Here is a 461,373-nt window from a genome sequence, read left to right on the forward strand (position 1 = left end):
GAGTTCAACAGCCTAACGAAAAAAAAGGCCTCGCATTGCGAGGCCTTGCTTACTTCACCAACCAAAGCTGTCAGTTGAACGTGATCTCGTCGTTCTCCACGACGCCGGTCGCGGTCTCGCCCGGCAGGAAGCGTCCCGACAGGATCAACTGCGCCAACGGGTTCTCGATCCAGCGCTGGATCGCCCGTTTCAGCGGCCGTGCACCGTAGACCGGGTCGTAACCGACGGCAATCAGCTTGTCCATCGCCTCCGGGCTCAGTTCCAGCTTCAGCTCGCGCTCGGCCAGACGACTGCGCAGACGACCCAGCTGGATCTCGGTAATGCCCGCGATCTGATCCCGCGCCAGAGGCTCGAAGATCACCACTTCGTCGACCCGGTTGATGAACTCCGGACGGAAGTGGGTGGAAATCGCATCCATCACCGCTGCCCGTTGTGCTTCGCGATCACCCACCAGTTCCTGGATCTGCATCGAACCCAGGTTGGAGGTCATGACGATCACGGTATTGCGGAAATCCACCGTACGACCGTGGCTGTCGGTCAGGCGACCATCCTCCAGCACTTGCAGCAGAATGTTGAACACATCCGGGTGCGCCTTCTCGACTTCGTCCAGCAGGATCACCGAGTAAGGCTTGCGCCGTACCGCTTCGGTCAGGTAACCGCCCTCTTCGTAACCGACGTAGCCTGGTGGTGCACCGATCAGCCGTGCCACGGAATGTTTCTCCATGAACTCGGACATGTCGATCCGCACCATCGCCTCTTCAGTATCAAAGAGGAATTCGGCCAGTGCCTTGCACAGCTCGGTTTTACCGACACCGGTCGGGCCGAGGAACATGAACGAGCCGCTCGGACGGTTCGGGTCGGACAACCCGGCACGGGATCGCCGCACCGCGTTGGCCACTGCAACCACCGCTTCGTCCTGGCCGATCACGCGCTGGTGCAACAGGCTTTCCATTTTCATCAGTTTGTCGCGCTCGCCTTCGAGCATTTTCGACACGGGAATACCGGTCCACTTCGAAACGACTTCGGCGATTTCCTCTTCGGTCACCTTGCTGCGCAGCAACTGGTTCTCGCTCTTGCCGTGCTGGTCGACCATTTGCAGGCTGCGTTCCAGATCCGGGATCACCCCGTACTGCAACTCGGCCATGCGGTTCAGGTCGCCTTTGCGGCGCGCGGCTTCCAGTTCCTGACGGGACTGTTCGATCTTCTGCTGAATCTGCGCAGAACCCTGTACCTCGGCTTTTTCCGAGTTCCAGATTTCTTCCAGATCCGAGTACTCACGCTCGTGACGGTCGATTTCTTCCTGGAGTTTCTCCAGGCGTTTCTTCGCCGCGTCGTCGCTTTCTTTCTTCAGTGCCTGGGATTCCACCTTCAACTGAATCAGGCGACGCTCCAGACGATCCAGCACCTCCGGCTTGGAATCGATCTCCATACGGATGCGGCTGGCGGCTTCGTCGATCAGGTCGATCGCCTTGTCCGGCAACTGCCGGTCAGTGATGTAGCGATGGCTGAGCTTGGCTGCCGCAATGATCGCACCGTCGGTGATCGCCACTTTGTGGTGAACCTCGTAACGCTCCTTGAGGCCACGCAGGATCGCGATGGTGTCTTCTTCGCTCGGCTCGTCCACCAGCACTTTCTGGAAGCGCCGCTCGAGGGCCGCATCCTTCTCTATATATTGGCGGTACTCGTTGAGCGTGGTCGCACCGACGCAATGCAGCTCGCCACGGGCCAGGGCCGGCTTGAGCATGTTGCCGGCGTCCATCGAGCCTTCGCCCTTGCCGGCGCCGACCATGGTGTGCAGTTCGTCGATGAACAGAATGATCTGCCCTTCCTGCTTCGACAGCTCGTTGAGCAGCGCTTTCAGGCGCTCTTCGAACTCGCCGCGATACTTGGCACCGGCAATCAGCGCCCCCATATCGAGGGACAGCAGACGCTTGCCGCGCAGGCCATCCGGCACTTCGCCGTTGATGATGCGCTGGGCCAGACCTTCGGCAATCGCGGTTTTACCCACGCCAGGCTCGCCGATCAGCACCGGGTTGTTCTTGGTCCGGCGCTGCAGGACCTGAATGGTGCGACGGATTTCATCGTCACGGCCGATCACCGGGTCGAGCTTGCCGTCTTCGGCGCGCTTGGTCAGGTCGACGGTGTATTTATCCAGCGCCTGACGCGACTCTTCGTGGTTGGCGTCGTTGACCGCCTCGCCACCGCGCAGGTTGTTGATGGCGTTTTCCAGCGCCTTTTTGCTCACGCCCTGGCCGAGCAGCAACTTGCCGAGCTTGCTGTTCTCGTCCATCGCCGCGAGCAGTACCAGCTCGCTGGAAATGAACTGGTCGCCCTTCTGCTGGGCCAGACGGTCGGCCTGGTTGAGCAGGCGCGCCAGATCCTGCGACATGTTCACGTCGCCGGTCGGGTTCTGGATTTTCGGTAATTGATCGAGCTCTTTGGTCAGCTCTTTACGCAGGCTGTTGACGTCGAAGCCCACCTGCATCAACAGGGGTTTGATCGAACCACCCTGCTGTTCAAGCATGGCTTGCATCAAATGCGCCGGCTCGATGGCCGGATGATCGTGGCCGACAGCCAGGGATTGGGCATCGGACAACGCCAACTGTAATTTGCTGGTTAAACGGTCTATACGCATGGGTCACCTTCCTTTTGAGCAGGCCGGACCTAAAAAACCATCCTGAATAAAGAAACCTGCCAGATACCGCTATAGATGCGGTCGATTCTGGAAGATTCAAGCGTGGGACAGTTGATGCAGATCAGACAGTTTAGCGGGTGAGCCAAACCAGGGAGGCGAAGCGACCGGTGCGCGATGCACGGCGATAAGAGAAGAAGCGCGGATCGGTCACGGTGCAGAAACCGCCACCATAAACAGCCGTGACACCGCGAACCGCCAGACGCAGGCGCGCCAGCTTATAGATGTCGGCCATGAACTTGCCGGCATTGTGGCTCGGGACAAAGGCTGTCGCGACTTCGGGCAATTGATTGATGAAGACTTCCCGGACTTCCGGGCCGACTTCGAAGGCTTGCGGACCGATGGCCGGGCCGAGCCAGACCAGGATGTCTTCGGTAGGTACATCCAGACTGTCGAGGGTCGCTTCCAGCACGCCTGCCGCCAGCCCACGCCAACCGGCATGCGCCGCTGCCACGCGCGTACCGGCACGGTCGCAGAACAGCGCCGGCAGGCAATCGGCGGTCATTGCCGCACAAGCGATACCCGGTGTTGCCGTCCAGCTGGCATCCGCCGTGGCTACAACCGACGGATCAGCATGCGCCACGGCAATCCCGTGCACTTGCTGCAACCAGGCAGGCCTTATAGAGAAGTGATCAGTCAATCGCCGACGGTTTTCGGCGACGGCCTCAGGACGATCATCGACATGATCGCCCAGATTGAGGCTGTCGAACGGCGCCTCGCTGACGCCGCCCTCGCGGGTGGTGACACAGGCCTTGACGCTGGCCGGCGCGGGCCAGTCCGGCGTCAGCCAGTTCATCCGACGAATGCCTCGCGATCCTGCTTGAGCAGGGTCAGCAGCCAGACCAGATCTTCCGGTAACGGCGATTCCCAGCTCATGCGCTCACCGGTGGTCGGGTGATCCAGCTCGAGGAACCGTGCGTGCAGGGCCTGACGCGGGAAGTGTTTCAGCGATTCGACCATGGTCTGGCTCGCCGCCGGCGGAATGCGGAAACGACCGCCGTACGCCGGATCGCCGACCAACGGGAAGTTGATGTGCGCCATGTGTACGCGGATCTGGTGGGTACGACCGGTTTCCAGCTTCACTCGTACGTGAGTGTGGGAACGGAAACGCTCCAGCACGCGATAGTGGCTGACCGCAGGCTTGCCGCCTTCCATCACCGCCATGCGCTGGCGCTGCTGGCCGTGACGACCGATCGGGGCGTTGATCTTACCACCGGCCGTCACCACGCCGATCACGATGCACTCGTAGATCCGGCTGACACTGCGGCTTTGCAGCTGCGCGACCAGTTTGGTCTGCGCCTGGATGGTCTTGGCCACCACCATCAGACCGGTGGTGTCCTTGTCCAGACGATGCACGATGCCGGCACGCGGGACATTGATGATGTCCGGCACGTGGTGCAGCAAGGCATTGAGCAAGGTGCCATCGGCGTGGCCGGCAGCCGGGTGCACCACCAGGCCCGCAGGCTTGTTGATCACCAGGATGTCGTCGTCTTCATAGACGATGTCGAGCTCGATGTCCTGGGCGACCCATTCACCCTGGGCCTCCTGCTCGGCGGTCAGCTCAAGGACGGCACCGCCATGAACGATGTCGCGCGGGCGGATGACCGCCCCGTCCACAGTCAGGCGACCTTCTTTGATCCAGGCGGAAAGGCGCGAGCGGGAGTGCTCTGCGAAGAGTTGGGCGGCGACTTGATCGAGGCGTTGGCCGCCCAATTCGGACGGCACCTCTGCGCGAAGTTCAATTTTATCGGACATGCTCGGACTGGGCGTCGGCTACAGCCTTTGGTTTCGGCTGCGCGCTTGTGGTTAAATACGGCGTCTTTTGCCCCGGGGCTTTTCAACGGGGCGCTCATCATAACAGGACGGCCCCGCCCAAGACAGCGGCCGTCATAGGGACGCAAGCCGCCATGCAAGTGAAACACCTGCTGCTGATCGCCATCCTCGCATTGACCGCTGCTTGCTCATCGAAGGAAGTCGTAGACGAAAACCTGAGCGAAACCGAGCTGTACCAGCAGGCTCAAAAGGACCTGGACAACAACAGTTACACCAGTGCCACCGCCAAGCTGAAGGCTCTGGAGTCGCGCTATCCGTTCGGTCGCTACGCAGATCAGGCACAACTTGAACTGATTTATGCGAACTACAAGAACTCGGAGCCGGAAGCTGCAAAATCCGCCGCCGAGCGCTTCATTCGTCTGCACCCACAGCACCCGAACGTCGATTACGCCTACTACCTGAAGGGCCTGACTTCGTTCGACCAGGACGTCGGCCTGCTGGCGCGCTTCCTGCCGCTGGACATGACCAAGCGTGACCCGGGTGCTGCCCGCGACTCCTACAACGAGTTCGCCCAGCTGACCAGCCGCTACCCGAACAGCCGCTACGCGCCGGACGCCAAGCAGCGCATGATCTACCTGCGCAACCTGCTGGCGGCCTACGAAATCCACGTGGCCGACTACTACCTGACCCGTCAGGCCTACGTCGCCGCCGCCAACCGTGGCCGTTATGTAGTGGAAAACTTCCAGGAAACCCCATCGGTCGGTGACGGCCTGGCGGTGATGACCGAAGCCTACCAGCGTCTGCACCTCGACGAGCTGGCGGCCACCAGCCTGGAAACCCTGAAGCTCAACTACCCGAACCACCCGAGCCTGAAAGACGGTCAGTTCGTACCGTCGGTCGCCGAAGCCGACAACCGTTCGTGGCTGAGCAAGGCCACTCTGGGTCTGATCGAATCCCGTCCGCCGCTGCCGCCGGGAGAGACCCGCGCCAACCAGGACGTGCAGAAGCAGTTCCAGGACGCGAAAGACGCGATCCCGAACGAGCTCAAGCCTAAAGACGAAAACGGCGAAGTGATCGAAGCGCCGGAGCCGGAGTCCAGCAACAGCGACCGCTCCATTTTCAGCTACCTGACCTTCGGTCTGTTCGACTGATCACTTCGGTGATGCAAAAAAGGGAGATCTTCGGATCTCCCTTTTTTATTGCCGCGTTTTATTGCGCTGTGCGCCTGTCGAGTCCTTGGCTAAACTGCCGGATCATCAGCCAAAAAGCCGCCCATCATGCTTCGTCTACTCTTCTGGATCGCCCTGATCGCTGCCGCCGTCTGGCTCTGGCGCAAATTCAAGGCGCCTGTAGCACCCACGCAATCCCCCCGCGAACAGGATGCCGCACCGATGGTGCGTTGCGCCCATTGCGGTGTGCACCTGCCACGCGACCGCGCGCTGAGCCTTCGTCAACAGTGGTATTGCAGCCAGGCTCATCTCGAGCAAGGCCCCGGTTCCAGTGATCGCTGAGGCGACCGACGCCACTCGCAAACAGGCCCAGCGACTGCTGCGCCTCTATCACCTCTACCGTCTGAGCGTCGGCATCACCCTGGTGCTGCTGATCTCCAGCAACATGGACAACCGCCTGCTGACATCGGCCGACGACGAGCTGCTGCGCAATGGCAGCTGGTTGTACCTGGTGCTGAATATCCTGCTGGTGGTGTTCCTGGAGAACATCCGCCGTCCGGCCCAGTTGTTCGGGCTGGCCCTGGTCGACATCCTGCTGCTGTGCGGCTTGTTCTACGCCGCCGGCGGCGTGGCCAGTCCGGTCGGCAATCTGCTGATCGTCTCGGTAGCCATCAGCAACACGCTGTTGAAACGGCGTATCGGCGTGCTGATCGCGGCCATCGGTGCACTCGGCATTGTCGGTCTCAGCTTCCTGCTGAGCTTCAGCCATCCCCTGAGCGCCAACGAATACCTGCAAGCGGGAACTCTCGGCGCCCTGTGTTTTGCCGGAGCGCTGCTGGTGCAAGGCTTGATCCGTCGCCTCGAAGTCAGCGAGACCCTCGCCGAACAACGGGCCAGCGAGGTGGTCAGCCTCGAAGCTCTCAACGCCTTGATCCTGCAACGCATGCGCACCGGCATCCTGGTCCTCGACGAACAACGCCGGGTGCAACTGGCCAACCACAGCGCCCGGACGCTGCTGGCGCAGTCGCCCCTTGAGGGGCATTTGATCGATGACTATTCGATCGCACTGGTCGAGCGCCTGAACCTTTGGCTGAACAATCCGACCCTGCGCCCGCAGAGCCTGAAAATCGCCGCCAACGGCCTGGAACTGCAACCGAGCTTCATCGCCCTGGAGCAGAGCCCGAACCGTCAGACCCTGGTGTTTCTCGAAGACCTCGCGCAAATCGCCCAGCAGGCCCAGCAACTGAAGCTCGCCGCGCTCGGGCGCCTGACCGCCGGCATCGCCCACGAGATCCGCAACCCGTTGGGCGCCATCAGTCATGCCGCACAGTTGCTGCGGGAATCCGAGGAACTCGATGGCGCGGACCGGCGTCTGACGCAGATCATCCAGGATCACTCCCAGCGCATGAACCGAGTCATTGAAAACGTCCTGCAACTGTCCCGCCGCCAGCAGAGCGCGCCGCAACGGCTGGATCTCGAGCCCTGGCTCGAGCACTTCGTCGAGGAAAGCCGCGAACAGGCCAGCGAGCACCAACGGATTCATCTGAACATCGAAACCGGGGATTTCCGCACCCTGATGGACCCGGGGCAACTGACGCAAATTCTCGACAATCTGTTGCGCAATGGCTGGCGACACAGCGCCCTGCTGCACGATCCGGCGCAGGTCTGGCTGCGGCTGTTCATCGACCCCGAGAGCCAGCTGGCCGTGCTCGAAGTCCAGGACAACGGCCCCGGCGTGGCGCTGGATCAGCAGGCGCATCTGTTCGAACCTTTCTTCACCACCAGCAGCCAGGGCACCGGCCTTGGGCTTTATCTGTCCCGTGAGCTGTGCGAAAGCAACCAGGCCCGCCTAGACTTCAAACCACGCCAAGGCGGCGGCTGCTTTCGCATCACCTTTGCTCACGGACGGAAACAAAGTTGAACACGAGCCCACGGCAAAAAATCCTCATCGTCGACGACGAACCGGATATCCGCGAACTCCTGGAAATCACCCTGGGACGGATGAAACTCGACACCTTCAGCGCACGCAACCTCGGCGAAGCCCAGGCGCTGCTGAACCGCGACACCTTCGACCTGTGCCTGACCGACATGCGCCTGCCGGACGGCACCGGGCTGGACCTGGTGCAGCACATCCAGCAACGCTACCCTCAATTGCCGGTGGCGATGATCACCGCCTATGGCAGCCTGGAAACGGCGATCAACGCCCTGAAAGCCGGGGCTTTCGACTTCCTGACCAAACCGGTGGATCTCACTCGACTGCGCGAGCTGGTTGCCACCGCATTGCGGATGCCGGCAACCGGCGGTGTCTGTACCTCGATTGACCGGCGCCTGCTCGGTGACTCGTTGCCGATGCGCAACCTGCGCAAGCAGATCGACAAGCTGGCCCGCAGTCAGGCGCCGGTCTATATCAGTGGCGAGTCCGGCAGCGGCAAGGAACTGGTCGCCCGCCTGATTCACGAGCAAGGCCCGCGCGCCAGCCAATCGTTCGTGCCGGTGAATTGCGGGGCGATTCCTTCGGAATTGATGGAGAGCGAGTTCTTCGGGCACCGCAAAGGCAGTTTCACGGGGGCGGTGGACGATAAGCCGGGCCTGTTCCAGGCCGCCCATGGCGGGACGCTGTTTCTCGATGAAGTAGCGGACTTGCCGCTGTCGATGCAGGTCAAGCTGCTGCGGGCGATACAGGAAAAAGCCGTGCGCAGCGTCGGCGGCCAGCAGGAAACCGTGGTCGATGTGCGCATTTTGTGTGCCACCCACAAGGATCTGGACGCCGAAGTCGCCGCCGAACGCTTTCGGCAGGATCTGTATTACCGGCTGAACGTGATTGAACTGCGGGTGCCTTCTCTGCGCGAACGTCGTGACGATATCGAGGCATTGGCCAGCCATATGCTCAAGCGTCTGGCCCACGGCACTGGCCAGCCGGCGGCACGCCTGCATCCTCAAGCGCTGGAGGCCTTGAAGAACTACCGTTTTCCGGGGAATGTCCGGGAGTTGGAGAACGTCCTTGAGCGTGCGCACACCCTGTGCGAAAACCGCACGATCGAGGCCGACGACCTGCGCCTGAGCGAAGGCAATTGCACAGCCGAAGGCGGCATTGCCGATCTCACGCAGATCGACAACCTGGAAGACTATCTGGAAAACGTCGAGCGCAAACTGATCCTGCAGGCGCTGGAAGAAACCCGCTGGAACCGTACTGCAGCGGCCCAGCGGTTGAATCTGTCATTCCGTTCGATGCGCTACAGGCTCAAGAAGCTCGGCCTGGATTAAATGCGCCCGGTCGGGGCATACGGCGCCGGATCGATGATCGGCGCTCGCCCCAGCATCACATCGGCAAACAGCTGACAGGAAGCAGGCGCCAGCACCAGTCCGTTACGGTAATGCCCGCAGTTGAGCCACAAGCCATCAACACCGGGCACCCGCCCGATATAGGGAATGCCTTCCGGCGAGCCGGGGCGCAACCCGGCCCAGTGCCCCACCACTTCGGCATCCGCCAGCGCCGGCAGCAACTCCACGGCCGACGCTTTCAGGCTTTCCAGAGCGTTTTCGGTAGGGGTCTTGTCGAAACCTTCGTGCTCCAGCGTACTGCCGATCAGGATGTGCCCGTCGCGGCGCGGAATCGCATAACGCCCCTTGGCCAGTACCATGCTCGGCAGGAAGTCCGCCGCGCACTTGTAGAGAATCATCTGGCCTTTGACCGGTTCCACCGGCAGCGACAGATTCAGCGTCTTGAGCAGTTCGCCGCTCCACGCCCCCGCCGCCAGCACCACCTGATCGCCGTTGATAACGCCTTTCGACGTTTGCACACCGACAACCTTCTCGTCCTCACGGACAAACCCGCTGACCTCACATTGTTCGTGAATCGTCACGTTCGGCAATGCCTGCAACGCGGCTTTCAGCGACTTCACCAGCCGTGGGTTGCGTACGTTGGCCACGTCGGCCATGTAGATCGCCCGGGAAAAACCGCAGCCAAGTACCGGCACCGCATCATGGGCCGCCGAGATATCCACAGCCCGCAGCGGACGGTTTTCCCGCTCGGCCCAGGCCAGCGCTTCGGCTTCGTCGTCCAGGTCCAGCCAGTACAGTCCGGTGGTGTGGACTTCAGGATCGACACCGGTGTCGGCAAACAATCGCTCGCCCAGCTGTGGATAAAAGTCCTGCGACCAGTGCGCCAGCGCCGTGACCGCCGGGCTATAGCGCCATGGATACAGCGGAGAAACGATGCCGCCTCCGGCCCAGGACGATTCCTGGCCGACGTTCGAGCGATCCAGCAGCACCACGCTGCGCACTTCGGAGGCGAGGTTGTACGCGGTCAGCAGGCCAATCACCCCGCCACCGACAATCACCACTTGCTGTTGCCTGGTCATGTTTGTTCCAACCGTAAAAAAGACAGTGGGCGCAAAAGGCGCCCGAATGAAAGCGGCTCAGCGGCCCCAGCAATCCTTGGTGGCAAGCCCGGCAGTCGCGTTGATCATACTGCGCACACCGGTGTTGGTGAGGGTGAAGTCCCCGCACTTGTCGCCGGCCATGGTCGTGCCGGCCTTGCGGGTCGCGGTCAGCAGGTAGGTCTGGTCAGCGATGGTCGGGGTGATGGTGTAGAAATCATTGCCCGTGCTGAGCCCGGTGACACCGGTGTAAACATTGTTGCGGGTGTAGAAGCGTTCGAGGGTCTGCGCCTGCTCGTTCAGCAGCGAGGCCACTTCGGCGCGGCGGCCCTTTTTCAGGTATTCGGTATAGCTCGGTGCGGCAATGGTGATGATGATCCCGATGATCGCAATCACGATCATGATTTCGATCAGGGTGAACCCGCGGATGGATCTGCGCATGCCTCAACTCTCGCTTACTGTATTTGTCGCCACATGATACGACGGCTGCCGCCGCCGGATTTTTCCACCAGGGTGGTGATCCCGCCACTGGAATCGTTCACGATCTTGCGCGATGCGCCGTTGACGATGGCATTCAGGGTAGGAATGCCGCCACTGAACACCACACCGCTGGAAATCGTGTCATTGGTGTCGACCACGCCGTCGGCGTTGGTGTCGAGCACCGCATAGTTGAGCATCTTACCGCTGAACGCATCGAGTTCGACCAGTTTGCCGGTACCGAAACTGGAGCACGGGTCGGTGGTATCGACACTGGCCGTGGTGAACACGATACGCCCCAGCACCAGACTCGCCTGATTGATCACCCGCTCGCCGGTCAATACGTTGTTGTAAACCAGCGGCAGATACCAGCCCTTCTCCGCCGGATACGTGGTGTCGTTCTGGGTCGTGGTAATGAACTGCCCTGAACTGCCCGAGAACACACCGGTGATGGCCTGGGCCTGCAAACTGCTGACCGTCAGTTGCCCCGAACCGCCATCGGCATCCCACACCGAATAGAACGCTTGCAGATCCTTGTTGGTCTTGTCGGCGGTCTCGTTGAATTTGCCAGTACCGACGAAAATCTGTTTGCCCCCCAATGAGTTGTCCGCCAGCAAAGGCTGCGCCGTGATCGGTTGCGTCGTGCCGCCCGCCGTGGTGAACAGCGGCTTGCCGGAAAATGCCACGCCCCAGCTGTCGGTGGTGGTCGCGCTCAGGTCGAACTTCCACAGGCGCCCCTTCAGATCACCGCCGTACGCGGCCTGCACCACATTCTGCGAGTTGACCTTGAGCTTCACCGACGACAGTCCGTTGGTGGTTTCGGTACTGTCGATGACGATTTTCTTGATCAGCGAACCGTCGCGTACATCCAGCACATACAACGCCGCCACCCCCGAGTTGCTGCCGTAGCCATTGGCGATGAAAGCCGCCCAGCGACCATCGGCCAAGCGTGCCACTTCCGGCCGGGCGTAGGCATAACCCAGATCATTGAAAGTGTTCGCGGTGTTGGCGGTGGCCGGTGCACTCACTTCCCACAACGCATTGAGAATGTTCCCTGCCGAGGCGTCGAACAACTGCAAGGCATAGAACGTCTTGCCGCCGGCCCCGGTGCCGCCGATGGCGAGGGTTTTCCAGGCTGTGCCGAACTGCGCGTCATAGACACCGACCTGCCCGTCCACCAGAAACTTGTGGCTGACGCCGTTGATGTAGTTGGGGTCGGCGATCAATCGCAACGACGGCAGCACGCTCGACGGCATGTAGGCGTAACGCCGGGTGCCGTTGGCCGGGTTGATGACGCTGACGAAACCGTCGTTGCCGTTCACCACCAGGTTGGCATTCATGTTCGCGGCCTTGGTGGTCAGGTAACTGGTGTAGGTGGTGTCGCCCGACAGGTCGGAGGCGGTCTTGTCCGTGGGCGCGGCCAGCACCAGCGGCGAGTTGATGATGTCGCCCAGCAATACGCTGCGCACCTTGAGCCCGGTCTTGTTGGTGCCCTTGCTCCACTCCACCAGGTCGCTGCCACTGATGCCGCTGGGCAGGCTCTGGCCGAGCGTTGTCTGCTGCGCCGCAGAGAAGTTGCCGTAAGCCAGTGTCACTGCCGCGTTGCTCAAGGTATTCCACGATTGATAGGTCGGTGCCGTGGCGCCGGGAACGATGGCGGTGTCGGTCGTCCACAGCACCGCCGAGGTGTTGACCGTCCCGCTCGAGGTGAAGCCGAAGGACTTGATGGTGCCGCGCCAGTCCCGGGGATCGTAACTGGTCTGGAAATAGCTGCTGCCGCTCACCAGTGTCGTAGCGCTGGTCACACCACTGCCTCCGGAACCGGCCTTGGAGGTGATGTCGCTCAATGCCGATGACAACGCCGTGTTCAGGCCGGCACTGTCGGTGGCCTGGTAATACTTGCCCTGGCCATAGTTCGCCGCGTCCGACAACATATCGTTGTCGGCGGTGAAGCCAACGGTGTAAGTGTTCATGTTCTGTTTGGGAAAGTCTGGCGAGCTCCAGCTCTTGCCAGCCGCATCGACACCGGTCGAACGCATGTCGATGTCGAAGGCGAACTTGGCGATGTCGTCCAGATACAGCGTGTCGCCCTCGTTATCGCCGCTGAGATTGTTGCCGTCATTGTTGATGCCATCCCAGTTCGGCAATCGGCTGCCGCCCAGCGGGTCATTGGTGGGGAACGTGCGGTCGTAGGTCGGCAGGCCGTCGGTAATCACCACCCCGTAATTTTTCTGGCAACGGTACTGGATCGGACTGGTGTAGGTGCTCGGCGTGGTGTTGTAGTACGGCGTCATGCCGCGCATGTAGCGGGTGATTTCGTAATAGGTTTCCGCCAAGGGCGTATTGGCCACGGCGCTCAGGCCGCTGATCGCCGAGATCAGCGCGTTGTAGTTACTGTCGGCCTGGGCCTGGGTCACGCTGCCGCTGACCGGCGCCAGGTCGCTGACGGACCGGGCGATGTAGCCGCCGTTGCCCGGGTTGCTGCTGGTGGCCGGGTTGAATGTCGACAGGCCGAAACGCAGGTTTCGGTTGCTGGTCACCAGTGCGGTGGAAACGTTGCGGGCGACGTTGATCCGGTAGTCGTTGGGAATCGCCCCGGTGGTGAAGTCACGGGTGCCGTTGCTGATGGCGAGGCCGACCACGTAGGCGATGTAATCCCCGTAGTACCGGGTATTGCCGCCGCCGACCGGGTCCGGCAGTTTAAGGCACAGCGGTGCCAGGCTGTTGTTGTAGAACGCATAGGCACCGCCGGAGCAGCCGGAGGTCGGCAGGCTCGACAGAAATACCGGATCACCAGTGATGGCCGTCGAACTCAGACACAACCCGAGCACCGCGTTGCACTGCCGGGCCGGTGTGCGAGTGACCGCAGGATCAAAACCCGCAGCGTAAATGATGCTGTTCATGCTGCCCGAGTCGTCGATCAGCAAGATGACATTCGGCGGCACGGCGGCGGCACTGAGCAATGGCGAATCAGACGGCGTGAACGCATACGCCGGCGCGGCCAGATACAACCCCGCAAGAAACCCCGCCAGCCACGGCCGCCAGCCAGAGCGTCGTTCAGTACTTCGCATAGACACTCTCCACCACACTGCGTGAACTGCCGACGATCCCGACGGCCGTGACCCGGTACAGCGTCGCGGAGGTGTTGCTCGGAACGTTCACCGCGGTGAGCGTGGTGCCGATGTTCTGTACCCCGTAGAAACCGTTGCCGGCAGCGATCCAGGTCACCCCGGAGGTCGAATTGAACCCCGCCGCACTGACTACCGACGATTCTGCCGGCGGCGCACATTGGGTGGTATTGGCACACACCGCCAACGAATACGTGCTCAGTTGCACCGCACTCTCGCCAATACGCAGCGCAGCCTCGGCGGTCTGGAACGACTGATTGCGCAGGCTCACGCTGCCGGCCATCTTTTCCTGCAGGTTGGCGCTCTGCATCGATGACAGGCCGATCACCGTCAGGAGTAACAGAAACACCAGGCTGACCAGCAGCACCATGCCACGCTGGGCTCTTCGTTGATGGAGAGAAACCTTCATCGGCCGCCCCTCACTGCAAGCGGTTGCGCAGAGCGGCAACCACGTTGAAGGTCTGGTTGGCGACCCGGTTGTTCGGGTCGGTGAGGGTCAGGGTCAGGCGTACGCTGCGGATGCGCGCCGGATCGCCGGGGTTGCTGCTGTAGGTCGAGGCAGAGACATCCGTCGCCGACGTGGCGAGTCCGAACATCACCGTAAACGCACTGACGTTGTTCACCAGTACCTGCTGGGTCGGCGTTCCGCCACCGGTGCCCATCAGAATCTGGTTGTTGCTGAAGCTGTAGACCAGACGGCGGATGGGGAAGGCGATTTGCCCGGCCGCTGGCGTCTGCAGGTTGCTGTAGGCCGTTGCACTGTTGCGGCAATCGGAAACCACCGTCCAGGTCGATGTTCCGCCGCCACTGCCGACATCGGCAGTGACCAGCGTCAACTTGAGGTTGGTGTTGTCCCAGCTTATAGGCGTGATCTGCGCGGCGTTGAAATCGCCGCTGGTGCTGGCGTCGGTAATGGTCCCGAGGCAGCCGAACATCCCGACCATGCGAATTTCCTGGATCATCTTGCTCAGCACGAACCGCGCATCTTCCTGCATGGCCGCCGAGGTATTCTGGCTGACATAAGTATTCTTGGCCGCGAGAAAAGTCTGCACGACGCCCAGTACGATGATCAGCCCCAGCGCCAGGGCGATGAGCATTTCGATCAGACCGAAACCCTGGTTATGCCGCTTCATGGCGATGCCACCGGATCGACCGTGGCGCGACTGGTCAGGACAAAACTGCGCGGGGCGCTCGCAGTGTTGGCGGCCCGTGAGTCGCTCCAGTTGATGGTGATGGTGTACACCCGCTGGTTGAGGGTGATGCTGCCGGTGGCGGTCGGCCCGCCGAAATTGACGATGTTGGTGGTGAAGTCGTAGAGGTCCTGATCCCGCGTAACGCTCAGGTTGCCCGAGGTCGGCGGCGTGACGGTGTAGTCGGCCCCGGAGTTGGCACGGATGCGGTCCATCATGTCGTAGGCGATGAAACTCGCCTGACTGGTCATGCGCGAGCTGTCGGTGTATTTCAGCGCATTGAGCTGAACCGCCGCCGCCCCCAGCAATCCGACCGTCAGCACCAGCAACGCCACGAGGATTTCGATCAGCGACATGCCTTCCTGTGCAACTCTGCTCCCTGCCCTCATCCGCAGCTTCCACCCGATTGAATTCGTCCGTTCAGACACACGTTCAGCGTCCTGCTTTGGGTTCCCAACGTATAACTGAACACCACCGCCGTGGACGGTGCCGCCAGACCACCCAGATTATTGAAATCCAGTGTGGTCACTCCTGAGGTTAGCGTCAGAGTCGCGCCACTGCTCATCGCTGGAACAACCCGCAATACATTGGCCGAAGTGCCAGTACTGTCGTAGACCGACAACTCCCCCGTCCAGACGCTGCCCCCGGCAGTCGGCCTCAACCGGATGGTGGTACCGCGATCGATGGCTTCCAGTCGCGCATAGTTGAGCGCCCGCTGCAGGTCGCCGACTTCGGTGTCGGCCTTGCTGCCCTGGATCGATCGGGTAAACGCCGGGACGGCCATCGTGATCAGGATCACAACCAATGCGACCGCCACCAGCACCTCGATCAGCGTGAAACCTTTTGTACGATGATCCATCGATGCCCTCCGTTGCCGTCGGCTATACCTGCCCTGTAAACCTAGAACATTCGACCGGATTGCGTCGGTTGATTTGCCCTGCCCGGCGCACGGATCGCGTCGAAAACCTGCTTCAAGGAGGAAATGCTCATGCCGCAACAGGGATTCAGTCTGGTCGAACTGCTCATGGGACTGGCGATCGGCGCAATTGTTCTGTCACTGGTCAGTCCGGCGCTCGCCACACTGAAGGAGTCGAACCAGCGGCAACAGGCTGCGGAATCGCTGATCAGCGGAATCCGCAATGCCCGCAGCCAGGCGATTACGCGCAATCAGAGCGTAGTGATTCACGGCATCGACGGAGACTGGAGCCGGGGCTGGCGGATCATTCTGGATGTCAGTGGCAAGGGCGCGGAGGACAGCAGCAATCCGCTGCTGGTCGAGCACGCCAGTGATGGGCAAGTGCCCATTGTCGGCAACTGGTTTGTCAGTCGGTACATACGGTTCAGCAGTCTGGGGCAACCGCTGATGCCCGGGCGGGCGTTTCAGGCAGGAAAATTACACATCTGTTCGACCCGCGAACCGGTCAGCCAGCTTCAACTGGTGCTGGCGGCAACCGGTCGCGTGCGCCTGGTCAGCGAAAAAGCTGAACAGGCGCTGTGTCGAAAGGATAAAGCGGTCAGATCGAGCGTACGCGCAGCTCTTTAGGCATCGAGAAGGTGATGTTCTCTTCACGCCCGGCCAGCTCGTCGGCACCGGTGGCGCCCCAGGCCTGCAGCTGCTGAATCACGCCACGCACCAGCACTTCCGGCGCAGAAGCACCGGCAGTGATGCCGATACGCTCGACGCCATCGAACCAGCTCTTCTGCAGGTCTTCGGCACCGTCGATCAGGTACGCCGGCGTGGCCATACGCTCGGCCAGCTCGCGCAGGCGATTGGAGTTGGAGCTGTTAGGGCTGCCGACCACCAGGACCACGTCGCATTCATCGGCCAGTTGCTTGACCGCGTCCTGGCGGTTTTGCGTGGCGTAGCAGATGTCGTCCTTGCGCGGCCCGCCGATAGCAGGGAAACGTGTGCGCAAAGCGTCGATGACCCGGCTGGTGTCGTCCATGGACAAGGTGGTCTGGGTGACGAAGGCCAGTTTTTCAGGGTTGTGCACCTGCAGTTCGGCGACATCTTTCTCGTCCTCGACGAGGTAGATCGCGCCACCGTTGCTGGCGTCGTACTGACCCATGGTGCCTTCGACTTCCGGGTGACCGGCGTGGCCGATCAGGATGCATTCACGGCCGTCGCGGCTGTACTTGGCGACTTCGATGTGCACCTTGGTCACCAGCGGGCAAGTGGCGTCGAACACTTTCAGGCCACGACCGGCGGCTTCGGTGCGCACGGCTTGCGAGACGCCATGGGCACTGAAGATCACGATGACGTCGTCCGGCACCTGATCCAGCTCTTCGACGAAGACCGCGCCACGACTGCGCAGGTCCTCGACGACAAACTTGTTGTGCACCACTTCATGACGCACGTAGATCGGCGGCCCGAAGACTTCCAGGGCGCGGTTGACGATTTCGATCGCCCGGTCCACGCCGGCGCAGAAGCCACGGGGGTTGGCGAGTTTGATTTGCATGCTGTGCCTCGTGTCTTGCGCGCGAAAAATTCAGATCAATGCGGGGGCCGGTCCGGCCCCCGCAGAACAGCGTTTACAGCGCTTTGACGGAGAAGATTTCCACGTCAAAGGTCAGCGTCTTGCCGGCCAGCGGGTGGTTGAAATCGACGGTCACTTGCGCGTCGTCGAACTCTTTCACCACACCCGGCAGCTCAGTATTGGCCGCATCGTTGAAGATCACCAGCAAACCTGGCGACAGCTCCATGTCCGCAAACTGCGAACGTGGAATGACCTGCACGTTCTGCGGGTTCGGCTGGCCGAATGCGTTTTCCGGTTCGATGGTCAGGGTGCGCTTGTCACCCGCCTTGAAGCCGAACAGCGCCGCTTCGAAACCCGGCAGCAGGTTGCCGTCGCCGACCTTGAAGGTCGCCGGGGCCTTGTCGAAGGTGCTGTCGACCGTGTCGCCGTTCTCCAGGCGCAATGCAAAATGCAAAGTGACTTCCGTGTTCTGGCCGATGCGTTGCTCAGCCAATACCTGTTCAGTCATGAACGGCTTCTCCGGTTTTTTTACTTTTGAACATGTCCAGTGCCAGCATCACCGCGCCAACGGTGATGGCGCTGTCGGCGAAGTTGAACGCCGGGAAGTACCAGCGGTTCTGCCAGTGCACCAGAATGAAGTCGATCACATGGCCCAGGGCAATGCGGTCATACAGATTGCCCAGCGCGCCGCCCAGCACCAGCGCCAGCGCGATGGCCAGCCAGGTTTCGTTGCGGCCCAGGCGCTTGAGCCAGACCACCAGCACCGCACTGACCACCACCGCGATCAGGGCGAACAGCCAGCGCTGCCAGCCGGAGCTATCAGCCAGGAAGCTGAAAGCAGCGCCGGTGTTGTAGGCCAGGGTCCAGCTGAAGTAATCGGGAATGATCACGATCTGCTGGTACATCTCGAGCTTGCCTTCGAAGTAAAACTTGCTGGCCTGGTCAATGACCAGGACCAGCAAGCTCAACCAGAGCCAGCTCAGCCGTCCGAAACGGCCAACGGCGTTAGGCATAGTGACGAACCTCGCCGGTGCCATCGATGTTGTCCACGCAACGGCCGCAGATTTCCGGATGCTCCGGGTTCACGCCGACGTCTTCACGGCAGTGCCAGCAACGGGCGCATTTCGGGAAGGCCGACTTGACGATTTTCAGCTTCAGGCCGCTGACTTCGGTGGCCACCGCTTCGGCCGGAGCCTGCACGAACGGCGCAACGCTGGCCGTCGAGGTGATCAGTACAAAGCGCAGCTCGTTGCTCAGCTTGGCCAGGTCAGCGCTCAGGGCGTCTTCGGCGTACAGCGTCACTTCGGCTTGCAGGTTGCCACCGACGGCCTTGGCCGCGCGCTGGATTTCCATCTCTTTGTTGACCGCGACCTTCACTTCCATGATGCGATCCCAGTACTCGCGACCCAGTTCGAAGCCTTCCGGCAACTCGGTCAGGCCTTCGTACCAGGTGTTGAGCATCACCGATTCGTTGCGCTCGCCCGGCAGGTACTGCCACAGCTCGTCGGCGGTGAAGGCCAGGATCGGTGCGATCCAGCGCACCAGCGCTTCGGAGATGTGGAACAGCGCGGTCTGGCACGAACGACGGGCCTTGCTGTCGGCGCCGGTGGTGTACTGGCGATCCTTGATGATGTCGAGGTAGAAACCACCCAGCTCCTGCACGCAGAAGTTGTGGATCTTCGAGTAGACGTTCCAGAAACGGTATTCACCGTAGTGCTCTTGCAGCTCGCGCTGCAGCAGCAGGGTACGGTCCACCGCCCAGCGATCCAGCGCCAGCATGTCTTCAGCCGGCAGCAGGTCGGTGGCCGGGTTGAAACCGGTCAGGTTGGAAAGCAGGAAGCGCGCGGTGTTACGGATACGACGATAGGCATCCGCGCTGCGCTGCAGGATCTGCTCGGACACGGCCATTTCGCCGGAGTAGTCGGTCGACGCGACCCACAGACGCATGATGTCGGCGCCCAGGGTGTCGTTGACTTTCTGCGGCGCGATCACGTTGCCCAGGGACTTGGACATCTTGCGGCCGGACTCGTCCACGGTGAAACCGTGGGTCAGCAGCTCGCGGTACGGCGCGTGGTTGTCGATGGCGCAACCGGTCAGCAGGGACGAGTGGAACCAGCCACGGTGCTGGTCCGAGCCTTCCAGGTACAGGTCGGCACGCGGGCCGGTCTCGTGGCCCATCGGGTGCGAACCACGCAGGACGTGCCAGTGCGTGGTGCCCGAGTCGAACCAGACGTCGAGGGTGTCGCTGATCTTGTCGTACTGCGGCGCTTCATCGCCCAGCAGTTCGGCAGCGTCGAGTTTGAACCAGGCTTCGATGCCCTCGACTTCGACGCGCTTGGCGACTTCTTCCATCAGCTCGACGGTGCGTGGGTGCAGCTCGCCGCTTTCCTTGTTCAGGAAGAACGGGATCGGCACGCCCCAGTTACGCTGACGGGAGATGCACCAGTCCGGACGGTTGGCGATCATCGAGTGCAGGCGCGCCTGGCCCCAGGCCGGAACGAACTTGGTGTCTTCGATGGCTTTGAGCGAGCGTACGCGCAGGGTGTCGCCGCTGACTGGCTCTTTGTCCATGCCGATGAACCACTGCGCGGTAGCGCGGTAGATCAGCGGGGTCTTGTGACGCCAGCAGTGCATGTAGCTGTGTTCGATGACGGTGGTGTGCATCAACGCACCGACTTCGGTCAGTTTGTCGACGATGGCCGGGTTGGCCTTCCAGATGAACTGGCCGCCGAAGAATTCCAGCGACGGCACGTAAACGCCGTTGCTCTGTACCGGGTTGAGGATGTCGTCGTTGACCATGCCGTATTTCTTGCAGGTCACGAAGTCGTCCACACCGTAGGCCGGGGCGGAGTGAACCACGCCGGTGCCAGCGCCCAGTTCCACGTAGTCGGCCAGGTACACCGGCGACAGACGGTCATAGAACGGGTGACGGAAATTGATCAGTTCCAGCGCCGAACCCGGTGCGGTGGCCAGAACGGTGCCTTCAACGCCGTAACGGGTCAGGCAGGATTCGACCAGTTCTTCGGCCAGAACCAGCAGTTTGTCGCCGATATCGACCAGCGCGTAGTTGAATTCCGGGTGGACGTTCAACGCCTGGTTGGCCGGGATGGTCCACGGGGTGGTGGTCCAGATCACGATCGAGGCAGGCTTGCCCAGCGACGGCAGACCGAACGCGGCAGCCAGTTTGGCTTCGTCAGCGATCGGGAACGCCACGTCGATGGTCGAGGACTTCTTGTTCTCGTACTCGACTTCCGCTTCGGCCAGGGCCGAACCGCAGTCGAAGCACCAGTTCACAGGCTTCAGGCCCTTGAACACGAAACCGCCCTTGACGATTTCGGCGAGGGCGCGGATTTCACCGGCCTCGTTCTTGAAGTCCATGGTCTTGTACGGGTTGGCGAAGTCGCCCAGCACGCCGAGACGGATGAATTCGGTCTTCTGCCCTTCGATCTGCTCGGTGGCGTAGGCACGGCACAGTTCGCGGGTCTTGTCCGCGCCCAGGTTCTTGCCGTGGGTCACTTCAACCTTGTGCTCGATCGGCAGGCCGTGGCAGTCCCAACCTGGAACATACGGCGCGTCGAAGCCCGACAGGGTCTTCGAGCGGATGATCATGTCCTTGAGAATCTTGTTCAGTGCGTGACCGATGTGGATCGTACCGTTGGCGTACGGAGGGCCGTCGTGCAGGACGAACTTCGGACGATCCTTGCCAATCTCGCGCAACTTTCCGTACAGGCCAATACTGTCCCAGCGCTGCAGGATCTGCGGTTCGCGCTGTGGCAGGCCGGCCTTCATTGGGAAGGCGGTGTCCGGAAGGTTTAGCGTGGCTTTATAGTCGGTCATTTAAGGCTCTTCATTAGCGATGGGCGCTAGGTGCGGCTAGTGCACGGGCGGCGGCGACATCCGCGCTGATCGCCGTTTTCAATGCCTCCAGGGAGGCGAAACGCTGCTCTTCACGCAGCTTCTGGTGGAAAACCACCGTCAAACGCCGGTCATACAGATCGCCGGCAAAATCCAAAAGATGTACTTCAAGGTGGGCCTTGCCATCACCTTGCACCGTGGGCCGTACGCCGATGTTGGCGACGCCGGGCCAGGTCTTGCCGTCGATGTCGACGTCGACCAGGTAAACCCCGGTGAACGGCACGCGACGGCGCTTGAGTTGAATGTTCGCCGTGGGCGTACCCAATTGGCGGGCCAGTTTCTGGCCATGCAGCACGCGACCGGCAATCCGGTACGGGCGGCCAAGCAAGCGTTCAGCCAGGGCAAAGTCGGCGGCGGCCAACGCGTTGCGCACCTGGGTGCTGCTGACACGAATGCCGTCCAGCTCGACGGTTTGCGCGGCTTCCACGGTAAAACCGTGAACCTGCCCGGCCTGCAACAGAAAATCGAAATCGCCGAGGCGGTCGCAACCGAAGCGGAAATCGTCGCCGACTTCCAGATGCTGCACACCCAGGCCATCCACCAGAATCGTATCGACGAATTCACTGGCGCTGAGTTTGCTCAAGCGCTGGTTGAAGGCCAGGCACAAGACCCGGTCGACGCCTTCGGCGGCCAGCAGTTGCAGCTTGTCGCGCAACCGGGCCAGACGCGCGGGAGCGGTCTCCGGCGCAAAGAATTCCCGTGGCTGCGGCTCGAAAATCACCACGCAGCTGGGTACGCCCAACTCGAGCGCACGCTCACGCAGTCGGGCCAGGATGGCCTGGTGACCACGGTGAACACCGTCAAAGTTGCCAATAGTGGCGACGCAGCCCCGATGCTGGGGGCGCAAGTTGTGAAGGCCTCGAACCAGCTGCATAACGCGCTTCTTGCTCATAAAGTGGCCGATTATAACCACACCCGACGGCAGACGACAGGCAACACCGTAACCCAAAGTGAACGAGCCGACAAAACTGCCGGCCCGCGCCCGTCTTTCAAGGGTGAAACCTCAGCTCAACGCCTTGCGGTTGAAGTCGCGCAGACGGAAACCGAGCAACAGCAACATACCGAAATAAGCGACCACACCGGCAACCACCAGCACGCCCAGGCGCAGGAAGCGCTCCAGCATGTGGCCCTGATCCCACGGCGGCATGAAATGCATGCCGATCAACAGGACAGCCGACATCACCGCCACCGCGAGCAGCAGCTTCAAACCGAATTTCAGCCAGCCCGGCTGCGGTTGGTACATCTGCTGTTTGCGCAGTTGATAGAACAGCAGCCCGGCGTTCAGGCAGGCACCGGCGCTGATCGCCAACGCCAGCCCGGCATGGGCCAGTGGCCCGATCAACACCAGGTTGAACAACTGCGTGACTACCAGGGTGAAGATTGCGATTTTCACCGGCGTACGGATGTTCTGTTGCGCATAAAAGCCTGGGGCCAACACCTTGATCACGATAATGCCGAGCAGACCGACAGAATAAGCAATCAGTGCCCGCTGGGTCATGGAGGCATCAAAGCCGCTGAACTGGCCGTACTGGAACAGCGAAACCGTCAACGGCTCGGCCAGGATCCCCAGCGCCAGCGCACAAGGCAACACCAGCACAAAACACAAGCGCAGGCCCCAGTCGAGAATCCGCGAGTACTCGTGACGATCCTTGCTGGCGTAGGTCTTGGCCAGGGTCGGCAGCAGGATCGTGCCCAGCGCCACACCCAGCACGCCGGATGGCAGTTCCATCAATCGGTCGGCGTAGTACATCCACGACACCGAGCCCGCCACCAGAAACGAGGCGAAGATGGTGTTGATGATCAGGGAAATCTGACTGACCGACACACCGATGATCGCCGGCAGCATCTGCTTCATTACCCGCCAGACACCGGTGTCGCGAAGGTTCAGGCGTGGCAGCACCAGCATGCCGATCTTTTTCAGGTGCGGCAGTTGATAGAGCAACTGCGCCAGACCACCGACCAGCACCGCCCAGCCGAGCGCCATGACCGGTGGATTGAAGTACGGCGTCAGGAACAGCGCGAACACGATCATGCTGACGTTCAGCAGGGTCGGCACGAACGCCGGCACCGAGAAACGGTTCCAGGTATTGAGGATCGCCCCCGCCAGCGATGACAGGGAGATCAGCAATATATAGGGGAAGGTCACTCGCAGCAGATCGGAGGTCAGCTGGAATTTTTCCGGCGTATCGGTGAAACCCGGCGCCGTCGCCCAGATCACCCAGGGCGCGGCGATCATGCCCAGCGCAGTGACCAGCGCCAGAACCAGCGTCAGCAAACCGGAAACGTAGGCAATAAAGGTGCGGGTCGCCTCTTCGCCCTTCTGACTTTTATATTCGGCAAGAATCGGCACGAATGCCTGTGAAAACGCGCCCTCGGCAAAGATTCGCCGCAGCAGATTGGGCAGTTTGAAGGCGATGAAGAAGGCGTCGGTCGCCATTCCGGCGCCGAATGTGCGCGCAATGAGCGTGTCGCGGACAAACCCGAGAATCCGGGAAAGCATCGTGATAGAGCTGACGGCGGCCAACGATTTGAGCAGATTCATTGAAGGAATTTGTGCCTGTCGATAAACAGCAGGCGAACAATGCGCCTACTTGTGCGATACTCCGCGCCGCAACAGCACAGAGCCAAAGCTCGCGAGTTTACAGGTCAAGCGCCGGAAATAAATATCCCGCCTCTTTATACCTACCACTTAGCGGAACGTCTCAAGCGCCCTTGACAAGACATCTCTTCATCGGCATGATTCGCGGCCTATTTTGTTTGCTATTTCCTAAAAAGTCTTTCGAGGAGCTCGACGGTGGCCAACTCACCTTCCGCCAAAAAACGTGCAAAACAGGCTGAGAAGCGTCGCAGCCACAACGCCAGCCTGCGTTCCATGGTTCGTACCTACATCAAGAATGTAGTTAAAGCCATCGACGCAAAAGACGCTGAAAAAGCTCAAGCTGCATACGTTCTGGCTGTGCCAGTTATCGACCGCATGGCCGATAAAGGCATCATCCACAAGAACAAGGCTGCTCGCCATAAGAGCCGCCTGAATGGTCACGTCAAGGCACTGAAAGCTGCTGCCTAAGCGACGTAATCATTAAAAAACCGACCTCAGGGTCGGTTTTTTATTGCCTGCGATTTGACGAGTTCGATAAAAGCCCCCCCCGCAGTGCAGGTACGCACCCCATCAGGAATACGCACCCGCCCTAGCAAACCTACTCACCAAAATTGAACACGACCGGTTTCGGCGGCGGACAACCTTCCGGCGGCGGAAAGTTCTGCACACCCGACTCATCGTAACCGGTGTAGCAGCCAATCAATTTGCCATCCTTGAAGTTGATTCGACGCTCAACCACTCCGGTGGAGTAATGACAGACCATTTCACCGTCACGCTTCGCGTAGGAATAATCTTTGTACTCACGCCCCTCAACGGTGATCAAACGATAGCCCTGCATCGGCTCGGAACACTTCAGCTGCCCATTGGGGTAGTAATCGTTGTGCAACACGCGATCATCCGCCAGCAGCAACACCTCTTCGATCTTTCGACCTTCGTAAGACTCGTGCCGCAAACTCTGCCTGACCCCGAACAGGTAGTCCGCCTCGTAGTAGACGACTCCATCACCGCGCAAATAACGCTGCAGGCCGCACGGCTGGATGCGCGTGTATTTTCCATCCACTACATGGCAGTAATTCTTGTCTTCGACCAACACTCCCGCCTCATTGAAGCCCTGAAGATGACCAATGGGCTCGTCTTTTTCGTAAACCGCCACCTTGTCCGGCTGGCCATTGGCGTGAAAAGTAAGGAACGGCCCCTCCCTATTTCCATAGAGCCAGGAAATATCAGACAGCAGCACCGCACCATCATCGGAATACCTCAGCGCACGCCCCTTGATCTGCCCCGCCACGTAAGTTGCCGAATAGGTCAGCTTGCCGTTCGCAGCATAGGTTTCCCTCAAACCATCAAGCGCACCCGCCTTGTAGTGCTCCAATAACCGCAACACACCCGCACCGTCGACTTCGCGCAGTTCACCCTCCTTTTTACCGGCAACGAATGACAAGGTTTGAACGCGGTCGTCGCCGACGCTCATGACCCAAACGCCCTCCCTGACACCCGAGACATAACCGCCCTCGCCCTCACCACTGACCCAATGACCGTGTGGCTGACCATCCAGGTACTCGCCGCGCGCGACCACTTCACTCCCCCTGACCCGCTCTGTCGGACCATCCAGCACATCGTGTTTATAGGTGTCGAATCCTGACAGATCTTCATCTTGATCGTACGCAGTGATCGCCCAACGCCCCTCACGCAAACCATCGACGAACACCCCCTCGGAAACACCATGTCGCTCATCGATCACCCAGGCGCCCTGCCTTAAACCGTTAGCGTAAGCCCCTCTCGACTCGGCGACCGCGCCGTCAAACTCGATCCAGTCTCCGGCTTTCTTGCCTTGAACCATCAAGCCTCGCTCAAGCACACGATCACCCCATAACTGCACCAGCAACCCATCCTCAGAGCCCGCATAACGCTTTGGATCAGACTCCCAGGTGATTCGCGTTACGCGAAAGCCCGGCGCCAACTCGCCCTCCGCCATCGGTGTGCGCTCATAGGTCAGCGTCAGCCAACGCCCCTCGCGCTGCAGAAACGTTTTCTTGTAGGCGGGATAGACCCCATCCTCTGACGGCTCACCACCCTCCGAGGCCGCTACGCCGTCAGCACTGAACTCCCCCACCAGCGCGCCTGCAGTAGGATCAACCGCATCGAACTCGGGAATCCCGGTGGTCGCCTTCTCGTAACCATAATCGTAGGGTTGCAATTTGTTCAGCTCGCGCACCACCAGCGCAGCATTGAGCTTTTTCTGATTGTTCGCGATGCGATCCAGAACCGGCTGCAGCGAGCCCAGCTTGCGATACCGCCTCGATTGCTCACTGTATCGATAACCGCTCAGCGCATAGCGCCCACCAGCCTTGGACAACACGATCAGCGTCTGAATATCGCTATCAAGACTGGCGTAGAACACTGACTCGATACTCGCATCCGCAAAGTTGTCGAGCGCCTGCGGCACAGCGTCCGGCGCCTCACACATACACGCATAACCCACAACGCCCGCCGCCTCGCGGACAAATGCCAGCGTCGCGCCACTTTCCTGAGACACAATCACCGGGTGCACCAATGGCTTGCCGGCATAAAACGGCTCAGCCTGCACGCGCACAGAAACCAGGCCACAGAACATCAACACCCATAAAAACGTACGCATACGAATCCCTTCGCGCCTCGAGCACATCAATCAACAGAGAGAAACAAAAAAGGGCGAGCCGAATGGCCCGCCCTCGATCAGACAACGCTTAGCGCCACGGCAGAATCGGAATCGCTGTCACCGCATTCTGCGGACTGCCCTCGATCAGGCGATCGCTATAGACCAGATACACCAGGGTATTGCGCTTCTTGTCGAGGAAACGCACAACCTGCATGGTCTTGAACACCAGCGAAGTGCGCTCCTTGAACACCTCTTCGCCATCCTTCAACTCACCCTTGAAGTTGATGGGACCGACCTGACGACAAGCAATGGACGCCTCGGCACGATCCTCGGCCAGACCCAAGCCACCCTTCACGCCACCCGTTTTGGCGCGCGACAGATAGCAGGTTACACCCTCAACCTTTGGATCATCGAAGGCCTCGACCACAATCCGGTCATTCGGCCCGACAAACTTGAACACCGTCGACACCTGGCCGATTTCCTCGGCCGAGGCCAGCAATGGCAACGCCATCACCAAGCCCAACAATCCTTTTGCCATGCGCATTGCGCTTTTCCTCAGACCAGAATCAGGTTGTCACGGTGAACCAGTTCCGGCTCAGCCATGTAACCCAGCAAACCGACAATCGCATCCGACGACTGACCGATGATTTTTTGTGCTTCCAGCGCGCTGTAGTTGGCCAGGCCACGGGCGATTTCACGACCGTCCGGCGCCACGCAAACCACCATTTCACCGCGACGGAAGCTGCCCTGGACCAGTTTGACGCCGACCGGCAGCAGACTCTTGTGGCCTTCCGACAACGCAGAAACCGCGCCGTCATCCAGCACCAGCGTGCCACGGGTTTGAAGATGCCCGGCCAGCCACTGCTTGCGCGCCGCCAGCATGCCGCGCTCAGGCGACAGCAGCGTACCGATGCGCTCGCCCGCCTTCAGACGATCCAGCACCCGCTCCAGACGCCCACCGACAATAATGGTGTGCGCACCGGAACGCGCCGCCAGACGCGCCGCGCGCAACTTGGTCTGCATGCCGCCACGACCCAGCGCACCACCGGTACCACCCGCCACCGCATCCAGAGTCGGATCATCGGCACGCGCTTCGTAAATCAGCTGCGCGTCGGGGTTGTTGCGCGGATCAGCATCGAACATGCCGTCGCGATCCGTCAGGATCACCAGCAGATCAGCCTCGACCAGGTTGGCCACCAACGCAGCGAGCGTGTCGTTGTCGCCGAAACGGATCTCGTCGGTAACCACGGTGTCGTTTTCGTTGATCACCGGAATGACTTTCAGCTCGACCAGCGCACGCAGGGTGCTGCGGGCATTCAGGTAGCGCTTGCGGTCGGACAGGTCGTCGTGAGTCAGAAGAATCTGCGCCGTGTGCCGGCCGTGCTCGGCAAAGCTCGACTCCCAGGCCTGCACCAGCCCCATCTGACCGATTGCAGCAGCGGCCTGGAGCTCGTGCATCGCACTGGGTCGTGCGGTCCAGCCCAAACGGCTCATGCCGGCCGCTACCGCCCCGGAGGACACCAGCACCAACTCGACGCCAGCCTCATGCAAAGCCACCATCTGCTCGACCCAGACGCCCATCGCCTGGCGATCGAGACCCTTGCCATCCGCTGTCAGCAAAGCGCTGCCGATCTTCACGACCCAACGCTGCGCACCTGTCACCTTGCTCCGCATCATCTTCAACCTTAGCTTGAGGACAGCGCGACCCAGCGCTGCCCGTGACGTTATTCGTGGTTACTCGCGACCAACAATCGATTTCCAGATACCAAAACGCCGCTCGATTGAGCGGCGCTTAAGTTTACTTCAACGAATCAGTCACGCACGTAAATGATTTCCGGACCGTCTTCGTCATCCACATCTTCTTCGTCCCAGTCATCGTCGCCGATGTCGTGGACCGACTTCACGCCGCTGCGACGCAGGGCACGCTTGTCGTCCAAAGCCTGCAACTGGGCACGGGCCTCGTCTTCGATGCGCTGATCGAGATCCGCCAGCTCTTCCTTGTAGGCCGGGTCGTTGGCCAGGCGATCGGCACGATCCTCCAGGTAACGCATGATGTCGCGCGTCAGGCGCTCGGTGCCTTCTTTGGCAATGGCCGAGATCACGTAGACCGGACCTTCCCACTGCAGACGCTCAACGATTTCCTTGACGCGCTCTTCGTGCTCTTCCTCAAGGATCTGGTCGCACTTGTTCAGCACCAGCCAGCGATCACGCTCCGCCAGGGACGGGCTGAACTTGATCAGCTCGTTGACGATCACTTCAGCGGCGTCAGGCGCACTGCTTTCGTCCAGTGGCGCCATGTCCACGAGGTGCAGCAGCAGACGGGTACGCGCCAGGTGCTTGAGGAAACGAATACCGAGACCGGCGCCGTCGGAAGCACCTTCGATCAGACCCGGAATGTCGGCAATGACGAAGCTTTTCCAGCGGTCGACACTGACCACACCCAGGTTTGGCACCAGAGTAGTGAACGGGTAATCGGCGACTTTCGGCTTGGCGGCCGAAACGGAACGGATAAAGGTACTTTTACCGGCGTTCGGCAGACCCAGCAGACCGACGTCAGCCAGAACCTTCATTTCCAGTTTCAGGTCGCGCTGCTCGCCCGGCTTGCCCGGCGTCGTCTGACGCGGCGCACGGTTGGTACTGGATTTGAAACGGGTGTTGCCCAGACCGTGCCAGCCGCCCTGCACCACCATCAACTTCTGACCGGACTTGGTCAGGTCGCCGATGACTTCCTGGGTTGCAGAGTCAATGATCGTGGTGCCGACCGGCACGCGCAGAACCAGATCTTCACCCTTCTTGCCGGTGCAGTCGGTACTGCCACCGTTGGAGCCACGCTCGGCATCGAAGTGCCGGGTGTAACGGTAGTCCACCAGGGTGTTCAGGTTTTCGTCGGCCATCATGAAGATGGACCCGCCGTCGCCGCCGTCACCACCGTTCGGACCGCCGTTTTCAATGAATTTTTCCCGACGGAAACTCATGCAGCCATTGCCGCCGTCACCAGCCTTTACGCGGATCGATACTTCATCAACAAACTTCATAACCAACGCCTCTCGCCGTACGGACGAGCCGAAAAACAATCAAGACATAAGACTCTTGCAAAAATGAGCGCAGCGACCCCAATCCACGACCTGCATCGCACGCCGGCAGCCCATACAAACAGCTTTGCAAGAGACTCACCCCACAAACGAAAAAGCCCCGTCGCAAGACAGGGCTTCTCCAGCACTCTCGCAGTTAGGCTGCGACAACGCTCACGTAACGACGACCGAAGGCGCCTTTTACTTCAAACTTGATCACGCCTTCGATTTTCGCGAAGAGGGTGTGATCTTTACCCATGCCAACGCCGTAGCCAGCGTGGAATTGGGTGCCGCGCTGACGCACGATGATGTTGCCGGCCTTGATGACCTGGCCGCCATACATCTTCACGCCAAGGCGTTTGGCTTCTGAGTCGCGACCGTTACGGGTACTACCACCAGCTTTTTTGTGTGCCATGAGTTCAATTCTCCTAGTGAGGAATTAGGCTGTAATTAAGCCTGAATACCGGTGATTTTGATCTCGGTGAACCACTGGCGGTGGCCCATACGCTTCATGTGGTGCTTACGGCGACGGAACTTGATGATGCGGACTTTATCGTGACGACCTTGGGAGATCACTTCAGCCTTGACGGTTGCGCCAGCAACAACAGGTGCGCCGATGTTCACGTCGTCGCCATTGGCGACCAACAGAACGCGGTCAAAAGTCACGGATTCGCCAGTAGCGACTTCCAGTTTTTCGATCTTCAGGTATTCACCTTCAGCGACCTTGTATTGCTTACCGCCGGTAACGATTACTGCGTACATGGTATTTCTCCGATAATCCTGCTCACCCAGCTCTTTATAAGAAGAGGTATTGGCTGGCATGGCTGCATGGGGCTGGAACGGCCCAAGTGCAATTGCGTAAGGCAGGTGCTGCCCAGGAAGTTCAGGGTGCGCGATTGTACGCAAGCTACAAGACTCATGCAAGGGGCCGTCCATCGCGCCTTGACAGGCCCGGACGTGGGTCCTAGCATGCCGCGCAACCCTTCTGGAGCACCTGTCGCTGATGCAACCCCAAGCTTTCTACCGCGCGGTGGCGGACGATTTTAGCGCCGTCGACGGCATCATCAAGAAGCAGCTGACTTCCCGAGTGCCGCTGGTATCGAAAATCGGCGATTACATCACGTCGGCCGGCGGTAAACGCCTGCGTCCTTTATTAGTGCTGCTGTGCGGCAAGGCCCTCGGTCGCGAAGGCGACGACTTGCGTCTGCTGGCCGCCACCATCGAATTTCTGCACACCGCCACCCTGCTGCATGACGACGTGGTCGACATGTCCGGCATGCGCCGTGGCCGCTCGACCGCCAACGCCATGTGGGGCAACGCCCCGAGCGTGCTGGTCGGCGATTTCCTGTACTCGCGCTCGTTCGAAATGATGGTCGAACTGGGTTCGATGCCGGTGATGAAGATCCTGTCCCAGGCCACGCGCATCATCGCTGAAGGCGAAGTGCTGCAGCTGTCCAAGGTCCGTGACGCCAGCACCACCGAAGAAACCTACATGGAAGTCATCCGCGGCAAGACCGCGATGCTCTTCGAAGCCTCGACCCACAGCGCCGCAGCGCTGGCCGGTGCCACCGCCGAGCAGAGCGAAGCCCTGCGCACCTTCGGCGATCACCTGGGCGTGGCGTTCCAGCTGGTCGATGACTTGCTCGACTACAAAGGCGACGCCGAAACCCTGGGCAAGAACGTCGGTGACGATCTGGCCGAAGGCAAGCCGACCCTGCCGCTGATCTACACCATGCGCGAAGGCACGCCAGAGCAGGCCGCACTGGTACGCCAGGCGATCCAGAAAGGCGGGATCGAAGACCTGGAAAGCATCCGCATTGCCGTGGAAGCATCCGGTTCGCTGGAATACACCGCGCAACTGGCTCGCGATTATGTGGCCCGTGCGATCAAGTGCCTCGAAGCGCTGCCTGCCAGCGAATACCGCGATGCACTGGTTGAACTGAGCGAGTTCGCGGTCGCCCGCACGCACTGATCAACGCCGCACCATCAAGAAACCGCAGCCTCCGCCGGAGCCTGCGGTTTTTTGTTGCCTGCCATCCGCGGTTAAAACCCTATACAATGTGCGACTTTTAGCGATCCCTCTCCAAGGAGCCTTAGTGAGCACGTTGCCACCCTGCCCGAAATGCAATTCCGAATACACCTACGAAGACGGCACCCAACTGGTGTGCCCGGAGTGTGCCCACGAGTGGTCTGCCGGCGGCGAAGCCGAAGTGGCGTCCGATGATGCCGTGAAGAAAGATTCGGTCGGTAACATCCTGCAGGACGGCGACACCATCACCGTGATCAAGGACCTGAAGGTCAAGGGCACCTCGCTGGTGGTCAAGGTCGGTACCAAGGTGAAAAACATCCGCCTGTGCGATGGCGATCACGACATCGACTGCAAGATCGACGGCATCGGCCCGATGAAACTCAAATCCGAGTTTGTCAGAAAAGTCTGAGTCTGCTGTCCTCCATCCCGCGCCCGCCGTGGGATGGAGCTTCGCCCTCCCCCGCTATCCCCAGCAAAACCACGCAATAGCCAAACGCCAGCCGTTTTGACCTTACGCAATCTTTACCCATAAAAAATCGCGAACCGCCAATAGGCGCTTGCTATTTGACGAATAAGAATTATTCTCATTGAAACCCTTTCAATGGAGATGAGAACCATGACTTATTTGATCGACGCCTGGCTGGATCGCCCGCACCCGTACCTCAGGATCCTGCATCGGGAAACCGGTGAAGTCTGCGCGGTACTGGAAGAAGAAGCCCTGCATGAATTGCAGGATCAAGGCGATCTGGACGTCAGCGGCCTGAGTTCCAGCGAACCGATGGTGCTCAAGGAGCTGGTGCGCAATCTGTTCCTGTTCTGCTATGCCCGGGCGTTGCGCCCGACCAGTGAGCTACATCACAAGATCGAAGTATGAGAACGGTGGAGAAACCCTGCACAAGCCACGCTTGTGCAGGGTAACGGGATTACAGAACGTCGAGCAGCTCGACGTCGAACACCAGAACGCTGTGCGGCGGGATGCTGCCAACGCCTTGAGCGCCGTAAGCCAGTTCGCTCGGCACGTACAGACGCCATTTGCTGCCGGCATTCATCAGCTGCAGGGCTTCGGTCCAGCCAGCGATCACGCCGCCAACCGGGAATTCAGCAGGCTGGCCACGCTCGTAGGAGCTGTCGAACACGGTGCCGTCGATCAGCGTGCCGTGGTAGTGAGTGCGCACGGTGTCTTCACGGGATGGCTTGGCGCCTTCGCCCTGAGTCAGCACTTCGAATTGCAGACCGGAAGCCAGGGTGGTGATGCCGTCTTTCTTGGCGTTTTCAGCCAGGAACGCACGACCTTCGCCAGCGGCGGCTTCAGCCTTGGCAGCGGCTTCGGCTTGCATGATTTCGCGGATCACTTTGAAGCTGGCGGACAATTCGTCCTGACCCACACGGCTTGGCTTGCCGGCGAATGCGTCGGTCAGACCGGCCAGAATGGCGTCCAGGCTGACACCCGGTGGCGGGTTGTCGCGCAGCTGGTCACCCAGCTGACGGCCGATACCGTAGCTGACGCGGGTTTCGTCGGTGGACAGATTTACTTCGGACATGACACTGCTCCGCTGTGCGGACGGCCTCAGGACATGCCGTGCGTGCACAGCGCGTCCCGGCGCGCCCGGAACCAAAAGGGCGAGCAGACTAGCACAGATGTTCCGCCATTGATCAGGCCCACGGCCCTACAGTGCCGAGCGCCAGGCCAGCGGGACTTTCAGGCTTTCTTCCGCACTGGCACCAAGTCCGCACATTTCGTCGTGTACCGAGGTGTGGACGAGGTTGAACGGCAGCACCGGAAAGTTGTGCAGGACATCCCGGGCATGCTCCACCGAACGCAGCATCAGCATCTTGCCCTGGGGATCGCTCAACGGGTACGCCGCGCCGTGCATCCGCGCCTCGAGCAAGTAGATTCCGCCCTCCATGGAGATCAGGTTCAGCTCATCGACCTTCCTGGCGATGGCAAACGCATTCAACTCTTGCAGGTTCATGAACGCACCTCACGCTGTGGCGAGCCGGGACGCCTACAGGGATATGCCTCGGCGAGTCAAAGCACAAGCCACAAACGACACCGCCCGTCTGTTTCGCAACAGACGGGCGGTTTTGTTACAGCTTTCGACAACTCATCAGTGCTTGGTGAGCTTGTCCAGGTAACCCATGGCAAACGCCGAGACCACGAAGGTCATGTGGATGATCACGTACCACATCAGATGCTGGGGATCGACGTTCTTGGCGTCCATGAAGATCCGCAGCAGGTGGATCGAAGAAATCGCCACGATCGACGCCGCCACTTTCATCTTCAGCGACGAGGAGTCCATGGTGCCCAGCCAGCTGAGTTTCTCTTTGCCTTCGTCGATGTTCAGCTCGGACACGAAGTTCTCGTAGCCGGAAATCATCACCATCACCAGCAAGCCGCCGACCAGCGCCATGTCGATCAGCGACAGCAGCACCAGAATCAGCTCGGACTCGGCCATGGAGAACACGTTGGGAATGACATGAAACACTTCCTGGAAGAATTTCAATGCCAGCGCCAGCAGCCCGAGGGACAGCCCGATGTAGATCGGCGCCAGCAGCCAGCGCGTGGCGTACATTGCATTTTCGATAAAGCGTTCCATTGACTCTCACACAAGGGGGGTTGTAATCGGCGGCGAGTATACCAGCCCCCCATGACAGCCAGAAACCGCCCGAAAATCCGCCACCTGCGTGTGTGTGTCAAAGTTTTTCTGCTAGTGTCCAAACCATTGACAGCCCAGCGACAGTGGACAGGACGACTGGAAATGGATGTGCGATTGCCGTTAATGACTGCCGGAATTTGCTTCGCCTTATCGGTCGGAGGCTGCTCACCCGGTGAAGAAAAAAAACACCCGCTCAGCCTCGAACAGAAGACCGCGCAGTTCGAACAGTCGCTGGACGCCATCACCGACCCGAAACTCAAGGATGCCGTGACCGAACTCGGCGGCTCGCTGCTGCTGCTGGAGCGCGCACAGCAACGTCTCGACAACAAACCTCCCAGAACCGAATACGGCGAAGACGCCCTCGGCGTGCTCAAGCATTACCCGACGCCTCAAGCGCTGGTCGATACCTTCATCAACGGCCTGTTCGTGCTGCACAAGGACGCCAGCTCCGATTACCTGACCGACCTGCAGCCGGTATTCCCTTTCAATCTCAACATTCCGGGCGGGTTCCTCTTCCCCCATGGCGTGGAATGGCAATCGGTAACCCTGAGCAACAAACGGGTGATCGCCTACCAGCCCGAATGGTCGGAAACCGATCCGGGCATCCAGCTGAGCCCGTCCAGTTCCAACGTCACCAACCCCGATGACCTGACCGTGACCTACCCGTTCATCGAGGGTCTGGACGTCGACAAGAAAACCCGGCCGCGTCCCGTAAGCCTGCAAGGGCAGGTAGAAGTCATCGCCCCAAAACGCCTGCACAGTTTCGATCTGGGCAAAAAAGACGTCGGCCAGACACGGACCGATGCCAACCTCAGCGTGAAACTGCTGAAGCTGGAAAAGAACTACGCCGAAGTCGAATTCAGCAACAGCCTGCCGCTTGCCCAGGAAGTCGCCAGCACGCCGCTTAATCCGCTGATTGTCCAGGCCCGCGACACGACCGGGCAATATCTGGTGCGTGCCGGCGCCATCAACGAGAGCCCCGAACAGATCACCTTCTATCAAAAACAACTGGCGCACCTGCAACAGCAAAAGGCCTGGAGCGAAGATCTCGAGAAACAGCTGAACGACGACCAGCGAACCTTCGAACAGCAGCATACGCGCCGCTACAACAAGGTTTACTTCAACGGCCCGATCGACACCCTTGAAGTCAGCGTGCTGGACTTTTCCGAGGCGACCGTCACCCGCAAGCCACTGGACCTGCCGATCCGCGAATTCGATTCGCACACCACAGCGAAAGCCGTGCAGCCGCTGGATCTGGCGATCACCGTCTACGACGACCAGGCCCCCAACTGGCTCAAGGGTGCTTCACTGACCGAGGACGACCTGAAGAAAAGCATCCATATCCGCCAGTCAGTGGAAGAACCCAGCGCCGCGCGCATCGAGTTCGATCACCGCAAGACCTTCAATGACGAACTGCTGGGCGACGACCTGGCGCCCGGCGAAAGCCCGGTGACGTTCTTCACCGAAAAACACAACGGCAAACTCGACGAGCCGATCGAATTGCCGGCCGAGGCGTATCAGGTGGATCCGCTGCAAGCGACCATCACGTATGACTTGAACCTGTTTCCGGAAACCCCGGCAGTGGCCGTTGGTTCGATGCCCCTGTTCCTCGCCACCGTGGCGAAACAGTCCCACGAAGCCAAGGCATTGCCAAAAGGCCTGGAAATCAGGAACAACGAACTGGTGGTGGACCTGAAACTGTTTCCGGCCAACGAATGGCGTTTCTTCGTCAAGGACGACAGCGGCAACTACCTGAAACAGATCCTTTCGGTCAGCCACGACGCGAGCACAGAAGGCCCGGCGCTGTTCGGCGTGCATTATTTCTACGGCCGCCCGACGCAGGTGGAAACCTATCAGCGAACCGACCTCGCCACCGTACAGTACGGCTTTGAGGTCAAGCTCGAGAAGGCGCAGACCCAGGGCGCTGCGCCTTGATCGGTACTAATGATCGAAAACGCCGAGATTGCGTCCGCGCCCGCCGTTGATCTGCCGCAACTGGGCTTGCAGGTGCAAGGACCAGATCTGCGGATCATTGGCCAGTTCGTAGCCGTGCATCGTCAGGCTTTCGACGATGGTATCGAGGATCGATTCGGCGGCGACCGGCCCGTGGAACGGGCCCTGGGCCTTGATGGCGGAAGGTTGTTCACCGGCCATGCCGGCGGCGAAGAGTAAAGTCCACATGCCGGTATCGCCGGCCAACGGCTTGATGGCGCATTCGATTCGGGTCACGAGACCCAGGCACTGACGGGTGAGGCAGAGGTTGCGCGACATGGCGGCGACCCTCGGTAAAGCCGGTGTTCAGCCCTTGCTGAAGGACTGTTTCGATCCCGTGATACTGTCGATGTCCTTGAGCTGAGAATAGAAGAAAAGTCCGCCGCGCCAACCGCGCAGAACCAGAAGGCGCCGAATGGTCATTGTGTGAATATTGACGCCAGAGTGATGGCACATTTGCCGACGTTCGCGACAAAACAAAATGGGAGCACAAGCTCCCATTTTTCTGACTGCAGCCTGGCTTACGCCGGTTTGGCCTCGGCCAGTGCCTCCTGCGCCAGTTCCTTCTCGGCTTCTTTCAGGTCTTCTTCGCTGATCATTTCGGCAATCACTCGCAGACGTTCCACCACTCGCGCGTTGACGCTGCCTTCCGGGAACTCGCCCTCCTCGTTCGGCTCACCGGCAGGCTCGCCCACCAGCAGACTCAGCGCTTCATCCGCCTGACGCACCGCGTAAACGTGGAACTGCCCGGCGCGTACCGCCGCCAGCACTTTCTCGTCGAGCATCAGCGTGGCGACGTTGGCGTGCGGAATGATCGCGCCTTGCTCGCCGGTCAGCCCGCGCGCTTCGCAGAGGCGGAAGAAGCCTTCGATCTTCTCGTTGACCCCGCCCACCGCCTGCACTTCGCCGAACTGGTTGATCGAGCCGGTGATCGCGAAGCACTGCTTGAGCGGGGTTTTCGACAAGGCCGAAATCAACGTGCAGGCCTCGCCCAGCGATGCGCTGTCGCCATCGACATAACCGTAGGATTGCTCAAGAGCGATGCTTGCGGAAATCGCCAGCGGGAATTCCTGGGCGTAACGGCTGCCCAGATACCCGGTGAGAATCATCACGCCCTTGGAGTGAATCGGCTGGCCAAGGTTGACCTCGCGCTCGATGTCGACGATACCGCTGCCACCCGGGTACACCGTGGCGGAAATCCGCGCCGGCACACCGAACGCCGAGTCGCCCACTTCCAGCACCGTCAAACCGTTGCACTTGCCGACCGCCGCGCCGTCGGTGTCGATCAGGATGATCCCCGCCAGCATGTCGTCGAGAATCCGCGCCGACACACGTCCGGTGCGGGTAGCCTTGGCTTTCAGGGCGCGCTCGATGTGGCCGGCGTCGGTCATTTCATCGTTGGCCAGGTGACGAATGAAATCCGCCTCGCTGACCAACTGGAACAGATCACCGATCCGCGCCGACAAGCGCCCCTGGTGTTCGGCCAGACGTGCGCTGTAAGTCGCCAGACGCGCCACCGCGTCGGCGGTCAACGGCGCCATGCCTTCTTCCGAAGTACGGGTTTTCAGCAACTGGGCGAACTGTTCCAGGCTTTCGTCGACCATCGGGATGTCTTCGTCGAAATCCACCAGGACGCGGAACATCTCCTGGAAGTCCGGATCCAGGTCCTGCAGCGTGTAATACAGCTGACGCGCACCGATGATGATGACTTTGACATTCAACGGAATGAACTGCGGGTTGAGCGTCACGGTCGCGAAACGGCCCATCTCGCCCAGTGGCGATTCCATTTTCAGCTTGCGCGATTGCAGGGCGCGCTTGAGCGCATCCCACACGAAGGGCTCGCCGAGCATCTTTTCCGCTTCAAGGATCAGAAAACCACCGTTGGCGCGGTGCAACGCCCCCGGACGCAACTGGCGATACGTGGTGTAGAGCGCGCCCTGATCGGTGGTGTATTCGATGCGGCCGAACAGGTTTTCGTAGGTCGGATGCGGCTCGAACACCACCGGCGCACCGCCGCTGGCCGGATGGCCGACCACCAGGCTCGGCGCGTATTGTTCTTCCAGCAGCTTGCGTGCAACGGCGTCGGTCTTGCTGTCGTCCACCAGTTGCTCGACCACGGTTTTCAGCAGATAGACCTGAACCGCTTGCAGGTAACCGCAGACCGCGGCGTTTTCCGCGTACTTCTCCGACAGCGGTGCGAGCAAAGGCTGCAACGCCAGAGTAATGGTTTCTTCGTTGAGCTGACGCAGTTGGTTGCTCGACTCGCGCTTCCACTGCGGCAGGCTGGCGAGTTCTTCGTTCAGGCGTTCTTCAAGGCCGGAAATGTCCTCGTGGAAACGTTCGCGCTCGGACTCCGGCAACTGGGCGAATTCGGCTTCGTCCAGCGCCTTGCCTTCGAGCATCGGGGTGAAGGCGATGTTGCTGCTGTCGCGGTACAGGGCGACGTCTTTTTCCAGGGCCAGACGCTCGATGACGTCCAGTGCCTTGTCATAGCGCTGGTTGAAGGCGCGGTCGATAGCGCTCTTCTTCTGCTGGTAGGACGGGTGTTCGAACACCGCAGGAAAAGTCGACAGCAGATTGTCGATCAAGCCGTTGATATCGCCGATGAACGCCGCGGCGCTGCCCGATGGCAGTTCCAGGGCGCGGGGTTCGCGCGGCTCGTCGAAATTGTTGACGTAGACCCAGTCCGCCGGGGTCTGCAGGCGTTTGCCTTCGGCCTTCAGGTAGCGTTTGACGAACGAGAAGCGGCCGGTGCCGGGCTCGCCCATGACGAATACGTTGTAACCGGGGCGTGGCATGGCCACACCGAACTGCAAGGCTTCGACCGCACGTTCCTGGCCAAGCACACCGCGAAAGGGCTCCAGATCATTGGTGGTAGTGAAGCTGAACTGTTCAGCGGAAAACGGACGGGTCAGCGCTTCGGGCGCTAGACGCAAGCTGGCAGCAACAGGATCAGGCATCGGGCTTCCTTAACAATCAGGCGGGGCAGATAGCGGCATTCTGGCGCTGCCCGTGCCCCACTGGCAAGGCGCGCCACACGACAAAGCATAGACAACCGGCCAACCCCGCGGCAGCCCCCGCAAAACCGGTCTGGATCACGAATATGCTGCAAAAAATCACGGAACCACGGGAACCTGCCTAAACTCCAAACTGCGCGGCTGGAACTAATACCGGCCCACTGGCGCCAGAAGGTCTGTACGAAAACTCGCCAAGTGGCGTTTTGATGTAGAGAGCGGGGCCAGAACCCTGTCCATTGGTACGCACATAAAAGAGAACAAAGCTATGAAACGGATTCTTCTCGGTACTCTCTTCACCGCTGTATCCATCAACGCCATGGCTCAGGCGCCAGGCGGTCCGGATTGCGGTTGGGGCAACATGCTGTTCGAAGGTCAGCGTGGCACCCCGGCTCACTTCCTGGCATCCACCACCAACGGCACCTCGGGCAACGCCACGTTCGGCATGACGTCCGGCACCAACGGTTGCTCCACCAACGCCTCGCTGACCTACGGCGGCAAATCCTGGTTTGCCATGAATGGCATGATGAACGAGCTGTCCGAAGACATGGCAAAAGGCAACGGCGAAGCGCTGACGACCTATGCCGTGGTACTGGGCGTGGCGCCGGAAGACCGTGCGCACTTCGCCGCCGTCACTCACGAGCACTTCCAGCAGATCTTCAGCAAGGCTGACGTGACCGCCGAAGACGTGCATACCAACACCCTGGCCGTGCTGAAAGCAGACCCTCGTCTGGCCAAGTACGCGACTCAGGCTTAAGCTCGACTGCACCCGCTTCTTTCGGGAAGCGGGTTTTGTTTTTTCGGCCCGCCCTCCTTGGGTCTTTTGTTTCTTTCGACTTAAGTTGCCACCTATGCTCAAACGCCTTGCCTGGCTGGCGCTGTGTGTCTGCGCCCCGCTGTCCGCCGCGCCCCACATCGACCCTCAACGTTTGCAGCAACTGGCCAACGACCGCTTCTGGATTTCCCTCGGCCATTACGAAACCGCCAAACTCGGCGGCTGGCGCAGCTACGTCAGCGACAAAAAGTTCTTCCTCGCCGCCGACGGCAACGAACACCCCGACCACGAACTGGCCGCCACGGTCCAGGCGCTGTACGCCCCGGCCAGTCTCGGTGAGCAACACGCCCAGTGCGTCTACCCGGCCCGCACCCGCTGGCTGAAAGATCAGCTCAACCTGACCGACCTGCCGACGCCGGACTGCGCCGAATTCAAGAAATGGTTCAAGGACGTCTCGCCCCACAGCGCGGTGATGATTTTCCCGGCGGCCTACCTCAACAGCCCGTCGTCGATGTTCGGCCACACCCTGCTGCGCATCGATCAGGCCGATGTGCAGAGCGACAAGACTTCGCTGCTCAGCTACGCGATCAACTTCGGCGCCTACATCGAAGGCTCGGACAACAGCATCCTGTATGCCTGGAAAGGCCTGATGGGCGGCTATCCGGGACTGTTCGCGCTGGTGCCGTATCAGGAGAAACTCTCGGAATACCGCAGCCTGGAAAACCGCGACCTTTGGGAGTACCGGCTCAACCTGACACAAGCCGAAACCGCACGCATGGTCGAGCATGTGTGGGAGCTGAAGCAGATTCAGTTCGACTATTTCTTCTTCGATGAAAACTGCTCCTATCGCCTGCTCGAACTGTTGCAGGTCGCCCGTCCGAGCCTGCGCCTGACCGAACAATTCCCGCTGACCGCGATTCCCACCGACACCGTCAAAGCGGTGAAAGAAGCCGGACTGGTCGAGCACATCGAATACCGCCCGTCCCGCGAGCGTGAATTGCTCAGCCGCGCCGAGCCCCTGACCGGCGAAGAACAGGACTGGGTGCTGAAAGTCAGCGCCGACCAGCAGCAATTGCAGGACCCGGCCTTCAAGGCCCTGCCCCGTGACCGGCAGGCGCTCATCGTCGACGCTGCGTATCGGCTGGAACGCTACCGTGCCAACGGCCAGGAACGTGATCCGCAACGGGCACAGCGCAGTTTTGAACTGCTGCGGGCGATCAACAAGAACCCGGCGCCGGAGCTGCAAATTCCACAACCGGGCCTGCCCGAAAATGGCCATGAATCGCGTACCTGGCAGGCCGGCCTCGGCACCCGTGGCGACCGTGCGTTCGGCGAGTACGGCCTGCGCATGGCCTACCACGACCTCAACGACAACGCCGAAAGTTTCCCCCTCGGCGCGCAGATCGAAATCCTGCAAATGAAGCTGCGCCAGTACGAAGGCAATCACTGGCAGTTCCAGCAACTGGATCTGGCGACCATCCGCTCGCTGACGCCGCGCAATGCGCTGCTGCAGCCGTTGTCGTGGCAAGTCACCGGAGGTCTGGAGCGGGTGCCGGGCAAGCATGACGACGAAACGCTGGTCAGCCATGTCAACGGTGGCGGCGGTGGAACCTGGGCGCTGGGTGACGATGTACTGGGATTTGCCCTCGGCACCGTGAGGCTTGAGCACAACAATGATTTCGCCGAATTCGTTTCCCCCGCAGGCGGTTTCAATACCGGCGTGCTGTGGAAAAACCCGTTGGGCAATCTCAGTGTGGAGGCCAAGGGCGATTACTTCTTCAACGGCGAAGTGCGCCGCAGCCTCAGTCTGAATCAACAGTGGGAGTTGTCTCGCAACCTGGGCCTGCGCCTGAGTGCGCAGCGTGAATTCAGCCATCTGGCAACGCCGGAGACGGAAGTGATGCTGGAAGTGAAGTGGTATCACTACTGAGGTTTTGATCTTCCTTTCACACCCCGTCGACGAATCCGCTTCTAGACTTTCCCTGTCAGCCGGAGAACGGCGCGGGAGAGTCAGATGTGGCGGTGTGCGGGTTTTGTGGGTGTATTGCTGTTGCTGGGTGGCTGTCAGAGCACCCACGAAGATCTGATCGCCAAGGGTTATCCACCGGCGTTCGCCGACGGTTTCGATGACGGTTGCATCAGCGGTCGTCAGGCGGCGGGTTCGATCAGCGGCGAGTTTCGCAAGAACGTGCCGCGCTATCTCAAGGATCCGCAATACGCCGAGGGCTGGAGCGACGGTTTCCGCCAGTGTCAGGCGATGCTGGAAAACAAGGATCGCGAGGAGTATCGCAACGAACACTGGGACGAGCGCGAGCGGGCCTGGCAGCAACAGAAGGATCAGGACGCCGCGCGGGCTTATCGCTCGCAGTAGGTCGTTTCCAGACATCCAGCGAAACCTTCAGCCTGCGACCATGGCCCAACGGTTGTCACAGGAGGTCACCATGAGCCGTGCTTTCGTCAACGAAGACAATGCCGCTGCGCAAGCCGATCAGCCGGTCGAACGGCAGGTCAGCACGCAGCCCAATTACGTCACGCCACAGGGGCTTGCCCAGTTGCAGGCGAAAGTCGCCGAGCTGCAGGCGCTGCACGCCGAACAGACGGCCATGGGCGAACAGGCCGACAAACAGCGACTGGCCGATCTCGAACGGGATTTGCGTTATTTCAATCAGCGGGTCGGCAGCGCTCAGGTCGCGCCAGCCCCGACGTCCAACGAAAAGGTGCAGATCGGCAGTTGGGTCACCTACGCCGACGAACATAACACCGAGCGCCGGGTGCAACTGGTCGGCGAAGATCAGGCCGATGCCGCCAACGGCCTGATCAACTGGGCTTCGCCGCTGGGGCGCGCGCTGCTTGGCGCGCGACTCAACGACGAAGTGCTGTGGCAGCGTCCGGCCGGCAATCAACTGATCGAAGTGATCCGTATCGATCGCTCTTGAACCACAGTGCTTAAACCACGCCCTGCGCCAGCATCGCGTCGGCGACTTTGACGAAGCCGGCGATGTTCGCGCCTTTGACGTAGTTGATCCGGCCGTTTTCCTCACCGTAATGCACACAGGCGTGGTGGATCGACTGCATGATCCCGTGCAGCTTGCTGTCCACCTCGCCCGCCGTCCACAGCAGGCGCATGGCGTTCTGCGACATCTCCAGACCGCTGACCGCCACGCCGCCGGCATTCGAGGCCTTGCCCGGCGCGAACAGAATGCCCGCTTCGATAAAGATATCCACAGCCTCAAGGGTGGTCGGCATGTTCGCACCTTCGGCCACACAGATGCAGCCGTTACGCAGCAAGGTGCGGGCAGCTTCGGCGTCGAGTTCGTTCTGGGTGGCACACGGCAGCGCGATATCGCACGGCAACGACCATGGCAGTTGACCGGCGCGGAATTCCAGACCGAATGCGGCCGCCAACTCGCTGATCCTCCCACGCTTGACGTTTTTCAGCTCCAGCAACGCCAGCCACTGCTCTTCGCTCAGACCGGCCTCGCAATACAGCGTGCCTTCGGAATCGGACAGGGAAATCACCTTGCCGCCTAGATCCATCACTTTGCGGGCCGCGTATTGCGCGACGTTGCCGGAACCGGAGATCGCCACGCGCTTGCCTTCGACAGTCTGCTCACGGCGCTTGAGCATTTCCTCGGCGAAATACACGCAACCGAAACCGGTGGCTTCCGGGCGGATCAGGCTGCCGCCGTAGGTCATACCCTTGCCGGTCAGTACGCTGGTGAACTGGTTGCTCAGGCGTTTGTACTGACCGAACAGGAAACCGATTTCCCGTGCGCCGACACCGATATCACCTGCCGGCACGTCCACGTCGGCGCCGATGTGGCGGTACAGCTCACTCATGAACGCCTGGCAGAAACGCATGACTTCGGCGTCGCTCTTGCCCTTGGGATCGAAGTCCGAACCGCCCTTGCCGCCGCCCATGGGCAACGAGGTCAGGGAGTTCTTGAAGGTCTGCTCGAAGGCGAGGAATTTCAGCACGCCCATATTCACCGAGGGATGGAAGCGCAACCCGCCCTTGTACGGGCCGATGGCGCTGTTCATCTGGATGCGAAAACCACGATTGACCTGCACCTTGCCCTGATCGTCGACCCACGACACCCGGAACACCACCGCCCGCTCCGGCTCGCAGATGCGCTCCAGAATCCCCGAGGTCAGATAGTGCGGATTGGCTTCGAGAAACGGCCACAGGCTGCGCAGGACTTCTTCGACGGCCTGGTGGAATTCGGGTTGATCCGGATCGCGTTTTTTCAGACGGGCGAGGAAGGATTCGACGGATTCGATCATGGGAAAAGTCTCGGCAAATTTGTTGTCGTTGGAAGAGATTGAGCCGGACTGTAACAAACGACATGTACACAGCAACAGACAAAAATGTCGCATTTATGAAAACAAATAGTACACACGCTATAAATCACGGCGGATTGCAGGAAAAAAAAGCGGAGCCCGAAGGCTCCGCTTTTTCATGCAACCAACCTGAAATCAGGCCAGTTTCTTGTGGCGTACCCGGTGTGGCTGGGCCGCTGCTTCGCCGAGGCGCTTTTTGCGATCGGCTTCGTACTCGGTGTAGTTGCCTTCGAAGAACACGGCCTGCGAGTCGTCTTCGTACGCCAGGATGTGTGTCGCGACGCGGTCAAGGAACCACCGGTCGTGAGAGATCACAATGGCGGCGCCCGGGAAGTCCAGCAGGGCTTCTTCCAGGGAGCGCAGGGTTTCAACGTCGAGGTCGTTGGACGGTTCGTCGAGCAGCAGGACGTTGCCGCCCTCCTTCAGGGTCAGCGCCAGGTGCAGACGACCGCGCTCACCGCCGGACAGGTCCTTGACGAACTTCTGCTGATCGCCGCCCTTGAAGTTGAAGCGACCGACGTAGGTACGCGACGGGATCTCGTAGTTGCCGATGCGGATCTGATCCGAACCGTCGGAGATCTGCTGGAACACGGTCTTGCTGCCGTCCAGGTCTTCGCGGCTCTGGTCAACGCAGGCCAGTTGCACGGTTTCGCCGATCTCGATGCTGCCGGAGTCCGGGGTTTCCTTGCCCATCAGCATGCGGAACAGGGTCGACTTACCGGCACCGTTACCGCCGATCACGCCGACGATGGCGCCTTTCGGCATGGAGAACGACAGGTTGTCGATCAACACGCGATCGCCGTAGCCCTTGGTGACGTTCTTGAATTCGATGACCTTGTCGCCCAGGCGCGGACCGGCCGGGATGTAGATCTCGTTGGTTTCCGAACGCTTCTGGAATTCCTGCGACTGCATTTCTTCGAAGCGCTGCAGACGTGCCTTGGATTTCGACTGGCGGGCCTTGGCGCCTTTGCGCACCCACTCCAGTTCTTCCTTCATGGCTTTTTCGTGGGCCGATTGCTGCTTGGATTCCTGGGCCAGACGATCGGACTTGGCTTCCAGCCAACCCGAGTAGTTGCCCTCGTAAGGAATGCCCGCACCGCGGTCGAGTTCCAGAATCCAGCCAGCGACGTTGTCCAGGAAGTAACGGTCGTGCGTGATCGCTACCACGGTACCCGGGAAGTCGTGCAGGAAGTGTTCGAGCCACGCAACGGAGTCGGCATCCAGGTGGTTGGTCGGTTCGTCGAGCAGCAGCATGTCCGGGGCGGACAGCAGCAGACGGCACAGGGCCACACGACGTTTTTCACCACCGGACAGGTGTTCCACTTTCGCGTCCCAGGCCGGCAGACGCAGCGCATCGGCGGCGACTTCCAGTTGACGCTCCAGGTTGTGACCGTCGCTGGCCTGCAGGATCGCTTCGAGCTTGGCCTGTTCGGCGGCCAGCTTGTCGAAGTCGGCGTCCGGGTCGGCGTAGGCGGCGTAAACCTCGTCCAGACGCGCTTGCGCATCCTTGATCACGCTGACCGCTTCCTCGACCACTTCACGCACGGTCTTGGTCGGATCAAGTTGCGGCTCTTGCGGCAGATAACCGATGTTCAGTTCCGGCATCGGGCGCGCTTCGCCTTCGAATTCGGTGTCGACGCCGGCCATGATTTTCAGCAGCGTGGACTTACCCGAACCGTTGAGGCCGAGTACGCCGATCTTGGCGCCCGGGAAGAAGGACAGAGAAATGTTTTTCAGGATTTCCCGCTTCGGCGGAACAACTTTGCCCAGCCGATGCATGGTGAAGACGTATTGAGCCATGGAGAACCTTGGGTCAGTGACAGATGAATGATTGGAGCGCAGGCGATGCCCGGCCAGACCGATGCGCGTCGTTCACTTGACCACTTGATGGCCATCAATGCGTGCGCGCTGAAAAAGTCTGAGTCTAGGAGCTGGAACGCTCCCGCGTAACCGGCAAAGCTACCTTAATGACAGAAGGCAGTCCAGCCGAGCGGGGCTGGCACTTCGCCACAACTCAAGGCATGCTAGCCGCCCTTTGGGCGTCCGGCTTATAGTGCACGTCGCGCCAGTCCAGCCAAACCGCAGGATTACAGCTTGTCCAATGTCACTCCGCCAGCCTCTGTGAGCAGCACCCAACCGGCGCCCGGCTCGTCCCTGCGCGGAACATTGAAAGGCGCGCTGGCGACGCTGGTGCTGATGCTGCTGGCGTTGCTGTTCTGGCAACTGCTCGATCAACTGCGCGAAACCCAGAAAAACCAGCGTCAGTACACCATCGATTACACCGCCGATCTCGCCTCGCAAGTCAGCCTCAACATGTCGCTGAACGCGCAGATCGCGCTCAATCTGCTACCGATCGTCGAACAGCCGCAGTCTGCCGACGAACAGCAGGCGCTGCTGCGCAAGCTGCAGAAATCCCTGCCTGACCTGCAGAGCATGGCCTTGCTCAGCCCTTCTGGAAAAATCCTCAGCGACAGCGCCACCGACAGCAAGGACGCCGACTACCTCAGCGATCTGGTGCGCCGCAGTCACGCCCAGGCACATTATTTCAGCAACGCCGATGACGGCTCGGTGGTGCATCTGTTGCTGCATCAGGCCAGCGGCAGTACCCGCGGCTACTGGGCGCTGCGCCTGACCCCGACGTTCTTTGCCTCGCTGACCAAACAGGGCGAGACCGGGATCCGCCCGCTGTGGCTGGTGGAAAACCGCATCAATCACCAGATCATCAGCCGTGACGAAGGCCTGCCTTCCACCAAGGCCAGCACCCTGACAGCCGAAGATCTGGCCAACAGCGTGCTGACCGTGCCCCTGAGCAGCAGCGACTGGCAACTGCGCGGACTGTTCGACCGGCAACATGTGCTCGAAGAGCTTCTGCCGGCGTTCATCGGCAAATGCCTGCTGGGCCTGGCGCTGTCCCTGCTGCCGTTCATTGCCTTACTGAACATGCGCCGCCGTCAGCGCCAGGTGCATGAAGGACGCCGCCGTTATCAGGACATTTTCGAAGGCACCGGTGTGGCCCTGTGCGTGCTGGATCTTTCTGGACTGAAACAGGTTTTCGAAAAGGCCCAGATCCAGACCAGCGACCAGCTCAAGGCCTGGCTCGACCAGCCGCAGCAACGCCAGCAATTGCTGCAGGAGCTGCGAGTCACCGAGGTCAATCAGGTGGCGTTGCAACTGCTCAACGTCAACTCCTGCGACCACGCCTGGCAGCTGCTGATCGACGGTCATCCGCACAGCCAGTGCGCGATCGGCAATCAAGTGCTCGATGCCGTGCTCCAGCAGCAAAAGCAGCTGGAACTGGAAATCAAACTGCCGGACATCAACGGCCGCGACCAGCACCTGTGGCTGGTGCTGCGCCTGCCTCATGAGCAGCACGACTACAAGGCCGTGATCCTGAGCATCAACGACATCACCAGCCGCAAGCTGATCGAACTGTCGCTGCTGGAGCGCGAAGGCTTCTGGTCGGACGTAGTGCGTACCGTGCCGGATCATCTGTACGTGCAGGATGTGATCAGCCAGCGGATGATCTTCAGCAACCACCACCTGGGCCAGACCCTCGGTTACAACCGCAGCGAACTGCACCAGATGGGCGAGTACTTCTGGGAAATCCTCCTGCACCCGGAAGACGCCGACTATTACCACCGCTCGCGGCAGATGCAGCGTCATGCCGGCTACAGCCAGTTACTGCAATGCCAGTTGCGCTTCCGTCATCGCGACGGCAAGTGGCGGCGTTTCGATATCCGCGAACAGGCGCTGGCCCGGGACAAACACGATCAGGTCACGCGAATCATCGGCGTGGCCAAGGACATCACCGAGCAGATCGAAGCCAGCGAATCCCTGCGCGACAGCGAGCAGCGCTACCGGATGCTCGCCGAAAGCATCAGTGACGTGATCTTCTCCACCGACAGCAAGCTGTCGCTCAATTACGTCAGCCCGTCGGTGCAAGCGGTGCTGGGCTACGACGCCGAGTGGATTTTCCAGAACGGCTGGCAGTCGACCATCGCCAACCCGCAGCAACTGAACGGCATCTATCACCTGATGGACCGGGTCAGCAAAGCCCTGGACAAGCCCGAGCAACTGGCAATCCTGCGCAGTCAGGTGCAGACCCAGATGTTCCTGTTCGACTGCCTGCGCGCCGATGGCCGCAAGATCCCGATCGAATTGCGCCTGGTGCTGGTGTGGGACGAACACGGCGCCTTCGAAGGCGTGCTCGGGGTCGGTCGCGACATCAGCCAGCAGCGCCGCGCCGAAAAAGACCTGCGCATGGCGGCCACGGTATTCGAGCATTCGACTTCGGCGATCCTGATCACCGACCCGGCCGGCTACATCGTCCAGGCCAACGAAGCGTTCAGTCGTGTCAGCGGCTACGCAGTGAGCGAAGTGCTCGACCAGCTACCGAACATGCTCACCGTCGACGAACAACAGGACGCGCACCTGCGTTACGTGCTCAAGCAATTGCATCAGCACAGCACCTGGGAAGGCGAAGTCTGGCTCAAGCGCCGCAACGGCGAGCATTACCCGGCGTGGGTCGGCATTACTGCGGTGCTCGATGACGAAGGCGATCTGGCCAGTTACGTGTGTTTTTTCAGCGACATCAGCGAGCGCAAGGCCAGCGAGCAGCGCATTCACCGCCTCGCCTACTACGACGCCCTGACCCACCTGCCGAACCGCACGCTGTTCCAGGATCGCCTGCACACCGCGCTGCAATCGGCCGACCGGCAGAAGTCGTGGGTGGTGCTGATGTTCCTCGACCTCGATCGTTTCAAACCGATCAACGACTCCCTCGGCCACGCCGCCGGCGACCGCATGCTCAAGGACATGGCCACCCGGCTGCTGGCCTGCGTCGACGATGACGACACCGTGGCGCGGATGGGCGGCGACGAATTCACGTTACTCCTGCAGCACCGCTCCAGCCGCGAGATGGCGCTGAACCGTGCGATCCATGTGGCCGAGCAGATTCTTGGCAGCCTGGTGCGACCATTCGTGCTGGAGGGTCGCGAGTTCTTCGTCACCGCCAGTATCGGCATCGCCCTGAGTCCGCAGGACGGCAACGAACTCAGTCAGCTGATGAAGAACGCCGACACCGCGATGTACCACGCCAAGGAGCGCGGCAAGAACAACTTCCAGTTCTATCAGGCCGACATGAACGCCAGTGCGCTTGAGCGCCTGGAACTGGAAAGCGATCTGCGCCACGCTCTCGAGCAGAACGAATTCGTGCTGTATTACCAGCCGCAATTCAGCGGCGACGGCAAACGCCTGACCGGCGCCGAAGCCCTGCTGCGCTGGCGTCATCCACGTCGCGGACTGGTGCCGCCGGGGGATTTCATTCCGGTGCTCGAAGAACTCGGGCTGGTGGTGGACGTCGGCGACTGGGTGATCAGCGAAGCCTGCCGTCAGCTCAAGACCTGGCACCAAAGCCGCGTGCGCGTGCCGAAGGTATCGGTGAACATTTCCGCCCGGCAGTTCTCCGACGGCCAGCTCGGCACGCGGATCGCCACCATTCTCAAGGAAACCGGCCTTCCGCCGGCGTGCCTGGAATTGGAACTGACCGAAAGTATCCTGATGCGCGAAGTCAGCGAAGCGATGCAGATTCTTGCCGGCCTGAAGAACCTCGGCCTGAGCATCGCGGTCGACGACTTCGGCACCGGTTACTCGTCGCTGAACTATCTCAAGCAATTCCCGATCGACGTACTGAAGATCGACCGCACCTTCGTCGACGGCCTGCCGTCCGGCGAGCAGGACGCGCAAATCGCCCGGGCGATCATCGCCATGGCCCACAGCCTCAACCTGGCGGTGATCGCCGAGGGCGTGGAAACCCATGAACAGCTGGACTTCCTGCGCGAGCACGGTTGCGACGAGGTTCAGGGTTATCTGTTCGGACGACCGATGCCGGCCACCCGCTTCGAAGCGCAGTTCAGCAATGACGCGCTGTTCATGTTCGACTGAAGTTCTGCGGGGCGGCCTTCACGAGCAGGGATTGATGTCGATCACGGAATCCTGCCGCCAACCCGGCTATTGTGCGAACCGGCTGGCCAGGAAAAGGCCGGCACGGACGCCACATATCTGGTCATGAACGCCACTTGTCTGCGACATGATGTCGTTTCATATGCCATCCAAAACCCGTTGGGTTAGAATGCCCCCCTTTTCTGCCCCCGATCCTTGAGGACCGCCATGTTCAGCCGTGATTTGACTATTGCCAAGTACGACGCCGATCTTTTTGCCGCCATGGAGCAAGAAGCCCAGCGCCAGGAAGAACACATCGAGCTGATCGCTTCGGAGAACTACACCAGCCCAGCGGTGATGGAAGCTCAAGGCTCGGTACTGACCAACAAGTACGCCGAAGGCTACCCGGGCAAGCGCTACTACGGTGGTTGCGAGTACGTCGACGTTGTCGAGCAACTGGCCATCGACCGCGCCAAGGAGCTGTTCGGCGCCGACTACGCCAACGTTCAGCCGCACGCTGGCTCCCAAGCCAACGCCGCTGTTTACCTGGCCCTGCTGTCGGCCGGTGACACCATCCTGGGCATGAGCCTGGCTCACGGCGGTCACCTGACCCACGGCGCCAGCGTTTCCTCCTCCGGCAAGCTGTACAACGCCATCCAGTACGGCATCGACGCCAACGGCCTGATCGACTACGACGAAGTCGAGCGTCTGGCTGTTGAGCACAAGCCGAAAATGATCGTGGCCGGTTTCTCTGCCTACTCGCAGATCCTCGACTTCCCACGCTTCCGTGCCATCGCCGACAAGGTTGGCGCCTACCTGTTCGTCGACATGGCTCACGTGGCCGGTCTGGTCGCCGCTGGCGTCTACCCGAACCCGGTTCCGTTCGCTGACGTCGTGACCACCACCACCCACAAGACCCTGCGCGGTCCACGTGGTGGCCTGATCCTGGCCAAGGCCAACGCCGACATCGAGAAGAAGCTGAACTCCGCCGTATTCCCGGGCGCCCAGGGTGGCCCGCTGGAGCACGTGATCGCCGCCAAAGCGATCTGCTTCAAGGAAGCACTGCAGCCTGAGTTCAAGGCTTACCAGCAACAAGTGGTGAAAAACGCCCAGGCCATGGCCGGCGTGTTCATCGAGCGCGGTTTCGACGTGGTTTCCGGCGGTACTGAAAACCACCTGTTCCTGCTGTCGCTGATCAAGCAGGAAATCTCCGGTAAAGACGCCGACGCCGCTCTGGGCAAAGCGTTCATCACCGTGAACAAGAACTCCGTGCCAAACGATCCACGCTCCCCGTTCGTCACTTCCGGCCTGCGCTTCGGTACTCCGGCGGTGACCACTCGCGGCTTCAAGGAAGCAGAGTGCAAAGAGCTGGCCGGCTGGATCTGCGACATCCTGGCTGACCTGAACAACGAAGCGGTGATCGACGCCGTTCGTGAGAAAGTCAAAGCCATCTGCAAGAAACTGCCGGTATACGGCGCTTAATTGCGACGTTAAAACCGCAGCATGAAAAACCGGCCAGTGATGGCCGGTTTTTTTTCGCCCGTAAAAAAGTTTCGGACTGCGAATGGCTCAAGGTCGGGGCATTGCGCCCAACTGGTCAGACCGGTCATGCCAATTCGTCATTTTTCACTTGCGATCCGTAAAAAACAGCGCCTAGACTGCACCCGCACTGGACATACCGGTAAGACCACAATAATTAAGTCCTGAATCTGATGCGCCCCGCGCACGGCAGCCAGGACACCGACCAGGATTCCTCCCATGCTCAGATGGTGCTCGCGTTCAATCTTCCTCCAAGTGGTTCTCGGACTGGTGCTCGGCATCGTCTGCGGGCTGACCCTTCCTGAATACTCGGCCCAGCTCAAACCGCTCGGCGACGGTTTCATCAAACTGATCAAGATGCTCATCGGCCTGATCGTGTTCTGCGTGGTGGTCAGCGGCATCAGCGGCGCCGGCGACCTGAAGAAGGTCGGGCGCATCGGCCTCAAGTCGGTGATCTACTTCGAAGTGCTGACCACCATTGCCCTGGTGATCGGTCTGGTGTTCGCCTTCAGCACCGGGATCGGCAGTGGCGCCAACATCCATCTGGAGCAGCTGTCCGCCGCCGACATGGGCGACATCGCCGAACGCGGCCAGCACATGCACACCACCACCCAGTTCCTGATGGACCTGATCCCGACCTCGGTGCTCGGCGCCTTTGCAGACAACAACATCCTGCAAGTGCTGTTGTTTTCGGTGCTGTTCGGCAGCGCGTTGAATCTGGTGGGCGAAGCGGCTTCCGGGATCTCGCGGCTGATCAACGAACTGAGCCACGTGATCTTCCGCATCATGGGCATGATCGTACGTCTGGCACCGATCGGCGTGTTCGGCGCCATCGCCTTCACCACCAGCAAATACGGCCTCGATTCGCTGCAACACCTTGGCAGTCTGGTCGGCCTGTTTTATCTGACATGCATCGCTTTCGTCAGCGTGATTCTGGGTCTGGTGATGCGTGCCTCCGGCCTGCGCATGTGGCCGCTGCTCAAGTACCTGCGCGAAGAACTGCTGATCGTCATGGGCACCGCCTCCTCCGACGCAGTACTGCCGCAGATCATGCGCAAACTGGAACACCTGGGCATCGGCAGCTCGACCGTCGGGCTGGTGATTCCCACCGGTTACTCGTTCAACCTCGACGGTTTTTCGATCTACCTGACCCTGGCCATCGTGTTCATCGCCAACGCCACCGGCACGCCGCTGGCCATGACCGATCTGCTGACGATTCTGCTGGTGTCGCTGATTACCTCGAAAGGCGCCCACGGCATTCCGGGGTCGGCGCTGGTGATTCTCGCGGCCACGCTGACTGCGATTCCGGCAATTCCGGTGGTCGGTCTGGTGCTGGTGCTGGCGGTGGACTGGTTCATGGGCATCGGCCGGGCGCTGACCAACCTGATCGGCAACTGCGTCGCCACCGTGGCCATCGCCCGCTGGGAAAAGGACATCGACGTGCAACGGGCGAACAAGGTGCTCAACGGCGAGCAGGGCTATAACTTTCAGCCGAGAAAAACGGCCGCTCAAGCGGCGGCCAAAGAATTCTGAATGACTGCCGTGCCTGCGCACATGCAGGCACGGCTCATGGAGCGAACACGTGATTACTACTTCAACCGTCGTCAACTCAGTGGTAGAAAAACTCCGGGCCGCCCTCGCCCGTGGCCAGTGGCGCTCCGGCGAGATGCTGCCGGGCCAGCGCGAACTGGCCGAACAACTGGGCATCAGCCGCCCGAGCCTGCGCGAAGCGGTGATCGTGCTGGAAACCCTCGGTCTGGTGCGTTCGATGCCGGGCAAAGGCGTGGTGGTGCTCGACGCCCAGGCCAGCGACAGCCAAAGCCACGACAGCGCCGTGGCCGGTGCCAGCCTCGAAGACGTGCTGCAACTGCGCTACACCCTCGAACCGTTCATCGTCGGTCTGGTGGCGCAGTCGATCAGCAGCAAGGAAGTCGGGCAACTGCGCCTGACCTTGATGGACATGCGCGAAGCCCTCGAAGCCGGTGACAGCGAGGCCGGAGTCAGCGCCTACATCGCGTTCCACGAAGAACTGTTCACTCTGACCTCGAACCCGATTTTCCAGAGCGTGGTGCAACAGACCAGCAACGCCCTCAAGCAAAGCGCCGAAGTGCTGCGCAATTCGCCGGAGCATCTGGCCGAACGCCTTGAGGAAAACGAAGCCGTGGTGCGCGCGATCCGCAGCAAGAACAGCGCTCAGGCCAGCGCCGAAATGCGCCGGCATATCCTGCGTGAAGGCCAGCGCATGGGCATCGAGCTGAACATTCCGGATGACAACCTGAACACCTGAAACACCTCACACTGGAGACCGGCCATGAACAGTCTTGCCACGCCGTCGCAACCTCGCCAGACCTCGGCGACCCTGCCCTTCTCCCGCTTGCAAGCGCCGGTGGAGGATCTGTATCCGCGACTGTTCGACGCGATCCTCGAACAGCGCCTCGATGCCGCCAGCCGCTTCACCGAAGAGAGCCTGAAGCAGACGTTCGGTGTCAGCCGCGCCGATGTGCGTCGGGTGCTGACCCAGTTGTCCCACGAACAGATCATCGTGCTGCGGGCCAACCATCGGCCGCGGGTGGCCGCGCCGGACGTCGAACAGACGCGTCAGGCCCTGCACGCCCGGCGTCTGGCCGAGAACACGCTGGTGCGACTGGCTTGTCAGCATGCGCAGGCTGAAGATCTGAAGCGCCTGCGAACGCTGATCGAACGCGAGCGCCAGGCTGTGGATAAAGATCGACGCGGTGCAGCGATTCGCCTGTCCGGGGAGTTTCATTTGCAGTTGGCGAAAATGGCGAGGAATGCACCGTTGGCGCATTTTCTCGGCACGTTGGTGCCGCTGACCTCACTGGCGATTGCGCGATGTGGCGAGCAGACGCACAGCTGTTGCGCATGGGAGGAACATCTGGCGTTGGTTGAGGCGGTGGAGCGGAGAGATATTTCAAAAGCCGGCATGCTGATGAATCGGCATCTGGAAAATCTTGAGCAGACGTTGCTGGCTTCAGCCCGTGAGCAATGCGTTGTCGGTTAGATCGCTATCGCTGGCAAGCCAGCTCCCACAGGGTTCGAGGCAATCAACAATAGAGTGCCCGCTGCTTGACCTGTGGGAGCGGGCTTGCCCGCGATGACTTCATCACGGGCACCGAACAACCCTCAACCTGCCGCGACCCGAGCAAACCCCGCCCGGATCTTCTCTTCCGGCAAATCATCGGCGATAAACACGATCACGCTTTCCCGCGCCTCGCCCTCGGCCCACTCGGTGTCCCAGTCGAAACCGTAAAGCTTCAGCACGCCCTGAAACACCAGCCGCCGATCCTCGCCCGCAATGTTCAGCACGCCTTTGTAGCGCAGCAATTGCTTGCCGTGCTCCTCCAGCAACTCGTTCATGAACTCGCTGAGCTGATCGATATCCAGCGGCTGATCGGTACGCAGCACCAGACTGGAAATCCGGTCGATGGACGGCGCCTTGCTGACCGGTCGCAGACTCACCCCGCCGCCCAGATCGGCATTCAGGTTGAAGCCGCGCACATCGAGCAATTCGGCCAGATCGATGTTGCCGTGCTCGACCACGCGGATCGGTGCACGGCGATTGATGCGGGTCAGGCGTTCGCTGAGCGCGGTGAATGCGGCTTCGTCCACCAGATCGGTCTTGCTCACCAGCAAGCGGTCGGCGAAACCGATCTGCGCCTGGGCGATGGTCTGGGTCAGGTGCAGCTCGGCGTGAGCGGCGTCCACCAGGGTGATGATGCCGTCGAGCAGGTAACGCTCGCGCAGTTCTTCGTCGATGAAAAAGGTCTGCGCCACCGGGGCCGGATCGGCCAGGCCGGTGCATTCGATGACCAGCCGATCGAAGGCGATTTCACCGCTGTCCAGCCGTTCGAGCAACAGGTACAGGGCCTTGGTCAGGTCGGTGTGGATGGTGCAGCAGACGCAGCCGTTGGCCAGGGTCATGACTTGCACCGGCTCGTCGCCCAGTAGTTGGGTGTCGATGCCGGCGTCGCTGAATTCGTTTTCGATCACGGCGATTTTCAGGCCGTGCTCGGCTTTCAACAGATGGCGCAGCAAGGTGGTCTTGCCGGCGCCGAGGAAACCGCTGAGCACCGTGACCGGGATGGGAGAAGACAAACTCGATCTCCTTCAATTGCACAAATAAAAATGGGAGCAGGCCGAAAGACCTGCTCCCACCTCACTTCTGGTGAACCGCGATCAGCGGCTCAACAGCACTTCGGCCCACCCTTGCCACCGTAACGGGCTTCCTGACGTTCGCGAAAGAACATCTCGTAGCTCATCACCGGTTTGTCCGGGTGTTTGGTTTGCATATGCTCGACGTACGTGTCGTAGTCGGGCATGCCGACCATCAGGCGCGCGGCCTGACCGAGGTATTTACCGAGGCGACTCAGGTCATTGAACATGGTGCAATCCTCTGGTTACGCGTCCGGCAGGGCCTGGAATGGCGATTCTTTATCCGTACGCTCTTTTTTGCCCCAGGCGGCGATGCCGACCTTGAGCGCATAGAACAGGATGCTGAATACCACGAACAGGAACAGCGCGGTCAGCGTTGCGTTGGTGTAAGCGTTGAATATCACGTGCTGCATCTGCTCGACGCTCTTGGCCGGTGCGATCACCTGGCCTGCGGCCAGTGCATCGCTGTACTTCTTGGCCAGTGAAAGGAAGCCGACAGCCGGGTTGGCATCGAACAGTTTGATGAAGCCTGCGGTCGTGGTGCAGATCAGCAGCCAGGCCGCCGGCAGCAGGGTGACCCAGATGTAGCGCTGGCGCTTCATCTTGATCAGGACCACGGTGCCGAGCATCAGCGCGATACCGGCCAGCATCTGGTTGGATATACCGAACAGCGGCCACAGGGTGTTGATGCCGCCCAACGGATCGATCACGCCCTGGTACAGCAACCAGCCCCACATCGCCACACAACCGGCGGTGGCGATCAGGTTGGCGGTCCAGGATTCGGTACGCTGCAACGCCGGCACGAAGGAGCCGAGCAGATCCTGCAGCATGAAGCGCCCGGCACGGGTGCCGGCGTCCACAGCGGTCAGGATGAACAGCGCTTCGAACAGGATCGCGAAGTGGTACCAGAACGCCATGGTGTTTTCACCCGGCAGGACACTGTGCAGGATCTGCGCGATACCGACCGCCAGGGTCGGGGCACCACCGGCACGGGCCAGGATGGTGGTTTCGCCGATGTCATGGGCCACGGCTTGCAGCGCATCCGGGGTAATTGCAAAGCCCCAGTTGCTGACTGCAGTTGCAACGGCCACCACATCGCCACCGACCACGGCAGCCGGGCTGTTCATGGCGAAGTACACGCCAGGCTCGATCACCGAAGCGGCAACCATGGCCATGATGGCCACGAACGATTCCATCAGCATGCCGCCGTAACCGATGTAGCGCGCGTTGGTTTCGTTATCGAGCAGCTTCGGCGTGGTGCCGGACGAGATCAGCGCGTGGAAGCCCGATACCGCACCGCACGCGATGGTGATGAACAGGAACGGGAACAGACCGCCCTTCCATACCGGGCCGGTGCCGTCGACGAACTGGGTCAGCGCCGGCATTTTCAGCTCGGGCATGGTGACCAGGATGCCGATCGCCAGGGCGATGATGGTACCGATCTTGAGGAAGGTGGACAGATAGTCACGCGGGGCGAGGATCAGCCAGACCGGCAACACAGCGGCAACGAAGCCGTAACCGATCAGCATCCAGGTGATTTGCACGCCAGTGAAGCTGAAGGCCTTGGCCCACACCGGGTCAGCGGCAATCTGGCCACCGAGCCAGATCGAACCGAGCAACAGAATCACGCCGATCACCGAGATCTCGCCGATGCGGCCCGGACGGATGTAGCGCATGTAGATGCCCATGAACATCGCGATCGGGATGGTCGCCATCACGGTGAAGATGCCCCACGGACTCTCGGCCAGGGCTTTGACGACGATCAGCGCCAGCACCGCGAGGATGATGATCATGATCAGGAAGCAGCCGAACAGGGCAATGGTGCCGGGGATGCGGCCCATTTCTTCACGCACCATGTCGCCCAGGGAACGGCCGTTGCGACGGGTGGACATGAACAGGACCATGAAGTCCTGCACCGCACCCGCCAGCACCACGCCGGCGATCAGCCACAGCGTGCCGGGCAGGTAGCCCATCTGCGCCGCCAGTACCGGGCCGACCAGTGGTCCCGCGCCGGCGATGGCCGCGATGTGGTGTCCGAAGAGAATGTGTTTGTTGGTCGGAACGTAGTCCAGACCGTCGTTGTTGAGCACGGCGGGGGTGGCCCGGCGTGGATCGAGTTGCATCACATTGTTTGCGATGAACAGGCTGTAGTAACGGTACGCAACCAGATAAATGGCCACGGCGGCGACCACGATCCACAAGGCGTTGATCGCCTCGCCTCGGCGCAATGCCACTACGCCCAGGGCGCACGCTCCTACGATTGCCAGCACTAGCCAGGGTAAGTGGCGCAGCGGGCTATTATTATTTTTCATTTTATTATTCCAGCCAGGGTGGACAAGAAAGACAGCCACCTCGAGTTTAGCGCTACTGGCGGCAAAGACCATACCCGACATTGGTCTGACGCCCTGCCCGACTGGCAGCGTTTGACGTGGCGGGTCTATAGTCAGCGTACCGTCAAGAGGATCGCGCCATGAGCGAGCACCCGTCCGAGCGTCGCCGCTTCAAACGTATCGCGTTCGATGCCAGAACCGAATTGAGCCAGGGCGAGTACATCTGGCCGGTGAAGCTGATCGACCTGTCGCTCAAGGGGCTGCTGATCGAACGGCCGGAGCCGTGGCTGGGGGATGAAACGCAGGACTTCAACGTCGACATTCACCTGAGCGACGACACCGACATCCAGATGGACGTGCAACTGGCGCACGACGATCACGGGCAATTGGGCTTCCAGTGCCGGCACATCAGCCTGGAGTCGATCCAGCGCCTGCGCCGCCTGATCGAGCTCAACCTCGGGGATGAGGCCGAGCTCGAACGGGAGCTTGGGGCATTGATGGAACTCTGATTACTCGAAGAGTGAATCCAGCGCCTGCTCCAGACGCGTCACCGCAATGATCTGCAACCCTGCCGGTGCTTCTTTTGGCGCGTTACCCTTGGGCACGATCGCGCGCTTGAAGCCGTGCTTGGCGGCTTCCTTCAAACGCTCCTGACCGCTCGGCACCGGGCGTACTTCGCCGGACAGGCCGACTTCGCCGAACACCAGCAAGTCATGAGGCAACGGCCGGTTGCGCAGGCTCGACATGACGGCAGCCATCAGCGCCAGGTCGGACGCGGTCTCCAGCACTTTCACCCCGCCAACCACGTTGAGGAACACGTCCTGATCGTGGGTCGGAATGCCGCCATGCCGGTGCAGCACCGCCAGCAACATCGCCAGACGGTTCTGATCCAGACCCAGCGTGACCCGACGCGGGTTGGCCAGGTGACTGTCATCCACCAGCGCCTGGACTTCCACCAGCATCGGCCGGGTGCCTTCCCACGTTGCCATCACCACGCTGCCCGGGACTTCTTCCTGAGCGCGTGTGAGAAAAATCGCCGAAGGGTTGGAGACTTCTTTCAGGCCCTTGTCGGTCATGCCGAACACGCCCAACTCGTTGACGGCGCCGAAACGGTTTTTCACCGCCCGCAGCAGACGCAAACGGCCATCGGACTCGCCTTCGAAATACAGCACGGTGTCGACCATGTGTTCCAGAACGCGCGGGCCGGCCAATGCGCCTTCCTTGGTCACGTGGCCAACGAGGAAAATCGCCGTGCCACTTTGCTTGGCGTAACGCACCAGCAACGCCGCACTTTCGCGCACCTGGGACACGCCGCCCGGTGCCGATTGCAGTTGTTCGGTGAAGATCGTCTGGATCGAGTCGATCACCATCACCTTGGGTTTTTCCTGGCGGGCGGTGGCGATGATGGTTTCGATGCAGGTTTCGGTCATGACCCGCAGTTGATCCTGCGGCAGCCCAAGTCGACGTGCGCGCATGGCGACTTGCTGCTGGGATTCCTCACCGGTGACGTACAGCGCCGGCATGCTCTTGGCGAGGTTGCACAGGGTCTGCAGCAGAATCGTCGACTTGCCGATGCCGGGATCGCCGCCGATCAGCACCACCGAGCCGTCCACCAGACCGCCGCCAAGTACTCGGTCCAGTTCGCCGGAGGCTGTGGAAAAACGCGGAATCTCTTCAATGCTGACTTCGGCCAGGGTCTTGATCTGGGCTTGCTGCCCTGCCCAACCGGTGCGCCCGCTCGGGGCGGCGGCACCGCCGCTCTCGACCATGGTTTCGGTCAGGGTGTTCCAGGCGCCGCACTCGCCGCACTGCCCGGCCCACTTGGGAAAGGTTGCGCCGCACTCGGTGCAGCCGTACATGCGCTTGGCCTTGGCCATCTGAACCCCCGGCAAAAACCGCGATGATAACGCAGCCTTCACCGATCAGCGCGGCGCGCCGGTGCGGATTTCCCCGCTGGCCAGACGCGCGGCGCTGTTGTCGATCAAACCCCGGCGATTGCCGGGGATTGAAAGGACGGGAATCAGTCGGCCAGTTTGGCCGCCAGCGCCTTGACCCGATCCAGATTGCCCTTGGCCACTTTGGTTACGCCGGCGCCGTACTCCGGATCGGCCTTGTAGAGGAAGGACAGCATGATGTGCTTGCTCTCGTCATCGGTGCTCGCCAATGACCCACCGAAGCTCTCGATCAGATCCTGGCGTTCCTTCTTGCTGAACGAACGGTACAGATCACCAGCCTGCCTGAAGTTCTGTTCGCGCTGGATCTTCGCCTGTTGCGTGCTGCCCTGCAGAGCGGTCTGGCTATAACGTGCGCTTTGCGTTTCTTCACGCGGTTGCAGGCGGCTTGGCTGGTAGTTGACACCCGAATGGCTTGCGCCGGCATTCATCGCGCCGTCCTGATTGCCATTGTTGACCGCCACTTTCGCAGCATTGATCGGCAATTGCAGAGCATTGGCGCCAAGGCGATACATCTGGGTGTCGGCATAGGCAAATATCCGGCCTTGCAACAAACGATCTTCAGATGGCTCGATTCCCGGCACAACATTCGAGGGCGCCATGGCCACTTGTTCAGTTTCCTGGAAGACATTCGAAGGGTTACGGTTCAAGACCATTTGTCCAACTCTTCGCTCCGCAATACCGGGCCAGATCTTGGTTGCATCAAGAGGATCGAAATCAAACTTAGACAAGTCTTGCGGTTTCAGAACCTGAATGTACAAGTCCCACTTCGGAAAGTTACCTTTTTCGATATTCGCCACCAGGTCATTTGTCATATGACTGTAGTCGCGCCCCTGAACTTTCACGACTTGTTCAGGATCGAGATTTTTGATCCCCTGCAAACTTTTCCAGTGAAACTTGACGTAATGCACTTCCCCCTTGTCGTTGATCAACTTGTAGGCATGCACACTGTTGCCGTCCATTTCACGATAACTGGCCGGCGTCCCTGAGTTGGAATACAACTCGGTCAATGTACGAGTGGCTTCAGGTACATGGGAGAAGAAGTCGAAGCGGCGGGAATCATCATCCAGATTGGTGCGTGGATCCGGTTTGAAGGCATGCACCATGTCCGGAAACTTGATCGCATCGCGGATGAAGAATGTCGGGAAGTTGTTACCGACCAGATCCCAGTTGCCGTCAGCGGTGTAGAACTTGGTCGCGAAGCCCCGTGGGTCACGCAACGTTTCCGGAGAGTGGTTGCCGTGCACCACGGCCGAGAAACGCACAAACACCGGTGTGACCTGGCCGGCGGTAAACACCTTGGCCTTGCTCAGGTCGCTCAAGTCGTTGGTCGCCGTGAACGTGCCATGAGCACCGGTGCCCCGGGCATGCACCACACGCTCGGGAATACGCTCGCGATCGAAGCGCTGCAGCTTCTGGATCAGTTGCACATCCTGTAACAGCACCGGGCCGCTGGCACCGGCGGTTTGCGAGTTCTGGTTGTCGCCCACCGCTGCACCGTTGTCCCGGGTCAGGGGTGCGGCGCTTACGGAAAAGGACAGCAGGCTGGCGGCCAATACGCCGACGGTACGGCGGAGGGGAAATCCCCCTGAGGCAAGCATGGAATTCATTTCAGGTTCCTCTGTTGTTTGAGGCGCATCCAGGTGCGCCAACCAGAGGCTAGAGAGTCACGACGGCGAACATAAATAGAAAATCCACACTCCCGTGATTGAGAAAAATAGCTTCTCGATCAGGGCCTTACGGAGTAATTCGCGCGCGATTAGTGGCACTTTGCAAACTAATCGCGAATTGATGTGTCGATAAAAGCGAGCATTGTAAGAAGGTGTTTCGCGCAGGACGCGTTTTGCTGATTTACACTGCGTACACCAAACTCATCTGTAACAAGGAAATAACTATGGGCGTGCTCAGCGAGTTCAAGGCCTTCGCGGTCAAAGGCAATGTGGTCGACATGGCCGTCGGTATCATCATCGGTGCGGCCTTCGGCAAAATCGTTTCGTCGTTTGTCGGTGATGTGATCATGCCGCCAATCGGCCTGCTGATCGGTGGGGTGGACTTCAGTGACCTGGCGATAACCCTGAAAGCCGCCGAGGGCAGCGCCCCTGCGGTCGTGATGGCCTACGGCAAGTTCATCCAGAGCATCCTGGACTTCATCATCGTCGCCTTCGCGATTTTCATGGGCGTCAAAGCCATCAACCGCCTGAAACGTGAAGAAGCCGTCGCTCCGACCTTGCCGCCGGTGCCGACCAAGGAAGAAGAACTGCTGGGTGAGATCCGCGATCTGCTCAAGGCCCAGAACAACCGGCCTTGAAGACTGAAACGGCGCCTGAGGGCGCCGTTTCCTTACCAGTAGTTTTCCACCGCCACCTGCCCTGGCCGCCGCGTCAGGCTGAGGCTCATGCCCCGCTGCTTGAGCAGGGCCCGGGTGTCATCGATCATCTGCGGATTGCCGCAGAGCATGACCCGCGAATGGGCTGGATCCAGCGCCACACCTGCCGCCTGCTCCAGCTCGCCGCTTTCGATGAGGGTAGTAATGCGCCCGTTCAGGGCACCGGCATGCGGCTCGCGCGTCACCACGGGGATGAACTGAAACTTGTGAGCGTACTCGGCCAGGTAGTCGCGCTGCATAAGTTCGGCGATCAGCTGTTGATAAGCCAGTTCCCGCGCCTCCCGCACGCTATAGACGAGGATGATCCGTTCGAATTTCTCCCACACCTCAAAGTCCTGCAGGATCGACAGAAACGGCGCCACCCCGGTGCCTGTGGATAACAGCCAGAGGTCCCGGCCATCAACGAACCGGTCCAGCGTCAGATAGCCGAAGGCCTGGCGATCCACCAGCAATGTATTGCCCGCCTTGAGCCGGCTCAGCTCACTGGTGAACTCCCCGCCGGGCACCACAATGGAAAAGAACTCGAGGAACTCATCGAACGGTGAAGAGACCATGGAATAAGCCCGCCATACCGTAGTGCCGTCATCCTTGGTCACTCCGAGCCTGGCAAACTGTCCGGCGCGAAAACGGAAACCTGCGTCTCGGCTCGTACGCAACGTGAACAGGCTCGGGGTCAGCGGTTTTACATCAAGCAAGGTCTGGCGACTGAATTTTTCTGCGCTGGCGGTCATCGGTAACTCCCTCGGCTATGGCCATAGTGTCACGCACAGGCGCTCAATAAAAAACCTACGGTTTGTAGTGATTTAATAGATATTTCATGTTTTGATGAGAAAGTTACGCAAATAGGTACTAGCGAATTGACACCTCGTAAATATCAAATGACGGAGTCAACCTAATAAACAAATGCGGCTAATCACAAACGACTAATTTCCTCCTATCTAAGAGCAAAAAATTCCAAACACTTGTGTAGGAAACATCCTACACTCCTTTCCGTGCACGACTCTTGGATCCAAGATCGCACCCCTGCGAAAAAGTCTCGGAGAAACTTCGAATGGAAATTTGGAAGGAGTCGCAGATAAAGCAGCTGACTTTCGCCACGAGAGTCGACACTGCTTACCCGATTCTGCTGACATTTGCCAATAACATAGGCTTCCAGTTTTGTGGAGTTTCAGTCAGCTCGCCTGATCGAAACACACTGCCAAAGCCCTTGCGTATCAATAACTACCCGCCCGCCTGGAATAAACAATATGAAGAGGAAAATCACTGGGAGTTTGACCCGGTAGTAGCACACTGCAATCGTTCAATGCTGCCCATTACATGGAGCAAAGAACTATTCTCAAAAACACCAAAGTTGTGGGAGTCGTTAAAAGAACAGGGACTGGAGCACGGCTGGTCGCAATCCTTTCATCACGAGGAAAGCGGCCTGTGCAGCATTCTCAGCCTGGCCCGGACTCACAGCCCGATCACGTCGATCGAATTGTACGAACATTTTGGCTACATGTTTTACGTCACCAGCCATCTGAGCGAATTGTTCGCCCGTACGCTGCCTTCACGAACCGAGAAGGCCCGGCCGCCTCGACTGTCTACACGGGAGGTGGAAGTGCTCAAGCTCTGTGCTTCCGGCAAGACGGCCTATGAAACCGCGAGGATCCTGAGCCTGAGTGAGCGCACCGTGAACTATCACGTGCAAAACGTGATCGTGAAAATGAACGTCTGCAACAAGATCTCTGCAGTCATCGCTGCCGCGAAGGCAGGGATCATCTAGTCGACAGCACCGAAAACAAGCAAGTAAAGCAGCCGAAAAAAAAGTACCATTTGCGACCTTCCTGAGTGATGACGCGTATCTTCGCGCCGCTGTCCACTCGGACGGTTCCGCCGCACGATACCCTGGGCCGCGGGACACCCGTCGATTACCCAGAGTCCCCGCCCCATGCCCTTGCTCGATACGCCTTTCGCCCAGCTTGATCTGATCCGCCAGCCCGAACAGCAGAACGAACCGCTGCAAGCCTTCGATGCAGCCGACGAATACCTGCTCAATCATCTGGCTGAACAGAATCTGCCGGTCGAGACACGGGTTCTGGTGCTCAACGACAGTTTCGGCGCACTGGCCATCAGCCTCTTGGGCAAAGTGCAGATCAGCACCAGCGGTGATTCGTTCCTGGCGTTTCAGGGCCTGGAAAAGAACCTGTTGCGCAATGGGCAGGCGTTCGATGCTCTGCACGGCATTCCCGCCAGTGAGCCGTTGATCGGACCATTCGACCGCGTACTGATACGTGTACCGAAAACCCTCGCGCTGCTGGAAGAACAACTGATTCGCCTGCAAGGTCAACTGGCGCCCGGTGCACAAGTTGTGGCGGCAGCGATGGTCAAGCATTTGCCCCGCGCCGCCGGTGATCTGCTGGAACGCTACATCGGCCCGGTCCAGGCGTCACTGGCGGTGAAGAAGGCACGCTTGCTGATCGCCACGCCTGAGGCAAAGGCTCCGACCGCCTCGCCTTATCCGACCCGCTATCGCCTCGACGAACCGGCCATCGAACTGCTCAACCACGCCAACGTGTTTTGCCGTGAAGGGCTGGATATCGGGACTCGCGCCTTTCTCCCGCACCTGCCCAAAAACCTCGGCTCGGCGCGAGTCGCCGACCTTGGCTGCGGTAACGGCGTACTGGCCATCGCCAGCGCCCTGCAAAACCCCGATGCGCATTACACGCTGGTGGACGAATCGTTCATGGCCGTGCAATCCGCCGCCGAAAACTGGCGCGCGGCGTTGGGTGAACGTGAGGTAATCGTGCGCGCAGGCGACGGTCTGGCCGGGCAGGAAGCGCAGTCGCTGGACGTAGTGTTGTGCAACCCGCCGTTCCACCAGCAACAGGTGGTCGGCGACTTCCTCGCCTGGCGCATGTTCCAGCAAGCGCGTGAAGCGTTGGTGGTTGGCGGTGCGTTGTACATCGTCGGCAACCGTCATCTGGGTTATCACAGCAAACTGGCGCGGCTGTTCCGGGGTGTCGAACAAGTGGCAGCGACACCGAAGTTCGTGATTCTCAAAGCGCGCAAATAATCCGGGCAAAAAAAACCCTCCGGCCGGAGGGTCAAAAATCCGTGCCGCAAGGCGACGGGATGGGAAATTTCAGTGCGTGGTCAGGCCTGCGGCGTTCATGAACATGCGCATCAGGCTGGCGACGATGAACAGGGCACCGACGCTGCCGACCCAGATCATGGCCAACCAGCCGAGCCGCTGCCACAGCGGCTTTTTTTCGGCTTCTTCAATGTCGTGCAGGGAATGTTTGCCGCTCATGCTCTCATCCTCCGGTTAAGGGAAATGGCGCCGCTGTCGGCGCCATCGTGATCAGCCCTAGTGATAACCGTCTTCATGGGTGACCTTGCCGCGGAACACGTAGTAGCTCCAGAAGGTGTAACCCAGGATGAACGGGATGATGAACAGCGTACCCACCAGCATGAAGCCCTGACTCTGCGGCGGTGCGGCGGCATCCCAGATCGAGATCGACGGCGGCACGATGTTCGGCCACAGGCTGATGCCCAGACCGCTGTAGCCGAGGAAGATCAGCACCAGGGTCAGCAGGAACGGCATGTAGTTGGCATTGCGTGCCACCGCGCGAATCAGTCCGTACATCGTCACCAGCACCAGGATCGGCACCGGCATGAACCAGAACAGGTTCGGCATGCTGAACCAGCGCGTCGCGATTTCCGGATGGGCCAGCGGCGTCCACAGGCTGACGATGCCGATCACTGCCAGCAACACGAAGGCCAGCGGACGCGCCAGGTCATGCATCTGCTCCTGCAGCTTACCTTCGGTCTTCATGATCAGCCAGGTGCAGCCGAGCAAGGCATACGCCACCACCAATGCAGCGCCGCAGAACAGCGTGAACGGCGTCAGCCAGTCCAGTGATCCGCCGGCATATTGCCGGTTGACCACGGGCAAGCCGTCGATGAACGCGCCAAGCGCCACGCCCTGGAAGAACGTCGCCGCCACCGAACCACCGATGAAGGCCTTGTCCCACAGGTGACGCTTGGCGTCCTTGGCCTTGAAGCGGAACTCGAACGCCACGCCACGGAAAATCAGCCCGATCAGCATGAAAATCAGCGGCAGGTACAGCGCCGACAGCACTACCGAGTAGGCCAGCGGAAAGGCGCCGAACAACGCCGCACCGCCCAGTACCAGCCAGGTTTCATTGCCGTCCCATACCGGTGCGACGGTGTTCATCATCACGTCGCGGTCGGTCTTGCCGGGGATGAACGGGAAGAGAATCCCGATCCCCAGGTCGAAGCCGTCCATGACCACGTACATCATGATCCCGAAGATGATGATCACGGCCCAGATCAGCGGAAGATCAATACCCATGATTCAAATCTCCTTGGTCAGGCTGCGGTCGTGTTCGGCGCCATCGTCGTCGGCAGCGGACAACGGACGGGCCGGCGTGCGTTTCTGGCCAGGACCACCGTCGTTGGTTTCCTTGCCTTCGTCGGTCTTCGGCCCTTTGCGCACCAGGCGCATCATGTAGCCCAGACCCGCACCGAACAGCGCGAAGTACACCACCACAAACATGATCAGCGTGATGCTCATCTGCATGAAGCTGTGATTGGAGGACGCATCCGCCGTGCGCATCAAGCCGTAGACCACCCACGGCTGACGACCGATTTCAGTGGTGAACCAGCCCGCCAGAATCGCGATCAGGCCGGACGGCCCCATCCACAACGCCAGGTACAGGAACGGCCGCGAGGTGTAGAGCGTGTCGCGCTTGCGCAGCCACAAGCTCCAGAGGCCGGTGAAGATCATCAGGAAGCCGAGGCCGACCATGATCCGGAACGACCAGAACACGATGGTCGAGTTAGGCCGGTCTTCAGGCGGAAATTCCTTGAGCGCCGGGACTTGTTTGTCCAGCGAGTGGGTCAGGATCAGGCTGCCGAGGTACGGGATCTCGACGGCATATTTGGTTTTCTCTTCCTTCATGTCCGGCCAGCCGAACAGGATCAGCGGCGTGGCTTCGTTACCGACGTTTTCCCAGTGACCTTCGATTGCGGCGATTTTCGCCGGTTGATGCTTGAGGGTATTGAGGCCGTGGAAGTCGCCGATGACCGCCTGGATCGGCGCAACGATCAATGCCATCCACATCGCCATCGACAGCATGGTGCGGATCGCCGGGTTATCCTTGCCGCGCAGCAGATGCCAGGCCGCCGACGAGCCGACGAAGAATGCCGTTGCGACGAACGCCGCAGTCGCCATGTGCATCAGGCGATAGGGGAACGAAGGGTTGAACACGATTGCCAGCCAGTCGGTCGGGATCACCTGACCGTTGACGATCTCGAAGCCCTGCGGCGTCTGCATCCAGCTGTTGGACGCGAGAATCCAGAAGGTCGAAATCAACGTACCGATGGCCACCATCACCGTGGCGAAGAAGTGCAGTTTGCGTCCGACCTTGTTCCAGCCGAACAGCATCACTCCGAGGAAACCGGCTTCGAGGAAGAACGCCGTGAGCACCTCGTAGGTCAGCAAAGGTCCGGTGACGGAACCGGCGAAGTCCGAGAAACGGCTCCAGTTGGTGCCGAACTGGTAGGCCATGACCAGCCCCGAGACCACGCCCATGCCGAAGTTGACGGCAAAGATCTTCGACCAGAAATGGTAGAGATCGCGGTAGGTGTCGTTGCCGGTTCTCAGCCACAGGCCTTCCAGCACCGCGAGATAGCTCGCAAGACCGATGGTGATTGCCGGGAACAGGATGTGGAACGAGATGGTGAACGCGAACTGGATTCGGGCGAGATCTAGTGCCTCTAAACCGAACATAAGCTTTCCTCTATCAGATAACGGTTCCAAGGCTGGCGGCCTTGAACCACTGCCCCCACGGGTATGGAGTGCGGCGAACTCGGATTCGTTCTTCTTTTTACAGGCATCGCGACGCAGGGAGTCTGCCGACGGGTCCGGGATCGGTTCCGCGAAGGGTCTTGATCTGGATCAATCAACGTAGAAAGAGTAGTCCCATTTCCGACGGGGAACCGCGTGGTCTTTTGCCGCGTGACAAGTTGCCTCACAGATCTGGCAACGCTCTGAAATACATCCCTGGCCGTGATCGCTGTACGGACGCGGAAAATCGATGTCTGGCTAACTAAATTTTTCGTCATGGCAACTTCCTGTTACAGACTGGTGATAATCTCGCGATTCCCCTCGATCAAGACCGGCCCGCAGATGCCCAGCCAAGAGCCCTTGCTGTTACGCCACCACCGTCCGTTTCTTGCGTTCTGGTTTGCCCGGATCTTCACCGCCAGCGGCTTCCAGATGCTCACCGTGGCCATCGGCTGGAACCTCTATCAACTGACCGGCAACGTGCTCGATCTTGGCCTGGTCGGTTTGGTGGAATTCGCCCCACGGGTGATGTTCATGCTGCACACCGGCCACGTTGCCGATCGTTACGACCGGCGCAAGGTCGCGGCCATCTGTCAATCGTTGCAGGCGTTGATCGCCCTGGCACTGGCCATCGGCAGCGCTACCGACCATGTCACCCGGGAAATGATCTTTATCCTGGCGTTCCTTCTGGGTGCTGCGCGCTCCTTCGAAATGCCGACCACCCAGGCGCTGCTGCCGAGCATCGTGCCCAGTGCGCTGTTCCCCCGAGCGGTCGCCGCGGCGCAGTCGGCGCAGCAATCGGCAACCATCGTCGCCCCGGCCCTTGGCGGTCTGCTTTATGCCTTCGGCAGCGTCTGGGTGTATGGCCCGACCGTCGTTCTGTACGTGATTGCCTGCACGTTGATGCTCAACCTGCCCGCACGACAGACCCCGTTGAACAAGGGCAAGGCGACGCTGGACTCGTTGCTGGCGGGGATTCGCTTTATCCGCAGCCGCCCGGACATCCTCGGCGCGATCTCGCTGGATCTGTTCGCCGTGCTGCTCGGCGGCGCCACGGCCTTGTTGCCGGTGTTCGCCAAGGACATCCTGCTGACCGGGCCGTGGGGGCTGGGTTTGCTGCGTTCGGCGCCGGCGGTAGGGGCGTTGATGATGTCGCTGTTCCTGGCGCGCTTCGCCGTCGAACGCAACGTCGGCCGGGTGATGTTCACTGCGGTCGGCGTATTCGGTGTGGCCACCATCGCCTTCGGACTGTCGACCTCGTTCTGGTTCTCGCTGGCGGTGCTGGTGGTACTCGGCGCGGCGGACATGATCAGCATGGTAATCCGCGCCTCCTTCGTACAACTGGAAACCCCGGACGAAATGCGCGGCCGGGTCAGCGCGGTGAACGGCCTGTTCATCGGCGCCTCGAACCAGCTGGGCGAATTCGAATCCGGCCTCACCGCCCACTGGTTCGGCACCGTGCCAGCGGTGGTGATGGGCGGCATCGGTACGTTGGTGGTGACCGGGACCTGGATCAAACTGTTCCCGACCCTGGCCAACCGCGACCGGATGCATGTGCCGGTGGAAGAGGTGAAGGCTTAGCTACACGGGTTTCACCAGCGGAGCCCCCCCAAGCACAAATAGCTCGAAAAGATGCGGTACATAGATATCGCATTGAGTGTAATGTATCGCCTTACACTCGCCCCATGATCAAATCCTTTCAGCACAAAGGCCTTCGCGGCTTCTATGAAACCGGTTCGACTCGTGGGATTCGTGCCGATCACGCTAAACGGCTGTCGCGCATGCTGCAGTTCATGGATCGGGCCGCCGTTCCGGGGGATCTGGATCTTCCCGGTTGGCGTCTGCATCCACTGAAAGGGGAGCTTTGCGAATACTGGTCACTCAGTGTGTCCGGGAACTGGCGGGTTATCTTTCGATTTGCAGGGTCGGATATCGAACTGGTTGATTATCTGGATTACCACTGACAGGAGGCAGGCTCATGCCCATGCACAACCCGCCACACCCCGGTGAAACACTGCTGATGGATGTATTGCCGGAGCTTGGGATCAGCGTTACCGAATTGGCTCGGCATCTTGGATTCGCTCGTCCCCACCTTTCTCGTGTCCTGCACGGGCATGCGCCGATCAGCCCGGATCTGGCCGTCCGTCTGGAACGCGCGGGGATTGGCAAGGCTCGTATGTGGCTAGGCGTTCAAACCGATTACGACCTTTGGCAAGCCGAGCACCGTGAGCAGCCAGCCATTCAGCGAATCGCCGCTCACGCCTGACCCTCTCAGGCCAGCAACTCTCCCGCTACCTTCGATCTGGCGGCCTTGCCCGCCAGTTGCTCGACCAGCGTCAGCGCAAATGCCAGCGCGGCGCCGGAACCCTGGGCGGTGATGCAATTGCCGTCGACCACCACCGGTTGATCGACGAAGGTGCAACCGGACAATTGATGGCTGGTTGTGGGCAGGCAGGTCATGCGGCGTTGGCGTAATACACCGAAGCTTTGCAGGGCGATTGCCGGGGCTTCGGCGATGGCGGCGAACAGTCGTCCGGCGCTGGCCTGGTCCTTTAGTAATTGTTGCAGGGGCTGATGGGCCGACAGATGTTGTGCGCCGACAGCGCCACCGGGCAGGACGATCAGGTCGAAGGTCTGGGCCAGCACATCAATGAGCATGCCGTCGGCGGTCAGTCGTGTGCCTCGGGCGCAGGTCAGCATGCGCCGTCCCTCGATGCTGGCCGCCATCACTTCGATACCGGCCCGGCGCAGCACGTCGATCAGGGTCACGCTTTGCAGATCATCGATGCCCTCGGCGAGGGTAATCAGGGCTCTAAAGGTCATGGGCGCCATCCGCTGGGTGATCTTTAAAGCGTAGTCAGCTTTGCCCTGCCCTGTTCGCGGCAGCCGTTACTTGATGTAAAGCTGGCTCGACATCGTGTTGCGTGGAGCGTTGATCGAGGTGTTGCTGAACGTGAAAGTGCCCTCCTGCCGACCGGCCAGATCGAAGGTATAGAGAGAGCCGACGGTTTTACTGCCGGGTGTGCACTCGGTCAGATTGCCGTTATCAAAGGCGCACACAGGGCTTCGCGTGCCGTTTACTTCAAAGCCGTCCATTGCCGCCTGGGGCTGGCTCTGGCCGTAGCCGATTTCCAGCACATAGACCTTGATGCCCGGGCCGCTATGATCGCAACGGGTCTGCACCTGACCGTCGGTAATGTCTTCGAGCCCGCAAGACGGCGACTGCACCTTGATGACCTTCACCTCGCTCAGCGGCGCCGCCGACGCCGCGTGCGCTACGGGAGCCCCGGCCAGCAACAGTGCGATCAATCCGCCAGCCTTCATCCAATGCTTGTTCATGCGATCCATTCCCCAGAAATCAGCGCGCAGTATGGCCGGTTTGGCGGCGACACAAAACTTCGCCGACGATCGATACCAACATCCGCCATATTCCTCACGCTGCTGGTATGATGCGCGGCTTTTTCCGGCCCACCACAATTTTCCAGGCGCTTGCGACGGTCTGTGCTTTGCTGTTGAGGTCGATACATTCACGGCGCCACGCGCGCCACGGGGAGCAGACATGCTGGAAAGGCTGTTTCAACTCAAGGCACACAACACCAACGTGCGGACCGAGATTCTGGCGGGCGTCACGACCTTCCTGGCCATGGCCTACATTCTGTTCGTCAACCCGAGCATCCTCGGCGAGACCGGCATGGACAAGGGCGCGGTGTTCGTCGCCACGTGTCTGGCAGCCGCCATCGGCTCCACGGTCATGGGCCTGATCGCCAACTACCCGATTGCCCTCGCACCTGGCATGGGCCTGAACGCCTTCTTCACCTACACCGTCGTGCTGCACATGGGCCACACCTGGCAAGTGGCGCTGGGCGCGGTGTTCATCTCGGCCGTGTGCTTCTTCCTGCTGTCGATCTTCCGTATCCGTGAATGGATCATCAACAGCATCCCGCTGCCGCTGCGTTCGGCGATTGCCGCCGGTATCGGCCTGTTCCTGGCGCTGATCGCCCTGCACAACGCCGGCATCGTGGTCAGCAACCCGGCGACCATGGTCGGCCTCGGTGACCTGAAACAACCGGCTCCGATCCTCGCCACTCTCGGTTTCGCCCTGATCGTAGCCCTTGAAGCCTTGAAAGTGCGCGGCGCGGTGCTGATCGGCATTCTCGCGGTGACCATCGTCTCGATCGTGATGGGTTTCACCCCGTTCGGTGGCGTGACGTCGATGCCACCTTCGCTGGCCCCGACCTTCCTGCAACTGGACATCAAGGGCGCACTGGACATCGGTCTGGTCAGCGTGATCTTCGCCTTCCTGTTCGTCGACCTGTTCGACAACTCCGGCACTTTGATCGGCGTCGCCAAGCGCGCCGGCCTGATGGGCAAGGACGGGCACATGCCGAAAATGGGCCGTGCGCTGATCGCCGACAGCACGGCGGCAATGGCCGGCTCGCTGCTGGGCACCTCGACCACCACCAGCTACATCGAATCTGCTGCAGGCGTGAGCGCCGGCGGCCGCACCGGCCTGACCGCCATCGTCGTCGCGATCCTGTTCCTGCTGGCGCTGTTCTTCTCGCCACTGGCCGCCAGCGTGCCGGCCTTTGCCACCGCGCCAGCGCTGCTGTTCGTCGCCGTGCTGATGACTTCGGGCCTGGCAGAAATAGAATGGGACGACATCACAGTCGCCGCGCCGGTCGTGGTCACCGCCCTGGCGATGCCTTTCACCTATTCCATCGCCAACGGCATCGCCTTCGGCTTCATCGCCTGGACCGCGATCAAACTGCTGTCCGGCCGCGCCCGCGAGCTGAACCCGGCGCTGGTGATCCTGTCGATTCTGTTCGTGATCAAGCTGGGTTGGTTCAACGCATGACTTTCGATTCCCAGGCCTACGCCGCACAACTCGAAGACAAGGTCACGCGCCTGCGTGACCTGCTGGCCCCGTTCGATGCGCCGGAACCAACGGTGTTCGACTCGCCGCTGCAGAACTTCCGCCTGCGCGCCGAATTCCGCCTGTGGCGCGAGGGCGGTGAGCGGCATTACGCGATGTTTTCCCAGGACGACAAGCGCACGCCGATCCTGATCGAGGAATTCCCGATCGCCAGCCTGCGCATCAACCAGCTGATGCCGCAATTGAAAGCGGCCTGGCAGGCCAGCGCGGCGCTGAGCCACAAGCTGTTCCAGGTGGAGTTTCTGACCACCCTGGCTGGCGATGCGATGATCACCCTGTGCTATCACCGTCCACTGGACGAGCACTGGCACGCGGCGGCCACCAAACTGTCGGCAGACCTGGGCGTCAGCATCATCGGTCGCTCCAAGGGAAAGCGCGAAGTGCTCGGCCTCGATTACGTGGTCGAGAAACTGGAAGTCGGCGGTCGCACCTTCAGCTATCGCCAACCGGAAGGCGCGTTCACTCAGCCCAACGGCACCGTGAACCAGAAGATGCTCAACTGGGCATACGAGGCACTGGGCGATCGCAGCGATGATCTGCTGGAGCTGTACTGCGGCAACGGCAACTTCACCCTGCCGCTGGCGACTCGCGTGCGCAAAGTGCTGGCCACGGAAATCAGCAAGACATCAGTCAACGCTGCTTTGAGCAACCTGGCCGAAAACGCTGTGGATAACGTTACGCTGGTGCGCCTGTCCGCCGAAGAGCTGACCGAAGCCCTGAACGAAGTCCGGCCGTTCCGCCGGCTGCAAGGCATCGACCTGAAAAGCTACGAGTTCGGCAGCGTGTTCGTTGATCCGCCACGGGCCGGCATGGATCCGGACACCTGCGAACTGACCCGTCGCTTCGACAACATCCTGTACATCTCCTGCAACCCGGAGACCCTGGCGGCCAACATCGCCCAACTGCACGACACGCACCGCATCACCCGCTGCGCGTTGTTCGACCAGTTCCCGTGGACTCACCACATGGAATCCGGCGTGCTGTTGACCCGGCGTTGATCGCCGGTGCCAGATACAAGAAAGCCGTCCTGACCGACGGCTTTTTTGTGCCCGCTCATGACACAGGATCGACTTTGCGCGGGCGCCCGCCCTTCCTGCCGTTGGCCCGTGCGGCTTCAGCCTTCGCGGTGCTGCTCTGGCGGCCATTGCGGGAAGCGATCACCGAGGCAGCCATGGCCATCAATGGCTGACTGGCCGAGATCATGCCGGCGATGGAAACCTGCAGATCCTTGCCATCGTGGCACAGCGCGGTGCCGGCAAATCCGACGTTCAATCCGGTGAAGTCTTCCGGTTCGAAATCATCGAATTCACGGTAAAGATTCACCGGCAGCAGCACGCCGCTGTCGTCTTCAAAGTGGATCACCAGACACGGTTTCTGAAAGGCCACCGACACGGCTTGCAGGCTGCTGCGACGACGCACGCCGCCACGGTCGACTGCCTCGTCCAGACGTTTTTCCGTGACGGGGCGATCCGCGTGCAGCGTGGCTTTGACTGTTTTCATAATTCTATTTCCACTCCTTCGTGGGCGCCGACCAGGGCCAACAGGGTTTTGTTGACCTCCGGCTCGTAATACGCCGATCCAATCCTGAAGCTTGTGCTGGCGACCTCCCGCAGAACCGCCACCTGGTTCGACTGCCCGTCCCACCATTGATTATCGAGACAGGCCGTACGCAATCGAGTCCACCAGATCCAGCGAGCCCGCCTCAGATGATCGGTTTCACGCAGCGACTGGCGCAGCCCTTCAAGCAGGCTAACCGGCGGTCGATGCGACAGCGGCACCACATCCCACAGTTCAACGCCGTTGTGCCAGAAACTGAATTTGAAGCGGGCGCTCCAGGCGCCTGCATCCACATGTGCGTGGGGCGGACAATGTTCGTCATGCAACATGATCACCACTGACAGTCCTTTGTAACTGCATACCTTCATGCTACCCATCCGTTAGGTTTAAAGTTTCAACACTTGCCATTCCCTGGCAAATCCGACCACCGGCGCCAACGCCCACTGTGGCCGTTACCTTTCGAGCCTAGTGCGGCAGCCGCAAAAGCCCCGCGCAAAATGGTAAGCAGTTCTTTCGCAGCGTCCGCGCATTTGCTACATACGAAGACTCATTCCCCGGTGTAATCAATCATGCAGCGACACTTCGACGACCTTCAGCTGGGCAGCATCGAGTTGTTTTGTCTGGCGGCCGAGTACGGCAGTTTCACCGGTGCGGCGCAGGCGGCGTCGGTGACTCCGGCAGCGGTGAGTCGCTCGGTTTCGCGCATGGAGGAACGCCTGGGTGTGCAACTGTTTGCGCGCACTACCCGCAGCGTGAAACTGACCGACAGCGGCCGGCGCTATTACGAAGAATGCCGTCAGGCACTGGCGCAACTGGTGGAGGCGCAACGGGAAGTCATGGGCCAGCAGCAGGAACCGTCCGGCACCTTGCGCATCAGTATTCCTACAACCTACGCCCACCACCGGATCTTGCCGCTGCTGCCGGCCTTTCGTGCGCGCTTCCCGCAAGTGAAGGTCGAGATGCACATCAGCAATCGCAACATCGACTTCGTCGGCGAGGGTTACGACATGGCGATCCGCGTGCGGGCGATCCCCGATTCGGGCCTGATCGCCCGACACCTGGAAGATGCGGCGCTCGTGATGGTCGCCAGCCCCGATTACCTGAAGCGCGCCGGCACGCCACAGACCCTCGGAGACCTCGAACAGCACGAGTGCATCCAGTACGAATTGCCCAGCAGCGGGCGGCGGATTACCTGGCTGTTTTACGAAGAGGACGCGCCACGGGAAATCCTCGCCGATGGCAATTTCTGTTGCTCCGATGACGTGCTCGGTGGCGTGACCCTGGCCAGACACGGCGCCGGGTTGTTCCAGACGTATCGCTTCATCGTCGAAAAAGAACTGGCCGACGGCTCGCTGGTGGAAGTACTCAAACCCTACAGCGGGCGCTCGCGACCGTTCACCTTGCTGTACCCGCAGAATCGCCATATGCCGCTGCGCGTCAGGGCCTTCATCGATTTTCTGGTCGAGCAATTGCCGCATTAATGTCCGATTACCGAACACAAAACGGCGCAGCGACCGTTGATCAATTGATTAAAGTAACCAGCTAGTACAATTTAACTCCACAGGTCGAAACCCTCGGCCCAAGCCAAAAACAATAAGTGGAGTTTGCCCCCATGCCCCCAATCGTTCTGGTGCTCAACGGCCCGAACCTGAACCTGCTCGGCACCCGTGAACCGGCGACCTACGGTCACGAAACCCTGGCCGACATCTCCGCCCTGTGCGGGCGCGCCGCCGAAGAATTCGGCCTGGCCGTGGAGTTTCGCCAGACCAACCACGAAGGCGAATTGCTCGACTGGATTCACGGCGCCCGCCAGCGCTGCGCCGGCATCGTCATCAACCCGGCCGCCTGGACTCACACTTCGGTAGCGATCCGCGACGCCCTGGTCGCCAGCGAATTGCCGGTGATCGAAGTCCACCTGTCCAACGTCCACGCCCGCGAGCCGTTCCGTCATCACTCATTCGTCTCGGCCATCGCCACCGCCGTCATGTGCGGCTTCGGCAGCCACGGCTATCGGCTGGCCCTGGAACATTTCAGCCAGCGGTTGAAGGGGTGAACCGCATGAACCGCAACAACGTGATACTCGCCGGGCTGATCGGCGCCGGCATCCAGGCCTCCCGCACCCCGGCGCTGCATGAACATGAAGGTGATGAACAGGGCCTGCGTTACCTCTATCGACTGATCGATCTCGATCAACTGCAACTGGACAGCAACGCCCTGCCCGACCTGCTGCTGGCCGCCGAGCGAATGAACTACACCGGGCTGAACATCACTTTCCCGTGCAAGCAGGCAATCATCCCGTTGCTCGATGAGTTGTCTCCCGAAGCGCGGGGCATCGGCGCCGTGAACACCGTTGTGCTGAAGGACGGCAAACGCGTCGGCCACAACACCGATTGCCTGGGTTTCGCCGAGGGTTTTCGTCGTGGCCTGCCAGACGTCGCCCGCGAGCGTGTCGTCCAGATGGGCGCCGGTGGCGCAGGCGCGGCAGTGGCCCACGCCTTGCTGAGTGAAGGCGTACGTCAGTTGAGCATTTTTGATGTGGATGTCGAGCGGGCCGAAAGCCTGGCCAACAACCTCAACCAGCATTTCGGCGCTGGCCGGGCCATGGCCGGGCACGATCTGTCGAGCGCGTTGAGTCAGGCCGATGGTCTGGTAAACACCACGCCGATGGGCATGGCCAAACTGCCGGGCATGCCCGTGCCGGCAGCATTGCTGCGGCCAGAGTTGTGGGTAGCGGAGATCGTGTATTTCCCGCTGGAAACCGAACTGCTGCGCAACGCCCGCGCCCTGGGTTGCCGAACCCTGGATGGTGGCAACATGGCGGTGTTTCAGGCAGTGAAGGCGTTTGAACTGTTCAGCGGCGTGGCGCCGGATGCGCAACGAATGCTGGCGCACTTTCAAAGCATGAAGGGATAAAACCGTGAGGGGGCGACGCCCCCTCGACGCCGGTCAGGCCTGCAGGTAGCGCAGCACCGACTCGCAAATCATCTCGCGATGACGCTGTTTGATGGTTTCGTCCGGCAGGTCGATCTGAAAGATCTCACCAAAGGTATGGCGGTTCGACACGCGATAGAAGCAGAACGAACTGATCAGCAGATGCACGTCCAGCGCGTCGAGCCCGGCCCGGAACAGGCCTTCAGCAGCACCCCGAGCCAGGATCTCCCCTAGCGAATCAAGAATCGTGTTGTTCATCGCCTTGATCGCATCGGAACGCTTCACGTACTCGGCGTTGTGGATGTTTTCGATGCAGACGATGCGCACGAAATCGACGTTGCGGTCATGGTGATCAAAGGTGAACTCCACCAGACGCCGGATCGCTTCCACCGGTGGCAGCTCGGCCAGGTGCAGACGGTTTTCGGTGCTGCGGATATCGCCGTAGAGCTTTTCCAGTACCTCGACGTACAGCTGCTCCTTGCTGCCGAAGTAGTAATAGATCATGCGCTTGGAGGTGTGGATACGCTCGGCGATCGCATCGACGCGGGCGCCGGACAGGCCCTGCTGGACGAACTCGACGATCGCTTCCTGCAGGATGTTCTCGCGGGTTTTTTCCGGGTTGTTCTTGCGACTCTTGCGCGGCTCTACCGCTGATGAAACGGGGGCTGCGGAAAGTTCTGAAGTCATTGTCATTGCGGGCTCACGGCCATCACTGCACAGGCTGGCGATTATGGGCCGCGCGGCACAGTGAAGGAAGCCGCGCGGCCCGTGTTTAATCCCGCGTTTACGAATTTCCTACAACTTCGCCTGGCGAACGGCGCCACTGCGTGCTTTGGCCATCGCCGCCAGTCGCACCGCGACGTTGGCCGCGCCGTAACCGGCGTAACCGTTCTTGCGCTGAATGATCTCGAAGAAGAACCGCCCTTCGAACGGCTCGGTGTAGACGTGGAACAGCTCGCCGCCCTGAGCATCGCGGTCATACAGCACGTTGTAGTAGGCCAGCTCGCTGAGGAACTCGTCATCGAAATCGAAACGCGCCGCGAGGTCATCGTAATAGTTGAGCGGAATATCCAGCAGCGGCACGCCCGCCTCTTTCGCCCGGCGAACCTGAGCAAAGATGTCGTCGCAATCGAAGGCGATGTGATGCACCCCGGAGCCGCGATAACTCGACAGCGCGTGTGAGATCGCGGTGTTGCGGTTCTCGGAAATGTTCAGCGGCAGACGGATCGAACTGTCGCGACTGCGCAGGGCTCGGCTCTTCACCAGACCGTACGGATCGGGCAGCACCACTTCGTCGTCGGCCTCGAAATCCAGCAGGCTCTTGTAGAAGAGCACCCAGCTGTCGAGGCTGTCTGCCGGCAACGCCATGGCCATGTGATCGATGCGTTTGAGCCCGCCACTTGTCACCGCGCCCGGCAGCAGATTGAAGTCGGTGCCGTAGACATCCGCTTCCTCATCCACCAGATAAATCAGGCTGCCATCCGGCGCACGCACCGCTGCCAATTCCAGCTCGTTGGGGCCGACCAGCCCGCGATACGGCTGACCTTTATAGGCAACGGCCCGCGCCAGCGCACTGGCGCTGTCCTTGACCCGCACGGCGGTGGCGCACAGCGACGGGCCGTGGGCCTCGAAGAAACTGTGGCCGAACGAATAAGGCTCGGAGTTGAGGATCAGGTTGATATCGCCCTGGCGCAGCAGGCTGACACTTTTCGAACGATGCTGCCCGGCCTTGACGAACCCCAACCGCTCCAGCCAGTTCGACAGCTTGGCGCCGAGGGCTTCGTCGACGGCGAACTCCAGAAACTCGATGCCGTTGTACTCGCTGGCCTTCGGCGTCGCGAAGAGGATTTCGCGGTTATCCACAGGGCGGATTTCCTGCTCGAGACGCTGGCGGGTCTTCTCTTCCAGATACAACAGCGAACGCAAACCGTCGGCGGCATTGGCCCGAGGCGGCGCGGCACGGAAGCCGTCGTTGAAGATTTCCAGCGACAACGGCCCGGTGTAGCCGCTCTGGATGATTGGCGCTAGGAAACCCGGCAGATCGAATTCGCCCTGTCCCGGGAAGCAGCGGAAATGCCGGCTCCACTCCAGCACATCCATCGCCAGGATCGGCGCGTCGGCCATCTGCACGAAGAAAATCTTGTCGCCGGGAATCTCGGCAATCGCCCGTGGATCGCCCTTGAGCGACAGGGTGTGGAAGCTGTCGAGCAACACGCCAAGGCTTGGGTGATCGGCCTGACGCACGATGTCCCAGACCTGTTGATAAGTATTGACGTGACGGCCCCAGGCCAACGCCTCGTAACCGATGCGCAAGCCACGAGCAACGGCGCGCTCGGCCAGCAGGCGCAAGTCGTCGATGAGGATCTGCTGATCGCCGACGCTGTCGGGAGAAGCATTGCTGCAGACCAGCACCAGGTCGGTGCCCAGTTCCTGCATCAGGTCGAACTTGCGTTCGGCCCGCTCCAGGTTGCGCTCCAGCCGATCGCGGCGGCAGCCTTCAAAATCGCGGAATGGCTGGAACAGCGTGATGGCAATTCCGAGGTCGGCACACATCTGCCTGATTTCCCGGGGACTGCCGTCGTAATACAGAAGGTCGTTCTCGAAGATCTCCACCCCGTCGAACCCGGCGGCGGCAATGGCTTCGAGTTTTTCCGGCAGGGTTCCGCTCAAGGAAACGGTGGCAATGGATCGCTGCATGTTTCAACTCCCGGTGGAGACGTCGGCTACGGTGATTGCGCCGCTTTTATAAGGTGAGCGAATTATTGGTCCCGGTTTTTCTTTGAGCAATTTAAACTGTACTACCCGGTTAGTTTTGCGTGCGATTATCGAACACAATGCCGGTTTGGCGAATTGACGATTTTTCGCCCACTGCCCAACATCCCTTTCACCTTGAGTCCGGATCTGAACCACCGGTCGCAGCGTGCACAAGAAAGCACACCAAATAACAAATCCAAAAACGGGTGGAACACATGATTCCTTCACAGACTTCCCGCATGGCTCCGGCCATGAGCACTGCCACGGGTGGCATCGGCGACAAGATCCGCGGCGCCATGGCCGTCGGCAAGACCCGTTGGGGCATGCTGGCGCTGGTTTTTTTCGCCACCACCCTGAACTACATCGACCGCGCCGCCCTCGGCGTCATGCAGCCGATCCTCGCCAAGGAAATGAGCTGGACGGCGATGGACTACGCCAACATCAACTTCTGGTTTCAAGTCGGCTACGCCATCGGCTTCGTGCTGCAAGGGCGGCTGATCGACCGGGTCGGCGTGAAACGCGTGTTCTTCTGCGCGGTGCTGCTCTGGAGCCTGGCCACCGGCGCCCATGGCCTGGCGACCTCAGCAGTGGGCTTCATGGTCTGCCGCTTCATCCTCGGCCTGACCGAAGCGGCCAACTACCCGGCCTGTGTGAAAACCACGCGCCTGTGGTTCCCGGCCGGCGAGCGAGCAGTGGCCACCGGCATCTTCAACGCCGGCACCAACGTCGGTGCGATGTTCACCCCGATGCTGCTGCCGTTGATTCTGCATGTGTGGGGCTGGCAGGCCGCGTTCCTGTGCATGTCGGCACTGGGCGGGATCTGGCTGCTGTTCTGGGGCCTGAAGTATTTCAACCCGGAAGATCACCCGAGCGTGAAACAGTCGGAGCTGGACTACATCCAGAAAGAAGTCGAACCGGAACAGGCCCGCGTACCGTTCTCGCGAATCCTGCGCATGCGCGGCACCTGGGCCTTCGCCCTCGCCTACTCGCTGACCGCGCCGGTGTTCTGGTTCTACCTGTACTGGCTGCCGCCGTTTCTCAATCAGCAATACAACCTGGGCATCAACGTCACCCAGATGGGCATTCCGCTGATCATCATCTACGTCACCGCCGACTTCGGCAGCGTAGGCGGCGGGATTCTGTCTTCGTTCCTGATCGGTCGCGGCATGAACTCGATCAAGGCGCGGCTGTTGTCGATGTTCCTGTTCGCCTGCTGCATCATCGGCGTGGTCATGGCCGCCGGTTCCGCCAACCTGTGGATCGCAGTGGCCGCCATCTCCCTGGCCATCGGCGCGCACCAGGCCTGGACCGCCAACATCTGGAGTCTGGTGATGGACTACACGCCCAAGCACATGATGAGCACGGTGTTCGGTTTCGGCGGCATGTGCGCGGCAATCGGCGGGATGTTCATGACTCAGATCGTCGGCCACATCCTCACCGTCACCAACAACAACTACACCGTGCTGTTCACCCTGATCCCGGCGATGTACTTCATTGCGCTGGCCTGGATGTACTTCATGGCACCGCGCAAGATTCCTACGGTTACCGAATAACCTTCCTGCACTGACCGGCCTGTTTTCAGGCCGGTTGTCCTTTCAGCGCCGGCTCTGCTGCCACGCTGCCGCCAGCCCGCTGCAACAGATCACCGCAATCCCAATGACCGTCATCAGGGTCGGCGTGTGCGCGAACAGCAACCACCCCAGCAACCCCGCAAATACGATCTGGCAATAGCCGAACGGCGCCAGCAGTGCCGGCGCGGCGTGCCGGAATGCCTGGGTCAGAAACAGGTGTGCCGTCATCCCGCACGTGCCCAGCGCCAGCATCAACATCGCATGGCCGAGACTCGGCACCTGCCAGAAGAACGGCACCAGCGCACTCATCACCAGCGTGTTGCACAACCCGGCGAAAAAGTTGCTGGTAGTTGGGCTGTCAACTTCGCTGAGCTTGCGGGTGAGCAACTGATAGAAGCAGAAAAACAGCGCCGAACAGAACGGCAACAGAATCGCCGGGGTGAACAATTCACCACCGGGGTGGACGATGATCAGCACGCCGATAAACCCGCAGATCACTGCGATCCACTGCCCCCGCGTCACCCGCTCCTTGAGCAACGGCACCGACAGCGCCGTCACAAGCACCGGCGCGAGAAAGTTGACCGAAGTGGCTTCGGCCAACGGGATGTACAGCAGCGCCGTAGTGAAAAACAGACTGGTGCCCAGCAGGCACAACGCCCGCGCCAATTGCCATAACGGGCGTTTGGTGCGCAGCACACGCAACCCGGACTGCGGCAGGAAAATCCCCGCCATCAACAGCGTGTGCACCAGATACCGCGCCCACACCACCATGACGATCGGATAAAAACCCGAGAGGTATTTCGACAGCGCATCGTGGCTGGAGAACAGAAACGTCGCCACGACAATCAGCAAGATCCCCTTGAAGGGTTGGTTGACGCCGGAAAGCGGTGTGCTGACAGTCATTGGCGATCTCTGGAATTCAAAATGAGGAAAGAGCCTCCAGCGATAATTTAGAACCCGGTTCCAAATTCTCACACCCTTCAAGCCAAATTCTGTGCGATCAACGCACAGCTTTACAGACAACCCGAACTCGCCTGCCGTTTCGCGGCTAGACGAACAGCTCCGAAGCCAGGCTCGCCGCCGACAACTCCTCGGTAAACTTCAACAACAGCGGCGCCAGCTCATGCAACCTCGCCCCCGGCAGCCGCGCACTCGGCCCGGCAATGCTCAACACGCCGATAACCCGGCCATCGGCCGGATGCCGCACCACGGCAGCGATAGCCGATGTGCCCACCGCCGAGCTTTCCTCGACACAGGCGTAACCCTGTTCCCGCGCCACGCGCAGATGTTCGAGCAGTTCAATGTTGGTTCGTGGTGCATTCGGCCCGATATCCGCCGGTATTTCGGCGGCCTGACGCTCAACCAGCGACAAGGCCTCGGCATCACTCATGCTCGCCAGCCACGCATGGCCGGACGCGGTGTAGAACAGCGGCGCATCGCGCCCCATGTCTGGGTCGTAACGCAAACCGCTGCGCGCGCCCTGTGATTTGGCGATCCAGGTCTGGCGCTCACCGTCGGTGACGCCCAGCCGCACCAGTTCGCCGGTTTCCTGCGCCAGCCGATCAAGCACCGGCTGCACGATGTCGGCGCCGCTGCTCGACAGGTAGCGAAAGCCCATCGCCACCAATTTGGTCGACAAGTGATAACGCAGGGTTTCCGGGTTCTGCCGCACATAACCCAGCCGGGACAACTCGGCGAGCAAGCGGTGGGTCGCACTTTTCGGAATGTCGATTTGTTCCGCGAGGGTTTGCAGCGGCAGTCCGCGCGGCTCGTGGGTAAGGCTTTCGAGCACGCTGAAAACCCGTTCGATCTGACTGCCGGCCATGGTGCGATCCCAGTGAAATTTTGCCGATTCTAAAATACATATCACTGATTGCAAAATCTGGAACTTTTCGCTCGATAATCGCCCCCTTTCTCGGCTGACGAGTTGCTGATGTTGGCCGGCGTTGTTTAGTTTTCAGAATCCCATTCTGAAACCCATCAATGCAGGAAGCGCCGACCATGCAGCACATCGTCAACCAACACGGACTGAACCTGCCCAAACTCGGCCTTGGCACGTGGCCGATGCTCGGCGACGAATGCACCCGCGCCGTGGAGCAGGCGCTGGAACTCGGTTACCGGCACATCGACACGGCAGCGGCCTACAACAATGAAGACGCCGTCGGACAGGCACTGGCGAATACACCGATACCCCGCGAGCAGATCCACGTCACCACCAAGGTCTGGTGGGACCAGTTGCAACCCGATGCCATGCGTCACTCGCTGGAGCGCAGCCTCAAGGCCTTGCGCAGCGAGTACGTCGATCTGTTCATGATCCATTGGCCGACCACCGACTGGGACTTGCCGCGCACTCTCGAGACCCTCGCCTCGTTCAAGGAGCAAGGTCTGGCTCGCAACATCGGTGTGGCGAATTTTCCGCTGCCGTTGCTGCGCAAAGTCGTCGAGGAATACGGCATTCCTCTGTCAGCGATTCAGGTCGAGTACCACGTCCTGCTCGGACAAAACGCTCTGCTCGACTACGCCCGCCAACACGACCTGGCGCTGACGGCCTACACGCCGCTGGCACGCAACAAGGTCTCGGAGATTGCGCAGATTCAACAAATCGCCGAAAAACACGGCGTGCTGCCGACTCAGGTCGCGTTGAAGTGGTTGCTGGATCAGGACAATGTCGCGGCGATTCCCAAGGCCAGCAGCAAGACCAATCAACTGGCCAACCTCGCTTCACTGAATGTGGAACTGGACGATGACGACCGCGCACTGATTGCCGCGTTGTCCAAACGCGAACGTCAGGTCAGCCCGGACTTCGCTCCGGTGTGGGACGCCTTCGACCGCTGACCCGGCGAAAGAAATCCGCCGGTGGATTGAATTCCCGGCGCTCATGCTCGTCAATAACAGGCCCGACCTCGTCCCCCGAGGTCGGGCCTGTTTGCCTGTGTACGAATGGACGGACGACCGGACTGGCGCCACACTCACACACCAGCAACACTCATCACCACGATCAGACAGAGGATTCCCACATGCTATGGAGAAAAGGTCGACGCAGTGACAACGTCGTCGATGCCCGTGGCGATGACATGGGCGGTGGTGGCGGCATGCGTTTCGGTGGCGGCAAGGGCCTGAGCCTCGGGGCGATTCTGCTGATCGTCGGCATTGGCTGGATCACCGGGCAGGACCCGTTGCAGATCCTCGGCCAACTCACCGGGCAGATGACCGAGCAATCGGCCCCTACTTCGCAAACCCGTCAGGCACCGCCGGCCAACGATGAACAGGCCGAATTCGTGCGCTCGATCCTCGGCGACACCGAAGACACCTGGGGCGCGATCTTCCAGCAGGCCGGCCGCCAATATAAGGATCCGACCCTGGTGCTGTTCAGCAACCGGGTCAACTCCGCCTGCGGCATGGCCACCTCGGCCACCGGCCCGTTCTATTGCCCGGCAGACCAGAAGGTCTATCTGGACATGGCGTTCTTCCAGGAAATGGCCCAACGCTTCAAGGCCGCCGGCGACTTCGCCCAGGCCTACGTGATCGCTCACGAAGTCGGACACCATGTGCAGACGCTTCTCGGCGTCTCGGCGAAAATTCAGGCCGCCCGCCAGCAAGGCCGGCAGATGCAAGGTGATGGTGGTCTGCTGGTGCGTCAGGAACTGCAAGCCGACTGCCTGGCTGGCGTCTGGGCCTACCATGCGCAGAAACGCCTGAACTGGCTGGAGCCGGGCGATATCGAAGAAGCCTTGAACGCGGCGAACGCCATCGGTGATGATCGCTTGCAACAACAGGGTCAGGGCCGTGTGGTGCCGGACTCGTTCACCCACGGTACGTCGGCGCAAAGGGTGCGCTGGTTCAAAACCGGATTCGCCCAGGGCCAGGTCGGCCAGTGCGATACCTTTGCGGCGAAAAACCTGTAAATGCATAAATGGCTGTTGGCTTTACTGTTCATCGGCGGCACCGCACAAGCGGCCGGCGTCGACGCGATCAGCCCCGGACGCCTGCAGTTGCAGGCTGGCGAAATGGCGGTGGGCATCGGCCCGGCGCCAGCGAAAATCGAGCGGGTGCTGATCGTCATTCATGGCAAGCTGCGCAACGCCGAGACCTATCGCAAGAGTGGCGAGAGCGCCGCCGAACTGGCCGGGCAAACCGCCAACACCCTGGTGATCGCACCGCAGTTTCTCAACGAAAGCGATGTCGCCCTCTATTCGTTGCCCCCCAGCGTGCTGCGCTGGAAGGGCAATGAATGGATGGGCGGCGGGTTATCCACAGGGCCGAACGCGCTCAGTTCCTATGCCGCCCTCGACGAAATCATTGGCCGACTGAGCGACCGCAAGCAGTTTCCGGACGTGAAGCAGATCGTGATCTTCGGCCACTCCGGCGGCGGTCAGGTAGTGCAGCGCTATGCCCTGCTCGCACGCGAGCAACCGGCGCTCAAGGCTGAAGGCATTCGCTTGCGGTATGTGGTGGCCAACCCGTCGTCCTACGCCTACTTCAACGAGCAACGGCCGGTGGCGTTCGATCATGCGCAGTGCCCGGGCTTCAACCGCTGGAAGTACGGTCTGGTGGATCCGCCGATTTACTCCGGTGGGCAAACGCCCGCGCAGCTTGAAGGCAGTTACGTCAAACGCGAGGTGATTTATCTGCTGGGGCAGCAGGACACTGACCCCCATCACCCGGCGCTGGACAAGAGCTGTGCTGCCGAGGCCCAAGGTACTTATCGACTGGAACGCGGAAAGCTGTTTTTCAGCTATCTGCTGCGTCGGCATCCGGAAGGGGTGAATCAACGGCTGGTTGAAGTGCCCGGTGTCGGGCATAACGGCGATGGCATGCTGACCTCGCCGGAAGGTCAGAAAGCAATCTTCGACCAATAAAAAACGGGGGCCAAAGCCCCCGTTTTTTTTCAAGCGAACAACACCCGCCGCAACTCCACACAATCCTTCGCATGCCAGTCGGTCAGCTCCGGCCAGGGATTGTCCGGCAGGTTCACCAGCACCGTGTGCGCCCCGGCGGCCCGGCCGCAATCGAGGTCGAAGCGGTAATCGCCGACCATCACCATCTCGCTCGCCGGCACTTGCCATGCATCGGCCAATTTCAGCAGGCCACCCGGATGCGGTTTCGGCGGCGCTTCATCGCGGCCCAGCACGTCCTCCACCGCAAAGCAGTCCGCCAGGCCGATAGCCTCCAGCGTCACATGGGCCAATTCCCGCGCATTGCGGGTCAGGATGCCGAGGCGATAACCCCGCGCGTGCAGCTCACGCACCAGCTCCACCGCTCCGACTGCCGGGGTCGAGCCGAGCGCCAGATCCCGCTCATGCTCCAGCAGCCACGCATGTTTCGCCGCCGCTTCTTCGGCGGGCAACGCCGCGAGGTGCGTGAGGATGTCGTCCTCCGGGGGGATCGCCAGCGCCACGCGAATCGCCGCGAAATCATGCACGGCGACGGTCAGGGTGCCGTCCATGTCGAACACCCAGTGCCGCACCTCCGCCAGACTCATGCCCAGTCCTTGCGATGACGGATCAGGCCTTCCTGAGTCACCGACGCTACGAGTTGCCCGGCGCGGTTGAACACGCTGCCACGGGAGAACCCGCGAGAGTTGCCGGCCCACGGGCTGTCCATGGCGTAGAGCAACCAGTCATCGGCGCGCAGATCGTTGTGGAACCACAAGGCGTGATCGAGGCTGGCGACCTGCATGTCTTTCTGCCAGACCGATTTGCCGTGGGGCAGCATCGACGTGGTCAGCAGACCGAAGTCCGAGGCGTAGGCCAGCAGGTATTTGTGCAATGCGGGAATGTCGGCCAACGCACCGTCAGCGCGAAACCACACGTACTTGATCGGGTCCGCCGGTTGCGGGTTGTACGGGTCTTTTTCAGTGACCGGGCGCACTTCGATCGGTTTCGGGCACAACAGCTTTTCACGCATGTGTTCCGGGATCAGGTGCGCGCGTTGCTGGGTCAGTTCCAGCTCCGACGGCAGGTTTTCCGGGCCGACCACTTGCGGCATCTGGCTCTGGTGTTCGAAGCCTTCTTCGTCGTACTGGAACGAAGCGCTGCAGGTGAAAATCGGGTGACCCTTCTGGATCGCGGTCACGCGGCGGGTGCTGAAGCTGCCGCCGTCACGCACGCGGTCAACCGAGTAGACCACCGGCAACTTGGCATCGCCCGGACGCAAGAAGTAGCCGTGCATCGAATGCACATGACGCGTCTCTTCAACGGTCTGACTGGCCGCCGACAGCGACTGGCCAAGCACCTGGCCGCCGAACAACTGGCGAAAGCCCAGATCCTGACTGCGACCACGGAACAGGTTTTCCTCGATCGGTTCGAGGGTCAGCAGATCCACCAGATCTTCCAACACTTGGCTCATTCAGACTCTCCTCACACAACGCTATGCCGCGCAGTCTTGGCTGCGGCGGCCAATTCAGGTTCTGGCGCGAGCCATGATCGCGCCATTGTAAACGTCCGTGTCGGCTTAGCCATGCAGGGTCTGCAGCCATTGCTCCCTGGTGATTCGGTACAACAGATGTCGACGCAACGGGTGATCGACAGCCAGTTTCGGGTGATCGAAATCATGGGCCGGGTCGTGATGCATGCCGATGGCCTGCATGACTTTTTCCGACGGCAGATTGCTCTGCGCGGTGAAGGACACGATCTCTTTCAAGGCCAACCGATCAAAGCCGCAACGCAGCGCAGTCCACGCCGCCTCGCTGGCATATCCCAGGCCCCAGTGTTCCTTCGCCAGACGCCAGCCGATTTCCACCGCCGGGGTGAACGGCGCCTCGAAACCGACCACGCCGAGCCCGGTAAAACCGATGAATTCGCCGGTGTCCTTGCGCTCCAGCGCCCACAGGCCGAAGCCGTGTTCGGCGAAGTGGCCGCGCACACGGCCGATCATTGCGGCACTTTCCAGCCGGCTCAACAGCGCGGGAAAATAGCGCATCACCTGCGGATCGGCGCACATCGCCGCAAATGCCGGCAAATCCGCGTCCTGCCACTGACGCATCAGCAGTCGCGCGCTTTCCAGCTGCAGTATCGGCTCCATCGTGCCCCTCCGTTTCCATGCCGCCAGTCTACATCGCTGGTAGGCTTTGCACTCTTTCCTACAGCCTTTATGAATAGTCCGCCATGCCATTGCCGTTGATCTACCACGAAGACTACAGCCCCGAGTTTCCGGCGGATCACCGCTTTCCCATGGACAAGTTCCGTCTGCTGCGCGATCACCTGGTGGACAGCGGCCTGACCCGCGACGAAGACCTGCTGCGCCCGGAGCTGTGCCCTGCCGACATCCTCGCCCTGGCCCATGACCGCAACTACATCGAACGTTACATGAGTGGCGAGCTGTCCCGCGAAGACCAGCGGCGCCTCGGTCTGCCATGGAACGAAGCGCTGGCCCGGCGCACGGTGCGGGCTGTCGGCGGTTCGATTCTGGCAGCGGAAAAAGCGCTGGAACATGGTCTGGCCTGTCACCTCGCCGGTGGCACTCATCACGCCCACTACGACTATCCCGCCGGGTTCTGCATCTTCAATGACCTGGCGATCATCAGTCACTACCTGCTGCAAAGCGGCCGGGTGAACCGGGTGCTGATCTTCGATTGCGACGTGCATCAGGGCGACGGCACTGCGCGGATTCTGCACAACACCCCGGAAGCGATCACCGTTTCCCTGCACTGCGAAAAGAACTTTCCTGCACACAAGGCCGAAAGCGACTGGGACATACCGCTGCCCAACGGCATGGGCGATGCCGATTACCTGAAAGTCGTCGACGATGCGCTTAACTACCTGCTGCCGCTGTATCAGCCGGATCTGGTGCTGTACGACGCCGGCGTCGATGTGCACAAGGACGACGCCCTCGGTTATCTGCAACTGACCGACGAAGGCGTTGCGGCCCGCGACGAAAGCGTCATGCGCCATTGCCTGGGCCGCGATATCCCGGTGGTCGGCGTGATCGGCGGTGGCTACAGCAAGGATCGCCAGGCCCTCGCCCGCCGCCACGGCATCCTGCATCACAGTGCGCAGCGCGTCTGGCAGTCATCCGGTTGTCATTGAGTTGTGCTGCGTTACCCACAATGGCTGTGGAACGGCCTGTGGATAACCTGAGCGAAAGGGACTACAGCCCACGCTGAACATGGCCTGCAGCGCACTGGTTGTTTTTTGATCAGGCCTGACGCCGGCCGCTGCTGCTAGAATGCGCGGCTTATTCCGCCACGCTATTGCCGCTGCCATGACTCAGACTTCCGCCGCCCTTCCCGCTCACGTCGCCATCATCGGCGGTGGCCCCGCCGGCCTGATGGCCGCCGAAGTACTGAGCCAGGCCGGAGTCCGCGTCGATCTGTACGACGGCATGCCCTCGGTGGGCCGCAAGTTCCTGCTGGCCGGGGTTGGCGGCATGAACATCACCCATTCCGAAGCCTGGCCGGCGTTCCTCTCGCGCTACGCCGAACGCGCCCCGAACATCGCCCCGCTGCTGCGCGCATTCGACGCCGATGCTCTGTGCCGGTGGATTCACGAGTTGGGCATCGAAACCTTCATCGGCAGCTCCGGCCGGGTGTTCCCTACCGACATGAAAGCCGCGCCGCTGCTGCGCGCCTGGCTCAAACGCCTGCGCGACAGCGGCGTGGTTATCCACACCCGCCACCGCTGGCTCGGCTGGGATGAAAACGGCGCGCTGCGCATCGACAGCCCGGAAGGCGAGAAAACCCTCAGCCCCGACGCCACCCTGCTGGCCCTCGGCGGCGGCAGCTGGTCGCGGCTGGGTTCCGACGGCGCGTGGATGTTGCCGCTGGAGCAACGCGGTGTAGGACTGGCGCCGTTGCAGCCGAGCAATTGCGGCTTCGAGGTGCAGGCCTGGAGCGAAGTGATGGTCAGCAAATTCGCCGGCGCGCCGCTGAAAAATATCGCCATTGGTTTGAACGACGATGTTCCGCGTCTGGGTGAATGCGTGATTACCGCGACCGGGATCGAGGGCAGTCTGATCTACGCCCTGTCGGCGCCGATTCGTGAGGCAATCAATGTGCACGGTGCCGCGACCATTCACATCGACCTGCTGCCCGGCCGGCCTGTGGATAAATTGCAGGCGGCGTTGAGCAAACCCCGGGGTTCACGCTCGATGGCCAAGCATCTGCACAGTCAGGTCGGGATAGATGGGGTAAAGGCGGCGTTGCTGCGTGAACTCACTGACGCCGCAACGTTTGCCGACCCAGCACTGCTGGCCCGGGCGATCAAGACCTTGCCGCTGACACTGGTGAAAACCCGACCGCTGGATGAAGCGATCAGCAGTGCCGGTGGGGTGACGTTCGAGGCGATGGATGAGCGGATGATGCTCAAGGCGTTGCCGGGGGTGTTCTGTGCGGGGGAAATGCTGGATTGGGAGGCGCCGACTGGCGGGTATTTGCTGACGGCGTGTTTTGCCAGTGGCCGGGCGGCGGGGTTGGGGATGCTGGACTGGTTACGACGTAAAAGCTGAGTCGCCCTCACCCCTCACCCCAGCCCTCTCCCCAAGGAGAGGGAGCCGACCGAGGTGTCTGGCGCTAAACATCGACCTGAGAGACCGAGTCGATTATGGATTTATCGATCAAGTGCTTTTCATAACCTGAGTTCGACTCGGTATTGCAGGTCGGCGTAACTCGCCAAAACAACCCCGTCAGTCCCCTCTCCCTCTGGGAGAGGGTTAGGGTGAGGGGGCTTTTGATCTTTAAGGCAATCTTTAAGGCTTACGCTTGCGCGGCCCGGTATTGAACACCGGCACCTTGCGCACAGGCTTGATCGCCACTTCCGGCGCCGGGGTATCCCCGCTGTCCACCCACTTGCCCAGATTGCGCTTGCCACCGCCGCCACCGGAAACTTTCGGCTTCTTCGGTTTTTTCGGTTTCTTGATCACCTGGCCACTGGCATCGGTATCCGGCACGCGGTGCTCCGGTACGAAGTCCGGCTCAACCTCGCGCTTCAAGGTGCTACGGGTCAGCATTTCAATCGCCGACAACATGTTCACTTCATCCGCGCACACCAGCGAAATCGCCTGACCGGTCGAACCCGCGCGGCCAGTCCGGCCGATACGGTGAATGTAATCCTCGGCGACGATCGGCAGATCGAAGTTGACCACCAATGGCAGGTCTTCGATATCCAGACCACGGGCAGCAACATCGGTCGCCACCAGAATCTGCACTTCGCTCAGTTTGAAACGGTCCAGCGCGCGCTGACGGGTCGCCTGCGGCTTGTCGCCGTGGATGCCATCAGCGTTTACGCCCAGGCCCTGAAGTTTCTCGACCAGCGCGTCCACACCATTACGGGTCTTGGCGAACACCAGCACCTGCTTCCACTTGTTCTTGCGCATCAAGTGCACGAACAGTTCCGGCTTGCGCTTCTTGTCCACCGTCACCACCCACTGCTTGACGGTGTTGGCGGCGACGTTGCGCGGGCTGACTTCGATGCTCTGCGGATCGTTGAGCATCTGCCCGGCCAGCAGGCGGATGTCATCGGAGAAGGTCGCGGAGAACAGCAGCGTCTGACGTCTCGATGGCAGCGCGCGGTAAATGTTCGCCAGCTCCTCGGAAAAGCCCAGGTCGAGCATGCGGTCGGCTTCGTCCAGCACCAGGGTTTGCAGCTGATTGAACTTCAGCGCGTTCTGGCGGAACAGGTCGAGCAGACGGCCCGGGGTCGCGACCAGCAGATCGACACCGCCGCGCAGCTTCATCATCTGCGGATTGATGCTGACGCCGCCGTACACCGCGTAAGTGCGCAGTGGCAGGTTTTCAGCGTACTGGCGCACGGCTTCGTGGACTTGTTCGGCCAGTTCGCGGGTCGGCACCAGAATCAGCGCACGCACCGAGTTGGCGGTAACTTTCGGCCCTTCCATCGCCAGCAGTTGCAGCAGCGGCAAGGCAAAACCGGCGGTCTTGCCGGTGCCGGTCTGGGCCGCCGCCATCAGGTCACGACCGGCCAGCACGGCCGGAATGGCCTGCGCCTGCACCGGCGTCGGGGTCTGGTAGCCGAGCTTCTCGAGGGAGCGCAGCAAGGGTTCGATCAGGCCAAGGGTGGCGAAAGTCATGGGAGTACCGTAGGAAAAAATCAGAGCACGTGTGCGATGGCGCGCAGTTTACCCTAATTCGCACGCTGCTCCGTCGCTATGGCAGCCGGCTCGCTGACCACCGGCGGCTGCCGAGGGCGGCGCCACTGCGGCAGACCGATCAGCACCACCGCGCCAATGATCACCAGCATTGCCAGCGCCTCTTCGATACCGATGGTCTCGCCGACAAACACAATCCCCAGCAACACCGCCACCGCCGGGTTCACATAGGCATAACTGGTAGCCGCCGCCGGGCGAACGTTTTTCAACAGATACATGTAAGCGTTGAAGGCGATGATCGAGCCGAAGAAGATCAGGTAAGCCAGCGCCAGCCAGCCTTCCAGTGGCGGCATGGCTTGCAAGTGTTCGCCGCTGGCCGCGCTGCCGATCAGCAGCACTACGCCGCCCACCAGCATTTCCACGGCACTGGCCATTGCGCCTTGAGGCAGCGGCAAGTGTTTGCTCCACACCGAACCAAACGCCCAGCTCGCCGCCGCGAAAATCAGCAGCGCCGCGCCCAGCGGGCTCGATTGCAGGTTGGAACCCATGTTGAGCATCGCGATACCGATAATCCCCATCGCCACCCCGGCCCATTCCAGGCGGGTGTTGCGCGCGCCCCAGAAATAACCGCAGAGCAAAGTGAACAGCGGCACCGTCGCCACCGCCAGCGCCGCGACTCCCGACGCCACGCCGCTGTGCTCGGCCAGGGTCACCGCGCCGTTACCGAAACTGAGCAACAGAATCCCGATGATCCCCGCCGCTTTCCACTGCGCCCAGGTCGGCGCCGGTGCCCCGCGCCAGCGCAGGAACGCGTACATCAGGCTGCCGGCAATCACGAAGCGCACACCGCCGAGCATCAGCGGCGGCCAGTATTCGACGCCGATGCGGATCACCAGATAGGTCGATCCCCAAATCACGTACAACGCAAAAAACGCAGCGATCAACGGCAAGGAAAAACGGCGCAAGGCAGACATGGGCAACTCGAAAGTCAGACACAGGGGATTGGTTATTCTAGAAAGGCCAACCGCTAAAAATAAGTTACAAAACCTGTTTATAGCGCCGGTACACTTTTGAAAGCACGGAGATCGACGGCTGAAACCGTGATTTCGAAAGTCTGGCATTTTCAGGAGTCCGACCTTGGACAAATACGACCGCATGCTGCTTAGCGCCCTGCTCGAAAACGGTCGCGCGTCCTACGCCGACCTCGCCCGCAAAGTGAACCTCTCCGCCCCCGCCGTCGCCGAGCGCGTGGCAAAACTCGAGGCGGCCGGAGTCATCACCGGGTATCAGGCGAACATCGACCTGTCGAAAATCGGCTTGCCGATCCAGTGCGTGATCGAATTGCGCCTCCACCAGAACGGCAGTCAAAAGGTCTACGACGAACTGGTGAAAATTCCGCAATTGACCGAGTGCTTTCGAGTGACGGGCGATCCGTGCGTGATCATGAAGGCCGCGGTGGGTTCGATGCCGGAGCTGGAGGATTTGATCAACCAGGTGGCGAAATTCGGGTTCAGCAAGACGTCGATCGTGTTGTCGAGTGCGATAGAGAAGCGGGTGCCGCTTGGTCATATCGAAGGTAACGGCAAACCCTGAGGCGATGGTGATCCCTGTGGGAGCGGGCTTGCCCGCGATGAGGCCATCAGATCCAACAATTTGGGTGACAGACAATACGCCATCGCGGGCAAGCCCGCTCCCACAGGGAAATGTGTTTGCCTGAGAATCAGCGATAGCGTTGCAGGTGCTCGCCCACTTTAGCGGCCGGGACTTTCTGCAATTTGCACAGCAGGTCGTGCGATAGATCCCGCACCCCATGCTTGTGCCGCAACTCATCCGCCAGATGCGCCAGCAAATTCGCCGCCATCTCCGCATCCGCCATCGCCCTGTGCGCCTGGCCGGTGTGTGGCAACTGGGCAAACGTGGTGAGCGTGCCGAGCTTGTGATTCGGCGCAGCAGGCATCAAGCGCCGGGCCAACAACAGCGAGCAGGCGAAGTTCTGCAAACGGGTGCGTTTGATCCGGCCCAGTTCGAAGTCCCAGAACTTCTGGTCGAAGGCGGCGTTGTGCGCCAGCAAGGGTGTGCAGCCGACGAATTCGTTGACTTCGTTCATTACCTGTTCGGCCGAAGGCGCGGTGCGCAGCATGGCGTTGCTGATGCCGGTGAGTTGTTCGATGAAGGCCGGGACGCGGACGCCGGCGTTCATCAGGCTCTGGTAACGCTCGACGATGCGGCCGTTTTCCAGCATGACCACGGCGATTTCCGTGGCCCGGCAGCTGCTGCTCGGCGAAATGCCGGTGGTTTCAAAGTCGATGACTGCAATGCGTTCCAAACCGGGTTGTACTCCGTCCAAATCAAGTCTGAGCTTGCGCTCAATTTTTCAACAGCAGTGCGCCTTCGATCGGCACGTAACGGCTGGCGGCGCGGATCAGCGAGTTGGCGGTCAGGCCGGGAACGCCGTAGGCCACCGCTTGCACGCCGTGTTTGTTGATGATGCGTTCGAGCAGCATGTCGAAATCGCCGTCACCGGAGGCCAGGACGATTTCGTCGACGTGGTCGGCGGCGTCCATGATGTCGAGGGTGATGCCCACGTCCCAGTCACCCTTGGCCGAGCCGTCGCTGCGCTGGATGTAGGGTTTGAGTTTTACGGTGAAACCGAGGTTGCGCAGGATCTGCTGGAACTGCTGCTGTTTGCTGTCACCCCGGTCGATCGCGTAGGCGTAGGCCTCGACAATCTGCCCGTGCTGGCTGACATCCGCCCACAGCGCCGCGTAGTTGAAGTGGCAACCGTAGGCCTGGCGGACGGTGTAGTAGAGGTTCTGCACATCGGCGAACACTGCGATTTTTTTCACCGGAGTTCCTGTGAGCGCTGACGCGCATGAGCCGGATCAGGCACCAGGCCCGAAAAAGGCGCCCAGTATGCCAGCCCGAAGGAAGGTTCCGCGAATAATCGGCCCGGGGCGCTCAGGCGCCCCGGACGAATGGTGAATCAGACGAAGGAATCGTCGTCATCGAAGAACGATGAGTTGTCATCGCTGTAGTCGGTGTCGCTGAAGCCACCCTGGTTGTTGCCCCAGGAGTCGTTGTTGGCCATGCGCTGGTCATCGCCCCAACCGTTGTTGCCCTGGTCGTTGACCTGGGCCGGCTCTTCCTTGATCACCTCAACGATTTCTTGCGGCTGCTGGTTTTGATGGAACAGGCTGCTGATGCCTTGTGCCAGCATCACGCCACCGGCCACACCGGCGGCGGTTTTCAGGGCACCGCCGAGGAAACTGCTGCCGGCCGCCGGGGCCGCTTGCTGCTGGCCATAACCCGGTGGTGGCGCGCCGAAGTTCTGTTGTGGCGCGGGGGCACCGAAGTTCTGCTGCGGAGCCGGTTCACGCCAGCCGCCAGTGGAGGCCGGGGCGCTCTGGGTCGGGGCCGGGCGCGGGCTGCTGCCACCGAAGATGCTCGACAGGAAACCGCCGCCGCTCGACGCCGGGGCTGCGCTTTGCGCCTTGGCCGATTGCAGTTCGGCCTGCAGTTGCTGGACCTGTTGAGTCAGTTGTTTGTTCTGTTCGTCGAGGCTCTTGATCGCGGCCTCCTGCACCAGAATCGCCTGGGTCATGAAATAGCCTGCGGCCGGCTGGCGCGTCAGGTGTTCCTTGATCCGCGCTTCAGCCAGGGCGTCACGCGGGGCTGCCTCCGTTTCGGCCTGTTGCAGCCGGGAAAACAGTCCATCGATCAGGGTTTGCTCTTCGCTGTTCATGGCGACCTCGTAGATTGCCGGGGATAACGTTGCCCTCGTCCACAGTGGAGGAGGCGCACCTACGTAATGGAGGCAGCGACAGAATGTTTCAATGGTCTTTACCGAACGTTTACGTTTGCGCCCCGCAGCACATCATCGGTTAAAGTGAGCCACTGTTTTTGACCTGCGATACCGACTGATGAATGCCTTCGATGTGCTGCGTGACTCGCTGTATTTCTTTAAACGCAATCTGGCGCGGATCGTCCAGCTGTGCCTGCCGCTGGTGATCTTCGAAGCCGCGTTGCAACAGGTGGTCGATCACACAAGCGACCCGGACGGTTATTCGGCCATCAGTGTGATCGTCGGCCTGCTGGTCTACCCGCTGTACACCGCCGCGCTGATCCTGTTTCTCGACGCCCGCACCCGTGGCGAATCCCCGCAAACCCTCGATCTGCTGGCGATGGCGGCGCGCCTGTGGCCGCGTTTTGCCGTGCTCACTGCGCTGAACACGTTGTTGATTCTGCTCGGTCTGTCCCTGTATTTCCTGCCAGGCTTGTGGCTGATGGTCACCCTGGCCTTCGGTGAATACCTGCTGGTGCTGCGCGGCTACGGCCCGTTGCAGGCCATGAAGGAAAGCCTGCGCCTGAGCCGTGGGCATTTCCTGCGAATTCTGGTGTGCATCCTCTGTGTGATGGGGCCGTTGTGGCTGCTCAAGGGCCTGACCCTGCAGGTCTACCCCGATCCGCAGAATCCGTTGATCGCCATATTGATCGACAGTGGCCACAGCTTCCTGCAGCTGTTCACCAGCGTGGTGCTGTTCCGCCTGTTCATGTTGATCAGCGAATTGCCCGACAAACGTGACGGAAGGGTCTGACCGCTCTGCGCTTGGGTGATGCGGGGGTCTCGTATATGCTCGGGACCACTCCCGTATCGCTATAAGCCGAGCCATGACCCGTCTACTGCGCTACATCCTGCTCTGCGTGCTGCTGGCCGTCGCCCTGATCGGCGTGATGATTTTCAGCCTGACCTGGCGCCCCGACGCCCGGGAAACCCTGCCGGTCAGTTGCACCGGACAATCGCCGACGCTGGTGCCCGGCCAGGCGCTGAAGGTCATGACCTGGAACGTGCAATACCTGGCCGGCAAGCGTTATGTGTTCTGGAATGACCTGGCGCAAGGCGACGACGAAGCCCCGACCCCGGAGGACATGGCCTTCAGCCTCGACGAAGTGGCCCGGGTGATCCGCGACGAGCAGCCCGATGTGGTGCTGATCCAGGAACTGGATGACGGCGCCAAGGCCAGCGACTATCAGAACCAGCTCAAGCTGTTGCAGGAGCGCCTCACCGACCTCTACCCGTGCAGCGCCCACGCCTTCGACTGGAAGGCCGATTTCGTCCCGGATCCGCATATCTTCGGCAGCGTCGGCCGACAACTCGCGACCCTCAGCCGCTTCCGTATCGAACACGCTGAACGCCTGCAATTGCCGGTGCAGCCGCTGAATATCATCAGCCGCCAGTTCCGGCCGAAAAACGCCCTGCTCGCCACCACCCTGCCGTTCAGCGATGGCGGGCAACTGGTGGTGTTCAACACCCATCTGGATCGCGCCATGCAGCCGGACGAAACCTTGCAGGCGCAGGTGGCGGCGGTGGCCAAGGTGCTCGACAAACACGAAAGCCACGGCACGCCGTGGCTGATCGGGGGTGACTTCAACCTGTTGCCGCTCGGCCAGTACCGGCGCCTGCCGGTCGAACAGCGCACGCCCTACTCCGTGGACAGTGCGCTGCACCTGTTGTGGGACAAGTACCCGATGATCCCGACCAACAACGAAGCCAGCGGCATCGACCGTGCCAAATGGCTGACCCATTATCCCAACGACCCCGGCCTCAACGGCCCGGACCGCACGGTCGATTACCTGTTCTACAGCCCGAAGATCAAACGGGTCGAAGCCACGGTGCGGCAGGACGATACGTTGCGCATCTCCGATCATCTGCCGGTGATTGCGAAGTTCCTTCTGCCACCCAACTGATCTCAGTGAGCCTCTTCAAGATCGTCGTGCAACAGCCCGAAGATCTGTCGCTTCATGTCGATGAACGAGCGCTCCATGACCATGTCCAGCGTGCGCGGGCGCTCGATCGGCACATCGAGAATCTGCTTGATACGCCCAGGCCGCGCGCCCATTACGTACACACGGTCGCCGAGCAGGATCGCCTCGTCGATATCGTGAGTGACGAACAGTACGGTCTTCTTGCTGTTGCCCCACACCCGCAGCAACAGCTGCTGCATTTGCAGGCGGGTCTGGCTGTCGAGGGCGCCGAAGGGTTCGTCCATCAGCAGGATCTGCGGATCGTTGGCCAGGGCCCGGGCAATCGCCACCCGCTGCATCATGCCGCCGGACAACTGCTTGGCGTAGTTATCGGCAAATCCTGACAAGCCGACTTCGTGCACGTAGTGATCAACGATTTCCTTGCGCTTGGCCGCCGGCATGCCCCGGCGCTTGAGGCCGAACTCGACGTTCTGCCGCACTGTCAGCCACGGGAACAGCGTGTAGCTCTGGAACACCATCCCGCGATCCGCGCCGGGGCCCTGCACTTGCTGGCCGCCGACGTAGATCTCGCCGGACGTCGGCTCGGCCAGGCCGGCGGTGAGGTACAGCAGGCTCGACTTGCCGCAGCCCGACGGCCCGACCAGCACCGCGAATTGCTGATCCGGCACTTCGAACGACACTTCTTCCAGCGCGGTGAAGGTTCCGCCGCCGGGCTTGGTGTAACGCAGGCTGACCTTGTCCACCTGCAACCTTGGCGCGGCGAGTGCCGGTGCGGCGACCGGCTCGATGAAACGACGGTTGGCAGCGGTTACTGAGCCCATGCGGCAATCCTCAAACGCAAGAAGCGGAACAGTTGATCGGTGACCAGGCCCAGCAGGCCGATGATCGCGATGGCGAGAAAAATCACGTCGACCTGAAAGCCGCGCATGGCCTTGAGGCTCAAGTAACCGAGACCACTGGAAGCGGCGACCAGTTCGGCGACCACCAGATAGGTCCAGGCCCAGCCCATGGTCACCCGCAGAGTGTCGAGCACGCCGGGCAACGATGCCGGGGCGATCACGTGCAGCACCGCGTCACGCCGGTTGGAGCCGAGGGTGTAGGAAGCGTTGATCAAGTCCTTGGAAATGCCTTTGGATACGTCCGCGACCATCACCAGTTGCTGGAAGAACACGCCGAAAATGATCACCGACACCCGCTGCTCCAGACCGATGCCGATCCACAGGATGAACAGCGGCACGAACGAGGTCACCGGCAAGTAACGGATGAAATTGACCATCGGCTCGAGGAACGCCTGGACGATGCGGAAGCTGCCCATCAGCAAGCCCAGCGGCACCGCCACCAGCGACGACACGATGAAACCAACCATCACCACTTCGACACTGGCCCAGACATGCTGCCCTAGGGTGCCGTCGCGGCTCAGGCGCACGGCGGCTTCAACCACCGCGCCGGGCGTCGGCAGGAACATCCCCGGCACAATGCCGCCGTAGGACAACCCGGCCCACAGGCCGACCAGCAACACCCAGGCCAGACCGCTGGCGCTCCACACCACCGGCACCGGCAACCCGGTCTTCGGCGTGATGCAGCGGCTCAGCCATGAATTGCGCTTGAACATGACCAGTCTCCTAGAGCGGGCTGACGAAACGGTTATCCACCAGATCGTCGTTGCTGACGTTGTAGGGCTTGCCCTGCAATTCGCTGGCGGTTTCGTTGGCCAGTTTGATCAGCGGCTCGCTGTCACCCGGCGCGCCCGGCTTGCCCAGCAGTTTTTCGCTCATGGCCTGATCGTAGAAACGCACGCCCTGTGCGGCGGCGGCCAGTTCCTTCGGATCGGACAGGTAACCGCCGACGCCCTTGGCCATGATTTCGTAGGCTTTCTGTGGATGATCCTTGGTGTACTGCACCGCTTTGTAGAGACCGGCGACCAGCGCCTTGACGTCTTCCGGCTGCTTCTCGATCACCGTGCAGTTGAGCGCCACCACATCGACGATCACCCCCGGCGTACTGCTGCTGTCGATCAGCACTTTGCCTTGCTGCTTGTCGCGCACCATCGACAGATGCGGCTCCCAGGTCACGGCGGCCGGCACGCGACCGGCGATGAACGCGGTGGCGGCATCGTCGGCGGTCATGTTCTGCACGGTGATGTCGCTCATGCTCATGCCGTTCTTTTTCAGCAGGTACGACAGCCAGAACTGCGAGGTCGAACCTTCATTGACGGCCACGGCCTGGCCCTTGAGTTCTTGCAGGCTCTTCACGTTTTTACCGACCAGCACGCCGTCGCCGCCATGGCTGTCATCCAGTGCAGCCACGGCCTTGAAGCAGAACTGCGGGCGGTACTTGAGCACTTCGTCGATGGTCGAGGCCGAGCCGGACAATTGCCCGGACGCCTGGGCGGCCATGTACATCGACGCTTCTTCGACCACCGGCAATTCGACGGTCAGGCCGTTTTCCTTGAAGTAGCCCAGATCCTGGGCCAGGTACAGGGTGCCGTAACCGACCCACGTGGTGTGGCCGATCGACAAGGTGCCGGCCTGGGCGGCGGTGACTGAAAGGGCGGAAATCGCCAGAGGACAAGCAAGACGGGTAAACAAGGACTTGTTCATGGAGCACTCCCAACGCTGTTGATTTAGTTGTCATGGGCAGTACGGCCAGCCGGGGTCTCGCGATTGCACACTGCGGTCTCTGTCGGACTCTGGCGGGCAATGCCTTGGCTGGCGAAATCGATGTTGACCCAGGCCCGGCGTCAGGAAAACGAGGAAATAGTTAGACGCGAACGATGAAAAAACTGGGTAGTGCGCACCGCGAAAGGGCGCTGCGGGCGGGGGTGCACGGAGGGGGTGCAAGACAGCTAAAACGATGTTGAATCGACTGACGCAATCGCGGGCAAGCCCGCTCCCACAGTTATCGAGACGGATCACAATTTTGTGAACGACTGATAAACCTGTGGGAGCGGGCTTGCCCGCGAAGGGGCCCTTGAGCCTTACAAATACCTCAGAGCCGACCGTATTCCTGCGCCGTACGATCAACCGCTTTCAAGGTCTTGCCCACCAGTTCGTCGATCTCTTCACGGCTGGCAATCAACGCCGGCGCCATGATCATCCGCCCAAGTGTCGAGCGAATGATCACCCCCTCCTCGAAACCGATCGTGCGGCAGCGCCAGGCCATGTCGTTCTCATTGGCAAAGCGCTTGCGGGTGGCCTTGTCTTCGGCCAGTTGCAACGCCGCCACCATGCCCGTGCCCTGGATGTCGCCCACCAACGGGTGATTGCCGAACACCTCGCGCAGGCACTGTTGCAGGTACGGCCCGATGTCATCCTTGACCCGCGTCACCACGCCTTCATCGCGCAATGCCTTGAGGTTGGCAATCGCCACCGCCGCCGCCACCGGGTGACCGGAATAGGTCAGGCCGTGAGCGAACACACCGCCCTGCTCCACCAGCACGTCGGCCATTTTCTTCGACAGGATCAGGCCGCCCATCGGGATGTAACCGGAGGTCAGCCCCTTGGCAATGGACAGGGTGTCCGGCTCGAAACCGAAGTATTCGTGAGCGAACCATTCACCGGTGCGACCGAAGCCGCCGATCACTTCATCGGCGCACAACAGCACATCGTATTTACGGCAGATGCGCTGGATTTCCGGCCAGTAGCTTTCCGGCGGGAAGATCATCCCGCCCGCGCCCTGGAACGGTTCGGCGATAAACCCGGCGACTTTGTCGGCGCCCAGCTCGAGGATCTTCGCTTCCAGTTGCTGCGCGGCTCGCAAGCCAAATTCAGCTGGCGTCAGGTTGCCTTCGTGGGCGAAGAAGTACGGCTCGTCGATGTGCGCGATGTCGGGAATCATCCCGCCCATTTCGTGCATGAACTTCATGCCGCCGAGGGCCGTCGCCGCGAGAGTCGAACCGTGGTAGCCGTTCCAGCGGCCGATCATGATTTTCTTCTCGGGCTTGCCCAGCACCTGCCAGTAACGGCGCACGGTACGGATCAGCACCTCGTTGGCTTCGGAGCCGGAGTTGGTGTAGATCGCGTGGCTATAGTGCCCCGGCAGCAGGCTGAACAGCAGCTCGGAGAGCTCGATCACCTGCGGGTGGGTGGTGTGGAAAAACATGTTGTAGTACGGCAACTGCTCCAGTTGCCGGCTCGCCGCCGCGTTCAGATCCTTGCGCCCGTAACCGAGGTTGGTGCACCACAGCCCGGACATGCCGTCGAGGTAGCGCCGACCGTCGTTGTCCCACAAGTGCAGGCGGTCACCGCGCACCATCACCCGTGGGCCTTCGTCGTTGAGGGCCTTCTGGTCGACGAACGCATGAATGTGGTGCGCTGCATCGGCGGCCTGGTAGTCGCGGGTTTCACGTGAGGTGGTCATCGCCGGATCTCCTTTCTTGTTGTGAGCGGCTGTCATGAGCGCAGTTGAAACCAGGTGGTTTTCAACTGGGTGTATTTGTCGAACGAGTGCAGCGACAGATCGCGGCCGAAACCGGATTGCTTGCCGCCGCCGAACGGTACGGTCACGTCCAGCGCATCGACGCTGTTGACCGACACCGTACCGGCTCGCAATTGCCGCGCCACCCGGTGCGCGCGGTGCAGATCATCGGTCCACAGCGACGCTGCCAGACCGTAGACGCTGTCGTTGGCCAGTTGCAAGGCGTGGGCCTCGTCATCGAACGGAATCACCGCCAGCACCGGGCCGAACACTTCTTCGCGAAACAGGGTCATGTGCGGCTGCACGTCGGTGAAAATCGTCGGCTGAACGAAGTTACCCGAACCGTTGAAACTCAATTGCTGACCGCCGCAGACGCGGGTCGCGCCTTCGCGTTCGGCCTGATCGATGAAGCGCAGAATGCTTTCGGTCTGACGGGTGTCGACGATCGCCCCGGCCGCACTCGCCGGATCCAGCGGATCGCCCGGCTTCCAGCGTTCGGCTTGGGCCTTCAGTCGCTCGACGAACTCGTCATGAATCGAGCGCTCCACCAGCAATCGCGAATTAGCCGAGCAGACTTCGCCCTGATTGAAGAAGATCCCGAACGCGGCTTTCTGCGCCGCCAGGTCCAGATCCTTGCAGTCGGCGAACACCAGATTGGCGCTCTTGCCGCCGCACTCCAGCCACACCTGTTTGAGGTTCGACTGCGCGGAGTACTGCATGAAATATTTGCCGACCTGGGTCGAGCCGGTGAACACCAGACAATCGACATCCGGATGCAGGCCCAAGGCTTTGCCGGTCTGCTCGCCGAGACCCGGCAGCAGGTTCAAGACGCCGGCCGGCAACCCCGCCTCCAGCGCCAGTTCGGCCAGACGCAATGCGGAGAACGGTGATTGCTCAGCGGGTTTGAGGATTACCGAGTTGCCCGCCGCCAGCGCCGGCGCGAGTTTCCACGCGGCCATGTCCAGCGGGAAATTCCATGGCACCACGGCTGCGACCACGCCCAGCGCTTCGCGGGTGATGGTCGCCAGCACATTCGAGGCGCTCGGCGCGACCTGATCGTAGAGTTTGTCGAGGCTTTCGGCGTACCAGCGAAACACCCCGGCGGCGCCCGGCACGTCGATGTTGTAGGCGTCCGTCACCGGTTTGCCCATGTTCAGCGAATCGAGCAATGCCAGTTCTTCGCGATTGGCCAGAATCAAATCCGCCAGACGCAGCAAGACTTGCTTGCGCTCGGTGGGCGAACGCCCGGCCCAGGTGCCGGCCTCGAACACCTGCCTTGCATTGCGCACCGCCGTATCGACATCTTCTTCACCGCACGCGGCGACGTTTGCCAGCAACTGGCCGGTGGCCGGGTTGATCGCGGCAAAGGTCTGCCCCGACTGCGCGGCACACAGCTTGCCGTCGATCACGGCCTGGTACGGATAGCTCAATTCAGCGGCCTTGCGCTGCCAGTCTGCAAGTTCGAACACGGTGGATGCTCCTTGGACTTTTATTCTTTTATAAACGGCTGCCGTCGATAGTCGCTCAGGCCGGCGCGAGCCAAAACCAGTAAAAATGTCTTCGCAGACAATAAAAAAGGTAACCAGCCAATGGCCCCCTCGCGCGCGTATGGGGCTATTGTTCAGGGACAAAAAAACCGCCGACAGAACGGAGGCCGGCGGCGTACAAATTGCTTGGATGTGAAATCCGTTCGCTTTGAGGTTCACCGTGGCCGCTTACAACCTGCGTCAGTTGAAATACTTCATCACCACCGTCGAATGCGGCAGCGTCGCCGAAGCCTCGCGCAAGCTGTACATCGCGCAACCGGCGATCTCCACGGCGATCAAGGGGCTGGAAGACAGCTTCGGCGTGCAACTGCTGATCCGCCATCACGCCCAGGGCGTGTCCCTGACACCGAGCGGTGCGCGGTTCTTCCGCAAGGCCCAGGAACTGCTGCGCATGGCCAAGGAGTTCGAACAGAACGCCCTCGCCGACAACGACGTGGTGGCCGGGCAGATCGATATCGGCTGTTTTGAAACGGTGGCGCCGCTGTACTTGCCGCAACTGATTGCCGGCTTCTCGGCGCTGTATCCGGGGGTAAAGATCCGCATCCGCGACGGCGAACAACAGGAACTGGTGCAAGGCCTGACCTCGGGCACCTTCGATCTGGCAATCCTCTACAAGCATGACCTCGACGCCACCATCGAAACCGAACCCTTGATGCCGGCCCAACGGCCTTACGCCTTGCTGCCGGCAGATCACCGCTTCGCCCAACTCAAGCAAGTGTCGCTGCGGGACTTGTGCCTGGAACCGATGATCCTGCTCGACGTGCAACCGAGCCGCACCTACTTCGTCAGCCTGTTCGAAGAACTCGGCCTGTCGCCGCGCATCGAGTTCAGCTCGCCGTCGATCGAAATGGTGCGCGGCATGGTCGGTCAGGGCTTCGGCTTCTCGATCCTGGTCACCCGCCCGCATTCGGAATGCACCTACGACGGCAAGAAAGTCGTGTGCGTGGACATCGTCGAAGACGTCACCGGCTCAGGCCTGGTGGCGGCGTGGCTCAAACGCGGACAACTGACCAAACCGGCGCAGTTGTTTGCCGATTATTGCCGGGAGCAGTTGACGGCGAAGGCCGGCCGCTGACCCTTACGTACCGCGTGGTTTGGCCCGCGCAGTGGCTTCAGCCACCAGCGGGTCATCCGGCCAGTAATGTTTCGGATACCGCCCCTTCAGATCCTTTTTCACCTCGGCATAGGTGCTGCGCCAGAAGTTGGCCAGATCCTGCGTCACCTGCACCGGCCGCCGCGCGGGCGACAGCAGGTGCAGTTTGACCACTTGCCGGCCGCCGGCGATTCGCGGGGTGTCGGCGAGGCCGAACAACTCCTGCAAACGCACGGCGAGAATCGGTGGTTGTTCGCTGTAGTCGAGGCGAATCGACGAGCCTGACGGCACGCTCAAGTGATGCGGCGCTTGCTCATCGAGCTGCTGCGGCAGTGGCCACGGCAGCAGATTACGCACGATGCTCGACAGGTCGAGGTTGGCGAAATGGCTGAGTCGCGAGACCTTGCCCAGATAAGGCAACAACCAGTCTTCGAGGGCTTTCAGCAGCGTCGCGTCGCTGACATCCGGCCATTGGCTTTCACCCTTGGCATCCAGATCGAGCTGGCGCAACAAGGCGACTCGCGCCTGCCACTGGCGCAGCTCCGGGGTCCACGGCAGCAGCTCAAGTCCCTTGCGTCGCACCAGATTGACCAGTGCCTGGCTGCGGGCGTTTTCGTCGAGACCGGTCAGTGGTTCACGACTGAGGATCAGTTCGCCGACCTTGCGCTGACGTTCGGCGCGCAGCACACCTTCGCGCTCGTCCCAGTCCAGTTGATCGACGGTGTGCACCTGTTCGGCCAGCACCGAATCGAACAGCGCCGGATCGAAATCCGCCGCCAGATAAATCCGCTCTTCGCGCTGACCTTGGCGGCTGCCGAGGTCGGCGATGACGATCCATGGTTCTTTCATCAGGCTGTCGGCTTCGGCGAACAGCGCCGCTCGGCCGTTGGCCAGACGATATTCGGCACCACCGGCACGCCGCTGCTGGGCGACGCGATCCGGGTAGGCCAGTGCCAGCAGAGCGCCGAGCCAGCGCGGGTGATCGGGATCGCTGACCGGCTCGCTCGCCTTGCCGCGCAGGTAGCCGCGATATTGCCGAGCCAGTTGCCGGGCGCGCTGCACGCCGCCCTGAGCACCGCGCGCCGCGCGCTCTTCGCCGGACAGCAGCACCAGACGACTGTGCAGATCCGCCCCCGCACCACGCAAAATATCCCGTTCGCCGAGCAGTGCGGCGACATCGCACGCCATGTTCGCCAGCCCCAGTGCCTGACCGCGCAACAGCAGATGAGCGATGCGCGGATGCGCCGGCAATTCAGCCATGGCCTGACCGTGGCGATTCAGGGTTTCACCGTCCAGCGCACCGAGGCGCTGCAACAGATCCTGAGCCTGTGCATAAGCGGCGGCTGGCGGCACGTCGAGCCAGATCAGATCACTTGGCGCCACGCCCCAGCGTCCGAGTTGCAGGGCAAGTCCCGCAAGATCCGCCGAAAGGATTTCCGCACTGCCATAAGCCGCCAATTGCTCATGCTGATCCTGCGACCACAGGCGATAACACACGCCCGGTTCGAGACGCCCGGCACGGCCCGCGCGCTGGGTGGCGCTGGCTTTGGAGATCCGTTGAGTGTCGAGGCGGGTCATGCCGCTGCCCGGATCGAAACGCGGCACCCGCGCCAGCCCGGCGTCGATCACCACGCGCACGCCGTTGATGGTCAGGCTGGTTTCGGCGATGTTGGTGGCCAGCACCACTTTGCGCTGGCCTGCCGGCGCCGGGTCGATGGCAGCGCGTTGGGCATTCAGGTCGAGTTCGCCGTGCAACGGGCAGAGCAACACGTCGCTGCGCTCACCGATGGCGTCCGACAGTTGCTGATGCACACGGCGGATTTCCGCTTGCCCCGGCAGGAACACCAACAGGCTGCCGGTTTCATCGTGCAGGGCTTCGAGCACCGTTTGCGTGACGCGTTGATCGATGTATTCGCCGGGCTGGAACGGCCGGCCCCAGCGCATCGTCACCGGGAACATCCGGCCTTCGCTGCGCAGGATCGGTGCATCGTCGAGCAAACCGGCCAGACGTTCGCCTTCGAGGGTGGCGGACATCAGCAGAATCTTCAGCGGTTGTTCAGCTCGAAACAGTTCGCGACCGTTCAGACTGAGGGCCAGCGCCAAATCGGCGTCGAGGCTGCGTTCGTGGAATTCGTCGAAGATCAGCAGGCCCACGCCTTCCAGCGCCGGATCGTCCTGCAAGCGCCGGGTGAGAATGCCTTCGGTGACGACTTCGATGCGCGTATTGGGGCCGACCTTGCTGTCGAGGCGAATGCGATAACCGACGGTTTCACCGACCTTCTCGCCCAGCTCGCTGGCCAGCCGTTCCGCCGCTGCGCGCGCGGCCAGCCGACGGGGTTCGAGCATGAGAATGGTCTGCCCGTTCAACCATGCTTCATTGAGCAGGGCCAAAGGCACGCGGGTGGTTTTACCGGCACCGGGCGGTGCTTCGAGCACGGCTTCATGGCGTGTCGCCAACGCTTCACGCAGGGCGGGTAAAACTTCATCGATCGGCAAAGAAATCATGCTGGCTCCAAAACAGAGCCGCGAGTATAACGGCGAACTGCCAGGCGTTCGTCAGGGTCTTAACTTCACACGATGACGCTTCGTTAACAGATGACTCAGGAGATTCCCATGCGCTTACCTTTTCGCCTGATCGGCGGTGTACTGGTTGCCACCCTGCTCACTCAGATCACTGCGTGCGGTTCGATTTTCTATCCCGACCGGCGCGGTCAGATCGACGGCAAGATCGACCCCGCGATTGCCGTGCTCGATGCCGTGGGCCTGTTGTTCTATATCCTTCCCGGCGTGATCGCGTTTGCCGTGGACTTCACCACCGGCGCGATCTATTTCGAACCGGGCCGCACGGCGCAGGTCGATCCGGCCAAGCTCAAGCAAGCCATCGGCCCGGACGGTCAGGTCGATAACCTCAAGTTGCAGGCTATTCTCGAAACAGAACTGGGCCGCAACCTGCCGCTGGACGACCCACGGCTGATCCAGCACAAGGGCAGCACCCAGCAACTGGCGATGTTCGGCCTGCAACCTGCCGCATAAGGAATCAACTCACCCATGACCACAAGCCCCGAACACGCCCGCCTGCTGCGGCTGGCGACCCGCGCCTCGGTGGCGGTGGCCTGTACGCTGATCATCGCCAAAGCCATCGCCTGGTGGCTGAGCGGTTCGGTGAGCATGCTCGCCGGCCTCACCGACTCGGCCCTCGATGGCGTCACTTCGTTGCTCAATCTGCTGGCGGTGCACTACGCGCTGCGCCCGGCGGATGACGATCACCGTTATGGCCACGGCAAGGCCGAATCCCTGGCGGGCATGGCGCAGGCGCTGTTCATTGGCGGCAGTGCGGTGCTGATTGCGTTTCAGGCTTATGAACGCATTCAGCAACCGGAACCGCTCGGCGCGCCCTGGATCAGCATCGGCGTGATCGTGTTTTCGCTGGTACTGACAGCGGCGCTGTTGATGTTGCAGCACCGGGTGATCAAGCAGACCGGCTCCAACGCCGTGCGCGCGGATTCGTTGCATTACCGTTCGGACATGTTGCTCAACGGCAGCATCCTGATCGCCCTGATCCTGGCGGGTCTGGGCTTTCATCAACTGGATGCGTGGTTCGGTCTGGGGATTGCCGTGTACATCCTCTGGAGCGCGATCCAGATCGCCCGGGAAAGTTTTTCGGTGTTGATGGATGAAGAGCTGCCGGTGGATGTCAGTCAGCACATGCTTGAACTGGCCTGCGGTGTGCCGGGTGTGCTCGGCGCACATGATCTGCGCACGCGAATTTCCGGCAATCACTGGTTCGTGCAGTTGCACCTGGAATTGCCGGGGGAGCTGACGCTGTCAGTCGCTCACGGCATCAGCGATCAGGCCGCCGATGCGATCCACGCTGCCTACCCGCGGGCCGAAGTGCTGGTGCACGCCGACCCGCAGGAAGTGGTGAAAGCCGCCCGGGCTCAGTAGTTGACCTGATAACCGCGACTGCTCAGGCAATTGCCCTGGGCCTGGCGGTAGGCCTGCACCACTTCGGGTGCGGGCTGGTAGGTCGCGGTACGCGGATCGAAGCCGCTTTGCTGCACCGCATATTGATAGCACTGGTAGCCGTCCTGCTGGACCTGCTCCGGCGACTGGCCGTTGGCGGGATAGGCTTCCACGTCATAACCGTTGCTGGTCGGTTGCGGCGGTTGCTGCACCGGCGGCTCGACCACTACGTAATCCTGGGTCGCTTCCTGATAGGCGTAGTACGAGCCTGCCGCCAGGAACAACAGCGAACCGCCGATCCACACTTCTCGTGCGTAATCCGGCAGGTACTGGATGCGGATCCCCCGTGGCGGCTGAACCACGACATATCGCGGACCTTGCGGGCGATACCAGTAGCCGCCGGAGAAGAAATAATCCTGGCCACGATACGGAACGCGGAAGTCACGATCCGGGAAGCGGTCGATCACATGACCCGGCCGGTATTGCGGGCCGGGGCCCCAACCGTTGCCATGCCCGTCGGGGCGACCCGGCCAGCGATGGTCATCGGGTCGGTTGCCGGTCTGCCAGTTCTGGTGGTAGCCATTCTGCGGGCGCTCGTCGCGGTAGTAGCCCTGACGCGGCTCCTGGGTCTGGCGCACAGTGTCGGGGCGCGGCTGGATCGGCAGATTGTTGACCGGTGGCGGCGGCTGATGAACCGGCGCAGGTTGAACAGGTGGGCGATTCTGGTTCTGCCACTGCCCATTGTTGTGCTGCTGACCGTTGTGCTCGAACTGGCGGCTATTGTCGCCGCGAATGATCTCGTTGTTCTGCGGCCGCGGCTGATTCTGCTGCGGCTGGTTTTGTGGACGTGGCTGGTTGTTGCCTTCACGGCCTTCGTTGTGGCCCTGATGTTCCCGCTCGCGACCGCCACCCTCGGGGCCGCGATTCTGCGGCTCATCGGCCAGCACCTGCGCACAGACACTTACACACAGCAAACCTACACTGGCCAGACGCCAGATACGCGACTTCATGAAATTCCTCACTGCGGGCCGGACCCTGTAATTAAGTAGGGCTTGTAGCTAAGACCGGGAAGGGGCACACCGGGTTCTGCAACAGGTTATCAGTCACGCCATTTATTTATTGAGCGAGAGAGGTCAAATCGCGGGCAAGAAAAAAGGGAGACCCGTCGGCCTCCCTTCTAGAGAACTTCGTCCTGGCTCGACGCTTTTGACGTCGGCTCACCTCACGCCGTCTTCTGGACAGTGTGCAGCTCGGGGGCCGGCACGTCCCCGGTGGGGGCGGCGGCCGCGGCGGGCCTGATTGGGCGGGCCGCAGTGGACTGTGTTACCGAGCAGTGATTCTGGTGATAAGAATAGGCCTGAGGCCGCGACAGATGATTGCGAAGATTGCTCAATTAAACATCACTTGCGCAATTTTTAACCCTGGATAGATAATCCGCCGCAATAGTTAGGACAAAGGACCGATTGATGAGCAAACTCGACCGTTACGACCTGAGCATTTTGGCGGAATTGCAGCGCGACGCCCGCATCTCCAACCAGGAACTGGCCGAGCGCATCGGTCTGTCGCCCTCCCCGTGCTCGCGCCGGGTCAAGCAACTGGAGGACGACGGCTACATCTCGCGCCAGGTGGCCCTGCTGGACCGCAAGATGCTCGGCCTGAGCCTGACCGCTTACGTGCTGATCGGCATGGACCGGCACACGCCGGAACGTTTCGAGAACTTCGAAGCGGCGATCCGCACCTTGCCGCAGGTGCTTGAATGCAGCCTGGTGACCGGGGTCGATGCCGACTATCAACTGAAGGTCGCGGTACCGGACATGGATCACTATCAGAAGCTGCTGCTGGGGCACCTGACCCGCATCGAAGGCGTGACCAGCGTGCGCTCGAGTTTTGTGTTGAATCAGGTGCTCAATAGCACCGAGCTGCCGCTGACTCATCTGCGTAGCTGAAATCGACGAATGACTGCGGCACACCGACGCAGGTCAATGCTGCGTCGCTCGCCGCTGGCGTATACTCCCGGCCGCCCTTTCAGCCGCACAGCGCCGGAGATGCCCGATGGATCCAGCAGTATTTGAAGAGTGGATGATGACTGGCCTGGTCAGCATCCTGATCATTTTCATGGGTTTCATCGTCTGGGATCTGGCGAAGAAGTCCAAGGCCGGGCGCTTCGGCTCGTTCATTCTGTTCTTCGTACTGGGCCTGGGCGTGGCCGCGTTCATCATCAAGAGTGTGGTGATCGGCCTGATCGAATCCGGCGCCTTATAAGCGTGCCGGCACTTCTTTCCACTGGCCCTGATCGAGTCCTTCGATCGTCCAGTCACCAATCCTGACCCGCACCAGCCGCAACGTCGGCAACCCTACCGCCGCCGTCATTCGCCGCACCTGGCGGTTGCGCCCTTCGCGAATCACCAGTTCCAGCCAGGTTGTCGGAATGGTCGCGCGAAAGCGTACCGGCGGATTGCGCGGCCACAGTTCAGGCTCATCCAGTTGCCGCGCTTCGGCGGGCAGGGTCATGCCATCATTCAATTCGACACCGTCACGCAGGCGCTGCAACTGCTCGGCCGTCGGCACGCCCTCGACCTGCACCCAATACGTCTTCGCCAGCTTGTGCTTGGGGTCGGCGATCCGTGCCTGCAACTGACCGTCGTTGGTCAGCAGCAGCAAACCTTCGCTGTCGCGGTCCAGCCGTCCGGCCGGGTAGATGCCCGGAACGTCGATGTAATCCTTGAGCGTCGCCCGCCCCTCGCCGTCGCTGAATTGCGTCAGGACATCGAACGGTTTGTTGAACAGGATCAGCTTCGGCTCAGCCGGTGGTGCCTTGGCGACACGGCGCGGGGCTGAAGAGGACGGCTTCGCGCCGGGGCGGCGGGAAGGTGGACGTTGAGGACGGGACATGGGCAAAACAACATCTAACGGTCGGGGCTGCTAATGCTAGTAGCCCGACCGTTAAATGACCATCGACAAATCAGCGGAACGGCGGTTCGTCGAAGCTGCGCAGTTTGCGCGAGTGCAGCGAGTTGAGTTCGGTGCGCAACAGGTCCACCGCTTCAATGCCGATCTTCAAGTGCTGGCTGACCGCGCGCTCGTAGAACGCGTTGGCCGAACCCGGCAGCTTGATTTCGCTGTGCAGCGGTTTGTCCGAAACGCACAACAACGTGCCGTACGGCACCCGCAGGCGATAGCCCTGAGCGGCGATGGTGCCGCTTTCCATGTCCACCGCCACGGCGCGGGACAGGTTGATCAGCGGTCGCTCCTGGGCCCAGCGCAATTCCCAGTTGCGGTCGTCGTAGGTCAGCACGGTGCCGGTGCGCAGGCGCTTCTTCAGCTCTTCGCCCTTCTCGCCGGTGATGTTGGCCGCCGCTTGCTGCAGCGCCAGTTGTACTTCCGCCAGAGCCGGGATCGGAATATTCGGCGGTACCACCCGGTCGAGAATCCCGTCGCGACGCATGTAAGCGTGAGCCAGCACGTAGTCGCCGATGGTCTGCGACTGACGCAGACCGCCGCAGTGACCGATCATCAGCCAGCAATGCGGACGCAGCACCGCGAGGTGATCGGTGATGTTCTTGGCGTTGGACGGGCCGACGCCGATGTTCACCAGGGTCACGCCGTGGCCGTCGCTGGCGATCAGGTGATAGGCCGGCATCTGGTAGCGGTGCCAGACCACGCCGGCCGCAATGGCCGAGGCTTCGCCGTGATCCATGCCCTTTTCGATGATCACGTTGCCCGGCAACACCATGCGCACGAAGCGCGGGTCGCGGCGCAATTGCTCCAGACCGTGGACGATGAACTGGTCGACATAACGGTGGTAGTTGGTCAGCAGGATCCAAGGTTGCACATGGCGCCAGTCGCTGCCGGTGTAGTGCACCAGACGACGCAGAGAGAAGTCGACGCGGGCCGCATCGAACAGCGCCAGCGGCAGCGGATCGGTGTTTTCCCAGTCATAGAGACCGTCGGCGATGCCATCGGTGGCGGCGGACAGGTCGGTACTCGGGAACACCCGCGCCAGCACGGCGGCGGTGACGCCGGAGCCGGCCAGTTCATCGCCCTGCTCGACCACGTACGGGTACGGAATGTTCTGCTCGCTGACCCCGACTTCCACTGTCACTGTGAAGTCATGCATCAGCGGCGTGAGCTGCTCCAGCAGGTATTTGCGAAACGCCGCCGGGTGGGTGACGGTCACGCTGTAGGTGCCCGGCAACTGCACCTTGGCGTAAGCGCGGGTGGTCTGCGGGACTTCGCCCTGGCAGTGGTAGGTCAGACGCAGTTCGGGATAACGGAACAGGGCACGTTGCTCGGCGTCGGGCTCGACGCGATCCTTGAGATAACGCTTGAGCGCCGAGTTCAGCGCCGTGGTGGCCCGCTCATGCAGCTCGGCCAGACGATCCACGGCTTGTTCGGCGGTTTGAACGACAATAAACGCTTCGGTCACGATCAGCTTCCTGTGTTCTGACTTGCAGAGCTTCATCTTGCCTGCATCGTGGCGTCACGGAAACAGTGGCATGTTGGCTGTTCAGCAATCCGTCAGCGGCGGGAGCCCGCCTGCCGGCTCCCACAGTCCACTTGCATGAAGTCAGAAACCTTGCGGCGTCGAGCGGGCAACGATGGCTTCGACATCCAGCCCACGGGGCAACGCGCCGTAGACCCGGCCTCCCCCGCTCAGGCGACTGGCGATAAAGGCATCGCTGACCGCCGAATTCCCGGCCTCCAGCAACAGCTTCGCTTGCAGCCCCAGAGCGATGTCTTCGGTCAGTTGCCGCGCACGGTATTGAATGTCGCCGGTGTCCTTGAACGACGCCTGCAACTGCTGGATATGCGCGGCCAGCCGTTTGTCGCCATGGCCGTCGCCCAGTTCGTTGAACAGCACATCCAGCACGCCCGGCTCTTTCGACAAGGCACGCAACACATCGAGGCATTGCACGTTGCCGGAGCCTTCCCAGGTCGAGTTCACCGGCGCTTCGCGGTACAGGCGCGGCAGGATGCTCTCCTCGACATACCCCGCGCCGCCCATGCATTCGGCGGCTTCGTTGATCATCGCGGGCGCGCGTTTGCAGATCCAGTACTTGCCCACCGCCGTCACCAGCCGGGCGAATTGCGCTTCATGGCGATCATTCAGATGATCCAGCGCCTTGCCCATGCGCAGGCTCAACGCCAGCGCGGCTTCGCTTTCCAGCGCCAGGTCGGCCAGCACGTTCTGCATCAGCGGTTGTTCGCTGAGCAATTTGCCGCCGACCTTGCGGTGGGCGCAGTGATGGCTGGCCTGGGTCAGGGCCTGACGCATCAGCGAGCTGGAACCGACCATGCAATCGAAGCGGGTCATGGCCACCATCTCGATGATGGTCGGCACGCCGCGCCCTTCTTCGCCGACCATCCACGCCAGCGCGCCACGGAACTCGACTTCGCTGGAGGCGTTGGACTGGTTGCCGAGTTTGTTTTTCAGACGCTGGATGTAGAACTGATTGCGCGTGTCGTCCGGGCGATGGCGCGGCAGCAGGAAACAGGTCAGGCCCTTGTCGGTCTGCGCCAGCGTGAGGAAGGCATCGCACATCGGCGCCGAGCAGAACCACTTGTGGCCCACCAGCTCATAAGCCTGGCCCGGGCCGCTGGCGCCGACCGGATAAGCCTTGGTGGTGTTGGCGCGCACGTCGGTGCCGCCCTGTTTCTCGGTCATCGCCATGCCAATGGTCACGCCCGCCTTGTGAGCCATGCCGACATTACGCGGGTCGTATTCGGTGGCGAGGATTTTCGGCAACCACTGCTCGGCCAGATCAGGTTGCAAACGCATCGCAGGGACACTGGCAAAGGTCATGGTCAACGGGCAACCGCTGCCAGCCTCGGCCTGGCTGTGCAGATAGCTCATGGAGGCGCGGGCAACATGGGCGCCGTCCTGTGGATGAGCCCAAGGCAACGACGTCAGGCCATGTTCGATGGCCGTGCGCATCAACTCGTGATACGCCGGGTGAAATTCCACCAGATCAATGCGATGACCGTAGCGGTCATGGCTGGCGAACACCGGTTTGTTCTGGTTGGCGAGGAACCCGGCCTCCATCAGCGGCCCGCCGGCCAGTGCGCCGTAGGCATCGATCCGCGACTCGGCCCAGCCGGCGCCGAACCGCCGCGACCACTCCTGCAGCGGCAGGTCGATGCGGTACAGGTTGGTGCCGTCCAGCGACGGTGGCTGGTTGGTCACTTCGTGGGTTTCGGCGAACTGATGCAGGTTCATGACGGGGCTCCTTGATCGGCCAGAGCTTCAGTTAAGCACCGCCCCCGAACCGATCAAAGTGTCATATCGGCCTAAATACCGGCGCTTTCACCCCATCAGCAACTCAATACCCGACGCTGCATCGCGACCTGCAAGTCTTCGAATTTCACCGGTTTGCTCAGATAATCGATCGAGCCGGCGGAAGCGCAATGCTCTCGATCCGCCCCCAATGCGATCACGAACACCGGCAGGCTGGCACAGCCCGGCAGGTCGTGGATCTGGCAACACAGCGACGCACCATCGAGCGGCGGCAACTGGCAATCGATCAGCACCGCATCGAACGGCTCGCGCTGCAGGCATTCGAGGGCTGCGGCACCGTGGTCGGCGGTGCGCACGCGGAAACCGAGCTTGAGCAACATGCCGCGCATCACCAATTGATTGACGCTGTTGTCGTCCACCAGCAACACGGTGCAGTCCTGCGGTGCGCGTATGGCATCGCGAACAGGCGTCGGCGCGGCTTCGACGGCCGGCAATTCAAACTCGACATCCAGTTGAAAACGGCTGCCGCGTCCTGGCTCGGAACGGTGCGTGAGTTTGCCGCCGAGCAGTTCCACCAGTTGTCGGCAGATCGCCAGACCGACGCCCAGGCCGCCGTACTCACGGGTCATCGAACCGTCGAGCTGGAAGAAGCGCTGATACAGCGTGGCTTCGCCCAGATCGGTAAAACCGATGCCGGTGTCGATCACCGCAAAGGACAGCGCCAGACGATTGTCCGTCGACGGTTTACCGGTGACCCGCAGGGCGAGACCGCCGACGCGGGTGAACTTGATCGCGTTGTCCAGCAGGCATTCCAGGCATTGCGCGAGTTTGGCGCTGTCGCCGTGCAGGCGATCCGGCAGGGTCGGCAGCACGTCGACCTTGAAGTCCAGCGACTTGCTCGACGCATTGCCGTCGAACTGCACGCGCAGCGCCTCGACCACCGCGCGCAGACTGAAACTGCCCGGCGTGGCCTTGAGCTTGCCGGCCTGCAATTCGGTCAGGGTCAGGATGCCGTTGACCATGCGCATCATGTCCCGGGCCGAACCGGCGGCGGTCTGCTGGTATTGCTCCAGTTCCGGGTCCAGTTCGACGGTCTGCATCAGTTCCAGCGAACCAATCACCCCGTTCATCGGCGTGCGCAGTTCGTGGGTCAGGGTCGCGAGGAATTCGTCCTTGAGCTTGTTGCTGTGGGCCAGTTGCTGGTTGAGCACTTCGAGCTTCTGGCCGGCGTCGAACAGGGTCTGCGCCTGTTGTTCACGCATGGCGTTGATGCGGTCGGCCAGCGCCAATGACAGCAGCGCCACCTCGATGGCCGAGCCGATCTGGCTGGCGTACATGGTCAGGAACACGTTCGGCAGCAACCCCAGCACCATCATCGTGTTGACGATCCCGCCAAGCAGAAACGCCGACCAGGCGATGATGAAATAGCGCGCCACGCGCAGGCCGCGCCACCAGGCGAGGATCCCGGCGGCGAAGATCACCACGGTAAAGGTGAGTGCCAGGGTCGTCGCCAGGCGCAAGGCCAGGGCGTAACTGGTCATCAGTGACAGACCGATCACCAGCGCACCGAACACGATCAGGGCGATCAACAGCCGGTCGAGCCAGCGGCTGTGGTTTTTGGTCTGCAGGAAGCTGCGGGCGAACTGGCTGCCGAACAGCCCCGCGCAACCAATGAAGAACGGCGTGGCGGCGTTGGCCCACCATGGATTGTCCGGCCAGAAATACTCGACCGCCGCGCCATTCACCGACAACTGATAAAGGCCGAAGGAACCGATATAGAAAATGTAATAGAGGTAACTGGTGTCGCGCACGCTGAGGTAGATGAACAGGTTGTAGACCAGCATCCCCAGCAGCACGCCATAAATCAGGCCCAACACGTACAGGCGCACCGGCTGGTCTTCTAGGTACGCGGTACTCGACCACAACGTCACCGGCGCCTGGATCGAGCCTTCACTGGACAACCGCAAGTAGACGGTCTGTTGCTGGTCAGGCTTGAACGTGAGGTTGAACAGGTAGTTGTTCTGCCGGATCTCGCGACTGGCGAACGGCAGCGCGTCCCCGGTCTGGCGCACCAGGCGATAGTCGCCGGCGGCATCGGGCAGATACAGGTCGAGGTGATCGAGCGGCGGATAGGCCAGCTCCAGCAGCCAGGTACGCTGCGCCACCGGATTGCTCGGACGGTAATGCAGGTCGATCTTCAGCCAGAACGCCGAGCGCGAGTAACCGGCATTGAGCGTGGCTTTATCGTGTTTTTTGAATTGTCCGGCAGCGGCCTGCGCGCGGACGTCGGCAATGCTCGCCTGACCGCTCGGGTCTTCGAACACTTGCAGGGATCGACCCAGCGGGAGGCTCTGGGTGAACTCGTCGAATTCGACGGCGTTTGCCAGGAGGGGCAAACAGAACAGCAACATCAACAAATAGCGCATTGAAGCCCCAGCGTGGCTTGTCCGGTCGTGTCAGGAAGCCCCCCATTCCCTTTGAGATGACGTAAAACCGGTATTACCTGTTATTGGTTTGGATCCACTCTAGCATAGCCGTTGATGGCCATTGAGCACCATGGAAATTTTTCTGACAAAGGCTCTAGAACGGGCGTTTCAGAGCAAAACACCGAGCTAGAGCTGTTGGCTTGGTCAGATTGTTACAACCCTTGCGGATCCGGTTATCGAGGTTATCGGCCAAGCGCTGCGCCACAACACCCGAAAAACAGGTTTGGTGGTAAGCTCGCGCACCATGAATATCTACAGCTCACGCCCCGTTGTCCTCTGTCTCTCCGGCCACGACCCCAGTGGTGGCGCCGGCTTGCAGGCAGATATCGAAGCCCTGCTCGCTCAGGGTTGCCATGCGGCTCCGGCCGTCACCGCCCTGACCGTGCAAGACACCGTCAACGTCACTGACTTTCGCGTCCTCGACCGTGAGTGGGTACTGGCCCAGGCCAATGCCGTGCTCAACGATTCCGAAGTCGCGGCAGTGAAACTGGGCATGCTCGGTTCCCTGGAAATGGTCGACACCGTTGTCGAACTGCTCCAGGCGCACCCGCACTTGCCAGTGGTCTGCGACCCGGTGCTGCGCGCCGGCGGTGGCGGACGCCTGGGCAAGGACGAGGTCGGCTACGCCATGCGCGAACGCCTGCTGCCGCTGTCGATCATCGCCACCCCCAACCTTCCCGAAGCCCGGATCCTCGCCGAACTGCCAGAAGGCACCGCGGACGAGTGTGCTGAAAAACTGTTGCCGTTCATCAAGAACCTGCTGATCACCGGCGGCCACGGCGACGAAACCGAAATCCACAATCGCCTGTACAGCCGTGACGGCTTGCGCGAAACCTTCAAGTGCCAGCGCCTGCCGGGCAGCTATCACGGCTCCGGCTGCACCCTGGCCAGCACCCTTGCCGGTCGACTGGCGCAGGGCGAAAACCTGGCCAGCGCCGTGCGTACCGCGCTGGATTACACCTGGCGCACGCTGCGCGATGCCGAACAGCTGGGCAAAGGCCAGTTCGTGCCGCGTCGCCTGCCGCTGGATTTCTGCTCGTAACGTCGTGAGGTCTGCCTGATGAAACTACGTGGCCTGTACGCCATTACCGACGGTCCATTGCTGGCCGGCAAGTTTCTGCCGTACGTGGAGGCGGCGCTGGAAGGCGGCGTCACCCTGCTGCAATACCGCGACAAGAGCAGCGACGAAGCCCGGCGCCTGCGTGAGGCCGAGGCCTTGCGTGATCTGTGCGAACGCTACAAGACCCAGTTGATCATCAACGATGACGCCGAACTGGCCGCACGCCTGAACGTCGGCGTGCACCTGGGCCAGACCGACGGCCCGCTGTCGCCGACCCGCGCCCTGCTCGGTTCGAAAGCGATCATCGGATCGACCTGCCACGCCCAACTCGAACTGGCCGAACAGGCCGCCAAAGAAGGCGCGAGCTACGTCGCCTTCGGTCGCTTCTTCAATTCCAACACCAAACCCGGCGCGCCGACCTGCAGCCTCGACCTGCTCGACGAGGCCAAACGCACCCTGCACCTGCCGATCTGCGCGATTGGCGGCATCACCCTCGACAACGCCGCGCCGCTGGTGGCCCACGGTGTCGATCTGCTGGCCGTGGTCCATGGCCTGTTCGGCGCCGACAGCACCGCCGAAGTGACCCGCCGCGCCCGCGCATTCAACGAATTACTAAAAGTCTGAGAGCCCGATCATGTCTCGTTCCGAAACCCTGTTTGCCAACGCCCAGAAACACATTCCCGGTGGCGTGAACTCGCCGGTTCGCGCGTTCAAGAGCGTAGGCGGCACGCCGCTGTTCTTCAAGCACGCCGAAGGCGCCTACGTCACCGACGAAGACAACAAGCGTTATGTGGATTACGTCGGTTCCTGGGGCCCGATGATCCTCGGCCACAGCCACCCGGACGTACTCGACGCTGTGCGTAACCAGTTGCAACACGGCCTGTCCTACGGCGCGCCGACCGCGATGGAAACCGAGATGGCCGATCTGGTCTGCTCGCTGGTGCCGTCGATGGAGATGGTGCGCATGGTCAGCTCCGGCACCGAAGCGACCATGAGCGCGATCCGTCTGGCCCGTGGTTTCACCGGCCGCGACAGCATCATCAAGTTCGAAGGCTGCTACCACGGTCACTCCGACAGCCTGCTGGTCAAGGCCGGTTCCGGTGCACTGACCCAAGGCGTACCTAGTTCGGCCGGCGTACCGGCCGCATTCGCCAAACACACCCTGACCCTGCCGTTCAACGACATCGACGCCGTTGAAAAAATGCTCGCCGAAGTCGGCCAGGACGTCGCGTGCATCATCGTCGAGCCGGTTGCCGGCAACATGAACTGCGTACCACCGGCGCCGGGTTTCCTCGAAGGCCTGCGCAGCCTGTGCGACAAGCACGGCGTGGTGCTGATTTTCGACGAAGTGATGACTGGTTTCCGTGTGGCCCTGGGCGGCGCTCAGGCTTACTACGGCGTAACACCGGACCTGACCACCTTCGGCAAGATCATCGGCGGCGGCATGCCGGTCGGCTGCTTCGGCGGCAAGCGTTCGATCATGGAGCGCATCGCACCGCTGGGCCCGGTCTACCAGGCAGGCACCCTGTCGGGCAACCCGCTGGCGATGGCCGCCGGCCTGACCACCCTGCGCCTGATCAGCCGTCCGGGTTTCCACGCCGAGTTGACCGACTACACCACTCGCCTGCTCGACGGCCTGCAACAACGTGCTGACGCGGCGGGCATTCCGTTCGTGACCACCCAGGCCGGCGGCATGTTCGGTCTGTACTTCAGCGGCGCCGACGACATTGTTACCTTTGAAGACGTGATGGCCAGTGATGCAGCGCTGTTCGGTCGCTTCTTCCACCTGATGCTCGAAGGTGGCGTGTACCTGGCACCGAGCGCATTCGAAGCCGGTTTCACCTCGATCGCCCACGGCGAAGCCGAACTGAAACTGACCCTCGACGCTGCCGAGCGCGCGTTCGCCAAACTGAAGTAATGGCTTGATCGCTGACGTTGGCCATTGCCAGCGTCAGCTTTCACCTACATTCCAGCGTTTTCTCCGACGCTTCTGCCAAAAATCTCCCGCAAACCGGGTGATATATTCCCCACACAGCAGAAAATCGAGTAAAGACTTTGTAAGGTGGCCCCTGCTTATTTCATAATGCGCGCTTATTGGATCCCTCGACGGGTCCGCGCGCCCTTCAGAGGTAAGTCGATTCCCATGAACCGCACCGGCCGCACCCTTGCCTTGGGCTGCCTGTTGCTCCTTCAGCCGCTGCTCGCACATGCACAAGCAGGCGGCAACTCGTTGTTGATCCCGGCGATGGGTCGCTGCACCCTCAATACTCAGCCGCAAGATGTCACGCAGGCCCTCGCCGCCTGCCAAAAGGCAGCGGATGAAGGGGATGCGCAAGCGCAATACGAGTTGGGTGAGTTCTACTACGACGGCAAGAATGCGCCGCGCGACCTCAATCAAGCCCTGAGCTATTTCGAAAAGGCCTCGCTGCAAGGCCACGCCCAGGCGCAATTCAAGCTCGGCACCATGTTCTTCCACGGTGAAGGTGTGCAGGCCAACAACATTCAGGCCTACATCGTGCTGAAGATGGCCGCGGTCAACGGCGCCGAAGACGCGCTCGACACCGCCGACGAAGTGTCTGAAAAGATGTCCCGCGAAGACCTGGAAACCGCAACCCAGGTGCTCGGGCAAATTTTCCGTAAATACCTGATGGAACTGCAGAGCGCCGACGGGCGTACGCCGTTCTCGCCTCTGCCGTAGCTCCTGTCGTAGCGCCTTTTCCCGCCCCGCTTACTTCTCGGGCATCGGTACCGGGAACGGCATCACATTGCCAACACCGCCACGGGCTTCGCTGATTTTCGGCGTGCCGAGGCGTTCCACTTCGTCGATGCGCACGATCGAATGCATCGGCACAAAGCTGCGCACCACGCCTTCGAACTGTGCCTTGAGCTTCTCTTCGCTCGGGTCGACGACCACCTGGGTGCGCTCGCCAAAGACGAACTCTTCCACTTCCAGGAAGCCCCACAGATCACTTTGATAGATCTGCTTGGCGTACATTTCGAACACCTGGCCCTGGTTGAGGAAAATCACCTTGTAGATTGGAGCTTCGCGTTTGGTCATGGCGGGCGGACAACACATCGGGGTAAAAATGAGGGCGCGAACTATAGCATAGCCACCGGACGCGCAACGGTAGGAACCTGGGGACATGTTCCCTATAATGCGCGGTTCTTTGAACCACGTGACGACCCTATTCCATGGCCAAGAAGCTTTACATCGAAACCCACGGTTGCCAGATGAACGAGTACGACAGCTCGCGCATGGTCGATCTGCTGGGCGAACACCAGGCCCTGGAAGTCACGGCGCGGGCAGAAGACGCCGACGTGATCCTGCTCAACACCTGTTCGATCCGCGAACGCGCCCAGGACCGGGTGTATTCCCAGCTTGGTCGCTGGCGCGAACTGAAACTGGCCAACCCGGACATGGTGATCGCCGTCGGCGGTTGCGTGGCCAGTCAGGAAGGCGCGGCGATCCGTGATCGCGCCCCGTACGTTGACGTGGTGTTCGGCCCGCAAACCCTGCACCGCCTGCCGGAAATGATCGACGCCGCGCGCATCAGCAAGCTGCCGCAAGTCGACGTCTCGTTCCCGGAAATCGAAAAGTTCGACCACCTGCCCGAGCCGCGCATCGACGGCCCGAGCGCCTACGTGTCAGTGATGGAAGGCTGCAGCAAGTACTGCACGTTCTGCGTGGTGCCTTATACCCGTGGCGAAGAGGTCAGCCGGCCGTTCGACGACGTGATCGCCGAGATCATCCATCTGGCCGAAAACGGCGTGCGTGAAGTGACCCTGCTGGGGCAGAACGTCAACGGCTATCGGGGCCAGACCCACGACGGTCGCCTGGCGGATCTGGCCGAACTGATCCGCGTCGTCGCGGCCGTCGATGGCATCGACCGCATCCGCTACACCACGTCGCATCCGCTGGAGTTCTCCGACAGCCTGATCCAGGCCCACGCCGAAGTGCCGGAACTGGTGAAGCACCTGCACTTGCCGGTGCAGTCCGGTTCGGACCGGATCCTGGCCGCCATGAAACGCAACCACACGGCGTTGGAATACAAATCAAAACTGCGCAAACTGCGCGCTGCCGTACCCGGAATCTGCATCAGTTCGGACTTCATCGTCGGCTTCCCGGGGGAGACCGAGAAAGACTTCGAACAGACCATGAAGCTGATTGCTGACGTCGGCTTCGACTTTTCTTATTCGTTCGTCTACAGCCAGCGCCCGGGCACTCCAGCTGCCGATCTGGCCGACGACACTCCGGAAGAACTGAAAAAAGAACGCCTGAACGCCTTGCAGCACCGTTTGAATCAGCAAGGCTTCGAGATCAGCCGACAAATGGTCGGTTCGGTCCAGCGGATCCTGGTGACCGACTATTCGAAGAAAGACCCGGGCGAGCTGCAAGGGCGCACCGAGAATAATCGTATCGTCAACTTCCGCTGCGACAATCCAACCCTGATCGGTCAGTTCGCCGACGTGCACATAGACGCGGCACAACCGCACTCGCTGCGCGGCTCGCTGATCCAGTAACACCGCAAGGAGACCGCGCCAGAGGGCTGAATCGGTGCCAGGCTTTTTAAGAGCTTTCGCACCCACGCCACTGGCGTTATCCTTGATTTCATCCCAATTGCCCCAGGGCGGCTAAATACGACCTTGAACGCACCCATAGAACCTCATCGTTTCATCCTCGAGCCTTTTGAGGCTCGCCGCTTCGCCAATCTGTGCGGGCAGTTCGACGAACACCTGCGCCTGATCGAACAGCGCCTGGCCATCGAGATCCGCAACCGCGGCAATCAGTTCGAGCTGATCGGCGAACCCAAGCACACCACTTCCGCGGAAAACCTGATTCGCCGCCTGTACCGGGAAACCAAGGGTTCAGAGCTGTCGCCGGATACGGTTCACCTGTTCCTCCAGGAATCGGCCGTCGAGCAACTGGACAACCACGCCCCCGCCGAAGCCTCCGTCGCCCTGCGCACCAAGAAAGGCATGATTCGCCCACGCGGTTTGAATCAGTTGCGCTACGTGAAGGAAATCCTCGGCAACGACATCAACTTCGGCATCGGCCCGGCCGGTACCGGCAAGACCTATCTGGCCGTGGCCTGCGCCGTGGATGCTCTGGAGCGCGAACAGATCCGCCGCATCCTGCTGGTGCGTCCGGCGGTCGAAGCGGGCGAGAAACTCGGCTTCCTGCCCGGCGACCTGTCGCAAAAGATCGACCCGTACCTGCGCCCGCTCTACGACGCCCTCTATGAAATGCTCGGCTTCGAATACGTGGCCAAGCTGATCGAGCGCCAGGTGATCGAAGTCGCACCGCTGGCCTATATGCGCGGTCGTACGCTGAACAACAGTTTCATCATTCTCGACGAAAGCCAGAACACCACCGTCGAGCAGATGAAGATGTTCCTGACCCGGATCGGTTTCGGCTCCACAGCCGTGATCACCGGCGACATCACCCAGGTCGACCTGCCGCGCGGCACCAAATCCGGACTTCATCATGTCATCGAAGTCCTGAAGGATGTGCCGGGTATCAGCTTCACCCACTTCCAGCCCAAAGACGTGGTGCGCCACCCGTTGGTGCAACGCATCGTCGAGGCCTACGAGCGCTTCGAGACGCGCCTGGCCGATGAAGCGCCAAAGGACACTCGCCACGATGCTTGAGCTTGACCTGCAAATCGCGACCGAAGCGTCTGCGCCGACCGAAGCCGAATTCCGCCAATGGTGCGAACTGGCCCTGCGCCAGCGCACCGCCGACTCGGAAATGACCATTCGTCTGGTCGACGAAGAAGAAGGCCGCGAACTCAATCACACCTGGCGCCACAAGGATTACGCGACCAACGTCCTGTCCTTTCCCGCCGAAGTGCCCGACGAGTTTCTCGACATCCCGCTGCTGGGCGATCTGGTGATCTGCGTGGCGGTGGTCGAGCGTGAAGCGGCCGAACAGGGCAAGGAACTTAACGCCCACTGGGCACATCTGGTCATTCACGGCTGCTTGCATCTGCTTGGTTACGACCATATAGATGACGAGGAAGCCGAGGAAATGGAAGCACTGGAACGCGAGTTGCTTGCCGAATTGGGTTATCCCGATCCGTACGCGGACGACGAAACCGAAACATCCCCTATCGTTACAACAAAGGATTCAGAGTAATCGCTATGAGCGAAGATCGATCGAGCAACGGGCAGAAGTCCTGGCTGGGTAAACTGACCCAGGCTTTTGCCCACGAGCCGAAGAACCGCCAGGAGCTGCTGGAGCTGCTGCGCGATGCACATCAGAACAAACTGCTGGACAGCGAAGCGCTGGCCATCGTCGAAGGCGCCATTCAGGTGGCTGACCTGCAGGTTCGCGACATCATGGTGCCGCGCTCGCAGATGATCAGCATCAAGGCGACCCAGACACCCCGCGAATTTCTCCCCGCCGTGGTCGACTCGGCCCACTCGCGCTACCCGGTCATCGGCGAAAGCCATGACGACGTGATGGGCGTGCTGCTGGCCAAGGATCTGCTGCCGCTGATCCTCAAGGAGAACGGCGACAGCTTCAACATCAAGGACCTTCTGCGCCCGGCCACGTTCGTGCCGGAGTCCAAGCGTCTGAACGTGTTGCTGCGTGAATTCCGCGCCAACCACAACCACATGGCCATCGTCATCGACGAATACGGCGGCGTGGCCGGTCTGGTGACCATCGAGGACGTGCTTGAGCAAATCGTCGGCGACATCGAAGACGAGCACGACGTCGAAGAAGACAGCTACATCAAGCCGCTGCCCAGCGGTGATTTCCTGATCAAGGCCCTGACGCCGATCGAGAACTTCAACGAGTTCTTCGACAGCGAATTCTCCGACGATGAGTTCGACACCGTCGGCGGACTGGTGATGAGCGCGTTCGGGCACTTGCCAAAACGCAACGAAATCACTGAAATCGGCGCTTATCGTTTCCGCATCCTGAACGCCGACAGCCGTCGGATTCATTTGCTGCGACTGACTCCAATCGCCCGGTAAAAAATCTAAGGATTGAAATGCGCTGGACAACCCGCCCCGGCTGGCCCGGTAACCTGCTGGCCGTGGCGGCCGGTGCAATCACCACCTTCGCGCTGGCACCGTTCGATCTCTGGCCGCTGGCCCTGCTGGCGGTCGGCCTGTTCTATGCCGGCCTGCGCGAGCTGAGCCCGCGCCAGGCACTCGGTCGTGGCTGGTGCTTCGGTTTCGGCCTGTTCGGCGCCGGTACCAGCTGGATCTACTACAGCATCCACCATTTCGGCGGCGCTTCGGTGCTGCTGGCCGGGTTCCTGATGCTGATTTTCACCGCGGCCATTGCCTGGTTCTTCGCCCTGCCCGCCTGGCTGTGGGCGCGCTGGCTGCGCCGTAACGAAGCACCGCTGGCCGATGCCCTGGCCTTCGCGGCGTTGTGGGTTGGCCAGGAAGCGTTTCGTGGCTGGTTCCTCACCGGGTTTCCGTGGCTGTACTCCGGTTACAGCCAACTGGACGGCCCGCTGGCCGGGCTGGCGCCGGTGGGCGGCATGTGGCTGGTGTCGTTCGTCCTGGCGCTGACCGCCGCGCTGATCTACAACTCACCGCGCCTGCTGCAGTCCGGTCGCAAAGGCTTTATCGCCGCCGGGCTGGTGCTGCTGGTCGGCCCATGGGCGGCGGGCATCGCCTTGAAAGGCCACGCCTGGACCAGCCCGTCCGGCGCACCGCTGACCGTTGCCGCCATTCAAGGCAACGTCGAACAAAGCATGAAATGGGACCCGGCGCAGCTCAACGCGCAACTGGCGCTGTACCGCGACTTGAGTTTCCGTTCGAAACCGGTGGATCTGCTGATCTGGCCGGAAACCGCCGTCCCGGTGCTCAAGGAATCCGCCGAGGGTTACCTGAACATGATGGGCAGCTTCGCCGCCGAGCGTAAATCGGCGCTGATCACGGGTGTGCCGATCCGCCAGACGGTGCGTCACGAAAAACGCTTCTTCAACGGCATTACCGTAGTCGGCGAAGGCGATGGCACGTATCTGAAGCAGAAACTGGTGCCGTTCGGCGAGTACGTACCATTGCAAGACCTGTTGCGCGGGCTGATCGCGTTCTTCGATCTGCCGATGTCCGACTTCGCTCGCGGCCCAGCCGATCAGCCGTTGTTGCAGGCCAAGGGTTATCAAATTGCGCCGTTCATCTGCTACGAAGTGGTGTACCCGGAGTTCGCTGCAAGTCTTGCCGCACACAGCGATCTGCTGCTGACCATCAGCAACGACACCTGGTTCGGCACCTCCATCGGCCCGCTGCAACACCTGCAGATGGCGCAGATGCGTGCGCTTGAAGCCGGGCGCTGGATGATCCGTGCCACCAATAACGGCGTGACCGGCCTGATCAACCCGTTCGGGCAGATCACCGAACGCATTCCGCAGTTCGAACAAGGCGTGCTGTACGGCGAAGTGGTGCCGATGCACAACCTGACGCCGTATCTGCAGTGGCGCTCGTGGCCGCTGATCATCCTGTGCGTGGTGCTGTTTGGCTGGGCGCTGATGACCAACCGGATGTCCAAGACCCTCTGACAACTGAAGGGCTTCCGCGCCTTGCGCGAAAGCCCTCAGTCGCCGCTATCGCCTGCTCGATAAAACAGCGAATAACCGATCTGCCCCACCGCCTCGTTCAGCAACTGTCCGCTCTGCCAGATCGACTTGAACTCCGGCATCCAGCCGCCAAACGGCCGGGCATTGTCAGTGCCGAGGAAACCGACCGGCGCCGGCACCACTTCGAATCCGGCCTGTTGATAACTCCACACCGCTCGCGGCATATGCCAGGCCTGGGTCACCAGAACGATACGTTTGACGCCTTCCGGCAGCAGCATTTTGGCGCTGAAGGCAGCGTTTTCCCACGTGGTGCGGCTCTCCCCTTCCTGCCAGCGCACGGTCACACCGAAATCATCACACAGCGAATCGGCCATCAGTTTCGCTTCACTCGGCGGTGTACCGTAATGCAGGCCACCGCTGGTCAGAATCGGCAACCCCGAGGCCTTGGCCAGACGCGCCGCGTAGCGCTGTCGCTCAAGCCCGACGCCCGTCGGTTGATCCTCCCCCCAGGCCAGGTCGCCACGCTCGCGCCCGGAGCCCAGCACCACAATCGCATCAGCGCGTTGCGCAAGGCTTGTCCATGAATCCCGGGCCAGCGGCGGCTCGCGTTCCAGGGCCTTGGCGCCCCATTGCACGACCACCGGCAGGCTCATCAGCAGAAAGCCGCCAAAACCCAGGGCGAAGCACAGCCCGGCCAGTCGCGGCCGCGAACGTCGCAACCACCAGGCGGCGAGCAACAGCAGCAAAAGAAGGCCGGGCGGCAACAGAAGTTGTTTAATGAAATAACGAAAAGGCATCGAGCATCTCCAGAGATGCCCGAAGCCTAAGTGGGTTGGTACAACGCGACAACCAGTAGGGTCGGATCCCGTTGAAAAAGATCCGCTTTTTGACCTGCCATGCGTTTACTTGGCCTGCAGAGTGCGCACTTTTACGGTCTCTCTGCCCGGTGCCTTGTCCTTGAGCCAGATGACCTTGGCCGAATGGGCTGCATCGAGTTGCTTCACTGCCTGTGACAGGTATCCGTGGGTTTCACGCTCACTGCGATCCAGATAAGCCTTGACCAGATTGAACTCGGCGGGGCTCAAGCCACGCAATTCCAGCTCCAGGGGGCGCTCGTCGCGCAGCCGTCCAGCGGTTTTTGCCGCGTCCAGGGCCATTCCCAGACGATCGATCAACCGCTCGTACAACTCGGGTTTGGTTATGTTTCTTTGCTGTGACTCCACCATCCCTCACCTCATTGAAGATAAGACTCACTCCCCAGTTAGAGCTTAGCTTCGCTGCACAAACCGGCTGCACGCCGCGACCAACGGCCCTCGCCGCGATTTCAACGGGGCAAACGGCTGCAATCAGGGTTTCCCTAGGCCAAGCGCGGTCATGTATGCTACGGCGCTTCCTGTAACTCCACTTCCAGCCCGTCCGGCCCGCTCCGGATGTCGCATTGAAGAGGATTAGGCCACCCCTATCCAGTACAAAAGTAGCCATGCACGAACAATATCAGCCCCGTGAAATCGAAGCCGCCGCCCAGTCGTTCTGGGACGAGCAAAAGTCCTTTGAAGTCAGTGAACAGCCAGGCAAGGAGACTTACTACTGCCTGTCGATGTTCCCTTACCCCAGCGGCAAGCTACACATGGGGCACGTGCGCAACTACACCATCGGCGACGTGATCTCCCGCTACCAGCGCATGCTCGGCAAGAACGTCCTGCAACCGATGGGTTGGGACGCCTTCGGCATGCCGGCGGAAAACGCCGCGATGAAGAACAACGTGGCCCCGGCCAAGTGGACCTACGAAAACATCGCCTACATGAAATCCCAGCTGCGCAGCCTGGGCCTCGCGGTGGACTGGTCCCGCGAAGTCACCACCTGCAAGCCTGATTACTACCGCTGGGAACAATGGCTGTTCACCCGCCTGTTCGAAAAAGGCGTGATCTACCGCAAGAACGGTACCGTGAACTGGGACCCGATCGACCAGACCGTTCTGGCCAACGAACAGGTGATCGACGGTCGCGGATGGCGTTCCGGCGCGCTGATCGAAAAGCGCGAAATCCCGATGTACTACTTCAAGATCACCGCCTACGCGGATGAGCTGCTGGAGAGTCTCGACGAACTGACCGGCTGGCCGGAACAGGTCAAGACCATGCAGCGCAACTGGATCGGCAAGTCCCGCGGGATGGAAGTGCAGTTCCCGTACAACGTCGATTCGATCGGCGAAAGCGGCACCCTGAAAGTCTTCACCACCCGTCCGGACACCCTGATGGGCGCAACCTATGTTGCCGTGGCTGCCGAGCACCACCTGGCTGCCCTCGCTGCCAAGAACAACCCTGAGCTGCAAGCGTTCATCGCCGAATGCAAGGGCGGCAGCGTTGCCGAAGCCGACGTCGCCACTCAAGAAAAGAAAGGCCTGCCGACCGGCCTGTTCGTCGAGCACCCGCTGACCGGCGAAAAGCTGCCGGTGTGGGTCGCCAACTACGTGCTGATGCACTACGGCGACGGTGCGGTCATGGCTGTGCCGGCTCACGACGAGCGCGATTTCGAGTTCGCCCACAAATACAACCTGCCAGTCAAATCCGTGGTTCGCACCAGTTCCGGTGAAACCAACCCGGCTCCGTGGCAGGACGCCTACGGCGAGCACGGCACGCTGATCAATTCCGGCGAGTTCGACGGCCTGGACTTCGCAGGCGCGTTCGACGCCATGGAAGTCGCCCTGATCAAGAAAAACCTCGGCGCCTCGCGCACCCAGTTCCGCCTGCGCGACTGGGGCATCAGCCGTCAGCGCTACTGGGGCTGCCCGATCCCGATCATCCACTGCGATGCCTGCGGTGACGTGCCGGTGCCGGAAGACCAGTTGCCTGTCGTACTGCCGGAAGACGTGGTGCCGGACGGCGCCGGTTCGCCGCTGGCGCGCATGCCCGAGTTCTACGAGTGCACCTGCCCGAAATGCGGCCAGCCTGCCAAGCGTGAAACCGACACCATGGACACCTTCGTCGAGTCGTCCTGGTACTACGCCCGTTACGCCTCGCCGCACTTCGAAGGCGGTCTGGTGGAAAAATCCGCGGCCGACCACTGGTTGCCGGTGGATCAGTACATCGGCGGTATCGAACACGCCATTCTTCACCTGCTCTACGCGCGTTTCTTCCACAAGCTGATGCGCGACGAAGGCCTGGTGAGTTCCAACGAGCCGTTCAAGAACCTGCTGACCCAGGGCATGGTGGTCGCCGAAACCTACTATCGTCGTGAAGCCAACGGCGCCTACACCTGGTTCAACCCGGCGGACGTGGAACTGGAGCGCGACAGCAAGGCCAAGGTCATCAGTGCCAAACTGAAATCCGACGGCCTGCCGGTGGAAATCGGCGGCACCGAGAAGATGGCCAAGTCGAAGAACAACGGCGTCGACCCACAGTCGATGATCGATCAGTTCGGCGCCGACACCTGCCGCCTGTTCATGATGTTCGCTTCGCCACCTGACATGAGCGCTGAGTGGTCCGACTCCGGCGTGGAAGGCTCGCACCGCTTCCTCAAGCGCGTCTGGCGTCTGGCTCAGGCCCACGTTACCCAGGGCCTGCCGGGCAAACTGGACATCGCCGGCCTGAATGACGAGCAGAAAGTCGTTCGTCGTGCGATCCACCAGGCGATCAAGCAGGCCAGCCATGACGTCGGCCAGAACCACAAATTCAACACCGCCATCGCCCAGGTGATGACGCTGATGAACGTGCTGGAAAAAGCCGCCCAGGCCACCGAGCAGGACCGTGCGCTGATCCACGAAGGCCTGGAAGCCGTGACCCTGCTGCTGGCCCCGATCACGCCGCACATCAGCCATGAACTGTGGAATCGCCTGGGACATGCTGATCCGGTGATCGACGCCGGCTGGCCGGTGCTGGACGAAAGCGCGCTGGTGCAGGACAGCCTGACCCTGGTCATCCAGGTCAACGGCAAACTGCGCGGCCAGATCGAAATGCCGGCTGCCGCGACCCGTGAAGAAGTCGAAGCCGCCGCCCGTGCCAACGAAAACGTGCTGCGCTTCGTCGATGGCCTGACTATTCGCAAAGTGATCGTAGTGCCCGGGAAACTGGTCAATATCGTCGCCAGCTAATTGGATCGGACGCCGGGTCTGCCTGGCGTCCAGTAAAACCTTTCGGGCCGCAGGGTCGGCCCACATGGTTTCAAGGGGAGCAACACAATGATCAAACGCAATCTGCTGGTGATGGGCCTCGCTGTCCTGTTGAGCGCCTGCGGTTTCCAGCTGCGCGGCACCGGCACCACCGAACTGACGATCAAGGAGCTCGATCTGAGCGCCCGTAACGCCTACGGCGAAACCGTGACGCAACTGCGTCAGGTGCTGGAGGCCAGCGGCGTCAAGATTGTCTCCGGCGCACCGTACAAGCTGTACCTGGCCGATGAGCAGGAAAACCAGCGCATCCTCAGCTACGCCGGTGCCGGTCGTACTGGCGAGTATCAAGTGACCACCGTGCTCAACTACGATATTCGTGGCGAAAAAGACCTGCTGCTCAAAAGCGACAAGCTTGAAGTGCAGAAAGTGTTCATTCACGACGGTAACAACCTTGTCGGCTCCGACCAGGAAGCCAACGATGCTCGCCGTGAAACCCGCCGCGAACTGGTCCAGCGCATGATGCTGCGCCTGCAGCAACTGACGCCGGCCCAACTGGATGCGCTGCAGCAGACCGCCAACGCCCGGGCCAAGGCTGAAGCCGATGCCCTGGAAGCGGCGCAGAAGGCTGAAGCGGAAACTCCGCGTCAGTCGCCGCTCGAACTGCCGCAGCAGTAAGACGTCCGGGGCGCTCAGGCGCCCCGTTCGCCCTCTCTTATGAAGCTCGCTCCCGCCCAAATCGGCAAACACCTGCAAGGCGCCCTTGCGCCGGTCTACATCATCAGCGGCGATGACCCGCTGCTGTGCCAGGAAGCTGCCGACGCCATTCGTTCCGCTGCCCGTCAGCAAGGTTTCGACGAACGTCAGGTCTTCGCTGCCGACGCCAATTTCGATTGGGGTACGCTGCTGCTGGCCGGTGCCAGCATGTCGTTGTTCGCTGAAAAGCGCCTGCTGGAACTGCGCCTGCCCTCCGGCAAGCCCGGTGACAAGGGTGCCGCCGCGCTGATCGAATACTGCTCGCGCCCTGCCGAAGACACGGTATTGCTGATCAGCCTGCCCAAGCTGGACGGCAGCGCGCAGAAAACCAAGTGGGGCAAGGCGCTGGTCGAAGGTCAGCAAACCCAGTTCGTGCAGATCTGGCCGGTGGATGCCAATCAGTTGCCGAGCTGGATTCGTCAGCGACTGTCTCAGGCCGGCCTTTCGGCCAGTCAGGACGCGGTCGAACTGATTGCTGCGCGGGTCGAAGGCAACCTGCTTGCTGCCGCACAGGAGATCGAGAAGCTCAAGCTGATGGCCGAAGACGGACAGATCACCGTCGAAACCGTGCAGGCGGCCGTGGCCGACAGTGCGCGCTTCGACGTGTTCGGCCTGACCGACGCAGTCCTCAACGGCGAACCGGCTCACGCTCTGCGCATGCTCGAAGGCCTGCGCGGTGAAGGGGTCGAGCCGCCGGTGATCCTCTGGGCCCTGGCTCGGGAACTGCGTCTGCTGGCCAACATCTCCCTGCAGTACAGCCAGGGTACGCCGCTGGACAAGTGCTTCAGTCAGGCGAAACCGCCGGTCTGGGACAAACGCAAACCGCTGATGAGCAAGGCCCTGCAACGCTACTCCGCGCAACGCTGGGCGCAATTGTTGCTCGAAGCCCAGCGCATCGATGCGCAGATCAAGGGTCAGGCGGCCGGATCGCCGTGGATGAGCCTCAGCCGTTTAACGCTGTTGATGGCCGGTCAGCGTCTGACGTTACCTGCCGAATGAAATCCGGGATCGCACCCTGCGATCCCTTTTTTTGCAAAGACCATTTCCTACAGAACATCGCGCCTTCAGTCCTATAGACAGACGCTCGACATCGGCAGATCATTTGCCGCACAAAACCCACTCACTCGCGAGAACCCTAATGAGCAAAAAGCCATCGAAACATGGCCACAACAAGGCCAAATCCATCGTCGCCCAACCCCTGTTCCGCAGCCGCCAGGAACGACCAACCAAGGGTAAAGGCAGCTACCGCCGCGAAGCCTTCCAGTCTGACAGCTGGGAGGCTTCTTACTTTCTGGCCGCTTGAAGCGCAGCACCCCTTCCTCATGTTAAGGTCTGCACCTGATTCGTATCCCCTGGACCTGTGCATGCCCCTCAGTCTTTCCCGTCGTTGGCCCGTTCGCCAACTGATCGCTGCCACAAGTTTCATACTGCTTGTCGCCTGCGCGGAGAAACCCACCGCCGCCGACGCGCAACCGCTTCAGACTGCTCCCGTTGCCACGGCCCCTGCGGTCATCCCGCCGGTAGTGCCGTCCGGTGACGACCTCGATCTGCAACCGACCCAGACTTTCGCCGAGTGGCAGGCAGGTTTCCGCAAGGACGCCCTGGCCGCCGGTATCCGCCCCGATGTATTTGATCGTGCCTTTGCCAACGTGAGCTTCGATGCCAGCGTGATCCGCGCCGACCGTAGCCAGCCCGAGTTTGCCCGCCCGGTGTGGGAGTACCTGGACGGCGCCCTGTCGCCGCTGCGAGTACGTAAAGGCCAGACCTTGATCAACCAGTACGCCGATATCCTGCAACGCATCGAACAACGTTATGGCGTCGATCGCCAGGCGCTGGTATCGGTGTGGGGGATGGAGAGCAATTTCGGTCAGTTCCAGGGCACCAAATCGGTGATCAACTCCCTGGCAACCCTGGCCTATGAAGGTCGCCGCCCGGCCTTTGCTCACGCGCAACTGATCGCGGCGCTGCAGATCCTGCAACAGGGCGACATCACGCCGGAAAAAATGCTCGGTTCCTGGGCAGGTGCCATGGGCCAGACCCAGTTCATCCCGACGACCTACAACACCCACGCGGTGGATTTCGACGGCGACGGCCGCCGCGACATCTGGGGCAGCCCCGCCGACGCTCTGGCCTCGACTGCGCATTACTTGCAAAGCTCTGGCTGGCAGCGTGGCCAGCCATGGGGCTTCGAAGTGCAGCTGCCGAGCGGTTTCAATTACACCCTGGCAGATGGCGCGATTCGCAAGAGTGTCGCCGAATGGCGGCAACTGGGCGTGATTCTGCCCAACGGCGGCCAGCCCCCCGCCGGTTCCGAGCAACTGTCAGCCGCCCTGCTGTTGCCGGCCGGCTATCGTGGCCCGGCGTTCCTGATCCTCGACAACTTCCGGGCGATCCTCAAGTACAACAATTCGTCGTCCTATGCCCTGGCGGTAAGCCTGTTGTCCGAGCGCTTCAACGGCGCAGGCCTGATCAACGGCACCTGGCCGAAGGATGATCTGCCGCTGAGCCGTACCGAGCGCATCGAGCTACAGAACCTGCTGACCGCGCGCAACTACGACGCGGGCACCGCCGACGGCATCATCGGTGCCAATACGCGCAAGGCGATTCGTAGCGCACAACAGTCATTCGGCTGGCCGGCGGATGGCTATCCGACGCACAAGCTGCTTGAAAGCCTGCGCAACCAGTAAAAGCATCGCGGGCAAGCCCGCTCCCACAGGTTTAGAGGTGATCGCAGTTCTGCGTACAACCTGAAAACCGTGGGAGCGGGCTTGCCCGCGATGACTGACTATCAGGTGATCAGTTTCTATGCCTTGATCACCACATCCTGCTCCAGCATCAATTCCTTCTTCCCTGCATCCAGTCGAACCAGCGCGCCCAATGGCAGCGTCAGGTTCGGATCACAGTGCCCGCTGCGCCAGCCCGACAACACCGGAATCCGCAGCGGCTCGAAGGTCTGCTTGAGCAGGCGATTCAGCGCATCGACATCCACTCCCGCAATATCCCCGACCAACACGCCACGCAATCGGGCCAGCTTGCCGGCCAGACGCATCTGGGTCAGCAAGCGGTCGATCCGATACAGCGGCTCGTTGACGTCCTCGATGAGCAGGATCACCCCTTCGACGTCGATTTCGTAGGGCGTGCCCAAGGTTGCGGCGATCATCGCCAGATTGCCGCCCAGCAAACGCCCGTGAGCGATGCCGGGCTCAACCGTGGTCAGTGGATAAGCCACCGGATGGCTCAATACACTGCCGGCCTTCAACTGCCCACGCAGCATGGCAAAGAACGACGTCACCGTCGGCGGTTCCTTGTCTCCCAGCAGGTCGGCGTTCAACAATGGCCCGTGAAAGGTCACGAACCCGGCGTAGCGACTGATGGCCAGATGCAGCGCGGTGATGTCGCTGTAGCCGACAAAGGGCTTGGCATGGCGCGCCAGCAGATCGTAGTCGATTTGATCCAGCAAGCGCGGCGTGCCGTAACCGCCACGCAGACAGATGATTGCGTCAACCTCGGGATCAGCGAACGCCGCGTGCAGATCGTTCAATCGCACCTCGTCACTGCCGGCCAGATAGCCATCCTTCTCGTAAACGCCAGGGAACACCCGCAAACCGTAACCCCGGGCGCGCATCCACTGGATGGCCTTTTCAGTATCCAGCGCGCCAGGACCGGCGGGAGCAATGACGCCTATCAGCCCTTCCGATGGCAGCGCCGGCACAGGTTTGTGCGGAAAAAGGGTGTGGGTCGGTCGAACGGTCATCCATGGATCTCCCTGTGTAAAGTCATGCACACACAGTAGTCAGGAACGGCGACAAACAGAAGAGGCTCGGCTGCGCCGCAGATTGCAGGAAAAGTCGATAACGAGCGTAGGCCGGACAAAAAAATGCCCGCCGGGCGATAAAACCCGGCGGGCATTTTTTCATTCAGCGCTGAATCAGGAACCGAGCAACTCGGCCTTGACCAGTTTCGCCTGCTCGTCCGCGTGGTACGACGAACGCACCAACGGGCCGGACGCGACGTTCTTGAAGCCCATCTTGTAACCTTCCTCGGCGAACCAGGCGAAGGTGTCCGGGTGCACGAAACGCTGCACTGGCAAGTGGCTGCGGGATGGTTGCAGGTACTGGCCCAGGGTCAGCATGTCGATGTCGTGTTCGCGCATGCGCTTCATGACTTCGATGACTTCGTCGTCGGTCTCGCCCAGACCCAGCATCAGGCCGGATTTGGTCGGAATGTGCGGCATCATCTGCTTGAAGCGTTGCAGCAGGGTCAGCGACCACTGGTAGTCCGACCCCGGACGCGCAGCCTTGTACAGGCGCGGCACGGTCTCCAGGTTGTGGTTGAACACATCCGGCGGCTCCGCCGCGGTGATTTCCAGGGCGATGTCCATGCGGCCGCGGTAGTCAGGGACCAGGGTCTCGAGCTGCACGTTCGGCGACAATTTGCGGATTTCACGAATGCAGTCGGCAAAGTGCTGGGCACCGCCATCACGCAGGTCGTCGCGGTCCACCGAGGTGATCACCACGTACTTGAGTTTCAGGTCGGCGATGGCGATGGCCAGGCTTTCCGGCTCGTTGACGTCCAGTGGTTTCGGACGACCGTGGCCGACGTCGCAGAACGGGCAGCGACGGGTGCAGATGTCACCCATGATCATGAAGGTCGCGGTGCCGCCGGAGAAGCACTCGCCCAGGTTCGGGCAGGAGGCCTCTTCGCAGACGCTGTGCAGCTTGTGCTTGCGCAGCAGGCTCTTGATGCGCTCGACTTCCGGCGAAACCGGGATGCGCACGCGGATCCAGTCGGGTTTCTTCGGCAGTTCGGTGGTCGGAATGATCTTTACCGGGATGCGTGCAACCTTCTCGGCGCCGCGCAGCTTGACGCCGGCTTCAACCTTGGGACGCGGGGCCGGGCGCTCGGTCACGTCGAGCGTCGGGATCATGGTTTGCACTGCATCAGTAGTCATATCAGTCGATTCCGCCCGTCAGGGTCGTCTGCTCAGCATAGTCGAGGTGTTTGACGAGCTGCGCGCGCAGCCGGGCACTTACCTCGGCAAATTCAATCGATCCTGCGTGATCGCTCAGCTGGGTCATCGCCAGCCCGGCATAGCCGCAGGGATTAATCCGTCGAAACGGCTCCAGGTTCATATCCACGTTCAGGGCCAGGCCATGAAAGGAACAACCGTGGCGAATCCGCAAACCCAGAGAAGCGATTTTCGCTCCGTCGACATAGACGCCGGGAGCATCTGGCTTGGCCACAGCGTTGACGCCGTAGCTGGCCAGCAGTTCGATCAGGCACCGCTCCATGCGTGTGACCAGGTCGCGTACGCCAAAACCCAGTTTGCGCACATCCAGCAACAGGTACGCCACCAGTTGGCCGGGGCCATGGTAAGTCACCTGCCCGCCGCGGTCGACCTGAACCACCGGGATATCTCCCGGCAGCAACAGATGTTCGGCTTTGCCGGCCTGACCCTGAGTGAACACCGGCGGGTGTTCGACGAGCCAGATTTCGTCGGCGGCATCACTGCCGCGTTCGTTGGTAAAGCGTTGCATGGCATGCCAGACCGGCTCGTAAGCCATCTGGCCAAGTTCGCGAAAGCCCAGCGTGCCCGGCATCACAACACCATGTGTACGAAGCCGGTCGCCCGCAGTTCGCTGTTGATGTTGTACAGCTGATCCTGATCGGTCGCGACGATGTGCAACTGGATGGTGGTGTACTTGCCGTTGCTGCTTTGACGCTCGTCGACACGCTCATCGTTGATCTTTGCGTGTTTCTTGACGATGTCGATGATCTTGTCTTTGTTGCCGACGCCCGTATCGCTGATCACCTTAACCGGATAATCAACCTGCGGAAATTCGATCTTTGGCGCCTTTACTTCGGTATCGGTCATGGCGTAACGGCCTCGTAAGCGTAAGCCCGGTAACGAACAAGGCCCCGCTCCGGAGGGGAACGGGGCCATGCAGGTCAACTCGAATCAGTTGAACAAGCCGTAGAAGAATAGACGGATGCTATCCCACATGCGGCGGAAGATACCACCCTCCTCGACAGCGTCCAGGGCGATCAGGTCGGCGCTGTGTACCACCTTGTCGTCCAGTTTCACTTCGACTTTACCGATCACGTCGCCCTTGGCGATTGGCGCGGTCAGTTGCGGGTTCATGGTCATGCTGGCAGCGAGCTTCTTCAGCTGGCCCTTCGGCAGGGTCATGGTCAGATCTTCAGCCAGACCGGCCTTGACCTGGTTGGTGGTGCCTTTCCACACCGGGGCCTGAGCCAGTTCGGTGCCCTTCTGATAGAAGGTCTGGGTTTCGAAGAAGCGGAAACCGTAGGTCAGCAGCTTCTGGGTCTCGGCGGCGCGAGCCACTTCGCTGTTGGTGCCGAACACCACGGCGATCAGACGCATGCCATCACGTACAGCCGAAGACACCATGCAGTAGCCGGCTTCGTCGGTGTGACCGGTTTTCAGACCGTCGACGGTCTTGTCGCGCCACAGCAGCAGGTTGCGGTTAGGCTGCTTGATGCCGTTCCAGAAGAACTCTTTCTGCGAGTAGATCGCGTAGTGAGCCGGATCTTCGTGGATGATCGCGCGCGCCAGGATCGCCATGTCGTGAGCCGACGAATAGTGCTCAGGGTTCGGCAGACCGGTCGGGTTCATGAAGTGGGTATTGGTCATGCCCAGATCGGCGACGGTCTTGTTCATCAGGTCGGCGAAGGCGTCTTCGCTGCCGGCGATGTGCTCGGCCACCGCGACGCTGGCGTCGTTGCCGGACTGGATGATGATGCCGTGCAGCAGGTCGCTGACAGTCACTTGCGAGCCGACTTTGATGAACATCCGCGAACCGCCGGTGCGCCAGGCGTTTTCGCTGACGGTCACCGGATCGTTTTCACCGATCTGGCCACGACGGATTTCCAGCGTTGCAATGTACGCGGTCATCAGTTTGGTCAGGCTGGCCGGTGGCAGACGCTGGTCACCGTTGTTCTCCACCAGCACGTTGCCGCTGCTGGCGTCCATGAGCACGTAGGCTTTTGCGGCCAGTTGAGGTGGCGACGGCATCATCTCGGCCGCGAAGGCGGCTGGCGAGAGGAGCAGCGGGACTAGCAGACACAGGCGTTTGGCAAAGGTGGTGATGTTCATCCGTCTCTCGAAATCGCTAATGGAAACTGCCCTTGCGGGCAAAATTAATCAGATGACTTTCTAACGAGTCATCGCGTGTTCAGTTGCTCACTCCAGTCACCCTTTGCCGGGCTTTTGTTCTTCGACGAGCCAACAACCTGATTCACCCCCCAATCGCTGGCGAACCGTCAATCAAGTGCTACGTATTACTTACTCGGTGACCACACTTGGCGAACCAAGGTTGGCCAGGCGCACGCTGTTCTGCACCTGGGCAATTTCACCCGGCGAACCGATCGGTCCCAGGCGTACCCGGTGCAGGGTCTGCTGATTGCGCACGATCGAGCTGATGAACACCGGAGCGCTCACCATCCCGCTGAGCTTCGACCTCAGGAGTTCTGCAGCGTCCGGGTTGGCGAACGCGCCCACCTGCAGATACTGGCCAGACGCTGGTGCAGAAGCGTTTTTTTTTGCGCCGATCTGTACAGGTACAGTGTCGGAGGCATGCTGTTGCGGCGGTGGAGTCCACTGCTCGATGGTACCGGCCGAGGCCGTGATCACCGGCGCAGTATTCTGCGCGACTTGCGGCTCGTTGAGCATCAAAGGCGCCGGACGGCCCTTGGCGGCCCACCATTGTTGCGGGTCGATACCCTCGACCTTGACCCGCGCGGTGCCGATTTCGGCATAACCGAGCTTTTTGGCCGCAGCGTAGGACAGGTCGATGATCCGGTCCGAATAGAACGGCCCGCGGTCGTTGACCCGCAGGATCACGCTCTTGTTGTTGTCCAGGTTGGTCACCCGAACGTAACTTGGCAGCGGTAAGGTCTTGTGGGCGGCACTCATGCCGTACAGGTCATAGACCTCGCCGTTGGCGGTGTTCTGACCGTGGAACTTGGTGCCGTACCAGGACGCGGTACCCGAGGCCACGTAGGTCTTGGATTCCTGCAAAGGGAAGTAGGTCTTGCCCAGCACGGTATAAGGGTTGGCCTTGTACGGGCCGGTGTGCAGGGTCGGCGTGGCGTCCGGAATGCGCGATACATCGACGTCCCACCATGGCGCGCCGTCCTTGTGGGCCCGGTTGATGTCCAGACCCGGTTGGGCACGTACGGTGTTCGAGGCGTATTTCTGGGTCGGCGCCCGGCTGGTCGAGCAACTGGCGACCAGCACCGCCAACGCGGCGAATGCCACCAGCTTCAGGGGTTTGTTGATAGGCAATGCCTGCATTACTTGACGCCCCGTGCTTTTACCAGCTCTTCAGACAGTTGATGTACAGCCATGGCGTACATCACGCTGCGGTTATAACGCGTGATCGCGTAGAAATTCTTCAGGCCCATCCAGTATTCCGGGCCATTGTCGCCTTCCAGGCGAAATGCAGTAACCGGCATATCATCGCGCAGCGCATCATGACTTGACCAGCCCAGCGCTCGCAACTCCCCGACGGTTTTCGTCGGTTCGATGCCGGTGGTCAGGCCTTCATCCACCTGCTCGCCGCGCACATCCGCACGACTGACCACCGGTTCGCCGGCCACCCAGCCGTGACGCTTGAAGTAGCTGGCAACGCTGCCGATCGCATCATCCGGGTTGTTCCAGATATTGATGTGGCCATCACCGTCGAAATCCACCGCATAGGCGCGAAAACTGCTCGGCATGAACTGCGGCAGGCCCATCGCCCCGGCGTAGGAGCCCTTGAGGGTCAGCGGGTCGACCTGTTCTTCGCGAGCCAGCAGCAGGAACTCACGCAGTTCCTTGCGGAAAAATTCGGCACGGGGAGGATAGTCGAAACCCAGCGTGGACAAGGCATCGATCACCCGGTAATTACCGGTATTACGTCCGAAAAAGGTCTCGACGCCGATGATCGACACGATCACCTGGGCCGGAACGCCGTATTCCTGCTCGGCGCGGGCCAGTACCGCCTCGTGCTGGCGCCAGAAGTCCACACCACGGGCGATGCGCGCGTCGGTGATGAACATCGGCCGGTATTCTTTCCACTGTTTGACCCGTTCGGCGGGTTTGGAAATCGCGTCGAGAATCGCCTGCTTGCGCTGGGCCTCGCGAAACACCGCCATCAGTTGCTCGCCGGCGAAACCGTAGTCGCGGGTCATTTCACCGACGAATTCGGCCACCTGGGGCGAACCTTCGTAATCGCCGGCCAGCGCTTCCTGCGCGCTGCCAAGGATGCCTACCAGGCCGAGCCACGGTGCGTATCGTGTCGCCCAGTCACGCATTACTTGCATTGAACTCTTCACCTTATTCAAACCTGTGCGATCCACTTGCGATGCGTATGGATCGACATCAAAACCCCAAACGCTGACAGCAGCGTCACCAGCGAAGTTCCGCCGTAGCTAATGAACGGCAACGGCACCCCCACCACCGGCAACAGGCCACTGACCATACCGATGTTGACGAAAACATAAACAAAAAACGTCATGGTCAAGGCGCCGGCGAGCAATTTGCCGAACAGCGTCTGCGCCTGGGCGGTAATCACCAGACCGCGACCGATCAGCAGCAGATAGATCAGCAACAGCGCGCAGATACCCACCAGGCCGAACTCTTCGCCCAGCACCGCGATGATGAAGTCGGTGTGGCTTTCCGGCAGGAAGTCCAGGTGCGACTGGGTGCCCAGCAGCCAGCCCTTGCCGAACACGCCGCCGGAACCGATGGCAGCCTTCGACTGAATGATGTTCCAGCCGGTGCCCAGCGGATCACTTTCGGGGTCGAGGAAGGTCAGGATCCGTTGCTTCTGATAGTCGTGCATGATGAAGAACCACATGGCGATCGCCACGGGTACGGCAGCGGCCAGCACGCTGAGGATCCAGCGCCAGCGCAATCCGCCCATGAACAGCACGAACGCACCGCCAGCCAGAATCAGCAGCGACGTGCCCAGATCCGGCTGACGCACGATCAGAATGAACGGCACACCGATCAACATCAGGCTGATTCCGACATGCTTGAGCTGCGGCGGCAGCGTGCGCTTGGACAGGTACCAGGCGATGGTCGCCGGCATCAGGATTTTCATGAACTCCGATGGCTGGAAGCGGATCACCCCGGGAATGTTGATCCAGCGGGTCGCGCCCATGGCGTTGTGGCCCATGATGTCCACCACCATCAGCAGCACCACCCCGACCACATAGCCGAGCGGCACCCAACGAGCCATGAACCGTGGTTCGAACTGGGCAATGACGATCATCGACACCAGGCCGATGCCGAACGACGTGGCCTGTTTGGCCAGCAGGTCCCAGCTCTTGCCGCTGGCCGAATACAGCACGAACAGGCTGCCGGCGGCGAGGATCAGTAGCAGGACCAGCAAGGGTCCGTCGATATGCAGGCGTTGCAACAGCGTCGCGCGGCGACGCATCACATCCTCGCTGGAGAGCATGCGATCGAAATTATTCTTCACGGGCCGTAGCCTCCGCACTGATTGGGCTGGCGTATTCGGCCTTCAAGCGTCCGTCCTGATCCAGCAGCCAGGCGTCCATCACCTGACGCACCACGGGCGCGGCGACGCCGGAACCGGACTCACCGTTCTCGACCATCACCGACACCACGATTTTCGGGTTGTCGGCCGGTGCAAAACCGACGAACAGGGCGTGGTCGCGGTGGCGCTCCTGCACTTTGGAGCGGTCGTATTTCTCGCCTTGTTTGATCGCGACCACCTGGGCCGTACCCGACTTGCCGGCGATCCGGTATTGCGCGCCGATCGATGCCTTGCGCGCGGTACCCCGGGCACCGTGCATCACCTGCTGCATGCCGTGGTTGACCTTGGTCCAGTCCGACGGATCGCGCAGGACGATGTCCGGCATCGGGTTTTCATCCTTGGGCTTCTCGCCCTCGATGGTCTTGGCCAGGTGCGGACGGTTCCACACCCCTTTGTTGGCCACCAGTGCGGTGGCCTGGGCCAGTTGCAACGGGGTCGACTGCATGTAGCCCTGGCCGATCCCGAGAATCAGGGTTTCGCCCGGGAACCATGCCTGCTTGCGGGTGGCACGTTTCCATTCGCGGGACGGCATCAGGCCGGGGGATTCTTCGAACATGTCCAGCGAGACCTTCTGGCCGATGCCGAACTTGTTCATGTACGCCGACAGCCGGTCGATGCCGAGCTTGTGCGCCAGGTCATAGAAGTAGGTGTCGTTGGACCGCATGATCGCCGTGTCGAGGTCGACGAAGCCGTCCCCGGTGCGGTTCCAGTTGCGGTATTTGTGATCGTAGTTGGGCAGCATGTAGTAACCCGGGTCGAACACCCGGCTCGACGCCGTCACCACGCCCGCGTCCAGACCGGCAATCGCCACCGCCGGCTTGATCGTCGAGCCCGGCGGGTACAGGCCGCGCAACACGCGGTTGAACAGCGGCCGGTCGATGGAATCGCGCAGTTCGGCGTAAGCCTTGAAGCTGATGCCGGTGACGAACAGGTTCGGGTCGAAGCTCGGCTGACTGACCATCGCCAGCACTTCACCGGTGTTCGGGTCAAGCGCCACCACTGCGCCGCGTCGCCCGCCCAGTGCGGCTTCGGCGGCTTCCTGCAATTTGATGTCGAGGCTCAGGACGATGTCCTTGCCCGGCACAGGATCGGTACGCTTGAGCACCCGCAGTACGCGGCCCCGGGCGTTGGTCTCGACCTCTTCGTAACCTACCTGGCCGTGCAGCTCGGCTTCGTAGAAGCGCTCGATGCCGGTCTTGCCGATGTGGTGGGTGCCGCTGTAGTTGACCGGATCGAGGGTCTTCAGCTCTTTCTCGTTGATCCGCCCCATGTACCCCACCGAGTGCGCAAAATGCGCGCCTTGCGGGTAGTGACGCACCAATTGCGCGACCACTTCCACGCCCGGCAGGCGGAACTGGTTCACCGCGATCCGGGCGATCTGCTCTTCGGTCAGCTCGAACAGGATCGGCACCGGCTCGAACGGCCGGCGCCCCTGACGCATGCGCTTTTCGAAGATCACCCGGTCTTCCGGTGTCAGCTCCAGCACCTCGACGATCACATCGAGTACCTGCTGCCAGTCGCCGGAGCGCTCGCGGGTCATGCTCAGGCTGAAGCTCGGACGGTTATCCGCCACCACCACGCCGTTGCGGTCGTAAATCAGGCCACGGGTCGGCGGGATCGGCTGGACATGGACGCGGTTGTTTTCCGAAAGAGTCGAGTGATACTCGTACTGGATCACTTGCAGGAAATACAGCCGGGCAATCAGCACACAGATCAGCAGCACCACCGCAATGGCCCCGAACACGACGCGGCTACGCACCAGGCGGGCGTCTTTTTCGTGGTCCTTGATGCGGATCGGCTGGGACATGAGGGCAGGATTACTTGTGGTAAGGGTGGCCGGACAACACGGTCCAGGCACGATACAACTGCTCGCCGATGAGGATGCGCACCAACGGGTGCGGCAGCGTCAACGGCGACAACGACCAGCGCTGGTCGGCGCGGGCACAGACTTCCGGCGCCAGCCCTTCCGGGCCGCCGACCATGAAATTGACCGTGCGCGAGTCCAGCCGCCAACGGTCGAGTTCGACCGCCAGCTGCTCCGTGCTCCAGGGCTTGCCGTGCACTTCGAGAGTGACGATCCGCTCGTTGTGCCCGACCTTGGCCAGCATGGCTTCGCCTTCCTGACGGATGAAGCGGGCCACGTCGGCATTCTTGCCACGGGTATTGAGCGGAATTTCCACCAGTTCCAGCGCCAGCTCGGACGGAAGACGCTTGGCATATTCATGCCAGCCTTCTTCCACCCACTTGGGCATGCGTGAACCGACGGCGATCAGTCGCAGTCGCACAGCGCTTCCCTTACAGCTGGTCTTTGTTGAGCTTGGTGAAGTGCTCGTGGGTGTTTTCCGGGCTGTGGTGCTTGGCGTCTGCCGCACGGCTCTGCTCGGCACCGGCCCACAGGCGCTCCAGGTCGTAGAACTGACGGGCCGAGGCGGTCATCATGTGCACGATCACCAGGTCCAGGTCCAGCAGCACCCAGTCGCTGTCGCCCTTGCCTTCTTCGCCCAGCGGCTTGGCGCCCTGCTTTTTCACTTCTTCGCGAACCTTGTCCAGCATCGCGTTGATCTGACGGTTGGACGTACCGGTGGCGATGATCATGTAGTCAGTGATGCTCTGCTTGTCGCGCACATCGATGATCTGGATGTCCTGGGCCTTGACGTCTTCCAGGGCGGCCACGGCCACCTTGACCAGCTCGTCGCCTTTCAGCGGCTCGTTGGTGTTGGCGACTTCCGGCAGCGGAGCGCTCTTGAACGTGCCTTTGCGCTTTACTTTGGTTTGGTCTTTGTCAGTCATATAAAACTCGTTTTGCTCATGTATTCGGCGGCTCGTCCCACGATGATCGTGTTACTCGAGCACGCCTTGTTCAGTTCGACGCACGGTACAGACCGTGCGCATCGATGTAGGCCAGGACCGCGTCGGGCACCAGGAAACGTACCGACTTACCGCTGGCCAGCAGTTGACGGATCTGGGTGGCGGAGACCGCGAGCGGTGTCTGCCAGACGAATGCAATCTGTCCGCTCGGCCCTTTCAGGGCCAGCGGGTCGCTCACCGAACGCGCTGCCAGCAGGTTGCGCAAGGCATCCGGCGGTTCGCTGTCGGCGTCCGGGCGCTGTAGCACCAGGATGTGGCAATGCTGGAGCAACTCCTCCCAGCGGTGCCAAGTGGGCAGGCCGCAAAATGCGTCCCAGCCCAAAAGCAGAAAAACCTGGGTCTCGGCGGCCAGTTCAGCGCGCAGCGACTCCAGGGTATCGATGGTCCAGGACGGTTTGTCCCGCTGCAACTCGCGGGCGTCCACCACCAGCGGCGGCACACCGGCCACCGCACACTCGACCATTGCCAGCCGATCCTGCGCCGACACCTGCGGGGTATCGCGATGGGGCGGCCGGGCGCTGGGCATCATGCGCAGCTCATCGAGCGCCAGCGCATCGGCGACTTCCAGCGCGCCGCGCAAATGGCCGACATGCACCGGATCGAAGGTTCCGCCCAGGACGCCAATGCGTCTGGGGCGAGACTTCCTGCCGGATTTCGGCGCTTTCGGGTCGAGGTCGGACAAGTCAGACCGTCGCCTGGCCGCGCAACTGGCCATCACCGACCACGACGTACTTCTCGCAGGTCAGTCCTTCGAGGCCCACCGGGCCACGGGCGTGCAGCTTATCAGTAGAAATGCCGATCTCGGCACCCAATCCGTATTCGAATCCATCGGCGAAGCAGGTCGGGGTGTTGATCATCACCGATGCCGAGTCGACTTCGGCCACGAACTGCCGGGTGTCGGCGAGGTTTTCGCTGACGATCGAATCGGTGTGGTGAGAGCCGAAATGGTTGATGTGCTCGATGGCCTGGTCCAGACCGTCGACCACGCGGATCGACAGAATCGGCGCCAGATACTCGGTGCCCCAGTCTTCTTCAGTCGCCGCGACCGCCTCGATGATCGCCCGGGTGCGCTCGCAACCACGCAGCTCGACGCCTTTTTCGCGGAACTGTCTGGCCATCGACGGCAGGAAATCCTTCGCAACACTTTGATCGACCAGCAGGGTCTCCATCGCGCCACAGATGCCATAACGATAGGTCTTGGCATTGAAGGCAATGCGCTGGGCCTTCGGCAGGTCGGCATGTTCGCTGACATAGACGTGGCAGATGCCGTCCAGATGCTTGATCACCGGCACCCGGGCGTCGCGACTGATGCGCTCGATCAGGCCACGGCCACCGCGCGGCACGATTACATCGACGTACTCGGGCATGGTGATCAGGGCGCCAACGGCGGCGCGGTCGGTGGTTTCCACCACTTGCACCACGGCGGCCGGCAGTTCGGCTTCGGCCAGACCGCGCTGGATGCAGGCGGCAATCGCACGGTTGGAATGAATCGCCTCGGATCCGCCACGCAGGATGGTCGCGTTACCGGACTTCAGGCACAGGCTCGCGGCGTCGATGGTCACGTTCGGACGGGATTCGTAGATGATCCCGATCACGCCCAGCGGCACGCGCATCTTGCCGACCTGAATGCCCGACGGACGGAAGCTCATGTCGCGGATCGCACCGACCGGATCCGGCAGGGCCGCCACCTGGCGCAGACCAACGATCATCCCGTCGATGCGGGCCGGGGTCAGCTCCAGGCGCTCCAGCAGTGCAGGCTCCAGACCGTTGGCGCGGCCGGCGGCCAGATCCTGTTCATTGGCTGCCGCAAGCTCGGCACGGGCGGCGTCCAGCGCATTGGCGGCAGCCAGCAGGGCGCGGTTTTTCTGCGCGGTGCTGGCACGGCCGATGACCCGGGAAGCTTCGCGGGCGGCGCGACCCAATCGGGTCATGTAGTCAAGAACGGACTCAGTCATGGTCTGCTGGGGTCTTGGCAAAGAGGAAAGCGGCAGATTATAGCTGTCGCGTCCCGGGACTAACAGCGGTGACGGGCGGATGGTCGAAATGGACGGCGATTTGCCGATGTTCAGCCGTAATTAAGGCTCGGATTGTTATCATCACGACCTCTTTCGCCTGGATAAACCCCGTTTGCCATGTCCAACCTGACCGTTCGCGCCCGTGCCGAGCGCCTGCCGCTGGGCCTTCCGGACGCTTTTTTCGACCGTGACGCCCAGACGCTTGCCCGCGATCTGCTGGGCAAAGTCATCCGCCACCGGGTCGGTGACCTGTGGCTCAGCGCCCGGATCATCGAAACCGAAGCGTATTACTGCGAAGAAAAAGGCAGCCACGCTTCCCTCGGCTACACGGAAAAGCGTAAGGCTTTGTTTCTGGATGGCGGCCACATCTATATGTACTACGCCCGTGGCGGCGATTCGCTGAACTTCAGCGCGCAGGGTCCTGGCAATGCGGTGCTGATCAAATCGGCCTATCCATGGGTCGATGAGATCAGCGGCCCGGCCAGTCTGGCGCAGATGCTGCTGAACAATCCCGATGCTCAGGGCCGCCCGCGACCGTCGCAAAAGCTTTGCGCCGGGCAGACACTGCTGTGCAAAGCCCTGGGGTTGAAAGTGCCGGTGTGGGATGCAAAGCGTTTCGACCACGAGATACTGCTGGTGGAAGACACCGGCCCAGCCCCTGGCCACATCATCCAGACCACCCGCCTGGGCATCCCCCATGGGCGTGACGAGCATTTGATGTATCGCTTTGTCGATGCAGCCTACGCCCAGTGGTGCACCCGGAACCCGCTGCGCCGGGGCCAGGTCGAAGGACGCGATTATTTTCTGCTGTGAACTTCCCCTCTGCGCTACGCCGACCAGGGACATCAATGAAATGGAGTGTGTTGTATGGGCCCATGGCTCGATAGCGTGACCGGGTGGCTGGCTGCCAATCCGCAGTGGCTGGCTGCTGCGGTGTTCATCGTGGCCTTTGTCGAGTGCCTGGCGATTGCCGGGATCATCGTTCCCGGCACGGTGTTGCTGTTCGCCGTGGCGGCACTTGCCGGCAGCGGTGCGCTGTCGCTGAGCGAAACCCTGTTGCTGGGCTTTCTCGGGGGGATTCTCGGCGACCTGGTGTCGTATTTCCTCGGCCGCCACTTCCACCAGAACATCCGGCGCCTGCCGGGCCTGCGCCATCACCCGGAATGGATGGCCGGCGCGGAAACCTACTTCCAGCGTTACGGTATCGCCAGTCTGCTGGTCGGGCGCTTCATCGGCCCGTTACGACCGATGTTGCCGATGGTAGCCGGGATGTGCGACATGCCCTTCCCGCGCTTCGTTGCCGTCAGCCTGCTGGCTGCGGCGGGCTGGAGCATCGCCTACCTGCTGCCGGGCTGGGCCACCGGGGCGGCGATTCGTCTGCCATTGCCGGAAGGTTTCTGGCTGCAGGCCGGGATTGTCGCCGCCAGCATTGCGGTGATGGTCGGCCTGAGCGCCAACAGCAGCCTGCGCCGTCATCGCCGGGCGACGATCTGGATCAGCAGCATGAGCCTGTTGATCCTGATCGCGCTGTTCATCGGTTATCCGTATCTGACCGCGCTCGACCAGGGCGTCATGACCCTCGTGCAGGAACACCGCAGCGCGCTGCTCGACGAGGTCGCAGTGGTTTTCACCCTGATCGGCGAATTCCGCAACATGCTGGTGTTCAGCATTTTGCTGACCGGCCTGTTGCTGCTGTGCCGCCAGTGGCGTCAGGCGATCTTCGCCGGCAGTACCCTGCTCGTCACCGCGCTGGCCAACACCGGAACCAAACTGTTTTTCGCCCGGGTGCGCCCGGAAGTGCTGACCGACCCGATCACCAGTTACAGCATGCCCAGCGGCCATGCGTCCGGATCGTTCGCGCTGTTCCTGACCCTCGCCGTGCTGGCCGGACGCGGGCAACCTCCAAGACTGCGCCTGACCTGGCTGTTGATCGGCTGCATTCCGGCGCTGGCGATTGCGCTGTCGCGGGTGTATCTGGGGGCGCACTGGCCGACGGATGTCCTGGCCGGCGCCATGCTCGCCGCCTGTGTCTGCGCAGCGAGCCTGTGGCTGATTCAGCGCCGCTCGCCCCTTGAAGCGATGCCGCAGAAAGTCTGGTGGCTAGTGTTGCCGGCGCTGGTCGCCCTGTTCGGTTTCTTTGTGCTGCGGCATTTGCCACACACCTTGTTGCGATATGCCTACTGAGCCCACGCTCAACGCTCATCGGTGCACCCGGCGCCGATGAGCGTCATCAAACATTTGGCAAAGCAAATGCTCATGAACAAGTCCGTGCCCCATGCCACATTCCGGCAGCAGCACCACAAACGGACTTGTGAAAAGAACCATGACTTTGACCAATCAACTGAACCCTGTTTCACGGACTGACCGACCGTCGGCTCCGATCAAAATATCCGACCTGAACATCCCCCCCGAACCGCTCCTTCAGACCTCGGGCCAAAAACCCGGGCTCGCGGATCTCGATACCCTGTTCGGCCCTCTGCGCATCGGAGAATTCAGCGTCAGCCGCCAGACGCTCCAGGCCTTGGGCGGCCGAATCGACGGGAAAACCCTCTCGGCGACCAACACCTACTTTTCCGAGCCTGATCAAGCCTTCCTCGATGCATTGGAGTTCGATACGGCTCAGATCGAACAGCGCATGAGATCCGTTCCTTCACCGGAAAACACTCAGATCCCGCCCCTGCTGTACGAAATCGTCACCCAGCGCTCTCCCGATGCCCCGCCACTCATGCGTGAGATACCCACCAGTGAATTCGCGGAGGCCATGAACAAGATCAATCAGTTGCTGAATGCCACCCAACGCCTGGACATTCGTCGAGATCCGTTGCCCGAACACTTACCGGACTGGGTCGATAAAACCAAAAGCCGCGGGATGGCCAGCATGGGAGTCGGGATGCAGGCGTACGGACTCTACAGCGCTTACATCGGCGCCATCGACGCACTGAAGAAAGGTGACACGGCTGAAGCGCTGATCAACGTTGGCGGTGGTCTCTCGGAGATCACTTCACTAGGGGTCGAGTACGCCCTGAGCAAGACCGGCGAGCATATGATCCGCCAGGGGTCCATGGCCTTCGAGCAATTCGGCAAGACCTCCATGGGCAAGTGGCTGTGTCGCGGAGCCGGGTTGATTGCCAGCGTGCTGACGCTGCCCTTCGATATCTATACCGCCATCAAATCCTTCAACGATGCGGCCAAGGCCCAGGGCAAGGAAGCTCAGGACCTGTATGTCACCGGCGGACTGAGCGTATTCAGTGGCGCGTTGTCCCTGGCCCTTGGCTGCGCAGCACTAGCGGGATTCCAGGCGGCAGGCCCGGTGGGTATCGCCGCCGCCGCAATCATGATTGTCGGGGCGAAAATCTATGGCGCCGTCCGGGCGGTCGACGACATTGACGACTACATCGAACTGACCGTGAACGAACGCTGGCGTGCTGGCTGGTTCGCATTCACAGGTCAGGATCAGGACAGGGCGCTGATGGATCGCTATCTGATTGCCAAGACCATCGCCGACTATGCCAAGGCCCTTAAGACCCGAAGCCTCGCCTGGCTCGACAATGAATTCAAGGAGAGCGTCGACGTAATCGTCAATGGCCGGTTCGAGGTCCGACTGCAGCCCACTCGCCTCTATTACTACCAGTGGAACAAGGACGAGTCGCCGTACAAGACCGAAAACCTGCCGGTCATCGTTGACACCGATGACGTTTACGACGCGAGGGGTGGCCTGCCGACATCGGATTCCATCCTCTCCAAAGTAAAAAGTGATCCGGCCAAGGGTGTGTTCTGGAGTCTCGGCGGCGGCCATGACGCCGTACAAGGTGTGCAGAATAAAGCCAACTTCTTCAGCTATGGCACCGGCAGTAAAGTACTGCATGGCGGCGACAAGGGTGACTCCTTTATTTTTCAGTCGGCCTCCGAAGCTCTTTCATACGACCCGATCAAGGTGAGCGAGTTGTCGGGAGGAGACGGTATCGATATGTTATGGCTGCAAGGCACGCACAGGCATCTGGATCACCTTCCCGACCCGCCGCGTCACCTCGGCTATGACATCGACCTGAAAAACGGCGCGCTGTCGTTGCGTCCTGTAGACCCGAAACTCGAACCGATGCAGCACTCGACGCTCAGGTCCATCGAAAAGGTCGAGACGCTCGCCGGCGCGGTCAATCGCGTGACCGGCTCCGATCTGGCGGACATCATCGCCGCCAACGGCAACGACCGCGTCGAGGCCGGTGCCGGGGATGACCAGATTTCCGTGCGCGGCCTGCATGTCACGGTCGATGGCGGCCCTGGCAGCGATACCTATCAGCTTGATCCGATGAGTCGCCACGTTTCCATCAGCGAAGATGGCCAGGAACCCAGCAAGGTCTATCTGGGGGTACCGGCCGAAGCCATCCAGCGCTGGTACATCCGCAATGACGCACTGGTGATCGAATCACTGCGCGACGACGACGTGCGCTCGCCACAACGGGAACTGATTCTCGAAGCGGTGTACCGGTCCGTCGACGGCAAGCGCTCGTTGCGCAATGACAAATGGACGTTCGTCACCCAGGACGGTTACCACCTGCAACCGGAGTGGCCTGCCGAAATCACGGGCCTGAACGATCCGTCGGTGAGTGTCAGCGTTCTGACTGCCGGCATCCCCAAGGCTTTGCCGGTACCGGTCAACGATCGCCCTTACCGGCTTTCGGGCAATGCGCACTCGTACTACTTCGTTTCCCGCGATGTCTATCACACGATCCTGGTGGCAGATCAGAACGACAAACCCGCCCGGAGCACACTTTATGTCGATCGCGACAGCACGGAAGTCGACGAGGTCCGGGCCATCTATACCGTTGCAAAAACGAAATCCGATGCGTTCACGTTTCTCCACTATTCGAATATTCACTTCACCATCACTTTCGGCCAGCACGGCGGATTACTCTCGTTGCACGGTATCGCCAGAGAAAATCCGGGCAAGAAAAGCGACATGGGAGCCGGAATCATGTCCTCCGGATGGCAAATGAATCATCCCTTGACTCTGGTCATGCGCGACGGGATTTCCTATCACCTCGATTTCCCACGCCCCACCTATTTCAACGATGCGAAAAATCCGGGCTACACCGTTGTGCAAAGCCGCACCTCGCTGCGTGAGCGAGCAGGCCGATACATTTTCGTCCGGCCTTCCATCGAAAAACGCACCTTGAAGACAACCCCGCAACGGGTCGATTATCGCATTGCCGAGCACCATGCGACCTACTGGCTGGAAGGACGATCCTCGACTTACGAGCTGTTTCCTGCCAGCCACCTCTCCATTCGACTGTCCACCGCCGAGGCAGACGCCAGCATTTCAGGGTCATCTACCTGGCACGTGCACACACAGCATCTGCCGGAACAGATCACCTCGCGCGACCTTGCCATCAAGGACAACCTGCTGAAGATCGGCAGCATCCGGATTTACCTGCCGGACAGCAACGACCCGGCGTTTCCACTGGAGACTGTCGACGTGGTGGTCTCGTCAGGGAACCGTTACCGGATCAACGCCTTGTTCGAGGTGATCGGCCTCTATGCCGTGGATGCCCACTCCTATTCATCGGTTCAGGCAATCATCCAGGACATCGCTGATCATCAACAACGCGACGAACTCGAGACACACCATGTGCAGGTACGAAATATTCGTCTGCGCGACGGGACTCCCGGCAGGATCTTCTACAACACCAACACCCGTTTCTGGAGCTCGGAAAGTGCTCCGTCCCGTTCGATACCGATTGAGCACCTGATCATCGTCAAGGAATGACACCATGCGACCCAAACCACCCGCGCCACCCGGTCCTGTCAGGCCAAACACGCCTGTCGACCCGCTCGCTCAACCACCCCGGTTACGGCCACTCTTTCCACAGCCGCCGCAACATCAATCGCCCGAACCGTTCACTTCACGCGGTCAAAACCCGGGGCATACCCCGCCACCCGCCGGCACATCCGAACAGCCACGTGTACAGATATCGGATTTGCCTGGGGGCTCCCGGCAAACTCCCACGAGCCTGAACGGCTACCTGTTGAGCCCCGGACTGTTGCGCAACATGCAACCGGCCAACGAAGAAGGCCTGCGTTACATCGTCGGGCGCCAGTTCGTCGATGTAAAAGAGATCGGCACGGTGTACGTCGAGTTCGATGACAGCCTGGGCACTTACCGGGCAATGGATCCTTACAGGAAACTCGCGCCCGGCCCGGCCCTCCACCGAAATACAGGTGAAACCACGTGGAGCCTGTCGAGACCACTGAAACGACCGCACCCGACGGACTCTGACGGCGCAGCGGTTGTATCGAGCAAGCAACCTTCACCCGAACCGCTACCGATACACTTGAAGGCCGCCACCACCGAGTTGTTGAACGAGCACTTCAAGCGGCTGTATCCACAAATGACCCACGGTGAACGTGTCGTACTGCTGCGCTCCTACAACCTCTCCCCCCGCCAGCACGTGCGATTGCGCGACGATCTGATCACCAATCCTTTGATGCTTCCCCGCTGGGCGGACAGCCACAAGCTTCGCTCAATGGACGTAGACGATCCGACCCGCTTCGATGCACTCCACCAGGAAATCGAACCGCTGCTGCTGCCATTGCGAAACGGCAAGCTGCTGCCCCGCGATCTTGGCGACTTCGATGAAAGTGTCAGCGCAGAGTTTCTGGAGGCTTTTCGTGCGAAGCTGGGTTATTTGCGCAACATCAGTGGTTGCCTGTATCGCAAGGACATTCCGGGGCTGTTCAGGGCTGATGAGCGCACGCCTTTCGAGTTCTATAACGACGATCGGATGTTGCCGCGCCTGAAGCATCCCCGTGGTGCGACAACGGAGAAACCGATCAGCGCGACGGTAAGTCTTCAACTGGTCAAAGCATACGCCCACAACGGCATAGGGTCCCCCGACCCGGATTACCTGCGCTACAACAACCAGAAAAACAAATACCCCGGCAGAAAGCCCGGCGAGCCGGACGTCGAGCCGGGCGAATCGGACAACGACTGGTCTGATGTATCCGACGTGGAGCTGGACGCCGAGCGCAACTACGAAACAATCCGCCACAATCAGCAGCTTGTATTCGCGTACGTGATCGACACGAGAAACATGGAGGTTGTTCTCAGGGAGGAAAACCACGTCCTCAATGACGCTGCAACCCGCAAAGGTGCATGGTTTCCCGACGACGAACTCGAAGCACTGATATCGACCTCGAAGCGGGGCATCGAGTCGCAACGTCTTTGGCTGCTCGACTCAACGCTCACTCGGGCAGCGAAGGTCGATGACATCAGTCAGCAGGCAAAATACGGCGACTCCATTGAAGAGCGCACCCACAGTGGTGCATTCAACCGGCATGAGTATGACGCCCTGATCGACAAGGTTGCCCTGGCAGGCAAGCCGACCCTGACACTGGACCCGGGCCAGGAGTGGTTCGCCAACGATATCGTCTGGCCCGAATAAACCGCTTCAGGCGAACAGTTCGCCCTGCAACTCGTCGAGCAGCGCCTGGATCGCATCCAGGCGCTGCTGCGGGTCGTCGAGTTGCAGCAGGTCGATCTTGTCCTCCTCGGCGAACGGCAACAGGTACGCCAGTTGATTGGCCAGCGACTGCTGCCCTGCCGCCTCGATGCCCATGTTCAGCGCCTCGACCATCGGGTGCTCGGCGAGGGCCTTGAGCAAGGCCACCAGGTCGGCGTCTTCATCCTGCAAGGGTTGCTCGGGTTCTTCGTCCAGCCACTCGACCTCGGCCAAGATCAGTTGATCACGCTGCACTTCGGTTCGTTGCACCAGAAAGCGGCGCCCGCCCTGCACCCGAATGCCCAGCAGCCCGTTGTCCTGCTGCTGGAAATCAGTGATCCGCGCTTCGCAACCGACCATGGCGAAACCTTCAGGGGCAGCGCCGACTTCATGGCCTTCGAGGATGCACACCACACCGAACCCGCCGCCCTGCTTCATGCAGCGGCCGATCATATCCAGGTAGCGCGCCTCGAAGATCTGCAAATCCAGATTGCAGCCGGGAAACAGCACCGTGTTCAGCGGAAAAAGCGGCAGACTCATAGACATTTCCTTACACCACCATCGACACCGCCAACGGCAGGAACACCGCCGTGGCTACGCCCATCAGACTCATCGCCAGTGCCGCGAAGGCGCCACACTCGTCACTTTCCTGCAACGCCACCGACGTACCGACCGCATGCGCCGTCATGCCCAGCGCCATGCCGCGCGCCTCCGGGCTGTGCACGCCGAGGCGGGTCAGCAGGGCCGGACCGAAGATCGCGCCGATCACCCCGGTGATCAACACGAACACCGCGGCCAGCGCCGCGACGCCACCGATCTGCTCGGCCACCAGCATGGCGATCGGCGAGGTCACCGATTTGGGCGCCATGGTCATCAGGATCATGTGATCGGCACCGAACCACCAGCCCAGCGCCACGCCCATGCCCGTGGCGACCACCCCGCCTATCACCAGCGTAGTAAAAATCGGCCAGAACAATTGGCGGATGCGCCGCAGGTTCAGATACAGCGGCACCGCCAGCGCGACGGTCGCCGGGCCCAGCAGAATGCTGAGGATCTCGGTGCTCTTGCGGTACTCGACGTAAGTCAGGCCGCAACCGACCAGCACACCGATCACCAGCAGCATGGAAACCAGCACCGGTTGCAGGAAGATCCAGCGGGTTTTCTCGAACGCCGCCAGCACCAGTTGATAGGCGCCCAGGGTGATGCCGATGCCGAACAGTGGATGGTGAATCACCGAAGCCCAGGCGCCGTGCCAGTCGAACAGCATCAGGATTCCTCCGAATGCGGCGCGTGACGCTTGACCAGCCGTTGCATCAGCACCCCGGCGAAGGCCATGGACAGGATCAGCGACACCACCAGCGCACCGACGATGGCCCAGAAATCCGCGGCAATCGCCGTGGCGTAAACCATCACACCCACCGCCGGCGGCACCAGCAACAACGGCAAATAGCGCAACAGACTGCCGGCAGCGAGGTTCAGCGGCTCGCCGACTTCGCCGCGCACGATCAGGAACGCCAGCAACAGCAAAAGGCCGATGATCGGCCCCGGCAGCACCGGCAACAGCAAATGATTGAGGGCCGTGCCGAGCAATTGAAACAGCACCAGCATGGTCAGGCCGCGTAGCAACATCCGTCATCTCCGTCCGACATCCCGCCAAGCACGGGCCCGGCATTATAAGCACGCCTGCGCTATGGATCGGCATTCGCCAAAAGCATGGTCGGTTGACCTGAGCAAATCGCCATGATGATCTACAGTGGTTCGCAGGGCGGTCAAATCCCCCACCTGAAAAACTATAAAACCGATGAACCCAAGGAGAGTCTCAATGCCCTATGTTCCAGTTGCAGAGCTCAAAGATTATGTCGGCAAGGAACTCGGACGTTCCGAATGGCTCACCATCGATCAGGAGCGCATCAACCTGTTCGCCGAAGCCACCGGGGATTATCAGTTCATCCATGTCGACCCGGTCAAAGCCGCGCAAACGCCATTTGGCAGCACCATTGCACACGGTTTCCTGTCGTTGTCGCTGATCCCCAAACTGATGGAAGACATTCTGATCCTGCCGCAAGGCGTGAAGATGGTGGTCAACTACGGCCTGGACAGCGTGCGTTTCATCCAGCCGGTCAAGGTCAACTCCAAGGTCCGGCTCAAGGTCGACCTCGGTGAAGTGACCGAGAAAAAACCTGGCCAGTGGCTGCTCAAGGCCACCGCCACCCTGGAGATCGAAGGCTCGGACAAACCGGCCTACATCGCCGAACCGCTGTCACTCTGCTTCGTCTGAGTGCCGGGATGCGAAACGGCTCACGCGGTTTCGCATCCACTCCTCTCTGCCGGCTGTTTAAGGTCACATAGCTACGGCATACTCGGTCGCCTAATTGCCCGGATCCCGCTATGCGCCAACTTGCTGCTCTTGCACCGCTTGCCCTGACCCTGATGCTCACCGCTTGCGGCGACGGCGAATCGCTGTTGCCCCCGGACGCACGCCTGCCCGACGGCGGACGCTATCGCGGCGAACTGGTCAACGGCCTGCTGCAAGGCCAGGGCCGGGTCGACTACCCGAACGGCAGCTGGTACGCGGGCACGTTCGACAAGGGTCAGTGGCACGGCCAGGGCGAATGGCACGGCAGCAATGGCGAGGTCTATCGCGGCAACTTCCAGCAAGGCCTGTTCGACGGCCAGGGCACGCTGACCACTCACGGCGGCAGCTACACCGGCGGTTTCAAGCTCGGCCGGCGCGAGGGCGAAGGCACCCTCAAGGAAAACGCGATGACCTATCGCGGCGAATTCAAGGACGACCAGTATTCCGGCCTCGGTCGTCTGGAACTCGACGACGGCAGTTCCTATCAGGGTCAGTTCGCCCACGGCAAACCCAACGGTGAAGGCCAGCGCGGCGACGCCAGCGGCAATCAGTTCAGCGGCCATTTCATCAACGGTCAGCTAGAAGGCAACGGCACCTTCAACAGCGCCGACGGTGACATCTATGTCGGCGGCTTCAAGAACAATCAACTGCACGGCAAGGGCCGCTACGAAAATGCCGACGGCGACGTCTGGCTCGGCCAGTTCAAGGAAGGCGCACTGACCGGCAAGGGCGAACTGATCGGCGCCGACGGCAGCCATTACATTGGCTACTTCAACGACTGGCGTTTCAGTGGCCAGGGCCGCTTGAACCTGTCCGACGGCAGTTTCTATATCGGCGGCTTCGACAGCGACAGCTACGCGGGCCGGGGCACCCTGGTGCTGACCGACGGCAGCGTACTCAGCGGCACCTGGATCAACGGTCAGCGCGTGCGCGATGCCGATGGGAAGTTGCTGCCCGACACCCTCGAACTCGGCCTGCTGGCCCAGGGCCGTCTGCTCGACGATGCGCTGGCCAATGTGCCGGCCTCGACCCCGGCGGTGGAGTTGTACACCCTGACTCTCGGCGGCGACGGCAAGCAAAGTGTGTTCCTGCGCGAATCCGATTACGTGGCCAACATGCTCGCCAGCCGATTCGGCGCCTTTGGCCAGATCCGCCTGGTCAACCATCGCGACCATCTCGGCGACAGGCCGATGGCCACCCGCGAAAACCTGCGCCGCGCCGCCCTGACCCTGGCCGAACGCACTGGCCCGGAAGACCTGGTGTTCATCTATCTGACCAGCCACGGCACCGCCGAACACGAACTGGTCCTCGACCAGCCGCGCATGGAACTGGCCGACCTGCCCGCCGACGAACTGGCCGCCGTGCTCGCGCCGCTGAAGAACCGCGACAAGATCATTGTCATCTCCTCGTGCTATTCCGGTGGTTTCATTCCGGCACTGAAGGACGAACGCACGCTGATCATGACCGCCTCCCGTGCCGACCGCGTATCGTTCGGCTGCTCCGAGGAAGCCAACTTCACCTACTTCGGCGATGCCCTGTTTGCCCAGGCGCTGAACCAGACCGACGATCTGGAGCAAGCCTTCAAACTGGCCAAGGCCACTGTCGCCGAACGCGAACTGGCAGACAACTTCGAAGCATCAGAGCCGCAGATCTGGGCGCCGAAAACCGTGCTTGCGCACTGGCAGCTGCTGCGCAAGCAACAGGCGAGAAAAGCATTGCAAAGTGCTGCGTTGAACGACGGAGCGATAAAGAGCAACTAAGCTGAACAGTATCAAGGGAGAGACACTATGTACTTGACGCCTCAGCATGTATTGCTTGCCGGAGCCACCGGGCTGACCGGTGAACACCTGCTCGACCGTTTGCTCAACGAGCCGACGATTACCCGTGTCCTGGCCCCTTCACGCCGGCCACTGGCCGAACATCCGCATCTGGAAAACCCGGTCGGCGATCCACAGACGTTCCTGCCGCAACTGGCCGGCCGGGTCGACATTGCCTACTGCTGCCTCGGCACCACCATCAAACAGGCCGGCTCCGAAGAGGCGTTTCGTGCCGTGGATCTGGACATGGTGGTGGCGTTCGCCAAACGCGCCCGGGAAATGGGCGCACGGCACCTGATCGTGATCAGTGCCCTGGGGGCTGACCGCCGATCCTCGATTTTCTACAACCGCGTCAAAGGCGAGATGGAACACGCACTGCGCGCGCAGGACTGGCCGCAGCTCACCATTTGCCGGCCTTCATTGCTGCTGGGTGATCGCAGCGAGCCACGATTGGGCGAGCAGCTTGCCGCACCATTTTCGAAATTGATTCCCGGCAAGTACCGCGGCATCGAAGCCTGCCAGCTGGCCCGGGCCATGTGGCGGCTGGCGCTGGAGGAGCAGGACGGGGTGCGGATCGTCGAGTCGGATGAACTGAGAAAACTCGGTAAATAAGCTCACTTGTCACAGTGGTTCAACGCGGGTCCGGGCAGTCACCTTCCGATGACGCTCGAGGATCTTGTGTTGAACTACTGGCCCTTTGAAACAGGCCGAATCGATTCGGCAACCGTGCCCTAACTATCTACCACACCTCCCTTCCCTTTCATGGATAACGTGCGCCCCCGCACGCCTGCGTCTGTCATTTCGTCATCGGATGGCAATTCCCGACGGCAGGCCATCAATGAAAGGACGCCCTGATGAGACCCAAAAATCCATCACCGAAAAATACCGGTGCACCTCACAGCACCCTTGAGACGTCACCGCTTTTATCCACACCGCGCCTTGAACTTCCGGGAGGGCTTCGACCCGACGCACCGCGCGCCCATCAGCCCGAGCCACGGTTGCCGACACTACCGCCGTCAAGCGACACGCTGCCTTCGGTACGGATTCAGGACCTGGTCTCCAGGCCCAGGGACGGTGAGCACATTCCATCCAGCAATCCGCGCCCGAGCGACTCAATCCGCCACTACGAACTGTCGCCACAGACGCGAACGCTTTTGCCCGACGCCAATACCGAAGGGTTGCGCGTCCACAGGGGGCGCATTTATGCCGAAGTGCAATACACCACGACCACCACGGTCATGGTGGACTGGGACGAAGGCGCCGGCACCTATCGGGCCAAGCTTCCACAGGAAATGCATCCCTCTGGTCCTGCCCTGCGGTTCGACCCGCAAAGCAATACCTGGCGAGTCGGCGAGCCTCCATACACCGGAGATATGATCGGGCCCGTGGTACACCGACAAGCAGAAAACCCGGACGACATCCCGGCACAGGGACTTGCGCCCCGGACGCAATCGGACATGACAGCGGTTTACATCGACACCCTGAACTACGTCTGGAATAACGACATAACCAATCACCATGGCTATGTGGTCATGCACCGGAAAATGCGACGGGGCGACTCTGTCGGCCCCCCGTCGCATCATGCTTTCATGGACGAAAACGGATCGTATGTCATTGTTGAGGCCCCCACTCACCCCATCGATCGGCCAGCAGAATTGCTGCCCGCATGGACTGACCGCGACATCTGGGATCTCTATGGCCTGCAGGGCGCCGATATCTCCCGTTTTCGCACCGAAGCCGAGCGCACCGGCAAGAAACCTCAGTGGGCCAGGGTCCGGGCCCAGCGGATGGAAAACACCCATCTGTTTGACGAACTGCACCGCTGGTCAGGTCGGGAGATGGACCGCGACATGTTCAATCGCCTCCTGGATCTTCAGAAGCGCACTCCCGCCGAGTGGGTGAAATACCTTGATTCGGTCACCTTGCATCGCAGCACGCCGGCCCCGCAATCCTCATTGCCACGCGTGCCGACACCCGAAACACCCGCCCTGCAAACGCCTTCGCCTCGCCCGCCCACACCCGACACTCCCGAGACGACGGAAGCCACGCCGGGTTTTGGCCATCAGAGTCACTACACCTGGGACATCGACAGCCAGAACTTTCATGGCTATGTAGAAATGCAACGCAAGCCTGGGCTGGACGACAGCCATGGCCCTCTTACCCAAGTGGCGTTTCCTGAAGGCAGCGGACTGACCATCGTCAGCCCCATCAGGTATTCCGCCAGTCAACGAGCGTTTCGCCCCTACTGGCGGGACATCGATATCTGGAACCTGTACCGGATCGAAGGCGCAGATATCCTGCGCTTTCGTCAGGACGTCGCGCTGAACCTGAAACAGCCGGCCTGGGTCAAGCAGCGGGAGCTCTCGTCCCGGCGTGAAGAGTTGCTCGAATACCTGCGGCTTTGGACCAACCCTGACTCTCCGCTCAAATCAAGGGAGCAGGTCATTGCCCGGTTCCAGCCCTACAATCTGTCCACGCAGCAACTCGCGCGACTTTGCAAAGAATTATCGCCAACAGGACAATTCAACAAACTGATCAATGACGAGCTGCCCGGGTGGGTCCAAACCCATCAGGCCCGAACGCTGGTCGTAACCAACCCGAAACAGTTCGCCCCGTTTTTGCCGGAGCTTCATGCCGAAATCATCAGGTTGAGGAATCAGGGAGAAGGCACCAGCCTCCTGAAAGACAGCCTCACCCCACCCTTCTTTCGCGAGCTGTTGCTGCACGGTGGTTTTAAACGCAACAGGCATAATTACCTGTACAGACTCGACATTCCAGCCGTGTTCAAGGTGGACAACCGGACGCCCTTCGAAATCGCCCGGCCCGGTGCCATGGCTGCCCCAACACTGTCGATCGAGGGTTCTACAAGCGAGACCGCCGTCAGTGCGATGTTCAGTCTCAGGACTGCCATGAAATTCGCAAACGAGTCCAATGACGCAACAGGCTCCCTCGATACCCGGACGGACAGCCCGCTGACCGGCAGCGAAGCCCGTCAGAGTAATGAGCCCGCTCCGCTGCCTAGAACCCGTCGCATGATGTTTTGTTACCTGCTCGATACCCGCAATGTCGAGGTCGTCTCGGGGCAAGACAATCGCGCCTATAACCCGACACGGCTCAGTAGAAGGCCGACAGACGACCAGACACTCTTCCCGAGCATGAAAATGGAGGGCCATGTTTCCATGTCTTCCATCGGATTCACGTCGAGACGTGTGTGGCTGGTCAACTCAGACATGACTCGCGCAGCGACCGTGGACGATGTACATGCTCAGGCGATTGAACGCGCCACGGAATCGAGTCGGAGCCATGCAAAGGTCATCGAGGCCCGGACACAGGCAGGAGAATTGAACATGGGCGAATATGACGCGCTGATCGATGAGGTGGCGAAGGCTGGCAAACGAACTATCGAAATGCCGGCAGGGCAGGATATTTTCTCCACCGACATCATTTTCCCGCCCGAGCTGATCAGCCTGCTTTAAGCGGTATCACCGGCTCGACCCTGCCTGATCGAGCCGGTGTTTTTCATAACCCCCCGGTCGCCTGAAACCCCACACCAATCACCGTCAGCAACGACAACGGTAACAGCAGGGTATCGAGCAGCGCACTGGCCGGCAGGTCAACGCCCGGATAACTCGGTGCTTCGGCACCGAACCGGTCCATCGCACAGCACCCGCCGTTCATGGCGTACAGATCCAGCCGCGTGCCGGCGTACACCACCGGCGCGCCAGGTTTGGCGGCATCCAGCGTGCGCGCGGTGGCGCAGCCGGTCAGTTGCAACATCAACAGGATCGCCAGCAGCTTATTCATCGCTGCTCAGATGGTGCTCGCCCCAGCGCGGCAGCATGTCCTGGGGAATGCCCAGCAGATTGAGAATCCGCGCCACCACGAAATCGATCAGGTCATCGATGGTCTGCGGCTGGTGATAGAAGCCCGGCGAAGCAGGCAGGATGGTCACGCCCATGTTCGACAGCTTGAGCATGTGCTCTAGGTGAATGCTCGAATACGGCGCTTCGCGCGGCACCAGAATCAACTGGCGACGCTCCTTCAAGGTCACGTCCGCCGCCCGTTCGATCAGATTGTTGCAGGCGCCGGTGGCGATGGCCGACAAGGTCCCGGTCGAACATGGCACCACCACCATCGCCGCCGGTGCCCCGGAGCCCGAGGCCACCGGCGACATCCAGTCTTCCTTGCCGTACACGCGGATCTGCCCGGCAGCCGCGCCGGTGTATTCGGTGAGGAACGCCTGCATCAACTGTGGCTTGGCCGGCAGCGACACATCCGTCTCGGTGGCCATCACCAGTTGCGCGGCCTTGGAGATCAGGAAGTGCACCTCACGATCCTCGCGCACCAGGCAATCCAGCAGGCGCAAGCCGTACTGGGCGCCGGACGCGCCGGTCATCGCCAGTGTGATGCGTTCCGGGCCGCCGTCCTGAAAGCGAGTATTCATTTCAGCGCCTCGGCGAGTTTGCCGTGCAGGCCGCCGAAGCCGCCGTTGCTCATGATCACCACGTGAGTGCCGGGCTGGGCCTGACTCTTCACGCGTTCGATGATGCCTTCCAGCGAATCGCTGACAATCGACGGCACGGTGCACAGCGCAGCGGTGCCCGCCAGATCCCAGCCGAGGTTGGCCGGGGCGTACCAGATCACCTGATCGGCATCGACCACGCTGTCCGGCAGGCCGTCACGGTGGGCGCCGAGCTTCATCGAGTTGGAGCGTGGTTCGATGATCGCGATCAGCGGCGCATCGCCAATGCGTTTGCGCAGGCCATCAAGGGTGGTGGCAATCGCGGTCGGGTGGTGGGCGAAATCGTCGTAGATGGTGATGCCGCGTACTTCCGCGACTTTTTCCATCCGGCGTTTGACGCTCTTGAACGCACTCAACCCGGCAATGCCCATGGACGGCACGACACCGACGTGGCGTGCGGCGGCCAGGGTTGCCAAGGCGTTGGCAACGTTGTGCTGGCCGGTCAGCTCCCATTCGACCACGCCCTGGGAGACGCCTTCGAACATCACTTCGAACGCCGAGCCGTCATCTTTCAGCAACTTGACCTGCCACTGGCCGCCGGCACCGGTGGTTTGCACCGGGGTCCAGCAGCCCATCTCGATCACGCGCTGCAAGGCCGGTTCGGTGGTCGGGTGGATCACCAGGCCTTCGCTCGGAATGGTCCGCACCAAATGGTGGAACTGCCGCTCGATGGCCGGCAGATCAGGGAAGATGTCAGCGTGATCGAACTCGAGATTGTTGAGGATCGCGGTGCGCGGACGGTAGTGGACGAACTTCGAACGCTTGTCGAAGAACGCACTGTCGTATTCGTCGGCCTCGATCACGAAGAACGGCGTGCCACCCAGACGCGCCGACACCGAGAAGTTCTGCGGTACGCCACCGATCAGGAAGCCCGGGCTCATGCCGGCATGTTCCAGCACCCAGGCGAGCATGCTGCTGGTGGTGGTCTTGCCGTGCGTACCGGCAACCGCCAGCACCCAGCGACCTTGCAGCACGTGGTCGGCCAGCCACTGCGGACCGGAAACATACGGCAGGCCTTTGTTCAGCACATACTCGACTGCCGGATTGCCGCGAGACATGGCGTTGCCGATCACCACCAGATCCGGTGCCGGATCGAGCTGCGCCGGGTCGTAACCCTGGGTCAGCTGAATGCCCTGAGCTTCGAGCTGAGTGCTCATCGGCGGATAGACGTTGGCATCGGAGCCGGTCACGTGATGGCCCAGCTCTTTGGCCAGAACCGCCATCGAGCCCATGAAAGTCCCGCAGATACCCAGAATATGAATGTGCATAGTCGACCTCGTAAAACATGGCCGCAGGGTAGCCCAGGCAGGGGAAAACCGCATCCTCGTTTTCAGGGGGTCAGGCGCTGCGGGCGATCCCGTGCTTGCGCAGCTTTCTATAGAGCGTATTGCGACTGACGCCAAGCTGCTCGGCCGTATGGGTCATATGCCAGCGCGTGTGCTCCAGCACATTGAGCAACGCCAGCCGTTCGGCATCCTCCAGCGGCTGCCCGGACGACGCGTCATCGGCTTTGACCAGCAGCGGCTGCACCTGCCGGAACATCGCAGGCAGATCATCCAGCCCGATCCGCCCCTCATCGCACAACGCCGCCAGCGTGCGCAGCACATTGCGCATCTGCCGCACATTGCCCGGCCAGTTGAACCCGAGCAACGCCCGGCGCGCCGGCTCTTCGATCAGAATCGTTTCTCCACCCGCCTCTTCGGCCAGCAGGAAATCCAGCAATTGGGATTTGTCACTGCGCTCGCGCAATGCCGGCAGCGCCACTTCCAGTCCGTTGAGCCGGTAGTACAGATCCTCACGGAAACTGCCGTCCGCCACTCGCTCCAGCAGATTGCGGTGCGTGGCACTGATGATCCGCACATTGACTGCTTCCGGCTCGCCACCGATCGGCACCACTTGCCGGTCTTCCAGCACTCGCAGCAGACGGGTCTGCAAGGCCAGCGGCATGTCGCCGATTTCATCGAGGAACAGCGTGCCGCCATCGGCCTGCTGCAACTTGCCGCGCATGCCGTCCTTGCGCGCGCCAGTGAAGCTGCCGCCGCGATAGCCGAACAATTCGCTCTCGATCAGGCTTTCGGGAATTGCCGCGCAATTGAGGGCGACGAAAGCATTGCTCGCGCGTTGACTGGCCTGATGCACAGCCTTGGCGAACGCCTCTTTACCCGAGCCGGTTTCGCCGTTGATCAGCAGCGGCACGTCGCGCTCGAACACCCGCAAGGCCTTGCGGAAATCCGCCTGCAGTCCGACATCGCCCAGGCAAATGCCCGCCAGGCGCGGCGCCTCGGGAACTGCCGGTTTCGGCAGGACAGGAGATGGCTTGCGCGCTTCTCCGCGCAATACCGCAAACAGATGCCGCCCGTCGCGGGTACGCAATGGCCAGCTCGCGCTGGCGTGGGCACTGGCGCGCCCGAGCAACTCATCCAGCGAGCAATCGAAAAACGCCTCCACCGGTTTGCCAAGCAAGCCTCCACGAATGTGCCCGAGCAGGTTCAAGGCACTCTGATTGACCGCACTGATCCGCCCTTCCCCGTCAAACGCCAGCAACCCTTCGCTGAACAGCCCGACGGATTCGGCCTGGAGATGAAAACGCAGCAGCCATTGATTATCGAAGCAGCGCAGGAAATAGCAGCTCTCGATCATCTTCGCCGACAGATTGACCAGCGCCATGGTATGGAACTGACTCTGCCGCGAAACGTCCGGCCGCGCCGAGGATACGTCGAGCACTGCCAGCAGTTCGCCGTGGGGGTCAAACACCGGGCTCGCCGAGCAAGTCAGGCCGGTGTGGCGACCACGAAAGTGTTCGTCCTGATGGATGGTCAGGGCCTGGCGTTCCACCAGGCAGGTGCCGATGCCGTTGGTGCCTTCGCAGGCTTCGCTCCAGTCGGAACCCAGCCACAGTCCGGCGCGTTCGAAGATCTTGCGTTCGGAAGGTGCAGTGACGCAGTTGAGGATCACCCCGCGCGCATCGGTCAGCAGCACCGCGTGGCCGGCGCCGGAGAGTTGTTGATGCAGGCTGCTCATTTCATTGCCGGCGATCTGCAACACCTGTTGCAGGCGTTCGCGGCTTTCGAGGACGCGTCCGTGTTCGAGTACGGTCGGCGCCATGGTCAGGGCCGGGTCGAGGTGATAGTCCTCAAGACAACGCAGCCACGAGCGGGCGATCGACGGGTCGGCACCGGGGCCATGCAGGTGCGGCTTGCCCTGGGTGACGGTGAGAACCTGTCGGGCATGGCGACTCAAATGGTTGTCGTGCATTTCTTATTATTCTCCCCGAGGCTCATCGGCCCATGCGTGAAGTGGTGCCCAGCATCCTCCAGCCAACCGGTCTTTGCAATGCTGGCAAGACCGCCCGGTCACGGGTTGTGCCAGAAGCGGTACAAACTGTCACCCGAGCTGTACCGATACCGTCACAGACGCTTGCCATTTGTCCGACAGAAATCACGCAAGGCCTTGATTTGCCTGCCCTGCACGGCAGTGGCCCGACCTTTGCTCTACGCTTAAAGCAAGCGCACATGCGCGTTTCTCTAATAAGTACAAAGCCAAGGAGAACATCATCATGCGTTACGCTCACCCCGGTACTGAAGGCGCCAAAGTCTCGTTCAAGAGCAAGTACGGTAACTACATCGGCGGCGAGTTCGTCGCGCCTGTCAAAGGTCAGTACTTCACCAACACCTCGCCAGTGAATGGCCAGCCGATTGCCGAATTCCCGCGTTCCACTGCCGAAGACATCGAAAAGGCGCTGGACGCCGCCCACGCTGCTGCCGATGCCTGGGGCTCGACCTCCGCCCAGGCCCGCTCGCTGATCCTGCTGAAAATCGCCGACCGCATCGAACAGAACCTCGAAACCCTGGCGATCACCGAAACCTGGGACAACGGCAAAGCCATCCGCGAAACCCTCAACGCCGACATCCCGCTGGCCGCCGACCACTTCCGCTATTTCGCCGGGTGCCTGCGCGCCCAGGAAGGCAGCGCCGCCGAAATCGATGGCAACACCGTGGCTTATCACATCCATGAACCGCTGGGCGTGGTCGGCCAGATCATCCCGTGGAACTTCCCGATCCTGATGGCCGCGTGGAAACTCGCCCCGGCCCTGGCCGCGGGCAACTGCGTGGTGCTCAAACCTGCCGAACAAACGCCGCTGGGCATCAGCGTGCTGCTGGAACTGATCGGTGACCTGCTGCCGCCGGGCGTGCTCAACGTGGTGCAAGGGTTCGGCAAAGAAGCCGGCGAAGCCCTGGCCACCAGCAAGCGCATCGCCAAGATTGCCTTCACCGGCTCGACCCCGGTCGGCTCGCACATCATGAAATGCGCCGCCGAGAACATCATCCCGTCCACCGTGGAACTGGGCGGCAAGTCGCCGAACATCTTCTTCGAAGACATCATGCAGGCCGAGCCAAGCTTCATCGAGAAAGCTGCCGAAGGTCTGGTGCTGGCGTTCTTCAACCAGGGCGAAGTCTGCACCTGCCCTTCCCGCGCGCTGGTTCAGGAGTCGATCTATCCGCAGTTCATGGAAGCGGTGATGAAGAAAGTCAGCCAGATCAAACGTGGCGACCCGCTCGACACCGACACCATGGTTGGTGCCCAGGCGTCCGAGCAGCAATTCGACAAGATCCTTTCGTACCTGGAAATCGCCAAGGGCGAAGGTGCCGAGCTGCTGACCGGCGGCAAGGTGGAAAAACTCGAAGGCAACCTGGCTTCCGGTTATTACATCCAGCCGACCCTGCTCAAGGGCACCAACAAGATGCGTGTGTTCCAGGAAGAAATCTTCGGCCCGGTGGTGAGCATCACCACCTTCAAGGACGAAGCCGAAGCCCTGGCGATTGCCAACGACACCGAGTTCGGCCTGGGCGCCGGCCTCTGGACCCGCGACATCAACCGCGCCTATCGCATGGGCCGCGCCATCAAGGCCGGTCGTGTGTGGACCAACTGCTACCACCTGTACCCGGCGCACGCCGCGTTCGGCGGGTACAAGAAGTCCGGCGTCGGTCGTGAAACCCACAAGATGATGCTCGATCACTACCAGCAGACCAAAAACCTGCTGGTGAGCTACGACATCAACCCGCTGGGCTTCTTCTAAAAAACCGGGCGGTGCCGAAATATCGGCGCCGCCCCTTTCATCCCGATGACAAACCCTGGCCTGGCCGCTCTGGCACGGGCCTTGCGTACCTGTCATTCAGGATTTGCATGAAAACTGCCGCTGCGTGAACAGCATCCATCCACTCAACCGCTGCACCCGAAAGTCCAACAGATCGAACAATAAAAAAGACAGAGAGGACTTATGACTTCCACCACACAACTCAAACCCACACTCGGCACCCTGCATCTCTGGGGCATTGCCGTCGGCCTGGTGATTTCCGGCGAATACTTCGGCTGGAGTTACGGCTGGGGCACCGCAGGCACCCTGGGTTTCCTGGTCACGGCCCTGATGGTTGCGACCATGTACACCTGCTTCATCTTCAGTTTCACCGAACTGACCACCGCGATTCCCCATGCGGGCGGGCCGTTTGCCTACAGCCGCCGGGCATTCGGTGAAAAAGGCGGATTGATCGCCGGGATTGCCACCCTGATCGAGTTCGTCTTCGCCCCGCCGGCCATCGCCATGGCCATCGGCGCCTATCTCAACGTGCAATATCCGGAGCTTGATCCGAAAGTCGCGGCGGTCGGCGCGTATTTCGTGTTCATGACCCTGAACATCCTCGGCGTCAGCATCGCCGCGACCTTCGAACTGGTAGTCACCGTACTCGCCGTCGCTGAACTGCTGGTGTTCATGGGCGTGGTTGCGCCGGGCTTCAGCTTCAGCAACTTCGTGCTCAATGGCTGGTCGGGTTCCAGTGAATTCAGTCTCGGCTCGATTCCCGGGATCTTCGCCGCCATTCCTTTCGCGATCTGGTTTTTCCTCGCCATCGAGGGCGCGGCCATGGCGGCCGAGGAAGCCAAGGACCCGAAACGCACGATTCCCAAGGCCTATGTCAGCGGCATCCTGACCCTGGTGTTCCTGGCTATCGGCGTAATGGTGATGGCCGGTGGTGTCGGCGACTGGCGACAACTGGCGAACATCAACGACCCGCTGCCCCAGGCGATGAAAGCGGTGGTCGGCAACAACTCGACGTGGATGCACATGCTGGTGTGGATCGGTCTTTTCGGGCTGGTGGCGAGTTTCCACGGGATCATCCTCGGCTATTCGCGGCAGTTCTTTGCCCTGGCGCGGGCCGGTTATCTGCCGAAAAGCCTGGCCAAGCTCTCGCGCTTCCAGACCCCGCACCGGGCGATCCTGGCCGGCGGCGTGATCGGCATTGCGGCGATCTACAGCGACGGACTGGTCAATCTGCAAGGCATGAGCCTCACCGCCGCGATGATCACCATGTCGGTGTTCGGCGCCATCGTGATGTACATCATCAGCATGCTCAGCCTGTTCAAACTGCGTAAAACCGAGCCGAACCTTGAGCGCACCTTCCGCGCTCCGGGCTATCCGATCGTGCCGGGGATCGCACTGTTTCTGGCAGTGGTGTGCCTGGTGGCGATGGCCTGGTTCAACACCCTGATCGGTGGCGTGTTCCTCGGGTTCATGGCTGCCGGTTACCTGTATTTCCAGCTGACCGCCAAGCAACGCTCCGAAGCACCGGCAGACGCTATGCTCGAAGGTATCTAGAAGTTGCACCGGCACCGGGCCTCAGGCTCGGTGCCTGCACTAAAAGCATTCATTCAGGAGGACCGCGCCCCATGGCCGCATTTGCCCATACCGTCGGCGCCCAGACCTACCGCTTCGACAGCCTCAAGGACGTGATGGCCAAGGCCAGCCCGGCGCGCTCCGGGGACTTTCTGGCCGGCGTCGCCACGCTCAACGATGGCGAGCGGGTCGCCGCGCAAATGGCGCTGGCCGACATCCCGCTGACGCATTTCCTGCAGGAAGCGCTGATTCCCTACGAGTCCGATGAAGTCACCCGGCTGATCATCGACAGCCATGACAAACAGGCCTTTGCAGTTGTCAGCCATCTCACGGTGGGCGGTTTTCGCGACTGGTTGCTGAGCGAAGCGGCCGACGAATCCAGCCTGCGTGCCCTCGCCCCCGGCCTGACGCCAGAAATGGTCGCCGCCGTGTCGAAGATCATGCGCGTACAGGATCTGGTGCTGGTAGCGCAGAAGATCCGCGTCGTGACGAAATTCCGTGGCACCCTCGGCCTGCGCGGGCGGTTATCCACAAGGCTGCAACCCAATCACCCGACCGACGAACCGTCCGGCATCGCCGCGAGCATTCTCGACGGTCTGCTGTACGGCAACGGTGACGCGATGATCGGCATCAACCCGGCCACCGACAGCATCGCCTCGATCTGCGCGATGCTGGAAATGCTCGACGCGATCATCCAGCGCTACGACATTCCGACCCAGGCCTGCGTGCTGACCCACGTCACCACCTCTATAGAAGCGATCAACCGTGGAGTGCCGCTGGATCTGGTGTTCCAGTCGATTGCCGGCACCGAAGCGGCAAACGCCAGTTTCGGTATCAACCTGAACGTGTTGCAGGAAGGTTATGAAGCGGGCCTGAGCCTCAATCGCGGCACGCTCGGGCAGAACCTGATGTATTTCGAGACCGGCCAGGGCAGCGCGCTGTCGGCCAACGCCCACCACGGCGTCGATCAACAGACCTGCGAAACCCGGGCCTACGCCGTGGCACGACATTTCAAACCGTTTCTGGTGAACACCGTCGTAGGCTTCATTGGTCCGGAATACCTCTACAACGGCAAACAGATCATCCGCGCCGGCCTCGAAGACCACTTCTGCGGCAAGTTGCTGGGCGTGCCGATGGGCTGCGACATCTGCTACACCAACCACGCCGAGGCCGATCAAGATGACATGGATACCCTGCTGACCCTGCTGGGCGTGGCGGGGATCAACTTCATCATGGGCATCCCCGGCTCCGACGACATCATGCTCAACTACCAGACCACCTCGTTCCACGACGCGCTCTATGCGCGCCAGACTCTGGGCCTGAAACCGGCGCCGGAGTTCGAGCAGTGGCTGGCGAACATGGGCATCTTCACCCAGGCGGACGGCAAGGTCCGCTTCGGCAACAATCTGCCGCCGGCGTTTCGCCAGGCGTTGGCGCAACTGGGATGAGTCAGATGGAAAAACCGCCCGTCGATCCACAGAACCCCTGGCTTGAGCTGCGTCGCCTGACCCCGGCGCGGATCGCCCTCGGCCGCACCGGCACCAGCCTGCCGACCAGGGCGCAGCTGGATTTCCAGTTCGCCCACGCACAGGCCCGGGATGCCGTGCATCTACCGTTCGATCATGCCGGGCTCAGCGCCCAATTGACCGAGCGCCAGCGCGACAGCCTGCTGCTGCACAGCGCGGCGACGGATCGCAACAGCTACCTGCAACGCCCGGATCTGGGGCGCAAGTTGAGCGATCAATCGGCGCAAGCCCTGCGCGAATATGCGCTAGCACATCCGGGCGGGGTGGATCTGGTCATTGTCGTGGCTGATGGCCTTTCGGCGCTGGCGGTGCATCGCCATACCTTGCCGTTCATCTCCCGACTGGAAGAACAGATGACCGCCGACGAATGGTCAATCGCACCGGTGGTGCTGGTTGAGCAAGGTCGGGTGGCGGTTGGCGATGAAATCGGCCAGTTGCTGGGGGCAAAAATGGTCGTGATGCTGATCGGAGAGCGCCCCGGACTCAGTTCACCGGACAGCCTCGGTTTATATTTCACCTACAATCCAAAGGTCGGCCTCACCGATGCCTACCGCAATTGCATCTCCAATGTGCGGCTTGAAGGCTTGAGCTACGGCATGGCGGCCCACCGCCTGCTGTATCTGATGCGCGAAGCCTGTCGGCGGCAGCTGTCGGGGGTCAATCTGAAGGACGAAGCGCAGGTTCAGACGCTGGAATCGGAAGCCGGTGCAGACATGAAGAGTAATTTCCTACTCGATCCGCCCCCCGCCTGAACCGTTTCCGCATTGCCTTACTGCGCCGGTTTCAGGCAGGATCGATGCACGGCCGCCCGGGTTTCCCATCGCCGTCAGAGCAGTTGAAGACAGCCACTTGAAGACGAGACCTATCATGCGGATTATTCAAGCGACCCTCGAACACCTGGACCTGCTGGCCCCGCTGTTCGTCAAATATCGTGAGTTCTACGGTGCACTGCCTTATCCGGACTCGTCCCGGGCCTTCCTCGAAAAACGCCTTCGGCGCAAGGAATCGGTCATTTATCTGGCCCTGGCCGATGACGACGACAAAAAGCTCATGGGCTTCTGCCAGCTCTACCCGAGCTTTTCCTCGCTGTCGCTCAAGCGCGTGTGGATCCTCAACGACATCTATGTCGCCGAAGATGCCCGCCGCCAACTGGTCGCCGACAACCTGATCCGCACCGCCAAGCGCATGGCCAAGGAAACCCAGGCCGTGCGGATGCGCGTTTCCACCAGCAGCGACAACGAAGTGGCGCAGAAAACCTACGAATCCATCGGATTCAAGGAAGACACCGAGTTCAAGAACTACATTTTGCCGATCAGCGACGAACTCTGATTTTTTCTAACAGTGCGGATGCAGGCCTTTGTGGCGAAGGTACAAACGCCCTCGCCACAAAGGCCTGCACCTCGCTCCCCCCCTCGAAATGCCCCGCTACAAAACCAACGCGCTTTTCACCTATCAGATCGTATAATCCTGTGCTTTCCGGCTTGTAAGAAAAACTACACCCGCTTGTAGGCTTACACCGAATCATCCGCACAGGCCTGCCGAGTCGGGCCATCACCACAGGTGCCCACATGGATTTCAACCCGATCGACATCATTCTGCATCTCGACGTCTACCTCGACATGCTGGTGAACAACTATGGGACCTGGATCTACGCCATCCTGTTTCTGGTCATCTTTTGTGAAACCGGCCTGGTGGTCACGCCGTTCCTGCCGGGCGATTCGTTGCTGTTCATCGCCGGCGCAGTGGCCGCAGGCGGCGGCATGGACCCGGTGCTGCTGGCGGGTCTGCTGATGCTGGCCGCGATCCTCGGCGACAGTACCAACTACGTGATCGGACGAACGGCAGGGGAAAAACTGTTCAGCAATCCGAACTCGAAGATTTTCCGTCGCGACTATCTGCAACAGACTCATGACTTCTACGACAAGCACGGCGGCAAAACCGTGACCCTGGCGCGCTTCCTGCCGATCATCCGTACGTTTGCGCCGTTCGTCGCCGGTGTCGCCAAAATGCCTTACCCGCGTTTCTTCGGTTTCAGCGTATTCGGCACCATCCTGTGGGTCGGCGGGCTGGTGACCCTGGGCTACTTCTTCGGCAACGTACCGTTCATCAAGAAGAACCTGTCGCTGCTGGTGGTGGGCATCATCCTGCTGTCGCTGGTGCCGATGATCATCGGCATGCTGCGCAGCCGCCTCGGCGGCGCCAAAGCCCAATCGCACTAATTCGATGTGGTCGTTGAGCGCCTGGCGACGCCGGCGCACTCTGGCGAAGCACCCGATTGCCGATGACATGTGGCAGCGGGTGCGTCACCACTTGAGCTTCCTCGACGGCATCAGCGCCACGGAAGATCAGTGGCTGCGCGAAGCCAGCGTCCTGTTCCTCGAAGACAAGCACCTGACCGCCCTGCCCGGCGTCGAACTGCACCAGGAACAGCGCCTGCTGCTCGCCGCCCAGGCGCAATTACCACTTTTGCACCTTGGCGATCTGAACTGGTATCAGGGCTTCCACGAAATCATTCTGTACCCCGACGACTTTCTCAGCCCCCAGCGTCATCGCGATGCCAGTGGCGTCGAACATGAGTGGGACGGCGAACACAGCGGTGAAGCCTGGCAACAAGGGCCGATCATCCTCGCCTGGCCCGGGGTGATGGCCAGTGGTGGCTGGGAAGGCTACAACCTGGTGATCCACGAGCTGGCGCACAAACTCGACATGCTCAACGGCACCGCCAACGGCCTGCCGCCGCTGCACGCCGACATGCGGGTCAGCGACTGGGCCGAGGTCATGCAAAAGGCTTATGACGACCTCAACCGCCAGCTCGACCGCCATCCGGACGCCGAAACCGCCATCGACCCCTATGCCGCCGAGAACCCGGCCGAGTTCTTCGCCGTCACCAGCGAGTACTTTTTCAGCGCCCCGGATCTGCTGCACGAGGCTTATCCACAGGTGTATGCGCAGCTACAGCTTTTCTACCGACAGGATCCGCTGGCCCGACTGAAGCAACTTCAGGCTACCGACCCGGTCTATCAGGCACACGAGTAAGGCCTGGACGACCTTCGGTGCATGGCATCGCGGGTGGAATATGCCTATAATCGCCGCCACTTTTTGGTCAATCCGGCCAAGTGTTTTGGTCTACTAACGGGGGCAACGCCCAATGAGCTACAGCAAGATTCCGGCTGGCAAAGACCTGCCGAACGACATCTACGTCGCGATCGAGATCCCGGCCAACCACGCGCCGATCAAATACGAAATCGACAAAGACAGCGATTGCCTGTTCGTTGACCGTTTCATGGCCACCCCGATGTTCTACCCGGCCAACTACGGTTACATCCCGAACACCCTGGCTGACGACGGTGATCCCCTGGACGTGCTGGTTGTAACCCCTTACCCGGTTGCTCCAGGTTCGGTGATCCGCGCGCGTCCGGTCGGCATCCTGAACATGACCGACGACGGCGGCGGCGATGCCAAAGTCATCGCAGTCCCACACGACAAGCTGTCCCAGCTGTACGTGGACGTTAAGGAATACACCGACCTGCCAGCCCTGCTGATCCAGCAGATCGAGCACTTCTTCGCGAACTACAAAGATCTCGAAAAAGGCAAATGGGTGAAAATCGAAGGCTGGGACGGCGCTGACGCTGCCCGCGCCGCGATCACCAAGTCGGTTGCTGCCTACAAAGGCTAAGCCTCGCGACCTGCGACACGCTTGAAAAAAACCCCGGTTGATCCGGGGTTTTTTGTGCCTGGCTGGCGGGGTCTTAAACGACTTGTTTATGGCGCCCTACAGAAAAGTTTTGCTGTGTGTAATTTCCCACAAGTACGTCTTACATCCCGTCGCAAAATTTGCCTCGATTTTGAACGCAAGGTTTATTCAAACCGCTCTAGGCCGGCCGTAGACTCGTGTTTATGAGAAAGAACACTAGCGGTCCAAGATTCAAGGCACTCCTGGAAGCTGCGAACATCACCACCACGGGATTCGCAAAGTTCTGGGGCACGGAAGCCCAAAACGTTCATAACTGGTACACCCGGGGCGTGCCCGCGTACCGCATGGAAGAAGTCGCACGCCTGCTGTCCGTCAACAGCCAGTGGCTGAAGACCGGCGAAGGTCCGAAGGAAGCACCGCACCTGTACACCGCCGGCGACACACTGGATACACAGGCGATTCAGGGCGTCTATACGGTGCTCGAACCCAGCGACATCGAGCTGCCGCTCTACAAGGAAGCCCCGACTGCCCCTGGCTCCGACAAGACCCACGTCATCAAGGATCCGGAGCAAACCATCCGCCTGCCCCGCAGCCACCTCGAAGCCCTGGAAATCCGCCACACCGACGCCATCTGCACCCACATGATCGGCAACAGCATGGCCGAGAAGATCGAAGACGGTTCCACCCTCGCCATCGACCGCGGCCTCACCCAGGTGGTGGACGGCGAAATCTACGCCATCGAACACGACGGCATGCTGCGCATCAAATACCTGCACCGCATGCCCGGCAACGCCCTGCGCCTGCGCAGCCACAACAGCGCCGAATACCCGGACGAAATCTTCCGCGCCGCGCAGATCGAAGAGCAGAGGATTCATGTGCTGGGGTGGGTGTTCTGGTGGTCGACCCTGGGCAAGCGGCGGCCGGTGGTGCCGTTTCTCTGAGTCACCCGGTGTGGTGGGAGCCAGCCTGCTGGCGATGAGGCCCTGAAAGTCGGTACAAATCCCGGATTTTCTCCAGTTTGATCGCTCTAAACCGCACTTCAAGCTGGGAATCAGAAGCAAAACTCAGTATCCTGCGCCCCACATTCGCGCATCGACCCGCCAAGCGGCCCAGATGACGCCTGACGCGGCAGACCACTGTCTGACCAAGTCCCACAGCCGGACGCAAGATCCGGGTGTACGTTTTGAAGGCTGGCGCGGTTTACCAAAAATAAACCAAGCCAGTCCCCGAGAAGCCGGCCACAAGCCGGCTTTTTAATGCCTGTCGGAAAGTGGTTTTCGAGAGCCGTTCAGCCAATTGCTGATCAACACACAAATTGGGCAGGCGCTACTTGCACAATTGTTCAGCAAAAAAGCTCTTGGCAATTACGAAGCTTAAAGCACTACAAGGACGTTCCAGATTGCTCCTATTTGCCCTGAGTTCACGCCTGAAATACGTCGGACTGGTTTCGACTATATGTCTCAACCTGACAGCATGCGTGGGAGTAGGCGTTTCCCTCCCTGAAAAAACCACACTCAAAACCGACGCCTACAGAGCACAAAGCTACCGCTCGAATCCCCCACAGATCACCAGAACAGCAAAATCGACACCCGCCCGAGAATGGTGCGGAATTACTGTCTGGGCGCTGGTAGTTCCGGTGCCGTTGAAGCTGCCAGTGTGCACGTCGTACTCCGAGCAATCCTTCGGCAAGGACGAGTTCGGAAACGAAGTCGTTCTGCTCGACACCGAGCAAAAAGTGCCATCTCCGCTATACGCTTGTGGTCCACTCATGGTGCTGGGACCCATCGTTCACGGATATGAAGGCAATGCACTGTGCGGCGTTTTCCCCGATTGACTCACGGATAGCTGAACGACTTCACCAACGTCAACTCCCCCACCGCCCGCATCGGCACCACGAACGTCTCCATCTTCTCGCTAGGCGTCCCCTCCTCGGTAATCACCGTCACCTGCGCGGTAGTCAGCGGCTGTACCGCTTCTTCCCCGCCCTCGTCATCCCCGCGATACCCACCGCCGAAGTAGTTCACATACACCAAATACTGCCCCTTGATCGGCGCCGGCATGGCGAAGATTTCCGGGCCGTAACCGGTGGTCACGTCGACGTCCAGCGCGGCGCCGTTGGGGGCGACGCGGTCGCCGTACCAGATGTGTGCGCCGTCAGGTGTGATCAGGTGCAGGTCGAGGTCGGTGCCGTCGCTGTCCCAGGACAGCAGCACGCGCAGTTTGGCCGGAGTGGCGCCGCCGTTGGCGTTGAGGAATTGGGTGCGGTGGCGTTGCTGGCCGTCGGGGCTGCGGACTTCGACGCTGTTGCTGCCTTTGGGGAAGGAGAACGGGCGGTCGAAGCGGCCGCTGTCGTCGATTTTCAGCGGCATGCTGACGCCATTGACGATCAGCCGGCCGGGCTCTTTGCTTTTCGGTGTGGCCTTGATTTCACCGCTGATACGGGCGGTGTTGGCCTGGCCGACCGGGGTGTTCACCGAGGAAGCCGGGTAGTTGACGGTCTGGCGGAAATTTTCGCCTTCGCCCTCGGGTGCGCCGCTGCGCCAGCCGCCGACCGGGGTGTCGAGTTTGACGCTGTCGGCGGCCATCGCCATCGGCCATGCATTGAGGGCGCAGAGCAACAGCAAGACCTGTGGATAACGGAGTGTCATGGTCTATTCCAGCAAAAGGTGACGGGCGAGCCCTTCGATATAGGTTTCATCCTGGCCGTTGGGGTGTGCTTCAAAGGCCAGGTGCAGGTATTCGTGAGTCAGGTCGAGGCGGTCCTGCAACGACAGCACGCCGCGCACGTAGATGCGCTGGCGTTCGCGGTCGACGAAGGGACGGCCGAACGCGAGCTTGCAGACGGCGAAAGTGCTGACTTCGTTGTAGCCGGTTTCGCTTTCCAGCCTTGGACGCCAGCCGCGCCGTTGTTTTTGCAGCCAGTCTTGCGCGGCGGGCAGCGCTTCGCAGGATGCCACCGGGTTGTCCCAACGGCTAAGGCTGGCGCGCGGATAGGCGTGCAGCAGAATCGCGTCGTAGCGCTGGCCGGCGTTGGCTTGTTCGACGGCTTGTTGCCAGGCCAGCTTGTCGGGGCCGGGTTGATCGGAGTGATAGGTGACAGTGCTCCCGGCCAACACCAGATCCGCCGTCCACGCGGCGATGTTGCGCGATTCGGCGGAAGCAGGACGAGGGGCGACGCGCTGGCGGGTGCTGCTGTCGTCGATGCTCAGGCATTCGCCGTTGCGCGTGGCGTTTTGCAGCAGATACGTGCGGATCGCCACGGCCAATGCTTTAGCCGCTTCGGCAGGTTCCGGTTTGGCTTCACGCTCAAGAACTCGAGCGACGTACTCTTCACGATCCAGCCGCGCCACAAGCTTGTCGTTGAGCAGAAACAGTTCCCCGTCGCTGTGGATATCCAGCGCATTGCCGTTGGCGAATTCGACGCGGTAATCACCCTGCAACGGGCCGGAACCCGCCACCCGATCACCGGCCAGAACCCGGGTAACGGGATAACGCGAAAACAGACCGACCTCGACACATCGCCCCGCGTCCGCCGGCCAGGAAGCAGGCAAAACCGTCGCCAACGCCGAACCGTAATGCCGCAGCACCATCTGACTGGTGCCCCGGCCACCGGCCCAGATCGGCGAGCCATCCGCCGTCCAGCCAGCGAAACCGCCCTGACGTGATTGCGGATCCTGATCGCCGAGCCAGCTCCAGGTTTTCACCCGCAAACGTCCGCCGAGTTCACCGACGACATTGCCGTCCGCCGCGTTCAGCACCACGTCGAGCAGCACACGACGCATCTGATCCTGAGCCGGCAACCAGGACAAAACCTTCAGCAAGTCCGCCACGGACACCCGGGTAGCCGGTTGAACCGATGGCAGGTCCAGCAACCACGACGGCGCCTGTCGCGCCTGCCAATAGGTTTTCCAGTCGCCAGCGGTTATGCCCAACCGCGCCGGTTCGAAATACAACCCGCAGGATTTCACCAGCGCCTGATCACGCTCGATCTTCCCGCCCGCGGCGCAGCAATAGACTTCTTCCTTCGACTGTCCGCGACATTCATACGCCGATTCCCGCGCACCGGTATCCACCAGCCAGGCGTAGACAAACACTTTCCACAGACTGCCCAGCGGCGTATCCAGCGATGACGGCAACGGCTCGCGAGCGGTCAGTTGCGTGGTGTTCAGCGACAGCAACTCGCCTTTGTAGGCCACGCGCAGCGGTTCATCCTGCGCCGTCGCCAGCGCAGGAATCAGACACAGCATCAGCCACAGCAGCGGCCGGTTCATGTCAGTTGACCGTGACCTGACCGAGGGCGGCTTTCGCTTCCTGGGCCTGATGCTGCGGCGCGTAGACCTGAGTGAAACGCACCGGCGGCAGGTTGAACTGGCCTTTCTGCGAGAAGCGCACCAGATGCCGCAGACGCAATTCACCGCTCAGCGCATCCACCGGCACCGCGTAGGCCAGTTGGCCCGGTTCGAAACGCGCTTTCTCCAGCGCGGTCGGCTCGGTGCCGTCCCTGCCCTGCAACTTGATGCCCCACGTGGTGCGCTCGACATCGGCGCCCGGTGGCAGCGGCACTTCGAGCATGCCGTAGCGCAGCGGTTTCGGTGCCTTGCTGGTGAGGATCACTTCGTCCAGGTACAGGCTGTCGCTGGACAGCGGTTTGGTGCCGACCGGCTCCAGTTTGAAGGTGAAGGCTTCGTCACCCGGCACCAGACGCGACAGGCGACGAGTGATGGTCACGGCCATCGGATCGACCGCCGGCTGCTGGGTCTGGTAACTCAGCGCGGCACGTAACGGACGCTCCTGAGTGCCCGACACCGACAACACGCTCGGCACCGGCGCCGCACCTTGCCACGTCCAGTACATCTCGCCGGTCGCGCCGTAGTTTTTCTTCCAGCCTTCGCCCGGCGCCAGCGCGATGGTCGGCGACGCCTGGGCAATGCTGCGTTGCAGCCAGCTCAGCGCCAGCGCACGTTCGAGGGTCGATTGCTGTGGCAACAGGCGTTGCAGCAGCGCTGTCGCACGAGCCTGATCGAACGGTTGCAGCGACAGGTTCAATGCTTCGACAAACGGTTGAGAGCTGACGGCCAAACGCTGTTGCGCAGCGCCCATCTGACGATTGAACGCGTCGGGCAAAGCGACTTTCGACTGGGTCGCCAGCGAGGCGGTCAAGACCCGCGCCGCCGCCAGACCGAGTGCCGAATCCGGATCGCTCATCACCAGGCTGTCTTCACCGTCGTCCATCAGGTTCGCGGCATTGCCTTCCCCGGCCTTGGCCAGATCGTCCATCAAGCCGCTGAGCAGCGTGTTGACCGGCAGATGCATCTGTTTGGCGAACGACAGGATCAGCGCCCGTTGCAGCAATGGCGTATTCGGCGCCTGCTTGGCATAGACCTCCAGTACCCGCTGCCAGTGCTCCGGCGGCAGGGTCAGTTCCAGCACCTGACTGGCGTTCCAGTCGGCGTAGTAGGCGTAAGCTGTGAGGAACGCATCGGGCTCGCCGTCGAAGCCCCACCAGGTGAAGCTCGCCGACGGCCCGGCCATTTGCACCAGCCGCAGACGGCTGTTCTGCATGATCAGGCGCAAGCGATCGCGGATCTGCGGGCTCGACGCCAGCGACGGATAAGCGATGCTCAGCGGCAGCAAGCGACTGGCGGTCTGCTCGACGCCGCCGTACGGATAGCTGAGCAGATCGTCGAGGGCCGAACGGAACAGCGCTTGCGGGCTGTCATCCAGACGCAGGCGAATGTCGGTGGCGTCCGCCGGCAGGCTCAACGGCGTGTCGCCGCTGGCTACCTCAATGCTCTGGGTCTGCGTCACTTGCCAGCCTTCGCCGGTCGCGGTCAGGCGCACCGCGAGGGCGTCGGCGGTCTTGCCGTCCTGCACCAGCTCGGCGGTCCATTCGCCGGAGGCCAAGGCGAAGGCCGGCAGCGGCAGGTAGTTGATGCCGTTGTTGAGGGTCACCGGCAGGCGCTGTTCGGCGCCGGCGTAGTGGGTCACCAGTTCAGCCTTGACCGGTTTCTCGGCCTGGCTGAAGGCGAACACGCCGAGTTGCGGCTGATCGCCATTGCGGAATTTGCTCGGGCCGCTCCACTTCAGGTACAGCGGTTTTTCCGAGCGCACGAACTGCTTCTTCTGCCCGACCTGACCGTCATCGGCAATCGCCCGCGCGGTGATGCGCCAGCGGGTCAGCGAGTCCGGCATCTTGAAAGTGAAGCGAGTCTTGCCGTCGGCGTCGGTCAGCAACTCTGGCTGCCACGCAGCGGTATCGACGTCTTCGCGGCGCGGCCGCTCCAGCACTTTCACCCCACGCTCGCTGCGATTGGCCTTGCCCGGTGCACCGGGGCTGCCCGGCAGTGCCACGTCGTAGCTGATGAACGACAGGCTGGCGCTGGTGCGCACGTTGTTGCGGCGCGGGTGATAGAAGAACTGGTCGATGGTCGGCGCGACTTCCGGTTGCAGCGCGTAGACCATTTCGTCGACCACGCTGACCGTCAGGTGCGCCGGCACAGCCTTGCCGGCGAACTGCGTGGTCAGGTCGACTGTCACGGTATCGCCCGGCTGATACGTCTCTTTGTCAGTCTTGATCGCCACGTCGATCTGCGGCGCGACGACCTTGATCCCGGCGTTCTGGAAGCTGTACTGACCGCCCTTGGTGTACAGCACCGAGAACGTCAGGTTCGGCGCGAAGTTGTCTTTCACCGGGATGCGTGCGCGGTATTGGGTGTCGCTGAGTTTTTCCAGTTTCAGCCAGTCGCCGCCCTTGGCCAGCAGCGCGGTAGCTTCGACCTTGTCGCGCTCCAGCGACAGCAGTGCATCGCTGACCGGCTCCGGGAAGGTGATCAACGCCAGTGCTTCGTCACCGGCCTTGTACTCCGGCTTGTCGAGGACGATTTCCACGGTGCCCGGCACAGCCTTGACGCCGTCGCCGGTGACCGAATGACCGGTGCCACCGAGCACCCGGCCGAACTGATCCTTCAGCGACAGGTTGTAGGTCCCCGGACGATCGAACGTCACGCTGAAGCCTTTGTCTTTCGCCGCCAGTTTGCCTTCGCCGGTGGTCTGGTCTTCCAGACGCACCCAGCTGTAGCCGCTCGGCACCACGGCCTGCGCCTGTTCGCTGCCGCCCTCGTTGGCGTAGCTGAACGCGACCTTGTCACCGACCGCGCTGAAGCGCTGCGGCGCGGTCAGGCGGAAGCTGGCGGCGCCACGGTCGATGAGGATTTCCTTGGTGGTCTTGACCCGATACGCCGCGCCATCGCTGGCGAACACGGTGAGCATGTAGCGGCTCGGCTTGTCGGCGGCCGGCAGGTCGAGGGACGCATTGCCTTTGCTGTCGGTGGTCAGTTCGGTGCTGGTCAGTTCCACCGGGAATTGCCCGAGGTATTGCAGTTCGTTGTCGACCATCGACAATTGCTGGGCGCGCAGGCTCAGGGTCAGTTTGGCGTTGGCCACCGGCTTGCCGTCCGGGTACAGCAGCACCAGGCTGCCCTTCACCGGATCGCCAGTGCGGTAATCCTGCTTGGCCAGGTTCAGCGAGATTTCGAAGTGCGGTTTGATGTACTCGGCTACCCGGAACGCGCTGCTGTAGGCCTGATCCTTGTAGTTGAAACGCAGCTCATAACCACCGGCCACCGCGTTGTCCGGCAACTGGAAACGGCCCTGGGTGCCAGCCTTGGAATCCAGCTTCAGATCGAGACGCTGCAACTCGGTGCCGGTAGCATCGAGCACACTGACATTGACGTCCGCCGCACCCGGCAACACCGAATCCCGGGCGTTCTTGAATTCACGGCCGACGATTTTCAGCGACACCCAATCGCCCGGGCGATACAGCGGCCGGTCGGTGAAGGCATAGAGTTTGGTGTCGTAGATTTCGCTGTCGTAATAGAAGTTTTCCGAGACAAATACGCCGCCCTCTTCGTCCTCGCCGATGACGAAGGAACGCTCCGGGCTGACGTGTTTCAGGCGCAGCAGACCATCAGTATCGGTAGCACCGCTGCTCATTACGCCGAGGCCGTCGGTCCACAGCACATTGACCTTCGGCACCGAGCTGCCTTCGTGTTTGCGCGCGGCCCACACCAGCAATTCATCACCGGCAATCTTGCTCACCGCGACGGTGTTGGAAACGAAAACCATGGTGGTCGCGCGGTACTTGCCGATCAGCGCTTCGACCAAATACAGGCCCGGTTTCAGGTTGCCCAACGGGATGTACACGTTACCCGGCGCAACGCTGACGAATTCGCTGGACGACCCGGCCAGATTGACCCCGGCCGGCGGCTGGATCGGCTTGGCCTGCCACAGCGGATAACGGAACTGACTGACCACCGGCAGGCCCGGAATCAAGGCAAATTGCGGCTGCGCGTCGTACGGCGTCGGCGCGGCGATGGCGTTGCCCATCTTCAGTTCCGGCACTTCCTCGGTGACTTGCTGGCGCGATTCGTAGGAGAACGCACGCTGCATTACCCGACGGGATTTGCGGTACCAGTTGTCCCACAGATACGCGAGGGTGTTCGACAGGCCTTCGCCCTTGAACTGGCCGTCGCTGACTACGCGGTGCAGGTTCTTCTGGCGCTTGAGGAAGTCCAGCGGCTTGTCGATCTTGTACACGCGGATGTCGGCGCCGCCGTACGGTTCCATGCGGAAACGGCGGTAGTCACGGCCCGGCGCTTCGAGGCGCACCACCGCCTGTTCGTCGCTGGCAAAACTGCTGTCGGCCAGCAGGAAAAAGCTTTCACCGGAGACCGGCGTGTAGCCGCTCGGCTCGACGGAGTCTTCGGCATTCACCGCCGAAAACGGCAGGGCTAACAGCAACAGAAAAGGCAGTAAACGCAGCATGCGGGCACCGGTCATTGGGAGAGAAAGTTCAGTCGATAGACGCCGATGAAGTTGGGGTTGGCTGCGTCGGGTATCCATCGGGTGTCCTTCCATGTCATGAGTTGCTGCAGGCTTGCCGAACGCATGCCGTTGTCGGTTGGGGTGGTCGTGCCGGTGTGATAGGCGATGTAGCGGCCCATCCAGATCATCAGGTGCTGGTCGTCGCCCTGATCGAAAAACATCAGATCGCCGGGCCGTGCCTGGGACACGTCGCGGCCGATCAGATGGCTGTTGAACTGAATCAGTTTGATCGCATTGACGTAGGGCCCGACCTTGCCGCCGCCCTGCTGCCATTGCTGGGCGAACTTGCGTTGCTCGTCGCTCAACGCCAGCTCCGGCGGCAGGTAGCGGTTGGACACGCCATTGCTGCGCAGCCATTTGTCGTCATGGACTTTCAGCGCTTCGTTGGCGGCAAACCGCACCAGTCCGGCGCAGTCCTGCTGATACCAGCGCGGGCTCGGGCCTTTGCTCAACTGCTCCTGAGCGATGCGCACGAACCAGGCACGAAAGACCTGGGATTGCGCAGGATCGAGGGCCGGCGCTTCGACCGCTCGGGCACCCGCGCTCAGTAACAGCGCGAGCAGGCCGAGGCTGCGGATCAATGCCGTCACAGCGCTTTCCACTCCAGCGGCAGCCATTGCCAGTGGCCGTCGGGCTCACTGCCTTCCGGCAAGGTCAGGGCGTATTTGCCCATGCCGCCGAGGGTGCGCAGTTTCGGGATCAGGTAGGTTTGCGCGGCGTTGTAGAACACCGGCTCCATATCCTGGGGCAGGCTGTCGAGGGTTTCCTGCTGCATCAGTTGCGCCATGGAGTCCGGGCCGAAGTAGATCGGCATCAGCACGTCTTTGGGCAACACATCGGCCATCGGCGGGAAGCGTTTGTCGAGGGTACCGAGGGCCTTGTCGACCAGTTTGTCGTCGAGGGAAAACAGCAGCGTCGAACCGTGACGCGCGAGGCTGACTTTCATGAAGGCACGGCCGGTGATCGCGTCCGGGTTCTCGGCATCCTTGGCCGCGTACGGGCCGAAGTTGGAGCTGACCTGACGCTGCCAGAGGTGGCTCTGGCCTTCCTGCTTCTCGACCACCGGGAACGCATGGTCGTCGACCTTGCTTTCGTAGGCGCCGACCATCGAATCGAACAGCGTGCCGATATCAGCGTCGAGCTTGCCGCTGTCCTCGTCCTTCAGACTGGCCACCAGCAACGGTGTGTACAGCCGCGAATCGGCGTACCAGCACAGGCCTGCCGCGCCGGCCACGTGCTCGGTGAGTTTTTGCGCTACCGCTTCTTCGGCGCCGAGTTTCACCAGCAACGGTTTCTGCGGCTCGGCCGCCACCGGCAAGGTCACGCAGGCACTGGCGCCCAGCGGCATGGCCTGCCAGACCGGTTTGAAATCGAAGTCCGGCTGGTTGTCCAGCTCATCCATGGCCAGGAAGCTGTGCCAGCCCTTGTCGTCCATGTCGAAACGCAGGCCGGCGAAGTTCGGGATGAAGCGCTGGTAACCCATGGCCAGGACGCTGGAATTGACCGACAGACGTTGCCTGGTTTCAGGCGTCTTGACCGGCAGGCCGAACGCTTCGGGGAACAGTTTTTCGCCATTGAGCAGCGCCGCCAAAGCCTGCGGCGAAACATGGCCGGACTCTTCGGAAGCGCCACTTTCCGGGTCGTAGAACTTGGCCGGATTCGACAGCACCACCAGCTTGTCGCCACGGGAAGCGAACAACAGGGATTTGCTGGCGTTGTAGGTCAGTTGATACAGCGGCACATCATCGCCACCGACTTTCAGGGTGCTGAACACGCTCAGTTGCGAGTCATCCAGCGCCACTTTCGCCAGCGGCTCCAGCAGCTTGGCCAGCCCGCCGCGATCCATCACCAGCAGGAAATCCTTCAGGCGACCATCAGCGCCGCGCCACAGCGCCACGTCTGCCGGTTGATCGAAGAGTTGCTCGATCAGGCTGTCCTGCAGTTTCAGGTCATGCTCGTAGATGATCCGTCGCAGACTGCCGATCAGCCCGAGGCGGTCAGCGTGGGTTTCGTAATAGAAGACGAAATCCTCGGTGAGCGTGGCCTTGAGGAACGGCACCGTCAGCAGGTCCTTGGGCAACTGGCTCAGGGAGCGGGTTTCCAGCAGCGCGTCCGGACGGCTCAGGCCGAGCTTGTCGCTGGCCAGTGCCGCCGCCGGCAGCTTGGGCTTGTGCATCAGCCAGCCGAGCCCGCCCGCCACGCCGGCCACCAGGCACAGCCCGGCCACCAGCAACGGCCAGCGCCGGAAAGGTTTGGCGGTGGGTGCGGCGGTCGCCGGGGTCTCAGTGTTTTCGCTCATCTTCTCGCTCATGTTCCCAAAGCTCGGCAGTTCATCCGTGGTGCGGGATGCTTAATAGTTGAAAGTCTTGACCAGCAGCAGATCACCGATGGCCCGCAGGGGCACGATGAACGTTTCGCGTTTTTCGTCGACGGTGTTTTCGTTGAGCACCAGCGTGATCTGCGAGGTGATGACCTCGTTCTGGTTGCTGGCCTCCTCGAAGTTATAGCCGCCGTCGCCGAAGTTGCCCCAATAGTTGACGTAAACCAGATAGGTGCCATGCAGCGGCGCGGTCATGGTGAACATTTCCGGACCGGGGCCGTCGACGCCGTCCGGGTCCAGACCGCCGCCGTTGGTCAACGCCGTGTGGGCGAAAAACGCATGCTGGCCGTCCGGGGTAATGATGTGCAGGTCGAGTTCGGCCTTGGGATCGTCCCAGCCGAGCACCACACGAATCCGCGCCGGTGTGCGCAGGTTGTTCGCTTCGTAGAACTGCACGCGCTTGAGCGACTGGCCTTCGGCACTGCGCACTTCGACGCTGTTGGAGCCGGCGCCGAACGCATAAGGACGGGCGAAACGCCCATCGTCGTCGGTGTACAGGTTCAAAGGATTGCCGTTGACCGCCAGGGTGTGCGGCCCGCGCTGATTGCCAATGGCCTTGAGCTGGCCCTGAATCATCGTGCGATTGCGCTGGATACCGCGATCGATGGACGGCGTGGGGTAGGCGACTTGCGGGTTTTCACTGCGATCGAGCAAACCGTTATAGCGCCAGCCGCCCACCGGTTCCGACATCTCGGCAGTCGGCGCGGCCCACAGCGCCGGCGCGCAGGCCAGGCCGATCAGCAGCAAAAGAAGTGAACGCATGTAATGCCTCCTGCCATGCCTGAACGAAACCTTGCACCCGATCCTCGGTACTTCACAGCGGTGAAAACTGCGTTTCGTCTGAAAGACCCGTGACTGTCGGGTCGTAGAAGGCGCGAAGGTTAGCGATTCGGCAGTTTTTTAACAATCGGATACATCTTGAAATGCGGTGGGAATCACGCCCTCGGGTGGACGATGAGCCGAATAGGCGTCATATTCGGCTCACAAAATGAGCCGAATAGCGTTTCTATTCGGCTCACGCACTCAGGAACGGCATTTCATGGCAACTCACTGGATCTGGCAGCAGCCCGACTGGCCCGACTTCAACTGGCAGGCAGAGCGTCTCGTTGCGCTGTTGCGCGAATGCGTTCAGGCGCAGGGACAATTGATGGGCATGGCAGGATCAGTGGGCAATTCACTGAGCGCTCAGACTGAGCTGGACGCGTTGCTGCAGAACATCGTGACCTCCTCGGCCATCGAGGGGGAACAATTGAATGTTGAATCCGTGCGTTCTTCACTGGCACGACGCCTGGGGCTGGAATCGCCTGATGGCGACAACGTCAGCAAGCGCAGCGAAGGGCTCGCGCAACTGATGCTCGATGCCACTCAACGCTTTGCCGAACCGCTGACACTGGAACGATTGCAGGAATGGCATTCATGGCTGTTTCCAGAACAGGAGAGTGGTTTCCTTTCGCGATCAATCAATGTCGGCGTATTACGCGGCGATGAGCCGATGCAGGTGGTTTCCGGGCGAATCGACCGTCCGACCGTGCACTTCGAGGCGCCACCGCGACAGGGCCTCGAGCGGCAACTCGACAGTTTTCTCAAGTGGTTCGACGCCAGTCGGCGTCAGGCAGGCCTCGATCCTTTGCTGCGAGCAGGCATCGCACATTTCTGGTTCGTCACCTTGCATCCATTCGACGACGGCAATGGGCGCCTGACTCGCACCCTTACCGATCTGGCACTGGCACAGGGCGAAGCGCAGGCGATTCGTTTTTATGCGATGTCGGCCAGCATACTCGAAGATCGCGCTGGCTATTACCGGATTCTCGAATCGAGCCAGAAAGCCACGCTGGACATTACCGACTGGCTCACTTGGTTCCTGCAAACCTTGCTGCGCAGTCTGCAACAGGCCATCGCGCGGATTGAAAGTGTGTTGGGAAAATCACGCTTCTGGCAGGCGCACCGTGAATCCGGGCTGTCGGCGGAGCAGATCAAAGTGCTCAATCGTTTGCTCGACGGTGGTGAGCGCGGTTTCGAGCACGGCATCAGTGCGGCGCAATACCAGAGTGTGGCCAAGGTCTCCAAAGCCACCGCGACCCGACATCTGGCGGAATTGCTGGAAAAGGGCTGCCTGCAACGTCTTCCGGGCGGCGGACGCAGCACTCGGTATCAGATTCAATATCCGGACGAATCGACCGACTGACACCCTTGTCCTTCGGCCCGCTCATTTGCCCATAAACCCCCTATCTGCTAGTGTCGCGCCGGTTTAACGTCAACCGGAATTAGCCGCCATGGCCCGCAAAAAAGCTGCACTGGATTTCGAACAGTCCCTCGCTGACCTGCAAACGCTGGTCGAGCGTCTGGAGAACGGTGAATTGTCGCTGGAAGACTCGCTGACCGCTTTCGAGCAGGGCATCGGTCTGACCCGTGACTGCCAGGCAGCGCTGGCCCAGGCCGAGCAGAAGGTCCAGGTGTTGCTGGAGCGCGATGGCGAGCTGGCCGAGGAACCCTTCGACGCGGACCAGCCAGAATGATCGCGGCGTATTCGGCGACCAGCCAGGCGCGGGTCAATGCGGCACTGGAAACCCTGTTCAACGCACCGCTGCCGGAACTGGCGCGGCTTTACGAAGCCATGCGCTACAGCGTGATGAACGGCGGCAAACGCGTGCGTCCGCTGCTGGCTTACGCCGCGTGCGAAGCCCTCGGCGGCAAGGCCGAGCAGGCCAACGGCGCAGCGAGTGCAGTGGAGCTGATCCACGCCTACTCGCTGGTACACGACGATTTGCCGGCGATGGACGACGACGATCTGCGTCGCGGCCAGCCGACCACCCACAAGAAATTCGATGAAGCCTGCGCGATCCTCGCCGGCGACGGTTTGCAAAGCCTGGCGTTCAGCGCCCTGCTCGACCCGCGTCTGAGCGACCTGAGCGCGGATATCCGCCTGCAGCAAGTCACAGCACTGGCGCACGCGGCAGGCCCGGCCGGCATGGTCGGCGGCCAGGCCATCGACCTCGGCTCGGTCGGCCTCAAGCTCGATCAAAAAGCCCTCGAACAGATGCACCGGCACAAGACCGGCGCCCTGATCGAAGTCAGCGTCAAGCTCGGCGCCCTGGCCAGCGGCCGCGCCGAGAAGGATGAACTCAAGGCCCTGCAAAGTTATGCACAGGCCATCGGCCTGGCATTCCAGGTGCAGGACGACATCCTCGACGTCGAAAGCGATACCGAAACCCTCGGCAAACGCCAGGGCGCGGACATTGCCCGCGACAAGCCGACCTACCCGGCCCTGCTTGGCCTCGACGCCGCCAAGGCCTATGCCCTGGAACTGCGCGATCAGGCCCTGCACGCGCTGCGACCGTTTGACGCGGCTGCCGAGCCGTTGCGCGATCTGGCCCGGTATATCGTCGACCGGCGCAACTAAAGGCTAATCAGCCAAAAAAGACCAACGCGTGGGCAGGGGACGATGCATCAGGTAAACTGCCGCATCTTTTATACCTATAACGATTCGCCTGATGCCCACGACGTTCCATGAGATTCCCCGCAAGCGCCCGACCACGCCCCTGCTCGACCGCGCGAACACGCCGGACGGCCTGCGCCGGTTAGGCGAAGCCGAGCTGGAAACCCTGGCTGATGAGTTGCGCCTGGAATTGCTCTACACGGTCGGCCAGACCGGTGGGCATTTCGGTGCCGGCCTGGGCGTCATCGAGCTGACCATCGCGTTGCATTACGTCTTCGACACCCCGGACGACCGGCTGGTGTGGGACGTTGGTCATCAGGCCTATCCGCACAAGATCCTCACCGGTCGCCGCGAGCGCATGGAAACCCTGCGCCAGAAGGACGGCATCGCCGCTTTCCCGCGCCGCTCCGAGAGCGAGTACGACACCTTTGGCGTCGGCCACTCCAGCACTTCGATCAGTGCCGCACTGGGCATGGCCATCGCCGCCCGTCTGCAGAACAGCGATCGCAAGGCGATTGCCGTGATCGGTGACGGCGCACTGACCGCCGGCATGGCCTTCGAGGCGCTGAACCACGCGCCGGAAGTGGACGCCAACATGCTGGTGATCCTCAACGACAACGACATGTCGATCTCGCGCAACGTCGGCGGTCTGTCGAACTACCTCGCGAAGATTCTTTCCAGCCGCACCTACGCGAGCATGCGCGAAGGCAGCAAGAAAGTCCTGTCGCGCCTGCCCGGCGCCTGGGAAATCGCCCGTCGCACCGAAGAATACGCAAAAGGCATGCTGGTTCCCGGCACCCTGTTCGAAGAACTGGGCTGGAACTACATCGGCCCGATCGACGGCCATGACCTGCCGACCCTGATCGCCACCCTGCGCAACATGCGCGATCTGAAAGGTCCGCAGTTCCTGCACATCGTCACCAAGAAAGGCAAAGGCTTCGCCCCGGCGGAAGTCGATCCGATCGGTTACCACGCCATCACCAAACTCGAGCCGCTGGACGCCCCGGCCGCTGCGCCGAAAAAGGCCGGCGGGCCGAAGTATTCCGGCGTGTTCGGTGAATGGCTGTGCGACATGGCCGCTGCCGACCCGCGCCTGGTGGGCATCACCCCGGCGATGAAGGAAGGCTCGGATCTGGTGGCGTTCAGCGAACGTTTCCCGCTGCGTTACTTCGACGTGGCGATTGCCGAGCAGCACGCCGTGACCCTCGCGGCCGGCATGGCCTGCGAAGGCGCGAAACCGGTGGTGGCGATCTACTCGACATTCCTGCAACGCGGTTACGACCAGTTGGTGCATGACGTCGCGGTGCAGAACCTCGATGTGCTGTTCGCCATCGACCGCGCCGGTCTGGTGGGCGAAGACGGCCCGACCCACGCGGGCAGTTTTGACCTGTCGTTCCTGCGCTGCATCCCGGGCATGGTGATCATGACCCCGAGCGATGAAAATGAACTGCGCAAGATGCTCACTACCGGTCACCTGTACAACGGCCCGGCGGCGGTGCGTTACCCGCGCGGAACCGGCCCGAACGCGACCATCGAGAAAGACCTCGAACCGATCGAGATCGGCAAGGGTGTGGTTCGTCGTCAGGGCAGCAAGGTCGCCCTGCTGGTGTTCGGCGCGCAACTGGCCGAAGCGCTGAACGTCGCCGAAACCCTGGACGCCACCGTGGTCGACATGCGTTTCGTCAAACCGATGGACGAAGCGCTGGTGCGCGAAATTGCCAACAGCCATGAGCTGCTGGTGACCATCGAAGAGAACGCGATCATGGGCGGTGCCGGTGGCGCAGTCAGCGAATTCCTCGCCCGCGAAAACATTCTCAAGTCGGTGCTGCACCTGGGCTTGCCGGACATTTACGTCGAACACGCCAAACCGGCGCAGATGCTGGCCGAGTGTGGGCTGGACGAGGCCGGGATCGAAGCGGCGGTGCGTGAGCGTCTGACTCTGCTCAACAAGTAATCACCATCCCTGTGGGAGCGGGCTTGCCCGCGATGGCGTCGGTACATCCAACATCAATGTTGACTGTGACGACCTCATCGCGGGCAAGCCCGCTCCCACAGTGCTTTGTGTTGCTGGGAAATTTGTGTACACCTGAAAGATCAATGGACTGCCGATGAACCTCTCGCGCCTCGCCCTGCCCCTCCTCCTGCTGCCAACCACCAACGCCCTCGCCGACACATTCGAGCGCGATCAGGCTCTGAAGCTGCCGGACGTGCTGATCAGCGCCAACCGTCAGGTGGAAGCGCGCAACGACAGCAGCGCTGCCAACACCGTATTCACCCGCGAAGACATCGAGCGCCTGCAACCGCGCAGCGTCACCGACCTGCTGCAACGGGTGCCCGGCGTGCAAGTGGCGCAAACCGGCGGGCGCGGCAGCCTGCCGGGGATTTATATTCGCGGCACGCAATCGGCGCAGAGCCTGGTGCTGGTCGATGGCCAGCGCATCGGCAACTCGACGTCCGGTGACAGCAACCTGCAGCACCTCAACATCGAGCAGATCGAACGCGTCGAAGTGCTGCGCGGTTCGCGTTCCGTAATCTACGGCAGCGATGCGATTGGCGGGGTGATTCAGATCTTTACCCGGCGCGGCGCCGAGCAAGGCTTGCAGCCGCGGATGCATGTCGGCTTCGGCAGCAACCAAACTTGGGAGCGCAGTGTCGGCCTGTCCGGTGGCGATGAGAAAACCCGCTTCAACCTCGGTGCCAGCCTCGATGAAACCGCCGGGATCGACCGCACCCGCGAGTCCTATCCCAGCGACAGCGATCACGATGCCTACCGCAACAAATCCATCAGCCTGAGCCTCAGCCATGCGCTGACCGATGACATCGAAGTCGGCGCCAACCTGCTGGATAACCGAGGCAAAAGCGAGTTCGACAATCCGTTCGGGCGCTTTGACCCGGTCACCTTCGACTCCGTCCAGCAACAGCCCTACAGCGATTTTGCTGTCAGCAGTTTCAGCAGCTACATCGATGCGCGGATCAACGAGCGCTGGAAATCGCGCCTGGAACTCGGCCACAGCGAAAACCGCGACAAGTCCCTCGACAAGCTCAGTGACGAACGCTCGGTGTTCAACACCTACCGCGACTCGGTGACCTGGCAGAACGACCTGACCCTCGATGCTCGCAACAGCCTGATCCTTGGCGGCGACTGGTACGAAGACCGGGTCAACAGCAGCACCGCGTTCGACGAGGACAGCCGCTGGAACCGCGCCGCGTTCGTCCAGCATCGCTTCCAGGCCGACAGTTTTTCCACCGAGCTAGGCCTGCGCCGAGACGACAACCAGCAGTTCGGTGGCCAGAACAGCTGGAGCGGCACGCTGACATTGCCGGTCAACCCGGACAACGATCTGTTGCTCAGCTACAGCGAAGGCTTCCGCGCGCCAACCTTCAATGACCTGTATTACCCGGACTTCAGCAACCCGAACCTGAAACCGGAAACTTCGAAAAGCTACGAGCTGCAATGGCGCAGCCAGTTGAGCGACAGCAGCCGCCTCGAAGCGTCGCTGTATCGGACCGATCTGCAAGACGCGATCATCTTCGGCAGCAACTCACGCCCGGAAAACGTCGCCTCGGCGCGGATCAACGGCTTCGAAGCAGCCCTGAAACAAGAACTGCTGGGCTGGCAGAGCAACCTCGGCGTAGCAATCATCGATCCCCGCGACCGCGACACCGGCCACACCCTGGCGCGGCGAGCACGTCGCACCGTGAGCTGGGATCTGGATCGGCAGTTCGATCGCCTCGGCCTCGGCGCTACTTGGCAGGCCGTCAGCAGCAGTTATGACGACCTGAAAAATCAGCAGCCATTAGGTGGTTATGCGTTGCTGGGACTGCGCAGCAGCTGGGCGCTGGACCGTGAAATCAAACTGGATTTCAAGGTCGATAACCTGCTGGACAAGGGTTACAGCCGGGCGCTGTACAGCCATGACGGCAGTCAGTATGGCTATCGTGAAGAAGGTCGGGCGTTCATGTTCGGGGTGACCTGGACGCCGCAGCTCTAGCGGTCAGCGGTCTGGTGCAATCAGTTGGCAGAGCTTGGCCGTCGCCTCGATCATCTGCCCGCTTGGACGCTCCAGACCTTTGTCGGTGACCAGCAGCAATTGCCGATGCTTCACCGCCGCCACTTGCGGCCAGGCATTCCACGCATTCAGTTGTGGCTGATCGCCGGCCAGAATCACCTCGGGATCACGCTGTAAAACCGCTTCGATGCTCACCTGCGGTGCCGGCAGCGTCAGGTCAGCGAACACGTTCCGTGCGCCGCACACTTCAAGCGCATCGCTGATGATCTGCCCGCCGCCGATGGTGTACAGCGGCTTGTCCCAGACTTGATAGAACACCCGCAGCGGCGCTTCCCGTCGATAGCGTTGGCGCAGCTCATCGAGTTTCAGTCGCAGCTCGGCCGCCCGCTCAACCCCGCGCTCAGGACGACCGAGCTGTGTCGCGATGGCTTCGATCTGCGTGGCCAACTGCTCGAAACTGTGGGGTTCGGCAACGAAGGTCGGGATGTTCAGGCGCTTGAGCTGATCGCGCTGGGCCGGGCCGACACTGCCGGGCCACAGCAGCAACAGGTCAGGTTTGAGACTGAGCAGCCGCTCCATGTCGAGCTGGCCGTAACGGCCCACCGAAGGCACATCCTTGATTGCAGGCGGCCGGTCACCGGCATCCAGGACGCCCACCAGCAGGTCGGCCGAATTCAGCTCCACAACGATTTCAGACAGGGATGGCGCGAGACTGACCACCCGCAGGGCGGCCAGGGTTTCGCTGCTGACGGCCAGCAGCAGAACCGCCAGCCAGAGACGACGCATCAACCGAGTTGACGCGGGATACGGTAGAGGTAGAACAGCACCGCCGTGGACAACGCCAGCAGCATCAACGGCACCGCTTCGAGGCCGACGAACACCGCCAGTGCGCCAATCCACGCCGGTAATCCCGCCGCCAGAAACGCCGTGCGACGACGCGCCGCGAGGGCAATCCACGCAGCGGGTTCTTCAGGGGTATCGAGGGCTTTTTGCGTGGCGATCAGCGCATGCTTATAGCGCCCGAAAAACTTCAGGCTGACAAACATCGAGGCCACACCGGCAATGAACAACGGCATCGCCAGCACCGGCATGATCGCTTCGCTTTCGCCGAACACCGCGTTGAGCACGAACAGCGGCACCAGTGCCAGCGCCAGGTATTTCCACCAGGCGACCGACAGGCGGCGGCGCACCTGACCGCGGGTCACGCCCGGTCTACCTCGCCCTGATGTTCGTTGCCCATCATGTGGTCGAGCTTGCTGGCCTTGGTCGCCAGGTACAGCTTGTTGTGCGGGTTGTGGCCGGTGTGCAGCGGCACGCGCTCGGCGACGACGATGTTCATGTCGGTCAGGGCTTTGACCTTGCGCGGGTTGTTGGTCATCAGGCGCAGGGATTTCACGCCCAGATGCTCGAGCATCGGCAGGCACATGGCGTAGTCACGCTGGTCGGCGGCAAAGCCCAGACGCTCGTTGGCTTCAACGGTATCGGCGCCGCCGTCCTGCAATTCGTAGGCACGGATCTTGTTCAGCAGGCCAATGCCACGACCTTCCTGACGCAGGTACAGCAACACGCCACGACCTTCGCGGGCGATCGCCTTGAGGGCGGCCTCCAGTTGCGAGCCGCAGTCGCAACGCTGGCTGAACAAGGCATCGCCGGTCAGGCATTCGGAGTGCAACCGGCCGAGTACCGGGGCACCGTCGGCAATCTCACCCAGGCTCAGCACGACGTGCTCGCGGCCGGTGGCTTCATCGAGAAAACCGTGCATGGTGAATTGCGCAAAAGGCGTTGGCAGCTTGGAAGCGGCGACAAAAACGACAGGCACCGGTGTGCTCCTGATCTAAAAAGTCCGAGATTCGCTGGGCGGCATTGTAACAGCAGGTTCCGGCAGACGCTTAGGCTGAATTATCGGCCATAACGATCAAAAAGTTTGATGACTGGCCTGCCGTCATTGCCCCCGGTCGAACGGATACGGCTGTTTCCAGCGTTCGAAGATGGGCTTCAATTCGCCGCTTTTCACCAGTTGATCCATGCGCTGGTCGTAGATCGACATCAGTGCACGGGCCTGAGGGGTATCGGCGAAGCCGAGGTACAGCGGCAACTCCGCCAGATGCGAGTAACGGTATTGCGAGGGGTCGGCAGCATTTCTCACCACCGCTTCGATTTCCGTCAGCGCGTCGATGTAGTAATCCGCCCGCCCCTGCTTGAGCATCGACAGGATCCCGGTGCGGCGTTCGATCTGGTTGTAACGCTTGATGTTCGGCAGGTAGGTCTCGTATCGATAACCCCGCACCCAGGCCAGCCGATACTTGCCGAGGGTGGCCTCGGTCGGTGCCGGATTGCTGGCAAGGCCCAGTGCGTAGATGTGGTCGGAATCGAAGTTCCATTTGGGATACAGAACCTGCTCGGCCTCGCCACGATAGGAGCCGACCAGCGCGTCGACTTCCTTCAGCTGCACCAGGCCCACCGAACGGGTGTACGGCACGGTGCGGATATCCAGAGTCACGCCGGCCGGTTCGAACACCTTGCGCAGCACGTCCCAGCCCAGGCCGTGGCCGTCGGCGGCGGTGTAGTCTTCCCAGTCTTCACTGGCCAGGTGAATGACCGACGGCGGCGCATCCTGTGCATGGGCAACAGCGCCCAGCAGGATAAAAAACAGTATCGCCAACCCGCGTCGAGCCATCCCTGTGTCCCTCATCCACGCCTTGAAATCAGGCGAAAATCCACACCAGACCCTGCATCGCCAGCCAGGCGAACACGCCCGCCAGCACGTCGTCGAGCATGATGCCGACGCCACCATGCACATGCCGGTCGATCCAGCGGATCGGCCACGGCTTGAGGATGTCGAAGAAGCGGAACATCAGGAACCCGGCGAGCAACCAGTACCAGCCTTCCGGCACCAGCCACAGGGTGATCCACATCCCGACCATCTCGTCCCAGACGATGCCCTCGTGGTCGTGTACCCGCAGATCGTCGGCCACCTTGCCGCACAGCCAGAAGCCGAACAGCATGGTGATCCCGAGCATCAGCCAGTAGCCCCAGTCGGGCAACATCTGCCACAACGGAATAAAGGGTAGCGCAACTAACGAGCCCCACGTGCCCGGTGCTTTCGGCAAGGTGCCCGAACCGAAGCCGAATGCAATGAAATGCCAGGGATTGCGCCAGACCGACGGCGGAACGAATTCGCCGGGAACCTGTTTCGGGTGATCTGTCACGGTGACTCCTGAAAATGTTGATAACCCCGGATTTGCGGGGTGATGTCATGCCCTTCGCGGTCCAGCAGCACCACGCCCTGCCCCTCGGCCACTCGCCCGATCACATGGATCGGCCAGCCATCGGCCAGCAACGCCGGCAATTCGACGGACGGCAAGGTAAAGGCCAGCACGTAATCATCGCCACCGCTCAACGCCGCACGCTCGGCACCGCGCTGACCAAGAAACGCCACCAGCGCGTCCGACAGCGGCACGCGCTCGCGTTCGACTTCGAGGCGAACCTTCGAAGCCAGTGCGATATGGCCGCAATCGGCGAGCAGGCCATCGGAGATATCCAGCGCCGAAGTGGCCTTGCCGCGCAGGGCCTGTCCGAGAGCCAGTTGCGGTTGTGGCGACCAGTAATGATCGAGCAGCGGCTGGGCGATGTGCGGTTCAGCCTCGCGCTGACCCAGCACCAGCGGCAAGGCGCCGGCGGCATTGCCCAACTCGCCGCCGACACACAGCAGATCGCCCGGCTGGGCGCCGCTGCGGGTCAACGCTTTGCCGGCCGGGACGCGGCCGAACACGGTGACGGTCAGGCTCAACGGCCCGCGCGTCGTGTCGCCGCCGACCAGCGCCACACAGCAGCTTTGCGCCATGCGGTTCAAACCACGGGCATAGGCTTGCAGCCAATCGGCAGTCACCGTCGGCAAGGTCAGGGCAAGGGTAAAGGCGACGGGCGTGGCGCCCATGGCAGCGAGGTCGCTGACCGCCACGGCCAGCGAGCGCTGACCGAGCAGAAACGGATCGCAGGGATCGGCGAAATGCACGCCGGCCACCAGCGTATCGGTGGAGATCGCCAGCTGTTCCCCGGAAGGAACCGCCAGCAAGGCACAGTCGTCGCCGATCCCCAGTGCAACGCCCTCGCCGCCCTGCGCACAAGGCGCGGCGGCGAAGAAATTGCGGATCAGCTCAAACTCGCCCATGAGGTCTCAAGCGCGTTTTAGCGCTTGAACGCCTTCACTTCAGCTTCACGCAGGCGCGGGGCCAGCTTGTCGAGCACGCCGTTGACGAACTTGTGGCCGTCGGTGGAACCGAAGACCTTGGCCAGTTCGATACCTTCGTTGATCACAACGCGGTACGGCACATCGACGCGCTTGAGCAGTTCCCAGGTGGACAGGCGCAGAACCGCCAGTTCAACCGGGTCCAGCTCTTCGATCGCCAGGTCCAGGCAAGGCTTGAGCGCGGTGTCGATTTCGGTGCGGTTGGCCGGAACCCCGTGGAGGATTTCGCGGAAGTACGCGCCGTCGACATCGGTGAAATCGTTATCGACCCGGAACTGCGCTTCGATCTCGTTCAGCGAAGCCTTGGCCATGTGCCATTGATATAGGGCCTGAGTCGCGAGCTGACGGGCTTCGCGGCGCTTGGCGCTTTTCGATGGCTTGCCGGCATCCGCAGGTTTCGGATCGCGCGGGTTGAAACGATCGCTATCGTCGCTAATCACTTGGCCTCCAACTGCGCCAGCAGGCTGACCATTTCCAGAGCGGACAGGGCAGCTTCAGCACCTTTGTTGCCGGCCTTGGTGCCGGAACGTTCGATGGCTTGCTCGATGGAATCGACGGTCAGGACGCCGAAAGCGACCGGTACGCCGAATTCCATGGACACCTGGGCCAGGCCCTTGGTGCATTCGCCAGCCACGTATTCGAAGTGCGGAGTGCCGCCACGAATGACCGCGCCCAGGGCGATGATTGCTGCGAACTCGCCTTTCTGGGCGACTTTCTGCGCAACCAGCGGGATTTCGAAGGCGCCAGGTGCGCGGATGATGGTGATGTCGCTTTCGCTCACGCCGTGGCGAACCAGGGCATCAACTGCACCGCTGACCAGGCTTTCAACCACGAAGCTGTTGAAACGGCCCACTACCAGAGCGTAGCGGCCTTTAGGGGCGATGAAGGTACCTTCGATGGTCTTCAGGGTCATTCGTCAGATCTCTTAAAGAGCCGGGACGCGTCTGTTTCGCGTCCCTCAGTGATTTATTTGCCGCGAATTCGGGTCCGGAAACAACCGGTCATTATTCGGAGGGCACGTATTCTACAACTTCCAGATCGAAACCGGATATCGCATTGAACTTCATTGGCGCGCTCATCAAACGCATTTTGCGCACGCCGAGGTCACGCAGGATCTGCGAACCGGCACCGACGATGCTGTAGGTGGTCGGTTTTTTCACCGCCGCCTGATCGCCGGTTTCGCGGATGTGCGCCAGCAGCACGTCGCCGTCGAGCGGGTGACCGAGCAACAGCACCACACCGCTGCCGGCCTCGGCAACCGCAGCCATGGCGGCGCGCAGGCTCCAGCGGCCCGGCTGCTTGACCATCAGCAGGTCGCGCAGCGGGTCCATGTTGTGCACGCGAACCAGGGTCGGCTCTTCGGCGCAAACGGTGCCCAGGGTCAGTGCCATGTGCACGTCGCCTTCCACGGAATCACGATAGGTCACCAGGTTGAATTGGCCCAGTTCGCTGTCCAGCGGCTGCTCGGCAATCCGCTGAACGGTACGTTCGTGGATCATCCGGTAGTGAATCAGGTCGGCGATGGTGCCGATCTTGATGTTGTGCTCGGCCGCGAAAGCTTCCAGCTCGGCGCGACGGGACATGGTGCCGTCGTCGTTCATCACTTCGCAGATCACGCCGCTCGGTTCGAAACCGGCCATGCGCGCCAGGTCGCAGGCGGCTTCGGTGTGGCCGGCGCGGGCCAGGGTGCCACCGGCCTGGGCCATCAGCGGGAAGATGTGGCCAGGGCTGACGATGTCTTCGGCTTTCGCGTCTTTCGCCGCAGCCGCCTGCACGGTGCGCGCGCGGTCAGCGGCGGAGATGCCGGTGGTCACGCCTTCGGCCGCTTCGATCGACACGGTGAACTTGGTGCCGAAACCGGAACCGTTGCGCGGCGCCATCAGCGGCAGCTTCAGGGTTTCGCAGCGCTCGCGGCTCATCGGCATGCAGATCAGGCCACGGGCGTGCTTGGCCATGAAGTTGATGTGCTCGGCCTTGCAGCATTCGGCGGCCATGATCAGGTCGCCTTCGTTCTCGCGGTCTTCGTCATCCATGAGGATGACCATCTTGCCTTGGCGGATGTCTTCAACCAGTTCTTCGATGCTATTGAGCGCCACAAGGCACCCCCTTCAGTCAGGATTTGAGGTAGCCGTTGGCGGCCAGAAAGCTTTCGGTGATGCCACCGCCAGGCTTTTGTGAAGAGTCAGGCTCAGCGGCCCTGTCGCCCATAAGCAGACGCTCGAGATAGCGCGCCAGCAAGTCGACTTCCAGGTTCACCCGGCGACCTGGCTTGTAGGACGCCATGATGGTTTCGCTCAGGGTGTGCGGAATGATCGTCAGCAGGAATTCGGCGCCATCGACCGCGTTCACGGTCAGGCTGGTGCCGTCGACGGTGATCGAGCCTTTGTGGGCGATGTACTTGGCCAGCTCTTTCGGCGCGCGGATGCGAAATTCCACGGCGCGGGCATTGTCGCTGCGCGAGACCACTTCGCCGACACCGTCGACGTGACCGCTGACCAGATGCCCGCCGAGACGGGTGGTCGGGGTCAGGGCTTTTTCCAGGTTGACCGGGCTGCCGCTTTTCAGGTCATTCATGGCGGTGCAGTCGAGGGTTTCGCGACTGACGTCGGCGGCAAAGCCGTCGCCCGGCAATTCAACCGCGGTCAGGCACACGCCGTTGACCGCGATGCTGTCGCCGAGTTTGACGTCGCTCAGGTCGAGCTTGCCGGTTTCGACATGCACCCGCACATCACCACCCTTTGGGGTCAGTGCGCGGATACTGCCGATGGATTCGATGATGCCGGTAAACATGGGGTTCTCCTTGAGAACGAAGCCAGCGCTAACACGATGGCCGGGAATTATACGCTCGCCGATGAGACAGGGATTGCAGTGACTCGCCAGTCATCGCCAACCGCGCGAATTTCAGTGATTTTCAGCTCCGGCGCATCCTTCATATAGGCTAGCGGCCAGTCCAGCAGCGGGCGCGCCGTGGAGCCGAGGAACTTGCCGGCGATGAAGATCACGAACTCGTCGACCAGACCAAGCCGGGCAAACGCGCCGGCCAGTCGCGGGCCGGCCTCGACCAGCACTTCGTTGACGCCACGATTGGCCAGCTCGATCAGCAATTGGCGCAGATCGACCTGACCGTCATCACCCGGCACGATCAGGCATTCCGGGCCATGGGCGTACTGTTCTTCGATGGCCACGCAGGTGGCAACCAGCGCCGGGCCGGCCTTGAAGAACGGTGCATCCAGCGGCACTCGCAGACGTCCATCGATCAGCACCCGCAGCGGCGGACGGCTCAGGGCCAGCGCGGTTTGTTCGGCATCCAGCCCCAGCTCATCGCCGCGCACGGTCAACCGTGCGCCGTCAGCCAGCACTGTGTCGGCGCCGGTCAGCACCACGCTGGCCTGGGCGCGCAAACGCTGCACCGCAGAACGTGCGGCAGGGCCGGTAATCCATTGGCTCTCGCCGCTTTCCATCGCAGTGCGGCCGTCGAGGCTCATGGCCAACTTGACCCGCACGAACGGCAAGCCGTGTTCCATGCGCTTCAAAAAACCTTGATTGAGCTTGCGCGCTTCGGCTTCCAGCACACCGCTTTCGGTGGCGATGCCGGCATCGGCCAGACGCTGCAGACCGCGTCCGGCGACTTGCGGATTGGGATCGCGCATCGCCGCGACCACCCGACCGACACCGGCATTCACCAGCGCATCGGCGCAGGGCGGTGTACGGCCGTGGTGGCTGCAAGGTTCAAGGGTGACGTAAGCGGTCGCGCCCCGGGCCAGTTCACCGGCGGCGCGCAGGGCGTGGACTTCGGCGTGGGGTTCGCCGGCGCGCTCATGCCAGCCTTCGCCGACAATCTGCCCGTCGCGCACGATCACGCAGCCGACCCGTGGATTGGGGTGCGTCGTGTAGTGCCCTTTGCGCGCCAGCTCCAGGGCCCGGGCCATGAAACGGGCGTCGAGGATGGCCTGTTCGGCGGCGGTGGTCATTCTTTCACCGGTTCACGGGCGAGACGGTCGATCTCTTCGCGGAACTCGTTGAGGTCCTGGAAGCGGCGGTACACGGAAGCGAAACGGATGTAGGCGACTTCATCGAGCTTTTGCAGCTCGGCCATCACCAGTTCGCCGACCACGAGGGATTTGACCTCGCGTTCGCCGGTGGCGCGCAGCTTATGTTTGATGTGCACCAGCGAGGACTCGAGACGCTCGACGCTCACCGGACGTTTCTCCAGGGCGCGCTGCATGCCGGCGCGGAGTTTTTCTTCGTCGAACGGTTGGCGGCTGCCGTCGGTTTTGATCAGGCGCGGCAACACCAGTTCGGCCGTCTCGAACGTCGTGAAACGTTCGCCGCAGGCCAGGCATTCACGCCGGCGGCGCACCTGTTCGCCCTCGGCGACCAGACGCGAGTCGATGACCTTGGTGTCGTTGGCACCGCAGAAGGGACAGTGCATGGTGGCTGGCAACAAAAAAAGGGAGGGCCATGGTAGCGCATCCCGGTGGCAAGACAAGCCATAGGCTTTGCGGTATACAGACTGCCATGATCGTTTGATCCATGGATTTCATTTTGACGGAGCCACCAATGTCGCTACGACCGCTCGTTTTGCTCAGTGTTTTCGCCCTGCTGGTGGCCTGTGGCAGCGATAAGCCCAAGCCGCAGCCACCAACGCCGGGCCCGGCGCCGCAACAGGCACAGAAAAAGGCCAGGGAAGCAGCCGACCTCGGCCCGCTGCCTGCGTATCAACGGGAACTGAGCGGCACCCTGCAGGGTGTGCCGGCGGGCGCCGAAGTCGAACTGGCGCTGCTGGTGATCGACGAGAAAGGTCGCCCGCAACAATTGCTCGCCAGCTCCAGCCTGATCGGCAACAACCAGGTTCTGCCGTTTCGCCTGCGCTTCAACCCTGACGCCTTCCCGGTCGGGGCGCGGGTCGAACTGCGTGGCCGCGCCACACAGTCCGGCCAACTGATCCTGCACCTGCCGTCGCAGACCATCAGCCAGCCGACCACCCAGGCCCTGGGCCAGCTGCAGTTTGTCAAAGCGCCATGAATGCACCGCTGGACCTGCAACAGGCGCTGGGCGAGCTGCTCGGCGACGCCCGACTGAGGGCCTGTGCGTTGCCGGATACCGATTTGCAGCTGTGGCTGATCGACGGCGACAACATGGCACGGGAATTCAGCCCGGACGAAACCCGGCGAATCCTGCACGAACCGCCGTACTGGAGCTTCTGCTGGGCCAGCGGCCTAGCCGTGGCACGCTATCTGGCGGAATTCCCCGACTGGGTCCGTGGCAAGCGCGTACTGGATTTCGGCGCCGGTTCCGGGATCGCCGGGATTGCCGCCGTGAAGGCCGGCGCGCTGGAAGTGGTGGCCTGCGACCTCGATCCGCTGGCGATTGCCGCGTGCCGGGCCAACGCCGAACTCAATGATGTGCAAATGAGCTATTCCACGGACTTCTTCGCCGAGGCGGATCGCTTCGATCTGATCCTGGTGGCCGACGTTCTCTACGACCGCGAGAACCTGCCGCTGCTCGACGCCTTTCTCAGTCGCGGCCACGAAGCCTTGGTGGCGGATTCGCGGGTCAGGGATTTCCGTCACCCACTGTACCGCCGCATCGAAATGCTCGAAGCCATGACCCTGCCGGATCTGGCCGAGCCTGAAGAGTTTCGCCATGTCAGCCTCTACCACGCGGCCCGCGCCTGACCGTATAGTTGCCCCATTCACGCTTTTACGAGATACCCCATGAGTCAGCAAACGCCGTACATTTTCGACGCCACGACGGCCGACTTCGACCAGTCGGTGATCGAGGCTTCCTTTCAAAAACCGGTGCTGGTGGATTTCTGGGCCGAATGGTGTGCGCCGTGCAAGGCGCTGATGCCGATGCTGCAAGGCATCGCCGAGAGCTATCAGGGCGAGTTGCTGCTGGCCAAGGTGGACTGCGACGCCGAGCAGGACATCGTTGCCCGCTTCGGTATCCGCAGCCTGCCGACCGTGGTGCTGTTCAAGGACGGTCAACCGGTGGACGGTTTTGCCGGCGCCCAGCCGGAATCCGCCGTGCGTGCCCTGCTTGAACCTCACGTAAAAATGCCACCGCCGGCAGCGGCTGATCCGTTCGAGCAAGCCCAGGCGCTGTTCGACGAAGGCCGTTACGCCGATGCCGAAGCCGCGCTGGTGGTGATGCTCAACGAAGACAACACCAACGCCAAGGCGCTGATCCTGTATGCCCGCTGCCTGACCGAACGCGGTGAACTGGGCGAAGCGCAAACCGTGCTCGACGCGGTCAAGAGCGACGAGCACAAAGCCGCGCTGGCCGGTGCCAAGGCGCAGATCAAGTTCCTCGGCCTGGCCCGCGACCTGCCGGACGCTGCCGACCTGAAAAGCCGTCTGGCGCAAAACCCGCAGGACGACGAAGCGGTGTATCAACTGGCGATCCAGCAACTGGCCCGCCAGCAATACGAAGCGGCGCTGGACGCACTGCTCAAGCTGTTCATCCGCAACCGCAGCTACAACGAAGGCCTGCCGCACAAGACCTTGCTGCAAGTGTTCGAACTGCTGGGCAACGATCACCCGCTGGTGACCGCTTACCGGCGCAAGGTGTTTGCCGCGCTGTACTAAGCGCTTACTCGATCCAGCTGTAGAGCGGCGTATCCCCGCCGCTCGCCACTTTCACATCCGACGAATGCCGCAGGCGCACCAGCAGGCGCTTGCCCGCCGCCGCGCTGCCGGTCAGTCCTTCGAGCTGATCCAGCAGCTCCGGCCCGCTGAGTTGCCCGGCCTTGCGCAGCAAATCCCTGGCGACCTGCCACAACGCGTCATCCTGATTGACCGGCTTCGCCACAGGCGCTGCGGCGGCTTGCGGCTGGGCCGTTTGCACCTGCACGCCAAACTTCGCACCGAACCTCGCCCAGTCGCTTTCATCCAGTTCCAGGGTCAAATCCACCGGCAACTCACCGACGGTTCCGCGTATCCGCAACATAACTTCGCTCCCGCACATTTCTGACCTGCATGCTCCCATGGGACTTGTGTAACGCCAAGCGGGCGGGCAAACTCTGCGCACTTTCGTTATAAGATTACATAACAAACTCTTCACTTTACTTCCCGGAGTTCGCCATGCGTCGTCTGCTGCTCGCTTTGCCGTTTGCCCTGTTGCCGCTGGCCATCGCCCAGGCCGCCGATGAGCACGATCATGATCAAGAACATGGCAGCCTCGGTGCCCACGAGCATGGCGTCGGTCGCCTGAACGCGGCGCTCGACGGCCAGACCCTGGAGCTGGAGCTGGAAAGCCCGGCGATGAACCTAGTCGGCTTCGAACACGCCGCCACCAGCGATGCCGACAAGGCCAAGGTCGCTGCCGCCCGTGCACAGCTGGAAAAACCGTTGGCGCTGTTCAGCCTGCCGGCTGCCGCCGGTTGCAAAGTTGCCAGTCAGAAACTGGAAAGCCCGCTGTTCGGTGACAAGCCGGATGCCGACGATCACGACGACGATGACCACGACGAAGACGCCAAGGGCGGTGAAGCGCATCACCACGACCACAGCGAAATCCACGCTCACTACCAGTTCACCTGCGCAGCACCGGGCGCCTTGACTACTCTGGATCTGGCGAACATTTTCAATACCTTCCCGGCCACCCAGAAAATTCAGGTACAACTGATCAGCCCGAACGGCCAGCAAGGCACGGAAGTGACGGCCAAATCCGCCGCCCTGAAATTCTGATCACGAACCGGCACCATGACCCACGCACTCATCGAACTGTCCGACCTCGGCTTCAACTGGCCCGGTCATCCGCCGCTGCTGGATATCCCGGCGTTTCGTCTGGAGCCGGGTGAAACCCTGTTCCTCAAGGGCCCCAGCGGCAGCGGCAAGACCACCCTGCTCGGCCTGCTCGGCGGGGTGCAGAAGCCCGGGCGCGGCAGCATTCGCCTGCTCGGCCAGGAACTGACCGAACTGGGTGCCGGCGCTCGCGACCGTTTTCGCGTCGATCACACCGGCTACATCTTTCAGCAGTTCAACCTGCTGCCGTTTCTCTCGGTGCGCGAGAACGTCGAGCTGCCCTGTCACTTTTCGAAGCTGCGGGCAGACCGTGCGAAACAGCGTCACGGCAGTGTCGATCAGGCAGCGGCTACGCTGCTCGCCCACCTGGGTCTGAAGGACGAAGGCATTCTCGGGCGCCGCGCCGATTCGCTGTCGATCGGTCAGCAGCAACGGGTCGCCGCTGCACGTGCACTGATCGGTCAGCCGGAACTGGTGATCGCCGACGAGCCGACCTCGGCGCTGGATTACGACGCCCGGGAAAACTTCATTCGCCTGCTGTTCGCCGAATGCCGTGAGGCCGGCTCGAGCCTGTTGTTCGTCAGCCACGACCAGAGCCTGGCGCCGCTGTTCGACCGTCACCTGTCCCTGGCCGAACTCAATCGCGCCGCCACGTCTGCCGAGGTCTGAGATGTATCTGTTCCGTCTGGCCATGGCCAGCCTCGCCAACCGCCGCTTTACCGCTCTGCTTACCGCTTTCGCCATCGCCCTCTCCGTCTGCCTGCTGCTGGCGGTGGAGCGGGTGCGCACCGAAGCCAAGGCCAGTTTCGCCAGCACCATCAGCGGCACCGACCTGATCGTCGGCGCCCGCTCCGGTTCGGTGAACCTGCTGTTGTATTCGGTGTTCCGCATCGGCAACGCCACCAACAACATTCGCTGGGACAGCTTCGAACACTTCGCCAGCAATCCGAAGGTGAAGTGGGCGATCCCGATGTCCCTCGGCGACTCCCATCGCGGCTACCGGGTGATGGGCACCACCGAAGCCTATTTCGAGCATTACCAGTACGGTCGCCAGCAGCATCTGGAGTTGGCCGACGGCCGCGCCTTTGCTACCGATCCGTTCGAAGTGGTGCTCGGGGCCGAAGTGGCCGAGGCGTTGCATTACAAGCTCGGCGACAAACTGGTACTGGCCCACGGCGTGGCGGCGATCAGTCTGGTCAAGCACGACGACAAACCGTTCACCGTGGTCGGCATTCTCAAGCGCACCGGCACCCCGGTGGACCGCACGTTGCACATCAGTCTCGGCGGCATGGAGGCGATCCACATCGACTGGCACAACGGTGTGCCGGCCCGTGGCAACGGGCGGATCAGTGCCGATCAGGCGCGCAACATGGACCTGACGCCGCAAGCGATCACCGCGTTCATGCTCGGCCTCAACAGCAAGATTTCCACCTTCGCGCTGCAACGCGAGATCAACGAATTCCGTGGCGAGCCGATGCTGGCGATCCTGCCGGGCGTGGCCTTGCAGGAACTGTGGAGCCTTATGAGCACCGCTGAAAAAGCGCTGTTCGTAGTCTCGCTGTTCGTGGTGCTGACTGGGTTGATCGGCATGCTCACGGCGATTCTCACCAGTCTCAACGAACGTCGTCGCGAAATGGCGATTCTGCGCTCGGTGGGCGCGCGGCCGTGGCACATCGCGAGCCTGCTGGTGCTGGAAGCCTTCGCCCTGGCGCTAACCGGGGTGATCGCAGGGCTGGCGCTGCTGTACATCGGCATCGCCGCAGCACAGGGTTATGTGCAGGCCAATTACGGCTTGTATCTGCCGCTGGCATGGCCAAGCGAGTATGAATGGACGCTGCTCGGTGGCATTCTGGCTGCCGCGCTGCTGATGGGCAGCGTGCCGGCCTGGCGCGCGTATCGCCAATCCTTGGCCGATGGCCTGTCGATCCGTTTATGAGGATGTTCACCATGCCCCGCGCTGTCCTTGCGCTGCTGATGCTGGTCGCCCTGCCCGTCTGGGCGGCGGCACCGAAAGACCTGACCTGGTCGGAGATGATCCCGCCGGACGCGGCGCCCGAAGTGCCGAACATGACACCGCTGCATGACCTGTCGAAGATGAGCGATGCGCTGTCCGCCGAATCGGCGCCAGCGGCGAAACAGGACATGCCCAACGCGCCAGTGGTGCAGAGCCTCGACGGCCAGAACATTCGCCTGCCAGGCTATATCGTGCCACTGGAAGTCAGTGAGGAAGGACGCACAACGGACTTCCTGCTGGTGCCGTACTTCGGCGCCTGCATCCACGTGCCGCCACCGCCGTCGAATCAGATCGTGCATGTGAAAAGCGAAGTCGGCGTGAAGCTCGACGAGCTGTATCAGCCGTACTGGGTCGAAGGGCCGTTGCAGGTCAAACCGTCTACCAGCGAGCTGGCGGATGCCGGCTATCAGATGGATGCGGACAAGATTTACGTCTATGAACTGCCGGAGTAAATCCGGCAATCAGTTATAGCCCGCCAAATCGGCTTCGCGAGCAAAGGTTCCACAAAAAAACCGCCCATCACTGTTTCATTGAGCTGAGTCAAAAGACCGTATCAGACGGATTCGTACCATAGGACATCAAACATTTTTAACGTCCTTTGGGAGCTTCCATGAACAAGTCCTTGCTCAGCGCTTCGCTGTTTGCCCTCGCGCTCGCAGCCCCGCTCGCCCACGCCCACGAAGCCGGCGACATCATCGTTCGTGCCGGTGCGATCACCGTCAACCCGAAGGCCGACAGCTCCAGCGTCAAGGTCGATCAGGGTCCGCTGAGCGGCACCAACCTGGGCGGTAAGGCGACCATGAGCAGCGACACCCAACTGGGTCTGAACTTCGCCTACATGCTGACCAACAACATCGGTATCGAGCTGTTGGCCGCATCGCCGTTCGAGCATGACGTGAAGATCAAGGGCACTGCCCTGCCAGCCGCCAACGGCAAGCTCGGCACCCTGAAACACCTGCCGCCGACCCTGAGCGTCGTCTACTACCCGCTTGACGCGAAGTCGGCCTTCCAGCCGTACATCGGCGGCGGCATCAACTACACCTGGATCTACGACGAGCACGTCGGCAGCGAAGCCCAGTCCAACGGCTTCAGCAACTTCAAGGCGAAAAACTCCTGGGGCCTGGCCTGGCAGGTCGGCGCCGACTACATGCTGACCGACAACATCATGCTCAACGCCCAGGTGCGCTACATCGACATCGACACCCGCGCCACCGTCGAGAACAACGCCGTGGCTCCGGGCACTCGCGCAAAAGTGAATGTCGACGTCGATCCATTTGTGTACATGGTCGGTCTGGGCTACAAGTTCTAAGCGAGCAATCAAAGAACGTTCACGTGGTGGTGAATGAGGCTTGGTGGCGGGCAGACTCAGAACTGACGGCGATGTTACGCAATCGACCGGGGAGCAAGCTCCCTCGCTACAGGAAACAGGTTTGAAACCCGAATTCCGGCCGTGAAAAAGGCGCCTGTCAAAAGGCGCCTTTTTCATGTCCGCGAGAAGCTCAGCGACCGAGCAGGCGGGCCAGGCCGACGCTCATCGGCGTTGGTGTCGGGCACTTGAAGCGCTCGAGCAATCGGCCGTTGTTCGCCCGCGAATGGCGGATGTCACCGGAGCGTGCCGGGCCGTAGCTGACCGGCGGCAGCTCACCGACCACCGCTTCCAGCGCGGCCAGCATCTGCTTGAGGTTGGTCGCCTGATTCCAGCCGACATTCACCGCACCGACTTGCACTTCAGGTTTTTCCAAGGCCTGCACCAGCACGTCGACCAGGTCTTCGACGTACATGAAATCCCGGGTCTGCTCGCCATCGCCAAACACTGTGATCGGCAGGCCTTTCTGCGCGCGTTCGCTGAAGATGCTGATCACGCCGGAGTATGGCGAGGACGGATCCTGGCGCGGACCGAATATGTTGAAGAAACGGAAGATCGCCGGTTCCAGACCGTGCTGGCGACGGTAGAAATCGAAGTAGTGTTCGCCCGCCAGTTTGTCCGAGGCGTACGGTGTCAGCGGCGCTTTCGGCGTGTCTTCGTTGATCGACTCGCCCTCGCCATTGTTGCCGTAGACCGCTGCGCTGGAAGCGAACAGCACACGCTTCACGCCGGCCTCGCGCATGGCTTCGCAGACGTTGAGCGTGCCGATGAAGTTGCTCTGGTGAGTCTTCACCGGATCATCCACCGACGCTTGCACCGAAGCCACGGCGGCCAGGTGCGCAACGGCGCTGCAACCTTGCATCGCCCGGGCGACCAGCGCGGCATCGGCAACGTCGCCGACGATCAGCTCGACATTGGGATTGTCCAGCGGCAGGTTGCTGCGTTTGCCGGTCGACAGGTCATCGAGGATCCGTACCAAATGGCCGTTGGCGAGCAACGCGTCCGTCAGGTGCGAACCGATGAAACCGGCGCCGCCAGTGATTAAAACAGGGCCTTCAGCCATGACGATAAAACCTATCCAGTAAGCCCGGGAGCGCGGCACGCCAGGCGCGCGGCTTGATCCCGAAAGTGTGCAGAATTTTCTTGCAGGCCAGCACCGCGTGTTGCGGTTCTTCAGCAGCGTCCTCACGCGCGGCGTGGGCCTGGGCGGTCGGTTCTTCGATCGCCAGCGGATGCAGGCTGCGGGCCTCGGTGAGAATCGCCTGCCCCAGCGCCAGCGGTGTGGTCGCCTCGTGGCCGGCGTAGTGGTAAGTGCCCCACAGCGGCGCGGCGCAATCGAGTTGCTTGAGCACCGAGATGATCACCCGGGCCGCATCGTCGACCGGCGTAGGATTGCCGCGTCGGTCGTCGGCCAGCAGCAATTCGTCCGGCTTTTCAGCGCGAGCGAGGAAACGCCCGAGGGTGCCTTCCGGGCTGTCGTCCAGCAGCCAGCCGAAACGCAGCAGCACGTGCTGCGGGCAAGTGGCCCGCACGCTCTGCTCGATCCGCCACAGCGCCTGACCGCGCAGGCCCAACGGCACCGGCTCGTCCTTTTCGCTGTAGGCGGTGGCGCGGGAGCCGTCGAATACCCGGTAGCTGGAAGGTTGCACCAGCACGATGTTGTGGTGCTGGCACAATTCGGCCAGACGCTCGATGGCGCGTTCCTGGCCCGACAGACGGCTTTCGCTGACGGTCTCGGCCTGGAACCAGTCGAAATAGTAGGCAAGGTTGATCAATGCATCGGGACGGGTGTCGTCGAGCAGTTGAGTCAGGCTCGCGGCATCCCAGCCGTCTTCGGGCGGGCGGGGGGCGAGGAAACCGATGTCTTCCTCCGCACCGAGGCGAATCAGCGCCTGCCCAAGGGCATTTCCGCCGCCCAGTAACATAAGGCGCATTCGCATAGAGTCAGCAGGCCCAGTCTGATTGGAACGATGGCTTTAGCGACGATGCTCGGGGCACCGTCGTCGATAATTGCCGGAATCGTTGCATTTTGCGGGTTTAGTGCGCAACCGTCACCCGTAAAGTGTAGATCCCCGGCGGTACTTGCAACTTCGCCCGCCCGCCCGCATAACTGCAGACATGAATCTGCCCATCCCCAAGGACGTGGCCCTGGCAGGCTTTCACCCCGCCGTCAGCGCCTGGTTCAGCCGCACATTCGCGACGGTCACCGCCGCCCAGGCCCGCGCATGGCCGTTGATCCGCCAGCACCGCTCGACGCTGATCGCCGCGCCCACCGGCTCCGGCAAGACCCTCACCGCATTCCTCGCGGTGCTCGACGATCTGGTCCACCGTGGCCTGGAAACCCCGGACGGCCTGCCGGACAAAACGCTGGTGGTCTACGTTTCGCCACTCAAGGCGCTGTCCAACGACATCCGCATCAACCTGCAGAATCCGCTGGCGGGAATCACCGAGCAGTTGCGCCAAATGGATCTGCCGCCGCTGGAAATCACCACCGCCGTGCGCACCGGTGACACCCCGCAAAAAGACCGCGCCGCCATGCGCAAGAGCGCGCCGCACATTCTGGTGACCACTCCGGAATCGCTCTACGTGCTGCTTGGCTCGGAATCCGGACGCAAGATGCTAGGCACCACGCGCACCGTGATCGTCGATGAAATCCACGCCATCGCTGCCGGCAAACGTGGCAGCCACCTGGCCTTGAGCCTCGAACGCCTGCAGGCGTTGTGCGCCGAGCCGCTGACCCGCATCGGTCTGTCGGCCACGCAAAAACCGATCGATGCCGTCGCACGCTTTCTGGTGGGCCATGATCGTCCGTGCGAAATCATCGACATCGGCCATGCCCGCCCACGGGATCTGGGCATCGAAGTGCCGCCGGTGCCGTTGTCGGCGGTCATGGCCAATGACGTCTGGGAACTGGTCTACGATCGTCTCGCCACACTGGCCCGAGAACACCGCACCACGCTGATTTTCGTCAACACCCGGCGCCTGGCCGAACGCCTGAGCCGGCATCTGAGCGAACGCCTCGGCAAACACGCCGTAGCCGCGCACCATGGCAGCCTCGCCAAGGAGTTTCGCCTTGATGCGGAACAACGACTCAAGCGCGGCGAGCTGCAAGTGCTGATCGCCACCGCGTCGCTGGAACTGGGGATCGACATCGGTGAAGTCGACCTCGTGTGCCAGATTGCCTCGCCGCGTTCGATTGCCGGGTTCCTGCAACGGGTCGGCCGTTCCGGACACCAGGTCGGCGGCACGCCAAAGGGGCGCCTGTTCGCAACGACGCGCGACGACCTGATCGAGTGTGCGGCCCTGCTCGACTGCGTGCGCCGGGGCGAACTCGATACGCTGCACATCCCCGAAGCTCCGCTGGACGTACTGGCGCAGCAGATCATCGCCGAGGTCAGTTGCCAGGAGTGGGCCGAAGACGCCTTACTCGCAATGTTCCGCCGGGCCGAGCCCTACGCCCGCCTCGACGAAAAACATTATCAGGCGTTGCTGACGATGCTCGCCGAGGGCTACAACGGTCGCCAGGGCATCCGCAGTGCCTACCTGCACCGAGACGCGGTGAGTCGAACCCTGCGTGGGCGGCGCGGCGCGCGACTGACGGCCGTGACCAGCGGCGGCACCATCCCGGACAACGCCGACTACAGCGTACTGCTGGAACCCCAAAGCCTGAACATCGGCAGCGTCAACGAAGACTTCGCCGTGGAAAGCATTGCCGGCGATGTGTTCCAGCTCGGCAATACCTCCTATCGAATCCTGCGGGTGGAAACCGGCAAGGTGCGGGTCGAAGATGCCCAGGGCCAGCCACCGACCATTCCGTTCTGGCTCGGTGAAGCGCCCGGTCGCAGCGCCGAATTGTCGATGGCCGTGGCCCGCCTGCAAGCACAGCTCGACGAATTGCTGAGCGCCAGCCCTGGCAACCTGCAACCGGCCCTCGACTGGCTGACCGCAACCCTCGGACTGGACCTGGCCAGCGCCGAACAGCTTGTGGATTATCTGGCCCGCGCCCGCCTCGCCCTCGGCGCTCTACCGTCCCAGGACACGCTGCTGATGGAGCGGTTTTTCGACGAGTCCGGCGGCACCCAACTGATCATCCATTCGCCGTTTGGCAGCCGTATCAATCGCGCCTGGGGACTGGCCCTGCGCAAGCGCTTCTGCCGCACCTTCAACTTCGAATTGCAGGCCGCTGCCAGCGAAGATGCAATCGTGCTGTCGCTGTCCACCAGCCACAGTTTCGAACTCGACGAGGTCTGGCGTTATCTGCACAGCAACAGCGCCGAGCACATCCTGATTCAGGCCGTGCTGGATGCGCCATTGTTCGGTGTGCGCTGGCGCTGGAATGCCGGGGTGGCGCTGGCCCTGCCGCGCTACACCGGCGGGCGCAAAGTCGCGCCGCAATTGCAGCGGATGAAAAGCGAAGACCTGATCGCCAGCGTGTTTCCGGATCAGATCGCCTGCCTGGAAAACCTCGCCGGTGAACGGGAAATTCCCGAGCATCCGTTGGTGGAGCAGACCCTCGACGATTGCCTGCATGAAGCGATGGACAGCAAGGGCTGGCTGCAATTGCTGCGGCGCATGGAGCACGGCGAAGTGCGGCTGATCGCCCGTGACCTTCCGGCCCCTTCGCCGCTGGCGGCGGAAATCCTCAGCGCCCGCCCCTACACCTTTCTCGACGACGCGCCGCTGGAAGAGCGTCGCACCCAGGCTGTGCTCAACCGCCGCTGGAGCGATCCGCAATCCACCGATGACCTCGGCGCGCTGGACGCCGATGCGATCAACGCCGTGCGCGAAGAGGCGTGGCCGACGCCGAACGGCGCCGATGAAATGCACGAAGCGCTGATGAGCCTGGCCTGCATCAGCGACCGCGAAGTCGATGCCAACCTGCATTGGCGCGATTGGCTGAATGCGTTGGCCGACACTGATCGAGCCTGCCGATTGCAGATCGATCCCGAGCATTCGCTGTGGCTGGCGCGGGAACGCCTGACCTGTCTGCAAGCGCTTTATCCACAGGCGCATTCGGCACTGTCAGCGCTGCCGGGTTTCGATGAAATCTGGACCGCCGACGATGCCTTGGTGGAAGTCATCCGCGCACGGCTGAGTGCATTCGGCCCGCTGCCGCTGGAGGCCATCGCCCGGCCGCTGTCATTGCCAGCCGCACAGGTCCATCAAGCACTCGCCCGACTGGAGCGTGAAGGCTACGTGCTGCGCGGTCGGTTCACCCCGGGGCTGACGATTGAAGAATGGTGCGAGCGGCATCTGCTGGCGCGTATTCATCGCTACACGGTCAAGCGCCTGCGCCGGGAAATCGAACCGGTGGCATTGCAGGATTTCATGCGTTTTCTGTTCGACTGGCAGCATCTGTCCCCGTCCACCCGGGGTCAGGGCAGCGCCGTGTTGCCTAAAATTGTCGGCCAGTTCGAAGGTTATCCGGCTGCCGCCTCGGCGTGGGACAGCGACATCCTCCCGGCGCGGCTCAAGGACTACTCATCGAGCTGGCTGGATGATCTGTGCCGCAGCGGAAAACTGGTGTGGACACGCCTCAGCGCCCGGCAGAAAACCAGCGGCACAGCTTTGCGCAGTACGCCGGTCGTGTTGCTGCCGCGCAGTCAGGTCGGGTTGTGGAGTTCGCTGGCCGAACAGACGCCGATCAGCGAACTGTCGCCCAAGACGCAGAAAGTCTTCGAGGCCCTCAGCCAGCACGGTGCGCTGTTCTTCGATGAGCTGATTCATGAAGCGCATCTGCTGCGCACCGAACTGGAAATCGCCTTGCAGGAACTGGTCGGCGCCGGTCTGGTGAATGCCGACAGCTTTGCCGGCCTGCGGGCGCTGATCACCCCGGCGAGCAAGCGCCAGCAACGCAGCAGTCGGCGCGGGCGCGGGGCGTTTGTCGGAGGTATGGACGATGCCGGGCGCTGGGCGCTGTTGCGTCGTGGGCCGGTTGTGGAAAACAGCCAGACAGCGTCGCCCGAAACCCTGGAACACATCGCCATGACCTTGTTGCGCCGTTACGGCGTGGTGTTCTGGCGCCTGCTGGAACGCGAAGCCGACTGGCTACCAAGCTGGCGCGAACTCCTGCGCACCTTTCACCGGTTGGAGGCTCGGGGCGAGATTCGTGGCGGGCGGTTTGTCAGCGGTCTGGCCGGTGAACAATTCGCCTTGCCCGAGGCGATACCACTGCTGCGCGAAGTGCGCCGCCGCCCTCATGACGGCAGCCTGATCGCCGTGTGCGGGGTCGATCCGCTGAACCTCGCCGGCACCTTGCTGCCGGGCGCAAAAGTACCGGCGCTGGCGAGCAATCGGCTGGTGTATCGCGACGGCTTGCCGGTCGCTGCGGAGATCGCCGGCAAGCAGCAATTCTGGGTGGAACTGGACCCCACCGCCATGAGCGACATTCGCAACAAGCTGACCCGTCACTGAGTCCGCGCCTGTTCCGTCAACACCACCGACGAATGCGCCACCACCTCATCGTCTTGTCGCTTCGGCAACAAAACCTGCTGTGGATAAGTCTGCGCGAAATGCACCCACGGACTGTTATCCACAAGCTTTTTCAAACGCTGGTTGAACGCGCGGCTCACCGCATATTGCCCGCCCGACACCGTGCGGAACTGCGCGGTCAGCACCACGCCGTTCAGGTCCATTTTGTCCACGCCGAACACATCCAGCGGCCCTTGCAGGTTGTACTTGAGGAACGGGTCTTCGCGGATCGAATCTCCGGTCTCGCGAATCAACTCGATGGCTTTTTCGACATCGGTGTCGTAGGTGAACTGCACCGAGAAAAACGCGAACGCAAACTGCCGCGATTGATTGGTCACAGCCTTGATCTGACCGAACGGCACCGAGTGCACGAAGCCCTTGCCGTCGCGCAGGCGCAGGGTGCGAATGGTCAGGCCTTCGACCGTGCCGGCATGCCCGGAATCGAGCACCACCCAGTCGCCGATCGATAGCGTGTCTTCAATGATGATGAACAGCCCGGTGATCACGTCCTGCACCAGTTGCTGCGAACCGAAACCGATGGCCAGACCGACCACCCCGGCACCCGCCAGCAGCGGCGCGACGTTGATCCCGAGATTGGCCATGGTGGTGATTGCGCAGATCACCACCAGGATGATTTTGATCGCGTTGCGCAGCAGCGGCAGGATAGTTTTCACCCGGGTGCTGGGCTGGCGCGCCGAGCGCTTGCTGACCGGCGGCTTCAGCGCTTCCTGAATTGCCGTGTCGAGCACCACCCACAGCAGCCACGTCACGAGGAAGATCAGGCCGATGCTGCTCAAGGCATTGCTGATCGCCCGGCCGACCGTGCTGCTTTGGGCAAAATCGATCAGCGAAACACCCCAGATCCGCCCGAGGATATCGATGAACGCAATCGCGATGACGATCCGCAGCAACGCATGCAACAGGCTGAGAAAACGCTCCTTGTAGGCGCTGCTGCGCTGGATCGCCTCGGCCCGGCGTGATTTGAACAGGTGCTGCAGCACCGTGCTAAGAAACACCGTGCCGATCAACAGCACCGTGGTGAACAGCGCACAGCGCAGAGCCTTTTGATTATCCTCGCCGATGCCGATCAGATTGACCGCCGAGACCAGCACCATCAAAACGATCGGCCAATACCAGAGCCCGGAAAAGATCCGCAGCGACTCCTGCAATGACGGCTGTTTCAGACGTTGGGCCAGCGAGCGATTGCGGATCAGGTGCGCCACCGGCCGGCGCAAGCGAATCACCAGCAAACCGAAAATGATCGACGCCAGCAGACCGGTGAACACCGCGACGCTGCTGGTGATGTTGCCACCCAGTTGCCGGGCGATCTGCGGGCTGGTCAGCGCATCACTCAATGCGGCGAGAAAACCGATCAGGAACAGCGGTTTCGGGCAGTAGTCGCGGATGATCTGCACCGCTCGTCGCTTGTGGCCGGTATTGAACATCACCACTACGCACAACAGCATCGAGGTGGAAAAAATGCCGCTGCTGGTGGCGTAGGCAAAACACAGCGCCAGCGCCCGGCCGACCGAGGCCGGCAGAAAGTGGCTGACGTACAGGGTCAACGGCAGACAGATCAATGCGGGCAATGTGTAGGGCAGCAAATAACCGATCAGATCCTGACTGCGCTGGCGGGTACGCAGCCAGCGGCCCTCGCGCATCCGCTTGGCCAGTACGCTGCCCAGCACCGTCAGCACGGCGAAGGTGCCGAGCCACACGCCGGACAACATCATGAAATCCCCGGCCACGCTCCACCCCGAGCGATCCGACGGCTGGTTGACCAGCCTGTCCACTTCATCCGCCGCCCGGTCGGCGCGCAGACGCCAGGCATCGACCAGATGCTCGTTGAGGTCGAGTTTGTCCTGCACGTCGTCGATGCTGGAACTGATGGCGCCGAGCAGTCCGCCCTGCACCAACGGCTCGGGTTCGGCGGCTTTTGCGGTGGCTGCCGGGACGCCCGGCAATGTGGCGGCCTGCAGCATTTGGCCGCCGGAAAACAGCAGCGCCCCCAATAGAATTGCGATCCTGAACCTGGTCAAAACGCAGAGCTCCCTTGGTTGAACCTGTAAGGAACTGAGCGTTTTTTGCTCGGCAAAGTTCAAGAGCGCGTTGACAGTGGCTTTTGATCTTTGCTCCCAGGTCAAATATCAAATGCCCATCCCTGTATTTTTCCACCCCCGCCCAACCCCGACACTGCGCTCCATTCAATCCCCTTACCGGAGTGCCGTCATGCCCATTGCCTTGCTCGCGCTGACCCTCAGCGCATTCGCCATCGGGACGACCGAGTTCGTCATCGTTGGCCTGCTTCCCACCATCGGCGCCGATCTCGGCGTCAGTCTGCCGTCCGCCGGGCTGCTGGTCAGTCTCTACGCTCTTGGCGTGGCCATCGGTGCGCCGGTGCTGACCGCCCTCACCGGCAAAGTCCCGCGCAAACTGTTGCTGCTGTCGCTGATGGTGCTGTTTACCCTCGGCAACCTGCTGGCCTGGCTGGCGCCGAGTTATGAATCGCTGGTGCTGGCACGGATCGTCACCGGTCTGGCCCACGGCGTGTTTTTCTCCATCGGCTCGACCATCGCCACCAGCCTGGTGCCCAAGGAAAAAGCCGCCAGTGCGATTGCGATCATGTTCACCGGCCTGACCGTGGCGCTGGTTACGGGCGTACCGCTGGGCACCTTCATCGGCCAGCATTTCGGCTGGCGTGAAACCTTCCTCGCGGTGTCGGCGCTGGGTGTCATCGCGTTCATCGGCAGCTTGCTGTACGTGCCGAAAAACATCGCCCACAGCAAACCGGCTTCGCTGCTGCAACAACTGCAAGTACTCAAGCAACCGCGCCTGCTGCTGGTCTACGCGATGACTGCCATCGGTTACGGCGGCTCGTTCATCGCCTTCACTTACCTCGCGCCGATTCTTCAGGACATCTCGGGTTTCAGTGCCAGCACGGTCAGCCTGGTGCTGCTGGTGTACGGCGTGTCGGTCGCCGTCGGCAATATCTGGGGCGGCAAACTGGCAGACAAGCGCGGGCCGATCAGCGCCCTGAAAATCATCTTCGCCCTGCTCGCCACCGTGCTGTTCGTGCTCACCTTCACCGCCGGCAACCCGTGGCTGGCACTGGCCACCGTACTGGTCTGGGGCGCCGTCGCCTTCGGCAACGTGCCGGGCCTGCAGGTGTACGTGGTGCGTCAGGCTGAACATCACACGCCGCAAGCGGTGGATGTGGCGTCGGGGCTGAACATTGCTGCGTTCAACCTCGGGATTGCCGGCGGTGCCTGGGGTGGCGGGCTGATTGTCGAGCATATCGGCCTGATCCATACCGCGTGGATCGGCGGGCTGGTGGTGCTGGTGGCATTGGCCCTGACAGCGTTGAGCGGCCGCCTCGACCGACTAGGCCCGGTGTATGCCGAACCTGCTGAAGGCTCCCGCATCGTCGCCGGCCACTGATCCGGCGAACATCGACCGTCCGTAGTCCCGTCGAAACTTTCTCGAACCGCCCGCAGTCACCAACAGACAGAGGCGGTACGAGGACTTTCGACGGGAGAACGGCATGACAGCGATTCACATCGATGGCCCACCTGGACGCAACAAGCGCCACACCTCGGCAGGCATGCCGTCATGAGCATTCCCGAGCCGGTCGGCGTCACCGACGAACAGGCCACCGTCATCACGACGGTGCGCCGCTTCACGGTGCTGACGGTCAACACCCACAAGGGGTTCACCGCGCTGAACCGCCGCTTCATCCTCCCCGAACTGCGCGAAGCGGTGCGCAGTGTGTCAGCTGACGTGGTGTTTCTGCAGGAAGTGCACGGCACCCACGAACACCATCCCAAGCGCTACAACAACTGGCCGACCATGCCGCAGTACGAGTTCCTCGCCGACAGCCTGTGGCCGCAGTTCGCCTATGGGCGCAACGCGGTGTACCCGGAGGGCGATCACGGCAACGCGCTGCTGTCGAAATTCCAGATCGTGCGCCACGACAACCTCGACGTGTCCATCAGCGGCCATGAAAACCGTGGCCTGCTGCACTGTGTCCTGCGCCTGCCGGGAGACGATCGCGAACTGCACGCGATCTGCGTGCACCTGGGCCTGCGCGAAAGTCATCGCAACGCACAGCTGAGGCTACTGGGCAAACGCCTCGCCAACCTGCCGGACGATGCACCGGTCATCGTCGCCGGCGACTTCAACGACTGGCGCCAGCGCGCCGATGCGCTACTGGAACCTTGCGGTCTGCGTGAAGTGTTTGCCGAACATCAGGGCAAACCGGCGCGCAGTTTTCCGGCGCGATGGCCGGCGTTGCGGCTGGACCGGATCTACGTGCGCAACCTCAAGGCCAGCCAGCCGAAGGTCCTCGCCAACCGGCCCTGGTCACACCTTTCCGATCACGTGCCGTTGTCCGTGGAGATCGAACTATGAGCAGCGCGCCGCTGGAAAAGTCCGCCGTGGAACCGATCACCATCACCCCGCCGATCCGCGAGCCCGGCCACGTCGATGTCGACTATGGCTGGCAGGGCAGCAACCGAGTCGAACTGCTGGAAAACGGCGAGGAATACTTCCCGCGAGTCTTCGAGGCCATGCGCGCGGCGAAGAGTGAAATCCTGCTGGAGACCTTCATCGTTTTCGAAGACAAGGTCGGCAACGAGTTGCAGCAGATCCTGATCGACGCTGCCCGACGCGGCGTGCGCACCACTGTCAGCCTCGACGGCTTCGGTTGCGGAGAACTGAGCACCGGATATCTCACCGCGTTGAGCGAGGCTGGTGTGCATCTGCAAATCTTCGACCCGGCACCGAAACGCCTGGGCTTTCGCACCAACTGGTTCCGCCGCCTGCACCGCAAAATCGTGGTGGTCGACGGGCTGATTGCGTTCATCGGCGGGATCAACTTTTCCGGCGATCACCTGGCGGATTTCGGCCCCGAGGCGAAGCAGGATTACGCCGTGGAAGTCCAGGGCCCGGCGGTGGCCGACATCCATCACTTTGCCCTGCTGCAAAGCGGTCGCCCCGGACGGGCGCGCTTCTGGTGGCAGCGCCGGCGCCAGCGTCGGGCGGAGATGGCGTTCACCGAGCACGACGGTCAGGTGCGTCTGGTGTTTCGCGATAACGACCGGCATCACACCGATATCGAAGACGTTTATTTGCAGGTCCTGCGCCGGGCGAAACGCCGGGTGGTGATCGCCAATGCCTATTTCTTTCCCGGTTATCGCTTGCTGCGCGAGATGCGCAACGCGGCCCGGCGCGGCGTCGATGTGCGGCTGATCCTGCAAGGCCAGCCGGACATGCTGGTGGCCAAACTCGCGGCGCGCATGACCTACGACTACCTGCTCAAGGCCGGGGTGCAGATTCACGAATATTGCCAGCGGCCGCTGCACGGCAAAGTCGCTTTGGTGGATGAGGAATGGAGCACCGTCGGGTCGAGCAATCTCGACCCGCTGAGCCTGTCGCTGAACCTGGAAGCCAATGTGCTGATCCGTGACCGGGCCTTCAATCAGGAACTGTTCCGACGCCTCGAAGACCTCAGTCAGAACCACTGCAAAGCCATGGATCCCGGCAAGGCACCACGGGGGCGGATCTGGCACATGACCGTGGGCTTTCTGGTGTTTCACTTCCTGCGCCACTTTCCAGCGATGGCCGGTTGGCTGCCCGCGCATAAACCTCGCTTGAAACCCTTCATTGGCAAGAGCGGGAGCGATCCGTCATGAGTCGTTCCGATGCTCAGTCCGCGACGCATTCGCCGCCAGCCGCAACGTCTCGCTGGAGCCGCTGGAAGCGCCCGCTGACGTTGCTGTTTTTCCTCGCGCTGATCGTCCTGCTGACGATGTTCGCCAGCCGCATCGAATGGGCCGAGGTGCTGCAAACCCTCGCCGACTTCAAGGTGCGCACGCTGATCATCGCTTCCAGCCTGACGCTGTTGAGCTTTCTGGTGTACGCCAGTTTCGACCTGATCGGCCGCACTTACATCCGTCAGGACCTGACGTGGAAACAGATCCTGCCGGTGGGCATCATCAGCTACGCGTTCAACCTCAATCTGAGCGCCTGGGTCGGCGGGATTGCCATGCGCTATCGGCTGTATTCGCGGCTCGGAGTGAGCAAAAGCAACATCGCCAAGATCCTCGGCCTGAGCCTGGCCACCAACTGGTTCGGCTACATGACCATCGCCGGCGCCGTGTTCAGCAGTGGGCTGGTCAGCATGCCGCCGGGCTGGAAAGTCAGCAGCGAAGCGTTGCAGGGAATTGGCGTGTTACTGCTGTTGATCAGCCTCGGTTACCTGGTCGCCTGCCGGTTTTCCCGACGGCGCGAGTGGTCGATTCGCGGGGTGGAAATCAATCTGCCGTCGCTGCGCATGGCGGTCCTGCAACTGCTGCTCGGCGCGCTGAACTGGTCGTTGATGGCAGCGGTGATTTTCACCTTGCTGCCGGGCAAGCTCGACTATCCGCTGGTGCTCGGCGTGCTGCTGATCAGCGCGATTGCCGGAGTCATCACTCACATTCCCGCCGGGCTCGGCGTGCTGGAAGCGGTGTTCGTCGCCCTGCTACAACACGAGGCATCGCGCGGCAGTCTGGTGGCGGGTTTGCTGGCCTATCGGGCGATCTATTTTCTGCTGCCGCTGTTGATCACCGTAGTGATGTACCTGGTGGTGGAAGCCAAAGCCAAGGCGCTGCGGATCGAGAAAAAGCCCAAGCCCTGATCAGCGCGACTGAATGATGCTCAACCGTTCGCCCACCACCATCTCGGTGATCCAGTCGACGAGGATCGAGGTGTAGGCCTGCTGCGAGGTTGGATCGCTCAGGGCATGGTCGGCACCGTCGATGATGCGATGGGTCAGCGAGTGAGTCTGTTGGCACGCGGCGCGGTAACTCATGATCGTCGCGTGAGGCACGTAATCGTCGGTTTCCGATTGCACCAGCAGCACGTCACCGGTGAATTGCGAGCAGGCATGCAACGCCCGGTTGCTGTCGGCCCGCACCAGGGTGCCGCGATAATCGCGCAGGTCAGCCTTGTCCAGATCGCGCTTGGGCGTGTGCCATTGTTCGTCGCGATACAGCGCCGGCACCCGCAGCGCCAGCCAGCGCACCGGGCGCAATGAGGTGAGGATCGAAGCCAGATAACCGCCGTAGCTGGTGCCGACCACCGCGATGGCCGAAGTGTCCAGCGCCGGGTGGGCGAGCAATCGGTCGTAGGCTGCGAGCAGGTCGCGCAGGTTGTCTTCACGGGTCACCCGGCTCAGCGGAATGCCGGTGCCGCCGGTATGCCCGCGCAGGTCAAACGTCAGGCACACACAGCCCAGGCCGGCAATGCCCTTGGCCCGTTCCAGGTCCCGCTCCTGACTGCCGCCCCAACCGTGCACGAACAACACGCCGGGGACTTTCGATTTGGGACTGAGGAAGGTCCCGCTCATCTGCTCGTCATCAATGTCGATCTGAATGCTTTCGCTTCTAGCCGTCATAGGATTGGACCGTTACGTATTTGAGGAGAAAGTCGCTGTTCTCTGCCGGGCCGCGATAGACCTCGATGGCGTCCGCCGGCAGAGCCCGGTCGATGTAGGTTTCCACCGACGACACACGGATTGCGCGCATCGAAGGGTCGTTGACGAAACTCTGCAACGCCGCCACTTCCGCGCTGCTCGCGCCGCCCATGCGCCAGGATTGTTCGAGCACGCCGCTGCGCTTCTGGCCTTCGCTGTCCAGACCTTGAGCGATGTCGTAGTTGCGTCGCGAAGCGTAGAACCGTGGGTAGGCTTCATCCGCCGCGCGGTCGAACACCTGCGCCTGTTCGATGGCCAATCGCACATCGTCCGGCAGATCCAGTTTCAGCAGTTCCTCGTAGCTGCCCTGCACCACCAGCAGGTTCGAACCGCCATAGACTTCTTCGCCGTGGGCATCTTCGGTCAAGTATTGATCACCGCAGTAACTGAGCACCCGGTCACCGATGAACGACTGGCCGACGCTATGGGTGATCACCTGGCTCAGGTCCTGTTCGAGCACCACGCCTTGGCTGAACTGTCTGGCAATATCGGGACGCGTGAGGATTTCGTCGAAGGCATCGAGGCTCTTGATCACTTCCTGTCCGCGACCGGCGCACGCATGAATCGGTTTGAGACGGATCGGGCCGTTGTACAACAGATGTTCGGCGGCAGGTCGCGCATCTTCCAGGGCAAACACACTGAGCCCGTCCAGCACGACATTACGCGTGCGTTCGGAAAACAGCGGTGACCAGCCTTCTGGTGCATGGGCCTGATGGCTGCGCAAGCCATGGCTGATGGCTTTGGTGCAGATGAAATCGTGCTCGACGAAACCGCCCCACAGACCCTCGGGGCCCTTGATGCCCAGTTCATGGGCCTTGGCAGCGCCGACGATGGTTTGGGTCGGCAGCAGATACAGGTTGCGACCGTGGTGCTTTTGCGCGTCGTAGCTGCCGCCGAATTTCAGTCCGAGAATCTGCGCCAGCCAGCGGGCCAGCGCCTTGTTGGTCTGCACTTCGTGTTGCGGCGCGTCGGGGCGTACGGAATGGGCGACCACTATTCTGTTGCGAGGTGTCGGGGTCATGCGTCCCCCTTCCAGCGGCTCGGTGAATGTAGGTCAGAGAGTGCAGAGATCAGGCCAAACGACGGCAACGCCAAAACCTTTGCGGATCAGTCGATTAGCCTTTTCGTACTGGCGTTGCGCCCGTTTCAATCTGCACGATGGCCGCCACGGCCGCGGCATTTTGCACGACCGCGCGGTGTTATCTAGCCAGCGCCGCCGGTGAGGTCACGCCGAACCGATTGCGATAGTCACTCGGCGCCAGCCCGGTGATTTTCTTGAAGATGGCGCGAAAGGCTCCCGGATCCTGATACCCCACCGTCCACGCAATGTGATCGATGGTGCCGTTGGTGAACTCGAGCATTTCCCGAGCCTTGCCGACCCGCAGGTGCTGACAGTATTCGGTGGGTTTCAGACCGGTAGCCGCCCGGAATCGACGCAGGAACGTGCGCTCTTCCAGACCCGAACGCTCAGCCATCGCAGCCAGCGAAACGTCAGTCGCTCCGGTGCTTTGCAGCCAGTGCTGAACCTTGAGAATCGACGCGTCGCCATGGTTGAGGATCGGCGCGAAATTGCTGCCGCAGGCACTGGCGCTGTCGCTGTGTTCCATCACCAGGAACCGCGCGGTGGCGCTGGCGATGCTCGGTCCGAGCAGGCGATCGACCAGCCGCAGCCCCAGCTCCGACCAGGCCATCAACCCGGCCGTGGTGATCAGGTCGCCGTCATCGACAATCGGCGTGTCGGCCTTGAGCCTGATCTGCGGATAACGCTCGGCAAAGGCCTTGGCCGAGGTCCAGTGAGTGGTGGCGCTGCGACCGTTGAGCAGGCCGCTTTCGGCCAGCAGCCACGAGCCCACGCAGACGCCGCCCAGCGTCGCACCGCGAGCATGTTGGTCGCGCAGCCATTGCAGCAATCCCGGTGTTGCCTGCTCTGCACTGAATCCGGCGATCGACGGCGGAATCAGCACCGCCAGCAAACCCGTCTCTGCAGCGGGATGACTGTCGTAAACCCTGACCGGTGCCTGCTCGCTCTCGACCTGCCAGTGACTCACTCGCAGTCGCGGCAATTGCGCGGCCTGATGCTCGACGGCGATCCGGTCGGCCACGCCGAACAGGTCGGTCAAGCCATGCACCGCCGCCAGTTGCGCGCCGGGATAAATCAGCACGCCCAGCTCGGCAACGGCCCTCTCAACGCCCATTGTCAGTTTTCCCCTGTCTATTGTCGGTGCGGCCAATCCTCGAAAACGTAGCGGGTGCCGATACTGAATCCACTCCCAACAAACACTTCGAGGAAACACCCATGGCCAGGCAAGCGCTCATCGTAGTCGATATCCAGAACGACTACTTCCCCCAAGGCAAGTGGCCGCTGGCTGGCGTCGACGCCGCCGCCGACAACGCCGCCCGACTGATCGCCGCGTTCCGTGAAGCGGGTGATCCGGTGATCCATATCCGTCACGAATTCACCTCGGCGGATGCGCCGTTTTTCACCCCCGGCTCCGAGGGCGCAAAGCTGCACCCCAAGGTAATCAACCGCGCCGATGAACCGGTGGTGCTCAAGCATTTCGTCAACGCGTTCCGCGAAACCGAATTGCAGTCGATCCTCGATGAGCAAGACATCAAGGCACTGGTGGTGGTCGGCAGCATGAGCCACATGTGCATCGACGGCGTGGTCCGGGCTGCGGCGGATCTGGGCTACACCGTCACGGTGATCCACGATGCCTGCGCCACCCGCGACCTGGAATTCAATGGTTTGGTCGTGCCGGCGGCCCAGGTGCATGCGGCTTTCATGTCTTCGTTGGGGTTTGCCTACGCCAGTGTGGTTTCCGCGCAGGAGTTTCTCTCGAACAATCGTTGAGCGCCTGTCGCCAGTCTCCGAATGAAACCCGGCCCGCCCTGTTGCGGGCCTTTTTTCGTGCGCTGAAAAAATCTCACGCGTGAGCCATTGATGGCACTTTGAATTGGTTGTAGTGTGGCTCACGCGTGAGATGTTCATAACGGAGTCATCGCCATGAAAAGCAGCTCCCCTGCAACAAAATCGGAGAGCCCGAAGGGAGTGCGCTCGACAACGTCCGCGAAAAAACCGTCGAGCTTCTATATGAAGCAGATGCGCGCGGGCCTGGCTGCCGCCGGTTATGTGAAACACGAAACTTGGGTGCTTCCCGAAAACCGAAGCTTGCTCAAGCAAATGGAGCAACAGCTACGCCAACCGATCCTGGCTGGCTCTTTCATGTCGGAGAATTACATGAGCGCAGGCAACAACTGGAACATCGATAGCCTCTACAACGCTTTCAAGGCACTGGACGAGGTGGCTTCGCACGAAATCACGCTGTCCCTGATCCAGAGCGCCGAACCCAGCCTCAAGCTGGAAATGAACGAATTCGGCGGCCTGCCGATTCACATCGCCATCGCGGGTCAGCAGATCATCGTCGATACCGTGCTGGTGGACATCGATTCGATCACCGACGTGCGCACCTTCAACGACGCGGTACTGCGCAGCCGGGAAATGTTCCCGCTGTCGTCGATCGGCATCGAGACCATGCCGAACGGCCAGACCGTCTACAACATGTTCGGCGCGCTGAGTGCGGATTCGAGCCTGACCAACGTGGTCACCGAGGTGAAAACCCTGGTCGATAACGTGCAGCGCGCCAGCGAAGCCTTCGAACACTTCTTCAAGTAATCAACAGGGAAAATCCAATGACTCAGTCCATCTGGAGCAAGTTGTTCACCGCGCTGCGCGGCGGCGCCAATGAAGTCGGCGAAGCGATCGTCGACCAACAGGCCCTGCGCATCCTCGATCAGGAAATCCGTGACGCCGACAGCGCCCTGTCCAACGCCCGTCGCGAACTGGTCACCATCATGGCCAAGCACAAACTGTCCGCCGACCGCGTGAGCGAGTACGACGCCAAGATCAAGGACCTGGAAGCCAAGGCAGTCTCCGCCCTGAACGCCGGCCGTGAAGATCTGGCGATGGAAGTGGCCGAAGCGATTTCGACCCTGACCAACGACCTGACCACCGAGAAGGCACAGAGCGACGAGTTCGGCACCTACGCCGACAACATGCGCAAGGACATCAACAAGGCCGAAGCGCGGATCAAAAGCCTGCGTCAGCAAGTGGACATGGCCAAGGCCCGTGAAAGCGTGCAGAAAGCCCAGGTCAGCGCCTCCATCGCCAGCGGCGGTGCCAATGGCAAGCTGGAAACTGCAGTCGGCACCCTGAACCGTCTGCAAGAAAAGCAAAAGCAGCGCGCCGCCGAGCTGAACGCTCAGGACGAACTGGCCGATGCCACGACCGGCAACGATCTGGAACGCAAACTGCGCGACGCCGGCATCACGCCGAACGAGGGCAGCGCCAACGCGATCCTCGAGCGACTGAAGCAGAAGTCGGCCCAGTAAGGGCAGCCAGAAGAAAAGAAGGGCACCGGGTGCCCTTCTTTTTTGCCTGCTCGTTTGTCACGACGCCGGTACACTAGCGGCGTTTTGCCAACGAACACCTCCACCCGCTTCAAGGAATGTACCCATGGGATGGTTAAAGAATTTGCTCGGCACCGGTTCGGCCCCTGCACCTGCACGCGAGGCGGCCAGCGGCCCGTTGGGCCTGGCGCAGGGCAAGGCGATCCGATTCGATACGACCCTCGCCCTGTTGCTCGACGGCAGCACCTCGGTACGGGTCCCCGATGCCCAGGCCATCTGGAGCGCCGGCTGGATCGACCTCGGCCAATCGAACAAGCTGCATCGCTATTACCTGGACAACGAAGATTTCTGGCTGCAGGTCCACGTAACCGGCGACGATCAGATCGAATCGGTGACGCTGTTCAATTACCTCAACTATGTCACGGTCAACAGTGACGCCGAACTGCAGCGTCTGGCGGGCCCTAACAGCCTGATCGGCCTGCCGGCCTACACCCATGACGGCGTGTCCTTCACCCGTGAATGGGGCACCGAACGCGGCCAGACCGAACTGGTCCCGCTTACCGAGCAAGTGGTCAATCCCGACGAGTCCTACACCATCGAACACCATTCGATGCTGTATGCCCGGGAAACCGGCCTGACCGACCGCCGCGAACTGCTGCTGTTCTCCGTCGAACAGGACGAAGAAGGCACCGTCAGCCTCAGCACATCGCTGGGCATCTCGTTGTACACCACCGATCTGAGCACCATTTAAAAGGAAGTTCCCCATGCTGGAAGTGCTGTCCGTTTCCCTGAACAAGGCCGCGCTGGTCGGTTTCGCCGCCTATCTGATCGGCGCCGTGCTGCTGTTCATGCTGTTTCAGTTCGTCTACACACGCATCACGCCGCACAAGGAATTCGAACTGATTCGCGGCGGTAACAACGCTGCTGCCATCGCCCTGTCGGGCGCGATCATCGGTTTCGCGATCCCGGCGAGCAACATCATCGCCCACTCGATCAACGTCCTCGATTTCGTCCTCTGGGCCGTGATCGCCGCTGCGGTGCAACTGCTGGCATTCCTGGCCACGGGACTGGTGCTCAAAGGCACGTCCCAGCGCATCGCCAACGGTGAAGTTGCCGCCGGCATCTACGTGGCAGCGGTGGCGATCAGCGTCGGCATGCTCAACGCCGCGTGCATGACCCCGTCCTACTGATCGGCAGGAAGCCCGAGATGAAACGAAGCAAGTACGTTCAACTGTCCCTCGCCGCTTCGGTGGCCCTGGCGATTTCCGGTGAAGCGGCCGCGCAGGAACAACAGCGCACCTTCCAGAGCGTGGAACAGTGTGTCGACGCCGAAGTGGCAGCCGATGCCTGCTCGAATGCCTACGTCGCGGCCCTGGCCGAACACCGGCGCATCGCCCCGGCCTATGACGACAAAACCAAGTGCGACGCGGACTTTGCCGCCGGCTGGTGTCAGAAAAATTCCGACGGCCGCTTTGTGCCGAAACTCGGTGGTTTCAAGGTGCCGCAAAATACCGAGCCGGCACAGAACCTCGATGCGATTGCCAATGCGCAGATGCCAGAAGGCAATGCCGAGCCAGTGCAGACCACCCAGAACACGACCCACGTCTCCAGCGGTGGCGGGTCGAGCAACGGCTGGCTGACCGGATGGCTGATCGGCAATGCCATGAGCAACAACTCGCGGACGGTGTATCGCGACCGCGATACGCGCCAGACGTACGACACTTCGACGCTGAACCGGCGGATCGAATCGACACGCACCAGCCGCAATGATTCGGACTACACCAGCTCCCGAAGCAAATCGGTCAACGTGGCGTCCTCTACTTCCCGTGGCGGTTTCGGCAGCCAGTCCAGCGCACGCAGCGGTTGGGGCGGCTGGGGCAGTTCGAGCAGCTGATGAAGAAGATCCATTGCGCCGAGCGCCACGACTGGAAACAGACGGCCGAAAGCCTCGGTTTTCTGTTCCACACCATCGACGACGAGCCCTACTGGGACGAACGCGCGTACTACCAGTTCACGCTCGCGCAGATCGAAAATGATCTCGAGGATCCGACCACCGAACTGCACGAGATGTGCATGGATCTGGTGGACCGTGTCGTGCGCAGCGAGGAGCTGCTTGATCGCTTGAGCATCCCTGCGTCGTACTACGACATGATCCGAACGTCCTGGCTGGAAGGTCATCCGCATCTGTACGGACGCATGGACTTCTCCTACAGCGGCAACGGCCCGGCGAAACTGCTGGAGCTCAACTACGACACGCCCACCAGCCTTTATGAAGCCTCGGCCTTCCAGTGGGGCTGGCTTGAGCAATGCATCGAGCGCGGGATGCTGCCGCGCCATGCCGACCAGTTCAACAGCATCGACACCCGCCTGCATGAGGCCTTTGCCGCGCTGAAGCTCAAGCGTCCATTCTACTTCGCCTCGATGAAAGGTTCGGTCGAGGACAAGGGCACCACGGACTACCTGCGACTGATCGCGGAAAAGGTCGGCATCGAATCACGGCACATCGATATCGAGGACATCGGCCTGACAACCGAAGGACGTTTCGTCGATCTCGAAGATCGCTGGATCCCGCATCTGTTCAAGCTGCACGCCTGGGAGTTCATCTTCCACGAACCGTTCGGCGCAGCCATTGCCGATTGCGATACCCAGTTTTTCGAACCGGCATGGAAGGCCATTCTCTCCAATAAAGGCGCCCTGCCCCTGCTCTGGGAATTGCACAAGGGCCATCCGAATCTGCTGGCCGCTCATCTCGATCCGAATCCGGCCAGCGCAGTGCCGAAAGGCTGGGTGCGCAAACCGTACTTCTCCCGGGAAGGTGCCAACATCGAACTGCAAACAGCCGACGGTCTGATTGTCAAAGAGGATGGTCCCTACACGGATGCACCTTTCATCCTGCAGGAGTTTGCGCCGCTGCCAAGGTTCGATGACAGCTACACGCTGATTGGTTCCTGGGTGATTGGCGATCAGGCCGCAGGGATTGGCGTGCGGGAGGACAACAGTCTGATCACCAAGGATTCGAGCCGTTTTTTACCGCACCTGATTCTTGACTGATTCAAGGCTGGCAATAAAAAAACCGTAGCGTTTGCGCGCTACGGTTTTTTCGCTTCTGGCGTCGGTTACGACAGCTCGGTCGTGCGCGCCGGCACCTCGGACGCAGGCTTTTCCTTGACTGGCTCGGCGGTGATGACCCCGGCCATTCTCCGCCGCGCGATTTCCGCACCACGACGACGCAATGGGGTTTCGACAAAACGATAGTTCAACTCGCTGCACACCACCATGATCGCGAACGACGTCAGCAACAGCTGAACCGTGAACTCGCTGCCCAGCTCGACGCCACGCTCGCTGGCCACACGCGTCCAGATCTCGGTGCTCAAGTGGTAGGCAAATACGTGCACGACGTACAAGGCATAGGAACGCGAACCCAGCCATTGGCCGAGCCCGCTCAAGATGGCCGGGCAGTAGATGTAGCCCTTCTGGTAACTGGAGAGCCAGACAAGGATCAATGCATTGATAGCCAACAGCCCGACCGCGATCGGTGTTGCGATGAGTTGACCGGCAATGGCGCCCAACATGTACAGCAGGAACAGCGTGATACCCAGCCGCTTGAACAGGCTGCCACCCAACGTCACGGGCTCGATCTCCTTGTACAAGGACGTGCGCGTGAACAGGCAGAGCAAGATGCCCCACATCATGGCGTCAAGGCGGAACGAAAACAGCATGCTGGCCGGCGCTGCGCCAAAGGCATTGCGATCCAGCGGAAACTGCACGGCAATCAGCGTAATCAAGGCGATCACCCGCCAGCGTGTCGAAGTAATCAACAGCAGGAACAGCGGAAAAATGAAGTAGAACTGCTCCTCCAGCGCCAGGCTCCAATACACCGAGTTTGGACCCAGGATCGCACCGTACTGGTTCGCCAGGTTACCGGTGAATGTCGCGACGGCGGTGAAGCTGCGCACATTGTCGAACCACGACTGGAACGCATTGGACTGGTTGAAGAAGATCGAGAACGCCAACGGTATCAACACCCACAGCCAGGCCGTGGGCAGCAGGCGGTAAGCCCGTCGAATCCAGAATGACGTTGCGGCGAGACCGAAGCGATTCTGCTCGCGGTTCTGATCGAAGTAATCGAGGTAGGCCTTGCTGACGACAAAACCCGAAATACAGAAGAACAGATCCACCCCTGACCAGGGGGAATACACGTTGAACAGCTTTTCCATGAACGCGCCATGAAATGGCAGTAGCTGCGTGCTGTGGGTAAACACCGTCATCAGGATGGCCACACCACGCAGGTACTCGATTTCCTTGTTCTTGCTACTGCTCATCGGTTTCTCTTGTTCTTGTGATGAGAACTGACGCCCAATGCCGGGGAGCCCGCTCTTGCAAAAAATGGACGGGCTCGAAAGCGCCGGGACCGATCATGGATCGGCTTGCCGCTGCCTTCAAGACTCTTCGCGAAACTTTACCGCCCTGTACGCCGGGACTGATCAGTCAGTTCACGAACATCTCAAAGCCGTGTGCAACCGCCAAAACGACGAAGCCCCCGCAATGCGGGGGCTTCGAATCCAGACCGGGCCTGGTTCAGCGACTTCGATCAGAACGGGATATCGTCATCGAAGCTGTCGAAATCCGGAGCCGGTTGCGGTGCGGCCTGCTGTGGAGCCGGAGCCGGACGCTGCTGAGGAGCCGACTGCTGCGGACGCGGAGCCTGCTGGCGTGGCGCCTGCTGCTGATAGTTATTGCCACCGCCTTGTTGGTCGCCCTGCTGTGGACGGCCGCCCAGCAGTTGCATGGTGCCTTGCATGTCGACCACGATTTCGGTGGTGTAACGCTTGATACCGTCTTTTTCCCACTCGCGGGTCTGCAGCTTGCCTTCGATGTACACCTGCGAACCCTTGCGCAGGTATTCGCCGGCGATTTCGGCGACCTTGCCGAACATCGATACGCGGTGCCACTCGGTCTTCTCGACCTTCTGACCGGTCTGCTTGTCGGTCCACTGTTCGCTGGTTGCCAGACTCAGGTTGGTCACGGCGTTACCGTTAGGCAAGTAGCGAACTTCGGGATCCTGGCCGCAAGTGCCGACCAATATGACTTTGTTAACCCCACGGGCCATAACGTTCTCCTAGGCTTCGCAAGCAGCCCCGGCCGGGTTGTTCACCAGGCGTTCGAGGGTGTCGCGATCCACTAATTCTTTATCCAGTTTGATGTAAACAGCCGCTTCATCGGCGACTATCACTGCATCTGTTACCCCTACGAGGGCCCTGAGGCGCTCGACCAGACCCGCTTCGCGGATCGCCTCGGGCGACAACGGCAAGCGCAGGCTCGTCACGTAGGGTGGTTCGCGCATGGTAACAGCAAAGGCCAGCCAGATGGCAGCCAGCCCGGCACATCCGAGGAACACAACCGACAGACCGCCATGCTGGAACATCCAGCCGCCGAGAATCCCGCCAAGTGCCGAACCGAGGAACTGGCTGGTGGAGTACACGCCCATGGCCGTGCCCTTGCCACCCGCCGGTGAAACCTTGCTGATCAGCGACGGCAGAGAGGCTTCCAGCAGATTGAACGCGGTAAAGAACACCACCGTCCCGATCACCAGAGCCCGCAGGCTGTCACCGAACTGCCAGAAGAATAGCTCAGTGAGCATCAGCGTCATGACGGCGCCGAGCAAAACTCGTTTCATTTTGCGTTTCTTCTCGCCGTAGATGATGAACGGGATCATGGCGAAGAACGAGATCAGCAAGGCTGTGAGGTAGACCCACCAGTGCTGTTCCTTGGGCAGCCCGGCTTTTTCCACCAGAGCCAGGGGCAGCGCGACGAAGCTCGACATCAACATCGCATGTAACACAAAAATGCCCAGATCCAGGCGCAGCAGGTCCGGGTGCTTGAGCGTCGGCATCAACGCCTGACGCGCCACGCCAGACTCACGATGGCTCAGCGGCCCGGTGGATTTCGGCACCATGAACAGCACGATCACGATCCCCACCAGCGCCATGCCGCCAGTGGCCAGGAACAACCCGGAGAGACCAAATGCGCGAGTCAGCAACGGACCAACCACCATCGCCACGGCGAACGACAGGCCGATGGTCATGCCGATCATCGCCATGGCCTTGGTGCGGTGCTGTTCGCGAGTCAGGTCAGACAGTAACGCCATGACCGCTGCGGAAATTGCCCCGGCACCTTGCAGGATCCGACCGGCAATCACGCCCCAGATCGAGTCGGCCTGAGCCGCCAGCACGCTGCCGAGAGCGAAGACGATCAGCCCCAGGTAAATCACCGGGCGACGACCGATACGGTCGGAAATGATCCCGAACGGAATCTGAAAAATCGCCTGGGTCAGGCCGTAAGCGCCAATCGCCAGCCCGATGAGGGCCGGGGTCGCTCCCGCCAGATCCATGCCATAGGTGGCCAGTACCGGCAGCACCATGAACATGCCAAGCATACGGAAGGCGAACACCAGGGCCAGACCGCTCGCCGCGCGGGTCTCGCTGCCACTCATGCGTTCGCTGTGGGGATCGTGCATGGAAAAACCTCGTGTGAACCGGCGGCGATTCTACCAGTCCCATCGAAAGACGGGGTATATCGCGACGCTATGACGCGTATAGATGAAACTCTCTTCATGCAAGGTGGAAAACCCTTCATTCGATAGTGTGCATCCATCCAGTATTTGGCCGTATACTCCTGTGTTTTCGACGCCCGCCGAGCGAGGCCACTTTGGACAAGATCCTGATACGTGGGGCCCGTACCCACAACCTGAAGAACATCGACCTGACCCTGCCACGGGACAAACTGATCGTCATCACCGGCCTGTCCGGATCCGGCAAGTCGTCCCTGGCCTTCGACACGCTCTATGCCGAAGGTCAGCGCCGCTATGTCGAATCCCTGTCGGCCTATGCCCGGCAGTTCCTGTCGATGATGGAAAAACCCGACGTCGACACCATCGAAGGCCTGTCGCCGGCGATCTCCATCGAACAGAAGTCGACCTCGCACAACCCGCGCTCCACGGTCGGCACCATCACCGAAATCTACGACTACCTGCGTTTGCTCTATGCGCGCGTCGGTACGCCACGCTGCCCGGATCACGATATCCCGCTGGAAGCGCAGACCGTCAGCCAGATGGTTGACCTGGTGCTGGCACAGCCGGAAGGCAGCAAGCTGATGCTTCTGGCGCCGGTGATCCGTGAGCGCAAGGGCGAGCATCTGTCGGTGTTCGAAGAACTGCGCGCTCAGGGCTTCGTCCGCGCCCGGGTCAACGGCCGGCTCTGCGAGCTCGACGAGCTGCCAAAGCTGGATAAACAGAAAAAGCACACCATTGAAGTCGTGGTTGACCGCTTCAAGGTTCGCGCCGATCTGCAGCAGCGTCTGGCCGAGTCCTTCGAGACCGCACTGAAGCTGGCGGACGGCATCGCTCTCGTGGCACCAATGGACGACGAGCCGGGCGAAGAGATGATCTTCTCCGCGCGCTTCGCCTGCCCGATCTGCGGCCACGCCATCAGCGAGCTGGAACCCAAGCTGTTTTCCTTCAACAACCCGGCCGGTGCCTGCCCGACCTGTGACGGTCTGGGGGTGAAGCAGTTCTTCGACATCAAGCGTCTGGTCAACGGTGAGCTGACGCTGGCCGAAGGCGCGATCCGTGGTTGGGACAGGCGCAACGTCTATTACTTCCAGATGCTCGGTTCACTGGCCGCGCATTACGGCTTCAGCCTCGAGCAGCCGTTCAACGAGCTGCCGGCGGATCAGCAGAAATACATTCTGCATGGCAGCGGTTCGCAGAACGTCGACTTCAAGTACCTCAACGACCGTGGCGACATAGTCAAGCGTTCGCACCCGTTCGAAGGCATCGTGCCGAACCTCGAGCGTCGCTACCGCGAAACCGAGTCGGCCAGTGTGCGTGAAGAACTGGCGAAGTTCCTCAGCACCCAGTCGTGCCCGGACTGCCGTGGCACCCGTCTGCGGCGCGAAGCGCGACATGTGTGGGTTGGCGAGAAAACCCTGCCGGCGGTGACCAACCTGCCGATCGGTGATGCCTGCGACTACTTCGGCGAGTTGAAGATGACCGGCCGCCGTGGCGAAATCGCCGACAAGATTCTCAAGGAAATCCGTGAGCGTCTGCAGTTCCTGGTCAACGTGGGGCTGGATTACCTGTCGCTGGATCGCAGTGCCGATACCCTGTCCGGCGGCGAGGCCCAGCGGATTCGTCTGGCCAGTCAGATCGGTGCCGGGCTGGTCGGGGTTCTGTACATCCTCGATGAGCCGTCCATCGGTCTACACCAGCGTGACAACGACCGTCTGCTCGGCACCCTCAAGCACCTGCGCGACATCGGCAACACGGTGATCGTGGTCGAGCACGACGAAGACGCAATTCGACTGGCCGACTACGTAGTGGATATCGGCCCGGGTGCCGGGGTTCATGGCGGGCAGATCGTCGCCGAAGGCACGCCGGATGAAGTGATGGCACACCCGGACTCGCTCACCGGCAAATACCTGTCGGGTCGGGTCAAGATCGAAGTGCCGGCCAAACGCACGCCGCGCAACAAGAAGCAGGTGCTGTCGCTCAAGGGCGCGCGGGGCAACAACCTGCGCAATGTCGACCTGGAGATCCCGATCGGCTTGCTGACTTGCGTGACCGGCGTTTCCGGCTCGGGTAAATCGACGCTGATCAACAACACGCTGTTCCCGTTGAGCGCCACGGCCCTCAACGGCGCGACCACTCTGGAAGCGGCAGCCCACGACAGCATCAAGGGCCTGGAGCACCTGGACAAGGTCGTCGATATCGACCAGAGCCCGATCGGTCGCACTCCGCGCTCCAACCCGGCGACCTACACCGGGCTGTTCACGCCAATCCGCGAACTGTTCGCCGGCGTGCCCGAGTCCCGCTCCCGTGGTTATGGTCCGGGGCGCTTCTCGTTCAACGTCAAGGGCGGTCGTTGCGAGGCTTGCCAGGGCGACGGTCTGATCAAGGTGGAAATGCACTTCCTGCCGGATATCTACGTTCCGTGCGATGTGTGCAAGAGCAAGCGTTACAACCGCGAAACCCTGGAAATCAAATACAAGGGCAAGAGCATCCACGAAACCCTCGAGATGACGATCGAGGAAGCGCGGGAATTCTTCGACGCGGTGCCGGCGCTGGCGCGCAAGCTGCAGACGCTGATGGATGTGGGCCTGTCGTACATCAAGCTCGGACAGTCGGCGACCACGCTGTCCGGCGGTGAGGCGCAGCGGGTCAAGTTGTCTCGCGAGTTGTCCAAGCGCGACACCGGCAAGACCCTGTACATCCTCGATGAGCCGACCACCGGTCTGCACTTCGCGGATATCCAGCAACTGCTCGATGTACTGCATCGCCTGCGCGACCACGGCAACACCGTGGTGGTGATCGAACACAACCTCGATGTGATCAAGACCGCCGACTGGCTGGTGGATCTCGGCCCCGAGGGTGGCTCGAAAGGTGGGCAGATCATCGCTACCGGTACGCCTGAGGAAGTGGCCGAGATGAAGCAATCTCACACCGGTCATTACCTCAAGCCACTGCTGATCCGCGATCGGGCCTGATTGCCGGGCATGAAAAAGCCCCTGTCACTTCCTCAGTGACAGGGGCTTTTTTATATCGGTTGCAATCAGGATGTGTGGGATTGCAGGTAGTTCTGGATACCGATCAACTTGATCAGGCCCAACTGCTTCTCGAGCCAGTAGGTGTGATCTTCTTCAGTGTCGTGCAACTGAAGCTTGAGGATATCGCGGCTTACGTAGTCGCCGTGCTTCTCGCACAGTTCGATACCTTTGCACAGCGCGGCACGTACCTTGTACTCAAGGCGCAGATCCGCTTCGAGCATAGTCTCCACCGTGGTGCCGACATCCAGGTCATCCGGACGCATGCGCGGCGTGCCTTCGAGCATCAGAATCCGGCGCATCAGCGCATCGGCATGACCGGCTTCTTCTTCCATCTCGTGGTTGATTCGTTCGTAGAGCTTGGTGAATCCCCAGTCCTCATACATCCGCGAGTGAACGAAATATTGGTCACGCGCGGCCAGTTCGCCGGTCAGCAACGTGTTGAGGTAATCGATAACGTCTGGGTGGCCTTGCATCGCCCTACATCTCCCTTCTTGAAAGTCTGTAGTTTGAACCAACATGACCGCAAGGTCACTTACTTCGCGCAATAAAAGCGAAGATATTCTGAGAAAAGCAGGTTAAATAACGCAAAAACCGCCCTAATGAGGGCGGTTCTGCTTCTCGTTTAGACTTCGTTAAGCTGTACGTTGAGCAGCTTTGCGATTGCTTCTCCGTACGCCGGGTCAGCCTTGTAGAAATGCTGCAACTGGCGATCAACCACATCGCTGGAAACACCGGCCATCGCACCGGCGATATTGTTGACCAGCAAGGCTTTCTGCTCGTCGCTCATCAAACGGAACAGCGCACCCGCGTGGCTGTAGTAGTCGGTGTCTTCACGGTGATCGTAGCGATCAGCTGCACCGCTCAAGGCCAGTGCCGGCTCGGCGTAGTGCGGCGCTTGTTTCGGCGACTCTACGTAGCTGTTCGGCTCGTAGTTCGGGGCCGCGCCACCATTGCTGCCAAAAGCCATCGAACCGTCACGCTGGTAAGTATTGACCGGACTGCGCGGCGCGTTCACCGGCAGCTGCTGGTGATTGGTGCCTACGCGATAGCGATGCGCATCGGCATAAGCGAACACGCGACCTTGCAGCATGCGATCCGGCGAAAGACCGACGCCTGGCACCATGTTGCTTGGGCCGAACGCGGCTTGCTCGACTTCAGCAAAGTAGTTCAGCGGATTGCGATTCAACTCCAGCTCACCGACTTCAATCAGCGGGAACTCCTTCTGCGACCAGGTTTTGGTCACGTCGAACGGGTTCTCGTAATGCGCTGCAGCCTGGGCCTCGGTCATGATCTGGATGCACACACTCCATTTCGGGAAGTCACCACGCTCGATGGCCTCGAACAAGTCGCGCTGCGCGTAATCCGGGTCAGCGCCCGCGAGGCGTGCCGCATCTACCGGCGCGAGGTTCTTGATCCCTTGCTTGGTCTTGTAGTGCCACTTCACCCAGTGACGCTCGCCTTGAGCACTGATCAAGCTGTAAGTGTGACTACCGAAGCCGTGCATATGACGGTAGCCATCCGGGATACCGCGATCAGAGAACAGAATGGTGACTTGATGCAGCGCCTCGGGCGAGTGCGACCAGAAGTCCCACATCATCTGCGCGCTTTTCAGGTTGCTTTGCGGCAGGCGTTTCTGGGTGTGGATGAAGTCGGGAAATTTCAGCGGATCGCGAATGAAGAACACTGGCGTGTTGTTGCCAACGATGTCCCAGTTGCCTTCTTCGGTGTAGAACTTCAGGGCGAATCCACGAGGGTCGCGCTCGGTGTCAGCCGAGCCACGCTCACCGCCCACCGTGGAGAACCGCAGGAAAGTCGGCGTCTGCTTGCCCACAGCAGAGAACAGCTTGGCGCTCGTGTATTGCGTGATATCGCGAGTGACGGTGAAGGTACCGTAGGCGCCCGAACCCTTGGCATGCACACGGCGCTCAGGAATGTTTTCGCGGTTGAAGTGAGCAAGCTTCTCGATCAAATGAAAGTCATCGAGCAGCAACGGTCCGCGCGGCCCGGCGGAGCGAGAGTTCTGGTTATCGGCGACTGGTGCACCGCTGGCAGTCGTAAGCGTCTTGTTCTGGCTCATGCGATCTTCTTCCTCTGTCAGTCTTGAACTGCCGGCTAATCGGCTTGTTGGGGAGTATCGATCATCAATATGACAGCCACAAATTCATTAATTCATGGTCATCAATAGAAAATAACTAACAATAAAACCCGGCACATAGTGCAGACCCAGACAGGGTAGAAGCTTGTACGAACGGCGCATTTCTTACGGGCACAAAAAACCGGGCACTAGGCCCGGTTTTTTGTTTCAGACTGACGTCTTACTCAGCGGATACAGCTTCACCGCCGACAGCACGATCAACCAGTTCGACGTACGCCATAGGCGCGTTGTCGCCAGCGCGGAAACCGCACTTGAGGATGCGCAGGTAGCCACCCTCACGGGTAGCGTAACGCTTGCCCAGGTCGTTGAAGAGCTTACCAACGATAGCTTTCGAACGAGTACGGTCGAAAGCCAGACGACGGTTAGCAACGCTGTCTGTCTTGGCCAGAGTGATCAGCGGCTCGGCAACGCGGCGCAGTTCTTTGGCTTTTGGCAGAGTAGTTTTGATCAGCTCGTGCTCGAACAGCGACACAGCCATGTTTTGGAACATGGCCTTGCGGTGCGAGCTGGTGCGGCTCAGGTGGCGACCACTTTTACGATGACGCATGGTTCATTCCTTACCAAACACTACGTTCGGTGATTACGACGATCAGGCAGTCGCCTTGTCGTCCTTCTTAAGACTTGCAGGCGGCCAGTTGTCGAGGCGCATGCCGAGGGACAGACCGCGGGAGGCCAGAACGTCCTTGATTTCAGTCAAGGATTTCTTGCCCAGGTTCGGAGTCTTCAACAGCTCTACTTCGGTACGCTGAATCAGGTCACCGATGTAGTAGATGTTTTCCGCCTTAAGGCAGTTAGCCGAACGTACAGTCAGTTCCAGATCGTCAACCGGGCGAAGCAGGATCGGATCGATCTCGTCTTCCTGCTCGACAACCACTGGCTCACTGTCACCTTTGAGGTCGACGAACGCAGCCAACTGCTGTTGCAGGATGGTTGCAGCACGACGGATAGCCTCTTCAGGATCCAGAGTACCGTTGGTTTCCAGATCAATAACCAGCTTGTCCAGGTTGGTACGCTGCTCGACACGGGCGTTTTCCACCACGTATGCGATACGGCGAACCGGGCTGAACGAAGAGTCAAGCTGCAAGCGACCGATGCTGCGGCTTTCGTCTTCATCGCTCTGACGCGAGTCTGCTGGTTCATAACCACGACCACGAGCTACGGTGAGCTTCATGTTCAGGGCGCCGTTAGACGCCAGGTTAGCGATTACGTGATCGGGATTAACGATCTCGACATCATGATCCAGCTGAATATCGGCAGCGGTAACCACCCCCGAACCCTTCTTCGACAAGGTCAGCGTAACTTCGTCACGGCCGTGCAGCTTGATAGCCAGACCTTTAAGGTTCAACAGGATTTCAATTACGTCTTCCTGTACACCTTCGATGGCGCTGTACTCGTGGAGCACACCGTCAATCTCGGCCTCGACTACTGCGCAGCCGGGCATTGAGGACAACAGGATGCGGCGCAGCGCGTTGCCCAGGGTGTGGCCGAAACCACGCTCGAGAGGCTCGAGAGTGATCTTGGCGCGGGTTGGACTGACAACCTGCACATCAATATGGCGGGGTGTCAGGAACTCATTTACCGAAATCTGCATGGATGCACCTATTTTCTAGCCCTTACTTGGAGTAGAGCTCGACAATCAGGCTTTCGTTGATGTCGGCGGACAGATCACTGCGAGCAGGAACGTTCTTGAAAACGCCCGACTTCTTCTCAGTGTCTACTTCTACCCACTCTACGCGGCCACGTTGAGCACACAGATCGAGAGCTTGGACAATGCGAAGTTGATTTTTTGCTTTCTCGCGAACAGCGACCACGTCACCAGCACGAACCTGGTACGAAGGAACGTTTACGGTCTGACCGTTAACGCTGATCGACTTGTGCGATACCAGCTGACGGGATTCGGCACGAGTCGAACCAAAGCCCATACGGTATACGACGTTGTCCAGACGGCATTCGAGCAGTTGCAGCAGGTTTTCACCGGTTGCACCTTTCTTGCCAGCAGCTTCTTTGTAGTAGCCGCTGAACTGACGCTCGAGAACGCCGTAGATACGACGGACCTTCTGCTTTTCACGCAGTTGGGTGCCGTAGTCGGACTGGCGACCGCGGCGTTGGCCGTGGATACCAGGTGCTGCTTCAATGTTGCACTTCGATTCGATCGCGCGCACGCCGCTCTTCAGGAAGAGATCGGTGCCTTCGCGACGAGCGAGTTTGCATTTTGGACCAATGTAACGAGCCATTCTTTACAATCTCCTGGATTACACGCGGCGCTTCTTCGGCGGACGGCACCCGTTGTGCGGGATTGGCGTCACGTCGGTGATGCTGGCGATCTTGTAGCCACAGCCGTTCAAAGCGCGGACTGCGGATTCACGACCTGGACCTGGGCCCTTGACGTTTACGTCGAGGTTTTTCAGGCCGTATTCCAGCGCAGCTTGACCAGCACGCTCAGCAGCTACTTGAGCAGCGAACGGGGTGGACTTGCGGGAACCGCGGAAACCCGAACCACCGGAGGTAGCCCAGGAAAGAGCGTTACCTTGACGGTCGGTAATGGTCACGATGGTGTTGTTAAAAGAGGCATGGATGTGGGCGATGCCATCAACCACTGTCTTTTTAACTTTTTTACGAGGACGAGCAGCAGGTTTTGCCATGATTAAATTCCTGTCGATTCGCTGGGGCGATTACTTGCGGATCGGCTTACGCGGACCTTTACGGGTACGCGCGTTGGTCTTGGTACGCTGACCGCGTACTGGCAGACCACGACGATGACGCAGACCGCGATAGCAACCGAGGTCCATCAAGCGCTTGATTTTCATGTTGATTTCGCGACGCAGGTCACCTTCAGTGGTGAACTTCGCCACTTCGCCACGCAGCTGTTCAATTTGCTCGTCGCTCAGATCCTTGATCTTTGCTGCTGGGTTTACCCCAGTCACTGCACAGATTTTCTGCGCAGTAGTGCGACCAACACCATAGATGTAGGTCAGCGAGATAACAGTATGCTTGTTATCTGGAATGTTAACGCCTGCAATACGGGCCATTCAGTGGGACTCCAATTGACAGCTACCTACGCCCCGGAAGCCAAGAAATAGGGCGCGAGATAATATCGCTGTAATAACAAATAATCAACCCGGCAGCGCACTAGCTGCCGGGCTTGAAGCACAATCACACTCAGCCTTGGCGCTGTTTGTGACGCGGTTCCGCGCTGCAAATTACTCGAACAACACCTTCGCGGCGAATAATCTTGCAGTTACGGCACAGCTTTTTCACCGATGCACGAACTTTCATCACCAACTCCTCGAACCTTATGGGTACTCAGCGCAACATGCCGCTGCCGTAACCCTTCAGGTTGGCTTTCTTCATCAGGGATTCGTACTGGTGCGAAACGAGGTGCGATTGTACTTGGGACATGAAGTCCATCACAACCACGACCACGATCAGCAACGAGGTCCCGCCAAGGTAGAACGGAACGTTTGCTGCAACCACCAGGAACTGGGGCAACAGGCACACGGCCGTCATGTAAAGAGCACCGAACATGGTCAAGCGAGTCAGAACGCCATCAATGTAGCGCGCAGACTGCTCACCTGGACGGATGCCCGGAATAAAGGCACCGGACTTCTTCAGGTTTTCCGCTACGTCTTTCGGATTGAACATCAACGCCGTATAGAAGAAGCAGAAGAAAATAATCCCTGCACTAAACAGCAGAATATTCAACGGCTGACCAGGAGCGATCGACTGCGAGATGTCCTGCAACCAGCCCATACCTTCAGACTGACCGAACCAGGCACCCAACGAAGCCGGGAACAGCAAAATGCTGCTCGCGAAAATAGCCGGAATAACACCGGCCATGTTCACCTTCAGCGGCAAGTGGCTAGTCTGCGCAGCGAAAACCTTGCGGCCTTGCTGACGCTTGGCGTAGTGAACAGCGATACGACGCTGACCACGCTCAATGAACACCACGAAACCGATAATCGCTACTGCCAGCAAACCGATGGCAACCAGGGCGAAGATGTTGATATCCCCCTGACGCGCAGACTCGAAAGACTGCCCGATTGCTCTCGGAAGACCGGCGACGATTCCCGAAAAAATCAACATCGAGATACCGTTGCCTACACCACGCTCAGTAATCTGCTCACCCAGCCACATCATGAACATCGCACCAGCCACAAACGTGGATACCGCGACGAAATGGAAGCCAAAGTCACCAGTGAACGCAACGCCCTGCCCCGCCAGACCAATGGACATGCCAATGGCCTGAACGAGAGCGAGGACGACGGTGCCGTAGCGGGTGTACTGGCTGATCTTGCGACGGCCAGCTTCACCTTCCTTCTTCAACTGCTCCAGCTGCGGGCTGACGGCGGTCATCAGTTGCATGATGATCGATGCCGAAATGTACGGCATGATCCCCAGTGCAAAGATGCTCATCCGTTCCAGCGCGCCGCCGGAAAACATGTTGAACAAGCTAAGAATGGTCCCCTCATTCTGTCGAAACAGGTCCGCGAGTCGGTCCGGGTTGATACCTGGAACCGGGATGTGTGCGCCTATTCGGTAGACGATAATCGCCAGGAACAGAAAACGCAGACGAGCCCAGAGTTCAGACATACCGCCTTTGCCGAGCGCAGAGAGAGCACCTTGCTTAGCCATTTATTCCTCGAACTTGCCGCCAGCTGCTTCGATAGCCGCACGCGCACCTTTGGTGGCGCCGATTCCCTTGCCGATAGTGACAGCGCGAGTCACTTCACCGGACAGCATGATTTTCACACGCTGTACGTTGACGTTGATCACGTTGGCATCTTTCAGGGACTGCACGGTGACGATGTCGCCTTCCACTTTAGCCAGCTCGGACAGACGCACTTCTGCGCGGTCCATGGCTTTCAGGGAAACGAAACCGAACTTCGGCAGGCGACGATGCAGCGGCTGTTGACCGCCTTCAAAGCCTGGAGCAATGGTGCCACCGGAGCGGGAAGTCTGACCTTTGTGACCACGGCCACCAGTCTTACCCAAACCACTACCGATACCACGGCCCGGACGATGCTTTTCGCGACGGGAACCCGGCGCTGGACTCAGATCATTGAGTTTCATCGATTAACCCTCGACACGCAGCATGTAGTAAGCCTTGTTGATCATCCCGCGATTCTCGGGAGTATCCTGGACTTCTACAGTGTGACCGATGCGACGCAGACCCAGACCCTTAACGCACAGTTTGTGGTTAGGGATGCGGCCGGTCATGCTTTTGATCAGCGTAACTTTAACGGTAGCCATGATTACTTGATCTCCTCAACACGCAGGCCGCGCTTGGCCGCGATGGACTCAGGAGACTGCATAGCCTTCAGACCCTTGAAAGTGGCGTGAACCACGTTTACAGGGTTAGTCGAGCCGTAGCACTTGGCCAGAACGTTCTGAACGCCAGCAACTTCGAGGACAGCACGCATAGCGCCGCCAGCGATGATACCGGTACCTTCAGAAGCAGGCTGCATGTACACCTTCGAAGCGCCGTGAGCGGACTTCATTGCGTACTGCAGGGTAGTGCCGTTCAGATCAACCTGGATCATGTTGCGGCGAGCAGCTTCCATTGCCTTCTGGATCGCAGCAGGCACTTCACGCGACTTGCCACGGCCGAAGCCAACACGGCCCTTACCATCACCAACCACGGTCAACGCGGTGAAAGTGAAGATACGGCCGCCTTTAACGGTTTTGGCTACGCGGTTAACTTGAACCAGCTTCTCGATGTAGCCTTCGTCGCGCTTTTGGTCGTTATTTGACATAACTTAGAACTCCAGCCCAGCTTCACGAGCAGCATCAGCCAGCGCTTTTACGCGGCCGTGGTACTTGAAGCCAGAGCGGTCGAAAGCCACCTGCGAGACGCCAGCGGCCTTAGCACGCGTAGCGACCAGCTGGCCAACCTTAGTGGCCGCGTCGATGTTGCCAGTGGCGCCATCACGCAGTTCTTTATCCAAAGTCGAGGCGCTTGCCAGGACTTTGTTGCCGTCGGCCGAAATGACCTGGGCGTAGATGTGCTGCGAAGAGCGGAACACGCAGAGACGCACGACTTCGAGTTCGTGCATTTTCAGGCGTGCTTTGCGAGCGCGACGCAGTCGAGTAACTTTTTTGTCGGTCATTTGCTATGCCCTACTTCTTCTTGGCTTCTTTACGACGGACGACTTCGTCCGCGTAGCGCACACCTTTGCCTTTGTACGGCTCTGGTGGACGGAAGTCGCGGATCTCGGCGGCCACTTGACCTACCAGCTGCTTGTCGATGCCCTTGATCAGGATATCGGTCTGGCTAGGAGTCTCAGCGGTGATGCCTTCCGGCAGTTCGTAATCCACTGGGTGCGAGAAGCCAAGAGCCAAGTTCAGCACCTGACCTTTTGCTTGCGCTTTGTAACCAACACCGACCAGCTGGAGCTTGCGCTCGAAGCCTTGGCTTACGCCCTGGACCATGTTGTTTACCAACGCACGAGTGGTACCGGCCATTGCGCGAGTCTGCTGATCGCCATTGCGAGCAGCAAAACGCAGCTCACCGGCTTCTTCAACGATCTCAACGGACGAATGGACGTTCAGTTCAAGAGTACCCTTGGCACCCTTCACCGAAAGCTGTTGGCCTGCGAATTTTACTTCGACACCGGCTGGCAGCTTAACGGGGTTCTTAGCGACGCGAGACATGCTTATCCCCCCTTAGAACACAGTGCAAAGAACTTCGCCGCCGACACCGGCAGCGCGCGCAGCACGATCAGTCATCACACCTTTGTTGGTGGAGACGATAGACACGCCGAGACCGCCACGTACTTTTGGCAGTTCTTCGACGGACTTGTACTGACGCAGGCCTGGACGGCTAACGCGCTTGACTTCTTCGATAACCGGACGGCCTTCGAAATATTTCAGCTCGATAGACAGCAGTGGTTTGGTTTCGCTGCTGATCTGATAACCCGCGATGTAACCTTCGTCCTTCAGGACTTTAGCTACAGCCACCTTCAACGTGGAAGAAGGCATGCTTACGACGGACTTTTCAGCCATCTGGGCATTACGGATTCGAGTTAGCATGTCCGCTAACGGGTCCTGCATACTCATGGGCTAGACGCTCCTAATACAGAAAAATTAGCCTTGCGGCTACTACTTGTCGCCGAGAAATTCCGGGCAGAAAAACACGGGCTCAGGCGAGCCGGTCATTCTAGACACACCCCAGAAATGAATCAAGCCCCAAAAGGGGCTTGATTCATGTTCAAGGCCACCGATGGTCAGGTTCTTGCGACCCCGACCATCGAGACTTTGACAGCAATTACCAGCTGGCTTTAACCAGACCTGGAACGTCACCACGCATTGCAGCTTCACGCAGCTTGTTACGGCCCAGGCCGAACTTGCGGTAAACGCCGTGCGGACGACCAGTCAGGCGGCAGCGGTTACGCATGCGCGAAGCGCTTGCGTCACGTGGCTGCTTCTGCAGAGCTACGGTAGCTTCCCAACGCGCTTCTGGACTTGCGTTCAGATCAACGATGATAGCTTTCAGCGCTGCACGCTTGGTGGCGTACTTGGCAACGGTGAGCTGACGCTTCAGCTCACGGTTTTTCATGCTCTTCTTGGCCATTTTCCTACTCCAATCAGTTGCGGAACGGGAATTTGAAAGCACGCAGCAGAGCGCGGCCTTCGTCATCGTTCTTGGCAGTGGTGGTCAGGGTAATGTCCAGACCGCGGAGAGCATCGATCTTGTCGTAGTCGATTTCCGGGAAAATGATCTGCTCTTTCACGCCCATGCTGTAGTTGCCACGACCATCGAAGGACTTGGCATTCAGGCCGCGGAAGTCGCGAACCCGAGGCAGGGAGATCGACAGCAGACGATCCAGGAACTCGTACATACGCTCACGGCGCAGGGTCACTTTGACGCCGATCGGCCAACCTTCACGGACTTTAAAGCCAGCGATGGATTTGCGAGCGTAGGTCACAACGACTTTCTGGCCGGTGATCTTTTCCAGGTCAGCAACAGCGTGCTCGATGACTTTTTTGTCGCCGATCGCTTCGCCCAGACCCATGTTCAGGGTGATTTTGGTAACGCGCGGAACTTCCATCACGTTCGAAAGCTTAAGTTCTTCCTTAAGTTTCGGTGCGATTTCCTTCCGGTAAATCTCTTTTAGTCGTGCCATGGTCTTCTACCTAGCAGTGTTCAAGCATCAACCGCTTTTTGGGTCGACTTGAAGACACGAATTTTCTTACCGTCTTCTACTTTGAAACCAACGCGGTCAGCCTTGTTGGTTTCGCCGTTGAAGATGGCGACGTTGGAAGCGTGCAGTGGCGCTTCTTTCTCGACGATACCGCCCTGTACGCCCGACATCGGGTTAGGCTTGGTATGACGCTTGACCAGGTTCAGACCACCAACAACCAGACGGTTGTCAGCAAGAACCTTCAGCACCTTACCGCGCTTACCTTTGTCTTTGCCGGCGATCACGATGATCTCGTCGTCACGACGAATCTTTTGCATGTCGGATCTCCTTACAGCACTTCTGGGGCGAGCGAGACGATCTTCATGAACTTCTCAGTACGAAGCTCACGGGTCACTGGCCCAAAGATACGGGTGCCGATCGGCTCTTGCTTATTGTTCAGAAGAACAGCAGCGTTGCCATCAAAGCGGATAATGGAGCCATCAGCACGACGTACGCCGTGACGAGTGCGGACTACAACAGCAGTCATCACTTGGCCTTTTTTCACTTTACCGCGAGGAATTGCTTCCTTCACGGTAACTTTGATGATGTCACCGATACCAGCGTAACGACGATGGGAGCCACCCAGCACCTTGATGCACATAACGCGGCGAGCGCCGCTGTTATCGGCCACATCGAGCATGGATTGAGTCTGAATCATATAATTTCTCCGACCCCTAGCCCTTAGACTTCCACAGCGCGTTCGAGAACATCAACCAGCGCCCAAGACTTGGTCTTGGCCATCGGACGAGTTTCACGAATAGTGACTTTGTCGCCGATGTGGCACTGATTGGTTTCGTCGTGCGCGTGCAGCTTAGTCGAACGCTTAACGTATTTACCGTAGATCGGGTGCTTAACGCGACGCTCGATCAGAACGGTGATGGTTTTGTCCATCTTGTCGCTGACAACACGGCCAGTCAGCGTACGGACAGTTTTTTCGGCTTCAGCCATGATCACTTACCTGCCTGCTGGTTGAGCACAGTCTTCACGCGAGCGATGTCACGCTTAACTTGCGAGAGCAGATGAGACTGCCCCAACTGGCCAGTTGCTTTCTGCATGCGCAGATTGAACTGGTCGCGCAGCAAGCCGAGCAGTTGCTCGTTCAGCTGCTGTGCGGATTTTTCACGAAGTTCATTCGCTTTCATCACATCACCGTCCGTTTAACAAAGGAGGTGGCGAGCGGCAGCTTTGCAGCAGCCAGGGCGAAAGCCTCACGCGCCAGCTCTTCAGAAACACCCTCGATTTCATACAGGACTTTGCCTGGCTGAATCTGGGCAACCCAGTATTCCACGTTACCCTTACCTTTACCCATACGAACCTCGAGAGGTTTCTTGGAGATCGGCTTGTCCGGGAATACACGGATCCAGATCTTGCCACCACGTTTTACGTGACGGGTCAGAGCACGACGCGCTGACTCGATCTGACGAGCGGTGAGACGACCACGAGCAACAGACTTCAGCGCGAACTCGCCGAAGCTGACTTTGCTACCGCGCAGTGCCAGACCACGGTTGTGGCCGGTCATCTGCTTGCGGAACTTCGTACGCTTTGGTTGCAACATTTGGCGTACCCCTTACTTAGCAGCTTTTTTACGAGGCGCTGGTGCTTGTGGTTTCAGTTCTTCTTGGCGACCACCAATTACTTCGCCTTTGAAGATCCAAACCTTTACACCGATCACACCGTAAGTGGTGTGAGCTTCGTAGGTGGCATAGTCGATATCGGCACGCAGGGTGTGCAGTGGCACACGACCTTCGCGATACCATTCAGTACGTGCGATTTCAGCACCGCCGAGACGACCGCTCACTTGGATTTTGATGCCTTTGGCACCAATGCGCATGGCGTTCTGTACGGCGCGCTTCATGGCGCGACGGAACATCACACGACGCTCCAGCTGCTGAGCTACGCTCTGGGCAACCAGCATACCGTCGAGTTCCGGCTTGCGGATCTCTTCGATATTGATGTGCACAGGCACACCCATTTGCTTGGTCAGGTCCTGACGCAGTTTTTCAACATCCTCACCTTTCTTCCCGATAACGATACCTGGACGAGCGGTGTGGATGGTGATGCGTGCAGTTTGAGCCGGACGATGGATATCGATACGGCTTACGGACGCGCTTTTTAGTTTGTCTTGGAGATACTCACGCACCTTCAGATCTGCGAGCAAATAGTCCGCATAAGTCCGACCGTCTGCGTACCAGACGGAGGTGTGCTCCTTGACGATTCCCAGGCGAATGCCAATGGGATGTACTTTCTGACCCATCTCTTCGACTCCGTTACTTGTCAGCAACCTTGACAGTGATATGGCAAGACCGCTTGACGATGCGATCAGCACGGCCTTTGGCACGTGGCATGATGCGCTTCAGCGAACGCCCTTCGTTGACGAAAACGGTGCTGACCTTCAGGTCATCAACGTCTGCGCCTTCGTTATGCTCGGCGTTGGCTACGGCCGACTCCAGCACTTTTTTCATGATCTCGGCGGCTTTCTTACTGCTGAAAGCCAACAGGTTGAGCGCTTCGCCCACCTTCTTCCCGCGGATCTGGTCGGCGACCAAGCGGGCTTTCTGGGCGGAGATTCGAGCGCCCGACAACTTAGCGGCTACTTCCATTTCCTTACCCCTTAACGCTTGGCTTTCTTGTCTGCCACGTGCCCGCGATAGTTGCGGGTACCGGCGAACTCGCCCAGTTTGTGGCCGACCATGTCTTCGTTAACGAGAACTGGGACGTGCTGACGACCGTTGTGTACTGCGATGGTCAGACCGACCATTTGTGGCAGGATCATCGAACGGCGCGACCAAGTCTTAATTGGTTTGCGATCGTTCTTTTCCGCCGCCACTTCGATCTTCTTCAGTAGGTGAAGATCAATAAAAGGACCTTTTTTCAGAGAACGTGGCACTGTCGTATCCCTCTATTTACTTGCGACGACGGACGATCATTTTGTCGGTACGCTTATTACCACGAGTCTTCGCGCCCTTAGTCGGGAAGCCCCATGGCGATACCGGATGACGACCACCAGAGGTACGACCTTCACCACCACCATGTGGGTGGTCAACCGGGTTCATGGCAACACCACGAACGGTTGGGCGAACGCCACGCCAGCGCTTGGCACCAGCTTTACCCAGCGAACGCAGGCTGTGCTCGGAGTTCGAGACTTCGCCCAGGGTCGCACGGCACTCAGCCAGCACTTTACGCATTTCACCGGAACGCAGACGCAGGGTAACGTACACACCTTCACGAGCGATCAGCTGAGCCGAAGCACCAGCGGAACGAGCGATCTGTGCGCCTTTACCTGGCTTCAGTTCGATGCCGTGTACGGTAGAACCGACTGGAATGTTGCGCAGTTGCAGAGCGTTGCCTGGCTTGATTGGAGCCAGAGCGCCTGCGATCAGCTGGTCGCCAGCACTCACGCCTTTAGGGGCGATGATGTAGCGGCGCTCGCCGTCTGCGTAGCACAGCAGTGCGATGTGAGCAGTACGGTTTGGATCGTATTCGATACGCTCGACAGTGGCGACGATGCCATCTTTGTCGTTGCGACGAAAATCGACCATACGGTAATGCTGCTTATGACCACCACCGATGTGACGAGTGGTAATGCGGCCATTGTTGTTACGACCACCAGACTTCGATTTTTTCTCGAGCAGCGGTGCGTGAGGAGCGCCTTTATGCAGCTCCTGGTTGACCACCTTGACCACAAAACGGCGGCCAGGGGAAGTCGGTTTGCATTTAACGATTGCCATGATGCACCCCTTCCTTACTCAGCACTGCTGCTGAAATCGAGATCTTGGCCTGGCTGAAGGGAGATAACTGCCTTCTTCCAGTCATTACGCTTGCCCAGACCGCGAGCGGTGCGCTTGCTCTTACCCAGAACGTTCAGGGTAGTAACACGCTCAACTTTCACGCTGAACAGGCTTTCGACGGCCTTCTTGATTTCCAGCTTGGTTGCATCAGTAGCAACCTTGAAAACGAACTGGCCTTTCTTGTCTGCCAGAACCGTAGCCTTCTCGGAAACGTGCGGGCCAAGCAGAACTTTAAATACGCGTTCCTGGTTCATCCCAGCAGCTCCTCGAATTTCTTCACGGCCGACACGGTGATCAACACCTTGTCGTATGCGATCAGACTAACTGGATCGGAACCTTGCACGTCACGTACATCTACGTGTGGCAGGTTGCGAGCAGCCAGGTACAGGTTCTGATCAACAGCGTCAGACACGATCAGAACGTCGGTCAGGCTCATGTTGTTCAGTTTGCCCAGCAGGTCTTTGGTTTTCGGAGTTTCAACTGCGAAATCCTGAACCACGACCAGACGATCAGTACGCACCAGCTCAGCAAGGATGGAACGCATTGCTGCGCGGTACATCTTCTTGTTCAGCTTCTGGGAGTGATCCTGTGGACGAGCTGCGAAAGTGGTGCCGCCGCCGCGCCAGATTGGGCTACGGATAGTACCGGCACGAGCACGGCCAGTACCTTTCTGACGCCATGGGCGCTTACCGCCACCACGAACGTCGGAACGGGTCTTTTGCTGCTTGCTACCTTGACGGCCGCCAGCCATGTAGGCCACGACTGCTTGGTGAACCAGCGTCTCGTTGAACTCGCCGCCAAATGTCAGTTCGGAAACTTCGATCGCTTGAGCGTCATTTACATTTAATTGCATGTCAGCTTCCCCTTAACCGCGAGCCTTGGCTGCTGGACGTACAACCAGGTTGCCGCCAGTAGCGCCAGGAACAGCACCCTTGACCAACAACAGATTGCGTTCAGCGTCCACGCGCACTACTTCCAGGGACTGCACGGTCACGCGCTCAGCGCCCATATGACCGGACATTTTTTTGCCCTTGAATACACGACCAGGAGTCTGGCACTGGCCGATAGAGCCTGGGACGCGGTGGGATACGGAGTTACCGTGGGTGTTATCTTGCCCGCGGAAGTTCCAACGCTTGATCGTACCCTGGAAGCCTTTACCTTTGGACTGACCGGTTACATCAACCAGTTGACCAGCAGCGAAGATTTCAGCGTTGATCAGATCGCCGGCCTGGTACTCGCCTTCTTCAAGGCGGAATTCCATTACGGTACGACCAGCGGCAACGTTCGCCTTGGCGAAGTGGCCAGCCTGAGCAGCTGTAACACGGGAAGCACGACGCTCGCCGACAGTGACTTGCACTGCACGATAGCCATCGGTTTCTTCAGTTTTGAACTGGGTGACGCGATTCGGCTCGATCTCAATGACCGTGACCGGAATGGAGACACCTTCTTCGGTGAAAATACGGGTCATACCCGCTTTACGACCGACTACACCAATAGTCATGTTGTAAACCTCATGAGTGTACGGGGCTTTCACCCGCTATGGCCGCCCATTTCAGAGCGTTACACGACCAAGACCGAGTCTTAGCCGAGGCTGATCTGCACTTCCACACCGGCCGCAAGATCAAGCTTCATAAGAGCATCAACGGTTTTATCCGTTGGCTGGACGATGTCCAGAACGCGCTTATGAGTGCGGATTTCGTACTGGTCACGCGCGTCTTTGTTGACGTGCGGGGAAACCAGAACGGTGAACCGCTCTTTACGGGTAGGCAGTGGAATTGGACCACGCACTTGAGCACCAGTACGTTTCGCGGTTTCCACGATTTCCTGGGTTGATTGGTCGATCAGGCGATGGTCAAAAGCCTTCAACCTGATACGGATTTGCTGATTTTGCATTGGATTTCAGACTCCGGCTGCTATTCCCACCGGGCGCAATACGCCCGTTAAAAGGAGGCGCAATTCTATAGACGCCCCAGATAGGTGTCAACCCAATAAAAAAGCCCCCGCTAAGCGGGGGCTTTTTCAACTCATCGAAGCCATCTCAAAAAAGAGATTACTCGATGATTTTGGCTACGACGCCAGCGCCGACGGTACGACCGCCTTCACGGATAGCGAAACGCAGACCATCTTCCATCGCGATGGTTTTGATCAGGGTAACAGTCATCTGAATGTTGTCACCTGGCATTACCATTTCAACGCCTTCTGGCAGCTCGCAGTTACCAGTCACGTCAGTAGTACGGAAGTAGAACTGTGGACGGTAGCCTTTGAAGAACGGAGTGTGACGACCGCCTTCTTCCTTGCTCAGAACGTAAACTTCTGCAGTGAACTTGGTGTGCGGCTTAACCGAACCCGGCTTAACCAGAACCTGACCACGCTCAACGTCGTCACGCTTGGTGCCACGCAGCAGAACGCCGCAGTTCTCGCCAGCACGACCTTCGTCCAGCAGCTTGCGGAACATCTCAACACCGGTGCAGGTGGTGGTGGTGGTGTCACGCAGACCAACGATTTCCAGGGCGTCCTGAACGCGAACGATACCGCGCTCGATACGACCAGTTACCACGGTGCCACGACCCGAGATCGAGAACACGTCTTCGATTGGCATCAGGAATGGCTTGTCGATAGCACGCTCTGGCTCTGGGATGTAGCTGTCCAGAGTTTCCACCAGCTTCTTGACAGCGGTGGTGCCCATTTCGTTGTCGTCTTTGCCTTCCAGAGCCATACGAGCCGAACCGATGATGATCGGAGTGTCGTCGCCTGGGAAGTCGTAGGTGGACAGCAGGTCGCGAACTTCCATCTCAACCAGTTCCAGCAGCTCTGCGTCGTCTACCAGGTCAGCCTTGTTCAGGAAAACCACGATGTACGGAACGCCTACCTGACGGGACAGCAGGATGTGCTCACGAGTTTGTGGCATCGGACCATCAGCAGCCGAGCAAACCAGGATCGCGCCGTCCATCTGGGCAGCACCGGTGATCATGTTCTTCACGTAGTCAGCGTGACCTGGGCAGTCAACGTGAGCGTAGTGACGAATGTTCGAGTTGTACTCAACGTGCGCGGTGTTGATGGTGATACCGCGAGCTTTTTCTTCTGGAGCGCTGTCGATCTTGTCGAATTCAACTACGGCCGAACCGAAAACTTCGGAGCAGACGCGAGTCAGAGCAGCGGTCAGAGTGGTTTTACCGTGGTCAACGTGACCGATGGTGCCAACGTTTACGTGCGGTAGGGAACGATCAAATTTTTCTTTAGCCACGACAATTAACTCCTAGCCTAAAGGGGCTGAATCAGCCTTGTTTTTTGGTAACGGATTCGACGATGTGCGACGGAGCCGTATCGTATTTTTTGAATTCCATAGAGTAGCTTGCGCGACCCTGAGACATGGAACGAACGTCGGTCGCATAACCGAACATCTCACCCAGTGGAACTTCGGCACGGATAACCTTGCCGGACACTGTGTCTTCCATACCCTGGATCATGCCGCGACGACGGTTAAGGTCGCCCATCACGTCACCCATATAGTCTTCAGGCGTAACAACCTCTACCGCCATGATCGGCTCGAGCAACTCACCACCACCCTTCTGGGCCAGTTGCTTGGTCGCCATGGAAGCAGCCACTTTAAACGCCATCTCGTTGGAGTCGACGTCGTGGTAAGAACCATCGAACACGGTAGCCTTCAGGCCGATCAGCGGATAGCCGGCAACAACGCCGTTCTTCATCTGCTCTTCGATACCCTTCTGGATAGCCGGGATGTATTCCTTAGGAACCACACCACCTACTACTTCGTTCAGGAATTGCAGACCTTCCTGACCTTCGTCAGCAGGAGCAAAGCGAATCCAGCAGTGACCGAACTGGCCACGACCGCCGGACTGACGAACGAACTTGCCTTCGATTTCGCAGTTCTTCGTGATGCGCTCACGGTACGAAACTTGAGGCTTGCCGATGTTGGCTTCGACGTTGAACTCACGGCGCATCCGGTCAACCAGGATGTCCAGGTGCAGCTCGCCCATGCCGGAGATGATCGTTTGACCAGTCTCTTCATCAGTTTTAACGCGGAAAGACGGGTCTTCCTGAGCCAGTTTGCCCAGAGCGATACCCATTTTTTCCTGGTCATCCTTGGTCTTAGGCTCTACGGCAACCGAAATAACCGGCTCCGGGAAGTCCATGCGAACCAGGATGATTGGCTTGTCAGCGTTGCAGAGGGTTTCACCAGTGGTGACGTCCTTCATGCCGATCAGGGCCGCGATGTCGCCAGCACGTACTTCCTTGATCTCTTCACGGGCGTTTGCGTGCATTTGCACCATACGACCCACGCGCTCTTTCTTGCCTTTGACCGAGTTGATCACGCCGTCGCCGGAGTTCAACACGCCCGAGTAAACGCGGACGAAGGTCAGAGTACCCACGAATGGGTCGGTAGCGATCTTGAACGCCAAAGCCGCGAACGGCTCGTCGTCGCTTGCATGACGCTCCATCTCTTCTTCCTCGTTATCAGGGTTGGAACCCTTGATAGCAGGAATGTCGGTCGGAGCAGGCAGGAAGTCGATAACGGCGTCGAGAACCAGGGGAACACCCTTGTTCTTGAAGGACGAACCGCAAACAGCCAGAACGATTTCGCCAGCGATAGTACGCTGACGCAGAGCGGCCTTGATCTCGGCGATCGACAGCTCTTCACCTTCCAGGTACTTGTTCATCAGCTCTTCACTGGCTTCAGCCGCAGCTTCAACCATGTTGCTGCGCCATTCAGTGGCCAGCTCGAGCATGTCCGCAGGGATTTCCTTGCGAACAGGAACCATACCCTTGTCAGAGTCGTTCCAGTAAACAGCTTGCATGTTGATCAGGTCGATCTGGCCCTGGAAGTTGTCTTCCGAACCGATAGCCAGCTGGATCGGCACCGGAGTGTGACCCAGACGCTGTTTGATCTGACCGATCACGCGCAGGAAGTTGGCACCAGCACGGTCCATCTTGTTTACGTAAACAAGACGTGGAACGCCGTATTTGTTGGCTTGACGCCATACGGTTTCCGACTGAGGCTCAACACCCGAAGTACCGCAGAATACAACGACAGCGCCGTCGAGTACGCGCAGGGAACGTTCTACTTCAATGGTGAAGTCTACGTGACCCGGGGTATCGATTACGTTGAAGCGATGCTCGTGCGGGTACTGCTTCTCGGAACCTTTCCAGAAGGCGGTAATGGCAGCAGAAGTAATGGTAATACCACGCTCCTGCTCCTGAACCATCCAGTCCGTGGTCGCGGCGCCGTCATGCACCTCGCCCATTTTGTGACTTTTGCCAGTGTAAAAAAGGACGCGCTCGGTGGTGGTGGTTTTACCAGCATCCACGTGAGCGACGATACCGATGTTACGGTAGCGACTAATCGGAGTAGTACGAGCCATAAAGCCCTCGCAAAATTAGTGAAGCTAAAATTAGAAGCGGTAGTGCGAGAAAGCTTTGTTAGCTTCGGCCATACGGTGCACGTCTTCACGCTTCTTAACAGCAGCACCTTTACCTTCAGCAGCATCCAGCAGCTCGCCAGCCAAGCGCAGAGCCATAGACTTCTCGCCACGCTTGCGGGCGAAGTCTACCAACCAGCGCATTGCCAGAGCGTTACGACGGGACGGACGAACTTCGACCGGAACCTGGTAAGTAGCACCACCAACGCGGCGCGACTTCACTTCGACCAGCGGAGCGATGGCGTCGAGTGCTTTTTCGAAGAGTTCCAGGGGATCGGTGCCGGTCTTGCGAGCCGCAACGGTTTCCAGGGCACCATAAACGATACGCTCGGCAACGGCTTTCTTGCCGCTTTCCATAACGTGGTTCATGAATTTGGCGAGGATTTGGCTTCCGTATTTCGGATCGTCCAGAATCTCACGCTTTGCTGCTACGCGACGTCTTGGCATTGATAAGCCCTCAAACGGTCTTCAGGTTAGTTCGGGACAGATCCTTGAGGATTCGCGCCCGACCTTACTCTTATCGACTCAATAAAATGAAAATCTGCAAAACGGCCGATTACTTCGGACGCTTGGTACCGTACTTCGAACGACCCTGGTTACGGCCTTTAACGCCGGAAGTATCCAAGGAGCCGCGAACGGTGTGGTAACGAACACCTGGCAAGTCTTTTACACGACCGCCGCGGATCAGTACCACGCTGTGCTCTTGCAGGTTGTGGCCTTCACCACCGATGTACGAGGAAACCTCGAAACCGTTGGTCAGACGCACACGGCATACTTTACGCAGTGCCGAGTTAGGTTTTTTCGGCGTAGTGGTGTACACACGGGTGCACACGCCACGACGTTGCGGGCAGTTCTGCAGCGCAGGTACGTCGGATTTCTCGACGATACGCTTACGCGGCTGACGTACCAGCTGGTTGATAGTTGCCATCTACTAGCTCCACTGTTGTCTTGCGACGCTATTGTCTTGCAAGAAAAGCAAAATGGCAGGAACGGATTCCCGCCAAATTTAGGGGATCAAGAGTCTAAAGAGGATCTTGCCCCCAGTCAAGGCAAGGCCCCGACCTCCCCGCTCGTCGAACCTCGACAAATTGTCTCGATTCGATGAACGGTTAGATCAGGGCCTCAGCTCATTTATCGCAGAACTCAGTTACCGCTCGAGTTCAGCGCTTCGGTCAGTGCAGCTTCCACTTCACTGGCGCTAACGCGCAACGGCTTGTCTGCATCACGACGACGCTTGCGCTCGCTGTGATAAGCCAGACCGGTACCGGCCGGGATCAGACGACCCACAACCACGTTTTCTTTCAGGCCGCGCAGGTAATCGCGCTTGCCGGTTACGGCCGCTTCGGTCAGTACGCGGGTGGTTTCCTGGAAGGAAGCCGCCGAGATGAACGATTCAGTCGACAACGACGCCTTGGTGATACCCAGCAGAACGCGGGTGAACTTGGAGACAAACTTGTCTTCCGCGTTCAGACGCTCGTTCTCTACCAGAACGTGAGTCAGTTCCATCTGGTCGCCCTTGATGAAGCTGGAGTCGCCGGACTCGGAGATCTCAACTTTACGCAACATCTGACGCAGGATGGTCTCGATGTGCTTGTCGTTGATCTTCACGCCCTGCAGACGGTAAACGTCCTGGATCTCGTTAACGATGTACTTGGCCAGCGCGCTCACACCCAGCAGACGCAGGATGTCGTGCGGATCGCTCGGACCGTCGGAGATAACTTCGCCGCGGTTTACCTGTTCGCCTTCGAACACGTTCAGGTGACGCCACTTCGGAATCAGCTCTTCGTACGGATCGCTGCCGTCGTTCGGGGTGATGACCAGACGGCGCTTGCCCTTGGTCTCTTTACCGAACGCGATGGTGCCGCTGACTTCAGCCAGAATCGACGCTTCTTTCGGACGACGGGCTTCGAACAGGTCGGCAACACGCGGCAGACCACCGGTGATGTCACGGGTCTTCGAAGTTTCCTGCGGGATACGAGCGATAACATCACCGATCGCAATCTTCGCACCGTCCGCAACACCGACCAGGGCGTTGGCTGGCAGGAAGTACTGAGCGATAACGTCAGTGCCTGGCAGCAACAGATCCTTGCCGTTGTCATCGACCATCTTCACAGCAGGACGAATGTCCTTGCCGGCAGCCGGACGATCTTTCGGATCAAGTACTTCAATGTTGGTCATACCGGTCAATTCGTCAGTCTGACGCTTGATCGTGATGCCTTCTTCCATGCCCACGTAGGTCACGGTACCTTTCATTTCGGTAACGATCGGGTGAGTGTGCGGATCCCACTTGGCCACGATGGCGCCAGCGTCGACCTTGTCACCTTCTTTAACCGAAATCACAGCACCGTACGGCAGCTTGTAACGCTCGCGCTCACGACCGAAGTCGTCAGCAATCGCCAGCTCACCGGAACGGGACACGGCAACCAGGTTGCCATCCACACGCTCAACGTGCTTCAGGTTGTGCAGACGAACGGTACCGCCGTTCTTCACCTGAACGCTGTCGGCTGCGGAAGTACGGCTTGCCGCACCACCGATGTGGAACGTACGCATCGTCAGCTGGGTACCCGGCTCACCGATGGACTGGGCAGCGATTACGCCGACCGACTCACCGATGTTCACCTGGTGACCACGAGCCAGGTCACGGCCGTAGCACTTGGCGCAGATGCCGTAGCGGGTTTCGCAGCTGATCGGCGAACGCACGATCACTTCGTCGATGCTGTTCAGCTCGATGAACTCGACCCACTTCTCGTCTACCAGAGTGCCGGCAGGAACGATGACGTCCTCGGTACCCGGCTTGAATACGTCCCGGGCAATGACACGACCCAATACGCGCTCACCCAGCGGCTCTACAACGTCACCGCCTTCAATGTGCGGAGTCATTACCAGGCCGTGCTCGGTGCCGCAATCGATCTCGGTCACGACCAGATCCTGCGCCACGTCTACCAGACGACGAGTCAGGTAACCGGAGTTCGCAGTCTTCAACGCGGTATCCGCCAGACCCTTACGAGCACCGTGAGTCGAGATGAAGTACTGGAGTACGCTCAGACCTTCACGGAAGTTCGCGGTAATTGGCGTTTCGATGATGGAACCGTCCGGCTTGGCCATCAGACCACGCATACCGGCCAGCTGACGAATCTGTGCTGCGGAACCCCGCGCACCCGAGTCGGCCATCATGTACATCGAGTTGAACGATTCCTGCTCGACTTCGTCGCCGTGACGGTCGATGACTTTCTCTTTCGAGAGGTTGGCCATCATCGCCTTGGAGACTTCGTCGTTCGCTTTCGACCAAAGGTCGATCACTTTGTTGTACTTCTCGCCCTGGGTTACCAGGCCGGACGCGTACTGGCTCTCGATCTCTTTCACTTCGTCGGTGGCAGCACCGATGATGCGGGCTTTTTCATCCGGGATAACGAAGTCGTTAACACCGATGGAAACGCCGGAAATTGTCGAGTAGGCAAAACCGGTGTACATCAACTGGTCAGCGAAGATCACGGTCTCTTTCAGACCAACCACGCGGTAGCACTGGTTGATCAGCTTGGAGATCGCCTTTTTCTTCATCGGCAGGTTGACGACGTCGAACGACAGACCTTTTGGCACAACCTGGAACAGCAGCGCACGGCCGACAGTGGTGTCGACGATACGAGTGTTGTTCACGCTGTTGCCGTCACGATCGTTCACGGTTTCGTTGATACGAACCTTGATCTTGGCGTGCAGTGCGGCTTCGCCGGCACGGAACACACGGTCAACTTCCTGCAGATCCGCGAACACACGACCTTCGCCCTTGGCGTTGATCGCTTCACGAGTCATGTAGTACAGACCCAATACAACGTCCTGCGACGGAACGATGATTGGCTCACCGTTGGCTGGCGACAGAATGTTGTTGGTCGACATCATCAACGCACGCGCTTCGAGCTGGGCTTCCAGCGTCAGCGGTACGTGCACGGCCATTTGGTCGCCGTCGAAGTCGGCGTTGTACGCAGCACAGACCAGAGGGTGCAGCTGGATAGCCTTACCTTCGATCAGTACCGGTTCAAACGCTTGGATACCCAAACGGTGAAGGGTCGGTGCACGGTTGAGAAGAACCGGGTGTTCGCGAATCACTTCAGCGAGAACGTCCCAAACTTCCGGCAGCTCGCGCTCGACCATTTTCTTGGCCGCTTTGATGGTGGTCGCCAGACCACGCATTTCCAGCTTGCCGAAAATGAACGGCTTGAACAGCTCGAGAGCCATCTTCTTCGGCAGACCGCACTGGTGCAGACGCAGGGTCGGACCTACGGTAATTACCGAACGACCGGAGTAGTCAACACGCTTACCGAGCAAGTTCTGACGGAAACGACCTTGCTTACCCTTGATCATGTCAGCCAGGGATTTCAAAGGACGCTTGTTCGAACCGGTGATAGCGCGGCCACGACGACCGTTGTCGAGCAGTGCATCGACAGCTTCCTGCAACATACGCTTTTCGTTGCGCACGATGATGTCCGGAGCGGACAGATCCAGCAGGCGCTTCAAACGGTTGTTACGGTTGATCACTCGACGATACAGATCGTTGAGGTCGGAAGTCGCGAAACGACCGCCATCCAGCGGGACCAGTGGACGCAGATCTGGCGGCAGAACCGGCAGAACGGTCAGCACCATCCACTCTGGCAGGTTGCCGGAACCCTGGAAGGCTTCCATCAACTTCAGACGCTTGGACAGCTTCTTGATCTTGGTTTCGGAGTTGGTTTGCGGAATTTCTTCACGCAGACGGCCAATCTCGTGCTCCAGGTCGATAGCGTGCAGCAGTTCACGGACAGCTTCAGCACCCATGCGGGCGTCGAAATCGTCACCGAACTCTTCCAGCGCTTCGAAGTACTGCTCGTCGTTCAGCAGCTGACCTTTTTCAAGAGTGGTCATGCCTGGATCGATAACGACATAGCTCTCGAAGTAGAGAACGCGTTCGATATCACGCAGGGTCATGTCCATCAGCAGGCCGATACGGGACGGCAGCGATTTCAGGAACCAGATGTGGGCAACCGGCGAAGCCAGTTCGATGTGCGCCATGCGCTCACGACGAACCTTGGCCAGTGCAACTTCAACGCCGCACTTCTCGCAGATAACACCACGATGCTTCAAGCGCTTGTACTTACCGCACAGGCACTCGTAATCCTTTACCGGGCCAAAGATCTTGGCGCAGAACAGACCGTCACGCTCAGGTTTGAACGTACGGTAGTTGATGGTTTCCGGCTTTTTAACTTCACCGAACGACCACGAGCGGATCATCTCAGGCGAGGCCAATCCGATACGGATGGCGTCGAACTCTTCGACTTGACCCTGGTTTTTCAGCAAATTCAGTAGGTCTTTCAAGGCCTTTCCTCCTGGCGGAGCAGAGAGCGGGCAATCCTGCCCCGCTCTCGATCGCGTCACGTGTTATTCGGTTTCCAGATCGATATCGATGCCGAGGGAACGAATTTCCTTGATCAACACGTTGAAGGACTCGGGCATGCCCGGCTCCATACGGTGATCGCCGTCCACGATGTTTTTGTACATCTTGGTCCGGCCGTTCACATCGTCCGACTTCACTGTGAGCATTTCTTGCAGAGTGTAAGCAGCACCGTATGCTTCCAGTGCCCAGACCTCCATCTCCCCGAAACGCTGACCACCGAACTGCGCCTTACCACCCAGCGGCTGCTGGGTAACCAGGCTGTACGAACCGGTAGAACGCGCGTGCATCTTGTCGTCTACCAAGTGGTTCAGCTTCAGCATGTACATGTAGCCAACGGTAACTGGACGCTCGAACTTGTTGCCGGTACGGCCGTCGGTCAGCTGCATCTGGCCGCTTTCTGGCAGGTCCGCCAGTTTCAGCATGGCCTTGATTTCGCTTTCCTTGGCACCGTCGAACACTGGAGTGGCCATTGGAACACCGCCACGCAGGTTCTTCGCCAGATCCAGAATTTCCTGATCGGAGAAACTGTCCAGATCTTCGTTACGACCGCCGATCTGGTTGTAGATCTCGTCCAGGAAGGTACGCAGCTCAGCGACTTTACGCTGCTCTTCGACCATCCGGTTGATCTTCTCGCCCAGACCTTTGGCCGCGAGGCCCAGGTGGGTTTCAAGGATCTGACCAACGTTCATACGCGAAGGTACGCCCAGCGGGTTGAGGACCACGTCGACCGGGGTGCCATTGGCATCGTGCGGCATGTCTTCAACCGGCATGATCACGGAGACCACACCCTTGTTACCGTGACGACCGGCCATCTTGTCGCCCGGCTGGATGCGACGACGGATTGCCAGGTAAACCTTGACGATCTTCAGCACGCCTGGAGCCAGGTCATCGCCCTGCTGCAGTTTGCGCTTCTTGTCTTCGAACTTGTCGTCCAGCAGACGGCGACGATCAACGATGTAGGCCTGAGCCTTCTCGAGCTGCTCGTTCAGAGCATCTTCAGCCATGCGCAGTTTGAACCACTGACCATGCTCAAGACCGTCGAGTACTTCGTCGGTGATGTCCTGACCTTTCTTCAGGCCCGCGCCGCCTTCAGCCTTGTGGCCTACCAGAGCGGAACGCAGACGTTCGAAGGTCGCGCCTTCAACGATGCGGAACTCTTCGTTCAGATCCTTGCGGATCTCGTCCAGTTGGGTCTTCTCGATCGACAGGGCACGAGCATCACGCTCAACGCCGTCACGAGTGAAGACCTGCACGTCGATGACAGTACCTTTGGTACCGGTAGGTACACGCAGGGAAGTGTCTTTAACGTCGCTGGCTTTTTCACCGAAGATCGCGCGCAGCAGTTTTTCTTCCGGAGTCAGCTGGGTCTCGCCTTTCGGAGTGACCTTACCAACCAGGATGTCGCCTGCGCCAACTTCAGCACCTACGTAAACGATACCGGCTTCGTCCAGCTTGTTCAGTGCAGCTTCACCCACGTTCGGGATGTCCGCAGTGATTTCCTCTGGGCCAAGCTTGGTGTCACGGGCCACGCAGGTCAGTTCCTGAATGTGGATCGTGGTGAAGCGATCTTCCTGAACCACACGCTCGGACAGGCAGATGGAGTCTTCGAAGTTGAAGCCGTTCCATGCCATGAACGCGATGCGCATGTTCTGACCCAGAGCCAGTTCACCCATGTCGGTGGACGGACCGTCGGCCATGATGTCGCTACGCTGAACGCGATCGCCCTTGCTCACCAGCGGACGCTGGTTGATGCAGGTGTTCTGGTTCGAACGGGTGTATTTGGTCAGGTTGTAGATGTCGACACCGGCTTCACCGGTTTCAACTTCGTCATCGGCAACACGAACCACGATACGGCTGGCATCAACGGAGTCGATCACGCCGCCGCGACGAGCCACGACGCAAACGCCGGAGTCGCGAGCCACGTTACGCTCCATGCCGGTACCTACCAGCGGCTTGTCGGCACGCAGGGTTGGTACAGCCTGACGCTGCATGTTCGAACCCATCAACGCACGGTTGGCGTCGTCGTGCTCGAGGAACGGAATCAGCGACGCTGCAACCGAAACTACCTGCTTCGGCGAAACGTCCATCAGGGTGACTTCTTCAGGCGCCTTGACGGTGAATTCGTTCAGGTGACGTACGGCTACCAGTTCGTCGATCAGGACTTTCTGGTCGTTCATGGTCGCCGAAGCCTGCGCGATCACGTGATCGGCTTCTTCAATAGCGGACAGGAACACGATCTCGTCGGTAACCACACCCTCTTTCACCACACGATACGGGCTTTCGAGGAAGCCGTACTGGTTGGTGCGAGCGTAAGCAGCCAGGGAGTTGATCAGACCGATGTTCGGACCTTCCGGCGTTTCGATCGGGCAGACACGACCGTAGTGAGTCGGGTGTACGTCACGAACCTCGAAGCCCGCGCGCTCACGAGTCAGACCACCAGGGCCGAGTGCGGAAACACGACGCTTGTGGGTAATCTCGGACAGCGGGTTGTTCTGGTCCATGAACTGCGACAGCTGGCTGGAACCGAAGAACTCTTTCACCGCCGCAGCCACTGGCTTGGCGTTGATCAGGTCTTGCGGCATCAGGCCTTCGCTTTCAGCCATCGACAGACGCTCTTTGACCGCACGCTCAACACGTACCAGGCCAACGCGGAACTGGTTCTCGGCCATCTCGCCTACGCAGCGAACACGACGGTTACCCAGGTGGTCGATGTCATCGACGATGCCTTTACCGTTACGGATGTCGACCAGAGTCTTCAGTACCGCGACGATGTCTTCCTTGCACAACACGCCCGAACCTTCGATCTCGGTACGACCGATACGACGGTTGAACTTCATCCGGCCGACCGCGGACAGGTCATAACGCTCAGGGCTGAAGAACAGGTTGTTGAACAGGGTTTCGGCAGCGTCTTTGGTTGGCGGCTCGCCTGGACGCATCATGCGATAGATTTCGACCAGCGCTTCCAATTGGTTGCTGGTGGAGTCGATCTTCAGAGTGTCAGAGACGAACGGACCGCAGTCGATATCGTTGGTGTACAGAGTTTCGATGCGAACGACGCCGGCCTTGGCGACTTTTGCCAGGACTTCGGTCGTCAGCTCGGTGTTGCACTCCGCCAGGATTTCGCCGGTTGCCGGATGCACGATGACCTTGGCGGTGGTGCGACCCAGGACATAGTCCAGAGGCACGTCCAGCTCTTTGATCCCGGCTTTTTCCAGCTGGTTGATGTGACGGGCAGTGATACGACGACCCTGCTCGACAATTACCTTGCCTTTGTCATCCTGAATATCGAGAACAGCAACTTCACCGCGCAGACGCTGAGGTACCAGTTCCAGGCTCAGGGTCTCGCCCTTAACGTGGAATACGTTGGTGGTGTAGAAAGCGTCCAGCACTTCTTCGGTGGTATAGCCGAGCGCGCGCAGCAGTACCGAGGCCGGCAGCTTGCGACGACGGTCGATACGTACGAATACGCAGTCCTTCGGGTCGAACTCGAAGTCCAGCCAGGAACCGCGGTAAGGAATGATGCGTGCGGAGTACAGCAGTTTGCCGGAGCTGTGCGTCTTGCCACGGTCGTGGTCGAAGAACACGCCCGGGGAGCGGTGCAACTGGGAAACGATCACACGCTCGGTACCGTTGATTACGAAGGTACCGTTCTCAGTCATCAGGGGGATTTCACCCATGTAGACTTCTTGCTCTTTGATGTCCTTGATCGCTTTGTTCGACGATTCTTTGTCGAAAATGATCAGGCGCACTTTTACCCGCAAAGGTACGGCGAAAGTTACACCGCGCAATACGCATTCTTTGACATCAAATGCCGGTTCGCCCAGGCGATAACCGACGTACTCCAGCGCAGCATTGCCGGAGTAGCTGATGATCGGGAAAACGGATTTGAAGGCCGCATGCAGGCCCACGTCGCGGAACTGATCTTTAGTCGCTCCCGCTTGCAAGAATTCACGATACGAATCCAGCTGGATGGCCAGGAGGTAAGGCACATCCATGACGTCCGGCAACTTGCTAAAGTCCTTGCGGATACGTTTTTTCTCAGTATATGAGTAAGCCATCAGCGTTCCCCAGCTTGGTCACCTGCTTGTTTGGCCCCTCCCGACGGGAGCAGCCAGAAAATCGTGCAAACCCCATGGTTTGCGCCATCACATCGGATGGTTACAGCTCGTTATCGGCACCGACCGAGTCGGCTGCCAATAACGGAAAAAGGCCGGTGGCAAGAGCCACCAGCCATCAGCCTGTCGCTTGACGCTCGGGCTGGAGGAGCAAAGTCGATGCTTACTTCAGCTCGACTTTAGCGCCTGCTTCTTCCAGCTTCTTCTTAGCGTCTTCAGCAGCTTCTTTCGAAACGCCTTCAGCTACAACCTGAGGAGCGCCGTCGACTTTCTCTTTGGCTTCTTTCAGGCCCAGACCGGTCAGTTCACGAACTGCCTTGATCACGTTTACTTTCTTCTCGCCGGCTTCAACCAGAACAACGTTGAACTCGGTTTGCTCTTCAACAACAGCGGCAGCAGCAGCTGGACCAGCAGCAGCAACAGCAGCGGTCACGCCGAAGGTTTCTTCCATTGCTTTGATCAGCTCAACAACTTCCAGAACGGTTTTCTGGCCGATTGCTTCGATGATTTGTTCGTTAGTCAGAGACATGACTCAATTCCTGATTTGGTGGACAGCCTGTACGGCCGTCGAAATAAACAAAAATACGCGAGATTGGAAACGCTCAGCCTCAGGCTGCAGCAGCTTCTTTCTGATCGCGAATTGCCGCCAGAGTACGAGCCAGCTTGCTGGTAGCGCCTTGAATCACGCTCATCAGTTTCGCAATAGCTTCGTCGCGAGTTGGCAGGCTTGCCAGCACGTCGATCTCATTCGCTGCGAGGAACTTGCCCTCGAACGAAGCTGCCTTGATCTCGAACTTATCCTGACCCTTGGCAAATTCCTTGAACAGACGAGCAGCAGCGCCCGGGTGTTCGTTGGAGAATGCGATCAGGGTCGGGCCGGTGAACGCGTCGTTCAGCACTTCGTACGAAGTGCCAGCAACAGCGCGCTTGAGCAGGGTGTTACGTACAACACGTACGTAAACGCCAGCTTCACGAGCCTCTTTACGGAGTCCGGTCATTGCGCCTACTGTTACGCCACGGGCATCAACCACGACAGCGGACAGAGCGACTTTGGCAGCCTCGTTGACTTCAGCGACGATGGCCTTCTTGTCTTCGAGATTAATTGCCACGGGTTTAACTCCTGCTTGTTACCGTTTCATTCGATCGAAACCGAATGTCGTTTTGGTGTCTGATTCGGTAAGGAACCGGGAGCACCATCTGCGTAGGCTTGAGGTTTAAGACTTGCGTCGCCTACGGTCTTGGATAGCCCCCGCCAGGCAGGGACCCCAATCTTTCAATTGGCGCGAACAATCGCGCCAACTTTTGTCTTACGCGTCCAGCGAGCTCTGGTCGATAACCAGACCTGGGCCCATGGTGGTGCTCAGGGTAACGCGCTTGACGTAGATACCTTTCGAGGAAGCTGGCTTGATACGCTTCAGATCAGCGATCAGGGCTTCAACGTTTTCCTTCAGCTTGACGGCATCGAAGCCGATCTTGCCAACGGAAGTGTGGATGATGCCGTTTTTGTCGGTGCGATAACGAACCTGACCAGCCTTGGCGTTTTTAACCGCGGTGGCTACGTCTGGAGTAACGGTACCAACTTTCGGGTTAGGCATCAGACCACGTGGACCGAGGATCTGACCCAGTTGACCTACAACGCGCATGGCATCCGGGGATGCGATCACTACGTCATAGTTCAGGTCGCCGCCTTTCATTTCGGCAGCCAGCTCGTCCATACCTACGCGATCAGCGCCGGCAGCCAGAGCGGCCTCGGCAGCTGGACCCTGGGTGAACACAGCAACGCGAACGGTCTTGCCAGTGCCGTGTGGCAGCACAGTAGCGCTACGAACGACCTGGTCGGATTTACGCGGGTCTACGCCCAGGTTAACGGCCACATCGAACGACTCGACGAACTTGGCAGCTGGCAGCGAGGCCAGCAGAGTTGCGGCCTCTTCGAAGTTGTAGGACTTGCCCGCTTCGATCTTTTCAGCGATAGCCTTTTGGCGCTTGGTCAGCTTAGCCATTACACACCCTCCACGTTAAGGCCCATGCTACGAGCAGAACCGGCGATAGTGCGCACGGCTGCATCCATATCAGCTGCAGTCAGATCCGCGTTTTTGGTTTTCGCGATTTCTTCCAGCTGAGCACGGGTAACAGTGCCAACCTTAACGGTGTTCGGACGAGCGGAACCGCTGGTCAGACCGGCCGCCTTCTTCAGCAGAACCGAAGCAGGGGTGGATTTGGTTTCGAAAGTGAAGCTACGGTCGCTGTAGACAGTGATGATCACTGGAGTCGGCAGACCAGCTTCCAGACCCTGGGTACGGGCGTTGAAAGCCTTGCAGAATTCCATGATATTCACGCCGTGCTGACCCAGAGCAGGACCAACAGGTGGGCTTGGGTTAGCCTGAGCGGCCTTCACTTGCAGCTTGATGTAAGCGGTAATCTTCTTGGCCATGAGGCACTCCAATTACGGGTTCGAACGCCTCGAAAGGCTCCCCGGTTACTTGCGCGTTTATCCCAGTGACGACAAAACCCCACAGCCTAGGGCTGCGGGGTTGGGATGCTTGTCCAGTTAGACCTTTTCGACCTGACTGAACTCCAACTCTACCGGAGTAGAGCGACCGAAAATGAGCACCGCCACTTGGATCCGGCTCTTTTCGTAGTTAACTTCTTCAACAACACCGTTAAAGTCAGCGAAAGGACCGTCATTGACACGAACGGTTTCACCTGGCTCGAACAACGTCTTCGGCTTCGGCTTGTCGCTACCGTCAGCAACGCGACGCAGAATCGCCTCTGCTTCTTTATCAGTAATTGGCGCAGGCTTGTCAGCAGTACCGCCGATAAAACCCATCACCCGAGGAGTATCCTTGACCAAGTGCCAAGTACCCTCGTTCATATCCATCTGCACCAGCACATAACCAGGGAAGAACTTGCGTTCGCTTTTGCGCTTCTGGCCATTACGCATCTCAACCACTTCTTCAGTGGGAACCAGAATTTCGCCGAAGCCATCTTCCATGCCAGCCAGCTTTACACGCTCGATCAGCGAGCGCATGACATGCTTCTCGTAACCCGAGTAAGCATGCACAACGTACCAACGCTTAGCCACGGGACACCCTTAGCCGACAATCAAGGAAACAAGCCAGCCGAGCAGGGAATCAAGCCCCCACAACAGCAACGCCATAACCAGAACAACAGCCACAACAATCAGAGTGGTCTGCGTGGTTTCTTGGCGAGTTGGCCATACGACTTTACGAATCTCGGTACGAGCTTCCTTAACCAGTACAAAGAAAGACTTGCCCTTGGCAGTCTGCAGGCCTACAAAGGCAGCTACAGCAGCAATGACAAGCAAAGCGAGTACACGGTACAGGATCGGCGAAGCAGAGTAATACTGATTGCCTACAACGCCAACCACCACCAAAGCGACCACTACAAGCCACTTGAGCAGATCGAAGCGAGAGCCTTGAGCTTCAGCCTTAGGAGTCATCTATGAAGATCCTGTGAAAAGAAAGCCAGACACACCGAGTGAATCTGGCAGGTCAGGAGGGAATCGAACCCCCAACCTACGGTTTTGGAGACCGTCGCTCTGCCAATTGAGCTACTGACCTAAAACAAAATCAGGCCGACCATTATGCCGGCCCGAAAAATACATTACAACTACTTACTCGATGATTTTGGCTACGACGCCAGCGCCGACGGTACGACCGCCTTCACGGATAGCGAAACGCAGACCATCTTCCATCGCGATGGTTTTGATCAGGGTAACAGTCATCTGAATGTTGTCACCTGGCATTACCATTTCAACGCCTTCTGGCAGCTCGCAGTTACCAGTCACGTCAGTAGTACGGAAGTAGAACTGTGGACGGTAGCCCTTGAAGAACGGAGTGTGACGACCGCCTTCTTCCTTGCTCAGAACGTAAACTTCTGCAGTGAACTTGGTGTGCGGCTTAACCGAACCCGGCTTAACCAGAACCTGACCACGCTCAACGTCGTCACGCTTGGTGCCACGCAGCAGAACGCCGCAGTTCTCGCCAGCACGACCTTCGTCCAGCAGCTTGCGGAACATCTCAACACCGGTGCAGGTGGTGGTGGTAGTGTCACGCAGACCAACGATTTCCAGGGCGTCCTGAACGCGAACGATACCACGCTCGATACGACCAGTTACCACGGTGCCACGACCCGAGATCGAGAACACGTCTTCGATTGGCATCAGGAATGGCTTGTCGATAGCACGCTCTGGCTCTGGGATGTAGCTGTCCAGAGTTTCCACCAGCTTCTTGACAGCGGTGGTGCCCATTTCGTTGTCGTCTTTGCCTTCCAGAGCCATACGAGCCGAACCGATGATGATCGGAGTGTCGTCGCCTGGGAAGTCGTAGGTGGACAGCAGGTCGCGAACTTCCATCTCAACCAGTTCCAGCAGCTCTGCGTCGTCTACCAGGTCAGCCTTGTTCAGGAAAACCACGATGTACGGAACGCCTACCTGACGGGACAGCAGGATGTGCTCACGAGTTTGTGGCATCGGACCATCGGCAGCCGAGCAAACCAGGATCGCGCCGTCCATCTGGGCAGCACCGGTGATCATGTTCTTCACGTAGTCAGCGTGACCTGGGCAGTCAACGTGAGCGTAGTGACGAATGTTCGAGTTGTACTCAACGTGCGCGGTGTTGATGGTGATACCGCGAGCTTTTTCTTCTGGAGCGCTGTCGATCTTGTCGAATTCAACTACGGCCGAACCGAAAACTTCGGAGCAGACGCGAGTCAGAGCAGCGGTCAGAGTGGTTTTACCGTGGTCAACGTGACCGATAGTTCCGACGTTGACGTGCGGTAGGGAACGATCAAATTTTTCCTTAGCCATCGATATCACCCCTAACAGAAGAAATAAGCAAACAACCCTAGCCATTAAAACAAAGGCAGATATTTTCATATCTGCCTTGTTATATGGAGCTCTTGAGCGGATTTGAACCGCTGACCTCACCCTTACCAAGGGTGTGCTCTACCAACTGAGCTACAAGAGCGTAACACTTTGCACAACCTGCAAACTTGGAGCGGGTAGCGGGAATCGAACCCGCATCATCAGCTTGGAAGGCTGAGGTTCTACCACTAAACTATACCCGCGGAGCCTGCAGCTCACGCTAAAATCTGGTGGAGGGAGAAGGATTCGAACCTTCGAAGTCGTAGACGTCAGATTTACAGTCTGATCCCTTTGGCCGCTCGGGAACCCCTCCTAATCAGGCCGGCATTCTATACTATGCCAAACCCTTGTCAAGCATTTTCTCATTTAAAAACCTGAGGTTAGCTGCTTTGACACCGCCCTACTGCTTCAACCTTTTCAGGTCTTCGCTGTGGAGCGGGCGCCATTCTATGCAAACTATTCCGCAGGTGCAACCCCCTCACACAGCATTATTTTGTGTTTTAACTCATTGAATTCCTTGGAAAGGTTTTGCAACTGAGTATCGCCCAGGAAACGCTGGGTTTCTGGCGTGATTCGGAACCAATATGCATTGCTGGAAAGGTCTTTCGGCAGGGGCTGAGCTTTCGCACCAAGCTCATTCAGGCGCTGCTCCAGCGCCTGCGCAGCTTCAGGACGACCCGAACCACCTATATATAAACACTGCCCATCGGACTTCGCTGCTCGCGAGGCATCACCAGCCTCACTCAGCAGACGGATATCCTGCTGCGAACCACTATAAAGACGGAGCGGAGTGACATCCTTTGCACGCAATGGCGCCTCCTGCTGATGCCAGACGTAATAAAACACATTGAGTACCAGAAGCAGGAGAAACAACCAACGCATACAAACCTCAGAACAAAGGACAAGCCATAGCCAAACCGACGAACACCAAATCGGGAACCACCCTGGCCTCAGGCACAACATCCGACACTAGCTCGGCATCCCCCCCAGTGATGAAAACACTGAAGCTATCTCCCCAGTAGGAACGCGCCATCTCCAACTGCGTCAGTACGAATCCTCTGAGCATCAACGAACAGCCACGCTCCACCGCCTCGACCGTATTGCGCCCTGGAGCGTGACTCGCCAATGCCCGTTCCGCCGCCAGATCGCCATAGCGAATCTTTCGGGTATGCGTACGCAATTGATTTCGCATCAATGGCATACCAGGACAAATGAAGCCTCCCAGGTGTTCACCTTCCGACGAGATGAAATCAGCAGTCACCGCCGTCCCAAAATCAAGAACCAGGCAAGCCCCACCAGCCAGATGAAAACCACCGAGCATCGCCAACCAACGATCAAGACCAAGACGTTCGTAGTCTTCGTAACCATTTTTGACGCCGGACATTTCGCGAGCAGGTGTTGCACAGACGACGGAAATATCGAACTCACGCTTGAGAAAACCAATCAGCAAATTGGTCTCCTCTTCAGTTCTTACACTGACAAGGCGGCATTTGCCGAGAGACAATTTATCGAGCGAACGAAGGCTGCCGACCAATGCCTCATCAGAGTCGACCACCCCTTCCGCGACCAGGGCACCTGCCTCGGCATCCAGCACCCGCCACTTGATAAAGCTGTTTCCGCAATCAAGCTCAAGAATCATCACGCAACCTCAAGCTGAGCTCACCACCACTAAAGACTTTCTCCACGCCATCCACCTTCAGCCGTAGCGCACCTTGATTATCGATCCCCAGCACCACGCCATCTATCTGGTTGACACCCGCAGTGAGAGAAACCGGCAGTCCCTGCCATAAGTGATTCGCTTCCCACTCCGCCTGAAGCGCAGAGAAACCTCCTGACTGATGACGCTGTAGATAAAGCTGCAACTGCTTGCTCAGCTCAACCACCAGAATATTGCGATCACACGTTTTTCCCGACTCGAGCCGTATCGAGGTCCATTGCTGATCAACCTCGTCAGTGGCTTGCATATTCACGTTAATGCCAACACCCAGCACTACATGACACACGTCTGCCGGATCTCCGACCAGTTCCAGCAAGATCCCGGCGATTTTTTTTCGCCCAGCCAAAACGTCATTGGGCCACTTCAGCCCTGCACCTGGCACCCCAAGCGCACGAAGGGTTTGCATGACCGCGAGACCGACAACAAGACTTAGTCCTTCAAGTTGACGCATCCCACCGTCAATACGCAATACGAGACTGTAATAGAGGTTCTCGGCAAACGGACTTACCCATTTGCGACCTCTACGACCACGTCCGGAGATTTGCCGTTCAGCCAGTACCAGAAAGGGCGCCATTTGACCCCGATCAACGGCACGCAACGACTCTGCGTTAGTAGAGTCGATGGAGTCGAAGACACTCACAGGCCAGCCGGCAAGACTTTCCTCTATCTTGAGCGAGTCAAGCAACTCCAGTGGCGACGCCAGCTGATAGCCCCGCCCCCGGACTTTATGTATGGATAGCCCAAGCTCAGCCTCCAGGTGTTGAAGCTGCTTCCACACTGCACTTCGACTAATTCCCAGGGCAACTCCCAGAGCCTGACCGGAATGGAATCGCCCATCCTTCAGAAGGTTCAACAACGTCAGCATGCAGATCTCGCCTCGGAATGAGGCCCGAATAATAGCCATGCACCGAGCCGTTGCATAGAATTCAAACAACCCGCTTTTCTGCGGGCAAAACAAAACCCCAACTGCTTTCGCAATTGGGGTTTCGGAATTTAATCTTGACGATGACCTACTCTCACATGGGGAAACCCCACACTACCATCGGCGATGCATCGTTTCACTTCTGAGTTCGGGATGGGATCAGGTGGTTCCAACGCTCTATGGTCGTCAAGAAATTCGGGTACTGACTCGTGGCCGGATGGCCTCGCTTCAGCAAATTGGGTATGGATAGTTTTCGGTGCTTTGTGAGCGTCGAACTTTCGGTTCATTGCGTCTTCACACACCGCAATCTGGCCTTTCGACTCAAATTGCTTGGGTGTTATATGGTCAAGCCTCACGGGCAATTAGTATTGGTTAGCTCAACGCCTCACAGCGCTTACACACCCAACCTATCAACGTCGTAGTCTTCGACGGCCCTTCAGGGAACTCAAGGTTCCAGTGAGATCTCATCTTGAGGCAAGTTTCCCGCTTAGATGCTTTCAGCGGTTATCTTTTCCGAACATAGCTACCCGGCAATGCCACTGGCGTGACAACCGGAACACCAGAGGTTCGTCCACTCCGGTCCTCTCGTACTAGGAGCAGCCCCTCTCAAATCTCAAACGTCCACGGCAGATAGGGACCGAACTGTCTCACGACGTTCTAAACCCAGCTCGCGTACCACTTTAAATGGCGAACAGCCATACCCTTGGGACCGGCTTCAGCCCCAGGATGTGATGAGCCGACATCGAGGTGCCAAACACCGCCGTCGATATGAACTCTTGGGCGGTATCAGCCTGTTATCCCCGGAGTACCTTTTATCCGTTGAGCGATGGCCCTTCCATACAGAACCACCGGATCACTAAGACCTACTTTCGTACCTGCTCGACGTGTCTGTCTCGCAGTCAAGCGCGCTTTTGCCTTTATACTCTACGACCGATTTCCGACCGGTCTGAGCGCACCTTCGTACTCCTCCGTTACTCTTTAGGAGGAGACCGCCCCAGTCAAACTACCCACCATACACTGTCCTCGATCCGGATAACGGACCTGAGTTAGAACCTCAAAGTTGCCAGGGTGGTATTTCAAGGATGGCTCCACGCGAACTGGCGTCCACGCTTCAAAGCCTCCCACCTATCCTACACAAGCAAATTCAAAGTCCAGTGCAAAGCTATAGTAAAGGTTCACGGGGTCTTTCCGTCTAGCCGCGGATACACTGCATCTTCACAGCGATTTCAATTTCACTGAGTCTCGGGTGGAGACAGCGCCGCCATCGTTACGCCATTCGTGCAGGTCGGAACTTACCCGACAAGGAATTTCGCTACCTTAGGACCGTTATAGTTACGGCCGCCGTTTACCGGGGCTTCGATCAAGAGCTTCGCGTTAGCTAACCCCATCAATTAACCTTCCGGCACCGGGCAGGCGTCACACCCTATACGTCCACTTTCGTGTTTGCAGAGTGCTGTGTTTTTAATAAACAGTCGCAGCGGCCTGGTATCTTCGACCGGCATGGGCTTACGGAGCAAGTCCTTCACCCTCACCGGCGCACCTTCTCCCGAAGTTACGGTGCCATTTTGCCTAGTTCCTTCACCCGAGTTCTCTCAAGCGCCTTGGTATTCTCTACCCAACCACCTGTGTCGGTTTGGGGTACGGTTCCTGGTTATCTGAAGCTTAGAAGCTTTTCTTGGAAGCATGGCATCAACCACTTCGTCGCCTAAAGGCAACTCGTCATCAGCTCTCGGCCTTAGAATCCCGGATTTACCTAAGATTCCAGCCTACCACCTTAAACTTGGACAACCAACGCCAAGCTGGCCTAGCCTTCTCCGTCCCTCCATCGCAATAACCAGAAGTACAGGAATATTAACCTGTTTTCCATCGACTACGCTTTTCAGCCTCGCCTTAGGGACCGACTAACCCTGCGTCGATTAACGTTGCGCAGGAAACCTTGGTCTTTCGGCGTGGGTGTTTTTCACACCCATTGTCGTTACTCATGTCAGCATTCGCACTTCTGATACCTCCAGCAAGCTTCTCAACTCACCTTCACAGGCTTACAGAACGCTCCTCTACCGCATCACTTGCGTGATACCCGTAGCTTCGGTGTATGGTTTGAGCCCCGTTACATCTTCCGCGCAGGCCGACTCGACTAGTGAGCTATTACGCTTTCTTTAAAGGGTGGCTGCTTCTAAGCCAACCTCCTAGCTGTCTAAGCCTTCCCACATCGTTTCCCACTTAACCATAACTTTGGGACCTTAGCTGACGGTCTGGGTTGTTTCCCTTTTCACGACGGACGTTAGCACCCGCCGTGTGTCTCCCATGCTCGGCACTTGTAGGTATTCGGAGTTTGCATCGGTTTGGTAAGTCGGGATGACCCCCTAGCCGAAACAGTGCTCTACCCCCTACAGTGATACATGAGGCGCTACCTAAATAGCTTTCGAGGAGAACCAGCTATCTCCGAGCTTGATTAGCCTTTCACTCCGATCCACAGGTCATCCGCTAACTTTTCAACGGTAGTCGGTTCGGTCCTCCAGTCAGTGTTACCTAACCTTCAACCTGCCCATGGATAGATCGCCCGGTTTCGGGTCTATTCCCAGCGACTAGACGCCCTATTAAGACTCGCTTTCGCTACGCCTCCCCTATTCGGTTAAGCTCGCCACTGAAAATAAGTCGCTGACCCATTATACAAAAGGTACGCAGTCACAGAACAAAGTCTGCTCCCACTGCTTGTACGCATACGGTTTCAGGATCTATTTCACTCCCCTCTCCGGGGTTCTTTTCGCCTTTCCCTCACGGTACTAGTTCACTATCGGTCAGTCAGTAGTATTTAGCCTTGGAGGATGGTCCCCCCATATTCAGACAAAGTTTCTCGTGCTCCGTCCTACTCGATTTCATGACCAAGAGATTTTCGCGTACAGGGCTATCACCCACTATGGCCGCACTTTCCAGAGCGTTCCGCTAATCTCAAAGCCACTTAAGGGCTAGTCCCCGTTCGCTCGCCACTACTAAGGGAATCTCGGTTGATTTCTTTTCCTCAGGGTACTTAGATGTTTCAGTTCCCCTGGTTCGCCTCTTGCACCTATGTATTCAGTGCAAGATAACCATCTTGTGATGGCTGGGTTCCCCCATTCAGACATCTCCGGATCAAAGTCTGTTTGCCGACTCCCCGAAGCTTTTCGCAGGCTACCACGTCTTTCATCGCCTCTGACTGCCAAGGCATCCACCGTATGCGCTTCTTCACTTGACCATATAACCCCAAGCAATCTGGTTATACTGTGAAGACGACATTCGCCGAAAATTCGAATTTCTCAACTAAGAGAACTCACAAATTTTACCTTAGCCTGATCCGTTACCAGTGAAAGTAACGTTCAGTCTATCTTTCTATCACATACCCAAATTTTTAAAGAACGAACTAGTCAAAGACTAGAAATCAACATTCACCATCAGCACGATGGAATGCTCATTTCTAAGCTCTTACTTCAGAAGCAGTAGTGGTGGAGCCAAGCGGGATCGAACCGCTGACCTCCTGCGTGCAAGGCAGGCGCTCTCCCAGCTGAGCTATGGCCCCGTATTTCTACAGGCGTTTCCCACACAAAATTGGTGGGTCTGGGCAGATTCGAACTGCCGACCTCACCCTTATCAGGGGTGCGCTCTAACCAACTGAGCTACAGACCCAATTTCGGGCTGCTTCTTTCGTCTTCTTCAATGAATCAAGCAATTCGTGTGGGAACTTATGGAGCAGCTGATGTCGTCGATTAAGGAGGTGATCCAGCCGCAGGTTCCCCTACGGCTACCTTGTTACGACTTCACCCCAGTCATGAATCACACCGTGGTAACCGTCCTCCCGAAGGTTAGACTAGCTACTTCTGGTGCAACCCACTCCCATGGTGTGACGGGCGGTGTGTACAAGGCCCGGGAACGTATTCACCGCGACATTCTGATTCGCGATTACTAGCGATTCCGACTTCACGCAGTCGAGTTGCAGACTGCGATCCGGACTACGATCGGTTTTATGGGATTAGCTCCACCTCGCGGCTTGGCAACCCTTTGTACCGACCATTGTAGCACGTGTGTAGCCCAGGCCGTAAGGGCCATGATGACTTGACGTCATCCCCACCTTCCTCCGGTTTGTCACCGGCAGTCTCCTTAGAGTGCCCACCATAACGTGCTGGTAACTAAGGACAAGGGTTGCGCTCGTTACGGGACTTAACCCAACATCTCACGACACGAGCTGACGACAGCCATGCAGCACCTGTCTCAATGTTCCCGAAGGCACCAATCCATCTCTGGAAAGTTCATTGGATGTCAAGGCCTGGTAAGGTTCTTCGCGTTGCTTCGAATTAAACCACATGCTCCACCGCTTGTGCGGGCCCCCGTCAATTCATTTGAGTTTTAACCTTGCGGCCGTACTCCCCAGGCGGTCAACTTAATGCGTTAGCTGCGCCACTAAGAGCTCAAGGCTCCCAACGGCTAGTTGACATCGTTTACGGCGTGGACTACCAGGGTATCTAATCCTGTTTGCTCCCCACGCTTTCGCACCTCAGTGTCAGTATCAGTCCAGGTGGTCGCCTTCGCCACTGGTGTTCCTTCCTATATCTACGCATTTCACCGCTACACAGGAAATTCCACCACCCTCTACCATACTCTAGCTCGCCAGTTTTGGATGCAGTTCCCAGGTTGAGCCCGGGGATTTCACATCCAACTTAACGAACCACCTACGCGCGCTTTACGCCCAGTAATTCCGATTAACGCTTGCACCCTCTGTATTACCGCGGCTGCTGGCACAGAGTTAGCCGGTGCTTATTCTGTCGGTAACGTCAAAATTGCAGAGTATTAATCTACAACCCTTCCTCCCAACTTAAAGTGCTTTACAATCCGAAGACCTTCTTCACACACGCGGCATGGCTGGATCAGGCTTTCGCCCATTGTCCAATATTCCCCACTGCTGCCTCCCGTAGGAGTCTGGACCGTGTCTCAGTTCCAGTGTGACTGATCATCCTCTCAGACCAGTTACGGATCGTCGCCTTGGTGAGCCATTACCTCACCAACTAGCTAATCCGACCTAGGCTCATCTGATAGCGCAAGGCCCGAAGGTCCCCTGCTTTCTCCCGTAGGACGTATGCGGTATTAGCGTTCCTTTCGAAACGTTGTCCCCCACTACCAGGCAGATTCCTAGGCATTACTCACCCGTCCGCCGCTGAATCCGGGAGCAAGCTCCCTTCATCCGCTCGACTTGCATGTGTTAGGCCTGCCGCCAGCGTTCAATCTGAGCCATGATCAAACTCTTCAGTTCAAACATCTTTGGGTTTTTAAGAAACCCTAAACTTGGCTCAGCAATCGTTGGTTACATCTTTGATTTCTCGCGGAGTAACTTGTGATGCTGATAATCTTGTTGACTATCAGTCTGACTCCACAAGCACCCACACGAATTGCTTGATTCAGTTGTTAAAGAGCGGTTGGTTAAGATCTTTCGTCTCAACCGAGGCGCGCATTCTACAGCAGCCTCATTTGCTGTCAAGTGATTATTTTCAGAAGCTTTCGAAGATTTCTTCAACAACTTCAACCACTTGCGCTTCCGATCTCTCGTTAGCGGGAGGCGAATTCTACAGCGTTACACGCTGCTGTCAACACCTCTTTTTCTCCGCTTTCGATCGAGAAGATCGAAACGTCAAAAGAGCCAAACATCACCACTCTTTCAACTCCTTCCAGGCTTCGATGATCTGAAGCAAGTCGCTGTCGAAAACTGCGTAACTCATTGAATCTCAAGGAGTTTTCCGTTTCGACTGCGCCGGAAGTGGGGCGAATTATAGGCCTCCAGAATCTGCCGTCAACCCCTTATTTCAACTTTACTCAGATTTCAGCGTAATCCGTGCAAAGGCCTTCTTGCCGGCCTGGCAAACGTGAGTCGCGCCCAGCACATATATAAAGGAGCGATCGACAACCTCGCCATCTATACGCACACCACCGGAAGCCAGCAGATCACGAGCAGCCGCCGAGTTCTTCACCAGGCCAGCCTTATTAAGGACAGCAGCAATCGGCATATCCTCAGCAGCAGTCAGCTCAACCTCTGGCAAATCATCTGGCAGCTCGCCGTCCTTCATACGGTTACCCGCACCACGGTGAGCATTGGCAGCAGCCTCTTCCCCATGGAAGCGCGCAACAATCTCCTCAGCCAGCTTGATCTTGATGTCGCGAGGGTTGGCACCCGCCTCTACATCGGCACGGAAAGCATTGATCTCATCCATCGAACGGAAGCTGAGCAGCTCGAAGTAGCGCCACATCAACGCATCCGGAATCGAAACCAGCTTGCTGTACATGACACCCGGCGCTTCCTGAATACCGACGTAGTTGCCCAACGACTTGGACATCTTTTTAACGCCATCCAGCCCTTCGAGCAGCGGCATCGTCAGAATGCACTGAGCTTCCTGACCATAACCACGCTGCAGTTCGCGCCCCATCAGCAGGTTGAACTTCTGATCGGTACCGCCCAGCTCAACATCCGCACGCAATGCAACCGAGTCATACCCCTGAACCAGCGGATAGAGGAACTCATGAATGGCGATTGGCTGATTGGTGGTGTAGCGCTTGTCGAAATCATCACGCTCGAGCATACGAGCAACGGTGTACTGCGAAGTCAGACGAATAAAGTCTGCAGGCCCCATCTGATCCATCCAGGTGGAGTTGAACGCGACTTCGGTTTTCGCCGGATCAAGGATCTTGAATACCTGAGTCTTGTAGGTCTCGGCATTTTCCAGAACCTGCTCACGGGTCAGCGGCGGACGAGTTGCACTCTTGCCACTCGGATCACCGATCATCCCGGTGAAGTCACCAATCAGAAAGATCACCTGATGCCCCAGCTCCTGGAACTGACGCAGCTTATTAATAAGCACAGTGTGACCAAGGTGCAGATCCGGCGCCGTTGGATCGAAGCCAGCCTTGATTCGCAGCGGCTGGCCACGCTTGAGCTTTTCGATCAGCTCGGACTCGACCAACAATTCTTCCGCACCACGTTTAATCAGCGCTAGCTGCTCTTCAACCGACTTCATAACAGACCCGCAAGGCTCAGATTCAAAGGGAACCAACCATACAAGATCGCGCACCAATTACAAGTTTTGCCCGGCACACGGACACCAATCCACAGGCGAGATACCTGCGGACTTGCCTCAGAGATGATTTGGTTATATTTTATACAGTTATTTCATCTTCATCATGTCATTCATCTTTTCCAATTCATCTTTTCAAAGTCAAAACTACTTATGACCACTGAACCGTCTAAAGCGCCACCGCTTTACCCGAAGACCCACCTGCTTGCCGCAAGTGGGATCGCCGCCCTTCTCAGCCTGGCGCTCCTGGTATTTCCTTCCAGTGATGTTGAAGCCAAAAAGACGACCCTGAGCCTTGAGCTGGAAAGTCCTGCCGAACAACTGACACAAGATCAAGACGCTGCTGACGCGGTTCAAGCCACAAATGAACCAGTAGCCTCACCCTTCGCCCAGATCGAAAACAGCGCAGAAGACACACCCGAAACCGCCCAGGCCGCACCAGCGCCTGCACCGGCCACTCCTGAAAAGAAGGCCCCAGGCCACAGGGAAGTGATCGTCTCCAAGGGTGACACCCTTTCGACATTGTTCGAGAAGGTTGGCCTCCCCGCCGCTGCCGTGCACGAAGTTCTGGCCAGCGACAAACAGGCCAAGCAGTTCAGCCAGCTCAAACACGGCCAGAAACTCGAATTCGAACTCAATCCACAAGGTCAGCTGACTAATCTGCACAGCAAGGTCAGCGACGTTGAAACCATCACCCTGACCAAGAACGACAAGGGTTATGTCTTCAACCGCGTTACCGCCAAGCCAACCGTTCGTACCGCCTATGTCCACGGCGTGATCAATAGCTCCCTGTCCCAGTCCGCCGCCCGCGCCGGCCTGTCCCACAGCCTGACCATGGATATGGCCAGCGTATTCGGCTACGACGTCGACTTCGCCCAGGATATCCGCCAGGGTGACGAGTTCGACGTGATCTACGAACAGAAAGTGGTCAATGGTAAAGCCGTCGGAAACGGCCCGATCCTGTCGGCCCGGTTCACCAACCGCGGCAAGACCTACACCGCCGTGCGTTACACCAACAAGCAAGGTAACAGCAGCTACTACACTGCCGACGGCAATAGCATGCGCAAGGCGTTCATCCGCACCCCGGTGGACTTCGCCCGCATCAGCTCCAAGTTCTCCATGGGCCGCAAACACCCGATCCTCAACAAGATCCGCGCCCACAAAGGTGTCGACTACGCCGCCCCACGCGGTACGCCAATCAAGGCTGCCGGCGATGGCAAAGTACTGCTGGCTGGTCGCCGTGGCGGTTACGGCAACACCGTGATCATTCAGCACGGCAATACCTACCGCACGCTGTACGGCCACATGCAAGGCTTCGCCAAAGGCGTGAAAACCGGCGGTACCGTCAAGCAGGGCCAGGTGATCGGTTACATTGGTACCACCGGCCTGTCCACCGGTCCGCACCTGCACTACGAGTTCCAGGTCAATGGCGTTCACGTCGACCCATTGGGCCAGAAGCTGCCGATGGCTGATCCGATCGCCAAATCCGAACGCGCGCGTTTCCTGGCGCAGAGCCAGCCGTTGATGGCGCGCATGGACCAAGAGAAGGCCACCATGCTGGCTTCGAGCAAGCGTTAAGCCATGGCTCTTTATATCGGCGTGATGTCCGGAACCAGCCTCGATGGTCTGGACATCGCCCTGATCGAGCAGACCTCGGCGATCAACCTGATCGCCACGCGCTACATCCCCATGCCTGACTCCCTGCGCGCCGAGCTGCTTGGCTTGTGCGCCAGCGGCCCTGACGAGATCGCCCGCTCGGCCATCGCCCAGCAGAACTGGGTGAGGCTTGCGGCCGAAGGCATCCACGCCCTGCTCGAACAGCAACAGCTCAAACCCGAAGCCATTCGCGCGATCGGCAGTCACGGCCAGACCATTCGCCACGAACCGGCACGCGGTTTCACCGTACAGATCGGCAACCCTGCCCTGCTGACCGAGCTGACCGGCATTACAGTAGTCAGTGACTTCCGCAGCCGCGACGTGGCCGCCGGCGGTCAAGGCGCCCCTCTGGTTCCCGCCTTCCATGAAGCGTTGTTCGAAGAGCGTACCGGCAACCGCGCAGTCCTGAATGTCGGCGGTTTCAGCAATCTCAGTCTGATCGAGCCGAACAAGCCTGTAGCCGGTTTCGACTGCGGCCCTGGGAATGTGCTGATGGATGCGTGGATTCACCGGCAGCGTGGCGAAAACTATGATCGCAACGGTCAATGGGCAGCCAGCGGCAAAGTAGAACCGACCCTCCTCAAGGCATTGTTGAGCGATTCTTTCTTCTCGACCAAAGGCCCGAAGAGCACCGGCCGGGAAGTGTTCAACCTGCCCTGGCTGGAACAGCAACTGTCACACCTGCCGGATTTCGCCCCCGAAAACGTACAGGCAACGCTGCTCGAACTGACAGCGCTGACCATCGTCGAATCGCTGCAAAGCGCTCAAACAGAGACCGAAGAACTCCTTGTCTGCGGCGGCGGCGCCCACAACGCCACACTGATGAAGCGCCTGGCAGACCTACTGTCCAAAACGAAAGTCGCAAGCACCGCGACCCTCGGTGTCGATCCAGACTGGGTCGAAGCCATGGCCTTTGCCTGGCTGGCCCATTGCTGCCTTGAAGGCATCACCGCCAATCGCCCCAGCGTCACCGGTGCAAAAGGCCTGCGCATACTTGGCGCCATCTACCCCAATTAAGATAAAACGCAGATAACAAAACGCCGCAGAACCGTGAGGCTCTGCGGCGTTTTGTTGTGTACGGTGAGGCGAAATCAGATCGAGAACGAAGAACCGCAACCACAGGTCGTGGTGGCATTCGGGTTCTTGATCACAAAGCGCGAACCTTCCAGACCTTCCTGGTAGTCCACCTCGGCACCTGCCAGATACTGAAAGCTCATCGGATCAACCACCAGACTCACACCTTCGCGCTCGACGATGGTGTCGTCCTCAGCCACATCTTCATCGAAGGTGAAGCCGTACTGAAACCCTGAACAACCGCCGCCCGTAACGAATACGCGCAGCTTCAAGCGATCATTCCCCTCTTCATCGACCAGGCTCTTCACCTTGTGCGCGGCACCCTGAGTGAATTGCAAAGCCGTGGGGGTGAAGGATTCGACGCTCATGCTGACTATCTCCCGGCGTTACGCCGCCATAATGCGTGATGACGCGCATTATCCGCTTGTCCTAGAAAATCGGTCAACTATTGTTACGGTATATCAATAAAGCCATCAGCGACCCGGAATGCAAAAAGGCCCGTCAGACGGGCCTTTTCATCAAACAAGATCAGTCTTACGGCAGCATGCCCGCGTGGGACAGACCAAAGCGCTCATCCAGACCGAACAGAATGTTCATGTTCTGCACCGCCTGACCCGACGCGCCCTTGACCAGGTTGTCGATCACCGACAGCACCACCACCAGATCACCATCCTGCGGACGATGAACCGCGATACGGCAAACGTTCGCGCCACGCACGCTGCGGGTTTCCGGATGGCTGCCGGCTGGCATCACGTCGACGAACGGCTCATTGGCATAACGCTTTTCGAACAGCGCCTGCAGATCGACGGAGCGATCCACCACGGTCGCGTAAAGCGTGGAATGAATGCCACGAATCATCGGCGTCAGGTGTGGCACGAAAGTCAGGCCGACATCCTTGCCCGCTGCACGACGCAGACCCTGACGAATTTCCGGCAGATGACGGTGACCTTTCACCGCATAAGCCTTCATGCTTTCCGACGTCTCGGAGTACAGCGAGCCTACGGAAGCACCACGACCGGCACCGCTGACACCGGACTTGCAGTCAGCGATCAGGTGGGAAGCATCGGCAATGCCCGCCTCTAGCAATGGCAGGAAACCCAGCTGCGTTGCGGTCGGATAGCAGCCCGGCACCGCGATCAGCCGCGCTTTCCTGATTTGCTCACGGTTGACTTCCGGCAAGCCGTAAACCGCTTCGTCCAACAGCTCCGGCGCACCGTGCGGCTGGCCGTACCACTTAGCCCACTCATCGGCGTCCTGCAGACGGAAGTCCGCCGACAGGTCGATGACCTTGGTACCCGCTGCCAGCAATTCACCGGCCAATGCGTGGGCAACGCCGTGCGGAGTGGCAAAGAACACCACATCGCAAGCGCCCAGGGTCTTGATGTCCGGCACGCTGAACGCCAGGCCGTCGTAGTGGCCGCGCAGGTTCGGGTACATGTCAGCCACGGCCAGACCGGCCTCGGATCGGGAAGTGATCACAACCACTTCTGCCTGCGGATGCTGTGCCAACAGACGCAGCAGTTCGACACCGGTGTAACCCGTGCCGCCGACGATACCGACCTTGACCATAAACCTGCCCTCAACGAACCCACTGGAAAGCCGTCGATAATAGGGGCCGCGCGCCCCTGCGACAACCGTCAAGGTGACGTGCGGACGCTCAAGCCTCTACTATCCGGCCTACCGTGAACGAGGGAAAAACCAAAAATGCTCTATCTATGGATCAAAGCGCTGCATATCGTCAGCATCGTGTGCTGGTTTGCCGGACTGTTCTACCTGCCGCGACTGTTCGTTTATCACGCGCAAAGTGAAGACACGATCAGCAAGGAACGCTTCAGCGTCATGGAGCGCAAGCTGTATCGCGGCATCATGGGCCCGGCGATGATCGCCGCACTGATCTTCGGCGGCTGGCTGATTTACCTGAACCCGGGCATCTTCAGCACCGGTGGCTGGATTCACGCCAAACTGACCCTGGTCGTGCTATTGATCGGTTATCACCACATGTGTGGCGCGCAGGTAAAACGTTTTGCCCGTGGCGAGAACACCCGCAGCCATGTCTTTTATCGCTGGTTCAATGAAGTCCCGGTTCTGATATTGCTGGCTATCGTAATTCTGGTCGTGGTCAAGCCGTTCTAACTTCAACTGGTTCAACTTTCCGGGGTACTTCCGATGTCGCTGCCCGCTCTGCTCGAACAACGTCTGCGCCTGCCCGTCGTGGCTGCGCCGATGTTCCTGATTTCCAATCCTGAACTGGTGCTCGCGTGCTGTCGCAATGGCGTGGTCGGCAGCTTTCCGGCGCTCAACCAGCGCGAAAGCAGCGGTTTCAAAGCCTGGCTGGAACAGATCGAAGCAGGGCTGGCGATTCTGGACAACCCGGCGCCTTATGCCGTGAACCTGATTGTTCACAAGAGCAATCCGCGTCTGGAGGCGGACCTGAACATCTGCGTCGAGCACAAGGTGCCCATCGTCATCACCAGCCTCGGTGCGGTGAAGGAATTGGTCGATGCGGTGCACAGCTACGGCGGCCTGGTTTTTCACGACGTGACGACTCGCCGCCATGCGGAAAAAGCCGCCGAAGCCGGCGTCGATGGCTTGATCGCCGTTGCTGCCGGCGCCGGTGGACATGCTGGCACCTGGAGCCCGTTCTCGCTGATCGCCGAGATTCGCCAGTTCTTCGACAAGACGCTGCTGCTTGCAGGATGTTTGAACCACGGCCATGAGATTCTCGCCGCACAGCTGCTCGGCGCGGATTTGGCCTACTTCGGAACGCGATTCATCGGTACGACTGAAAGTCATGCGCCCGACGCCTACAAGGATATGCTGCTGACAGCCAAGGCAGCGGACATCATTCATACTCCTGCCGTGTCCGGAGTTCCGGCCAGCTTCATGCGCCAAAGCCTGGAGGCTGCCGGTTTCGATTTGGCGGCGCTGCAAGGCAAGGGTGAAGTGAACTTCGGCGACAAACTCAAGCCGATCAATGATGAAGCCAAAGCCTGGAAAACCGTGTGGTCGGCCGGCCAGGGGGTCGGCCAGATCGAAGATCTGCCAAGTGTGGACCAGCTGGTGGCGCGCCTCGATGCAGAGTATCGCCAGGCCCTGGAGCATGCAGCACAGCTTCCGAGTCGCTGGCCGCGATGAGAAAATTCCGGCCAGTCGTTGCCCGACTGGCCTTACACTTGGCGGTTGCGACACATCTCAACTCAATTTCTTCGCGACAAGGATGCCTCGGCCATGAGCGAAACCCGTTACAAGATCGTTTTCGACGGTGCCCTGCAGCCCGGTGTCGATATCACCACAGCCAAACTCAATCTGGCCGATCTGTTCAAGAGCGATGTGGCCGCCATCGAACGCCTGTTCAATGGCCGCGCCGTCGCCCTCAAACGCGACCTGTCGCACAGCGATGCCCAGGCTTATCTGCAAGCGCTAAGCAAGACCGGGATCGATGCCCGGATCGAGCCGGAAACAGCCATCGAACTGAATCTGGCCGATGTGCAGGAACACTCCGCCGCCGTGGCTGAGCCCGATTCGCCTTATGCACCGCCTCGGGCCAGTGTCGGTGAACGACTGGCAGAATTCGCTACACTCAAACCCTTCAGCGTGGAAGGCCGGATCGGACGCCTGCGTTACCTGGCATGGTCGATGGTATTGAGTCTGGTAACCCTGCCGATCGTCGGCGTTTTCGCGCTAATCGGTCTGGGGCTGGTGAGTACCGACTCGACCAGCGGCCTGATCATCGGCGGTATCTTTGCCTTCTTCCTGTTCCTGGCCTTCGCGATCGTCGGCATCCTGTTCAGCATTCAGCGCCTGCACGACATCGGCTGGTCAGGCTGGCTCTGGCTGCTGACCCTCGTACCGTTCGTGGGCAGTTTCTTCCCGCTGGTGATCATGGTCATGCCGGGCAATAACGGCGCCAATCGCTATGGCCCGCCACCGCCACCGAACAGCACTGCAGTCAAAGTGCTGTGTTCCCTGTGGATCGTTTTCATCGGCCTGTTCTTCGTCGGTGGAATGCTGGGCGGTATTTCCGCCATCCAGCAGGAGTACGAAACCAGCCTCGAAAGCAGTTATGAAAGCGGCTCGGTGACCGCCGATGAAGTCGATGTCGAAGTCGAGCCCGTGCCGAATCCGGTGGACGATGCAGCCGAACCTGCACCCGCCCCTGTAGACTCTGCGAAAGAATGAACAGCGCTCCCCGCCGTGACACCTGCGTCCACGGCGCGGAGCTGTTGCGATGGAGAACTGCATGACCCGTTACGCTCTGATCACTGGCGCCTCCAGCGGCATCGGCCTGGCCATGGCCGAAGCCCTGGCCCGCCGTGGCCGCAGCCTGATTCTGGTGGCCCGACAGCGTGATCAGCTGGAAAGCATTGCGATTGAACTGACCCAGCGTTTCGGCGTGGAGGTACTGTTCCGCGCCTGCGACCTGGGCGAGCCGCTGCGCCTGTCCGGGTTTCTGCTGGAGCTTGAAGAAGGCGACCGGCAGATCGACCTGCTGGTGAACTGCGCCGGCATCGGTACGTGCGGCCCGTTCCTGGCCCAGGACTGGATGACCGAGCAAGACCTGATCGAGGTGAACATCCTCGCCCTCACCCGCCTCTGCCATGCAATCGGTAACAGCATGGCCCTGCAGGGTGGCGGGCAGATTCTCAACGTGGCGTCGGTGGCCGCTTTCAATCCCGGCCCGTGGATGAGCACTTACTACGCCAGCAAGGCCTACGTTCTGCACTTTTCCGAAGCGCTGCGGGTGGAATTGAAAAAGTGCGCCGTGAAAGTCTCGGTGCTCTGCCCAGGCCCGACGCGTACGGCGTTCTTTCGCACAGCGCAACTGAACAACGACAAACTCAACGCCAGCAAACTGCTGATGAGCCCCGAAGAGGTCGCGCTGTATACCGTGCGCGCCCTGGAGAAAAACCGCGCGATCATCATTCCCGGGCGCCGGAACCGCTGGTTCGCCTTTCTGCCACGACTGGGTTCGCGCTGGCTCAACCGCACCATCGTCGGCATGGTCAACAAAGCTTACTGCCCCCGCTGAAGGGCCGGCAGGCAACTGGCTGGGCGTGGTGATCCCTCGTGGGTACACTCGGCCCGGCTCACACAACGGAGAAAACAGCTGTGGATACTCTGTTCACCAAGATCATCAACCGGGAAATCCCGGCGAAGATCATCTACGAGGACGACCAGGTTCTGGCGTTCCACGACATCGCCCCGCAGGCACCGGTGCATTTTCTGGTGATCCCGAAGAAACCGGTGCGCACCCTCAACGACCTCACCGAAGACGACAAGGCACTGGCCGGGCATATTCTGTTCACCGCCCAGCGTCTGGCGCTGGAACTGGGTTGCGAAGAAGGCTTCCGGGTGGTGATGAATTGCAATGAAAAGGGTGGGCAGACGGTCTACCACATTCATATGCACGTACTCGGTCAACGCCAGATGAACTGGCCGCCGGGCTGATCGACCTCGAAATCTGTGGGGGCGCCCTGCTCCCACATGACCCAGCGCAAACCTTCCCCGGCCGATTCGGTTAAACTGGCCGCCGAGATTCTTCCCGGAGGTCAGCATGACTACCCAACGTCACTACTCGCCAATTGACCGTCTTCTGCTGCAAGCCGATGCCGCAATGCGAACCCTGCTGCCCTTCAGCGGCCAGCCGTACCGTCCGTCGCCAGCCATCGTGCAGCCCGACGTGCAGATGAGCGACGAAGACACCCGCCACGTCGCCGGCCTGATGCGCATCAACCATACCGGTGAAGTCTGTGCCCAGGCGCTGTACCAAGGTCAGGCCCTGACCGCCAAGCTGCCGCAGGTGCGCGAAGCCATGGAGCATGCAGCCGAAGAAGAGATCGATCATCTGGTCTGGTGCGAACAGCGCATTCATCAGTTGGGTAGCCACACCAGCGTGCTCAATCCGCTGTTCTATGGCATGTCGTTCGGGATCGGCGCAGTCGCGGGGCTGATCAGCGACAAGGTCAGCCTCGGTTTTGTCGCGGCGACCGAGCATCAGGTATGCAAGCACTTGAACGAGCATCTGGAGCAACTGCCGGCCGAAGATGAGAAATCCCGGGCAATTCTTGAGCAGATGCGTATCGATGAAGAACATCACGCGGAAAGTGCGCTGGAGGCCGGTGGCTTCCGCTTCCCGGCACCTGTGAAGTTCGGCATGAGCCTGCTGGCCAAAGTGATGACCAAAAGCACCTACCGGATCTGAAAAACGCCCATAAAAAAGGCGACTGCCGCAAAGCAGTCGCCTTTTTTGTGCCCGGATTTCTTAGCTCGGCATATTGCGCGCGTAGAAGATTTCCAGCATTTCGTGTTTCACACGCTCGGTCACCTGAGCACGTTGCTCGGACGACAGGTTGCTGGTGGCATCACCGAACAGGTAGTTATCCAGTTCGAAGTTCTTCAGCAGCATTTTGGTGTGGAACAGGTTTTCCTGGTACACGTTCACGTCGGTCATCTGGTACGCGTCGCGGGTGTCTTCGGAGAGGTAGTTCTGGATCGAGTTGATCTCGTGGTCGATGAAGTGCTTGTTGCCTTCAACGTCACGGGTAAAGCCGCGCACACGGTAATCCACGGTCACGATGTCCGAATCGAACTGGTGAATGAGGAAGTTGAGCGCTTTGAGCGGTGAAATGACACCACAGGTCGACACGTCGATGTCCACACGGAACGTCGCAATACCGGCATCCGGATGGATTTCCGGGTAGGTATGCACCGTGATGTGACTCTTGTCGAGGTGGGCCAGGATGATTTCCGGCAGCGGACCCGGGGACTCTTCGATCTGGCTTTCGGTCGGGGTGACCGGTTCTTCCGAGATCAGAATCGTGACGCTGGCACCCTGAGGCTCATAGTTCTGACTGGCAATGTTCAGAATGTTGGCACCAATGATTTCGACAACTTCCGTGAGGATCTGCGTCAGGCGTTCCGCGTTGTACTCTTGATTGATGTACTCGACGTAAGCCTGCTGGTCTTGCGGGGTTTCCGCGTAGCAGATGTCATAGATGTTGAAGCTCAAGGTCTTTGTCAGGTTATTGAACCCGTGGAGCTTGAGTTTGCTTTTCACCGTTAAAAACTCTCTATGTATGCGGCCCGGCCGCGTGATCAAGCATGCCCGTCAAGTGCGAACGACGCACCTGCGTAGGACGGTTAACACCTCTTCGCGATGGCGATTTTGGTTATCTGTTCAGGCGGAAGACCCGTCGGCTGACCGATCACTGCCCTGAAAAAAGTGGCGCATTATGCAGACGTCAGCGGGGGATCGCCAGAGTCTGCACTGCTTTTATGATAGTTGAATGTCGGCTCAGCCGAGTTCGACGATTTCATAGTCGTGGGTGATTGCCACGCCGGCTGCGCCGAGCATGATCGAGGCCGAGCAATACTTCTCCGCCGACAGCTCGATGGCGCGTTTGACCTGGGCTTCTTTCAGGGCACGGCCCTTGACCACGAAGTGCATGTGGATCTTGGTGAACACTTTCGGATCTTCGGTCGCGCGTTCGGCTTCCAGGAAAGCTTCGCAGCTTTCAACGGCCTGACGGGACTTCTTCAGGATGCTGACCACGTCGAAATTGCTGCAACCGCCAACGCCCAGCAGGAGCATTTCCATCGGGCGAACACCCAGATTGCGACCACCGGCGTCCGGCGGACCGTCCATGACCACGACATGACCGCTGCCGGATTCGCCGAGGAACATGGCTTCGCCAGCCCATTGGATGCGTGCCTTCATCGCCAAGACTCCACTGTAGAAAAAAGGGTCGCCAGCTTAGCACAGGGCCCCGGTTTGACCGCGAGCGGTGATCCTAGGACCGATGCCTTTACTGCGTAGGTAATTTCTCGAATTTTCGACGAAGTGTCTGGTAAGCTGGCGCCAATTCACTGGCGCCCCAAGCCGGTATTTGTAGCGATCGCCTCAGCGCCTCATATAAAAACCAAATATAACCGTGCAGTCTTTTCGGGATACAACCATGGTTGGTATTACCCCCACACCCAAAATCAAGAACCTCGACAAGCTGCTGATGCATTGCCAGCGCCGGCGCCATGCGGCCAAGAGCAACATCATCTGCGCCGGGGATCGCTCGGACACGCTGTACTTCATCATCCGTGGCTCGGTCACGATCCTGATCGAGGACGACGACGGCCGCGAGATGATCATCGCGTACCTGAATGCCGGGGATTTCTTCGGTGAGCTGGGCCTGTTCGAACAAGCCGGTCAGGAACAGGAGCGCAGCGCCTGGGTGCGGGCCAAGGTCGAGTGCGAAGTCGCGGAAATCAGCTACGCCAAATTCCGTGAATTGTCGCAGCAGGATCCAGACATTCTTTACGTGCTCAGCGGACAAATCGCACAACGCCTGCGCAACACCACGCGCAAGGTCGGCGATCTGGCGTTCTTCGATGTCACTGGCCGTGTTGCTCGCTGCTTGCTGGAACTGTGCAAGCAACCTGACGCGATGACCCACCCGGACGGCATGCAGATCAAGGTGACCCGTCAGGAAATCGGGCGGATAGTCGGCTGTTCGCGGGAGATGGTCGGTCGCGTGCTCAAGGATCTTGAGGAACGCAACCTGGTGGATGTGAAGGGCAAGACCATGGTGGTCTTCGGCACTCGCTGAGTTCGAAACTCAGGCGGCGTAGATCTGCGCCAACATTAAACGAAAGAGTTCATCGAGACGCGCCAACGCATGGGGCGCCGGGAATTTCTCATGCAACGCGATGTGGCTTGCAGCGCGTACCCGTTGCTCCAGGCCGCACGCCTCATTGAAGCGGTTGACCGCCGCCACCATCGATTCGCGCTCATCATCCAGCAGCATTGCACCGTGCACCAGGCCAACCGGGCGCTGCACACCCTGACTCTGGCGCCAGCGCTGGGCGGTGCCGACCATCTTGCGACCGTCGAGGTTGACGTTGAAACGACCGTCGCAGAACGCGCCGGCAATTTCACCCAACGAAGACACGCCGCCCAACTCATCCAGCAACTGACAGATCGGATCACACAGACGCCGGTATCCGGTTTCGATGCGGTTCAGATCGCCTTCGCTGCGAGGTGGCGCGTAGACCAGTGCAATGTTGATCGTCGACGCCGATTGCGGAACAGGTTCACCGCCGGTTTCACGCAACAACACCGGCCAACCGGCAGCGGCGGAGACTTCACAGGCGTGATCGAATCCGGGGAGGCGATTCAAACGACGCGGCATGACCAGCGCGCGATCGCTCGGCTGCCAGAACAGCAGACCGAATTCGGCATCACCGGCGCAGACCGAGGCCAGCAGATCCTGCTCGGCTTGCAGGCCGGCTTCGATGGTCAGGGAAGTGGGGATCATAAGGTTTCCATAGGACGTTGAGCCTGAGGTGAATCTTATGCTGCCTTCGCGGGCAAGCCCGCTCCCCCAGGGATACGGGCGCCTGCGAAGAGTCGATCAGTCGAGGGTCGAACCGCTCACCGGAACGCCGCGCTCAGGGAAGAACAGGCGTTGTAGCTCAATGCCCGGGCTTTCGGCGCGCATGAACGCTTCGCCGACCAGGAACGCGTAAACGTCGCTGATTTCCATCAGTTCGACATCGGCACGATTGAGAATCCCGCTCTCGGTGATCACCAGACGATCGCGCGGAATGCGCGGCAGCAGGTCGAGGGTGGTTTCCAGGCTCACGTCGAAAGTGTGCAGGTTACGGTTGTTGACCCCGACCAGCGGCGTGTCGAGAGTCTTCAATGCGCGCTCCAGCTCATCACCGTCGTGGACTTCTACCAGCACATCGAGGCCGACACCTTTGGCCACCGAAGCCAGTTCGGCCATTTTCACGTCATCCAGCGCGGAGACGATAAGCAGCACACAATCGGCGCCCAGGGCACGGGCTTCGACGATCTGGTACGGATCGATCATGAAGTCCTTGCGGATCACCGGCAGCGAGCACGCGGCGCGGGCCTGTTGCAGGTAGGCATCGGCGCCCTGGAAGTAATCGATATCAGTCAGTACCGACAGGCAGGTCGCCCCGCCCTTCTCGTAGCTTTTGGCGATGTCGGCGGGAACGAAGTTCTCGCGGATCACGCCTTTGCTCGGCGACGCCTTCTTGATTTCGGCGATCACGGCCGGTTGTTTCTTCTTGGCCTGCGCCAGCAATGCCTGGGCAAAACCGCGGGGTGCATCGGCCGCCTTGGCCAGACTTTCCAGCTCGCTCAGGCTCACGCGGGCGCTACGCTCGGCGACCTCCTGAACCTTGCGGGCCAGAATGTTTTCCAGAACCGTCGGTACACTCATCCCTCATTCTCCACTTTGAATACCGCGGTAAAGGCACCCAACTCCTCGAGTTTCTCCCGAGCGAGACCGGTGTGCAGAGCGTCGTGGGCCAGTGCCACGCCTTCTTTAAGACTGGTTGCCAGGTCAGCGGCGTACAGCGCCGCACCGGCATTGAGCACGATCATTTCCGCAGCCTTCTGGCCGTTTTCGGTCTTGCGCTTGCCCAGTGCATCGCGGATCAACGCCAACGAAGCTTCCGGACCTTCGACCGACAGGCCGTGCAGGCTCTGGCTCTTCATGCCCAGATCTTCCGGCTCGACCCAATACTCGCTGATTTCGTTGTTCTTCAGCTCGGCCACATAAGTTGGTGCGGCGAGACTGAACTCGTCCAGGCCATCCTTCGAATGCACCACCAGCACATGCTTGCTGCCCAGACGCTGCAAGACTTCTGCCAATGGCCGGCACAGCGCCTGAGTGAAGACGCCGACTACCTGATGTTTGACGCCGGCCGGATTCGTAAGCGGGCCGAGCATGTTGAACAGGGTACGCAAGCCCAGGTCGCGACGCGGGCCGGCGGCGTACTTCATGGCTTTGTGATGGGTCTGGGCAAACATGAAACCGATGCCGACGTTGTCGATGCAACGTGCCACCTGAACCGGGGTCAGGTTGAGGTAGATCCCGGCCGCTTCGAGCAGGTCGGCGCTGCCGCTCTTCCCCGACACCGCGCGGTTGCCGTGCTTGGCCACAGTGCAGCCGGCAGCGGCAACGACAAAAGCCGAAGCCGTGGAAACGTTGAAAATGTTCGCGCCATCACCGCCGGTGCCGACCACATCGACCACGCCGTCGAGGGTTTTGAGTTCGACCTGGTCCGCCAGCTCGCGCATCACCGACACCGCACCGACGATTTCGTCGATGCTCTCGCTCTTCATGCGCATCGCCATCATGAACGCGCCGATCTGCGCGTCCGTGCATTGGCCGGTCATGATTTCGCGCATCACGTCGCGCATTTCTTCGGTGCTGAGGTCGAGATGATCGACGATACGGCTCAGGGCTGTCTTGATATTCATGGAGAGTCCTTAGCGCGTGCCGCCGGTTTGTTTGAGGAAGTTGGCGAACAGTTCATGGCCCTGCTCGGTGAGGATCGATTCCGGGTGGAACTGTACGCCCTCGATGTTCAGGGTCTTGTGACGCAGGCCCATGATTTCGTCGACCGAACCGTCGTCATGCTGCGTCCACGCGGTCAGTTCCAGGCAATCGGGCAAAGTATCGTGCTTGACGATCAGCGAGTGATAGCGAGTAACCGTCAGCGGATGATTCAGACCGGCAAAAACGCCCTTGTCCTCGTGGAATACCGGGCTAGTCTTACCGTGCATCACTTGGCGGGCACGTACCACGTCACCGCCAAAGGCCTGGCCGATGGACTGATGGCCAAGACAGACGCCGAGGATCGGCAGCTTGCCGGCGAAGTGCTTGATGGCGTCGATGGAGATACCGGCTTCGGTCGGTGTGCACGGACCGGGGGACACCACGATGCGCTCCGGGTTGAGCGCTTCGATTTCGGCGATGGTCAGCTCGTCGTTGCGCACGACCTTGACCTCGGCACCCAGCTCGCCGAGGTATTGCACAACGTTGTAAGTAAAGGAGTCGTAGTTGTCGATCATCAGCAACATGGCGTTTCGAACCTCTTGAATTCTGACTTGGAAACAGCCTTCGAATGACTTGCCAGGACGCTGCACAAAGTCGGACGCGCAAGTGGCGACAGCAAGGCGGCATTTCAAACGGGCAAGGAAGGCAGAGCGATACAGATCCGGCGGGGCCGGCAGAAAAGATTCAGGCGCGCCAACGCCAGCGGGCGTGTGCCTTGATGACTTGATCCAGAAGTTTGCTGGTGATCAACACGGGGAAGGTCTCGTTCATACGTTCCCGCACAGTAACTTAGCTGGGCAGAGCGTGCAATATGGCCGGGCCTGACGGGGGGAAAACTATGGGAGGGTTGACGACCGATGGCAAAACGCCGGAAGTTTTTGGTACTGTCGTTTCGTTCCATACAACAATAAATAAACGGACTTGCTCATGATCAAACAGACGTTGTTTGTACCGCTCGCCGGATGCCTGCTCGCGATGGCCTGCGCCCAGGCGAACGCCGCACCCAATCCTTATTCGAATTTCGTTGTCTTCGGTGACAGTCTCAGCGACGCAGGGACGTTTTCCGATCCGGATGGTCCCGCCGGCTCGGTCAAACGGTTTACCAACCGCACCGGCCCCAACTATCAGGACGGCAGCGGAGAGTTCTACTCGCTCAACGCCACCCAACTGATTGGCGGCCGCCTGGGCTTCACGCCGAACCAGACCGCTTCCGCGGATTCGGCGGTACGCGCCGGCCAGGGTCTGCCGGATGGCAACAACTGGGCGGTCGGCGGCTATCGCACCGACCAGATTCTCGATTCGATCACCACTACGTCCGCCAGCGGTGAACGCACCCGTGCCGGCTACCTGCCGTCGAACGGCTTCCGCGCCGACCCGAATGCCCTGTACTACCTGACCGGAGGCGGCAACGACTTCCTGCAGGGCCGCGTCACCAGTCTGCCTCAGGCCAATGCCGCCGCCGACCGACTTGTCGACAGCGTGCGCACCCTGCAAGGCGCGGGTGCCCGCTACATCATGGTCTGGCTGCTGCCGGACATCGGCCTGACCCCGGCCATCAACGGCTCGCCGCTGCAAGGCTTCACGTCGCAACTCAGCGCCCAGTTCAACACCGAACTGGTGAGCCAGCTGCAGACGGTCAATGCCAACGTCATTCCGCTGAACATCCCGGTGCTGCTCAAGGAAGCGTTTGCCAATCCGGCACAGTTCGGCCTGGCCACCGATCAGAACCTGGTCGCCACCTGCTTCAGCGGCGATGGCTGCACCGAGAACGCCCGGTACGGGATCAACAGCGCCACACCGGATCCGACCAAGCTGATCTACAACGACTCGGTGCACCCGACCGAAGCCGGGCAACGCTTGATTGCCGATTACGCCTACTCGTTGCTGGCCGCCCCGTGGGAACTTACCCTGCTGCCGGAAATGGCCCAAGGCACGTTGCGCGCTCATCAGGACGAACTGCGCAACCAATGGCTCGCCGACTGGGAAAACTGGCAAGGCGTCGGCCAATGGCGAGCGATTGTCTCCGCCGGCGGCCAGCATCAGGACTTCGATGACCAGCACGCCGGGGCAAGCGCCGACGGCAACGGTTACAACCTGAACATCGGTGGCAGCTACCGTCTCGACGACGCCTGGCGCGTGGGTGTGGCGGCGGGTTTCTATCATCAGAAAATCGAAGCCGGCGACAACGACTCCGAGTACAAACTCAATTCCTACATGGGCACCGCATTCGCCCAGTACCAGCAGAACCGCTGGTGGGGTGACCTGGCCGTTACCGCCGGACATCTGGACTACGACAGCCTGAAGCGCAAGTTCCAGCTCGGGGTCAACGAACGCGGCGAGAAAGGCGATACCGACGGCTATGTACTGGCCATCGGCGGCCGCGTCGGCTACGACATCGCGCCAGAGGCCAGCAGTCCGTGGCATCTGTCGCCCTTCGTCAGCGCCGATTTCGGCAAGGTCGAAGTCGACGGCTACTCGGAAAAAGGTGCAGACGCCACGGCGCTGACCTTCGACGACCAGTCGCGCAACTCCCGCCGTCTCGGCCTTGGCATCCAGGGCAAATACCAGATCACCGCACAGACCCAGGTCTTCGGCGAATTCGCTCACGAGCGCGAATACAACGACGACGCCCAGGATCTGACGATGAATCTGAACAGCCTGCCGAACAACCGCTACACCCTGGAAGGCTACACGCCGCAGACCAACCTGAACCGCCTGAACCTGGGCGTCAGCCACAACCTCACCAAGGAAGTCGCCCTGCGCGCCAGCTACAACATTCGCAAGGATGACGACTTTACCCAGCAAGGGGTCAATGTTGGCGTAAGTCTCGACTTCTGATCAGTCGGCAATAAAAAACGCGGCGCCCTCACAGGCGCCGCGTTTTTTTGTGGCTGAATCCCCCGTCATTCAGTCCGGGGTTTGCTCCGCCAGCGCAACGGCACGGAACATCGCCCGACGCTTGTTGATGGTTTCTTCCCACTCCAGCGCCGGCACCGAGTCGGCAACGATGCCGCCACCGGCCTGCACGTGCAGCTCGCCGTTCTTGATCACTGCGGTACGGATCGCAATGGCGGTGTCCATGTTGCCGTTCCAGGCAAAGTAACCGACCGCGCCGCCATACACGCCACGCTTGACCGGTTCCAGTTCGTCGATGATTTCCATCGCACGGATCTTCGGTGCGCCGGACAAGGTGCCCGCCGGCAGGATCGCCCGCAGTGCGTCCATCGCCGTCAGTCCAGCCTTCAACTGGCCGGTGACGTTGGAAACGATGTGCATCACGTTGGAATAGCGCTCGATAACCATTTTCTCGGTGAGCTTCACCGAGCCGATTTCCGATACACGGCCGGTGTCGTTGCGACCAAGGTCGATCAGCATCAGGTGCTCGGCGATCTCCTTGTCGTCGGACAGCAGGTCTTCTTCCAGCGCCACGTCGGCCTCTTCGGTAGCCCCGCGAGGACGGGTGCCGGCAATCGGGCGCACGGTGATCAGGTTGTCTTCGACCCGCACCAGCACTTCCGGCGAACTGCCGACGACGTGGAAATCGCCGAAGTTGAAGAAGTACATGTACGGCGTCGGGTTGAAGCAACGCAGCGCGCGGTACAGATCGATCGGCGCAGCCTTGAAGTCGATCGACATGCGCTGGGACGGCACGACCTGCATGCAGTCACCGGCGAGGATATATTCCTTGATGGTGTCGACGGCTTTTTCGTAGTCATCCTGGGTGAAACTGGAGCGGAACACCGGCTCGGCCGCCTGCTGCTTGCTGAAATCCAGGCCACGGCGCGGGGTGATCGGCTGACGCAGTTTTTCCAGCAGTTCCTGCAATTGCGCCTGACCCTGCTCGTAGGCATCGGCCTGCGCCGGGTCGGCCAGCACGATCGCGTGCATCTTGCCGGCGAGGTTGTCGAAGACCACCACCGCATCGGAGACCATCAGCAGAATGTCCGGCACGCCCAGCGGATCCGGGTTCGGGCACTTGCCGAGGCGCTTCTCTACATAACGCACGCAGTCGTAACCGAAGTAACCCACCAGGCCGCCGTTGAAGCGCGGCAGACCGGCGATGGTCGGCACGTTGTAGCGGGCCTTGAAGGTTTCGACGAAGGCCAGCGGGTCTTCGACATCGTGGCTTTCGGTCTCGACGCCATCAACGGTGATGCTGACGTGATGATCATGAACCCGCAGCACGGTGCGGCACGGCAGGCCGATGATCGAGTAACGGCCCCATTTCTCGCCGCCCTGCACCGATTCGAGCAGGTAGGAGTTGGGCTGGTCGGCCAGTTTCAGGTAGATCGACAGCGGGGTGTCGAAGTCGGCCAGGGTTTCGCAGGCCAGCGGGATGCGGTTGTAGCCGTCAGCGGCCAGACGCAGGAATTCTTCGCGGATCATAAGGTGCCTCGTGGTGTGAGGTGCAAATCAGTCAGGTGTGCAAACGCGCCGGCAGGCCGGCCAGGAACAAGTCAGGCGCGCCAACGCCAGCGGGCCAGGGCCTTGATGACTTTCATCCAGAGTTTGCGGGTGACCACCACGATGGCGTTTCCAGAAGGGGATTGAGATGCGTCGGGCAACGTTATCTCAGCGGCCGTATCCAGGCAACCGGGAATTAACTTGCGCAGATCGTCGATCACCAGCGCCGGGGATTCCTCGGCAATCGGCCGGCCATGGTTGTAGCCATAGCTCAGCGCGACACATTTGACCCCCGCCGCTTTCGCCGCCAGCACGTCGCTGCGCGAATCACCGACGAACAGCGATTGCGAGGCCGGAATGCCGGACATCTTCATGACGAAGAACAGCGCCGCCGGATCGGGCTTCTTCTGCGGCAGGGTATCGCCGCCGATGATCCACTTGAAGTAGCGGCCGATCTTCATCTGATCCAGCAGCGGCGCGACGAAGCGCTCCGGCTTGTTGGTGATCAGCGCCATGGCCACGCCCTGCTTGTGCAGCCATTTCAGGGTGTCGCGCACGCCGGGATAGACCACGGTCAGCTCATGGCTGGCGCCATAGGCTTCCATGAACACCTCCAGCGCATGCCCGGCTTCGACGTCATCCACGGCGGAATGGTCGATGCCGCCCGCCAGCGCCCGACGCACCAGCACCGGCGCACCGTTGCCGACCCACTCGCGCACCGACTCGATACCGGCAGGCTTGCGCCCGAGGGAGAGCAGCATGTTATCCACCGCCGCCGCCAGGTCGGGTACCGAGTCGATCAACGTGCCATCCAGATCGAACATCACCAACCGCGGCAATTGCCCCGGGAACAGCTGCTCAAATCCGCTCATGGGCGGGCCAGCGCCAGTTCGGAACGCATCTTGTCGATGACTTCCTGATAGTTCGGCGCATTGAAGATCGCCGAGCCGGCCACAAAGGTGTCGGCACCAGCAGCGGCGATTTCACGGATGTTGTTGACGTTGACGCCGCCGTCGATTTCCAGGCGGATGTCACGGCCCGAGGCATCGATGATCGCGCGGGCTTCGCGCAGCTTGTCGAGGGTGCCGGGGATGAATTTCTGCCCGCCGAAGCCCGGGTTGACGCTCATCAGCAAGACCATGTCGACCTTGTCGATCACGTACTTGAGCACGTCCAGCGGGGTCGCCGGGTTGAACACCAGGCCGGATTTGCAGCCGCCTTCACGGATCAGTTGCAGCGAACGATCGACGTGCAGCGTGGCTTCCGGGTGGAAGGTGATGTAGGTGGCGCCGGCCTCGATGAAGTCGCCAACGATGCGATCCACCGGGCTGACCATCAGGTGCGCGTCGATCGGCGCGGTGATGCCGTACTTGCGCAGCGCGGCGCAGACCATCGGGCCGATGGTCAGGTTCGGCACGTAGTGGTTGTCCATGACATCGAAGTGGACAAAGTCGGCACCGGCGGCCAGAACGTTGTCCACTTCCTCGCCCAGGCGGGCGAAGTCGGCGGAGAGAATCGACGGAGCAATAACGAAGGGCTGCATGACGCACCTTTTCTGAGCTAAATCACGATGGCGCGCATTGTATACCTCAAGTTTCCGCGCGCGCACCGTGACCGCGATGATTGGGTTGTGCCATGACGGATGACCGGCGGGTTCTCAGTACGCCGCCCGGTAGATCTTCTCGATGTCGCCAGCGCTGAGCTTGCGCGGGTTGTTGCGCATCAGGCGCTCGATCCCCGCGGCCTCCACGGCCATGGCCGGGATCGCGTCTTCGGGCACGCCGAAACTGCGCAGACCCAGCGGGATTTCTACCGCTATGCACAGCTCGGTCATCGCCGCGACGGCGCTGTCGGCCGCTTCATTGAGACTCAGATGAGCGGTCTTCACCCCCATGGCCTCGGCAATATCCTGCATCCGTTCGACGCAGGCCATCTTGTTCCAGGTCATGACATACGGCAGCAACAGCGCATTGCTGACGCCGTGGGCAATGTTGAAGCGCCCGCCCAGCGGATACGCCAGCGCATGCACCGCGCCGACCCCGGCATTGCCGAACGCCATGCCGGCCATCAGGCTGGCGGTGGCCATGTCTTCCCGGGCTTGCAGGTTGGACGGATTGGCGTAGGCCTTGGGCAATGATCGGGCGATCAACTTGATCGCGCCGATGGCCAGCGAATCGGTGATCGGCGAGGCATTCAGCGACAGATAGGACTCGATGGCATGCACCAGCGCATCGACGCCACTGGCGGCCGTTACGCTGCGCGGACAAGTCAGGGTCATCTGCGGACTGACCAGCGCCACGTCCGGCAGCAGGTAGTCGCTGACGATGCCTTTCTTCAACTGGGCGACCTTGTCCGAGAGGATTGCGACGTTGGTCACCTCGGAACCGGTGCCGGCCGTGGTTGGGATGGCGATCAGCGGCGGGCCTTTGCGCGGCACCTGGTCGACGCCGAACAGATCTTCCAGCGCGCCGTGATAACCGGCGTACGCCGCGACGCTCTTGGCGATATCGATGGCACTGCCGCCGCCGAGGCCGATCAGCCCGTCATGCCCGCCCTCGCGATAGACGCGCATGCAGTCCTCGACGATGGCGATTTCCGGATCCGGCAGCACGCGGTCGAAGATTTCGTACTCGCGCTCACCGATCTGCGCCAGCGCCAGCTCCACCGTGCCGGACTTGACCAGTGCGGCATCGGTGACGATCAGCGGGTTATCGATATCAAGCCGCGTGAGTTCAGCCGCCAGTTGCTCTATGGCCCCGGCGCCGGTGATCAGTTTGTGAGCGATCTTGAACGAGGAAAGACTCATCGTGCGCAGCCTCTTATAGATGTGGGAGCTGAGCACAAGCGTAGCTGGGGAATTGAGGTTGTCTGTCATTCAGCGCATGAATGGCAGACAACCCGGATCTTGCAGTCGTCAGACTTGAGCCGTACGCAGCTTCTCACTCCGCCCACGCAACCATTCCAGCGTCAGCAAGAGGATCACCGAGAAGGCAATCAGCAAAGTGGCAGCGGCCGCAATCGTCGGACTCAGGTTCTCGCGAATCCCGCTGAACATCTGCCGAGGCAACGTCGCCTGCTCTGGGCCGGCAAGGAACAGCGTCACCACCACTTCATCGAACGATGTCGCAAAGGCAAACAGCGCCCCGGAAATCACTCCCGGCGCAATCAGCGGCAAGGTCACCCGGCGGAACGTCACCAACGGTGAAGCCCCAAGGCTGGCCGCCGCCCGCACCAGATTGTGGTTGAAGCCCTGCAAGGTCGCCGACACCGTAATGATCACGAACGGCACGCCCAACACCGCGTGCACCACGATCAGCGAGAAGAAACTGTTGCCCAGCCCCAGCGGCGCGAAGAACAGATAACTCGCTACACCGATGATCACCACCGGCACCACCATCGGTGAGATCACCAGCGCCATCACCAGCGCCTTGCCAGGGAAGTCGCCACGGGTCAGGCCGATGGCCGCCAGCGTGCCGAAGACCATTGCCAGCACCGTCGCGGCCGGGGCGACGATGATGCTGTTCTTCAGTGAGCGCATCCATTCCGCCGAGGCGAAGAAGTCCTGATACCAGTGCAGCGAAAAACCTTGCAGCGGGTACACCAGGAAACTGCCCGAGTTGAACGACAGCGGCACGATCACCAGCACCGGCAGGATCAAAAACAACAGGATCAAGCCGCAGAGGATCCGCAAGCTGTAGAACCACACCCGCTCGACGGGCGACATATAAGGACTCAGCATTTCAAATTCCCCTTAGCTCAGGCGCAGGCGACTGGCGCCCACCAGCCAGCTGTAGATCAGATAAAGCACCACGGTCGCCAGCAGCAACAAACCGCCAAGCGCAGTGGCCATGCCCCAGTTGATGCTGGTGTTGGTGTAGAACGCGACGAAGTAGCTGACCATCTGATCGTTCGGGCTGCCCAGCAGCGCCGGGGTGATGTAGTAGCCGATGGCGAGGATGAACACCAACAGGCAACCGGCGCCGACACCGGCATAGGTCTGCGGGAAATACACCCGCCAGAAACTGGCGAACGGGTGGCAACCCAGGGAAATCGCGGCGCGCATGTAGGTCGGCGAGATGCCTTTCATCACGCTGTAGATCGGCAGGATCATGAACGGCAGCAGGATGTGCACCATCGAGATGTAGACCCCGGTGCGATTGAACACCAGCTCCAGCGGCTTATCGATGATGCCCATCGCCATCAGTGCACTGTTGATCAAGCCGCCAGATTGCAGCAACACGATCCACGCGGCGACTCGCACCAGGATCGAGGTCCAGAACGGCAGCAGCACCAGAATCATCAACAGGTTGCTTTGACGCGACGGCAGATTGGCCAGCAGGTACGCCAGCGGATAGGCCAGCACCAGGCAGATCACGGTGATGATCAGACCCATCCAGAAGGTCCGGGCGAAGATGTCGAGGTAGATCGCCTGATCCGGAGTCGCCGGGGCCAGTTCACCGAGGTCGTCGATGCGATGGTCCACCGCCGCCAACAGATAGAACGGCGTGATGCTGCTGGTGTTGCGCTTCACGGCCTGCCAATAGGCCGGATCGCCCCAGCGTTCGTCGAGGCCTTCCAGCGCTTCTTTATAAGAGGCCGGCTCGCTGGCGAATGGCAGCGAACGGGCGGTTTTGGTCAGCAGGCTGCGATAGCCGGCCAACTCCATGTTCAAGCGCTTGGACAGATCGCCCAAGGTCTGGTTTTTGCGGGCTTCGGCGAGGTCTTCGCCGGCGGCTTTGTAGACCGGCTCAGCGGGCAGTCCGCGACCGTCCCAACTGGCGATGGCCGCCACGGTACGTGGCATGCCGCCCACCACTTCCGGGTTGCCGACGCTTTTGTAGAGCAGCGCCACGATCGGCACCAGGAACACCAGCAACAGAAACAGCACCAGCGGCGCGATCAGCGCCTGGGCCTTCCAGCGGTTGACCCGCTCGGCATGCTTGAGCCGCTGCTTCAAGGTGGGGCTGTTGCCCTCGTTCAGGGGAACGGCGATAGCCATGACGTACTCCGGAAAACTTTTGAATGACGGCGTCACCCTTGAGGTGACGCCGCGTATGCATCACGCCTTACTTCGCAGCCCAGGCGTTGAAACGCTGCTCCAGTTGCTCACCGTTGTCAGCCCAGAAACTGACGTCGATCTGCACCTGGTTGGCGATGTTTTCCGGGGTGGTTGGCATGTCTTTCAGGATCGCCTTGTCCAGCAAAGGCACGGCCTGGGAGTTGGCAGGACCGTAGGCGATGTTTTCCGAGTAGGTCTTCTGCTGCTGCGGCTGCACCGAGAACGCGATGAATTTCTTCGCCGCTTCGGCGCGCGCCTTGTCCAGGCCTTTCGGGATGGCCCAGGCGTCGAAGTCGTAGATACCGCCGTTCCACACCACTTTCAGGTTGGATTCTTTCTGCACCGCAGCGATACGACCGTTGTAGGCCGAGCTCATGACCACGTCACCGGAGGCGAGGTACTGCGGCGGCTGGGCGCCGGCTTCCCACCACTGGATGTTCGGTTTCAGTTCATCCAGTTTCTTGAACGCACGGTCCTGGCCGTTCTTGCTGGCCAGTTCCTTGTAGACGTCTTTCGGCGCAACGCCGTCGGCCATCAGTGCGAATTCGAGGGTGTACTTGGCGCCTTTGCGCAGGCCGCGCTTGCCCGGGAATTTTTTGGTGTCCCAGAAATCCGCCCAACTGGTCGGTGCGGTTTTCAGCTTGTCGGCGTTGTAGGCCAACACGGTCGACCACACGAAGAAGCCCACGCCGCACGGCTGAATCGCGCCTTTGACGTAGTCTTCGGTCTTGCCGAACAGCGCAGGATCGAGCTGCTCGAACATGTCTTCGTCGCAGCCACGGGACAGCTCCGGCGATTCAACCTCCACCAGATCCCAGGACACGCTCTTGGTGTCGACCATGGCTTTGACCTTGGCCATCTCACCGTTGTACTCACCAGCGACGATCTTGCCGTTGCCCGCCGCTTCCCACGGTGCGTAGAAGGCTTTGACTTGCGCCGCCTTGTTCGCCCCGCCAAACGACACCACGGTCAGATCCGGCCCAGCGGCCATTGCGCTTGCCGCACCCATCAGGCCCAGGGTCAGGGCTGTGAACTTCAGGGATCTCAACATTTATTGTTCTCTCCACGTGCAGGGTTGGTGTTGGTATTGCCGGGGCGATCAGTGCGCCTCTAGAAGTGGATCGAGCGCGCGAACGTGCTCGACCTGCCAGCCAAGCGGAACCACGTCGCCGACCGCGAGCGCTGGATCGAGCTCGGCAATCGGTTGTTTCACGAAGAAGTCGGTCTTGCCGCAGACTTCCAGGCGCACCCGGACGTGGTCGCCCAGATAGATGAATTCGGCCACCCGCCCGGAGAAGCGGTTGACGCATTGATCGCTCGAACCGTTGAGACTGACGCGCTCCGGCCGGATCGACAGGGTGACCGGCTCGCCGGTCTGGCCGATGTTGACCGCCAGCGCCTCGACCTTTTCCCCACGCCCCAACTCGACCACGCAGCGTTCGCCGCTCTGGCTGAGCAGGCGACCGTTGAGGCGATTGTTCTCGCCGATGAAGTTGGCGACGAAGGTGTTTTTCGGTTCTTCGTAGAGGGTGCGCGGCGGTGCGATCTGCTGGATCTCACCTTGATGGAATACAGCGACACGGTCGGACATGGTCAGGGCTTCGCCCTGGTCGTGGGTCACGTAGACCACAGTCACGCCGAGGCGCTGGTGCAGGTGTTTGATCTCCATCTGCATGTGTTCGCGCAGTTGCTTGTCGAGGGCGCCGAGGGGTTCGTCCATCAGCACCAGTTGCGGCTCGAACACCAGCGCGCGGGCCAGTGCCACACGTTGTTGCTGACCGCCGGACAGTTGCGCCGGATAACGCGATGCGAAGGCGTCGAGCTGGACCATGCTCAGGACTTTCTTGACCTTGTCGCTGACGTCGCTCTTGTTCAGGCCACGCACGGACAGCGGAAACGCCAGGTTCTCGGCGACGGTCATGTGCGGGAACAGCGCGTAGTTCTGGAACACCATGCCGATGTCGCGCTTGTGCGGCGGCACGTTGTTGATCGCGCGCCCGGCCAGGAGGATTTCACCGGCAGTCGGCGTTTCGAAACCGGCGAGCATCATCAGGCTGGTGGTCTTGCCGGAGCCGGATGGCCCGAGCAGGGTCAGGAACTCGCCCTTGCGGATGTCCAGGTTGAGGTCTTTGACGATCAGGTTCTCGCCGTCGTAGCTCTTCTGCACTCCACGAAAGCTGACCAGCACATCGCTGGCCCCTGCGTTTGATTCGACCTGGCTCATACCCACACCTTTGTTATTGATGACTGCTGTGGGATTAAGCCTAGTGGCTGCCTGCAGTCACGCAAATCGGGGCGCAGGAGAGAATCGCCTCAGCCGGATGGAAGGCCGGGGGTAGGGATTGCCCTACAAGGATGGCGCGTTTGGACACGTCAGGTGCGAGCCCCGAAGTTCCAGCCGCAGAAACCGGCAAAAGCGCCTGTCGTTATTGGATATGCGGATTACAGGAGCTTGTGTTCCATCGCGTACTTCACCAGCTCGGCGAGTGAGGTGATGTTGAGTTTCTGCATCAGTCGCGCCTTGTGGGTGCTGATGGTCTTGCTGCTCAGGGCCAGTTGCTGGGCGATGTCGTTGACGTTGGCGCCCTGGGCCAGGCGTTCGAACACCGAGAACTCGCGCTCCGACAGCAACGAATGCAGCGGCCGCGTATCGGTCAGGCCAACTTCGAAGACCATGCGATCGGCCAATTCCGGGTCGATGTAGCGTCCACCCGCCGCAACCTTGCGGATCGCCGTCAGCAGCAGCGCCGGATCGCTGTCCTTGGTCGCATACCCGGCGGCGCCGACCTTCAGCGCCCGGGCGGCCATCTGCGCTTCGTCGTGCATCGACAGCACCAGAATCGCCGGCGGATTGTTCAGTGCGCGGATGCGTGGAATCGCTTCCAGCCCGTTGACCCCGGGCATGGAAATATCCAGCAGCACCACCTCGCACGGCACATTGCGCAGGGTCTCGAGCAACTGTTCGCCATTGCTCGCCTCCCCCACCACTTGCAGATCCTTGGCCAGGCCGATCAATTGCTTGATGCCTTCGCGAACGATGGTGTGGTCTTCGGCTACCAGTACACGGATCACTTACTTCTCCTCATCCAGAGGCACCCGCACGCTCAGTGTGGTGCCCTCGCCCGGCGCGCTGTCGAGTGACAACTGCCCGCCCATGATCAACACCCGCTCACGCATGCCCACCAGTCCAAAAGACGTCGGCCTGCCCGCAGCGGCGACAAATCCTATGCCATCATCGCTGACGGTCAGACACAAATCGGTGCCTTCCAGCGCCAGCGTCAGTTCCACAGTATGCGCCCGGGCATGGCGCATGACGTTGGTCAGCGCCTCCTGGAGGATGCGGAACAGGCCGATGGCCTTGGCGTCGCTCAGCGGCGGCAGATTGTCCGGCACCTGCACCAGACACGGAATCTGTGTACGCGCCTCGAATCGCCGGGCCTGCCATTCGATCGCCGAGGCAATCCCGGCATCGAGGATCGGCGGACGCAATGCCGTCGCCACATCGCGCACCAACTGGAACAACTGGGCGATCAGACGTTTCATGCTGTTCAAGCGTTCGTTCAGACCCGGGTCGAGTTGCGCGTAGGCCAGTTCGCACATCGATGTCTCCAGTTTCAGCACCGTCAGCATTTGCCCCAGTTCATCGTGAACTTCGCGGGCGATGCGCGCCTTCTCTTCTTCACGGACACTTTCCAGATGCGCGGAAAGCTCGCGCAACTGCTCCCGCGATGCCGCCAGCTCCAGTTCGATGCGCTTGCTTTCGGTGATGTCCCAGACGATGCCGTCCCAGACATAGGCGCCGTCCTCCAGTTGCCGAGTGATGGCCTTGATCTCGGCCCAGCGCTGCTCGCCCTGGCGCGTCAGGATCCGCCCCTGCCACGACCAGTCGCTGTCGGTGTCCAGTGCATGATCCTGAGTCTGGTGATAACCGGCCTTGTCGTCCGGGTGTACCAGGCTGCGCAAACCCATGTCGCGATGAGCGATGGCGGCCGGTGCGTAGCCCACCAGACTTTCGCTGCCCTCGCTGATGTAGGCAAAGTCGATCTGCCCGGTCACCGGCGCCCGCTCCAGACGGAACACCAGCCCCGGCACGTTCGCGGCGATGCCTTGCAGGCGCGCCTCGCTTTCCTGCAACGCGGCCAGGGCCCGCCGGCGTTCGGTCACGTCGGTGAGGTAGACCACCAGATACTCGCTGTCGCGAAAGCGCAGAAAACTCAGCGACACATCCGCCGGCAACACACTGCCATCGGCCCGCACGCAGTTCGTCTCGAAACTGAGCGGCCCTTCCTCGCTGGCCCGGGCGCGCTTCCACAAATTGAGCCAGCGATCCATGTGCAGGCCGGGTTCGAAATCGATCAACGGTCGCTCGATCAGTGCGCCCTGTGGATAACCGAGCATGTGTTCCGCCGCGCGGTTGGCGTAACGCACGTGACTGTCCCAGTTGACCCAGAGGATGCCGACGGTGCTCTGGTCGATGGAAAACTGGGTCAGGCGCAGGGCTTCTTCACTGGCGGCGCGCAGGGCGATGTCTTCCCGGGCGGCGAGCAGGCGTTGTTCGAGACTGCGTTGCTGACGCCGCTGCCAAAAAACAATCGCTGCACAACTGAGCAGCAACACGGCGAACAACAGGCTCAGGTTCTGCCAGAACCCCGGCGATTCCGAAAGCCTTGGGTATTTGGGCTGCAGCCATTGCGTGTGCAGCCGTTCCAGATCTTTCGCCGGGATCGCCCGCAAGGCGCTTTCGACGATCCCGGCCAGCTCCGGCCAGTCACGACGGGTGGCGACCCGCAGCAGTTGCGGCAAACCGATGTCGCCGACCACTACCAGCCCGGCAAACTCAGGCTCTGTGGACAGCCGCCCCAGTTGCGCTTCATCCACCACCGCGTAAGACGCCTGCTGACTCAACAGCAACTGCAAGGCCTGACGCTCCAGTGGCACGCCTTGCAGATTCAAATGGGGATAGTTGCCGCGCAGGTAATCGGCGGTGACGCTGGGCATGCGCACGGCCACCCGGGCCTGGCTGTCGAGTTTTTCCAGTTCGACCGAACTGCTCACTTTCTGATCGCTGACCACCAGTTGCGGCACGCGCATGTAGGGATCGGAGAATTGCCAGAGACGCAGCGAGCCGGGTGTCTGGGTCAGGCCCGGGGCGATATCGATTTCGCCGTCCCGTGCGGCGGCTTCGAGTTGTTCCAGATCGGGGAAGTTGCGCCAGCTGAGTTCGATGTCGAGGGCCTTGGCCATCCACTTCATCAACTCGACATTGGCCCCGGACAGCCGCTGCAAGCGCCGGTCGTATTGCGCGTACGGTGCCTGCAGAATCAGGCCGACACGCAATTCATTGTGCCCGGCCAGCCACTGATGCTGGCTCGCCGACAGCTGCGCAACATGGCTCGGTGGCGCAGGCGCGGCCCAGCCCATCAAGGGAAACGCCAGACAGCCGATAACCCACAGGCAGCAAAAACGCATCATTGAAATCCCATACACTGACAAATTCTGACCAACCCATTAGGCTGCCGGGATACTTTCTGGCCTGGAATAACCGATGCCCCCTGTCTCTCGCCTGGCAATGCCAGCATTGTGCCTGTCGCTGATCCTGCCTTGTGCCTTTTCCGTCGAAGCCGCCGATCCGGCACCCGCCCCTGCCGCGGAAAAACCCGCCGAAGAAAAACCGGTCGAACGCCAGCCACTGCTTGAGCGTAGTCAGGAAGAGGCCTCGGCACTCGAACGCAAAGTCCCGGCCCAGGAACAACAACAGCTGCAGGCCGGCAGCGACACCTTCCTCGCCCTGTGGAAACCGGCCAACACCGCCGACCCCAAAGGCGTGGTGATCCTCATCCCCGGTGCCGGCGAAACCGCTGACTGGCCCCAGGCGATCGGCCCGCTGCGGCGTAAATTGCCTGACGTCGAGTGGAACAGCCTGAGTATCACCCTGCCCGACCTGCAAAGCGATACCATCGCACCGCCCGTGGTCGAAGCACCCGCAGCACCGAAAACCGCCGATGCCGGCAGCAAGGATTCGACCACCGCCCAACCGATCGAGCAAGCCGCCGGTGGTGAAGCGGACGTGGCTGACAAGGTCGTTGCCGAAACCACCGAAGAACAGGCCAAGGCCGACGCCGAGCGAATCTTCGCCCGCATCGACGCGGCGATTGCCTACGCCGAACAGCAAGGCGCACACAGCATCGTGGTGCTGGGGCACGGCACTGGCGCCTATTGGGCCGCACGGTTCCTCAACGAAAAGCAGACCGCGCAAGTGGAAAAGCTGCTGATGGTCGCCGCGCAAGTGCCGCCCAAGGCCAAGCCTGAACTCGCAGAGCTGACGCCACTGCTGAAGCTGCCGACGGCCGATATCTTCTATATGGACAAGCCGCTGGATCGCAATGCCGCACTCGAACGTCTGCAGGCCAGCAAGCGCTTGAAGACGTCGTCGTTCAGCCAGGTCGCGCTCAAGGCGCTGCCCGACAACAAGGCCGAGCAGGAGCAATTGTTCCGCCGGGTGCGCGGCTGGTTGAATCCGCAAAACCCGGACTGACCGACCACAAAAAAAAAGATCGCAGCCTGGGCTGCGATCTTTTTTTCATCTAGCGGAAATCCCGCCGCTCGCGAATCAATGTGTAGGCATTGTGCAATTCGCGGGTCTTTTCAGTCGCCTCGAGCACTTGGGCCGCCGTCGCCCCCGCCCCGGCCACCTTGTCCGGATGATGGCGACTGAGCAGGCGACGGTAGGCGCGTTTGATCTGTGCCGGTTCGCTGGTGGCTGACACGCCGAGCAGGCGCATCGCATCCTGATAACTCACCGCCGCGCTGACGATCGGGCGCTTGTGCGGTTCGTAATCCGCCGCCAGCGCCTGAATCTGGTGAGTCGTCCAGCCCAGCCACTTGCCCCACTGCGCCAGCAGTTCGCGCTCGCTGCTGCCGGCCCGACCGTCGGCCCAGACCATCCGCCAGCAGGCGCGCAACACGCCTTCGGCAGCATGGGGTTGAGCACTCAGACGCCGCAGATAACCGCGCAGGCGATCCCCGCCGGTCTTGCCGCGATTGAACGCGGCAATGGCCCGACGCTGCGCCGGCTCGCTCATGTCCAGCGCGCGCATCTCCTGACGCGCCTGCTGGATATGCCCGTCGGTGACCCGCCCGTCGCTCTTGGCCAGACGCCCGAGCAGGACGAACAGCAACTCGTCGTTGCGCAGCATCGGCTGTCCGCCGAGTTTTTCCCGCAAATGTCCCCAGCTCTGCAAATGCAGGCGCCGATCCAGCGCCTGCCCCAACAAAGCCCCAAGCATGGCCCCCGGAATGCTGGCGATAGCAAAACCCGCTCCGGCTCCAATCAGAGTCCCTGGCCACAACATATCAGCGACTCGCTTCTATCAAGGTTTCGGCCTCGGCCAGACGCTCGTGCGTACCGACATCGACCCACTGACCTTTCAGTCGCTCACCGCTGACCTGCCCGTCCGCCATGGCCTTGCGCAGCAACGGTGCCAGTTTGAAGGCGCCGTCCGTGCAGCCGTCGAACAACTGCGGATGCAGCACGGCGATGCCGCTGTAGGTCAGGGTCGGCGATTGCGGTTGGCCGTCCTGTACCTGATCACCGACCAGACTGAAGTCACCGGCCGGGTGATGGGCCGGATTGTCCGCCAGCACCAGATGCGCCAGTCCGCTGATCGGCTGATGCAGCACGCTGAAGTCGTAATCGGTCCAGATATCGCCGTTGACCACCAGGAACGCTTCGTCACCGAGCAGCGGCAAGGCGCGGAAGATGCCGCCACCGGTTTCCAGCGGCTCGCCTTCGGGCGAGTAACGGATGCTCAGGCCGAATTGCGAGCCGTCACCCAGGTAATCTTCAATCTGCTGGCCGAGCCAGGCATGGTTGATCACGATCTCGCTGAAACCCGCCGCCGCGAGGGCGCGCAGGTGATACTCGATCAACGGTACGCCAGCGGCACGCACCAGCGGTTTGGGGGTGGTCAAAGTCAGCGGGCGCATGCGCTCGCCTTTGCCGGCCGCCAGAATCATTGCCTTCATGCCGTCGCTCCGGCACGCAGGCTGACCAGCAGCGCCTGCAGTTGCGCCAACTCAGGACGGCGGGCGATCACCGCTTCTATATAAGCGAAGAAACGCGGCACGTCGGCGAGGTATCGAGGCTTGCCGTCGCGGTGACAGATGCGGGCGAAGATCCCGATGACCTTCAAGTGGCGCTGCACACCCATCAGGTCGCTGGCGCGCAGGAAGTCTTCGAAATCCGGCTGTACCGGAATATTCAGCGCCGACGCCTGCTGCCAGTAGCTTTCGAGCCAGCCGCGCACACGCTCTTCAGGCCAGCTGAGGAAGGCATCCTTGAACAGACAGGTCACGTCGTAAGTCACCGGGCCGTACACCGCGTCCTGAAAATCCAGCACGCCGGGGTTCGGTTCGCTGAGCATCAGGTTGCGCGGCATGTAGTCGCGGTGCACCAGCACTTTGGGCTGGGCCAGCGCGCTGTCGATCAGCAGATCGCTGACCTGCTGCCATTGCTGCTGTTGCGTGGTGTCGAATTCGATGCCCAGCTCGCGCTTCACGTACCACTCGGGGAACAGTTCCAGCTCACGGCGCAGCAGCGCAACGTCATAGCTCGGCAGCGGTGCCACCATCGGCAATTGCTGAAAAGCCAACAGCGCCTGCAAGGCATCGCTGAACAATGCGTCGGCATTTTCGACATTGATCACGTCGAGATAGGTCTTGTTGCCCAGATCATTGAGCAAAAGAAATCCGCGATCGAGGTCTTCTGCATAAATTTTCGGCACGTTGATACCGGATTTCGCCAGCAAAAAGGCGATATCCACGAACGGTTTGCAGTTTTCCTGGGGTGGCGGCGCGTCCATCACGACGAAACTGCGACCGGCTCCTTCCCAGCGGAAATAACGGCGGAAACTCGCGTCGCTGCTGGCCGCGGTCAACGTGGCCGGGGGTACGGCACCCCAGCCCTGTTCGGCAAAAAGGGTCGCCAACTGTTCATCGAGCCAAACTTTCAGGTGTTGCAAGCGTACATCTTGGTCAGGCATTGCAAGGGTCTCCGACGGCGCTAGCCGTCAAGCGGGTCATGCTTTATTATCCAGCATCTTTTTCAGACCATCGAGAGGCGTGCGGCCCACACCGCGGGCAGATGGCACGCAGGAAGCCCGGACTAATAAGATGGCATTGAAATCCCCCGCGTTTCGTAAAAAATTTCCGTTGTTGGTAACCGGCAGTCTGCTGGCTATGCAACCTCTGGCCAGTTCATTCGTTGTCGCCGCCGAGCAGTATGACTGCGCCGTCTCGGCTACGGGCGGCTGGGCCTGTTCGCCGAAGACGCCGGCAGCGGCATTGCCGCCGCGCCCGGTGCATGACGGCAGCGCTGTCAGCGCCACCGGCGAAGCCCCGGCCGAGAACGGCAGCGTTTCGGACTCCGGTCCCAAACCCGTGCTGGTCACCGAGTCCAAGGGCCGCGGCCTGAAATCCCGTAGCGAAGACTACAGTCACCTCGACTGGGTTCCGCGCGAGAAGCTCACCGCCGCCCAGCTCGCCGAGACAGGTCCTTACTGCTCTGGTTCCTATATCGAACCAATTCGTCCTGGCATGAATGACAAGACGAATAAAAGTGACGCCCCGACCTTCATCGGCGCGAAAGCGTCGCGCTACAACACCGAAGATCAGGTCGGCACGCTGGCCGGTGACGTGGTTCTGCGCCAGGGCAGCATGCAGGTCGAATCCCAGGAAGCGAGCCTCTACCAGGCCGAGAGCCGCGCCGAACTCAAGGGCGACGTGCGCATCCGCGACAACGGCGCGCTGATCGTCGGCGACCACGCCGATGTGCAGCTAGACACCGGTGAAGCGAAAGTCGACAACGCCGAATACGTGATGCACAAATCGCGCATCCGCGGTAACGCGCTGTACGCCAAGCGCGCCGAAAACGCGATCATCCGCCTGAAGGACGGCACGTACACCACGTGCGAACCGAACAGCAACGCCTGGCAGCTCAAGGGCAACAACATCACCCTGAACCCTGCCACCGGCTTCGGTACCGCGACCAACGTGACACTGCGGGTCAAGGACATTCCGATCCTGTACACCCCGTACATCTATTTCCCGATCGACGACCGCCGTCAGTCGGGCTTCCTGCCGCCGACCATCGGCACCGGCAGCGACACCGGCTTCATGCTGGTCACCCCGTACTACTTCAACCTGGCACCGAACTACGATGCCACGTTGTATCCACGCTACATGAGCAAGCGCGGCCTGTTGATGGAAGGCGAATTCCGTTACCTGACCAAGTCCAGCGAAGGCCAGTTCGGCGCCGCGTACCTCAACGACGAAGACACCGATCGCAGCAAGCAGACCGATTACGAAAAAAATCGCTACATGTACAACTGGCAGCACAAGGGTGGTCTCGACTCCCGCGTGTTCACCGAGGTCGATTACACCAAGATCAGCGATCCGTATTACTTCCAGGATCTGACGACCGATCAGATCGGTGTCAAAAGCGCCGACTACGTGAACCAGCAAGGCGCCATCAGCTATCGTGGCGACAGCTATACCGCACGCTTGAATGCTCAGGCGTACCAGTTGGCGACCGTTTCGAACATCACGCCATATGACCGTCTGCCACAGATCACTTTCAATGGTCAGCTGCCATACAATCCTCAGGGCCTGCGTTTCGATTACGAGACGGAGCTGGTTCGCTTTGACCGCGATCTGAAAGATGGCAACTTCGTCAATGAAGACGGTTCTGTCGAGCGTCGACTGGATAACAACGTGACCGGGCTGGCCCGAGCCACGGGTGACCGACTCAACCTGAAACCGGCTATCAGCCTGCCGATGGACTGGACCTATGGCTTCCTGAAGCCATCGATCAAATACCAGTACACCCAGTACCAGCTTGACCTGGACGGTACCGGCAAGTCGCAGATCGCTGCCTTGAGCCCCGAGCAACAGAAGTTGAACGGCCGGTTCAACAGCAACGAAAATCGCGGCGTACCGATCGTCAGCATCGACAGCGGTCTCTACTTCGATCGCAATACCACCTGGTTCGGCAAGAACTATCGCCAGACCCTGGAACCTCGCCTGTTCTACCTCTATGTGCCTGAGAAAGATCAAGGTGACATTCCGGTATTCGACACCGGTGAATACACCTTCAACTATGCGTCGCTGTTCCGCGACAACCGCTTCTCCGGTTCCGACCGTGTCGGTGACGAGAACAAACTGTCGCTGGGTATAACCAACCGCTGGATTGAAGACGACGGTTTCGAGCGTCAACGCATCAGTGTCGGTCAGGCCCTGTACTTCAAGGATCGCGAAGTCCAGCTGCCGGGTATCGATCCGAAAACCCGCGACGACGCGCATTCCAATGTTTCGCCTTATGCGCTGGAGTACGAATACCGCTGGAACCGCGACTGGCGCACCACGGCCGACTACAACTGGGATCCGGACAGCCGCAGCCCGCGCTCCGGCAGCGCGATGTTCCACTACCAGCCTGAAGACAACCCGAACAAGGTGGTCAACCTCGGTTATCGCTATCGCAACGACCAGGTTCGTTACGACCAGAACACCGGTAAATGGTCGGTGGGCGGTGGTGATTACGGCACCCCTGGCCAGCCTGGGTACGTGAAGGACTACTACAAGATCCAGCAGCATGACTTCTCGGTCATCTGGCCGATCGTTCCGCAGTGGAGCGCAATCAGCCGCTGGCAGTACGATTACAACCGCAACCGTACACTGGAAGCCTTCGGTGGTTTCGAGTACGACAACTGCTGCTGGAAACTGCGCCTGATCAACCGTTACTGGGTTTCCTACGACGAGTTCAGTCAGGAAGCTCCGCAAAACGAAAAAGGCGACCACGGCGTCTTCCTCCAAATTGTTCTGAAGGGACTCGGCGGCCTCACTGGCGCCAAGGTAGAGAGCTTCCTCGACAAAGGCATCCAAGGTTATCGTCAACGTGAAGACCAAGCTTTCTGATTGTCTGCGCCCGCTGATGCTGGGCGCGCTGTTCCTGGGTACCGCGGCCAACGCCGCGGTGCAGTCCATCGATAAGGTTGTGGCCATCGTCGACAACGACGTGGTCATGCAGAGCCAGCTGGATCAACGCGTCCACGAAGTTCAGCAAACCATCGCCAAGCGCGGTGGCGGCTTGCCGCCTCCGGGCGTGCTGGATCAGCAGGTGCTCGAGCGCCTGATCGTCGAAAACCTGCAGCTGCAGATCGGCGAACGCTCCGGCATCCGCATCACCGATGAAGAACTGAACCAGGCTGTCGGCACCATTGCCCAGCGCAACAACATGACTGTCGACCAGTTCCGCGCGGCCCTGGCCCGCGACGGCCTGAGCTACGAAGGCGCCCGTGATCAGATCCGCAAGGAAATGATCATCAGCCGTGTACGTCAGCGCCGTGTTGCAGAACGCATCCAGGTATCGGAACAGGAAGTGAAGAACTTCCTCGCCTCCGACTTGGGCAAGATGCAACTGTCTGAAGAGCTGCACCTGGCCAACATCCTGATCCCGACCCCGGAAAGCGCCAACTCTGAAGCGATTCAGAGCGCCGCGCGCCAGGCGATGGAGGTTTACCAGCAACTCAAGCAGGGCGCTGATTTCGGTCAATTGGCCGTTGCCAAGTCCGGCAGCGACAACGCCCTCGAAGGTGGCGACATGGGCTGGCGTAAAGCTGCTCAATTGCCACCGCCGTTCGATCGTGAACTGAGCGCCATGTCGCCGGGCGACATCACTCAGCCAGCGCGCACTCCGGGTGGCTTCATCATCCTGAAGCTGCTGGAAAAACGCGGTGGTGAAAGCCAGATGCGCGACGAAGTGCATGTGCGCCACATTCTGGTCAAGCCAAGTCCGGTCCGCGACGAAGCCAAGACCAAGGAACTTGTCCAGTCGCTGTATAACCGCATCGAAGCTGGCGAAGATTTCGCCGAACTGGCGAAAAAATACTCGGAAGACCCGGGTTCTGCCCTCAACGGCGGCGACCTGAACTGGATCGACCCGAACGCACTGGTACCGGAATTCCGCGCCGTGATGGCCAAGTCCCCGCAGGGTCAGCTGTCCAAGCCGTTCCAGACCCAGTACGGCTGGCACGTTCTGGAAGTCCTTGGCCGTCGCGCCACTGACAGCACCGAACAGGCCCGTGAGCAGCAAGCCATGACCGTACTGCGTAACCGCAAATACGACGAAGAGCTGCAAACCTGGCTGCGTCAGATCCGTGACGAAGCGTACGTAGAGATCAAACTCCCTGGTGCAGACCAGGCAGCGCAGTGAAACCCAAGCGTTTCGCGCTGACACCCGGCGAACCGGCCGGCATCGGTCCCGACCTGTGCCTGCTGCTCGCCTCGCAAGCCCAGCCACATCCCCTGATTGCCATCACCAGCCGCGACCTGCTCCAAGAGCGGGCCGCGCAGCTGGGGCTGGCCGTCAGCTTGCTGGAAGTGGCGCCTGGCAACTGGCCGGACACCCCGGCGCCTGCCAACAGCCTGTACGTCTGGGACACCCCGCTCAGCGCCCCCGTGGTCGCCGGGCGACTGGACAAGGCCAACGCTGCCTTCGTCCTTGAAACCCTGACCCGCGCCGGCAATGGCTGCCTGAACGGCGACTTCGCCGGGATGATCACCGCCCCGGTGCACAAGGGCGTGATCAATGAATCGGGCATCGCCTTTTCCGGCCACACCGAATTCCTCGCCGACCTGACCCACACCGCCCAGGTGGTGATGATGCTCGCCACCCGCGGTTTGCGCGTGGCGCTGGTCACCACTCACCTGCCCCTGCGCGACATCGCCGATGCGATCACGCCGGAGCGGCTGGAACGGGTCACGCGGATCCTGCACGCCGACCTGCAAGACAAATTCGGCATCGCCCGACCGCGCATCCTGGTCTGCGGGCTCAACCCGCACGCCGGTGAAGGCGGACACCTGGGCCATGAAGAAATCGACATCATCGAACCAACATTAGAGCGCCTGCGCGGCGAGGGCATGGACCTTCGTGGCCCGCTGCCTGCCGACACTCTGTTTACCCCCAAATATCTGGAGCACTGCGACGCAGTGCTGGCGATGTACCACGACCAGGGCCTGCCCGTGCTCAAGTACAAAGGCTTCGGCGCAGCGGTCAACGTGACCCTGGGCCTGCCGATCATCCGCACCTCCGTCGACCATGGCACCGCCCTGGATCTGGCCGGCAGCGGCAAGATCGACACCGGCAGCCTGCAGGTCGCCCTGGAAACCGCCTACCAGATGGCCGAGACCCGTTTATGACCGAGCAATACCAACACAAGGCGCGCAAACGCTTTGGCCAGAACTTCCTGCACGATGCCGGCGTCATCGACCGCATCCTGCGCTCCATCAGTGCCAAGTCCGGCGACCGGATGCTGGAAATCGGCCCGGGCCAGGGCGCGCTGACCGCCGGCATCCTCAATTCCGGCGCACAGCTGGACGTGGTGGAACTGGACAAGGACCTGATCCCGATCCTCAACCAGCAGTTCGCCGGCAAGAGCAACTTCAACCTGTATCAGGGCGATGCGTTGAAGTTCGACTTCAACACCCTGAATGCTGCGCCGAACAGCCTGCGCGTGGTCGGCAACCTGCCGTACAACATCTCCACGCCGTTGATTTTCCACCTGCTGAACAACGCCAGCATCATTCGCGACATGCACTTCATGCTGCAGAAGGAAGTCGTCGAGCGTCTGGCCGCCGGCCCGGGTGGCGGCGATTGGGGCCGTCTGTCGATCATGGTTCAGTACCATTGCCGGGTCGAACATCTGTTCAACGTCGGCCCGGGTGCATTCAACCCGCCGCCGAAGGTCGACTCGGCCATCGTGCGTCTGGTGCCGCACGCGGTACTGCCGCACCCGGCCAAGGATCACCGCCTGCTGGAGCGCGTCGTGCGCGAAGCCTTCAACCAGCGTCGCAAGACCCTGCGCAACACCCTCAAGCAATTGCTGAGCAACGCTGAAATCGAGGCCGCCGGCGTCGACGGCAGCCTGCGTCCCGAGCAGCTCGATCTGGCCGCATTCGTGCGTCTGGCCGACAAGCTTGCCGAACAGCCCGCGAAAACACCTGCAGCCGACTGACAGGCAATCATCGTGCTCGGGCAGGACACCGCTCTGGTCTCCTGCCCGATACTTGCCTAGACTCAATCCATCGGCTACCCCCCGCGTCCCGCTTTGTCCTTAAGGCCTTTTGCATGTCTGATCCTCGTTATCAGGTCGATGTCAGTGTCGTTACTCACTACCTGGCAGACCAATCGCAACCCGAGCACGACCGCTTCGCCTTCGCCTACACCATCACTGTGCAGAACAATGGCGAGCAACCGGCCCGACTGATGTCCCGGCATTGGGTGATCACCGATGGCGACGGGCATGTCGAAGAAGTGCGCGGTGCCGGCGTGGTCGGCCAGCAGCCCTTGATCGATGCGGGGCAAAGCCACACCTACAGCAGCGGCACGGTCATGACCACCAAGGTCGGCACCATGCAGGGCAGCTATGAAATGGTCGCCAGTGACGGCAAGCATTTCGATGCAATCATCAAACCCTTCCGCCTCGCCGTTCCCGGAGCCCTGCACTGATGGCAACGTATGCCGTCGGCGACCTTCAGGGCTGCCTCGAACCGCTCAAGTGCCTGCTCAGGCAAGTCGCGTTCGACCCGGCAGTGGACCGGTTGTGGCTGGTGGGCGATCTGGTCAACCGTGGTCCGCAATCGCTGGAAACCCTGCGTTTCCTCTATGGCATGCGTGAGTCGCTGGTCTGCGTCCTCGGCAATCACGACCTGCACCTGCTGGCGGCGGCGAAAAACATCGAGCGCATGAAAAAGTCCGACACGCTGCGCGAGATTCTAGAAGCACCGGACTGCGCCGAACTGATGGAGTGGCTGCGCCATCAGAAACTCATGCACTACGACGAGCAACGTGAAGTCGCCATGACCCACGCGGGCATCCCGCCGCAATGGTCCCTGCGCAAGGCCTTGAAGTACGCCGAAGAAGTCGAGACCGCCCTGCGCGACGACAACCTGCTCCCGGCCTTCCTCGACGGCATGTACGGCAACGAACCGGCGAAGTGGGACAGCGAACTCAAAGGCGTGGCCCGCCTGCGGGTCATCACCAACTACTTCACGCGCATGCGCTTCTGCACCGCCGAAGGCAAGCTCGACCTCAAGAGCAAGGAAGGTCTGGACACGGCGCCACCGGGCTATAAACCGTGGTTCCAGCACAAGGAACGCAAGACCCGTGGCCTGCGCATCATTTTCGGCCACTGGGCGGCGCTTGAAGGCGATGTCCACGAGCCCGGCATTTCGGCCCTCGACACCGGATGCGTGTGGGGCGGCAGCCTGACCCTGATGAACGTCGACAGCTTTGAACGGCTGTCGTGCAAATGCGACGAACACGGCGGCGTCCTGCCTCCCGTCGCACCACCGATCACCGAATCCTCGCCAGTCAGCGCCCCGCGTTAGACTGCGTTTTCAGCCGAGCCACAGGAACCCGCCATGAGCGAATTCAAACGAATCCCCCCGGAACAGGCCCAGGCCCTGCGCGAGCAAGGTGCCGTGGTCGTCGACGTCCGTGACCCAGCCACATTCGCGGCGCTGCACATCAGCGGCTCGAAGCATCTGGACAATCATTCCCTGCATGCCTTCATCCAGGGCGCCGACCTCGACGCCCCTACCGTCGTGGTCTGCTACCACGGCAATTCGAGCCAGGGTGCCGCGGCGTATCTCGTCAGCCAGGGCTTTTCCGACGTCTACAGCATGGACGGCGGCTTCGAGCTGTGGCGTACGACTTTTCCTTCGGAAACCGCGCAAGGCACCTCCGAATAATTTTTTTGTAACGTGCAAGCCCCGGCTCCCGTGGGCTCGCGCGGTGGCAGACGAACGGTCTGCCACAACTAATTACGTATCTCGCCTTTACCTCCCGAATTCCCAACTATCCTTAAGCCCAGGCCATCCAAAACAGGGGAGAGCCGGTACACCGGCGCACGGGTCATCGGGAGTGACTTTCGCGGTTGTCGATCGCGAAAGGGTTCTGGGGGGTAAACAACAGCTGCCATCGCGGCTGCTTGCCAGCATCGACTGAGTGATCCGGCGTCGGCTCCACGTATCGAGCGAGGTGACGTCATGAGTATCTTTAGCCACTTCCAACAACGCTTCGAGTCCACACGCCAGGAAGAATTCTCGCTGCAGGAATACCTGGAACTGTGCAAAAAGGATCGCAGCGCCTACGTTTCCGCCGCCGAGCGTCTGTTGATGGCTATCGGTGAACCGGAGCTGCTCGACACTTCGACCAATTCGAGGCTGTCGCGAATCTTTTCCAACAAGGTGATCCGCCGCTATCCGGCCTTTGAAGACTTCCACGGGATGGAAGAATGCATCGACCAGATCGTGTCGTATTTCCGCCATGCCGCCCAGGGTCTCGAGGAGAAGAAACAGATCCTCTACCTGCTCGGCCCCGTCGGTGGCGGTAAATCGTCCCTGGCCGAGAAGCTGAAACAGCTCATGGAAAAAGTGCCCTTCTATGCCATCAAGGGCTCACCGGTATTCGAATCTCCACTGGGTCTGTTCAACGCCACCGAAGATGGCGCGATCCTCGAAGAAGACTTCGGCATTCCCCGGCGCTACCTGAACACCATCATGTCGCCATGGGCCACCAAGCGCCTGGCCGAATTCGGCGGCGACATCAGCCAGTTCCGCGTGGTCAAGCTGTACCCCTCGATCCTCAACCAGATCGCCGTGGCCAAGACCGAACCGGGCGACGAGAACAACCAGGACATCTCCGCGCTGGTGGGCAAGGTCGATATCCGCAAGCTGGAAGAATTCCCGCAGAACGACGCCGATGCCTACAGCTATTCCGGTGCGCTGTGCCGGGCCAACCAGGGCCTGATGGAATTCGTCGAAATGTTCAAGGCACCGATCAAGGTGCTGCACCCTCTGCTGACCGCCACCCAGGAAGGCAACTACAACAGTACCGAAGGCCTGGGCGCGATTCCGTTCACCGGGATCCTGCTGGCCCACTCCAACGAATCGGAGTGGCACACCTTCCGCAACAACAAGAACAACGAAGCCTTCATCGACCGGATCTACATCGTCAAAGTGCCGTACTGCCTGCGGGTCAGCGACGAAGTGAAGATCTACGACAAGCTGCTGTTCAACAGCTCCCTGGCCAAGGCCCATTGCGCGCCGGACACCCTGAAGATGCTGGCGCAGTTCACCGTTCTGTCACGCCTGAAGGAGCCGGAAAACTCCAACATCTATTCCAAGATGCGCGTGTATGACGGCGAAAACCTCAAGGACACCGATCCGAAGGCCAAGTCGATCCAGGAATACCGCGACGCGGCAGGTGTCGACGAAGGCATGAACGGTCTGTCGACCCGGTTCGCGTTCAAGATCCTGTCCAAGGTCTTCAACTTCGACCCGCACGAAATCGCCGCCAACCCGGTGCACCTGCTCTATGTGCTGGAACAGCAGATCGAACAGGAACAGTTCCAGGCCGAGACCCGCGAGCGCTATCTGCGTTACCTGAAGGAATACCTGGCACCGCGTTATATCGAATTCATCGGCAAGGAGATCCAGACCGCCTACCTCGAGTCTTACAGCGAGTACGGCCAGAACATCTTCGACCGCTACGTGCTGTACGCGGACTTCTGGATTCAGGATCAGGAATACCGCGATCCGGAAACCGGCGAGATCCTCAACCGCGTCGCCCTCAACGAGGAACTGGAAAAAATCGAGAAACCGGCCGGCATCAGCAATCCGAAGGATTTCCGCAACGAAATCGTCAACTTCGTGTTGCGCGCCCGGGCCAACAACAACGGCAAGAACCCGACCTGGCTCAGCTACGAAAAACTGCGGGTGGTCATCGAGAAGAAAATGTTCTCGAACACCGAGGACCTGCTGCCGGTCATCAGCTTCAATGCCAAGGCCAGCAAAGAGGATCAACAGAAACACAACGACTTCGTTACACGAATGGTCGAACGCGGCTACACCGACAAACAGGTACGACTGCTCTCCGAGTGGTATCTGCGGGTCAGAAAATCACAGTAAACCGCGGCCGGTCAGACCGGTTGTCGTCAGCCCGAGGCCTGTGTGCGCATTTTCTGCTACACAGGCCTCTGGAAGGTGTTCGAAAGGCGGTAGCGAGGTTCAGGCAGCACCCAAAGCGCTTGGGGGAGCGTTTGCGTCCCCAGGCATTCGGTTAAACGCTGCATGACCGCTCGCCCTTTGCAGGACAGCTTCTAAGGAGCAGTCATGAGCTATGTGATCGACCGACGTCTCAATGGCAAGAACAAGAGCACGGTGAACCGTCAGCGCTTCCTGCGGCGTTACCGTGACCACATCAAGAAGGCTGTCGAAGAGGCGGTCAGCCGGCGCTCCATCACCGACATGGAGCACGGCGAGCAGATCAGCATTCCCGGTCGCGACATCGACGAACCGGTGCTTCACCATGGTCGCGGCGGCAAGCAGACCGTGGTTCATCCCGGCAACAAGGAATTCACCGCCGGCGAACACATCGCCCGCCCGCCGGGAGGTGGCGGAGGCCGTGGGCCGGGCAAGGCCGGCAACTCCGGCGAAGGCATGGACGAATTCGTCTTCCAGATCACCCAGGAAGAATTCCTCGAGTTCATGTTCGAGGACCTTGAACTGCCGAACCTGGTCAAACGCAACCTGACCGGTACCGATACCTTCAAGACTGTTCGCGCCGGGATCAGCAACGAGGGCAACCCGTCCCGGATCAACATCATCCGTACCCTGCGCTCGGCCCATGCCCGGCGAATCGCGCTGTCCGGCAGCAGCCGCGCCAAGCTGCGCGAGGCCAAGGAAGAGCTGGCACGCCTGAAACGCGAAGAACCGGACAATTTCGGCGACATTCAGAACCTGGAAGCGGAAATCGAGAAACTCAGTGCGCGCATTCATCGCGTGCCCTTCCTCGACACCTTCGACCTCAAGTACAACCTGCTGATCAAGCAGCCGAACCCCAGCTCCAAGGCTGTGATGTTCTGCCTGATGGACGTTTCCGGCTCCATGACCCAGGCGACCAAGGACATCGCCAAACGCTTTTTCATCCTGTTGTACCTGTTCCTGAAGCGGAACTACGACAAGATCGACGTCGTGTTCATCCGCCACCACACTAGCGCCCGGGAAGTGGACGAAGAAGAGTTTTTCTACTCGCGGGAAACCGGCGGCACCATCGTCTCCAGCGCCCTGAAACTGATGCAGGAGATCATGGCCGAGCGCTACCCGAGCAACGAATGGAACATCTACGCCGCCCAGGCCTCCGACGGCGACAACTGGAACGATGACTCGCCGATCTGCCGCGACATCCTGATCAACCAGATCATGCCGTTCGTGCAGTACTACACTTACGTAGAGATCACCCCGCGCGAACATCAGGCCCTGTGGTACGAGTACGAACGCATCGCCGAAGCCTTTTCCGACACTTTTGCCCAGCAACAGCTGGTCTCGGCCGGAGATATCTATCCGGTCTTCCGTGAACTCTTCCAGCGCAGGTTAGTGACATGACCGCCAAAGAGCAGAAACGCCAACCCATTTCCACCGGCTCTGAATGGACATTCGAGCTGATCCAGACCTACGACCGCGAAATTGCCAGGATCGCGGCCGGGTACGCCCTGGACACCTATCCCAACCAGATTGAAGTGATCACCGCCGAACAGATGATGGACGCCTACGCCTCGGTCGGCATGCCGCTGGGCTATCACCACTGGTCCTACGGCAAACACTTCCTCAGCACCGAGAAATCCTATAGCCGTGGGCAGATGGGGCTGGCCTACGAGATCGTGATCAACTCCGACCCGTGCATCGCGTATCTGATGGAGGAGAACACCATCTGCATGCAGGCACTGGTGGTGGCCCATGCCTGTTATGGCCACAACAGTTTCTTCAAGGGCAACTACCTGTTCCGCACCTGGACCGATGCCAGCTCGATCATCGACTACCTGGTGTTCGCCAAGCAGTACATCATGCAGTGCGAGGAGCGACACGGCATCGACGCGGTCGAGGATCTGCTCGACTCCTGCCATGCCTTGATGAACTACGGCGTCGACCGTTACAAACGCCCGTATCCGATTTCCGCCGAGGAAGAGCGGCGCCGGCAGAAGGATCGCGAAGAGCACCTGCAGAAGCAGATCAACGACCTGTGGCGCACCATTCCCAAAGGCGCGGACAAGTTCAGCGACAAGGACAACGCACGGTTCCCGGCCGAACCCCAGGAAAACATCCTGTACTTCATCGAGAAACACGCACCGCTGCTGGAGCCGTGGCAACGGGAAATCGTGCGCATCGTGCGCAAGATCGCCCAGTATTTCTATCCACAGCGCCAGACCCAGGTGATGAACGAAGGCTGGGCGACTTTCTGGCACTACACGCTGATGAACGACCTGTATGACGAGGGTCTGGTAACCGACGGCTTCATGATGGAGTTCCTGACGTCTCACACCAGCGTGGTGTTCCAGCCGGGTTTCGACAGCCCCTACTACAACGGCATCAACCCTTACGCGCTGGGCTTTGCCATGTACCGTGATATCCGGCGCATGTGTGAAGAGCCCACGGAGGAAGACCGTCGCTGGTTCCCGGAAATCGCCGGCAGCGACTGGCTGTCGACCATCAAGTTCGCCATGAGCAGCTTCAAGGACGAGAGTTTCATCCTGCAGTACCTGTCGCCGAAGGTGATCCGTGACCTGAAACTGTTCAGCATCCTCGATGACGACCAGAAAGATGATCTATTGGTGCCTGCCATCCATGACGAGGGCGGCTACCGGATCATCCGAGAGACCCTGGCCGCGCAGTACAACCTGGGCAACCGTGAACCGAACGTGCAGATCTACAGCATCGACCGGCGCGGTGACCGTTCTCTGACCCTGCGTCACCAGCAGCACGACCGCAAACCGCTGGGCGACTCCACCGACGAGGTACTCAAGCATCTGCACCGGTTATGGGGTTTCGACATTCATCTGGAAACCCTGCAGGGCGACCAGATCATGAAAACCCACCATGTACCGCCCCGCAGCGAACACGGCGAGGGGGATTACGGTCGGCTCGATCTGGCCGTCATTCATCTTTGATCCCGTTCTGGCCTCCGAAAGTCCGGCGCAAGGGTTATCCTGTCGGGCCAACGGAGGTTTTTTATGCAGATTTACAAGGTCGGCGGCGCGGTACGTGATCGCCTGCTGGGCAAACCGGTCACCGATATCGATTGGGTGGTGGTCGGCGCCACCGCAGAAGAAATGCTCGCCAAAGGGTTTCGCCCGGTCGGCGCGGATTTCCCTGTGTTTCTTCACCCGAAAAGCGGCGAGGAATACGCCCTCGCCCGCACCGAACGCAAAAGCGGTCGCGGTTACGGCGGGTTCACCTTTCACGCCAGCCCCGAGGTCACGCTTGAAGAAGACCTGATCCGCCGCGACCTCACGATCAACGCCATGGCCGAGGACGATCAGCAAAACCTGACCGACCCCTATCACGGCCAGCGTGATCTCGAAGACCGGTTCCTGCGTCACGTTTCCCCCGCGTTCGCCGAAGATCCCCTGCGAGTCTTGCGTGTTGCCCGCTTCGCGGCTCGTTACGCAGAACTCGGCTTCAAGGTTGCCCCCGAGACCCTTGAATTGATGCGCCAGCTCAGCGAATCCGGTGAACTGGAGGCCCTGACCGCCGAACGCAGCTGGAAAGAGATTTCCCGCGCACTGATGGAAAGTCAGCCGCAGGTGTTCATTCAGGTACTGCGTGACTGTGGCGCACTGAAAGTGCTGATGCCGGAGGTCGACGCCCTGTTCGGCGTACCGCAACCGGAAGTCCATCACCCGGAAATCGACAGCGGTATTCACACCTTGAGCGTGCTTGAGCAAGCTGCCCTGCATAAACAGCCACTGACAGTACGTTGGGCCTGCCTGCTGCATGATCTCGGCAAGGGCCTGACCCCGGAAGAGGAATGGCCGCGGCATATCGCCCATGAGCACAAAGGTCTGAAGCTGATCAAAGCGGTCAACGAACGCTTCAAGGCACCGAAGGACTGTCAGGAACTGGCCTTGCTGGTCGGCCAGTATCACACCCACGGCCATCGCGCCCTGGAACTGAAGGCTTCGACCTTGCTGGAATTGCTGCAGAGCTTTGACGTTTATCGCCGACCGCAGCGCTTCGAAGAATTTATCGTCGCATGCGAGATGGATGCCCGAGGCCGCAAAGGACTTGAGCAGCGCAGTTATCCACAGGCCGATTACCTGCGCGGTGCCGCCAGCGCTGCTCGGGGCGTTGCGGTACAGCCGCTGCTGGAGAAAGGATTGAAGGGCCCGGAACTGGGCGAAGCGCTCAAGCGTGAACGGCTCAAGGCGTTGAAGGCTTACAAGGAATCAGCGTCGTCCTGAGAACAACGACGCCATCGCGAACCGGTCGCGATGGCGTCAGTCAGTTCAACAGATCTGGAGGCGTGAGCTGAATACCACGCCATTCAAACCCGACCGGTGCCAGCACCTGATCGATCTGCGCCTCGGACCACAGCGTGGCAAAGCTTTTTCCCACACCTGGATGCACCCGATCCGGCGCAATCAGCGACAACGGCCACAGCACAAAAGCATTTTTCAGAATCTCGGCACGGGGCAGGATCAGCCCGTCGAAATTGCCTGCCAGCTCTCCGTACAGCAAGACGTCGATATCCAGCGGCAATCCCTTGCGATCCGGGGCATAACGGCCGTTATCCGCCTCGATGAATTTCAGCCGTCGATCCAGCTCCGTCAGCGGCAGATCGGTGTAGGCCGACACCACGAAATTGAAGAACGGACCGCTCTTGATCCCTACCGGCTGGCTTTCGAACACCGCCGAGCAGCGGATATCCACCAGAAAACCGGCCAAGGCATCCAGACCGGCTCGCAAATGAGTTTCGCGCTCGATATTGCTACCGAGCCCGAGGTAGACCTGAGTCAGCGACATCCGCGCTCGATCTCCACACCCACGCCACCCTTGGCGGCCGGAACCGCGCCGGGCTTGGTCAGCTTCAGGCGCACCCAGGTAATCTTGAATTCGGTCATCAGCACTTCGACCAGACGCTCGGCGAAGGTCTCGACCAACTGGAACTGTGCCTGCTCGGCAAAAGCCTGGATCCGCGTGGAAACACTGGCGTAATCGAGTGCCAGGGTCAGGTCGTCACCGGCGGCGGCCGGGCGATTGTCCCAGGCGAAGCTCAGATCAAGACGCAGGCACTGTCGGATGCCGCGCTCCCAGTCGTAGGCACCGATCACGGTGTCGACTTCCAGGCCCTCGATAAACACTCTGTCCAAGCACTTTTCTCCGCTGCACGACAAGGGCGCAATGCGCCGTTAGAATCAGGGCGTCCTCGCCCGGAATAGTTAGCATGTTTTGGTTACTGGCGATTCTCGCCTACCTGCTCGGCTCGCTGTCCTTCGCCATTTTGCTCAGCCGCCTGACCGGAAATCCGGATCCGCGAATGAGTGGCTCGGGTAATGCCGGCGCCACCAACATGCTGCGCCTGGCCGGTCGCAAACTCGCGATCCTGACCCTGCTGGGTGATCTGTGCAAAGGCCTGCTGCCGGTACTGATCGCCTCGGCGGCTGGCCTTTCGCTGCAGGATCAGGCATGGATCGGCGTCTGCGCCGTGATCGGTCACCTGTTCCCGCTGTACTTCCGCTTCCGCGGCGGCAAAGGCGTCGCCACTGCGGCCGGCATGCTGCTGGGTCTGTATCCACCCGCCGCACTGCTGGCGGTGTGCGCCTGGCTGCTGACGTTCTATCTGACCCGCACCAGCTCACTGGCAGCATTGATCGCCACGCCCCTGACCCTGCCATTGCTGGCCTGGCAGGAACCGGAAGCGCTGTTGCCGATGAGCACGCTCACACTGCTGATCGTCTGGCGCCACCGGGGCAATCTACGCGACCTGTTTGCCGGGCGCGAACGGCATTTTTAAATACCGTACGTGAGCACCGCTCATCACAGCGCCGACAACTGCTCCATCGGCCAGCGTGCCTGCACGCTGATGGCCAGGCTTTCCTGCTGGCCGGCCTGCAGACGCTGGCAACCGGCAAACGCAATCATCGCACCGTTGTCGGTGCAGAACTCGGGACGGGCATAGAACACATCACCCTTCATGTCGCCGAGCATTTTCTCCAGAGAAACCCGCAATGCCTTGTTGGCGCTGACGCCACCGGCGATCACCAGACGTTTCATGCCGGCCTGCTTCAACGCGCGCTTGCACTTGATGGTCAAAGTCTCCACCACGGCCTGCTGGAACGCCAGCGCGATGTCGCAACGGGCTTGCTCGCTGTCGTCCCCGGCGCTGACGCACTGCTGCCAGGTGTTGAGGGCAAAAGTCTTCAAGCCGCTGAAGCTGAAATCCAGACCCGGGCGATCGCACATCGGACGCGGGAAGGTGAAACGTCCTGCAACCCCCTTCTCTGCCAGTTTGGCGATTTCAGGACCACCCGGATAATTGAGGCCCATCATCTTCGCGGTCTTGTCGAAAGCTTCGCCTGCCGCGTCATCGAGGGTTTCGCCCAGCAGACTGTATTGGCCGATGCCATCAACCTGAACCAGCTGCGTATGACCACCGGAGACCAACAAAGCGACGAACGGAAACTCCGGCGGTTTTGGCTCCAGCATCGGCGCCAGCAAGTGGCCTTCCATGTGGTGCACACCGAGGGCCGGAATGCCCCAGGCAAACGCCAGCGCCTGGGCGCAGGAAGCACCCACCAGCAAAGCGCCGACAAGGCCGGGACCGGCGGTGTAGGCGATGGCGTCGATCTCGGTCGGCACGCAGTCAGCCTCGGCCAGCACCTGACGGATCAACGGCAGCATGCGCTTGACGTGATCGCGGGAGGCGAGCTCCGGCACCACCCCGCCGTAGACGCGGTGCAGGTCGATCTGGCTGAACAGTGCGTCGGCCAGCAGACCGCGCTCGCTGTCGTATAAAGCGACGCCGGTTTCGTCGCAGGAAGTTTCTAATCCCAGTACTAGCATGGGTTTGCGCCTTGTTTAGGCTGAATTCGAAGGCGCGCATAATAGTCGCCACTGGATGCCCCGACCAGCGGTTTTCGATCAGAGGCTTTGCATTCCGAGCGTTGAGGGGTTAACATCCGCAACCCTTAAAAACCGACGTCTTCAAGTGCTCTTTTGCCGCGAGGATGTTGACCCCGGTAATGAATGAAGGTAGCTCTGGATGCCAGCCGTCAAAGTTAAAGAGAACGAACCCTTCGACGTAGCTCTGCGTCGTTTCAAGCGCTCCTGCGAAAAAGCCGGTGTACTGGCTGAAGTTCGTAGCCGCGAATTTTACGAGAAGCCAACTTCCGAGCGTAAGCGCAAGGCAGCAGCCGCTGTTAAGCGTCACGCCAAGAAAGTTCAGCGCGAACAGCGCCGCGCCGTTCGTCTGTACTAATACACAGACGATCGTAGCAAGCTTCTGCCAAGCCCGGCCCTCAGCCGGGCTAATGGCATTTGCGTAAAACGCTTGATGCTTCACCGTCGAAGCCGCACACGCGACCGAGACAAATCCGCTTCACCGCGTCAGGCCTGGCTCTTTTGCCAGCGGTGCACGTCTTTTCTGACGAGCCTTTCAAGGCTACTGACGAGCACACCCACTGATTCCTCTTACGACGATCAGCCCAAGGCACCTGCTTGCGTGCCCGCTTCATGAGCTATCCGAGGCCTTCAACCGGCCGTCAGCGGATTCAGCGCAACACTTTCATAAAGTCGAAGACTGATAGGTACTAACGTCAGTGGATTTTCGGCAGATACACTTCCCGACAGCGATTACGCAAACGACACCGGTCGAGCCGCACTCTTTGTGCGCTTTCAAGCATGACCCGCGTCCGGCCGCCCATCGCATCGGACTCATTACAGCGCAGACGACGAGAACGCCATGGCCGGGCTGATTCCCCAGAGCTTCATTGACGACCTGCTGAACCGCACCGACATCGTCGACGTGGTCAGCTCGCGCGTGCAACTGAAGAAGGCCGGCAAGAACTACACCGCCTGTTGCCCGTTCCATAAAGAGAAAACCCCGTCGTTCAGCGTCAGCCCCGACAAGCAGTTCTATTACTGCTTCGGTTGCGGCGCCGGCGGTAACGCGCTCGGTTTTCTCATGGACCACGACAACCTGGACTTCCCCCAGGCCGTCGAGGACCTGGCCAAAGCCGCCGGCATGGAAGTACCCCGCGAAGAAGGCGGCCGCTCGCACAAACCGCGACAACCGACCGATTCGCCGCTTTATCCACTGCTGACCGCCGCTGCGGATTTTTACCGTCAGGCGCTCAAGAGCCACCCGGCACGCAAGGCTGCCGTGGATTACCTCAAGGGCCGCGGACTGACGGGGGAGATTGCCCGGGACTTCGGCCTCGGCTTCGCCCCGCCAGGCTGGGACAATCTGTTCAAGCACCTGAGCAGCGACACCCTGCAGCAGAAAGCCATGATCGACGCCGGCCTGCTGATCGAGAACGCCGAAACCGGCAAGCGCTATGACCGCTTCCGCGATCGCGTGATGTTTCCGATCCGCGACACCCGGGGGCGCATTATCGCCTTCGGCGGCCGGGTCCTCGGCGACGACAAGCCGAAATACCTGAACTCACCGGAAACCCCTGTATTCCATAAAGGCCAGGAACTCTACGGCCTCTATGAAGCCCGCAAGAACAACCGCAACCTCGACGAAATCATCGTCGTCGAGGGCTACATGGACGTTATCGCCCTGGCCCAGCAGGGGCTGCGCAATGCCGTTGCAACACTGGGCACGGCCACCAGCGAAGAGCACCTGAAGCGCCTTTTTCGCGTCGTGCCGAACGTGCTGTTCTGCTTCGACGGCGACCAGGCCGGCCGCAACGCCGCATGGCGCGCACTGGAAGCCACGCTGAGCAGCCTGCAGGACGGTCGCCGCGCACGCTTCCTGTTCCTGCCCGAAGGCGAAGACCCGGACACCTTGATCCGCGCCGAAGGCACCGACGCCTTCCGTGCGCGGATCAATCAGCACGCGCAGCCACTGGCAGATTATTTCTTCCAGCAACTGACCGAAGAAGCCGACCCTCGCTCGCTCGAAGGCAAGGCGCACATGGCGACGCTTGCCGCGCCGTTGATCGATAAAGTACCAGGGGCCAACCTGCGAATCCTGATGCGTCAGCGCCTGACCGAAATCACCGGCCTGAGCAGCGAGACCGTCAGTCAGTTGGCCCAGAGCGCACCGCAGGAAGCGCCACCCGCCTACGATCCGGGCATCGACTACGACGCGATGCCGGACTTCAGCGACTACCATCAGCCGCAGGCACAGGACATGTATGTGCCGCAGCAGGAATGGACGCCGAAGAAACCCGGTGCCGGCGGCAAGAAATGGGACAAAAAGCCCTGGGACAAGAACGGCAAGCGTGGCGGTGATCGCGATCAACCGCGCGCCCCGAGAGTGCCGGCTCCCGTCGAGCCACCGATCATGGCCGCCCTGCGAACGGTGATCCACCACCCGCAACTGGCGCTGAAGGTCGAGACGGCCAGCCACTTTGCGGACGAAGACAATACCAATACCCAGCTGCTGGTGGCCTCACTGGAAGCCGTGCAAAAGAATCCTCAGCTAAACTCTTTTCAGTTGATCTCGCGATGGCATGGCACCGAACAAGGTCGATTGCTGACCCGCCTGGCAGAAAAGGAGTGGTTGATCAACGGAGAAAACCTTGAACAACAGTTTTTCGACACCATAACTAGCTTGTCAGCCCGCCAGCGCGAGCGAAAGCTGGAACAACTTCTCAGGAAATCACGTCAAAGCGATCTGAGCACCGAAGAAAAATCTTTGCTGCTCGAATTGCTCAAACGGGATGTTCCTGCATCAAACCCGACCTCAACTGGCGCGTGAGGTCATAGCTCAGGTATAATCCTCGGCTTGTTTTTTGCCCGCCAAGACCTTCAGTGGATAGGGTGTTATGTCCGGAAAAGCGCAACAGCAGTCTCGTATTATTGAGTTGATCAAACTGGGTCGTGAGCAGAAGTATCTGACTTACGCCGAGGTCAACGACCACCTGCCCGAGGATATTTCAGATCCGGAGCAGGTGGAAGACATCATCCGCATGATTAACGACATGGGGATCCCCGTACACGAGAGTGCTCCGGATGCGGACGCCCTTATGTTGGCCGACGCCGATACCGACGAGGCCGCTGCGGAAGAAGCAGCCGCCGCGTTGGCAGCGGTCGAGACCGATATCGGTCGCACCACTGACCCAGTGCGCATGTACATGCGTGAAATGGGTACGGTCGAGCTTCTGACTCGTGAAGGCGAAATCGAAATCGCCAAGCGTATCGAAGAGGGCATCCGTGAGGTGATGAGCGCAATCGCGCACTTCCCCGGCACGGTTGACCATATTCTCTCCGAGTACACTCGGGTCACCACCGAAGGCGGTCGCCTGTCCGACGTTCTGAGCGGTTACATCGACCCGGACGACGGCATTACGCCGCCGGCTGCCGAAGTGCCACCGCCGATCGATGCGAAAGCCGCGAAAGCGGACGACGATTCCGAGGACGATGACGCCGAAGCTTCCGATGACGAAGAAGAAGCCGAAAGCGGCCCGGATCCGGTCATTGCTGCCCAGCGCTTCGGCGCCGTGGCCGACCAGATGGAAATCACCCGCAAGGCCCTGAAAAAGCACGGTCGTCACAACAAGGCAGCGGTTGCCGAGTTGCTGGCCCTGGCCGATCTGTTCATGCCGATCAAACTGGTGCCGAAGCAATTCGAAGCCCTGGTCGAGCGTGTCCGCAGTGCCCTGGATCGTCTGCGTCAGCAAGAGCGCGCGATCATGCAGCTGTGCGTACGTGATGCACGTATGCCGCGTGCCGATTTCCTGCGCCAGTTCCCGGGCAACGAAGTCGACGAAAGCTGGTCCGACGCCCTGGCCAAAGGCAAGAGCAAGTACGCCGAAGCCATCGGTCGCGTGCAACCGGACATCATCCGTTGCCAGCAGAAGCTGACCGCGCTGGAAACCGAGACCGGTCTGACCATCGCCGAGATCAAGGACATCAACCGTCGCATGTCGATCGGTGAGGCGAAAGCCCGCCGCGCGAAAAAAGAGATGGTTGAAGCGAACCTGCGTCTGGTGATCTCCATCGCCAAGAAGTACACCAACCGTGGCCTGCAATTCCTCGACCTGATCCAGGAAGGCAACATCGGTCTGATGAAAGCGGTGGACAAGTTCGAATACCGTCGTGGTTACAAGTTCTCGACCTATGCCACCTGGTGGATCCGTCAGGCGATCACTCGCTCGATCGCCGACCAGGCCCGCACCATCCGTATTCCGGTGCACATGATCGAGACGATCAACAAGCTCAACCGCATTTCCCGCCAGATGCTGCAGGAAATGGGTCGCGAACCGACCCCGGAAGAGCTGGGTGAGCGCATGGAGATGCCTGAGGACAAGATCCGCAAGGTATTGAAGATCGCCAAAGAGCCGATCTCCATGGAAACCCCGATCGGTGATGACGAAGACTCTCATCTGGGTGATTTCATCGAAGACTCGACCATGCAGTCGCCAATCGATGTCGCCACGGTCGAGAGCCTGAAAGAAGCGACTCGCGAAGTGCTGTCCGGCCTCACTGCCCGTGAAGCCAAGGTACTGCGCATGCGTTTCGGTATCGACATGAACACCGACCATACGCTCGAAGAAGTCGGCAAACAGTTTGACGTAACCCGTGAGCGGATCCGTCAGATCGAAGCCAAGGCGCTGCGCAAGCTGCGCCATCCGACGCGAAGCGAACACCTGCGTTCGTTCCTCGACGAGTAATACCAGACCCCCCGGCCCAGGCCGGGGGTTTTGTTTATATGGCAGATTAAATACCTCGCACCGCCCTCCCCCGCGCACAGCCCGTCTACACTCGAAACATTCCCCCGTGCCATAACGAGACCGTTATGCCCAGACTGGCGTCCGTGCTTTTTTTGCTGTCACTGATGATCTGGACCGCAACGGCTGACGCGCTGACTCTGACCGATGAAGAACGTAGCTGGCTGGCGGCTCACCCGGACTTGCGCCTGGGTGTCGATGCATCGTGGCCCCCCTTCGAGTTTCGCGATGACCAGAACCGCTATCAGGGCCTGGCGGCGGACTATATCGACGTGATCCGCCAGCGTCTGGCCATCAAACTTACGCCCATCGAACCCTCAAGCTGGACAGCCGTGCTCGAACAGGCCAAAAACGGCACGATCGATCTGCTGCCGGGCATCATGTCCACCCCGGAACGCCAGAATTACCTGGCCTTCACCCGCCCTTACCTGGATTTTCCGATCGTCATCCTCGCCCATGTCGGCGGGCCGCAACCGCGCAAGATCGAGGATCTGTATGGGCTGAAGATCGCGGTCGTCGAAAACTACGCCCCCCATGAACTCCTGCGTACCCATCATCCCGATCTGAATCTGGTGGCCATGCCCAATGTCAGCTCGGCGCTGCAGGCCCTGGCCACCGACGAAGTGGACGCGGTGGTCGGCGATCTCGCCTCAAGTGTCTGGAGCCTGCGCCAGCTCAAGCTCGACGGGCTGTATGTCAGCGGCGAAACCCCTTATCGATATCAACTGGCAATGGGGGTTCCCCGCGACAGCAAAATGCTGGTGGGCATTCTGGACAAAGTCCTGGCCGACATGTCCCCGGAGCAGATCAGCAGCATCCAGGAACACTGGGTGGGCAACGTCCTCGATCATCGGACATTCTGGTCGGATCTGCTGGTCTATGGCCTGCCAGGCCTGCTGTTGCTGGTGATCATCCTGGCAGTGGTGATCCGCATCAACCGTCGCTTGAGCTCGGAAATCGCCCGGCGCATCGACCTCGAACAGGAACTGCGCAGCAGCGAGTACCACTATCGCGGGCTGGTGGAGAGCCTGTCGGCCATTGCCTGGGAAGCACGAATCAGCGATTTCACCTACAGCTACGTGTCGCCCCACGCCGAAGACCTGCTGGGTTATCCACTGTCGCACTGGCTGATTCCGGGCTTCTGGCGCAACATCATCCACCCCGCCGACCTGACCCGTGCGCAGAGCTTCTGCGATCACGAAGTCCTCGCCGGGCGCGATCACAGTCTCGATTACCGGGTGATCACCGCTGACGGCCGTTGCCTTTGGGTGCGCGACATTGTCAGCCTCATCGAGCACGGCCACGAGCCGGTGATGCGCGGCCTGATGATCGATATCAGTGAAACCAAGCGCACGGAAGAAGCCCTGCGCCTGTCGGAGCAGAAGTTCGCCTCGGTGTTCCAGCAATGCCCGGACATCCTGGTGATTGCGCGGCTGTCCGACGGCTGCCTGCTGGAGGTCAACGAAGCCTTTGAGGAACAGATCGGGCTCAAAGCCGAAGACGTCATCGGCCAGACCGCCACCGAACTCAATATCTGGGGTATTCCCGGCGTTGGCCCCGGCCTGCTGCAACGCCTGCAGGCCGGCAGCATTCGCAACCTGGAGATGCCCTTTCGTCGCAGCAACGGGCAGGTGTTCACCGGGCTGATTTCCGCCGAACCGTTCGAACTCGACACCACACCGGCGCTGGTCGTGGTAGTGCGCGACATTACCCAGCTCAAGGAAACCCAACAGCAACTGCAAACCTCCGAAGAGAAGTTCGCCAAGGCCTTCCACGCCTCGCCGGACGGCCTGCTGTTGTCGCGTCAGAGCGATGGCCTGCTGCTGGAAGTCAATGAAGGTTTCAGCCGCATCACCGGTTTCAACAGCGCCATGTCGGTGGACCGTTCGGCACTGGACCTGGGGATCTGGGTCAATCTCAACGAACGCAAACAGATGCTCGACCTGCTGCACCGTGACGGTTTCGTTCGTGACTTCACCTGCCACATCCGCCGCAGCGACGGGCAAATCCGCCTCTGCGAAGTGTCCAGCCGTCCGTTGCCGATCGGCGATGACGACTGCATGCTGACCATCGCTCGAGACATCACGGAACGCCATCTGATGCAGGAAAAACTGCAGCAGGCCGCAACGGTGTTCGAGAGTACCGCCGAAGGCGTGCTGATCACCGATACGCAACAGCACATCAGTGCCGTGAACCGCGCCTTTACCGAAATCACCGGTTACAGCGAAAGCGAGGCGCTCGGCCATACCCCGCGCCTGCTGGCTTCCGGGCTGCACGACAGCGCATTCTATGCAGCGATGTGGCATCAATTGACTGACGAAGGCCACTGGCAGGGCGAGATTTCCAACCGGCGCAAGAATGGCGAGCTGTACCCGAGCTGGCTGACCATCAGCGCCGTGCGCAACCGCGACCGGTTCATTACCCACTTCGTCGCGGTGTTTGCCGATATCTCCAGCCTCAAGCACGCCCAGGCCAAACTCGATTACCAGGCCCACCATGATCCGTTGACCGGCCTGCCGAATCGCACGCTGTTCGAAAGCCGCCTGCTGACGGCACTGAACGGCCAGCAAGAGAACGGCGGTCTGGGCGCGGTGCTGTTCCTCGACCTCGATCGCTTCAAACACATCAACGACAGCCTCGGCCATCCGGTTGGCGACCTGCTACTCAAGGGCATCGCCGTACGCCTCAAGGAACAGTTACGCGATATCGATACCGTGGCGCGACTGGGTGGCGACGAATTCATCATCCTGCTGCCGGGGCTGCAACAGGCCGGCGATGCCGACAACATCGCCACTAAACTGCTGAACTGTTTCGGAGCACCATTCCAGGCCGGCGAGCACGAGTTTTTCATCAGTGCCAGCATCGGTACCAGCCTCTATCCCCGTGACGGCTGCGACGTCGCCACTCTGATCAAGAACGCCGACGCGGCGATGTACCGTTCCAAGGCCAAGGGCCGCAACCGTGTCGAAAGCTACACCCGCGACCTCACCGCCCAGGCCAGCGAACGTGTGGCGCTGGAACATGAACTGCGCCGGGCCATTGAGCGCGAAGAGCTGTACCTCTACTACCAGCCGAAAATCAGCCTCGACGATCACAGCCTGGTCGGGGCCGAAGCCCTGATCCGCTGGCGCCACCCGACCTTCGGTGAGGTGCCCCCGGAACATTTCATACCGCTGGCGGAAGAGAACGGGATGATTCTGCAAATCGGCGACTGGGTGCTGGAAACCGCCTGCCGGCAGATGTTCGAGTGGGGCCAGATCTACGACTCCCTGGGCCCGCTCTCGGTCAACCTCGCCGGCGCACAATTGCGTCAGCCGAACCTGCTGGGGCGCATCGAACAACTGCTCAAGGACAACCGCCTGAGACCGGATTTACTGCAACTGGAAATTACCGAAAACTTCATCATGAGCCAGGCCGAAGAAGCGCTGGCGGTGCTGCACCAACTCAAACACCTCGGCGTGCAACTGGCCATCGACGACTTCGGCACCGGTTATTCCTCGCTGAGTTACCTCAAACGCCTGCCGCTGGACATCCTCAAGATCGACCAGTCTTTCGTCCGCGGCCTGCCCGACGATCCCCACGACGCGGCGATTGTCCGCGCCATCATCGCCCTGGGCCGCAGCATGCAATTCACTGTGATCGCCGAAGGCGTGGAAACCCAGGCCCAACAACAATTCCTCGCCGCCGAAGGCTGCGAGCAGATCCAGGGCTACATCGTCAGCCTGCCGCTGCCACCGGAGGAATTCGCCGCGACGTTTCTTCGCATAGCCGTATCAGATTTTTCGGATAGCACAGCCGAGAAACCGTCGCTATAATCCGCGGCCTACTGAGGGCCTATAGCTCAGTTGGTTAGAGCAGAGGACTCATAATCCTTTGGTCCACGGTTCAAGTCCGTGTGGGCCCACCAAACATGAAAAAGCCGCACATATGTGCGGCTTTTTCGTACCTGCGTGGAGAAGTCCCTTGCCCGACATCCGCCCACCCGTGCTCGATGAAATCGACCGCCAGCTGATCGCTGCCCTGCAAATCAATGCCCGCGAAAGCGTGGCGATGCTGGCCAGGCAATTGGGGATCGCCCGCACGACCGTGACTTCGCGGCTGGCGCGGCTGGAAAAGGCCAAAGTCATCACCGGCTACGGCGTGCGCCTGGGCCAACGCGTGGTGGATGGCGGGTTGCAGGCGTATGTCGGGATCAAGGTGCAGCCGCGCTCCGGCAAAGAGGTGTTGCGCCGGTTGAGTGCGATGGCCCAGGTGCAGCAGTTGTGTGCGGTGAGTGGTGAATTTGATTACGTGGCGTGGCTGCGAACCGATTCGCCGGAACAGCTCGATCAACTTCTGGATCAGATCGGCAGCGTAGACGGCGTCGAGAAGACCACGACCTCGATCATCCTCAGCAGCAAGATTGATCGCGGGCATCCAGTCTGACCAATTTTATCGTCATATTGCAGCGCCAACACTCAAATCGACGACACTTTGCGTCTTATTAACGTGTTCTACGCTCCCTAGAATGGCTGGCATCTTTTCCTATACTCAGACGCGCATCCAGCGTCGGGTCGCCAGCAAGGTCAGCCATGAACAAGAACAATCGCCATCCTGCAGACGGTAAGAAACCGATCACCATTTTCGGCCCGGACTTTCCGTTCGCCTTCGACGACTGGATCGAACACCCCGCCGGTCTGGGCAGCATTCCCGAGCATAACCACGGTGCCGAAGTGGCGATTGTCGGTGCCGGCATCGCAGGTCTGGTGGCCGCTTACGAGCTGATGAAGCTCGGCCTGAAACCCGTCGTTTATGAGGCCTCGAAGCTTGGCGGCCGTCTGCGCTCCCAGGCATTCAACGGCACTGACGGCATCGTCGCCGAACTCGGCGGCATGCGCTTCCCGGTGTCCTCCACCGCGTTCTATCACTACGTCGACAAACTCGGCCTGGAAACCAAGCCCTTCCCCAACCCGCTGACGCCGGCGTCCGGCAGCACCGTGATCGACCTGGAAGGCAAAACCCATTACGCACAGAGCCTGAAGGATCTTCCTGCACTGTTCCAGGAAGTGGCTGACGCCTGGGCCGACGCTCTGGAGGCTGGCTCGCAGTTCGCCGATATACAGCAAGCGATCCGCGACCGCGATGTGCCACGCCTCAAGGAACTGTGGAACACCCTGGTGCCGCTGTGGGACGACCGCACCTTCTACGACTTCGTCGCCACGTCGAAAGCCTTCGCCAAGCTGTCGTTCCATCACCGCGAAGTGTTCGGGCAGGTCGGTTTCGGTACCGGCGGCTGGGACTCGGACTTCCCCAACTCGATGCTGGAAATTTTCCGCGTGGTGATGACCAACTGCGACGATCACCAGCACCTGGTGGTCGGCGGCGTGGAACAAGTGCCACAAGGCATCTGGCGTCATGTGCCGGAGCGCTGCGTGCACTGGCCGCAAGGCACCAGCCTGAAATCGCTGCACCACGGCGCGCCGCGCTCCGGGGTGAAGAAAATCGCCCACGCGCCTGACGGACGTTTCGCGGTCACCGACAACAATGGCGACACCCGCGAATACGCCGCCGTACTGACCACCTGTCAGAGCTGGCTGCTGACCACCCAGATCGAATGCGACGAAACCCTGTTCTCGCAAAAGATGTGGATGGCGCTGGACCGTACGCGCTACATGCAATCGTCGAAGACCTTCGTGATGGTTGACCGCCCGTTCTGGAAGGACAAGGACCCGGAAACCGGCCGCGACCTGATGAGCATGACCCTCACCGATCGCCTGACCCGTGGCACCTACCTGTTCGACAATGGCGACGACAAGCCGGGCGTGATCTGCCTGTCGTATTCTTGGATGAGCGATGCGCTGAAAATGCTCCCGCACCCGGTGGAAAAACGCGTGAAACTGGCGCTGGACGCATTGAAGAAGATCTACCCGAAAGTCGATATCGCCGCACGGATCATCGGCGATCCGATCACCGTGTCGTGGGAAGCCGACCCGCATTTTCTCGGTGCGTTCAAGGGCGCCCTGCCCGGTCACTACCGCTACAACCAGCGCATGTACGCGCACTTCATGCAGGACGACATGCCGCCGGAGCAGCGCGGGATTTTCATCGCCGGCGACGACGTATCGTGGACGCCAGCGTGGGTTGAAGGCGCAGTGCAGACCTCGCTCAACGCGGTGTGGGGAATCATGAAGCACTTCGGCGGGTCCACACATACAGAGAACCCTGGTCCGGGTGATGTGTTCAATGACATCGGCCCGATCGCCCTGCCCGAGTAAGAGGAATCCCTGATGCGTGTAGCCCTTTACCAATGCCCACCGCTGCCTCTGGAACCCGCCGCCAACCTCCAGCGCCTGCAACAACTGGCGATGGAGGCCAAAGGTGCCGACCTGTTGGTGGTGCCGGAGATGTTTCTGACCGGCTACAACATCGGCAAGGAAGCAGTCGCGACGCTGGCCGAGGTCTACAACGGTGAATGGGCGCAGCAAGTCGGGCGGATCGCCAAGGCTGCTGGCCTGGCGATCCTCTACGGATACCCCGAGCGCACGGCGGATGGGCAGATCTACAACGCCGTGCAGTTGATCGATTCGAGCGGTGAGCGCCTGTGCAATTACCGCAAGACGCATCTGTTCGGCGATCTGGATCGTTCGATGTTCAGTCCCGGCGATGGCGAGTTTCCCATCGTCGAACTCAACGGCTGGAAGCTCGGGTTCCTGATCTGCTACGACCTGGAATTTCCGGAAAACGCCCGGCGCCTGGCCCTTGAAGGTGCCGAGCTGATTCTGGTGCCGACGGCGAACATGATTCCTTTCGATTTCATTGCCGATGTTTCTGTGCGCTCCCGCGCTTTCGAAAACCAGTGCTACGTGGCTTACGCCAACTACTGCGGCCGCGAAGGCGACATCCATTACTGCGGGCAAAGCAGCATTGCCGCGCCGGATGGCAGCCGCATCGCCCAGGCCGGGCTGGATGAAGCACTGATCGTCGGTGAGCTGGATCGCCAGTTGATGGTCGACTCCCGCAGCGCCAACCGCTACTTCAACGACCGCCGTCCTGAACTTTACGACGCGCTCAACAAGCGCTAATCCGCTAGCATTGGCACTTCACTGTTCTGGAAGTGCCCATGCCTGCGCCGACTCATCCCCGCCCCCACACCGAAACCCTGGCCAACGGCTTGCGCGTGACCCTGCGTCACGTGCCCGGCCTGAAGCGCAGTGCCGCCGCGTTGCGGGTGGCTGCCGGTAGTCATGACGTGCCGTTGGCATGGCCGGGGCTGGCGCATTTCCTTGAGCATTTGCTGTTTCTCGGCACCGAGCGTTTTCCTGCAGTCCAAGGGCTGATGGCCTACGTGCAAGGTCACGGCGGTCAGATAAATGCCAGCACTCGCGAGCGCACCACCGATTTCTTCTTTGAGTTGCCGCCAGCGTCCTTCAGCGGAGGGCTGGACCGACTGTCAGACATGCTCGCCCACCCGCGTATGAATCCGAACGACCAGTTGCGGGAACGGGAAGTGCTGCAGGCGGAGTTTGTCGCATGGTCCCAGGACACCGCCGCTCAGCAGAAAGAGGCGCTGTTCGAAGGGTTGTCAGCAGCGCATCCGTTGCGTGGCTTTCATGCCGGGAACCGTGACAGCCTGCCAGTAGAGCAAGCGGAGTTTCAGCAGGCGTTGAAAGACTTCCACCAGCAGTTTTATCGCACCGGGCAGATGACACTGAGCCTGGTCGGACCGCAGGACATTGAAGAGCTGCGAACGCTGGCCGAGCAGTTTGCTGCTGCGCTGACACCTGGGGATAAAACTGGGCAGGCAGCGCCCTTTCGCTTGATGGACAACCCGCAGGCAAGTTATCAACAGGTCGGCGAGCGGCACGGCAATCTGCTGTTTGCGCTGGAGGATCTGCCGGAGTCGTCGGCCGAAGCGCTGGCGTTTCTCTGTCACTGGTTGAACAGCGCCAAACCCGGTGGATTGCTCGCGCATTTGCAGCAGCAGGGTCTGGCGCAAGGGTTACAGGCGTCTTTGCTCTATCAGTTTGCCGGGCAGGCTTTGCTGCATCTTCAACTCACTGCGGCATCCGGATCACTCGACGCCATCCGCGCACAATCTCTCGACTGGCTGAGCTTCTTCGCAGCGCAGCAGGACTGGCTGGCATTGCGCGCGGAATACGCGGAACTGCTTCAGCGTCAGCAGCAAGTCAGCGGTGCACTGCAACTGGCGCGGCTCGACAGCGAACAACTCGAAAGCGGCTTTTCCGAATCGGCCGTTGCGGCGCTCAAAGAGATTCTCGGCAAAATCGGCACTGTGGATAACTTCAGCGGTCGCTGGCACCTGCCCGCCGCCAATCCGTTCCTGCGCGCAGCCGAACCGCTGGCCAACGCCGGCCTGATCCGTGGCCAGACCAGCGCCCACCGAGGCTTGCGCACATTCGCTCAGGATCGCTCGCGCACCCGCCGTGAGCGCTCACCGATGCAATTCAGCCAGTCGCTGCCGGATAACACTGACGAAGGTGCGATATATGTGCGCTGGCAGATGGAAGCGGCGGCCACGGCCGAGCTGCAAGCGAAACTGCAACGCAGTCTGCTGGAGGTTTCTGACGACGCGCGTCAGGCCGGGGTCGAGTTGTCCTTCAGCGCCACGGGTAATCAGTGGCTGCTGAAGGTAACCGGTCTGCAGGACACGCTGCCCGTTGTGCTGGAGCACGCGCTGAAATCTCTGACACAAGTGGGCGTCGATTCCTCGAAAGGCGAGCCGCAACCTGCGCTGATACCGATCCGCCGACTGCTCAAGGCATTGCCCGAAAAGTGCCTGCCAGCGGTAGGCGAATCCGATGACGCCGCGCACCTATGGACAACTTCCCGCTGGGACGGTCTGGCGCTGGGACTCAACCCACAAACCCAATCCGCCATGGGCCTGGCCCTGAGTCGCATCCCCGGCACACCGGACAATCAAATTTCCGCACCGTCGGCAATCAACACCGGTTACCTGTGGCGCCAGATCGAAAGTGCTTCCAGCGAACGCGCCTTGTTGCTGTTCTGCCCGACCGCCAGCCAGGAAATCGCTGACGAAGCCGCGTGGCGTCTGCTCGCGCACCTGTGCCAGACGCCGTTCTACCAACGCCTGCGAGTCGAGCTGCAACTGGGTTATGCCGTGTTCAGCGGGTTGCGCCAGATCCATGGCCGGAGCGGATTGTTGTTCGGTGTGCAATCGCCAACGGCCAGCGCTGCGCAATTGCTCGAACACATTCAGCACTTCCTCAACGGCTTGCCGGCCGTTATCGAACAACTCGATGACGCCAGCCTTGACCAGCAACGCCAGACGCTTGCCGATCAGTTCGATGACAGCGTCCTGTCCGGCAAAGAGGCGGCCGAGCTCCTGTGGCAGGCCCGTCTCGCCGGCCACTCGTCGGATTATCTGGTGCAATTGCGTCGCGCCATCGCTCAACTGGATCGCCCGGCTTTACTGGCCGCAGCACAACGCCTGATCCGCGCCGAGGGCGGCTGGCACGGTCTGTCCAGCGACCCTGCGCCAGGCGCGCCATGGCAAGCGGCAAAATGATCATTACCGGGGCTGCAAGGAGCTTTCTCAAAGATTCACGGGCAAACCCCCTGAAATTTTGAGTAACATAGCCACCTAACTATTTGGAACATCTCAGCGCTGCCGTGGACTATACCTATGGATAGCGCTATCTCACCCACCTGAAGAAGGAGTCACCCGATGGCCTGGACCAAACCTGCCTACACCGACCTGCGTATCGGCTTCGAAGTCACCATGTACTTCGCCAGCCGCTGAGTTCTGCCTCGTCAGAATTGCAGTGCAACGCCTCGGCTCGCCGGGGCGTTTTATTTTCAGCGTTGAAATGATGGAGCGTTCATGTTCGTCCAGATTCTGGGTTCGGCCGCCGGTGGCGGTTTTCCGCAGTGGAACTGCAACTGCGTCAATTGCGCCGGTTTTCGCGATGGCAGCCTGAATGCCAAGGCCCGTACCCAATCGTCCATCGCGATCTCCGATGACGGCGTGAACTGGGTGCTGTGCAATGCCTCGCCGGACATCCGCGCGCAGCTCCAGAGCTTCGCCCCGATGCAACCGGGCCGTGCCCTGCGCGACACCGGCATCAGCGCGATCATCCTGATGGACAGCCAGATCGACCACACCACCGGCCTGCTCAGCCTGCGCGAAGGCTGCCCGCATCAGGTCTGGTGCACGGACATGGTCCACGAAGACCTGAGCACCGGTTTCCCGCTGTTCACCATGCTCAAGCACTGGAACGGCGGGCTGGACTGGAACCGCATCGAACTCGACCAGAGCTTCACCGTCGCCGCGTGCCCGAACCTGCGCTTCACCCCGCTGCCGCTGCGCAGCGCCGCACCGCCCTACTCGCCGCACCGCTTCGACCCGCATCCGGGCGACAACATCGGCCTGATCATCGAAGACCTCAGCACCGGCGGCAAACTGTTCTACGCGCCGGGCCTGGGCAAGGTCGATGCGCCGTTGCTGGAAATCATGGCCGGCAGCGACTGCGTACTGGTGGACGGGACAATGTGGGACGACGATGAAATGCAGCGTCGTGGCGTCGGCACCCGCACCGGCCGTGAAATGGGCCACCTGGCGCAGAACGGTCCCGGCGGCATGCTCGAAGTGCTGGAACAGCTTCCCGAGCAGCGCAAGGTGCTTATCCACATCAACAACACCAACCCGATTCTCGACGAAGACTCCCCGGAGCGCGCGGAACTGGTGCGGCGCAATGTTGAAGTGGCGTATGACGGCATGAGCATCGTCCTGTAACAAATGGCCCGGAGAACCGCAATGACCGACATCCCGCTGTCCCCCGCCGAATTCGAAGCGGCCCTGCGCGCCAAGGGCGCCTACTACCACATCCATCACCCGTATCACGTGGCGATGTATGAAGGTCGGGCTACCCGCGAGCAGATCCAGGGCTGGGTCGCCAACCGTTTCTACTATCAGGTGAACATCCCCCTGAAAGACGCGGCGATCCTGGCTAACTGCCCGGATCGCGAAATCCGCCGCGAGTGGATTCAACGCCTGCTCGACCACGACGGCGCTCCCGGTGAGGACGGCGGCATCGAAGCCTGGCTGCGTCTCGGCCAGGCCGTCGGCCTCGATCCGGATCAACTGCGCTCCCAGGAACTGGTGCTGCCCGGCGTGCGTTTTGCCGTGGACGCCTACGTCAACTTTGCCCGCCGCGCCAGTTGGCAGGAAGCCGCCAGCAGCTCGCTGACCGAGCTGTTCGCGCCGCAGATCCACCAGTCGCGTCTCGACAGCTGGCCGCAGCATTACCCGTGGATCGACCCGGCCGGCTACGAGTATTTCCGTACGCGCCTCGGTCAGGCACGGCGCGATGTCGAACATGGTCTGGCGATCACGCTGGAGCACTACAAGACGCGCGAAGGCCAGGAGCGGATGCTGGAAATTCTCCAGTTCAAACTGGACATCCTTTGGAGCATGCTCGATGCCATGAGCATGGCCTACGAACTGAACCGCCCGCCGTATCACAGCGTGACCGATCAACGGGTCTGGCATAAAGGAATCGCCTTATGAGTTTCGACCGCAGCAAGACCCCGACCTGGCGTCCCGGCTACCGCTTCCAGTACGAACCGGCGCAGAAAGGCCACGTGCTGCTGTACCCGGAAGGCATGATCAAGCTCAACGAAAGTGCCGCACTGATCGGCGGCCTGATCGACGGAGAGCGGGATGTCGCGGCGATCATCGCCGAACTCGACAGACAGTTCCCCGGCGTTCCCGAGCTCGGTGACGACATCGAGCAATTCATGGAGATTGCCCGTGCGCAGCACTGGATCGAACTTGCCTGAGTCATCGGTGCAAGTCCCGGCCAAACCGGAAATCGGCTTGCCGCTGTGGCTGCTCGCCGAACTGACTTACCGCTGCCCGCTGCAATGCCCGTATTGCTCCAATCCGCTGGACTTCGCCGAACAGGGCAAAGAGCTGAGCACCGAGCAGTGGATCAAGGTATTTCGCGAGGCGCGGGAGATGGGCGCGGCGCAACTGGGCTTTTCCGGGGGCGAACCGCTGGTGCGTCAGGACCTCGCCGAGCTGATCCGTGAAGCGCGTCAGCTGGGTTTCTACACCAACCTGATCACCTCCGGCATCGGCCTGACCGAGCAGAAGATCAGCGACTTCAAGAAGGCCGGGCTCGATCACATCCAGATCAGTTTCCAGGCCAGCGACGAGCAAGTGAACAACCTGCTCGCCGGCTCGAAAAAAGCCTTTGCGCAGAAACTGGAAATGGCCCGCGCCGTGAAGGCCCACGGCTATCCAATGGTGCTGAATTTCGTCACCCATCGGCACAACATCGACAAGATCGACCGCATCATCGAGCTGTGCATCGCGCTCGAAGCGGACTTCGTCGAGCTCGCCACCTGCCAGTTCTACGGCTGGGCACAGCTCAATCGTGTCGGCCTGTTGCCGACCAAAGAGCAACTGGTCCGCGCCGAACGCATTACCAACGAATACCGCGCCAGGCTGGAAGCCGAAGGGCATCCGTGCAAGCTGATTTTCGTCACCCCGGACTATTACGAAGAGCGGCCAAAAGCCTGCATGAATGGCTGGGGCAGTCTGTTTCTGACGGTCACGCCGGACGGCACCGCCCTGCCCTGTCATGGCGCCCGACAGCTGCCGGTACAATTTCCCAATGTGCGCGACCACAGCATGCAGCACATCTGGTACGACTCGTTCGGCTTCAACCGTTTTCGCGGTTATGACTGGATGCCCGAGCCGTGCCGCTCCTGTGACGAGAAAGAACAGGACTTCGGCGGCTGCCGCTGCCAGGCCTTCATGCTCACTGGCGATGCCAGCAATGCCGATCCGGTGTGCAGCAAGTCCGAACATCACGGCGTGATCCTCAAGGCCCGCGAAGAAGCCGAGCACGCCACCCAGACCATCGAACAACTGGCCTTTCGCAATGAACGAAACTCGCGCCTCATCGCCAAAGGCTGAGCCTTTCAGCGCCACTGCCGCGGTTGCTGCCGGCGTGGATTTCGCCGAATTGCAGCTCGGCGCCCATGGTTTGTTCTGGAACGAATACCGGCCGGCAGACGCCGCGTGCCGGATCTGGCACTGGCGCGATGGCGTGGCGAAATGTCTGACGCCTGCGGGTTTCAGCGTGCGCAGCCGGGTGTACGAATATGGCGGTGGGGCGTTTTGTCTGACGCCGGATGGCGTGGTTTTCGTCAACGAGGCGGATCAGCAGCTGTATCGCCAGACGCTGGATGGCGAGCCCGTGGCATTGACGTCGGGCGAGTATCGATATGGCGATCTGCACTTTGCCAACGGGCAGGTGCTGGCCGTTGAAGAGGACGGTGATCGCCATCGGTTGGTCGCTATCGATCTGGCGAATGGCGACCGCCGTACGCTGGTTGAAGGCGCAGACTTTTACGCATCGCCGATCATCAGCCCGGACGGTCAGCGCCTGGCGTGGATCGAATGGAGCCGTCCGCATCAGCCGTGGACGTCCACCCGTTTGATGCTCTCCGAGCGTTCGGAAAACGAGTTTTCTGCCCCCCGTTGCGTGGCTGGTGAATCGATTGAAGAGTCGATCCAGCAACCGCGCTTCGATGCCAGTGGCCGATTGGGCTGTCTGACTGATCGTGTCGGATATTGGCAGCCGTGGATCGAGTCCGCAGACGGTTTGCGAATGCTGCCCTGTGCCGAAGCCGATCACGCGCCGGCGCCGTGGCAACTCGGCGGCTGCACCTGGCTGCCCATCGACGAAGGCTTTTTGGCAAGTTGGAGCGAAGGCGGTTTCGGTCGTCTGGCACTCAACGGCGAAGACTTCACCGGCGACTACAGTCGCTTCCGTCATCTGGCGGTCGATGATCAATTCATTTACTGCATCGCCGCTTCACCGATCAGCCCTTCAGCGGTACTCGCCATTGATCACGAGTCGCGTGAAGTGAAAGTGCTGGCCGGTGGCGTCGCACCGTTGCCCCCCGAACGCATCAGCCGTCCGCAAACCCTGCGCTATCCCAGCGGTTCAGGTGAAGCACACGGTTTCTTTTACCCGGCCATCAATGGCGATGACAAACCGCCGCTGGTGGTGTTCATTCACGGCGGCCCGACGTCGGCGTGCTACCCGATGCTCGACCCGCGCATCCAGTACTGGACGCAACGCGGCTTCGCCGTCGCCGACCTCAACTACCGCGGCAGCAGCGGCTATGGCCGGGATTATCGGCAAGCGTTGCATCTGAGCTGGGGCGCGGTGGATGTCGAAGATGCCTGTGCGGTGGTCGCTTACCTGAATGATCGCGACATGATCGACGGCGAGCGTGCGTTTATCCGCGGCGGCAGCGCCGGTGGTTACACAACGCTGTGCGCACTGGCGTTCCATCAAGTGTTCCGCGCCGGCGCCAGCCTGTACGGCGTCAGCGACCCGGTAGCGCTTGGCCGCGCGACACACAAGTTCGAAGGCGATTACCTGGACTGCCTGATCGGCGATCCCGAGCAAGACGCCGAACGCTACGCCGCCCGCACGCCGTTGCTGCACGCCGGCATTATTCGCGTACCGGTGATTTTCTTTCAGGGTGAACTGGACGCCGTGGTCGTGCCGCAACAGACCCGCGACATGGTCGCGGCCCTGGAGCACAACGGCATCGAGGTCGAAGCGCATTACTACGCCGACGAACGCCACGGCTTCCGCCGGGCCGTCAATCAGGCCCATGCGCTGGAGCAGGAATGGCGTTTCTATCGGCGAGTGATGGGCCTGGCGGACTGAAACTCAGCGCTTGGCGATGATGTACACCGCGTGCACGATCCCCGGGATGTAACCGCACAGCGTCAGCAGGATATTCAGCCAGAACGCGCCGCCGAACCCGACCTGCAGAAACACACCCAGCGGCGGCAAGATAATGGCGATGATGATGCGGATGAAGTCCATGGGGCAGCTCCTGATTGGGGGCTGGCTCGACTGAGCCATACAAGCTAATCGACCTGTGCCGTTTGTCAGGGTTCAGTGCTATTGCATTCAAGCCAGAATTTGCAGACCGTGTTTCTGCACGATACTGAGCAGCTTCAAGGCCATGCCGCTTGGGTGCTTGTCTCCTGATTCCCATTGCTTGACGGTCGACGCACTGGTGTTCAAATAACGAGCGAACACTGGCTGACTGACGTTGTTCCGCTCGCGCAGTGCCTTGATTTGTTCCGCCGGGATCGCATCGGGAACCGCTGCAAGACACGACTCATCAAACTCACGCATCGTTGCCTTGCTGATCGCGCCGACTGCATACAGGGCATTGGCCGACTCGTGAACGGATTCAAACACGTCACTTTTGAATTTTTTACTCATGAGTTATCTCCACAAACGCCTTCATGACCAACAAGTCTTGAATCTGCTCTTCGGTAAGTTGCGCATAGGCTTTCGCCAGTTTGCGCAGCTCCTTCAGCTCGGCAGAATTGATGTTGCTCCGATCCTTTTTGGCGAACAGCACCTGATAAATCCAGTAGTGCCCGCTTTTGGCCAGAACAATCGAACGGTGACGGTTCTCGTTCAGGCGCTTCTTCCAGACTCCGCCTCCCAGATTGTCCGCTTGACCCTCAAGCATCTCGGCAAAAGCCTCGCGGAGCTCTTCGTCGGTGATCCATGCTTTGCTGGCTTGTATCGCAAAACCTTTTGTCTTGAACAACCTGAACGACATCGGTATCCCGTCCAAAAAACATACCACTCAGTGGTATAGATTACAAAGCCCGTCTTTCGACAATTTTGGTCTGCTGGCATCGGCAATCCTTGCCGAGGCGCACTAAAGAAACACCGCAGTTGCCAACCCTCAAGCACTAAACCGCGCTCGCAAAACCCGGCCACAAAAAAACGCCCCACGCCAAAAGAATCAGGCGTGGGGCGTGCGTTATACCGCGAGACGGTTCTTGAATTCGGGTGGAAAACTTCAGCTCAGACGGCAATCCCTTTTCGGCATTGCAGTTGCGCCGTGCGTACCCGGGAGAAGGCGCGGGCCAGGCGCAGGAGCATTTCGTCGATATTGGCCTTACTGACGGTGAGCGCCGGAGTGAAGCGCAGGCAGTTGGCTTGTGGTGCGTTGAGCAGCAAGCCTTCATGGAGCGCGGCTTTGACGACGGCCTCGGCGGAGTCTTCCGACAGGGTCAGCCCCCAGAACAGCCCTTGCCCGCGCAACTCGCCATGTTCATAACGATGGGCCAGACGGGCGAGCCCTTCACGCAGATGCTGGCCGTTGTCCCGGATCTGTTCGAGGAAGGCGCGGTCCTGCACGCTGTCGAGTACCAACAGGCCGGCGGCGGTCATCAGGGCGTTGCCGTGATGCGTACCGCCCAGCTCGCCGAAGTCGAAACAGCAGGCCTTGCCTCGTGCCAGCAGCGCAGCCAGCGGTACGCCACCGCCAAGGCCCTTGCCGAGCACGACGATATCGGCGCGCACGCCGTAGGACTGTTCGGCGAGCAAGGTGCCACAGCGGCCGATGCCGGTCTGCACTTCGTCGAGGATCAGCAGAATTCCCAGTTCACGGCACAGGCGCTCGACACCCTTGAGGTAATGCTCGGTCGCTGGAATGACACCGGCATCGCTCTGGATCGGTTCGAGCATGATCGCCACGGTCTGCGCATCGACGGCTGCATGCAGCGCCGGCAGGTCGTTGAACGGCACCAGATCGAAGCCCGGCAGCAGCGGTGCGAAGCGATTGTGCAGGTTGCAACTGTCCGACGCCGAAATCGTCGCCAGACTACGTCCGTGACAGCCTTGTCTGGCGACAATGATCCGCGAGGCGCCGCCGCGATGCAGCTGGCCCCATTTGCGCGCCAGTTTGATCGCGGCTTCACAGGCTTCGCTGCCACTGTTGAGTAGATACGCCTGATCGCTGGAAGTGCTGGCACACAAACGCTCGGCGAGGCTGAGCATGCCGCGGTTGTGCAGATTGAATCCGGGATTGATCAGGGCCTGTGCCTGGCTGGCGATGGCTTTGACCAGCGCCGAAGGGCTGTGGCCCAGGCTGTTGGCGCCGCCGGCCTGGGAAAAGTCCAGGTAGGCGCGATCATTGCTGTCCCATAACCAGGAACCCTGGCCGCGAACGAATACCTGCTGCGGGCGCTCGACGCTGGGCATCAGACGCTCGGCATTCAGGCCGTCAGCGGCATCCGATTCACGGGTTTCAAAAGCCAGGTCATCGAGGCTCGGCGTCTGGCGCCGCAAGCTGAACAGATTCATTGAAAAAAACCTCGATTGAGGTTTTTTGAACTGCCTATGTAAACACTTTCGAAGCAAACGCTGGTCATTGCGCTTTCCGGCCCTGTAAGCCTTGTGAATGCGGTTAGACTAGGCGTCTTCAAGGCGCCGAGCCATTTCGATTTCCCAGCATTTTCGATAAGTATCACTTATGGATTTCAAACAACTGCGTTATTTCGTCGCGGTCTACGAAGAAGGCCATGTCGGGCGTGCCGCCGAGCGCCTGTCGATCTCTCAACCCGCGTTGTCTCAGCAGATCCGCCATCTGGAGCAGAACCTCGACGTCACCCTGTTCGAACGCAGCAGCAAACGCCTGCTGCCGACCCTGGCCGCCCACACGCTGTACAACCACGCGCTGCCATTGCTCGACGGCATGCAGCGGGCGCGTGAAGCGCTGGGCAATTTCAAGGGCCAGGCGCTGCGTACACTGGCGATCGGTGTGCTGCAAACCGTGCACACCAGCCTTGTGCCGCAAATGCTTGAGCGGGTGCGCAAGGCCCAGCCCCATCTGGTAGTACAGATTTATGAACTGACGGGACTGGAGATCGAGCGGCGCCTGCTCAATGGTTCGCTGGACATCGGCATCAGCTATCTGCCGCCCCGCCAGCCGGGTCTGCACGGCGTAATGCTGTACGAAGACGAACTGACACTGGTCATCCCGGCGGATCATCCGTTGCGGGAATTCAAGAAAGTCTCGATGAGCCAGGCCGCAGAATTGCCCATGTTGCTGCTGGGCGAGGAATTCCAGATCCGCCAGATCTGGCAGGCGCAACTGGCCAGCCTCGGGCGACGCCCGCAAGTACAGGCAGAACTGAACAATATGGTGGGGATTCTCGACAGCCTGCCGCACACGCGGTTGGCGACAGTGTTGCCGGGGCGCTCACAGAAGGAGTACGACGATCAGGACCTGATGTGGAAACCGATCAGCGAACCCCGGGTGCCGCTGAAGGTGGGCCTGGTGTGTCGCGATGTGCAGCGTCAGCAGGCGTCATTGGCCTTGCTGCGAACGTTGCTGGAGGAAGTGATGCAGCGCGAGGAAAAACCGCTCAAAGCTGCGCCAGGTCTGGATTCGCTGAGCTGAAAACTTTTCTGCGGGCATAAGAAAACCCCGCCGAAGCGGGGCTTTGCAGACTGTTTCCCTGACATCCATTTCACTCCGCCACCCTGGCAGAATCCTTACGTGTCCGTGTTGTTGCTTTGCGCTTCCTGCGCTACGTCCATGGAAAGTAGATTAGCTCTGGATCCAATCTACGCCTATGGGAGAACAGCAGCACGTCATGTAAGAGATCGCTTACATGACGTTACATCATCAGAACTGCGCAGCATCCAGCAGGAACAGCGACTCGCTGCCAGCTTTGACCGACGCGCTCAGCGAGTGAATCCGCGGCAGCAGACGGGCGAAGTAGAACCGCGCGGTGCCGAGCTTGCTCGCGTAGAAGTCGTCTTGCGCTTCTTTGCCCAGCGATGCCTTGGCCATCAACGCCCACATGTAGGCGTAAGCGGTGTAGCCAAAGGCTTGCAGATACTCGACCGACGCCGCACCGATTTCGTTCGGGTTGGTCTTCGCCCGGTCCAACAGCCACGAAGTCAGCTCGTCGAGGTTGTCGACGGCGTCATTCAGCGGATTGGTGAACTCGCCCAGATCAGCACTGGCAGTCGCGGTGAAATGGCGGATCTCGTTGGCAAACAACTTGTAGAACGCGCCGCCACTACCAACGATCTTGCGGCCCACCAGGTCAAGCGCCTGAATGCCGTTGGTGCCTTCGTAGATCTGGGTGATGCGCACGTCACGCACCAGTTGCTCCTGGCCCCACTCACGGATGTAGCCGTGGCCGCCGAAGATCTGCTGGCCGTGGACGGTGGTTTCCAGACCCAGATCGGTCAGGAATGCCTTGGCCACTGGCGTCAGCAAGGCAACCAGATCTTCCGCACGCTTGCGGGTGGCGGCGTCTTCGCTGAACTTGGCGGTATCGAGTTGCATCGCCACGTAGGTGGAGAACGCACGGCCACCTTCGTTCGAGGCTTTCATGGTCAGCAGCATGCGACGCACGTCCGGGTGGACGATGATCGGGTCAGCGACCTTGTCCTTGTTCTGCGCGCCGGTCGGCGAACGGCTTTGCAGACGGTCGCGGGCGTATTCGATGGCGTTCTGGTACGAGCGCTCGCCGGTGGCCAGGCCCTGGATACCGACGCCCAGACGCTCGTAGTTCATCATGGTGAACATCGCGGCCAGGCCTTTGTTCGGCTCGCCGACCAGGTAACCCACGGCTTCGTCGAAGTTCATCACGCAGGTGGCCGAAGCCTGGATGCCCATCTTGTGTTCGATCGAACCGCAGTTCGCCGGGTTACGCGCGCCCAGGCTGCCATCGGCATTGACCATGAACTTCGGCACCAGGAACAGCGAAATGCCTTTTGGGCCCGCCGGTGCGTCCGGCAGCTTGGCCAGCACCAGGTGGATGATGTTTTCGGTCAGGTCGTGCTCACCGCCGGTGATGAAGATCTTGGTGCCGCTGACCTTGTAGGAACCGTCGGCCTGAGGCTCGGCCTTGGTGCGGATGATGCCCAGGTCAGTACCGGCATGCGGTTCGGTCAGGCACATGGAACCGGCCCAGACGCCGGCGTACATGTTCGGCAGGTACGCGGCTTTCAGCTCTTCGCTGGCGTGGGCGTTGATCGACAGGCAGGCGCCGGCCGTCAGCATCGGGTACAGACCGAAGGACAGGCTGGCGGAGTTGACCATTTCTTCGACCTGAGCCGACACGGCTTTGGGCATGCCCATGCCGCCGTATTCCGGATCACCGCCAACACCGACCCAGCCGCCTTCGGCATAAGTCTGATAGGCCTGTGGGAAACCGGCCGGCGTGGTGACGGCACCGTCGGCCCAGTGGCAGCCTTCTTCGTCGGCCGCACGGCTCAGGGGCGCGATGCTTTTGCTGGTGACCTTGCCGGCTTCTTCGAGAATGGCTTCAACGGTTTCCGCGTCGACGGTCTCGGCCAGGGCCGGCAGTTCAGCCCAGAGTTTGGCGACTTCGAACACTTCATTGAGGACGAAGCGCATATCGCGCAGCGGCGCTTTGTAGTCAGCCATGGCAAACCTCGCAAAGATCTAAACAGGTGATTCGTGGAAGGGTGATTTCGTTGAGCTGGAGTGTAACCCAACAACTTTTGCGACACATAGGGTCAGGCCATGACTGTTTTGTTATTTTTAGTCACCACCTTGTACTCAAAAAGAAGCCCGCAATCAGCGGGCTCTTTTGTTTAACAGTGGCGTGTTACAGCGAGAACAACTGCGCCGGCAATTTCATCAGGCATTCGCTGCCCGCCTCGATCGCCGCACGATGCGCCGCAGTACGTGGCAACAGCCGCTTGAAGTAAAACTCGCAAGTCGCCAGTTTGCCCTGGCAAAAATCGCCATCACCCTCGCCCGACTCCAGCTGTGCCTGGGCGACCAGCGCCATCCGCAGCCACAAATAGCCGAGGACGATGTAACCGCTGTACATCAGGTAATCCACCGACGCGGCGCCGACTTCATCCGGGTTCTTCATCGCCGCCATGCCGACCTGCATGGTCAGTTCGCCCCACTGCTGATTGAGGCTATCGAGCTGCGCCACAAACCCGCCCAATTGCGCATGCCCGGCATTCGCTGCACAGAATTTGTGGACGATTTTGGTGAAGTTGCGCAGCAGCTTGCCCTGGCTGCCAAGGACTTTGCGCCCCAGCAGATCCAGCGCCTGAATGCCGTTGGTGCCCTCGTAGATCGGTGCAATCCGGCAGTCGCGAACCAGTTGCTCCATGCCCCACTCACGGATGAAACCGTGGCCACCGAACACCTGCATGCCGTGGTTGGTCACCTCCAGCCCGGTGTCGGTCATGAACGCCTTGCAGATCGGGGTCAGAAACGCCAACAGGTCTTCGGCCTCCTGACGCGCGTCGGCGTCCGGGCTCAGGTGCGCGACATCGAGCATCTGCGCAGTGAAATAGGTCAGCGCGCGGTTGCCTTCGTTGAAGGCTTTCATGGTCAGCAGCATGCGCCGCACGTCCGGGTGGACGATGATCGGATCCGCCGGTTTGTCCGGAGCTTTGGCGCCGGTCAAGGCACGCATCTGCAGGCGATCGTTGGCGTATTTGATTGCGCCCTGGAAACTCGCCTCGCCCAGACACAGCCCTTGCATCCCGGTGCCGAGGCGCGCGTGGTTCATCATGGTGAACATACAGTTCAGGCCTTTGTTCGGCTCGCCGATCAGGAAACCTTTGGCGTCATCGAAATTCAGCACGCAGGTGGCCGAGGCCTTGATGCCCATCTTGTGTTCGATCGAACCGCAGGAAACGCCGTTGCGCGCCCCCGCCTCACCGGCTGCATCCGGCAGGAATTTCGGCACGATAAACAGCGAAATCCCCTTGGTCCCGGCCGGTGCGTCCGGCAGTTTGGCCAACACCAGATGAATGATGTTGTCGCTCATGTCGTGCTCGCCGGCAGAGATGAAAATCTTGCTGCCGGTGATCGCATAGCTGCCGTCGGCCCGGGGCACAGCGCGGGTCTTGATGATGCCCAGGTCGGTGCCGCAGTGGGCTTCGGTCAGGCACATGGTGCCGGTCCACTGACCCGCAGTGAGTTTGCGCAGATAGGTGTTTTTCTGCTCCTCGGTGCCGTGGGCGTGGATCGCCGACATGGCACCGTGGGTCAGGCCCGGGTACATGCCCCAGGAGGTGTTGCTGGACGCAACCATTTCGCTGATCACCAGCCCCAGCGAACTCGGCAGGCCCTGGCCGCCGTAGGCCGGATCCGCCGCCAGACCGTGCCAGCCGCCTTCCACGTATTGTGCGAAGGCTTGCTTGAAGCCTGCAGGCGTGGTCACCACACCGTTGTCGAAATGGCAGCCTTCTTCGTCACCGCTGCGATTGAGCGGTGCCAGAACGTTCTCACAGAACTTCGCGCCCTCGTCGAGGATCGCGTTGACCATGTCCGGGCTGGCGTCGTGGGCGCCGAGGGCCGCGTACTGGGTGTGAAAGTCGAAGACGTGGTCGATCAGAAAGCGCATGTCGCGCAGGGGAGCTTTGTACTCGGGCATGGTGCTTCTCCGTCAGCAGATCGTTTCAACCTACTGCCGGCCACCCTGCCCCACAATCACTGTCCAGACGCTGAATGCGCCGTCATCACTCAACCTGCGGCGCTGTCCATGCGCACTGCGCCACGGCGGTTCTGCCCGAACGCCATCACGCAGTTTCGCCCCGCGCCCTTGGCGGCGTAGAGCGCCTGGTCGGCGGACTTGAGCACGTCTTCCGGGGTGCGCTGCTCGATCCGTTCGGCGACACCGATACTGACCGTGACCGATACGCTGGACGCACCGGAGCCGCCCCGTCGCTGACGCCCCTGCTGATCGTCCTGCGGGCGGTTTTCCTGATTGCGCAGCTGGATGTTGTAGGACGCGATCGACTCACGGATGACTTCCAGGTGCGGCATGCACTCTTCAAGGGTCTTGCCTGCAAACACCAGGGCGAATTCCTCGCCACCGTAGCGATACGCCCTGCCGCCACCGCTGATTTTGGACAGCTTGCTGGCCACCAGTCGCAACACCTGGTCACCCACATCGTGACCATGGGTGTCGTTGAATTTCTTGAAGTGATCGACGTCGCTCATCGCCAGCACATAGTTGCGACCCAGACGCTGCATCCGTTCGTTGAGTGCGCGACGACCCGGCAGACCGGTGAGCTCGTCGCGGAAGGCCATTTGATAGGCCTCATGCGCTACGGCCGCCGCAATCATCAGCATCACCTGGCTGCACATGATGTTCAGGGTGAACGGCAGGATGAAGGTTTTCGGCAGCATCCAGAACACCCCGAGCAACCCCACCAGTTGCGCCGCGTGCAGCGGACGCGGATTGCGCCAGTACTGCCAGGCCAGCAACAGGAACGCCGAGAGGAACACCGGATAGGACATCTGGATCAGGCTCATCCACGCGCCGTGCAAGGCCGGCCAGCGAATCTCCGAGAGCCACATCAGCAACGCCTGGGGATAACTTTGTTCCAGACCCAGCGCTACGCTGCCGAAGGCCAGCAATACCGCGAAGCGCGCCACCATGTCCTGAAACAGGTGCGTGCGTTCCTGCCACGCGGCGAACAGCCCGAACAACAAGGGCAGCAGCAGGCAGACCAGATGGAACACCACGGCCGCGTCTTCGCGCACCTTGCCGTTGTCACGGTAATAGTCGGTCTGGGTGTCGAGCAAAAAGTAGGCGATGTACACCGTGACCATCAGAAACAGTTCGCGCTGGCGTCGGTAAACCGCGCAATACGACCCGCCCAGCAACAGCACCAGGGTTGGCAGCACGTTGAACAGCGAGGTGAAGAACACGTTGAGGTCTTTGACGTACGCAGCCGCCAACCCCGCAAGCAACAACAGCAGTGAAGGTATGAAATGACTGAAACGTACAGCGGAAGAACGCGGCAAGGGTAAAGCTCCGACCGTCTTGGCAAAGAGATGGCATTGTGCCTGCAATGTGGCCAGTTAAGCACACACAATGTGATCCAGATCACAGGTTGTCTCTTTAACGGCCGGATCCCCTGGTTTCTGAGCCTCCAATCAAGGTTTTTTCCTTGGCGGGCATGAAACTTTCGTCATGGCCACCATGCGTGATGGCCATGACGGTCATTTCCCTCAAAGATCGTTGTAGAACGGCTGCAACGGCCCCTCCGCCGCCGGACGGCCTTCAGCGCCATAAGGCTTGAGATTGAGCACTGCATCCGTTGCCTGGCGGGTCGTGACTTTCGGACTGGCCGGGCGCTGGGTCACGGCACTTTCATCACCGACATGGCCCTGCGCAATCACCAGCGACGGATGATCGAATGGCGCCCGTTCCCAGGCTACACGTGGATCGGTCAGGCCGACTTCCATGAATTTCACCAAGGCGTCGATTTCGTCGGGCGTCAGGTTCAGCGCCGTCATGTCCGGGTCGAGGTTGGAGGTGTTGTGCTGATTCACCGCCGGGTGCTCGAAACCGCTGGTGTTGTTGGCATCCTCGCCGCGCCGGTCGCCGCCACGGTTGTAGAACTCCATGACCTGCTTGAGCGTGGCGCGACTGCCGTTGTGGAAGTACGGGCCGGTCAAGGCAATGTTACGCAGGGTCGGGGTCTTGAACGCGCCATCCACCGAATCGCGGAACCCGACATTCGGCTTGAGCGTGGCATCGCACGGAATCGCCGCACTCAGCGGTGCTTCGAAGGTGCACACGTCGACATCCAGCGGATCGACGGATTTTCCGCCCTGCAACACCGTGTTGTACTGACGGGTGAACGACCACGGATTGCCCCAGGCATCCGCACCGCCGAGGGCCAGATCTTCCGAGGTCGGGCGGACACCAGTGTTGTAGAAGCCGTTGTCATAGAGCGTGGTCAGGTTGTCGGCCATCACCATCCGTTCGATGCGCTCACGCGGGTGCATCAGCAAGCGGCTGGCCGCGTTGGTCAGCTCCGGCCCGCCATGGCAATTGACGCATTTGCCCTTGCCGAGGAACAGGTTCATGCCCTCGACCTGTTGCGCGGTCATGGCGGTGTGGTCGCCTTGCAGGTAGGCATCGATCGGTGCCTGATCGGAGATCAGCGTGGCTTCGTACATCTGGATCGCCAGGCCGAAGAACAGCGGGAAATTGGCTTCCATCTGGGTGTACGGCGCGCCGCCCACCAACACGTTTTGCGTGGCGTTCCACAGCCGGGGCTGGAAGGCATTCTTGATCAGTTCGCGATAAGTCGGACGCCGCGCACCGGACACTGGGCCAAGCACTGAATCGCTGGACGAAATCCGTTGCTGCTTGAGCATCAGCGTGTCGAGCATCCGGCGACCGATGTCGGCAAAGGTACGGCCACCGCAGGACATTTCCACCGGGCTACCGGGCGGGCCGACAGCTTGCGAGGCGGCGGAAGCATCGTTGAGCGCCAGCCTTACTTTGGTCGCGACCATGCTGCGTTCGCTGGTCACGTAGATCCCCGCATCCGGGTCGCGATTGCCGAACGGCGAAAACCCGTTGAACACGTTGTTGGCCCGGCCGTCCCAGAAGTTGCGCACGTTGAACGCGGCGTTGATCACCGACGGCGCGTTGCGACCGGTGCTGCGCCGTACGTTGATGCCGCCGACCTGAAACAGGCCGTCCGGCTGCTGGGTGCATTTGTCGAATCGCGGCTGGTTGGGTTTGACGAAGTTGGCATCGAACACGCCCTGTGAACCGACCACATCGTCAGTCGAGAAAACGATCGGTGAGTTGCGCTCCAGCGGATTGCTCAGCACATGAGTCGGAAAGTCGGTTTTCTTCAGCGTGTAGTTCGGCCCGCCCTTGCCGCCGGACAACGTTGAGTAGGTCGCCACGTCACCTGGAATGTCGGAGGCCGCAAACGGCTTGTTGAAAATCGACGCGACGTTGGCGTTGGTGTTGGCCTGGCCGGGGTTGAGCTGGTTGGTGATGCGGTGATCGACACCGGCATGGTAGTGGCAGGAGGCGCATGCAGTCGCGCCGTCGCTGCCGATCTCCATGTCCCAGAACAACGCCTTGCCCAACAGGATTGCGGCAGAGCGGTTGAGCACGTAGTCGGTCATCAAGTCGACCTTGCGTCCGCCTTCGGTCCCGGACGGATCGGGCGGCACCATCCCGCGCAACGACTGCAGCGACGGAACCTCCGGCACGGGAGGATCGACTTCGGCGGGGTCGGCGGCCCATGCGCTGTGGACTGACAGCGCGATGGGTAACCAGAAGGTCAAACGAGCGAGTCGACTGATGTTCATAGGCTTCACCCTGACTGTTGTTGTTAAGTGCCGGGGCGTCATGCTTCTTTGAGCAGGCAGTTCTCGTTAGCACCGGTAATTCGGGCAGTGCAATTAATTGGCCACTCCTCTGGAAACATCTTGAATCAATAAGCACAGGGGATCGGCTGAGCAAAGCCGTCATCAACGCTGGGGAATCAGCCCCGGGATTGGGGAAATCCGGGCACAAAAAAAACCGCTGCCCCCGAAGGGGCAGCGGTTTCTGGAACGACCGCGTTAAGGCTTAGTAGCCCAGCGAGAAGTTCTCTTCCTTCATGTCCATCAGGTTGTTGGCACCCGACAGCATGGTTGCCACGTGCGTACGGGTACGCGGCAGGATGCGCTGGAAGTAGAAGCGCGCGGTTTGCAGCTTGGCGGTGTAGAACGCCTCATCGGTAGTGCCGGCAGCCAGCTTTTCAGCAGCCAGACGCGCCATGTCAGCCCAGAAGTAGGCCAGGCAGGCGTAACCGGAGTACATCAGGTAGTCCACGGAGGCCGCGCCGACTTCTTCGCGATCTTTCATGGCAGCCATACCGACCTTCATGGTCAGCTCGCCCCACTCTTTGTTCAGTGCAGCCAACGGGGCGACGAACTCCTTGACGGCTTCGTTGCCTTCGTTGTTCTGGCAGAACTTGTGGACGATCTTGGTGAAGCCTTTCAGGGCCTCGCCTTGAGTCATCAGCACTTTACGGCCCAGCAGGTCGAGTGCCTGGATACCGGTGGTGCCTTCGTACAGCATCGAGATGCGGCTGTCGCGAACGTTCTGCTCCATGCCCCACTCGGCGATGAAGCCGTGGCCGCCGTAGATCTGAACGCCGTGGTTGGCGGATTCGAAACCGACTTCGGTCATGAAGGCTTTGGCGATCGGAGTCATGAAGGCCAGCAGAGCGTCGGCTTTCTTCTTCTCTTCTTCGTCCACGCCGTATTTGACGATGTCGACCTGTTTGGCGGTGAAGTACACCATCGCACGGTTGCCTTCGGCGAATGCCTTCATGGTCAACAGCATGCGGCGTACATCTGGGTGCACGATGATCGGGTCAGCGGCTTTGTCCGGCGCTTTCGGGCCAGTCAGGGAGCGCATTTGCAGACGGTCGCGAGCGTATTTCAGGCCACCCTGGAAGCCGATTTCGGCGTGGGCCAGACCTTGCAGCGCGGTGCCCAGACGTGCGGTGTTCATGAAGGTGAACATGCAGTTCAGGCCTTTGTTCGCCGGACCGATCAGGAAACCGGTCGCGCCGTCGAAGTTCATCACGCAAGTGGCGTTGCCGTGGATGCCCATCTTGTGTTCAAGCGAACCGCAGCTCACAGCGTTGCGGGCGCCAACGGTGCCATCGGCATTCGGCAGGAACTTCGGAACGATGAACAGGGAAATGCCTTTGGTGCCGGCCGGTGCATCCGGCAGGCGGGCCAGTACGATGTGGACGATGTTGTCGGCCATGTCGTGTTCACCGGCCGAGATGAAGATCTTGGTACCGGAGACTTTGTAGGAACCGTCGGCCTGAGGTTCGGCCTTGGTGCGCAGCATGCCCAGGTCGGTGCCGCAGTGCGGCTCGGTCAGGCACATGGTGCCGGTCCATTCACCGGAAACCAGCTTGGTCAGATAGGCTTCCTGCTGCTCTGGGGTGCCGTGCTCGGAAATGGTGTTCATCGCACCGTGCGACAGGCCCGGGTACATGCCCCACGACCAGTTGGCTTCGCCGACCATTTCGCTTACAGCCAGACCCAGCGACTCTGGCAGACCCTGACCGCCGTGCTCGACGTCATGGGCCAGGCTTGGCCAGCCGCCTTCCACGAATTGCTTGTAGGCCTCTTTGAAGCCGGTCGGGGTTTTCACGCCGGACTCGCTCCAGGTGCAACCTTCGATGTCGCCCACGCGGTTCAGCGGTGCCAGCACCTGCTCACAAAACTTGGCGCCCTCTTCGAGAATGGCGTCAACCATGTCCGGCGTTGCCTCTGCGCACGCTGGAAGGCTCTGATAGTGCGCTTCGTAGCCAAGCAGTTCGTCACGAACGAAGCGAATATCACGCAAGGGGGCCTTGTAGTCAGGCATAGCGATAAACCTCTGCTGATGTAACCGGGAATGAACGACCGCATTGATTTGTTGTGACGGTCAAACAGTTGTTTGAAACATACGTTTACGCCGAAATCTTGTCAAGCGTCGTTCTTTTGCCATTCGTCATCACATTTTCCGAACGCCGGACACAGCACTGCGACATGCGCCCGGACGAGCCATGTGCAATGAAAAAAGATTAGTTGAGGGAGAAGGACTTACAACGAAAAACGCCGCGAACAGTCGCGGCGTCTGGCAAAGCGTAGATCAGAAAATCAGGCGAACGTATCGATGATCGTACCGAGCATTTCATCGGATGCCTTGGCGACTTTCGTGCCCAGTTCCACTTGAAACTTGCCCTGGGCCATCTCGGCCATGGCGCTGCCCGGATCCATTTGCTGGCTGCGATCGATACCGCGCAGTCGATCGATCTGGGCCTCGGAAGACTGGCTGGTGACCGAGCGCTCGATGGTGTTGTTGGCGATCTGGCTGGCGGCCTGATCGACGCGGTTCTGCCCGGTCTGAATGGTGCTCAGACCGGCATAAAAAGCTGTGTTTCCGGAGATTTCCATGGGAGCTCTCATCCTTGGGAAGGATCAATGGGTGCCATTGAACCAGAGGCGTCAGAAAAACACCCGTCAAAAACACTAATGGCACAGTGCCTTGTCATAGCCAAAATCAGTCGAGCAGATCCAGCTGCAAATGCTCGGCGACCGCGTCGGCGCTGACGGCCTTGAGTTTCGGCACCCGCCCCAGGCACGGCGCCGGAATCCGCTCGGCAAGTGTCGCGAGGTTTTCCTCCAGCCGCGACGTCTTCGGATCAATGATGTTCGCCACCCATCCCGCCAGCTGCAGCCCGTCCCGGGCAATGGCCTCGGCCGTCAACAGCGCATGGCTGATGCAACCCAGACGCACACCGACCACCAGAATCACCGGCAACTTCAGCGCAATCGCCAGATCCGAAAGATTATCCTGATCCGCCAACGGCACCCGCCAGCCACCCGCGCCTTCAATCAACGTGAAGTCGGCGTTCATGGCCAGAATCTCGCGCATCGGCCCCAGCAGCGATTGCACGGTCAGCGCCACACCGGCCTCTCGTGCCGCCAGATGCGGCGCGATGGCCGGCTCGAACGCCACCGGATTGACCTGTTGATAAGTCAGCGGCAAAGAGCACTCGGCCTGCAATGCCAGAGCATCGGAGTTGCGCAGGCCTTTGGGTGTCACGACACAACCGGACGCTACCGGTTTGCCCGCCGCCGTACTCAACCCTGCCGATCTGGCGGCATGCAGCAACCCGGCGGCGACAGTCGTCTTGCCGACGTCAGTGTCGGTTCCGGTGATGAAATAGGCTGCGCTCATAAGGGTTTCTCCAACACGGCGTAGACCACCTGATAAGTCGCCGGCAAGCCTTGTTGCTGACGAAACTGCTCGTAAGCCTCGACCAGCCCCAGAATCCGCGCCCGCCCGGTCAGCCCCCCCGGCCGGCCAGGGTTCAGGTTATGCGCGCCCAGGGCCTTGAGTTCATGAGTCAGGCTGCGCACATCCGGGTAGTGCAGCACGTGCGGCCGATTCTCCAGACTGACCGTGCGCAAACCACTGGCCGCGCACAATTGCTCGTACCGGGCGAACTCGCGGAAACGGTTGACGTGCACCAGGCCATCGACCTGACGCCAGCTGTCGCGCAATTCATACAGCGTCCCTACACAAAGACTAGCAAACGCGAAAATCCCGCCTGGTTTGAGCACCCGGAAGGCTTCGCCGAGCACCGATTCGAAGTCCGCACACCACTGCACGGCGAGGCTGGAGAAAATCAGATCGCAGGTCGAATCCTGCAACGGCAAGCGCTCAGCATCGCCGGCGATAAAGTGTGCGGCCCCACCCAGCGGCCGGGCGTGATTGAGCATGCCTTCGGCAATGTCCAGCGCCAGCCCTTCGTTACCCGCAAAACGTTCGGCCAGCGCCCGGGTGAAATAACCGGTGCCGCAGCCGAGATCCAGCCAGCGCGACGGCAGAAAATCCTCCGGCAAGCGATTCAGCAACTGCGTACCAACATCACGCTGCAACTCGGCGACGCTGTCGTAGCTGGCCGCTGCACGGGAAAAGGAAGCCGCGACCTGGCGCTTGTCAGGCAAGCCGCCGGGCAGCGCAGCGAGAGACAAATCAGTCATCACCACACTCACTTAAAAACGCCTGGATCGCACCGGCCACACCGTGGGGGTCTTCCAGAAGAAACGCATGGCTGGCCTGCTCGATCAGCCCGACCTCGACATCCGCCAGCAACGCGAACAACTCGCCCGCAGCCTCCGCCGGCACCAGCCCGTCCAGCCCGGCAAACAAATGCAATTGCGGACCTCGAAACACCTGCAAGGCATTGCGCGTATCGATCTGCGCCAACAACTCCAGACCCGCCATCAGCGCCGCCGGTGAAGTGTTCGGCGCGCCGCCGAGCAACAGCCGCGACACGCCGCGCGGGTCTTGCGCACCTTGAGCACACAGCAGAGAAAAACGTTTGAGGGTCTGGCGCGGGTCAGCACTGCAACCGGCCAGAAATGCATCGAAGGTTTCCGCCGGCATCGCGCTCGGCCATTGCTCATGGGCAACAAAAGAAGGATTGCTCGCCAGCGTCAGCAAGCCGCAGCAATGTTCGCCACGCCGCGCCGCCAGCTCAGAAGCCAGCATGCCGCCCAGCGACCAGCCACCGAGCCAGACATCCTGGGGAATGCGCTCATCGAGTTCGTCGAGCCAGTCTGCAGGATCACTGGATTCCAGCTCCGGCAACGGCTCGATTTCCACCGTCAGATGTTCGTCGAGTCCGCGCAGCGCAGCCGCCAACGGTTCCAGCGGGGAAACCCCCAGGCCCCAGCCCGGGAGCAGAATCAGTCGATCACGCATGGCTTGGCTCCGACTTGAGTTGGGCAAAGCAATCGGCCAGTCCTTCTAACAATAGTTGCACCTGCGCCTCACTGTGGGCGGCGGTCAGGGTGACCCGCAGCCGCGCACTGCCGGCAGGCACGGTCGGCGGTCGGATCGCAGTGACCATCAGCCCACGCTCGCGCAGCATCTGCGACAAACGCACGGCGCGGCCGGCATCGCCAATCATGATCGGCTGGATTGGCGTGAAGCTGTCCATCAGTTCCAGTCCGATCTGTTCGGCACCGTGGCGGAACTGGCGGATCAACGTCTGCAGATGCTCGCGGCGCCAGTGCTCGCGGCGTAGCAGCTCCAGGCTTTTAAGGGTCGCGCAGGCCAGCGCCGGCGGCTGGCTGGTGGTGTAGATGTACGGGCGGGCGAACTGGATCAGGCTTTCGATCAACTCTTCACTGCCGGCGACAAACGCGCCCGCCGTGCCGAACGCTTTGCCGAGCGTGCCGACCAGCACCGGCACGTCCTCCTGGCTCAGACCGAAATGTTCGACGATCCCGCCGCCGTTCGCGCCCAGCGGACCGAAACCGTGGGCGTCATCGACCATCAGCCACGCGCCTTTGGCCTTGGCTTCCCGGGCCAGCGCCGGCAGGTCGGCAAGATCACCGTCCATGCTGAACACGCCGTCGGTGACCACCAGCGTATTGCCGGTGGCTTTCTCCAGACGCTTGGCGAGACTGTCGGCGTCGTTGTGCAGATAACGATTGAAGCGCGCGCCGGACAACAATCCGGCATCCAGCAACGACGCATGATTGAGCCGGTCTTCCAGCACCGTATCGCCCTGCCCGACCAGCGCCGTGACCGCGCCGAGGTTGGCCATGTAGCCGGTGGTGAACAACAGCGCACGTGGCCGTCCGGTAAGGTCGGCCAGGGCTTCCTCCAACTCATGATGCGGGCCGCTGTGGCCGATCACCAGATGCGAAGCACCGCCGCCAACGCCCCACTTCGAAGCACCGGCACGCCAGGCTTCGATCACTTGCGGGTGATTGGCCAGGCCCAGGTAATCGTTGTTGCAGAACGCCAGCAGCGGCTGACCGTCGACCACCACTTGCGGCCCTTGTGGGCTTTCGAGCAGCGGTCGCTGGCGATAGAGATTTTCGGCACGACGGGCAGCAAGGCGTGCGGCGAGTTCGAAAGACATGCAAGCCTCACGGGTGGCAAATGAATCAGCAGGCGCTGCCCGAGGCAGCACCTGAAAGAACGGGCGATCAGACTGCCGCGTTGTAGAACTGCTCGCTGCTCTTCTGCTCCACCAGCGCCTGCTCGATGGCGGCCTGATGCACTTCGTCGGCATGTTCTTCGCGGGCTTCCGGCTGAATGCCCAGACGCGCAAACAGCTGCATGTCCTTGTCGGCCTGCGGGTTGGCGGTGGTCAGCAGTTTGTCGCCGTAGAAAATCGAGTTGGCGCCGGCGAAGAACGCCAGGGCCTGCATCTGCTCGTTCATTGCTTCGCGGCCTGCGGACAGGCGCACGTGGGATTGCGGCATCAGGATCCGCGCCACGGCGAGCATGCGGATGAAGTCGAACGGATCGACGTCATCGGCGTTTTCCAGCGGGGTGCCGGCGACTTTCACCAGCATGTTGATCGGCACCGACTCCGGATGCTCCGGCAGGTTGGCCAGCTGGATCAGCAGGTTGGCGCGGTCATCGAGGGACTCGCCCATGCCGAGGATGCCGCCGGAGCAGATTTTCATGCCGGCATCGCGCACGTAGGCCAGGGTCTGCAGACGCTCGCTGTAGGTGCGGGTGGTGATGATGCTGCCGTAGAACTCCGGCGAGGTGTCGAGGTTGTGGTTGTAGTAGTCGAGGCCGGCCTTGGCCAGCGCTTCGGTCTGATCCTGATCGAGACGACCGAGGGTCATGCAGGTTTCCAGCCCCATGGCTTTCACGCCTTCGACCATTTTCAACACGTACGGCATGTCCTTGGCCGACGGATGCTTCCACGCCGCGCCCATGCAGAAACGGGTCGAGCCGATGGCCTTGGCGCGGGCAGCCTCTTCGAGGACTTTCTGCACTTCCATCAGCTTTTCTTTTTCCAGGCCGGTGTTGTAGTGACCGGACTGCGGACAATATTTGCAATCTTCCGGGCAGGCGCCGGTCTTGATCGACAGCAGGGTGGAAACCTGGACGCGGTTGGCGTCGAAATGCGCGCGGTGCACCGTCTGCGCCTGGAACAGCAAGTCGTTGAAAGGCTGAACGAAGAGTGCTTTGACTTCGGCCAAAGACCAGTCGTGACGCAGGGTGGCAGTGGTGCTGGCGCTCATGGGCGATTCCTTGGTTATGCTTGGCTTGCGCCTGGGGAAACGGAATACCCACAGGCACGACACGGATGTTCGGCATATTTAAGGAAGAGACATGCACTGTCAACCACATCAAGATAGACCGGTTTACATCTGGTTAAATAATAACCAACCCTGTTTGATTTGCGATGAGTCGTCGGAAACTGAAACGCCGCTCTGCGTAGCCTGTGAAACCGACCTGCCCTGGCTTGGCGATCAATGCATGACCTGCGCATTGCCCCTGCCCGCAGCGGGCCTGTCATGCGGCGGCTGCCTGAAAGATCCACCCACCTTCGAGCAGGTGGTAGCACCCTGGTCCTATGGCTTCCCGGTGGACAGCCTGATCACCCGTTTCAAGCACAACGCCAAATGGCCGTTTGGCCGCCTTTTGGGCGAGGTTCTCGGGCAATTCCTACAACATCGCTTCGACGAGGGTCTGCCACGCCCGGACGCCCTGCTGCCAGTGCCATTGGCGAACAAGCGCCTGCAGCAGCGCGGATTCAATCAGGCAGCCATGCTGGCGCGGTGGCTCGGCAAGCAACTGGATCTGCCCTGCGAAGAACATGTCCTGCGCCGTATTCAGGACACCAGCGCCCAGCAGGCACTCGATGCCAAGGCGCGCAAACGCAATCTGCGCAACGCCTTTGATCTTTTGCCGGACGCTCATGTACAAGGTCGGCATCTGGCCTTGGTCGATGATGTGTTGACCACCGGTGCCACCGCCCAGGCACTGGCTCGGCTGTTGATGGACTCGGGCGCCACGCGGGTCGACGTCTACTGCCTGGCCCGCACACCGAAACCTGGCGACGCGGCTTGACTCACACGCGCCAAGCGGCCAACTTCCTCCTCCATCAACCCAGCACAAAGCACCCCGACATGTCCTTGCCTTCCCTGTTGTCCCAGCACATCGTCCGTCGCCCGCAGCGCATCGCCCTGCTGCAACACATCGCCGAACAGGGCTCGATCACCCGCGCCGCGAAAAGCGCGGGCCTGAGTTACAAAGCGGCGTGGGATGCCATCGATGAGCTGAACAATCTGGCGCAAAAACCCTTGGTCGAACGGGCTGTCGGCGGCAAGGGCGGCGGTGGCGCGAAACTGTCCAGCGAAGGCGAACGGGTGCTGCGTCTTTATCAGAAGCTGCAAGCCTTGCAGGCGCAGGTGCTGGAAGCCGCTGAAGACGCCAGCGATCTGGATCTGCTGGGTCGCCTGATGCTCCGGACCAGCGCCCGCAACCAGTTGCACGGCAAGGTCGTCAGCATCGAGCATCAGGGCCGCAATGACCTGATCCGCCTCGAACTGGCCGAGGGCCTGTGCATCGATGCGCAGATCACCCACGACAGCACCGTGCATCTGGAGCTGCAACCGGGTACCGAAGTGGTGGCATTGATCAAGGCTGGCTGGCTTGAATTGCTGGGCAACGGGCAAGCTGCAACATCTGGTCACAATCTTCTCGAAGGCACCCTCGAAGCGATTCTCGACGCCGAGGACGGCCCCAGCGAAGTGCGCATCGCCCTGCCCAATGGCCAGACACTCTGCGCCCTGGCTGAGCCGCTGCACCTGCGCACCCACAAACTGACCGTCGACCAGCCGGTACAAGTGCAGTTCTCGCCGTCCAATGTGCTGATCGGCACACCGCTCTAGCCCGGTTCCCTGCAACAAAAGCTTCATCGCCTCTCATTAAGGTGGCTGCCAAAACCAAGCAGGGAGCCTGATGTGAGCCTATTAGAAGAAAACCAATCCACTGACCTGGAAAAAATGGTCGGCATGAGCCGTCGCGGTTTCATCGGTGCCGGCGCACTGTGCGGCGCGGCGATGTTCCTCGGTGGCAGCCTGTTGAGCCGTAGCGCGCTGGCCACCGGTATCAGCGCCGGCAACAGCCGCCTGCTGGGCTTCGACAGCATTCCGGCCGCCACCACCGACGTCATCAGCCTGCCCAAGGGCTACAAGTCGTCGGTGCTGATCAGCTGGGGCCAGCCCCTGCACAAGAACGGCCCGGCCTTCGACCCGAGCGGCAACGGCACCGCGGCTGCACAGGAAGTGCAGTTCGGTGACAACAACGACGGCATGAGCCTGTTCGCCTTCCCGGACGACAAGAATCGCGCGCTGATGGCGATCAACAACGAATACACCAACTACCGCTACCTCTACCCCCACGGCGGCCTGCCGCAGTCGGCGGAAGACGTGCGCAAGGCCCTGGCCTGCGAAGGTGTGTCGGTGATCGAAGTGGCGCGCAAAAACGGCCAGTGGCAGTTCGTCCAGGGCTCGCGCTACAACCGCCGCATCCACGGCAACTCGCCGCTGCGCATCAGCGGTCCGGCGGCCGGCCATGAGCTGATGAAAACCAGCGCCGACAAGCACGGCAAGAAAGTCCTCGGCACCTTCCAGAACTGCGCCAACGGTAAGACCCCGTGGGGCACTTACCTGACCTGCGAAGAGAACTTCACCGACTGCTTCGGCAGCAGCAACGCCCAACAGCAATTCGACCCGGCGCAGAAACGCTACGGCGTGACAGCCGCCAGCCGCGAGATCAACTGGCATCCGTTCGATCCGCGCTTCGACATGGCGAAGAACCCGAACGAGCTCAACCGTCACGGCTGGGTAGTGGAAATCGACCCGTTCGACCCGCAATCGACCCCGGTCAAACGCACCGCCCTCGGTCGCTTCAAACATGAAAACGCCGCCCTGGCCGAGACCGACGACGGTCGCGCCGTGGTGTACATGGGCGACGACGAACGCGGCGAGTTCATCTACAAGTTCATCAGCCGCGATCGCATCAACCACCGCAACATGAAAGCCAACCGCGACATCCTCGATCACGGCACCCTGTACGTGGCGAAGTTCGACGCTGGCGACGGCAACCCCGACCACCCGAAAGGCCAGGGCCAGTGGATCGAACTGACCCACGGCAAGAACGGCATCGACGCCAGCAGCGGTTTTGCCGATCAGGCGGAAGTGCTGATTCATGCGCGACTCGCCGCCAGTGTGGTCGGCGCCACGCGCATGGACCGCCCGGAGTGGATCGTGGTCAGCCCGAAAGACGGCCAGGTTTATTGCACCCTGACCAACAACGCCAAGCGCGGCGAAGACGGCCAACCGGTGGGCGGCCCAAACCCTCGCGAGAAAAACGTCTACGGGCAGATCCTGCGCTGGCGCACCGACCGCGACGATCACGGTTCCAAGACCTTCGCCTGGGATCTGTTCGTGGTGGCCGGCAACCCGAGCGTACACGCCGGGACGCCGAAGGGAGGCTCGTCGAACATCACCCCGCAGAACATGTTCAACAGCCCGGACGGCCTCGGTTTCGACAAGGCTGGCCGACTGTGGATTCTCACCGACGGTGATTCGAGCAACGCCGGGGACTTTGCCGGGATGGGCAACAACCAAATGCTCTGCGCCGATCCGAAGACGGGCGAGATTCGCCGGTTCATGGTCGGGCCGATCGGTTGCGAAGTCACCGGGATCAGCTTCTCGCCGGACCAGAAAACCCTGTTTGTCGGGATTCAGCATCCGGGCGAGAACGGCGGTTCGACCTTCCCCGAACATTTGCCAAACGGCAAGCCGCGCTCTTCGGTGATGGCGATTACCCGTGAGGATGGCGGGATCGTCGGCGCCTGATGCCGCAACGCTCTGATCGTTTCCGTGCCCTGCACGGGAACGATCCCACTCAAGACAGCCCGTCTGCGCTACCATGCTGGGCCGGACGTGGCAGCCTGCCGCGCGCAGGAGTCAGCATGGCCCACCCGTTTGAAACCCTCACCCCAGACCTCGTGCTCGATGCCGTCGAAAGCATCGGCTTCCTGAGCGACGCGCGCATTCTGGCGCTCAACAGTTACGAAAACCGCGTCTATCAGGTCGGCATCGAAGACTCCGAGCCGCTGATCGCCAAGTTCTATCGCCCGCAGCGCTGGACCAACGAAGCGATTCTCGAAGAACACCAGTTCACCTTCGAACTGGCCGACGTCGAGATCCCGGTGGTGGCGCCACTGGTCCACAACGGCCAGACCCTGCACGAACACGCCGGTTTCCGTTTCACCCTGTTTCCCCGTCGAGGTGGCCGGGCGCCGGAGCCGGGCAATCTCGATCAGTTGTATCGCCTCGGCCAGTTACTCGGGCGCATGCACGCGGTCGGCGAAACCAAACCGTTCGAACACCGCGAAGCGCTGGCCGTGCAGAACTTCGGCCATGCGTCGCTGACCACTTTGCTGGAAGGCAACTTCATTCCGAAAAGCCTGCTGCCGGCCTACGAGTCCGTCGCCCGCGACCTGCTCAAGCGTGTGGAAGATGTCTATGCCGCCACGCCGCACCAGAACATTCGCATGCACGGCGACTGCCACCCCGGCAACATGATGTGCCGCGACGAGATGTTCCACATCGTCGACCTCGACGACTGCCGCATGGGCCCGGCGGTGCAGGACATCTGGATGATGCTCGCCGGCGATCGCCAGGATTGTCTCGGGCAGCTGTCGGAATTGATGGATGGCTACAACGAATTCCACGATTTCGACCCGCGCGAGCTGGCACTGATCGAACCGCTGCGCGCCCTGCGTCTGATGCACTACAGCGCCTGGCTGGCCCGACGCTGGGACGATCCGGCATTCCCTCGCAGCTTTCCGTGGTTCGGCAGTGAGCGGTATTGGGGCGATCAGGTGCTGGCGTTGCGTGAGCAACTGGCGGCGTTGAATGAAGAGCCGCTGAAGCTTTTCTGACACGACACGTCTATACAACTGCCCGTACAATCGCTGCTTTGTTAGCTGCCTAAGCAAGGACTCTGCATGCAAGCCGCCAACCCGCGTCGCGGGTACATTCTGGGCCTGAGTGCCTACATCATCTGGGGACTGTTCCCGCTCTACTTCAAAGCCATCGCCGAAGTCCCGGCGGTGGAAATCATCATCCACCGGGTGCTGTGGTCGGCGCTGTTCGGCGGGCTGTTGTTGCTGGTCTGGAAGCATCCGGGCTGGTGGCAGGAGCTGCGCGACAACCCGAAACGCCTGGCGATTCTGGCGCTGAGCGGCACCTTGATCGCAGCCAACTGGCTGACTTACGTCTGGTCGGTGAACAACGGCCGGATGCTGGAAGCAAGCCTCGGTTACTACATCAACCCGCTGGTGAACGTGCTGCTGGGCATGCTGATCCTCGGCGAACGCCTGCGCCGCATGCAGTGGCTGGCGGTCGGTCTGGCAGCGGTCGGGGTGGCTCAACAGGTATGGCAGGTTGGCAGTCTGCCGTGGGTATCGCTGGTGCTGGCACTGACCTTCGGCTTCTACGGGCTGATCCGCAAGCAGGCGCCGGTCAAGGCACTGCCGGGGCTGGTGGTGGAAACCTGGATGCTGGTGCCGATCGCCCTCGCGTGGCTGCTGTTCAATCCGACCGCCACCAGCGCACAGGCCGCGTTCTGGACTACTTCAGAAGCCTGGTGGCTGGTGGCGGCCGGTCCGGTGACGCTGGTGCCGCTGGTGTGCTTCAACGCCGCCGCCCGGCATCTGCCATACACCACCCTCGGCTTCCTGCAATACCTGGCGCCGACCCTGGTGCTGCTGCAAGCGGTGCTGCTGTTTGGCGAGCATTTGTCGTCCAGCACACTGATCGCCTTCATGTTTATCTGGGCCGGTCTGGCGGTATACAGCGTCGATGCGTGGATAAGTCTGCGTCGGCGCAGCTGATCAAAAAACGCACAATCCTCCACAGGCCACGGTTCTCGTGGCCTGTACCGTTCCTTCCCAAGGTTATCCACAGCGTGATCCCCGCCGTTTGTGCGCAAGTCACTGAATGCTGGCGGTTTTTTGATCAACCCATGCAAAGCCACGGCGGACGTGGCCTGGAAGGCAGTCTCTACAGGTTATCCACAGGCAGGTGCACGTTTAAACTGGATAACCCGATCCGTCCTCACAGGTCGGTGCGCAGCACCAATTCCACCATCAAGTCATCGGCCAGGGTTTCCAGGCGCGATTGCAGCACATCCAGCGACAGGGTCAGTGGCACCGCCAGAATCGCCTCGGCGTGGAACAGCGGCTCACTGCTCATCGGCGCCGGGCGCACCTCGGTCACCAGTCGTTCGAGGTTGACGCCCTGCTCACTCAACAATCGGGTGATGTCACGCACGATGCCCGGACGATCATTCCCCACCAGCTCCATGGCAATCGGCTTCCAGGTGCAGGCCTGCTCGATGCCGCTTTCGGCCACCAGCACGCGGATGCCCTGCGCCGACAGCGCTTGTAAGGCATCGACTAATTCGTCGTAAGCCTCCGCTGGTACACCGACTCGCAGAATCCCGGCGAACTGCCCGGCCATTCGCGACATGCGGCTTTCCAGCCAGTTGCCGCCGTGCTCGGCGATGCATTGGGCGATGCGCTCGACCTGCCCGGGCTTGTCCGGCGCGAAGACGGTGAGTACGAGGTGATCCATGGCGCAGCCCTCTTGTCATGACTTTTGTTATAGAAAAGCAAGTATAGGCAAGCCGGCTGGCACTGCCGTGATGACGGCAAACGAGGGGCCATAGCAGACACATAGTATTTATGTGTACAACTTTTGATATTTAGCTGGAACAATCCATTGGTTTTTTGAGAACATCCCGTTCCGCGCCGTGACCGCAATGCGTCATGGGGTCGCAGAACGACGTAATTAGTCTGATTTTCACAACCGCAAGTCATCATGTAGTATGCCGCAGCGCGCACTACATAACGTTGGATCGATGTCTGCCCAAGGCACGTTCGCAACCCTGAAAGCCCCGTCAGCAAGGCCCCCAAGCCGTTGATTGGTCCCAGCCCAGCCGCCAGCGATGGCATGTACTGGTCGAGGGGTTTGTGGTTTAAATGGCCAGAGGCTTCATTGTTAAATTGAAGAGCTGAAAAGCGAAATAGCTGAGCAGAGTGAGGCAAGCAATGACTGAACACGTTCAAGTCGGTGGCCTGCAGGTCGCCAAAGTCCTGTTCGACTTCGTGAACAACGAAGCCATTCCCGGTACCGGCCTCACCGCCGAAAAATTCTGGGAAGGTGCCGACAAGGTCATTCACGACCTGGCGCCGAAGAACAAAGCCCTACTCGCCAAACGCGATGACTTCCAGGCCCGTATCGATGGCTGGCACCAGACCCGTGCCGGTCAGCCGCACGACGCCGTGGCCTACAAAGCCTTCCTGCAAGAGATCGGTTATCTGCTGCCAGAAGCGGCTGATTTCCAGGCAACGACGCAAAACGTCGATGACGAAATCGCCCGTACCGCCGGCCCGCAACTCGTGGTTCCGGTGATGAACGCCCGCTTCGCCCTCAACGCCTCGAACGCCCGCTGGGGTTCGCTGTACGACGCCCTGTATGGTACCGACGCCATCAGCGAAGCCGGCGGCGCGGAAAAAGGCAAAGGCTACAACAAGGTGCGTGGCGACAAAGTCATCGCCTTCGCCCGTGCGTTCCTCGACGAAGCGGCGCCACTGGCCGCCGGCTCCCACGTCGATTCCACCGGTTACAAGATCGCTGACGGCAAACTGGTCGTCACCCTCAAGGGCGGCAGCAACAGCGGCCTGCGCAACGACGCGCAACTGATCGGCTTCCAGGGCGATGCGTCGGCTCCGATCGCGATCCTGCTGAAGAACAACGGCCTGCATTTCGAAATCCAGATCGACGCCAGCACCCCGGTCGGCCAGACCGACGCCGCCGGCGTCAAAGACATCCTGATGGAAGCGGCGCTGACCACCATCATGGACTGCGAAGACTCCGTGGCCGCCGTCGATGCCGACGACAAAGTGGTGATCTACCGCAACTGGCTGGGCCTGATGAAAGGCGACCTGGCGGAATCCGTTTCCAAGGGCGGCCAGACCTTCACCCGCACCATGAACCCGGATCGCACCTACACCAAGGTCGACGGCAGCGAACTGACCCTGCACGGCCGCTCGCTGCTGTTCGTGCGTAACGTCGGTCACCTGATGACCATCGACGCGATCCTCGACAAGCACGGCAACGAAGTGCCGGAAGGCATCCTCGACGGTCTGGTGACTTGCCTGGCGGCGATGCACAACCTGAGCGGCAACACCTCGCGCAAGAACACCCGCACCGGTTCGGTCTACATCGTCAAACCGAAGATGCACGGCCCGGAAGAAGCGGCGTTCACCAACGAGCTGTTCGGTCGCATCGAAGACGTGCTGGGCCTCAAGCGCAACACCCTGAAAGTCGGGATCATGGACGAGGAGCGCCGCACCACGGTCAACCTCAAGGCCTGCATCCAGGCGGCCAGCGAGCGCGTGGTGTTCATCAACACCGGTTTCCTCGACCGCACCGGCGACGAAATCCACACCTCCATGGAAGCCGGCCCGATGGTGCGCAAGGCTGACATGAAGGCCGAGAAGTGGATCGGCGCCTACGAGAACTGGAACGTCGATATCGGCCTGAGCACCGGCCTGCAAGGTCGTGCGCAAATCGGTAAAGGCATGTGGGCGATGCCCGACCTGATGGCAGCGATGCTCGAACAGAAAATCGCTCACCCGATGGCTGGTGCCAATACCGCCTGGGTGCCATCGCCGACCGCCGCTGCACTGCACGCGCTGCACTACCACAAGGTCGACGTCTTCGCCCGTCAGGCCGAGCTGGCCAAACGTGCCCGTGCTTCGGTCGATGACATCCTGACCATCCCGCTGGCGGTCAACCCGAACTGGACGCCTGAACAGATCAAGAACGAACTGGACAACAACGCCCAGGGCATTCTCGGTTACGTGGTGCGCTGGATCGACCAGGGCGTGGGTTGCTCGAAAGTGCCGGACATCAACGACGTCGGCCTGATGGAAGACCGTGCAACGCTGCGTATTTCCAGCCAGCACATCGCCAACTGGCTGCGCCACGGCATCGTGACCGAAGCGCAAGTGATGGAAAGCCTCAAGCGCATGGCGCCGGTGGTTGACCGTCAGAACGCCAACGACCCGCTGTACCGTCCGCTGGCACCGAACTTCGACAGCAACATCGCTTTCCAGGCGGCAGTCGAACTGGTGATCGAAGGCACCAAGCAGCCGAACGGCTACACCGAGCCGGTCCTGCACCGTCGTCGTCGCGAGTTCAAGGCTGCCAACGGCCTGTAACCTGCGCGAATGCCGGACATGAAAAAGCCCTGATCTTTCGATCAGGGCTTTTTTTGTTTGTGCCGGAACAGCTAAGGCTCTATGCCGAGCTCATGTTTGACCAACCCCAGCAACTTTGCCGTATCAATCGGCTTGAGCAGAAAGTCCACCACGCTCAAATGCATCGCCGCAATCGCATCCTTCACGTCGGCATCGCCCGAGACAATGATGATCGGCATCGCCGCCCTCGCCGACTCTCGCACCTGACGAATCAGGTCCAGCCCGTCGACATGGCCCATCCGCAGATCGGTAATCACCAGGCCGATTGACGGTTTTTCCTCGATCATCTTCAGAGCGGATTCGCCACTGGCCGCCGTCATGCAACGAATGCCGTCCAGTGCCAGGATCTCCGACAGCAGCTCGCGGGCGTCCTTGTCGTCATCAACGATCAGCACCCGCTGCGGCGGCAGGTCGGGTTCCAGCATGACGGCGCTGAGCGCTTCCCGCTCGGCGTCGCTCAAAATATCGTGGTCGGACATGGCGTTCTCTACGTTTTCAAAATCGATCCCCTGGCACAGTGGTCAGACATCGCTGGGCAGAGCTTCAATGTGCACTTCGTCGGATTTTTTTCCAAGGGGCGAACCCGAGAATTTCCGACTGTTTGTGTAGGGCATATCCGAAAACTACCCAACGGCATGCCAAACCTAGACTTACGTCCAATGGGCACCCTGCGCGCCGGGGTCGACCATGGCTGCAACGATCCAATAACAACAATTCGAAAAAGACTGCGGTAATGGTTATGAGTAAAGCGGACGCCTTCACCCAGGCAGGGAAAACCGCGGTGTTGCAGAACATTCAGGGCACATTGCAATTCCTCCAGCGCTTCCCCCCTTTCAATCAGATGGAACACGCCCACCTCGCCTATCTGGTGGAGCAATGTCAGCTGCGTTTCTACGGTCAGGGCGAGAGCATCATCAAACCTGCCGACGGGCCGGTTGAACACTTCTACATCGTCAAGCAGGGTCGGGTGGTCGGCGAGCGTCCGCACACGGCCAAGGGCGGCACCGAAACCACGTTTGAAATCACTACCGGCGAGTGTTTCCCCCTCGCCGCGCTGCTTGGCGAACGGGCGACCCGCACCGAACACCTGGCTGGCGAAGACACCTTCTGCCTGCAACTGAACAAACTGGCGTTCATCAAGCTGTTCGCCCTCTCCAACACTTTCCGCGATTTCGCCCTGCGCGGGGTCAGCAGCCTGCTCGATCAGGTCAACCAGCAGGTCCAGCAGAAAGCCGTGGAAACCCTCGGCACTCAGTATTCGCTGAACACCCGCCTCGGCGAATTGGCCATGCGCCATCCAGTCACCTGCAGCCCGACCACACCGTTGCGCGAAGCGGTGAAGCTGATGCACGAACAACAGGTCGGCAGCATCGTCGCGGTGGATGAACACAAGGCGCCGCTGGGGATTTTCACCCTGCGTGACCTGCGCCATGTGGTGGCTGAAGGTGTCGGCGATTTCAACGAACCCATCGAACGCCACATGACGCCCTCGCCGTTCTATCTGTCGCCGGATCACAGCGCCTTCGACGCAGCAATCGCCATGACCGAACGGCACATCGCCCACGTCTGCCTGGTCAAGGATCAGCGATTGTGCGGCGTGGTTTCCGAACGGGATCTGTTTTCGCTGCAACGGGTCGATCTGGTGCACCTGGCGCGGACCATCCGCAGCGCCCAGCGGGTTGAGCAACTGGTGACCCTGCGCGGCGAGATCGGCCAACTGGTGGAACGCATGCTCGCTCACGGTGCATCGTCGACACAGATCACTCACATCATCACCCTGCTCAACGATCACACCGTGTGCCGGGTGATCGAACTGACCCTCGCCGATAAAGGCGACCCCGGTGTGCCGTTCAGTTGGCTGTGTTTCGGCAGCGAAGGCCGGCGCGAGCAGACCCTGCACACCGATCAGGACAACGGCATTCTGTTCGAGGCCCGGGATGCGGCCCATGCGGCGGAGATTCGCGGCAAGTTGCTGCCCATCGCCCAGCAGATCAATAACAGCCTGGCGCAATGCGGCTTCACCCTGTGCAAGGGCAACGTCATGGCCGGCAATCCGCAGCTGTGTTTGTCCCGCGCCGAATGGGCCCGGCGCTTTGCCGCGTTCATCCGCGAGGCAACGCCGGAGAACCTGCTGGGCTCCAGCATCTATTTCGACCTGCGGGTGGTCTGGGGCGATGAACAGGGTTGCGAGCAATTGCGCCGGGGGATTCTCGATCAGGTAGGCGACAATCGATTGTTCCAGCGCATGATGGCCGAGAACGCCCTGCGCAACCGTCCGCCAGTGGGACGTTTCCGTGAATTTGTGCTGACGAAAAAGAACGGCGAGAAAGCCACGCTGGACCTGAAGATCCAGGGCCTGACCCCGTTTGTCGATGGCGCACGCCTGCTGGCACTGGCCAACGGCATCGACGCCAACAACACCCTCGAACGTTTCCGCCAGTTGGTCGATAAAGAAGTCATCGAGCGGCTGGATGGCGCCGCTTACGAAGAGGCCTACCACTTCATCCAGCAGACACGGATGCAACAGCATCAACTGCAGACCCGGGAAAACCTGCCGTACTCCAACCGGGTCGATCCGGACAGCCTCAATCATCTGGACCGGCGCATCCTGCGTGAATCCCTGCGCCAGGCCCAGCGCCTGCAAAGCAGCCTGACCCTGCGGTATCAGCTATGAGCCTGTTCTCGTGGCTGCGTCCGGCCAGTCCCGTTCTGCCGGACGATCTGCGACAACGCCTGACGCAACTGCCGGCAATCGGCGAACTGAGCGAGTGCAGCCTGCGCGAACAGCGCTGGGTGGTGCTGGATCTGGAAACCACCGGGCTCAACCTGAACAAGGACCGGGTGCTGTCGATTGGCGCGGTGGTGATAGAGGACGGCGCCATCGACTTCAGCCAGCAGTTCGAACGCACGTTGCAATGTCGTGAACTCAAACTTGGTCCCAGCGTGTTGATCCATGGCTTGGGGCCAAATGCGATTGCCGCCGGCAGCGAGCCGGCCGAGGCATTGCTCGAACTGCTGGAGTTTATTGGCGACAGTCCGGTGCTGGCATTCCACGCGCCGTTCGATCAACACATGCTGGGCCGGGCGGTGAAAGAACACCTGGGGCACAAATTGCAGCAAGTGTTTCTGGATGTCGCCGACATTGCGCCACTGGTGTGCCCGCAAGCGCACATCCGCGAAGCGGGTCTGGATGAGTGGATCAACTGGTTCAAGCTCGAAGTGTTCGAGCGTCATCATGCCAGCGCCGACGCACTGGCTACGGCGGAACTGGCGCTGATTCTGTTCAGCCGGGCACGACAGCAACAGATTCACAGCCCATTGAATCTGCAACAACGCCTGAGTCAGTGGAAGCGCCGCCAGCAGACGCATTCGTTCTGAACCCCGGGTTGTCGCCCGACAACCCGACCGGTGGCCAATTGCTAACCATTCCCACCTCTGCCACAATCGCGAACAATTCTCGTTGGTTAACATTTCCCAGTCGGTGTCTTCGTGTCGTCAGCCCAAAGCCCTCACAGTGAGCTCGTCGGTGCGTTGTATCGCGACCATCGCGGCTGGCTGCTGGCCTGGCTGCGGCGCAACGTGGCCTGCCCGCAACGCGCCGAAGACCTGAGTCAGGACACTTTCGTGCGCCTGCTCGGTCGCGAGCAACTGCTGACACCCCGCGAGCCCCGGGCCTTTCTGGTGGCGATCGCCAAAGGCCTGCTGTTCGACTACTTCCGTCGCGCCGCGCTGGAGCAGGCCTATCTCGCCGAACTGATGCTGATTCCCGAAGGCGAGCAGCCATCGGTTGAAGAGCAGCAACTGATTCTCGAAGACCTCAAGGCCATCGACCGCCTGCTCGGCCAGTTGTCGACCAAGGCCCGCGCCGCTTTCCTCTATAACCGTCTCGATGGCCTGACCCATGCCGAGATCGCCGACAAGCTCGGCGTGTCGGTGCCGCGGGTGCGCCAGTATCTGGCCCAGGGTATCCGCCAGTGCTACATCGCCCTGTACGGTGAGCCGACATGAACCCCGCCAGTTCCAGACCGGTGCCGGCCCATGTGCTGGACGCGGCAATTGCCTGGCAATTGACCCTCGATTCCAGCACGCCACTGGAGCGCGAAGAATTCGCCAAATGGCACGCGGCCAACGAAGAACACGCTCGCGCCTGGCGCCAGCTGGGCATGCTCGACCAGCGTTTCAGCGTGGCCAGCGGTCCGGCCCGCGCCGCATTGCTGCAATCGCGCGAAGGCATTCGCCGGCGTGTACGCAAGCTCGGCAGTGGCCTGGCCAGTGTTGTCGCGGTGATCGGCCTGTCGCTGTTTGCCGCAGAACACTATCTGCCGCTGGACTACTGGCTCGCCGACCAGCGCACCGCCACTGGTGAGCAACGCACCGTGCGGCTGGCGGATGGCACTGTGGTCAATCTCAACACCCACAGCGCCATGGATGTGCGGTTTGATGAAAAACAGCGCCTGGTGGTGTTGCAGGAAGGCGAAATCCTCATCGAGACCGGCCATGGCGATGCGCGACCGTTCATCGTCGAAACCCGCGAAGGCCGCATGCGTGCGCTGGGTACGCGGTTTCTGGTCAAGCGCGAAGAACAGGGCACGCGCCTGAGCGTGTTGCGATCGGCCGTCGCGGCGCATCCGCAATCCGATCCGCAGGAACAGATCCTGCGCGAAGGCCAGCAAGTACTGATCCGTAATAACGGTCTGGATGCGGTGGTGGCGCTCAACCCCGGCGCCGATGCCTGGACCCGCGGCATGCTGGTGGTGGACAACGCCCGCCTGGAAGACCTGGTGCATGAGCTTGGCCGCTATCGTCGCGGCCACCTGGGCATTGCGCCGGAAGTCGCCGACCTGCGCATCACCGGCAGCTTCCCGCTGCACGATACCGACAAAGCGTTGAGCGCCCTGCTCCCGACCCTGCCGGTGCAGATCGAGCAGCACACGCCGTGGTGGGTCACCGTGGCCAAGGCTGATCCGAAGCCCTGAGACACCGCGTTACCTGCTCGCCCCCCCATGAAAACGGACTTTCAGCTGACTTCAGCCGCCATGCCGTCCGTTAATCGAAATTATTTTCATCCAGCCCTATCACTTTTCGAATCTCGTCCGGCACACAGGCAATTGAGAAATATTTCCATTCAGGAGCCGCCGTATGTCCCGTTCGCTAGACACCTTGTTGCGCCCCAGTTTGCTGGCGGTCGCCATTGCCCTCTGCACCCCGCTGGCCAGCAGCCAGTTGATCGCCGCTGAACAGGCGTCGAGCGTACGCGCCTACAACCTGCCGGCCGCGCCGCTGTCCACCACCCTGAACCAGATCGCCAGCCAGGGCGGCCTCACGCTGTCGCTGAATCCGTCGCTGGCAGCCGGCAAAACCTCGGCACCGGTCAACGGCCAATATGACGCGGCAGGTGCACTGAGCGCTGCCCTGCGGGGCACCGGCCTGCAACTGGAGCAAAGCAGCACCGGCACTTACACCCTGGTCGCCGTGCCGGAAGGCGTGATGGCCCTGCCGGAGACTTCGGTGATCGGTGTGGAAAACACTGAAAGCGCCTGGGGCCCGGTCGAAGGCTACACCGCCACCCGCACCGCCGCCGGCACCAAGACCGACACCGCACTGGTCGAAGCGCCGCGCTCTATCTCCGTCGCCACCCGCCAGCAGATGGACGACCGCAGCGTGCACAGCCTCGATGACGCCGTGCGCTACATGCCGGGCATCACCGCCAGCAGCTATGGCAGCGACACCCGCGCCGACTGGCTGCGCGTGCGTGGCTTCGAACCGACCCAGTTCCTCGACGGCCTGCCGCTGCCAAAAGGCGTGTACGCCAACCCGAAACAGGAAACCTGGAACCTCGACCGCCTCGCCCTGCTGCGCGGCCCGGCCTCGTCGGTTTACGGCCAGACCCCGCCGGGCGGCCTGCTGGACATGGTCAGCCGCCGCCCAAGCGACGTGCAGAGCAACGAAATCCAGCTGCAATACGGCAGCGACAACCACCGTCAGATCAACTTCGCCAGCACCGGCAAGATCGACGACGCCGGCCAGTTTCTCTACGGCCTCAGCGGCGTGGTTCGTGACAGCGGCACGCAGGTCGATCACGTCGATAACAAGCGCTACAACATCGCGCCGAGCCTGACCTGGAACATCGACGACGACACCAAATTCACCCTGCTTACCCAGTTCACCCGCGACGATACCGGCATCACCAGCCAGTTCCTGCCGGTGCAGGGCACCAAGATCGACATGCCGTTCGGCAAGGTTTCCCATCACAAGAACCTCGGCGATCCGGACTGGGAATACTACGACCGCACCTATTACGCGCTGGGTTACGCCTTCGAACATCGCCTGAACGATGTGTGGCAGTTCAAGCAGAACCTGCGTTACACCAAATCGGAGCTGTCGTTCCAGAGCCTGACCCCGGGTTCGTACCCGTACACTCAGGTGGACAACGCCGGCAACGTCGGCCGCACCAGCACCAGTGTCAATGAGGACATCAGCCAGTTCGCCGTGGACAACAACTTCCAGGCCGACTTTGCCACCGGCGACATCCGCCACACCCTGCTGCTGGGTCTGGATCACCAGCGCAGCAACAACAACTACACCTCGATCTTCGGTGACGGCCTCACCACCAACGTGCTCAACCCGATCTACGGTCAGCCGATCGTGCGTCCGGCGCGCTCCACCGCGTTCTACGACTACGACCAGAAGACCTACCAGACCGGTCTGTACGTGCAGGATCAGATGGCCCTCGACCAATGGCGCCTGACCCTCGGTGGCCGTGAAGACTGGGTGCACACCGGTACGAAGTTCATCAACAAGGCCGACGCGACCAACACCGACCGCGACAAGGCCTTCAGCGGCAACGCGGCACTGAGCTACGTGTTCGACTCGGGTTTCGTGCCGTACATTTCCTACGCCGAATCCTTCCAGCCCACCAGTGGCGCGGACGCCTCCTCTACCGAATCGCTCAAGCCGACCGAAGGCAAGCAGTGGGAGCTGGGCATCAAGTACCAGCCACCCGGCAGCAAGACCCTGCTGTCCGCCGCCGTGTATGACCTGACCCAGAAAAACGTTTCGGTAAGCTCCTTCGTCAACGGCGTATCGATCACCAGCCAGACCGGTGAAGTGAAAGTCAAAGGCCTGGAGCTGGAAGCCACCTCCGATGTCACCGAAAACCTGAAAGTCATCGCCGCCTACACCCTGGCCAAGTCCGAAGTGCAGAACGGCGTCGACAAGGGCAACCGCCTGCAACTGATGCCGAACCAGCAAGCCTCGCTGTGGACCGACTACACCTGGCACAGCGGCGTGCTCGACGGCTTCGGCATCGGTGGCGGTGTGCGCTACACCGGCAACACCTACGGCGACAAGGCCAATACCTGGCTGGGCAAGGCTGACGCCTACACCGTGTTCGATGCCAGCGTGCATTACGATCTCGGTCGCCTGGACAACAGCTTGAAGGGCGCATCGCTGGCCCTCAACGCCACCAACCTGTTCGACAAGGACTACATTTCCACCTGCGACAGCTTCTACTGCTACTACGGCGACCAGCGCAGCGTCGTCGCCAGTGCCACCTACAAGTGGTAATTGCTTGAGCTGAAACAGGCCCTGCAACCAGGCCGTCCCTCGTGGACGGCTTTGGTGTTTTTGAAGGTCATGAAATGAAAAGTAAAACAATCCGTCGCTGGTCGTTCGTTCACACCTGGACCAGCCTGATCTGCACCGTGTTTTTGCTGTTGTTGGCCCTGACCGGCCTGCCGCTGATCTTTCATCACGAGATCGAGCACTTGCTCGGTGACGCCCCGGTGGTGCGCGAGATGCCGGCTGACACGCCGCACCTGAATCTGGCGCAACTGGTACAAGCCGCCGAGGCCCATCGCCCCGGTGAAGTCGTGCAGTACTTCGGTTTCGAAGACGACGAGCCGAACACCGTGCTGACGATCATGGCGAAGACCGCCGGCACCGAACCGAATTCCTCGCACACCTTCATGCTTGATGCGCGCACCGGTGAAGCCCTGGAAACACCGTCGGCCAATGGCGGCCTGATGCTGTTCATCCTGCGCCTGCACGTCGACATGTTTGCCGGCCTGCCGGGCAAGTTGCTGCTGGCGTTCATGGGCGTGTTGTTCGTGGTGGCGATCGTCTCCGGAACGGTTTTGTACCTGCCGTTCATGCGTCGTCTCGATTTCGGCACCGTGCGCCGAGACAAGTCCACCCGCCTGCGCTGGCTCGACCTGCACAACCTGATCGGCGTGGTGACCCTGACCTGGGCGCTGGTGGTGGGTGTCACCGGAGTGATCAGCGCCTGTGCCGATCTGATCATCGCGGCCTGGCGCAACGATTCGCTCAACGCCATGATCGCGCCCTACCGCGATGCGCCGCCACTGACTCACCTCGCCCCGGCCACCCGCCTGCTGGATATCGCCGGCGAAGTCGCACCGGGGATGAAACCGGACTTCATCGCCTTCCCCGGCACCCGGTTTTCCAGCGAGCACCATTACTCGGTGTTCATGAAGGGCGGCACCCACCTGACTTCGCACTTGCTGACGCCAGTGCTGATCGACGCCAGTACCCTGCAAGTCACGGCGGTCGCTGAGCGGCCGTGGTACATGGACGCCATGGGCATGTCACAGCCGCTGCACTTTGGCGACTACGGCGGCATGCCGATGAAAATCCTCTGGGCCACGCTGGACGTGCTGACCATCATCGTCCTCGGCAGTGGCGTGTACCTTTGGGTGGTACGACGCAAGGCAGCGAAACCGGTGCTGGAAACCGCGGAGGCTTCGGCATGAAACCGCGTCAGTCGAATTTCTGGAAAGTCTTCAGTACGCCGCTGGTGATCGCGTTGCTCAGTGCGGCGGGGCTGTTCGCCGCGCTGCTGGGCGACGGGATCTGGGACGGCTTGAGCTGGATCGGCCTGGGTGTGCCGGCCGCCCTCGCCTTGCGCGGTCTGTTGCAACGGCGCTGATTGGCTTGAGCCTGACGGGCAACGCGCTATGCTGCCCGTTCATTGCCCTTGACCGAGACCCTGCCGATGTCCGCTCCCAGCATGACCCTGTTCCACAACACCCTGTCCCCGTTCGTGCGCAAAGTCATGGTGCTGCTGCACGAGACCGGCCAGCAGGATCGCGTCGCCTTGCAGGACTGCGTCCTGACACCGGTCAGCCCCAACGCTGCGCTGAACGAAGACAACCCGCTGGGCAAGATCCCGGCCCTGCGCCTGGCCGACGGCAACGTCATCCATGACAGCCGGGTGATCCTCGATTACCTCGACCACCAGCACGTCGGCAACCCGCTGATCCCTCGCGACGGCTCGGCCCGTTGGCGGCGCCTGACCCTGGCCTCGATGGCCGACGGAATCATGGACGCCTCGGTGATGGTGCGTTACGAGCAAGTGCTGCGCGCCCCGGAGAAGCACTGGGACGAGTGGCTCGAGGCCCAGCGCGACAAGATCCGTCGCACCCTGGCGTTGCTGGAGCACGACGCCATTGCCGAACTGACCAGCCATTTCGATGTTGCCGCGATCAGCGTGGCCTGCGCATTGGGTTATCTGGATCTGCGCTTCCCGGATCTGGGCTGGCGTGAAGCCAACCCGCAACTGGCCAACTGGTTCTTCGAAGTAAGCCAGCGCCCGTCGATGATCGCGACCATGCCGAAGGTTTGACACACCGGGCGGGAGGCAACGACGCAAAGATCAGCGTCATCAACACCTCGGCCTCCCGCTGCTCCTCACGCAACCCCACGAACCGGCTCATTGCACAGCCCCGAGATCAAACTCCAGGGGCTTGGCCGGTTTCTGCCCGACGCCGTACCAGTCCAGGTTACGGGTCAGCACCATGAACACGCCCAGCAGGCCGAACAGCAACAGCGAGCCCATCAGCAGCGCGTAATCCTCGGCGCTCAGCAAGCCGAAGAGCAGGCCATACAACGCCGCCAGCCCCGCGGAAAAACTCAAGCCGTGACGCACACTGCGCAACACATGGCAGACATAGAAGCCAATCAACAACACACAACCACTGGCCGACAGCAGATACGCCAGGGCAAACCCGATGTGTTCCGACAGCGACAGCAACAACAGGTAGAAGAACGCCAGCGCCACCCCCACCAACGCGTATTGCACCGGGTGCACCGCCAGGCTTTTCAGCACTTCGAACAGGAAGAATCCGGCGAACGTCAGGACAATGAACAGCAACGCATATTTGATCGCCCGGTCACTCTTCAGGTACTGATCCACCGGATCGATGAAGCTCACCCCGAAACTGCGGCCGTTGAACGCCTCGCAATCGTTGCCCGAAGCGCAGCGGCTCATGGCCTCTTGCAGGTTGGTGGAGAAAAACGAGGTCTGCCAATCGGCAGTGAAGCCTTGATCATTGACTTCTCGTTTGGCCGGCAGGAAGTTGCCGATGAAGCTCGGGTGCGGCCAGTTGGCGGCCAGGTTCACGCGGCTGGTCTTGCCCACCGGCAGCACCTGCAACGAGCCGGTGCCCTGCAAGCGCAGGTCGAAACCGAAGGCCAGTTCCGTGGCCTGAGTTGTATCGAGTGCCGGCAACGTCGCCCGAACACCTTCGCCGAGCCAGCCCACTTGCGTGCCGGGCACAAAATCCAGGCGTTGCGAACCGAGTTCCAGTTTCAGGGCATTTTCGATCCCGCGAATGTCGCTGATACCGATCGCCAGAAACGGTGCTTCGAAGTGGTAATCGGTGAAGTCTTCGGTGATGCCCAACTGTGCCGGCAGCGAGAAATGCCCGCTGATGCGGTTTTCTGCATGGAACAGCCGCGCCTCGTAGATGCCCCGGGCACGCAGCTCGGTCTGCACCTGGCCGTCGAGTTCGAAGCGCTCCGGCAGGAAGTACAGGCGACCCCGTTCTTCGCTGAGCTCCAGATATTGCTCGCCGTTTTTTTCCCGGGTCTTCCAGGTGCGTATCACTTTGCGGTACGGCACCACCATCACCGGGCCGCTGATCTGCTGGCTGTAGCTTGAGCTGCGGGCAATGTCTTCAAGCACACCGTCGCGTCGTTGCTGGCGATCGTCGATGATGCCGTCGATCATCAGCAGCGGAATCAGCAACAGCAGGATCAGCAGGGCGATCGCCCCGAGCTTCATGGTCAGATTTTTGTTCATGGGACTCTCCCTGTTTCGATGGGCAGAGTCTGCGAGGCGGGTGTGGGGGGAATATGGGAGGAATGTGGAGTTTGTGTGGAGACTACAGGTGCAGGATGACTTCCACCCCGCCTTCGACGTTGCCGATGCGCATCGAACCGCCGTGCAGTTTGACCACTTCTTCGACGAAGTTAAGCCCCAGGCCGGTGCTTTTACGACCGCTGTCGGGGCGTGGCAACGAATAGAAACGCTCACTCAGACGCGGCAAGGCGTAGTCGGGAATCGGAGCGCTTTCGTTGAACAGACGAATCTCGATCTGCTCGCCAACCCGCTCGGCACTGAAGCGCAGCAAACCGTTTGGCGGTGTGAAATCCAGTGCATTTTCCAGCAGGTTGCCCAGTGCCTGACGCAGCAGGAACGGCTCACCGGTCAGCGACAGGTCTACGGAAATGCTTTGCTCGACCCGCAGTTGCCGGCCTTCGATGCGCGCCATTTGGGCCTGCAGCAACTGATCGAGCAATGCCGCCAAAGGCACCGTGACGCGCTCTTCAAGGCCCTGCCGCTGCTCCACCTGCGCCAGATTCAGCAACCGCTCGATCAACTGCTGCATGCGCGCACTTTCGCTGTCGATGTTGCCGACGAATCGCTGGCGTTGCGCCAGTGGCATTTCGCTTTGCAGCAACTCGGCGGCGCCGCGAATCGCCGCCAGCGGACTCTTCAATTCATGGGTCAAGGTGTGGACGTAACGTTCGACGTAGGCCTTGCCTTCAAGCTGGGTGCGCATCTGTTCCACGGCGCTCGCCAGTTGCTCCAGCTCGCCACCGCGATAATGCGGCACTTCCACCCGGCGCCCCTCACTCACAGCCTGAGCGTAACCGGTCAGACGGTGCAGCGCGCGGCTCAACCACCACGACAGTAACGCACCGAAAAGAAGACCCAGCGCAATCAGCCCGGCGCCATAAGCCAGCAAGCGGCGCTCGGTACGGTCGACATAGGGTTGCAGCGAGCTGTTGGGCTTGGCCACGGTGACCACGCCGATGATCTGGCCATCGTCGCGGATCGGCGCACCGACGTGCATCACCGATGAGTTTGGATCATTCGGATCGCTGCGGCTGGAGCGCGCGCCGTATTCGCCGCGCAGGGTCAGGTAGACGTCGTTCCAGCGCGAGTAGTCCTGACCGACCGCCAGACCACTGGAATCCAGTACCACGATGCCCTTGGCGTCGGTGACGTAGATGCGGTGGTTGACCTGGTTTTTCGACAGGCCCCAGATCGTCGCTTTCGGCTGGCGCTCGCCGTAGGCACGAAGCAGTTCAGGCCAGCGATTCTCGCTGAGGGTGCCGGCCTTGAAATCGTCCTTGAGGATTTCCGCCATCAGGTTGGCGGTATCGACCAGGGTTTCCTCGGTGGACTGGCGCACGCCGGGGCGGATTTCTTCCATCACGGTGTTGAGCACGAAATAACCGGTAAGGCCGATAAACAGCACGTACACCAGGAAAATCCGCAGCCCCAGTGACATCAGCTGTGCCCCGGGCTGTAGCTGTAGCCGAGACCGCGATGGGTCTGGATCGGCTCGGCCTCGGCGCAAATCAGGCGCAGCTTGGCGCGCACGCTCTTGATGTGGCTGTCGATGCTGCGCTCGTAGCCGGCGTCGGCTGCCACACCCAGCGCATCGAGCAGTTGCTCGCGACTGAACACCCGCTCGGGTTGTTCGAGCAGGCATTGCAGCAAACGGAATTCGTGACGGGTCAGGCTCAACGCCTGGCCGCGATAGCTGATCTGCACACGTTCGGGGTCGATGCGAAACACACCCGACCAGGCTTCGGCCGCTGGGCGCGGTGCCATGCGCTTGAGAATCGCCCGGACCCGTGCCGCCACTTCCCGTGGGCTGAACGGTTTGACCACGTAGTCGTCGGCGCCGATTTCCAGGCCCACCACCCGGTCGATCTCGGCATCCCGGGCGCTCAGGAACAGCACCGGCACTTCGCTGAACCGGCGTAGCTGTTTGCAGGTTTCGAAGCCGCTGATGTCCGGCAGACCGATGTCAAGGATGATCAGGTCAGCCGGTGTCTGGCGCTGATGTTCCAGCGCTTGCGCGCCGAGGCTCAGCCAGGTCGTGGTAAAGCCCTCGCCCTGCAAGGCAAAAATCAGCGTGTCGGCAATCGCCGCTTCGTCTTCGACAATCAGGATATGAGGCATGGCGTCCGAGCCTGTGGAATGAGTGCGCGAACGGTGCCCCAAGCCTGACGTTACGTCAATGAGACCAGTTGTTTCAGCAATCCGGTTTGTCCGCCGTGAAACGCCGCGCCGGGTTTACCGCTGCGCCAAACTCGCGCAAGGCCTTGGCACCGATCAGCAACGGGTAGTTGAAATGGCTGCGGTCGGTCAGGTTGACCTCGACGGTGCGCTTGACGTTGCCCAGGCACAGCTCCAGATCGACCACCGGACGCTTGGCGGCTTCCGTGGTGTCGCGATCCTCGTCGTCCTCGTCGGAGCGGCTCTTGATCTTGCTGATCCGCGCGATCTTGTGCTCGAACACCTTGTTGCTGGCGTCCTTGGTGGCGAGGCGGAAACGCACCCAGTCTTCACCGTCGCGGGTGAAGGTCTCGATGTCCTTGGCCGACAGCGAGGCGGTCAGCGCACCGGTGTCCATTTTCGCCTTGAGCACTTGCCCGCCGATTTCCGGCAGCGCGATGTATTCGTAGCGCCCGTACAGGGTCGGCTCGGCGGCCAGCACCGGCAGGGCAACGAGGGAAAGCAATGCAAGGAGGGATTTCACGTAATGGGCTTCCTTGGGAAATGGGGGCGTCTGACGCGAGATTTTAGACCGCTGTTCGCTTGATCGTTCCCGCAAGGCTAACGCGCCAAAGGTGAAACATTCGTAACCCATGATTTGGCCTGTCGCCCGAAGCCACTTATCATGGCGCGCCCATCCGCTTTCAAGAGTTGCTTATGCGCCGCCTGCTCACCGGCTGTCTCGTCACCCTGCTGCTGTTGCTCAACACCCTGGTGCTGTTCGGCCCGTTGATGGTGTTCGCCCTGCTCAAGCTGATCCTGCCGGGACGCTTTCGCGATTACGCCTCGTGGGCGGTGATGTGGATCGCCGAGACCTGGGCGGAGATCGACAAACTGATCTTCCGCCTGTGCATCCCGACGCAATGGGACATCCGTGGCGGCGATGATCTGCGTGGCGACACGTCGTATCTGGTGATCAGCAACCATCAGTCGTGGGTCGACATCCCCGCGCTGATCCAGACCCTCAACCGGCGCACGCCGTTCTTCAAGTTCTTCCTCAAGAAGGAACTGATCTGGGTACCGTTCCTCGGCCTCGCCTGGTGGGCGCTGGATTACCCGTTCATGAAGCGCTACACCAAGGCGTTCCTGGCGAAGCACCCGGAACTGGCCGGCAAGGATCTGGAAATCACCAAAGCCGCGTGCGAGCTGTTCAAGCGCCAGCCGGTGACGGTGGTGAATTATCTGGAAGGCACCCGCTACACCTCGGCCAAGAGCACTCAGCAGCAGTCACCGTTCAGCCATTTGCTCAAGCCCAAGGCCGGCGGCGTGGCATTTGTACTGGCGGCGATGGGTGAACAGCTGGACGCGATTCTCGATGTGACCGTGGTTTATCCACAGCCGAAGATTCCGGGGTTCTGGGATCTGATCAGCGGCAACGTACCGCGGGTGATCATCGATATCCGGACTCGTGAACTCGACCCGGCGCTGTGGCAGGGCGATTACGAAAACGATCCGGTGTTTCGCGAGAAGGTCCAGAGCTGGGTCAACCAGCTCTGGACCGAGAAAGACCAGCGCATCACCGAACTGCGCGGAGAGCGCGGCTGATCAGCGGGGGGCGGTCAACCGCCGACACCCCAGACACCGCCGAGGGTTTTCAGCAGCGAACCGCCAACGCCCTGGTCACCCAGGTACTTGAGGATCACCGGAGCGAACTGGCCGACCATGCTGTTATCCATGCCCAGTGCGCCGAATGCGCTGTTCAGGTCATTGGTGCTCTTCACATTGCCCAGCGCGTTATCCAGACCCGCCGACTTGCCGGAAGAACCGAGCACGCTGCTCAACGCGCCCAACTGACCTGCACCGCCCGACAGCTTGTCGAGCCCCGGCACGCTCTTGGCCAGTTCCGAATAGTCGCTGCCGCTGAGCTTGTTCTTCGCCAGGCCAAACATTGCACTGGTGCCACCGACGGCTTGTTGCGGTGTAACCCCAAGACCGGTGACCGCCTGCAGCAGACCGGCCGTTTCCGACGTCGGCGCGGCGGCGGTGGCTGCGTTGCCGCCCTGCATGCTTGAGGCTGCCTTGGTCACGTCATCCAGGCTGAAACCTGCGAAAACCGGGCTCGCCACAACCGTCATCAGCGAAGCCAGTGCGAAACCGCGTGAAATCTTCATCCAGACATCCTCTTTCGTCATGAAAACCGCCCGTCACGGGTGGCAAAACTGTCGGTTTGACCGGCAATTCGTCAGCCTGTTCCGAGCGTAGCGCATCCATTTTGAGCCGGCCCGCGTATAGGAAATGTGAAACCCCGGAAATCGAACCATGAATGGCACGAGCGCTGTCGCTGAACTAGCCTGTGAACTACCCGAAACCAGCGCCCGCCCTGTCTGGAGACTTGCCATCACCCTCGCCGACACCGATCAGCTCCGGCAATTGCTGGCCCAGTGCTCACTGGGCGACCGCCGTGCCTTTGAAACGCTGTACCGTAGCGTGGGCCCGCGCCTGCACGGCGTGGCCCTGCGGTTCATGGGCCGCCCGGATCTGGCCGAAGAAGTGTTGCAGGAGAGCTTCGTGCGCATCTGGAACAACGCCTCGCGCTACGAATCGCACCTGTCGGCACCGATGACCTGGATGATCAACATCACTCGCAATCAGGCCATCGACCAGTTGCGCAAGCATCGCGACCGGCCTTTGACTGATTTCGAGCAGGAAGCCCTGGTGGATGAAAACCCCTCGGCCCATGACCTGTTGAACAGCGCCCGCGAAGCCACAGCCCTGAACCGCTGCCTGGAAACCCTTGAAGGCATGCAGCGCCGGTCGATCACCGTGGCCTACTTTCAGGGTTTGTCCTGCTCGGAACTGGCCGAGCATCTGGCGGCGCCGCTGGGCTCGGTCAAATCGTGGATTCGCCGGGGCATGGAACGCCTGCGCCGGTGCCTTGAATCATGAACTACCAGACCCCAGCCCTGCGCCGCGCCCTCGCCGCCGATTACGCCATCGGCTTGATGGCTGCGCCGGCCCGTCGGCGTTTCGAGCAATTGCTGCTGGAAGACGCCGCTCTGCGTGCCGAACTGGCGCACTGGCAGGAAAGCCTCGCCAGCCTCACCGGAACACTGCCGGAGGTTCCGGTGCCGGAGCGCGTGTGGCATGGCGTTACCGCGCGGATCGAACCGCAAGAACTGCATGTGCCGGAGAAACGTCCGTTCTGGAACTGGCTGCGGGTGACGGCGGCCCTGGCCTCCATCGTGGTGCTGGTGTTCCTTGGCTCGCTGTACACCCACGACGACGCCCGCTACCGCGCCACCCTCCTGAGCGCCGACGCGCAACCGGCGCTGAAGGTCGAGGCCCATGACAATTACCTGCAAGTCGAGCCGCTGACATTGGCGGCTGTCGATCCTCAGCGCAGTCTGGAATTGTGGGCTATTCCGGCCGATGGCAAGCCGATCTCGCTGGGTGTGATCCCGGCGGGCGGCAAAGGCAAGGTTGAATTGAGCGACACGCAAAAGGCGCTGATCGGCAAGCCGATTGCACTGGCGGTGAGCCTTGAACCGAAAGGTGGGTCGCCGACCGGGCAGCCGACGGGGCCGGTTCTTTATCAAGGCGCATTGGCCGCACTGTGACAACCATAAAAAACGGCGACCTCAGGTCGCCGTTTTTTTGTGCTCTGACGCTTACGCCGCACTGAACAACTTGTGCGGATCAATCACAAACTTCTTCGGCACGCCCGCATCGAACTCGCCGTAACCTTCAGGTGCCTGGTCGAGGCTGATGACCTGCACACCCACCACTTCGGCGATGTTGATGCGGTCCCACATGATTGCCTGCATCAGCTGGCGGTTGTACTTCATCACCGGAGTCTGCCCGGTGTGGAAGCTGTGGGATTTGGCCCAGCCGAGGCCGAAGCGGATGCTCAGGCTGCCCATTTTCGCAGCAGCATCGACAGCACCCGGATCCTCGGTCACGTACAGGCCCGGGATACCGATCTTGCCGGCGACGCGCACCACGCCCATCAGCGAGTTGAGCACCGTGGCCGGGGCTTCGGATTTGACGCCGTCGTGACCATGGCCGCGAGCTTCGAAGCCCACGCAGTCCACCGCGCAATCCACTTCAGGCTCGCCCAGCAATGCGGCGATCTGTTCGTGCAGCGGCGTGTCTTTCGACAGGTCGACGATTTCGAAACCCTGAGCCTTGGCGTGGGCTAGGCGGATGGTATTGACGTCACCGACGATCACGACTGCAGCGCCCAGCAAGCGGGCGGAAGCGGCAGCCGCCAGACCGACCGGGCCGGCGCCCGCGATGTAAACGGTGCTGCCCGGGCCGACGCCAGCGGTAACGGCGCCGTGGTAACCGGTCGGCAGAATGTCGGAGAGGCAGGTCAGGTCACGGATTTTCTCCATGGCCTTGTCGCGGTCCGGCAGTTTCAGCAGGTTGAAGTCGGCGTACGGCACCAGCACGTATTCGGCCTGGCCGCCGGTCCAGTCGCCCATGTCGACGTAACCGTAGGCACCGCCGGCGCGAGCCGGGTTGACGGTCAGGCAGACGCCGGTGTGTTGCTCCTTGCAGGAACGGCAGCGCCCGCAAGCCACGTTGAACGGAACGGACACCAGGTCGCCGATTTTCAGGCTTTCGACGTCACTGCCCTTCTCGATCACTTCACCGGTGATCTCGTGCCCCAGCACCAGACCGACCTGAGCGGTGGTACGGCCGCGCACCATGTGCTGGTCGGAGCCACAAATGTTGGTTGAAACCACACGCAGGATGACACCGTGCTCGATCTTCCTGCCGCGCGGATCCTGCATTTTCGGATAGTCGATTTTCTGTACTTCGACCTTGCCAGCGCCGAGATACACCACACCACGATTGCCAGACATGCTTTCACCTCGCTGTTGTTTTTATGGAACCGCGCCGCCCAGGCAGGCAGCGCGTTAAGTGCTCGGGTTATTGCTTGTTGGTCTTGCGTTGTTATGACTTAAAGAACGACGGTGCGGTTGGCGTTCAGGAACACCCGCCGCTCAATGTGATACCCCACGGCCCGGGCCAGGGTCAGGCCTTCGATGTCGCGGCCCTTGGCAATCAGGTCTTCGGGGTAATGACTGTGATCCACCGCCTCGACGCCCTGGGCAATGATCGGCCCCTCGTCGAGGTCGTTGTTGATGTAGTGCGCCGTCGCGCCTACCAGCTTCACGCCCTTGTTGTAGGCCTGGTGATACGGCTTGGCGCCCTTGAAGCCCGGCAGCAGCGAGTGATGAATGTTGATCGCCTTGCCATCGAGCTTGCGGCACAGCTCCGGCGACAGCACCTGCATGTAGCGGGCGAGGATCACCAGTTCGGCGCCTGCTTCCTCGATCACCTGCCACACCTGCCGCTCCTGGGCCGGTTTGTCATTCGGATCGAGGGGGAAATGGTAGTAGGGAATCTGGTGCCAGTCGGCCAGCGGCTTGAGGTCCGGGTGGTTCGACACCACCGCCGCCACGTCCATCGACAACTGGCCGATGCGCTGGCGGTAAAGCAAGTCGTTGAGGCAGTGATCGGCCTTGGAAACCATGATCACCACTTTCGGCCGGTAGTTCGGCGCGGTCAGCTCGAAGATCATGCCGAACGCCTGACCGCGTTCGGCGAGGCCGGCGCGGAAGGATTGCTCGTCAAAACCGTCAGGCTGGCGGAATTCCACGCGAATGAAGAACCGGCCCGAGAGCCGGTCATCGAACGAGTGGTGCTCGGTGACGTAACAGCCCTGCTCGAACAGAAAACGCGTCACCGCGTCCACGGTGCCGAGAACGCTGGGGCAGTCGGCGGTCAGAATCCATGTATCCGGGGCGCGGCTCATTGTTGTTTTTCTCCTCTACTCGTTCCCACGCACAGCGCAGGAACGATCATTACGCCTGAACGCTAAGGCCGTATTCGGCGGACGCATCCTGCAACCACAACCACCAGTAATCCGAGAAGCTGCGACGAATCAGCAGTTCCCAGGTGTCTTCGGCGGTGTGGCGAATCATCAGCTGCGACTTGGCGAACACCGTACCCACGGCCTTGCCGACCGGGAAGTTGTTCGGGTGCACGTCGTAGCTGGTGGACTTCATCAGCACCTGACGCACGTTCGGGCCGCTCAATTCGAGCACCTGCTGGCCGCCGCTGACGTTGACGATTGCGATGTGCAGATCGCCCAGCGCTTCGCGCAGTTTCTGCTCGGCAGCGAACTCTTCGCCGCTCGGCACGATCAGCAGCCACTCGTCCGGGCCCATCCATTGCAGGCTGGTTTCGCCTTTGACGATCACGCTCAGGGCACCCGGCAACTCGATGCCCAGGGCCTTGTGCACACCGGCGGCAAACGCGGCATCGTGGCCGTCGCCACGAATGGTCAGATGGCCGAGGAGTTTCTTCTCGCGCACGGTCACGCCGGCGCTTTTGCGGCCCTTGCCCACCAGGCTGGCGAGGTCGGCGTGATGCAGCGACGACTCGGCCTTGGCCCCGGTGGTCGGCCGTTGTTGGTACACGTTGGCTGCGGTCATAAAGCACCCTTCCTGAATTCTGTGCCGCTCCCGCGCCAGGCGCGGGAGCGCTCGATTAGATGTTCTGGCGATCGCCTTTCGGATCGAAGAACACCGAAGAAACGATTTCCGCCTCGATCACGCTGCCGTCCGCCAGCGGTGCGAACACCCGCTCGCCCAGACGCTTCAGACCGCCCTTCACCACGCCCATGGCAAACGAATAACCGAGGGAGTTGTGCGCGTAGCTGGAAGTCACGTGGCCGACCATGGTCATCGGGATCGTCTGCTTGGTGTTGAACACCAGTTGCGCGCCTTCCGGCAGCCATACGTTCGGATCGATCGGCTTCAGGCCCACCAGTTGCTTGCGCTGATCACGCACGCAGTCTTCACGGTTCATGCCGCGCTGGCCGATCCACGAGAACGGTTTGGTGCGACCGACGCACCAACCCATGTTCAGGTCGTCCGGGGTCATCGAGCCGTCGGTGTCCTGGCCGACGATGATGAAGCCCTTCTCGGCCCGCAGGACGTGCATGGTTTCGGTGCCGTATGGGGTCAGGTTGTACTGCTTGCCGGCCTCGACAATTTTTTCCAGCACACCCATGGCGTAGTCGGCCTGGACGTTGACTTCGTACGACAGCTCACCGGTGAACGAGATGCGGAACACACGCGCCGGCACACCGCCGACCAGACCTTCTTTCCAGGTCATGAACGGGAACGCTTCGTTGGCGAGATCAATGTCGGTCACGGCACTGAGCAGCTTGCGGCTGTTCGGGCCGGACAGGGTCATGGTCGCCCAGTGGTCGGTGACGGAGGTGAAGTACACCTTCATTTCCGGCCATTCGGTCTGGTGGTACAGCTCCAGCCACTGCAGTACACGAGCCGCGCCGCCGGTGGTGGTGGTCATGACGAAATGGTTGTCGGCCAGACACGCCGTCACACCGTCGTCGAAGACCATGCCGTCTTCCTTGCACATCAGGCCGTAACGGGCCTTGCCCACATCGAGCTTGGTCCAGGCGTTGGTGTACACGCGGTTGAGGAACTCACGGGCGTCCGGGCCCTGGATGTCGATCTTGCCCAGGGTCGAAGCGTCCAGCAGGCCAACGCTGTCGCGCACAGCCTTGCATTCGCGTTTGACCGCGGCATGCATGTCTTCGCCGTTTTTCGGGAAGTACCACGGACGTTTCCACTGGCCGACGTCTTCGAATTCGGCGCCGTTTTTCAGGTGCCATTGATGCAGTGCGGTGTAACGCACAGGTTCGAAGATGTGCCCGCAGTGACGACCGGCTACTGCGCCAAACGTCACCGGCGTGTAGTTCGGACGGAACATCGTGGTGCCCATCTGCGGGATGGTCACGTTCAGCGAACGGGCGGCGATGGCCAGACCGTTGACGTTGCCGAGCTTGCCCTGATCGGTACCGAAGCCCAGCGCGGTGTAACGTTTGACGTGCTCGACCGACTCGAAACCTTCGCGGGTCGCCAGTTCGATGGCGGCGGCGGTCACGTCGTTCTGCAAGTCAACGAATTGCTTCGGTGCCCGGGAAGTACCCTTCTCGTGCGGCACCTGGAACAGCGCCAGCGTCGGTTCTTCGTGGCGGCTCAGGGCTTTCGGCAACACGCCTTCGACGGTCTGGAAACCGGCTTCGGCTGCGGCGCGCACGCCACCTTCAAAACCGTCGGCCAGGGAATCGCCGAGACCGTAGACGCCGTTGATGCCGCCGACGCACACGCGTTTCTGCGGTGCTTCGCCCGGTACGAAACCGAGGATGTCTTCGCGCCAGATCGGCTTGCCGCCCAGGTGCGAAGCCAGGTGCACCACCGGGCTGTAGCCGCCGGAGCTGGCGATCACGTCGCAGTCCAGCCATTCGCCGGGACTGGTCACGGCATGGCCTTTCACATCGATGGCGGCCACACGGGCAGCGGTCACACGCTTGCTGCCACGGGCCTCGATCACGGCGCTGCCGGTGAGGATACGAATGCCTTTGGCGCGGGCTTCTTCAACCAATGCGCCACGCGGATTGCTGCGGGCGTCGGCGATGGCCACCACTTGCAGGCTGGCGTCCAACCAGTCCAGCGCCACGCGATAGGCATGATCGTTGTTGGTGGTCAGCACCAGCTTCTTGCCCGGGGCCACGCCGTAACGGCGCACGTAAGTCGAAACCGCACCGGCCAGCATGTTGCCCGGCACGTCGTTGTTGCCGTAGACCAGCGGACGCTCGTGGGCGCCGGTCGCCAGCACCACACGCTTGGCGCGGACGCGGTGGATGCGCTGACGCACCTGGCCGATCGGCGCGCGGTCGCCGAGGTGATCGGTAAGACGCTCATGAATGGTCAGGAAGTTATGGTCGTGGTAACCGTTGACCGTGGCGCGCGGCAACAGCAGCACGTCCGGGGTGTTCTTCAGTTCGGCAACCACACTGGCGACCCACTCCACGGCAGGCTTGCCGTCGAGGCTTTCGCGGGAATCGAGCAGGCTGCCGCCGAACTCTTCCTGTTCATCGGCGATGATCACCCGGGCACCGCTGCGCGCGGCAGCCAAAGCAGCGGCCAGACCGGCCGGGCCGGCGCCGACGATCAGCACGTCGCAGTGCTGGTTCATGTAGTCGTAGGTGTCCGGATCGACTTCGGTCGGCGAACGGCCAAGACCTGCGGCCTTACGAATGTATTTCTCGTAAGTCATCCAGAACGATTGCGGATACATGAAGGTTTTGTAGTAGAAACCCGGTGGCATCAGCTTGCCGCCGACCTTGCCGAGAATCCCCATCATGTCGTTGTTGACGCTAGGCCAGCCGTTGGTGCTGGTGGCGACCAGGCCCTGATACAGCGCCTGTTGCGTGGCCCGCACGTTAGGAATCTGGGTGGCTTCGGTGGCACCGATCTGCAGCACCGCGTTCGGTTCTTCGGCACCGGCGGCGAAGATGCCGCGAGGACGCGAATACTTGAAGCTGCGGCCGATGATGTCGACGCCGTTGGCGATCAGCGCCGAGGCCAGCGAGTCGCCCTCGAAGCCTTTGTAGCTCTGACCGTTGAAGGTGAAGCTCAGCACTTTGTTGCGGTCGATCCGTCCACCGTTGGACAGGCGATTGGTCTGGCTCATACCTTCTCTCCCAGCGCCGGCGTGGCTGTTTTCGCAGGGTCAGCCTTGTCGGTGAATTGCGGCTTGGTGCCGATCTTGTAGGTTTCGAGAATCTCGTAGGTCACGGTGTCGCGGGTGACGTTGAAGTACTGGCGGCAACCCGCGACGTGATCCCACAACTCGTGGTGCAGACCGCGCGGGTTGTCGCGGAAGAACATGTAGTCGCCCCACTCCTCGTCGGTGCAGCTGTTCGGATCCAGCGGACGCGGGATGTGCGCCTGGCCGGATGCGTGGAATTCCTCTTCGGAGCGCAGTTCGCCGCAGTGAGGACAGAAGATATGCAACATGGGATTTCTCCTGTTAGTGGGCGACAGCCGCAGCGCCGTGTTCGTCGATCAACGCACCGTTGTGGAAACGGTCGATGGAGAAAGGTGCGGCCAGCGGGTGCATTTCACCCTTGGCCAGGCTTGCAGCAAACACGTTGCCCGAGCCCGGTGTTGCCTTGAAGCCACCGGTGCCCCAACCGCAGTTGAAGAACATGTTCGGCACCGGGGTTTTCGAAATGATCGGGCAGGCGTCCGGCGTGGTGTCGACGATGCCGCCCCACTGACGGTTCATGCGTACCCGCGACAGCACCGGGAACATCTCGACGATGGCCTGGATGGTGTGCTCGATCACCGGGTACGAACCGCGCTGGCCGTAGCCGTTGTAGCCGTCGATACCGGCGCCGATCACCAGGTCGCCCTTGTCGGACTGGCTGATGTAACCGTGCACGGCGTTGGACATGATCACGCTGTCGATAATCGGCTTGATCGGCTCGGACACCAGCGCCTGCAGCGGGTGGGATTCGATCGGCAGACGGAAACCGGCGAGCTTGGCCATGTGCCCGGAGTTACCGGCGGTGACCACGCCGACGCGCTTGGCGCCGATGAAACCCTTGTTGGTTTCGACGCCGATGCACACACCGTTTTCCTTGCGGAAACCGATCACTTCGGTCTGCTGGATCAGGTCCACACCCAAGGCGTCGGCGGCACGGGCAAAGCCCCACGCCACGGCATCGTGACGGGCCACGCCGCCACGACGCTGGACGGTTGCGCCCATCACCGGGTAGCGGGTGTTTTTCGAGCAGTCGAGGTAGGGGATCTCGTCCGCGACTTGCTTGGCGTTGAGCAGCTCGCCGTCGACGCCGTTGAGGCGGTTGGCGCTGACCCGACGCTCGGAATCACGGATGTCCTGCAAGGTGTGGCACAGGTTGTAGACGCCGCGCTGGGAGAACATCACGTTGTAGTTCAGGTCTTGCGAAAGGCCTTCCCACAGTTTCATCGCGTGTTCGTACAGGTGCGCCGACTCGTCCCACAGGTAGTTGGAGCGAACGATGGTGGTGTTGCGCGCGGTGTTTCCGCCGCCCAGCCAGCCTTTCTCGACCACGGCCACGTTGGTGATGCCGTGCTCTTTCGCCAGATAGTAGGCAGTCGCCAGACCGTGCCCGCCGCCGCCGACGATGACCACGTCGTAGACCTTTTTCGGGGTTGGCGTGCGCCACATGCGCTGCCAGTTTTCGTGGTGGCTGAGGGAGTGCTTGAAGAGGCCGAAGCCCGAATAGCGTTGCATAGTCATTTACTCCAGAACGCTCAGCGATAAACCGGGAAGTCTGCGCACAGGGCCGCAACCTGCTGGGCGACGTTGGCCTCGACATCGGCATCGCCGAGGTTGTCGAGGATGTCGCAGATCCAGCCGGCCAGCGTCACGCACTGCGCCACCTTGAAGCCTCGGGTGGTCACCGCCGGGGTGCCGATGCGCAGGCCGGAGGTGACGAACGGCGATTGCGGGTCGTTCGGTACGGCGTTCTTGTTGACGGTGATGTGCGCGCGACCGAGAGCGGCGTCCGCGTCTTTACCGGTGAGGCCCTGACGGATCAGGCTGACCAGGAACAGATGGTTGTCGGTGCCGCCGGACACTACATCGTAGCCACGTTTGATAAATACGCTCGCCATCGCCTGGGCGTTGTCGATCACTTGTTGCTGATAGGCCTTGAAGCCAGGCTCCAGCGCTTCCTTGAAGCACACGGCCTTGCCGGCGATGACGTGCATCAGCGGGCCGCCCTGGGCGCCGGGGAATACCGCCGCGTTGAGCTTCTTCTCGATCTCTTCGTTGGCCTTGGCCAGGATCAGCCCGCCACGCGGACCGCGCAGGGTCTTGTGGGTGGTGGTAGTGACCACGTCGGCGTACGGCAGCGGGTTCGGGTACAGACCGGCAGCCACCAGACCGGCGACGTGGGCCATGTCGACGAACAGCAGCGCACCGACCTTGTCGGCGATCTGACGGAAGCGCGGGAAGTCGAGGGTTTTCGAGTAGGCCGAGAAACCGGCGACGATCATTTTCGGTTTGTGCTCGACGGCCAGGCGCTCGACTTCGTCGTAATCGATCAGGCCGGTCTTGGTGTCGATGCCGTACTGCACGGCGTTGTAGAGCTTGCCCGAGGACGAGACCTTGGCGCCGTGGGTCAGGTGACCGCCGTGGGCCAGGCTCATGCCGAGAATGGTGTCGCCGGCCTGGATCAGCGCCAGATACACGGCGCTGTTGGCCGAGGAACCGGAGTGCGGCTGGACGTTGGCGTAATCGGCACCGAACAGTTGCTTGGCGCGTTCGATGGCCAGGGCTTCAACCTTGTCGACGTGCTCGCAGCCACCGTAGTAGCGCTTGCCCGGATAACCTTCGGCGTACTTGTTGGTCAGGCCGCTGCCTTGCGCTTCCATCACGCGCTTGCTGGTGTAGTTCTCCGACGCGATCAGCTCGATGTGATCTTCCTGACGTTGCTCCTCGGCATTCATCGCCGCCAGCAGTGCATCGTCGTAACCCTGGATCCGGTCTTGCTTGCTGAACATCGCGTCTCTCCCAGCGGCATCTGTGCGCCATTCGTCTCGGTAAGGCACTGGCAATGATGGCAGTGCCCTTTGATGCCGATGGTATGGCCGGCGCAGGGAGGTCAAATGCCTACGGACGCCACGCAAAGGTGCGTTTACGACATGGACGCAAATCACTGAATACACGCATGGCTGAAGACACCGGAGATCCTTGTGGGAGCGGGCTTGCCCGCGAAGAGGGAGTGCCAGTCGACATCATTGCTGTCTGACCCAGCGCATTCGCGGGCAAGTCGAATCGTCGCACCGCAGCTCCCACAGGGTTATAGGCAAGCCGTGCGTATTGCGACCAACAGGAGGAAATGTACGGGATAAAGGGCATACGCCCAGCGCCTCATCGGGGGCGGCTGAAGATGTCGCGCATGTCGCAACAGGAACATTCCGGACAGTGGCGCGATCAGGCAGGTCGCAATGCCGAGGACCGCCACGCGGTTGCCGAACTGCGCGGATTCGAAGAGCACCTGCCACTGATTCGCCGCCAGACACACCAGCCCCGGCAGCAGGCTGAAATACCGGGGTTTGCGAAACACCAGCAACATCGCCAATGGCAGCAGGACGCCGAACAGACCGAACATCAGTCGCTCCGGGAACAACGCGGCCACCAGCAAGGCGCCGACGCCCAGTAGTCGCGAAATCGCTGTTCGATCCTGCCAGCCCCGCGCCACCAGCAAACCCAGCGCCAGCGTGGGCATCACGTTCAAGGTGTCGGGATCGGGAACGTACAAACGGTAGGGAATCTCGCTGAACAGACTGAACAGCAGCAACCAGCCCAGATAGCGCCATTCGGTCTTTCGCGCACCGTCCCGCGCCAGGTTCGCCGCCATCGCCAGACAGAACCACGGGAACGCCATCCGCCCCGGTACATACAGCCAATCGGCGCTGATCCCGACATATCGCAGGTGATCGAGCAGCATGCTCAGCAGCGCCAGCCACTTGAGCAGATCGAGTGCGCCGTCGCGCCGGCTCAGGTGCATAATCGGCTCGCATCCTTGTAAAGTTCTGACAGCGACATCCCGTGTGCTCCCCGGATGATCTTCGGTACAGTGCGCACCATCATTGACCCCACGAAGCGCCACAAGCGCCTCGATCACGGAAGCCGGCCATGACCGACAAGAGCCAACAATTCGCCAGCGACAACTACTCCGGTATCTGCCCCGAAGCCTGGGCTGCCATGGAACAGGCCAACCACGGCCACCAGCGCGCCTATGGCGACGATGAGTGGACAGCACGCGCCTCCGATTATTTCCGCAAGCTGTTCGAGACCGACTGCGAAGTGTTCTTCGCCTTCAACGGCACCGCCGCCAACTCGCTGGCGCTGTCGTCGCTGTGCCAGAGTTACCACAGCGTGATCTGCTCGGAAACCGCCCACGTCGAAACCGACGAATGCGGCGCACCGGAGTTCTTCTCCAACGGTTCGAAACTGCTGATCGCCGGCACCGAAAACGGCAAGATCACCCCGGCCTCGATCCGCGAAGTCGCGCTCAAGCGCCAGGACATTCACTACCCGAAACCGCGCGTAGTGACCCTGACTCAGGCCACCGAAGTCGGCAGCGTCTACACCCCGGAAGAAGTCCGCGCCATCAGCGACACCTGCAAGGAACTGGGCCTGAACCTGCACATGGACGGCGCGCGTTTTTCCAATGCCTGCGCATTCCTCGGCTGCTCGCCGGCGGACCTGACCTGGAAGGCCGGCGTCGACGTGCTGTGCTTCGGCGGTACGAAAAACGGCATGGCGGTGGGTGAAGCGATCCTGTTCTTCAACCACAAACTCGCCGAAGACTTCGACTACCGCTGCAAACAGGCGGGGCAACTGGCCTCGAAGATGCGATTCCTGTCGGCGCCGTGGGTCGGCATCCTGGAAAACGACGCCTGGCTCAAATACGCCCGCCACGCCAACCACTGCGCGCAACTTTTGGCAGAACTGGTCAGCGACATCCCGGGCGTGGAACTGATGTTCCCGGTCCAGGCCAACGGCGTGTTCCTGCAACTCTCGGAACCGGCCATCGCCGCCCTGACCGCTCGCGGCTGGCGCTTCTACACCTTCATCGGCAAGGGCGGCGCGCGCTTCATGTGCTCGTGGGACACCGAAGAAGAACGCGTGCGTGAACTGGCCCGCGACATTCGCGAAGTCATGTCGGCCTGATCTCCCCTCCTGTGGCGCGGGAGCCTGCTCCCCGCCACCGCTCACCTCCTCCCGTTTCAGCTCCATCGTCTACATTGTCTGTCGAGCCACCGCTCACATAACAATAAGCAGGAGCTTGCGCATGTCGCTAAAAGGCAAAACCTTGTTCATCACCGGCGCCAGCCGTGGCATCGGGCGCGAGATTGCGCTGCGGGCTGCGCGGGACGGGGCCAATATCGTGATCGCGGCCAAGAGCGCCGAACCCCACGCGAAGTTGCCCGGCACCATCCACAGCGTCGCCGAGGAAGTCGAAGCGGCCGGCGGCAAGGCTTTGGCCCTGCAACTGGATGTGCGCGAGGAAGAAGCGGTGCGTCAGGCACTGGCCCAGGCCAACGAACACTTCGGCGGGATCGACGCACTGGTGAACAACGCCGGGGCGATCAAGTTGACCGGTGTGCAGCACATCGAGCTCAAGCGCTTCGACCTGATGCACCAGATCAACACCCGCGCGGTGCTGCTGTGCAGCCAGGCGGCCCTGCCCTATTTGAAGAAGTCCGCCGGGCACATTCTCAACCTGTCGCCGCCGCTGAACATGGCCAGCAAATGGTTCGCGCAATACAGCCCCTACACCGTGACCAAGTACGGCATGAGCATGCTGACCGTCGGGATGAGCGAGGAATTCGCCAATTACGGGATCAGCGTGAATTCGCTGTGGCCGCAAACCATGATTGCCACGGCGGCGATCGAGTTTCAGCTGGGCAACCGGGAGTCGTTCAAGCATGCGCGCACGCCGCAGATCATGGCGGATGCGGCGCATGTGATTCTGGGCAGCAGCGGACGGCGAATTACCGGGCGGTTGTTGATCGATGAAGAGATCTTGCGGGAAAGCGGCGTGACCGAGTTCGATCATTACCGCTTTGAGCCGGGGAGTGATGCGAAGTTGATGACAGACCTGTTTATCGACTGAGCATTTTCAGAAACGACCTACGCCAGGTCCTACATAACTCAAACAAACCTCGCCATAGACTGCCGACTCCATTTTCGAGGAGCGCAGACTATGGCGAACCCTGCCTACATGACCATCACCGGCAAGATCCAGGGCCTTATTTCAGCCGGATGTTCGACGCCAGAATCGGTCGGCAACAAATACCAGACGGCCCATACCGATGAAATCATGGTGTTCGCCCTGAGCCATGAAATGCGCCGCGACGCCAACCTCGGCAAACCCGTCCACCGGCCGGTCATCATTACCAAAGCGGTCGACAAATCTTCCCCATTGCTGGCTCAGGCGCATTCGAACAGCGAAGAACTGGACTGCACGATCAGCCTCTACCGCACTTCGCCCCAGGGGCAGCAGGAAAAATTCTATTCGATCACCCTCGACGGGGCGGTTCTCGCTGAAATGTCGCAGGATGTGCCCCACGTGATTCTGCAAAACGATGCCCAGCCTCAAGAACAACTGGCCATTCGTTACCGCGGCATCAGTTGGGTACACCACATTGCAGGCACCACCGGCTATACCTCGTGGGGCGAAGCGGGTTGAGTTCACGGCAGCATGATCTGTGCGATGTGCAGGACGCCGCCGGCAACCTGCTTGGACAGGCACTGACCATCGGAAACCGTCATCTGGCGTATGGCATTGCACGTGTGCAATTCCATCAACAAGTCGCGTACTTCGCCAAGCGAATTACCGAGGAGGTAGCGGACGGACGCCTGACGCCGCAGCAAGGGATCAATACGCTTGCGCAGGAACAACGAGAACTGTTGAACCAGTCCCGAGCCCTGCAGCAAAACAGACACGGCACGCTCACCGGCGCGGCCAGGGCACCACGCTTGTCGATGCTTCCACAGGCCGCAGCGAACCCCGATCCGCAACGTTTACTGCGGGCCGTTCGCCAGCAGAATCTGAGAGTGACGCGCCTGAACTCAGCCCCGCTTTTTTCTGCGCATCCGGTCAACGACTTGCGATTTTTCCCCCGCGAACACTGGCCCCAGGAATTGCCGGCACCTGAGGAGCCAGGGTTCTACATCGTGCCGAAAAGTCTGTCCGCCGAGAAACTGCAGGCGCGACTGTTTCCGTCGCCCAACCCGAATGTCATCGCCAAATTCAAAAGCCTCAATCCGCTGGAAGACGTGGTGAAAGCCGGAACGCTGATTGTCCTGAGCGACCCGGACAATCAGCAATGCACCTATGAAGAATCACTGCTGATGGAAACCGCGCACATCGTCAGCATGGCGCTGGCGCCGTTGACGCTGGAAGAAGCGGACTTTTTTGCTCAGCACTATGACGTCATCAGACGGACGCTTTCAGATGGGTCAAAAGTTATTGGGGCTGGTACCGCTATGGCCGCTAACCATCTGGATGGCATCAAAACTGTTTTACGTGATCTGGAGACCCTGCACGTCCGAACTTTCGAGGGAAAGGGGAGCACACAGGCATTCCTCAGTGAACGTAAAACATTGCTGGCCCGCCTTGATATTCAACTCAACTTTCTGACTAAACGGGCAATTGGTTTTCCTGACCATCCAAATCTGAAAGCCGCGCTGGGCATCGATACGTCCAATCTCGTCCACCGTTGGAGAAAGGCCGGCGCGATCAGCCGGATTCCCGGTTATGCCACTCACATTCAAGGCGTAGTGAAAGCCTCGCAATACGTCAAATATGGCGGATGGATTGGTACGGCCGTGAGTGGCGGAGCCTCGGCAATGAAGGTTCAGGATGTTTGTACGAACGGGAGTGCCGAGGCATGCGAAAAGGTGAAATACACCGAAGCCGGAAGTTTTCTGGGTGGGGCTATCGGTTCTGCTCTGGGTGCAGCCGCAGCCCCGACAATTTGCGTGGCAATCGGGGTTACGAGTGCAGGAATCGGTGGGGTGTTGTGCGGGGTGCTGGCTGCGGGAGCTGGATCTTTTACGGGCGGATACATCGGTGAAAATCGCGGTGAGCGTGCAGGTGAGCGGATTTACGAGAGGATCAGATGAACTTTGAAACTGTAAAAGATGCATTAATCCTCGTGAGCATCATAAATTTCGCCGCACTCCTGATCGTTAATTGCATCTGGCTATACATCGCAAAAACGAAAATAAGACTAATCATGAGGAGCCTTAAAAACAGCCCGATCCGCTACAGTCTTATGATGCTATGGCATGGAGGCATGTGGGGACGCATCTACATGATGGGAGAGATTTCCCGTTTCCTGAAACGTCCGGAAATCCATATTTATCATGAGAGATTGAGTGCGGAAGACATAAAAAAATTCCCACCCGACTTTAAGCGCACGCTGCTTACACTCCACAAATGTCAGTTATTTAGCGGTATCACTTTTTTTGCTTTGGGGGCTCTCGGAGTACTCAACATAATTTAAATATCAATTGAAAATCCCCGTCTGATTTCCCCTGTAGAAGCGAGCCTGCTCGCGATAGCAGTGGGCCGTCGACACCATCATTGATGTCCCGGCCTCATCGCGAGCAGGCTCGCTCCTACAGGGAGTTGCGGCGCCTGTCAGTACTCGATCCGAACATCCCCCTTCGGCACGCTGCAGCAAGAAAGAATGTACCCCTCCGCCTCGTCGTCCTCGGTAATCCCGCCGTTGTGATCCATCTCCACCTCGCCACCCAGCTTGAGCACCTTGCACGTCCCGCAGATCCCCATGCCGCAGGCTTTCGGGATCATCAGGCCGACCTTCGCAGCCGCCGCATGCACGGTCTCGCCCGGGGCCACGCGGATGCTCTTGTCCGATGAGGTGAACTCCACCAGGTGCAGATCCGCCACCGGGATTTCCGGTGCTTCGGCGGCCTGTTCGGCTTGTTCCACTGCGTCGGCGCGGGCTTCCGGTGGCGTGGCGCCGAAGGATTCCTCGTGGTAGCGCTTCATGTCGTAACCGGCGTTTTCCAGCAGGCGCTTGACCGCCGTCATGTACGGCGTCGGGCCGCAGCAGAAGACTTCGCGCTCGAGGAAGTCCGGCACCATCAGTTCCAGCATCTTGTGATTCAGGTAGCCGCGATAACCGGCCCACGGCTCGCCCAGCCCGTGTTTCTCGCAGATCAGGTGCAGGCTGAAGTTGTCGATCCGCGACGCCATGTGTTCCAGCTCGCGGTGGTAAATGATGTCTTTGGGCGAGCGGGCGCTGTGGATGAACGTCATGTCGACGTTGCCGTTGGTGTCGTAGAACCAGCGCGCCATGGACATCACTGGCGTAATGCCGACACCGCCGCTGAGGTACAGCACTTTCGGGCTCGGGAAGTCGATGGCATTGAACAGCCCGACCGGTCCGTGCACCGCCAGCTCCTGGCCTTCGTGCAGGGTGTCGTGCAGCCAGTTGGACACCTTGCCCCCCGGCACGCGCTTGATGGTCACCGAAAAGCTGTACGGCACCGAAGGCGAGCTGGAAATGGTGTACGAACGCATGATCGGCTGGCCTTCGATTTCCAGCTCCAGGGTCACGAACTGCCCGGGCTTGAAGAAGAACAGGATCGGCTGGTCGGCCATGAAACAGAAGGTGCGCACGTCCCAGGTTTCCTGGATGACTTTGACGCAACGGACGATGTGTCGGCCATTGGCCCAGGTCTGGGTGGTGACCGGATTCAGGAAGCTGTTCGACATGCTGTTCTCCACGGCCGACTGTCGGCCTTCATGTGGCGATTCTGCGTATAGCGCGAACGGCCCGTTTACCTATCCGCGACATTCACATACTTATCGCGACCAGCCCCCAACCACCGGGGGTTGCGCGTCGGGAACAGATTGCACCATGTCGCCCATGGATAAGGTTCTCGCCTGCGCCGGCCCCACACTCGCCCCTACTACAAACCGATTCTTTACACCTTGCGTTGCACCCTTTAGCCGCACACCCGATCAGCCACTTTCGCGGCCACGCAGATGGCCTTGAGGAATTCATCGATGGACACCGCAAAACTCAGCCTGGGCGACCTGCTGGAACCCGCACGCAAGGCCACCGCACAAATGCTGCAGGAGCGCGAGCGCACCTATTCGCTGCCGCAACCGTTCTACAGTGACGATCGCCTGTTCGATATCGACATGCAGGAGATCTTCCAGAAAGAGTGGTTGATCGCCGGCATGACCTGCGAGATCCCGGCCAAGGGCAACTACATCACCCTGCAGATCGGCAAAAACCCGATCATCGTCATTCGCGGCGCCGAAGGCGTGGTGCATGCGTTCCACAATGTCTGCCGCCACCGTGGCTCGCGCCTGTGCACCAGTGACAAGGGCAAGGTCGCCAAACTGGTCTGCCACTACCACCAGTGGACCTACGAGCTGGACGGTCGTCTGCTGTTCGCCGGCACCGAAATGGGCGCCGACTTCGACATGAAGCAGTACGGCCTCAAACCGGTGAACGTGAAGACCGCCGGCGGCTACATCTTCATCAGCCTGGCGGAGAACCCGCCGGCCATCGATGACTTCCTGTCGACCCTGAACCACTACATGGAACCCTACGACATGGAGAACACCAAGGTGGCGATTACCACCACCTTGATGGAAAAGGCCAACTGGAAGCTGGTGCTGGAAAACAACCGCGAGTGCTACCACTGCAACGGTTCACACCCCGAGTTGCTGAAAACCCTGCTGGAGTGGGACGACGTCACCGACCCGCGCGCCGACCAGGCATTCAAGGACCACGTCGCCGCGTCTGCTGCCGCGTGGGAAGCCGAAAAGATCCCTTACGCCCACGCCAGTTTCGGCCTGCGCAACCGTATCGTGCGCATGCCGCTGCTCAAGGGCACCGTGTCGATGACCATGGACGGCAAACAGGGCTGCGCCAAACTGATGGGCCGGATCAAGAACCCGGACCTGGGCTCGATGCGCATCCTGCACCTGCCGCACTCGTGGAACCACTGCATGGGCGATCACATCATCGTGTTCACCGTGTGGCCGATCAGCGCCCAGGAAACCATGGTCACCACCAAGTGGATCGTGCACAAGGATGCCGTGGAAGGCGTGGACTACGACGTCGAGCGCATGCGCAAAGTGTGGGACGCGACCAACGATCAGGACCGTCGCCTGGCCGAAGAAAACCAGCGCGGGATCAACTCCACCGCGTACCAGCCGGGGCCGTACTCCAAGACTTATGAGTTCGGCGTGGTCAATTTCGTCGACTGGTACAGCGAGCGCATGCTGAGCAACCTCGGGGCCGAGCCTGCGCCGTACCTCAAGGGTGTTCCGGTTCAGGGCTGATTCGCGTCATTGATCGTTCCCGCGTCCTGCGCGGGAACGATCAAACGGATCACTTCGATGACCACCTCACAGATCCGTCTTCGCCAATAAACTCCTCGAAAATCTCCTCCCCCACCAACCTGATCTTCGCGTACCCGTTCAACACCCGCAGCGGATAATCCGGATCCTTCGCATCCTGGGTCTCGGAAAACAGTATCCGCGAATGCCCGTTCAGCTCGCTGGTGGTGCCATAGGGAATCGCCCCGTGCCCGGCGCAGCGCGCATGCAAACCGCCCTGGGTGGCGTAGACGATGCCGTTGTGCAGATGCCCCCAGTACCAGTAATCCGGCTCCCGCCCCAGTGCATCGCACACCGGTTGATACAGCGCGGTCTTGTTGTGCCCGGTGATATCGAAACCCTGGTGATGACTGAGCACCATGAGCTTCTTGCGTTTGGGCAAGCCCTTCATCCAGGCGATCTGCGGCTCGTTCAGCGTGCCGTCCATATACAGGTTCATCACGTCCGAGGCGTACGCCGTATCCAGCCCGACAATCAGCCAGTCGTCGTTGATCAGGGCAAAGTAGCTGGTGCCCTGCTGCCCGGGAAAACGCGCGGCCAGTTCCTTGAAATAACCGTGGGCGCCGCTGTACATCTCGTGGTTGGAATTAAGGGTGAACGAGCCGTGGGTGCCCATCGGCCAGCCGGACATGTCGGTGTCCTCCTGGGAATGGGTGCCCGCGTAGTAGACATCCCCCAGGTGAATGGTGAAGTCGGCATTGGCCAGTTGCATCTGGTTGGCCACCGACACCGCCGGCGCATGACTGTTGAATGGCCCGGTGCCCCAGTCGCCGGCAATCGCCAACGTCACTTCGCGATCCATGGTCACCAGCGCCGGGTCGGTACCGAAGGTCGCGTGGTGACGCAGGTTTTCGATCCATTTGAGCAGCGCCTCGCTCCACAGCAGGTCCAGCAGTTCCCACTTGCGACAGCCGAGCAGCGTGCCGTCCTTGAGTACTTTGGTTTGCAGTTGATCAGGGGACTGCGGCAACGGCGTTGCATTGCCGATGCGCAGGATCGACAACCCGTGGGATAACTCCCACGGCACCGCCGGCTCGTCATCCGGCAGCTCGCCGTTTTTCAGCACGTATTGCGCCTGATCATGACCACGCTGGAGCAACTTGATGATGGCCTGGAACTCCTCGGGTTCCAGTTCGCTGATGAGCTTCATCCAGGCCATTTCCACTCGCGTGAACAGGCCGTGCAGACGAACCTTGACCTTGTCGATTTCATGTTTCAGATGACCGACCGCTGACATGGCGTAATCCTCTATCCGTAAGGGTTCACAGGGTTTTCATGAATTCGATCAGCGCGCGTTTGTCGTCGTCCGACAGCGTCGTGCCATACAGGTGACCGGTGTTGTGATTGCCCTCCAGGCGCGTGTCGTACTTGAAGTCCGCCGAGGCTTTCGCTTGGGCGCCGCTGGTCACGAAGCCGACGTTGACCGGGTCGTAGACATCGGAGCCGGTGATGAACACCTGCGGACGTTTTTCCGGTGGTTGCAGCAAGTCCCACAGGGTCGGTACCGAGCCGTTGTGCAGGTACGGCGCGCGCAGCCAGATGCCGTCGGTGGGCGTGTTGCTGTAGCTCTGGGTCTTGCGGTAGGCGCCGAAATCGAACGGCGGTTTCTTGAAGGTGTGGAACGCCGCCACCAACCCGGTGGTAAACGAGTCGAGGCGATGCGGATCGGTGCCTAGCTGGTCGATGTTGGTGGTGACCTGCCCGGTGTCGGCGCGACCGAAGTCGTGGCAACCGGCGCAATTGGCTTCCCAGATCGGTTTTCCCTGAGCGACTTTGGCCTGATCCAGCGCCCACGGCCACGCCGGCGCCTTGTGCCCGAGCAGCCAGTTGGTCACGCGGTTGAAGCTCGGCGGCAACACCGACTCCGGCGTCGCGCCCACGGCCATCGCGGCGGCGTAGTTGCGCTCGTGGATCTTGTTGTTATTGCCGTCCCAGTGCAGGTACATCGATTCCCGGGGTTTCTGGTTCCACACTTGCGGCAGGTCGACGGTGCCGATGGTCGAGTCATCCGGGAAGCCGAACACCACCATTTTCGTCGGGTTGAAGGTGTCGGTACGCCCCGGCCCTTGCGGCGGACGCAGTTTCTGCCAGGCGTAGGCCTGCTTCTGTTTGAGCAGCGCGGTCTTGGCCATCGGGATGATCAGGTAACGGTTGTAGAGCCGCTCGAAGAAGCCGAGCTGGAACTTGCTGTTGATCGCCGCCATCACCGCGTCGGTGGTGAATTTCGGGTCGCTGGCGCAATCGTAGGCGAACCACTGGAAGGCCTGCAGTTGCAGGGTGTTGGCCGGTGCACTCGGCACATTGACCGCAACGTCGCTGGCATTCGCCCGGTAGGAGCCGGTGTGACACAAAGCGCAGTTCGGCTCGACAGTCGGGTAACCGATCTGCCGCTTGGCCATGCCGATCGGCAGGTCCTTGCCGTTCTCGAACAGGAAGCCGAAGACCTCCCAGCCGCCGGGTTTCGGCATCTTTTCCGGGCACATTTGCGGCAGCACGGAGAACAGGTAATACGGGATCCGCGCTTCGATGCCCAAGCCAATGGCGGCGTATTTGTAGTGATCTTCGTCGGAGGCGTATTCCTGCTCCGGCACCACGCGCAGCATCTGATACCAGGTCTGGTAACCGATGAACGCCAACAGCGCGACCACCACCAGCGTACCGACCTTGAACGCGTGGTTCTGCCAATGCCGCGCCCACGCCGCCCGCCATTCGCGCCAGCCGTCACAGAGCAGCGCCAATGGTCGGTTTTCAGGGGTGGTGCCGAGGTACAGCAGAATGCCGAGGATCAGGAAGAAACTCAGATCGCCCATCAGCATCGGCACGAACACCGAGCCCTGGCTGCTGGTGTCGATCAGGTAGATCCAGAACGTCACGGCGATCAGCCGCGTCAGCACACACAGCCAGGAATGCACCACGTAGCGCGGTGCGTTGAAGCCCGACGGCATGTAGAACACGCTGATGCCCACCAGCAGCATCCCGGCGTTTTCCAGCCACGGGTCGGAGAGTTGCGGCGGCAGGCCGACCACCGATGTCAGCAACCCCGGCGCGAACAGCGCCGGGATCGCGAACACCATGTTCATCGCTATGCCGAGCCAGATGAAACGTTGAAACCAGCGGATGTAGCTGTCCATGTCATCCATTTCCTTGTGCAACCCGAAAGATGTAGTGCCTGACCTACCGCCTTCGCGGGCAAGCCCGCTCCCACATTGGACTGGGGTGTCTGCTGATTTTGTGACCGGCACAAAACCCTGTGGGAGCTGGCTTGCCAGCGATGCAGTCGACTCGGTTCGAGATCAACCGAGGGCCGTCTTCTCCAGGTGTTCAAGGATGATCGGATACACATCGACCACCGCGTTCTTGCCGAACATGCAATCGATGTGGCCGTAACCCGGCACCACATGCCGGCTGTAGCGCTCCGGTCCGTGTTTCTCGCAAACCCGCTGATAGGTCTTGAGTGTGCTCTCCGGCAAGTAGCACTGGTTTTCCGCACCGCTGATGAAACAGATCGGCATGGTCAGCCGGTCGAAGTGCGGCATGTACACATCGTTGCCCTTGAAGTCCACCAGATGCCCTTTGCGCACGATCAGCGCCAGGTGTTCGAAGGTCTCGATGTTCGACTCGCCGAACAGTTCATGCAGGTTGTCGTGCAGCGTCTCGTTGAGGGTGTCGTGGCGGTACAGCGAGGCGTACATGAAGGTGATGCGGTGACACACCGGGTTGGTGCAATAGCCCTGGGCTTCGATCCGCGCGTAGCCGTTGAGGGCCTTGTCGTACAGCCGGTTGAACCAGTTTTCCTTGCTGTCTGCATAGGCAGTCATGGATTTGATGCCGATGGCGTCGAGCATCCCCGGCAAGTGCAGACCGGCCTTCAGCCCCGTCGCCGTCGCGACCACCGTATCAGCGGCAATCTGCGAGCAGACCACCGAACGCACGCCTTGCAGCCCGGCCAGCAACGACATGAAGAAGGTCGTTGCGCCGTAGCAATGCACCACGCACTGCACGTCCTTCGCGCCGGTCTGCTGCTGGATCTGCCCGATGGCAGCCTTGAAGTCGTACTGGGCGATCTGGTCGCCGTTCCATTCCTTCTTACTCGCCGGCAGCAGGATGCTCACGCGGAAATCCAGCAGCCACACGTCGTAGTCATGTTTGCAGAGAAACTCCAGCAGGTTGGTCTGGATGGTGTCGGTGGAAAAGATATTCGAGCCCACACCCAAGCCATGCACCAGCATCACCGGCCCTTTGCTGCCGGCCTGATAGCGACTCAGGCGCAGCTCCACGCCGTCCTCGGTGGGGAAGAAATGCACATCCGGCGTCGGCGCATCCAGCGGCCGTTTCAAGCGTGGCGGTGCGTCGGGGTTGAAGTATTTGTCGCCGGCGAACACGCCGCCGTAACTCTCCCAGAGAATCCCGGCGAAGAACTTGCCGAACCGCGCCAGCCCTTCGATACGCTCACGCTCGTTGCGCGCGTTGAGCACTTTCATGGTGGTCATCTGCTTGGCGAAATCCGCCGGTTTGATGTGCATCACACCCGAGCCGATGACTTCGCCGGACTTGTCCGGGCCGCGATACAGCGTCACGTAGAGGGTGCTGGTGTCATGCCAGATGTTCAGCACGCCGTTGTCTTCCGGCACGGTTTTGAAGGCGCTGAAGAAATAGTCGTTGCCGTCCTCGGCGGTCAGTTTCATGTCGTATTTCATGTGGCGAGTGTCGACCTGCTGCTCGAATTGCTCGAACAGGTTGAACACGCCGTTGCTGGCGGTCAGCGGCTGCGGCGACAGGGCCGGGGCGATCACCGTGCCGACGATGGTCGCGGCGTGCTCCGGCTCCTTGATCATCCGGTTGAGGTCGTTGGCGGTGATGGTCAGGGTGAAATCGATCGGCGAGTTGTCTGCTTCGCCGCGTTTGGCGGCCGCCTCATAAACCTTCAGATCGGTACTCTGCGCTGCGGTGAAGGCCCGGGAGAAATAGCCCTTCATGGTCTCGGTGAACTGCACGCCGAGGGTCGGTGGCACCGGTTGTTTGCGCGGCGCCGAAGGTAGTGTGTAATCGATTTTCCAGCCCCGGTCGGCGGCCAGCAGACCCATGTTGCGCTCGCTGACAGCGGAGATGGTCAGCAGCGGGTTGACCGCCAATGAGGTCGGAATCACCGCGCCGTCGGTCACGTACAGGTTGGCGTAGACATCGGTGCCACTGGCGCCGCTAAACACCTGGCCCTTGTGGTTGACCACGCCTTGCGCGGCGTCTTCGCCCATCACGCAACCGCCCAGCGGATGCACCGAGACGATGCTGTGCCTGAGCAGCTTGGTCCAGATCGGATTCTCGACCCAGATCCCGCCCAGTGCCTTGGTGCTCTGGTGCAGGCGTTCGTTGCCGATCTTGAAGTTTTCCTGCTCGCCCACACCCGGCCAATCGATGCGCAGCTGGTCCTTGCTGTCGAGGACCATGCGTCCCTGGCCGCTGTCGTGGCTCATGATCAGGTAGGTCTGCATGTTATGCAGCGCGCCGTAGTACGGGCCGCGCAGGAAGCTTTCGGCTTCGCGCTCCTTGTATTTCACTTTGCCGCTGAAGCTGTCGTCGGTGGGCACCCCGATCATCTCGGCGAACCCGGCCATCGCCGGCACCATCGGCCGCCCGAGGGCGCCGGGAATCGAGCCCTCCTCGATGACCATGCGACTGCTGCGATCACCTTCGTTGCGCATGTCGATGATCGACGTGATGCACGGGCCGACCGGTTTCATCTCCTTGGCCGAGTGCGTACCGAAACCGATGCCGTTGATGGTCTGCTCGCAGTTGTGGCCGAAGCCGAGGATGTCGCCGTTGCCGCTCATGTTCTCGCCGAGCTGGCCGGACATCGCCAGGCCCTTGTCCCGCGAGCGCAGCAGAATCTCGGTGGAACCAAGAGTGCCGGCGGATACCACGACAATGTCGGCCTTCACGAACAGGGTCGGTGCGTCGAATTTCTCGCGGCCACTGTCGAGGTACTGGAAGTGCACGATCCAGCCATCACCGTCGCGCTCCAGATGCCGTACCTGTGCCTGGCAGAAAATCTCCGCGCCGTGATTGGTGGCGTCCGGCAAATAGTTCATCAGCGTGGTGTTCTTGGCCTTGTTGTTACAGCCTGAAACGCAGTCGCCGCAGTGGTTGCACGGCAGTTGCTCGACGCCGACGTGGTTGAGGTTGTTCGGCAGTTTGTCGAAGGTCACGTTGATCGGTGGCTTGTAAAAATTCGCACCTTGCTTGAGGAAGTCCGCGGACTTTTTGTTGGCATCGAGCTTGGGCAGGTTCGGTGCGCTGTCCGGATAAGCGTTGGGTTTGAGCATGGTCCGGGCTTTTTCGTAACCCGCCTTGAGCAAACCATCCTGGTCCTCGCGCACCGCCAACGGCCAGCGTGGATCCTTGAACACATCGGCTGTCGGCTCCAGCGAAACGTTGGCATTGATCAACGACGTGCCACCGAGGCCACAACCGACCACCACGTTCTGCTGCGCGTTGACGTGCAGATCGAACAACCCGGTGCGTGAGCCGATGTGGCCGTCCGGGTCGTGCACCTGCAACTCTTCGGTCGCAGCGATCATGGTGTTGGGGTATTCGCCGGGCTGGATTTCCCGACCGCGCTCCAGCAGGCACACCTTCTTGCCGGCCCGGGACAGGCGCGAAGCGGCAATGCCGCCGCCGTACCCGGAGCCGATGACGATCACGTCGTAGTGTTCCTTGATGTCGCTGATGGGCGTTGCGATCCGTGTCATGAGGTGGTTCCTCTCTCAGGCAGATGGGGCAACTCTGCGGTTGCCTGCAATCAATGGGCGAACGGGCACCTGGCCCCCGGGCAGGCCCGGCGGCAGTACAGCGGTGTGGCAGGATTCAGGCGCTATAGACGGGCATGCTGATTGGCGGCACGACGCAAAGTGCGCGTGCGCGGCTTCGGGGCTGACAGCAAGCGGAGATTGAGGGGTGAGCGATGTGGCTGGGTATCCATCACGCGTTCTCCCTGAACCAGATGTGGATAAGTGACGGCGGTCCTTGTGCCATTGGAGTGAAGACAGCGGCCGGTTTGAAGTCAAGGCACGCTTTTAGAACTGTATGAAATCTGATCAATTTCCATTTGGACTATAGCCGGCGGGGCTTGCAGGGTTTGGCGAACAAGTTATCCACATAACCACCCACAGCAAATGGGGACAACTGTGGATGACCTTGGAAAATAATCGGGGTTTTGTGAAGAAAAACCGTGACTTATTCAGAACCACCGATTCCATTAGCGATTGACTATTTTTTGATCAAGTCGCCACGAGCAACGGATTACGTGGCTTTCAGAGGATGGCGAACACCTTATCCACAGAAACGCCAACAGAGTTCGGGGGTAACTTGGCGGGTGCTGTGGAAAAGCGTTGAAAGCGTTGATAAATCGGGGTTTGCGTCGGGTTGGTGGGGTTAAAAGGCTGAATTGATCGTTTTTTGATCAAATCTTTGTAAGCCACGGTTTATATGGCTCTTGGAGGATAGCGAACATCTTATCCACAGAAGCGCCAACAGAGATTGGGGGCAAGTCTGGGAGTTATCCTGGGAAAAAAGCTCGAAAAAACCGCGAGTTAGGCTGGTTGTTTTTTGATCTTCGGGCTGGAGGGCTTGGTTGGCGTGGGGTTCAGGGATGGGCGAACACGTTATCCACAGATCCGCCAACAGGGATTGTGGGTAAAAACCCTCTTCCAAAGGAAGAGGGTCAAATTCAGGACTCTAGCGGACAACACCTTCTTCTATCAGCAGTTTGAGAATAGCTTCGGCACCTGCCTCGGCAGTCACGCCCTTGAGCACCTGCCCCCCACCCCCACTGGCCTTGGCCGTCGCAGCCTTCATCCGATCCGCCCCGCTCTTGGCCTTGATCACCTTCAACCGTTTCGGCCGGGGCTTGGCCGGTTGCAGGGTCGCTACCGCAAGCAATTCGTCATCCACCACTTCCACATCTTTTGCCTGAAGAACGCCGCGTCGTGCCGGGCCGTAAGCACTTTGCCGAGGCTTGGGCGCCGCGTTATCCACAGTCGCCAGAAACGGCAGCCGCACCTTCAGTCGTCGCCGCTGCCCACGGGGCAACGCTTGCAGCACCAGCGCCGAGCCATCGTTGATCGACTCGACCTGAGCCAAACCGACGACCAATGGCCATCCCAGCCCTTCGGCCAGCAGGAACGGCAGCATCCCCGAACCTTCACCGGTTTCCGCCTGACTGCCGGTCAACACGACCTGAGCTCCGGCATCCCGCAAATAGTCGGTCAACGCCGGCAACGCATCCGCACCGGCCGGTTGTTCCAGCACATGCATCTGTTCCAGGCCCATGCCCAGATAAGCGCGCAGCGCAGGTTCGCCAATGTCCCCGGCATGCAGCACTTGCAGGTTATCCCCAGCCAGTTGCAAGCCGAGTTCCACCGCCCGTGCATCCTGTTCGGCACGACGCGGGCGGCCCGAGGTCGGGTGGGCGCCGATTGAAACCAGACTGATGATCTTTGTGCTCATACCCGTTCCTTAAGCCGCATCGCGCTTGGCTTCGTTGCGGTAAGCCTCTACCGCCGCGATCAAGGCCTGAAGAATTTCCGCGCTTTCGCCGATCACCGACAGGTCGGCACGCTTGATCATGTCGCAGCCCGGATCGAGGTTGATCGCCACCACCTTGTCGCAGGCGCCGATGCCCTGCAGGTGCTGGATCGCCCCGGAAATCCCCACGGCCACGTAAACCCGCGCCGTGACCCAGGTGCCGGACGCGCCGACCTGGCGGTCGCGGGTCATGAAGCCGTCGTCCACCGCCACCCGCGAGGCGCCTTCGGTGGCGCCGAGAGCGGCGGCGGTCTTGTGGAAAAGCTCCCAGTCCTTGACCCCGTTGCCACCGGAGAAGATGAACTCGGCTTCGGCCATCGGAATCGCCGCCGGGTCCACCGCCACGGCGCCCAGATCTTCAATCCGCGACAGGCTGCGCGCGACGGGTGTGGATAACTCCACCGGCAGCGCTTCGTGACGGGTTTCGCTGACCGGTTCGGCACATTCGGCGGACGCCAGAATCAGCCGCGCCACCGGGCGGGCCAGATCCTGCAACCCGGCCCCGGCACGGCCGATGCACTCCTGATCCTTGACCTGCCACACCCGCGTGGCCGGTCGCTCGCCCAGTGCAGCGGCAAAGCGCCGGCCGAGTTCGCCGCCACCGCTGCGGCTGTCCGGCAGCAGCCAGTGCCGCGGGTTGAACTGGTTATCCACAGCCCGCAGGCCCTGGATCCGTTGTTCCGGTGCATAACCGCTGAATTCTTCGCCTTCCAGCACCAGCAAGCGGTCAACGCCCGCCGTGGCGAAAGCGTTTTCCTTGTGCTCGCCGAACACCACCGCCAGCACCGCGCCGTCGCTGCCGGCCAGTTGATGAGCCAGGCCGAGCAAGTCGCGGTCGTGGCTGCTCAAACGGCCGCCGACCATGTCCGGCACCACGCTGATGTAGAACGCCGGGGCCGGCACTTGATGCAGCGGCAATTGCACTTCGACCGCGGCCGAACGCTTGACCGCCCCACCCTGTTGGGCGCCGCTGCGGTCGATGCGCTTGATGCCGTTCGGCCCGATAAAGCCGATGCCGTGCAGGTTCTTGCGGATGATCCCGTTGGGCCCCATCCAGCTGTGTTGCGCCGGTTGCATGGCCGCGTGCAACGGATGCAGGCGGTTACGTGCGATCCATTCGGCGCGAGGGTCGCGGCGGATAATGTCGCTCATCAGTGGGCCTCCGCAGGTTCACGTTTGGCCGGGGTGGCAGGCTTGTTCGGCGCAGCGTCTTCGAGCAGCGCGTCGGCCACCAGTTCGGCGATGTCCTTGATCAGCGGACGCGGTTCGACCACGCCTTCGAGCATCGCCGTGCACTGTGGACAACCCACGGCCACCAGCTCGGCGCCGGTCTCGCGGATGTCTTCCATGCGCATGTCGGGGATCCGCTGCTTGCCCGGAATGTCGGTGATCGGCGCCCCGCCACCGCCGCCGCAGCAGCGGGAACGGAAGCCGGAACGTTGCATCTCTTTCACCTCGATACCGAGGGCGCGCAGCACTTCGCGCGGCGCCTCGTACTCGCCGTTGTAACGGCCGAGGTAGCACGGATCGTGATAGGTCACGCTGTTGCCTTTGTGCTGACCGAGGTTCAGCGCACCGGCCTGGATGATTTCCGCCAGATAAGTGCTGTGGTGCTGCACGAGGTAGTTGCCGTCGAAGGCGCCGTACTCGTTTTTCAGCACATGGAAACTGTGCGGGTCGCAGGTGACGATACGGTTGAAGCTGTATTTGGCCAGGGTCTGGATATTGCGCTTGGCGAGCAACTGGAAAGTCGCCTCGTCACCCAGACGGCGGGCCACGTCGCCGCTGTCGCGCTCTTCCAGCCCCAGCACCGCGAAGTCGACCTTGGCCGCTTTCAGCACTTTGACGAAGGCGCGCAGGGTGCGCTGGTTGCGCATGTCGAAGGCGCCGTCGCCAACCCAGAACAGCACGTCGGTGGATTTCTTCTCGCTGAGCAGGTTGAGGTTCAGGTCCGCCGCCCAGTTCATCCGCCCGCCCGGAGCGAAACCGCCAGGGTTGTCGGTGGCGATCAGGTTTTCGAGGACTTCGGCGCCCTTGTTCGGGGTCGCGCCTTTTTCCAGGGTCAGGTGACGACGCATGTCGACGATGGCATCGACGTGCTCGATCATCATCGGGCACTCCTCGACGCAGGCGCGGCAGGTGGTGCACGACCACAGGGTTTCAGCATCGACCAGACCGTTGACGATCGGTTGATGCGGATTGCCGCTGTGTTCGCCCACCGGTTTGCCCGGATACGGGCTGCCGGCGAACTGAGCATCAGTGCCGCCGGCGAGGCCGACGACCATGTCCTGAATCAGTTTTTTCGGGTTCAGTGGCTGGCCGGCGGCGAACGCCGGGCACGCCGCTTCGCACTTGCCGCACTGCACGCAGGCGTCGAAACCGAGCAACTGGTTCCAGGTGAAATCCTTGGGCTTTTCCACGCCCAGCGGCGCGGTCGGATCATTCAGATCCAGCGGTTTCAAACCGGTGGAACGGCCACCACCAAAACGTTCGGCGCGGCGGTGCCAGGCCAGGTGCAACGCACCGGCGAAGGCGTGCTTCATCGGGCCGCCCCAGGTCATGCCGAAGAACAGCTCCGACACGCCCCACAACACACCGACGCCGAGAATCGCCGCCAGCACCCAGCCGCCGAAGTTCTCCGGCAGGATCCCCGCCACCGGCAAGGTCACCAGGAAAAACGAGGCCGAGAACGCCAGCAGGCTTTTCGGCAGGCGCATCCACGGGCCTTTCGACAGCCGCGACGGCGGGTTGAGCCGACGCCGGTAAACGAAGATCGCCCCGACGAACATCACCGCCGTCATCAGCAGCAACGCGTAGCCGAGGATGCGGTTATGCAGGCCGAAACCGTGGACCAGAATCGCCAGCACGATCGACGCCACCGCCCCGCCCGCCGTGGCTACGTGGGTGTTGGCGATGTATTTGTCCCGCGCCACCACATGGTGCAGATCGACCATGTAACGCTTGGGCATGGCGAACAGGCCGCCGATCAGGTCGACCTTCGAGGCCCGGCCCCGGCGCCACATGGCCACCCGCCGCAACGCCCCCAGCACCGCGAGGGCCAGGGCTGCGAACAACAGGATTGGAAGAAGGGTGTTCAACATGGTGAAGCTCCCACCAGTACAGCCTGGAGAAACACGTTCGGCGTGTTCCTGTGGGAGCGAGCTTGCTCGCGAAAGCGCCGGGTCAGTCGATGCCGCGGTGACTGACAGAATGCATTCGCGGGCAAGCCCGCTCCCACAGGGTCATGTGCAAACCTTTAGAAGTCTTTGCACAACCGCAGGGCGTCATAGATCGCAGCGTGGGTATTACGCTGCGCCACGCAGTCACCGATGCGGAACAGCAGGTAACCGTCGCCATTGCTGCTCAACGAAGGTTGCGGCTGGATCGCGAACAGCGCCTCGACATCGATCTGGCCCTTGTTGCGCGAGCCGTCCTTGAGCGCGTAGTAGATTTCTTCGTCCGGGCGCACGCCGTTCTCGACGACCACCTGATCTACCACCCGCTCCTCTTTGGCGCCGGTGTATTCGTTCTCCAGCACAGCGACGAGTTTGTCGCCTTCGCGGTAGACCTTCTCCAGCATCATGTCGCCGGTCATGATCACTTCTTTCGGGTACATGCTGCGGTAGTAGGTCGGGAACGACGTACCGCCGATGGCCACGCCCGGCTTGATGTCGTCGGTGACGATCTCGACCTGGCTGCCCTTGTCGGCGAGGAAGTCGGCCACCGACATCCCGGTGAACTCGCAAATGGTGTCGTAGACCAGCACGTTCTTGCCCGGCGCGACCTTGCCGTCGAGCACGTCCCAGCTACTGACCACCAGCCCTTCGGCGGCGCCCCAGTGTTCGTTCTGCTCCAGATACGGATGCCCGCCCACCGCCAGCACCACGATGTCCGGACGCAGGTCCATGATGGTGTCGGCATCTGCGGCAGTGCCCAGACGCAGGTCGACTTTCAGCCGCGCCAGCTCCAGCTGGAACCAGCGCGTGATGCCGGCGATCTGGTCACGCTGCGGCGCTTTCGAAGCCGTGGTGATTTGCCCGCCGATGAATTCTTTCTTCTCGAACAGGGTCACGTCGTGGCCACGTTCGGCTGCCACGCGAGCAGCTTCCATCCCCGCCGGGCCGGCACCGACGATTACCACCTTGCGTTTCGGCCCGATGGATTTCTCGATGATGTGCGGCACACCCATGTATTCACGGGAGGTGGCGGCGTTCTGGATGCACAGCACGTCCAGACCCTGGTACTGACGGTCGATGCAATAGTTGGCGCCGACACACTGCTTGATCTGGTCGATCTGGCCCATCTTGATCTTGGCGATCAGGTGCGGGTCGGCGATGTGGGCGCGGGTCATGCCGACCATGTCGACGTAACCGCCCTCGAGAATCCGCGTGGCCTGGTTCGGGTCCTTGATGTTCTGCGCGTGCAGCACCGGAACCTTGACCACTTCCTTGATCCCGGCCGCCAGGTGCAGGAACGGCTCCGGCGGGTAACTCATGTTCGGAATCACGTTGGCCAGGGTGTTGTGGGTGTCGCAACCCGAGCCGACGACGCCGATGAAATCGAGCATGCCGGTGTCGTCGTAATACTTGGCGATCTGCTTCATGTCTTCGTGGGACAGACCATCCGGGTGGAACTCGTCACCGCAGATGCGCATGCCGACGCAGAAGTCGTCACCGACTTCGGCGCGCACCGCTTTCAACACTTCCAGACCGAATTTCATCCGGCCTTCAAAGGTGCCGCCCCATTCGTCGGTCCGCTTGTTGACCCGAGGGCTCCAGAACTGGTCGATCATGTGCTGGTGCACCGCCGACAATTCCACGCCGTCCAGGCCTCCGGCCTTGGCGCGGCGCGCCGCTTGCGCGTAGTTGCCGATCACCCGCCAGATTTCTTCCGGCTCGATGGTTTTGCAGGTCGCGCGGTGCACCGGTTCACGGATGCCCGACGGCGACATCAGGGTCGGCCAGTGGAAACCGTCCCAGCGGGAGCGACGGCCCATGTGGGTAATCTGGATCATGATCTTGGCGCCATGCTTGTGCATGGCGTCGGCGAGATTCTGGAAGTGCGGGATGATCCGGTCGGTGGACAGGTTCACCGAACTCCACCATTGCTGCGGGCTGTCGATCGCCACCACGGACGAACCGCCACAGATCGCCAGGCCGATGCCGCCCTTGGCTTTCTCTTCGTAGTATTTGACGTACCGTTCGGTGGTCATGCCGCCGTCGGTCGCGTAGACCTCGGCGTGCGCGGTGCTGAGCACGCGGTTGCGGATGGTCAGTTTGCCGATCTGGATCGGCTGGAACATTGCTTCGAAAGCCATGGCGGGTTCCTCGACTTACAACGGCTTGACGGTGAACAGGCCGTCGTCGTGGCCTTCTTCGGAGCCACCGTAGACCTGCTCGGCCACGGTGCGGATCTTGCTGCCGCGAGCGGCGAGGATCTGATCCATCGCCCCGGCAAACCAGCCGGTGAACATGTAGTCGACCTTGCGCCCGACCTTGCCGTAGACGTAGACGAACGCCGAGTGTTCGAGCTTGACGCTGCAGGTGCCTTTGTCGAGGTCGATGTCCTGGATCTTGAACAGGCCCCAGCCGCGCTGCGACAGACGCTTCATGTAGTGTTCGAACACCGCGACGCCTTCCAGGCCGTGGCACTCGGCTTCTTTTTCGCACCAGTGCCAGGCGGATTTGTAGCCGGCCTTGTAGAGGATTTCGGCGTAGGCGTCGGCGCCCAGCACTTCCTCGATGCCCATGTGGTTGTTGACGAAGAAATGCCGCGGCACGTACAGCATCGGCAGGGCGTCGGAGGTCCAGACACCGGTCTCGCTGTCGACTTCGATTGGCAATTGCGGGGCGATCTTGGCCATGGAAACTTAACTCCAGAAAAATTTGGGTGTTGCCCCCGGCGCGGACGGCCGGGGGAAAGTATTCGGGAAGCGGCGGCTTATTCGCCCCAGACGTCTTTCAGGACGTTGACCCAGTTTTCGCCCATGATCTTGCGCACCACACGTTCGGAGTGGCCACGCTTGAGCAGGGTTTCGGTCAGGTTCGGGAACTCGCCGACGGTGCGGATGCCCAGCGGGTTGATGATCTTGCCGAAGTTGGTCAGACGGCGGGCGTAGCCCTTGTCGTGGGTCAGGTATTCGAAGAAGTCCTGACCGTGACCCTGGGTGAAGTCGGTGCCGATGCCGATGGCGTCTTCGCCGACGATGTTCATGGTGTATTCGATGGCTTCGGCGTAGTCGTCGATGGTCGAATCGATGCCCTTGGCGAGGAACGGCGCGAACATGGTCACGCCGACGAAACCGCCGTGGTCGGCAATGAACTTGAGCTCTTCATCGGACTTGTTGCGCGGGTGCTCTTTCAGCCCCGACGGCAGGCAGTGGGAATAGCAGACCGGTTTTTTCGATTCGAGGATGACTTCCTCGGAGGTCTTGGAGCCGACGTGGGACAGGTCGCACATGACGCCGACGCGGTTCATCTCGGCGACGATTTCGCGACCGAAGCCCGAAAGGCCGCCGTCACGTTCGTAGCAACCGGTGCCCACCAGGTTCTGGGTGTTGTAGCACATCTGCACGATGCCGACGCCGAGCTGCTTGAACACCTCGACATAGCCGATCTGGTCTTCAAAGGCGTGGGCGTTCTGGAAGCCGAAGAGGATGCCGGTCTTGCCCTGCTCCTTGGCCTTGCGGATGTCGGCGGTGGTGCGGACGGGGATCACCAGGTCGCTGTTTTCGCGGATCAGTTTCTGGCTGGCGGCGATGTTGTTGACCGTGGCCTGAAAGCCCTCCCACACCGACACGGTGCAGTTGGCCGCCGTCAGACCGCCCTTGCGCATGTCTTCGAACAGCTCGCGGTTCCATTTGGCAATGATCAGACCGTCGATAACGATGCTGTCGGCGTGTAATTCGGCTGGGCTCATCAGGCGTCCCCTTGATTGGCGATTCATGCGCCGAATCGTCTGCCGGCGCTTTGGGGCCAGCATATGCCTCGGTGCGCGACCAGCCGGGTGCAAAAACGACAGGGGAATTGCCGAAAGCGTCAATCCGCGACAAAGCGTCGCCAACCGGTCCGACCAGCCACCTGTTCAAGCCCGCGAGCTTGAGCCAGAATCTGGCGCATCTCGGAAACACCACTGGATTAGAGCGGCGACATCAATGAAATCGATCTTCCTGGCTTTGGCACTGATTGCGACCGGCGTACACGCCGCCGAAGAGTCCGACAACAACCCGTGCGACGCGGTGGAAAACGACGTCCAGACCCTGGAATGCTCGACCTACAGCCGCACCACCGCCGAAGACCTGCTCAAGGACAACTACAAAAGCCTGAACGAGCGCATGCAAGCGACCTACGGCAAAAACCCGGCGCAACTGGCCGACATCACCGCCAAACTCAAGACCGCCCAGCAACAATGGCTGAAAACCCGCGACGCCGACTGCGCCGTGGAAGCCTTCCCGTCGACGGACGGCAGCAAGGCGTTCAAGATTGCGCAGAATGATTGCGTGGCGCGGATGAGTGACGAGCGGTCGGAGTTTTTGGAGTCGATTGGGCAGGAGTGAGGGCTTGAGCTGTAAGCTGCACCTCTTCAGCCAATCAAGGGATTCACATGAACATCTGCGGTATCGAAATCAAAGGCAGTGAAGCGATCATCGCCGTGGCGTCCCTCGACGGTTCGGTGCTGAGCCATGTCGCTCTGAGCACCAAGAAAATCGCGCTGGACGATGACGACGAGGCGGCCAACGTCAAACTGTTCGCGGCTCAGGTGGCGTCGTTCGTGCGCGAGAACTCTATCGATCGCATCGCGATCAAGAAGCGCAGCAAGAAGGGCGAATTTGCCGGTGGGCCGACCACGTTCAAGATCGAGGGCGTGTTTCAGTTGCTGGACGGTTGCGAGGTGATCCTGCTGTCGCCGCAGACGATCAATGCCCAGGCCAAGAAGCACAATTTCGAGCTGCCGGGCACGCTGAACAAGTATCAGCATGAGGCTTACAAAGCGGCCTGCTCGGCTTTGATGAAGAAGTAACTCAGGCCTGAGCAGTACGCCGGTCCTCTCGTGGACACCGGGCAAACTTCGCCCGGTAGCTGCGGGTGAAGTACGACGGTGATTCAAACCCGCAGGCGATGCTGACTTCCAGCACGCTCATGTCGGTCTGGCGCAGCAATTGCCGGGCCTTTTCCAGTCTTAAGCGCAGGTAGAAATTGCTCGGCGTGTCGTTCAGATGCAGCCGAAACAACCGCTCCAGTTGCCGCCGCGTCACCTTGATCGATTCCGCCAGTTCCAGGGTGGTCAGCGGCGGTTCGCTGTGCTGCTCCATTTCGCCGATTACATGCACCAGTTTCTTGTTGCTGATGCCGTAACGCGTGGCGACTTCCATGCGCTGGTGGTCCTTGCGCGGACGAATCCGCCCCAATACAAACTGCTCGCTGACCTGGATCGCCAGTTGCGGGCCGTGGGCCTGGGCGATCAGGTCGAGCATCAGGTCGATGGAGGCGGTGCCGCCAGCGGACGTGATGCGCCGACGGTCGATCTCGAACAGCTCCTGGGTGACGCTGAGCTGTGGATAAGATTCCTTGAAGGCGTCGATGGCTTCCCAGTGCAGGGTCAGGCGATGACCATCGAGCAGGCCCGCCTCGGCGAGGACGAAGCTGCCGGTGTCGATGGCGCCGAGGGTCACGCCTTCGTTATCCAGGCGTCGTAGCCAATGCTCCAGCGCCGGGGTGGCGAATTTCAGCGGTTCGAAACCGGCGACTACCAGCAACGTCGCCCCTTTCTTCAGCGGCTCCAGCGCCGCGTCGGCGTTGACCGACATCCCGTTGCTCGCCAGCACCGCCCCGCCATCGGCACTCAACACGTGCCAGCGATACAACTCGCCGCGAAAGCGGTTGGCCACCCGCAGCGGTTCGATCGCAGAGATGAAACCGATGGCGGAAAAGCCCGGCATCAACAGAAAGTAGAAATCCTGGGACATGGTGCGCACTCGATCAGCGGGTAGCGTGCAACGTTGATACGCCAGTTGTCGGCGGCATTCAAGAGCACAGGTCGCTGCAGTGCAAGAGCTGGTCGCCGCAGTGCGTTTTTACGGGGGCATTGCTGCGTAATTTGAGCATCACCGGCGCATCAGACGCCGGGACCCACAATAACGACCTGCCGAGGAACCCGACATGAAACGACTGATCAGCAGCTGTGTTCTCGCACTCAGCGGTACCGCGTTTTTAAGCGCCAGTGTCATGGCGGCCGAACCTGCCTCGTGCCAGAACGTGCGCATGGGCGTGGTGAACTGGACCGACGTGATCGCCACCAGCGCCATGACTCAGGTTCTGCTCGACGGCCTCGGCTACAGCACCAAACAGACCAGCGCCTCCCAGCAAATCATCTTCGCCGGCATCCGCGACCAGCGTCTGGATCTGTTCCTCGGCTACTGGAACCCGCTGATGACCCAGACCATCACTCCGTTCGTCGATGCCAATCAGGTCAAAGTCCTTCCGGCGCCGAGCCTGAAAGACGCCCGCGCCACTCTCGCCGTCCCGACCTATCTGGCAGACAAGGGCCTGAAAACCTTCGCCGACATCGCCAAGTTCGAGAAAGAACTGGGCGGCAAGATCTACGGCATCGAGCCAGGCTCGGGTGCCAACACCCAGATCAAGGCGATGATCGCCAAGAACCAGTTCGGCCTCGGCAAGTTCCAGCTCGTGGAATCCAGCGAGGCCGGCATGCTCGCCGCCGTCGACCGCGCGGTGCGCCGCAAGGAAGCCGTGGTGTTCTTCGGCTGGGCGCCGCACCCGATGAATGTCAACGTGAAGATGACCTATCTGACCGGCAGCGACGACGCCCTCGGCCCGAACGAAGGCATGGCCACCGTGTGGACCGTCACCGCGCCGAAATACGCCGAACAATGCCCGAACGTCGGTCGCCTGCTGAGCAACCTGACGTTCACCGCCGAAGACGAGAGCCGGATGATGCAGCCGCTGCTCGATCACAAGGACGCTTTCGAATCGGCCAAGCAATGGCTCAAGGATCACCCGCAGGACAAACAGCGCTGGCTCGAAGGCGTCACCACCTTCGATGGCAAACCGGCGGCTGAAAACCTCCAGCTCACCAGCAAATAAACCGCAGCGAACGAACCACTTCGCAGCCCACCACGGGCTGCGAACAGACCCATCACGCCTGAAGGAAAACGCACCATGAACCACGACGTCATCATCACCTGCGCACTCACCGGTGCTGGCGACACGACCGCCAAGAGCCCTCATGTGCCGGTCACTCCAAAGCAGATCGCCGCAGCCGCCGTCGAAGCGGCCAAGGCCGGCGCCACCGTCGTGCACTGCCACGTCCGCGACCCGCAGACCGGCAAGTTCAGCCGTGACGTGGCGCTGTACCGCGAAGTCATGGAGCGCATCCGCGAAGCCGACGTCGACATCATCGTCAACCTCACCGCCGGCATGGGGGGCGACCTGGAAATCGGCCCGGGCGAGAACCCGATGGAGTTCGGCCCGAACACCGATCTGGTCGGCCCGCTGACCCGTCTGGCCCACGTCGAGGAGCTACTGCCGGAAATCTGCACCCTGGATTGCGGCACCCTGAACTTCGGCGACGGCGACACCATTTACGTCTCCACTCCGGCCCAGTTGCGTGCCGGCGCCAAGCGCATCACCGAGCTGGGCGTGAAGGCGGAGCTGGAGATTTTCGACACCGGTCACCTGTGGTTCGCCAAACAGATGATCAAGGAAGGCCTGCTCGACAACCCGCTGTTCCAGCTGTGCCTGGGCATCCCGTGGGGCGCGCCGGCGGACACCACCACCATGAAAGCCATGGTCGACAACCTGCCGGCCGACGCCGTGTGGGCCGGGTTCGGCATCGGCCGGATGCAGATGCCGATGGCCGCGCAAGCGGTGCTGCTTGGCGGCAACGTGCGGGTAGGCCTGGAGGACAACCTGTGGCTGGACAAAGGCGTACTGGCGACCAACGGCCAACTGGTCGAGCGCGCCACCGAGATCCTCAGCCGCCTCGGCGCCCGGGTGCTGACCCCGGCTGAAGGCCGCAAGAAGATGGGCCTGACCCAGCGCGGATGAAATCACCCTTTCCCCCGGTGGGCGGGCCATTGGCGCCCACCGTTTTTTTGCCTCATTCCAGGAAGTGACCATGAGCTTTATCACCGAAATCAAAACCTTCGCAGCACTGGGCAGCGGCGTCATCGGCAGCGGCTGGGTCGCTCGCGCCCTCGCCCACGGCCTCGACGTGGTGGCCTGGGACCCGGCGCCGGGTGCCGAAGCGGCGCTGCGCAAACGCGTGGCCAATGCCTGGGGCGCGCTGGAGAAAAACGGCCTGGCGCCGGGCGCTTCGCAGGATCGCCTGCGTTTTGTGGCGACCATCGAAGAGTGCGTGCGCGATGCGGATTTCATCCAGGAAAGCGCCCCGGAACGTCTCGAACTGAAACTGGAGCTGCACAGCAAGATCAGCGCGGCGGCCAAGCCGAATGCGCTGATCGGTTCCAGCACTTCCGGCCTGTTGCCGAGCGAGTTCTACGAGAGCTCGACCCACCCGGAGCGTTGCGTGGTCGGTCACCCGTTCAACCCGGTTTATCTGCTGCCGCTGGTGGAAGTGGTCGGTGGCAAAAACACCGCGCCGGAAGCGGTTCAAGCGGCAATGAAAGTCTACGAATCCTTCGGCATGCGCCCGCTGCATGTACGCAAGGAAGTGCCGGGCTTCATCGCCGACCGCCTGCTCGAAGCGCTGTGGCGCGAGGCGCTGCACCTGGTCAACGACGGTGTGGCGACCACCGGTGAAATCGACGATGCGATCCGCTTTGGCGCCGGTCTGCGCTGGTCGTTCATGGGTACGTTTTTGACTTACACCCTGGCCGGTGGCGATGCCGGCATGCGTCACTTCATGTCGCAGTTCGGTCCGGCGCTCCAGCTGCCGTGGACGTACCTGCCGGCACCGGAACTGACCGACAAGCTGATCGACGATGTGGTGGATGGCACCAGCGATCAACTGGGCCGCCACAGTATTTCGGCGCTGGAGCGCTATCGTGATGATTGCTTGCTGGCGGTGCTTGAGGCGGTGAAGACCACCAAAGAAAAGCATGGAATGAGTTTCAGCGAGTAATTGCAGATTGAGCGTTCCCGCGCAAAGCGCGGGAGCGCTCGTGCCCGGAGATAAATATGCCCACCCTCACCACCTACCAGACCCGCATCATCCCCGACTGGGTCGACTACAACGGCCACCTGCGCGATGCCTTCTACCTGCTGATCTTCAGTTACGCCACCGACGCCCTGATGGATCGTCTCGGCATGGACAGCAACAACCGCGAAGCCAGCGGCCACTCGCTGTTCACCCTCGAACTGCACCTCAACTACCTGCACGAAGTGAAGCTCGATGCCGAGGTCGAAGTGCGCACGCAAATCATCGGCCACGACCAGAAACGCCTGCACCTCTATCACAGCCTGCACCTGGCCGGCGGTGACAAGGAACTGGCCGGCAACGAACAGATGCTGCTGCACGTTGACCTCGCCGGGCCGCGTTCGGCTCCGTTTACCCCGGACACCCTGGGCCGTCTGCAAGCCATCGTCGCCGAGCAGGCCGACCTGCCCGCTCCCGCTTATATCGGCCGGGTCATCGCCCTGCCACCAGCCCGGTAAATCCATCCATCGCAAGGAGCCGCCATGCAAACCGCCGCCGCAGTTGCCGATTTCCGTACTTATCCGTTGATCAGCGCGCTGAACGGCGTGCAGAACCTGGCGGATCGCGTCCTGATCGAATGGGCCGACGGGCGCGTCAGCCCGTTCCACCATGTGTGGCTGCGGGACAACTGCCCGTGTCCGCACTGCGTCTACAGCGTTACCCGCGAGCAAGTGTTCGAGATCGTCGATGCGGCGCAGGATCTGTCGCCCTCCGCCGCGCACATCGACACCGATGGCTGCCTGCGCATCGACTGGCAGGACGGCCACCTCAGCCGCTTCGATGCCGGATGGCTGCGGGCCCACGCCTATGACGACGAGACCCGCGCCGAACGCCTGGCCGCCAAGCCAAAAGCCTTTCTGTGGCACAGCGATTTGCAGTTGCCGGTGTTCGACTATTCAGCGCTGATGAACGACAACGCGGCACTGCTGCAATGGTTGCTGGCGGTACGTGACATCGGCCTGACCCAGGTGCGCGGCGTGCCCACCGAACCAGGCTCGCTGAAGCTGATCGCCCAGCGCATTTCGTTCATCCGCGAGAGCAATTTCGGCGTGCTGTTCAACGTGCAATCCAAGGCCGACGCCGACAGCAACGCCTACACCGCATTCAACCTGCCATTGCACACGGACCTGCCGACCCGCGAGCTGCAACCGGGGCTGCAATTTCTGCATTGCCTGGTGAACGAAGCCGAGGGTGGCGAGAGCATTTTCGTCGACGGTTTTGCGATTGCCGAAGCGTTGCGCCAGGAAGATCCCGCGTCGTTCAAGGCGCTGTGCGAGATCCCGGTGGAGTTTCGCAACAAGGACCGCCACAGCGACTATCGCTGCCTCGCGCCGGTCATCGCCCTCGACGCCTTGGGCCGGGTTGCAGAAATCCGCATGGCCAACTTTCTGCGCGGCGCATTCGACACGTCCGTGGAGCAAATGCCCCTGCTGTATCGAGCATATCGACGCTTCATCGCCATGACCCGCGAGCCGCGCTTCCGGGTGCTGCAACGGCTCAATCCCGGCGAGTTGTGGTGCTTCGACAACCGTCGCACCCTGCATGCGCGCAATGCGTTCGACCCGTCCACCGGGGTCCGGCATTTTCAGGGCTGCTACATCGACCGGGACGAGTTGTTGTCGCGGATTCTGGTGCTGCAACGCTAGACCGCGTCATCGTTATTCGCAGGCAAAAAAAGCCCCGATACAAGCCGTGACAGGATCGGGGCGAGGGTACTGTTGAGGAGCTGCCATGCCGAGGGTGACCAAACCTTCGTGAAGCGAGCTGAGGCCAGTGTGCCCACTCCCCTGGCCGGCGAGTTAGCCGAAAACGACCTGTTCATAGTCGTCGCGGCCACTGCGACAAATCGCCCTTGCCGTGCCTGTACAGGCCTACCAGAATCGAGTCACGACCTCCGTTGCCAAAGAAGGATTCGCGTCATGATGTATGCCGATTTGATCGATCAGGAAGACCTGTTGGGCCAACTCAAGTCGTTGGGATTCGAAGTACCGTCGGGCTCTACCGCACAGCAAGCCTGCGAGTGCGCCGTGCGCGGTCTGGACGATGTGCGGGCCAACACGCTGCGCACCATGGTCAAGCAGATGTACACCAGCAGCGCGAGTATCCAGCCGATCGTGCGTGAAGCCATCGACAAGCAGTTGCTGCCGGCCCTGGCGCAGTACCAGCAGACCCGCGCCTGATACCTGACCGAAAAAAAGATCGCAGCCTGCGACAGTGCCTTTCCTGAAGGCACTGTCGCAGGCTGCGATCTTTCGTTTTAGAGACGCACGCTGGCGAAGGTCGATTCGTTGCGCGCCTGGCTCAGCGCCGACATCGGCCCGGACAGCGGCGACATCACGATGGCCTGCGGCAGCGGCAGCATCGCCACCTGCTGGGTGGTGTTGGAACCGACGCGCTCGTCTCGCGGTGGAATGCCGAAGTATTCGCGGTAGCACTTGGAGAAGTGCGGCGTCGACACGAAGCCGCAGACCGACGCCACTTCGATGATCGACATCGGCGTCTGCTTGAGCAGTTGCCGTGCACGGATCAAACGCAGCTTGAGGTAGTAGCGCGACGGCGAGCAGTGCAGGTATTTCTGGAACAGGCGCTCGAGCTGGCGACGGGACACGGCGACGTACACCGCCAGTTCGTCGAGGTCGATCGGCTCTTCCAGGTTGGCTTCCATCAGCGCGACGATTTCCTGCAGTTTCGGCTGGTTGGTGCCGAGCATGTGCTTGAGCGGCACGCGCTGGTGATCCTGCTCGTTACGGATACGCTCGTAGACGAACATTTCCGAGATCGCGGCGGACAGTTCACGGCCGTGATCGCGGCTGATCAGGTGCAGCATCATGTCCAGCGGCGCGGTGCCGCCGGAGCTGGTGAAACGGTTGCGGTCGAGGGTGAACAGACGGGTGCTCATCGCCACGCGCGGGAAAGCTTCCTGCATTGCCGCCAGACATTCCCAGTGCACGCTGCAATCGAAGCCGTCGAGCAGGCCGGCGCAGGCCAGGGCCCAGCTGCCGGTGCACACGGCGCCGAGGCGACGGGACTGGCGCGCCTGGCTTTGCAGCCACGAGACGTGTTCACGGGTAACGGTGCGTTGAATGCCGATCCCGCCGCACACGATGATGGTGTCGAGGGTCGGGGCTTTGTGCATGGAGGCGTCGGGGGTGATCTGCAGACCGTCACTGGCCCAGACCTGGCCACCGTCGACGGTGAGGGTGGTCCAGCGATACAGCTCGCGACCGGACAACTGGTTGGCCATGCGCAGCGGTTCGACTGCGGAAGCCAGGGAAATCAGCGTGAAATTGTCCAGCAGCAGAAAGCCGATGGATTGAGGCGCACGGTTCTGGGGTTGAGCCCCGGAGTTGAACGACGTCATCGCGGTATCTCCTCACACAAAGCAGGTGATGGCCTCAGGCGGAGGCTCTTGTTATTGCCATCGTTCTCTTGCGTGAGACGGGGCTTTGTTATGACAGAGCAATTGCCATGCCTAAAATTGAATGGCTGTTCAATAACTCCTGAAAACGACGTCGCGACGCGTCTATACAAGCCGTCCGACGAAAGGTTGTTCGAAGTGCCATCAGCGGCGGTGAAAGCCCTGCCCCGGCGTGCGTGAGCAGATCGGTAGCACTTGTGGGAACAGGGCTGCGGGGGATTGTCCTACAGTGTCACCGCTGGCACGGATGACGGACGGTAGCCGGCGCGAATCCGGGCATGTTGGTGGGAAACACTCTTATCTGATTGCGACGCGCCAAAAGGTGGCGCGTTTTGATTCCGGTGTGCACTTAACGCGCAGTTTTGACTGGTCCGACCTCATCGCTGGCAAGCCAGCTCCCACAGTTTGTTTGGTGTTGCTGCTATTTTGGTAACACCTCAAAACCCTGTGGGAGCTGGCTTGCCAGCGATTGGGGCGACTCGGTATCAGCACTCCACCGCGCTGACCGCCAATCCACCCCGTGAAGTTTCCTTATATTTGTCATGCATGTCGGCGCCGGTATCGCGCATGGTGCGGATCACCCGGTCCAGCGAAATAAAGTGCTGGCCATCGCCGCGCAAGGCCATCTGCGCCGCGTTGATCGCCTTCACCGCCGCAATCGCATTGCGCTCGATGCACGGCACCTGGACCAGACCGCCCACCGGGTCGCATGTCAGGCCGAGGTTATGCTCCAGGCCGATTTCCGCCGCGTTGCACAATTGCTCCGGGCTTGCGCCAAGGATTTCCGCCAGCCCTGCCGCCGCCATTGCGCAGGCCGAACCGACCTCGCCCTGACAGCCGACTTCGGCGCCGGAGATGGAGGCGTTCTTCTTGCACAGAATCCCCACCGCCGCCGCGCCGAGGAAATAATCCACCACGTTGGCGTCGGTCACCGCTTCGCTGAATTTCATGAAGTAGTGCAACACCGCCGGAATGATCCCGGCCGCGCCGTTGGTCGGCGCCGTGACCATGCGCCCGCCGGCCGCGTTTTCTTCGTTCACCGCCAGGGCGAACAGGTTGACCCACTCCATGGCGCTGAGGGTCGAGCCGATCACGTTGGGCTTGTTCAGTTCCTGAAGACTGCGGTGCAACTTGGCCGCACGCCGGCGCACGTTAAGACCGCCCGGCAAGATGCCTTCGTGCTTGAGGCCCTGCTCGACACAATCCTGCATCGCCCGCCAGAGTTTCATCAGCCCGGCGCGGATTTCCTCTTCGCTGCGCCAGACTTTCTCGTTGGCCATCATCAGTTCGGCCACGCGCAGGTTGTTCTGCTTGCACAACTCCAGCAGTTCGACGGCGCTGGAGAAGTCATAGGGCAATTCGGTGCGATCCAGATCTACCACACCGCTGGACGCCTGCGCCTCATCGACGACAAAACCGCCGCCGACCGAATAGTAGGTGTCGCGATGAATCTCGCCGTGATCGCCTTCGGCAACCAGGGTCATGGCGTTGGGGTGGAACGGCAGGTTCTCGTCGATCAGGCGCATGTCGCGGCCCCATATAAAAGGCACCGACAAACGACCATCCAGTAAAAGGGTGTGGGTTTCGCGCAAGGCCTGGATCCGCGGGCCGATCTGCGACGGGTCGATCGCATCCGGCCACTCGCCCATAAGGCCCATGATTACCGCGTTGTCGCTGCCGTGACCGACGCCGGTGGCCGACAGCGAACCGAACAGTTGCACTTCAATCCGCCGCACTTGTTCCAGCAGAAATTTGTCGCGCAGCGACTCGACGAACAGCGCCGCGGCGCGCATCGGCCCGACGGTGTGGGAACTGGAGGGACCAATGCCGATTTTGAACAGGTCGAAAACGCTGATAGCCATTGATGCAGAGCTCCTGAGAGTGCCGGTCCGGGGCGTGAAGCGCCCGCTGGCGGAGCTGCTACGCTCAAGCTGCGATCCGCCGGAGTGCCCGCATCATCAGGCTTTTCCCGGGTCGCACGGCGTCTGACACCGACGCACTCATGCCCACGAACGCCGTGCCGGTTTTCGCCCGTGTTTTCGCCGTTTTTATGCGGTTCAGATGGCCAAACGGGGCTGAAAAAAGCTGTAAACGACGTCACTGACACTGGATGCGACCATCCCTGTACTGGATACGACGCACCCTGTAGGCGTCAGATTTTCACTGGTACATGATCGTATCGACTCGATTGCAAGGCGCCGTGACAGAGCTGTCTCCAGAACGCCATCCAACCGCAACCTATAAGTGCGGTGGTCCAGTCGGAACACTGCCAAAAAAAACACCAAGGAGTCCATCCATGAAAGGTTCCCCGTCGTTGTTGTTGGCCGCCATGCTGAGTCTGCCGTTACTGGCTCAAGCCGCAGAACCGGCGCAGTGCAGTACCGTTAACTTCTCCGATGTCGGCTGGACCGACATCACCGCAACAACCGCGACCACCAGCGTGGTGCTCGACGCCCTCGGCTACAAGACCAAGACCACCATGATCTCCGTGCCCGTGACCTACAAGTCGCTGGCCGACGGCAAGAACATGGACGTGTTCCTCGGCAACTGGATGCCGACCATGGAAAACGACATCAAGGCCTACCGTGATGCCGGCACCGTGGAAGTGGTGCGCACCAACCTCAAGGGCGCCAAATACACCCTCGCCGTGCCGCAGGCGCTGTACGACAAGGGCCTGCATGATTTCGCCGACATCGCCAAATTCAAGAAAGAGCTCGACGGCAAGATCTACGGCATCGAGCCTGGCAACGACGGCAACCGCCTGATCCAGAGCATGATCGACAAGAACGCCTTCGGCCTGAAAGACGCTGGCTTCAAGGTCGTCGAATCGTCCGAGGCGGGCATGCTCTCGCAGGTCGACCGTGCGCAGAAGCGCGACACCGCCGTGGTGTTCCTCGGCTGGGCGCCGCACCCGATGAACAAGCGCTTCAAGATTCAATACCTGACCGGCGGCGACGACTTCTTCGGCCCGGATTTCGGCGCCGCCACCGTCGCGACCAACACCCGCAAGGGCTACGTCGAAGAATGCAGCAACGTCGGTCAGTTGCTGAAGAATCTGGAGTTCACCGTCGACATGGAAAGCACCCTGATGGGCAACATCCTCGACGACAAGATGAAGCCTGACGCGGCCGCCAAGGCCTGGCTGAAAAAGAATCCACAGGTGCTCGATACCTGGCTCGCTGGCGTGACCACCATTGACGGTAAACCTGGCCTGGAGGCCGTGAAAGCCAAGCTGAATCAGTAATCGCTTATGCCGGACGGCTCCGGCCGTCCGGGCTGTTTATTTCCTTGCATGCGGACGTTCACTACCATGCTGATTGATCAGAAAATCCCTTTAGGCCAGTACATCGCGGGCTTCGTTGAATGGTTGACGCAACACGGCGCCAGCACCTTCGACGCAATCGCCGTGACCCTGGAAACGATGATCCACGGCGTGACGTTTGCGCTGACCTGGTTCAACCCGCTGGTGTTGATCGGCCTCATCGCTCTGCTCGCGCACTTCATTCAACGCAAATGGGGCCTCACCGCCTTCGTGATCGCCTCCTTTCTGCTGATCCTCAATCTGGGGTACTGGCAGGAAACCATGGAAACCCTCGCCCAGGTCATGTTCGCGACCCTGGTCTGCGTGGTCATCGGCGTGCCGCTGGGCATCGTCGCCGCGCACAAACCGATGTTCTACACTTTGATGAGGCCGGTGCTCGATCTGATGCAGACCGTACCGACCTTCGTTTACCTCATTCCTACCCTGACCCTCTTCGGGCTGGGCGTGGTTCCGGGCCTGATCTCCACGGTGGTGTTCGCCATCGCTGCGCCGATCCGCCTGACCTACCTGGGCATCCGCGATGTCCCGGAAGAACTGATGGACGCCGGCAAGGCCTTCGGCTGCTCGCGTCGCCAACTGCTTTCACGGATCGAACTGCCCCACGCCATGCCGAGCATCGCAGCCGGCATCACCCAGTGCATCATGCTGTCGCTGTCGATGGTGGTGATCGCGGCACTGGTGGGCGCCGACGGACTCGGCAAACCGGTGGTCAACGCACTGAACACTGCTGATATCGCCCTGGGCTTCGAAGCGGGCCTGGCGATCGTACTGCTGGCGATCATGCTCGACCGTATCTGCAAACAACCCGACGCCAAAGTAGGGGGTGACGCATGAGCATAATCCGCTTCGACAACGTAGACGTTATCTTCGCCAAGGATCCACGCGAGGCACTCAAGCTGCTGGATCAGGGCATGACCCGTAACGAGATTCTGAAAAAGACCGGGCAGATTGTCGGCGTTGAAAAAGCCAGCCTGGACATCGAGAAAGGTGAAATCTGCGTACTGATGGGTTTGTCCGGCTCCGGCAAATCCAGCCTGCTGCGCTGCATCAACGGCCTCAACACCGTGAGCCGCGGCAAGCTGTTCGTCGAGCACGAAGGCAAGCAGATCGACATCGCCTCCTGCAGCCCGGCCGAACTGAAGATGATGCGCACCAAGCGCATTGCGATGGTGTTCCAGAAGTTCGCCCTGATGCCCTGGTTGACCGTGCGCGAGAACATCAGCTTCGGTCTGGAAATGCAGGGCCGTCCCGAGAAAGAACGTCGCAAACTGGTGGATGACAAGCTTGAGCTGGTGGGCCTGACCCAGTGGCGCAACAAGAAACCCAACGAACTGTCCGGTGGCATGCAGCAGCGTGTGGGCCTGGCCCGAGCCCTGGCGATGGACGCCGACATTCTGCTGATGGACGAACCGTTTTCGGCCCTCGACCCGCTGATCCGCCAGGGCCTGCAGGACGAATTGCTGGAACTGCAACGCAAGCTGAGCAAGACCATCGTGTTCGTGAGCCACGACCTCGACGAGGCGCTGAAACTCGGCAGCCGCATCGCGATCATGAAAGACGGCCGGATCATCCAGTACAGCGTGCCGGAAGAGATCGTGCTCAACCCTGCGGACGACTACGTGCGCACCTTCGTCGCCCACACCAATCCGCTCAACGTGCTCTGCGGGCGCAGCCTGATGCGCACCCTGGACAACTGCAAACGCATCAACGGTTCTGTGTGCCTCGATCCGGGCGGCGATTCGTGGCTGGACCTGGCCGAAGGCAACACCATCAAGGGTGCACGCAAGAACGGCTCGGTACTTGACCTGCAGAACTGGGTGCCGGGGCAAGCGGTGGAAGGTCTGGATCGTCGTCCGACGCTGGTGGACTCGAACATCGGCATGCGTGACGCGCTGCAGATCCGTTACCAGACCGGCAACAAGCTGGTGCTGCACGACAACAATCATGTGGTGGGGATTCTCGGGGACAGCGAGCTGTATCACGCGCTGCTCGGCAAGAACCTGGGGTAAAGACAGCAGACACAAAAACGCCGCGAGAGGATCGCGGCGTTTTTGTTTTCATCATTCCCACGCAGAACGTGGGAATGAACAATCGCTTTTAGCTGTACACCCGGCCAAGGAGCTGCCGATGGCTTTCAAACTGATCGAGCACATCGCGTGTGATCTGATCCTGCGTGAAGCCCATCAGGTCGTAATCCTGGCTGCCGTTGTGCAGGTACACCTCGGCGCGGTAGTAACGCTGGCGCGCTTCATCGGACTGGGCCGATTCGGTCGGGGTCGCCAGATAGCCGTCCAGGCTCACTTCGTAGACAAAAGGGTTGCCCTCTTCCATCTCGACGCGCACGCCCATGCAACGCTTGGATTTACCCAGCAGCGTTTGCACTTCCAGGCCTTGGGTACGCAGCTGTGCAGCCGCATCGTCCAGCGCCGGGGTGACGTGTTTGTCCATGAAGCGCTGCACCACCGATTGGCTCGGTTGCAGATCCAGCTGAGTCAGGCGCTCGCTGAAACCACGACGACCGCGTTCAGCCAGTTGCGCCTGCTCCTGTTCGATCTGCATGTCCTGGCGCATCGCCTTGTGCAGGCCGAACATGAAGCACACCAGCACCACCGAGAACGGCAGACCGGCCAGCACCACCATGGTTTGCATGGCTTCGAAGTTACCGGCGAACAGCAGACCGATGGTCACCAGGGTGATCACGACCGACCAGAAGATCCGCAGCCAGTGCGGGGCGTCTTCATCGACAGTGCCGCCCTTGCAGGAAAGGTTGGCCATCATCACCGCGCCGGAGTCGGCCGGGGTCAGGAACAGCACGAAACCTACGAAGATCGACACACCGATGACGACTTTCGACGCCGGGTAGTGTTCCAGCAACTGATAGATCGCCATCGACGGCTGTTCCAGCGCCGTCTTGCCGAGTTCCACAGCACCGTGGTTCATCACCAGGTCCAGTGCCGAGTTACCGAAGATCGACAGCCACGCCAGGGTGAAGCCCAGCGGAATCAGCAGCACGCCGGCCACCAGTTCACGCACGGTACGGCCACGGGAAATACGCGCGATGAACATGCCTACGAATGGCGCCCAGGAAATCCACCATGCCCAGTAGAACAGAGTCCACAGGCCCAGCCAGCGGTCGGACTTGGCACTGTCGCCTTCATAGACGTACAGGTCGAAGGTCTTCATGACCACGCCGTTGAGGTAGTCGCCGATGTTCTGCACGAAGCCGTTGAGCAGGTGCAGGGTCGGGCCGAACAGCAGCACGAAAATCAGCAGGCCGCTGAAAAGAATGATGTTGAGGTTGGACAGACGACGGATGCCGTTTTCCACGCCGGACACGGCAGCGATGGTCGCCACGGTGCTCATCACGATGATCACGATCAGCAGGTTGGTGTTGCTGTGCTCCATGCCGAACAGGTTTTCCAGGCCCGAGGACACTTGCAGCGAGCCGATCCCCAGGTTGGTCACCAGACCCAGCAGGGTCACGAACATGCCGAAGCCGTCTACCGCATGACCGGCAGCGCCCTTGACCCAACGCTCGCCCACCAGCGGGTACAGCGCCGAACGCAGTGCCAGCGGCTGGTTATGACGGTAAGCGAAATAAGCCACGGCCAGACCGACCAGCGCGTAGATAGCCCAGCCGTGCAGGCCCCAGTGCAGGAAGGTCAGCTGGACAGCCTGACGCGCCGCCAGGTTGGTGGCCGATGCGCCTTCCGGCGGGTTGAAGTAGTGATCCAGTGGCTCGGACGCGCCGAAGTACAGCAGCGAAATACCGATACCCGACGAGAACAGCATCCCCGCCCAGGCGCCATAGCTGAAATCAGGGGTGTCGTCCTTGCTACCCAGTTTGAGTTTGCCGTAGGAGGAAAACGCCAGGCCCACCACGAAAACGAGGTAAGCGGCGATCACCACCATGTAGTACCAGCCGAAGCTGCGGGACAACCAGGCCTGAGCCACTCCCAACATTCTGCCGGCCTCTTGCGGGGCGATGATCAGAATGGCGGTCAACAACAGAATCAGCACGGTAGAGGTGTAGAACACCCAACCGTTGACCGTCACCTTCTCGGGCGGGGTCTTTATAAGCGAGGCAGAACTCATGGCACAAATGCTCCAGGCAGTGCGAGAGAAGAACACAAGGCAACACGGAACCCGACCAATCGGTTAGTTGGCAGCCGACCGGCGGGTGATATAAAGACACCCCGAAAAAAGCCCGAACCTGCAGAGATGGCACCGCGAATCGCCGTCGTGGCCGAGGTCCGGACGTTCATCCGAAACCTGGCCTCGAGCGTCTTGCCCATTCAACACGTCCATCGAACGTCGAACCGCGCCTTGCCCCGCGCAGGTTTCGAGCATTTTCGGATGTCGGTTTATCGCCACTTACTCGTAGGAAAAATCTGTAGGCAGCGACGATTTGTCGCAGATCTTATTCTTTGTTGATTGAACGTTCAATCAAAACAAAATAGACTGGCCCTCAATCCGATCGGCGTTTATCGCCCGTCGGAAGGCCTAAGGAGATGTGCAAGATGCCCAAGGTCGGTATGCAACCCATCCGCCGCCAACAACTGATCGAAGCCACTTTGCAGGCCGTCGATCAGGTCGGAATGGGGGACGCCAGCATTGCGCTGATCGCCCGTCTGGCCGGTGTCTCGAATGGCATCATCAGTCACTATTTTCAGGACAAGAACGGCCTGATTGCCGCCACGATGCGGTATCTGATGAGCGTCCTCAGCGAGAACGTCACCGCGCGCCGTCAGGCGCTGGCAGACAGCAGCCCCCGGGCGCATCTGCAGGTGATCATCGAAGGCAACTTCGACGCCAGCCAGGTCAATGGCCCGGCAATGAAAACCTGGCTGGCCTTCTGGGCCACCAGCATGCACCAGCCGTCTTTGCACAGGTTGCAGCGGATCAACGATCACCGTCTGTATTCCAACCTGTGCTGCGAGTTCCGCCGTGTGTTGCCGCTCGAAGATGCGCGCACCGCCGCCCGTGGACTGGCAGCTCTCATCGACGGCTTGTGGTTGCGCGGCGCGCTGTCGGGAGACGCTTTCGACACTGCGCAGGCGCAACAGATCGCTTACGAATACATGGATTTCCAATTGGCCAAGAAGGTGAGCTAGAGCACACAGAAAACGCTCGGCCCCTGAACGCCACCGCAGCCTGATCGCGGTGGTCAACGCCAACCACTTATGCACTTGCGAGGACACTATGGCCCGTTTCGAACTGCAAAAACTCTACATCGATGGCGCGTACTCCGACGCCGGCAGCGATGCCACCTTCGAAGCCATCAACCCGGCTAACGGTGAAGTCCTCGCACAAGTGCAACGTGCGACCAAGGAAGACGTCGAGCGCGCAGTAGTCAGCGCCGAAAAAGGCCAGAAAATCTGGGCCGCGATGACCGCCATGGAGCGTTCGCGCATCCTGCGTCGCGCCGTCGACATCCTGCGCGAGCGCAACGATGAACTGGCTGCACTGGAAACCCTGGACACCGGTAAAGCCTTCTCCGAAACCAAGTACGTCGACATCGTCACCGGCGCCGACGTGCTGGAATACTACGCAGGCCTGGTACCCGCCATCGAAGGCGAGCAGATCCCGCTGCGTGACACCGCATTCGTCTACACCCGTCGCGAGCCGCTGGGCGTGGTTGCCGGTATCGGTGCGTGGAACTACCCGATCCAGATCGCCCTGTGGAAATCCGCTCCAGCCCTGGCGGCCGGTAACGCGATGATCTTCAAGCCAAGCGAAGTCACCTCGCTGACCACCCTGAAACTGGCCGAGATCTACACCGAAGCCGGCGTTCCAAATGGCGTGTTCAACGTACTGACCGGCAGCGGCCGTGAAGTCGGCACCTGGCTGACCGAACACCCACGCATCGAAAAAATCTCCTTCACCGGCGGCACCGACACCGGCAAGAAGGTAATGGCCAGCGCTTCGGCTTCGTCGCTCAAAGACGTGACCATGGAACTGGGCGGCAAGTCCCCGCTGATCATCTGCGACGACGCCGACCTGGATCGCGCCGCCGACACCGCCATGATGGCCAACTTCTACAGCTCCGGTCAGGTCTGCACCAACGGCACTCGCGTATTCGTGCCGAGCCACCTGAAAGCCGCTTTCGAAGCCAAGATCGTCGAGCGCGTTGCGCGCATCCGCGTTGGCAACCCGGAAGACGAAAACACCAACTTCGGCCCGCTGGTCAGCTTCGCGCACATGGAAAACGTGCTGGGCTACATCGCCAAGGGTAAAGAAGAAGGCGCCCGCGTTCTGTGCGGCGGCGAGCGCATGACCGACGGCGAATTCGCCAAGGGCGCGTTCGTGGCACCGACCGTGTTCACCGACTGCACCGACGACATGACCATCGTCCGTGAAGAAATCTTTGGCCCGGTGATGGCGATCCTGACTTACGAAACCGAAGAAGAAGTGATCCGCCGCGCCAACGACACCGACTTCGGCCTGGCCGCCGGTATCGTCACCCGCGACCTGAACCGCGCCCACCGCGTGATTCATCAACTGGAAGCCGGTATCTGCTGGATCAACGCCTGGGGCGAGTCCGACGCAAAAATGCCGGTCGGCGGTTACAAGCAGTCGGGCGTTGGCCGTGAGAACGGCATCAGCTCGCTGAACAACTTCACTCGCATCAAATCGGTACAGGTCGAACTGGGCGATTACGTCTCGGTGTTCTAAGACCCGCCATCGTGCGCTGCCCGCGAAGCTGCCTTCGCGGGCATGTCTGATCGCCGCTCCCGCACGGGAAGCGCCGGCTGTCTGACCTGACCAACTTTCAAAGAGGGTGCATTCAATGTCCCAGGAATTCGATTACATCATTGTGGGTGCCGGTTCTGCCGGTAACACCCTGGCGACCCGTCTGACTGAAGACGAAGGCGTCACCGTCCTGCTGCTCGAAGCGGGCGGCCCGGACTACCGCATGGACTTCCGCACGCAGATGCCGGCCGCACTGGCATTCCCGCTGCAGGGTCGTCGCTACAACTGGGCGTACGAAACCGATCCGGAACCGTACATGGACGGTCGTCGCATGGAATGCGGCCGCGGCAAGGGCCTCGGCGGTTCCTCGCTGATCAACGGCATGTGCTACATCCGCGGCAACGCGATGGACTACGACGGCTGGGCAAAACTGCCAGGCCTGGAAGACTGGACCTACCTCGACTGCCTGCCGTACTTCCGCAAAGCGGAAACCCGCGACATCGGCCCGAACGACTACCACGGTGGCGAAGGCCCGGTCAGCGTGACCACGCCGAAAGCTGGCAACAACCCGCTGTTCCACGCCATGGTTGAGGCCGGCGTGCAGGCCGGCTACCCACGCACCGAAGACTTGAACGGCTACCAGCAGGAAGGCTTCGGCCCGATGGACCGCACCGTGACGCCGAAGGGCCGTCGTGCCTCCACCGCCCGTGGTTACCTGGACGTGGCCAAGAAGCGTTCGACCCTGACCATCGTCACTCACGCCCTGACTGACAAGGTTCTGTTCGAAGGCAAGCGCGCCATCGGCGTGCGTTATCTGGTCGGCGCTGCCGAAGAGCGCGTTGAAGCCCGCGCTCGCAAAGAAGTCATCGTCTGCTCCGGCGCAATCGCCTCGCCGCAACTGCTGCAACGCTCCGGCGTCGGCCCGGCGAAACTGCTGGAAAGCCTCGACATCCCGGTCGTTCACGATCTGCCGGGCGTCGGCGAAAACCTGCAGGATCACCTCGAGCTGTACCTGCAATTCGCCTGCACCCAACCGGTCTCGCTGTACCCGTCGCTGCTCTGGTACAACCAGCCGGCCATCGGTGCCGAGTGGCTGTTCAACGGCACCGGCATCGGCGCCAGCAACCAGTTCGAAGCGGGCGGTTTCATCCGCACCCGTCCGGAATTCGAATGGCCGAACATCCAGTACCACTTCCTGCCGGTAGCGATTAACTACAACGGCAGCAACGGTGTGAAAGAGCACGGCTTCCAGGCGCATATGGGCTCCATGCGTTCGCCGAGCCGTGGTCGCATCCAGGTCAAATCCAAGGATCCGCGCCAGCACCCGAGCATCCTGTTCAACTACATGGCCACCGAGCAGGACTGGCAGGAATTCCGCGACGGCATCCGCCTGACCCGTGAAATCATGCAACAGCCTGCACTGGACGCCTTCCGTGGCCGCGAAATCAGCCCGGGCATCGAAGTGCAAACCGATGAGCAACTGGACAAGTTCATCCGCGAGCACGCCGAAACCGCGTTCCACCCGTCCTGCTCGTGCAAGATGGGCACCGACGAGATGGCGGTCGTGGACGGCCAGGGCCGCGTGCATGGCATGCAGGGTCTGCGTGTGGTCGATGCCTCGATCATGCCGATCATCACCACCGGCAACCTGAACGCCCCGACGATCATGATGGCCGAGAAAATCGCCGACAAGATCCGTGGCCGTCAGCCACTGCCACGCAGCAAGGCGCCGTACTACGTCGCTGGCGATGCGCCGGTGAAAGGCAAGGCACTGCGTGATGTGAGTGCTGTAGCTCAGTAAGTCGTAATACCGCGTCACGGCTAATCGCTGGCAAGCCAGCTCCCACAAGGTTTTGCGTCGTTCACAGATTCTGTAACCACCAAAAAACCTGTGGGAGCGGGCTTGCCCGCGATGAGGCCATGCAATTCACTGCAAATTCCCCTGCTTCACAGTAAATCCTCCTACACCCCCTCTTCACTTGATCCTACCCCCACGCAGGCCTACTCTAGTCCTCGCGCAATCGTTTCACCCCTCCCCGCCGAATCCGCTTCGCCGCTACTCCCATAACAAGGAGGTTCCCTGATGTTCGATTTCCACCCCCAGCTCAAGCAGCGCTTCGCTGCCTTGCGCACGGGCGCCGAGTTTTTTTCCTTGCGATATGTACGCGAGTCCGGCCAGTACCTGTCGGTGCGCAAGAACGTCGCCGAACCGCCGAGCCTGAGCCGCGACGAAGGCGCGATGCTCACCGTTCGCGTCAACGGCGTCGAAGCCTACGCCGCGACCAATGACCTGTCGCAACAAGGCCTGCAAGCCGCCCTCGAGCGCGCCGAACAGCAGGCCCGGCGGATCAAGCCCCACGCCCTGCTCGACCTGAGCCAGCAGCCGGTGTCCAGCGACCGCGCCGACTACTTTTCACCCAATCTGGAACAACCCTTCCCGTCCCTGAGCGAGTGCTTCGAGCTGCTCGGCGCGGAATCCGCCTCGGTGCCAAAGGATGAGCGCCTGGTGAACTGGGAAGTGAGCATCGGCATCACCCACGTCGAACAGATCTACCTGAGTAGCGCCGGGGCCGAATTGCGCCAGGCCCAGCGCTTCGTCTATCCGGGCCTGGACGTCACCGCCTACGACGGCAACGACAGCCAGACCCGCAGCCTCGGCCGCGAGAACTTCGGCCAGCAGGGCGGCGCCGACGTGATCAGCCGCTGCGGCTTGATCGGTGCCGGTCCGCAAGTCGCCGATCAGGCGCTGCAACTGCTGCTCGCGCCAAATACGCCGCAAGGTCCGCGCGATCTGCTGCTGATGCCCGACCAGATGATGCTGCAGATCCACGAATCCATCGGCCACCCGCTGGAACTGGACCGGATTCTCGGCGACGAACGCAATTACGCCGGCACCAGTTTCGTCAAAGCTTCGGATTTCGGCAGCCTGCAATACGGCTCGAAACTGCTCAACGTGACCTTCGATCCGGACATTCCCGAAGAGCTGGCGAGCTACGGCCACGATGACGACGGCACGGCTGCCAGCAAGCAATTCCTGATTCGCGAAGGTCTGCTGGTGCGGCCGTTGGGTGGTGCGCTGTCGCAGTTCCGCGCGGGCCTGGACGGTGTCGCCAACAGCCGTGCCTGCGGCTGGAACCGACCGCCGATCGACCGCATGGCCAACCTCAATATCGAGCCGGGCGACCAGTCGCTGGAACAACTGATCGGCGGCATCGAAAACGGCATCCTGATGAGCACCAACCGTTCGTGGTCGATCGACGACGCGCGGAACAAATTCCAGTTCGGCTGCGAATGGGGCCAGTTGATTGAAAACGGCGAACTCAAAGGCGTGGTGAAAAACCCGAACTACCGGGGTATTTCCGCGCACTTCTGGAAGAGCCTGCGCGCGGTCGGCAACGCTGGCACCACCAAAGTGCTGGGCACGCCGAACTGCGGCAAAGGCGAACCGAACCAGGTGATCCGCGTCGGCCACGCTTCGCCGGCCTGCGTGTTCAGCAATGTTGATGTGTTTGGGGGAGACGCCTGATGAGTATTTCCAAGAGCCAGGTCGAGGCCTTCAAGGTGCTGGTCAACTGGCTGCGCGATGCTGTGCGCGAGCCGGAACAATTCACGCTGAGTTATGACGCCGAATCGTCGGCCTTCGTGCGCTTCAACCACGCCAAGGTGCGTCAGGCCGGGCAAGTGCAACAAGCCGGTATCGGCCTGAAACTGATCGACGATGGCCGCCATGCCGACCTGCACATCACCCTGTCCGGCGAACAGGCTACCGACCTGCAACGCCTCGCAGAAGGCCTGCAACAACTGCGCGAAACCCTGCCGCTGCTGCCGCAGGATCCGTACCTGCTGCTCAACCACAACGGCTGGCGGAGCCAGAACGTGCAGGAACATCCGCTGCCGGACACCGAGCAGGTGGTCGCTGAAATCGCCGAGGCGGCCGAAGGTCTGGATCTGGTCGGTTTCTATGCCGCCGGTCCCATCAGCCGTGGATTCGCCAGTTCTTCCGGCGCGTTCGGCTGGCATCAGGCCAACAGTTTCAACTTCGACTTCAGCCTGTTCCACGAGAACGGCGAAGCGGTGAAAGCCAGCTACGCCGGGCACGAGTGGAGCAGCGAAGGTTTCGCCAAGCGTTTCCAGCAGGCCCGCGAGCAGCTTGAGTTTCTCGGTCGTCCGTTGCGCACCCTGCCACCGGGACAATACCGCGCCTATCTGGCACCGGCAGCCCTGGAAGAAATCATGGGCATGTTGTGCTGGGGCGGTTTCTCGGCGCAGTCGATTGCCAGCAAGAGCAGCCCGTTGCAGAAGCTGTATGCCGGCGACCAGGCGTTCAGCCCGCTGGTGTCCCTCGACGAGAAAGTCAGCGACTCGCTGAGCCCGGCGTTTTCCGGCGAAGGTTACCCACGCAGCGATCTGCGGTTGATCATCGAAGGCAAAGCGGGTGACCAGTTGGTCGGTTCGCGCAGTGCCGCCGAATACGGTTTGACGGCCAACGGTGCCGGCGGTGGCGAATCGCCGAGCGCGCTGAACATGGGCGCCGGTGATCTGCCGCAGGCCGAAATCCTCAAGCAGTTGGGCACCGGGCTGTACATCAGCAACCTGTGGTACCTGAACTTCTCGGATCAACCGGCGGCGCGCCTGACCGGCATGACCCGGTTTGCCACGTTCTGGGTCGAGAACGGCGAGATTCAGGCGCCGGTCAGCACCATGCGTTTCGACGACAGCGCTTACAGCCTGCTGGGTTCGCAGCTGGAAGCGTTGACTGCCGAGCGTGAGTTGCTGCTGTCGGCAAGCACCTACAGTCAGCGCAATACGTCGTCGGCGTTGTTGCCGGGAGCGTTGGTGAGCCGACTGACCCTGACCTTGTAACACCGCGACACCGCAAAACCTGTGGGAGCTGGCTTGCCAGCGATAGGGCCCTTGAATTCAATACAAGTGTTGCCTGAGAGCCCGCCATCGCTGGCAAGTCGAATCGTCGCACCGCAGCCCCCACAGGATCCGGTTACCTGCCACTAACAGAGGTTCCATGCCCAACCGCCCGCCTCTCGACGCCATCACCGCCCGCTGGTTGCCGTGGGTCGTCGCCATCGCTTTCTTCATGCAGTCCCTCGACGGGACCATCCTCAACACCGCCCTGCCGGCCATGGCCAGGGATCTGGCCGAAGACCCGTTGCGCATGCAGGGTGTAGTCATCGCCTACATGCTCACCGTGGCGTTGCTGATTCCGGCCTCGGGCTGGATCGCCGACCGCTTCGGCACCAAGAAGATTTTCTTCGGCGCGATCCTGCTGTTCAGCATCGGTTCGCTGCTCTGTGCCCTGTCCAGCAGCCTGACCATGCTGGTCGGCGCCCGGGTGATTCAGGGTCTCGGCGGCGCGTTGATGCTGCCGGTCGGGCGATTGGTCGTGCTGCGCGCCTACCCGCGTTCGGAGCTGGTGCGGATCATGGGTTTCATCACCATTCCCGGCCTGCTCGGCCCGCTGATCGGCCCGACCATGGGCGGCTGGATGGTGCAGTACCTGACGTGGCACTGGATCTTCCTGATCAACCTGCCGGTCGGCGTCATCGGCTGCTATGCGGTGTGGAAGTTCATTCCCGACCTGCGCGGCACCGAACGTACGCGCTTCGATAGCCTGGGTTTCCTGCTGTTCGGCGCGGCGATGATTCTGATCACCATCGCCATGGAAGGCCTTGGCGAATTGCATCTGCCGCACCTGCGGGTGATGTTGCTGCTGTTCGGTGGCATGGCGTGTCTGGCGGCGTACTGGCTGCGCGCCGGACGTGTCGAGAATCCGTTGTTCGCGCCTTCGCTGTTCAAGACCCGGACGTTTGCGGTGGGGATCATCGGTAACCTGTTCGCCCGTCTGGGCAGCGGCGCGTTGCCGTTTCTGGTGCCGTTGCTGCTGCAGGTGGCGCTGGGTTATTCACCTTCGCAGGCCGGGATGAGCATGCTGCCGCTGGCCGCCGCAGCGATGTTTGCCAAGTGGATGGCGCGGCCGCTGATCGAACGTCTCGGCTATCGCATCGTTTTGACCGGCAACACGCTGGCCTTGGGAATCATGCTGGCGAGCATGGGCCTGGTCAGCGAGCAGACACCGTATTGGCTGCTGTTGTGCCTGCTGGCGATTCTCGGCGCGATCAACTCGCTGCAGTTCACCGCGATGAACACCGTGACCCTGATCGATCTCGACGACGCCAGCGCCAGCAGCGGCAACAGCCTGCTGTCGGTGGTCGCGCAGTTGTCGCTGAGTCTCGGGGTGGCCTGCGCCGGTGCCCTGCTCGGCGGCTTCACGGCGGAAATCGGCAATGATGGCGTTGAAACCGTACTGGGCGCGTTCCAGCTGACGTTCGTGACCGTGGGTGTCATGGCGATGCTGGCGGCGACCATCTTCTCGCAACTCTCGAAAGAGGACGGGCGGCGCGTCAAACGTCCCGATGAACATCCGGACGAACACATCGAACATTAACCGCTGTTCGTCCAGAACTTTCGAGGAAAGTGGCACGGGGCTGCTACACTGCGCGACATTTTGTTTTGCAGGCCAGTCCCGTGACCACCATCGCCACCGCTTTTAATACTTTGCCGCTGTCCGCCGCCATGCTGGCTAACCTCGAATCTCTCGGTTATGCCCAGATGACGCCGATCCAGGCGCAGAGCTTGCCGGTGATCCTCAAGGGGATGGACCTGATCGCCCAGGCCAAGACCGGCAGCGGCAAGACCGCCGCGTTCGGCATCGGCCTGCTGAACCCGATCAATCCGCGCTACTTCGGTTGCCAGGCACTGGTCATCTGCCCGACCCGCGAGCTGGCCGACCAGGTCGCCAAAGAAATCCGTCGTCTGGCCCGCGCCGAAGACAACATCAAGGTCCTGACCCTGTGCGGCGGCGTGTCGTTCGGCCCGCAGATCGCCTCGCTCGAGCACGGCGCGCACATCATCGTCGGCACCCCGGGGCGCATCCAGCAGCACCTGCGCAAGGGTTCGCTGGTGCTCGACGGCCTGAACACGCTGATCCTCGACGAAGCCGACCGCATGCTCGACATGGGTTTCTACGACGCCATCGAAGACATCATCGAGCAGACCCCGACCCGCCGTCAGACCCTGCTGTTCTCGGCGACCTATCCGGTGGGCATCAAGCAACTGGCGTCGAAGTTCATGCGCGATCCGCAGACGGTCAAGGCCGAAGCGTTCCACGACGACACCCAGATCGAGCAGCGCTTCTACGAGATTTCCCCGGAAGAGCGCATGAGCGCGGTGACCAAGGTCCTGCACCACTTCCGCCCGGCCTCCACCGTGGCCTTCTGCTTCACCAAGCAGCAAGTGCAGGAAACCGTCGATCACCTGACCTCCAAAGGCATCTCCGCCGTCGGCCTGCACGGCGATCTGGAACAGCGCGACCGCGACCAGGTACTGGCGATGTTCGCCAACCGCAGCACTTCGGTACTGGTCGCCACTGACGTTGCCGCCCGTGGTCTGGACATCGATTCGCTGGACATGGTGATCAACGTCGAGCTGGCCCGGGATTCGGAAATCCACATTCACCGCGTCGGCCGTACCGGTCGTGCCGGCGAGAAAGGCATCGCGGTCAGCCTGGTGGCGCCATCGGAAGCGCATCGCGCCCAGGCCATCGAACAACTGCAGAAAACCCCGCTGAACTGGGATCAAGTGGACAACCTGAAATCCCAGGGCGGTGCCCCGCTGCAACCACCGATGAGCACGCTGTGCATCGCCGGCGGACGCAAGGACAAGGTGCGTCCGGGCGACATTCTCGGCGCACTGACCGGTGAAGCCGGGATTCCGGGCACCCAGGTCGGCAAGATCGCGATCTTCGACTTCCAGTCCTATGTGGCCGTCGAGCGCACCGTGGTCATGCAGGCGCTGCAGCGCTTGAACAACGGCAAGATCAAGGGTCGTTCGCTGCGCGTTCGGGTTTTGTAAACGATCTACCATCCGAAGTAGATCCTTGTGGGAGCGGGCTTGCCCGCGATGACGGACTAACAGACAACTTCCATGTTGAATGTTCTGGCCTCTTCGCGGGCAAGCCCGCTCCCACATTGGTCTTCGGTGAATTTTGAATACTTTGTGAGGACTCCGTTTTGCGCTCTACCGAAGTCGTGATCATTGGCGCTGGCGCCGCAGGGTTGATGTGTGCACTGACCGCCGCCGGGCGTGGGCGTCAGGTGTTGCTGCTCGACCACGCGAACAAGGCCGGCAAGAAAATCCTGATGTCCGGCGGTGGGCGCTGCAACTTCACCAACATGTACACCGAGCCGGGCAATTTCCTCTCGCAGAATCCGCACTTCTGCAAATCCGCGCTGGCTCGCTACACCCAGTGGGATTTCATCGGCATGGTCGCCAAACACGCCGTGCCGTATCACGAGAAAAAACTCGGCCAACTGTTCTGCGATAACAAATCCAGCGACATCCTCGGCATGCTGCTGGACGAGTGCGATCAGGTCGGCGTCAACCTGCACCTGGACACCTCGATCCAGACCATCGAGAAAGTCGAGAGCGGTTACCTGCTCGACACCACCCTCGGCCAGATCCAGTGCCAGTCGCTGGTGATCGCCACCGGCGGACTGTCGATCCCGACGCTGGGCGCCACCGGTTTCGGTTATCAGGTCGCCAAGCAATTCGGCCACGACCTGCTGCCGACCCGCGCCGGGCTGGTGCCGTTCACCATCACCGATCAGCTCAAGGATCTGTGCACCGAACTGTCCGGCACCTCGGTGGATTGCCTGGTCAGCTGCAACGACCAGAGTTTTCGCGAGAACATTCTGTTCACTCACCGCGGCCTCAGCGGCCCGGCGATTCTGCAGATTTCCTCGTTCTGGGAGCCGGGCGATACCGTCGAGATCAACCTGCTGCCGGATCACGACGCCGCGAGCTGGCTGCAACAGCAGACCGCCGAGCGCCCGAACAGCGAACTGAAAACCCTGCTCGGCGAAATTTTCACCAAGAAGATGGCCAACCTGCTGGCGGACAACTGGTTCGTCTCCAAACCGATGAAGCAGTACACCCACGCCGAACTGGCAGACATCGCCGAGAAGCTCGGCAGCTGGAAAGTCGTCCCGGCCGGCACCGAGGGCTACCGCACTGCCGAAGTCACCCTCGGCGGCGTCGACACCCGCGAAGTGTCGTCCAAGACCATGGAATCGCTGAAAAGCCCGGGCCTCTACTTCGTTGGTGAAGTGCTCGACGTCACCGGACATCTGGGCGGATTCAACTTCCAGTGGGCCTGGGCTTCTGGCTACGCCGCCGCGCAGTACGTCTGACCCAACACTAAATGTAAAAACCTGTGGGAGCTGGCTTGCCAGCGATGAGGCCGGCAGATCCAACATCATTGTTGACTGTCAGACCGCTATCGCTGGCAAGCCAGCTCCCACAGTTTCTTTTCCAACCCTGGAAATTGAGTTCGGCACAACGGCCCAAAGGAACACTTTTTGCTGTCAGATGTGATCGGCGCCATTGCGTCGGCGTCATTACTGGCTCAATTTAGCGGCATCGCCTCGGAAGGCCTTCGCACTTCATGTCCTCGACCTCGTTTCGTCAGTCTTTGCGGCGCCTGTGGGCGCTGGATAAATTCAGCTACAGCGTGCGGGTGTTCATCGCCCTGACCGGCAGCATGGCGCTGTGCTGGTATCAGGATGAAATGGGGCTGCTGATCCCGCTGTTCCTCGGGATCATTGCCAGCGCCCTGGCCGAAACCGACGACAGCTGGCAGGGCCGCCTCAACGCACTGGCGGTGACGCTGGTGTGTTTCAGCGTTGCGGCGCTGTCGGTGGAATTGCTGTTCCCCTACCCCATCGTGTTCGTCATCGCTTTGGCACTGGCCAGTTTCGGTCTGACCATGCTTGGCGCGCTCGGCGAGCGTTACGGGGCGATTGCCTCGGCGACCCTGATTCTTTCCGTCTACACCATGATCGGCGTCGACCAGCGCGGTGGCGCGGTCACGGATTTCTGGCACGAACCGATGCTGCTGGTGGCCGGTGCCGCGTGGTACGGCCTGCTGTCGGTTTTGTGGCAGGCGATGTTCTCCAACCAGCCGGTGCAGCAAAGCCTGGCGCGGCTGTTCCGTGAACTGGGTTATTACCTGAAGCTGAAAGCCTCGCTGTTCGAGCCGATCCGTCAGCTGGACGTCGAGGCGCGGCGCCTGGAACTGGCCCAGCAAAACGGTCGTGTCGTCGCAGCCCTGAACAGCGCCAAGGAAATCATCCTACATCGGGTCGGCAACGGCCGTCCCGGCTCGAAAGTCAGCCGCTACCTGAAGCTGTACTTCCTCGCCCAAGACATTCACGAGCGCGCCAGTTCTTCGCACTACCCTTACAACGCGCTGGCCGAGGCGTTTTTCCACAGCGACGTGCTGTTCCGCTGCCAGCGCCTGCTGCGCCAGCAAGGCAAGGCCTGCCGGGCGCTGGCCGAGTCGATCCAGATGCGCCAGCCGTTCATCTACGACGCGACGTTTGCCGAAGCCCTGAGCGACCTGCACGCCTCCCTCGAACACCTGCGCATCCAGAGCAACCCGGCCTGGCGCGGGCTGCTGCGTTCGCTGCGGGCGCTGGCGGCCAACCTCGGCACCCTCGACCGCTTGCTCAGCGACGCCAGCAACCCTGATGCCCTGGCCGATGCCACCGACAGCAGCCTGCTCGACCGTTCGCCACGCAACTTCAAGGATGTCCTGACCCGCCTGCGCACGCAGCTGACGCCGACGTCATTGCTGTTCCGCCATGCCCTGCGCCTGCCGCTGGCGCTGAGCATCGGTTACGGCATGGTGCATCTGATTCACCCGTCGCAGGGTTACTGGATCATCCTCACCACGCTGTTCGTCTGCCAGCCGAACTACGGCGCCACCCGGCGCAAACTCGGCCAGCGGATTCTCGGCACCGCCATCGGCCTGACCATCGCCTGGGCGCTGTTCGATCTGTTTCCGAGCCCGCTGGTGCAGTCGTGCTTCGCCATCGCCGCCGGCGTGGTGTTCTTTACCAACCGCACCACCCGCTACACCGTGGCGACCGCCGCCATCACGATCATGGTGCTGTTCTGCTTCAATCAGGTCGGCGACGGGTACGGGCTGTTCGTGCCGCGCCTGTTCGATACCCTGCTCGGCAGTCTGATCGCAGGCCTGACGGTGATCCTGTTCCTGCCGGACTGGCAGGGTCGGCGCCTGAACAAAGTGCTGGCCAACACCCTGACCTGCAACAGCATCTACCTGCGCCAGATCATGCAGCAATACGCCGCCGGCAAGAGCGACGACCTCGCCTATCGCCTCGCCCGGCGCAACGCGCACAACGCCGACGCGGCGCTGTCGACCACGCTGGCGAACATGCTGATGGAGCCGGGGCATTTCCGCAAAGAGGCCGATGTTGGCTTCCGCTTCCTGGTGCTGTCGCACACGCTGCTCAGTTATTTGTCGGGCCTTGGCGCACACCGGGAAACCCAGTTGCCGGCCGAAGTGCGTGAACATCTGATCGATGGCGCCGGGGTGAAACTGGCCAGCAGCATCGATGAAATCGCCCAGGGTCTGGCCAGCAAACAGCCGATTGCGATCCAGAGCGATGAGGAAGAAGCGCTGGCCAATGAACTGGAGCAGATGGCGGACGAGATCGATGAAGGCCAGCGACTGGTGCAGACGCAACTGGCGTTGATCTGCCGCCAGCTGGGCCCGTTGCGGACGCTGGCGGCGCACTTGATCAAGGACACAGCCGAAGACTGAGCTGGCCGAACAGGCCTCATCGCTGGCAAGCCCGCTCCCACAGTGTCGGTGTGGTACACAAAATATGTGAACTGCCGCTGTACCTGTGGGAGCGGGCTTGCCCGCGAAGAGGCCCGTTCGTGCACTAAAAATCTTTCAGGCTACATTCCGTGCTGCCTGAGCAACTTGTCGTAGCTGCCATCGGCCTTCATCGCCGCAATCGCCTTGTCGAACCCGGCCACGATCTGTTCGTGCTCCGGGTTCTTCAGGCTGACCAGAATGTGCAGGCTGTTCTCGCTCAAGGGCTTGGGCAGGAACTCCACGGCGTTGCGCACTTTCGGTGATTCACGGGCCAGGTAATAGCGGGCGACGAACTCGTCTTCCAGGGTCAGCTTGACCCGGTCCGCCGCCAGCATGCGCACGGCCATGGCGAAGTTATGCACAGGGACTTTCTGCAGCGCGGTATCGGCATCGAACGGCGCCGAATAGGCGTAGCCGCGCACTACCGCAATCGGATAGGTGTGCAGTTCCTGCAGGTTGTTGTATTCGATGGGCGTGTCTTTGCGCTTGAGAAAACGCACGCGGTTGAGCAAATACTCGTCGGAAAACTGCCCCAGCTTCGTACGCTCGTCGTTGTACCAGGCGTTGACCAGCACGTCGTAACGCCCCTCGCCAACCCCGAGCAGCGCCCGCGCCCACGGCACCTGTTCGTAATCGCTGGCATAACCGGCCCGGGCCAGGGCCGTGCTGACGATGTCCGTGGCCAACCCGCCGTTGACCAGTGTGTCATCGGTAAAGGGCGGCCAGACGTCGAAGACCAGACGCAGTTTCTCCGCTGCAGCGCTTTGACCCAGCAACAGCAATCCGATCAAAGCCAACGCTCGATGCAATCGCGGCATGCTTGAAAATCCTTAGCGGGCGGGCCGCCCGGCGTGTTTTCAGTCAAAACCCCAAGGCCCCGTACCGGCGAATCCCAGGCCCTAACATTAGCTCATTGAAGCCGTTGCACAGCGCTTCTCAGCAGATTACACAAAGATGTCGGCGCCGCCAGAAGGGAATGATGGCATTTTGGCCTTTGTCACAGATTTCTCAGCCATACAGACATATTTCGACGTGGCGCTTAGTATCGGACGACGTAGTTCAAGGAATCGGAAGATGACAATCGAGTGGGTCTGCAAACATCACAGCGATCTGGGACTGGAACAGCTGTACGCCATTTTGAAATTGCGCTCGGAAGTATTCGTGGTCGAACAGCGCTGCGCGTACCTGGACCCGGACGGGCAGGATCTGGACGGGGACACCTGCCATCTGATGGGTTGGGACGGTGATCAGCTGGTGGCATATCTGCGCCTGCTGGACCCGGAATCCCAGGGCGGCGACGTGGTGATCGGCCGGGTGCTGACGGCGCCGGCCGGACGTGGCAAAGGGTTGGGGCACGAGATGATGGAGCAGGCGCTGAAACAGGCCGAGAAGCGCTGGCCTGAAGTGCCGATCTATCTGTCGGCCCAGGCGCACTTGCAGGGGTATTACGGGCGGTACGGGTTTGTCGTGGCGGGTGAGGAATATCTGGAGGATGACATTCCGCATATCGGGATGCGTCGGTCTTGAGACTTCCCCTTCGCGGGTGTGCCCGCGAAGGGACTACATCGGTCAGGGATACTCAAGCACAGCCTTGATCTGCCGCAAATTCCGCTCGATCCACCCCCGATCAATCGCCCCCCACTCGCGAATCCGATAGCGCCCCGCATGATTGCGCGCACCCTCTTCCTGCTCGAACTCGCAGACAATATCCAGATCCGCCAGCGCCGCAATGGTGTCCTGCGCCGTGCGCCGGGGCATGCCGGTGACGTCGGTCAGCGCCGGTACGCTGCTGGCCAGGCCGCTGTCGATCAGATACGCCACGTACAAGCGCCGGTAGAAACTGCTCTTGGTCTTGCTCACGTCCATGCATGCGCTCCGTTGTTTGATGTCTTATTGCATGTCCCGCCACGTCAGGTACACCCGCAGATCGAACTCGATCTGGTGATAGCCCGGCAGCATGTGCTCACATAATTTATAGAACGCCTTGTTGTGATCCGACTCCTTGAAGTGCGCCAGTTCATGCA

Annotated in this window: 417 protein-coding genes, 7 tRNA genes and 3 rRNA genes (1 of these 427 only partly in view); 184 read left to right on the plus strand and 243 right to left on the minus strand. The window is 60.7% G+C overall.

What is annotated here, in order from left to right:
* Positions 1-70: 70 nt before the first annotated feature.
* The 3 genes from clpB to rluD all read right to left on the minus strand — a co-directional run bounded on the left by clpB (position 71) and on the right by rluD (position 4,447).
* Complete coding sequence (gene clpB, locus IF189_RS24225; RefSeq protein ID WP_114885605.1) at positions 71-2,635, minus strand: ATP-dependent chaperone ClpB; 2,565 nt, start codon at positions 2,633-2,635, stop codon at positions 71-73.
* Between the two features lie 130 nt (positions 2,636-2,765).
* The gene (gene pgeF / locus IF189_RS24230; RefSeq protein ID WP_192552377.1) at positions 2,766-3,488 is read right to left on the minus strand and encodes a peptidoglycan editing factor PgeF; all 723 of its coding nucleotides are present in this window, start codon (positions 3,486-3,488) and stop codon (positions 2,766-2,768) included.
* Positions 3,485-4,447 carry a 23S rRNA pseudouridine(1911/1915/1917) synthase RluD gene (gene rluD / locus IF189_RS24235; RefSeq protein WP_085712174.1) on the minus strand — a complete coding sequence of 321 codons (963 nt, stop codon included), beginning with the start codon at positions 4,445-4,447 and terminating at the stop codon, positions 3,485-3,487. The genes pgeF and rluD overlap by 4 nt, the downstream gene beginning before the upstream one ends.
* Positions 4,448-4,599: 152 nt before the next feature.
* On the opposite strand from rluD, the gene IF189_RS24240 reads away from it, so the two are divergent.
* From IF189_RS24240 to IF189_RS24255, 4 genes are all read left to right on the plus strand, one after another.
* Positions 4,600-5,616: an outer membrane protein assembly factor BamD gene (locus IF189_RS24240; protein ID WP_114885609.1), complete on the plus strand. Its 1,017-nt coding sequence runs from the start codon at positions 4,600-4,602 to the stop codon at positions 5,614-5,616.
* Between the two features lie 126 nt (positions 5,617-5,742).
* A complete protein-coding gene (locus IF189_RS24245; protein WP_085712176.1) occupies positions 5,743-5,976 on the plus strand; it encodes a PP0621 family protein in 234 nt (77 codons plus the stop codon).
* Complete coding sequence (locus tag IF189_RS24250) at positions 5,966-7,555, plus strand: sensor histidine kinase (RefSeq protein ID WP_192552378.1); 1,590 nt, start codon at positions 5,966-5,968, stop codon at positions 7,553-7,555. Before IF189_RS24245 ends, IF189_RS24250 begins: the two co-directional genes overlap by 11 nt.
* Positions 7,552-8,898 carry a sigma-54-dependent transcriptional regulator gene (locus IF189_RS24255; protein ID WP_192552379.1) on the plus strand — a complete coding sequence of 449 codons (1,347 nt, stop codon included), beginning with the start codon at positions 7,552-7,554 and terminating at the stop codon, positions 8,896-8,898. Before IF189_RS24250 ends, IF189_RS24255 begins: the two co-directional genes overlap by 4 nt.
* Here IF189_RS24255 and thiO read toward each other — a convergent pair.
* From thiO to IF189_RS24290, 7 genes are read right to left on the minus strand one after another with little or no spacing between them, the layout of a single operon-like run.
* Complete coding sequence (gene thiO / locus IF189_RS24260; RefSeq protein ID WP_134828151.1) at positions 8,895-9,995, minus strand: glycine oxidase ThiO; 1,101 nt, start codon at positions 9,993-9,995, stop codon at positions 8,895-8,897. The two genes, IF189_RS24255 and thiO, sit on opposite strands and share 4 nt — an antisense overlap.
* Positions 9,996-10,052: 57 nt before the next feature.
* Complete coding sequence (locus IF189_RS24265) at positions 10,053-10,454, minus strand: type IV pilin protein (RefSeq protein ID WP_085712180.1); 402 nt, start codon at positions 10,452-10,454, stop codon at positions 10,053-10,055.
* Positions 10,455-10,468: 14 nt separating this feature from the next.
* Positions 10,469-13,561 (minus strand): pilus assembly protein, encoded by a 3,093-nt coding sequence (locus tag IF189_RS24270; protein WP_134828152.1) that lies wholly within the window; start codon positions 13,559-13,561, stop codon positions 10,469-10,471.
* Positions 13,548-14,027: a PilX N-terminal domain-containing pilus assembly protein gene (locus tag IF189_RS24275; RefSeq protein WP_134828153.1), complete on the minus strand. Its 480-nt coding sequence runs from the start codon at positions 14,025-14,027 to the stop codon at positions 13,548-13,550. The genes IF189_RS24270 and IF189_RS24275 overlap by 14 nt, the downstream gene beginning before the upstream one ends.
* A 10-nt stretch (positions 14,028-14,037) precedes the next feature.
* Positions 14,038-14,751 carry a PilW family protein gene (locus IF189_RS24280; protein WP_192552380.1) on the minus strand — a complete coding sequence of 238 codons (714 nt, stop codon included), beginning with the start codon at positions 14,749-14,751 and terminating at the stop codon, positions 14,038-14,040.
* Entirely contained in the window at positions 14,748-15,197 is a 450-nt protein-coding gene (pilV, locus tag IF189_RS24285; protein WP_134828154.1) for a type IV pilus modification protein PilV, read from the minus strand. Before pilV ends, IF189_RS24280 begins: the two co-directional genes overlap by 4 nt.
* Positions 15,194-15,667, minus strand: a complete 474-nt coding sequence (locus tag IF189_RS24290; RefSeq protein WP_114885624.1) for a GspH/FimT family protein — start codon at positions 15,665-15,667, stop codon at positions 15,194-15,196. Before IF189_RS24290 ends, pilV begins: the two co-directional genes overlap by 4 nt.
* Positions 15,668-15,796: 129 nt before the next feature.
* Here IF189_RS24290 and IF189_RS24295 point away from each other — a divergent pair, with 129 nt between their 5' ends.
* The gene (locus tag IF189_RS24295) at positions 15,797-16,351 is read left to right on the plus strand and encodes a GspH/FimT family protein (RefSeq protein WP_134828155.1); all 555 of its coding nucleotides are present in this window, start codon (positions 15,797-15,799) and stop codon (positions 16,349-16,351) included.
* Here the strand turns inward: IF189_RS24295 and ispH are convergent.
* From ispH to murJ, 6 genes are all read right to left on the minus strand, one after another.
* Complete coding sequence (gene ispH / locus IF189_RS24300) at positions 16,323-17,267, minus strand: 4-hydroxy-3-methylbut-2-enyl diphosphate reductase (protein ID WP_103303594.1); 945 nt, start codon at positions 17,265-17,267, stop codon at positions 16,323-16,325. The genes IF189_RS24295 and ispH overlap by 29 nt on opposite strands.
* 73 nt (positions 17,268-17,340) lie before the next feature.
* Positions 17,341-17,778 carry an FKBP-type peptidyl-prolyl cis-trans isomerase gene (gene fkpB, locus IF189_RS24305; protein WP_170931652.1) on the minus strand — a complete coding sequence of 146 codons (438 nt, stop codon included), beginning with the start codon at positions 17,776-17,778 and terminating at the stop codon, positions 17,341-17,343.
* A 7-nt stretch (positions 17,779-17,785) separates the two neighbouring features.
* The gene (gene lspA, locus IF189_RS24310; protein ID WP_085712189.1) at positions 17,786-18,298 is read right to left on the minus strand and encodes a signal peptidase II; all 513 of its coding nucleotides are present in this window, start codon (positions 18,296-18,298) and stop codon (positions 17,786-17,788) included.
* Positions 18,291-21,122: an isoleucine--tRNA ligase gene (ileS, locus tag IF189_RS24315; RefSeq protein ID WP_134828156.1), complete on the minus strand. Its 2,832-nt coding sequence runs from the start codon at positions 21,120-21,122 to the stop codon at positions 18,291-18,293. The genes lspA and ileS overlap by 8 nt, the downstream gene beginning before the upstream one ends.
* Before the next feature lie 13 nt (positions 21,123-21,135).
* Positions 21,136-22,074 (minus strand): bifunctional riboflavin kinase/FAD synthetase, encoded by a 939-nt coding sequence (ribF, locus tag IF189_RS24320; RefSeq protein WP_007959537.1) that lies wholly within the window; start codon positions 22,072-22,074, stop codon positions 21,136-21,138.
* Positions 22,075-22,203: 129 nt separating this feature from the next.
* Positions 22,204-23,742: a murein biosynthesis integral membrane protein MurJ gene (gene murJ, locus IF189_RS24325; RefSeq protein ID WP_134828157.1), complete on the minus strand. Its 1,539-nt coding sequence runs from the start codon at positions 23,740-23,742 to the stop codon at positions 22,204-22,206.
* A gap of 252 nt (positions 23,743-23,994) precedes the next feature.
* On the opposite strand from murJ, the gene rpsT reads away from it, so the two are divergent.
* Positions 23,995-24,267, plus strand: a complete 273-nt coding sequence (gene rpsT / locus IF189_RS24330; RefSeq protein ID WP_011336008.1) for a 30S ribosomal protein S20 — start codon at positions 23,995-23,997, stop codon at positions 24,265-24,267.
* A gap of 130 nt (positions 24,268-24,397) precedes the next feature.
* On the opposite strand, the gene IF189_RS24335 is transcribed toward rpsT, so the two are convergent.
* The 6 genes from IF189_RS24335 to rplU all read right to left on the minus strand — a co-directional run bounded on the left by IF189_RS24335 (position 24,398) and on the right by rplU (position 30,270).
* Positions 24,398-26,437 (minus strand): toxin-antitoxin system YwqK family antitoxin, encoded by a 2,040-nt coding sequence (locus IF189_RS24335; protein WP_134828158.1) that lies wholly within the window; start codon positions 26,435-26,437, stop codon positions 24,398-24,400.
* Positions 26,438-26,525: 88 nt separating this feature from the next.
* Positions 26,526-26,981, minus strand: coding sequence for a CreA family protein (locus IF189_RS24340; RefSeq protein WP_192552381.1), 456 nt, complete (start codon positions 26,979-26,981; stop codon positions 26,526-26,528).
* An 11-nt stretch (positions 26,982-26,992) separates the two neighbouring features.
* On the minus strand, positions 26,993-28,111 hold the full coding sequence (proB, locus tag IF189_RS24345) for a glutamate 5-kinase (protein ID WP_192553606.1): 1,119 nt from the start codon (positions 28,109-28,111) through the stop codon (positions 26,993-26,995).
* A gap of 137 nt (positions 28,112-28,248) precedes the next feature.
* Entirely contained in the window at positions 28,249-29,472 is a 1,224-nt protein-coding gene (gene cgtA / locus IF189_RS24350) for an Obg family GTPase CgtA (protein WP_085712195.1), read from the minus strand.
* Between the two features lie 193 nt (positions 29,473-29,665).
* Positions 29,666-29,923 carry a 50S ribosomal protein L27 gene (gene rpmA / locus IF189_RS24355; protein ID WP_003228360.1) on the minus strand — a complete coding sequence of 86 codons (258 nt, stop codon included), beginning with the start codon at positions 29,921-29,923 and terminating at the stop codon, positions 29,666-29,668.
* 35 nt (positions 29,924-29,958) lie between these two features.
* On the minus strand, positions 29,959-30,270 hold the full coding sequence (rplU, locus tag IF189_RS24360; RefSeq protein WP_003228361.1) for a 50S ribosomal protein L21: 312 nt from the start codon (positions 30,268-30,270) through the stop codon (positions 29,959-29,961).
* A gap of 241 nt (positions 30,271-30,511) precedes the next feature.
* On the opposite strand from rplU, the gene IF189_RS24365 reads away from it, so the two are divergent.
* From IF189_RS24365 to IF189_RS24375, 3 genes are all read left to right on the plus strand, one after another.
* Positions 30,512-31,480, plus strand: coding sequence for a polyprenyl synthetase family protein (locus tag IF189_RS24365; RefSeq protein WP_085712196.1), 969 nt, complete (start codon positions 30,512-30,514; stop codon positions 31,478-31,480).
* Between the two features lie 124 nt (positions 31,481-31,604).
* Complete coding sequence (locus IF189_RS24370) at positions 31,605-31,946, plus strand: zinc ribbon domain-containing protein YjdM (protein WP_134828160.1); 342 nt, start codon at positions 31,605-31,607, stop codon at positions 31,944-31,946.
* A gap of 207 nt (positions 31,947-32,153) precedes the next feature.
* Positions 32,154-32,411 carry a hypothetical protein gene (locus IF189_RS24375; RefSeq protein WP_085712197.1) on the plus strand — a complete coding sequence of 86 codons (258 nt, stop codon included), beginning with the start codon at positions 32,154-32,156 and terminating at the stop codon, positions 32,409-32,411.
* Positions 32,412-32,460: 49 nt separating this feature from the next.
* Here the strand turns inward: IF189_RS24375 and IF189_RS24380 are convergent, their stop codons facing one another.
* The 3 genes from IF189_RS24380 to IF189_RS24390 all read right to left on the minus strand — a co-directional run bounded on the left by IF189_RS24380 (position 32,461) and on the right by IF189_RS24390 (position 34,134).
* Positions 32,461-33,078, minus strand: coding sequence for an FKBP-type peptidyl-prolyl cis-trans isomerase (locus tag IF189_RS24380; protein WP_096820860.1), 618 nt, complete (start codon positions 33,076-33,078; stop codon positions 32,461-32,463).
* Between the two features lie 126 nt (positions 33,079-33,204).
* Positions 33,205-33,510, minus strand: a complete 306-nt coding sequence (locus IF189_RS24385; RefSeq protein WP_114885633.1) for a DUF6482 family protein — start codon at positions 33,508-33,510, stop codon at positions 33,205-33,207.
* Positions 33,511-33,645: 135 nt separating this feature from the next.
* Positions 33,646-34,134 (minus strand): TIGR00645 family protein, encoded by a 489-nt coding sequence (locus IF189_RS24390; protein ID WP_065257512.1) that lies wholly within the window; start codon positions 34,132-34,134, stop codon positions 33,646-33,648.
* 162 nt (positions 34,135-34,296) lie between these two features.
* On the opposite strand from IF189_RS24390, the gene IF189_RS24395 reads away from it, so the two are divergent.
* The gene (locus IF189_RS24395; protein WP_192552382.1) at positions 34,297-36,129 is read left to right on the plus strand and encodes a hypothetical protein; all 1,833 of its coding nucleotides are present in this window, start codon (positions 34,297-34,299) and stop codon (positions 36,127-36,129) included.
* A 6-nt stretch (positions 36,130-36,135) separates the two neighbouring features.
* Here IF189_RS24395 and IF189_RS24400 read toward each other — a convergent pair whose 3' ends face one another.
* Positions 36,136-36,465 (minus strand): hypothetical protein, encoded by a 330-nt coding sequence (locus tag IF189_RS24400; RefSeq protein WP_085712201.1) that lies wholly within the window; start codon positions 36,463-36,465, stop codon positions 36,136-36,138.
* 242 nt (positions 36,466-36,707) lie between these two features.
* Positions 36,708-39,146 (minus strand): Lon protease family protein, encoded by a 2,439-nt coding sequence (locus IF189_RS24405; protein ID WP_119430135.1) that lies wholly within the window; start codon positions 39,144-39,146, stop codon positions 36,708-36,710.
* A gap of 322 nt (positions 39,147-39,468) precedes the next feature.
* On the opposite strand from IF189_RS24405, the gene IF189_RS24410 reads away from it, so the two are divergent.
* From IF189_RS24410 to IF189_RS24425, 4 genes are all read left to right on the plus strand, one after another.
* Entirely contained in the window at positions 39,469-39,957 is a 489-nt protein-coding gene (locus IF189_RS24410) for a DUF3015 domain-containing protein (protein ID WP_007950971.1), read from the plus strand.
* A gap of 94 nt (positions 39,958-40,051) precedes the next feature.
* Positions 40,052-41,905 (plus strand): DUF4105 domain-containing protein, encoded by a 1,854-nt coding sequence (locus tag IF189_RS24415; RefSeq protein ID WP_192552383.1) that lies wholly within the window; start codon positions 40,052-40,054, stop codon positions 41,903-41,905.
* Positions 41,906-41,989: 84 nt separating this feature from the next.
* A complete protein-coding gene (locus tag IF189_RS24420) occupies positions 41,990-42,346 on the plus strand; it encodes a hypothetical protein (RefSeq protein ID WP_192552384.1) in 357 nt (118 codons plus the stop codon).
* A gap of 70 nt (positions 42,347-42,416) precedes the next feature.
* The gene (locus IF189_RS24425; RefSeq protein WP_192552385.1) at positions 42,417-42,911 is read left to right on the plus strand and encodes a GreA/GreB family elongation factor; all 495 of its coding nucleotides are present in this window, start codon (positions 42,417-42,419) and stop codon (positions 42,909-42,911) included.
* Positions 42,912-42,921: 10 nt separating this feature from the next.
* On the opposite strand, the gene gdhA is transcribed toward IF189_RS24425, so the two are convergent.
* Together gdhA and ettA are read right to left on the minus strand one after the other, a co-directional pair.
* Positions 42,922-44,259, minus strand: a complete 1,338-nt coding sequence (gdhA, locus tag IF189_RS24430; RefSeq protein ID WP_134828165.1) for an NADP-specific glutamate dehydrogenase — start codon at positions 44,257-44,259, stop codon at positions 42,922-42,924.
* A gap of 192 nt (positions 44,260-44,451) precedes the next feature.
* Positions 44,452-46,116, minus strand: coding sequence for an energy-dependent translational throttle protein EttA (gene ettA, locus IF189_RS24435; RefSeq protein ID WP_007950976.1), 1,665 nt, complete (start codon positions 46,114-46,116; stop codon positions 44,452-44,454).
* 294 nt (positions 46,117-46,410) lie between these two features.
* On the opposite strand from ettA, the gene IF189_RS24440 reads away from it, so the two are divergent.
* From IF189_RS24440 to IF189_RS24460, 5 genes are all read left to right on the plus strand, one after another.
* Entirely contained in the window at positions 46,411-50,259 is a 3,849-nt protein-coding gene (locus tag IF189_RS24440; RefSeq protein WP_134828166.1) for an EAL domain-containing protein, read from the plus strand.
* 225 nt (positions 50,260-50,484) lie between these two features.
* Positions 50,485-51,738, plus strand: a complete 1,254-nt coding sequence (gene glyA / locus IF189_RS24445) for a serine hydroxymethyltransferase (protein ID WP_007950978.1) — start codon at positions 50,485-50,487, stop codon at positions 51,736-51,738.
* A gap of 276 nt (positions 51,739-52,014) precedes the next feature.
* Positions 52,015-53,328, plus strand: coding sequence for a C4-dicarboxylate transporter DctA (locus IF189_RS24450; protein ID WP_085732867.1), 1,314 nt, complete (start codon positions 52,015-52,017; stop codon positions 53,326-53,328).
* Positions 53,329-53,377: 49 nt separating this feature from the next.
* Complete coding sequence (locus IF189_RS24455) at positions 53,378-54,082, plus strand: FadR/GntR family transcriptional regulator (protein WP_085712210.1); 705 nt, start codon at positions 53,378-53,380, stop codon at positions 54,080-54,082.
* Between the two features lie 24 nt (positions 54,083-54,106).
* Positions 54,107-54,817 (plus strand): GntR family transcriptional regulator, encoded by a 711-nt coding sequence (locus IF189_RS24460; RefSeq protein WP_192552386.1) that lies wholly within the window; start codon positions 54,107-54,109, stop codon positions 54,815-54,817.
* A gap of 122 nt (positions 54,818-54,939) precedes the next feature.
* Here IF189_RS24460 and yjiA read toward each other — a convergent pair whose 3' ends face one another.
* From yjiA to IF189_RS24475, 3 genes are all read right to left on the minus strand, one after another.
* Positions 54,940-55,911: a GTPase gene (gene yjiA / locus IF189_RS24465; RefSeq protein ID WP_192552387.1), complete on the minus strand. Its 972-nt coding sequence runs from the start codon at positions 55,909-55,911 to the stop codon at positions 54,940-54,942.
* An 89-nt stretch (positions 55,912-56,000) separates the two neighbouring features.
* Positions 56,001-56,198: a YbdD/YjiX family protein gene (locus IF189_RS24470; protein WP_003228401.1), complete on the minus strand. Its 198-nt coding sequence runs from the start codon at positions 56,196-56,198 to the stop codon at positions 56,001-56,003.
* Positions 56,199-56,213: 15 nt separating this feature from the next.
* Positions 56,214-58,280, minus strand: coding sequence for a carbon starvation CstA family protein (locus tag IF189_RS24475; protein ID WP_192552388.1), 2,067 nt, complete (start codon positions 58,278-58,280; stop codon positions 56,214-56,216).
* A gap of 158 nt (positions 58,281-58,438) precedes the next feature.
* On the opposite strand from IF189_RS24475, the gene IF189_RS24480 reads away from it, so the two are divergent.
* Entirely contained in the window at positions 58,439-58,807 is a 369-nt protein-coding gene (locus tag IF189_RS24480) for a PilZ domain-containing protein (protein ID WP_085712214.1), read from the plus strand.
* Here the strand turns inward: IF189_RS24480 and radA are convergent, their stop codons facing one another.
* The gene (gene radA, locus IF189_RS24485; protein ID WP_114885656.1) at positions 58,808-60,175 is read right to left on the minus strand and encodes a DNA repair protein RadA; all 1,368 of its coding nucleotides are present in this window, start codon (positions 60,173-60,175) and stop codon (positions 58,808-58,810) included.
* A 143-nt stretch (positions 60,176-60,318) separates the two neighbouring features.
* Positions 60,319-61,860 (minus strand): catalase KatB, encoded by a 1,542-nt coding sequence (gene katB, locus IF189_RS24490; protein ID WP_192552389.1) that lies wholly within the window; start codon positions 61,858-61,860, stop codon positions 60,319-60,321.
* 284 nt (positions 61,861-62,144) lie between these two features.
* Between katB and mscL the strand changes: the two genes are divergently transcribed.
* Positions 62,145-62,558 (plus strand): large-conductance mechanosensitive channel protein MscL, encoded by a 414-nt coding sequence (mscL, locus tag IF189_RS24495; RefSeq protein ID WP_085712217.1) that lies wholly within the window; start codon positions 62,145-62,147, stop codon positions 62,556-62,558.
* A 32-nt stretch (positions 62,559-62,590) separates the two neighbouring features.
* On the opposite strand, the gene IF189_RS24500 is transcribed toward mscL, so the two are convergent.
* The gene (locus tag IF189_RS24500; RefSeq protein ID WP_134828169.1) at positions 62,591-63,367 is read right to left on the minus strand and encodes a ferredoxin--NADP reductase; all 777 of its coding nucleotides are present in this window, start codon (positions 63,365-63,367) and stop codon (positions 62,591-62,593) included.
* Positions 63,368-63,687: 320 nt separating this feature from the next.
* On the opposite strand from IF189_RS24500, the gene IF189_RS24505 reads away from it, so the two are divergent.
* Complete coding sequence (locus IF189_RS24505; RefSeq protein ID WP_134828170.1) at positions 63,688-64,401, plus strand: autoinducer binding domain-containing protein; 714 nt, start codon at positions 63,688-63,690, stop codon at positions 64,399-64,401.
* A 165-nt stretch (positions 64,402-64,566) separates the two neighbouring features.
* Positions 64,567-65,691: a methyltransferase gene (locus IF189_RS24510; RefSeq protein ID WP_192552390.1), complete on the plus strand. Its 1,125-nt coding sequence runs from the start codon at positions 64,567-64,569 to the stop codon at positions 65,689-65,691.
* 69 nt (positions 65,692-65,760) lie between these two features.
* On the opposite strand, the gene IF189_RS24515 is transcribed toward IF189_RS24510, so the two are convergent.
* The 3 genes from IF189_RS24515 to IF189_RS24525 are packed head-to-tail and all read right to left on the minus strand — an operon-like array spanning position 65,761 to position 68,433.
* Complete coding sequence (locus IF189_RS24515; RefSeq protein WP_134828172.1) at positions 65,761-65,928, minus strand: DUF2474 domain-containing protein; 168 nt, start codon at positions 65,926-65,928, stop codon at positions 65,761-65,763.
* A 57-nt stretch (positions 65,929-65,985) separates the two neighbouring features.
* Positions 65,986-66,993 (minus strand): cytochrome d ubiquinol oxidase subunit II, encoded by a 1,008-nt coding sequence (gene cydB, locus IF189_RS24520; RefSeq protein WP_085712221.1) that lies wholly within the window; start codon positions 66,991-66,993, stop codon positions 65,986-65,988.
* A 3-nt stretch (positions 66,994-66,996) separates the two neighbouring features.
* Entirely contained in the window at positions 66,997-68,433 is a 1,437-nt protein-coding gene (locus IF189_RS24525; protein ID WP_192552391.1) for a cytochrome ubiquinol oxidase subunit I, read from the minus strand.
* Positions 68,434-68,832: 399 nt separating this feature from the next.
* Between IF189_RS24525 and IF189_RS24530 the strand changes: the two genes are divergently transcribed.
* The 3 genes from IF189_RS24530 to IF189_RS24540 all read left to right on the plus strand — a co-directional run bounded on the left by IF189_RS24530 (position 68,833) and on the right by IF189_RS24540 (position 70,756).
* The gene (locus IF189_RS24530; protein ID WP_134828175.1) at positions 68,833-70,071 is read left to right on the plus strand and encodes an MFS transporter; all 1,239 of its coding nucleotides are present in this window, start codon (positions 68,833-68,835) and stop codon (positions 70,069-70,071) included.
* A gap of 104 nt (positions 70,072-70,175) precedes the next feature.
* Positions 70,176-70,454, plus strand: a complete 279-nt coding sequence (locus IF189_RS24535) for a type II toxin-antitoxin system RelE/ParE family toxin (RefSeq protein WP_085697557.1) — start codon at positions 70,176-70,178, stop codon at positions 70,452-70,454.
* Between the two features lie 14 nt (positions 70,455-70,468).
* Positions 70,469-70,756 carry a HigA family addiction module antitoxin gene (locus IF189_RS24540; protein WP_102621118.1) on the plus strand — a complete coding sequence of 96 codons (288 nt, stop codon included), beginning with the start codon at positions 70,469-70,471 and terminating at the stop codon, positions 70,754-70,756.
* Positions 70,757-70,761: 5 nt separating this feature from the next.
* Here the strand turns inward: IF189_RS24540 and IF189_RS24545 are convergent, their stop codons facing one another.
* Positions 70,762-71,313 (minus strand): DJ-1 family glyoxalase III, encoded by a 552-nt coding sequence (locus IF189_RS24545; protein ID WP_134828176.1) that lies wholly within the window; start codon positions 71,311-71,313, stop codon positions 70,762-70,764.
* Positions 71,314-71,379: 66 nt separating this feature from the next.
* Positions 71,380-71,829 carry a DUF4879 domain-containing protein gene (locus IF189_RS24550; RefSeq protein ID WP_134828177.1) on the minus strand — a complete coding sequence of 150 codons (450 nt, stop codon included), beginning with the start codon at positions 71,827-71,829 and terminating at the stop codon, positions 71,380-71,382.
* Positions 71,830-72,049: 220 nt separating this feature from the next.
* Here IF189_RS24550 and IF189_RS24555 point away from each other — a divergent pair, with 220 nt between their 5' ends.
* Both IF189_RS24555 and trmA read left to right on the plus strand, forming a co-directional pair.
* Entirely contained in the window at positions 72,050-73,345 is a 1,296-nt protein-coding gene (locus tag IF189_RS24555) for an NCS2 family permease (protein WP_085712226.1), read from the plus strand.
* Positions 73,342-74,421 (plus strand): tRNA (uridine(54)-C5)-methyltransferase TrmA, encoded by a 1,080-nt coding sequence (gene trmA, locus IF189_RS24560; RefSeq protein WP_192552392.1) that lies wholly within the window; start codon positions 73,342-73,344, stop codon positions 74,419-74,421. Before IF189_RS24555 ends, trmA begins: the two co-directional genes overlap by 4 nt.
* Positions 74,422-74,476: 55 nt before the next feature.
* Here the strand turns inward: trmA and IF189_RS24565 are convergent, their stop codons facing one another.
* Both IF189_RS24565 and IF189_RS24570 read right to left on the minus strand, forming a co-directional pair.
* The gene (locus IF189_RS24565) at positions 74,477-74,923 is read right to left on the minus strand and encodes a hypothetical protein (protein WP_192552393.1); all 447 of its coding nucleotides are present in this window, start codon (positions 74,921-74,923) and stop codon (positions 74,477-74,479) included.
* On the minus strand, positions 74,920-75,348 hold the full coding sequence (locus IF189_RS24570) for a DUF4160 domain-containing protein (protein WP_134828179.1): 429 nt from the start codon (positions 75,346-75,348) through the stop codon (positions 74,920-74,922). Before IF189_RS24570 ends, IF189_RS24565 begins: the two co-directional genes overlap by 4 nt.
* A gap of 201 nt (positions 75,349-75,549) precedes the next feature.
* Here IF189_RS24570 and IF189_RS24575 point away from each other — a divergent pair, with 201 nt between their 5' ends.
* From IF189_RS24575 to IF189_RS24585, 3 genes are all read left to right on the plus strand, one after another.
* Positions 75,550-76,461, plus strand: coding sequence for a LysR family transcriptional regulator (locus IF189_RS24575; protein WP_192552394.1), 912 nt, complete (start codon positions 75,550-75,552; stop codon positions 76,459-76,461).
* A gap of 131 nt (positions 76,462-76,592) precedes the next feature.
* Positions 76,593-77,033, plus strand: coding sequence for a type II 3-dehydroquinate dehydratase (gene aroQ / locus IF189_RS24580; RefSeq protein ID WP_011336043.1), 441 nt, complete (start codon positions 76,593-76,595; stop codon positions 77,031-77,033).
* 5 nt (positions 77,034-77,038) lie between these two features.
* Positions 77,039-77,893, plus strand: a complete 855-nt coding sequence (locus IF189_RS24585; protein WP_192552395.1) for a shikimate dehydrogenase — start codon at positions 77,039-77,041, stop codon at positions 77,891-77,893.
* A 33-nt stretch (positions 77,894-77,926) separates the two neighbouring features.
* On the opposite strand, the gene IF189_RS24590 is transcribed toward IF189_RS24585, so the two are convergent.
* Positions 77,927-78,604 carry a TetR family transcriptional regulator gene (locus IF189_RS24590; protein ID WP_114885674.1) on the minus strand — a complete coding sequence of 226 codons (678 nt, stop codon included), beginning with the start codon at positions 78,602-78,604 and terminating at the stop codon, positions 77,927-77,929.
* A 102-nt stretch (positions 78,605-78,706) separates the two neighbouring features.
* A complete protein-coding gene (gene quiC, locus IF189_RS24595) occupies positions 78,707-80,608 on the minus strand; it encodes a 3-dehydroshikimate dehydratase QuiC (protein WP_134828182.1) in 1,902 nt (633 codons plus the stop codon).
* Positions 80,609-80,880: 272 nt separating this feature from the next.
* Here quiC and IF189_RS24600 point away from each other — a divergent pair, with 272 nt between their 5' ends.
* Entirely contained in the window at positions 80,881-82,218 is a 1,338-nt protein-coding gene (locus IF189_RS24600; RefSeq protein WP_192552396.1) for an MFS transporter, read from the plus strand.
* A 42-nt stretch (positions 82,219-82,260) separates the two neighbouring features.
* Here the strand turns inward: IF189_RS24600 and IF189_RS24605 are convergent, their stop codons facing one another.
* The gene (locus IF189_RS24605) at positions 82,261-83,139 is read right to left on the minus strand and encodes a DMT family transporter (RefSeq protein ID WP_192552397.1); all 879 of its coding nucleotides are present in this window, start codon (positions 83,137-83,139) and stop codon (positions 82,261-82,263) included.
* 145 nt (positions 83,140-83,284) lie between these two features.
* Positions 83,285-84,061, minus strand: coding sequence for an IclR family transcriptional regulator (locus IF189_RS24610; RefSeq protein WP_134828185.1), 777 nt, complete (start codon positions 84,059-84,061; stop codon positions 83,285-83,287).
* 176 nt (positions 84,062-84,237) lie between these two features.
* Between IF189_RS24610 and IF189_RS24615 the strand changes: the two genes are divergently transcribed.
* From IF189_RS24615 to IF189_RS24625, 3 genes are all read left to right on the plus strand, one after another.
* Positions 84,238-85,071: an aldo/keto reductase gene (locus IF189_RS24615; RefSeq protein WP_192552398.1), complete on the plus strand. Its 834-nt coding sequence runs from the start codon at positions 84,238-84,240 to the stop codon at positions 85,069-85,071.
* A gap of 182 nt (positions 85,072-85,253) precedes the next feature.
* The gene (locus IF189_RS24620) at positions 85,254-86,141 is read left to right on the plus strand and encodes a neutral zinc metallopeptidase (RefSeq protein ID WP_085712238.1); all 888 of its coding nucleotides are present in this window, start codon (positions 85,254-85,256) and stop codon (positions 86,139-86,141) included.
* On the plus strand, positions 86,142-87,095 hold the full coding sequence (locus tag IF189_RS24625; protein ID WP_134828188.1) for an alpha/beta hydrolase: 954 nt from the start codon (positions 86,142-86,144) through the stop codon (positions 87,093-87,095).
* Positions 87,096-87,124: 29 nt separating this feature from the next.
* Here IF189_RS24625 and IF189_RS24630 read toward each other — a convergent pair whose 3' ends face one another.
* From IF189_RS24630 to IF189_RS24640, 3 genes are all read right to left on the minus strand, one after another.
* Entirely contained in the window at positions 87,125-87,718 is a 594-nt protein-coding gene (locus tag IF189_RS24630) for an HAD family hydrolase (RefSeq protein WP_134828189.1), read from the minus strand.
* Positions 87,715-88,584, minus strand: a complete 870-nt coding sequence (gene tesB, locus IF189_RS24635; RefSeq protein WP_085712241.1) for an acyl-CoA thioesterase II — start codon at positions 88,582-88,584, stop codon at positions 87,715-87,717. The genes IF189_RS24630 and tesB overlap by 4 nt, the downstream gene beginning before the upstream one ends.
* Before the next feature lie 105 nt (positions 88,585-88,689).
* Positions 88,690-89,259, minus strand: a complete 570-nt coding sequence (locus IF189_RS24640; RefSeq protein ID WP_192552399.1) for a GNAT family N-acetyltransferase — start codon at positions 89,257-89,259, stop codon at positions 88,690-88,692.
* Between the two features lie 83 nt (positions 89,260-89,342).
* Here IF189_RS24640 and IF189_RS24645 point away from each other — a divergent pair, with 83 nt between their 5' ends.
* Together IF189_RS24645 and IF189_RS24650 are read left to right on the plus strand one after the other, a co-directional pair.
* On the plus strand, positions 89,343-90,263 hold the full coding sequence (locus tag IF189_RS24645; RefSeq protein ID WP_192552400.1) for a histone deacetylase: 921 nt from the start codon (positions 89,343-89,345) through the stop codon (positions 90,261-90,263).
* Positions 90,264-90,438: 175 nt separating this feature from the next.
* Positions 90,439-91,680 carry a TIGR03862 family flavoprotein gene (locus IF189_RS24650; RefSeq protein ID WP_192552401.1) on the plus strand — a complete coding sequence of 414 codons (1,242 nt, stop codon included), beginning with the start codon at positions 90,439-90,441 and terminating at the stop codon, positions 91,678-91,680.
* A 240-nt stretch (positions 91,681-91,920) separates the two neighbouring features.
* On the opposite strand, the gene IF189_RS24655 is transcribed toward IF189_RS24650, so the two are convergent.
* Entirely contained in the window at positions 91,921-93,261 is a 1,341-nt protein-coding gene (locus IF189_RS24655; protein ID WP_134828192.1) for a DEAD/DEAH box helicase, read from the minus strand.
* Positions 93,262-93,314: 53 nt separating this feature from the next.
* Positions 93,315-94,253, minus strand: a complete 939-nt coding sequence (gene yedA / locus IF189_RS24660; RefSeq protein ID WP_192552402.1) for a drug/metabolite exporter YedA — start codon at positions 94,251-94,253, stop codon at positions 93,315-93,317.
* Between the two features lie 163 nt (positions 94,254-94,416).
* On the opposite strand from yedA, the gene IF189_RS24665 reads away from it, so the two are divergent.
* Positions 94,417-94,872: an Lrp/AsnC family transcriptional regulator gene (locus tag IF189_RS24665; RefSeq protein WP_085687884.1), complete on the plus strand. Its 456-nt coding sequence runs from the start codon at positions 94,417-94,419 to the stop codon at positions 94,870-94,872.
* A 127-nt stretch (positions 94,873-94,999) separates the two neighbouring features.
* Here the strand turns inward: IF189_RS24665 and IF189_RS24670 are convergent, their stop codons facing one another.
* The 3 genes from IF189_RS24670 to IF189_RS24680 all read right to left on the minus strand — a co-directional run bounded on the left by IF189_RS24670 (position 95,000) and on the right by IF189_RS24680 (position 97,021).
* On the minus strand, positions 95,000-95,605 hold the full coding sequence (locus IF189_RS24670; protein WP_134828195.1) for a PolC-type DNA polymerase III: 606 nt from the start codon (positions 95,603-95,605) through the stop codon (positions 95,000-95,002).
* Between the two features lie 40 nt (positions 95,606-95,645).
* Complete coding sequence (locus IF189_RS24675) at positions 95,646-96,125, minus strand: NYN domain-containing protein (RefSeq protein ID WP_007958730.1); 480 nt, start codon at positions 96,123-96,125, stop codon at positions 95,646-95,648.
* Between the two features lie 137 nt (positions 96,126-96,262).
* Positions 96,263-97,021, minus strand: a complete 759-nt coding sequence (locus IF189_RS24680) for a DUF2076 domain-containing protein (RefSeq protein ID WP_134828196.1) — start codon at positions 97,019-97,021, stop codon at positions 96,263-96,265.
* 178 nt (positions 97,022-97,199) lie between these two features.
* Between IF189_RS24680 and IF189_RS24685 the strand changes: the two genes are divergently transcribed.
* Together IF189_RS24685 and IF189_RS24690 are read left to right on the plus strand one after the other, a co-directional pair.
* The gene (locus IF189_RS24685) at positions 97,200-97,874 is read left to right on the plus strand and encodes a YciC family protein (protein ID WP_085712251.1); all 675 of its coding nucleotides are present in this window, start codon (positions 97,200-97,202) and stop codon (positions 97,872-97,874) included.
* 73 nt (positions 97,875-97,947) lie between these two features.
* A complete protein-coding gene (locus IF189_RS24690) occupies positions 97,948-99,024 on the plus strand; it encodes an endonuclease/exonuclease/phosphatase family protein (protein ID WP_192552403.1) in 1,077 nt (358 codons plus the stop codon).
* 2 nt (positions 99,025-99,026) lie between these two features.
* Here IF189_RS24690 and IF189_RS24695 read toward each other — a convergent pair whose 3' ends face one another.
* The 5 genes from IF189_RS24695 to IF189_RS24715 form a co-directional block, all read right to left on the minus strand.
* On the minus strand, positions 99,027-99,863 hold the full coding sequence (locus IF189_RS24695) for an ABC transporter ATP-binding protein (protein ID WP_192552404.1): 837 nt from the start codon (positions 99,861-99,863) through the stop codon (positions 99,027-99,029).
* Complete coding sequence (locus IF189_RS24700; protein WP_119430100.1) at positions 99,851-100,654, minus strand: ABC transporter permease; 804 nt, start codon at positions 100,652-100,654, stop codon at positions 99,851-99,853. The genes IF189_RS24695 and IF189_RS24700 overlap by 13 nt, the downstream gene beginning before the upstream one ends.
* A 10-nt stretch (positions 100,655-100,664) precedes the next feature.
* Positions 100,665-101,642, minus strand: coding sequence for an ABC transporter substrate-binding protein (locus IF189_RS24705; protein ID WP_192552405.1), 978 nt, complete (start codon positions 101,640-101,642; stop codon positions 100,665-100,667).
* Positions 101,643-102,030: 388 nt separating this feature from the next.
* Positions 102,031-103,401 carry an aspartate aminotransferase family protein gene (locus IF189_RS24710; protein ID WP_134828198.1) on the minus strand — a complete coding sequence of 457 codons (1,371 nt, stop codon included), beginning with the start codon at positions 103,399-103,401 and terminating at the stop codon, positions 102,031-102,033.
* Between the two features lie 32 nt (positions 103,402-103,433).
* The gene (locus IF189_RS24715; protein ID WP_192552406.1) at positions 103,434-104,927 is read right to left on the minus strand and encodes an aldehyde dehydrogenase; all 1,494 of its coding nucleotides are present in this window, start codon (positions 104,925-104,927) and stop codon (positions 103,434-103,436) included.
* Positions 104,928-105,165: 238 nt separating this feature from the next.
* On the opposite strand from IF189_RS24715, the gene IF189_RS24720 reads away from it, so the two are divergent.
* A complete protein-coding gene (locus IF189_RS24720) occupies positions 105,166-106,080 on the plus strand; it encodes a LysR family transcriptional regulator (protein WP_085697589.1) in 915 nt (304 codons plus the stop codon).
* A 3-nt stretch (positions 106,081-106,083) separates the two neighbouring features.
* On the opposite strand, the gene hrpB is transcribed toward IF189_RS24720, so the two are convergent.
* On the minus strand, positions 106,084-108,603 hold the full coding sequence (gene hrpB / locus IF189_RS24725; protein ID WP_192552407.1) for an ATP-dependent helicase HrpB: 2,520 nt from the start codon (positions 108,601-108,603) through the stop codon (positions 106,084-106,086).
* Positions 108,604-108,711: 108 nt separating this feature from the next.
* Between hrpB and IF189_RS24730 the strand changes: the two genes are divergently transcribed.
* A complete protein-coding gene (locus IF189_RS24730; RefSeq protein WP_192552408.1) occupies positions 108,712-109,131 on the plus strand; it encodes a polyribonucleotide nucleotidyltransferase in 420 nt (139 codons plus the stop codon).
* A 15-nt stretch (positions 109,132-109,146) separates the two neighbouring features.
* Positions 109,147-110,043 (plus strand): cation diffusion facilitator family transporter, encoded by an 897-nt coding sequence (locus IF189_RS24735; protein ID WP_114885716.1) that lies wholly within the window; start codon positions 109,147-109,149, stop codon positions 110,041-110,043.
* Here IF189_RS24735 and IF189_RS24740 read toward each other — a convergent pair.
* Complete coding sequence (locus tag IF189_RS24740; protein WP_192552409.1) at positions 110,037-111,071, minus strand: DUF6515 family protein; 1,035 nt, start codon at positions 111,069-111,071, stop codon at positions 110,037-110,039. The two genes, IF189_RS24735 and IF189_RS24740, sit on opposite strands and share 7 nt — an antisense overlap.
* A 456-nt stretch (positions 111,072-111,527) precedes the next feature.
* On the opposite strand from IF189_RS24740, the gene IF189_RS24745 reads away from it, so the two are divergent.
* Together IF189_RS24745 and IF189_RS24750 are read left to right on the plus strand one after the other, a co-directional pair.
* A complete protein-coding gene (locus IF189_RS24745; RefSeq protein ID WP_192552410.1) occupies positions 111,528-112,007 on the plus strand; it encodes an Lrp/AsnC family transcriptional regulator in 480 nt (159 codons plus the stop codon).
* Between the two features lie 106 nt (positions 112,008-112,113).
* Entirely contained in the window at positions 112,114-112,323 is a 210-nt protein-coding gene (locus IF189_RS24750) for a DUF2788 domain-containing protein (protein ID WP_003228500.1), read from the plus strand.
* Here IF189_RS24750 and IF189_RS24755 read toward each other — a convergent pair.
* The 4 genes from IF189_RS24755 to IF189_RS24770 all read right to left on the minus strand — a co-directional run bounded on the left by IF189_RS24755 (position 112,318) and on the right by IF189_RS24770 (position 118,722).
* Positions 112,318-112,953, minus strand: a complete 636-nt coding sequence (locus IF189_RS24755; RefSeq protein ID WP_065259609.1) for a pseudouridine synthase — start codon at positions 112,951-112,953, stop codon at positions 112,318-112,320. The genes IF189_RS24750 and IF189_RS24755 overlap by 6 nt on opposite strands.
* 70 nt (positions 112,954-113,023) lie before the next feature.
* Positions 113,024-114,523 (minus strand): AMP nucleosidase, encoded by a 1,500-nt coding sequence (gene amn, locus IF189_RS24760; protein ID WP_162130486.1) that lies wholly within the window; start codon positions 114,521-114,523, stop codon positions 113,024-113,026.
* Positions 114,524-114,628: 105 nt separating this feature from the next.
* Positions 114,629-116,278 (minus strand): acyl-CoA dehydrogenase family protein, encoded by a 1,650-nt coding sequence (locus IF189_RS24765; RefSeq protein WP_192552411.1) that lies wholly within the window; start codon positions 116,276-116,278, stop codon positions 114,629-114,631.
* A gap of 95 nt (positions 116,279-116,373) precedes the next feature.
* Positions 116,374-118,722, minus strand: a complete 2,349-nt coding sequence (locus IF189_RS24770; RefSeq protein WP_192552412.1) for a hybrid sensor histidine kinase/response regulator — start codon at positions 118,720-118,722, stop codon at positions 116,374-116,376.
* Positions 118,723-119,026: 304 nt separating this feature from the next.
* Here IF189_RS24770 and IF189_RS24775 point away from each other — a divergent pair, with 304 nt between their 5' ends.
* From IF189_RS24775 to IF189_RS24790, 4 genes are all read left to right on the plus strand, one after another.
* Positions 119,027-119,824: a hydroxymethylpyrimidine/phosphomethylpyrimidine kinase gene (locus tag IF189_RS24775; RefSeq protein ID WP_085712267.1), complete on the plus strand. Its 798-nt coding sequence runs from the start codon at positions 119,027-119,029 to the stop codon at positions 119,822-119,824.
* 18 nt (positions 119,825-119,842) lie between these two features.
* Positions 119,843-120,466 (plus strand): thiamine phosphate synthase, encoded by a 624-nt coding sequence (thiE, locus tag IF189_RS24780; RefSeq protein WP_114885725.1) that lies wholly within the window; start codon positions 119,843-119,845, stop codon positions 120,464-120,466.
* A gap of 10 nt (positions 120,467-120,476) precedes the next feature.
* A complete protein-coding gene (gene hemL / locus IF189_RS24785; protein ID WP_085712269.1) occupies positions 120,477-121,760 on the plus strand; it encodes a glutamate-1-semialdehyde 2,1-aminomutase in 1,284 nt (427 codons plus the stop codon).
* 225 nt (positions 121,761-121,985) lie between these two features.
* Positions 121,986-122,540 (plus strand): tetratricopeptide repeat protein, encoded by a 555-nt coding sequence (locus IF189_RS24790; RefSeq protein WP_003228518.1) that lies wholly within the window; start codon positions 121,986-121,988, stop codon positions 122,538-122,540.
* A gap of 30 nt (positions 122,541-122,570) precedes the next feature.
* Here the strand turns inward: IF189_RS24790 and IF189_RS24795 are convergent, their stop codons facing one another.
* A complete protein-coding gene (locus IF189_RS24795; RefSeq protein WP_007958692.1) occupies positions 122,571-122,900 on the minus strand; it encodes a DUF1820 family protein in 330 nt (109 codons plus the stop codon).
* A 134-nt stretch (positions 122,901-123,034) separates the two neighbouring features.
* Here IF189_RS24795 and miaB point away from each other — a divergent pair, with 134 nt between their 5' ends.
* The 5 genes from miaB (at position 123,035) to lnt (ending at position 128,364) form a co-directional block, all read left to right on the plus strand.
* A complete protein-coding gene (miaB, locus tag IF189_RS24800) occupies positions 123,035-124,363 on the plus strand; it encodes a tRNA (N6-isopentenyl adenosine(37)-C2)-methylthiotransferase MiaB (RefSeq protein ID WP_134828207.1) in 1,329 nt (442 codons plus the stop codon).
* 123 nt (positions 124,364-124,486) lie between these two features.
* Positions 124,487-125,491, plus strand: a complete 1,005-nt coding sequence (locus IF189_RS24805) for a PhoH family protein (RefSeq protein ID WP_011336084.1) — start codon at positions 124,487-124,489, stop codon at positions 125,489-125,491.
* The gene (ybeY, locus tag IF189_RS24810; protein ID WP_134828208.1) at positions 125,484-125,978 is read left to right on the plus strand and encodes an rRNA maturation RNase YbeY; all 495 of its coding nucleotides are present in this window, start codon (positions 125,484-125,486) and stop codon (positions 125,976-125,978) included. The genes IF189_RS24805 and ybeY overlap by 8 nt, the downstream gene beginning before the upstream one ends.
* Positions 125,979-125,983: 5 nt before the next feature.
* Complete coding sequence (locus IF189_RS24815; RefSeq protein ID WP_007909641.1) at positions 125,984-126,823, plus strand: HlyC/CorC family transporter; 840 nt, start codon at positions 125,984-125,986, stop codon at positions 126,821-126,823.
* Between the two features lie 17 nt (positions 126,824-126,840).
* Complete coding sequence (gene lnt / locus IF189_RS24820) at positions 126,841-128,364, plus strand: apolipoprotein N-acyltransferase (protein ID WP_192552413.1); 1,524 nt, start codon at positions 126,841-126,843, stop codon at positions 128,362-128,364.
* 35 nt (positions 128,365-128,399) lie between these two features.
* On the opposite strand, the gene IF189_RS24825 is transcribed toward lnt, so the two are convergent.
* Both IF189_RS24825 and IF189_RS24830 read right to left on the minus strand, forming a co-directional pair.
* Positions 128,400-129,179 carry a YdcF family protein gene (locus tag IF189_RS24825; RefSeq protein WP_192552414.1) on the minus strand — a complete coding sequence of 260 codons (780 nt, stop codon included), beginning with the start codon at positions 129,177-129,179 and terminating at the stop codon, positions 128,400-128,402.
* Positions 129,180-129,284: 105 nt separating this feature from the next.
* Entirely contained in the window at positions 129,285-129,608 is a 324-nt protein-coding gene (locus IF189_RS24830; RefSeq protein ID WP_085712273.1) for a hypothetical protein, read from the minus strand.
* Between the two features lie 254 nt (positions 129,609-129,862).
* Between IF189_RS24830 and leuS the strand changes: the two genes are divergently transcribed.
* The 5 genes from leuS to IF189_RS24855 all read left to right on the plus strand — a co-directional run bounded on the left by leuS (position 129,863) and on the right by IF189_RS24855 (position 135,927).
* Positions 129,863-132,469, plus strand: a complete 2,607-nt coding sequence (gene leuS, locus IF189_RS24835; RefSeq protein WP_134828211.1) for a leucine--tRNA ligase — start codon at positions 129,863-129,865, stop codon at positions 132,467-132,469.
* An 87-nt stretch (positions 132,470-132,556) separates the two neighbouring features.
* Positions 132,557-133,162 (plus strand): LPS assembly lipoprotein LptE, encoded by a 606-nt coding sequence (gene lptE / locus IF189_RS24840; protein ID WP_134828212.1) that lies wholly within the window; start codon positions 132,557-132,559, stop codon positions 133,160-133,162.
* A gap of 39 nt (positions 133,163-133,201) precedes the next feature.
* A complete protein-coding gene (gene holA, locus IF189_RS24845; protein ID WP_134828213.1) occupies positions 133,202-134,239 on the plus strand; it encodes a DNA polymerase III subunit delta in 1,038 nt (345 codons plus the stop codon).
* 139 nt (positions 134,240-134,378) lie between these two features.
* Positions 134,379-134,543 (plus strand): alternative ribosome rescue factor ArfA, encoded by a 165-nt coding sequence (gene arfA, locus IF189_RS24850; protein WP_007958672.1) that lies wholly within the window; start codon positions 134,379-134,381, stop codon positions 134,541-134,543.
* Positions 134,544-134,604: 61 nt separating this feature from the next.
* The gene (locus IF189_RS24855; RefSeq protein ID WP_134828214.1) at positions 134,605-135,927 is read left to right on the plus strand and encodes a lytic murein transglycosylase; all 1,323 of its coding nucleotides are present in this window, start codon (positions 134,605-134,607) and stop codon (positions 135,925-135,927) included.
* Positions 135,928-136,043: 116 nt separating this feature from the next.
* Here IF189_RS24855 and IF189_RS24860 read toward each other — a convergent pair whose 3' ends face one another.
* The 13 genes from IF189_RS24860 to IF189_RS24920 all read right to left on the minus strand — a co-directional run bounded on the left by IF189_RS24860 (position 136,044) and on the right by IF189_RS24920 (position 148,631).
* Positions 136,044-136,994 carry a S66 peptidase family protein gene (locus tag IF189_RS24860; RefSeq protein ID WP_134828215.1) on the minus strand — a complete coding sequence of 317 codons (951 nt, stop codon included), beginning with the start codon at positions 136,992-136,994 and terminating at the stop codon, positions 136,044-136,046.
* Between the two features lie 174 nt (positions 136,995-137,168).
* Positions 137,169-138,167 carry a lipoyl synthase gene (lipA, locus tag IF189_RS24865; protein WP_162803535.1) on the minus strand — a complete coding sequence of 333 codons (999 nt, stop codon included), beginning with the start codon at positions 138,165-138,167 and terminating at the stop codon, positions 137,169-137,171.
* Between the two features lie 25 nt (positions 138,168-138,192).
* Complete coding sequence (gene lipB, locus IF189_RS24870) at positions 138,193-138,840, minus strand: lipoyl(octanoyl) transferase LipB (RefSeq protein ID WP_134828216.1); 648 nt, start codon at positions 138,838-138,840, stop codon at positions 138,193-138,195.
* Positions 138,840-139,115 (minus strand): DUF493 domain-containing protein, encoded by a 276-nt coding sequence (locus IF189_RS24875; RefSeq protein WP_007958664.1) that lies wholly within the window; start codon positions 139,113-139,115, stop codon positions 138,840-138,842. The genes lipB and IF189_RS24875 overlap by 1 nt, the downstream gene beginning before the upstream one ends.
* 84 nt (positions 139,116-139,199) lie before the next feature.
* Positions 139,200-140,357, minus strand: coding sequence for a D-alanyl-D-alanine carboxypeptidase family protein (locus IF189_RS24880; protein ID WP_134828217.1), 1,158 nt, complete (start codon positions 140,355-140,357; stop codon positions 139,200-139,202).
* Positions 140,358-140,546: 189 nt separating this feature from the next.
* Positions 140,547-141,557, minus strand: a complete 1,011-nt coding sequence (locus IF189_RS24885; RefSeq protein WP_085732950.1) for a septal ring lytic transglycosylase RlpA family protein — start codon at positions 141,555-141,557, stop codon at positions 140,547-140,549.
* Positions 141,557-142,567, minus strand: coding sequence for a lytic murein transglycosylase B (mltB, locus tag IF189_RS24890; protein ID WP_085712282.1), 1,011 nt, complete (start codon positions 142,565-142,567; stop codon positions 141,557-141,559). The genes IF189_RS24885 and mltB overlap by 1 nt, the downstream gene beginning before the upstream one ends.
* 17 nt (positions 142,568-142,584) lie before the next feature.
* Entirely contained in the window at positions 142,585-143,688 is a 1,104-nt protein-coding gene (gene rodA / locus IF189_RS24895; RefSeq protein WP_085712360.1) for a rod shape-determining protein RodA, read from the minus strand.
* A gap of 31 nt (positions 143,689-143,719) precedes the next feature.
* A complete protein-coding gene (gene mrdA, locus IF189_RS24900; protein WP_085712283.1) occupies positions 143,720-145,615 on the minus strand; it encodes a penicillin-binding protein 2 in 1,896 nt (631 codons plus the stop codon).
* 10 nt (positions 145,616-145,625) lie between these two features.
* The gene (rlmH, locus tag IF189_RS24905; protein ID WP_011063671.1) at positions 145,626-146,093 is read right to left on the minus strand and encodes a 23S rRNA (pseudouridine(1915)-N(3))-methyltransferase RlmH; all 468 of its coding nucleotides are present in this window, start codon (positions 146,091-146,093) and stop codon (positions 145,626-145,628) included.
* Positions 146,094-146,103: 10 nt separating this feature from the next.
* Positions 146,104-146,598, minus strand: a complete 495-nt coding sequence (gene rsfS, locus IF189_RS24910) for a ribosome silencing factor (RefSeq protein ID WP_085712284.1) — start codon at positions 146,596-146,598, stop codon at positions 146,104-146,106.
* 70 nt (positions 146,599-146,668) lie between these two features.
* Positions 146,669-147,391, minus strand: a complete 723-nt coding sequence (gene nadD, locus IF189_RS24915; protein WP_085712285.1) for a nicotinate-nucleotide adenylyltransferase — start codon at positions 147,389-147,391, stop codon at positions 146,669-146,671.
* Positions 147,360-148,631: a glutamate-5-semialdehyde dehydrogenase gene (locus IF189_RS24920; RefSeq protein ID WP_119428894.1), complete on the minus strand. Its 1,272-nt coding sequence runs from the start codon at positions 148,629-148,631 to the stop codon at positions 147,360-147,362. The genes nadD and IF189_RS24920 overlap by 32 nt, the downstream gene beginning before the upstream one ends.
* 177 nt (positions 148,632-148,808) lie before the next feature.
* Between IF189_RS24920 and IF189_RS24925 the strand changes: the two genes are divergently transcribed.
* From IF189_RS24925 to IF189_RS24940, 4 genes are all read left to right on the plus strand, one after another.
* Positions 148,809-149,504 carry a DNA-3-methyladenine glycosylase gene (locus IF189_RS24925; RefSeq protein ID WP_114885744.1) on the plus strand — a complete coding sequence of 232 codons (696 nt, stop codon included), beginning with the start codon at positions 148,809-148,811 and terminating at the stop codon, positions 149,502-149,504.
* Positions 149,505-149,558: 54 nt separating this feature from the next.
* Entirely contained in the window at positions 149,559-150,875 is a 1,317-nt protein-coding gene (locus IF189_RS24930) for a bifunctional DedA family/phosphatase PAP2 family protein (protein WP_134828219.1), read from the plus strand.
* 139 nt (positions 150,876-151,014) lie between these two features.
* Positions 151,015-154,455 (plus strand): calcium-binding protein, encoded by a 3,441-nt coding sequence (locus tag IF189_RS24935; protein ID WP_225739920.1) that lies wholly within the window; start codon positions 151,015-151,017, stop codon positions 154,453-154,455.
* A gap of 283 nt (positions 154,456-154,738) precedes the next feature.
* Positions 154,739-156,130 (plus strand): hypothetical protein, encoded by a 1,392-nt coding sequence (locus tag IF189_RS24940; RefSeq protein WP_225739921.1) that lies wholly within the window; start codon positions 154,739-154,741, stop codon positions 156,128-156,130.
* Between the two features lie 6 nt (positions 156,131-156,136).
* Here the strand turns inward: IF189_RS24940 and IF189_RS24945 are convergent, their stop codons facing one another.
* From IF189_RS24945 to IF189_RS24955, 3 genes are read right to left on the minus strand one after another with little or no spacing between them, the layout of a single operon-like run.
* A complete protein-coding gene (locus tag IF189_RS24945) occupies positions 156,137-156,727 on the minus strand; it encodes an LON peptidase substrate-binding domain-containing protein (protein ID WP_134828221.1) in 591 nt (196 codons plus the stop codon).
* Positions 156,728-156,737: 10 nt separating this feature from the next.
* Positions 156,738-157,454: an LrgB family protein gene (locus tag IF189_RS24950; RefSeq protein WP_085712292.1), complete on the minus strand. Its 717-nt coding sequence runs from the start codon at positions 157,452-157,454 to the stop codon at positions 156,738-156,740.
* Positions 157,454-157,816, minus strand: a complete 363-nt coding sequence (locus tag IF189_RS24955; protein ID WP_039771873.1) for a CidA/LrgA family protein — start codon at positions 157,814-157,816, stop codon at positions 157,454-157,456. The genes IF189_RS24950 and IF189_RS24955 overlap by 1 nt, the downstream gene beginning before the upstream one ends.
* Before the next feature lie 193 nt (positions 157,817-158,009).
* Between IF189_RS24955 and IF189_RS24960 the strand changes: the two genes are divergently transcribed.
* The 4 genes from IF189_RS24960 to IF189_RS24975 all read left to right on the plus strand — a co-directional run bounded on the left by IF189_RS24960 (position 158,010) and on the right by IF189_RS24975 (position 163,836).
* Positions 158,010-158,465, plus strand: coding sequence for a MaoC family dehydratase (locus IF189_RS24960; protein WP_007909575.1), 456 nt, complete (start codon positions 158,010-158,012; stop codon positions 158,463-158,465).
* A 110-nt stretch (positions 158,466-158,575) separates the two neighbouring features.
* A complete protein-coding gene (locus tag IF189_RS24965; protein WP_134828223.1) occupies positions 158,576-160,303 on the plus strand; it encodes a C13 family peptidase in 1,728 nt (575 codons plus the stop codon).
* 27 nt (positions 160,304-160,330) lie between these two features.
* A complete protein-coding gene (locus IF189_RS24970; protein ID WP_085712294.1) occupies positions 160,331-160,972 on the plus strand; it encodes an oxidoreductase in 642 nt (213 codons plus the stop codon).
* Positions 160,973-161,514: 542 nt separating this feature from the next.
* Positions 161,515-163,836, plus strand: a complete 2,322-nt coding sequence (locus IF189_RS24975) for a hypothetical protein (protein ID WP_192552416.1) — start codon at positions 161,515-161,517, stop codon at positions 163,834-163,836.
* A gap of 43 nt (positions 163,837-163,879) precedes the next feature.
* Here IF189_RS24975 and IF189_RS24980 read toward each other — a convergent pair whose 3' ends face one another.
* From IF189_RS24980 to IF189_RS24995, 4 genes are all read right to left on the minus strand, one after another.
* Complete coding sequence (locus IF189_RS24980) at positions 163,880-164,164, minus strand: YceK/YidQ family lipoprotein (protein WP_134828225.1); 285 nt, start codon at positions 164,162-164,164, stop codon at positions 163,880-163,882.
* On the minus strand, positions 164,157-164,804 hold the full coding sequence (gene ubiX, locus IF189_RS24985) for a flavin prenyltransferase UbiX (protein WP_085712297.1): 648 nt from the start codon (positions 164,802-164,804) through the stop codon (positions 164,157-164,159). The genes IF189_RS24980 and ubiX overlap by 8 nt, the downstream gene beginning before the upstream one ends.
* Positions 164,801-166,150, minus strand: coding sequence for a UDP-N-acetylmuramate:L-alanyl-gamma-D-glutamyl-meso-diaminopimelate ligase (gene mpl, locus IF189_RS24990; RefSeq protein ID WP_007958628.1), 1,350 nt, complete (start codon positions 166,148-166,150; stop codon positions 164,801-164,803). The genes ubiX and mpl overlap by 4 nt, the downstream gene beginning before the upstream one ends.
* Positions 166,151-166,220: 70 nt before the next feature.
* Positions 166,221-168,137 (minus strand): sigma-54-dependent Fis family transcriptional regulator, encoded by a 1,917-nt coding sequence (locus tag IF189_RS24995; RefSeq protein WP_192552417.1) that lies wholly within the window; start codon positions 168,135-168,137, stop codon positions 166,221-166,223.
* A gap of 301 nt (positions 168,138-168,438) precedes the next feature.
* Between IF189_RS24995 and IF189_RS25000 the strand changes: the two genes are divergently transcribed.
* The 9 genes from IF189_RS25000 to IF189_RS25040 all read left to right on the plus strand — a co-directional run bounded on the left by IF189_RS25000 (position 168,439) and on the right by IF189_RS25040 (position 177,710).
* Positions 168,439-169,959 carry an aldehyde dehydrogenase family protein gene (locus IF189_RS25000; RefSeq protein WP_007958625.1) on the plus strand — a complete coding sequence of 507 codons (1,521 nt, stop codon included), beginning with the start codon at positions 168,439-168,441 and terminating at the stop codon, positions 169,957-169,959.
* A gap of 201 nt (positions 169,960-170,160) precedes the next feature.
* Positions 170,161-171,531 carry an ethanolamine permease gene (eat, locus tag IF189_RS25005; RefSeq protein WP_119428909.1) on the plus strand — a complete coding sequence of 457 codons (1,371 nt, stop codon included), beginning with the start codon at positions 170,161-170,163 and terminating at the stop codon, positions 171,529-171,531.
* A gap of 71 nt (positions 171,532-171,602) precedes the next feature.
* Entirely contained in the window at positions 171,603-172,997 is a 1,395-nt protein-coding gene (locus IF189_RS25010; RefSeq protein ID WP_192552418.1) for an ethanolamine ammonia-lyase subunit EutB, read from the plus strand.
* Positions 172,994-173,827, plus strand: coding sequence for an ethanolamine ammonia-lyase subunit EutC (eutC, locus tag IF189_RS25015; protein ID WP_413038509.1), 834 nt, complete (start codon positions 172,994-172,996; stop codon positions 173,825-173,827). Before IF189_RS25010 ends, eutC begins: the two co-directional genes overlap by 4 nt.
* A gap of 115 nt (positions 173,828-173,942) precedes the next feature.
* Positions 173,943-174,404 carry a GNAT family N-acetyltransferase gene (locus IF189_RS25020; protein WP_085712303.1) on the plus strand — a complete coding sequence of 154 codons (462 nt, stop codon included), beginning with the start codon at positions 173,943-173,945 and terminating at the stop codon, positions 174,402-174,404.
* 239 nt (positions 174,405-174,643) lie between these two features.
* Positions 174,644-175,294, plus strand: a complete 651-nt coding sequence (locus IF189_RS25025; protein WP_134828231.1) for a DedA family protein — start codon at positions 174,644-174,646, stop codon at positions 175,292-175,294.
* A gap of 4 nt (positions 175,295-175,298) precedes the next feature.
* Complete coding sequence (locus tag IF189_RS25030) at positions 175,299-176,111, plus strand: zinc-dependent peptidase (protein ID WP_134828232.1); 813 nt, start codon at positions 175,299-175,301, stop codon at positions 176,109-176,111.
* A gap of 112 nt (positions 176,112-176,223) precedes the next feature.
* Positions 176,224-176,751 carry an inorganic diphosphatase gene (gene ppa, locus IF189_RS25035; protein WP_007933577.1) on the plus strand — a complete coding sequence of 176 codons (528 nt, stop codon included), beginning with the start codon at positions 176,224-176,226 and terminating at the stop codon, positions 176,749-176,751.
* 221 nt (positions 176,752-176,972) lie between these two features.
* Complete coding sequence (locus tag IF189_RS25040; RefSeq protein WP_134828233.1) at positions 176,973-177,710, plus strand: helix-turn-helix transcriptional regulator; 738 nt, start codon at positions 176,973-176,975, stop codon at positions 177,708-177,710.
* An 894-nt stretch (positions 177,711-178,604) separates the two neighbouring features.
* Here IF189_RS25040 and IF189_RS25045 read toward each other — a convergent pair.
* Genes IF189_RS25045 through IF189_RS25070 form a run of 6 tightly spaced genes read right to left on the minus strand, consistent with a single transcriptional unit; the run spans position 178,605 to position 188,794 of the window.
* Complete coding sequence (locus IF189_RS25045; protein ID WP_192552419.1) at positions 178,605-179,417, minus strand: YfaP family protein; 813 nt, start codon at positions 179,415-179,417, stop codon at positions 178,605-178,607.
* Between the two features lie 3 nt (positions 179,418-179,420).
* Positions 179,421-181,040, minus strand: a complete 1,620-nt coding sequence (locus IF189_RS25050) for a DUF2300 domain-containing protein (protein ID WP_192552420.1) — start codon at positions 181,038-181,040, stop codon at positions 179,421-179,423.
* A 1-nt stretch (position 181,041) separates the two neighbouring features.
* Positions 181,042-185,607, minus strand: coding sequence for an alpha-2-macroglobulin family protein (locus tag IF189_RS25055; protein WP_192552421.1), 4,566 nt, complete (start codon positions 185,605-185,607; stop codon positions 181,042-181,044).
* Complete coding sequence (locus tag IF189_RS25060) at positions 185,604-186,269, minus strand: DUF1175 domain-containing protein (RefSeq protein ID WP_170931650.1); 666 nt, start codon at positions 186,267-186,269, stop codon at positions 185,604-185,606. The genes IF189_RS25055 and IF189_RS25060 overlap by 4 nt, the downstream gene beginning before the upstream one ends.
* On the minus strand, positions 186,239-187,951 hold the full coding sequence (locus IF189_RS25065) for a DUF2138 domain-containing protein (RefSeq protein WP_192552422.1): 1,713 nt from the start codon (positions 187,949-187,951) through the stop codon (positions 186,239-186,241). Before IF189_RS25065 ends, IF189_RS25060 begins: the two co-directional genes overlap by 31 nt.
* A gap of 51 nt (positions 187,952-188,002) precedes the next feature.
* Positions 188,003-188,794, minus strand: a complete 792-nt coding sequence (locus IF189_RS25070; protein ID WP_134828240.1) for a YfaP family protein — start codon at positions 188,792-188,794, stop codon at positions 188,003-188,005.
* A gap of 277 nt (positions 188,795-189,071) precedes the next feature.
* Between IF189_RS25070 and IF189_RS25075 the strand changes: the two genes are divergently transcribed.
* The 5 genes from IF189_RS25075 (at position 189,072) to IF189_RS25095 (ending at position 195,460) form a co-directional block, all read left to right on the plus strand.
* The gene (locus IF189_RS25075; protein WP_134828241.1) at positions 189,072-190,217 is read left to right on the plus strand and encodes a Fic family protein; all 1,146 of its coding nucleotides are present in this window, start codon (positions 189,072-189,074) and stop codon (positions 190,215-190,217) included.
* An 88-nt stretch (positions 190,218-190,305) separates the two neighbouring features.
* Positions 190,306-190,548: an exodeoxyribonuclease VII small subunit gene (locus IF189_RS25080; protein WP_007894317.1), complete on the plus strand. Its 243-nt coding sequence runs from the start codon at positions 190,306-190,308 to the stop codon at positions 190,546-190,548.
* Entirely contained in the window at positions 190,545-191,432 is an 888-nt protein-coding gene (gene ispA, locus IF189_RS25085) for a (2E,6E)-farnesyl diphosphate synthase (protein WP_096820759.1), read from the plus strand. The genes IF189_RS25080 and ispA overlap by 4 nt, the downstream gene beginning before the upstream one ends.
* 91 nt (positions 191,433-191,523) lie before the next feature.
* Entirely contained in the window at positions 191,524-193,422 is a 1,899-nt protein-coding gene (dxs, locus tag IF189_RS25090; protein ID WP_192552423.1) for a 1-deoxy-D-xylulose-5-phosphate synthase, read from the plus strand.
* A gap of 154 nt (positions 193,423-193,576) precedes the next feature.
* Positions 193,577-195,460 (plus strand): TonB-dependent receptor domain-containing protein, encoded by a 1,884-nt coding sequence (locus tag IF189_RS25095; RefSeq protein WP_134828243.1) that lies wholly within the window; start codon positions 193,577-193,579, stop codon positions 195,458-195,460.
* A gap of 3 nt (positions 195,461-195,463) precedes the next feature.
* Here the strand turns inward: IF189_RS25095 and IF189_RS25100 are convergent, their stop codons facing one another.
* The 12 genes from IF189_RS25100 to nrdR all read right to left on the minus strand — a co-directional run bounded on the left by IF189_RS25100 (position 195,464) and on the right by nrdR (position 204,159).
* Positions 195,464-196,264: a cobalamin-binding protein gene (locus IF189_RS25100; RefSeq protein ID WP_192552424.1), complete on the minus strand. Its 801-nt coding sequence runs from the start codon at positions 196,262-196,264 to the stop codon at positions 195,464-195,466.
* On the minus strand, positions 196,264-196,683 hold the full coding sequence (locus IF189_RS25105; RefSeq protein WP_065259553.1) for an MFS transporter: 420 nt from the start codon (positions 196,681-196,683) through the stop codon (positions 196,264-196,266). The genes IF189_RS25100 and IF189_RS25105 overlap by 1 nt, the downstream gene beginning before the upstream one ends.
* The gene (ribA, locus tag IF189_RS25110) at positions 196,680-197,297 is read right to left on the minus strand and encodes a GTP cyclohydrolase II (protein WP_065259552.1); all 618 of its coding nucleotides are present in this window, start codon (positions 197,295-197,297) and stop codon (positions 196,680-196,682) included. The genes IF189_RS25105 and ribA overlap by 4 nt, the downstream gene beginning before the upstream one ends.
* 123 nt (positions 197,298-197,420) lie before the next feature.
* A complete protein-coding gene (locus IF189_RS25115) occupies positions 197,421-198,155 on the minus strand; it encodes a substrate-binding periplasmic protein (protein WP_085712319.1) in 735 nt (244 codons plus the stop codon).
* 28 nt (positions 198,156-198,183) lie between these two features.
* Positions 198,184-198,687, minus strand: coding sequence for a phosphatidylglycerophosphatase A (locus IF189_RS25120; RefSeq protein WP_065259550.1), 504 nt, complete (start codon positions 198,685-198,687; stop codon positions 198,184-198,186).
* The gene (thiL, locus tag IF189_RS25125; protein WP_134828245.1) at positions 198,684-199,649 is read right to left on the minus strand and encodes a thiamine-phosphate kinase; all 966 of its coding nucleotides are present in this window, start codon (positions 199,647-199,649) and stop codon (positions 198,684-198,686) included. Before thiL ends, IF189_RS25120 begins: the two co-directional genes overlap by 4 nt.
* Before the next feature lie 17 nt (positions 199,650-199,666).
* Positions 199,667-200,167, minus strand: coding sequence for a transcription antitermination factor NusB (gene nusB / locus IF189_RS25130; protein WP_085712321.1), 501 nt, complete (start codon positions 200,165-200,167; stop codon positions 199,667-199,669).
* Positions 200,164-200,640 carry a 6,7-dimethyl-8-ribityllumazine synthase gene (ribE, locus tag IF189_RS25135; protein WP_003228649.1) on the minus strand — a complete coding sequence of 159 codons (477 nt, stop codon included), beginning with the start codon at positions 200,638-200,640 and terminating at the stop codon, positions 200,164-200,166. The genes nusB and ribE overlap by 4 nt, the downstream gene beginning before the upstream one ends.
* Positions 200,641-200,731: 91 nt before the next feature.
* Entirely contained in the window at positions 200,732-201,823 is a 1,092-nt protein-coding gene (gene ribBA / locus IF189_RS25140; RefSeq protein WP_065259547.1) for a bifunctional 3,4-dihydroxy-2-butanone-4-phosphate synthase/GTP cyclohydrolase II, read from the minus strand.
* A 16-nt stretch (positions 201,824-201,839) separates the two neighbouring features.
* Positions 201,840-202,517: a riboflavin synthase gene (locus IF189_RS25145; protein WP_114885799.1), complete on the minus strand. Its 678-nt coding sequence runs from the start codon at positions 202,515-202,517 to the stop codon at positions 201,840-201,842.
* 47 nt (positions 202,518-202,564) lie between these two features.
* On the minus strand, positions 202,565-203,698 hold the full coding sequence (gene ribD / locus IF189_RS25150) for a bifunctional diaminohydroxyphosphoribosylaminopyrimidine deaminase/5-amino-6-(5-phosphoribosylamino)uracil reductase RibD (protein ID WP_134828246.1): 1,134 nt from the start codon (positions 203,696-203,698) through the stop codon (positions 202,565-202,567).
* Positions 203,695-204,159, minus strand: a complete 465-nt coding sequence (gene nrdR, locus IF189_RS25155; protein ID WP_003228656.1) for a transcriptional regulator NrdR — start codon at positions 204,157-204,159, stop codon at positions 203,695-203,697. The genes ribD and nrdR overlap by 4 nt, the downstream gene beginning before the upstream one ends.
* Before the next feature lie 128 nt (positions 204,160-204,287).
* Between nrdR and IF189_RS25160 the strand changes: the two genes are divergently transcribed.
* The 3 genes from IF189_RS25160 to trxA are packed head-to-tail and all read left to right on the plus strand — an operon-like array spanning position 204,288 to position 206,317.
* Positions 204,288-204,752 (plus strand): hypothetical protein, encoded by a 465-nt coding sequence (locus IF189_RS25160; protein ID WP_134828247.1) that lies wholly within the window; start codon positions 204,288-204,290, stop codon positions 204,750-204,752.
* Positions 204,749-205,405, plus strand: a complete 657-nt coding sequence (locus IF189_RS25165) for a class I SAM-dependent methyltransferase (protein WP_192552425.1) — start codon at positions 204,749-204,751, stop codon at positions 205,403-205,405. Before IF189_RS25160 ends, IF189_RS25165 begins: the two co-directional genes overlap by 4 nt.
* Before the next feature lie 39 nt (positions 205,406-205,444).
* Positions 205,445-206,317 (plus strand): thioredoxin, encoded by an 873-nt coding sequence (gene trxA / locus IF189_RS25170; protein WP_134828249.1) that lies wholly within the window; start codon positions 205,445-205,447, stop codon positions 206,315-206,317.
* Positions 206,318-206,321: 4 nt separating this feature from the next.
* On the opposite strand, the gene IF189_RS25175 is transcribed toward trxA, so the two are convergent.
* Entirely contained in the window at positions 206,322-206,678 is a 357-nt protein-coding gene (locus IF189_RS25175) for a hypothetical protein (RefSeq protein ID WP_134828250.1), read from the minus strand.
* A 134-nt stretch (positions 206,679-206,812) separates the two neighbouring features.
* Here IF189_RS25175 and IF189_RS25180 point away from each other — a divergent pair, with 134 nt between their 5' ends.
* From IF189_RS25180 to IF189_RS25200, 5 genes are all read left to right on the plus strand, one after another.
* Positions 206,813-207,415 carry a DUF2796 domain-containing protein gene (locus IF189_RS25180; protein ID WP_134828251.1) on the plus strand — a complete coding sequence of 201 codons (603 nt, stop codon included), beginning with the start codon at positions 206,813-206,815 and terminating at the stop codon, positions 207,413-207,415.
* A 15-nt stretch (positions 207,416-207,430) separates the two neighbouring features.
* Positions 207,431-208,141, plus strand: coding sequence for an ABC transporter ATP-binding protein (locus IF189_RS25185; protein WP_134828252.1), 711 nt, complete (start codon positions 207,431-207,433; stop codon positions 208,139-208,141).
* A 1-nt stretch (position 208,142) separates the two neighbouring features.
* Entirely contained in the window at positions 208,143-209,408 is a 1,266-nt protein-coding gene (locus tag IF189_RS25190; protein ID WP_064599744.1) for an ABC transporter permease, read from the plus strand.
* Positions 209,409-209,419: 11 nt separating this feature from the next.
* Positions 209,420-209,938, plus strand: coding sequence for a DUF3299 domain-containing protein (locus IF189_RS25195; protein ID WP_085712361.1), 519 nt, complete (start codon positions 209,420-209,422; stop codon positions 209,936-209,938).
* Positions 209,939-210,096: 158 nt separating this feature from the next.
* Positions 210,097-210,795 carry an OmpW/AlkL family protein gene (locus IF189_RS25200; protein WP_085712330.1) on the plus strand — a complete coding sequence of 233 codons (699 nt, stop codon included), beginning with the start codon at positions 210,097-210,099 and terminating at the stop codon, positions 210,793-210,795.
* A gap of 190 nt (positions 210,796-210,985) precedes the next feature.
* On the opposite strand, the gene IF189_RS25205 is transcribed toward IF189_RS25200, so the two are convergent.
* Together IF189_RS25205 and IF189_RS25210 are read right to left on the minus strand one after the other, a co-directional pair.
* Entirely contained in the window at positions 210,986-211,915 is a 930-nt protein-coding gene (locus IF189_RS25205) for an NAD-dependent epimerase/dehydratase family protein (RefSeq protein ID WP_192552426.1), read from the minus strand.
* Positions 211,908-212,792, minus strand: a complete 885-nt coding sequence (locus IF189_RS25210) for a sugar nucleotide-binding protein (RefSeq protein ID WP_085712332.1) — start codon at positions 212,790-212,792, stop codon at positions 211,908-211,910. The genes IF189_RS25205 and IF189_RS25210 overlap by 8 nt, the downstream gene beginning before the upstream one ends.
* Before the next feature lie 178 nt (positions 212,793-212,970).
* On the opposite strand from IF189_RS25210, the gene IF189_RS25215 reads away from it, so the two are divergent.
* On the plus strand, positions 212,971-217,266 hold the full coding sequence (locus IF189_RS25215) for a DEAD/DEAH box helicase (RefSeq protein ID WP_192552427.1): 4,296 nt from the start codon (positions 212,971-212,973) through the stop codon (positions 217,264-217,266).
* Here the strand turns inward: IF189_RS25215 and IF189_RS25220 are convergent.
* Positions 217,260-219,362: a mechanosensitive ion channel family protein gene (locus IF189_RS25220; RefSeq protein WP_192552428.1), complete on the minus strand. Its 2,103-nt coding sequence runs from the start codon at positions 219,360-219,362 to the stop codon at positions 217,260-217,262. The two genes, IF189_RS25215 and IF189_RS25220, sit on opposite strands and share 7 nt — an antisense overlap.
* A 190-nt stretch (positions 219,363-219,552) precedes the next feature.
* On the opposite strand from IF189_RS25220, the gene IF189_RS25225 reads away from it, so the two are divergent.
* The 4 genes from IF189_RS25225 to IF189_RS25240 all read left to right on the plus strand — a co-directional run bounded on the left by IF189_RS25225 (position 219,553) and on the right by IF189_RS25240 (position 223,999).
* The gene (locus tag IF189_RS25225; RefSeq protein ID WP_134828256.1) at positions 219,553-220,761 is read left to right on the plus strand and encodes an MFS transporter; all 1,209 of its coding nucleotides are present in this window, start codon (positions 219,553-219,555) and stop codon (positions 220,759-220,761) included.
* A gap of 171 nt (positions 220,762-220,932) precedes the next feature.
* Positions 220,933-221,730 (plus strand): endonuclease/exonuclease/phosphatase family protein, encoded by a 798-nt coding sequence (locus IF189_RS25230; RefSeq protein WP_134828257.1) that lies wholly within the window; start codon positions 220,933-220,935, stop codon positions 221,728-221,730.
* On the plus strand, positions 221,727-223,013 hold the full coding sequence (gene clsB / locus IF189_RS25235) for a cardiolipin synthase ClsB (protein ID WP_192552429.1): 1,287 nt from the start codon (positions 221,727-221,729) through the stop codon (positions 223,011-223,013). The genes IF189_RS25230 and clsB overlap by 4 nt, the downstream gene beginning before the upstream one ends.
* Positions 223,010-223,999 (plus strand): lysylphosphatidylglycerol synthase domain-containing protein, encoded by a 990-nt coding sequence (locus IF189_RS25240; protein ID WP_192552430.1) that lies wholly within the window; start codon positions 223,010-223,012, stop codon positions 223,997-223,999. Before clsB ends, IF189_RS25240 begins: the two co-directional genes overlap by 4 nt.
* Here the strand turns inward: IF189_RS25240 and IF189_RS25245 are convergent, their stop codons facing one another.
* From IF189_RS25245 to IF189_RS25255, 3 genes are all read right to left on the minus strand, one after another.
* Positions 224,000-224,758: an alpha/beta hydrolase family protein gene (locus IF189_RS25245; protein WP_007955615.1), complete on the minus strand. Its 759-nt coding sequence runs from the start codon at positions 224,756-224,758 to the stop codon at positions 224,000-224,002.
* Positions 224,748-225,857 (minus strand): DUF3182 family protein, encoded by a 1,110-nt coding sequence (locus IF189_RS25250; protein ID WP_192552431.1) that lies wholly within the window; start codon positions 225,855-225,857, stop codon positions 224,748-224,750. Before IF189_RS25250 ends, IF189_RS25245 begins: the two co-directional genes overlap by 11 nt.
* 178 nt (positions 225,858-226,035) lie before the next feature.
* A complete protein-coding gene (locus IF189_RS25255) occupies positions 226,036-227,031 on the minus strand; it encodes a GlxA family transcriptional regulator (protein WP_192552432.1) in 996 nt (331 codons plus the stop codon).
* 101 nt (positions 227,032-227,132) lie between these two features.
* Between IF189_RS25255 and IF189_RS25260 the strand changes: the two genes are divergently transcribed.
* The 7 genes from IF189_RS25260 to IF189_RS25290 all read left to right on the plus strand — a co-directional run bounded on the left by IF189_RS25260 (position 227,133) and on the right by IF189_RS25290 (position 232,294).
* Entirely contained in the window at positions 227,133-227,687 is a 555-nt protein-coding gene (locus tag IF189_RS25260) for a cysteine hydrolase family protein (protein WP_192552433.1), read from the plus strand.
* A 153-nt stretch (positions 227,688-227,840) separates the two neighbouring features.
* Positions 227,841-228,509, plus strand: coding sequence for a YjfI family protein (locus IF189_RS25265; protein WP_134828264.1), 669 nt, complete (start codon positions 227,841-227,843; stop codon positions 228,507-228,509).
* Positions 228,510-228,526: 17 nt separating this feature from the next.
* Positions 228,527-229,225, plus strand: a complete 699-nt coding sequence (locus IF189_RS25270; RefSeq protein ID WP_192552434.1) for a PspA/IM30 family protein — start codon at positions 228,527-228,529, stop codon at positions 229,223-229,225.
* 124 nt (positions 229,226-229,349) lie between these two features.
* Positions 229,350-229,994 (plus strand): DUF2491 family protein, encoded by a 645-nt coding sequence (locus tag IF189_RS25275; protein WP_192552435.1) that lies wholly within the window; start codon positions 229,350-229,352, stop codon positions 229,992-229,994.
* A 13-nt stretch (positions 229,995-230,007) separates the two neighbouring features.
* Positions 230,008-230,433: a DUF350 domain-containing protein gene (locus IF189_RS25280; protein WP_085712345.1), complete on the plus strand. Its 426-nt coding sequence runs from the start codon at positions 230,008-230,010 to the stop codon at positions 230,431-230,433.
* 17 nt (positions 230,434-230,450) lie between these two features.
* Positions 230,451-231,137 (plus strand): DUF1190 domain-containing protein, encoded by a 687-nt coding sequence (locus tag IF189_RS25285; protein ID WP_134828267.1) that lies wholly within the window; start codon positions 230,451-230,453, stop codon positions 231,135-231,137.
* A complete protein-coding gene (locus IF189_RS25290) occupies positions 231,137-232,294 on the plus strand; it encodes a glutathionylspermidine synthase family protein (RefSeq protein ID WP_134828268.1) in 1,158 nt (385 codons plus the stop codon). Before IF189_RS25285 ends, IF189_RS25290 begins: the two co-directional genes overlap by 1 nt.
* A 65-nt stretch (positions 232,295-232,359) precedes the next feature.
* On the opposite strand, the gene IF189_RS25295 is transcribed toward IF189_RS25290, so the two are convergent.
* From IF189_RS25295 to IF189_RS25305, 3 genes are all read right to left on the minus strand, one after another.
* Positions 232,360-233,565: an acyltransferase family protein gene (locus IF189_RS25295; protein ID WP_134828269.1), complete on the minus strand. Its 1,206-nt coding sequence runs from the start codon at positions 233,563-233,565 to the stop codon at positions 232,360-232,362.
* Between the two features lie 269 nt (positions 233,566-233,834).
* Positions 233,835-234,353, minus strand: a complete 519-nt coding sequence (locus tag IF189_RS25300) for a single-stranded DNA-binding protein (RefSeq protein WP_007966163.1) — start codon at positions 234,351-234,353, stop codon at positions 233,835-233,837.
* A gap of 9 nt (positions 234,354-234,362) precedes the next feature.
* Positions 234,363-235,760: an MFS transporter gene (locus IF189_RS25305; RefSeq protein WP_119428952.1), complete on the minus strand. Its 1,398-nt coding sequence runs from the start codon at positions 235,758-235,760 to the stop codon at positions 234,363-234,365.
* Between the two features lie 191 nt (positions 235,761-235,951).
* Between IF189_RS25305 and uvrA the strand changes: the two genes are divergently transcribed.
* On the plus strand, positions 235,952-238,786 hold the full coding sequence (uvrA, locus tag IF189_RS25310) for an excinuclease ABC subunit UvrA (protein ID WP_114885841.1): 2,835 nt from the start codon (positions 235,952-235,954) through the stop codon (positions 238,784-238,786).
* A gap of 65 nt (positions 238,787-238,851) precedes the next feature.
* Here uvrA and bfr read toward each other — a convergent pair whose 3' ends face one another.
* The 56 genes from bfr to tyrS all read right to left on the minus strand — a co-directional run bounded on the left by bfr (position 238,852) and on the right by tyrS (position 282,502).
* Positions 238,852-239,319 (minus strand): bacterioferritin, encoded by a 468-nt coding sequence (bfr, locus tag IF189_RS25315; RefSeq protein WP_065259514.1) that lies wholly within the window; start codon positions 239,317-239,319, stop codon positions 238,852-238,854.
* A 149-nt stretch (positions 239,320-239,468) separates the two neighbouring features.
* Positions 239,469-240,923 (minus strand): catalase, encoded by a 1,455-nt coding sequence (locus tag IF189_RS25320; protein WP_134828270.1) that lies wholly within the window; start codon positions 240,921-240,923, stop codon positions 239,469-239,471.
* 238 nt (positions 240,924-241,161) lie between these two features.
* Positions 241,162-241,548, minus strand: coding sequence for a 50S ribosomal protein L17 (gene rplQ, locus IF189_RS25325; RefSeq protein WP_007955635.1), 387 nt, complete (start codon positions 241,546-241,548; stop codon positions 241,162-241,164).
* A gap of 42 nt (positions 241,549-241,590) precedes the next feature.
* The gene (locus IF189_RS25330; protein ID WP_003186012.1) at positions 241,591-242,592 is read right to left on the minus strand and encodes a DNA-directed RNA polymerase subunit alpha; all 1,002 of its coding nucleotides are present in this window, start codon (positions 242,590-242,592) and stop codon (positions 241,591-241,593) included.
* Between the two features lie 22 nt (positions 242,593-242,614).
* On the minus strand, positions 242,615-243,235 hold the full coding sequence (gene rpsD, locus IF189_RS25335; RefSeq protein WP_003176404.1) for a 30S ribosomal protein S4: 621 nt from the start codon (positions 243,233-243,235) through the stop codon (positions 242,615-242,617).
* 18 nt (positions 243,236-243,253) lie between these two features.
* Entirely contained in the window at positions 243,254-243,643 is a 390-nt protein-coding gene (gene rpsK / locus IF189_RS25340) for a 30S ribosomal protein S11 (RefSeq protein WP_002555466.1), read from the minus strand.
* 30 nt (positions 243,644-243,673) lie between these two features.
* On the minus strand, positions 243,674-244,030 hold the full coding sequence (gene rpsM, locus IF189_RS25345) for a 30S ribosomal protein S13 (protein ID WP_003186020.1): 357 nt from the start codon (positions 244,028-244,030) through the stop codon (positions 243,674-243,676).
* A 130-nt stretch (positions 244,031-244,160) separates the two neighbouring features.
* Positions 244,161-244,277 (minus strand): 50S ribosomal protein L36, encoded by a 117-nt coding sequence (gene rpmJ / locus IF189_RS25350; protein WP_002555468.1) that lies wholly within the window; start codon positions 244,275-244,277, stop codon positions 244,161-244,163.
* A gap of 27 nt (positions 244,278-244,304) precedes the next feature.
* Positions 244,305-245,633 carry a preprotein translocase subunit SecY gene (gene secY, locus IF189_RS25355; RefSeq protein ID WP_003228718.1) on the minus strand — a complete coding sequence of 443 codons (1,329 nt, stop codon included), beginning with the start codon at positions 245,631-245,633 and terminating at the stop codon, positions 244,305-244,307.
* A complete protein-coding gene (rplO, locus tag IF189_RS25360) occupies positions 245,634-246,071 on the minus strand; it encodes a 50S ribosomal protein L15 (RefSeq protein ID WP_003228720.1) in 438 nt (145 codons plus the stop codon).
* 3 nt (positions 246,072-246,074) lie between these two features.
* A complete protein-coding gene (gene rpmD, locus IF189_RS25365; protein ID WP_003176408.1) occupies positions 246,075-246,251 on the minus strand; it encodes a 50S ribosomal protein L30 in 177 nt (58 codons plus the stop codon).
* Between the two features lie 2 nt (positions 246,252-246,253).
* A complete protein-coding gene (rpsE, locus tag IF189_RS25370) occupies positions 246,254-246,754 on the minus strand; it encodes a 30S ribosomal protein S5 (protein WP_007955637.1) in 501 nt (166 codons plus the stop codon).
* 3 nt (positions 246,755-246,757) lie between these two features.
* A complete protein-coding gene (gene rplR, locus IF189_RS25375) occupies positions 246,758-247,108 on the minus strand; it encodes a 50S ribosomal protein L18 (protein WP_003186037.1) in 351 nt (116 codons plus the stop codon).
* Positions 247,109-247,118: 10 nt separating this feature from the next.
* Positions 247,119-247,652, minus strand: a complete 534-nt coding sequence (gene rplF, locus IF189_RS25380; RefSeq protein WP_065259511.1) for a 50S ribosomal protein L6 — start codon at positions 247,650-247,652, stop codon at positions 247,119-247,121.
* A gap of 12 nt (positions 247,653-247,664) precedes the next feature.
* Positions 247,665-248,057, minus strand: a complete 393-nt coding sequence (rpsH, locus tag IF189_RS25385; RefSeq protein WP_011336171.1) for a 30S ribosomal protein S8 — start codon at positions 248,055-248,057, stop codon at positions 247,665-247,667.
* A gap of 208 nt (positions 248,058-248,265) precedes the next feature.
* On the minus strand, positions 248,266-248,571 hold the full coding sequence (rpsN, locus tag IF189_RS25390; RefSeq protein ID WP_003228726.1) for a 30S ribosomal protein S14: 306 nt from the start codon (positions 248,569-248,571) through the stop codon (positions 248,266-248,268).
* A gap of 13 nt (positions 248,572-248,584) precedes the next feature.
* Positions 248,585-249,124, minus strand: a complete 540-nt coding sequence (gene rplE, locus IF189_RS25395) for a 50S ribosomal protein L5 (protein ID WP_003210069.1) — start codon at positions 249,122-249,124, stop codon at positions 248,585-248,587.
* Positions 249,125-249,144: 20 nt separating this feature from the next.
* Positions 249,145-249,459 (minus strand): 50S ribosomal protein L24, encoded by a 315-nt coding sequence (gene rplX, locus IF189_RS25400; protein ID WP_003186046.1) that lies wholly within the window; start codon positions 249,457-249,459, stop codon positions 249,145-249,147.
* An 11-nt stretch (positions 249,460-249,470) separates the two neighbouring features.
* Positions 249,471-249,839, minus strand: a complete 369-nt coding sequence (gene rplN, locus IF189_RS25405) for a 50S ribosomal protein L14 (RefSeq protein WP_002555479.1) — start codon at positions 249,837-249,839, stop codon at positions 249,471-249,473.
* 23 nt (positions 249,840-249,862) lie between these two features.
* The gene (gene rpsQ / locus IF189_RS25410) at positions 249,863-250,129 is read right to left on the minus strand and encodes a 30S ribosomal protein S17 (RefSeq protein ID WP_003194644.1); all 267 of its coding nucleotides are present in this window, start codon (positions 250,127-250,129) and stop codon (positions 249,863-249,865) included.
* 2 nt (positions 250,130-250,131) lie between these two features.
* Positions 250,132-250,323 (minus strand): 50S ribosomal protein L29, encoded by a 192-nt coding sequence (rpmC, locus tag IF189_RS25415; protein WP_002555481.1) that lies wholly within the window; start codon positions 250,321-250,323, stop codon positions 250,132-250,134.
* The gene (gene rplP, locus IF189_RS25420; protein WP_003228729.1) at positions 250,323-250,736 is read right to left on the minus strand and encodes a 50S ribosomal protein L16; all 414 of its coding nucleotides are present in this window, start codon (positions 250,734-250,736) and stop codon (positions 250,323-250,325) included. Before rplP ends, rpmC begins: the two co-directional genes overlap by 1 nt.
* A gap of 12 nt (positions 250,737-250,748) precedes the next feature.
* On the minus strand, positions 250,749-251,435 hold the full coding sequence (rpsC, locus tag IF189_RS25425) for a 30S ribosomal protein S3 (protein WP_085688068.1): 687 nt from the start codon (positions 251,433-251,435) through the stop codon (positions 250,749-250,751).
* A 13-nt stretch (positions 251,436-251,448) separates the two neighbouring features.
* A complete protein-coding gene (gene rplV / locus IF189_RS25430; protein ID WP_003103908.1) occupies positions 251,449-251,781 on the minus strand; it encodes a 50S ribosomal protein L22 in 333 nt (110 codons plus the stop codon).
* 11 nt (positions 251,782-251,792) lie between these two features.
* A complete protein-coding gene (gene rpsS, locus IF189_RS25435) occupies positions 251,793-252,068 on the minus strand; it encodes a 30S ribosomal protein S19 (protein ID WP_011336172.1) in 276 nt (91 codons plus the stop codon).
* 16 nt (positions 252,069-252,084) lie between these two features.
* Positions 252,085-252,909: a 50S ribosomal protein L2 gene (gene rplB / locus IF189_RS25440; protein WP_016772943.1), complete on the minus strand. Its 825-nt coding sequence runs from the start codon at positions 252,907-252,909 to the stop codon at positions 252,085-252,087.
* A 14-nt stretch (positions 252,910-252,923) separates the two neighbouring features.
* Positions 252,924-253,223: a 50S ribosomal protein L23 gene (rplW, locus tag IF189_RS25445; protein ID WP_002555488.1), complete on the minus strand. Its 300-nt coding sequence runs from the start codon at positions 253,221-253,223 to the stop codon at positions 252,924-252,926.
* Positions 253,220-253,822, minus strand: coding sequence for a 50S ribosomal protein L4 (gene rplD / locus IF189_RS25450; RefSeq protein ID WP_003228735.1), 603 nt, complete (start codon positions 253,820-253,822; stop codon positions 253,220-253,222). The genes rplW and rplD overlap by 4 nt, the downstream gene beginning before the upstream one ends.
* 12 nt (positions 253,823-253,834) lie before the next feature.
* Positions 253,835-254,470 (minus strand): 50S ribosomal protein L3, encoded by a 636-nt coding sequence (gene rplC / locus IF189_RS25455; RefSeq protein ID WP_007955641.1) that lies wholly within the window; start codon positions 254,468-254,470, stop codon positions 253,835-253,837.
* Between the two features lie 80 nt (positions 254,471-254,550).
* A complete protein-coding gene (rpsJ, locus tag IF189_RS25460; protein WP_003186070.1) occupies positions 254,551-254,862 on the minus strand; it encodes a 30S ribosomal protein S10 in 312 nt (103 codons plus the stop codon).
* Between the two features lie 157 nt (positions 254,863-255,019).
* On the minus strand, positions 255,020-256,213 hold the full coding sequence (gene tuf, locus IF189_RS25465) for an elongation factor Tu (RefSeq protein WP_010220303.1): 1,194 nt from the start codon (positions 256,211-256,213) through the stop codon (positions 255,020-255,022).
* Between the two features lie 31 nt (positions 256,214-256,244).
* Positions 256,245-258,350, minus strand: coding sequence for an elongation factor G (gene fusA / locus IF189_RS25470; protein ID WP_085712351.1), 2,106 nt, complete (start codon positions 258,348-258,350; stop codon positions 256,245-256,247).
* 30 nt (positions 258,351-258,380) lie between these two features.
* Complete coding sequence (gene rpsG, locus IF189_RS25475) at positions 258,381-258,854, minus strand: 30S ribosomal protein S7 (protein ID WP_007957592.1); 474 nt, start codon at positions 258,852-258,854, stop codon at positions 258,381-258,383.
* A 109-nt stretch (positions 258,855-258,963) separates the two neighbouring features.
* On the minus strand, positions 258,964-259,335 hold the full coding sequence (rpsL, locus tag IF189_RS25480) for a 30S ribosomal protein S12 (RefSeq protein WP_003186084.1): 372 nt from the start codon (positions 259,333-259,335) through the stop codon (positions 258,964-258,966).
* Between the two features lie 215 nt (positions 259,336-259,550).
* Complete coding sequence (gene rpoC / locus IF189_RS25485; protein WP_085712352.1) at positions 259,551-263,750, minus strand: DNA-directed RNA polymerase subunit beta'; 4,200 nt, start codon at positions 263,748-263,750, stop codon at positions 259,551-259,553.
* A gap of 63 nt (positions 263,751-263,813) precedes the next feature.
* A complete protein-coding gene (gene rpoB / locus IF189_RS25490) occupies positions 263,814-267,887 on the minus strand; it encodes a DNA-directed RNA polymerase subunit beta (protein ID WP_085712353.1) in 4,074 nt (1,357 codons plus the stop codon).
* 220 nt (positions 267,888-268,107) lie between these two features.
* Positions 268,108-268,473: a 50S ribosomal protein L7/L12 gene (rplL, locus tag IF189_RS25495; protein ID WP_007957596.1), complete on the minus strand. Its 366-nt coding sequence runs from the start codon at positions 268,471-268,473 to the stop codon at positions 268,108-268,110.
* 79 nt (positions 268,474-268,552) lie between these two features.
* Entirely contained in the window at positions 268,553-269,053 is a 501-nt protein-coding gene (rplJ, locus tag IF189_RS25500) for a 50S ribosomal protein L10 (RefSeq protein ID WP_011336174.1), read from the minus strand.
* 198 nt (positions 269,054-269,251) lie between these two features.
* On the minus strand, positions 269,252-269,947 hold the full coding sequence (gene rplA, locus IF189_RS25505; RefSeq protein ID WP_011336175.1) for a 50S ribosomal protein L1: 696 nt from the start codon (positions 269,945-269,947) through the stop codon (positions 269,252-269,254).
* Positions 269,947-270,378 carry a 50S ribosomal protein L11 gene (gene rplK / locus IF189_RS25510; RefSeq protein ID WP_003228756.1) on the minus strand — a complete coding sequence of 144 codons (432 nt, stop codon included), beginning with the start codon at positions 270,376-270,378 and terminating at the stop codon, positions 269,947-269,949. Before rplK ends, rplA begins: the two co-directional genes overlap by 1 nt.
* Before the next feature lie 117 nt (positions 270,379-270,495).
* Entirely contained in the window at positions 270,496-271,029 is a 534-nt protein-coding gene (gene nusG, locus IF189_RS25515) for a transcription termination/antitermination protein NusG (protein ID WP_007957598.1), read from the minus strand.
* 9 nt (positions 271,030-271,038) lie between these two features.
* Positions 271,039-271,407 (minus strand): preprotein translocase subunit SecE, encoded by a 369-nt coding sequence (secE, locus tag IF189_RS25520; protein ID WP_007916493.1) that lies wholly within the window; start codon positions 271,405-271,407, stop codon positions 271,039-271,041.
* Between the two features lie 45 nt (positions 271,408-271,452).
* Positions 271,453-271,528: transfer RNA gene (locus IF189_RS25525), tRNA-Trp, on the minus strand.
* Positions 271,529-271,581: 53 nt separating this feature from the next.
* Positions 271,582-272,775 (minus strand): elongation factor Tu, encoded by a 1,194-nt coding sequence (gene tuf, locus IF189_RS25530; protein ID WP_010220303.1) that lies wholly within the window; start codon positions 272,773-272,775, stop codon positions 271,582-271,584.
* Between the two features lie 84 nt (positions 272,776-272,859).
* A tRNA-Thr gene (locus IF189_RS25535) sits at positions 272,860-272,935 on the minus strand.
* A 26-nt stretch (positions 272,936-272,961) separates the two neighbouring features.
* Positions 272,962-273,035, minus strand: a tRNA-Gly gene (locus IF189_RS25540).
* A 25-nt stretch (positions 273,036-273,060) separates the two neighbouring features.
* Positions 273,061-273,145, minus strand: a tRNA-Tyr gene (locus tag IF189_RS25545).
* 143 nt (positions 273,146-273,288) lie between these two features.
* Positions 273,289-273,714, minus strand: a complete 426-nt coding sequence (locus IF189_RS25550; RefSeq protein WP_134828275.1) for a hypothetical protein — start codon at positions 273,712-273,714, stop codon at positions 273,289-273,291.
* 7 nt (positions 273,715-273,721) lie between these two features.
* On the minus strand, positions 273,722-274,471 hold the full coding sequence (locus IF189_RS25555; protein ID WP_134828276.1) for a pantothenate kinase: 750 nt from the start codon (positions 274,469-274,471) through the stop codon (positions 273,722-273,724).
* Positions 274,461-275,414, minus strand: a complete 954-nt coding sequence (gene birA, locus IF189_RS25560) for a bifunctional biotin--[acetyl-CoA-carboxylase] ligase/biotin operon repressor BirA (protein ID WP_134828277.1) — start codon at positions 275,412-275,414, stop codon at positions 274,461-274,463. Before birA ends, IF189_RS25555 begins: the two co-directional genes overlap by 11 nt.
* Positions 275,415-275,546: 132 nt before the next feature.
* Positions 275,547-275,662 (minus strand): 5S ribosomal RNA (gene rrf / locus IF189_RS25565).
* A gap of 150 nt (positions 275,663-275,812) precedes the next feature.
* A 23S ribosomal RNA gene (locus IF189_RS25570) occupies positions 275,813-278,703 on the minus strand.
* Between the two features lie 245 nt (positions 278,704-278,948).
* Positions 278,949-279,024 (minus strand) — tRNA-Ala (locus tag IF189_RS25575).
* Between the two features lie 30 nt (positions 279,025-279,054).
* Positions 279,055-279,131, minus strand: a tRNA-Ile gene (locus tag IF189_RS25580).
* A gap of 81 nt (positions 279,132-279,212) precedes the next feature.
* Positions 279,213-280,749: ribosomal RNA gene (locus tag IF189_RS25585) — 16S ribosomal RNA — on the minus strand.
* Together the 16S, 23S and 5S rRNA genes with 2 tRNA genes alongside form the textbook arrangement of a ribosomal RNA operon.
* Positions 280,750-281,302: 553 nt before the next feature.
* On the minus strand, positions 281,303-282,502 hold the full coding sequence (tyrS, locus tag IF189_RS25590; RefSeq protein WP_085731729.1) for a tyrosine--tRNA ligase: 1,200 nt from the start codon (positions 282,500-282,502) through the stop codon (positions 281,303-281,305).
* 210 nt (positions 282,503-282,712) lie between these two features.
* Between tyrS and IF189_RS25595 the strand changes: the two genes are divergently transcribed.
* Together IF189_RS25595 and IF189_RS25600 are read left to right on the plus strand one after the other, a co-directional pair.
* Positions 282,713-284,137, plus strand: coding sequence for a peptidoglycan DD-metalloendopeptidase family protein (locus tag IF189_RS25595; RefSeq protein ID WP_134828278.1), 1,425 nt, complete (start codon positions 282,713-282,715; stop codon positions 284,135-284,137).
* 3 nt (positions 284,138-284,140) lie between these two features.
* Positions 284,141-285,232: an anhydro-N-acetylmuramic acid kinase gene (locus IF189_RS25600; protein WP_134828279.1), complete on the plus strand. Its 1,092-nt coding sequence runs from the start codon at positions 284,141-284,143 to the stop codon at positions 285,230-285,232.
* Between the two features lie 74 nt (positions 285,233-285,306).
* On the opposite strand, the gene erpA is transcribed toward IF189_RS25600, so the two are convergent.
* Positions 285,307-285,657 (minus strand): iron-sulfur cluster insertion protein ErpA, encoded by a 351-nt coding sequence (gene erpA / locus IF189_RS25605; RefSeq protein WP_003228776.1) that lies wholly within the window; start codon positions 285,655-285,657, stop codon positions 285,307-285,309.
* A 166-nt stretch (positions 285,658-285,823) separates the two neighbouring features.
* Complete coding sequence (gene argC / locus IF189_RS25610) at positions 285,824-286,858, minus strand: N-acetyl-gamma-glutamyl-phosphate reductase (protein WP_134828280.1); 1,035 nt, start codon at positions 286,856-286,858, stop codon at positions 285,824-285,826.
* A gap of 135 nt (positions 286,859-286,993) precedes the next feature.
* On the opposite strand from argC, the gene hemJ reads away from it, so the two are divergent.
* The 6 genes from hemJ to coq7 all read left to right on the plus strand — a co-directional run bounded on the left by hemJ (position 286,994) and on the right by coq7 (position 291,491).
* Positions 286,994-287,422 (plus strand): protoporphyrinogen oxidase HemJ, encoded by a 429-nt coding sequence (gene hemJ, locus IF189_RS25615; protein ID WP_134828281.1) that lies wholly within the window; start codon positions 286,994-286,996, stop codon positions 287,420-287,422.
* Between the two features lie 33 nt (positions 287,423-287,455).
* Complete coding sequence (locus IF189_RS25620) at positions 287,456-288,424, plus strand: NAD(P)H-dependent flavin oxidoreductase (protein ID WP_134828282.1); 969 nt, start codon at positions 287,456-287,458, stop codon at positions 288,422-288,424.
* Positions 288,425-288,517: 93 nt separating this feature from the next.
* Complete coding sequence (locus tag IF189_RS25625) at positions 288,518-289,468, plus strand: DUF805 domain-containing protein (protein WP_134828283.1); 951 nt, start codon at positions 288,518-288,520, stop codon at positions 289,466-289,468.
* A 61-nt stretch (positions 289,469-289,529) separates the two neighbouring features.
* On the plus strand, positions 289,530-290,318 hold the full coding sequence (locus tag IF189_RS25630) for an SDR family NAD(P)-dependent oxidoreductase (RefSeq protein ID WP_007956321.1): 789 nt from the start codon (positions 289,530-289,532) through the stop codon (positions 290,316-290,318).
* Between the two features lie 80 nt (positions 290,319-290,398).
* Positions 290,399-290,737: a histidine triad nucleotide-binding protein gene (locus tag IF189_RS25635; protein ID WP_003228789.1), complete on the plus strand. Its 339-nt coding sequence runs from the start codon at positions 290,399-290,401 to the stop codon at positions 290,735-290,737.
* Between the two features lie 106 nt (positions 290,738-290,843).
* On the plus strand, positions 290,844-291,491 hold the full coding sequence (gene coq7, locus IF189_RS25640; RefSeq protein WP_007956317.1) for a 2-polyprenyl-3-methyl-6-methoxy-1,4-benzoquinone monooxygenase: 648 nt from the start codon (positions 290,844-290,846) through the stop codon (positions 291,489-291,491).
* A 60-nt stretch (positions 291,492-291,551) separates the two neighbouring features.
* On the opposite strand, the gene speD is transcribed toward coq7, so the two are convergent.
* Together speD and IF189_RS25650 are read right to left on the minus strand one after the other, a co-directional pair.
* Entirely contained in the window at positions 291,552-292,346 is a 795-nt protein-coding gene (speD, locus tag IF189_RS25645) for an adenosylmethionine decarboxylase (RefSeq protein WP_007956315.1), read from the minus strand.
* A 237-nt stretch (positions 292,347-292,583) separates the two neighbouring features.
* Positions 292,584-293,006, minus strand: coding sequence for an OsmC family protein (locus IF189_RS25650; RefSeq protein ID WP_134828285.1), 423 nt, complete (start codon positions 293,004-293,006; stop codon positions 292,584-292,586).
* A 238-nt stretch (positions 293,007-293,244) separates the two neighbouring features.
* Between IF189_RS25650 and crp the strand changes: the two genes are divergently transcribed.
* Positions 293,245-293,889 carry a cAMP-activated global transcriptional regulator CRP gene (gene crp, locus IF189_RS25655; protein WP_085709238.1) on the plus strand — a complete coding sequence of 215 codons (645 nt, stop codon included), beginning with the start codon at positions 293,245-293,247 and terminating at the stop codon, positions 293,887-293,889.
* 9 nt (positions 293,890-293,898) lie between these two features.
* Here crp and IF189_RS25660 read toward each other — a convergent pair whose 3' ends face one another.
* The 4 genes from IF189_RS25660 to IF189_RS25675 all read right to left on the minus strand — a co-directional run bounded on the left by IF189_RS25660 (position 293,899) and on the right by IF189_RS25675 (position 297,179).
* Positions 293,899-294,597: a biotin/lipoate A/B protein ligase family protein gene (locus IF189_RS25660; RefSeq protein ID WP_192552436.1), complete on the minus strand. Its 699-nt coding sequence runs from the start codon at positions 294,595-294,597 to the stop codon at positions 293,899-293,901.
* A gap of 96 nt (positions 294,598-294,693) precedes the next feature.
* Positions 294,694-295,530 (minus strand): indole-3-glycerol phosphate synthase TrpC, encoded by an 837-nt coding sequence (trpC, locus tag IF189_RS25665; RefSeq protein WP_119427656.1) that lies wholly within the window; start codon positions 295,528-295,530, stop codon positions 294,694-294,696.
* Positions 295,527-296,576 (minus strand): anthranilate phosphoribosyltransferase, encoded by a 1,050-nt coding sequence (gene trpD, locus IF189_RS25670; RefSeq protein WP_192552437.1) that lies wholly within the window; start codon positions 296,574-296,576, stop codon positions 295,527-295,529. Before trpD ends, trpC begins: the two co-directional genes overlap by 4 nt.
* Positions 296,577-296,585: 9 nt before the next feature.
* Positions 296,586-297,179: an aminodeoxychorismate/anthranilate synthase component II gene (locus tag IF189_RS25675; protein ID WP_114885865.1), complete on the minus strand. Its 594-nt coding sequence runs from the start codon at positions 297,177-297,179 to the stop codon at positions 296,586-296,588.
* 403 nt (positions 297,180-297,582) lie between these two features.
* On the opposite strand from IF189_RS25675, the gene estP reads away from it, so the two are divergent.
* Complete coding sequence (gene estP / locus IF189_RS25680; protein WP_192552438.1) at positions 297,583-299,493, plus strand: esterase EstP; 1,911 nt, start codon at positions 297,583-297,585, stop codon at positions 299,491-299,493.
* 69 nt (positions 299,494-299,562) lie between these two features.
* Here the strand turns inward: estP and trpE are convergent, their stop codons facing one another.
* The 10 genes from trpE to IF189_RS25730 all read right to left on the minus strand — a co-directional run bounded on the left by trpE (position 299,563) and on the right by IF189_RS25730 (position 311,590).
* Positions 299,563-301,041: an anthranilate synthase component I gene (trpE, locus tag IF189_RS25685; RefSeq protein ID WP_039768096.1), complete on the minus strand. Its 1,479-nt coding sequence runs from the start codon at positions 301,039-301,041 to the stop codon at positions 299,563-299,565.
* Between the two features lie 71 nt (positions 301,042-301,112).
* A complete protein-coding gene (locus IF189_RS25690) occupies positions 301,113-301,931 on the minus strand; it encodes a phosphoglycolate phosphatase (RefSeq protein WP_134828288.1) in 819 nt (272 codons plus the stop codon).
* Positions 301,928-302,602, minus strand: a complete 675-nt coding sequence (gene rpe / locus IF189_RS25695) for a ribulose-phosphate 3-epimerase (RefSeq protein WP_003228808.1) — start codon at positions 302,600-302,602, stop codon at positions 301,928-301,930. Before rpe ends, IF189_RS25690 begins: the two co-directional genes overlap by 4 nt.
* Positions 302,603-302,716: 114 nt before the next feature.
* Positions 302,717-303,865, minus strand: coding sequence for an iron-containing alcohol dehydrogenase (locus IF189_RS25700; protein WP_134828289.1), 1,149 nt, complete (start codon positions 303,863-303,865; stop codon positions 302,717-302,719).
* A gap of 108 nt (positions 303,866-303,973) precedes the next feature.
* Positions 303,974-304,798 carry an ABC transporter permease gene (locus tag IF189_RS25705; RefSeq protein WP_085709230.1) on the minus strand — a complete coding sequence of 275 codons (825 nt, stop codon included), beginning with the start codon at positions 304,796-304,798 and terminating at the stop codon, positions 303,974-303,976.
* A gap of 12 nt (positions 304,799-304,810) precedes the next feature.
* Positions 304,811-306,058 (minus strand): ABC transporter permease, encoded by a 1,248-nt coding sequence (locus IF189_RS25710; protein WP_085709229.1) that lies wholly within the window; start codon positions 306,056-306,058, stop codon positions 304,811-304,813.
* Between the two features lie 67 nt (positions 306,059-306,125).
* On the minus strand, positions 306,126-307,169 hold the full coding sequence (locus IF189_RS25715) for an ABC transporter substrate-binding protein (protein WP_085709228.1): 1,044 nt from the start codon (positions 307,167-307,169) through the stop codon (positions 306,126-306,128).
* Positions 307,170-307,217: 48 nt separating this feature from the next.
* Positions 307,218-308,342, minus strand: a complete 1,125-nt coding sequence (locus IF189_RS25720; protein WP_192552439.1) for an ABC transporter ATP-binding protein — start codon at positions 308,340-308,342, stop codon at positions 307,218-307,220.
* A gap of 218 nt (positions 308,343-308,560) precedes the next feature.
* Positions 308,561-309,190, minus strand: a complete 630-nt coding sequence (locus tag IF189_RS25725; protein WP_085709227.1) for a response regulator transcription factor — start codon at positions 309,188-309,190, stop codon at positions 308,561-308,563.
* Complete coding sequence (locus IF189_RS25730) at positions 309,191-311,590, minus strand: PAS domain S-box protein (protein WP_192552440.1); 2,400 nt, start codon at positions 311,588-311,590, stop codon at positions 309,191-309,193. It abuts the gene before it with no gap.
* A 73-nt stretch (positions 311,591-311,663) separates the two neighbouring features.
* Here IF189_RS25730 and IF189_RS25735 point away from each other — a divergent pair, with 73 nt between their 5' ends.
* On the plus strand, positions 311,664-312,653 hold the full coding sequence (locus IF189_RS25735) for an alpha/beta hydrolase family protein (protein WP_192552441.1): 990 nt from the start codon (positions 311,664-311,666) through the stop codon (positions 312,651-312,653).
* Between the two features lie 49 nt (positions 312,654-312,702).
* Here IF189_RS25735 and IF189_RS25740 read toward each other — a convergent pair whose 3' ends face one another.
* Genes IF189_RS25740 through IF189_RS25750 form a run of 3 tightly spaced genes read right to left on the minus strand, consistent with a single transcriptional unit; the run spans position 312,703 to position 315,159 of the window.
* Entirely contained in the window at positions 312,703-313,470 is a 768-nt protein-coding gene (locus IF189_RS25740; protein ID WP_134828294.1) for a TerB family tellurite resistance protein, read from the minus strand.
* Position 313,471: 1 nt separating this feature from the next.
* Positions 313,472-314,143: an N-acetylmuramate alpha-1-phosphate uridylyltransferase MurU gene (gene murU / locus IF189_RS25745; protein WP_192552442.1), complete on the minus strand. Its 672-nt coding sequence runs from the start codon at positions 314,141-314,143 to the stop codon at positions 313,472-313,474.
* Positions 314,140-315,159, minus strand: a complete 1,020-nt coding sequence (locus tag IF189_RS25750) for an aminoglycoside phosphotransferase family protein (RefSeq protein WP_134828296.1) — start codon at positions 315,157-315,159, stop codon at positions 314,140-314,142. The genes murU and IF189_RS25750 overlap by 4 nt, the downstream gene beginning before the upstream one ends.
* Before the next feature lie 130 nt (positions 315,160-315,289).
* Here IF189_RS25750 and IF189_RS25755 point away from each other — a divergent pair, with 130 nt between their 5' ends.
* The 11 genes from IF189_RS25755 (at position 315,290) to IF189_RS25805 (ending at position 329,472) form a co-directional block, all read left to right on the plus strand.
* Positions 315,290-318,088 (plus strand): LPS-assembly protein LptD, encoded by a 2,799-nt coding sequence (locus IF189_RS25755; protein ID WP_134828297.1) that lies wholly within the window; start codon positions 315,290-315,292, stop codon positions 318,086-318,088.
* Positions 318,069-319,385, plus strand: coding sequence for a peptidylprolyl isomerase SurA (gene surA, locus IF189_RS25760; protein ID WP_167748783.1), 1,317 nt, complete (start codon positions 318,069-318,071; stop codon positions 319,383-319,385). The genes IF189_RS25755 and surA overlap by 20 nt, the downstream gene beginning before the upstream one ends.
* Complete coding sequence (gene pdxA, locus IF189_RS25765) at positions 319,382-320,371, plus strand: 4-hydroxythreonine-4-phosphate dehydrogenase PdxA (protein WP_192552443.1); 990 nt, start codon at positions 319,382-319,384, stop codon at positions 320,369-320,371. The genes surA and pdxA overlap by 4 nt, the downstream gene beginning before the upstream one ends.
* On the plus strand, positions 320,368-321,186 hold the full coding sequence (gene rsmA, locus IF189_RS25770) for a 16S rRNA (adenine(1518)-N(6)/adenine(1519)-N(6))-dimethyltransferase RsmA (RefSeq protein WP_192552444.1): 819 nt from the start codon (positions 320,368-320,370) through the stop codon (positions 321,184-321,186). Before pdxA ends, rsmA begins: the two co-directional genes overlap by 4 nt.
* A gap of 113 nt (positions 321,187-321,299) precedes the next feature.
* The gene (apaG, locus tag IF189_RS25775) at positions 321,300-321,680 is read left to right on the plus strand and encodes a Co2+/Mg2+ efflux protein ApaG (protein WP_085709218.1); all 381 of its coding nucleotides are present in this window, start codon (positions 321,300-321,302) and stop codon (positions 321,678-321,680) included.
* Positions 321,680-322,561 carry a symmetrical bis(5'-nucleosyl)-tetraphosphatase gene (locus IF189_RS25780; RefSeq protein WP_134828299.1) on the plus strand — a complete coding sequence of 294 codons (882 nt, stop codon included), beginning with the start codon at positions 321,680-321,682 and terminating at the stop codon, positions 322,559-322,561. Before apaG ends, IF189_RS25780 begins: the two co-directional genes overlap by 1 nt.
* Positions 322,562-322,594: 33 nt before the next feature.
* Positions 322,595-322,924, plus strand: coding sequence for a thiosulfate sulfurtransferase GlpE (gene glpE, locus IF189_RS25785; RefSeq protein WP_007959911.1), 330 nt, complete (start codon positions 322,595-322,597; stop codon positions 322,922-322,924).
* A 297-nt stretch (positions 322,925-323,221) separates the two neighbouring features.
* A complete protein-coding gene (locus IF189_RS25790; RefSeq protein ID WP_011336211.1) occupies positions 323,222-325,144 on the plus strand; it encodes a PrkA family serine protein kinase in 1,923 nt (640 codons plus the stop codon).
* A gap of 204 nt (positions 325,145-325,348) precedes the next feature.
* Entirely contained in the window at positions 325,349-326,620 is a 1,272-nt protein-coding gene (locus tag IF189_RS25795; protein ID WP_085709216.1) for a YeaH/YhbH family protein, read from the plus strand.
* Positions 326,617-328,179, plus strand: coding sequence for a SpoVR family protein (locus IF189_RS25800; RefSeq protein WP_114885894.1), 1,563 nt, complete (start codon positions 326,617-326,619; stop codon positions 328,177-328,179). Before IF189_RS25795 ends, IF189_RS25800 begins: the two co-directional genes overlap by 4 nt.
* A gap of 63 nt (positions 328,180-328,242) precedes the next feature.
* Positions 328,243-329,472: a multifunctional CCA addition/repair protein gene (locus IF189_RS25805; RefSeq protein WP_192552445.1), complete on the plus strand. Its 1,230-nt coding sequence runs from the start codon at positions 328,243-328,245 to the stop codon at positions 329,470-329,472.
* Between the two features lie 40 nt (positions 329,473-329,512).
* Here IF189_RS25805 and folK read toward each other — a convergent pair whose 3' ends face one another.
* The gene (gene folK / locus IF189_RS25810) at positions 329,513-330,034 is read right to left on the minus strand and encodes a 2-amino-4-hydroxy-6-hydroxymethyldihydropteridine diphosphokinase (protein ID WP_192552446.1); all 522 of its coding nucleotides are present in this window, start codon (positions 330,032-330,034) and stop codon (positions 329,513-329,515) included.
* On the minus strand, positions 330,025-330,381 hold the full coding sequence (gene folB, locus IF189_RS25815) for a dihydroneopterin aldolase (RefSeq protein ID WP_056786656.1): 357 nt from the start codon (positions 330,379-330,381) through the stop codon (positions 330,025-330,027). Before folB ends, folK begins: the two co-directional genes overlap by 10 nt.
* Positions 330,382-330,455: 74 nt before the next feature.
* Between folB and plsY the strand changes: the two genes are divergently transcribed.
* On the plus strand, positions 330,456-331,025 hold the full coding sequence (gene plsY / locus IF189_RS25820) for a glycerol-3-phosphate 1-O-acyltransferase PlsY (RefSeq protein ID WP_085709211.1): 570 nt from the start codon (positions 330,456-330,458) through the stop codon (positions 331,023-331,025).
* A 23-nt stretch (positions 331,026-331,048) separates the two neighbouring features.
* On the opposite strand, the gene tsaD is transcribed toward plsY, so the two are convergent.
* Positions 331,049-332,074, minus strand: coding sequence for a tRNA (adenosine(37)-N6)-threonylcarbamoyltransferase complex transferase subunit TsaD (gene tsaD / locus IF189_RS25825; protein WP_039768071.1), 1,026 nt, complete (start codon positions 332,072-332,074; stop codon positions 331,049-331,051).
* A 199-nt stretch (positions 332,075-332,273) separates the two neighbouring features.
* Between tsaD and rpsU the strand changes: the two genes are divergently transcribed.
* The 15 genes from rpsU to IF189_RS25900 all read left to right on the plus strand — a co-directional run bounded on the left by rpsU (position 332,274) and on the right by IF189_RS25900 (position 351,629).
* Positions 332,274-332,489 (plus strand): 30S ribosomal protein S21, encoded by a 216-nt coding sequence (gene rpsU / locus IF189_RS25830; protein ID WP_002551877.1) that lies wholly within the window; start codon positions 332,274-332,276, stop codon positions 332,487-332,489.
* Positions 332,490-332,972: 483 nt separating this feature from the next.
* The gene (gene dnaG / locus IF189_RS25835; RefSeq protein ID WP_192552447.1) at positions 332,973-334,940 is read left to right on the plus strand and encodes a DNA primase; all 1,968 of its coding nucleotides are present in this window, start codon (positions 332,973-332,975) and stop codon (positions 334,938-334,940) included.
* Between the two features lie 67 nt (positions 334,941-335,007).
* Positions 335,008-336,855 (plus strand): RNA polymerase sigma factor RpoD, encoded by a 1,848-nt coding sequence (gene rpoD / locus IF189_RS25840; RefSeq protein ID WP_085709208.1) that lies wholly within the window; start codon positions 335,008-335,010, stop codon positions 336,853-336,855.
* A gap of 125 nt (positions 336,856-336,980) precedes the next feature.
* Positions 336,981-340,727, plus strand: coding sequence for a bifunctional diguanylate cyclase/phosphodiesterase (locus tag IF189_RS25845; RefSeq protein ID WP_134828303.1), 3,747 nt, complete (start codon positions 336,981-336,983; stop codon positions 340,725-340,727).
* Positions 340,728-340,742: 15 nt separating this feature from the next.
* Positions 340,743-340,819, plus strand: a tRNA-Ile gene (locus IF189_RS25850).
* A 56-nt stretch (positions 340,820-340,875) separates the two neighbouring features.
* Entirely contained in the window at positions 340,876-341,337 is a 462-nt protein-coding gene (locus IF189_RS25855) for an Lrp/AsnC family transcriptional regulator (RefSeq protein ID WP_007959884.1), read from the plus strand.
* Positions 341,338-341,483: 146 nt separating this feature from the next.
* Positions 341,484-343,166, plus strand: a complete 1,683-nt coding sequence (locus tag IF189_RS25860; RefSeq protein WP_192552448.1) for a flavin monoamine oxidase family protein — start codon at positions 341,484-341,486, stop codon at positions 343,164-343,166.
* Positions 343,167-343,178: 12 nt separating this feature from the next.
* Positions 343,179-343,973: a carbon-nitrogen hydrolase family protein gene (locus IF189_RS25865; protein WP_192552449.1), complete on the plus strand. Its 795-nt coding sequence runs from the start codon at positions 343,179-343,181 to the stop codon at positions 343,971-343,973.
* Positions 343,974-344,011: 38 nt separating this feature from the next.
* Complete coding sequence (gene pqqF / locus IF189_RS25870) at positions 344,012-346,438, plus strand: pyrroloquinoline quinone biosynthesis protein PqqF (RefSeq protein WP_134828305.1); 2,427 nt, start codon at positions 344,012-344,014, stop codon at positions 346,436-346,438.
* 159 nt (positions 346,439-346,597) lie between these two features.
* Positions 346,598-346,672 (plus strand): pyrroloquinoline quinone precursor peptide PqqA, encoded by a 75-nt coding sequence (pqqA, locus tag IF189_RS25875; protein ID WP_003444522.1) that lies wholly within the window; start codon positions 346,598-346,600, stop codon positions 346,670-346,672.
* A gap of 81 nt (positions 346,673-346,753) precedes the next feature.
* Positions 346,754-347,665 (plus strand): pyrroloquinoline quinone biosynthesis protein PqqB, encoded by a 912-nt coding sequence (gene pqqB, locus IF189_RS25880; RefSeq protein ID WP_134828306.1) that lies wholly within the window; start codon positions 346,754-346,756, stop codon positions 347,663-347,665.
* Between the two features lie 21 nt (positions 347,666-347,686).
* On the plus strand, positions 347,687-348,439 hold the full coding sequence (gene pqqC / locus IF189_RS25885; protein WP_192552450.1) for a pyrroloquinoline-quinone synthase PqqC: 753 nt from the start codon (positions 347,687-347,689) through the stop codon (positions 348,437-348,439).
* On the plus strand, positions 348,436-348,711 hold the full coding sequence (gene pqqD / locus IF189_RS25890; RefSeq protein ID WP_192552451.1) for a pyrroloquinoline quinone biosynthesis peptide chaperone PqqD: 276 nt from the start codon (positions 348,436-348,438) through the stop codon (positions 348,709-348,711). Before pqqC ends, pqqD begins: the two co-directional genes overlap by 4 nt.
* A gap of 7 nt (positions 348,712-348,718) precedes the next feature.
* Complete coding sequence (pqqE, locus tag IF189_RS25895) at positions 348,719-349,855, plus strand: pyrroloquinoline quinone biosynthesis protein PqqE (RefSeq protein WP_413038538.1); 1,137 nt, start codon at positions 348,719-348,721, stop codon at positions 349,853-349,855.
* Complete coding sequence (locus tag IF189_RS25900; protein WP_192552452.1) at positions 349,821-351,629, plus strand: S9 family peptidase; 1,809 nt, start codon at positions 349,821-349,823, stop codon at positions 351,627-351,629. Before pqqE ends, IF189_RS25900 begins: the two co-directional genes overlap by 35 nt.
* Positions 351,630-351,632: 3 nt before the next feature.
* Here IF189_RS25900 and IF189_RS25905 read toward each other — a convergent pair whose 3' ends face one another.
* The 4 genes from IF189_RS25905 to IF189_RS25920 all read right to left on the minus strand — a co-directional run bounded on the left by IF189_RS25905 (position 351,633) and on the right by IF189_RS25920 (position 354,083).
* The gene (locus IF189_RS25905) at positions 351,633-351,791 is read right to left on the minus strand and encodes a YqaE/Pmp3 family membrane protein (protein ID WP_065259115.1); all 159 of its coding nucleotides are present in this window, start codon (positions 351,789-351,791) and stop codon (positions 351,633-351,635) included.
* An 87-nt stretch (positions 351,792-351,878) separates the two neighbouring features.
* A complete protein-coding gene (locus tag IF189_RS25910; protein WP_192552453.1) occupies positions 351,879-352,199 on the minus strand; it encodes a helix-turn-helix domain-containing protein in 321 nt (106 codons plus the stop codon).
* Positions 352,192-352,548 carry a type II toxin-antitoxin system RelE/ParE family toxin gene (locus IF189_RS25915; RefSeq protein WP_192552454.1) on the minus strand — a complete coding sequence of 119 codons (357 nt, stop codon included), beginning with the start codon at positions 352,546-352,548 and terminating at the stop codon, positions 352,192-352,194. Before IF189_RS25915 ends, IF189_RS25910 begins: the two co-directional genes overlap by 8 nt.
* 251 nt (positions 352,549-352,799) lie before the next feature.
* On the minus strand, positions 352,800-354,083 hold the full coding sequence (locus IF189_RS25920) for an aspartate aminotransferase family protein (RefSeq protein WP_192552455.1): 1,284 nt from the start codon (positions 354,081-354,083) through the stop codon (positions 352,800-352,802).
* Between the two features lie 169 nt (positions 354,084-354,252).
* Between IF189_RS25920 and IF189_RS25925 the strand changes: the two genes are divergently transcribed.
* Positions 354,253-355,182 carry a LysR family transcriptional regulator gene (locus IF189_RS25925; RefSeq protein WP_134828311.1) on the plus strand — a complete coding sequence of 310 codons (930 nt, stop codon included), beginning with the start codon at positions 354,253-354,255 and terminating at the stop codon, positions 355,180-355,182.
* Positions 355,183-355,410: 228 nt separating this feature from the next.
* Here IF189_RS25925 and IF189_RS25930 read toward each other — a convergent pair whose 3' ends face one another.
* From IF189_RS25930 to bioB, 11 genes are all read right to left on the minus strand, one after another.
* Positions 355,411-357,189: an acyl-CoA dehydrogenase C-terminal domain-containing protein gene (locus IF189_RS25930; protein WP_134828312.1), complete on the minus strand. Its 1,779-nt coding sequence runs from the start codon at positions 357,187-357,189 to the stop codon at positions 355,411-355,413.
* A gap of 184 nt (positions 357,190-357,373) precedes the next feature.
* Positions 357,374-359,170 (minus strand): acyl-CoA dehydrogenase C-terminal domain-containing protein, encoded by a 1,797-nt coding sequence (locus IF189_RS25935; RefSeq protein WP_134828313.1) that lies wholly within the window; start codon positions 359,168-359,170, stop codon positions 357,374-357,376.
* An 89-nt stretch (positions 359,171-359,259) separates the two neighbouring features.
* Positions 359,260-360,549, minus strand: a complete 1,290-nt coding sequence (locus tag IF189_RS25940) for a GGDEF domain-containing protein (RefSeq protein WP_134828314.1) — start codon at positions 360,547-360,549, stop codon at positions 359,260-359,262.
* A 207-nt stretch (positions 360,550-360,756) separates the two neighbouring features.
* A complete protein-coding gene (locus IF189_RS25945; RefSeq protein ID WP_192552456.1) occupies positions 360,757-362,871 on the minus strand; it encodes a cytochrome-c peroxidase in 2,115 nt (704 codons plus the stop codon).
* A 262-nt stretch (positions 362,872-363,133) separates the two neighbouring features.
* Entirely contained in the window at positions 363,134-364,939 is a 1,806-nt protein-coding gene (locus tag IF189_RS25950) for a phenylacyl-CoA dehydrogenase (protein WP_085709193.1), read from the minus strand.
* 275 nt (positions 364,940-365,214) lie between these two features.
* Entirely contained in the window at positions 365,215-365,511 is a 297-nt protein-coding gene (locus tag IF189_RS25955) for a pyrroloquinoline quinone biosynthesis protein PqqE (protein WP_085709192.1), read from the minus strand.
* A 106-nt stretch (positions 365,512-365,617) separates the two neighbouring features.
* Positions 365,618-366,298 (minus strand): dethiobiotin synthase, encoded by a 681-nt coding sequence (bioD, locus tag IF189_RS25960; protein WP_192552457.1) that lies wholly within the window; start codon positions 366,296-366,298, stop codon positions 365,618-365,620.
* On the minus strand, positions 366,295-367,107 hold the full coding sequence (bioC, locus tag IF189_RS25965; RefSeq protein WP_134828318.1) for a malonyl-ACP O-methyltransferase BioC: 813 nt from the start codon (positions 367,105-367,107) through the stop codon (positions 366,295-366,297). Before bioC ends, bioD begins: the two co-directional genes overlap by 4 nt.
* A complete protein-coding gene (locus IF189_RS25970) occupies positions 367,100-367,831 on the minus strand; it encodes an alpha/beta fold hydrolase (protein ID WP_134828319.1) in 732 nt (243 codons plus the stop codon). Before IF189_RS25970 ends, bioC begins: the two co-directional genes overlap by 8 nt.
* The gene (gene bioF / locus IF189_RS25975) at positions 367,824-369,002 is read right to left on the minus strand and encodes an 8-amino-7-oxononanoate synthase (protein ID WP_134828320.1); all 1,179 of its coding nucleotides are present in this window, start codon (positions 369,000-369,002) and stop codon (positions 367,824-367,826) included. The genes IF189_RS25970 and bioF overlap by 8 nt, the downstream gene beginning before the upstream one ends.
* A 67-nt stretch (positions 369,003-369,069) precedes the next feature.
* Positions 369,070-370,125 (minus strand): biotin synthase BioB, encoded by a 1,056-nt coding sequence (gene bioB, locus IF189_RS25980; protein ID WP_085731680.1) that lies wholly within the window; start codon positions 370,123-370,125, stop codon positions 369,070-369,072.
* A 91-nt stretch (positions 370,126-370,216) separates the two neighbouring features.
* Here bioB and IF189_RS25985 point away from each other — a divergent pair, with 91 nt between their 5' ends.
* The 5 genes from IF189_RS25985 (at position 370,217) to rarD (ending at position 375,800) form a co-directional block, all read left to right on the plus strand.
* On the plus strand, positions 370,217-370,957 hold the full coding sequence (locus IF189_RS25985) for a ComF family protein (RefSeq protein WP_134828321.1): 741 nt from the start codon (positions 370,217-370,219) through the stop codon (positions 370,955-370,957).
* Between the two features lie 59 nt (positions 370,958-371,016).
* Complete coding sequence (locus IF189_RS25990) at positions 371,017-371,781, plus strand: TOBE domain-containing protein (RefSeq protein ID WP_114885938.1); 765 nt, start codon at positions 371,017-371,019, stop codon at positions 371,779-371,781.
* Between the two features lie 72 nt (positions 371,782-371,853).
* Positions 371,854-373,755, plus strand: a complete 1,902-nt coding sequence (locus IF189_RS25995) for a PhoX family protein (protein WP_134828322.1) — start codon at positions 371,854-371,856, stop codon at positions 373,753-373,755.
* A gap of 116 nt (positions 373,756-373,871) precedes the next feature.
* Positions 373,872-374,846 (plus strand): serine/threonine protein kinase, encoded by a 975-nt coding sequence (locus IF189_RS26000; RefSeq protein WP_134828323.1) that lies wholly within the window; start codon positions 373,872-373,874, stop codon positions 374,844-374,846.
* A gap of 66 nt (positions 374,847-374,912) precedes the next feature.
* The gene (gene rarD, locus IF189_RS26005) at positions 374,913-375,800 is read left to right on the plus strand and encodes an EamA family transporter RarD (RefSeq protein WP_114885944.1); all 888 of its coding nucleotides are present in this window, start codon (positions 374,913-374,915) and stop codon (positions 375,798-375,800) included.
* Positions 375,801-376,023: 223 nt separating this feature from the next.
* Here rarD and IF189_RS26010 read toward each other — a convergent pair whose 3' ends face one another.
* Positions 376,024-376,542: a glycine cleavage system protein R gene (locus tag IF189_RS26010; RefSeq protein ID WP_011336250.1), complete on the minus strand. Its 519-nt coding sequence runs from the start codon at positions 376,540-376,542 to the stop codon at positions 376,024-376,026.
* Positions 376,543-377,018: 476 nt separating this feature from the next.
* Here IF189_RS26010 and IF189_RS26015 point away from each other — a divergent pair, with 476 nt between their 5' ends.
* The gene (locus IF189_RS26015; RefSeq protein WP_134828325.1) at positions 377,019-379,196 is read left to right on the plus strand and encodes a malate synthase G; all 2,178 of its coding nucleotides are present in this window, start codon (positions 377,019-377,021) and stop codon (positions 379,194-379,196) included.
* 71 nt (positions 379,197-379,267) lie between these two features.
* Here IF189_RS26015 and IF189_RS26020 read toward each other — a convergent pair whose 3' ends face one another.
* Positions 379,268-379,714: a response regulator gene (locus IF189_RS26020; RefSeq protein ID WP_134828326.1), complete on the minus strand. Its 447-nt coding sequence runs from the start codon at positions 379,712-379,714 to the stop codon at positions 379,268-379,270.
* 254 nt (positions 379,715-379,968) lie between these two features.
* Between IF189_RS26020 and IF189_RS26025 the strand changes: the two genes are divergently transcribed.
* The 8 genes from IF189_RS26025 to IF189_RS26060 all read left to right on the plus strand — a co-directional run bounded on the left by IF189_RS26025 (position 379,969) and on the right by IF189_RS26060 (position 388,878).
* Positions 379,969-381,909, plus strand: a complete 1,941-nt coding sequence (locus IF189_RS26025) for a putative nucleotidyltransferase substrate binding domain-containing protein (protein ID WP_134828327.1) — start codon at positions 379,969-379,971, stop codon at positions 381,907-381,909.
* On the plus strand, positions 381,906-382,613 hold the full coding sequence (locus IF189_RS26030; RefSeq protein WP_192552458.1) for a PolC-type DNA polymerase III: 708 nt from the start codon (positions 381,906-381,908) through the stop codon (positions 382,611-382,613). The genes IF189_RS26025 and IF189_RS26030 overlap by 4 nt, the downstream gene beginning before the upstream one ends.
* A gap of 111 nt (positions 382,614-382,724) precedes the next feature.
* Positions 382,725-383,243, plus strand: coding sequence for an RNA polymerase sigma factor (locus IF189_RS26035; protein WP_134828329.1), 519 nt, complete (start codon positions 382,725-382,727; stop codon positions 383,241-383,243).
* Positions 383,240-384,211 (plus strand): FecR family protein, encoded by a 972-nt coding sequence (locus tag IF189_RS26040; RefSeq protein WP_134828330.1) that lies wholly within the window; start codon positions 383,240-383,242, stop codon positions 384,209-384,211. Before IF189_RS26035 ends, IF189_RS26040 begins: the two co-directional genes overlap by 4 nt.
* A gap of 163 nt (positions 384,212-384,374) precedes the next feature.
* Positions 384,375-386,801, plus strand: a complete 2,427-nt coding sequence (locus tag IF189_RS26045) for a TonB-dependent siderophore receptor (protein ID WP_134828331.1) — start codon at positions 384,375-384,377, stop codon at positions 386,799-386,801.
* Positions 386,802-386,875: 74 nt separating this feature from the next.
* On the plus strand, positions 386,876-388,006 hold the full coding sequence (locus tag IF189_RS26050) for a PepSY-associated TM helix domain-containing protein (RefSeq protein WP_134828332.1): 1,131 nt from the start codon (positions 386,876-386,878) through the stop codon (positions 388,004-388,006).
* On the plus strand, positions 388,003-388,182 hold the full coding sequence (locus IF189_RS26055) for a hypothetical protein (protein WP_085709174.1): 180 nt from the start codon (positions 388,003-388,005) through the stop codon (positions 388,180-388,182). Before IF189_RS26050 ends, IF189_RS26055 begins: the two co-directional genes overlap by 4 nt.
* A gap of 66 nt (positions 388,183-388,248) precedes the next feature.
* On the plus strand, positions 388,249-388,878 hold the full coding sequence (locus tag IF189_RS26060) for a glutathione S-transferase (protein ID WP_085709173.1): 630 nt from the start codon (positions 388,249-388,251) through the stop codon (positions 388,876-388,878).
* Positions 388,879-388,965: 87 nt separating this feature from the next.
* On the opposite strand, the gene creD is transcribed toward IF189_RS26060, so the two are convergent.
* From creD to IF189_RS26080, 4 genes are all read right to left on the minus strand, one after another.
* Complete coding sequence (gene creD / locus IF189_RS26065; protein WP_134828333.1) at positions 388,966-390,336, minus strand: cell envelope integrity protein CreD; 1,371 nt, start codon at positions 390,334-390,336, stop codon at positions 388,966-388,968.
* Between the two features lie 82 nt (positions 390,337-390,418).
* On the minus strand, positions 390,419-391,834 hold the full coding sequence (gene creC, locus IF189_RS26070; RefSeq protein ID WP_192552459.1) for a two-component system sensor histidine kinase CreC: 1,416 nt from the start codon (positions 391,832-391,834) through the stop codon (positions 390,419-390,421).
* Positions 391,834-392,514 (minus strand): two-component system response regulator CreB, encoded by a 681-nt coding sequence (creB, locus tag IF189_RS26075; protein WP_192552460.1) that lies wholly within the window; start codon positions 392,512-392,514, stop codon positions 391,834-391,836. Before creB ends, creC begins: the two co-directional genes overlap by 1 nt.
* 73 nt (positions 392,515-392,587) lie before the next feature.
* Positions 392,588-393,094, minus strand: coding sequence for an ATP-dependent zinc protease (locus tag IF189_RS26080; protein ID WP_102619757.1), 507 nt, complete (start codon positions 393,092-393,094; stop codon positions 392,588-392,590).
* Between the two features lie 173 nt (positions 393,095-393,267).
* Between IF189_RS26080 and IF189_RS26085 the strand changes: the two genes are divergently transcribed.
* The gene (locus IF189_RS26085; protein ID WP_192552461.1) at positions 393,268-394,155 is read left to right on the plus strand and encodes an acyltransferase; all 888 of its coding nucleotides are present in this window, start codon (positions 393,268-393,270) and stop codon (positions 394,153-394,155) included.
* A 14-nt stretch (positions 394,156-394,169) separates the two neighbouring features.
* Here the strand turns inward: IF189_RS26085 and IF189_RS26090 are convergent, their stop codons facing one another.
* Entirely contained in the window at positions 394,170-394,721 is a 552-nt protein-coding gene (locus IF189_RS26090) for a DUF2780 domain-containing protein (RefSeq protein WP_134828337.1), read from the minus strand.
* A 148-nt stretch (positions 394,722-394,869) separates the two neighbouring features.
* On the opposite strand from IF189_RS26090, the gene IF189_RS26095 reads away from it, so the two are divergent.
* A complete protein-coding gene (locus IF189_RS26095; RefSeq protein WP_134828338.1) occupies positions 394,870-395,496 on the plus strand; it encodes a sigma-70 family RNA polymerase sigma factor in 627 nt (208 codons plus the stop codon).
* On the plus strand, positions 395,493-396,167 hold the full coding sequence (locus IF189_RS26100; protein WP_134828339.1) for an anti-sigma factor domain-containing protein: 675 nt from the start codon (positions 395,493-395,495) through the stop codon (positions 396,165-396,167). The genes IF189_RS26095 and IF189_RS26100 overlap by 4 nt, the downstream gene beginning before the upstream one ends.
* A gap of 51 nt (positions 396,168-396,218) precedes the next feature.
* Here IF189_RS26100 and fdhA read toward each other — a convergent pair whose 3' ends face one another.
* From fdhA to IF189_RS26140, 8 genes are all read right to left on the minus strand, one after another.
* On the minus strand, positions 396,219-397,418 hold the full coding sequence (gene fdhA, locus IF189_RS26105) for a formaldehyde dehydrogenase, glutathione-independent (protein WP_011336270.1): 1,200 nt from the start codon (positions 397,416-397,418) through the stop codon (positions 396,219-396,221).
* 98 nt (positions 397,419-397,516) lie between these two features.
* Positions 397,517-398,374, minus strand: coding sequence for a formyltetrahydrofolate deformylase (gene purU / locus IF189_RS26110; protein WP_007959808.1), 858 nt, complete (start codon positions 398,372-398,374; stop codon positions 397,517-397,519).
* A gap of 49 nt (positions 398,375-398,423) precedes the next feature.
* The gene (locus IF189_RS26115) at positions 398,424-399,056 is read right to left on the minus strand and encodes a sarcosine oxidase subunit gamma (RefSeq protein WP_096817792.1); all 633 of its coding nucleotides are present in this window, start codon (positions 399,054-399,056) and stop codon (positions 398,424-398,426) included.
* A gap of 55 nt (positions 399,057-399,111) precedes the next feature.
* Positions 399,112-402,129 (minus strand): sarcosine oxidase subunit alpha, encoded by a 3,018-nt coding sequence (locus IF189_RS26120; protein ID WP_192552462.1) that lies wholly within the window; start codon positions 402,127-402,129, stop codon positions 399,112-399,114.
* Positions 402,126-402,455: a sarcosine oxidase subunit delta gene (locus IF189_RS26125; RefSeq protein WP_085709160.1), complete on the minus strand. Its 330-nt coding sequence runs from the start codon at positions 402,453-402,455 to the stop codon at positions 402,126-402,128. Before IF189_RS26125 ends, IF189_RS26120 begins: the two co-directional genes overlap by 4 nt.
* A 13-nt stretch (positions 402,456-402,468) precedes the next feature.
* Complete coding sequence (locus IF189_RS26130) at positions 402,469-403,719, minus strand: sarcosine oxidase subunit beta (protein ID WP_003206307.1); 1,251 nt, start codon at positions 403,717-403,719, stop codon at positions 402,469-402,471.
* A 20-nt stretch (positions 403,720-403,739) separates the two neighbouring features.
* Positions 403,740-404,993, minus strand: a complete 1,254-nt coding sequence (gene glyA, locus IF189_RS26135; RefSeq protein ID WP_114885977.1) for a serine hydroxymethyltransferase — start codon at positions 404,991-404,993, stop codon at positions 403,740-403,742.
* A 299-nt stretch (positions 404,994-405,292) separates the two neighbouring features.
* Positions 405,293-406,003 carry a TraX family protein gene (locus IF189_RS26140; protein WP_192552463.1) on the minus strand — a complete coding sequence of 237 codons (711 nt, stop codon included), beginning with the start codon at positions 406,001-406,003 and terminating at the stop codon, positions 405,293-405,295.
* Positions 406,004-406,131: 128 nt separating this feature from the next.
* On the opposite strand from IF189_RS26140, the gene IF189_RS26145 reads away from it, so the two are divergent.
* From IF189_RS26145 to IF189_RS26160, 4 genes are all read left to right on the plus strand, one after another.
* A complete protein-coding gene (locus IF189_RS26145; protein ID WP_007959802.1) occupies positions 406,132-407,172 on the plus strand; it encodes a low specificity L-threonine aldolase in 1,041 nt (346 codons plus the stop codon).
* A 121-nt stretch (positions 407,173-407,293) separates the two neighbouring features.
* Positions 407,294-408,118, plus strand: coding sequence for an SDR family oxidoreductase (locus IF189_RS26150; protein ID WP_134828343.1), 825 nt, complete (start codon positions 407,294-407,296; stop codon positions 408,116-408,118).
* Positions 408,119-408,208: 90 nt separating this feature from the next.
* Positions 408,209-408,694 carry an Hcp family type VI secretion system effector gene (locus IF189_RS26155; protein ID WP_134828344.1) on the plus strand — a complete coding sequence of 162 codons (486 nt, stop codon included), beginning with the start codon at positions 408,209-408,211 and terminating at the stop codon, positions 408,692-408,694.
* A gap of 26 nt (positions 408,695-408,720) precedes the next feature.
* Positions 408,721-410,133 (plus strand): hypothetical protein, encoded by a 1,413-nt coding sequence (locus IF189_RS26160; protein ID WP_225739922.1) that lies wholly within the window; start codon positions 408,721-408,723, stop codon positions 410,131-410,133.
* 520 nt (positions 410,134-410,653) lie between these two features.
* Here the strand turns inward: IF189_RS26160 and gbcB are convergent.
* Positions 410,654-411,754 carry a glycine-betaine demethylase subunit GbcB gene (gene gbcB, locus IF189_RS26165; protein ID WP_085709156.1) on the minus strand — a complete coding sequence of 367 codons (1,101 nt, stop codon included), beginning with the start codon at positions 411,752-411,754 and terminating at the stop codon, positions 410,654-410,656.
* A gap of 294 nt (positions 411,755-412,048) precedes the next feature.
* Between gbcB and gbcA the strand changes: the two genes are divergently transcribed.
* Positions 412,049-413,341 carry a glycine-betaine demethylase subunit GbcA gene (gbcA, locus tag IF189_RS26170; protein ID WP_192552464.1) on the plus strand — a complete coding sequence of 431 codons (1,293 nt, stop codon included), beginning with the start codon at positions 412,049-412,051 and terminating at the stop codon, positions 413,339-413,341.
* 49 nt (positions 413,342-413,390) lie between these two features.
* Here the strand turns inward: gbcA and IF189_RS26175 are convergent, their stop codons facing one another.
* From IF189_RS26175 to IF189_RS26215, 9 genes are all read right to left on the minus strand, one after another.
* Entirely contained in the window at positions 413,391-414,635 is a 1,245-nt protein-coding gene (locus IF189_RS26175; RefSeq protein WP_134828346.1) for a metallophosphoesterase family protein, read from the minus strand.
* Positions 414,636-414,660: 25 nt separating this feature from the next.
* Positions 414,661-416,529 (minus strand): hypothetical protein, encoded by a 1,869-nt coding sequence (locus IF189_RS26180; protein ID WP_192552465.1) that lies wholly within the window; start codon positions 416,527-416,529, stop codon positions 414,661-414,663.
* Positions 416,530-416,691: 162 nt separating this feature from the next.
* Positions 416,692-420,144 (minus strand): alpha/beta fold hydrolase, encoded by a 3,453-nt coding sequence (locus IF189_RS26185; RefSeq protein ID WP_192552466.1) that lies wholly within the window; start codon positions 420,142-420,144, stop codon positions 416,692-416,694.
* A gap of 985 nt (positions 420,145-421,129) precedes the next feature.
* Complete coding sequence (locus tag IF189_RS26190) at positions 421,130-421,900, minus strand: electron transfer flavoprotein subunit beta (RefSeq protein WP_134828349.1); 771 nt, start codon at positions 421,898-421,900, stop codon at positions 421,130-421,132.
* A 9-nt stretch (positions 421,901-421,909) separates the two neighbouring features.
* A complete protein-coding gene (locus IF189_RS26195; protein ID WP_192552467.1) occupies positions 421,910-423,130 on the minus strand; it encodes an electron transfer flavoprotein subunit alpha/FixB family protein in 1,221 nt (406 codons plus the stop codon).
* Positions 423,130-425,079: a dimethylglycine demethylation protein DgcB gene (gene dgcB, locus IF189_RS26200; protein WP_192552468.1), complete on the minus strand. Its 1,950-nt coding sequence runs from the start codon at positions 425,077-425,079 to the stop codon at positions 423,130-423,132. The genes IF189_RS26195 and dgcB overlap by 1 nt, the downstream gene beginning before the upstream one ends.
* Before the next feature lie 155 nt (positions 425,080-425,234).
* Positions 425,235-427,295 carry a dimethylglycine demethylation protein DgcA gene (gene dgcA / locus IF189_RS26205; protein ID WP_192552469.1) on the minus strand — a complete coding sequence of 687 codons (2,061 nt, stop codon included), beginning with the start codon at positions 427,293-427,295 and terminating at the stop codon, positions 425,235-425,237.
* 15 nt (positions 427,296-427,310) lie between these two features.
* Positions 427,311-427,841 carry a DUF5943 domain-containing protein gene (locus tag IF189_RS26210; RefSeq protein WP_007959778.1) on the minus strand — a complete coding sequence of 177 codons (531 nt, stop codon included), beginning with the start codon at positions 427,839-427,841 and terminating at the stop codon, positions 427,311-427,313.
* A gap of 77 nt (positions 427,842-427,918) precedes the next feature.
* A complete protein-coding gene (locus IF189_RS26215) occupies positions 427,919-428,896 on the minus strand; it encodes a dipeptidase (RefSeq protein ID WP_007959776.1) in 978 nt (325 codons plus the stop codon).
* Positions 428,897-429,131: 235 nt separating this feature from the next.
* Between IF189_RS26215 and IF189_RS26220 the strand changes: the two genes are divergently transcribed.
* Together IF189_RS26220 and IF189_RS26225 are read left to right on the plus strand one after the other, a co-directional pair.
* Positions 429,132-429,533: a lysozyme inhibitor LprI family protein gene (locus tag IF189_RS26220; protein WP_134828668.1), complete on the plus strand. Its 402-nt coding sequence runs from the start codon at positions 429,132-429,134 to the stop codon at positions 429,531-429,533.
* Between the two features lie 47 nt (positions 429,534-429,580).
* Positions 429,581-429,997 (plus strand): DUF3010 family protein, encoded by a 417-nt coding sequence (locus IF189_RS26225; protein WP_192552470.1) that lies wholly within the window; start codon positions 429,581-429,583, stop codon positions 429,995-429,997.
* Between the two features lies 1 nt (position 429,998).
* Here the strand turns inward: IF189_RS26225 and IF189_RS26230 are convergent, their stop codons facing one another.
* Positions 429,999-430,943 carry a GlxA family transcriptional regulator gene (locus tag IF189_RS26230; protein WP_085688589.1) on the minus strand — a complete coding sequence of 315 codons (945 nt, stop codon included), beginning with the start codon at positions 430,941-430,943 and terminating at the stop codon, positions 429,999-430,001.
* Positions 430,944-431,136: 193 nt separating this feature from the next.
* On the opposite strand from IF189_RS26230, the gene IF189_RS26235 reads away from it, so the two are divergent.
* The 6 genes from IF189_RS26235 to IF189_RS26260 all read left to right on the plus strand — a co-directional run bounded on the left by IF189_RS26235 (position 431,137) and on the right by IF189_RS26260 (position 436,335).
* Positions 431,137-432,081: a choline ABC transporter substrate-binding protein gene (locus tag IF189_RS26235; protein ID WP_192552471.1), complete on the plus strand. Its 945-nt coding sequence runs from the start codon at positions 431,137-431,139 to the stop codon at positions 432,079-432,081.
* Positions 432,082-432,156: 75 nt separating this feature from the next.
* Positions 432,157-433,044 (plus strand): 3-keto-5-aminohexanoate cleavage protein, encoded by an 888-nt coding sequence (locus IF189_RS26240; RefSeq protein ID WP_064380223.1) that lies wholly within the window; start codon positions 432,157-432,159, stop codon positions 433,042-433,044.
* Between the two features lie 70 nt (positions 433,045-433,114).
* Complete coding sequence (locus IF189_RS26245) at positions 433,115-434,080, plus strand: L-carnitine dehydrogenase (protein WP_192552472.1); 966 nt, start codon at positions 433,115-433,117, stop codon at positions 434,078-434,080.
* A 56-nt stretch (positions 434,081-434,136) separates the two neighbouring features.
* Positions 434,137-434,613 carry a thioesterase family protein gene (locus IF189_RS26250; RefSeq protein ID WP_064380221.1) on the plus strand — a complete coding sequence of 159 codons (477 nt, stop codon included), beginning with the start codon at positions 434,137-434,139 and terminating at the stop codon, positions 434,611-434,613.
* 24 nt (positions 434,614-434,637) lie between these two features.
* Positions 434,638-435,801, plus strand: coding sequence for a gamma-butyrobetaine dioxygenase (locus tag IF189_RS26255; RefSeq protein ID WP_192552473.1), 1,164 nt, complete (start codon positions 434,638-434,640; stop codon positions 435,799-435,801).
* Positions 435,802-436,074: 273 nt separating this feature from the next.
* Positions 436,075-436,335, plus strand: coding sequence for a hypothetical protein (locus IF189_RS26260; RefSeq protein ID WP_085688602.1), 261 nt, complete (start codon positions 436,075-436,077; stop codon positions 436,333-436,335).
* 77 nt (positions 436,336-436,412) lie between these two features.
* On the opposite strand, the gene IF189_RS26265 is transcribed toward IF189_RS26260, so the two are convergent.
* Entirely contained in the window at positions 436,413-437,516 is a 1,104-nt protein-coding gene (locus tag IF189_RS26265; RefSeq protein ID WP_134828354.1) for a GlxA family transcriptional regulator, read from the minus strand.
* Between the two features lie 542 nt (positions 437,517-438,058).
* Complete coding sequence (locus IF189_RS26270; RefSeq protein WP_192552474.1) at positions 438,059-439,435, minus strand: L-serine ammonia-lyase; 1,377 nt, start codon at positions 439,433-439,435, stop codon at positions 438,059-438,061.
* Positions 439,436-439,869: 434 nt separating this feature from the next.
* Here IF189_RS26270 and IF189_RS26275 point away from each other — a divergent pair, with 434 nt between their 5' ends.
* The 3 genes from IF189_RS26275 (at position 439,870) to choV (ending at position 442,904) form a co-directional block, all read left to right on the plus strand.
* Positions 439,870-440,817: a choline ABC transporter substrate-binding protein gene (locus IF189_RS26275; RefSeq protein WP_134828356.1), complete on the plus strand. Its 948-nt coding sequence runs from the start codon at positions 439,870-439,872 to the stop codon at positions 440,815-440,817.
* A gap of 66 nt (positions 440,818-440,883) precedes the next feature.
* Entirely contained in the window at positions 440,884-441,729 is an 846-nt protein-coding gene (gene choW, locus IF189_RS26280; RefSeq protein WP_085709139.1) for a choline ABC transporter permease subunit, read from the plus strand.
* The gene (choV, locus tag IF189_RS26285) at positions 441,726-442,904 is read left to right on the plus strand and encodes a choline ABC transporter ATP-binding protein (protein ID WP_085709138.1); all 1,179 of its coding nucleotides are present in this window, start codon (positions 441,726-441,728) and stop codon (positions 442,902-442,904) included. The genes choW and choV overlap by 4 nt, the downstream gene beginning before the upstream one ends.
* 88 nt (positions 442,905-442,992) lie before the next feature.
* Here choV and IF189_RS26290 read toward each other — a convergent pair whose 3' ends face one another.
* Positions 442,993-444,933: a BCCT family transporter gene (locus tag IF189_RS26290; RefSeq protein WP_240789169.1), complete on the minus strand. Its 1,941-nt coding sequence runs from the start codon at positions 444,931-444,933 to the stop codon at positions 442,993-442,995.
* A 482-nt stretch (positions 444,934-445,415) separates the two neighbouring features.
* Here IF189_RS26290 and betI point away from each other — a divergent pair, with 482 nt between their 5' ends.
* The 9 genes from betI to yccS all read left to right on the plus strand — a co-directional run bounded on the left by betI (position 445,416) and on the right by yccS (position 459,289).
* Entirely contained in the window at positions 445,416-446,009 is a 594-nt protein-coding gene (gene betI / locus IF189_RS26295) for a transcriptional regulator BetI (protein WP_085688616.1), read from the plus strand.
* An 88-nt stretch (positions 446,010-446,097) separates the two neighbouring features.
* The gene (betB, locus tag IF189_RS26300) at positions 446,098-447,570 is read left to right on the plus strand and encodes a betaine-aldehyde dehydrogenase (protein ID WP_085709136.1); all 1,473 of its coding nucleotides are present in this window, start codon (positions 446,098-446,100) and stop codon (positions 447,568-447,570) included.
* Positions 447,571-447,685: 115 nt separating this feature from the next.
* A complete protein-coding gene (gene betA, locus IF189_RS26305; protein ID WP_085709135.1) occupies positions 447,686-449,389 on the plus strand; it encodes a choline dehydrogenase in 1,704 nt (567 codons plus the stop codon).
* 282 nt (positions 449,390-449,671) lie between these two features.
* Positions 449,672-451,114, plus strand: a complete 1,443-nt coding sequence (locus IF189_RS26310) for a TldD/PmbA family protein (protein WP_192552475.1) — start codon at positions 449,672-449,674, stop codon at positions 451,112-451,114.
* Positions 451,114-452,451, plus strand: coding sequence for a TldD/PmbA family protein (locus IF189_RS26315; protein WP_134828359.1), 1,338 nt, complete (start codon positions 451,114-451,116; stop codon positions 452,449-452,451). The genes IF189_RS26310 and IF189_RS26315 overlap by 1 nt, the downstream gene beginning before the upstream one ends.
* Before the next feature lie 157 nt (positions 452,452-452,608).
* Positions 452,609-454,048, plus strand: coding sequence for a multidrug transporter subunit MdtD (gene mdtD, locus IF189_RS26320; RefSeq protein ID WP_085709132.1), 1,440 nt, complete (start codon positions 452,609-452,611; stop codon positions 454,046-454,048).
* A gap of 80 nt (positions 454,049-454,128) precedes the next feature.
* Positions 454,129-455,514 carry an ATP-dependent RNA helicase DbpA gene (dbpA, locus tag IF189_RS26325; protein WP_085709131.1) on the plus strand — a complete coding sequence of 462 codons (1,386 nt, stop codon included), beginning with the start codon at positions 454,129-454,131 and terminating at the stop codon, positions 455,512-455,514.
* 158 nt (positions 455,515-455,672) lie between these two features.
* Complete coding sequence (locus IF189_RS26330; RefSeq protein ID WP_192552476.1) at positions 455,673-456,851, plus strand: NAD(P)/FAD-dependent oxidoreductase; 1,179 nt, start codon at positions 455,673-455,675, stop codon at positions 456,849-456,851.
* 254 nt (positions 456,852-457,105) lie between these two features.
* Positions 457,106-459,289, plus strand: a complete 2,184-nt coding sequence (gene yccS / locus IF189_RS26335; protein WP_134828362.1) for a YccS family putative transporter — start codon at positions 457,106-457,108, stop codon at positions 459,287-459,289.
* Positions 459,290-459,429: 140 nt separating this feature from the next.
* On the opposite strand, the gene IF189_RS26340 is transcribed toward yccS, so the two are convergent.
* Positions 459,430-460,167: a substrate-binding periplasmic protein gene (locus IF189_RS26340; protein WP_134828363.1), complete on the minus strand. Its 738-nt coding sequence runs from the start codon at positions 460,165-460,167 to the stop codon at positions 459,430-459,432.
* Between the two features lie 256 nt (positions 460,168-460,423).
* On the opposite strand from IF189_RS26340, the gene IF189_RS26345 reads away from it, so the two are divergent.
* Positions 460,424-460,876, plus strand: a complete 453-nt coding sequence (locus IF189_RS26345; RefSeq protein WP_011336314.1) for a GNAT family N-acetyltransferase — start codon at positions 460,424-460,426, stop codon at positions 460,874-460,876.
* Positions 460,877-460,918: 42 nt separating this feature from the next.
* On the opposite strand, the gene IF189_RS26350 is transcribed toward IF189_RS26345, so the two are convergent.
* The gene (locus tag IF189_RS26350) at positions 460,919-461,215 is read right to left on the minus strand and encodes a winged helix-turn-helix domain-containing protein (protein WP_008033286.1); all 297 of its coding nucleotides are present in this window, start codon (positions 461,213-461,215) and stop codon (positions 460,919-460,921) included.
* A 24-nt stretch (positions 461,216-461,239) separates the two neighbouring features.
* A protein-coding gene (locus IF189_RS26355) for a M48 family metallopeptidase (RefSeq protein ID WP_085709125.1) crosses the window boundary here: on the minus strand, positions 461,240-461,373 show its 3' portion. The gene runs 358 nt beyond the window's last position; 134 of the gene's 492 nt are visible here — the last part of the coding sequence; the start codon falls outside the window, past its right edge — the gene reads right to left on this strand; its stop codon occupies positions 461,240-461,242.

This window comes from Pseudomonas sp. IzPS59 (genome assembly GCF_014863505.1).
GTDB lineage: Bacteria > Pseudomonadota > Gammaproteobacteria > Pseudomonadales > Pseudomonadaceae > Aquipseudomonas > Aquipseudomonas kribbensis.

What these genes read in the sequence shown, in the direction of transcription:
- clpB (WP_114885605.1), bottom strand. Translation starts at nt 2,635, where the DNA reads ATGCGTATAGACCGTTTAACCAGCAAATTACAGTTGGCGTTGTCCGAT.
- pgeF (WP_192552377.1), bottom strand. Translation starts at nt 3,488, where the DNA reads ATGAACTGGCTGACGCCGGACTGGCCCGCGCCGGCCAGCGTCAAGGCC.
- rluD (WP_085712174.1), bottom strand. Translation starts at nt 4,447, where the DNA reads ATGTCCGATAAAATTGAACTTCGCGCAGAGGTGCCGTCCGAATTGGGC.
- IF189_RS24240 (WP_114885609.1), top strand. Translation starts at nt 4,600, where the DNA reads ATGCAAGTGAAACACCTGCTGCTGATCGCCATCCTCGCATTGACCGCT.
- IF189_RS24245 (WP_085712176.1), top strand. Translation starts at nt 5,743, where the DNA reads ATGCTTCGTCTACTCTTCTGGATCGCCCTGATCGCTGCCGCCGTCTGG.
- thiO (WP_134828151.1), bottom strand. Translation starts at nt 9,995, where the DNA reads ATGACCAGGCAACAGCAAGTGGTGATTGTCGGTGGCGGGGTGATTGGC.
- IF189_RS24265 (WP_085712180.1), bottom strand. Translation starts at nt 10,454, where the DNA reads ATGCGCAGATCCATCCGCGGGTTCACCCTGATCGAAATCATGATCGTG.
- IF189_RS24270 (WP_134828152.1), bottom strand. Translation starts at nt 13,561, where the DNA reads ATGCGAAGTACTGAACGACGCTCTGGCTGGCGGCCGTGGCTGGCGGGG.
- IF189_RS24275 (WP_134828153.1), bottom strand. Translation starts at nt 14,027, where the DNA reads ATGAAGGTTTCTCTCCATCAACGAAGAGCCCAGCGTGGCATGGTGCTG.
- IF189_RS24280 (WP_192552380.1), bottom strand. Translation starts at nt 14,751, where the DNA reads ATGAAGCGGCATAACCAGGGTTTCGGTCTGATCGAAATGCTCATCGCC.
- pilV (WP_134828154.1), bottom strand. Translation starts at nt 15,197, where the DNA reads ATGAGGGCAGGGAGCAGAGTTGCACAGGAAGGCATGTCGCTGATCGAA.
- IF189_RS24290 (WP_114885624.1), bottom strand. Translation starts at nt 15,667, where the DNA reads ATGGATCATCGTACAAAAGGTTTCACGCTGATCGAGGTGCTGGTGGCG.
- IF189_RS24295 (WP_134828155.1), top strand. Translation starts at nt 15,797, where the DNA reads ATGCCGCAACAGGGATTCAGTCTGGTCGAACTGCTCATGGGACTGGCG.
- ispH (WP_103303594.1), bottom strand. Translation starts at nt 17,267, where the DNA reads ATGCAAATCAAACTCGCCAACCCCCGTGGCTTCTGCGCCGGCGTGGAC.
- lspA (WP_085712189.1), bottom strand. Translation starts at nt 18,298, where the DNA reads ATGCCTAACGCCGTTGGCCGTTTCGGACGGCTGAGCTGGCTCTGGTTG.
- ileS (WP_134828156.1), bottom strand. Translation starts at nt 21,122, where the DNA reads ATGACCGACTATAAAGCCACGCTAAACCTTCCGGACACCGCCTTCCCA.
- ribF (WP_007959537.1), bottom strand. Translation starts at nt 22,074, where the DNA reads ATGCAGCTGGTTCGAGGCCTTCACAACTTGCGCCCCCAGCATCGGGGC.
- murJ (WP_134828157.1), bottom strand. Translation starts at nt 23,742, where the DNA reads ATGAATCTGCTCAAATCGTTGGCCGCCGTCAGCTCTATCACGATGCTT.
- IF189_RS24335 (WP_134828158.1), bottom strand. Translation starts at nt 26,437, where the DNA reads ATGCGTACGTTTTTATGGGTGTTGATGTTCTGTGGCCTGGTTTCTGTG.
- IF189_RS24340 (WP_192552381.1), bottom strand. Translation starts at nt 26,981, where the DNA reads ATGCGCATGGCAAAAGGATTGTTGGGCTTGGTGATGGCGTTGCCATTG.
- proB (WP_192553606.1), bottom strand. Translation starts at nt 28,111, where the DNA reads ATGCGGAGCAAGGTGACAGGTGCGCAGCGTTGGGTCGTGAAGATCGGC.
- cgtA (WP_085712195.1), bottom strand. Translation starts at nt 29,472, where the DNA reads ATGAAGTTTGTTGATGAAGTATCGATCCGCGTAAAGGCTGGTGACGGC.
- rpmA (WP_003228360.1), bottom strand. Translation starts at nt 29,923, where the DNA reads ATGGCACACAAAAAAGCTGGTGGTAGTACCCGTAACGGTCGCGACTCA.
- rplU (WP_003228361.1), bottom strand. Translation starts at nt 30,270, where the DNA reads ATGTACGCAGTAATCGTTACCGGCGGTAAGCAATACAAGGTCGCTGAA.
- IF189_RS24365 (WP_085712196.1), top strand. Translation starts at nt 30,512, where the DNA reads ATGCAACCCCAAGCTTTCTACCGCGCGGTGGCGGACGATTTTAGCGCC.
- IF189_RS24375 (WP_085712197.1), top strand. Translation starts at nt 32,154, where the DNA reads ATGACTTATTTGATCGACGCCTGGCTGGATCGCCCGCACCCGTACCTC.
- IF189_RS24380 (WP_096820860.1), bottom strand. Translation starts at nt 33,078, where the DNA reads ATGTCCGAAGTAAATCTGTCCACCGACGAAACCCGCGTCAGCTACGGT.
- IF189_RS24385 (WP_114885633.1), bottom strand. Translation starts at nt 33,510, where the DNA reads ATGAACCTGCAAGAGTTGAATGCGTTTGCCATCGCCAGGAAGGTCGAT.
- IF189_RS24390 (WP_065257512.1), bottom strand. Translation starts at nt 34,134, where the DNA reads ATGGAACGCTTTATCGAAAATGCAATGTACGCCACGCGCTGGCTGCTG.
- IF189_RS24395 (WP_192552382.1), top strand. Translation starts at nt 34,297, where the DNA reads ATGGATGTGCGATTGCCGTTAATGACTGCCGGAATTTGCTTCGCCTTA.
- IF189_RS24400 (WP_085712201.1), bottom strand. Translation starts at nt 36,465, where the DNA reads ATGTCGCGCAACCTCTGCCTCACCCGTCAGTGCCTGGGTCTCGTGACC.
- IF189_RS24405 (WP_119430135.1), bottom strand. Translation starts at nt 39,146, where the DNA reads ATGCCTGATCCTGTTGCTGCCAGCTTGCGTCTAGCGCCCGAAGCGCTG.
- IF189_RS24410 (WP_007950971.1), top strand. Translation starts at nt 39,469, where the DNA reads ATGAAACGGATTCTTCTCGGTACTCTCTTCACCGCTGTATCCATCAAC.
- IF189_RS24415 (WP_192552383.1), top strand. Translation starts at nt 40,052, where the DNA reads ATGCTCAAACGCCTTGCCTGGCTGGCGCTGTGTGTCTGCGCCCCGCTG.
- IF189_RS24420 (WP_192552384.1), top strand. Translation starts at nt 41,990, where the DNA reads ATGTGGCGGTGTGCGGGTTTTGTGGGTGTATTGCTGTTGCTGGGTGGC.
- IF189_RS24425 (WP_192552385.1), top strand. Translation starts at nt 42,417, where the DNA reads ATGAGCCGTGCTTTCGTCAACGAAGACAATGCCGCTGCGCAAGCCGAT.
- gdhA (WP_134828165.1), bottom strand. Translation starts at nt 44,259, where the DNA reads ATGATCGAATCCGTCGAATCCTTCCTCGCCCGTCTGAAAAAACGCGAT.
- ettA (WP_007950976.1), bottom strand. Translation starts at nt 46,116, where the DNA reads ATGGCTCAATACGTCTTCACCATGCATCGGCTGGGCAAAGTTGTTCCG.
- glyA (WP_007950978.1), top strand. Translation starts at nt 50,485, where the DNA reads ATGTTCAGCCGTGATTTGACTATTGCCAAGTACGACGCCGATCTTTTT.
- IF189_RS24450 (WP_085732867.1), top strand. Translation starts at nt 52,015, where the DNA reads ATGCTCAGATGGTGCTCGCGTTCAATCTTCCTCCAAGTGGTTCTCGGA.
- IF189_RS24460 (WP_192552386.1), top strand. Translation starts at nt 54,107, where the DNA reads ATGAACAGTCTTGCCACGCCGTCGCAACCTCGCCAGACCTCGGCGACC.
- IF189_RS24470 (WP_003228401.1), bottom strand. Translation starts at nt 56,198, where the DNA reads ATGTTCAATGACCTGAGTCGCCTCGGTAAATACCTCGGTCAGGCCGCG.
- IF189_RS24475 (WP_192552388.1), bottom strand. Translation starts at nt 58,280, where the DNA reads ATGAAAAATAATAATAGCCCGCTGCGCCACTTACCCTGGCTAGTGCTG.
- IF189_RS24480 (WP_085712214.1), top strand. Translation starts at nt 58,439, where the DNA reads ATGAGCGAGCACCCGTCCGAGCGTCGCCGCTTCAAACGTATCGCGTTC.
- radA (WP_114885656.1), bottom strand. Translation starts at nt 60,175, where the DNA reads ATGGCCAAGGCCAAGCGCATGTACGGCTGCACCGAGTGCGGCGCAACC.
- katB (WP_192552389.1), bottom strand. Translation starts at nt 61,860, where the DNA reads ATGAATTCCATGCTTGCCTCAGGGGGATTTCCCCTCCGCCGTACCGTC.
- mscL (WP_085712217.1), top strand. Translation starts at nt 62,145, where the DNA reads ATGGGCGTGCTCAGCGAGTTCAAGGCCTTCGCGGTCAAAGGCAATGTG.
- IF189_RS24500 (WP_134828169.1), bottom strand. Translation starts at nt 63,367, where the DNA reads ATGACCGCCAGCGCAGAAAAATTCAGTCGCCAGACCTTGCTTGATGTA.
- IF189_RS24505 (WP_134828170.1), top strand. Translation starts at nt 63,688, where the DNA reads ATGGAAATTTGGAAGGAGTCGCAGATAAAGCAGCTGACTTTCGCCACG.
- IF189_RS24510 (WP_192552390.1), top strand. Translation starts at nt 64,567, where the DNA reads ATGCCCTTGCTCGATACGCCTTTCGCCCAGCTTGATCTGATCCGCCAG.
- IF189_RS24515 (WP_134828172.1), bottom strand. Translation starts at nt 65,928, where the DNA reads ATGAGCGGCAAACATTCCCTGCACGACATTGAAGAAGCCGAAAAAAAG.
- cydB (WP_085712221.1), bottom strand. Translation starts at nt 66,993, where the DNA reads ATGGGTATTGATCTTCCGCTGATCTGGGCCGTGATCATCATCTTCGGG.
- IF189_RS24525 (WP_192552391.1), bottom strand. Translation starts at nt 68,433, where the DNA reads ATGTTCGGTTTAGAGGCACTAGATCTCGCCCGAATCCAGTTCGCGTTC.
- IF189_RS24530 (WP_134828175.1), top strand. Translation starts at nt 68,833, where the DNA reads ATGCCCAGCCAAGAGCCCTTGCTGTTACGCCACCACCGTCCGTTTCTT.
- IF189_RS24535 (WP_085697557.1), top strand. Translation starts at nt 70,176, where the DNA reads ATGATCAAATCCTTTCAGCACAAAGGCCTTCGCGGCTTCTATGAAACC.
- IF189_RS24540 (WP_102621118.1), top strand. Translation starts at nt 70,469, where the DNA reads ATGCCCATGCACAACCCGCCACACCCCGGTGAAACACTGCTGATGGAT.
- IF189_RS24545 (WP_134828176.1), bottom strand. Translation starts at nt 71,313, where the DNA reads ATGACCTTTAGAGCCCTGATTACCCTCGCCGAGGGCATCGATGATCTG.
- IF189_RS24550 (WP_134828177.1), bottom strand. Translation starts at nt 71,829, where the DNA reads ATGAACAAGCATTGGATGAAGGCTGGCGGATTGATCGCACTGTTGCTG.
- IF189_RS24555 (WP_085712226.1), top strand. Translation starts at nt 72,050, where the DNA reads ATGCTGGAAAGGCTGTTTCAACTCAAGGCACACAACACCAACGTGCGG.
- trmA (WP_192552392.1), top strand. Translation starts at nt 73,342, where the DNA reads ATGACTTTCGATTCCCAGGCCTACGCCGCACAACTCGAAGACAAGGTC.
- IF189_RS24565 (WP_192552393.1), bottom strand. Translation starts at nt 74,923, where the DNA reads ATGAAAACAGTCAAAGCCACGCTGCACGCGGATCGCCCCGTCACGGAA.
- IF189_RS24570 (WP_134828179.1), bottom strand. Translation starts at nt 75,348, where the DNA reads ATGAAGGTATGCAGTTACAAAGGACTGTCAGTGGTGATCATGTTGCAT.
- IF189_RS24575 (WP_192552394.1), top strand. Translation starts at nt 75,550, where the DNA reads ATGCAGCGACACTTCGACGACCTTCAGCTGGGCAGCATCGAGTTGTTT.
- aroQ (WP_011336043.1), top strand. Translation starts at nt 76,593, where the DNA reads ATGCCCCCAATCGTTCTGGTGCTCAACGGCCCGAACCTGAACCTGCTC.
- IF189_RS24585 (WP_192552395.1), top strand. Translation starts at nt 77,039, where the DNA reads ATGAACCGCAACAACGTGATACTCGCCGGGCTGATCGGCGCCGGCATC.
- IF189_RS24590 (WP_114885674.1), bottom strand. Translation starts at nt 78,604, where the DNA reads ATGACAATGACTTCAGAACTTTCCGCAGCCCCCGTTTCATCAGCGGTA.
- quiC (WP_134828182.1), bottom strand. Translation starts at nt 80,608, where the DNA reads ATGCAGCGATCCATTGCCACCGTTTCCTTGAGCGGAACCCTGCCGGAA.
- IF189_RS24600 (WP_192552396.1), top strand. Translation starts at nt 80,881, where the DNA reads ATGATTCCTTCACAGACTTCCCGCATGGCTCCGGCCATGAGCACTGCC.
- IF189_RS24605 (WP_192552397.1), bottom strand. Translation starts at nt 83,139, where the DNA reads ATGACTGTCAGCACACCGCTTTCCGGCGTCAACCAACCCTTCAAGGGG.
- IF189_RS24610 (WP_134828185.1), bottom strand. Translation starts at nt 84,061, where the DNA reads ATGGCCGGCAGTCAGATCGAACGGGTTTTCAGCGTGCTCGAAAGCCTT.
- IF189_RS24615 (WP_192552398.1), top strand. Translation starts at nt 84,238, where the DNA reads ATGCAGCACATCGTCAACCAACACGGACTGAACCTGCCCAAACTCGGC.
- IF189_RS24620 (WP_085712238.1), top strand. Translation starts at nt 85,254, where the DNA reads ATGCTATGGAGAAAAGGTCGACGCAGTGACAACGTCGTCGATGCCCGT.
- IF189_RS24625 (WP_134828188.1), top strand. Translation starts at nt 86,142, where the DNA reads ATGCATAAATGGCTGTTGGCTTTACTGTTCATCGGCGGCACCGCACAA.
- IF189_RS24630 (WP_134828189.1), bottom strand. Translation starts at nt 87,718, where the DNA reads ATGAGTCTGGCGGAGGTGCGGCACTGGGTGTTCGACATGGACGGCACC.
- tesB (WP_085712241.1), bottom strand. Translation starts at nt 88,584, where the DNA reads ATGAGCCAAGTGTTGGAAGATCTGGTGGATCTGCTGACCCTCGAACCG.
- IF189_RS24640 (WP_192552399.1), bottom strand. Translation starts at nt 89,259, where the DNA reads ATGGAGCCGATACTGCAGCTGGAAAGCGCGCGACTGCTGATGCGTCAG.
- IF189_RS24645 (WP_192552400.1), top strand. Translation starts at nt 89,343, where the DNA reads ATGCCATTGCCGTTGATCTACCACGAAGACTACAGCCCCGAGTTTCCG.
- IF189_RS24650 (WP_192552401.1), top strand. Translation starts at nt 90,439, where the DNA reads ATGACTCAGACTTCCGCCGCCCTTCCCGCTCACGTCGCCATCATCGGC.
- IF189_RS24655 (WP_134828192.1), bottom strand. Translation starts at nt 93,261, where the DNA reads ATGACTTTCGCCACCCTTGGCCTGATCGAACCCTTGCTGCGCTCCCTC.
- yedA (WP_192552402.1), bottom strand. Translation starts at nt 94,253, where the DNA reads ATGTCTGCCTTGCGCCGTTTTTCCTTGCCGTTGATCGCTGCGTTTTTT.
- IF189_RS24680 (WP_134828196.1), bottom strand. Translation starts at nt 97,021, where the DNA reads ATGAACAGCGAAGAGCAAACCCTGATCGATGGACTGTTTTCCCGGCTG.
- IF189_RS24685 (WP_085712251.1), top strand. Translation starts at nt 97,200, where the DNA reads ATGAATGCCTTCGATGTGCTGCGTGACTCGCTGTATTTCTTTAAACGC.
- IF189_RS24690 (WP_192552403.1), top strand. Translation starts at nt 97,948, where the DNA reads ATGACCCGTCTACTGCGCTACATCCTGCTCTGCGTGCTGCTGGCCGTC.
- IF189_RS24695 (WP_192552404.1), bottom strand. Translation starts at nt 99,863, where the DNA reads ATGGGCTCAGTAACCGCTGCCAACCGTCGTTTCATCGAGCCGGTCGCC.
- IF189_RS24700 (WP_119430100.1), bottom strand. Translation starts at nt 100,654, where the DNA reads ATGTTCAAGCGCAATTCATGGCTGAGCCGCTGCATCACGCCGAAGACC.
- IF189_RS24705 (WP_192552405.1), bottom strand. Translation starts at nt 101,642, where the DNA reads ATGAACAAGTCCTTGTTTACCCGTCTTGCTTGTCCTCTGGCGATTTCC.
- IF189_RS24710 (WP_134828198.1), bottom strand. Translation starts at nt 103,401, where the DNA reads ATGACCACCTCACGTGAAACCCGCGACTACCAGGCCGCCGATGCAGCG.
- hrpB (WP_192552407.1), bottom strand. Translation starts at nt 108,603, where the DNA reads ATGATTTCTTTGCCGATCGATGAAGTTTTACCCGCCCTGCGTGAAGCG.
- IF189_RS24730 (WP_192552408.1), top strand. Translation starts at nt 108,712, where the DNA reads ATGCGCTTACCTTTTCGCCTGATCGGCGGTGTACTGGTTGCCACCCTG.
- IF189_RS24735 (WP_114885716.1), top strand. Translation starts at nt 109,147, where the DNA reads ATGACCACAAGCCCCGAACACGCCCGCCTGCTGCGGCTGGCGACCCGC.
- IF189_RS24740 (WP_192552409.1), bottom strand. Translation starts at nt 111,071, where the DNA reads ATGAAGTCGCGTATCTGGCGTCTGGCCAGTGTAGGTTTGCTGTGTGTA.
- IF189_RS24745 (WP_192552410.1), top strand. Translation starts at nt 111,528, where the DNA reads ATGAGCAAACTCGACCGTTACGACCTGAGCATTTTGGCGGAATTGCAG.
- IF189_RS24750 (WP_003228500.1), top strand. Translation starts at nt 112,114, where the DNA reads ATGGATCCAGCAGTATTTGAAGAGTGGATGATGACTGGCCTGGTCAGC.
- IF189_RS24755 (WP_065259609.1), bottom strand. Translation starts at nt 112,953, where the DNA reads ATGTCCCGTCCTCAACGTCCACCTTCCCGCCGCCCCGGCGCGAAGCCG.
- amn (WP_162130486.1), bottom strand. Translation starts at nt 114,523, where the DNA reads ATGAAGCTCTGCAAGTCAGAACACAGGAAGCTGATCGTGACCGAAGCG.
- IF189_RS24765 (WP_192552411.1), bottom strand. Translation starts at nt 116,278, where the DNA reads ATGAACCTGCATCAGTTCGCCGAAACCCACGAAGTGACCAACCAGCCA.
- IF189_RS24770 (WP_192552412.1), bottom strand. Translation starts at nt 118,722, where the DNA reads ATGCGCTATTTGTTGATGTTGCTGTTCTGTTTGCCCCTCCTGGCAAAC.
- IF189_RS24775 (WP_085712267.1), top strand. Translation starts at nt 119,027, where the DNA reads ATGAATATCTACAGCTCACGCCCCGTTGTCCTCTGTCTCTCCGGCCAC.
- thiE (WP_114885725.1), top strand. Translation starts at nt 119,843, where the DNA reads ATGAAACTACGTGGCCTGTACGCCATTACCGACGGTCCATTGCTGGCC.
- hemL (WP_085712269.1), top strand. Translation starts at nt 120,477, where the DNA reads ATGTCTCGTTCCGAAACCCTGTTTGCCAACGCCCAGAAACACATTCCC.
- IF189_RS24790 (WP_003228518.1), top strand. Translation starts at nt 121,986, where the DNA reads ATGAACCGCACCGGCCGCACCCTTGCCTTGGGCTGCCTGTTGCTCCTT.
- IF189_RS24795 (WP_007958692.1), bottom strand. Translation starts at nt 122,900, where the DNA reads ATGACCAAACGCGAAGCTCCAATCTACAAGGTGATTTTCCTCAACCAG.
- miaB (WP_134828207.1), top strand. Translation starts at nt 123,035, where the DNA reads ATGGCCAAGAAGCTTTACATCGAAACCCACGGTTGCCAGATGAACGAG.
- ybeY (WP_134828208.1), top strand. Translation starts at nt 125,484, where the DNA reads ATGCTTGAGCTTGACCTGCAAATCGCGACCGAAGCGTCTGCGCCGACC.
- IF189_RS24815 (WP_007909641.1), top strand. Translation starts at nt 125,984, where the DNA reads ATGAGCGAAGATCGATCGAGCAACGGGCAGAAGTCCTGGCTGGGTAAA.
- lnt (WP_192552413.1), top strand. Translation starts at nt 126,841, where the DNA reads ATGCGCTGGACAACCCGCCCCGGCTGGCCCGGTAACCTGCTGGCCGTG.
- IF189_RS24825 (WP_192552414.1), bottom strand. Translation starts at nt 129,179, where the DNA reads ATGCCTTTTCGTTATTTCATTAAACAACTTCTGTTGCCGCCCGGCCTT.
- IF189_RS24830 (WP_085712273.1), bottom strand. Translation starts at nt 129,608, where the DNA reads ATGGTGGAGTCACAGCAAAGAAACATAACCAAACCCGAGTTGTACGAG.
- leuS (WP_134828211.1), top strand. Translation starts at nt 129,863, where the DNA reads ATGCACGAACAATATCAGCCCCGTGAAATCGAAGCCGCCGCCCAGTCG.
- lptE (WP_134828212.1), top strand. Translation starts at nt 132,557, where the DNA reads ATGATCAAACGCAATCTGCTGGTGATGGGCCTCGCTGTCCTGTTGAGC.
- holA (WP_134828213.1), top strand. Translation starts at nt 133,202, where the DNA reads ATGAAGCTCGCTCCCGCCCAAATCGGCAAACACCTGCAAGGCGCCCTT.
- arfA (WP_007958672.1), top strand. Translation starts at nt 134,379, where the DNA reads ATGAGCAAAAAGCCATCGAAACATGGCCACAACAAGGCCAAATCCATC.
- IF189_RS24855 (WP_134828214.1), top strand. Translation starts at nt 134,605, where the DNA reads ATGCCCCTCAGTCTTTCCCGTCGTTGGCCCGTTCGCCAACTGATCGCT.
- IF189_RS24860 (WP_134828215.1), bottom strand. Translation starts at nt 136,994, where the DNA reads ATGACCGTTCGACCGACCCACACCCTTTTTCCGCACAAACCTGTGCCG.
- lipA (WP_162803535.1), bottom strand. Translation starts at nt 138,167, where the DNA reads ATGATCCCGACGCTCGACGTGACCGAGCGCCCGGCCCCGCGTCCCAAG.
- lipB (WP_134828216.1), bottom strand. Translation starts at nt 138,840, where the DNA reads ATGCCGGGCACGCTGGGCTTTCGCGAACTTGGCCAGATGGCTTACGAG.
- IF189_RS24875 (WP_007958664.1), bottom strand. Translation starts at nt 139,115, where the DNA reads ATGACCGATACCGAAGTAAAGGCGCCAAAGATCGAATTTCCGCAGGTT.
- IF189_RS24880 (WP_134828217.1), bottom strand. Translation starts at nt 140,357, where the DNA reads ATGAACATCACCACCTTTGCCAAACGCCTGTGTCTGCTAGTCCCGCTG.
- IF189_RS24885 (WP_085732950.1), bottom strand. Translation starts at nt 141,557, where the DNA reads ATGCAGGCATTGCCTATCAACAAACCCCTGAAGCTGGTGGCATTCGCC.
- mltB (WP_085712282.1), bottom strand. Translation starts at nt 142,567, where the DNA reads ATGCAAGTAATGCGTGACTGGGCGACACGATACGCACCGTGGCTCGGC.
- rodA (WP_085712360.1), bottom strand. Translation starts at nt 143,688, where the DNA reads ATGCGTCGCCGCGCGACGCTGTTGCAACGCCTGCATATCGACGGACCC.
- mrdA (WP_085712283.1), bottom strand. Translation starts at nt 145,615, where the DNA reads ATGTCCCAGCCGATCCGCATCAAGGACCACGAAAAAGACGCCCGCCTG.
- rsfS (WP_085712284.1), bottom strand. Translation starts at nt 146,598, where the DNA reads ATGACTGACAAAGACCAAACCAAAGTAAAGCGCAAAGGCACGTTCAAG.
- nadD (WP_085712285.1), bottom strand. Translation starts at nt 147,391, where the DNA reads ATGGCCAGTTGCGCGGCCAGGCGACGGTCTGACTTGTCCGACCTCGAC.
- IF189_RS24920 (WP_119428894.1), bottom strand. Translation starts at nt 148,631, where the DNA reads ATGACTGAGTCCGTTCTTGACTACATGACCCGATTGGGTCGCGCCGCC.
- IF189_RS24925 (WP_114885744.1), top strand. Translation starts at nt 148,809, where the DNA reads ATGTCCAACCTGACCGTTCGCGCCCGTGCCGAGCGCCTGCCGCTGGGC.
- IF189_RS24930 (WP_134828219.1), top strand. Translation starts at nt 149,559, where the DNA reads ATGGGCCCATGGCTCGATAGCGTGACCGGGTGGCTGGCTGCCAATCCG.
- IF189_RS24935 (WP_225739920.1), top strand. Translation starts at nt 151,015, where the DNA reads ATGACTTTGACCAATCAACTGAACCCTGTTTCACGGACTGACCGACCG.
- IF189_RS24940 (WP_225739921.1), top strand. Translation starts at nt 154,739, where the DNA reads ATGCAACCGGCCAACGAAGAAGGCCTGCGTTACATCGTCGGGCGCCAG.
- IF189_RS24945 (WP_134828221.1), bottom strand. Translation starts at nt 156,727, where the DNA reads ATGAGTCTGCCGCTTTTTCCGCTGAACACGGTGCTGTTTCCCGGCTGC.
- IF189_RS24950 (WP_085712292.1), bottom strand. Translation starts at nt 157,454, where the DNA reads ATGCTGTTCGACTGGCACGGCGCCTGGGCTTCGGTGATTCACCATCCA.
- IF189_RS24955 (WP_039771873.1), bottom strand. Translation starts at nt 157,816, where the DNA reads ATGTTGCTACGCGGCCTGACCATGCTGGTGCTGTTTCAATTGCTCGGC.
- IF189_RS24960 (WP_007909575.1), top strand. Translation starts at nt 158,010, where the DNA reads ATGCCCTATGTTCCAGTTGCAGAGCTCAAAGATTATGTCGGCAAGGAA.
- IF189_RS24965 (WP_134828223.1), top strand. Translation starts at nt 158,576, where the DNA reads ATGCGCCAACTTGCTGCTCTTGCACCGCTTGCCCTGACCCTGATGCTC.
- IF189_RS24970 (WP_085712294.1), top strand. Translation starts at nt 160,331, where the DNA reads ATGTACTTGACGCCTCAGCATGTATTGCTTGCCGGAGCCACCGGGCTG.
- IF189_RS24980 (WP_134828225.1), bottom strand. Translation starts at nt 164,164, where the DNA reads ATGAATAAGCTGCTGGCGATCCTGTTGATGTTGCAACTGACCGGCTGC.
- ubiX (WP_085712297.1), bottom strand. Translation starts at nt 164,804, where the DNA reads ATGAATACTCGCTTTCAGGACGGCGGCCCGGAACGCATCACACTGGCG.
- mpl (WP_007958628.1), bottom strand. Translation starts at nt 166,150, where the DNA reads ATGCACATTCATATTCTGGGTATCTGCGGGACTTTCATGGGCTCGATG.
- IF189_RS24995 (WP_192552417.1), bottom strand. Translation starts at nt 168,137, where the DNA reads ATGCACGACAACCATTTGAGTCGCCATGCCCGACAGGTTCTCACCGTC.
- IF189_RS25000 (WP_007958625.1), top strand. Translation starts at nt 168,439, where the DNA reads ATGCGTTACGCTCACCCCGGTACTGAAGGCGCCAAAGTCTCGTTCAAG.
- eat (WP_119428909.1), top strand. Translation starts at nt 170,161, where the DNA reads ATGACTTCCACCACACAACTCAAACCCACACTCGGCACCCTGCATCTC.
- IF189_RS25010 (WP_192552418.1), top strand. Translation starts at nt 171,603, where the DNA reads ATGGCCGCATTTGCCCATACCGTCGGCGCCCAGACCTACCGCTTCGAC.
- eutC (WP_413038509.1), top strand. Translation starts at nt 172,994, where the DNA reads ATGAGTCAGATGGAAAAACCGCCCGTCGATCCACAGAACCCCTGGCTT.
- IF189_RS25020 (WP_085712303.1), top strand. Translation starts at nt 173,943, where the DNA reads ATGCGGATTATTCAAGCGACCCTCGAACACCTGGACCTGCTGGCCCCG.
- IF189_RS25025 (WP_134828231.1), top strand. Translation starts at nt 174,644, where the DNA reads ATGGATTTCAACCCGATCGACATCATTCTGCATCTCGACGTCTACCTC.
- IF189_RS25030 (WP_134828232.1), top strand. Translation starts at nt 175,299, where the DNA reads ATGTGGTCGTTGAGCGCCTGGCGACGCCGGCGCACTCTGGCGAAGCAC.
- ppa (WP_007933577.1), top strand. Translation starts at nt 176,224, where the DNA reads ATGAGCTACAGCAAGATTCCGGCTGGCAAAGACCTGCCGAACGACATC.
- IF189_RS25040 (WP_134828233.1), top strand. Translation starts at nt 176,973, where the DNA reads ATGAGAAAGAACACTAGCGGTCCAAGATTCAAGGCACTCCTGGAAGCT.
- IF189_RS25045 (WP_192552419.1), bottom strand. Translation starts at nt 179,417, where the DNA reads ATGACACTCCGTTATCCACAGGTCTTGCTGTTGCTCTGCGCCCTCAAT.
- IF189_RS25050 (WP_192552420.1), bottom strand. Translation starts at nt 181,040, where the DNA reads ATGAACCGGCCGCTGCTGTGGCTGATGCTGTGTCTGATTCCTGCGCTG.
- IF189_RS25055 (WP_192552421.1), bottom strand. Translation starts at nt 185,607, where the DNA reads ATGACCGGTGCCCGCATGCTGCGTTTACTGCCTTTTCTGTTGCTGTTA.
- IF189_RS25060 (WP_170931650.1), bottom strand. Translation starts at nt 186,269, where the DNA reads ATGGCTGCCGCTGGAGTGGAAAGCGCTGTGACGGCATTGATCCGCAGC.
- IF189_RS25065 (WP_192552422.1), bottom strand. Translation starts at nt 187,951, where the DNA reads ATGAGCGAAAACACTGAGACCCCGGCGACCGCCGCACCCACCGCCAAA.
- IF189_RS25070 (WP_134828240.1), bottom strand. Translation starts at nt 188,794, where the DNA reads ATGCGTTCACTTCTTTTGCTGCTGATCGGCCTGGCCTGCGCGCCGGCG.
- IF189_RS25075 (WP_134828241.1), top strand. Translation starts at nt 189,072, where the DNA reads ATGGCAACTCACTGGATCTGGCAGCAGCCCGACTGGCCCGACTTCAAC.
- IF189_RS25080 (WP_007894317.1), top strand. Translation starts at nt 190,306, where the DNA reads ATGGCCCGCAAAAAAGCTGCACTGGATTTCGAACAGTCCCTCGCTGAC.
- ispA (WP_096820759.1), top strand. Translation starts at nt 190,545, where the DNA reads ATGATCGCGGCGTATTCGGCGACCAGCCAGGCGCGGGTCAATGCGGCA.
- dxs (WP_192552423.1), top strand. Translation starts at nt 191,524, where the DNA reads ATGCCCACGACGTTCCATGAGATTCCCCGCAAGCGCCCGACCACGCCC.
- IF189_RS25095 (WP_134828243.1), top strand. Translation starts at nt 193,577, where the DNA reads ATGAACCTCTCGCGCCTCGCCCTGCCCCTCCTCCTGCTGCCAACCACC.
- IF189_RS25100 (WP_192552424.1), bottom strand. Translation starts at nt 196,264, where the DNA reads ATGCGTCGTCTCTGGCTGGCGGTTCTGCTGCTGGCCGTCAGCAGCGAA.
- IF189_RS25115 (WP_085712319.1), bottom strand. Translation starts at nt 198,155, where the DNA reads ATGGCTCGACGCGGGTTGGCGATACTGTTTTTTATCCTGCTGGGCGCT.
- thiL (WP_134828245.1), bottom strand. Translation starts at nt 199,649, where the DNA reads ATGGGCGAGTTTGAGCTGATCCGCAATTTCTTCGCCGCCGCGCCTTGT.
- ribE (WP_003228649.1), bottom strand. Translation starts at nt 200,640, where the DNA reads ATGACCCTGAAGACCATCGAAGGTACCTTCATCGCCCCTAAAGGCCGC.
- IF189_RS25145 (WP_114885799.1), bottom strand. Translation starts at nt 202,517, where the DNA reads ATGTTTACCGGCATCATCGAATCCATCGGCAGTATCCGCGCACTGACC.
- ribD (WP_134828246.1), bottom strand. Translation starts at nt 203,698, where the DNA reads ATGACCACCGCCGCCGAACAGGCCATCCTCGACGCCCGTTTCATGGCC.
- nrdR (WP_003228656.1), bottom strand. Translation starts at nt 204,159, where the DNA reads ATGCACTGTCCCTTCTGCGGTGCCAACGACACCAAGGTCATCGACTCG.
- IF189_RS25160 (WP_134828247.1), top strand. Translation starts at nt 204,288, where the DNA reads ATGTCGCTACGACCGCTCGTTTTGCTCAGTGTTTTCGCCCTGCTGGTG.
- IF189_RS25165 (WP_192552425.1), top strand. Translation starts at nt 204,749, where the DNA reads ATGAATGCACCGCTGGACCTGCAACAGGCGCTGGGCGAGCTGCTCGGC.
- trxA (WP_134828249.1), top strand. Translation starts at nt 205,445, where the DNA reads ATGAGTCAGCAAACGCCGTACATTTTCGACGCCACGACGGCCGACTTC.
- IF189_RS25175 (WP_134828250.1), bottom strand. Translation starts at nt 206,678, where the DNA reads ATGTTGCGGATACGCGGAACCGTCGGTGAGTTGCCGGTGGATTTGACC.
- IF189_RS25180 (WP_134828251.1), top strand. Translation starts at nt 206,813, where the DNA reads ATGCGTCGTCTGCTGCTCGCTTTGCCGTTTGCCCTGTTGCCGCTGGCC.
- IF189_RS25185 (WP_134828252.1), top strand. Translation starts at nt 207,431, where the DNA reads ATGACCCACGCACTCATCGAACTGTCCGACCTCGGCTTCAACTGGCCC.
- IF189_RS25190 (WP_064599744.1), top strand. Translation starts at nt 208,143, where the DNA reads ATGTATCTGTTCCGTCTGGCCATGGCCAGCCTCGCCAACCGCCGCTTT.
- IF189_RS25195 (WP_085712361.1), top strand. Translation starts at nt 209,420, where the DNA reads ATGCCCCGCGCTGTCCTTGCGCTGCTGATGCTGGTCGCCCTGCCCGTC.
- IF189_RS25200 (WP_085712330.1), top strand. Translation starts at nt 210,097, where the DNA reads ATGAACAAGTCCTTGCTCAGCGCTTCGCTGTTTGCCCTCGCGCTCGCA.
- IF189_RS25205 (WP_192552426.1), bottom strand. Translation starts at nt 211,915, where the DNA reads ATGGCTGAAGGCCCTGTTTTAATCACTGGCGGCGCCGGTTTCATCGGT.
- IF189_RS25210 (WP_085712332.1), bottom strand. Translation starts at nt 212,792, where the DNA reads ATGCGAATGCGCCTTATGTTACTGGGCGGCGGAAATGCCCTTGGGCAG.
- IF189_RS25215 (WP_192552427.1), top strand. Translation starts at nt 212,971, where the DNA reads ATGAATCTGCCCATCCCCAAGGACGTGGCCCTGGCAGGCTTTCACCCC.
- IF189_RS25225 (WP_134828256.1), top strand. Translation starts at nt 219,553, where the DNA reads ATGCCCATTGCCTTGCTCGCGCTGACCCTCAGCGCATTCGCCATCGGG.
- IF189_RS25230 (WP_134828257.1), top strand. Translation starts at nt 220,933, where the DNA reads ATGAGCATTCCCGAGCCGGTCGGCGTCACCGACGAACAGGCCACCGTC.
- clsB (WP_192552429.1), top strand. Translation starts at nt 221,727, where the DNA reads ATGAGCAGCGCGCCGCTGGAAAAGTCCGCCGTGGAACCGATCACCATC.
- IF189_RS25240 (WP_192552430.1), top strand. Translation starts at nt 223,010, where the DNA reads ATGAGTCGTTCCGATGCTCAGTCCGCGACGCATTCGCCGCCAGCCGCA.
- IF189_RS25245 (WP_007955615.1), bottom strand. Translation starts at nt 224,758, where the DNA reads ATGACGGCTAGAAGCGAAAGCATTCAGATCGACATTGATGACGAGCAG.
- IF189_RS25250 (WP_192552431.1), bottom strand. Translation starts at nt 225,857, where the DNA reads ATGACCCCGACACCTCGCAACAGAATAGTGGTCGCCCATTCCGTACGC.
- IF189_RS25255 (WP_192552432.1), bottom strand. Translation starts at nt 227,031, where the DNA reads ATGGGCGTTGAGAGGGCCGTTGCCGAGCTGGGCGTGCTGATTTATCCC.
- IF189_RS25260 (WP_192552433.1), top strand. Translation starts at nt 227,133, where the DNA reads ATGGCCAGGCAAGCGCTCATCGTAGTCGATATCCAGAACGACTACTTC.
- IF189_RS25265 (WP_134828264.1), top strand. Translation starts at nt 227,841, where the DNA reads ATGAAAAGCAGCTCCCCTGCAACAAAATCGGAGAGCCCGAAGGGAGTG.
- IF189_RS25270 (WP_192552434.1), top strand. Translation starts at nt 228,527, where the DNA reads ATGACTCAGTCCATCTGGAGCAAGTTGTTCACCGCGCTGCGCGGCGGC.
- IF189_RS25275 (WP_192552435.1), top strand. Translation starts at nt 229,350, where the DNA reads ATGGGATGGTTAAAGAATTTGCTCGGCACCGGTTCGGCCCCTGCACCT.
- IF189_RS25280 (WP_085712345.1), top strand. Translation starts at nt 230,008, where the DNA reads ATGCTGGAAGTGCTGTCCGTTTCCCTGAACAAGGCCGCGCTGGTCGGT.
- IF189_RS25285 (WP_134828267.1), top strand. Translation starts at nt 230,451, where the DNA reads ATGAAACGAAGCAAGTACGTTCAACTGTCCCTCGCCGCTTCGGTGGCC.
- IF189_RS25290 (WP_134828268.1), top strand. Translation starts at nt 231,137, where the DNA reads ATGAAGAAGATCCATTGCGCCGAGCGCCACGACTGGAAACAGACGGCC.
- IF189_RS25295 (WP_134828269.1), bottom strand. Translation starts at nt 233,565, where the DNA reads ATGAGCAGTAGCAAGAACAAGGAAATCGAGTACCTGCGTGGTGTGGCC.
- IF189_RS25300 (WP_007966163.1), bottom strand. Translation starts at nt 234,353, where the DNA reads ATGGCCCGTGGGGTTAACAAAGTCATATTGGTCGGCACTTGCGGCCAG.
- IF189_RS25305 (WP_119428952.1), bottom strand. Translation starts at nt 235,760, where the DNA reads ATGCACGATCCCCACAGCGAACGCATGAGTGGCAGCGAGACCCGCGCG.
- bfr (WP_065259514.1), bottom strand. Translation starts at nt 239,319, where the DNA reads ATGCAAGGCCACCCAGACGTTATCGATTACCTCAACACGTTGCTGACC.
- IF189_RS25320 (WP_134828270.1), bottom strand. Translation starts at nt 240,923, where the DNA reads ATGAGCCAGAACAAGACGCTTACGACTGCCAGCGGTGCACCAGTCGCC.
- rplQ (WP_007955635.1), bottom strand. Translation starts at nt 241,548, where the DNA reads ATGCGTCATCGTAAAAGTGGTCGCCACCTGAGCCGCACCAGCTCGCAC.
- IF189_RS25330 (WP_003186012.1), bottom strand. Translation starts at nt 242,592, where the DNA reads ATGCAGATTTCGGTAAATGAGTTCCTGACACCCCGCCATATTGATGTG.
- rpsD (WP_003176404.1), bottom strand. Translation starts at nt 243,235, where the DNA reads ATGGCTCGTTACATTGGTCCAAAATGCAAACTCGCTCGTCGCGAAGGC.
- rpsK (WP_002555466.1), bottom strand. Translation starts at nt 243,643, where the DNA reads ATGGCAAAACCTGCTGCTCGTCCTCGTAAAAAAGTTAAAAAGACAGTG.
- rpsM (WP_003186020.1), bottom strand. Translation starts at nt 244,030, where the DNA reads ATGGCCCGTATTGCAGGCGTTAACATTCCAGATAACAAGCATACTGTT.
- rpmJ (WP_002555468.1), bottom strand. Translation starts at nt 244,277, where the DNA reads ATGAAAGTTCGTGCATCGGTGAAAAAGCTGTGCCGTAACTGCAAGATT.
- secY (WP_003228718.1), bottom strand. Translation starts at nt 245,633, where the DNA reads ATGGCTAAGCAAGGTGCTCTCTCTGCGCTCGGCAAAGGCGGTATGTCT.
- rplO (WP_003228720.1), bottom strand. Translation starts at nt 246,071, where the DNA reads ATGAAACTCAATGATCTGAGTCCAGCGCCGGGTTCCCGTCGCGAAAAG.
- rpmD (WP_003176408.1), bottom strand. Translation starts at nt 246,251, where the DNA reads ATGGCTACCGTTAAAGTTACGCTGATCAAAAGCATGACCGGCCGCATC.
- rpsE (WP_007955637.1), bottom strand. Translation starts at nt 246,754, where the DNA reads ATGTCAAATAACGACCAAAAGCGCGACGAAGGCTACATCGAGAAGCTG.
- rplR (WP_003186037.1), bottom strand. Translation starts at nt 247,108, where the DNA reads ATGACCGACAAAAAAGTTACTCGACTGCGTCGCGCTCGCAAAGCACGC.
- rplF (WP_065259511.1), bottom strand. Translation starts at nt 247,652, where the DNA reads ATGTCTCGCGTCGCTAAGAACCCCGTTAAGCTGCCAGCCGGTGTCGAA.
- rpsH (WP_011336171.1), bottom strand. Translation starts at nt 248,057, where the DNA reads ATGAGTATGCAGGACCCGTTAGCGGACATGCTAACTCGAATCCGTAAT.
- rpsN (WP_003228726.1), bottom strand. Translation starts at nt 248,571, where the DNA reads ATGGCCAAGAAGAGCATGAAAAACCGTGAGCTGAAGCGTCAGCTCACC.
- rplE (WP_003210069.1), bottom strand. Translation starts at nt 249,124, where the DNA reads ATGGCACGACTAAAAGAGATTTACCGGAAGGAAATCGCACCGAAACTT.
- rplX (WP_003186046.1), bottom strand. Translation starts at nt 249,459, where the DNA reads ATGCAAAAGATTCGTCGTGACGACGAGATCATCGTGATCGCCGGCAAA.
- rplN (WP_002555479.1), bottom strand. Translation starts at nt 249,839, where the DNA reads ATGATTCAGACTCAATCCATGCTCGATGTGGCCGATAACAGCGGCGCT.
- rpsQ (WP_003194644.1), bottom strand. Translation starts at nt 250,129, where the DNA reads ATGGCTGAAGCCGAAAAAACTGTCCGTACGCTGACTGGCCGTGTTGTC.
- rpmC (WP_002555481.1), bottom strand. Translation starts at nt 250,323, where the DNA reads ATGAAAGCGAATGAACTTCGTGAAAAATCCGCACAGCAGCTGAACGAG.
- rplP (WP_003228729.1), bottom strand. Translation starts at nt 250,736, where the DNA reads ATGTTGCAACCAAAGCGTACGAAGTTCCGCAAGCAGATGACCGGCCAC.
- rpsC (WP_085688068.1), bottom strand. Translation starts at nt 251,435, where the DNA reads ATGGGTCAGAAAGTACATCCCATTGGCATTCGCCTGGGAATCGTCAAG.
- rplV (WP_003103908.1), bottom strand. Translation starts at nt 251,781, where the DNA reads ATGGAAGTAGCCGCTAAGTTGTCGGGCGCTCGAATCTCCGCCCAGAAA.
- rplB (WP_016772943.1), bottom strand. Translation starts at nt 252,909, where the DNA reads ATGGCAATCGTTAAATGCAAACCGACTTCCCCTGGCCGCCGTTTTGTG.
- rplW (WP_002555488.1), bottom strand. Translation starts at nt 253,223, where the DNA reads ATGAACCAGGAACGCGTATTTAAAGTTCTGCTTGGCCCGCACGTTTCC.
- rplD (WP_003228735.1), bottom strand. Translation starts at nt 253,822, where the DNA reads ATGCAATTAAATGTAAATGACGCTCAAGCGATCGAAGTTTCCGAACTG.
- rplC (WP_007955641.1), bottom strand. Translation starts at nt 254,470, where the DNA reads ATGACTATTGGTGTAGTCGGTCGTAAAGCGGGTATGACCCGTATTTTC.
- rpsJ (WP_003186070.1), bottom strand. Translation starts at nt 254,862, where the DNA reads ATGCAAAATCAGCAAATCCGTATCAGGTTGAAGGCTTTTGACCATCGC.
- fusA (WP_085712351.1), bottom strand. Translation starts at nt 258,350, where the DNA reads ATGGCTCGTACTACTCCGATTAGTCGCTACCGTAACATCGGTATCGTC.
- rpsG (WP_007957592.1), bottom strand. Translation starts at nt 258,854, where the DNA reads ATGCCAAGACGTCGCGTAGCAGCAAAGCGTGAGATTCTGGACGATCCG.
- rpsL (WP_003186084.1), bottom strand. Translation starts at nt 259,335, where the DNA reads ATGGCAACTATCAACCAGCTGGTACGTCAGCCGCGTAAGCGTATCGTC.
- rpoB (WP_085712353.1), bottom strand. Translation starts at nt 267,887, where the DNA reads ATGGCTTACTCATATACTGAGAAAAAACGTATCCGCAAGGACTTTAGC.
- rplL (WP_007957596.1), bottom strand. Translation starts at nt 268,473, where the DNA reads ATGTCTCTGACTAACGAACAAATCATCGAAGCAATCGGCCAGAAAACC.
- rplA (WP_011336175.1), bottom strand. Translation starts at nt 269,947, where the DNA reads ATGGCTAAGCTGACCAAGCGCCAAAAGGCTATCGCTGAAAAGATCGAA.
- rplK (WP_003228756.1), bottom strand. Translation starts at nt 270,378, where the DNA reads ATGGCCAAGAAGATTACCGCTTACATCAAGCTGCAAGTGAAGGCCGCT.
- secE (WP_007916493.1), bottom strand. Translation starts at nt 271,407, where the DNA reads ATGACTCCTAAGGCTGAAGCTCAAGGCTCTCGCTTCGATCTGCTCAAG.
- tuf (WP_010220303.1), bottom strand. Translation starts at nt 272,775, where the DNA reads ATGGCTAAGGAAAAATTTGATCGTTCCCTACCGCACGTCAACGTCGGA.
- IF189_RS25550 (WP_134828275.1), bottom strand. Translation starts at nt 273,714, where the DNA reads ATGCGTTGGTTGTTTCTCCTGCTTCTGGTACTCAATGTGTTTTATTAC.
- IF189_RS25555 (WP_134828276.1), bottom strand. Translation starts at nt 274,471, where the DNA reads ATGATTCTTGAGCTTGATTGCGGAAACAGCTTTATCAAGTGGCGGGTG.
- birA (WP_134828277.1), bottom strand. Translation starts at nt 275,414, where the DNA reads ATGCTGACGTTGTTGAACCTTCTGAAGGATGGGCGATTCCATTCCGGT.
- tyrS (WP_085731729.1), bottom strand. Translation starts at nt 282,502, where the DNA reads ATGAAGTCGGTTGAAGAGCAGCTAGCGCTGATTAAACGTGGTGCGGAA.
- IF189_RS25595 (WP_134828278.1), top strand. Translation starts at nt 282,713, where the DNA reads ATGACCACTGAACCGTCTAAAGCGCCACCGCTTTACCCGAAGACCCAC.
- IF189_RS25600 (WP_134828279.1), top strand. Translation starts at nt 284,141, where the DNA reads ATGGCTCTTTATATCGGCGTGATGTCCGGAACCAGCCTCGATGGTCTG.
- erpA (WP_003228776.1), bottom strand. Translation starts at nt 285,657, where the DNA reads ATGAGCGTCGAATCCTTCACCCCCACGGCTTTGCAATTCACTCAGGGT.
- argC (WP_134828280.1), bottom strand. Translation starts at nt 286,858, where the DNA reads ATGGTCAAGGTCGGTATCGTCGGCGGCACGGGTTACACCGGTGTCGAA.
- hemJ (WP_134828281.1), top strand. Translation starts at nt 286,994, where the DNA reads ATGCTCTATCTATGGATCAAAGCGCTGCATATCGTCAGCATCGTGTGC.
- IF189_RS25620 (WP_134828282.1), top strand. Translation starts at nt 287,456, where the DNA reads ATGTCGCTGCCCGCTCTGCTCGAACAACGTCTGCGCCTGCCCGTCGTG.
- IF189_RS25625 (WP_134828283.1), top strand. Translation starts at nt 288,518, where the DNA reads ATGAGCGAAACCCGTTACAAGATCGTTTTCGACGGTGCCCTGCAGCCC.
- IF189_RS25630 (WP_007956321.1), top strand. Translation starts at nt 289,530, where the DNA reads ATGACCCGTTACGCTCTGATCACTGGCGCCTCCAGCGGCATCGGCCTG.
- coq7 (WP_007956317.1), top strand. Translation starts at nt 290,844, where the DNA reads ATGACTACCCAACGTCACTACTCGCCAATTGACCGTCTTCTGCTGCAA.
- IF189_RS25650 (WP_134828285.1), bottom strand. Translation starts at nt 293,006, where the DNA reads ATGAAGGCACGCATCCAATGGGCTGGCGAAGCCATGTTCCTCGGCGAA.
- crp (WP_085709238.1), top strand. Translation starts at nt 293,245, where the DNA reads ATGGTTGGTATTACCCCCACACCCAAAATCAAGAACCTCGACAAGCTG.
- IF189_RS25660 (WP_192552436.1), bottom strand. Translation starts at nt 294,597, where the DNA reads ATGATCCCCACTTCCCTGACCATCGAAGCCGGCCTGCAAGCCGAGCAG.
- trpC (WP_119427656.1), bottom strand. Translation starts at nt 295,530, where the DNA reads ATGAGTGTACCGACGGTTCTGGAAAACATTCTGGCCCGCAAGGTTCAG.
- trpD (WP_192552437.1), bottom strand. Translation starts at nt 296,576, where the DNA reads ATGAATATCAAGACAGCCCTGAGCCGTATCGTCGATCATCTCGACCTC.
- IF189_RS25675 (WP_114885865.1), bottom strand. Translation starts at nt 297,179, where the DNA reads ATGTTGCTGATGATCGACAACTACGACTCCTTTACTTACAACGTTGTG.
- estP (WP_192552438.1), top strand. Translation starts at nt 297,583, where the DNA reads ATGATCAAACAGACGTTGTTTGTACCGCTCGCCGGATGCCTGCTCGCG.
- trpE (WP_039768096.1), bottom strand. Translation starts at nt 301,041, where the DNA reads ATGATCCGCGAAGAATTCCTGCGTCTGGCCGCTGACGGCTACAACCGC.
- IF189_RS25690 (WP_134828288.1), bottom strand. Translation starts at nt 301,931, where the DNA reads ATGAGCGGATTTGAGCAGCTGTTCCCGGGGCAATTGCCGCGGTTGGTG.
- rpe (WP_003228808.1), bottom strand. Translation starts at nt 302,602, where the DNA reads ATGCAGCCCTTCGTTATTGCTCCGTCGATTCTCTCCGCCGACTTCGCC.
- IF189_RS25700 (WP_134828289.1), bottom strand. Translation starts at nt 303,865, where the DNA reads ATGAGTCTTTCCTCGTTCAAGATCGCTCACAAACTGATCACCGGCGCC.
- IF189_RS25705 (WP_085709230.1), bottom strand. Translation starts at nt 304,798, where the DNA reads ATGCTGAGTCCTTATATGTCGCCCGTCGAGCGGGTGTGGTTCTACAGC.
- IF189_RS25710 (WP_085709229.1), bottom strand. Translation starts at nt 306,058, where the DNA reads ATGGCTATCGCCGTTCCCCTGAACGAGGGCAACAGCCCCACCTTGAAG.
- IF189_RS25715 (WP_085709228.1), bottom strand. Translation starts at nt 307,169, where the DNA reads ATGTTGAGATCCCTGAAGTTCACAGCCCTGACCCTGGGCCTGATGGGT.
- IF189_RS25720 (WP_192552439.1), bottom strand. Translation starts at nt 308,342, where the DNA reads ATGAGCCAGGTCGAATCAAACGCAGGGGCCAGCGATGTGCTGGTCAGC.
- IF189_RS25730 (WP_192552440.1), bottom strand. Translation starts at nt 311,590, where the DNA reads ATGATGCGTTTTTGCTGCCTGTGGGTTATCGGCTGTCTGGCGTTTCCC.
- IF189_RS25735 (WP_192552441.1), top strand. Translation starts at nt 311,664, where the DNA reads ATGCCCCCTGTCTCTCGCCTGGCAATGCCAGCATTGTGCCTGTCGCTG.
- IF189_RS25740 (WP_134828294.1), bottom strand. Translation starts at nt 313,470, where the DNA reads ATGTTGTGGCCAGGGACTCTGATTGGAGCCGGAGCGGGTTTTGCTATC.
- murU (WP_192552442.1), bottom strand. Translation starts at nt 314,143, where the DNA reads ATGAAGGCAATGATTCTGGCGGCCGGCAAAGGCGAGCGCATGCGCCCG.
- IF189_RS25750 (WP_134828296.1), bottom strand. Translation starts at nt 315,159, where the DNA reads ATGCCTGACCAAGATGTACGCTTGCAACACCTGAAAGTTTGGCTCGAT.
- IF189_RS25755 (WP_134828297.1), top strand. Translation starts at nt 315,290, where the DNA reads ATGGCATTGAAATCCCCCGCGTTTCGTAAAAAATTTCCGTTGTTGGTA.
- rsmA (WP_192552444.1), top strand. Translation starts at nt 320,368, where the DNA reads ATGACCGAGCAATACCAACACAAGGCGCGCAAACGCTTTGGCCAGAAC.
- apaG (WP_085709218.1), top strand. Translation starts at nt 321,300, where the DNA reads ATGTCTGATCCTCGTTATCAGGTCGATGTCAGTGTCGTTACTCACTAC.
- IF189_RS25780 (WP_134828299.1), top strand. Translation starts at nt 321,680, where the DNA reads ATGGCAACGTATGCCGTCGGCGACCTTCAGGGCTGCCTCGAACCGCTC.
- glpE (WP_007959911.1), top strand. Translation starts at nt 322,595, where the DNA reads ATGAGCGAATTCAAACGAATCCCCCCGGAACAGGCCCAGGCCCTGCGC.
- IF189_RS25790 (WP_011336211.1), top strand. Translation starts at nt 323,222, where the DNA reads ATGAGTATCTTTAGCCACTTCCAACAACGCTTCGAGTCCACACGCCAG.
- IF189_RS25795 (WP_085709216.1), top strand. Translation starts at nt 325,349, where the DNA reads ATGAGCTATGTGATCGACCGACGTCTCAATGGCAAGAACAAGAGCACG.
- IF189_RS25800 (WP_114885894.1), top strand. Translation starts at nt 326,617, where the DNA reads ATGACCGCCAAAGAGCAGAAACGCCAACCCATTTCCACCGGCTCTGAA.
- IF189_RS25805 (WP_192552445.1), top strand. Translation starts at nt 328,243, where the DNA reads ATGCAGATTTACAAGGTCGGCGGCGCGGTACGTGATCGCCTGCTGGGC.
- folK (WP_192552446.1), bottom strand. Translation starts at nt 330,034, where the DNA reads ATGTCGCTGACTCAGGTCTACCTCGGGCTCGGTAGCAATATCGAGCGC.
- plsY (WP_085709211.1), top strand. Translation starts at nt 330,456, where the DNA reads ATGTTTTGGTTACTGGCGATTCTCGCCTACCTGCTCGGCTCGCTGTCC.
- tsaD (WP_039768071.1), bottom strand. Translation starts at nt 332,074, where the DNA reads ATGCTAGTACTGGGATTAGAAACTTCCTGCGACGAAACCGGCGTCGCT.
- rpsU (WP_002551877.1), top strand. Translation starts at nt 332,274, where the DNA reads ATGCCAGCCGTCAAAGTTAAAGAGAACGAACCCTTCGACGTAGCTCTG.
- dnaG (WP_192552447.1), top strand. Translation starts at nt 332,973, where the DNA reads ATGGCCGGGCTGATTCCCCAGAGCTTCATTGACGACCTGCTGAACCGC.
- rpoD (WP_085709208.1), top strand. Translation starts at nt 335,008, where the DNA reads ATGTCCGGAAAAGCGCAACAGCAGTCTCGTATTATTGAGTTGATCAAA.
- IF189_RS25845 (WP_134828303.1), top strand. Translation starts at nt 336,981, where the DNA reads ATGCCCAGACTGGCGTCCGTGCTTTTTTTGCTGTCACTGATGATCTGG.
- IF189_RS25860 (WP_192552448.1), top strand. Translation starts at nt 341,484, where the DNA reads ATGAACAAGAACAATCGCCATCCTGCAGACGGTAAGAAACCGATCACC.
- IF189_RS25865 (WP_192552449.1), top strand. Translation starts at nt 343,179, where the DNA reads ATGCGTGTAGCCCTTTACCAATGCCCACCGCTGCCTCTGGAACCCGCC.
- pqqF (WP_134828305.1), top strand. Translation starts at nt 344,012, where the DNA reads ATGCCTGCGCCGACTCATCCCCGCCCCCACACCGAAACCCTGGCCAAC.
- pqqB (WP_134828306.1), top strand. Translation starts at nt 346,754, where the DNA reads ATGTTCGTCCAGATTCTGGGTTCGGCCGCCGGTGGCGGTTTTCCGCAG.
- pqqC (WP_192552450.1), top strand. Translation starts at nt 347,687, where the DNA reads ATGACCGACATCCCGCTGTCCCCCGCCGAATTCGAAGCGGCCCTGCGC.
- pqqD (WP_192552451.1), top strand. Translation starts at nt 348,436, where the DNA reads ATGAGTTTCGACCGCAGCAAGACCCCGACCTGGCGTCCCGGCTACCGC.
- IF189_RS25900 (WP_192552452.1), top strand. Translation starts at nt 349,821, where the DNA reads ATGAACGAAACTCGCGCCTCATCGCCAAAGGCTGAGCCTTTCAGCGCC.
- IF189_RS25905 (WP_065259115.1), bottom strand. Translation starts at nt 351,791, where the DNA reads ATGGACTTCATCCGCATCATCATCGCCATTATCTTGCCGCCGCTGGGT.
- IF189_RS25910 (WP_192552453.1), bottom strand. Translation starts at nt 352,199, where the DNA reads ATGAGTAAAAAATTCAAAAGTGACGTGTTTGAATCCGTTCACGAGTCG.
- IF189_RS25915 (WP_192552454.1), bottom strand. Translation starts at nt 352,548, where the DNA reads ATGTCGTTCAGGTTGTTCAAGACAAAAGGTTTTGCGATACAAGCCAGC.
- IF189_RS25920 (WP_192552455.1), bottom strand. Translation starts at nt 354,083, where the DNA reads ATGAATCTGTTCAGCTTGCGGCGCCAGACGCCGAGCCTCGATGACCTG.
- IF189_RS25925 (WP_134828311.1), top strand. Translation starts at nt 354,253, where the DNA reads ATGGATTTCAAACAACTGCGTTATTTCGTCGCGGTCTACGAAGAAGGC.
- IF189_RS25930 (WP_134828312.1), bottom strand. Translation starts at nt 357,189, where the DNA reads ATGGCTGACTACAAAGCGCCGCTGCGCGATATGCGCTTCGTCCTCAAT.
- IF189_RS25935 (WP_134828313.1), bottom strand. Translation starts at nt 359,170, where the DNA reads ATGCCCGAGTACAAAGCTCCCCTGCGCGACATGCGCTTTCTGATCGAC.
- IF189_RS25945 (WP_192552456.1), bottom strand. Translation starts at nt 362,871, where the DNA reads ATGAACATCAGTCGACTCGCTCGTTTGACCTTCTGGTTACCCATCGCG.
- IF189_RS25950 (WP_085709193.1), bottom strand. Translation starts at nt 364,939, where the DNA reads ATGCCTGACTACAAGGCCCCCTTGCGTGATATTCGCTTCGTTCGTGAC.
- IF189_RS25955 (WP_085709192.1), bottom strand. Translation starts at nt 365,511, where the DNA reads ATGGAAATCTCCGGAAACACAGCTTTTTATGCCGGTCTGAGCACCATT.
- bioD (WP_192552457.1), bottom strand. Translation starts at nt 366,298, where the DNA reads ATGAGCGCAGCCTATTTCATCACCGGAACCGACACTGACGTCGGCAAG.
- bioC (WP_134828318.1), bottom strand. Translation starts at nt 367,107, where the DNA reads ATGACTGATTTGTCTCTCGCTGCGCTGCCCGGCGGCTTGCCTGACAAG.
- IF189_RS25970 (WP_134828319.1), bottom strand. Translation starts at nt 367,831, where the DNA reads ATGCGTGATCGACTGATTCTGCTCCCGGGCTGGGGCCTGGGGGTTTCC.
- bioF (WP_134828320.1), bottom strand. Translation starts at nt 369,002, where the DNA reads ATGTCTTTCGAACTCGCCGCACGCCTTGCTGCCCGTCGTGCCGAAAAT.
- bioB (WP_085731680.1), bottom strand. Translation starts at nt 370,125, where the DNA reads ATGAGCGCCAGCACCACTGCCACCCTGCGTCACGACTGGTCTTTGGCC.
- IF189_RS25985 (WP_134828321.1), top strand. Translation starts at nt 370,217, where the DNA reads ATGCACTGTCAACCACATCAAGATAGACCGGTTTACATCTGGTTAAAT.
- IF189_RS25990 (WP_114885938.1), top strand. Translation starts at nt 371,017, where the DNA reads ATGTCCTTGCCTTCCCTGTTGTCCCAGCACATCGTCCGTCGCCCGCAG.
- IF189_RS26000 (WP_134828323.1), top strand. Translation starts at nt 373,872, where the DNA reads ATGGCCCACCCGTTTGAAACCCTCACCCCAGACCTCGTGCTCGATGCC.
- rarD (WP_114885944.1), top strand. Translation starts at nt 374,913, where the DNA reads ATGCAAGCCGCCAACCCGCGTCGCGGGTACATTCTGGGCCTGAGTGCC.
- IF189_RS26010 (WP_011336250.1), bottom strand. Translation starts at nt 376,542, where the DNA reads ATGGATCACCTCGTACTCACCGTCTTCGCGCCGGACAAGCCCGGGCAG.
- IF189_RS26015 (WP_134828325.1), top strand. Translation starts at nt 377,019, where the DNA reads ATGACTGAACACGTTCAAGTCGGTGGCCTGCAGGTCGCCAAAGTCCTG.
- IF189_RS26020 (WP_134828326.1), bottom strand. Translation starts at nt 379,714, where the DNA reads ATGTCCGACCACGATATTTTGAGCGACGCCGAGCGGGAAGCGCTCAGC.
- IF189_RS26025 (WP_134828327.1), top strand. Translation starts at nt 379,969, where the DNA reads ATGGTTATGAGTAAAGCGGACGCCTTCACCCAGGCAGGGAAAACCGCG.
- IF189_RS26030 (WP_192552458.1), top strand. Translation starts at nt 381,906, where the DNA reads ATGAGCCTGTTCTCGTGGCTGCGTCCGGCCAGTCCCGTTCTGCCGGAC.
- IF189_RS26040 (WP_134828330.1), top strand. Translation starts at nt 383,240, where the DNA reads ATGAACCCCGCCAGTTCCAGACCGGTGCCGGCCCATGTGCTGGACGCG.
- IF189_RS26045 (WP_134828331.1), top strand. Translation starts at nt 384,375, where the DNA reads ATGTCCCGTTCGCTAGACACCTTGTTGCGCCCCAGTTTGCTGGCGGTC.
- IF189_RS26050 (WP_134828332.1), top strand. Translation starts at nt 386,876, where the DNA reads ATGAAAAGTAAAACAATCCGTCGCTGGTCGTTCGTTCACACCTGGACC.
- IF189_RS26055 (WP_085709174.1), top strand. Translation starts at nt 388,003, where the DNA reads ATGAAACCGCGTCAGTCGAATTTCTGGAAAGTCTTCAGTACGCCGCTG.
- IF189_RS26060 (WP_085709173.1), top strand. Translation starts at nt 388,249, where the DNA reads ATGTCCGCTCCCAGCATGACCCTGTTCCACAACACCCTGTCCCCGTTC.
- creD (WP_134828333.1), bottom strand. Translation starts at nt 390,336, where the DNA reads ATGAACAAAAATCTGACCATGAAGCTCGGGGCGATCGCCCTGCTGATC.
- creC (WP_192552459.1), bottom strand. Translation starts at nt 391,834, where the DNA reads ATGTCACTGGGGCTGCGGATTTTCCTGGTGTACGTGCTGTTTATCGGC.
- creB (WP_192552460.1), bottom strand. Translation starts at nt 392,514, where the DNA reads ATGCCTCATATCCTGATTGTCGAAGACGAAGCGGCGATTGCCGACACG.
- IF189_RS26085 (WP_192552461.1), top strand. Translation starts at nt 393,268, where the DNA reads ATGCGCCGCCTGCTCACCGGCTGTCTCGTCACCCTGCTGCTGTTGCTC.
- IF189_RS26090 (WP_134828337.1), bottom strand. Translation starts at nt 394,721, where the DNA reads ATGAAGATTTCACGCGGTTTCGCACTGGCTTCGCTGATGACGGTTGTG.
- IF189_RS26095 (WP_134828338.1), top strand. Translation starts at nt 394,870, where the DNA reads ATGAATGGCACGAGCGCTGTCGCTGAACTAGCCTGTGAACTACCCGAA.
- IF189_RS26100 (WP_134828339.1), top strand. Translation starts at nt 395,493, where the DNA reads ATGAACTACCAGACCCCAGCCCTGCGCCGCGCCCTCGCCGCCGATTAC.
- fdhA (WP_011336270.1), bottom strand. Translation starts at nt 397,418, where the DNA reads ATGTCTGGCAATCGTGGTGTGGTGTATCTCGGCGCTGGCAAGGTCGAA.
- purU (WP_007959808.1), bottom strand. Translation starts at nt 398,374, where the DNA reads ATGAGCCGCGCCCCGGATACATGGATTCTGACCGCCGACTGCCCCAGC.
- IF189_RS26115 (WP_096817792.1), bottom strand. Translation starts at nt 399,056, where the DNA reads ATGACCGCAGCCAACGTGTACCAACAACGGCCGACCACCGGGGCCAAG.
- IF189_RS26120 (WP_192552462.1), bottom strand. Translation starts at nt 402,129, where the DNA reads ATGAGCCAGACCAATCGCCTGTCCAACGGTGGACGGATCGACCGCAAC.
- IF189_RS26125 (WP_085709160.1), bottom strand. Translation starts at nt 402,455, where the DNA reads ATGTTGCATATCTTCTGTCCTCACTGCGGCGAACTGCGCTCCGAAGAG.
- IF189_RS26130 (WP_003206307.1), bottom strand. Translation starts at nt 403,719, where the DNA reads ATGCAACGCTATTCGGGCTTCGGCCTCTTCAAGCACTCCCTCAGCCAC.
- glyA (WP_114885977.1), bottom strand. Translation starts at nt 404,993, where the DNA reads ATGTTCAGCAAGCAAGACCGGATCCAGGGTTACGACGATGCACTGCTG.
- IF189_RS26140 (WP_192552463.1), bottom strand. Translation starts at nt 406,003, where the DNA reads ATGCACCTGAGCCGGCGCGACGGCGCACTCGATCTGCTCAAGTGGCTG.
- IF189_RS26145 (WP_007959802.1), top strand. Translation starts at nt 406,132, where the DNA reads ATGACCGACAAGAGCCAACAATTCGCCAGCGACAACTACTCCGGTATC.
- IF189_RS26150 (WP_134828343.1), top strand. Translation starts at nt 407,294, where the DNA reads ATGTCGCTAAAAGGCAAAACCTTGTTCATCACCGGCGCCAGCCGTGGC.
- IF189_RS26155 (WP_134828344.1), top strand. Translation starts at nt 408,209, where the DNA reads ATGGCGAACCCTGCCTACATGACCATCACCGGCAAGATCCAGGGCCTT.
- gbcB (WP_085709156.1), bottom strand. Translation starts at nt 411,754, where the DNA reads ATGTCGAACAGCTTCCTGAATCCGGTCACCACCCAGACCTGGGCCAAT.
- gbcA (WP_192552464.1), top strand. Translation starts at nt 412,049, where the DNA reads ATGGACACCGCAAAACTCAGCCTGGGCGACCTGCTGGAACCCGCACGC.
- IF189_RS26175 (WP_134828346.1), bottom strand. Translation starts at nt 414,635, where the DNA reads ATGTCAGCGGTCGGTCATCTGAAACATGAAATCGACAAGGTCAAGGTT.
- IF189_RS26180 (WP_192552465.1), bottom strand. Translation starts at nt 416,529, where the DNA reads ATGGACAGCTACATCCGCTGGTTTCAACGTTTCATCTGGCTCGGCATA.
- IF189_RS26185 (WP_192552466.1), bottom strand. Translation starts at nt 420,144, where the DNA reads ATGACACGGATCGCAACGCCCATCAGCGACATCAAGGAACACTACGAC.
- IF189_RS26190 (WP_134828349.1), bottom strand. Translation starts at nt 421,900, where the DNA reads ATGAGCACAAAGATCATCAGTCTGGTTTCAATCGGCGCCCACCCGACC.
- IF189_RS26195 (WP_192552467.1), bottom strand. Translation starts at nt 423,130, where the DNA reads ATGAGCGACATTATCCGCCGCGACCCTCGCGCCGAATGGATCGCACGT.
- dgcB (WP_192552468.1), bottom strand. Translation starts at nt 425,079, where the DNA reads ATGTTGAACACCCTTCTTCCAATCCTGTTGTTCGCAGCCCTGGCCCTC.
- dgcA (WP_192552469.1), bottom strand. Translation starts at nt 427,295, where the DNA reads ATGGCTTTCGAAGCAATGTTCCAGCCGATCCAGATCGGCAAACTGACC.
- IF189_RS26210 (WP_007959778.1), bottom strand. Translation starts at nt 427,841, where the DNA reads ATGGCCAAGATCGCCCCGCAATTGCCAATCGAAGTCGACAGCGAGACC.
- IF189_RS26215 (WP_007959776.1), bottom strand. Translation starts at nt 428,896, where the DNA reads ATGAGCCCAGCCGAATTACACGCCGACAGCATCGTTATCGACGGTCTG.
- IF189_RS26220 (WP_134828668.1), top strand. Translation starts at nt 429,132, where the DNA reads ATGAAATCGATCTTCCTGGCTTTGGCACTGATTGCGACCGGCGTACAC.
- IF189_RS26225 (WP_192552470.1), top strand. Translation starts at nt 429,581, where the DNA reads ATGAACATCTGCGGTATCGAAATCAAAGGCAGTGAAGCGATCATCGCC.
- IF189_RS26230 (WP_085688589.1), bottom strand. Translation starts at nt 430,943, where the DNA reads ATGTCCCAGGATTTCTACTTTCTGTTGATGCCGGGCTTTTCCGCCATC.
- IF189_RS26235 (WP_192552471.1), top strand. Translation starts at nt 431,137, where the DNA reads ATGAAACGACTGATCAGCAGCTGTGTTCTCGCACTCAGCGGTACCGCG.
- IF189_RS26240 (WP_064380223.1), top strand. Translation starts at nt 432,157, where the DNA reads ATGAACCACGACGTCATCATCACCTGCGCACTCACCGGTGCTGGCGAC.
- IF189_RS26245 (WP_192552472.1), top strand. Translation starts at nt 433,115, where the DNA reads ATGAGCTTTATCACCGAAATCAAAACCTTCGCAGCACTGGGCAGCGGC.
- IF189_RS26250 (WP_064380221.1), top strand. Translation starts at nt 434,137, where the DNA reads ATGCCCACCCTCACCACCTACCAGACCCGCATCATCCCCGACTGGGTC.
- IF189_RS26255 (WP_192552473.1), top strand. Translation starts at nt 434,638, where the DNA reads ATGCAAACCGCCGCCGCAGTTGCCGATTTCCGTACTTATCCGTTGATC.
- IF189_RS26260 (WP_085688602.1), top strand. Translation starts at nt 436,075, where the DNA reads ATGATGTATGCCGATTTGATCGATCAGGAAGACCTGTTGGGCCAACTC.
- IF189_RS26265 (WP_134828354.1), bottom strand. Translation starts at nt 437,516, where the DNA reads ATGACGTCGTTCAACTCCGGGGCTCAACCCCAGAACCGTGCGCCTCAA.
- IF189_RS26270 (WP_192552474.1), bottom strand. Translation starts at nt 439,435, where the DNA reads ATGGCTATCAGCGTTTTCGACCTGTTCAAAATCGGCATTGGTCCCTCC.
- IF189_RS26275 (WP_134828356.1), top strand. Translation starts at nt 439,870, where the DNA reads ATGAAAGGTTCCCCGTCGTTGTTGTTGGCCGCCATGCTGAGTCTGCCG.
- choW (WP_085709139.1), top strand. Translation starts at nt 440,884, where the DNA reads ATGCTGATTGATCAGAAAATCCCTTTAGGCCAGTACATCGCGGGCTTC.
- choV (WP_085709138.1), top strand. Translation starts at nt 441,726, where the DNA reads ATGAGCATAATCCGCTTCGACAACGTAGACGTTATCTTCGCCAAGGAT.
- betI (WP_085688616.1), top strand. Translation starts at nt 445,416, where the DNA reads ATGCCCAAGGTCGGTATGCAACCCATCCGCCGCCAACAACTGATCGAA.
- betB (WP_085709136.1), top strand. Translation starts at nt 446,098, where the DNA reads ATGGCCCGTTTCGAACTGCAAAAACTCTACATCGATGGCGCGTACTCC.
- betA (WP_085709135.1), top strand. Translation starts at nt 447,686, where the DNA reads ATGTCCCAGGAATTCGATTACATCATTGTGGGTGCCGGTTCTGCCGGT.
- IF189_RS26310 (WP_192552475.1), top strand. Translation starts at nt 449,672, where the DNA reads ATGTTCGATTTCCACCCCCAGCTCAAGCAGCGCTTCGCTGCCTTGCGC.
- IF189_RS26315 (WP_134828359.1), top strand. Translation starts at nt 451,114, where the DNA reads ATGAGTATTTCCAAGAGCCAGGTCGAGGCCTTCAAGGTGCTGGTCAAC.
- mdtD (WP_085709132.1), top strand. Translation starts at nt 452,609, where the DNA reads ATGCCCAACCGCCCGCCTCTCGACGCCATCACCGCCCGCTGGTTGCCG.
- yccS (WP_134828362.1), top strand. Translation starts at nt 457,106, where the DNA reads ATGTCCTCGACCTCGTTTCGTCAGTCTTTGCGGCGCCTGTGGGCGCTG.
- IF189_RS26340 (WP_134828363.1), bottom strand. Translation starts at nt 460,167, where the DNA reads ATGCCGCGATTGCATCGAGCGTTGGCTTTGATCGGATTGCTGTTGCTG.
- IF189_RS26345 (WP_011336314.1), top strand. Translation starts at nt 460,424, where the DNA reads ATGACAATCGAGTGGGTCTGCAAACATCACAGCGATCTGGGACTGGAA.
- IF189_RS26350 (WP_008033286.1), bottom strand. Translation starts at nt 461,215, where the DNA reads ATGGACGTGAGCAAGACCAAGAGCAGTTTCTACCGGCGCTTGTACGTG.